This is a genomic window from Rhodococcus koreensis, from assembly GCF_017068375.1.
In the GTDB taxonomy this organism is placed as follows: domain Bacteria; phylum Actinomycetota; class Actinomycetes; order Mycobacteriales; family Mycobacteriaceae; genus Rhodococcus_F; species Rhodococcus_F koreensis.
The window spans coordinates 2031206-2492578 of record NZ_CP070609.1 but is presented as its reverse complement, the minus strand read 5'-3'; the positions used below and the strand labels follow the sequence as shown (position 1 = coordinate 2492578).

Sequence of the window (461373 nt, the reverse complement as noted above, 5' to 3'; positions counted from 1 at the left end):
CAACGAGTACGGTCCGACCGAGACCACCGTCAGCTGTCTCGCCCATCCGGTGCGCGACGTCCCCGCCTCGATCGCGCCGATCGGCAGACCGCTGGGCGCGAGCACGGCGTACGTCCTCGACGCGAAACTGGTCGAGGTGCCGTACGGGGCGGTCGGGGACCTGTACATCGGCGGTCCCCAGATTTCCGAGGGCTACGCGTCCCGCCCGGGCGCCACCGCGGCCAGGTTCGTCGCCGACCCCTTCGCGGAGCGGCCGGGCGCCCGGATGTATCACACGGGCGACCTCGCGCGCGTCGACCCGCACGGCGACATCGAATTCTGCGGCCGGTTCGACGGGCAGGTGAAGGTGCGGGGCGCCCGCGTCGAGAGGCACGCGGTGGAGGCCGCGCTGGAAAGTCATCCCGCGATCCACCAGGCCGTGGTCCTCGCGACCGCCGACGAACACGGGGAGACCACACTGACCGCGTTCTGGGTGCCCGCGGCCACGGCGACCGTGCTGCCCACACCCCGCGACCTGATCGCGCACTGCGCCGAACGCCTCGTCGCGCAGGCCGTGCCCGACCGTTTCCTCGCGCTCGGCGCGCTTCCGCTCGCCCCGAGCAGCAAGGTGGACGAGGCGGCGTTGCGCCGGCTGCTCCCCGGCGGAGGTGGTGGCGTTGCCTGAGCACCGTCCCGGGACCGCCGGCAACGCCGAGACACCGTTCCCGCTGTCCTCCGCGCAATACGAGGCGTGGCTGGCGCAGCAACTGGCCCCCGACGTGCCGCTGTGCATCGCCCAGTACGTCGAGGTGCACGGCGACCTGGACGTCGACGTCCTGCGCGCGGCCACCGTCGCGACCGCGGACGAATTCGGATCACCGTTTCTCCGGTTGATGGACAGGGACGGTCAGCCGTTCCAGATGGTCGACCCCGCCGCGGACCGCTCGATCGGGTTCGTCGACTTCCGCGACGACCCCGAATCGGTGGACGCCGCCCGCCGGTGGATGCGCGCCGACTGCGAGACCCCGCTCGATCCGACCCGCGACCGGCTCGTCGAATCGTCGATCCTCCGGGTCGGTGACGAACACTACTTGTGGTACAGCAAGATTCACCACGTCGCCCTGGACGGCTACGGTGCGATGACGATGCTCAACCGCATCGCGGCCCGGTACTCCGCGCAGGTGCTCGGCCGGGAACCGGCACCGGGCGAGGCCGCGGACCCCCGGCATCTGTACGACGCCGACCAGCAGTACCGGTCGTCGAACCGCTTCGCGGCGGACCGGCAGTACTGGGCCGATCGGATCAGCGGTCTCGGACCCGGATCGACCCTGGCGCGGCGGACCGGGCCCGCGGTCGCCACGAGCACCGACGCCGCGGGGCCTCTCCCGGACGCCGCGGAGCGAGCGCTGGGCGGCGCAGGCACCCACGGAACCGCCGCGATCATCGCCGCGTTCGCCTGCTACCTGTCGAGGATGACGGGCCGCCGGGACGTGCTCGTGAAGATCCCGGTGTCGGCGCGCACCACCGCAATCCTGCGACGGTCCGGCGGGATGGTCGCGGGTGTCGTGCCGCTTCCCGTGCGGATCCGCCCCGAGGACACCGTGGGACAACTGGTCGAGCGGGTGCAACTGGACCTGATGGGTGCGCTGCGGCACCAGCGTTTCGGGCTCGGCGACATCCGGCGCGACGCGGGAGCTGCTGCCGCGGAGTCGCTGTCGGGACCGATGGTCAACGTGATGCTCTTCCATCAGGAACTCGCCCTCGGGCCGCTCGTCGGCGAATACCACATCGTCACGTCCGGACCGGTCGAGGACCTGCTCGTCAACGTGTACCAGAGCGGCTCCCCGGTCCGGACCGTCGTCCACTTCCTGGCCAACCCCCACCGCTACGACGCCGGCGAGGTCGGTGCCCATCACCGGCGGTTCGTGGACCTGCTCGGCGACTGCCTCGCGGCAGACCCGGACGCCCCCGTCGGCACCGTCCACGAGGAGACGGCCCGGCTCGACTTCTGGACGCGCACCCTGGCGGGCGCGCCCCCGCTGCTGGATCTGCCCACCGATCGTCCGCGCCCCGCACGGCCGTCCCGGCGCAGCGCCGCCGTCGACGTCGAATTGGACCCGGAACTGCGGCGCGGGCTGACAGCGCTCGCCGAGGCGCACCGCACGGACGCCGCCACCGTCGCGCACGCGGCGCTGGCACTGGTGCTGGCACGATCGGCCCGTACCGGCGACGTCGTCCTCGGCACGCGGACGGATGCCGACGTCGTGGTGTCGCGGACCCGGGTGCGCGGCGCCGACCGGTTCGGCGACGTCGTCGACACGGTCCGGGACGCCGCCGCGCAGGCGTTCGCCCACCGTGGCGTGCCAGTGGAGGCCGTCGCCCTGGCACTCGACCCCCCGCGGTCCGCGTCCCACGCACCGCTCTTCCAGGTGCTGCTCGAATTCTCGGACTCCGGTGGGGAACTCGGCGACCTCGATCTGCGGGTGACGGTGTCGGACACGACGGCCCGCTTCGCCTACGCGACGGACCTGTTCGACGCCGCCACCGTGGACGGGCTCGCCCGGCGGTTCGTGTGCACCGCCGCGACGGGTGTCGCGGATCCGTCCGTCGCGGTCGGCGACATCGACCTCGCCGATCCGGCCGAACAGGCCCTCGTACGGGAATGGTCGATCCGGCAGGCGGACGCCGCCGGCGAAACCACGCTCGGCGCGCTGTTCGCCGACCGGGCCGCACGGAACCCCGGCGCCACCGCCGTCGTGTCGGGTGGTGAGCGCATCACGTACGGCGACCTCGACGCCCGGTCGAACCGCCTTGCCCGGCACCTCCTCTCGCTGGGGGTGGGCCCGGAGTCGATGGTCGCCGTCGCACTGCCGCGGACGGCAGCGCTCGTCGTCGCACTCGTGGCGGTCGTCAAGGCCGGGGCCGCGTACGTGCCCGTCGACGCGGATCACCCCGGTGAGCGTTCGGCGCTCGTCGTCGCCGACGCCCGTCCGGTGTGCGTGCTCGCGACCCGGGACACCGCGGCCTCGCTGCCCGTCTCGGATGTTCCGGTCCTGCTTCTCGATTCGGCGGACCCCGAAATCGACGGCCGCTCCGCGGACCCGCTGACCGATACGGAACGGGCACCGGCCGATCCGGACTCGCTGGCCTACGTCGTCTACACGTCGGGATCGACGGGGCGGCCGAAAGGCGTTGCGGTGTCGCACCGCAACGTGGTCTCCCTCTTCACCGGCACCCGGGACCTGTTCCGGTTCGACGACGCCGACGTGTGGACGATGTTCCACTCCCCGGCATTCGACTTCTCGGTGTGGGAGTTGTGGGGCGCGCTGCTGCACGGCGGCACCCTCGTCGTCGTCGACCTCGACACCGCCCGGACACCCCCCGCGTTCCTCGCGCTGCTGCGCCGCGAGCGGGTGACGGTGCTGAGCCAGACCCCGACCGCGTTCTCCCAGCTGATCGAGGCCACCGAGGCCGACGCCGCCGCAGGCCCGACGTCGCTGCGCTACGTCGTGCTCGGCGGCGAGGCGCTCGACTTCGGGCAGCTGGAACGCTGGTACTCCCGCCGCGGCGAGGACGCGCCCGTGCTCGTGAACATGTACGGCATCACCGAGACGACGGTGCACGTCACCCACCTCCCGCTCGGCCGCGCGCTCGCCGCCGCCGCGTGGACGAGCGGGATCGGACGGGCGATTCCCGGGCTCCGGGTGTCGGTGCTGGACGCGCGGCTGCATCCGGTGCCGGTCGGTGTGGCCGGCGAACTGTACGTGGCGGGACCACAGGTGGCACGCGGCTACCTCGGCCGCGCCGGGCTCACCGCGTCCCGCTTCGTCGCGGACGCGTCGGGGGACCGGATGTACCGGACCGGGGACGTGGTGCGGTGGCGGCGGGACGGAAGCCTCGACTACCTCGGACGCGACGACCTGCAGGTCGAGATCCGCGGCTTCCGGGTGGAACTCGGCGAAGTGGAGTGGGTGCTGGGCCGGTGCGACGGTGTCGCGCAGGCCGTGGTGACGCTGCACGAGGATCCGGTGACCGGACCGGCGCCCGCCGCGTACGTGGTGCCCGAGGCGGGTGCGGTCGTCGACCCGGGGGCCGTGCTGGAGTTCGCGGCAACCGCGCTGCCCTCGTACATGGTCCCGGCGTCGGTGACGGTCCTCGAGCGCGTGCCGCTCACCGTGAACGGGAAACTGGACCGGGCGGCACTTCCGGCGCCCGCCAACGACTCCGGCGCCGACTTCGTGGCAGCGGGCACCCCCGCCGAGGAGGCGATCGCGGTCGTGTTCGCCGCGCTGCTCGGCGTGCCCGCGGTCGGCGTCGACGACGACTTCTTCGCGCTCGGCGGCAACTCGCTTGTCGCGGCGAAGGTCGTGGCGCGGATTCAGGCTGTGCTCGGTGCGGCCGTGGGAGTGCGCGACGTCTTCGAGGCGCGGACGGTGCGGACGCTCGCCGCCCGTGTGGCGCGGGCGGACTCGGCGAGCAGGCCGCCGCTGGTGGCCACCGACCGGTCCGCGGCGGCGCCGGTGTCGCTGGCGCAGACGCGGATGTGGTTCCTCGACCAGTTCGACACGACGTCGCCCGCCTACAACATCGCGGCGGCCTTCCGGTTGCGCGGCCCCCTCGACGTCGATGCACTGCACGCGGCGCTGACGGACGTCGTCGACCGGCACGAGGCGCTGCGGACGATCTTCCCGATGCGCGGCGACACGCCCGTGCAGTCGGTGATTCCGGCGGCGGACGCGGTGCGCCGCCTCCGCGCGGTCCCGGTGTCGGGGGAGAGCGAACTCCGGGACCGGCTCGCCGCGGCACTGTCCGCGGGCTTCGAGGTCACCGCGCAGGTTCCGTTGCGGGCGCACCTGTTCGAGCTCGGTCCGCGTGATCACGCCCTGGCCCTGGTGGTCCACCACATCGCGGCGGACGCGTTGTCGCTGGGACCGCTCGCCCGGGACGTGACGTCCGCGTACACCGCGCGGGCGCGGGGGCACGCGCCGGACTGGGTGCCGCTCCCGGTGCAGTACTCCGACTACAGCGTCTGGCAGCGGACCCTGCTCGGAGCGGAGGACGATCCGGACTCGCTGATGTCCCGTCAGCTCGGGTACTGGCGTGCCGCGCTCGCCGACGCGCCGATCGTGACGGACCTGCCGATGGATCGCCCACGCCCCGAGCACCGGACGCTCGCCGGCGCGCGGGAGGCGTTCGACATCGGGGACCGCCTGCACCGGAAGGTGGTCGCCCTGGCGCGGGAACACGATGCGACGGTGTTCATGGTGACCCACGCGGCGTTCGCGGTCCTGGTGTCCCGCCTGGGGAGCACCGCCGACGTGATGATCGGATCGGCGGTGGCGGGGCGCGGAGAGGCCGTCCTCGACGACGTGGTCGGGATGTTCGTCAACACCCTGGCGCTGCGCACCCCGGTCCGCGGCGCCGACTCATTCGCCGCGGTGCTCGCCGCCGTGCGGGACCGCGATCTGGAGGCGTTCGCGCACGCGGAGGTGCCGTTCGAGCGGGTCGTCGAGGCGCTCGCGCTCCCACGCACCACCGCCCACGCCCCGCTGTTCCAGGTGCTGTTCGAATTCCAGGACGTCGAGCGGCCCACCCCGAGCCTGCCGGAACTGGACGTGGACGAGATCGACCTCGGTGTCTCCGTCTCCACGTTCGACCTGCAGCTGACGCTGGCCGAACGGTTCGGGGAGAACGGGGCGCCCGCCGGGATCAGCGCCGGATTCACCTATGCCACCGACATCTTCGACGCCGCGACCGTCCGGAAGTTCGCCGAACGCTACGTGCGGCTCCTCGACACGGTGGTCGCGGACCCGGACGTTCCGCTGGCCCGGTTCGATCTGCTGTCCGCAGGCGAACGCGAGGCGCTGGTGCCCGTGCGCGGGCGGCCCACCGGCACCACCCGGCTGCTGCCGGAGATCCTCGCCGCCGCGGCCGCCCGGGACCCGCACGCCGTCGCGCTGTCGTACGGCAACGCGGTGATGTCGTACCGCGAACTCGACGACTGGTCGAACCGTCTCGCGTGGGTGCTGATCCGCCGCGGAATCGGGCCGGAGGACCACGTGGCGATCGGGCTCGTCCGATCCGTGGAACTGGTGGTGGCGGTGTGGGCGGTGGCGAAATCGGGTGCGTCGTTCGTGCCGGTGGATCCGAGCCTGCCGTCCGCGAGGATCACCGACATCCTCGCCGACTGCGGGGCCGTGGTGGGACTCACCGTCGCCGAACAGCGCGACCGGATGCCGGACGGCGTGGAATGGCTACTCCTCGACTACCCGGGTCCGACGCGGAGATGGGAGTCCCGGTCGATCACCGACGAGGACCGGGTCGTGCCGCTGCGACCGGACCACCCGGCGTATCTGATGTACACGTCCGGGTCGACGGGCGCGCCGAAGGGCGTCGTGATCCCCCATGCGGGGTTGCAGAACTTCACGATCGATCAGCGCACGCGGTATGCGACGACGAACGCGTCGCGTGTGCTGAATCTCGCGTCGCCCGGGTTCGACGCGACGATGCTCGAATACCTGATGGCGTTCGGCGCGGGCGCGCGACTGGTGATCGCGGCGCCGCACGTGTACGGCGGCGCCGCGCTGACGGAACTGCTGGCGGCAGAACGGATCACCCACGCATTCGCGACCCCGGCGGTCCTGGCCACGATCGACCCGCGCGGTCTGCGTTTGCTGCGCGCCCTGGTCGTCGGCGGGGAGCGCTGCCCGCCGGAGTTGCTGGCCCGCTGGGCGGCCGGGCGCACCCTGCTCGTCGGCTACGGCCCGACGGAGACGACGGTGATGTCGAACATCGGCGACCCGATGACCCCGGGCGACCCCGTGCGGATCGGCCACCCGATGCGTGGCGTCCGCGAACTCGTCCTCGACGAGTGGTTGCGGCCGGTGCCCGTCGGTGTGGTGGGTGAGCTGTACGTGCTGGGGGACGGTCTGGCACGCGGCTACCACCGGCGGGCCGGAGCGACCGCCGCCGCGTTCGTCGCGAACCCGTTCGACCATCCGGGCTCGCGCATGTACCGCACCGGGGATCTGATGCGGTGGACGAAGGACGGGCGGCTGGAATATTTGGGCCGCAACGACTTCCAGGTCAAGCTGCGCGGCCAGCGGGTCGAGCCGGGGGAGGTGGAAGCGGCGCTCACCCGCTGCCCCGGTGTCGCGCAGGCGGTGGTCGTGGTGCGCCGCACACCCGCCGCCGAGGCTGTCCTCGCCGGGTACGTCACGGCCGAGGACGGCGCGGATCTCGACACCACGGAGGTGCTGCAGTTCGCCGGATCGGTGCTCGCCCCGTTCATGGTGCCCGCCTCGGTGACCGTCCTCGACCGGCTTCCGCTCGGCGCCAACGGCAAGGTCGACCGGCACGCGCTGCCGGAACCCGAATTCGCCCCTCGCATCTTCCGTGCGCCCGGCACCCCGTTCGAGTCCGCGGTGGCCGACGTGTTCGCCGAGGTCCTCGGGACCGGCGTCGTCGGAGCCGACGACGACTTCTTCGCGTCCGGGGGCAACTCGCTGACCGCAACACAGGTGGTTGCGCGCATCAACTCCGCGCTCGGTGCGGACGTCGGTGTGCGGGACGTGTTCGAGGCCCCGACCGTGCGGGCGCTCGCGGCGCGGATCGCCCGGGAGACCGCGGGCGGCGAGGTCCGGCCCGCGGTGGCGGTGCCCCGGCGCCCCGGCCCGGTGCCGCTGTCGTGGGCGCAGCACCGGATGTGGCTTCTCAATCAGTTCGACCCGTCCTCGCCCGCGTACAACGTCGCGATGATCGTCCGGCTGTCGGGCGACCTCGACGTCGACGCGCTGACCGCCGCCCTCGCCGACGTCGTGGAGCGGCACGAATCGCTCCGCACCCGGTACCCGTACGGCGACACCGGACCCACCCAGGTGATCGTCGGCGCGGGGCACATCGCGCAACTCACCGTGTCGACGTCCGAAGATCCGGTACCCGGACAGATCTCGGAACTCGTGTCCGCAGGATTCGACGTCGCCGCCGAAGTGCCGATGCGGGCACGGCTGTTCACACTCGGCGACCGGGAGCACGTCCTCGTCGTCGTGGTGCACCACATCGCGGCCGACGGGTTCTCGATGGTCCCGCTCGCCCGCGACGTGCTGACGGCCTACACCGCGCGGTCCGAGGGCTGCGCGCCGGGATGGGAGCCGCTGCCGGTGCAGTACCCCGACTACACCGTGTGGCAGCGGGAACTCCTCGGCTCGCAGGACGACCCACACTCCCTGCTCTCCCGGCAACTCGACTACTGGCGGTCGGCGCTCGCCGATGCGCCCGCCGTGACCGACTTGCCCACCGACCGTGACCGCCCGCCCCGCCGATCGGCCGCCGGCGACCGGGTGACATTCACGATCGGCGCCGACCTGCACCGCGAGGCGGTGGCCTTGGCGCGGACCCGGCGGTGCACCGTGTTCATGATCGTGCACACGGCCCTCGCCGTGTTGCTGTCCCGCTCGGGTGGTTCCGGCGACGTGGTAATCGGGTCACCGGTCGCCGGCCGTGGCGAGGCCGTCCTCGACGACGTGGTGGGCATGTTCGTCAACACGCTCGTGCTGCGGACCCACGTGTCGGGGACGTTCGACACTCTGCTCGCACGGGTCCGCGAGACCGATCTCGCGGCCTACGCCCACGCCGACGTGCCGTTCGAGCGGGTGGTGGAGGCGCTGAACCCGCCTCGCTCCCAGTCTCATTCACCCCTGTTCCAGGTGTTGCTCGAGTTCCGGAACACCGAGCACCCCGATCTCACGCTCCCGCACCTCGAAGCCCAGGTCCTCGAACCCGACGTCGAGGTCTCCCTCTTCGACCTGCACCTGACGGTGCGGGAGCGGTACGACGACTGCGGAACACCGGAAGGGTTGACGGCCGGATTCACCTATACGACCGACCTCTTCGACGAGGCGACCGTGCAGGCCCTCGCCGGAAGGTTCACCCGGATCCTCGCCGCGTTCGTCGCGGATCCGAGTTTCCCCGTCGGCGACGTCGACCTGCTGACCCCGGACGAGCACACCCGCATCCGTGAATGGAGTACCGCGGCCGGGACGTTCGTGCTCGATCCCCGGCTGCAGCTCACCCCCGAGGAGGTGAGCGGCGAGGTGTATGTCGCCGACACGCGGGAGTCCCACACGTCGGCGCGCGCGGCGGCCACCACGTTCGTGGCGAACCCGTTCGGATCCCCGGGCTCCCGGATGGTCCGCACGGGCGCGCTCGCCCGGTGGAACCGGTCCGGACGACTGCTGACGGTCGACGCCGCCGGATCCCCGGCACGGTCGGTCGCGGACGTCGTCGAGAGTCACCCGGCGGTCCGTGAGGCCGTGGTCCTCACGACCGCAACCGGTGTCACCGCCTTCTGGGTGCCTGCGGCCGCGGCGGCCGTGCTGCCGATGGCGGAGGACCTGCGGGAGTTCAGCGCCGGACGGCTCGACGCCCGCTCCGTGCCCACCCGTTTCGTCGCACTCGGGGCCGTCCCGCGAACGGCGGGCGGCGAGGTGGACGAGAACGCGCTGCGCGCACTCGTGTCCGAGGCGGAGCCGGCGGTGCGGCCACGCTGGACGACACTGCAACGGTCGGTGGCCGAACACTGGGCGGCCGTGCTGGGGCACGACGACTTCGGTCCCGAAGACGGATTCTTCGACGTCGGCGGCAACTCCCACCGCGTCGTGGAACTGCAGCGGCGTCTCGACGGACAGTGGCCCGGCGCCCTGCGGGTGGGCCAGTTGTTCGACCTCGTCACCGTGGCGGCGCAGGCCGAGGCGCTCTCGCATTCCACCGACAGCGAGGCGCCCGCGCCCGCCACCTACGAGTTCTGACCAGCAGGGAGGAGGCAACCGTGATCATGCGACGTTCCACATCGGTGACCATGCGACATTCCACACCGGGTGACGACGACATCGCCGTGGTCGGCATCGCCGCGCGCTACCCCGAGGCCGCCAACCTGGCGGAATTCCGCGCCAACCTCGCGGCGGGCCGGGATTCGGTGCGTCCCCTGTCGCGGTCCCGGGCCGAGGCGACCGGGCTGGGCCCTCCGTCCCACTACCACCCGATGGGATTCGTCGAGGACATCTCCACGTTCGATTACTCCTACTTCACCCTGTCGAAACGGGAAGCGTCGCTGATCGATCCGCAGCAGCGGCTCGCGCTGGTCCTCGCGTATCAGGCGGTCGAGGACGCCGGCTACTCGGTGACCGATTTCCGGGACAGCGCGACCGCGGTGGTGTTCAGTGCCGCCGCGTCGACGTATCCGGCGATGTGGGCGGAACCGGGTGTGCTGAGCACCCTGGGCAACGTTCCGTTCGCCGTCCCTGCCCGGATCGCGTACCACCTCGGCCTCACCGGACCCTGCTACGCCGTCGATTCGGGATGCAACGGATCGCTCATTGCAGTGCACCACGGCTGCCGGGAGCTGCGGTCGGGTGACGCCGACTTCGCCATCGCCGGCGGAGTGAGCCTGCGCGTGAACGGTATCCGCGCCGACATGGCGGAGGGATCCGCGGAACTGATGTCACCCGGCGCGCGCTGCCGCGCATTCGACGCCAACGCGGACGGCACCGCGGTCGGGGAGGGCGGGGCGGCGCTTCTGCTCACCACGATCGCCCGCGCCCGCGCCGACCGCCTCCCGGTCCACGCCGTGATCCGCGGCACCGCCACGATGTCCAGCGGCCATTCGTCCGCGACCATCAGCTCCCCGAGCGCCCGGGCGCAGGTGGCCGTCATTTCCCGGGCCTGGCAGAACGCGGGCCTCACCCCGGACGACGCCGGGTACCTGGAGGCGCACGGTTCGGGAACCCCGCTCGGCGACGCCGTCGAACTCGAAGGGATCGCGGCCGCTTTCCGGGACCGCCCGGGCGTCCTGCCGATCGGTTCGGTGAAGACCAACATCGGGCACCTCGACCACGCGGCCGGGGTGTCCGGGCTCGTGAAGGCGATCATGGCCGTCGAGCACGGCGAGCTGTACCCGTCGCTGCACTTCGAACACCCCACCGGCGGAGTCGATCTGGCCGGCAGCGGCATCGAGGTGGTCACCGGGGCCCGGACGTGGAGCGACGACACCGGGCCGCGGCGGGCGGGGGTGAGTTCGTTCAGCCTCGGCGGCATCAACGCGCACTGCGTGGTGGAACAGCCACCGGAGCGTGCCGTCACCGTCCGACCCGACACCGGCACCACGCGGCTGGTGGGGGTGTCGGCGAAGAGCGTGGGCGCGCTGGCGACGCTGTGCGCCGAACTGGCAACGGCCGTGCGCGCGTACGACCTCGACGACGTCGCCTTCACCCTCAACCGGGGCCGGCCGCACCACGACCACCGGGTGGCCGTGCAGGCACGCAGCATTGCCGAACTCTCGCGGTCGCTCGCCGTACGTGCCGCGGAAGTCGGCGGCCGCGGCGAGAACCCCGCACCGGCCACTCGTCCGCGCCCGGCCGTGGCGTTGCTGCTGTCACCCGACCGGATGCCTGCCGCGCTGCGAGGCCGGGACCTGCCGCCGGAGCTTCCTGTCACCGGCGACGAGGCGGACCTCCTCGCCGGGCAGATCGCCGTACATGGGGAACTCCGCGCCGCCGGTGTCACCGTCGACGCCGTCCTCAGCGGCGGAGTGTCCCGCTACGCCGCCCGGTACCTGCGGGACCCACTGGCGGCGGTGGACGCCGCCGACCTCGCCGCCGCGGCCGCGAACCCCGCGTTCGACACGGACAGACTCGTCGCCGTCGCACAGGGAATGCTCGCCGACGGACCCGTCGTCTTCGTCGAGCCGAGCCCGGCGGGGCGCCTCGGCGCACTACTCGCCGACGCGCTCCGGGACGCCGACATACTTCGTGCGCCGGACACGTCCGACGCGGTCACGGACCTCCTCGCCGGTCTGTACGAGCGTGGAGTCGACCTCGACTGGACGGCCGTCGACGCGAGCGACGAGTCCGCCTGGCGCGTGCGCCTGCCCGGTCACCCGTTGCGCGGTTCACGGTGCTGGTTCGACCTTCCGGGCAGGCCCTACTGGACGGGCACACCCGACGTTCCTTCGGCGGAGCCGAACCCGGAACCGGTGACGGCGGCACCGGAGGACAGCCTCGACTGGCTGCAGACCACACTGCGCGAGCTGCTCCACACCGAGAGGGACGTCGACGCCGAGGACGACTACTTCGACCTCGGCGGAAACTCGCTCATCGGCATGCAACTCGTCGACCGGGTATCGGACCGGTACGGGGTCCGGCCCAAACTCATCGACCTCTACGAGCGGCCGAAGGTGTCGGACTTCGCCGCCCTCCTGGCCGGCGGCACATCCGCGGCCGGCGGGCTGCCCCCGATCACACCGCGCGGGCGGCACGTGATGTCGTTCGGTCAGGTACGCATGTGGTTCCATCATCAGCTCGACGCCGCCACCACCATCTACAACCTCCCGATGGTCAGCGACCTGCACGGTCCGATCGACGAATCCGCCGTCCGTGGAATGTGGGACGACCTCGCCGCACGGCACCGGGTGCTGCTGTCCAATTACGTCGAGGTCGACGGGGAGCCGGAACTGCGGATTCGCGACTCCCTCGGCGATTTCTTCCGCACCGCCGACGTGTCGGGGGAACCGGATCCGGTGGCCGCGGCCCGGGCACTGGTGCACGAGGCCGCGGCGGCGCCGTTCGACCTGGCCACCGATCCGCTCGTGCGGGCACTGCTCATCAGGCTCGGCCCGGACGAGCACGTCCTGCAGGTCACCACCCACCACTCCGTCAACGACGGGGGTTCGCCGAGGATCTTCGAGCAGGAACTGCCCGCCCTGTACGCGGCCCGCCGCGCCGGTCGCCCCGCCGACCTCGCGCCGCTCCCCGTCCAGTACTGGGACTACGCCCTGTGGCAGCGGGAGCTGATCGCGAGCGCCGCGCTCGACGGCGAACTCGACTACTGGAAAACAGTGCTCGACGACGTTCCGCTGCTGCGGCTGCCCACCGACTTCCCGCGCCCGGAGCGGAAGAACTTCACCGGGGCGTTCCACACGTTCACCGTCTCCGAAGAACTGACCCGGAGCCTGCGGGACGTGGCGCGGCGGGAGTCCGTGTCGCTGTTCGTGGTGCTGCTGTCCGCGTTCTACCTCCTCATGGCGAGCCGCAGCCGCCAGCGCGACCTCGTGGTCGGGACGCCGACGACCGGACGCAACCGGCCGGAACTGTCCGGCATGATCGGGTACTTCAACAGCACGGTGGCCCTGCGCGCCGACCTGTCCGGGGAACCGAGCATCTCGGAACTGTGCGTACGGGTGCGGGACGTCGTGCTCGGTGCCCTCGAACACCAGGAGATCCCGTTCGACCGCGTCGTCACCGCACTCACCGGCGACCGCGACCTCAGCCGGACACCACTGTTCGACGTCTGCCACGTCCACCAGGAACTGCCGGCGCTGCAGTCGCAGCACGGACTCACCGAGACGCTGTTCGACCAGGACGACCCCGCCGCCATCGCGTTCGGCGGGGTGCCGTCCGGCACGGCCAAATTCGACCTCACCCTCGTCACCACGGAACGGGGCGGCGAGGACGACATGGCCGCGGGACTCGAGTTCAGCACGGAACTGTTCACCGAACAGACCGCCGCCGGGCTGTGCGACGAATACGTCCGCATCCTGGAGGGAATCGTGGGATCGTCTCGCACGCAGACGATTTCGGTGTTCCTCACAGACTCGTCACCGGCACCTGCGACTGCATCGCCTGTTCCGCTTTCGGTTGCGCCACCACTGGTCCCGGCCGACCGGCCCCGGCAGCCCGCCGACGGCGCCGTACCGCCGATCTATTCCGTGGCACGGGTGACGGCGACGCTCGACGGATACCCGGACCTCCCGGAACTGCTCGCCGCCTGGCTCACCCTGCTCGCCTGGTACACCGCGCAGGACGAGGTGGCGGTGGCCGCGCTCGCGCAGCCGGGGGCGACGCCGCGGATCGTGGCCGTGGACCTGTCCGCGGAACCCACCTACCCGGAACTGGTGGAGACCGTGCACCGCGAGTTGTCTTCGGACCGCGGCGCGGTAGACCCGGCGGCGCAGCACTTCCCGGTGCGCTGCGACGGCGAACGCGCAGGCGGCGACGTCCTGGCGGACCGGTCACCCGTCGAACTCGGGCTGTCGTGGACCCGCGGTCCATCGGCGCTCACCCTCCAACTCGACTACGCCACCGACCTGTTCGACGCGAGCACCGTCGGAGCGATGCTCACCGACCTCCGCCGGCTGCACGCCGGACTGGTGGCTCACCCCGACCTGCCCACCCAGGAGGTGGCGATGGAATACGTGCATCAGGACGACACCGGCTTCACCACCGGCTTCACCTCGGGGGCAGTGCGATGAGCGGAAATGCACTGAGCATCGGTGTGGTGGGGGCGGGAACCATGGGCGCCGGGGTGGCCGAAAGTCTGGCTCGGGCCGGCCACGACGTCACCGTCGTCGACTCCGACCAGCAGGCCGTCGAACAGGCCCGGTCCCGGATGCGCGACTCGCTGCGGCTGGCGATACTCCTCGGCCGGACCGGCGGTCCGAAACCCGCCGAGGTCACCGCGCGGGTGCACTGGACGGGGCAGCTCACCGATCTGTGCGACGTCGCCGTCGTCATCGAGTGCGTCCCCGAGCGAATCGACCTCAAGGAGAAGATATTCGCCGAACTCGACCGGGTCTGCGCACCCGGCGCCCTCCTCGCGTCGTGCACGTCGGGCATCCCCGTCGACCGGCTCGCGGCGAGCACCACCAGGCCGGAACAGGTGGTCGGGCTGCATTTCATGAATCCGGCACCGCTCAAGGACACCGTCGAGGTGGTGCGGGGCCCGCGGACGTCGCCGCAGTCGCTGGACCGTGCGCTGGCTCTCCTCACCTCATTGGGAAAGACCGGCATCGTCGTCGGTGACGGCCCCGGATTCCTGCTGAACCGGGTCCTCATGCTCTGCATCGCCGAGGCGGCGGCCGCCGTCGGCGACGGCATCGCCGACGCGGAGACCGCCGACACGTTGTTCGAAGGCTGCCTCGGCCACCCGATGGGACCGCTGCGGACCGCCGACCTGATCGGCCTGGACAACGTCCACGACACGATGACCGCGCTACGCGAGCTGACCGGCGACGACCACTACCGCCCGCCCGCGACGCTCGTCGCCCTGGTCGAGGCCGGGCACCTGGGGCGCAAGACCGGACGGGGATTCCATGAGTACCGGTGAGGTGCTGCCCCTCACCTACGACCAGATCGCGGTACTCCGCGCCGACCTCGCCGACAACACGTTCGGCCAGTACCTCGAACTCGAGGGCCCACTCGGCGAAGACCGGTTCTGCCGCGCACTGCACCGGACACTGTCCGAATGCCATGGCCTGCATGCCACATTCGTCCTCGACGGCCCCGAGCCCGGACAGATCGCCGGAACCGCGGTCACCGGTCCCGACGTCCTCGACGTCACCGGCCCCGGACTGCTCGCCACGACGTGGATCGACCGGGAACTGGCCCGTCCGATGGACCCCGCCGCCGGGCCGCTGTACGTACACGTCCTGTTCCGGCTACCGCACGGCCGATACGGCTGGTTCCAGCGCTACCACCGCCTGGTCAACGACGAGCCGGGCATGGCGGCGATCGTCCGCCGCACCGCCGAGGCCTATGAGTCGGGTGAGGCGGCGCCGACCGCGCCGCCGGAGACCCTGTCGTTCGCGGCGCCCATCATCCAGCTGACATCCGATGCCCGGTACCGCGAGAGCGACGCCTGGGCGGACGACAGGCACTACTGGGAGCAGTTGTCGGCCGGAGCGGCGCGACAGGAGATCCCACCCGGTCCGGAGGGCAAGCGCCGCGTCACCATTCCCGCCGACGGCACCCTCGTGCGGCTCGCGCGCCGCAGCGGCGGCGGCCCGGCAGCCGTCCTGCTCGCCGCGCTGGCGGTCTACGCCCACAGCCGCACCGGCATCGACGACGTGGTGATCGGACACCGGGAGCACGGCTCCACGACACCCGTGCGACTCACCCTCACACCGGATCTGACGTTCGACACACTGACCCGGCACGTGGGCCTGCAACTCCGCAGATCCCGCAGACACCGGTTCCTCGCCTCCGAAGACGGTGCGGGAGAACCGTGGTCGGTGACGGGCGGAATGCGCGAACCCCTCGGTGTCGAGCGCATCGGGGAGAGTGCCGTCGCCGTCGTGCAGCGGTGGCACTGCGCCGGCAACGGAGCGTTCGTGGAACTCGAGGACCGGGACGGCACCTGGGTCGTCGACGTGCACGGCCCGGCCGACGCCCAGGAGTTCGCCCGAATCCTCACCGCCGCAGCCGCGGATCCGGGTGTGGGTGTGGGTGGGGTGGGTGTGTGGGGGTCGGGTGTGGGGTTGGTGTGTGGTGTGTCGGGTGTGGGGGTGCGGTTGTTGCCGGAGATTTTGGCGGGGGGTGTGGTGGCGGGTGGGGGTGGGGTGGCGGTGTCGTGTGGGGGTGTGGAGTTGTCGTATGGGGAGTTGGATGGGTGGTCGAATCGGTTGGCGCGGGTGTTGATTGGTTGTGGGGTGGGTCCGGAGGTGGTGGTGGGGGTGGTGGTGCCGCGGTCGGTGGAGTTGGTGGTGGCGGTGTGGGCGGTGGTGAAGTCGGGGGGTGTGTTTGTGCCGGTGGATGTGGGGTTGCCGGTGGGGCGGGTGCGGGAGGTGTTGGTGGATTCGGGTGCGGTGGTGGGGTTGTCGGTGTCGGGGGTGGTGGTGCCGGGGGTGGTGGAGTGGTTGCGGGTTGATGATGTGTCGGTGGTGGAGGGGGTGTCGGATGGGGTGGTGTCGGAGGGGGAGCGGTTGGGTGGGTTGGGGGTGGGGAATGCGGCGTATGTGATGTATACGTCGGGGTCGACGGGGCGTCCGAAGGGGGTGGTGGTGTCGCATGGGGGGTTGGCGAATTTGGTGGAGGAGGTGCGGGTTCGGTTTGGGTTGTGGTCGGGGTGTCGGGTGTCGCATGTGGCGTCGCCGGGTTTTGATGCGGCGGTGTACGAGTGGTTGATGGCGTTTTCGGTGGGGGCGTGTTTGGTGGTGGCGCCGCCGGGGGTGTTCGGGGGTGCGGTGTTGGGGGAGTGGTTGGAGGTGGAGGGGGTGTCGCATTGTTTTGTGACGCCGTCGGTGTTGGGTTCGGTGGAGGGGTCGTTGGGGTCGGTGCGGGTGTTGGTGGTGGCGGGGGAGGTGTGTGGTCCGGAGTTGGTGGAGCGGTGGGGTGTGGGTCGGGAGTTGTTCGATGCGTATGGGCCGACCGAGGTGACGGTGCAGGCGACGGTGAGTGGTGCGTTGGTGCCGGGGGGTGTGGTGACGGTGGGTGGTCCGGGGGTGGGTGTTGAGGTGGTGGTGTTGGATTCGTGGTTGCGGCCGGTGCCGGTGGGGGTGGTGGGGGAGTTGTATGTGGGGGGTGTGGGGTTGGCGCGGGGGTATCACGGGTTGGTGGGGTTGACGGCGGCGTCGTTTGTGGCGAGTCCGTTTGGGGTGGGGGCGCGGTTGTATCGGACGGGGGATTTGGTGCGGTGGGATGGGTTGGGGTCGTTGGTGTTTGTGGGGCGGGCTGATTTTCAGGTGAAGGTGCGGGGGCAGCGGGTGGAGTTGGGGGAGGTGGAGTCGGTGTTGGTGTCGTGTCCGGGGGTGGGTGCGGCTGTGGTGGTGGTGGGTTCGGGTGGTGGGTTGGTGGGGTATGTGGTGCCGGAGGTGGGGGTTCGGGTGGATTCGGGTGCGGTGGTGGAGTTTGCGGGGTCGGTGTTGCCGGGTTTTATGGTGCCGTCGGTGGTGGTGGTGTTGGGGGAGTTGCCGGTGACGGCGTCGGGGAAGGTGGACCGTGCCGCACTACCCGCACCCGACATGGCCCCGCGCGGGCCGGACCGCGCGCCACGGAGTGCGGCGGAAGAAACACTGGCGTCCGTGTTCGCCGAAGTACTCGGCGTCGAGAAAGTGGGATTCGATGAGTCGTTCTTCGCGCTGGGCGGCGACAGCATCCTGTCCATCCGCCTCGTGTCACGCGCCAAGGCTCGAGGATTGGTATTCACCCCGCAGCAGGTGTTCGAGCACCGGACGGTGGCGGCGCTCGCAGCGGAATCGGAGATCGCGGACCGTGAAACCACGGTCGCCCTTGCCGAACTCGCGGGCGGTGGAATCGGCACCTTCCCGCCCACCCCGGTGGTCCGGTACCTGATCGAGCGGGGTGGGCACTACGAGAGGTTCAGCCAGAGCGTGCTGCTGGACCTCCCGCGCACCGTCGACTCCGACCGGCTCCTCGCGACCGTCACAGCGGTGCTCGCGCGCCACGACATGCTGCGGTCGCGGCTGTACCGGGACGCGAACGGGCAGTGGCAGATGGAGACTCGCGCCGCGGCCGACGTCGACGCCGCGTCACTGCTTAGGCGGGTCGTCTTCGACCCGGCCACCGATCCCGGCCGATCAGCTGACCTGATCGCGACCGAGCACCAGGCCGCCGTGGAGCGACTGCGCCCGTCCGACGGGGTCGTCGCCCAGTTCGTGTGGCTCGACCCCGCGCCGGCCACCGCAACCCCGGTCCGGTCGGGGCGACTGATCGTGGTCGCACACCACCTCGCGGTCGACGGGGTGTCGTGGCGAATTCTGCTGCCCGACTTCGTGACCGCCTGGCATCAGGTGAGCGCCGGGAGCGTGCCGACCCTGCCGGAACCGGCGACGTCGATGCGCCGGTGGGCGCACGCGCTGGCGGAGGAAGCCGTCCGGAGCGAGCGAACCGCCGAACTGCGGTGGTGGCAGTCCGTCGTCGAGGGACCGGACCCGCTGATCACCGACCGACCCCTCGACCCGGGCGTGGACGTCGCGACCGCCCTGCAGGACGTGAGTGTCGAGACCTCCCTCGACGACACGTCCGTGCTGCTCACCCGCCTACCGGACCTCTATCACGGGGGCGCCCTCGACATTCTGCTGACGGCGCTGGTGGTGGCGTCGTCGAGGTGGCGAGCCGAACGGGGGATCCCGGGAACGTCGACGCTGATCCGATTGGAAGGGCACGGCCGGGAGCAGCAGGTGGTGCCGGGCGCCGACCTGTCCCGCACCGTCGGCTGGTTCACGACGGTCTTCCCGGTTCGCGTCGAACTCCGGGGCATCGACCTCGACGACGCGCTCGCCGGCGGCCGCGGCCTGGGCAGCGCACTGAAACGGGTGAAGGAACACTTCCGGGCGGTGCCGGACATGGGCATCGGCTACGGACTGCTCCGGTACCTGAACCCGGACACCGCGGGCAGCCTGCCGGACCCTGAACCGGGGCAGATCAGTTTCAACTACCTCGGCCAGGTCCCGGATCCGGCGGTCGGCGACACCGAGGCCGGTTGGACCCCCGCCGACGGGTTCGGCGACCTCCGGTACGTCCCGGACCCGGACATGCCGGCGTCGGCCGCAGTCGAGATCAACGCGATCGTCATCGGCGGACGGCTCCGGGTCGGTTTCGGTTTCCCCGACACCCTGCTCGCGCGCGCCGAGGTGGAGAGGCTGGCGGCGCGGTGGCGGGAGGCGCTGTCCGCATTGGTGTCCCACGCACGCAGCGGGATCGCCGGTGGGCTCACGCCCTCGGACGTTCCGCTCGTCGACGTCACCCAGGACGACCTCGAGACGTGGGAAGAACACTTCGGCGCGCTGACCGACGTGTGGCCGCCCACCCCGCTGCAGGCCGGGTTGCTGTTCCACGCCCTGCTCGCGAAACCGTCGATCGACGCCTACACGGTGCAGGTGGAACTGCACCTGAAGGGCGCCGTCGACCCGGACCGGATGCGCCGGGCTGCGGCGGCTCTACTGGAGCGGCACGCGAATCTGCGGGTGGCGTTCGTCCCCGCGCGGGACGGCACGTTCGTGCAGGTGGTGCCCGCGACCGTCGACGTGCCGTTCCGCGCACTCGACCTCACCGGCCTGCCGGAGGCCGAGCGGACCACCGAACTGGAGCGCGTCCTCGCCGCCGACCGGGCCGCACCGTTCGACACGTCCCGGGCCCCCCTGCTGCGGTTCCTGCTCGTGTCGACTAGCAGCCGGGAATCGCGGCTCGTGTGGACCAACCACCACACCCTCCTGGACGGATGGTCGATGCCGCTCGCGATCCGCGAACTGCTCGCGCTCTATGTGGCCGGGGACGCCGATGCGTCGGCGCTACCGCGGCCCCGGCCCTATCGGGACTTCCTGTCATGGCTGCACCGCAGGGACGCGGCCGAATCGCGGGAGGCCTGGGCGGCTGCACTCGCCGGTATCGACGGTCCGACACTGCTCCTGCCCGACGCACGGGGGCGGCAACTGTCGGCTCCCCCCGAGAGCGCCCAGTACGCAGTGTCCGAGGAACTGACCGCCGACCTGACGACCCTCGCGCGGACCCGCAACACGACACTGAACACGGTCACTCAGGTGGCGTGGGGCATCGTGCTGGGCGCCGCGACGTCCCGCGACGACGTGACGTTCGGGAGCACCGTGTCCGGGCGATCGCCGCACCTGCCCGGTGTGGAGTCGATGATCGGGCTGTTCGTCAACACCGTACCCACCCGCATCACCCTCGACCCCCGGGAGACCCTGGGTGCGCTGCTCGACCGGACGCAAGCGGAACAGGCAGCCCTCGTCGACCACCATCACCTCGGCCTCGCCGACATCCAGCGCGCGGTCGGCGCCGACATCGGGTTCGACACCGCGACCGTCTTCGAGTCGTACCCGATCGACCGGGGAGGCCTCACCGAGGACAGCGACCTCGCCGGCATCCGGGTGGTCGACGTGCGCGGCGTCGACGCCACGCACTACCCGCTGAGCGTCGCCTTCTCCGTGGACATCCAGTTGCGCATGACGTTCCACTACCGGCCCGACCTGATCGACCGGGCCACCGTCGGCTCGATCGCGGGACAGGTCACCCGCGTGCTCGAGGCGATGGCGTCGGATCCGGGTGTGGGTGTGGGTGGGGTGGGTGTGTGGGGGTCGGGTGTGGGGTTGGTGTGTGGTGTGTCGGGTGTGGGGGTGCGGTTGTTGCCGGAGATTTTGGCGGGGGGTGTGGTGGCGGGTGGGGGTGGGGTGGCGGTGTCGTGTGGGGGTGTGGAGTTGTCGTATGGGGAGTTGGATGGGTGGTCGAATCGGTTGGCGCGGGTGTTGATTGGTTGTGGGGTGGGTCCGGAGGTGGTGGTGGGGGTGGTGGTGCCGCGGTCGGTGGAGTTGGTGGTGGCGGTGTGGGCGGTGGTGAAGTCGGGGGGTGTGTTTGTGCCGGTGGATGTGGGGTTGCCGGTGGGGCGGGTGCGGGAGGTGTTGGTGGATTCGGGTGCGGTGGTGGGGTTGTCGGTGTCGGGGGTGGTGGTGCCGGGGGTGGTGGAGTGGTTGCGGGTTGATGATGTGTCGGTGGTGGAGGGGGTGTCGGATGGGGTGGTGTCGGAGGGGGAGCGGTTGGGTGGGTTGGGGGTGGGGAATGCGGCGTATGTGATGTATACGTCGGGGTCGACGGGGCGTCCGAAGGGGGTGGTGGTGTCGCATGGGGGGTTGGCGAATTTGGTGGAGGAGGTGCGGGTTCGGTTTGGGTTGTGGTCGGGGTGTCGGGTGTCGCATGTGGCGTCGCCGGGTTTTGATGCGGCGGTGTACGAGTGGTTGATGGCGTTTTCGGTGGGGGCGTGTTTGGTGGTGGCGCCGCCGGGGGTGTTCGGGGGTGCGGTGTTGGGGGAGTGGTTGGAGGTGGAGGGGGTGTCGCATTGTTTTGTGACGCCGTCGGTGTTGGGTTCGGTGGAGGGGTCGTTGGGGTCGGTGCGGGTGTTGGTGGTGGCGGGGGAGGTGTGTGGTCCGGAGTTGGTGGAGCGGTGGGGTGTGGGTCGGGAGTTGTTCGATGCGTATGGGCCGACCGAGGTGACGGTGCAGGCGACGGTGAGTGGTGCGTTGGTGCCGGGGGGTGTGGTGACGGTGGGTGGTCCGGGGGTGGGTGTTGAGGTGGTGGTGTTGGATTCGTGGTTGCGGCCGGTGCCGGTGGGGGTGGTGGGGGAGTTGTATGTGGGGGGTGTGGGGTTGGCGCGGGGGTATCACGGGTTGGTGGGGTTGACGGCGGCGTCGTTTGTGGCGAGTCCGTTTGGGGTGGGGGCGCGGTTGTATCGGACGGGGGATTTGGTGCGGTGGGATGGGTTGGGGTCGTTGGTGTTTGTGGGGCGGGCTGATTTTCAGGTGAAGGTGCGGGGGCAGCGGGTGGAGTTGGGGGAGGTGGAGTCGGTGTTGGTGTCGTGTCCGGGGGTGGGTGCGGCTGTGGTGGTGGTGGGTTCGGGTGGTGGGTTGGTGGGGTATGTGGTGCCGGAGGTGGGGGTTCGGGTGGATTCGGGTGCGGTGGTGGAGTTTGCGGGGTCGGTGTTGCCGGGTTTTATGGTGCCGTCGGTGGTGGTGGTGTTGGGGGAGTTGCCGGTGACGGCGTCGGGGAAGGTGGACCGTGCCGCACTACCCGCACCCGAGGCTCCGGTGCGGATGTTCCGGGCGCCGGCCACGCCGTTCGAGGCCGTCGTCGCCGACGTGTTCGGTGAGGTCCTCGGCGTCGACCGCGTCGGGGCCGAAGACCACTTCTTCCGTCTGGGGGGAGATTCGCTGTCCGCCACCCGTGTGGTCGCCCGCGTCGACGCGGCTCTCGGCGTCGACGTCGGCGTGCACGCCCTGTTCGAGGCGCCGACCGTGGCGGAGTTCGCGGAACGCGCGGCGAAGGCCGGTGCGCCGACACACCGGCCGGAACTGCGGGCGGCGCCGCGACCCGCGCGAATTCCGCTGTCCCTGGCCCAGACCCGCATGTGGTTCCTCAACCAGTTCGATACCTCCTCGCCTGCCTACAACATCGCCATGGCGTTCCGCCTCACCGGCGCACTCGACCTCGACGCCCTGCACGCCGCGGTGTCCGACGTGGTGCGACGCCACGAGACGCTCCGCACCCGGTTCCCGATGGCCGGCGAAGAACCGGTGCAGGTGATCGTGCCCGCCGCCGATGCGGTTCCGGACCTGCCCGTCACTACGGTGTCCAGCGAGGCGGAGTTGCGGGAGCTGCTGTCGGCGGCGGTCGCGCAGGGATTCGACGTCACGGAACAGATTCCGTTGCGGGCGGACGTGTTCGAGACCTCCGGCACCGACCGGACGCTGCTCGTGGTGGTCCATCACATCGTCGCGGACGGAGTGTCGATGGTCCCGCTCGCGCGCGACGTGACGACGGCCTACACCGCCCGGTCGGCCGGGCACGCCCCCGACTGGCCACCGACCACGGTCCAGTACGCCGATTTCACGCTCTGGCAGCGCCGACTCCTCGGCTCGGAAGACGATCCGCAGTCACTGGTGTCGCAGCAATTGGACTACTGGCGCAGCACACTGGCCGGGCTCCCCGCCGCGCTGGACCTGCCCGCCGACCGCCCGCGGTCGCTGCAACGCACACCGGACGGGAGCCGGGTCGGGTTCGAGATCGACGCCGACCTGCATCGCCGGCTGCTGGCGACGGCGTCCACGCACCAGTCGACGGTGTTCATGGTCGCGCACGCCGCCCTGGCCGCGTTCCTCGCGAGAATGTCCGGCACCGGGGACATCGCCGTCGGCACCCCCGTCGCCGGACGCGGCGAGGCCGCACTCGACGACGTCGTCGGAATGTTCGTCAACACCGTCGTCCTGCGGACCGTCGTGTCCGACGCGGACCGGTTCTCCGACCTGCTCGACCAGGTACGCGACGTCGACCTCGGTGCGTACGCGCACGCGGAGGTGCCGTTCGAGAAGGTCGTGGAAGCACTCGATCCGCCCCGCTCCACGGCGCATTCACCGCTGTTCCAGGTGCTGCTCGAATTCCAGAACGTCCAGCGCCCCGACCTCTCGCTGCCGGGCGTCGAGGTGCGCGGCATCGACCTCGGTGCCACGATCGCCCGGTTCGACCTGCAGCTGACACTGGCCGAGGAGTACACGGACGACGGAACGCCGGCCGGCATCACCGCCGGTTTCGCCTACGCCACCGACCTTTTCGACGCCGACACCGTCGCAGGCCTGGCAGACCGGTTCGTCCGGATGCTCGATGCGACCGTATCCGATTCGTCGATCCGGGTCGGCGACCTCGAGATCCTGGACGCCCTCGAACGGGACGAACTCGTACCGATGCGCGGCTTCCCCGCGGTCGCGGAACGCAGGCTTCCCGACGTCCTCACCGCGGGCGCCGCGCTCGCACCGGGCGCGACCGCGGTGTCGTGCGAAGGCGTCACGCTGTCGTACCGGGAACTCGACGAGCAGTCGAACCGGCTGGCCAGGGCGCTGATCGACCGCGGCGCCGGTCCGGACGCCTTCGTCGCGATCGGGGTGCCCCGGTCGATCGACTGGGTGCTGTCGGTGTGGGCGGTCGCGAAATCGGGGGCGGCCTACGTGCCGGTGGACCCCGCCCTGCCGCCCGCGCGCACCGGCGGCATGCTCGAAGATTCGGGTGCGATGCTCGGGCTGACGGTGACCGCGCACCGCGACCGGCTGCCCGGGGTGGTGCCGTGGCTGCTGCTCGACGATCCCGACGTCGTGAACGGATATTCCGGCGACGCGGTGACCGACGCCGACCGTCTGCGTCCGCTGAGAGTCGAGCACGCCGCGTTCCTGCTCTACACGTCGGGGTCGACGGGAACACCGAAGGGCGTCGTGCTCACACACGGCGGCATCGCGAATCTCGCTGTCGAGGAACGGGAACGGTTCGCGTCGATGCACGGGGCGCGGGTGTCGCACCTGGCGTCGCCGAGCTTCGACGCGTCCCTGTTCGAACTGCTGATGGCGTTCGCCGTCGGCGCGACGCTGGTGGTCGTGCCCCCGACGGTGCTCGGGGGACGGGAACTGGCCGAACTCCTCGCGAGCGAGCACGTCTCGCACGCGTTCTTCACCCCCACCATCCTCGACACCCTCCGCCCCGAGGATCTGCCGTCACTGCGGATTCTCGCCGTCGCGGGCGAACGGTTCCCACCCGAGATCGCCGACCGCTGGACCCCGGGACGGTTCGTCTTCAACGGATACGGACCCACCGAGGCGACGGTGCAGACCACGATCAGCGAGGTGCTGTCGCCCGACGAATCGGTGAACGTCGGCGGTCCGGGGCGGGGCGTCGACGTGATCGTGGTCAACACCTGGTTGCAGCCCGTCCCGGTGGGGGTGATCGGAGAACTGTACGTCGCGGGACCGGGGCTGGCACGCGGCTACCACCGGCGTCCGGCGCTCACGGGTGCGTCCTTCGTCGCGAATCCGTTCGGCGAAGCGGGCTCCCGCATGTACCGCACCGGCGACCTCGTGCGGTGGACGGAGATCGGGCGGCTGGAGTATGTGGGACGCAACGACTTCCAGGTGAAGATCCGCGGACAGCGGGTGGAGTTGGGCGAGATCGAATCGGTGCTGTCCCGCTGCTACGGCGTCGGCCGGGCGGCGGTCGCCGTGCACAGCGGCACCGGCGACCGGCTGGTGGGATACGTGACGGCGGAGCCCGGCGCGAGCATCGACACCGCCGAGGTGCTCCGGTACGCCGGGTCGCATCTCGCGCCGTACATGGTGCCCACCCAGCTGGTGGTCCTCGACCGGCTGCCCGTCGGCCGCACCGGCAAGCTGGACCGCCGGGCGCTCCCCGCCCCCGTGCTCGCGCCCCGGGAGTTCCGGGCACCGGCCACCCCGGTGGAGGAGGTCGTCGCGGAGGTCTTCGCCGACGTGCTCGGCATCGACCGTGTCGGGGCCGACGACGACTTCTTCGAACTCGGCGGCAACTCGCTCGTCGCGACCCGGGTGGCGTCCGCGCTCCGGGACCGGCTCGGCACCGACGTCGTCCTGCAGTGGATCTTCCGCAACCCGACCCCGGAGGGCCTCGCCCGCCGGATCGTCGACCCGTCGGTGCTCGGAAGCATGCCGGCCGACGACGTGCTGAACGTCGTCGTCCCGCTCCGGGCGTCCGGCGCGCAACCCGCCCTCTTCTGTGTGCACCCGGCGGGCGGACTCGCGCTGGGCTACGCCGGACTGATCGGGCACCTCTCGCCCGACCGTCCGGTGTACGGGCTGCAACTGCCGATCCTCAGCGGCGGAACGACGTTCGAGTCGATGGAACAACTCGCTCACCGATACGTGGTCGAGATGCGTGCCGTCCAGCCCCGGGGGCCGTACCACCTGCTCGGCTGGTCGCTCGGCGGTGTCATCGCCCAGGCGATTGCCGTGGAACTCCGTGAGTCGGGCGCCGAGGTCGGCACCCTCGCGATGATGGACAGCTACGTCGCGGAGGGCGAAAACTTCGGTGACCTCGAAGTGAACGCCGAGGAGTGGTTGCACGGGCTGGGCGTCGAATTCGAGGGCAGCGACGACGCCGGCACGTCGTACCGCGAGCAACTGCTCGAGATGCTCGGACGCTCGTTCGGCCGGGACCCGGCGTTCGCGTCGACCCTCCTCGCTCGCATCAGCACCGGGCTGGAGAACTCGAAGCAGATCTCCACCGGACACCGCCCGCGCGTGTTCGACGGCGACCTGCTGTTCTTCAGCGCCGCGCAATCCGCCGAAGGGGAAGAAGGCGAACGGCCGTCGCCGGGCGTCTGGCAGCCCGCGATCACCGGTGTCATCGTCGAGAACAAGGTGGACTGCGACCATCTGCGGATGACCACACCGCAAGCCCTCGCGGTGATCGGACCGATCCTGGAGAACTCCCTGGGGTCAGGCCCCGATCGCTCTGCCGATGACGGGCCAGGACTCCCGTAGCTCCGTCTCGAACAGCCCCCACGAATGGGTGCCCTGCGAGAGATACGCGAACGTCGCCGGAATCCCCAGCGAGTGCAATCGCGACTGGAACGCGACCGCACACACGTTGGTCACCATCTCGACCGCGCTGCCGCCGATCGTCTGCGGCACCACCAGCACCGGGTCGTGGTTGTCGATGCCGCCCGGAAGTCCGTTGCCGCTCGAGACGAACAACTCTGTGCCGCGCAGACGTTCGGCGTTCACCATCGGATCGTGCACCCGCCACTGTGGGTCCACAGCAGAGCCCCACATGTTGGTCGCGTTGCCGCCGCCCCGCAATTCCACCATCGACCGCACCATCGCCTGGCCGAGCAGTCCACTCGTCGCGGCGCAACCGCTGTACGAGCCGACGGCCCGGTAGAACCCCGGAGCCTGGACCGCGAGGTCGAGCACCGCGCCGCCAGCCATCGACACCCCGCCGATGGCGTTCGCCCCGGTGGTCGCGAACCGGCCGTCGATCGCGGCGGGAAGTTCGCTCGTCAGGTACGTCTGCCACTTGTTCCTGCCGAGGACCGGGTCGTCGGCATCCCAGTCGGTGTACATGCTGTACTGCCCGCCGATCGGCATTACCACGTTGACGTGCTTGTCGGCGAAGAAGTCCCGCACACCGGTGTTGTTGAACCACGAGATCCCATCCGAGCCGCCGCCGATGCCGGTGAGGAGGTAGAACGTGGGCGCCGGACCTGCCGACGCCGGAGAGATCACGTCGTTGGCCACCCACCGGCCCATCGACTCCGAATAGACGTCCACCCTGGTGATGCGCGGCTCCGCCGAAGCAGGCGACGGTCCGAGCGCCGCCCACGCGGAGAAGACCAGCAGCATCACCGCCGCAACACGCAGAGAGATCGCGGATCGCAGAGCTTCGAACGGTCGCATGGACGCCCCCTGGCTGTGGCCTGCCCTTCCAATCTAGGACTGCGGGGTACCTGCTTGGTGCGGTTCCCGTGAACCGGTGTAAAGATGATTCGGTGACCGACAACGACCGGCCCGACGAACGTTTCACGCTCGCAAGCGAGCGGACGTTCCTCGCCTGGATGCGGAGTTCACTCGCACTCCTGGCCGGTGGCATCGCGATGATCCACCTGGTCCCCGAATTCAGCACCGGATGGGTGCGGACGACCCTAGGACTGATCCTGATCGGCCTCGCCGCCGCCGCGGCCCTCGTCGGGATGCGGCGGTGGTCGCAGGTCGAGAGGGCGCTGCGCGACGGCGCACCGATGCCGCCGCCCCACGAGTTGTGGTTGTTCGCGGTGACCCTGACGGTGGTGGCACTGGGAGCGGCGCTCGCCAGCCTGGTGGCCGCGCTCTAACCTGCAGAAGAGGTTTGCATCTCGCGAACCGGACGTGAAGACGAAGGAGTACACGGTGGCCCACGAACTCAAGCTCGGTTACAAGGCGTCCGCGGAACAGTTCGGTCCGCGGGAGTTGGTGGAGCTGGGTGTGCTGGCGGAGCGGCACGGGATGGATTCGGCGACGGTGTCGGATCATTTTCAGCCGTGGCGGCACGAGGGTGGTCATGCGCCGTTCTCGCTGGCGTGGATGACGGCGGTGGGGGAGCGGACGGAGCGGCTGCAGTTGGGGACGTCGGTGATGACGCCGACGTTCCGGTACAACCCGGCGGTGGTGGCGCAGGCGTTCGCCACGATGGGTTGTCTGTATCCGGGGCGGATCATGCTCGGTGTCGGTACCGGCGAGGCGCTCAACGAGATCGCGACCGGTTTTGCCGGGGAGTGGCCGGAATTCAAGGAGCGGTTCGCGCGCCTGCGGGAAGCGGTCCGGCTGATGCGGGAACTCTGGCTCGGTGACCGGGTCGATTTCGAGGGCGACTACTTCAACACCAAGGGGGCGTCGATCTACGACGTGCCCGAGGGCGGGATCCCGGTGTACATCGCCGCGGGTGGTCCGGTGGTGGCCCGGTACGCCGGTCGCAGTGGTGACGGGTTCATCTGCACGTCGGGCAAGGGCATGGAGTTGTACACGGAGAAGTTGATGCCTGCGGTCGCGGAGGGGGCGGCCAAGGCGGAGCGGGATGTCGCGGAGATCGACAAGATGATCGAGATCAAGATTTCGTACGACACGGATCCGGAGTTGGCGCTCGAGAACACGCGGTTCTGGGCGCCGTTGTCGTTGACGCCGGAGCAGAAGCATTCGATCGAGGATCCGATCGAGATGGAGAAGGCGGCGGATGCGTTGCCGATCGAGCAGGTGGCGAAGCGGTGGATCGTGGCGTCGGATCCGGACGAGGCGGTGGCGCAGATCCGCCCGTACCTCGACGCCGGGTTGAACCACCTCGTGTTCCACGCCCCCGGGCACGATCAGAAGCGGTTCCTGGAACTCTTCGAGCGCGATCTCGCGCCCCGGCTGCGGGGGTAGGCGGCTCCGCCGCCCGTGCGTGGTTGACGAGCGCAGGGACTCGTTAGCCACTCACGGGCCCGAAGGGCCTCAGAGCATGTTCACGCGCTTGTAGAGCCGCCGGGAAGGACCGCCCAGCAGATCGGCCTCGTCCAGGAACCGCATGAGCGGCTGCGAACTCTCCCGGATCTTCTCGGCCCGGAACCGGTTTTTCTTCGCCTCGCGCACCGCGCGTTCGGTGTCGAGGCCGGCTGCCGCGTAGACGGCCGGGTTGATCATGCTGGAGACGATCAGGTTCGACGCGATCGCGATGCAGGCGCGGCTCGCCGCGCGGTGCACCCTGCTCATGCCCTCGGCCCGTCGCAGGGTCTCCTCCCGGGCGAAGCGCATGTGCCGGGCCTCTTCGACCACGTGAATCTTGCTGGTGACGCGGACGATCGGCTGGACGCGGGTGTCCTTCATCCAGTCGCGCTGCATCACGTCGAGGATCTCCTCGGCGACGAGAATGCCGGCGTACGCGACCTCCCCCGACGCGAGCGCCTTGAATCCGCGCCCCAGCGTGACCACCGACTTGCGCGGAACGTAGGAGGGGCATCCGAACTTCTCGGCGGTGCGCGCGAACATCACGGAGTGCCTGCATTCGTCGGCCACCTCCGTCAGCGCGAACTGGAAATGCGCCTGTGAGGCGTCCTTGGCGTACATGTCCCGGATGACCATCTGCTGGAGAATCATCTCGAACCAGATTCCGGTGCCCATGATCGACGACACCTCGTGCTTCGTCAGCGTGATCTGCTGCGCGAACGTCATCTCGTCCCACATCGGCGTGCCGTACAGCGAGGACCACTCGGGAGTGAGGCCGTACAGGTCGTCGGGGACGGGCGCGTCCCAGTCCACCTCGACCGTCGGGTCGTACGACATGCGTGCGGAGGACTGGAGAAGCCGGGCGCCGGTGTCCTGGCGATCCGTGATCTTCGGATTGCGGATAGCGAGCGTCGAGCGTGCCATGAGATCCCTCCATGTCAGTGTAACCAGCAGTTACATCTAATCATGGCGGAGGGTTCTCTTGACGTCAATGGCTCTTGTGTACAAATGATGGACAACTGTCGCGTGGTTCTTCGGGAGTCAAGGCCTCGGTGATGATCCCCACAACTCCGACTCGGGGCTTGCTCAAAATTTGCCGATCGTCTGTAGTGAGTTCTCGGCAGCGGGCCCGGATGATCCCTTGCCTGGCACCACCCGGCAGAAAGTGGAATGAACCCATGTCTGATCAGAAGAGTGCCGCACAGCCCCACAGTGCCGATGTCGTCGTCGGTGCTCGCGTTCGCGTCCGCCGCGACGCCGACGCTCCCGCGCCGGGCGTCGTGATCGAGGATTTCGCGGACCTGTCCCAGTCCGAGGGACTCCTCGGGCGCGATTGGGCGCCCGTGCACCGCTGGGCCGTCGCCCTCGACGACGGACGCCTCGTCTTCGCCGACGACGGCGAACTCGACCTCGACACCGAGTCGCCCAAAGCTGCGTGCGGCTGATTCAGCCGAGTCCGTCGGCGATCTCCTGAAGTTGCTCGACAGTACCTGCGGCGATCGTTCGCACCTGTTCGGTGATGACGGAGATCGGCCAGTCCCACCACGCGATGCGCACCAGCGCGGCGATCTCGGATTCCGAATAGCGGTCCTTGATGTGGACGGCCGGATTCCCGCCCACGACGGCATAGTCCGGCACCGATCGCGTCACCACCGAACCGGTCGACACGATCGCGCCGTGCCCGATGCGCACGCCGGGCATGATCGTCGCGTTGCCCCCGATCCACACGTCGTTGCCGACGACCGTGTCGCCGCGGGACGGTAGATCCGCGAGCAGATCGGCATGCTCGGCCCACGCGCCTCCCATGATCGGAAAGGGGAAGGTCGAGACGCCGCTCATCCGATGGTTCGCGCCGTTCATGATGAACGTCGTCCCCGTCGCGAACGCGCAGAACATTCCGATGATCAATCGATCCGGACCGTAGTGGTGCAGGACATTTCGCGTCTCGAACTCGTCCGCGAACTCGGGATCGTCGTAATAGCTGTACTCCCCGACCTCGATCAGCGGGTTGTCGATCAGGGGTTTGAGCAGGACTACCCTGGGCTGACCCGAAACGGGGTGCAGTGTCATCGGATCCGGTGCGGCACTCGTGGGCAACTGCTTCTCCATTCCTTGGCGCAGGCGTGCGCGACCTCCTGTATAGCGCCGTGTGGCGCTGCGCTGCACGCGGTTTACGGCGGATTCGGCTATTGCCATGAGTTATGGGTGATTGCTAGAGTCGAACAAAGTTTCGAACAACCTCGGGGGAGGGCTGGTCGTGGGGGATGTGGTTGCACCGGATCTGGAGGAGTTGCGGGCGTTCACGGCGCGGTTGCGGTGTGTCGGGCCGTGTGGTGAGGCGGGGTTGGGCATCGAGTGGCTCGACGCGGTGGAGGCGCTGAAGTCGGTGGGGTGTGCGGTGCAGGCGGTGGTCACCGACGATGTCGCCACCTGCATGCGGGAGGACCGCAAGGTTCGGGGGTTGCCGCGGGCGGAGTGGGACCGCGGTATCGCCTCACAGATCGCGTTGGCGCGCAGGGAGTCCCCGAACCGCGGCGGCCGGCATCTGGGGTTCGCTCGGGCGGTGGTGCACGAGATGCCGCACACGTTGGCGTTGTTGCGGTCCGGTCGGTTGAACGAGTGGCGTGCCACCCTCCTGGTGGGGGAAACAGCCGGTCTGTCGGCGGCGGATCGTGCGGTGGTGGATCGCCGGTTGTGTTCGGACCCGGACATTCTCGACGGGGTCGGGGACCGCGGCCTGGTCGCGAAGGCGAAGGCCCTGGCGGTGGAACTGGATGCGGCCGCGGTCGTGGCCCGGTACCGCAAGGCGGTCTCGGAGCGGCGGGTCACGACACGGCCGGCGCCGGATTCGATGGCGTATCTGAGTGTGCTGCTGCCGATGGAACAGGCCGTCTGCCTACATGCCACATTGGGGCGCGACGCGGACAGTCTCATCGCCACCGGGAACAGCGGTGGCCGCACTCGGAATCAGGTGATGGCGGATCTGTTGTTCGACCGCGGCACCGGGGCATCGGTGACCTCGGGGGTGCCGGTGGCGGTGAACCTGGTGATCTCCGACGAAACACTGCTGGCGGGTGAGAGCGAGGCGGCGGACCTGGTGGGGTTCGGGCCGGTGCCGGCGGGGATCGCCCGGAAACTGGTGGCGGACGCCCTTGAGGGGGAGACCGAAACCACGTTGCGGTTGATTTACTCGTGCCCGGTGTCGGGGTCGTTGACGGCGATGGAATCGCAGGCGCGGACGTTCCCGAAAAGCTTGCGGAAGTTGATCGATCTCCGGGACCGGACGTGCCGGACGCCGTGGTGTGATGCGCCGATCCGCCATCATGATCACATTCTCTCGCGCCGCAAGAAGGGTGCCACCACGGCAGATAATGGGGCCGGGTTGTGTGCGGCCTGCAATTACGCGAAGGAGGGCGACGGCTGGACCGCGCGCCCCGTCGGTAGGCATGGCCGAACGCATCTCTTCGACCTCGGCACTCCGACGGGGCACCATTACCGGTCCGCGGCCCCGCGCCTCCCGTCCGCGGCACGACGGTCGGAGATCGAAGCGATCCTCATCGCGCATCTGCGAGCGTCATGAGTTCGAACCGGGGCGCGGCCGCGCGGAACGTCTCACGCGGCGGTGAGTGCGAACACCCGCATCGTGCGGTTCGTTCGGTGCTCGTAGACGCCGTAGACGCGCACCATCTCGTCGAATTCGCGATAGATCCGCGTCCGCTCCGGTTCCGCGAGCAGGGTTGCGGTGACGGGGATGTCCTTCCCGCCGATGGTGACCTTCGCGTTCGGCTGGGCGAGGAGGTTCGCCGACCACGCCGGGTGGTGATCCTGCCCGAAGTTGCTGCCCACGACGAAGATCTGCTGTCCTTCGCGGTAGTACAGGAGTGGGCTCGTCCGCGGCGCGCCCGATTTCCGACCCGTGGTGGTCAGCAGGACCACCGGTGCGGCGATCGGGCCGAGGATCGTGAAGCGTCCCCTGCTCTTCTGCAGGAGCAGGCGATCCACTCCGGCGAGGTTCCGGATCACCCACGATCCGGGTCGGGTGGCGGCAAACGTAGCGGCGGGTTCGCGGAGGAAACTGGTCTCGCTGCCCCATCGGACGTCGGGGAAGGGTGATTCGGCCATACGCCATCTGACCGTCGGGACGGAGCGGTGTCAATCACCCAGCGGCGGTGTCCGGATACGCTATGGCCATGGCTGCGCCCGCGACACCTTCGCCTGTGAATCCACCCGCACGTCCTCAGCCCTCGAGTATCTTCATCGCCTCACCGGAGGGGGACACCGGAAAGTCCACCATCGCGCTGGGTGTCCTGCAGATGCTGTGTGCGTCGGCGGCGAGGGTGGGTGTCTTCCGCCCCATCGCCCGGTCGACGGAGGAGACCGATTACATCCTCGAATTGCTCCTCGAGCACACGACGGCCGACCTCGGGTACGAGGAGTCGCTGGGGGTCACGTACGAGCATGTCCACGCAGACCCGGAGGGCGCGCTCAGCGAGATCGTCGCCCGGTACCACCAGGTGGCGGCGCAGTGCGATGCTGTCGTGGTGATCGGCAGCGATTACACCGACGTGGCCAGCCCGAGCGAGCTCGGCTACAACGCCAGGATCGCCGTGAACCTGGGCGCACCGGTGTTGCTCGCAGTGAAGGGAGTCCGGCGCACCCCCGAGGAGGTCGCGCAGCTCGCCCAACTTGCCATCGGTGAACTGACCGGTCACCACGCGCACCTGCTGGCCGTGGTCGCCAATCGATGCAACCCCGACGAACTCGACGCCGTGACCGACGCGTTGGCGTCCACCGGTGTGCCCGCGTGGAGCCTGCCCGAGATCCCGCTGCTGGTCGCACCGACCATGGCCGAACTTCTCGAGTCGATCGACGGCAGCCTGTTCAGCGGCGACCCCGAGTTGCTGCACCGGGAGGCGCTGCGGGTGCTGGTCGGGGGAATGACGGCCGAGCACATTCTCGAGCGGCTGACGGAGGGCACGGTGGTGATTGCCCCGGCCGACCGGTCCGACGTGCTGCTGGCGATGGTGAATGCGCATGAGGCCGAGGGGTTCCCGTCGCTGGCGGGCATCATCATGAACGGTGGGCTGGTGCCGCACCCGGCGATCGCGAAGCTGATGGCCGGCCTCAGGCCGCGGTTGCCGATCCTCACCACCGATCTGGGCACGTTCGACACGGCCAGTGCGGCCGCTCAGACCCGTGGCCGGGTGGCGGTCGGCTCGCAACGCAAGATCGACACCGCCCTGAGTGTCATGGAACTCCGGGTGGACGCGCCGACGCTGCTGGAGCGGTTGAAGCTGCCCATCCCGTCGGTGGTGACTCCGCAGATGTTCGAGTACCAGCTGATCGACCGCGCCCGCCGGGACCGCAAGCACGTCGTGCTCCCGGAGGGCGCCGACGACCGCATCCTGCGGGCGGCGGGGAGGCTGCTGCAACGGCAGGTGGCGCAGTTGACCATTCTCGGCGACGAGGTGCAGGTGCGTCGCCGCGCGGCGGAACTCGGTGTCGACCTCGCGGAAGCGCAGGTCCTCGACCCGCGGACGTCCGAACATGCCGGTCCGTTCGCGGAGGAGTACGCGCGGCTCCGCGCCCACAAGGGCATGAGTGTGGACCGCGCCCGCGAGGTGATGACCGACATCTCGTATTTCGGAACCATGATGGTGCACTTGGGAATCGCGGACGGCATGGTCTCCGGTGCCGCGCACACCACGGCGCACACCATCCGGCCGTCGTTCGAGATCATCAAGACGCAACCGGGTGTGTCCACCGTGTCGAGCGTGTTCCTGATGTGCCTGTCCGACCGGGTGCTCGCGTACGGTGACTGCGCGGTGGTGCCCGACCCCACGGCCGAGCAGCTGGCCGACATCGCGATCTCGTCGGCGCAGACGTCGTCCCAGTTCGGCATCGATCCGCGCATCGCGATGCTGTCGTATTCGACGGGCGACTCGGGCAGCGGCGCGGATGTCGACAAGGTGCGCTCCGCGACCAAACTGGTGCGGGAGCGTAGGCCGGACCTGTTGGTGGAAGGCCCCATTCAGTACGATGCCGCCATCGAGCAGAGCGTGGCCGACAAGAAGATGCCCGGTTCGGAGGTGGCGGGCAAGGCGACGGTCTTCATCTTCCCCGACCTCAACACCGGCAACAACACGTACAAGGCGGTGCAGCGCAGTGCCGGAGCGATCGCGGTCGGGCCGGTGCTGCAGGGTCTCAACAAACCCGTCAACGACCTGTCGCGAGGGGCGTTGGTCGAGGACATCGTGAACACCGTGGCGATCACGGCGATCCAGGCGCAGGGAGCAGAGCAGTGAGCGAAGGCAGCGAAGGTTCCGTCCTGGTGGTCAATTCCGGTTCGTCGTCGATCAAGTTCCAGCTGGTCCACCCGGACACCGGGAAGTCCTCGGCGTCCGGTCTCATCGAGAGGATCGGGGAACCCGAGGGGCGCATCGTCTATCACCACCGCACCGGGTTGGCGGAGCGCCACGTCCACATCGCCGACCACCGGGCGGGGCTGAAGATGGTGTCGGACATCGTCGCCGAGGTGGGGCGTCCGCTGCGGGAGGCGGGGATCGTCGCGGTCGGGCACCGCATCGTCCACGGCGGCGACGTGTTCTACGAGCCGACGATCATCGACGACGCGGTGGTGCAGTCCATCTCGGACCTGTCGGCGCTTGCGCCGCTGCACAATCCGGCGAACGTGATCGGGATCGAGGTGGCGCGCGAGGAGTTGCCGGACATCCCGCACGTCGCCGTGTTCGACACCGCGTTCTTCCACACGCTGCCTGCGGAGGCGTCGACGTATGCGATCGACCGGACGGTCGCGCAGGAGCACGCCATCCGGCGGTACGGCTTCCACGGCACCTCGCATCAGTACGTGTCGGGGCGGGCGGCCGAGTTCCTCGGCCGGGGCCTGTCGGAGCTGAATCAGATAGTGCTGCACCTCGGGAACGGCGCGTCGGCGTCCGCGATCCGCGGGGGACTGGCCGTCGACACGTCCATGGGCCTGACTCCGCTCGAGGGTCTCGTCATGGGCACGCGGTCCGGCGACGTCGACCCCGGGGTGATCCTGCACCTGCACCGCAGCGGCATGGGTGTCGATCAGATCGACGACCTGCTGAACCGGCACTCCGGACTCAAGGGCCTGTCCGGGGTCAACGACTTCCGGGCGCTGCTGGCACTCGTCGGCGAGGGCGACGAGGACGCGGCGCTGGCCTACGACGTGTACGTGCACCGGCTCCGCAAGTACATCGGCGCCTACCTGGTGGAACTGGGCGGCGTGGACGTCATCACGTTCACCGGGGGAGTCGGCGAGAACAACGTCGACGTCCGCCGCGACAGCCTGGCGGGGCTGGGCCGCCTCGGCATCGTCGTCGACGACGACCGCAACCGCGCGGATTCCCGGGACGCCCGCCGCATCTCGGCGGACGAGTCCGACGTCCAGGTGCTGGTCGTGCCGACCAACGAGGAGTTCGCGATTGCCCGCGCCGCGGTGGAGCTGGTCGGGGTCTGAGTGTTACAGCAGGCTCCTGGGCCTGATGGCGTTGGCGAGGTCCACCAGCGTGTACCGGTGGGTGCGCTCGGGGGCGTTGCGGGCCAGCGCCCGCAGACCGGCCTCGGCGCCCTTGCGTAGTCCCCGTTCGGTGAACGGCACCCCCAGGATCTGCTCGAGTTCCGTTGCCGACGTGTGACCGGCACGCATCCAGTCCAGCGCCGTGCCCAGCACGAGTGTGCGCATCTGCAGCGCCCGGCTCTCCTCGGGTGCGAGCGCGGTGACGCGGAGCGCCGCCTCCCGCAGCGCCGCCTCGTCGATCTCCTCGATCGGCCTGCCGGACAGCAGCATCAGCACACTCGTCATCTGGGCCATGGTGAAGTGCCGGGACGTCGCGGGAACCTGATCGAGCGCGGCGATGGCGCCGGGCAGATCTCCGCGTTCGGTGAGTTGGCGGGCCAGCCCGAATGCTGCGCTCACCAGGCTGTGATCGGTGCGCCACACCGTCCGGTAGTACTTCTCGGCGAAGGTCCGCCACCGGTGGGAATCGGAGCTTTCGCAGTGCTGCAGAATCAGTTCGGCGGTGGCCGCGAGGGCAAGTTTGGGAGCCGTTTCACCGGGCATCGCCTGCAGCACGGACTCGAACCGGGGGAATGCCGTCTCGTACTCGCCGTCGATCAGCGTCGCGAGTCCGGCGTACCAGTCGACGCGCCAGTTCCCGCCCATCTCCGCCTCCAGGTCGCGGAGGAGTGTGGTCGCGGTGGCGGCGTCCCCGAGGTCGAGGTGCGCCTTGATCTCGGCGAGGGTCAGTTCCCGGGAGAACGACACGTCCAGGTCGCCGACGACCCGCTCGATACCGCTCTCGCGGGCGTGCCGAATGGAATCGAGGGTCTGCTGCGGTTCGCTGTGCACCGCGGCGGCCAGGAGCTGGGCGTTGGGGTCGGCCGGGTCGATCAGCGGCACCGCCAGGGCCTGCGCCACCGACAGCGGGTCGAGATTCCTGTCCCGTTCGACGCCGTCGACGTACACGTCCGTCTGCTCGACGGCCTCGTTCGTGCCGAAAGTCGTTCGTTGCTTGCTGAACACGGTCGACAGTCCGGGATGCTCCTCGCCGGTCTGCTGCGCGAGCACCTCGCGGAGTACGGCGGTGAGCTGACCGGCCATCTCCTCGGCGGACGCGAACCGCCTGCTCGGATCGGGGTCGGTGGCGCGCAACAGGAGTCGGTGGAAGAACTCGTATTCTGTCAGGAGCGGCGCCTGCTCGGGGGAGGGGATCCCGTCGAGGTACCGGCCCTTGTCGGACGGCATGTCGAGCGTCAGCACTGCGAGTGTGCGCCCCACCGTGTAGATGTCGGAGGCCACGGTCGGGCCGGTCTTGACGATCTCCGGCGCCTGATACCCGGGCGTGCCGTACAGGTACCCGTAGTCCTCGATGCCGGCGACGGCGCCGAGGTCGATCAGCTTCAGGGCGTCCTCGGTGACCATCACGTTGTCGGGTTTGAGGTCGTTGTACACCAGACCGGTGGAGTGTAGATATGTCAGTGCGGGAAGGATTTCGAGCACGTACGCGATGGCCTGCTCGACCGGCATGCGCTCGGGCCTGATGTGCGTCGACAGGACGTCGCGCAGCGAATGACCGCCCACGTACTCCATGACGATGTAGCCCATCGGGGTTCCGTCCGACCGGGGATGCTCCACGAAGTTGAAGATCTTCACGATGCTCGGGTGCGCCACCTCGGCGAGGAACTGGCGTTCGGCCACCGCCACCGCCTGCGCCTCGGCGTCGCCGAAGTGCAACAGCCCCTTGAGAACCACCCACCTGTCGCTGACGTTGCGGTCGATGGCCAGGTAGATCCAGCCGAGGCCGCCGTGCGCGATGCAGCCCTGCACCTCGTACTGGCCGCCGATCAGTTCGTTCGGATCGAGGAGCGGCCGGAAGTCGAAAGTCGCTCCGCACGAGGGGCACAGACCGAACTCGGAGGCCTCGGACGTGGGGCCGCTGCGGCCGACCGGCTTGTTGCACTTCCAGCAGAAGCGCTTGCCCTCGGGGACCTTCGGGTCGGTCATCACCGCCGACGCCGGGTCGAGTGTCTTGACGACGGGCACCTCGACGAGTCCGCCGCCGAGACGCAGGCGCTGCCCGGACCGGGTGCGCGGTGACCGCGTCGAGCGACCGGTGCCGGACGCACCCGACGGCCGGGACGTCGGCGCCGCCTGGGTGGCCGGCCCCTCGTCCAGTTCTTCCCGAACTGCTGCTTGCGTGGCCTCGTCCAGCTCTTCCCGAACTGCTGCCTGCGTGGCCTCGTCCTCGGGTTCCCGGACCGCGGCCTGGGTGGCGAGGTCCGGGTCGGTGGACTCGGGGTTCTTCGAATGTTGCGGCATGCGTCCCCTCAGTCCTGGTACACGGCGGACGGCGGGGCGGGGGACGGGCCCAGCACCGACAGCCACTGGTCGTACATTCTGGTCCAGGTTCCGTCGCTGCGGATCCGTTCGAGTGTGCGGTTGACGAACCGCACGAGGTCCTCGTTCGCCTTGGTGATGCCGATGCCGTACGGTTCGGCGCCCATGCTGTCCCCCACGATCTCGAGGTACGGGTCCTGGGACGCCAGGCCGGCGAGGATCGTGTCGTCGGTGCTCACCGCGTCGACCTGCCGCTGCTGCAGGACCACCAGGCAATCCGACCACATGGGGACCGTGAGGATCTCGGCGGTCGGCGCGACCTTCTGCAACCGGGTCAGCGACGTCGTGCCGCGGACGACGCAGACCCGCTTTCCGCCCAGGTCGGCGGCGCTGCGGATCGGGGATCCCTTCACGACCAGAACCCGCTGCTGCGCCTCGAAGTACTCGGAGGAGAACGCCACCCGTTCCTTGCGGTCGCAGGTGATGGTCATCGTCTTCGCCACGATGTCGACCATCGACTCCTGCAGCGCCTTCTCACGATTCGCCGACGTGAGAATGCGGTAGTCGAGCCGGTCCGGGTCGCCGAACAGGTCCCGCGAGATCTCCCGGGCGACGTCGACGTCGAAGCCCTCGACGGCGCCGGTCGCGGGAGCGCGGAAACTCATCAGGTTGCTGCCCGTGTCGAGGCCGACGACGAGACGCCCCCGCGCGCGGATGGCGTCGACCGTCGGCATCGGCGTGTCGGAGTCGGGGAACGGGCGCAGGCTCGCGGTGGGGTCGCCGCAGTCCTTCTCGGGAGCAGGCGGGGCGGCGCTGGTCTCGGGGGCCGGTGCCGCGGCCGCGGGAAGCGGGGGTTCGGTGTAGGACACGTTCGGCGATCCGACGTGCTCCGGAGCGGCCTCGGCGCACCCGCCGATCAGCAACGTGGCCGCCAGCAGCACCAGCGCGATCCGGTGCCGCCTCACTGGTATTCCCTCAACCGAGGCCACAACCCGATGATAATTCCGGCGAACGCGACGAGCGTGAGGACGAGGGCGCCGGAACCGAGTGCGGTCAGCACCCGGGCCGCGGACTCGACGTTCGACCGCAGATGGTCGCGGGCGGTCCCGATCCCGTCGGTGAGCGCATCGTCGACGGCGGTGAACTGGGCCGCGGAATCCGAGGGTCCCGGCCCGATGGCAACCGTTGCCGCCGAAACGAAGTCGCCCTTCGCGAGGATCTCGTTCATGCGATCGTGCGCCGAAGACCAGCTTTTCCAGGCGTCCTCGGCCCGCACCACCTCGTCGTGGCCGACCGCGCGGTCGCCGTCGTGCGGATAGCCCGACAGCAGGGTGTCGAGCTGACCGGACTTGTCCTCGAAGACGGCGTCGTAGTCGCCGTTAGAGTCCCGGCGGACCAGTTTGAGCGTCTCCTCGGTGCGCGCCTGCTGCGCCAGGATGCGCGCCGCGGTCAACTCGTGCATCGGTCGGGCGCCCTGGGTCAGCGCCCGCTTGGTGTCGAGGGAGGAGACCAACCCGGCGACCAGCATCCACACGAGGAGGATCGCGGTGCACGACGACGCCAGGATCAACCCGAGATTGAACGTGCGCCTGCTCAGCCGTGCGAGGACGACCTGCGCGACGAGCAGCGCGACGAGCGCGACGAGGACCAGGATCAGCGCCGTCCAGGGTGGACGGGAGTAGTCCCGCTGTATGTCCGCGACGTCGGTTTCCTGCCGGGCGTGCAACTCCTGGGCCTTCGGCAGCATGCTCGTCTGCATCAGCGTGGATGCCTCGCTGAGGTAGGCCGCGCCCACGGGGTGACCGGTGCGGTTGTTGGCCCGCGCGGTCTCGACGAGACCGGAGTAGACGCTGAGGTCGGTGGAGATGGAGGCGAGAAGGCGCCTGCTGTCCACGTCGCTGGGGGCGAGCCCGCCGGACGCGTACACGAGGTCGGCGGAGGCCGTGCCGAGCGCCTGCGCGTACGTGTCCCGGAGTTCGGGGGGTTCGAGACCGCCGGAGATGAACGCGGTGGTGGCCGCGGCGTCCGCCACCGACAGGGCGCTGTAGAGGTTCTGCGCCGAGAACGACAGCGGTTCGGTCTCGGCGAGGACGCTGTCGAGGGTGGCCTCCCTGCCGTTCACGGTCGACGCGGCCACGAATCCGGCGGTCAGGGTGAGCAGCACCAGGAGCGCGCCGAGGGCGGTGAGCTTGGCGGGTGTCGACCCCAGGAAGGCCCGAAGTTCCTTACGACGCGCGACGGCGGGGTCGACGTCGTCGTCCGCGGCGGCAGACAGGGCGCGGCTGCCGTGGGGTTCGATCGACGGCGCCTCACGCAGAACCACGTCGCACCCCTCCCGTGTCACGGCCGCACCTTGTGGGGAGCATATAAGCAGGAGTCGGTGACTGGGGATATCGGGCACTTCCGGCAGAAACCGTTAGTGTGAGGGAACTGCAGGGAGACCCATCAGGTCGGACAGGGGTAGTCGATGCGTGGTGACGGTGACGGCTGGGCGACCGGGCCGGACGGCAGTCGTCATTGGGGCAAGCACGGTGCGGCCGGGTTGTTGCTGCGTGCGCCGCTCCCGGACGAGACGCCGGCCGTGCTCTTACAGCACCGTGCGGCCTGGAGCCACCAGGGCGGGACGTGGGCGTTGCCGGGCGGTGCCCGGGACAGCCACGAGACCACGACCCACGCCGCGGTACGCGAGGCGCACGAGGAAGCCGGCATCGAGAGTGCGGCCATCAGAGTCCGCACCGAGGTCGTCACCATGAAGGCCGCGAGCGGCTGGAGTTACACCACGGTGATCGCCGACGCCGAGCGTCCACTGCCCACCGTCGCGAACGGTGAGAGCACCGAACTGCGCTGGGTGCGGGAAACCGACGTCGCCGGGTTGCCACTGCACCCCGGGTTCGAAGCGGGGTGGCCGCAACTGCGCACCACCGAGGTGCGGCTGCTGCTCGACCGGTACGACGTGCTGGGTGAGAGCGGCGCGCTCGCGCAGCTGTCGAAGGCACTGCCCCGCACCGTGCACCTGCCCGACGGCACCTACGGGTGGCTGCCGCGCGTCGAGGTGCTCGAGGCACTGGACACGGTCGGTCGCCTCGCCGAACCGGCAGGTCACGGCACCACGCTGGGGACGGTGACCGCGGTCGTCACCACCGACCCCGAGCTGATCGAACAGTTGCCCGCCACGGTCGTGGTCCTACCGCCCGCCACGGTGCGAGACTGGCTCCAGCAGGCGTAACTACGCGTTCTGCTGCAGCAGGGCGGACAGTGAGCGCGCGGCGGCCTGCGGGTCGCGGGCCTCGGTGATGGCCCGCACGACGACGATCCGGTCGGCGCCTGCGGCGAGGATCTCCGGAACCCGGGACTCGTCGATGCCGCCGATCGCGAACCACGGGCGGTTCGGCGCGGAGTCGGCGGTCGAGCGCACCAGGTCGATGCCCGACGCGGTCCGCCCGGGCTTGGTGGGGGTCGCCCACACCGGTCCGGTGCAGAAGTAGTCGACGCCGTCCTCGATCGCCGCGAGGCTGGCCTGGGCGCGGCTGTGCGTGGACCGGCCGATCAGCACATCCGAACCCACGACGGTCCGCGCGTAGGGGACGGGCAGATCGCCCTGGCCGAGGTGCAGGACGTCGGCGCCTGCGGCCAGCGCCATGTCGGCCCGGTCGTTGACGGCGAGCAGCGCCCCGTGCCGCCTGGCCGCGGCCGCGAGCACCGACAGTGCCGCCAGTTCGTCCCTGGCGTCCATCGTGCCGAACTTCTTCTCACCGGCCGAGCCCTTGTCGCGGAGCTGGATGATGTCGACGCCGCCGGACAGCGCGGCCTCGGCGAACTGCGCCAGGTCGCCCTTCTCGCGCCGAGCATCGGTGCACAGGTACAAACGTGCTGTTCCGAGGCGGCGCCGACGGTCCGTGAGGTTGCTGTGATGTGAGGTGGTCACGGCATGACGGTAGCCTCTACGGTGAAAGTGCAACACGGGAGTCCCGGGGAACGTGGGGCTGAGAGGGGCTCACGCCGAGCCCGACCGTCATACCTGACCCGGATCATGCCGGCGCAGGAAGTGAGGTGGAGTTCAATGGCGAGATCGGTATCCGTCGTCGGAGGCGGAGTGATCGGCCTGTCGATTGCGTGGCGAGCAGCCCGCAACGGCTGGTCGGTGAAGCTGTACGACCCGTCGATCGGTTCGGGAGCGTCCTGGGTGGCGGGCGGCATGCTCGCCCCGCTGTCCGAGGGCTGGCCCGGTGAGGAGAGCGTCCTCGAACTGGGGAGCGCGTCGCTCGACCGGTGGCCCGAGTTCGGGAAGGAACTGGAGGCCGGGGCCGGCGTCGACCTGTTCACGTCGGAGGGTTCGCTCACCGTCGCGTTGGACGGCGCCGACGCCGAAGACCTCCGGACCATCGCCGAGTGGGTGGGGGCGCAGGGCCGGGATCTGCAGATCCTGAATCGCGCCGAGGTCCGCGCCCTCGAGCCGATGCTGGGTCGCGGAGTCCGGTTAGGGCTCTTGGCCGTCGACGAACTGGCCGTCGACAACAGGCTGCTCCTGCAGGCGTTGCAACGGTGTGCCGTCGACGCCGGGGTGGAGCTGATCGGTGAGGCCGTGCGCAGTCTGGACGGGCTGGGCGCGGACCAGATCGTCGTCACCGCGGGCATCGCGTCACCGGCACTGTGGCCGGGACTTCCGGTGCGCCCGGTGAAGGGCGAGATCCTGCGGTTGCGGGCCCGTCCCGGGGTGACCCCCGCGCCGGGCCGGACCATCCGCGGCAGCGTCCACGGCAGACCCGCCTACCTGGTGCCGCGTGCCGACGGCATCGTCGTCGGAGCCACCCAGTACGAATCGGGCAACGACACGCAGGTCACGGTGGCCGGTGTGCGGGACCTGATCGCGGACGCGGAGGCGCTGATGCCCGCCATCGGCGAGTACGAACTGCGTGAGACCTCGGCGGGTCTGCGTCCGATGACCCCGGACAACCTGCCGCTGATCGGCCGGGTGTCCGATCGGGTCGTGGTGGCGACGGGACACGGCCGCAACGGCATCCTGCTCACTCCGGTGACCGCCGACGCGACGGTGGCATTGTTGGAGGGCTCGGCACTGGTCGAGGCGAAAGCCGCAGACCCCGAACGTTTCGAGAAAGTAGCGAGGTAGAGATGAGTGAGCAGCAAGTAGTGGTGCCGATCGGCATCAGCGTCAACGGCGAGGATCACGAGTTCACGGAACCGTTGACCGTCACCGGGCTGCTGGAGGTGCTGAACCTGCCGACCAAGGGAATCGCGGTGGCCGTGAACGGCGCCGTGTTCCCCCGCGCCCGTTGGGACGAGCTCGTGGTCCGGGGCTGGGAGATCGAGATCCTCACGGCGGTGCAGGGTGGCTGACGCGACGCCCGGCGTGCAGAAGGGCCTCACGATCGCGGGCCGCACGTTCGGTTCACGGTTGATCATGGGCACCGGTGGCGCCGCCAACCTGACGGTGCTCGAAGAGGCGCTCGTCGCGTCCGGCACCGAGCTGACCACGGTCGCGATGCGCCGCGTCGACGCCGTCGGCGGCACCGGGGTGCTGGACCTGCTGCGCCGGCTCGACATCGCGCCGCTGCCCAACACCGCGGGGTGTCGCGGTGCGGCCGAGGCGGTGCTGACGGCGCAACTCGCCCGGGAGGCGCTCGAAACCGACTGGGTGAAGCTCGAGGTCATCGCCGACGAACGCACCCTCATGCCCGACGCCATCGAGTTGGTCAGCGCCGCCGAGCAACTGGTCGACGACGGATTCGTCGTCCTGCCGTACACCACCGACGACCCGGTCCTGGCCCGCAGGCTCGAGGACGTCGGCTGCGTGGCCGTGATGCCGCTGGGTTCGCCGATCGGCACCGGGCTCGGTATCGCGAACCCGCACAACATCGAGATGATCGTGGAGGGTGCCGGGGTACCGGTCATCCTCGACGCCGGCATCGGGACCGCCAGCGACGCGACCCTCGCGATGGAACTCGGCTGCGACGCCGTCCTGCTGGCCACGGCGGTGACCAGGGCGAAGGATCCGGCGCTCATGGCGTCGGCGATGCGCGGGGCCGTGGTGGCGGGGTACGAGGCCCGGCACGCGGGCCGCATCCCCAAGCGGTTCTGGGCGCAGGCGTCGTCGTAGAACTCGGGGTCGAGTCGGGGTCCGGTTCGGGGTCCGACCGGTACCAGGGGACGAGTCGGGAGTAGACCTGCGGCCGATGCGCACCGGCCGCAGGTTCCGGCATTCTTCTCACATGATTGAAGTGAGGGGACTTTCAAAGACCTTCGGTGCGACGAAGGCGGTGGACAACCTGACGTTCAACGTGAAGCCGGGTATGGTCACCGGCTTCCTCGGCCCGAACGGTGCAGGAAAATCGACGACGATGCGCATGATCCTCGGGCTGGACCGCCCCACGGCGGGCAGCGCGCTGATCGACGGCAAACCGTACAGCGACCTGGTGCAGCCGCTGCGGACGGTGGGGGCTCTGCTCGACGCGAAGTGGGTGCACCCCAATCGCTCGGCCCGCGCCCACCTGCAGTGGATGGCGGCGTCCAACTCGCTGCCGAAGAGCCGGGTCGACGAGGTGCTGCACCTCGTCGGGCTCACCGAGGTGGCGGGGAAGAAGGCCGGCGGATTCTCGCTCGGCATGTCCCAGCGACTGGGCCTGGCCGCCACGCTGCTCGGCGATCCGAAGGTGCTGCTGTTCGACGAGCCGGTGAACGGGCTCGACCCGGAGGGCATCGTCTGGATCCGGAAGTTCATGCAGCGCCTCGCCGCCGAGGGCCGCACCGTGCTGGTGTCGAGCCACCTGCTGTCCGAGATGGCGCTCACCGCAGAACATCTGGTGGTCATCGGCCGCGGGCGTCTGATCGCCGACACCACCGTGTCCGAGTTCGTCAGCAAGTCCTCGGAATCGACGGTGCGCGTGCGGAGCCCACAGCTGGACGCGCTGCGCAGCGCGCTCACGTCCAACGGACTCACCGTGCGCGAGGACGGATCCGACGGGCAGCAGGCGCTCGTCGTGGTGGATTCGTCGACGGACGTCGTCGGCGGGATCGCCGGTTCGCAGGGCATCGTCCTGCACGAGTTGGCATCTCAGCGCGGATCGCTGGAGGACGCCTTCATGAAGTTGACCGGAGACGACGTGCAGTACCACGCAGAGGGCGTCGAAGATGTGATGAGGGGTGCACTGTAATGGCTGTTCTCAATGCCGAACGGATCAAGATCACGTCGACGAGGTCGCCGTGGTGGTGCACCGTCATCATCATCGTGCTGGGCCTCGGTCTCGCGGCGGTCATCGGGCTGAGCGCGAAGGCGAGCATCAACACGTTCAACAACCAGATCGCGGACGGTAAGCAACCCGACTTCGACCCGTTCCTGCCGCAGATGTCCGACGCCGTCGGCGGTGTCTCCGGGTTCGGTGTGCTGGTTCTGATGATCCTCGCGGCACTGGCCGTGACCAGCGAATACCGGTTCGGGGTCATCCGCACCACGTTCCAGGCCATCCCGAACCGGGCGTCCGTCCTCGTCGCGAAGGCCGGCCTGATCGGCGCGTTCGGCGCCGTGCTGACGTTCGTGCTCACGTTCGGCGCGTACGCCATTGCGAAGGCGACGGCCGGCGACGAGGCCGGAGCGGCACTCACCCTGACCGGTGCGGACGCGTGGCGGTCGATCTACGGCGTCCCGATCTACGCGTTCCTGTGCGTGGTTCTCGCCGTCGGAGTCGGCACCCTGCTGCGTCAGTCGGCGGGGGCGATCGCCCTGCTGCTGCTGTGGCCGCTGCTGATCGAGAGCCTGTTCAACCTGTTCGGCTCGTTCGGCCAGAAGATCATGCCGTTCCTGCCGTTCCTCAACGCCAACAACTTCCTGGGAGCGCCGCAGGGAGTCGATTTCCACTGGGGCCCGTGGGGCAGCCTCGTGTACTTCGCGGTGTTCGTCTTCGTGATCTTCGGGGCCGGACTGGTGGTCGTCAACAAGCGCGACGCCTGACACCCGATACAGTAATCTCGCCCTGCTCCTCCGCCAGGTGATCGTCGGGAGACCTGGCTGAGGGTGACGGTGGGGCGGGAGCCTGTGGGCCGGTGCGAAATCCATTCGCGCCGGCCCACAGGTGCTTCTGCGTTAGGCTCCCGACATGCGACTACGGGGAGTTTTCACAGTCGGAGTGGCCGGTGCGATGGTCCTGGCCGGGTGCTCGTCGACGAGTGAACCCGATTCGCCGCCGGTCGACGCGAGCGCTCTCGCGGCCTCGGTCACCGAGAGCGGTGTGGTGGGGCACCTCGAGCAACTGCAGACGATCGCCGAGAGCAACGACGGCAACCGCGCAGCCGGAACGTCCGGCTACGACGCGAGCGTCGACTACGTCGCACAGACATTGGAAGACAAGGGCTTCGACGTCCAGACCCCGGAATTCGAGTTCCACAAGTTCGACGTGCGGACGGAGGCCCTGCGGTCCGGCGACCGCGACTTCGACGTCCGGGCGATGTCGTATTCACCGTCGACCGGTCCGCAGGGGCTCACCGCCCGCCTGGTGCCCGCCCCGAAGGACGACAGTCCGGGATGCGAGGTCACCGATTACGACGGCCTCGACGTGACAGGCGCGATCGTCCTCGTGAACCGCGGGGTGTGCCCGTTCGCGGCCAAGCAGCAGGTGGCGTCCGAGCGCGGTGCCGCAGGCGTGATCGTCGTCAACAACGAGGACGGACCGATGAGCGGCGGCACCCTCGGCGACCCGGATGTGGGCAAGGTGCCCACGGGCGGGGTGAGCAAGGCGGACGGCGCCGCGCTCGAGCAGGCGGGGGGTGACGTCACCCTCACGCTCGACACCGTCACCGAGTCGAGCACTGCGCGCAACGTCATCGCCCAGACGAAGACCGGCTCGACCGAGGACGTCGTGATGGTCGGCGCGCACCTGGACAGCGTCCCCGAGGGCCCCGGCATCAACGACAACGGCACCGGCGTCGCCGCGACCCTCGAAACGGCCGTGCAACTCGGCGGTTCGCCCGACGTCGACAACGCCGTGCGCTTCGCGTTCTGGGGCGCCGAGGAACTGGGTCTGCTCGGATCGGAGGCGTACGTCGACAGCCTCAGCGAGGAGCAGCGGAACGACATCGCGCTGTACCTGAACTTCGACATGCTCGGTTCCGAGAACGCCGGCTACCTGGCCTACGACGGCGACAACTCCGACAACGTCGGCGAGGGGCCCGGACCCGAGGGATCCGCGGGCATCGAGCGCACGTTCACCGAGTTCCTGCAGGGCGACGGCATCGCCGCGGACGGCACGGACTTCGACGGCCGATCCGATTACGGTCCGTTCATCGAGCACGGCATCCCGTCGGGCGGCGTGTTCAGCGGCGCCGACGAGACGAAGACCCCCGAGCAGGCGCAGAAGTGGGGCGGCACCCCGGGTGTCGTGTACGACAAGAACTACCACAGCGCGACCGATACCCTCGAGAACGTGGACAGGGCCGCGCTCGCCAAGAATGCCGCCGCGGTCGCGTATGCCGTCGGGGTGTACGCGGAGTCGCTCGCGGGGCCGAACGGAGTCCCCATCGGCGCGGACCGGGAGAAGGCGCGGGCCACCGAGTGATGTCCGATTCGTCACGGGTTTGTGCATGTGACGCTGAGTTACTCTTACTCTCGTGAGCGACGACCCCGCCGAAGAGAACAGTGCCGAGCACGGCGCTGCGCAGACACCGAAACGGGGCGACAAGGTGCTGGGCTGGGTGGAATCGGTCAACCGGCAGCCACAGCTGATCGAGGGGCTGCGGAAGATTCGTCGCGCGCTCCCCGGCGATCCCGCGTTCGGGGACCCACTGTCGACGGCGGGCCCCGGAAGCGCGCGGGCGATCGCCCGCGTCGCCGACCGCTTCCTCGATCACCAGCCGGGCGCGTCCCGCGAGATGAGCCTCGGCGCGCTGCAGGTGTGGCAGGCACTGCTCGAGCGCACCGGACGCGGCCGGGGAACACGGGAGGTGACCATCGTGTTCACCGACCTCGTCGGGTTCTCCAGTTGGTCGCTGCCCGCCGGTGACAGCGCCACCCTCGCCCTGCTGCGCGACGTCGCCCGGGCCGTCGAGACCCCCATCGTCGACCGGGGCGGGCATGTGGTGAAACGACTCGGCGACGGTGTGATGGCCGTCTTCTCCAGCCCGGACCGCGCGATCGACGCCGTCTTCGCCGCGCAGGACGCCCTCGCGGACGTCGAGGTGGACGGCTACCGCCCCCGCATGCGCGTCGGCCTCCACACCGGTTCGCCCCGGCAGATCGGCAGCGATTGGCTCGGTGTCGACGTGACCGTCGCGGCCCGCATGATGGAACTCGGCGGCGACGGCAACGTGATGGCGTCGTCCGCCACGCTGTCGAGCCTGCAGCCGGGCACCCTCGACGACCTGGGGGTCGGGGTCAAGCCGTGGCGGCGCGCCTTCTTCGCCCCCGCCCCCAGCGGGGTGCCCTCGGACCTCGGTATCTGGCGGTTGCGGCTCCGCCGCCCGTGAGTACTTGTTAACCGCCGGACGTTAATAAGTACTCACGGGTGCCGCAGGCGCCACAGGGGGGAGACGGGGCCGTGACCGGCACCCAGGTCGTACGACGCCTCCAGGCACTTGGTGACCCACTCCTTGCCGAACGCCACCGCGTCGGGCACGGACCATCCGTGGGCGAGTGCACTCGCGATGGCGGCCGCGAGGGTGTCGCCGCCGCCGTGGTCGTTGCCGGTGTCGATCCGGGGACTGCTGAACTCGAGGAATCGGTCGCCGTCGAACAGCAGATCGGTGCTCGACGCCGACGTCCGCAGGTGCCCGCCCTTCACGATCGACCACTGCGCGCCGAGTGCGTGCAGCGCCTCCGCGGCCCGGCGTGCGGTCGCGTCGTCCACCACGTCGATGCCGGTGATCAACCGGATCTCGTCGAGATTCGGGGTGACCACCGTGGCGATCGGGATCAGCGTGTTTCGCACGGCGTCCAGCGCCTCGGCGTGCAGGAGCGGATCGCCGTGCATCGACGCGCACACCGGGTCGACGACCAGCGGGACCGGTTGGTCCCGGCCGATCCCGACCTCGGTGCACACGGCGGCGACGGCCTCGATGATGGCCGTCGACGCCAGCATCCCCGTCTTCGCTGCCCCGACCCCGATGTCGTCGACGACGCACCGCACCTGCGCGGCCACCGTCTCCGGCGGAATCTCGTGGAAGCCGCTGACCCCCACCGAGTTCTGCACCGTCACCGCGGCGACCGCGACACATGCGTGGACGCCGCACAGCGCCATCGTCCGCGAGTCCGCCTGGATCCCGGCGCCACCGCCGGAATCGGTGCCGGCGATGGTGAGGACGCGGACGGGGGTCTGGCCGTCGGGGGTCAGGGGCAGCAGCTTCACGAAGGGGACCTTACCGATTCTCTGAGGTGACGGATTCGACGGGCAGATACACACGGCCACCTGCGTCGACGAACTCGCTCGACTTCTCGGCCATGCCCGCCTCGATGGCTTCGACCGAATCGAGTCCGTGCTGCTGCGCGTACTCCCGCACGTCGGCGGAGATCCGCATGGAGCAGAACTTCGGACCGCACATCGAGCAGAAGTGGGCCGTCTTCGCCGGCTCGGCGGGCAGCGTCTCGTCGTGGAACTCCCGCGCCGTGTCCGGGTCGAGGGACAGGGCGAACTGGTCGTGCCAGCGGAACTCGAACCGGGCCTTCGACAGCGCGTCGTCCCGCTCCTGCGCGCGCGGATGCTGCTTTGCGAGGTCCGCGGCGTGCGCCGCGATCTTGTACGTGATGACCCCGGTCTTGACGTCGTCCCGGTTCGGCAGCCCCAGGTGCTCCTTGGGTGTCACGTAGCAGAGCATCGCGGTACCGGCCTGCGCGATCATCGCCGCCCCGATCGCGGACGTGATGTGGTCGTACGCCGGTGCGATGTCGGTGGCGAGCGGTCCGAGCGTGTAGAACGGCGCCTCCTCGCACAACTCCTCCTCGAGCCGCACGTTCTCGACGATCTTGTGCATCGGCACGTGCCCGGGACCTTCGATCATCACCTGCACGCCATGCGATTTCGCGATCTTCGTGAGCTCGCCGAGGGTGCGGAGCTCGGCGAACTGGGCCTCGTCGTTGGCGTCCGCGATGGAGCCGGGGCGCAGACCGTCACCGAGCGAGAACGTGACGTCGTAGCGGTGGAGGATCTCGCAGAGTTCGTCGAAGTGGGTGTACAGGAACGATTCCCGATGATGGGCCAGGCACCAGGCCGCCATGATCGAACCGCCGCGGGAGACGATGCCGGTGACCCGGCGCGCGGTCAGCGGAATGTAGCGGAGCAGCACCCCGGCGTGGACCGTCATGTAGTCGACGCCCTGCTCGCATTGCTCGATCACGGTGTCGCGGTAGATCTCCCACGTGAGCGCGGTCGGATCGCCGTCGACCTTCTCCAGCGCCTGATAGATCGGCACGGTCCCCACGGGCACCGGCGAATTGCGCAGGATCCATTCCCTGGTCTCGTGAATGTTCTTGCCGGTGGACAGGTCCATGATGGTGTCCGCGCCCCACCGCGTCGCCCACACCATCTTCTCGACCTCTTCCGCGATCGACGACGTCACCGCGCTGTTGCCGATGTTCGCGTTGATCTTGACCGCGAACGCCTTGCCGATGATCATCGGCTCGAGTTCGGGGTGGCAGCGGTTGGCCGGGATCACGGCGCGACCCGCCGCGACTTCGGCGCGCACCACCTCAGGTGAAACACCCTCTCGTGCAGCGCAATACCGCATCTCAGGGGTGACGGTTCCGGCGCGGGCGGCGTCGAGCTGGGTGCCCGCCCGGTCGGCGATCCACGACGCCCGCAGATGCGGAAGTCCCGCGTCCAGGTCGATCGTGGCGTCCGTGTCGGTGTACGGGCCCGACGTGTCGTACACGTCGAGGTGCTCACCGTTGGTGAGATGTACGCGCCGGACCGGCACCCGGACGTCGTCGCCCGACAGCAGGTACTGCTTGGTGCTGCCCTGGATCGGTCCCGTGGTGACGGACGTGGCTGTAGATATGGTTGTGCTCATCGATGATGCTCCCTACGCCGGCATTACCCGGACAGGTTCGACGGTCGACGGCCCCTAGCCGTCCTCTCAGCCCGCTGGTGCGAGCCCCCGTGGATGTGTAGTTGTCCCGGAGACTGTAACCGAGATCTCTGAGAGTGAACATTCGGGGGAAACTTGGACAGCGGTTCCGTGCATCGGTATAAAGGGTGATGAACATCACATTTCGATTACGACACATACCCCCAGGAGATAGCCATGCTGACGGACGCGCAGGTTGTGGACGTGATCGACAACGCCGATCAGAACCGATTCGAACTCCGACTGAGTGGTGACCTGGTCGGCATCCTCGGATACTTCGCCCTCGCGGACACCCCACCGGGTGCGGGTGCGGGAGTGGTGGCCCGGCCGCCGGGCCCGAAGAGTCGGGGGCGTCAGGCCCCGGTGGTCTCGTTCATGCACACGGTGATCGTGGAGGACTTCGGTCACCGCGGACTCGCCGCACTCATGGTGGGGCGCTCCCTCGACCTCGCCCGCGGGTACGGCTGGAAGGTCCGGCCCGTCTGCACGTACGTGCAGCGCTTCGTCGCGGGGCATCCCGACTACCGCGACCTCATGGTTCCGGTGGACGCCTGACGCGGTCGGGACACGAATCGACCACTCGTCGGCAACGAAACGGTTCCGGGGCCGGTGATTCCACTCGCGACGGTGCTCGTGAACTGATTCCATGAGTGGCATGGATCACATGTCGGACGGTTCCGAGCCGTCGGGGAGCATCACGGCCGTCGATACTCGCGTACTCGACAACCCCGCCCACGAACGATTCGATCTGTGGCTGGGGGACGAGCTGGTCGGCATCCTCGGCTATCGCGACGAGGACGACATCCCCGGGTTCACCGCCGAGTCCGGCGAGGTGGTCGCGTTCATGCACACGGTGATCGTGGAAGACTTCGGTGGCCGCGGCCTCGCCGCGGTCCTCGTGGGCGAGGCGCTGGGTTCAGCGCGCCGGCGGGGCTGGAAGGTGCGTCCCATCTGCACGTACGTCCGGCGCTACGTGGCGCTGAACCCAGAGCATCTCGACATCCTGGTCGCCGACTAGAACGACTTCCGAGAGCACTGCTCTTGCTGGACGTCGATTCGTGGTGAATACTGCTCTGCATAGAGAGCAGTGCTCACAATCGGAGGCGTGTCATGGTGGTGTCGGATCGGATCGACGGTCGTGCCGGGATCGCACGGATCTCCGCCGCAGCGCTGTTCGCCCTCGCGGGTGCGCTGTTCGTCGTCTACCCCGTGGTGCGTCCGTACGCGGCGGGCGGGGCACCGGACGGGCGGGCGGAGTTCGCCTCACCGTGGTGGCTCGTCGCCCACCTCGCCGCCGTCGGCGGATTCATCGCGTTCGGACTCGCGCTCGTTCCGCTCGCCGGCCTGCTGGAGGGGACGGCCGGCAGGCGGGCGGGCGTGGTTGCCGTGGCGGCGTCGTGGATCGGCATCGGACTGACCCTGCCGTACTACGGGGCCGAAACGTTCGCGCTGCACACGCTCGGCGCCAGCGGCCTGGACGACGGTGCCGTCACCGCCCTCGCCGAGAGCGTGCGGATGGGAGCGGCGCAGGCGACGCTGTTCGCCACCGGCCTGCTCCTCGTCGCGGTCGGCGCGGCGGCGGCCGCCGTGGCCATCGCCCGCTCCCGGCTACTCGCCGGCTGGTCGGGCATTCCGATGGCAGTGGGGTTCGCACTGTTCATCCCGCAGTTCTACGCCGACGCCCCCCTGCGCATCGCGCACGGCGTGCTCATCGGGTTCGGTTGTGCGGTTGTGAGTCTCGGGTTGCTGCGTTCTCAGTCGCCGAGGTCGACGATGACCGGCGCGTGATCGCTGGCGCCCTTGCCCTTGCGTTCGTTGCGGTCGATCTCGGCCTTGTCGACACGGCCCGCGAGGGCGGGCGACCCGAGCACGAAGTCGATGCGCATTCCCTGCTTCTTCGGGAACCGCAGCTGGGTGTAGTCCCAGTAGGTGTAGACACCCGGGCCCGGGGTGTGCGGACGGACGACATCGGCGAATCCCGATTCGACGAACGCCTGGAAGGCCTCGCGCTCGGGGACGGACGTGTGGGTCTTGCCCTCGAACAGCGCCGGATCCCAGACGTCCTCGTCGGTGGGCGCGACGTTCCAGTCGCCGACCAGCGCGATCTGCGCGTCCGGATTTCGGTCCAGCCATCCGACCGCATCCGTGTGCAGCTTCGCCAGCCACTCCAGCTTGTACGTGTAGTGCGGATCGGCGAGCTCACGGCCGTTGGGGACGTACAGGCTCCAGATGCGGACGCCGTTGCAGGTGGCGCCGATGGCGCGGGCTTCCTGCGCGGGCGCGACCTCCGGGTCCTTGTGGAACCCGGGCTGATCCTCGAAGCCGATCTGCACGTCGTCGAGACCGACACGGGACGCGATCGCGACACCGTTCCACTGGCTGAGGCCCACGTGCGCGACCTCGTACCCCAGTTCGCGGAACCGCTCGTACGGGAACTGCTCGTCCTTGCACTTGGTTTCCTGCATCGCCAGCACGTCGACGTCGGACCGCTGGAGCCAGTCCAGGATCCGGTCGGTACGGGCACGAACAGAGTTCACGTTCCAGGTTGCGATGCGCACGGCAGCCACCCTAGCGGCATTGTCCGACAGATTTTCAGCCGCCGGGTTCGGTGGCGTAGCGGTACCGGTGGTGCGCCACGAAGCCGACGTTGCGGTACATCGCCTGCGCGCCCTCGTTCTCGACGGCGACCTGCAGGCACGCGTGGGTCGCGCCGTGCTCGCGTCCCCAATTGATCATGTCGCCGCAGATCAGGCTGCCGATTCCGCGGCGGCGGTGAGCCTGCGCCACCTCGACCGCGGTGAGTCCGACCCATCGTCGGTCGTCGGGCGCGGTCGTGACGGATCCGCGGGCGACGGCGAGGAGCGCCGAGTCGGCGGCGCCGATCCGGCCGAAGCCGAGCGTCCCGCCGCGGACCGCGTTCAGCACGTCGACCGCGAAGTCGGGCAGCGCGGACCCACGGTAGCGGTACAGGGCGAGCCAGTCCGGATCCGGGTGATCGGTGACCGTCGTGGTCCGCGGACCCTCGGGCAGCGCCAGGTTTTCGACGTCGGCGGCCATCACGACCACTTCGTCGCTGACGTTCCAGCCCAGCGGCACCTCGCCCAGGCGGTCGGGGATCAGCAACCGCAGCGGGCGGTCCCGTTCGGCGTACCACTCGCGCAGGCGGTCGAGCGTGCCGCCGGGGGAGGGGTCGTCGAGACTCCCGACCGTCCCGCGGTCGCCGAGCGGCGCCGCCGAGTTGGCGCGTCCGGTGAAGCCGTGGCCGTACCGGGCGAGCCAGCCGTCGATCCATGCGTGCTCGATACCCGGCCAGCCGTCGGCGGAGGCCAGTTCGAGGGACCGGATCTCGCTCGCCCGCACCGGTCGTGCGGGGACCGCCTTCAGTGCGACCACACGCTCCGGCTCCACTTCGATCGCGGAGCCGGCAGCGTCGCGGACGACCACGGCCGGCTCGATGCTCTCGAGCACCCCGATGACGTCGGTCACCGGATGGCTGGACCCGGGCGGCAGTTGGTATCGCAGCACCACCCGGCTTCCGAGCGGAATGTCAGTCGTCATGCCCGAACGGGTCTTCGACCGTTCCCGGCACCCAGCTGAGCCCGGGAACTCCCCAGCCGGCGCGCTTGATGGTCTTCTTGGCGGCGCGTGCGTTGCGGCCGACCAGCATGTCGACGTAGAGGAAACCGTCGAGGTGACCGACCTCGTGCTGCAGCATGCGCGCGAAGAAGTCGCGTCCCTCGATCTCGACGGCGTTGCCGTCGGCGTCGGTGCCGGTGACCTTCGCCCACTCGGCCCGGCCGGTGGGGAACTGCTCGCCGGGAACCGACAGGCAGCCCTCGACGTCGTCGTCCGGGTCCGGCATGGTCTCGGGTCGTTCCGACGTCTCGAGGACCGGGTTGACGACGCAACCCCGGCGGCGGAACGGCTTTCCGTTCTCGTCGACGTCCGGGCAGTCGTAGACGAACAACCGCAGCGGCAGGCCGACCTGGTTGGCGGCGAGCCCGACGCCGTTGGCGGCGTCCATCGTGTCGTACATGTCGGCGATGATGTCTGCGAGTTCCGCAGGTGACTGGGACACCGTCTCGGTCGGTTCGTGCAATACCGGGTCGCCCACGATCCGGATGGGGAGGATGGCCATGGTCGTCAAGGATAGTGCGGCGCGCCCGAGCCGTTCGCACTGCCCGCGGCGTTCGTCGTGGTTGAATAGTCGCTGAAGTACAGCTGTGTAATTCGTTGCTCGGTCGGCCACGCGATCGAGGAGCCGGGGGAACGTGGTTTCGCTGACATCGAGCGAGAGCTAGTAGTCGAGGAGTGAGATGGACGGCGCAACAGCGCGTAGTCGGAACCAGTCCGAGCGCACCGACAGCGACACTTCCGTAGGGGTCGACGACGTCGTCGACGACGGTCTCTCGCGTCGGGAGCACGACATCCTGTCCTTCGAGCGCCAATGGTGGAAGTACGCCGGCGCGAAGGAAGAAGCGATCAAAGAGCTGTTCGACATGTCCGCCACCCGGTACTACCAGGTGCTCAACGCGCTGGTGGACCGGCCGGAGGCACTCGCAGCCGACCCGATGCTCGTGAAGCGCCTGCGACGGCTGCGCGCGAGCAGGCAGAAGGCCCGCGCGGCCCGTCGCCTCGGGTTCGACGTCACGTAGCACCCGGTCGCTAAGGTCGACATCGTGAGTACTCCGAAACCCGAATCGTCCGGCCCGCCGTTACGTGCCCTCGCGATGGTGCTGATCGCCCTCGCGATTCTCTTCGCGGGTCTCGGTTTCGCCTCCCTCGGAGGTTCGGACTCGGAGGAGACCGCAGCCACCGTCACGACCTCGGCGGCTGCCACGACCACCGCCGCCCGTCCGACGACGGCCGCCGGAGCGGCGGGAGGCACCTCGGCTTCCGCGGCGAGCACGACGTCCGGTGCGTCCAGTACCACGAAGGCCGCCGACGCGGCGTCGGTGCCGGTGCGGGTGCTCAACAACAGCAACGTCACGGGTCTCGCGAGCCAGACCGCCACCGAACTGATGTCCTCGGGGTGGACGGTGTCGGAGACCGGCAACTACAGCGACAGCACCATCTCCGAAACCACCGTGTACTACGGGACTTCCGCCGCGGAGAAGGAAGCGGCCATCGAGATCGCGGCGCAACTGGGGGTGTCGGCCGAGCCGAAGTTCCCGGGAATCGCGAATTCGTCTGCCGGTGTGGTCGTCATCGTCACTTCCGCGCAGTAGACCGGACGGTCGGTGCATCGGCGCCGCGGTTATGATCAGATGCACTTCTTCGCCACCTCAAAGGAGCGGTTTGATGGCCTCGAGTTCTACCCGTCGGATGTCCTGGCGCATTGTCACCCCGGTGGTGGCCATTGCCGCACTCGGACTGACCGCCTGCAGTAACAACGAGGCGCCGTCCGACGTTCCCGGCACCACTCCTCCCGTCTGGACCGGTGCCGCCGATCCCAGTGCCGCAGGCGTTCCCGGCGACGCCGAGAGCGGCTCGGGCGAGCACGCGGAGAGCGGCGCGCTCACCGCGACGCTGAAGAACGCGGAGGGCGTGAACGTGGGTACCGCCACGTTCAAGCAGTCGGGAAGTCACGTCGAGGTCACCGTGTCCGTCAAGGATCAGACGCCCGGGTTCCACGGATTCCACGTGCACTCCGTCGGAAAGTGTGAGACGAACTCCGTGGCACCGACCGGTGGTGCGCCCGGAAACTTCCTGTCCGCGGGCGGGCACTTCCAGGCCGAGGGCCACTCGGGGCACCCCGCGAGCGGCGACCTCACCTCGCTGCAGGTGCTGGAGGACGGCACCGCCGAGTTGGTCACCACCACCGACGCCTTCACGGTCGAGGACCTGAAGAACGGCGACAGCGGCACCGCGGTCATGATCCACTCGGGTCCCGACAATTTCGCGAACATCCCCACCCGTTACGCACCCGCTCCCGATCAGGAAACCCTGAACACCGGTGACGCAGGCTCTCGTGTGGCCTGCGGTGTCATCGGCGCCAGCTGAGTCGCGTGACACCCCGGCTGCGGCCGGGGTGTCGGTGCGCTGCCGCGGGCCTCGGCCTGTGGTTGGATCGAAACCGTGGTAGTTCCCTTTCCCGGTTCGCCGCGGCCGACGCTGGGTGTCGAGTGGGAGATCGCGCTGGTCGACAGGGTCACGCGGGATCTCTCCAACACGGCCGCGGAGGTGTTCGACGCGGTCGCGAATCTCGCGGGTCCGGAGGATCCGCGGATCACCAAGGAGTTGCTGCGCAACACCGTCGAACTCGTCACCGGCATCCACTCCACCGTCGGTGAGGCGATGGACGACCTCGACGAGTCGCTCGACCTGCTGCGGCGGGCGGCGAACCCGCTCGGGGTCGATCTCATCTGCGCCGGAACGCACCCGTTCGCGCAGTGGTCGACCCAATTGGTCACGCGGACACCGGATTACGACGAGCTGATCGAGCGTACCCAGTGGTGGGGCCGTCAGATGCTGATCTGGGGTGTGCACGTCCACGTGGGGGTGTCTTCGCCGCAGAAGGTGTTCCCGATTCTCAACGCGCTCTTGCAGCGGTACCCGCATCTGCTCGCGCTGTCCGCGTCCTCACCGATGTGGGCGGGCGTCAACACGGGGTACGCGAGCAATCGCGCCCTGATGTTCCAGCAACTTCCCACCGCGGGGCTGCCGTACCAGTTCGCGAACTGGGCGCAGTACGAGGATTTCATCAGCGACCAGATGAAGACCGGCGTGATCACCAAGATCGGCGGGATGCACTGGGACATCCGGCCCGCGCCGCGGTGGGGCACCATCGAGGTCCGCGTCTTCGACGGTATCTCTACCCGCGCCGAACTCAGTTCTCTCGTCGCGCTCGTGCACTGCCTGATCGTCGACCTGGACCGGCGCTTCGAGGCGGGCGAGAACCTGCCGAACCTGCAGCCGTGGCACGTGAAGGAAAACAAGTGGCGGGCCGCGCGGTACGGGCTCGACGCCGAGATCATTCTCGACGAGGACAGCAACGAGCGACTCGTCACCGACGACCTGAACGACCTGCTGGAGAAGCTGGCGCCGACCGCCGTGCGTCTCGGCTGCGCGGACGAATTGGCCGCTGTGGAGGAGATTCCCCGCCGCGGCGCCTCCTACCAGCGGCAACGTCAGGTCGCGGAGGCGACCGGCGGTGACCTGGTGGCTGTCGTCGATGCGCTGGTGAAGGAGCTCGGGACCTGAAAGCCGGTCTCGGGCAGGACACTCGTCCACTTGCCGTTCACGTGTTGTTTACACTTGGCGGGTGTCGATCGACGATGTTGCCGTTGTACGGCCGGGTGGGCCCGTCGATCGTTCCCGCATGTTCGTCGCGGGCGGGGCGCTCGGTGTCGCGATCCTGCTGGTCGTGGTCCAGTCGGTCGCGTCCGTCCAGGGTTTCCAGGGGCCCCTGGAGAGCCTGTTCCGCGACTACGTCCTGACCCCCAAGTCGGCGTCCGTTCCGTGGGCCGGCCTCGCGCTCGCGATGGTCGGGCTCAGCAACCGGCAACGCGTCGTGGCGCTGTCCGCGGCAGCGGGCATCGACGTGGTGGTCGCGGCTGTGCGCTACCTGTCGGGTGGCCCGCTGACCGTCGGTAACGGCGCGACGTGGGTTCTGACGGCGGTCGGTGTCTACGCCGCGGTCCGGTGGACGGGTGAGCAGCGGCGCAGCGCCCTGAAAGGTGTCGGGCTGGGTGCGCTGCTGATTCTCGCGACCAAGTTCGGCGACGCCTGGCTGCAGGTCACGATCATGGCCGGGCCGATGGTCCTCGACGAGTTCGCCCAGCTCGCGGATCACGCGCTGGGAAGCCCGTCGTGGCACATGGGGCAGTTCGTCGACGCGCTCGGTCCCGTCGGTTACGGCATCCTGCACTGGGTCTACATCGAACTGCCCGTCGCGGCCATCGCGGTGGCCGTCTACCAGCTTCGGAACGGATGGCCCTCGCACTACCTGGTGCGCACGTTCCTGCTGATCGGTCTCGTCGGTCCCATCTTCTACGTGCTGTTCCCCGTGGTCGGTCCGATCTTCGCGTTCGGTACCGAAGGGCAGGGGTTCCAGGTCAGCGACTACTGGCCGAACTTCGTCCCGGCACCCGACTTCGCGCCCGAACCCCTGTCGTTCGATTCGACGACCCCGCGCAACTGCATGCCGAGCCTGCACACGGCGTGGGCACTCGCGCTGTTCATCCACTCCCGGCAGGGCGCCTGGTGGCTGCGGCTCGGCGGCACGTTCTGGCTGGTGTGCACACTGACTGCGACCCTCGGGTTCGGCTACCACTACGGCGTCGACCTGGTCGCCGGAGCCGTCCTGTGCCTGACCATCGAGTCCGCGCTCCGCGACCCCGAACGGGGGTGGGGCTGGTTCCGGGTCCGTCTCGTCGGCGGTGGCGCGCTGGTGCTGACGGGACTGCTGCTCAGCTACCGCTACCTCGCGGTGCCGATGGGCCGATTTCCGGAGGTGTCCGGACCGCTCGTTCTCGGCGCCCTTGCCGCGATGAGTCTCGGCTTCTATGCGACGTTCTTCGCCAGGCCCGACACCGCGCTCGCCCGGTGGGGCAACGGCGCGAAGGCGGCTGTCACGGACGTTCTGGTGGCTCCAACTCGTTGATCATCAGCAGCCCGTCCTGATCGCGCTGCTCCCGGTACGCCACCCGGCCGACGCTGTGCGCGATGACCGGCGCGGTGAACAGGGTGAAGATGCCGACGAGGATCAGCATCCAGATGTCGACGTTGCCGCGCAGTTCGAGGACTGCGCCCGCGAGAACCATGATGAGACCGACCACCTGCGGTTTGGTGGCGGCGTGCATGCGGCGCAGGGTGTCCGGGAAGCGGACGATGGCGATGGCGGCCGTCAGTGCGAGCAACGACCCGCACAGCATGAGGGTGGCCCCGATGACGTTCAGCACGGTCGTCACGACTTGTCACTCACCCGGAATCGGGCCACCGACACCGAGCCGATGAACCCCACCAGCGACAACGCGACGATTGCGGGCACGATCGTCGTGTCGCCGGTGTACGCCGCCCACACGGCGAGTCCGCACATCGCGAGGGCGATCAGCGTGTCGAGGGCGACGAGGCGATCCAGCGAGTTCGGACCGTCGAGCAGCCGGAACGTCGTCAGCATCCCGGCAACGACCAGGATGATTCCGGATATGACCGATACGACTGTCATGAGCTGCCCTCCTGAGCGGGGTCGTCGTACTGCTGGTCGCGGTTGTGCCAGGGGCTCGGTTTCCAGTCGGAGTCCCGTTCGAACGCCTCGATGAACAACCGCTCCAGCTGCGCGACCGTGCGGTAGAACTGGCTGACCGCCTTCTGCGAGCCCATGTCCAGGACGTGGACGTAGACGATCCGCCGGACCTGGTCGATCTCGAGAACCATGGTCCCGGGGATGAGGTTCAGCACGTCGATGCAGAGGGTCAGCACGAGGTCCGACTTGATCCCCAGCTGGTACCGCAGGACGCCGGTGACGGGCGGCGGCCCGGGACGGAGTGCGAGCCACGCGATCTGGAGGCTCGACTGGAGCGAGTAGTACACGAACATCACCGCCAGCCGCAGCAGCGGCAGGAAATGCACCCGGCCCTCCACGGGCACCCGCGGCAGCGGCATCAGCACCATGATGATCGCGCCGACGGCGAGTCCGCCGAGGATGTTGCCCCAGCTGACGTTGCCCCACAACAGGATCCACACCGACATCAGCCACAGCAACGCGCCGAACTGGAGAATTCTCTCGCGTTTCATCGCGGTGCCTCCTGCGCTTCGCCGCCGGGGTGACCGCCGAGGACGGCGTCGATGTAGATGGACCGGTTCTGCAGATCGCTCGCCGCGCGATCGCTGATCTGGATGATCTGGCCGGCGAACACCGTCATCGCCAGCCCGACGGCGACGAGGGCGACGGTGGGGATCAGCATCATTGCGGGGATCCGGCCCACGTCGGCGCGGTCGTCGAATGCGATGTCGGCCTCGGACTCGTCGAGCAGCGCCGACGGGCTGACGTCCGCGAGGTCGCCCTCGGGGGCGTCGGCGCGGGCCCGCCAGAACGCCTTGGTCCACACGCGTGCGACGACGTACAGGGTGAGGAGGCTGGTGACGGTTCCGCCTGCGACGAGGGTCCACGCCAGCACGCTCGCGTCCGCCGAGCCGGCCTGCAACAACGCGACCTTGCCGATGAACCCGGAGAACGGGGGAATGCCGCCGAGGTTGAGGGCCGGAATGAGGAACACGATGGCCAGGACGGGGCTGGCCGCGGCGAGCCCACCGAGACGCCGCAGCGACGAGGACCCGGCCTGGCGTTCGATGAGACCGACCACCAGGAACAGCGTGGTCTGCACCAGGATGTGGTGGGCGACGTAGTAGATGGCACCCGAGAGCCCCGACTGCGTGGACAGCGCGACACCGAACACCATGTACCCGATGTGGCTGACCAGGGTGAAGGACAGCAGACGTTTGATGTCGCTCTGCGCGATCGCACCGAGGATGCCGACGAGCATCGTCAGCAGGCCGCACACCATCAGCACGTTGTCGAGTTCGCCCTCCGGAAAGAGCAGCGTGTGCGCGCGGATGATCGCGTACACACCCACCTTGGTGAGGAGGCCGGCGAACACGGCGGTGACCGGGGCCGGCGCTGTGGGGTAGGAGTCGGGCAGCCACGTCGACAGCGGGAACACCGCGGCCTTGATGCCGAACGCCACGAGCAGCACGCCGAAGATGGCGGTGCGGGTGCCGGACGGGATGCCGTCGAGGCGGGTGGCCATGTCGGCGAGGTTGAGGGTGCCGGTGGCCGCATAGGCGAACGCGATGCCCGCCAGGAAGATCAGCGAGGACACCATCGACACCATCACATACGACACACCCGCGCGGACGCGGTCGGCGCTCGCGCCCAGAGTCAGCAGCACGAAACTGGCGGCGAGGAGCACCTCGAAACCGACGTACAGATTGAACAGGTCGCCGGCGAGGAATGCGTTGGAGATGCCCGCCGTCAGCGCCAGATACGTCGGCAGGAAGATCGAGACGGGCTGGTCCTCACTGCCGTCGCGGATACCCTGACCCACGGCGTACGCCATGACGGCGAGCAGCACGATGGACGAGACCACCAGCATCATCGCGGACAGTCGGTCGACCACCAGCGTGATGCCGATCGGCGAGTCCCAGCCACCCACCTGAACGGCCGTCGTGCCGTCGCGGTCGGCGAGGAACAGCAGCAGTCCCGACACGACGAGGACGCCGATCAACGCGACGAGCGTGATGATCCGCTGGGCCCGCGGACGCCGTCCGAGCACCAGCGTGGCCGCGGCGGCGAGCATCGGGACGAGGACGGGCAGCGGCGCGAGCGCCGTGATGACGTGCGGGGAAATGGTCACGACTTCTCCCCGATCCCGGCCTTGTCGATCTCCTCGTCGTCGTCGAAGTCACCGTCGTGCAGGTCTTCGTAGCATTCGAGGTCTTCGAGGTTCTTCAGTTCTTCCAGGGGAATGGGGTTTCCGTCCTTGTCGAAGGCGTCGCCGCTGAAACTCGGCTCGCCGGTGACCGGGTCGTCGGAGCGGTCGCGGTCCGGGGCCTCGGCGGGCGACCGGCGCCGCAGGACCTTGGTGTCCTCGGGGTCGTTCTCGACGGCGTCCTGCGTGGTGATCTTGAACGACCGGTACGCGAGCGCGAGCACGAAACCGGCGATGCCCATCGTGATGACGATCGCCGTCAGGATCATCGCCTGAGCCAGCGGGTCGGCCATCGACTCGTGAATGGACTCGCGGCCCACGATGGGCGGATTGCCGTCCCGCCCACCGGACGTGAGGATGAGAAGGTTGATGCCGTTGCCGAACAGCAGCAACCCCAGCAGCATGCGGGTGATACTGCGTTCGATGAGCAGGTAGACGCCGGCCGACACGAGGACGCCGATGATGACGAGAAATCCGAGGTTGGCGCTCATTACTGGTTCACCTCGACCTGTGCGTCGAGACGTGCCCCGAGACTGCGGAGTACGTCGAGTACGAGTCCGACCACGATGAGGTACACACCCAGGTCGAAGAACAGGGCGGTGACCATCTTGACGTGACCGAACACCGGCAGCGTCACCTCGAAGACCGCGGAGGACAGCGCGGGGGCACCGAGGAACAGCGACGCCAGCGCGGTGCCTGCGGCGAGCGTGAGCCCGAGCCCCAGGATCTTGCCCGCGTCGATCGGGACCGTCTCGCCGAGTTCGTACCGCCCGCCCGCGAGGTACCGCAGGACCAGCGCCAGACCGGCGGTGAGGCCGCCGGCGAACCCGCCGCCGGGCGCGTTGTGACCGGCGAAGAAGAAGTACACCGACAGCACCATGATGGTCGGGAAGATCAGCCGGGTCGTCACCTCGAGGACCAGTGACCGGTGTTTCGGATCGATGAGGTCGCCGCCGAGCAGCCAGGTGGTCTCGGAATGCGAGGCCGAAGACTCGGCCGTGACCGCGGGGGCGTCGGCCACCCGGGGGGCGCTGCCGAAGCGGCGGTTGCGGAACACCAGGCTCGCGACACCGGTGGCCGCGACGAGCAGCACCGAGATCTCGCCGAGCGTGTCCCAGGCGCGGATGTCGACGAGCAGGACGTTGACGACGTTCTTGCCGTTGCCGAGGTAGTACGCCGCGTCGGGGAGTCGCTCGTAGATCGGCACCGAGTTCCGCGCGTTGATGGCGTACGCGCCGATCGTGGTGATGGTGGCACCGACCGCGACCGCCAGCAGCGCCCGCGGAATCTTGAATCCGATCGCCCGGCGCTCGTCCACCTCGGCGGGCAGTTTCCGGAACACGAGGACGAAGATGACCAGCGTCAGTGTCTCCACCAGGAACTGGGTGAGCGCGAGGTCGGGAGCGCCGTGCAGAGCGAACAGCACACCGCAGCCGTAGCCGCTGAGACCGACGAGGATCACGCTGGCCAGACGGTTGCGCATCACGGTTGCGGCGAGCGCGGCCGCGACCATCATCAGCCCGATCACGAACTGCACCGGCGAATCCCACAGGCGCACGTCGGCGCCGGTGTCGGTGCCGACGGCGAGCAGCACCAGCGGCACCAGCACCAGGGTGCCGAGGATGGTCGCCTGGGTCAGCGGTAGCGAACCGCGCTGGGTGGCGCCGGTCAGCCGCATCGACAGGGCGTCCATGCCGCGCAGCGTCGCGTCGTAGATGCGGTCGGCGTTGCCGAGCGGGGGATGCTCGAACCGCAACCGGTTGACCCAGCGCTGCGCCACGAAGAGCGCGGTGCCGACGGCGAAGACGAGCAGTGTGAGCAGCAGCGCCGTGTTGACGCCGTGCCACAGCGCGAGGTGGTAGTCGGTGGCGGCCTCCGGGGGCAGGGTGCGCGAGTACGGCGTCAGCAGCTTCTCGAGCTGCGGCGCCGCCAGTCCCGCCGCCAGGCTCAGCACCGCGAGAACGGCGGGTGCGGCGAGGAACAACGGTCCGGGCGCATGCATGCCCTGCACGGCCGGGCTCGGCCGCGCGAGCCGCTTGCGGCCGAAGGCGCCCCACATGAAGCGCACGCTGTAGGCGAGCGTGAGGATCGAACCCAGCACGACGACGCCGACGGTGGCGATCCGCGCCGGGTCGGCGAGGACGGTCGTGCTCAGCAGGGAGTCGAACGCGGCCTCCTTGCCGACGAACCCGAGGAACGGCGGAAGCCCGGCCATGCTGGCCGCGGCCAGTGCGGCGAACACCATCAGCGCCGGCGCACGATTGCCGAGGTGCGCGAGTTTGCGGATGTCGCGGGTCCCCGTCGTGTGGTCGATGATGCCGACCACCATGAACAGTGCGGCCTTGAACATCGCGTGCGCGACGACCATCGTCATGCCGGCGAGCGCGGCGTCGCGGGTGCCGAGACCGACCAGCACCATCATGAAGCCGAGCTGGCTGACGGTGCCGAACGCGAGCACCAGTTTGAGGTCGAACGCGCGCATCGCCCGCCACCCGGCGAGGACCATCGTCAGCAGGCCGAGCGTGATGATCGTGAACCGCCAGGGCGCCGCGTCGGCGAAACCTGGCGACAACCTGGCCACGAGATAGATACCGGCCTTCACCATCGCGGCGGCATGCAGATAGCCGCTGACCGGGGTGGGGGCGGCCATCGCGCCGGGCAACCAGAAGTGCAGCGGGACGATCGCCGACTTCGACAGCGCACCGATGAGGACCAGCACGACGGCGACACCGGCGAGCCAGCCGCGAGGTGCGACCTCGATCAGTTCGGACAGGTTGTACGTGCCACTCACCTGGCCGAGGATGATGATGCCGACGAGCATCGCCAGACCACCCGCGGTCGTGACGAGCAGCGCCTGCGTCGCGGCGCGGCGGCTCGAGGCGCGTTCGGCGTAATGCCCGACCAGCAGGAACGACAGGACCGTCGTCAGTTCCCAGAAGATGTACAGCAGCAACATGTTGTCGCTCGCGACGAGCCCGAACATGGCCCCGGCGAATGCCACCATCTCGGCGGCGAAGATGCCGAGACGGGGTTCGTCGTCGGTGAAGTAGCGGGCGCAGTAGACCAGGATCAGCGTGCCGATGCCCAGCACCAGCACCGACATGATCGCGGCGAGCGGATCGAACCAGAAGTCGAGGTCCATCGACAGGCCCGGAGCCCATTCGACGGACACGGTCTGCACCGTGCCCCAGTTCGCGATCACCCATCCGAGTGACACCAGCGGGACGAGGGAGAGGGGATAGAAACCGTTGCGGCCGAACTGGCGCACCACAAGCGGAGCCAGAACGGCGGCAACGGCATGGGCGAGCAGAACAGCAAGCAAAAGGCACTCCGTCGGGGGTCAGCGGGCGGCGGGGTGTCGGAACGAAACGAACCGAGTCGTGTAGACCGTTCGCTTAGCTAGCGAACTGGGCTACGTGTACATCCTACTGGGTCGGTTATTCGGACCCACAATCGCGGCAAATCGGACTAATGGGGCGCATTGTGTTATGGGCACGTGCCCGGACTGATCTATCTTGGGTCGGTGCCAGCCGAGATCCGAACCGCCGCGCTCGCCCACATCCGTGACCGCAAACTCCTCCAGACGCGTTCGGCGGGGAAGACCGCGTTCTACATGGCAGGCGGCAAGATCGACCCGGGCGAGAACGCCGAACAGGCTCTGCACCGCGAGATCCGGGAGGAACTCGACGCCGGAATCGTCGACGGGACGCTCGAACGCCTGGGGGTCTTCGAGGCGCCCGCGTACGGACATCCCGAGGGCACGGACCTGCACATTACCTGCTTTCTCGCCGAACTGAGCACCGAGCCGCGGCCGACGAGCGAGATCGCCGAACTGCGGTACTTCACCGTCGACGAATACGCGGCGATGCCGGACGTCGCGCCCGGCTCGATGCTCGTGTTCCGCCGGCTGCAGTCGCTCGGCCTCCTCGACTAGGTGAGTGGCGCGGTGCCCTCCGGTGCACCGTGGCGCTCACGTAGCGAGTAGACGCAGAACGCGACGACGAGCAGCATCGCGACACCGGCGAGATGGTCGGACGCGGCGGTCGAGGCCGGCGACGACGGCAGGCGGTGTTCGCTGGGCGCACCCGAGTAGACCACCCGGCTGCGGGGAACCGTGGTCGCCGCGACGAACACCAGCGACGCGAACGGCAGCGCCAGACCGAGCACCGCGACCGGCGCAGAACCCGGCAGCGCGGAGGCGAGCGCGAAACCCGTCCCGCCGCCCAGGACCCCCAGCCGGAGCAGGAGCGCGACGCCGTCGTTGCCGAAGTCCGGCGAGATGGTGGCGACCAGCGGAACGACGGCGGCGACACACAGACCCCACCCGGGCCGTCGCCGCTTCGGCGGAACCCTGACCGCCACCGCCATTCCCGCGGCGACGGTGACGACGCCGACCGCCAGCAACGCCGGCGCGGGCGTCGTCACCCGGGGGGTCCGGAGGTCGTCGAGGACGAGCACGGCCGCGGCGGTGGCCCCGGTCGCCGCGAGGAGGAAGTGTCCGTCGATCCCGGGGAGCCGTCGCCCGATCAGCACGGTCACCCCCAGGATCACAGCGAGCGAGAACGCCACGATCAGCCAGACCGTCAGGGGTTCGCCGAATTCCTGATCGTCGATCCACGCCCCGAGCAGCCGGTTGAGCAGGGCGAGTCCCAGGGCTCCGACCAGCGCGGTCAGCAGGGTCTTCCGTTCGGGGCGTTGCACCCGGAACTGCGACCGCGCCAGCACCGCCGACGCGAGCGCGAGCACGAGAACTCCGATCAGCAGCCACTGCGGAGGTTCGCCGATCGCCGAGGTGCTCATGCTTGCGGGTTCGACATACGCGGTATCGCCGCGCGGCAGTTTCTGCACGCTCGCGAGGAGGAATGCGCCCGCCACCCCGAGAGTCAGCGCCAGCTGCGAAGCCCAGCGACCCCACACCGCGGCGACCGCCGCGCCCAGCAGGAACCCGGCAGTCGCGGTCTTGGCGAAGTGCAGGGCGATCAACGTGTCGACGCCGCCGGCGCCGGGCACCGCCCAGCGCGCGCCGATCAGGACGACCGCGCACACCGCGGCCAGGAGCCACGACACCCGCCGGGAGCCCGACCGTTGCAGACCGCCCACCGCGATGACGGCGAGAACCAGGGCCACCACCACACCCGTCGGCTGGCTGCTGATCCACCGGTCGATCTCGCGATCGGAGGCGTTGATCGTCCAGGCCCGGTTACGGGGATTGGTGAGGACGAACCCGGCCAGTGCGCCGGACGCGAGCGCAGCCGCGGCCGACAGGGGTTCCCGGAAGTCCATTTGCCCACGGTACTCGAGCGGGTAGGAATGGAAATGGCGAACCCGGCGTTGGCAACGAAGGCGTGCCCGAGAACGACTCCGATCGAATACACCCGAGGCGAGGAGCCCCCTATGACGTCGATCAACGAGAAGGCCACCACCCTGCTGGAGCTGCACCGGCCCGGCAACCCCGTCATCCTGCCCACCGTGTGGGATGCGTGGTCCGCGAATCTGGCTGTGTCCGCCGGGTTTCAGGCACTGACGGTGGGAAGCCACCCGGTGTCCGACTCGATCGGCAAGCCCGACAACGAGGGGATCACGTTCGACGAGCTGCTGCACCGCATCTCGCAGATCACCGCCGCGGTGGAGCTGCCGCTGTCGGTCGACATCGAATCCGGATACGGGCTCGACCCCACCCGGCTGATCGAGGGTCTGATCGGTGCGGGCGCGGTGGGTCTGAACATCGAGGACACGGTCCACAGCGAGGGCGGACGCCTCCGTGAGCCGCAGGAGCACGCCGACTTCGTCGGAGGGTTGCGGCAGGCCGCCGACGCCGCCGGGGTCCATGTGGTCGTGAACGCGCGGACCGATCTGTTCGTGAAGCAGGTGGGCGACGAGTCCGACCGTGTCGACCGCGCGATCGCGCGCCTGAAGCTCGCCGCCGAGGCCGGAGCCGACGTGCTCTACCCCGTCGGCCGTCACGACGACGCCACCCAGAAGCGGCTCACGTCGGAGCTTCCGCTGCCCGTCAACGCGATCGGGCTGCCCGATCAGGACGATCCGGCGAGCTTCGGACCGCTCGGCGTCGCGCGGGTGAGTTTCGGCCCGTTCTTCCAGGCCGCGCTCGCCGCACACGCGGCCACCCTGCTCGGCCGCTGGTCCTGACCCGTGAGTACTTGTTAACCGCCGGCGGTTAACAAGTACTCACGGGCGCGACAGCGCATAGGCCTTCAGGTGCGCCACTTGCTCGGGATCGAGTGAGGGGCGCACCTTTTCGCGTGCCTCGGCCACGTCGGCCGCGGTGACGTCGGCGGCGTCGATGTTCCGGCGCATCGCGGCCAGCGCGGCTTCCCGCAGCAACGCCGAGCAGTCGGCGGCCGAGTAGCCGTCGAGATCGTCCGCCAGAGCGTTCAGGTCGACGTCGTCGGCGAGCGGGACCGCCTTCCCGGACGTCCGGAGGATCGCGCGGCGGGCGTCGCCGTCCGGCGGCGGCACGAACACCAGCCGCTCCAGGCGGCCGGGGCGCAGCAACGCCGGGTCGATGAGATCGGGCCGGTTGGTGGCGCCGACGACCACCACGTCGCGCAGCGGTTCGACGCCGTCGAGTTCGGTGAGCAGCGCGGCGACCACCCGATCGGCCACCCCGGAATCGGAACTCTGGCCGCGCCGCGGCGCGAGCGCGTCCACCTCGTCGAGGAAGATCAGCGACGGGGCCGAATCCCGTGCCCGCTGGAACAGTTCGCGGACCGCCTTCTCGGACGCGCCCACCCACTTGTCCATCAGCTCGGCGCCCTTGACGGCGTGCACACTCAGATGTCCCGAACTGGCCAGTGCCCGAACGAGGTACGTCTTGCCGCAGCCGGGCGGGCCGTAGAGCAGCACGCCGCGCGGCGGATCGACACCCAGCCGGGCGAACGAATCCGGGTGCTGCAACGGCCACAGCACCGCCTCCGTCAGCGCCTGCTTGGTCTCCACCATGTCCCCGACGTCGTCGAGGGTGAGGCTGCCGATCGCGAGTTCCTCGCTGCCCGACCGCGACAGCGGGCGGATGACGTCGAGTGCGCCGAGGAGGTCGTCCTGGGTGAGCGCCGGCTCGACGGGTTTCCTGGCCGCGCGGGACGCGGCCCGCAGGGCGGCTTCCCGGCACAGCGCGGCGAGGTCGGCGACGACGAACCCCGGTGTGCGGGCCGCGATCGCGTCGAGGGCGATGCCGTCGCTGGGGACCTTCCGCAGGAGCAGTTCCAGCAGGGCCCGGCGGGTGGAGCCGTCGGGCAGGGTGAGGGCGAGTTCGCGGTCGCACAGGTCCTGCCCGCGCAACCGGGTGTCGACCGACTCCGGGTGCGCCGACGTCGCGACGAACGCGACCCCGACGGTCTCGACCGCGTGGCGGAGCTGTTCGATGATCAGCGCCGACACCGGCTCCGGGGTGGACGGCAGCAGGGCGTCGATGTCGGTGATCAACAGGACGCCGCCGCTGCGGATCGCCTCGACGGCCGCGGTGACCCGCTGCAGCCGGGATCCTGCCTCGAGCGCGCCGGCACTCGGCCCGTCGAGTTCGACCACCCGCCGGGACGCGAGAACCGCACGGGCGAGCGTCGCCTTCCCGACACCGGCGGGCCCGGTCACGAGGACGCCCAGATGGGGCGAGGCCCCGAGCGTGCGGAGCAGTTCGGGTTCGTCGAGTGCCAACCCGAGCCACTCGGTGAGTTTGGCGGCCTGGGTGTGGGCGCCGACCAGGTCCTCGACCGGGACCGGGGGCACCTCCTCGGCGGGCCGGACCGGCGGTGCGGGCAGGCGGGACGGCGGCGAGGTCACCGTCGCACGCACACCCTCACCCCACCCGACCGCGGTGTTGGGCTGCACGCTCACCGGACCACCGGCCGGGTCGACCCCGGTCACGGTGAGCAGTTCGGACGTCCAGGCGACACCGAACGTCCGGGACAGGGCCTGTGTCGCGGGGGCGGTGCTGGTTCCGGGGCCCAGGTCGCGGGGCAGCAGCGACACCGTGTCGCCGACCGTGAGGACCTTGCCGAGCAGGGCGTGACGCAGGGTGACGTCGGAGACGGAGTTGACGGCCAGATTGGAGCCGCTGACCGTCACCGTCTTCCCGCCGTACACCGTCACCGGTGTCACGACGACCGTGCTGTTCTCGGACAGCCCGGCGTTGGACAGCGTCACGTCGTCGAGGAGCGCGGTGCCGGTGGGGGTTCCGGCAGGCGCGCGACCGGCCACGGCGGCGGTGCGGCGCGCACCGATCAGGGCGATTGCGTCCCACTCGCGCAGACCGAGCGCGGCCAGGGCTTCCGGATGCAACCGGACCACGCCGCGCCGGGTGTCGGCGGCCGAGGTGTTCAGTCGGACTGTGAGCGCGAGTTCCGGTGAGGTCACGCCGTCGAGCCTACGTGCGGGAGCGACCTACCGGGCCCGGGGACGGCGCAGTCCGAGCCGTGCCGCGGACCGCCTGCCGCGGGCGTCGGGCTGACGCCGGATGGCCCGCCGCTCGGACGGCTTGATGTCCCACGTCTCGGGCCGCGCGGCCACCCACCGCTTCGAGTGGACGGCGAACGGAATGTGCCCGAGGTACACCGCGACGAGGACGATCAGCAGGATGTACGGGTAGGTGACGAGGGCCGCCGCCGCGAGCGCCACGAGGACGAGCAGACCGGCCGCCATGTGCGGGGGCACGGACACCGTCTTCAGTGCGAGCGTGGGGATCCGGCTGACGATCAGCGCCGCGGAGAACACGGTCCATGCGACGACGACGGGATACGACGACCACCAGCCGTCGCCCCACTGCGCGGCGGCGGCCAGGGGGGCCAGCGCGACCAGCGCACCCGCCGGCGCCGGGACACCCGTGAAGTACTCGTTGGCGTAACCCGGAATGTCGTCCTCGTCGAGGAGCGTGTTGAACCGGGCCAGCCGCAGCACGATGCTCACCGCGTAGATCAGGGCGATGATCCAGCCGAAACTCTGGCCGTCCAGCAGCGTGACGTAGAGGACGAGAGCCGGGGCGACGCCGAACGAGATGGAATCGGCGAGCGAATCCAGTTCGGCGCCCATCTTGCTGGTGGCGTCGAGCAGTCGCGCGATCCGCCCGTCGAGCGAGTCGAGGACCGCGGCGGCGCCGATCATGGCCAGTGCCGTTCCCAGATCCTCGTCCAGCGCGAACTTGACGGCGGACAGTCCCGCACACAGCGCGAGGATCGTGACGACACTCGGCAGGAGCCGCACCGCCTGCTGGGGTCGTCCCCTCCGCTGTTTCTTCGCGTTCGCGATCACGGCAGTTGAGCGATGACGGTCTCGGCGCCGATCGTCCGCTGTCCCCGCTCGGCGAGCAGCGTGGTGCCGGCCGGGAAGTACGTGTCGACGCGGGAGCCGAACCGGATCAGGCCGTACGTGTCACCGATCGGGAGGGTGTCGCCGACCTTGGCGTCGCAGACGATCCGGCGGGCGAGCAGACCGGCGATCTGGACGACGGCGACGTCGTGGCCCTCCGCGGTGTGCAGCAGCATGCTGTTGCGTTCGTTGACCTCGCTGGCGTCGGCGAGGTCGGCGGAGAGGAACTTGCCCGGCCGGTGGACGACCTTTTTCACTTCGCCGCCGACGGGGCTGCGCTGGACGTGCACGTCCAGCACCGACAGGAAGATGCTGACCCGGGGGAGCGGTTCGGTTCCCATGTCGAGTTCGGACGGCGGGACCGCGGAGTCGACGAGCGCGACCTCACCGTCGGCGGGTGCGACTGCGACGCCGACACGGTTCGGCGGAACGCGGTGCGGATGCCGGAAGAAGGCGGCGCAGGCAGCGGCGGAGGTCAGTGCTCCGCGACGGACCCATTTGCGGTTGCGGCCGAGGACGGCCACGCCGAGTGGTGCGAGGACGAAGGGCAGCCCGGCCGGATGCAGGGGCGGAACTGCTCCGCGGACGAGGTCGACGATGTGCCCGACGCTCGTGGCTTGCGGGGTTCCGGGGGGTGTGGGCTTGCGTGCCACGGGCTCCTCTAACTGTGTTCGGACGGACGTGCTGCCTGCGCGCCATCGCGCCGCACCCACAGGTTACGTGAGCGCTTCCGGCTGCAACGGCATCAGGAGAGAGTACGCACTCGCGGGGTCCGATGTGTGAACGGATCGTGGCCGGATGGCGAGGGGCGTGATGGGCCCACCGACCCGGAACGTCAATTGCGCGCCGGGCAGCGCGTCGACCGCTTCGAGCAGAAAACCGGCGTTCACCTGCACATGGAAGCGGACGGGCCGCTCGGTGCCCGGGTGGCCGACGACGATCTCGCCCGACTCGAGAACCCCCAGATCCACCCGGTCACCCGCGTCGGCCAGGAGTACCCGCAGGGCCGCCGAGGAGAAGGTGTGTTCGATTCCCGGGTCGCGGGGCGACAGGCTGCGATGGTCGGGGAAGGCGCCGTCGACGAGACCGGTGGTGAGCTGTTCGCGGCCGCAGCGGAGGCTGACCGAGTCGGCTCCCACGACGACGGTCACCGTGTCGTGGCGCCGCAGCAACCCGGCAGCGTCGTCCAGGAACGTGCACGGGACGACCACGGAGATCGGCTGGTCCGGCGGTTCGAGCACGGTCGCCGTTCCGACGGCCAGCCGGTAGCGGTCGGTGGTGACGAGCCGCAGCACGTCGTGGTCCGCCTCGAAGAGGCAGCCGCGCAGCACCGGGAACTCCGAGTCGGCGTCGGCGGCGAACCGCACCGCCCCGACCGCGGCGCGGAGGTCGGCGGTGCGGAGGACAACCGTCCGCGTCCGGTCCGCTCGGGCGTCGAGCAGGCGGTGAATCCGCGTCAGTTCACGGCGGGCGTCGTCCAGCCCCTGCTCCAGCCGGCCGAGGTGCCGGTCGAGAAGTCCGTGGGCGTCGGTGCCGCTCAGCACGGCCGCCATCTCCTTCACCGGCATCCCCACCCGGCGCATCGCGGCGACGAGGACGGCGGCGTCCACCTGCCGGTCGGTGTACCAGCGGTAACCGGTGCGCGGGTCGACCGCGTGCGGGGTGAGCACCCCGGCCTTGTCGTAGAACCGCAGTGCGCTGACCGACAGACCGGACGCGCGAGCGAGTTCACCGATGCTGAGCACGGCGTCCACTCTGCCCCGGCGGTCCGACAGTCACGTCCAGTTCGGCGCGGAGCCGGGTGACGGCGCCGCGGATCATCCGTCCGTAGCCGTCGTCGGCGAGGTGGTCGCAGCTCTGCGCTGCCCGATCGAGATGGTGGCGCGCCTCGGACGACTGGCCGAGGGCGTGATGAGCGGCCGCCACGTTGAGGTGCAGCGACGGGTAGAAACCCGCGACCGACAGCGACGAGTGATGTTCCCGCGCCCGGTCGTCGGTCAGCGAGTCGGCGGCGCCGAGGGCTCGCAGGTCCCAGCGCAACTCCTCGGCGGGGTCGGTCTGGACGTCCGCCATGTAGTGGGCCAGCGTGACGACGTGCAGCGGGTCCGGCGTGGTGTCGCCGGACCCCTGGAGGGCGTCCCACACCTCGTCGAAGATGCGCCGGGCGCCCTCCCGGTCACCCGCCACTGCCCGTTCCTGCCCCTGCGAGATCCTCGCCATGACGGCGTCCGGTGTGTCCATGCGGACCACGCTGAGGCCTCGACCAGGTCGAGGGTCAACCCGGCTACTTGCCCTCGGCCGCCGACTTGATCCGGGCGAGGGTGGTGTTCATGCCGTTGACGAGGTCGACCTCGAAGTCTTCGTTGCCGCCGAGGACGGTCTTGACGAGGAACTGCGACACCTTGGACGTGCCGGTCGGGGCTTCGCGGCGCTCGATGACCTTGGTCCCGCTTGCGGTCGGCTCGAGTTCGTACGACCAGATCGTGCGGTTCTCGAGGATCCGGAAGGCGATGGCCTTGTTGGGCTGGAACTTCACGACCTTCGACGTGGTCGGCCACACGAGGAAGCCCTTGCGGTTGATGTTGACGGTTTTCGTGCCCTCTTCGACGACGCCGCCGAGGACGCGCATCTTGCGGCACTGGGGGCTCCATTCGCCCATCCGCTTCAGATCCGAGACGACCGCCCACACGTCTTGCGGGGTCGCGTCGATGTCGATGCTTGCTTCGAGGGTGGTTGCCATCGGCTGTCTCCAGTCAGGGAAGGTGGTACGTAAGGTAACAATTACTTTTGCGTCATGGTAGGCCCTGTGGCCGGAGAGCTGTGCGGTAGGTCACTGAAACGTGGCCCGGCCTGCAGTTTTCCAGCACTTCCGCGCGCCTCATCGAAACCGTGTAACCAAAGGGGCACGATTGGCGATGAGTCAATAGTGCGACGAACTGTCGCCGATGCAATGGCGCAAATTGGAAAGTTGTCGAGTCGGTGTTCGGAAGTGATCGGTAGTGAATGTTCATTCGATCCTGCGGTGGGACCGCAGCCCTCTCCCTCTACTCGAATCAGCCCGATTGCAAGGACGTCCGTCCTCGTGGCCGAGTGAAAAACTCGAACGTCTGATGACGCCACGCGAAATCGAGGAAGCTCTACGCGGCCGGTTGTAGACACGGTCGAGGCTCCCGCAATCCCGTCACTCTCCGCCCGGACGCGGGGGAGACTGGGGTTGTGGGAGCCGAAGAGTGTGTCGTGGTCGGAACCGGTGCGGTCTCCGCCGAAGAAGTGATCCGGGTGGCGCGCCACGGCGCGCCCGTGCGGATCTCGCGCGACGCGATGTCGGCGATGGCGGAGACCCGCAAGCGCATCGAGGCGCTGGCCGCGGACCCGAAGCCCGTCTACGGCATCTCGACGGGGTTCGGGGCCCTCGCCACAAGGCACATTCCCTCTGCCCTGCGCGCGCAACTGCAGCGCAGTCTCGTCCGCTCGCACGCCGCCGGAAACGGGCCCGAGGTGGAACGCGAGGTGGTGCGCGCTCTGATGCTGCTCCGACTGTCGACCCTCGCCACCGGCAGGACCGGCGCCCGGCCGGAAGTCGCGCAGGTCTACGCCTCGCTGCTGTCGGCGGGGATCACTCCGGTGGTGCACGAGTACGGCAGCCTCGGGTGCTCCGGTGATCTGGCGCCGCTGGCCCACGTCGCGCTCGCGGTGATCGGCGAGGGCACGGTGCGGGACGCGGACGGCGCCCTCATGCCGGCCGCGGCAGCGTTGTCCTCGGCCGGGATCGTGCCGGTGGTCCTCGAGGAGAAGGAGGGTCTCGCCCTCATCAACGGCACCGACGGAATGCTCGGCATGCTGGTGCTGGCGTGCGAGGACCTGCACGCGCTCCTGCGGCTGGCCGACGTCACGGCGGCGATGAGCGTCGAGGGGCTGCTCGGCACCGACAAGGTGTTCGCCCCCGACCTGCAGGCGCTGCGGCCCCACCCCGGCCAGGCCCGCGCCGCCGCGAACATGGTCCGCCTGCTCGCCGGCTCCGAGATCGTGCAGAGCCACGCCAACCCGAGTTGCACCGTGGTGCAGGACGCCTACTCGTTGCGGTGCGCGCCGCAGGTCGCGGGCGCCGCGCGGGACACGCTCGCGCACGCCGAGCGGGTGGCGTCGTGGGAACTGGCGAGCGCCGTCGACAACCCGGTGGTCACGCTCGACGGCCGGGTGGAGTCGAACGGCAATTTCCACGGGGCGCCGGTCGGGTACGTCCTGGACTTCCTGGCCATCGTCGTCGCGGACGTCGCGAGCATGAGCGAGCGCCGCACCGACCGGTTCCTCGACGTCGCCCGCAACCACGGGCTGCCGCCGTTCCTGGCCGACGATCCGGGGGTGGACAGCGGCCACATGATCGCCCAGTACACGCAGGCCGCGATCGTGTCGGAACTGAAGCGGCTGGCGGCGCCGGCGAGTGTCGACTCGATTCCGTCGTCGGCGATGCAGGAGGACCACGTGTCGATGGGGTGGTCCGCCGCCCGGAAGCTGCGCCGGGCGATCGACGGGCTCACCCGGGTCCTCGCCGTCGAGGCGCTGACGGCCGCTCGCGCGCTCGACCTGCGGGCCCCGCTCGCACCGTCACCGGCGACGGGGGCGGTGCGGGACACGATCCGCGAGCACGTCGCCGGACCGGGAACCGACCGTCACCTCGCGCCGGAGATCGAGGCCGCGGTCGCCCTCGCCGCCTCCGGTGCGCTGGTCGCGAGCGCGGAGGCGGTGGTGGGGCGGCTGGACTGACGGAGTTGATCCGTGAGTCTTTCGGCGCAGACCCGGTCCTTGAGGTCCGGGATAGCTGATCTGGTTGTGTCGGACCCTGGGGTTAGTGTCTTCGGTCATGGTGGGGAGGGGGGTGAGGCGGGCGTTCAAGTTTCGTTTCTATCCGACTGCGGTGCAGGCGGAACAGCTTGCTCGGACGTTCGGGTGCACCCGGTATGTCTACAACCGGGCGTTGGCCGAGCGCTCGCGTGCCTGGTCGCAGGAGCAGCGACGGGTCACCTACGCGGACACCTCGAAGATGCTCACCGGATGGAAACGCGATGTCGAGACGGAGTGGTTGGCGGAGCCGTCGAAGGGGCCGCTGCAGGAGTCGCTGCGGCAGTTGCAGGGTGCGTTCGAGAAGTTCTGGCGCAAGCAGACCCGCTACCCACAGTTCAAGAAGAAGGGCCAGTCGAAGGAGTCGGCGACCTACTACTCGAACTGCTTCACCTACCGCGGCGGGCAGATCCGGTTGGCCAAGCAGACCGAACCCCTGGACATTCGGTGGTCGAGGCCACTACCGGAGGGGGCGGTGCCGTCGCAGGTGACGGTGTCGCGCAATGCCCGCGGTCAGTACCACATCTCGATCCTCGTCGAGGACACGATCAGCGAACTCGAGCCGGCCGATCGGGTGGTCGGGCTCGACGCCGGGATCACCAGCCTCTACACACTCTCGACGGGGGAGAAGATCACCAACCCGCGACACGAGCGCACGGATCGTGAGCGGCTGGCGAAGGCGCAGCGGGCACTGGCCAAGAAGCAGAAGGGGTCCCGGAACCGGGCCAAGGCCCGACTGAAGGTCGCGAAGATTCATGGCCGGATCGCTGATCGGCGTCGCGATTATCTGCACACACTCTCCACTCGACTGGTGCGCGAAAATCAAGTGATCGCCATCGAGGATCTGAGTGTGCGGAACATGGTCAAGAATCGGTCGTTGTCTCGGGCGATCTCGGATGCGGGGTGGTCCGAGTTCCGGTCGATGCTCGAGTACAAGGCCGACTGGTACGGGCGGCGGGTGGTGGCGGTCGACCGGTTCTGTCCGTCGTCGAAGACCTGCTCGGTGTGCGGGGCGGTCGCCTCGGCGATGCCGCTGGACGTGCGGGAGTGGACGTGCCGATGCGGCGTCGTCCACGACCGCGATGTGAACGCGGCGAAGAACATTTTGGCCGTCGGACTGACGGTGGCAGCCTGCGGAGACGGTGTGAGACCCCCTCGCACATAACGTGCGGGGCGGCGACTGTCGGTGAAACAGGAACCTCGAGGCGCGAGTCTGGAGGGATTCTCGGTCGTTCACGGCCGAGAGCAAGTCAAGTCTCGAGTCTTGCGACTACCGTGGACTGCAGGAGATGGTCCGCATGACTCTCGCGGAGTTCGACACACGCCGGAAGACCGTCGACACCGACCGTGGACCGGTCAGCTACCTCGATTCCGGCTCCGGCCGCGTGGCGTTCTTCATTCACGGCGTCGGGACGTCCGGCTACCTGTGGCGCAACGTGATCCGTCAACTCGAGGACGAACGACGGTGCATCGCCCTGGACCTCCCGCTGCACGGTCGCACCCCCGCCGCACCCGATCAGGACTTCACGCTGGGCGCACTGGCCGACGTCGTCGCGGCCACCTGCGACGCGCTGGGTTTGGAGAAGGTCGACGTGGTCGCCAACGACACCGGCGGCGCGGTCGCGCAGATCTACGCCGCCCGGCACCCCGACCGGTTGTCGACGCTGACGCTGACGAACTGCGACACCCACGACAACGTGCCGCCGAAGGCATTCCTGCCGGCCGTGTTGCTGGCCCGGGCCGGACTACTCGCCCGCATTCTGCCGCCGTTGACGCGGAAGGTGAAGAGGGCTCGTAAGCTGTTGTACGGCACCGGGTATCAGAACGTGCGTTCGCTGCCGGAAGAGGTCGTCGCGGCGTACGTCGAGCCGCTGCTCGGCACCCGCGACCGCGCGTTGCTCTTCCAGCGCTGGATCGCGTCTCTGAATCCGCGCGATCTGCTCGCGGTCGAGCCGGACCTCGCGGCGCTCGCGGTGCCCACGCTCATCGTGTGGGGCACGGGAGACCTGTTCTTCCGGACCCCGTGGGCCTACCGGCTCCGCGATCTCATTCCGGGAGCGCGGGAAGTCGTGGAGATCCGGGGCGGCAAGCTGTTCTTCCCCGACGAGCGTTCGCGCGAACTCGTCGTCGAACTGCGCAGATTCTGGGCGGCCCGGTCCTGAGCCGGATTCAGCGCAGCGGGTCGAAATGCCGCATGACGGCGGGAACCTCGCCCCCGGTCATGGAGTCGGCCATCATGCGTCCGGTGAGCGGACCCAGGGCGATGCCCCACATGCCGTGGCCGCCCGCCACGTGCACACGGGGGGAGCGGGTGGCGCCGACGAGCGGAAGTCCGTCGGTGGTGCAGGGCCGGGATCCGACCCACTCCTCCCGCCGCGATTCCCAGTCGATGCCGGTGAACATGGGCGTCGCAGCCGCGATGATCGCCTGCACCCGGCGCGGGTCGAGAGGTGCGTCGGGACTGCGGAATTCCATCATCCCGGCGACGCGGAAACGGTCGTGCAGTGGGGTGCACGCCACGCGCTGGGTGGGGAAGTAGATGGGGTTCTTCGGCATCTGCTCGGGCTGGACACTGAAGCTGTACCCGCGGCCGGCCTGTACCAGGGCGCGGACACCGAACGGGCGGGCGAGAGTATTGAGGTGTGCGCCGCCCGCGAGGACGACGGAATCGGCGGTCACCGTGTCGCCGGAAGCCGCGACCAGCCGGACGCCCGACTGCCCCTGATCCTGCACCGTCGCGACGTCGAAGCCGGACCTGATCTCGCCGCCCCGGGCGCGGACGGCGTCGGCGAGCGAATGCACGAAACGCGGCGGGTCGATGAAACGCTGGTTGCGCAGCCGCAGACCGGAGTGCACGCCGTCGCCGAGACTCGGCTCGAGAGAGTGGATCTCGTCTCGGTCGACGCGGTCGTACTCGACCTCGCCGCCCGCGGCCTCGACGTGGCGGAACTCGTCGACGAGCGCTTGCCGGTCCTCGTCCGACTTGAACGCGGTGAGGAACGGGTCGGCGAGATGCGTGTGCTCCCGGACGCCGCCGTCCGCGAGTTCGTCGTAGGCGCCCAGGGAGATCCGGTTGACCTCGGCGTACACCTTCATCGCGTCCGCCCACCGGGAGGGCGTGCAGTGCCGGGCGAAGCCGACGAGGAAACGCACCAACCGCAGATCGGTCGTGAACGGCACATAGACCGGCGAGGACGGATTCAGCATCGCGCGCAGGCCGTACCGCAGCACGGCCGGTTCGGGCAGCGGCAGCGTCAATGCCGGTGCGAGCCAACCTGCATTGCCCCAGGACGCATCCGCCGCGACACCCGCACGGTCGACGACGGTGACGCGCACGCCACGCTCCTGGAGGAACCACGCCGTGGACAATCCGACGACGCCTGCTCCGACGATCGCGACATGGTCAGGGCGCTGCACTGTGCTCATGACTCCATCATCGGCGGGCGACGGAGCCGGGGCAGTAGCCGTTCGGCCAATCCCGGACAGCGCCCCCTGTGCAATCGGCCAGGGGTCACAAATCCCCCAGCGGTCACCAATCCCGCAGTCCCGTCAGCTTCAGGTGCAGCATCAGGATGAGCCGGGTGTCCGCGTCGGTCAGGTCCACGTCGCACGAGTCGACGCAGCGCCGCAGCCGATTCCTCAGCGTGTTGGGGTGCACGTGCAGCGCGGCGGCGGCATCGGCGACGTCGCCGCCGTGCGCCAGGAAGGCGCGGGCGGTGGCGACGAGATCGGTGCCGTGCTGCACGTCGTGCCGGGTGAGCGCGGCGAGCGGGGTGAGCTCGCCCAGGCCGTCGAAGATGTCGGCGACGCGCAACGCCAGCACGGACGCGAGACTGTCCCGCATCGTCCCGGCGACACCACCGGACCGGGAGTGCTGCAGCACGGTGAGCACCCGGTCGGCGTCCCCGCGCGACAGGTGTGCCTGGCTGGCCGTGCTCACCTCGCGTCCGACGGCGACCACGAATGTTGCCCCGCTGCGGGCGCGGCCGAGGAAGTCCTCGGCGAGGCGCCGGACGTCCTTCTCCGACGCGGCGATGACCACGTAGATGACGTCGTCGAGCTGCGCGGCCACCGAATCGACCGCCAGTGTGTCGAGGTACAGGCCGAGGGAGGCGAGCAGACCGGAGGGCAGCGGGCGCCCGATCGCGACGGGGGCGGCCGCCGCGACCGTCAGCCGTCCCTCCAGCCGGAGGTCGTCGGCGGCACGGAAGGCGGGCTCGCCGCCGTTGATCAGCGCGCGGACGCGGTCGACCTGCATCCGGCGCGTCACGTCCACCCGTTCCCGCTCCGCCGCGATGTGCTCGGCGACGACCGGGACCGCGGACCGCAGGATCGATTCCTGTTCCGGAGTGGGGGCCGACGTCATCGCCGCCCAGATCGACCCGACCGACCGTCCCGCGTCCCGCACCGCGATCACCGCGCGGGGAGTCATGTCCGGCAGTCCCATGTCCACGTAGAAGACGTCGGTGTCCCGGTGCAGGCGCTCGAAGACGCCCGCGGCCTCGAGGAGTTGCCGGTACTTCCCGGGCACCTGCCGTCCCAGGATGGTCTCGATGCGCGCTTGGTCCACGGCCTGCTCGCCGCTCGAATAAGCCAGGACGGTCGAGTTCTCGTCCTCGATCGTGATCGGGGCCCCGATCAGCTCGGCCAGCGACCCCGCCACCGTGAACAGGTCTTCACCGCGCAGGTCCATGGGTGCGAGCCTAGTTGCCGGCCGCGGTCCGGCCGGGTCTTCGCCGCGGTCCCGTGTCGTCGAGACACGGCCCTCCGGGTCCTGGCGGTGGCCACCCGTCACGGGCATTGTGGGGGTATGGCGGCGACGCAGGGCGGAACCGGAACGATGACCGCGTGGCGCGTGGTCGCTCCGGGCCCCGTCGCGGGCCACCCGCTGGAACGGGCGAGCGAGCCCATACCCGAGCCGGGGCCGGGCGAACTTCTCGTGAAGGTTCTGGCGTGCGGAGTGTGCCGCACCGACCTGCACGTGACCGAGGGGGATCTTCCCGTGCACCGGCCCCGGGTGATTCCCGGCCACGAGGTGGTGGGGGAGGTTGCCGCACTGGGGGATTCGGTGACCGAATCGTTCGCCGTCGGGGACCGGGTGGGCATCGCCTGGCTGCGGCGCACGTGCGGACAGTGCGCGGCCTGCCTGCGCGGCGCGGAGAACCTGTGCAGGCAGTCGCAGTACACGGGATGGGACGCGGATGGCGGGTACGCCGAATTCGCGACGGTCCCGGCCGACTACGCGCTGCACCTGCCGGCGGGGTACACGGACACCGAACTCGCCCCGCTGCTGTGCGCCGGGATCATCGGCTACCGGGCACTCGAGCGCGCCGCGGTCCCCGTCGGCGGCGCGCTCGGCATCTACGGGTTCGGCGGCAGCGCGCACCTCACCGCCCAGGTCGCGTCGACGCGCGGCGCCCGGGTGCACGTCATGACGCGAGGGGCGGAGGCCCGGGCATTGGCGGAACGACTCGGGGCGACGTCCGTGCAGGGCGTGCGCGACACACCGCCGGAGCCCCTCGACTCCGCGATCCTGTTCGCCCCGGTCGGCGACCTGGTGCCCGTCGCGATGGAGGCGCTCGCCGACGGCGGCACCCTCGCCGTCGCCGGAATCCACCTCACCGACATTCCCGCGCTCGAGTACCAGCGGCACCTGTTCCGGGAACGGCAGATCCGCAGCGTCACCGCCAACACCCGTTCGGATTCCGTCGAATTCCTGCGCATCGCAGCGGAACACCGGCTGAGCATCGACACCCACCCGTACCCACTCGACCGCGCCGATCGGGCCCTCCGGGACCTGGCAGGCGGAAAGTTCAGCGGTGCAGCAGTTCTCGAGCCGTAGAGGGAGAGAGATATGAGCGAACACGCAGGGGCACCCGTCGTCGTCGGTATCGACGGGTCCCGGGCCGCGCTCGACGCGGCGCGCTGGGCCGCGGGCACGGCGGTCCGGCTCGGTGCCCCGCTCCTGCTCGCCCACACGTACCCGGACGAGGCCACGTTCTACAACGGCAACGCGATGATGATCGACGCCCAGTTCATCCAGGAACTGCGTGAGGACGGCAACTCGATGCTCGACGCCGCCACCGCCGTCGCCCTGCAGGATCAACCCGGACTCGCCGTCGAGCGCGACGTCCGATCCGGGACCGCGGCGTCCCACCTGATCGAGCTGTCCCGGGCGGCGCGGATCGTCGCGGTCGGCGCGCAGGGTGCGGGTGCGGTCACCGACTATCTCCTCGGATCCACGGTCCTCCGGACGGTCAACCACGCGCACAGCCCGGTCGCGGTGGTCCGGGGAGAGCCTGCGCCGGAATCACCGGACGCCCGCCCGATCGTCGTCGGCGTGGACGGCAGCCAGGTCAGTGAGAAAGCCGTCGAGGAGGCGTTCGCGCTCGCGTCCGCGTTCGGGGTCGGTCTGGACGCGGTGCACGCGTGGAGCGGGGAGAAGCAGCACGGACTCGCGCACGCGTCCAAGTACGTCGACTGGGCCGCGTACGAAGAAGGGGAGAAGGCCGTCGTGTCCGAATGCCTCGCCGGGACCCGCGACGAATATCCCGACGTACCGGTGACCGAGGTGACGACACAGGGCGCGTCCGCCGACGTCCTGCTGCGGCACGCGGCGACCGCGCAACTGCTGGTCGTCGGTAGCCACGGCCGGGGCAAGGTGATGGGTGCCCTGCTCGGATCCGTCAGCCAGAATCTCGTGCATCACGCTCCCTGCCCCGTCCTCGTCTGCCGGACTCGGCAGTGATGCCGGGATAGGCTCCTGTCATGGCTGGGGTCGAGGGTGTCCTGCTCGATATCGACGGTGTGCTGGTTACTTCGTGGCATCCGATCGACGGCGCCGCCGCCGCGGTGCGGGAGGTGCGCGATCGCGGACTCGCGTGCGCGTACCTCACCAACACGACGTCGAGGACGTGCGACGAGGTCGCCGACGGCCTCCGGTCGGCGGGCATCGAAGCCGACTCCGACGAGATCGTCACCGCGGCCCGGCTCACCGCCGAGTACGTCCGGTCGACCTATCCCGGGTCGCGGGCCTGGGTCCTCAACAGCGGCGACATCACCGCGGATCTGTCCGGGATCGAACTGGACGACGACAACCCGGAGGTGGTGATCCTCGGCGGCGCCGGGCCCGAATTCACCCACGCCGCACTCAGCCGCGTGGTCGAGTTGATGCTCGACGGCGTCCCCGTCGTGGCGATGCACCGGGGCACCACGTGGGCCACCCACGACGGGCTGCGCATCGACACGGGCACCTACCTCCCCGGGATGGAGGAGGTCGCGGGAACCAACGTCGTGTCGGTGGGCAAGCCGTCGCTCGCCGCGTTCCTCACCGCCACCGATCTGATGGGTACGGGACCGGACGTGACGATGATGGTCGGCGACGATCTGACGGGTGACGTCCTGGCTGCGCAGCGGGTGGGACTCATCGGTGTGCTGGTGCGGACGGGCAAGTTCCGCCAGTCGATTCTGGACCTCGCCGCGCAGCGACCGGACCACGTCGTCGACTCCGTCGCGCAGCTGCCGAAGCTCCTCGACGAACTCGCCTGAGCGGGGTCCGGGACTAACCGGCCCGGAGCGGGTACTCTCGCGGCGAATCCTCCAATTCGACGTTCCCAGAAGGAGCTTCCATGCTCGCTGTCTCCACCCCCGTCACCTCGACCGCCTCGGCATCGCGTACTCGTATCTCGTCTCTCTTCGGCCGACGGCTGGCACGTGTGGGAGCGGCGATGGCCGTGGGTCTGGGCGTCGCGGCGGGAATCTCGGTGGCCGGCGCAGGCGTCGCCGGTGCCGCCCCCGTCAACTGCGTCTCCCCGCCGTCGGCCAACGACGTCCAGGTGTCGGACACCGCGAGCTGCGGCGCCAAGGCGACCGAGGCCGGCACCGCCCACGCGATGGCCGCGGACAGCGGCACCGCGGTGAGCGTCGCCAACGGGCACAGCGGCGCCACCACGTACGCCAACGGATACGGAACGTCGCTCGGTGCGTCGACGGGCTCGGGTCAGGCGTACGCGGTCTCGCTCGGCGGCGGCATCGCCCGTTCCGGTGCGGCCGACGGCACGACCACCGTCGCGATCGCGGGCTGGGGTTCGGGTGCGACGGCCGACGCGAACGGCGTGGACTGCGTCGGCGCGCTGTCTCTCGCCTTCAACCTGAACACCGGTCAGGTCTGCGCGATGCGCTGATCGCCCCGGCACAGCGCTTCCGTCCCGACCTTGCACTCACCCTGTTCGAGTGCTAAAAATGCACTTGGCACTCGCCGCGGGTGAGTGCCAGGTCGGGACGGTGAGACCGGGAACCACAGACACCCCTGGTCGTCCGTCGCGGGCACCGAACTCGGCCGAAGGCGTAAATGAGGCGACCCGACTAGCGGTCGCCTTGTGTGTCACCCCCAATCCGGAGGATCACTTCGCAATGGCCAAGATCATCGCGTTCGACGAAGAGGCCCGTCGCGGCCTCGAGCGGGGACTCAACGCCCTCGCCGACGCAGTCAAGGTGACGTTGGGCCCCAAGGGTCGCAACGTCGTGCTCGAGAAGAAGTGGGGCGCCCCCACGATCACCAACGATGGCGTGTCCATCGCCAAGGAGATCGAGCTCGAGGACCCCTACGAGAAGATCGGTGCCGAGCTGGTCAAGGAGGTCGCCAAGAAGACTGACGACGTCGCCGGCGACGGAACCACCACCGCTACCGTTCTCGCCCAGGCTCTCGTCCGTGAGGGCCTCCGCAACGTCGCTGCCGGCGCCAACCCGCTGGGTCTGAAGCGCGGCATCGAGAAGGCCGTCGAGGCCGTCACCGTGCGTCTGCTCGAGACCGCCAAGGAGATCGACACCAAGGAGCAGATCGCTGCTACCGCTGGTATCTCCGCAGGCGACCCGTCCATCGGCGAGCTCATCGCCGAGGCCATGGACAAGGTCGGCAAGGAAGGCGTCATCACGGTCGAGGAGTCCAACACCTTCGGCCTGCAGCTCGAGCTCACCGAGGGCATGCGCTTCGACAAGGGCTACATCTCGGCGTACTTCGCCACCGACCCGGAGCGTCAGGAAGCCGTCCTCGAGGACGCGTACATCCTGCTCGTGAGCTCCAAGATCTCCACGGTCAAGGACCTGCTGCCGCTGCTGGAGAAGGTCATCCAGTCCGGCAAGCCGCTGGTCATCATCGCCGAGGACGTCGAGGGCGAAGCCCTGTCCACCCTGGTGGTCAACAAGATCCGTGGCACCTTCAAGTCCGTGGCCGTCAAGGCTCCCGGCTTCGGTGACCGTCGCAAGGCTCAGCTCGCCGACATCGCCATCCTCACCGGTGGCGAGGTCGTCAGCGAAGAGGTCGGCCTCTCCCTGGAGACCGCCGGACTCGAGCTGCTCGGCCAGGCACGCAAGGTCGTCATCACCAAGGACGAGACCACCATCGTCGAAGGCGCGGGAGACCCCGAGGCCATCGCCGGTCGCGTGTCCCAGATCCGCGCCGAGATCGAGAACAGCGACTCGGACTACGACCGCGAGAAGCTGCAGGAGCGTCTGGCCAAGCTGGCCGGTGGCGTTGCAGTCATCAAGGCCGGCGCTGCCACCGAGGTGGAGCTCAAGGAGCGCAAGCACCGCATCGAAGATGCCGTGCGTAACGCCAAGGCTGCCGTCGAAGAGGGCATCGTCGCCGGTGGTGGCGTGGCTCTGCTGCAGTCGGCTCCCGCACTGGACGACCTGAAGCTCGAAGGTGACGAGGCCACCGGTGCGAACATCGTTCGCGTCGCCCTCGAAGCTCCGCTGAAGCAGATCGCCTTCAACGCGGGCCTCGAGCCCGGCGTCGTTGCCGAGAAGGTTCGCAACCTGCCCGCAGGTCACGGCCTCAACGCCTCGACCAACGAGTACGGCGACCTGCTCGAAGCCGGCATCAACGACCCGGTCAAGGTCACCCGCTCCGCGCTGCAGAACGCAGCGTCCATCGCGGCTCTGTTCCTGACCACCGAGGCCGTCGTCGCCGACAAGCCGGAGAAGGCCGGAGCGCCCGTGGGCGACCCGACCGGCGGCATGGGCGGTATGGACTTCTAAAGGCGGCTACGCCTACCGTGCGTGGCTGAGGAGTCCTCGGACTCGTTCACCGCGCACGGGCACGAAGTGCTCCGACAGAGCCCGGGACACCAACTGGTGTCCCGGGCTCTTTCTCGTCTGTGCGTCGTTTGCCGGGTCCGTTTCACGGCCACAGTGCTTTTCGGGGTTGTGTTCTCGTCTCAGTGTCCGGCAGGCATCAGCATCCAGGCGGCGAGGTAGACGAGGGCCGCGGTGCCGCCGGTGACCAGAGTGGCCACCACGGTGAGCAGGCGGACGAGGTTGACGTCCACCGAGAAGTATTCGGCGATGCCGCCGCAGACGCCTGCGAGCATCTTCTGGCTGTCGGAACGGGTGAACTGGCGGGGAGTGTTGCTGTCGAATGTCATGCCTCCATCCTGTTCGGTGAAACCGGTCCGCACCATCGGGATGTACCCCGATCTCCACCCTGGTCTTTCACCCTGAGCAGTGACGACGCGCCGAAGAACTAGAAATCCCACTCTTCGGGTCGAATTGGTGTAAGACTGAAGAATTTTTTGCGTCATCTATTTTTCTGGACAAATGAGATGCGTGTACCACGGCCAAAGAAGAGATGTGCGAAATTCGCCAACTCTTCGTTTCTTCGAAGGGGAATTCAAGGGCAACGACAAGAAAATGCCCGGAAACGGTGAATCGAGGTATGTTCTGTCGCTCTTCGATTACGGAATCGGGAATCCGGGGGTCGAGGTCTCGGCGTATTCCCTGGTGGTGCGGCGTGTTTCGGAGGTAATTGGGGATTTGCCGGTGTTTGATCAACGGTTCTTCGTTAAGTCAACGATCGCAAATGTTTACCACTTCGTGCTTATTCGGAGCGAAAACTCGGGTACAAATGACGGAGCCCCTGATCGCAGGGGGAGTTCGAAAATCCACTGCGTCGAATAGGAGTAATACTATGTCCGACAGCCTTTTGGGTCTGCTCGAAGCGCTCACCACACTGATCGGCTTCCTCGGGTCCGTCGGGGGATAGGGACACCCCGTTTCGACCCCACTTCTGAACGAGAGCTGGAGTTCGCATGACATCATGTGGGCTCCAGCTCTCGCCTCTACGGAGTCGGGCAGGCGACGTCGCAGCGAAGGAGAACGATGGTCAACCGCACTGCAGCGGGTAGGTACGGGGTGCGCTTGGCGCTCGCGGTCGCTCTGACGACGGCCGTTCCCTGCCTCGGGGTCCAGGCGTCCGCTTACGCAGATCCCGCCGAAGACGCCACTGTCGCGGACGGCGGCTCCCACCTGGTGAGCACCGACCCGATCGACGACCGGCAGTCGACCATTCACGTGTACTCGGCGTCCATGGACCGCGAGATTCCGCTGCGGGTGATCACCCCCGCGGACACGAGCGCGCCGAGGCCGACGCTCTACCTGCTCAACGGTGCGGGCGGCGGCGAGGACTCCGCCACGTGGCAGGCCCGGACCGACGTCGTCGACTTCTTCGCCGACAAGAACGTCAACGTCGTCACGCCCATGGAGGGCGCGTTCAGTTACTACACGGACTGGGAGCAGACCGACCCGGAACTGGGCAACAACAAGTGGACGACGTTCCTCACGCAGGAACTTCCGCCGATCGTCGACTCCGCGCTCGGCACCAACGGTGTCAACTCGATCGCCGGCATCTCGATGGCCGGTAGCTCCGTGCTGAGCCTGGCGCAGTCGGCGCCCGACCTGTACCAGAGCGTCGGCGCCTACAGCGGGTGCGCGATGACCAGTACCGACCCCGGTCGCGCGTACGTACGTATGGTCGTCGAGGGTCGCGGCGGCGGCGACACCTCCAACATGTGGGGTCCTGAAGACGGTCCGGGGTGGGCCGCCAACGACCCGTACATCAACGCGGAGAAGCTGCGCGGACTCGACATCTATGTCAGCAACGGATCCGGGCTGCCCGGGGCGGGCGATCAGCTGAACGCACCGGGAATCAACGGCGACGTCGGAACGCTCGCCAACCAGATCCTCGTCGGCGGCGCCATCGAGGCCGCCACCAACCAGTGCACCCATGCGCTGGCGGACAGACTGAACGAACTGCAGATTCCCGCGACGTTCGACTTCCGGCCCACCGGCACCCACTCCTGGACCTACTGGCAGGAAGACCTGCACAAGTCGTGGCCGATGCTCGCCGCGTCGATCGGCCTCTAGCGTCCGGTCTCGGAACAGAATCGACCCCCGCAGATCCCGGATCTGCGGGGGTCGAGCCGTCTAGTCTGACGAAGTGGAGACAGTACCGATCCAAATGCCCGACGGAACCACTACTCCGGTTCGCCTGTTTCCCGGCCCGGACGACGCCCCCGTGATCGTGGTGTTTCCCGGCCTGGGAATTCCCGCCGGCTACTACGAACCCTTCGCCGAGGAACTCGTGTCCCGGGGATTCAACGCGGCGATCGGCGAACTCCGCGGCCAGGGCGACAGCCGCCCCCGCCCGAGCAGCGACAGCACGTACGGCTACCACGAACTGGTGGCCCTCGACTTTCCCGCGATCTTCGAAGTGGTGCGCGAGCGTTTTCCTGCGGCGACGCCGTTCCTGCTGGGGCACAGCATGGGCGGTCAGCTCGGTGTGATGTACGGGGCACGGATCCGGGGCCGGCTCGGCGGGATCGTGCTCGTCGCGTCGGGGTCGCCGTATCACCGCGGGTTCCCCGGGATCCATGCCCCGCGGATGCTCGTCGGCGCCGCGGCGATGTCGATGACCGCCAACCTCGCCGGGTTCTGGCCAGGCGACAAACTGGACATCGGCGGGTTCGGGCGGCAGTCGAAGGTGCTGATCACCGATTGGTCGCGATTCGCCCGCACCGGCAGGATCGAACCCGACGGCGCCGACATCGATTACGAGGAACGCATCGCCCGGCTGAAACTGCCGGTGCTGTCCGTGACCGTCGAGGGGGACGATCTGGCTCCGGAATCGGCGGCGAAGAACCTCCTCGCGAAACTCCCCAACGCCGACGTCACCCTGTGGCACCAGCCGCAACCACTCGGCCACAACGGGTGGATCCGCGAGCCCGCGAGCACCGTCGACCGGATCGTCGACTGGATCCACGACCACACCTGACCTGTGAGTACTTGTTAACCGCGGGCGGTTGAGAAGTACTCACAGGTGGGGGTCAACGGGTGAGCTGCTCCCACAGGAACGTGAACGTGAGCGCCGATTTGAACGCGGCCTGCGCGTTGTCCGCGGCCCCGCCGTGCCCGCCCTCGATGTTCTCGTAGTACCAGATCTCGTGGCCCTGCTCTTCGAGCAGCGCCGCCATCTTGCGGGCATGCCCGGGATGGACGCGGTCGTCGCGGGTGGAGGTGGTGACGAGGATCGGCGGGTAGTCCGCCGCCGCGTCGGTGTTCTGATACGGCGAGTACTCGCTGATGAACTTCCAGTCGTCCGGGTTGTCCGGATCGCCGTACTCGGCCATCCACGACGCCCCGGCGAGTAGCAGGTGGTACCGCTTCATGTCGAGGAGCGGGACCTGGCACACGATCGCGCCGAACAGTTCCGGGTAGCGGGTGAGCATGACGCCCATGAGCAGCCCGCCGTTGCTGCCGCCCTGGATTCCGAGCTGCTTCGACGTGGTGATACCCCGGGCCACGAGGTCGCGGGCGACCGCGGCGAAGTCCTCGAACGCTTTGTGCCTGCCCTCCCGCACCGCCTGGGTGTGCCACGACGGGCCGTACTCGCCGCCGCCGCGGATGTTCGCGACCACGTACGCGCCGCCGCGTTCGAGCCATGCGAACCCGACCGACCCGCTGTACCCGGGGACCATCGAGTTCTCGAAGCCGCCGTACCCGTACAGCATGGTGGGGCAGGGTCCGGTCACGTCGTCGCGGCGCACCACGAAATAGGGGATCTCGGTTCCGTCGTCGGACACCGCGAAGTGCTGCGACACCGACATGCCGTCCGCGTCGAAGAACGAGGGCGCCTGCTTGACGGGTTCGAGCGCACCACCGACGGAGCCGTACAGCAGCGTCGCAGGCGTGGTGAATCCGCTGGAGTTGACGAAGAAGTCGTCGCCGGTGCGTGGGTCGGTGCTGATGATCCCGCTCGCCGTGAGTTCCGGGACACCGTCGAGAGGCTTCTCCTCCCACCCGGTGTCGTTCGGCGTGAGCACCGACAGCTTGGTCTGCACGTCCGATAGTCGCACGAGGAGGAGGTGGTTCCTGGTCCACGTTCCCTGTTCGAGGGACGTGTGCTCGTCCGGGGTGAACAGCGGCGTCAGCTCGCGGGACCCGGCGAGGAAGTCGACGTAGTTCGCGACGAGTAGCGACCCGGCCGGGTAGACGGTGCCGTTCACCTCCCAGTCGGTGCGCGGACGGATGGTCAGCCACTCGCGGTACACGGACGAACCCGCGTCGTCCGGGGTGTCGATCCGGACCTTCGACCCGTCGGGGAGCAGTTCGTAGCGTTCGGAGTTGTAGAAGTCCATCGACCGGCCGACGAAGTGCCGCTCGTACCCGGGGGTGTCGTCGTACGACGCGCCGACGGACACGTCGGTGGTCTCGCCCTCGAAGACGGTGACCGCCTCGGTGAACGTGGTGCCGCGATGCCAGCGTTTCGCGATTCTCGGGTAGCCGGAGTCGGTCATCGAGCCTTCGCCGAAGTCGGTCCCGACGTACACGGTGTCCTTGTCGATCCAGCTGATGCTGGTCTTCGCCTCGGGCACGTCGAATGCGTGGTCGCCGCCGACGAATTCGCGCGTCTCGAGGTCGAATTCGCGCACCACGGACGCGTCGGCGCCGCCGCGCGAGAACGACAGCAGGGCACGTGACTGCTCGGGTCGCAGCACGCTGGCGCCTGCCCACACCCAGTTCTCGCCCTCCCGTTCGGCGAGTGCGTCGACGTCGAGCAGGACGTCCCAGTCGGGGTTGTCGGTGTGGTACTGCTCCAGGGTGGTGCGCCGCCAGATGCCGCGCTTGTGTTCGCCGTCGCGCCAGAAGTTGTAGAGGTACTCGCCGCGCATGCCCGCGTAGGGGATCCGGTCGTCCGTGTCGAGCACGTCCAGGATCCGGCTCTCCAGCGCGGAGAACCCGGCGTTCTCGGTGTACTCGGCGAGCGTGCGGGCGTTGCGTTCCCGCACCCAGTCGAGTGACCGTTCCGCGGTGACATCTTCGAGCCAGAGGAAGGGATCCGTCATGGCGCCATTCTTGCAGGCGGTGTCGTGCCTGGTCGCGGCGGGAAAGGTGTGACGGATGAGGCTACCCGCGGGTAACGCGACCGCGTGGAGACAGCGAATCGGGACGGGACTACCCTGAACAACCGTGACCTCACACTATGACGTCGTTGTCCTCGGAGCCGGTCCCGGTGGGTACGTCGCTGCTATCCGCGCGGCACAACTCGGACTGAGCACTGCCATCATCGAGCAGAAGTACTGGGGTGGTGTGTGCCTGAACGTGGGCTGCATCCCCTCGAAGGCTCTTCTCCGCAATGCCGAACTTGCGCATCTCTTCACAAAAGAGGCCAAGTTGTTCGGTATCTCGGGTGAGGCGTCCTTCGACTTCGGCGCCGCGTTCGACCGCAGCCGCAAGGTTGCCGAGGGCCGCGTCAAGGGCATCCACTTCCTGATGAAGAAGAACAAGATCCCCGAGTACGACGGCAAGGGCACCTTCACCGACGCCAACACCATCGAGGTCGCGCTCACCAAGGGCGGCACCGAGACGATCACGTTCGACAACGCGATCATCGCCACCGGCAGCACCACCAAGCTGCTGCCCGGCACCGAGCTGAGCACGAACGTCGTCACCTACGAAGAGCAGATCATGACCCGGGAGCTGCCCGGTTCGATCCTCATCGTCGGTGCCGGCGCGATCGGCATGGAGTTCGGGTACGTGTTGAAGAACTACGGAGTCGACGTCACCATCGTCGAGTTCCTCGACCGCGCGCTGCCCAACGAGGACGCGGACGTCTCCAAGGAAATCGAGAAGCAGTACAAGAAGCTCGGCGTCAAGGTCATCACCGGTGCCGCCGTGCAGAGCATCGACGACGACGGCTCCAAGGTCACCGTCTCGATCAAGAACAACAAGTCCGGCGAGACCGAGTCGGTCGTCGTCGACAAGGTGATGCAGTCCGTCGGGTTCGCACCCCGCGTCGAGGGCTTCGGCCTCGAGAAGACCGGCGTGCAGCTCACCGACCGCGGCGCCATCGGCATCACCGACACCATGCAGACGTCGGTGCCGCACATCTACGCCATCGGTGACGTCACCATGAAGCTGCAGCTCGCGCACGTCGCCGAGGCGCAGGCCGTGGTGGCCGCCGAGACGATCGCCGGCGCCGAGACGCTGCCGATCGAGGACTACCGGATGATGCCGCGCGCCACGTTCTGCCAACCGCAGGTCGCCAGCTTCGGTCTGACCGAGCAGCAGGCCAAGGACGAGGGCTACGACGTCAAGGTCGCGACGTTCCCGTTCGCCGCCAACGGCAAGGCGCACGGCCTCGGCGACGCCACCGGCTTCGTCAAGCTGATCGCCGACACGAAGTACGGTGAGCTGATCGGCGGCCACCTCATCGGCCCCGACGTCTCCGAGCTGCTGCCCGAGCTCACCCTCGCGCAGAAGTGGGACCTCACCGTCAACGAGCTGGCCCGCAACGTGCACACGCACCCGACGCTGTCCGAAGCCCTGCAGGAGGCCATCCACGGCCTCGCCGGACACATGATCAACTTCTGACCCGAACACCGACGAGGGCCCGCACAGTCTCTGTGCGGGTCCTCGTCGTTTCCGGGCGGATCCGTTCCGCGATCCGATGGCGAACTGCCCGCAGCGATGGCATCGTGGGGAAGATGACCATGCCGGACAGCACGCCAGAAGGATCCGAGGGCGAGTACAGCCTGGACGACGAAGACCAGCTGCAGCCGGAGGACACGTTGGTCGACCGAGGTGTGGACGACGTTCTCGACGAGGGGTATTCGCCTCCGGAGAAGCCGCTCGGGCTGAACGCGTTCGGAACGACGGCGGCCGAGCAGCGCGAAGGCGAGACCCTCGATCAGCGGCTCGCGGAGGAGGAACCGGATCCGGCGTTCGAGGAGGACGAGAACGTGGAAATCCTCGATGACAACGAGGTCGGACGGCAGCGTTCGGGGCGGCTTCTCGCCGAGAACGAGGGTGTGGGGGAGGACGAGGAGAAGGATCTCGTTGCTTTCGACATCGGAATCGACGGGGGAGCGGCGTCGGCGGAGGAGGCCGCGGTCCACATCGTCGACGAAGAGTCCGACCTCGACGAACTCAGCTGACGCCGCGACCGGCGTCGTACCTTTCTTGCGCAGCCAGAACGTCGGGTACGCGCGATTCGACCAGTTCGATCAGGCCGATCAGGCGTGAACCGACCTCGGCGCCGAGCGGCGTGAGGCTGTATTCGACCTTCGGCGGGATGGCCTCGAGCACGTCGCGAACCACGAGGCCGTCTCGTTCGAGTGCTTGCAGTGTCTGCGACAGCATGCGTTCGCTGACACCGTCGACGCGTCGGCGGAGTGCGCTGAATCGGTAGTTTCCCTCGGTCAGTGCCGCGAGCGCGAGCACACCCCAGCGGCCGGTGACGGTCTGCAGGGTCTCACGAGACGCGCAGTTGCGCGCGAAGACGTCCGCTTCGAGGGTGCGGTCTTCGCTTTCCTGTGCTGGGTGAGCGGGCTCGGACATGCGTCCAGTGTATCCGACGAAGAGGAAGCACTTACTGAAGTATTTGCACTTACGAAAAATTAGTGCATGATGGAAAGTGAGCTTGAACAGTCAACTCGCACCACTACGCGCTAGGAGTTCGTCATGACCATCGCCGTCACAGGAGCAACCGGACACCTCGGCAGGCTCGTCGTCGAGGCACTGCTCGACAAGGGGGTACCCGCCGCCGACATCGTCGCCGTGGTCCGCACCCCGGCCAAGGCCGCAGACCTCGCGGACAGGGGAGTCGAGGTCCGGCAGGCCGACTACAGCGATCGCGCCGCGCTCGAGACCGCATTCGCCGGCGTCGACAAGCTACTGCTCGTCTCCGGCAGTGAGGTCGGACAGCGGGTTGCCCAGCACGCCAACGTGATCGATGCCGCGAAGGCCGCCGGGGTCGGCTTCGTCGCCTACACCAGCGTTCTCGACGCGCAGAACAGCACGATCGGTCTGGCCGTGGAACACCGCGCCACCGAGGATCGGCTGGCACAGTCAGGGATCGACTTCGCGCTGCTCCGCAACGGCTGGTACTGGGAGAACTACCTCGGCAGCATTCCCGCGGCGGGCGAGACCGGTGCGCTGTTCGGGAGTGCCGGGACCGGTGTCGTCGCCGCTGCCGCCCGCAAGGACTACGCCGAGGCGGCCGCCGCCGTCCTGCTCTCCGACGGGCAGGCGGGCAAGGTCTACGAACTCGGCGGCGACGAGCGCCTGACGTACAGCGAACTGGCGGACGTCATTTCCTCCGTCATCGGAAAGCCGGTGTCGTACAAGGACCTTCCGCAGGCCGAGTACGCCGCGGCGCTCGAGGGTGCCGGACTACCCGCACCGATCGCGAGCATGCTCGCCGATTCGGATGCGGGCGTGGCCATCGGCGCTCTCGACACCGAGAGCGGCGACCTGCAGAGGTTGATCGGCCGCAACTCGACCCCTGCCGCCACCGCCCTCGCCGTGAGTACTTCTTAACGTCGGGCGGTTAAGAAGTACTCACGGGCGTAAGCAACCCAGCTGCCGAACTCGGTGATGTCCGTGGCCCCGTCGACCGCGTCGTGGGTGCAGCTGAAGCCCACCACGGCGCGGCCGTCGGACAATTCGACGCTCGTCAGGGCCATCGGGGCGGGCAGCGCCGCGAGGAAGCTGCCCAGCCCCGCAGCGGACACGCGGAACAGTTCCCCGGAAATCGGGGAGCCCGCGCCGGGACCGCGGCGGACGAGGCCGGGCTTGGGTGGGGTGGTGTCGAGCGCGGTGAGCCGGTACGCGTCGGTGGTGGTGACGGTGTCGACGAAGCGTGCCCCGATGTCCTCGAGCTGGAAGTGCAGGGGCTGCCCGCGCAGGTGCGCGCCGAACACGGCCAGTTCCACCCCCTCCTCGACGAGGGTGGGCGCGGGCGCGCCGAGCAGCCGGGCGGCGAGGTCGACGGCCACCTGATCGGCGAACGCCGGCACCACGAACATGACCCCGAACGGTTCGCCGGCGGCGGTCGGGGTGCCCGGGACGGCGACCGCCGCCATGTCGAGCAGGTTGCAGAAGTTCGTGTAGGTGCCCATCCGCCGGTTGATGCCGATCGGATCCGCTTGCACGGCAGCGATGGTCGGGTGTTCGGTGGTGGTGGGCAGCAGGAGTCCGTCGAAACCGGCCAGCAGATCCCGCGTCTGCGCCTTGACGCGGGTGAGCGTGTCGAGGTCGGCGGCGAACTCGTGGCCCGCGGGCTTGCGCGCCGACTCGACGATGGCGGTGACCACAGGATCGGCACCCGCAGGCGCCGTGTCGAGGAATTGCCCGACGGCGGTGTACCGCTCGGCGACGACGGCGCCGTCGTACAGCAGTCGGGCGGCATCGAGCAGCGGGGAGATGTCGACCGCCTCGGCGGCGAACCCGCGGTCCGTCAACGACGCGACCGTGTCGGCGAACGCCGCGCGGTACTCCGGCGTCAGCAGGGCGAGATTTGCTTCCGTGGGAATCGCGACGCGTGCGTGCGTGGGCGCGGCGAGCCGGACGTCGGACGGCCACGCACGGCTGCGCGGGTCCGCGGTCGCGGGGCCAGACATGATGCGGGCGGCAGTCACCGCCGTGTCGAGTTCAGTGGCGAAGACGGTGACGCAGTCGTAGTCGACGCACGCCGGAACGACCCCGTCGGCGGGGATGACGCCGAGTGTCGCCTTGATTCCGACGAGGCCGTTGAACGCCGCCGGGACCCGGCCGGATCCCGCTGTGTCGGTGCCGATTCCGATGTCGGCGATGCCGAGGGCGACGGCCACCGCCGAACCCGAGCTGGATCCGCCCGACACACGTTCGGGGTCCCACGAGCACCGGACGGCGCCGTACGGACTGCGTGTCCCGACCAGTCCGGTCGCGAACTGGTCGAGGTTCGTCTTCCCGAGTACGACAGCGCCCTGGTCGACCAGGCGGCGCACGGCACTCGCGGTGACGTCCGGGAGATAGGCGAACTCGGGGCACGCGGCCGACGTCGGGAGTCCGGCGACGTCGATGTTGTCCTTGACCGCCACGACCTTCCCGGCCAGGGGCAGGTGCTCGCCGGCGTCGAGACGGGCCTGCACGGCAACGGCATCGGCGTGGACGTCCTCGGCGGGCCGGAGGGTGATCCACACCTCCGGGCGGTCCACCTCGGCGATCCGCCGGAAGGCGTCCTCGACCCGGGCGGTGGGGGACAGGGCGGCCTGTCCTCGGTTCACGGCATCGACAGTCATCAGTTTTCTGCTCCAATCACGACGAGAGGGGTGCCCGGGCCGACGATCGCGCCCGGTGACACGAGGACTTCGAGGACGGCGCCCGGCGAGGTGAACGCGACCGGCATCTCGAGTTTCATCGCCTCGAGCACCACGGCGTTCTGGCCCGCTTCGACGCGCTGCCCGGCCTCGACCTCGACGCGCCACACGCTGCCGACCATCGGCGCCTCGACGACGACGGCGCCCGGCGGGAAGTCGCCGCGCGCGGCCGGCTCGGGTGCGGTGACCTGTTCGACACGGTCGAATTCGCCCGACGCGCGCCACGCCGACTTCTCGGTCTCGAACGCCGCGGACTGCCGGGCGTCGAACTCGGCGATGGATTCGGCGTTGTCCTGCAGGAACTTCAGATGGTCGGCGAACGCGAACGTGCCGTCGGAGATCTCCGCGTCGAACCGACCGGCCACCGCCTGCGCGCGGTACTCGCGCAACCGCTCCGGGGTGACGGGTTCCCACACGATGCGGTCGAAGAACCGGAACATCCAGGGTTTGCCCTCGTCGAACGGGCGGTGCTGCCGGTAACCCGACCAGATCGGGACGGTGCGGCCGATCAACTGGTAGCCGCCCGGCGACTCCATGCCGTAGACACACAGGTACTTGCCGCCGATCCCGACGGCGTCGGATGGCGTCCAGGTGCGGGCCGGGTTGTACTTGGTGGTGACCAGGCGGTGCCGCGGGTCGAGGGGCACGGCCAGCGGTGCACCGAGGTAGACGTCGCCGAGCCCCAGTACCAGGTATTCGGCGTCGAACACGGCGTCCCGGACGTCGTCGACGCTGCCCAATCCGTTGATCCGCCGGATGAATTCGGTGTTCGACGGCAGCCACGGCGCTTCGTCGCGGACCCCGCTGCGGTAGCGGTCGATGGCCTCCGCGATGGACGGGTCGTCGAACGACAACGGCAACCGGACCGTGCGACTCGGCACCACCAGATCGTGCGTCGCCGGCAGCAGCTCCTCGATGTCCTGGAGGATGTCCAGCAGCCTCCCGGCCGGGAGGCGGTCGGCGTCGAAGTGCAGGTGCAGCGACCGGACACCCGGCGTGATGTCGATGACGCCCGGCACGCGGCGCCGGACCAGCGCCTCCGACAACGCGTGGACGCGCATGCGGAGTCCGAGATCCAGTTCCCGGTCCCCGTATTCGACGAGGACGTTGTCGTCGCCGGCGCGCAGGTACGCGACCTCCGGTCGGTCCAGGATCGGCGCGATGCGGTGCAGCACCCCGCCGTCGCTGTTCGCCGACCGGGTCTCCGCGGGCGGAACATCCAGTCTGCGAGACGAATCCGAAGAACGCAGCGAGTCCGCACCGTCGTCGGAGACCGCGACGAACCGCACGCTGTCGCCGGGCCGGATCTGCCCGAGCTTCCACCGGTGGGCCTTGGCGACGGTGAGCGGGCACGCGAAGCCGCCGAGGCTCGGCCCGTCGGGTCCGAGCAGAATCGGAGTGTCGCCCGAGACGTTGAGGGCTCCGACGCTGTACGGGTTGTCGTGCAGGTTCGACGGGTGCAGTCCGGCGTCGCCGCCGTCGGTTCTCGACCACACCGGCTTGGCGCCGTCGAGCCGGAGTCCGGTCCGGTTCGCGTGGGTCTGGACCTTCCAGGTGGTGTCGTAGAACTGTGCCATGTCGGAATCGGTGAAGTAGGCGGGCGCCGGCTGCGGTCCCTCGGTGACGGCGAGATGCCACACGTGCGTGAACTCCGGGATCGAGTCCTCCGGGACGGGATGCGGCGCGCCGAGACCCGTCGTGTTCTCGAACAGCGAGTCGTCGAACAGGCCCAGCACGTCGCCCGTCGCGACGGCCTTGCCCGTGATGCCGCCGAACCCGCCGAGCGTGAACGTGGCTGCGCTGCCGTGATAGAGCGGGGCGTCGATCCCGCCCCGGAACGCGACGTACGTGCGCAGACCCGTGTCCGCCGGAGTGCCGACGTCGAGTACGGATCCGGCCGGCGCTTCCACCGGGTGCCACAGAGGGATCGGCTCGCCGTCGAGGGTGACCGGGGCATCGGCGCCGCCCACGCAGATCACGGTGGCATCCGAGAACACCAGGCGCGGCCCCTGCAGGGTGCATTCGAGCCCCGGTGCGCCGGCCGGATTGCCGACCGCCGTGTTGACCAGCTGGAACGACAGGTCGTCCATCGGCCCGGACGGGGGAATTCCGACCTCCCACAGGCCGATCCGGCCCGGATGGTCCTGCACCGTCGTCATGGTTCCCGCACGGAGGACGTCGACGCGACGCCCGGTGGCCCGCAGATCGGCCAGCGACTGCGTGGTGTGCGCGGCGTCCAGAACGGTGTCGGCGACGCAGATCCGCCGGAGCTGGGGAAGGTTGGTCTGGATTCCGTAGATGTGGGTGTCGGCGAGCGCCTCCGCGAGGGCGGCGAACGCCGCCGTGCGCCGGTGCCCGCGGGTGATCACCTTCGCCAGCATCGGGTCGTAGAAGGCGCTCACCTCGGTGCCCGTGTCGACCCACGTCTCCACCCGCGTGTGAGCCGGGAACTCCACACCCGTGAGGCGTCCGGCGCTGGGACGGTAGTCGTGGCCGGGGTCCTCGGCGTAGATGCGGGCCTCGACGGCGGTTCCCCTGATCTCGGGTCCGGAGTCGGGCAGCCCGTCCAGCATGGAACCGTCGCCGCGGGCGAGCCTCAGCATCCACTCGACGAGATCCACCCCGGTGACCTCCTCGGTCACCGGGTGCTCCACCTGCAGTCGGGTGTTCATCTCGAGGAACGACGCCTCACCGCGGTCCACGTCGTAGACGAACTCCACGGTTCCGGCCGACCGGTAGTTCACCGAGGACGCGAGACCGCGGGACGCGGCCAGCAGTCGCTCCACCACCTCGTCGGAGAGTCCGGGCGCCGGCGCCTCCTCGACCACCTTCTGGTTGCGGCGCTGCAGTGAGCAGTCGCGGGTGCCGAGGCTGAGCGTGCGGCCGTGGCCGTCACCGAACACCTGCACCTCGATGTGCCGGGCGCGGGCCACGAAGCGTTCCAGGAACACCCCCGACGAGGAGAAGTTTGCCTGGGCGAGGCGCTGGACGCGGTCGTAGGCTTCGCGGAGCTCCGTGGCGTCGAAGCACGCCTGCATCCCGATGCCGCCACCGCCGCCGACCGCCTTGATCATCACCGGATAGCCGATGTCGGAGGCCGCGGACAGTGCGGCGTCGGCGGAGTAGAGGAGCCCGCTGCCCACGACGAGCGGGACGCCGACGGCGCGAGCGGCCTCGCGTGCCGTGTGCTTGTTCCCGAACGTGCGCAACTGTTCGGGAGTGGGACCGACGAACGCGATGCCCGCGGATTCCGCCGCCGCGGCGAACGCGTCGTTCTCCGACAGGAACCCGTACCCGGGATGAATCGCGCCTGCGCCCGTGGCGAGTGCGGCCTCCACGACGGCGTCGGCCCGCAGATACGACTCGTGGGCGGGAGCCGGGCCCAGCCGGACGGCGACGTCGGCCATCTCGACGTGCGCGGCCGCGGAATCGGCGTCGGAATACACCGCAACCGTCTTCAGTCCGAGAAGATGCGCGGTTCGCATGATGCGGCAGGCGATTTCGCCCCGGTTCGCGACGAGCAGGGTGTCGAAGGAGTACTCGATCGGCGGCGTATTCATCCCTGTGGACATGGTTGTATACGCTAAGGACGGGGTGTTTCACCGAGATTTCTCGAAGTAAAGCGTGGGTTAGTAACACCTCTCACGGTGTCGAGGGCTGCACCGGGGGGACGAAGTCGAACGTCGTGCCGAGCAGCCACACCAGCAGCAGGACCACCGGCAGGTGGAACATGAACTGCAGGAACGTGAATCCCACCAGATCGCGTGCCCTGAGCCCCAGCACCGCGAGCAGCGGCAGCATGAAGAACGGGTTGATCAGGTTCGGCAGCGCCTCGGCGACGTTGTACACCTGGACCGTCCAGCCCAGGTTCATCCCGACGTCGGTGGCCGACTGCATGACGTACGGTGCCTCGACCAGCCACTTTCCGCCGCCGGACGGCACGAACAGGCCCAGCACGACGGTGTAGAGGGCGATGACGACGGTGAACGCTCCGCCGCTGCCGATGTTCGTGAAGAACTCGGCGAGATGCTCCGAGATGGTGAGGCCGTTTCTGCCCTCGGCCTTGGTGAGGATCGCGGCCATCGCGGCATACAGCGGAAACTGGACCAGGATGCCCGCCGTGGCCGGGACGGCCAGGGCGACCGCCTGCAGGAATTTACGCGGCGTCCCGTGCAGCACCAGCCCCAGCATGAGGAAGACCAGCAGATAGCCGTTCAGGCTGCTGACGACGGTGAGCAGGGGTTTGGTCACCAACTGGGAGACGAGCCATCCCAACGTCATCAGACCGGCCAGTATCGGCAGGATCCGGCTGTACTCGAGCCATTCTCCCGGTCGCGATCGAGGCGGGACGTCCTTCGGCCGGTCGTCGAGGTCCACCTCCAGGTCCTGGGCGGTGGTGACGGCGGCGCCCCGCGGCGCCGAGAAGTGGGCGATCACCACGGTCAGGGCGATGATGATCACGCACATCAGCAGCGACTGCCACGTGAAGATCGTGGTTCCGAAGTCGAGAACGCCGGTGATCGTCAGGAGCGCCGGGGGCAGCGAGGCGGCGGTGGCCTGGAGTTGGGCGGCGGAGGACGACATGCCGAGCGCCCACACTGCGCCGAGGCCCATGAAGGCCGCCGCGCCCAGAGCACGGTAGTCCACCCGCAGGTCGGTTCGGCGCGCGATCGCCCGGGCCAGCAGCCCGCCGAACACCAGGCTGAGCCCCCAGTTCAGGAACGAGACCGACATGGACAGGAAGGCCACGAAACTGACTGCGCTGCGTGCAGTCCCGGGCACCGTCGCCAGACGGTCGATCAGCCGGGCCACCGGTGGGGACGTCGCGACGACGTACCCGGTCAGCACCACCATCGCCATCTGCAGGGTGAACGCGGTCAGATCCCAGAACCCGTCGCCGAACGCGTCCACCACTTCCTGCGGAGACGAACCGTTGGCCAGTGCGGCGACTGCGACGACGAAGACACCGACGAGGGCGAAGACGTAGGCGTCCGGAAACCACTTCTCCGTCCACCCGGCCAGCGACTGCGCAACCCGCGCCAGACCCTTCTCGGAACGGACGTCTTCGGTGGCGGAGGTCATGCAGCTGTTCCTCTTCTCTGCGTTCTCTGCGCTGTGCGGAACCTATGAGTAGTCGCGTTCGATCCGCAGCGTCCCGATGGTGGTGGCCAGGGCGTCGTACTGGGTCACCAGAAAACAGAACTCGATCAGCCGGCGATCGTCGAAGTACGCGGCGAGCGCCGACCACGTGGCATCGTCCAGATTGTCGGTGGTGACGAGTTGGTCGACAGCGGTGAGGATGGCGCGGCGGCGCGCGTCCCAGCCTTCCGCGTCGGGACCTTCCAGCACCTGTTCGAGCAGCGCCGGGGTGACGCCGGCCCGGCGTCCGAGGCGCACGTGGTGGTCCATCTCGTAGCCGCACTTCCGCAGGTGCGCCACCCGGAGGATGATCAGTTCGGTCTCGTGGCGGGAAATCTTTCCGCCCGGCATCAGCTTGCCGGAGTAGTGCAGCCACGCGCGGAAGAGACCCCCCGTGTGGCCCACCGTGCTGAACAGATGCGCGTCCGGGACGCCGGCGACGCGGGAGATGACGCGCCACAGCACCCAGTTGACGGGGCCGAGTTCCTTCAGACGTCCCGGTGGAATGCGTGCGGTCACGCCGCCCCCTCTCCTTCTACTCGCCCCCTGGCAGGAACGGGTGCGTGCGTGCGTAGTTCGATCGACCGGGTCATCTCGGTCGCCCGAGATGCGAGGCCCCGAAGTGGGAGGGCCCGGAGTGCGAGCATACGCACAGAATCCGTCCCGGGTACCCGGGACGGCGCGGAAATCCGGTTCTTCCGTCCCGCGATTCCCCGTTCGAGCGCGTCGACCGCCACCGTGATCGAGGACGTCCGGGCGAGTGCGCTGCCGCGGGGTGCGGGGACCGCGACGCCGTCGAAACCGATCAGGGTGCGATCGGTGTCGATCTCGCCGAGCCGGGCGATGCCGACCCGGGTCCCGAGCGGCTTCAACTCCTCCCGCAGCGCCTCGCCGAGTTCCTCGGCGCCGCCTCTCGTCGCGCTGTGAACGCCACGCAGCGGGTCGAATGCCGTCGACGATGCCACGACCAGCGCGTATCCGTTGCGATGCCCGATGTACGGCCCCGCGGCCCGCAGCGTGTGGTACGTCCCCAGCACGTTGACCTCGATGGCGTAGCGCATCACTTCCGGATCACCCGCGACAATGTGCGCCGGGGGTGTCACGCCCGCGTTCGCGACGACGACGTCGAGGCCGCCGAGCCGGTCGGTGAGGTAGTCGAACGAGTCCTCGACGGCACGCCGGTCGCGGATGTCGCACCGGCGCCACGGCGCCCGGCCGCAGGTGGTGGCAGTCTGTTCGAGGAGTTCGGGTTCGAGGAGTTCGGGTTCGAGGCCGAGCAGCCCGACGTGGGCGCCCCGCTCGTGAAGTCGTCTGGCGAGTCCGGCGCCGATTCCCCGGGCCGAGCCGGTGATCAGGACGCGACGTCCGACCAGATTCTCTTCGAGAGTGCGTGACCGCGGAGCGTAGCGCGCAATCCCGGTCCTTCAGGGCCGGATTAGACAGTATGAGGGTATGGGCTGGGGCCCACTCCACATGTGAACGTGGGTTGCCGACAGGAAACGGGTCCTGGCCGGTAGAGCCACAAGATGTGGGAGGCCCCAGCAATGAATCAGCGTACGAGTGTCGGATTGGATGTGCACGCACGATCGGTCGTCGCGTGCGGCCTCGACGGGCGGACCGGTGAGCTGTTCGAGCGCCGATTGACGCCCGATCATCGCGACATACTCGAGTGGATCCGGTCGTTGCCGGATCCGGTGAAGGCGACGTACGAGGCCGGGCCCACCGGGTTCGGGCTGGCCCGTTTCCTGGACACGGTCGGCATCGAGTGTCTGGTGGCCGCGCCCTCGAAGCTGCAGCGCCCGTCCGGAGATCGGGTCAAGACCGACGCGCGAGATGCACGGCATCTGGCGAGATTGCTGCACCTCGATCAGATCACCTCGGTCACGGTGCCGAGCGTGGCGCAGGAGGCCGCCCGGGATCTGGTGCGCGCGCGTGAGGACGTCCGCCGGGATCTCATGGCGGCCCGGCACAGGCTGTCGAAACTTCTTCTGCGGCAGGGGATCGTCTACTACGGAGGGCACGCGTGGACGCAGGTGCACGACACCTGGCTGCGCAGCCAGCACTTCGATGAACCCGGTCTGCAGTTGGCGTACGAGACCGCGTACGACACCATGCTCGCCGCCGTCGGCCGGCGCGACCGTTTGGATGCCGCGATCACCCGGATGGCCGCCGACAGCGCCTACACCCCGGTGGTGACCCGGCTCGGGTGCCTGCGGGGGGTGTCCACGTTGACCGCGTTCGGGCTGGCGGTCGAGATCGGGGACTGGCACCGGCTGACCGGCCGCTCGATCGGCGCGTACCTGGGACTGGTGCCCACCGAGTCGTCCTCGGGCGCCTCCCGCTCGCAGGGGGCGATCACCAAGACCGGCAACGGGCACGCGCGCCGATTGCTGATCGAGGCCGCCTGGCATCACCGGCAGCCCTATCGTGCCGGGGTGGATCTGCGGCGCCGCTGGGACAAGGCCTCACCGGCGGCCCGAGCCCGCGGGCAACGAGGCAACCGGCGCCTGCACGAGCGCTGGGCCGGGTTCGACGCCCGCCGCAAGCGTCCCGTGCTGGCGAACACCGCCATCGCCCGCGAGCTCGCCGGGTGGTGCTGGTCGTTGGCCGTGCTCGACGACTGACCCATGGGGCCTTCCCCCGTCGCGGGCCATTCTGGTCGTTTGCTCGTCGGGCGGCAAGGTCGGTTCTCCTCGCTTGCGCTGCGGGGACTCCACCTTGCCCCCGCTCCTCGGCGACGACCGATGGGGCACGGACCGGGGGGCCGAAGGCCCCACGAACGTCCCGGATGATCACACGGTTGGTGACAACAGCGCCTGGGAGTGACCCGCGAGAGAACTATGAGCAATCCTCAACTGCACGTTGGGATCACGCTCGAGGTTAGACCAGCGATCCACTCCAGCCGAACAACTGTCTTTGCGGTAGCCAACCCGCGCATATCAGACTTCGACAACGCGTCGACAACCGACACGCTCGCCACCAACCAACAGATTCATCCGGGGCCACCCGAGGCGGACGTCCCTCGACGACGGTCCTGGACGTCCGCCTCCTGCTGCCCTCTTGACAAATCTGCGTCCATATCAGTTCTCCAGGGGCGCTGCTCCGCCGTGGTGAGGGGAAATGTGGCGGTCGGTCACCGTGAGTGCGTGGTTTGCCGGTGATCGTCACGGCCGCAGTCCGGTGGGGTCGGTGCTGGTTGGGGGATACTTGAGGGGTGTTTCGGTCGACCCCGGATGCTCTATGGTGCCGGTGAGCCTGTGGATTAGTTTGGTGGCGGAGGGCACAGTTCGTCGTCCGCGGGAACCGTGGACTGTTGCCTTCGAGCACGAGTGTCAGAGTCCTGTTTCTATCCCCGCCCTCCCCGGAACACGCACCCATACAACCAGATACGTATCGGGCCCAGCCCGGGATCGGTGGCGGTGATGGACGTGGTGCACCCGCGATGCGCGGGAATCGACATCTCCAAGAAGGACGCGAAGGTGTGCGTGCGGATCCAGGGCCGCGGCAACAGACGCACCTCCTCCACGGTGACGACGTGGGGCGCGATGACCAACCAGATCCTCGCCCTGCGCGAGCACCTACTCGAGCGGAAGGTCACCTGCGTGGTGATGGAAGCCACCAGCAACTACTGGCGCCCGTTCTACTACCTGCTCGAGGAACTCCTCGAGGTGATGCTGGTCAACGCCCATGACGTCAGGACCGTGCCCGGCCGCAACAAACAAACAACAACGTCCCACCGAGTTGGACAACTGTCTCAATCACGGATCGCCCAGGCCATCCGCGCGAGGGAAAGCGCCTGTTCCGCGCGCTCGATCACCACCTCCCGCGACTCGCTGATGTGCGCGAGCAGTGTGTCGTACGCGGTATCGAGCTTGCCGTCGAGTGCGAACTCGGCCACCGCGATGTGCTCGTCGACGGTCGCGCTCATGCGGTCGGGGGTCAGGTAGTCGAACATCCGGACCGGCCGAACCTTCGCGTTCACGCTGACGAGCGCATCGGACAGCGCCCGGTTTCCGGCCGACCGCAGTAGCACCGTGTGGAACTGCTCGTCGAGCGCGACGAATCCGGCATCCGGCTCGGGGTTCTCCTTCCGCAGCGCGTACCACCGCTCGAGTTCCGGTCCCAGAACGTCCGGGTCGTGCGACAGCGACTCGTCGGCACGGACCCGGGCGATTCCCTGAAGCTCGAGGGTGATGCGCAGTTCGTACAGTCCGGCCAGTTCGTCGATGCGGGGGCGGTACGGAAACAGTCCGCCGACGTCGCGCTGGACGAGTCCGTCGGCGAGGAGCCGGGCGAGGGCCTCCCGCACCGGTGTCCGCGACACTCCATAGGTGTCGGCGAGACGTTCCTCGCCGAGCCGCTGTCCCGGCGGGATCCGGCCGCTCATCAGATCGGTGCGCAGCGACAGGTACACGTGGTCGCTGAGGGAACCGGCCGGTTCTCGGCGGGCCATCAGATCGCCATCGCCGCGCGGACGTCGGAGACCGCGGTCCGGACGTCGGAATCGGGTGCGGCGCCGCCGTCGCCGGACGACGTGACCCGCCCGGACTCGAGGACGTAGTAGCGCTCGGCGGATTCGAGCGCGAACCCGATGTGCTGTTCCACCAACAGGACTCCGAGGCCGCCGCGGCGGGTGAGTTCCATGATCGTGCGTTCGATCTCCGTCACGACGGACGGCTGGATTCCCTCCGTCGGTTCGTCGAGGATCAGCATCTTCGGTTCCGTGATCAGCGCCCGCGCGATGGCGAGTTGCTGACGCTGGCCCCCGGAGAGGAGACCGGCGCGCCGGTCGAGCAGGCCGCGCAGCGCCGGGAACAGGTCGAGCGCCTCGCCGACGAGTTCCTTGCCGCGCTTGCGGCCGTCCGCCACCACCTGCAGGTTCTCCGCGGTCGTCAGCTGACCGAACGACTGCTGGCCCTGCGGCACGTACGCGAGGCCGCGCGCCACCCGGGCGCTGGGCCGCAGCGCTGTGACGTCCTCGCCGTCGAACAGCACCCGCCCGGAATTCACCTTGATCAGTCCGACCGCGGCCCGGAGAAGCGTGGTCTTGCCTGCGCCGTTGTGTCCCATCACCGCGGCGACCCCGTCCGACGGGACCGTCAGCGACACTCCGTGGATCACCTCGGTTCGGCCGTACCCGGCCCGGACGTCGTCAAGCTCGAGCATCGCTGTCCTCCTTCGAAACGTCGGGCTGCAACTCGGGGGCGGCGCCCGCCGCGGCGGTCCCGAGGTACACCTCCTGCACACGGGGATCGGCCTGCACCTGCTCGACCGTTCCCTCGCTCAGCACCTTCCCGGCGTGCAACACCGTCACCGAGGTCGCGAACGCGCGCATGAAGTCCATGTCGTGCTCGACCACCACGACGGTCCGTTCACCGCCGATGCGGCGCAGCAGGTTTCCCGTCTCCTCGCGTTCCTCGTGGCTCATGCCCGCCACTGGCTCGTCGAGCAGCAGGACCGAGCAGTTCTGCACGAGGAGCATGCCGATCTCGAGCCACTGCTTCTGCCCGTGCGCGAGGATTCCGGCCGGGGTGTCGCGGAGCTTGCCGAGACCCGTGATGTCGAGCGCCTCCTCGATCGCGGGGAGCACCGTCTTGCGGCGGCGCATCAGGGTGAGCGCGGAGCGGCCCGCGCCCGCGGCGATGTCGAGGTTCTGGAGCACCGACAGGTCCTCGAACACACTCGCCGTCTGGAACGTGCGGCCCACGCCGAGCCGGGCGATGCGGTGCACCTTCTTGCCGATCAACTCGACGCCGGATTTCGTGACCGATCCCGTCGCGGGGACGAGCCCGGTGATGGCGTCGACCAGCGTGGTCTTGCCCGCGCCGTTGGGGCCGATCAGGAACCGCAGATCGCCCTGCATCAGGGTGAGGTCGACGCCGTCGACCGCCTTGAAGCCGTCGAAGCTGACCCGCAGGTCCCGGGCCTCGAGGTACTCACTGGACATTCCGGCGTTGCCGCCGAGCACCGGCTCCTTGGTTGTGGTGGGAATCGTCATCGCGCCATCTCCATTCGTTCCGCCGCCGCGGTCTCGTCCTCCGGACCGGGCCGTGGCTGCTGCTCGGACGCGGCCTTCTGCTTGCGCTTCAGCAGCGCGAACAGTCCCGCGACACCGGCCGGGAAGAATCCGACTACCACGATGAACAGCAGACCCTGCGCGTAGATCCAGCCGGACGGGAACGACTCCGAGAAGGCGCTCTGCGCCCACGCCACACCGATCGCGCCGAGGACGGGGCCGAGGAGCGTGGCGCGTCCGCCGATGGCCACCCCGATCAGGAACGCGATCGACGGGACGATCCCGACGTCGGCGGGGGAGATGATGCCGACGATCGGCACGAACAGCGCACCGGCCAGGCCTGCGAAGAATGCTGCCGTCACGTAGGCGACGAGTTTGATGTTCGCCGGGTCGTACCCGAGGAAGCGCACCCGCTCCTCCTGATCCCGGACGGCGACGAGCAGTTCGCCGTACCGGCTGTTCATCAGCTGCCGGGTGACGGCGACGACGGCCAGCAGCACGCCTGCGGCGATGAAGAACAGCATCTGCTTGTTGGCGGGATCGTTCAGGTTGAAACCGAAGAACGTGCGAAACCGGTTGAGGCCGTTGCTTCCTCCGGTGCTCTGCTGGCCCACCAGCAGGATGGCGAACGCGGCGGCGAGTGCCTGGCTGAGAATCGCGAAATACGCGCCCTTGACGCGGCGCTTGAACACGCCGAGGCCGAGGACGAACGCCACCGACGCGGGGACCAGGAGGATTCCCAGGATCGTCACGATCGGCGACGTGAACGGCACCCAGTAGCCCGGCAGTTCCCGGATGCCCGCGATCTGCATGAAGTCGGGCACGGTGTCGCCGCGGAGTTCGGCGTCGGCGATCTTCAGATGCATCGCCATCATGTACGCGCCCAGTCCGAAGAACACACCCTGGCCGAGCGTGAGCATGCCGCCGCGGCCCCAGGCGAGGCCGATCCCGACCGCGACGATCGCGAAGCACAGGAACTTGCCGAGCAGACTCAGCCGGAAGTCGCTGAGGACCGCGGGGGCGAGAACGAACAGAAGCAGCGCGGCCAGCGCGAATCCCGCCCACGCGCGGTAGCGGCCACTCGTCAGGATGCTCATACGAGACTCCTCGTCTTGACGGCGAACAGGCCCTGCGGCCGAACCTGGAGGAACACCACGATGACCACGAACACGATGACCTTGGCGATCGACGCCGTGGTCGAGTACTCGACGAACGAATTGAGGATGCCGAGCGCGAACGCGGCGATCACCGCACCCTTCATCTGGCCGAGGCCGCCGACGACGACCACCAGGAACGCGTCGATGAGGTAACTCTGGCCGATGGTCGGGCTCGTCGAGCCGATCAGGGTCAGCGCCACACCCGCGACGCCCGCCAGCCCGGAACCGATGAAGAACGTCGTCACATCGGTTCGGCGACTGGAGATCCCGCTCGTCTCCGCGAGGTCGCGGTTCTGTACAACGGCGCGGATGCGGCGTCCCATCGACGACTTCTGCATCGCCAGCGACAGCGCGACGACGGCCACGACGGCGAGCACCAGGATGAACAGCCGCGTCTTCGGGACCACCGCGCCCAGGATCTCCACCCCGCCGGACAGCCAGCCCGGTGCGGCGACGTTGACGGCGGGTGCCCCGAAGACGTCGCGGGCCAATTGCTGCAGGATCAGTCCCACACCGAACGTCACCAGCAGCGTGTCCAGCGGCCGGTGGTACATCCGCTTCACGAGTGTCACCTCGAGCAGGACGCCCATCGCACCACCGACCACGAAACCGACGAGCAGAGAAATGAACAGAGAACCGGTCGCGCTCGACACCACCTGCTGCACCACGTAGGCCGTGTACGAGCCGGCCATGATGAATTCGCCGTGCGCCATGTTGATGACGCCCATCTGGCCGAACGTCAACGACAGCCCCAGCGCCGCGAGCAACAGGATCGATCCGATACTCAACCCGGTGAACAGCTGTCCGATCACTACATCCATCGATGTATGTCCTCTCTCTTCCCTCGTGCTCGTCGGACCGTGTTCCAGCTACCCCAGGGACTCGGCCCACGGGTAGGACTTCAGGTACGGGTCCGGCTGAATCGGGGTGCCCGAATCCCAGACCGTGTAGATCAGGCCGTCGCCGCGGATCTCACCGATGCGCGCGGTCTTGGTGATGTGATGGTTGGACCCGTCGATGGTGACCAGTCCCTCCGGCGCGGCGAACGTGACACCGTCCGCGTTGTCCTGGATGTCCTTGGTGGCGAAGGAGTTCGCCTTCTCGACGGTGTTCTTCCACAGGTACACGGACGTGTACGCGGCTTCCATCGGGTCGGACGTCGGCTTGTTCGCGCCGTACCGGGCCTTGTACGCGTCGACGAACTTCTTGTTCTCCGGCGTGTCGATGGTCTGGTAGTAGTTCCATGCGGTCAGCTGACCTTCGATGTTCTGGACGCCGATGCCGCCGACCTCCTCCTCGGCGATCGACACCGACACGACGGGCATGTCGGCGGGCTTCAGGCCGACGTTCGCGTACTCGCGGAAGAAGGCGACGTTGGAATCGCCGTTCAGGGTGTTGAACACGGCGTCCGCGTCGGCGGAGCGGACCTTGTTGACGATGGTCGAGAAGTCGGTGGAGCCGAGCGGTGTGTAGTCCTCGCCCTTGATCTCGATGCCGTTGGCCTCCGCGTACGCCTTGATGATGCGGTTGGCCGTTTGCGGGAACACGTAGTCGCTACCCACCAGGTACAGCGACTTGACGCCCTTCTCCTTCAGGTAGTCGAGAGCGGGCACGATCTGCTGGTTGGTGGTCGCGCCGGTGTAGAAGATGTTCTTCGAGTCCTCGAGCCCCTCGTACTGCACGGGGTAGTAGAGCAGCGAGTTGTTGTCCTCGAACACCGGCAGCATCGCCTTGCGGCTCGACGACGTCCAGCCGCCGAACACGGCTGCGACGCAATCGCTGCTGATGAGCTTCTCGGCCTTCTCCGCGAACACGGTGGGCTCCGAGGCGCCGTCCTCGGCCACGATCTGGATCTTCTTGCCGAGCACGCCGCCCGAGTTGTTGATCTCGTCGACCGCGAGTGCGATCGAGTCCCGGACGGTCACCTCACTGATGGCCATGGTGCCGGACAGCGAGTTCAGAGACCCGACCTTGATCGTGTCCCCGGACGTGTCCACACAGGACGCCGCGGTGGACTCGCCGGCCGTGTCGGACGCCTTGCTGCCGCAACCGGTCAGCACGAGCCCGATGGCGGCGAGCGCGGTCGGTGCAGCGAGGGCGCGCTTGGAGAAGGTGCGCATGTACGGGCCTTTCCGTCGGAGGACTTGGTGGACCTCCGCAACCCGGGACATGTATCCGCCCCACGTATACAGAGGTGTATTCGTGGGGCGAACATTAAGCGGCCGTTGTTGCGTCCGAATGTCTGTCGGTGACGTGTTCGTGACGCGAATTACGGTTGCGTGAACAAGCGCTCACAGCGCTGACACGCGGCCGGATCCTGCCTGCACCCGCGGCCAATGCCACACCGGTTCAGTCGGATTGAACCACCGTGACGTCGGTCCGCGCCGGCAGCAGTCGATCCCCGCGACTGATTCTGCCGGACACGGCGGGACCCGTGTGGTACAACGACCATTTGCCGTTCAAAAGGTCAGTGACAATTGCGGAGCCCGGGAGCACGATTGAAACAGACCGTTTGCGATGTACTGAGCCCCGGACAAAGCGGCAAGCGCACAGTTCACCGCGCGACCCGTGAGGTGGCGAATTCGAATGACAACGGGATCGAAAAGCCGGACGTCGAGGCGGAGCCATCCCCGGCACACCGGCTCGCAGTCGTCTGACGGTGCTGCACATTCTTCTGCCGGCGCAACGCCCACCGCGCCGGTGACCACTGGATCCGATCGCGGACTCGATCAGGAACGCCTCGACGTGATGAGGGACAAGGCTCGCGTCGACACCGCCTGGGAGATCCAGAAGGCGCTCCTCGATTGGAATGGCCGGGTGGACATACGAGCGACGTTCACTCTCACCATCGATACGGCTCTGATCGGTGCCGTCATTGCACTGTCGACGGACGGCGGTCTGTTCGCTGGTCTGGGCGGCGCGTCGCGTGTCTTCAACTTCGTGGGCGTGGCCTTCGTGTTCGCTTCGGCACTGTGCGCTGTGGCGGTGGTGACTCCCGTGCTGCGGCGCAGAAGTGTGCTCCAGTCGGAAGCGAGGAACCACAACAAATTCATCTATTACGGACATCTCCGACAGCTGTCCGACACGGAAATTCATCGGTACTTGGAATTGGACGGTCCGGCGATCCTCGGCGCTCTGTCCCACGAACTGAAGTACACCGGTGACAATGCCTGGCGAAAGAACCGCTTCACACAACTCGCCTTGTTGTTCACCACCGTAGGGTCGGTGCTTCTCTTTCTCAGCTTTCAGACGACAATATGGGCGTATGCAGTTGCAGTCGGTCTGATGGTGTTCTTCGTCTTCGTCTTGCATCCGGTGCGTCAGGACCGTATCGACGACCTCAAACGGTACTTACTCGCGCCCGTGCCCACTCGTCTGCGAAGAAACCTGGCAATCCGGTGGGGGAGATTCGCGCGTTGGCTGTGGGGTCCCGAATAGCGGTGTGGCCGGTACCTCGGCGCGGGTCAAGGTCGTGAGCTAGCGGATCAGATACGGGGAGACCGAACTCTGGTGCTCGCTGATGTCGAGTTGCTTGCCGAGCGGCGGGAACGCGCGCTGCGGGCAGTTGACCCGCTCGCACACCCGGCAGCCCGCGCCGATCGGGGTGCCCGGGTTGGAATCGTCGAGGTCCAGACCGTCGCCGTACACGAGCCGGTGCGCGTGCCGGATCTCGCAGCCGAGCCCGATCGCGAAGATCTTGGCGGGCTGACCGTAACGCTGGGCGCGGCGTTCGACGGTGCGGGCGATCCACAGGTACCGGCGGCCGTCCGGCATCTGCGCGATCTGGTTCATGATCTTGCCCGGGTACGCGAACGTCTCGTACACGTTCCACAGCGGGCACGTGCCGCCGCTGGTGGAGAAATGGAACCCGGTGGCGGACTGCCGCTTCGACATGTTGCCCGCCCGGTCGACGCGCACGAACATGAACGGGACACCGCGCAGCTTCGGACGCTGCAGCGTGGAGAGGCGGTGGCAGATCGTCTCGTAGCTCACCGAGTAGAACGCCGACAAGCGCTCGATGTCATACCGGAAATCCTCGGCCACGTCGTGGAACTGGCCGTAAGGGAGGACCGTCGCCGCGGCGAAGTAGTTGGCGAGCCCGAGCCGGGCGAGCGCGACGGACTCGTCGCTCGTGAAGCCGCCCTCCGCCACCAGCTTGTCGAGCAGGTCGCCGTATTCGAGGAACGCCAGCTCGGTCGCGAACTTGAACACCTGCTGCCCACCCGACAGGTGCGGTGAGATCTCCAGCAGCCGCGACCCGGGGTCGTACCGGTGCAGGACGTTCTCGCCGAGGTCGATGCGCTTGACGATCTGCACGTCGTGCACGGTCTGCAACCGGCGGGCGATCTCACCGCCGACGTCGCCGCGGTGGAACCGCATCCGCGCCGTCAGTTCCTCCGCCGCCGTGTCGAGTTCGTGCAGGTAGTTCTGCCGCTGATAGAAGTAGTCGCGGACCTCTTCGTGCGGCATCGTGATCGCGCCGCTGCCGCTGCCGTCGCTGTAGCGGTCCTCCGTCGCGAGAGCCAGCTGGGCGGTGGTGTTGCGGAAGCGGCGGTGCATGTTGACCATCGCCTTCGCCAGGCCCGGATGCGACGCGACCATCTCCGCGATCTCCTGGGCGTCCGCGTCGATGCCCATCTCCTGGTCCAGCGCGACCTCGCGCATCTCCGCGATCAGGCGCGTGTCGTCCTGAGACGAGAAGAACGTGGTGTCGACGCCGAACACCTCGCTGATCCGCAGCAGCACCGGCACGGTCAGCGGCCGGACGTCGTGCTCGATCTGATTGAGGTAGCTGGCCGAGATCTCCAGCGTCTTCGCCAGCGCCGCCTGGCTCAGGCCACGCTCGGTTCGGAGCTGACGCAACCGGGTGCCGACGAAGGTCTTGGACATACGGCAATGGTACCGGTGCAGGTCAGGTGTGCGAACGGAACCTTCGCAAGATTTACTCGCGATCAGGTCCTGTTCTCCGAGCGCGGCGCGCCGACGCCCGGGTCGATCCGGAACGGGCCCGACGCGGACGGTGCGACGGGGAAGTCGAACATCGCCGTCGGTAGGTACACGGTCGAGCAGGAGTTCGGGATGTCCACCACCCCGGACAGCCGGCCCTCGATCGGGGCGGCGCCGAGCAGGAGGTAGCCCTGCTCGGGGCTGTACCCGAACTTGGTGAGGTAGTCGATCGCGTGAAGACACGCGCGCTGATACGACAGGTGCGAGTCGAGGTACTTCTGTTCCCCGTCGAGGGTGACGGACGTTCCGGAGAACGCGAGCCACTCCGAATACTGCGGGTCGGTGTTGCCGGGCATGAAGATCGCGTTCTCGGACACGCCGTACGTGTCCATGCCGCCCTTGATGACGTCGACGCGCAGGTCGATGAAGCCGCCCATCTCGATGGCGCCGCAGAACGTGATCTCGCCGTCGCCCTGGGAGAAGTGCAGATCGCCGACGGACAGGTTCGCGCCGTCGACGAACACGGGATAGAAGACGCGGCTGCCCTTGGTGAGGTTCTTGATGTCCTGGTTGCCGCCGTTCTCGCGTGGGGGCGCGGTGCGGGCGGCCTCGCCTGCGACGCGGTCGAAGTCGGCGCCCGACAGGGACCCGAGGACGGCGTCCTGCGGTTCGGGCGGCAGGGCGAGTGGGGGAACCCGGCCCGGATCGGTGGCGATGAGCGCACCCTCCCTCGCGTTCCATCTCGACAGGAGTGCGGCCGACGGCGCGGTGCCCATCAGTCCGGGGTGGACGATGCCGGTGAACGAGACGTGCGGGACGTGCCGCGACGTGGCGGTCTGACCGGAGAAGTCCCAGACGGCCTTGTAGGCGTCGGGGAACTGCTCGGTGAGGAATCCGCCGCCGTTGTGGCGGGAGAAGATTCCCGTGTACCCCCAGCCCTGGCCGGCCAGCGGGCCGGAATCCTCCTGGGGGATGGGTCCGACGTCCAGGATGTCGACGATCAGCAGGTCGCCGGGCTTCGCGCCCTCCACGGCGAACGGCCCGGACAATGTGTGGACCGTGGTGAGGGGCGCGTTCAGGATGTCGTCGGCGGAATCGTCGTTGTGGATGGCGCCGTCGAACCATTCGCGGCAGTGGACGCGGAAGGAGTCGCCCGGTTTCACCGTGACCGCGGCCGGGATGTCGGGGTGCCAGCGGTTGTGACCGACGATCGCCTGATCGGTGAACTTCTTCGAGGAATCGAGCGGAAACAGCAGTTCGGGCATGTGCGCTCCTTCGGTGGCCGGTCAGGGACGAGGAAGTCGGCGGTGCAGCGGATTGCTCGTGACGGGTGGACGTCCGGCCGTGGCCGGGGGCGGCGGACCGGTCACGACGTCCGGTTCGTGAGCCGACCTCTTCGTGCGGTCGAGGAGGTTCATCGCGGACGAGGATCCGTGTCCGAGGCGCGGGGAGGACACGAGCCGGGCGGCGTCGCGTTCGCATCCCGGGCAGGTGATGGACCGGGGCGCGTCGGCCATGGGGAACGACCGCTCGAATGGGCCGCAGTCGGCGGCGCATCGGAATTCGTACAGCGGCATCGTGGTGCCCTTCGCCCGGAGGAGACCATTCGAGGTCACGGTAGCCGACCCGATCCGTGATTGCAGTCACATCGAATGCGTCGAGGCTCCTGCGCAGGCGGTGAACGGCACGGTCCGACGGGAGCAACTATCTGTGTACGCCGGGTTGCGTGCATGTGGTTCACCACCTGCGAGTATTTGCTACTGGCGAGTAATTTTCCTCCCCGATCGGGCAGGTTTGACGCTGAACTTTCTTAACAGTCTTTGCAAAGTGCTGTGAAAAGCTAGCCAAGATTGGCAGTAGCAACAGGTAGACGGCACTTTTTGCTTATGTCATTCTCGGTGAGTACATACGAAGGGCCTGGCAAGGATGTGAAGCAGTACATCCGTACCGGACCAGAAGTCGAAGAGAGTGGAGTCTTGATGTCGACCACCGGCACCCCGAAGACCGCAGCTGAAATCCAGCAGGATTGGGACACCAACCCGCGCTGGAAGGGAGTAACCCGCAACTACACGGCGGAGCAGGTCACCAAGCTCCAGGGCACCGTTGTCGAAGAGGCGACCCTCGCACGCCGTGGATCCGAGATCCTCTGGGACCTCGTGAACAACGAGGACTACATCAACTCGCTGGGCGCGCTGACCGGCAACCAGGCCGTGCAGCAGGTCCGTGCAGGCCTCAAGGCCATCTACCTGTCCGGCTGGCAGGTCGCCGGTGACGCGAACCTGTCCGGACACACCTACCCCGACCAGAGCCTCTACCCGGCTAACTCGGTCCCGCAGGTCGTGCGCCGCATCAACAATGCGCTGCTGCGCGCCGACGAGATCGCCAAGGTCGAGGGTGACACCTCCGTCGACAACTGGCTCGCCCCGATCGTCGCCGACGGTGAAGCCGGCTTCGGTGGCGCGCTCAACGTCTACGAGCTGCAGAAGGCCATGATCGCGGCCGGTGTCGCCGGTTCGCACTGGGAGGACCAGCTCGCGTCGGAGAAGAAGTGCGGCCACCTCGGTGGCAAGGTGCTCATCCCGACGCAGCAGCACATCCGCACCCTGACCTCGGCTCGCCTCGCGGCCGACGTCGCGGACGTCCCCACCGTCGTCATCGCGCGCACCGACGCCGAGGCCGCCACCCTCATCACCTCCGACGTGGACGAGCGTGACCGCCCGTTCCTCGACGGCACCCGCACCGCCGAGGGCTTCTACGGCATCAAGAACGGCATCGAGCCCTGCATCGCGCGTGCCAAGGCCTACGCCCCGTACTCCGACCTCATCTGGATGGAGACCGGCGTGCCGGACCTCGAGGTCGCCAAGAAGTTCGCCGAGGCCGTCCGCAGCGAGTTCCCCGACCAGCTGCTCGCCTACAACTGCTCCCCGTCCTTCAACTGGAAGGCGCACCTGGACGACGCGACCATCGCGAAGTTCCAGAAGGAGCTCGGCGCGATGGGCTTCAAGTTCCAGTTCATCACCCTGGCAGGCTTCCACTCGCTCAACTACGGCATGTTCGACCTGGCCCACGGCTACGCCCGCGAGGGCATGACCGCCTTCGTCGACCTGCAGGAGCGCGAGTTCAAGGCCGCCGAGGAGCGTGGCTTCACGGCCATCAAGCACCAGCGTGAGGTCGGAGCCGGCTACTTCGACAGCATCGCCACCACGGTCGACCCCAACACGTCGACGGCTGCGCTGAAGGGCTCCACCGAAGAGGGTCAGTTCCACTGAGTCTTGTCCTCCGAGGCTTCGACCGATCAAGGCCTCACCTGATCAACCCGACCCCGGGGAGGGGCCTGTGACAGGGCCCCTCCCCGGACGACGACTCCACTAGACGAAAAGGAGCTGACGTGACCAGCGAAAAGATTCAGCGCGTCGGCGTGATCGGCGCCGGGATCATGGGTGCCGGAATCGCAGAGGTGTGCGCTCGCGCGCACGTCGACGTTCTGGTGTTCGAGCAGACCCGTGAGCTTGCGGCGGCGGGGCGTTCGCGCATCCTGCGTTCGCTCGATCGCGGAGTGAGCAGCGGCAAGATCACCGAGCGGGAACGTGAGCAGGCCGCCTGGCGGCTGCGGTTCACCTCCGACCTCGGCGATTTCGCGGACCGGCAGCTCGTCGTGGAGGCCGTCGTCGAGGACGAGAAGGTGAAGAGCGAGATCTTCGCCGAACTAGACCAGGTCGTGACGGATCCGAACGCCGTGCTGGCGTCCAACACGTCGTCGATCCCGATCATGAAGCTGGGCATCGCCACGACGGCCCCGGAGCGGGTCATCGGGATGCACTTCTTCAACCCCGTTCCGGTGCTTCCCCTCGTCGAGCTGGTGACCACGCTCAAGACGAGCAAGTCTGTGTCCGAGCGGGCCGAGGCCTTCGCGAGCGACGTGCTGGGCAAGCAGGTCGTCCGGTCCGCGGACCGTTCCGGATTCGTCGTCAACGCCCTCCTGGTGCCGTACCTGCTGTCCGCGATCCGCATGGTGGAGTCCGGGTTCGCCACGAAGGAAGACATCGACAAGGCAACGGTTCTCGGCCTCGCACACCCGATGGGACCGCTTGCACTGACCGACCTGGTGGGCCTGGACACGGTGAAGTCCATCGCCGACTCCATGTACGAAGAGTTCAAGGAGCCCCTGTACTCGGCGCCGCCGCTGCTGCTCCGCATGGTCGAGGCCGGGTTGGTCGGCAAGAAGTCCGGCGCGGGCTTCTACGAGTACGGCGACAACGGCCGTGCGAGCAAGAAGGCCAGCTAGTAGGTAGGCGACTACAGCTGTGCGCCTTTCACGACCTCCGGCGGTTGTGAGAGGCGCACAGGTGCATCGAGCCCAGAGGCATTCTCAGCCACCGGACTGAGCCCAGAAAGGTCGACCGCATGTCCAGCACCGCAGCATACGGATCCAGCATCCTGGGGTATCCCCGCATCGGACCTCACCGCGAACTCAAGCGTGCCCTCGAGTCCTACTGGCACGGCACGGGAACGAAGGACGAACTCGTCGCCGTCGCCCGGGATCTCCAGGAGGAGACGTGGAGTGAGCTCGCCGCAACCGGTCTGACCCAGGTCCCGGGCAATACGTTCTCGTACTACGACCACGTACTCGACAACGCGCTGCTGTTCGGTGCGGTGCCCGAGCGGTTCGCGCCGCTCGAGAACCAGCTCGATCCGCTGGACTTCTATTTCACGCTGGCACGGGGCAGGCCGGACTTCCCCCCGCTCGAGCTGGTGCGGTTCTTCGGCACCAACTACCACTACCGCCAGCCCGAATTGGACGAGAACACCGAGTTCTCGCTGCGGTCCGAGATCCTGCTGGACGAGTTCGAACGGGCGAAGGCACGCGGGATCGAACTGCGTCCCGTCGTGATGGGGCCCGTGTCGCTGCTCCTGCTGTCGAAGGTCGGTCCGACGTCGAAGCGGCACGGCTTCTCGACCCTCGAGCTGCTGGACAAACTGCTGCCGGAATACGAGCTTCTGTTCGAGCAGCTCGCGAAGGCCGGCGCCACGTGTGTCCAGCTGGACGAGCCGTCGTTCACCGAGGACCGCACGCCGGAGGAGCTGGCGGCGCTGGCCCGGGTGTACGAGAAGTTGTCGCACGCGCCGCTGCGTCCCCGCATCCTCGTCACCGGCCCGTACGGGCATCTCGGGGAGGCCCTCGCCGTCCTCGCCTCCACGAAGGTCGAGGCTCTCGGTCTCGACCTCGTCAGTCATCGGCTCAGTGCCGACGAGCTGGCGAGGATCCCGGGGATGAAGCGCAAGCGCATCTACGCCGGCGTGGTCGACGGCCGGAACGTGTGGCGCGTCGACCGGTACAACACGCTGACGTACCTGAACACGCTGAAGGACGTCGTGCCCGATCTGGTGGTCTCGACGTCGACGTCGTTGCTGCACGTGCCGTACGACGTGTTGTCCGAGTACGACATTCCGGGTGACGTCGCGGACCGGCTCGCGTTCGCGAAGCAGAAGGTCGGTGAGGTGGTCTCGCTGGCCAAGGCGCTGACCGAGGGCCCGTCCGACAAGTGGCGCAAGCGTCCCACGTCGGTGCACTTCAAGCTCAAGCATGCGGTGCGCGCACGGGTCAACGCGATCAAGCCGGACGACCGCATCCGGGTCCCGTACGAGGAGCGGCGGGTCGCGCAGCAGGAGCGACTGAACCTGCCGCTGGTTCCGGCGACGACGCTGGGTTCGTTCCCGCAGACGGATGCGATCAGGAAGGCCCGGTACGAGCTGGGGCAGGGGCGCCTGGAGTGGGACGAGTACTACAAGGGGATCCAGGCGGAGATCGAAAGCACGATCCGGTTGCAGGAGGACATCGGTCTCGACGTCCTCGTGCACGGTGAGCACGAGCGCAACGACATGGTGCAGTACTTCGCGGAGCTTCTCGAGGGGTATGCCTTCACCCACAACGGCTGGGTGCAGGCTTACGGCTCGCGGTGTACACGTCCCCCGATCCTCTACGGGGACGTGTCGCGGCCGAAGCCGATGACCGTCGAGTGGATCGCGTACGCGCAGTCGCTGACGGACAAGCCGGTCAAGGGCATGCTGACGGGTCCGGTGACGATGATCGCGCGGTCGTTCGTCCGCCAGGATCAGCCGCTGTACGAGACGGCTGACCAGTTGGCGCTGGTGATCCGTGACGAGATCGCCGACCTGGAGGCGGCGGGAATCGCGATCATCCAGGTCGACGAGCCGGCGATCCGGGAACTGCTGCCGTTGCGCGAGGACGGCCGCGAGGCGTATCTCGAGTGGGCGGTCGACGCGTTCCGTCTCGCGACGGGTGCGGCGAAGCCGGAGACGCAGATCCACACGCACCTCACGTACACGAGCCGGGCGTCGGTGGTCGACGCCATCGAACGGCTCGATGCGGACGTGACGGCGATCGTGGCGACGCGTTCCATCACGTGGGTGCTCGATGCCATCAAGGAGCGGGCGCTGACCCACGGGGTCGGTCCGGGTGTGTACGAGAGCCGGTCGGCCCGGATTCCGGACATCGACGAGTTGGACGAACTGCTCACGGAGGCGAGCGAGTCGGTCTCACTGGAACGGTTGTGGGCCAACCCGGACGGCGGGCTGAAGACTCGCCACTATTGGCAGCTCGAGCCGTCGCTGCGCAACCTGGTGGCGGCCGCGAAGCGTCTGCGCCGGCGGTCCGAGAAGGAAGAATCCGAGGACTGATTCCTCAGGCGTGTTCAGGGGTCACCGCGGCAGTGGTGGCCCCGAACGTGCGTTCGGTCGCGCAAACATGTAGGCATGTAAGCATGGTTACCGCAGCCGCATATGCAGTCACGTCCGCCGACAGCCGATTCGAGAAGACCACCGTGCAGCGCCGCGAACTCGGACCGCTCGATGTGCTGATCGAGATCAAGTTCGCCGGCATCTGCCACTCCGACATCCACACCGCCCGTAACGAATGGGGCAGCACCCACTACCCGGTCGTGCCCGGTCACGAGATCGCGGGCGTGGTGAGCGCGGTCGGGTCCGAGGTCACGAAGCACCGGGTCGGCGACCGGGTCGGGGTCGGGTGCTTCGTCGACTCCTGCGGGGAATGCGACGCCTGCCGGGCCGACGAGGAGCAGTACTGCGTCAACCGGGCGACCGGGACGTACAACGCCACGGGGCGCGACGGCGAGTGGACGCAGGGCGGCTACTCGACGCACATCGTGGTGACGGAACACTTTGTCCTGTCCATCCCGGACGGTCTGGAACTGGACGTCGCGGCGCCGCTGCTGTGCGCGGGCATCACGTTGTACTCACCACTCGCCCACTGGGGCGCCGGACCGGGCAAGAAGGTCGCGGTCATCGGGATGGGCGGTCTCGGACACGTCGGCGTGAAGATCGCGCATGCGATGGGCGCCGACGTCACCGTGCTCAGCCAGTCGCTCGGCAAGAAGGACGACGGCCTGAAATTCGGCGCCGGCCACTACTACGCCACCTCGGATCCGGGCACGTTCACGCAGTTGCGCGGACAATTCGACCTCATCGTCAACACCGTGTCGGTGAATCTCGACATCGACGCGTACATGTCCATGCTCGCGATCAACGGCACCCTCGTCGAACTGGGGTTGCCGGAGAAGCCGATCGAGGTGCGCGCGTTCAGCCTCGCCGCGAACCGCCGCAGCCTGGCCGGTTCGATGGTGGGCGGCATCGCTCAGACGCAGGAGATGCTGAACTTCTGCGCCGAACACGGAATCGGCGCCGAGATCGAGGTGATCTCCGCGGACCAGATCGACGGCGCCTACGACCGCGTGGTCGGCAGCGACGTGCGGTACCGATTCGTGATCGACACGGCAACGATCTGACCTACGCGTCACCGAGTTGATCTCGCAGCGACGCCAGGGTCTTCGCGAGCAGGCGGGACACGTGCATCTGCGAGATGCCGACGCGGTCGGCGATCTGGGTCTGGGTCATGTTGCCGAAGAACCGCAGCATGAGGACGGTCCGCTCCCGTTCGGGCAGTGACTGGAGCAGGGGGCGCAGGGTCTCGTGGTTCTCGACGTCGTCCATCGCGGCGTCGTAGTCGCCGAGCGTCTCCACCATGGACAGCTCACCTGCCCGGTCCGAGGACGTGTTGTCGACGGAGACGGTCTGGTAGGCGTTGCCGGCGAGCAGTCCCTGCGCCACCTCCTCCTGTTCGAGGTCCAGGTGCTCGGCGAGTTCGCTGACGGTGGGGGCGTGGCCGAGGCTCTGCGACAGTTCGGCGACGGCCTGGCTGAGCGCGAGATGCAGTTCCTTCATCCGGCGGGGGACGCGGACGGCCCACCCGGTGTCGCGGAAATGCCGCCGGACCTCGCCCATGATGGTGGGAACGGCGAACGACACAAAGTCCGATCCGCGCTCCACGTCGAACCGGTCCACGGAGTTGACCAGGCCGAGGCGCGCGACCTGCACCAGATCGTCGTGCGCCTCGCCGCGGCCGTCGAAGCGGCGGGCGATGTGCTCGGCCAGTGGCAGGCAGCGAGTCACGACGGCGTCGCGCAGTCTGCTGCGCCGGGGGTCGTCCTCATCGAGGGCTGCCATCTGTTGAAACAGTGCTGTGACGTCCTGATACTCGTCCGGCCAACGGGCCGTGTGCCCCCCACTGTGAGTATGGGACGTCACAGACTCAGGCCATTCTTCACCTTGGTGAATTCCATGGTGGTGACGAAACCCGCGGTGGAAGGGTCGGGCTCCTGTTTCAGGTCGAGCGAATCGGTGAGGGCGTTGAGGACGTGCCAGGCGAACGAACGCTCGCCGAGGGAGTCGACCGAGGTGGTGGTGCTCGACACGTCGACTCGCAAGGTGCCGTCGAGAAATTGCAGCCGGCACACCAGAAGTGCATCCGGTGTCGCGCGGACGATCAGCTGGGTACAGATCTCGTCCATGGCCAGTTTGATGTCGGCGATGGAGTCGAGGTCGAAGTCTTCGTGGATGGCAACGGTAGCTGCCAGGGCGCGCAGTACGGAGAGCTGATCGGGCGTTGCTCGCACGCGCAGTTCGACGACGGGATGTGTGTGATCCTGGTCGGGTTCGATTGTCTTGGCGATGGCCATGAGACCTCCGGGTCGGGCGTTCCGTGCTGTCGGCGAGTGGTGGGTCGGCTCGCGCTGCTGAAAAGTCAGGGTAGCGATCCGGCGACACCGCAGGTGGAATACCGCAGAACAGGACCGATCAAACCAGTCCGATCAGTACGTTTGCGCGGGTAGTGTTGGCGGCACGATCAGCGTTCCTGAGGCCCTCGGCAGGGTCATGATGGTCACGGGAGACGAGTGAGTGGGATGCCTGACGAGATTCACCTGCACACGTTGACGAGTGACGTCGATGCCGACGCGGTCACCGTCTCGCTCGACTCCGTGCTCGAATTGCTCGAGCCCGAGGACGAGTTCGAGGTCGCGCTGAACACGGTGTGCCGTCGGATCGTGTCGACCTTCCCGGGTGCGGCGATGGCCGGGGTCACCGTTCTCCGGGCGACCGGACCGGTGACGGCGGCGGCGACCTCGGACGACGTCGTGGCACTCGAAGAGTTGCAGTACCGCTTCGGTGAGGGTCCCGCGCTCGACGCGGTGCGCTCCCGTGAACCGGTGCGCGCCGACCGCGCCGCCGCGTACGAGAGGTGGCCGGCGTACGCCGCGAGTTCCGAACCGGCAGGCGTCCACAGCTATCTGTCCGTGCCGCTGCCCGGCCCGGAGCAGTCGGCGGCACTGAATCTGTACGGACTGTTGCCGCACGCCTTCCACCGGATGGACGAGTCGGTGCTCGAGTTGCACGTCGAGGCGGCATCGGTCGCGGTGCGCAACGCGCGACGGTACGGCGAGGCGAGAAATCTGATCGAGCAACTTCGTATCGCACTTCGTTCCCGTTCCGTCATCGACCAGGCGAAGGGAATCGTGATGGCGTTGCGGGGTCTCGACGCCGAGACCGCATTCGATGTCCTCGTCACCCGTTCGCAGCGCGAGAACGTCAAACTTCGGGTGGTCGCAGAACGTGTCGTGGCGGCTGTTTCTGCCCGCACAACCGTGCATAACGGTTTGTAAACGCTCACCAGGGCAAATGAGGGCCCCAGTATCTGTTATTTCCTTGTGACACATCACAGGCGGGAGTAGTCTCGAACCGAGGTTGAACACACAGCCGATGTCGGGAAGCGCTGCCGTAGCAGACAGTGTCATGTGTCCGAGGTCGGGTCTGTCTGCAGGTGCTCCGCTTCCCCTCTCAATGTTCGAGATGGGGTGAGCCATGTCTGTTGGTCAAGGGGTCCCAGAACCTGAAATGGCGTGTTCGGGCACGGAGTTCGGTACCACGTACAAGCCGAGAGTAACGCTCGCGGCCGTCGGTTCCGCTCCGACACGCTGTGCGAGCGCGGAATTCACTTCCGAGAGGCTCGGTTCCGGGGTGATGTTGGTAGGGGTGCGAGGCGAGATCGACCTGTTCAGTGCACCGGGGTTCCGTGATTACGTGTGCACGCGGATCTCGCCCGAGGGGCAGTTCATCCTCGACATGTCGAAGGTGGACTTCATCGGAACCGCGGGTCTGTCGGTGCTCGACACCGTTCACGAGACGAACGTCCGGGACGGGCGGACGTGGGCGATGATCTGTGGCCGGCCGGTCTACCGGCTGCTCAGGGCGGCGGGCCAGGAGTCGAGCTTCCCCTGCTTCGCGTCCGTGGACAGCGCCCTCGGGGCCTGGCACGGCCGTACGGCGTAACCGGCCGAGCCGGCGCCCGAGTTCAGTGGGCGCCGGTTCGACTCGTGCGCGGAGGGGCCGACACACAGCGCCCGTAGGCGCGGAGGGTGTCGGTGGCGACCCGGTCCCACGAATAGCGTGCGCGGGCGCGATCGCAGCCCGCCATGCCGTATCCCGTGCGCAGGGCGTCGTCGTCGAAGATCTGTCGCAGGGCCTCGGCCAGGCGGACCGGGTTGCGCGGGGAGATCAGGCGTCCGGTGATGCCGTCGACCACCGTGTCGCGCATGCCGCCGACGGCGGACGCGACCACCGGGGTGCCGCAGGCCATCGCCTCGAGCGGCACCATGCCGAACGGCTCGTACCACGGGGTGCACACGACGGCGTCCGCCGAGCGCAGCAACGCGGGCATGGCGTTTCGCGGCACCCGCCCCACGATCCGTACCCGGTTGCGCACCTTCGTCTCACGGGCCAGCGTCAGCAGTCTGGACGCTTCGGGGTCGTCGGCGACGTCGTCTGCGGCCGGTCCGCCCGCGATGACGAGTTCGGTGTCGGGGAAGTGGGTGAGCGCCTCGATGGCAGTGTCGAAGCCCTTGCTCGGCGCCAGCCTGCCGACCATGACGAGGCGGTGGCGTTTGCCCTTCTCGTCGGCGCGGCCGTCGGGCGTGAACTCCTTGACGTCGACGCCGGACGGAACGACGGACGTGCGCGAGCGGGGCAGGCCGAGGTGGGAGAGTTCGAAGACCTCGTCCGTGCACGTCGCCACCACACGGGTAGCGCCGCGGGCGATCAACTGCTCCAAGTGAATTCGGTTGTGGGTGCTCGACGTGTCGGCGTGCTCGAACCGTTGCTCGACCACTCCCAGTGCGTGGAACGTCTGGACCACCGGAATGCCGAGTGTGCGGGCCGCGAGTTGCGTCGCGATCCCGGACATCCAGTAGTGGGCGTGGACGATGTCGGGCCGCTCGGCCTCCCATTCGGCCTTCAGGAAGCTGCCGAATGCCCCCATCAGCGGCAGGATCTCGGCCTCCGGCATCGGCCGTGCGGGGCCGACCGGAACGTGCACGACGGTGTACCCGCCCGCGGTTGTGACCCGTGCCGGGGCGTCCTCGCTCTCCGCCCGCGTGTAGACCGTGACGTCGTGGCCCTCCCTCGTGAGGGCCGCCGACAGTTCGGCGAGATGAATGCTCTGCCCTCCGACTTCGGCGCCGTCCGACACGTCGAGGGGACTGGCGTTGGCGGAGACCATTGAAATCCGTAATCGTCTCGAGGTGCCGACGGCGGTCGTTCTCATCGGCTGCCCGCCGCACACGGGAGGTCTGGGTTCGCGATGAATGGCCGTCATGCCACGGGGATTCCCGAAGTTCGGGTTTGTAAACCGACCGACTCGCATTCGGTCACGGGACGGGTGACACGAGCCGGCCGGTGTTGCGTTCTAGTACCAGCGACGCCTGCCGCCTACCGCACGCCCGGTCGCGCCGAGAATCCACAGGACCGCACCGATCACCACGAGGATGATGCCGATGGTCCAGAGCCAGTTGATGCCGGCCAGCCATCCGATCAGGAGCAAGATCAGTCCGAGCACGATCATGACGTTCCTCGATTCTTCATCCCACCGAAGTGAGGGGCGAGTCCGTTCGCGGACCCTCCCGCACCTCGTCGACCCCTGCGCCCATTGCGTAGGTCAGATGCCCGCCGAGCGCGCCGCCGATGCCGATCGCGAGGAGTCCCGCGGTGCTGGTGGCGACAGCGCGTCCGTCGGTCCCGTGTCTGCGGCGAAGGTAGGAGGCGAGCATGGCCACGACACCGATGGCGTTGGCCTCGGCGTGGATCAGTCCGACGCGGCGCTGAACGGTGTCGCGGTCGGCCCAATCCGCCCAGCCGGTCATCAGCGTCGGGGGAGTGGCGAGTAGTCCCAGGGCGATCAGCCTGCGTGCGCCGACGTGATCGCGGAATGCCAGATCGAAGATGCTCGCGCCGACCCACGCGCCGATGGGAATGCTGACGAGAACGGGATGCACGGGGTGCCCGAGCCAGGACCCGCGCAACAACGGGCCCGCGCCGGACGAACCGAGCGCCCCCTGGATCCGCTGCTGCAGAAACCGGCTGCCGCCGTCGAGGAATCCGGCGGCCTCCGCTTTCCGGAACACGCTCTCGAGGTTCATGACATTCGATTACCCACCGCGGCTCGAAGAAAACCGGCCCGCCTTGTCGTCGGTGCAGGTCGGGCGTAGCGTCGGGACCACGTTCTCGAAGGTGAGGTGAGTGCAATGAAACTCAATCTCTTCGCAGCTTGGGTCAGCTTCGCACTGGTTCTGCTCTCGGTGGTCTGTCTCGGCGGGTTCCTCGTCGCCGCGGGATCCGGGCAGGGCGGCTGGGCGGTGATCTCCGGGTCTCTGTGCGTCGTCGCACTGGCCGGAGCGATGGCGCTGTACGGCGGAACCGTGCGCCACGACCACAGGTTGCATCACGAATCGCCGCACCTCTTCTGACTGCGGCGCTCCCGGTCGGCGTCAGGATTCCGCGAGCCGCCGCTTTTCCGCGTCGATGTCGAAAGTGGCGGGCGGCCAGTCGAGGTCGAGTTTCTCGAGTGCGTCGATCAGCAGTTCGGTGACCGCGAGCCGGCTGTACCACTTGCGGTCGCACGGAACCACGTGCCACGGCGCGTAGTCGGTCGACGTCAGGTCGAGCATGGCCTGATACGCGTCCTGGTACGCCGGCCACAGCAAGCGCTCGTCGACGTCCGACGGGTTGTACTTCCAGTATTTGTCGCGGCGTTCCAGACGCTCGCGCAACCGCGACTTCTGCTCGTCGAGTGACACGAACATCGCGACCTTGACCAGGGTCGTGCCGCTCGCGACGAGTTCCTTCTCGAATTGATTGATCTCGTCGTAGCGGCCGCTCCAGACTGCCTCGGGCACGAGATCGTGAACCCGGACCACCAGCACGTCCTCGTAATGCGACCGGTCGAACACGCCGAGTTGCCCGCCGCGGGGGACGGCCTTGCCGATCCGCCACAGGAAGTGGTGACGCTTCTCCTCGGGAGTGGGAACACCGAAGGAGGCGTGATCGACTCCCTGCGGGTCCACGTGCCCGATGACATGGCGGACCATCCCGCCCTTACCCGCGGTGTCCATACCCTGGAGCACGAGGAGCACCGACCGCCGGTCGCCGGATCGTCCGTTGGCGTAGAGCTTCTCCTGCAGGGCGGACAGCACCGCGCCGCGTTCCTCGAACAGCTGGACGCCGTCCGACTTGTCGCCGACGAATCCGGGTGTGCTCCCGCAGTCGAGTTCGGCGATCCGCCGACCCGGGTGTGACCGCAGGGCCTCGGTTGCCGGCGTCGTCCAGAATCCGCGTGCGTTCTCTGCCATGTACAGACAGTGCCACAGGAGCGTTACATGGAGGTGTGGGCGGCGAGGTGCATCAGTGCCGTGTCCTGGTGATCGGGACCGGGTTCTCCGGTCTGGGCACGGCCATCCAGCTACGCAAGCGTGGGCGCGACGACTTCATCCTGCTGGAGAAGGCGCGGGAGGTCGGCGGTACGTGGCGGGAGAATACATATCCGGGCTGTGCGTGTGACGTGCCCTCGCACCTGTATTCGTTCTCGTTCGAGCCGAACGCGGACTGGACGCAGATGTGGTCGGGGCAGGCGGAGATCTTCGACTATCTGCGCGGACTGGCCGACAAGTACGACCTGCGGCGCAACATTCATTTCGGCCGCACGATGATGGGCGGCTACTGGGACGCCGAACACTGCCGCTGGCACATCCACACCGAGTCGGGCGACGAGTACGTCGCCCAGTTCGTGGTGTCCGGGATCGGCTCGCTGCACATCCCGAACGTCCCGGATCTGCCGGGAGCCGGCACGTTCGAGGGCACCGCGTTTCATTCGGCGCGGTGGAACCACGATTACGACCTGCGGGGCAAGAAGGTCGCGGTGATCGGCACGGGCGCCAGCGCGATCCAGTTCGTTCCCGAAATCGTGGGCGACGTCGCCGAGTTGCAGTTGTATCAGCGGACTCCGCCCTGGGTGATCCCGGGCTTGAACTTCCGTATCCCGCAGAAGGCGCGGCGCCTGTTCGGCCGGGTCCCGCTGGCACGACGGATGGCGCGTGCCGCCGTCTACTGGACTTACGAATCGCTCGCGCTCGGGTTCAACGGGCATTTCCGCCTGATGAAGCCGATCGAGAGCGCGGCGCGGGGGAATCTGAACAGGACCGTCACCGATCCCGAACTCCGCCGCAAGCTCACCCCGTCCTACGTCATCGGCTGCAAGAGGATCCTCGGGTCGGACAGGTACTACCCGGCGCTGATCTCACCGAGGTCGGTCGTGATCACCGAGGGTATCGCGGAGGTCCGGCCGCACGGCATCGTCGCGGGGGACGGGACGGAGCGGGACGTGGACGCGATCATCTACGCCACCGGATTCCACGTCACCGACGGCTTCGAGAGCGTCGCCCTCACCGGGGTCGACGGCAGGCGCCTCGCCGATGAATGGCAGGAGCACGGCATCCGCACTCATCTCGGTATCACCGTCGCGGGTTACCCCAACGCGTTCTTCCTCCTCGGCCCCAACACCGGGCTCGGTCACAATTCGGTCGTGTTCATGATCGAGTCGCAGATTCGCTACGCCCTCCGGCTGATGGATCTCGTCGACCGGCGCGGCGCGGACGCTGCGGTCGTCCGGCCGGCCGTGCAGAGCAGGTTCAACGCAGACATTCAGCGGAAGCTGTCGAAGGGCGTGTGGTCCCGTGGCGGATGCGTGAGCTGGTATCTGGACTCGCACGGCGTCAACCGCGCGATCTGGCCGGGCTCGACCGTGCGTTACTGGCGGCAGACGCGGGAGGTCGATCCGGCGGACTTCGAGTTCACACCCGGCTGAAGGGTGGGGGCGTCACTCCGTCGACGAGATGGCTTCCCCAGAGATCCACTCCGGTGATCCGGGCGGTGGCCGTGCCTTCCGGGCTGGTGATCCGGAGTTCCGTGCCTGCGGACAGGTCTGCGTCCGCGCCGAGGGCATCCGTCAGGGTGCGGACGCGGCCGTGCCAGACGTACCGACCGCTGATGGGTTCGAAGTTTCCCGCCAACTGGACCTGCACGGTCACGGCGGGACGGTCGCCGACGACGACGTCGGCGGGGCCGCGGTAGCCCTCTTCTTCCTCGTGTTCGTTCACACGGGCAAGTTTACCTGTAACTGTGAGTTACACAAGATTGACCGATGCCTATTCGGTCGCGTCGGCAGGCGGCAGCAGCGGGTGCGGGATCGCATTGAAGCGGGCGGGCGAGCCGTTGACCGCGGCGATGCCCGTGACGCCACCCCAGGTCATCATCGTGAGGTAGTTGATCAGGTCCTCGACCGACATCGACCGGTTGGAGATCCACCAGTGGGTGGCCAGTTGCACACCGCCGACGATTCCGTACGCCCAGGGAACTGCGCCGCCGGAGTCCATCTCCATCTGCCGCAGCCGCTCGCCGAGAACGGTGGAGAGCACCTCGGCGATCATCCGTTCCGAGTCGGCGACCGTCTCGCGGCCGGGGCCGGAACCGTTGGCCATGATGTAGAGGTAGACGTCGGGATCCGACGCCACCGTCTCCACGTATGCGGTGATCGTGGCGCGGGTCAACTCGAAGTCGTCGAGGTCTCCGCCGATGGCCTCGTAGATCCGGGGGGCGAGCGTGGTCTCCACGTACCGCGCCATGGTCGCGTTCGTCAGGTCGCTCTTGTCCGCGAAATAGCGGTACAGGACGGTCTTGGAGACGCCGATCTCGGACGCGATCTCGTCCATGCCGATGTCCCGTCCACGCAGGCGGATGGCGGCGATCGTTCCGTCGACGAGTTCTTCTCGGCGCGCGATCTTGTGCTCACGCCAGCGGCGCTTGCGCCCATCGGGCTTTGCCGCCTTGTCCAGCTTGGTCATCGACTCGGTCACCTGCTCGGGATCCTTCACGCCGTCGTTCGCCACTGACTCTCTTCACATCCGTTTCGTGTCGCGATCTCCTGTCAGCTTAGTGCGCGGGTCTTGTCTCACGGCACAACGCCGTCTGTGCGGGCGCGCGTCCCGCGGCTGGGCGACCGCCCCCGCGTCGACCTTGGGCACAATGGCGTCTGTGGATCAATTGAGCCTTTCCGTCTTCGACGACGATGCGAAGCGTCGCGATCTTCGCAAGATGAAGGCTGTCGCGACGGGCTTCCTCGTCTTCGCCACCGTGGTCTACCTCGTGTGCCGGTGGCAGGAATCTCGGGGCGCGGGGGCGTGGGTCGGCTACGTGCGGGCCGCGTCGGAGGCAGGCATGGTCGGCGCGCTGGCCGACTGGTTCGCGGTGACGGCCCTGTTCCGGCATCCGCTGGGGTTGCCGATCCCGCACACCGCGATCATCAAGCGCAAGAAGGATCAGCTGGGGGCGAGCCTCAGCAGCTTCGTCGGCCAGAACTTCCTGGCCCCCGAGGTGGTGTCCGCCAAGGTGGAGGCCGCGGAGATCCCGCTCCGGCTGGGCACGTGGATGGCGCAGCCGAAGCATGCCGCGCGGGTCGCCGCCGAGACGGCCACCATCCTGCGCGGCTTCGTCGAGATCCTCCGCGACGAGGACGTGCAGCAGATCATCGACAGCACGCTGGTGCGCCGGCTGGCCGAGCCCCAGTGGGGGCCGCCGATCGGACGGGTGCTCGGCGAACTGCTGCGAGAGAACCGGCAGTTGCCGATCCTGGATCTGCTCGCCGAGCGGGCGCACCAGTGGGCCCTCGGGAGTCAGGAGACCATCGACCGGATCGTCAGCCGCGATTCGCCGGCCTGGTCGCCCAAGTTCGTCGACGCCATGCTCGGCGAGAAGATCCACCGGGAACTCGTCGAATTCACCTGGAAGGTGCGGTCCAACCCGGAGCACGAGGTGCGGCAGGCGGCCAACCGCTTCCTCGTCGACTTCGCCGACGACCTGCAGAACGATCCCGCGACCATGGAGAAGGCCGAGAAGATCAAGGCCGAGATCATGGGACGCGAGGAGGTGACGGGCCTCGCCGCGGCGACGTGGAAGGTCGCCAAGCGCCTGATCATGGAGTCCGTCGACGACCCGGACAGCACCCTGCGCACAAAGGTCGCGGAGAACGTCGTGCGATTCGGCGAGAGGCTGCGCGACGACCACGAGCTGCGGACCAAGGTCGACGGGTGGGTGCTCGCAGGCACGCGCTACGTCGTCGTCCACTACACCGACGAGATCACCGCGATCATCTCCGACACCGTCGAGCGCTGGGACGCCGAGGAGGCGTCCAAGAAGATCGAGCTCCAGGTGGGCCGCGATCTCCAGTTCATCCGTATCAACGGCACCGTGGTCGGTGCGATCGCGGGCCTGCTGATCTACACGTTCTCGACGTTGCTGTTCGGCTGACGTCCCGCGGAACGGCCCGCTAGCTGGGTGCTAACAGAGTGCTTGCAATTGCTAGCACCCTGCTTTAGGCTTGGTGCTGCCCAGCAACACGGAGGACTGATGGCCAGCGATGACCGCGATGCGGCCGGTGCAGGAGATCTGGCAGCTCGCGTAGTCAGCAACGCCGCTCACGACATCGGAGGTTTCATTCGTGCCCAGCGCGAAGCAGCCCAGGTGTCGATGCGGCAGTTGGCGCAGCTGGCCGGTGTCAGTAATCCGTATCTGAGTCAGATCGAACGTGGGTTGCGCAAGCCCTCGGCCGAGGTGCTTGGGCAGATAGCCAAGGGTCTCCGGGTCTCGTCGGAGGTCCTGTACGTCCAGGCGGGTTACCTCGAGCAGCGGCCACACGGTCCCCTCCGTGACGCTCTGCTCGCGGATACGGCCATAACCGAGCGGCAGAAGCAGGTGCTGCTCGAGATCTACGAGTCGTTCTGTCGTGAGAACGAATCGGCGGAAGCGGCCGAATCCCGGACGTCCGAGCTTCGGACAGAAGAACACCAGCGTTCTGATTCCCAGACGCCGGAACCAGAACCCCCCACCGTTGAAGAGGAGAAAGCCGATGACTGACCAGAAGACCATCGACAGCGTCAAGACCTCGCTGTATGCGGCCGTAGGTGCCGGAGACGTCGTGGTGCAGGCCGTGGCCGACGTCGTCGCCCAGGTCCGCTCGCGCGCCGAGTCCACCCAGGGTGACGTCGAAGAGCGTGTCGGCGGCGCCAAGGAGCGCTTCGCCGGACTGCAGGAAGAGGTCACCGAGGGTGTCGAGAACCTTCGCGACCGCCTCGCCGGACTGCCGTCCGAGCTGCCGGAGGAGCTCGCCGAGCTGCGTGAGAAGTTCACCGCCGACGAGCTGCGCAAGGTCGCCGAGGCCTACCTGAAGGTCGCATCCGACCTGTACACGTCGCTCGCGGAGCGCGGCGAGGACACCGTCGAGCGCATCCGCAAGCAGCCGGTCGTCGAGGAGGGCATCGGCCGCGCCGAGACCGCCTTCGGCGACGCAGTCGAGCTGACCGAGGAAGCTCTCGGCACCGTGGCCCGCCAGACGCGCGCCGTGGGCGAGCAGGCCGCGAAGCTCGCGGGCCGCGCTTCGGGTCGCATCTCCGACACCGCCGAGGGACTCGGCGAGGCCATCGCCGACGCCGGCGACGAGGCTGCCCTGAAGGTTCTCGACCTGGGCGACCAGGCTGAGGAAGCGTCGAAGGGGGCTGCCGATCGCGTCACCGCCACCGCGGCCGACGTCCATGCCCGCGCCGACCAGGCGGTCCCGGCCAAGCATGCTGCCGCTCCCGCGAAGAAGGCTGCTCCGGCTCCCGCTCCGGCCAAGGCTGCGGCAACTCCGGCTCCGGCCAAGAAGGCCGCCGCTCCGGTGAAGAAGGCTGCTCCGGTCAAGAAGGCTTGATCCTTCACGCTTTTCGGCCCCCGCACGTTCGGTGCGGGGGCCGTTTGCGTGCCCACCTCGTAGGATGGGGCTGTGATTCAAGTTGACGGCGTCGTCTCGGTGATCTTGTTGGTGATTCGCATCGTCGCTCTGGGTGGTGCTGCGTACGCGCTGTTCCACGCGGCCCGCCAGCGCAAGGATGCGTTCACCGCCGTGGACAAATTGAGCAAACCGATCTGGCTGAGCATTCTCGCGGTCGCGTTTCTCGTCCTCCTGCTGTTCCCCGCCGTGCAGTTGTTCGGCATCGTCGCGGTCGTCGCGGTGTGCGTCTATCTCGTGGACGTGCGCCCCCGTGTCGACGACGTGCAGCGCGGACCTCGCTGGTAGGCATTCCGGCCGGACAGTTACCGCTCCTCCTCACGGCTCCGTGAAGGTCGGGGCCTTTCGCGCCCTGACGATGACAATGGACATTGTGACAATGCTATGGTGGTTGTACGGCTACCGAGGGAGCTGACATGTCCGTCGTCCATCAGCGTGAATCGGCGAGCGATGCCCGCCCGACGTCCCGGCTGCTGCTCCGACGGGCGAACACCGTCCGATGACGGAATACCGGATCGACGACCTCGCACGCGAGGCGCGGGTGAGCGTGCGCAACGTGCGCGTCTACCAGGACCGCGGACTGCTTCCGCCGCCGCGGAAGCAGGGGCGCACGGGGTGGTACAACGACTCGCACCTCGCGCGGCTGCACCTGATCGGGCGGATGCTCGATCGCGGCTACACATTCGCGACCATCAGCGAACTGCTCACCGCCGCGCACTACGGACTCCAGGTCAAGGACGTTCTGGAGACCGACGACCCGGGCAGCCGCTGGAAGAAGCGCAGGCGCGCGGCACGCCTGACGATCGCCGAGCTGAAACGCATGTTCGGGGCGCAGACCACCGAGGCCAACATCGCCCGCGGCACCGAACTCGGTGTGCTCGTTCCCGCCGGGGACGACTATTCGGTCGACAATCCGCGACTGATCGAGGCGGCGCAGGTCCTCGTCGACGCAGGCATCCCGCTCGAGGACGTCCTCGAGCAGACCGCGGCGGTGCGACGCGATCTCTCGGACGTCGCCGCGCGGTTCGTTGCCGTCGTCGCAGACCGCTACCTCGCCGCCGAGGGGGAGCCGCTCGAACTCGACGAGGCGAAGGTCTCGGCAATCGCGCGCCTCGTCGACCAGATGCGTCCCCTCGCGCACGACGCCGTCCAGTCGCTGTTCGAAGAGGCGATGGAGGAGCAGATCTCCCGGGCCCTCGAGCGGGCGGCCCGGCAACTCGGCGAGACACCGGGTCCGGCGTCGGGCACAGACACCAACAAAGCAAGTGAGACAGGACAGGGGCAGGAATGACCAGCAGTTCGCGCACCATCGCCTTCCGGGCGCTCGCAGGCGCAGCCGGGGTCGGCGCCGTCGCCGCCGCGGCAGCGGCGATCCGTCACAAGCGCGCCACCCGCGGGTTGACGTTGTCGACCGAGGTGGCGCCGAACGAATTGCTGCGCACCCCGGATCTGCGCCCGGACGTGACGGAGATCCTCACCGACGACGGAGCGACGCTGTACGTGCGCGCCTACGGTCCGGTGGACGGCGATCCCATTGTGCTGAGCCATGGTTGGACGTGTTCGACCGAGTACTGGTACCCGCAGGTGAATGCGCTCGCCGAGGAGTACCGCGTCATCACCTACGACCAGCGTGGGCACGGCCGCAGCTCGGTCGGCTCGCTTCCGCTCGGTCCCGACGTCCTCGCCGACGACCTGTCGGAGGTGCTGAAGGCGACGGTGCGTGAAGGCAAGAAGGCCGTGCTCGTGGGTCACAGCATGGGTGGCATGAGCATCATGGCGTGGGCGGGACGGCACCCCGGCGAGGTCAAGGAATATGCGTCCGCGGTCCTGCTCGCCAGCACCGCCTGCGACCGGCTCGTCGCCGAGACCACCGTCATACCGTTGCCGAATCGTTTTCCGCGCGTGCCGGTTCCGGTCGGCCGCGCCGTCCTGAAGACGCCGGTCCCGTTGGTGTCTTCGCCGGTGATGACGCGAGCGCTGCAGTACGTGTCGATGTCGCCGAACGCTTCGCGCGCCGAGGTCCAGTTCTGCGAGAACATCGTCCGGGACTGCAAGCCGCGCATCCGCGGCGGCTGGGGTGCTGCCCTCAGCGGCCTCGACATCCACGAGGCACTCGACCACCTCGCGGTTCCGACGACGGTGCTCGTCGGTTCCATGGACCGGTTGACCCCACCCGTCCATGCCCGCAAGCTCGCTCGCGTCCTGGACGAGGCCGGTCACCTCGAGCGCCTGATCGTCCTGCCCGGCGTCGGTCACATGAGTTCCGTCGAGAGCATCGACGAGTTCGACAAGGAGATCGTGCGGCTGCGCAACCTCTGACCTTTCGGCTGCCCCGCAGTCGGTCGGGCCCACACGCCGGGTGGCGTGTGGGCCCGATTTTTTTGTGGCGGTGTGAGGCTTGACACACCGACAACATTACATCTAACGTAATTTGTATCACTGTAAAACGTGACGCGACCCAGCGTTCCACCGATCCGGTCATCAGGCGATAGGAGCTCACGTTGGCTCATGTAGTTACGCAATCCTGCTGCAACGACGCGAGTTGCGTCGCGGTCTGCCCAGTCGATTGCATCCATCCCACTCCGAACGAGCCCGGCTACGGCAGCGCGGAGATGCTGTACATCGATCCGGTCGGCTGCATCGACTGCGGCGCATGCATCGATGCGTGCCCGGTCGACGCGATCGTTCCCGACTACGACCTGACTCCGGAAACCGCGCGCTACGAGGAGATCAACGCGGCGTTCTACGCGAACCGGGATCAGCCCGTCCCCGTACCCGAACGTCCCGTTGCCGAGGCTGCCCGGGTGTCCGAACGCGCACTGCTGCGGGTGGCGATCGTCGGTTCCGGGCCGTCCGGCTGCTACGCGGCCGAGAACCTGCTGTCCCGGATCGGTCCCGCCGTGGAAATCTCCTTCTTCGAGAAGCTTGCGACACCATTCGGGCTGATCCGATTCGGTGTCGCACCGGACCATCAGGGGACCAAGGCGGTCGCCTCCCTCTTCCAGAAGACGGCGTCGCGGAAGAATGTGGACTTCTACCTCAACGTCGAGGTCGGCACGCACCTGACTCACGACGACCTGCTCGCGCATCACGATGCGGTGATCTACGCGGTCGGCGCCCCCGCCGACTGCTCGCTGGGGATTCCCGGTGAGGACCTGCCCGGAAGCCACTCGGCAACGGAATTCGTGGCCTGGTACAACGGTCACCCCGACCACGCGCACCGCACGTTCGACCTGTCGGGCGAGCGCGCCGTGATCATCGGCAACGGCAATGTGGCGTTGGACGTGGCCCGAGTGCTCGTCGCCGGCACCGCCGAGTTGACCAAGACCGACATCGCCCCGCACGCATTGAAAGCGTTGTCGGAGAGCAGGATCAGAGAAGTGCTCGTCGTCGGCCGGAGAGGTCCGGCGCAAGCGGCGTATACGAATCCGGAGTTGCTCGCGCTCGGCCATCTCCCCGGCGTGACTGTCGCGGTACGGCCCGAGGAGGTGGTGCGGGAGGCAGATGGGCGGACCGACTCGATCGAGGCGATGAAAGCCAGGATCGTCGCAGAGTTCGCCGCCGCCCCGCACATTCCGGGATACAAACGTATTGCGCTGCGCTACCTGCTTTCTCCGGTATCGGTTCTGGGAGACGGCCGGGTAGAGGGGATCCGCCTGGTCCGCAACGAGCTGGTTCAGGATGCGGACGGCCGTTCCAGGGCGGCTCCCACAAGTGTCGTCGAGGACGTCGACTGTGGTCTGGTCCTGCGGTCGGTGGGGTACCGGGGGATCCCCGTCGCGGGAATCCCCGTCTCGGGTGCACGATCCACGATGCTGAACGTCGGAGGTCGTGTGCTGGAACCGGACGCGAGTGGACCGATGTCCGGTGTGTACACCGTCGGGTGGATCAAGCGAGGTCCCTCCGGCGTCATCGGAACCAACAAGGCGTGCGCCGCCGAAACTGTCGACAAACTCGTAGACGACTTCCACTCCGGTCGATTGGCGGCTCCCGGGGGTGGCCGGCAGGATCTCCGCCGGCTGGTTGCGGAGCGGCGTCCCGAGCGCATCGACTACGACGGATGGAAGGCGATCGACGCGCACGAGCGGCGACTCGGCAGGGAATCGGGCCGACCGCGCGTGAAGCTCGTGGACACCGCCTCGATGATTGAAATCGCTTCGAGTGCATCTATTTCCGGCTGATATCACCCTGATGCGCGCCGACCCGGCGCGCGTCGAAGAAAGTGATTGACGTCTCATCACCTAACGATATAAGGTTTATTCGGATCGGGGATGCGGCCCGCACTCGATCCTCTCGACCGGCGACAGCCCCGCCGTCGAGGATCGGAACAGTCTCGCCGCCCGACTTCGCCGGACGATGTCCCATGCACCGCAAGTCTCCGGCATCTGACGAATCATCACAGAGGAGTTCACATGAAACTTCAGGACAAAGTCGCCGTCATCACCGGAGGTGGATCCGGGCTCGGACGCCAGGGTGCGCAGTTGTTCGCATCGGAAGGCGCGAAGGTGGCGGTCGTCGACATCGACGGCGACCGAGCCGAACAGACCGCGAAACTGGTTGAACAGCAGGGCGGAACGGCGATCGCCATCACCGCCGACGTGAGTGACGAGGCCGCCGTCTACCGCAGCGTCGAGACCACCGTCGAGCAGTTCGGCAAGCTCGACATCATGTGGGCCAACGCGGGTGTCGTCTCCCGCGGTGGTGTCCCGTCGGTGGCGGGCGGCGAACACGTGGAGTTCCAGGACCTCACGGATGCGGACTGGCAGCACGTTCTCGGAGTCAACCTCAGCGGCGTCGTGTACTCCTGTAAGGCTGCTGTGCCTGCGATGCGGGCCAACGGCGGCGGCACCATCCTGGCGACGTCGTCCGCGGCTTCCTTCGCCGCCTATCACAGCATCGCGATGTACTCGGCGACGAAAGCCGGTGTCAACGGCCTGGTTCGTGGCCTCAGCCTGGATCTCGGACGCTACGGCATCCGCGTCAATGCCCTCGCACCCACGCACGGGATGTCGCCGAACTTCCTGATGGGCCCGGGCACCCCGGTGATCGGCCAGTCCTACGAGGAGACCGCGGGACCGTGGGATCCGGGCGTCTCGCCGATTCCGCTCAAGCTCCAGCGTCCGCCGTCGCTCGTGGACAACGCGAAGGTCGCACTCTTCCTCGTGTCGGACGACTCCGCATACATTTCCGGTCTGACGCTGCCCGCGACGGACGGTGGCACACTGTCACGAGTCGCGATGATGTTCGAAGAGGACACGCCGACTCCCACGCTTCCCGTCGACTGAGCGGAGCGTCCGTCGATGACCATTCATGCGCAGAACCGTGCGCAGTCGTTGAAGGTCGACCGATCCGCCTGTGCGGGCCACGGCCTCTGCTACGGCGCGGAACCCGAGATAGTCGACAGCGACGACCAGGGCTTCCCCATCGTCGTGGCCGAACCTGTTCCCGAGGAACTACGAGATCAACTGGGTGCCCTCGTCGAGATGTGCCCCGAACGCGCGCTGAGCGTCGAACTCCCGAATTCGGAAGGCTGAGAAGCAGTGACGACAACCCAACTACCCGAGAACCTCATCGTGGACTTCGACGTCTACGACCAGACGTTGGCGATGCCCGAGGACGTGTTCCAGGAACGCGCGGCGGCGCTGCGGGCCATCGGCCCAGTCGTGTATTCGAAGGCGCACGGCGGTCACTGGATCGTGACGCGCTACGAGGAGATACACCAGGTCCTGCGTGATCCGGAGACCTTCTCCAGCTACCCGAACAATCTCGTGAACGCGGGCCAGGGGAAGTTCATCCCGATCGAGCTGGACCCGCCGGAGCACACGTTCTACCGGCAGGCGCTGCAACCGCTGTTCAGTCCCAAGCGGATGAAGGAACTCGAGCCCCAGATCCGGGACGTCATCAACGAGCTCATCGACGACTTCGCGGCACGCGGTGAAGCCGAGTTCATCTCGGAGTTCGCCCACGAGCTGCCGACGCGGGTGTTCCTGGCCCTGATGGGCTGGCCCCTCGAAGACGCCGAGATGTTCACCAAGACGACGGACGTTGCACTGCAGGGCATTCCCGGTGGAACGGAAGAAGAATCGGCCAAGGCCCGCGAGGATGCGGCCAACCAGATCTTCGGCTACTTCGGTGCCATCGTCGCCGGAGTGCGGTCCGGTGAGAACACCTCGGACAGTCTGACCGCGCAGATCATCAACACCCCGATCGAGATGGAGGACGGGGTACGGCTGCTCACCGACGAAGAGCTGTATCGCATGTTCTTCCTCCTGCTCATCGCGGGCCTGCACACGGTCCAGGGTTCACTGGCGTGGGGGATCATCCACCTGGCGAACAATCCGGGGCAGCGGCAGGAGATCGTGGACGATCCCGACACCATCCCGGCGGCGGTCGAGGAGATTCTGAGGATCGAGGCTGCGGTGATCGCGGGCCGGCGAGCGACCCGCGACGTCGAGATCGGCGGCGTCACGATCGCGGAGGGGGAACAGCTCATCGTGCTGCTCTGCTCGGCGAATCGCGACGGCAACGAGTTCGAGGATCCGGACGAGCTGAGGATCGACCGCTCGCCCAACCGTCACCTCTCTTTCGGTGCCGGTCCTCATCGGTGCATCGGGTCTCACCTGGCACGAATCGAGCTCAAGCTGGCCATGGAGGAGATTCACAAGCGGTTGCCCGATTACCGACTGGTTCCGGAGGATCCGCCGATCCTGCACGCCACCCAGGTTCGCGGCTGCATCCGGCTCCCGATCACCTTCACTCCGTCGGCCTGAGGCCGGGCGGACGTCCGAGGCAGTTGTCCGTGGTCCTGTGGGACTTCGGGCAGCTGCCTCGCTCTTTTGGTGTAATGGAGTGGACGTCGCCCCCGGTATGCAACAACTTACGTGTATTGTCATTTGTATCGCGACTGGTCGGGTGGCTGGTCGGAAGTGACGGTGTCTGGAGCGAGGATGGCAAGAAGGAAGACCGCCGGTGTGCTGAGCCAGGACGCCGATGTCGCACGGTCTCAGATACTCGTGGCAGCCCAGACGATGATTCTTCGTTTCGGGATCTCGAAGACCACCATGGAGGACATTGCCAAGGAGGCGGGGGTCTCTCGCCCGACCGTCTACCGGTATTTCCAGGACCGCGAGACGCTCACCACCGAGTTGATCAGGTGGCGATCGCGTCAGACGCTCGAACGTGGCCGCAAGTTCCTGATGGAGTGTGCGACGTTCGAGGACAGGCTGATCGAAGGCCTCATCTACCTGGTGTACGACGGGATCAACGATCCGATCGTGCGCATCCTCGTCAGCCCCGAACACGTCGGCGGCGAGTCGTGGCTCGAGACGATCCCCCTCGCAACGAGTCTGACCACCGAACTGTGGGGGCCGATCTTCGACGACGCCAAGGCAGGCGGCGAAATGAGGTCGGATATAGACACCGACGAGGCGTGCTCCTGGATCACCCTCGTGCAGCTGATGCTCGCTCCGAGACTGGATAATTCGGATCCTGCCGATCCCTCGCACCGGCAGATGATGAGGCAATTCGTCCTGCCGGCCTTCCTGCCGTAGTCGCCCGCGTCCAAAAGAAGCCGTGTCCCCGAGGGGGCACGGCTTCTTTGTGCTTTCACCCGGTAAATCTAATGTCCTTAAGTATGCTGGTCGACGGTTCCCGTGCCTGGTCACGGCCGAATCGGTCGGGAATGCCTATGCCGGCGCGTATTTCGCAGATGAGCCATTTCGCTTCCTGCTCTTGCCTGGACGGTCAAAAGCCGTATAACGTATTACGTGCGACGTAATTTGTATCACAGCTGGAGGTCGTGAACTCGCCGTCCATCGTCCGCGATTCGATGAAAAATGCTGCAAACAAGCTGTATTCGATGTGCGCGGCGGGACGGCTGTGGGTTCCGGCCCGAGGTCGCAAGTGCCCTGCAACATCCGAGGCGCGTTCGACGCCTGAATACACGGAGGTAATGGTGGGAGTCGAGGTATCCGTCGAGGGACTGACCAAGTCCTTCGGCTCGCAGAGGATCTGGCAGGACGTCACGTTGACCCTTCCGGCCGGTGAGGTCAGTGCGTTGCTCGGGCCGTCGGGCACGGGTAAGTCGGTGTTCCTGAAGTCGCTGATCGGTCTGCTCCGTCCGGAGCAGGGGTCGATCGTGATCGACGGCACCAACATTCTCGAGTGCTCCTCGAAGGAGCTGTACGAGATCCGGAAGTTGTTCGGGGTGCTGTTCCAGGACGGCGCGCTGTTCGGGTCGATGAACCTGTTCGACAACGTGGCATTCCCGTTGCGCGAGCACACGAAGAAGTCCGAGTCCGAGATCCGCAACATCGTGATGGAGAAGATGGAACTGGTCGGCCTGCTCGGGGCCGAGGACAAGCTGCCCGGCGAGATCTCCGGTGGTATGCGCAAGCGTGCCGGGCTGGCGCGGGCGCTGGTGCTGGATCCGCAGATCATTCTCGTCGACGAGCCGGACTCGGGTCTGGATCCGGTGCGCACCACCTACATTTCGCAGACGTTGATCGACATCAACGCGGAGATCGATGCGACGATTCTGATCGTGTCGCACAACATCAATCTGGCTCGGACGGTGCCGGACAACATCGGGATGTTGTTCCGCCGGCATCTGGTGATGTTCGGTCCGCGGGAGGTGTTGCTGACCAGCGAGGAGCCGGTGGTCAAGCAGTTCCTGAACGGCACGATGATCGGTCCGATCGGGATGTCGGAGGAGAAGGACGAGGCGCAGATGGCGCAGGAGCAGGCGATGGTCGATGCCGGGCATCATGCCGGTGGTGTCGACGATGTGGAGGGGATCGTTCCGCAGATGAAGGCGACGCTGGGGATGCCGTTCCGGCAGGCCGTGGCCCGTCGTCAGGAACGGGTCCGGCACATCATGCACACCCTGCCGGAGAACGCGCAGATCGCGATCCAGGAAAGCCTCGGAGCGGACGGCGTCGGCGACGAGTGGAGTCCGGGAGACGCAGACACGGACCGAATGTACTTCGAGGCAGCGGGATTCGACACGGGAGTTGCGAAGTGACGAGTGTGAAGGTCCCGATCGCCGTGGACGTCGCGCCGATCGAGCCGGACGCAGCGGAGAAGCGACGGCGGCCGCGTCTGTCGATCGCCGCGGTGGGGAAATACCTGAAGGACACGCCCATTCGCAGCCTCGCGACTTTGGGGCGATCCGGTGAGCTCGCCGTGAACATCCTGAAATACACGGTATCCGACACGATCGCCCTGCGGTTGCCCCTCGAGGAGGTGGCCACGCAGATGTGGAAACTTCTCAAGGTCACCGCACTTCCCGCGCTGCTGATGGCGGTGCCGATCGGTGCCGAGGTCTCGGTGCAGGTCGGTGGAATCATGAACCAGGTCGGCGCGAACTCGCTGGCAGGAGCCGCGAGTGGGCTGGGCGTGGTGGGGCAGGGGGCGCCGATGGCGGCGGGACTGCTGATGAGCGGTGCGGCCGCATCGGCGATCGCCTCCGATCTCGGTGCCCGTGCGATCCGCGAGGAGATCGAAGCGATCCGGGTCATGGGAATCGACCCGGTCCAGCGACTGGTCGTTCCGCGGTTCATCGCGATGGTCGCCATCGCACCGATGCTGTGCATCGTCATCGTCGCGGCCGGTGTGGCGGCGGGGCTGGTGATTTCGGCGAATGTCAACGATGTGGTGCCCGGCAGTTTCTGGCAATCGTTCGGCTCCTTCGCGACACCGACCGATCTGGTCTTCTCCGTGCTCAAGTCGGTGATCTTCGCGGCGCTCGTCGTGTTGATCGCCAGCCTGCGAGGTCTCGAAGCGAAGGGCGGCCCGAAAGGCGTGGCCAACGCGGTCAATGCCTCGGTGGTACTCAGTGTCTTCTGCATCTTCATGACCAATCTCGTGGTCAGTCAGATCCAGATGATGTTCTTTCCGGCCCGGTTGGCGTGACATGAACACACACTCCACGCATCGCAGGGGACCTGTCGGCGGGGTTCTGCTGCAACCGATTCGCTCGGTGGGTCGCGCTGCGACGTCGGTGATCGAGGAAATCGGTCAGGTGACGGTCTTCACCGTCAAGACGGTCGCATTGCTGCCCACAACGCTGCGGCACTACCGCAAGCAGACGATGACCACCATGAACAACATGGCGTGGGGGAACGGATCCCTCGTCGTCGACGGTGGTGTCGTCAGCCTGATGTTCTTCCTGGGACTGGCCGTCGGCGCCGTCGTCGCGATCCAGGCGTTCATGGCCTTCGATCTGCTGGGCTTCGGCGCGTTGACCGGGATCATCGGATCGTTCGGCAATGTCCGGGTCATCGCCCCGATCATCACCGGAATTGGATTCGCCGCGCAGGCCGGCTGCCGGATGACCGCCGAGATCGGCTCGATGCGCATCTCCGAGGAGATCGACGCCACCGAATCGATGGGATTGCAGGCCATTCCGTTCGTGGTCGGGACGCGGCTGATCGGAAGCATGCTCATCGTGATCCCCGGGTATCTGATGGCGCTCGTGGTCAGTTTCTTCACCGGAGGGTTGATCATCAAGACGTTTCACCGCCAGCCTTCGGGTACCTACGATCACTACTTCAGCCAATTTCTCAGTGTTCCGGACCTCGTGGCGTCGCTGGTCAAAGCAGTCGTCTTCTGTGCCGTCGTCACGATGATCCACTGCTACTACGGATACTTCGCCGGTGGCGGGCCCGCGGGGGTCGGCGCGGCGTCCGGGCGGGCTATCCGGGCGAGCCTCGTCGCGATCGTCGTCCTGAATTTCTGTATGACTGTGGCGATCTGGGGCCTCAGTCCCGAACTAGTGTTCAAAGGATGAGTCAATGAGCAGAGCGAGGAGTCAGGACTTCCTGAGAGGGGTCCCCGGCCGTCAGAGCCGAGTGCTGCACGGGGCGGGGCTGGGGGTCGTCGTGACGACCTGCGCAGTGATCGCTGCAGTCTGGGTATACCCGAGCAGCGCGGACACGGAAGGGTTGCCGATCAGCATCGACGTCCCCTACGTGGGCCCGGGCGTCGACTCCGGCACGAAGGTGATCCTGCGGGGCGGTGAGGTCGGTGTCGTCACCGGATTGGAACGGACGGGCGCGGACTCCGTCCGCATGGACCTCCAGCTGGATCCCGACCAGATCGGCGGCCTGACCGATGCCTTCGATGTCGACTTCCGGCCGCAGAACTACTTCGGTTCCACCGCCGTCAATCTGGTCGGCAGGCCCGGCGGTTCCGGTCTGGAGGCACACCGCACCCTGGACCGCACGCCCACAGGAGATTTCACGATGTCGACCATGATCGAGAAGGGTTCGCTGGCCGTCGACGGCACCCTGACGGACTCGATGATCACCAGCTTGGACAAGGTCGTCCGGTACACCGACGGCCTGACACCGATGTTCGATGCGGCACTCGTGCTCGGCGACCGGGTCGCGCAGACTCAGCAGGCACTTCCGGCCGACCTGCTCGGGCGTGTCAACGACGTCCTCGACGTGTTCCCGGCGTTCAATCGACAGGCGATCGATTCGCTGACCCACATCTACAACAGCACCTACAACCAGCGACCCGACGGTTCGGTAGGGGTCGACGACCCGTTCATGGACGAGACGGACGCCGGTCTGACCCTGGCGGCCGGACAATTGTTCGGACAGGCCGGGCAGTTGCTGAAATCTCACGGTGACGAACTGGTACCGGTCACCGAGGTGGTCTCGGAACTCGCCGGCGTGGTGCCGCACCTGTACGACGGTGGGGCGCGCCCCGAGCGACTGCGCACCGCCGTCGAGCGGCTGGACTCGGCGTTCGAGGACAGCGGCGACGGGCAGCGGCTCAATCTCCGGATCGTCCTGGACGATCTGCCCGCACTGGCGGCCCCGCTCGCGTTGACCGGTGCCCCGCCGTCCGAGGACGGGGCCGGCCGATGAGCAACCGAACCAGGTACATCGTCACTCTCGTCAAGCTCGCCGTCGCGGCTGCGGTCTCCGTGGTCCTCTTCATCATCGTGATCAGCGCGATGAAGAGCCCGGTGACCAATGAGACAAACAGCTACACAGCGGAATTCACCGATGTCTCCGGGCTCGGTGCACACGGGGACATCCGAACGAAGGGGGTCCGGATCGGCAAGGTCGAATCGGTCGAACTGATCCGGGACGGCGGGCGGAGTCTCGCGGAAGTGCACTTCACGATGGAGAAGCCGTATCAGCTCACCTCCGACACGATCCTCGCGGTGAAGTACCAGAACCTCACCGGCGTTCGCTACATCGACGCCGAATTCCCCGAAAATCCGGGCGGAGCAGTCGATCGACTGCCTGCCGACAAGACGCGGGCCTCGTTCGACATCACCGAGTTGTTCAACGGACTGCAACCGGTACTCGCGACCATGAGCACCGACGACATCAACACCTTCACCGACAACGCGATCTCGCTTCTGCAAGGAGACGGAAACGGACTGTCACCGATGCTCGAAGACGCACAGAAACTCGCCGGCCTCGCCCACGACCGCGAACAGGTCATCTCGACCCTCACCGGCAATCTCGCACGGATCTCCGACAGCATGGGAGGCCGGTCGCCCGAGGTCGTCGAGTTCCTGCGCTCGGTGAGTTTCCCGATCGCGAAGGCGATGACGGTTATCGACGAGTTCCCGAAGACGGCTGCGTTCGGCCCCGAATTCCTCACACCGATCCAACGGTTGATCGATGCTCTCGGTCTGCAACCGGGAATGGACGTCGAGCAGATGCTCTCCGACGCATTCGCATCGGTGCCGGACACCGCGGAAGCGTTGCGACTGCTGCCGGTCGCCTTCGCCGGTCTGCAGGTTCCGCAGACCGCCGGGGCAGGCCCGGGCGGTATCCAGTGCACGAACGGTGTGGCGCAGCTACCCACCGACGTCGAGGTTCTGCTGAGAGGGAGTGAGGTCGTCGTATGCAACCCGTGACGAAAAACCGTGCCCAGCGTATCGGCGGGGTGTTGGGCCGGGCGCGGGCGCTGGTCGGCAGGGAGGTCGCGTTCGGCGCGGGCATCGTTCTCCTGGTGGTCTTCGCACTCGTGACCACCGCCGTCCTCTACGCGAACCCACCGGGACGGATGTCGTTCTCGTTCCGTACCGACGACGCCTCCTCGATCGACATCGGCCAGGACGTCCGGGTGGCGGGCATCGGCGTGGGAACCGTCACGGACGTGTTGATCGAGCCGGACGCGGTACTGGTGACGGCCGAGATCGACGACGCGGTACCGGTCGGCTCGGACTCCCGTGTGGAGGTGCGCATGCTCACCCCGGTCGGGGGATACGCGATCACCCTCGTCCCTCTCGGCGTTCTGCCGCTCGGGGACACCCCGCTGCCCGTCGAGCAGGTCAGCGTTCCGTATTCGATCGGCGATGTCCTCCAGGCCGCGCCGCACACGACCGACAACGTCGAGGGCGGCACCGTCGACGCGAACCTCGACGAGATGGCCCGGGCGCTCGAGGAGAACCCGACGTCGATCGCGTCCATGATCTCGGGCCTGACCAGCATCGCCCGCGTGATGGATCAGCAGCGTGCGCAGGTCCGCACGATCGCCGACCTCGCCGCGGAGTATCTCCAGAGTTTCGAGGCCGATCAGGGCATGGTGTTCGACCTGATCCGCGAGATCGACGTGGTTCTCTCGACGTACAACACCACCCACGCCGGATTCAACGAGGCGTATTCCCTGCTCGGCAACGTCCTGATGACGATTCAGCCGTTCGAGGCGTTCTATCTCGACCACAAGACGGAGGTACTCGACGCTGTGAACCACGCGAAGGGTGTGATCGACGAGTTCCGGACGTCGATGGGCCCAGCCATCGACAATCTTCAGTCGTTGCGCACTCAGCTTGCCGAATGGCTGACGCCCGAAGGAATGGCCGCGATCAAGGGCGGCACACTCATGGCCTCGGACTTCTGTGTCCCCGTTCCCGGACGGACGTGCTGAGATGTCCGGGAAATCACGCCTGATCGTCAAGGTGCTGGCCGTCGTGTGCGCGGCCGCCGCCGTCGGTGGCGCCGGTGTGGCGGTCGCGACGACGGGGGAGCCGGCAGACCGGTCGGCGTTCTGCGCGCTCATGCCCGACGCCATCGGCCTCTACGCCGGCAACCCGGTCACCCAGATGGGTTACGAGGTGGGCCGTGTCGAAGGTATCGAGCCGCAGGGCGACCACGTGCAGGTCACCTTCTCGCTCGCGAGTGGCCGGTCCTATCCGTTCGATGTCCGAGCGGTCACCCGCTCGAAGTCCCTGCTCGCCGATCGGAGTCTCGAACTCGTCGGCAACTACACGTCCGGTCCGGAACTCGCGCCGGAACAGTGCATCCCGCTGGGGCACAGTCACACTCCGAAGAGCATCTCCGAGATCGCTGGTTCGGCAGCGGATTTCATCGATGCGATCGCTCCGGACGACGGTGAGGAGAACGTCCGGAAGACGGTGCTCGGTCTGGACGAGGCGCTCCGCGGCCAGGGGGAGAACGCCGCGGACATGATGAGGCATGCCGCCGAGGCGGCAGCCGATCCGGACAAACTCGTCGCCGACATCGGCTCGTCGATCGCGAACATGGCCCCGCTGACGGACGAAGCGCTGCGTCGGTGGAGTTCGATCCGGTCGATCGTGGAGCAGATGCCTGCCGTCGTTGCCGCGGGCATCGATCTGTGGCCCGGAGTCATCGAGGTGTGCGAGGGAATCGGTTGGCTGGTAGCGACTTTGCACGACATCCAGCAGAACTACGGCGCCGACATCTGGCCCTTCGTGCACGGACCGGCGACCGACGCCCTGAAGCTGGCGGCGACACGGTCGAACGACATGGCAGGCCTGATCTCGACGATTCCGTCGGTTGCACCCTTCCTCGCGCAGCAGACGACGCGCGACGGAGCACTCACCATTGCCTACCAGCCGCCGACCGTGGCTCTGACGACCACCGGAACCGAGGTGCCGATGGATCGGCTGCTCGACCTCGTGCGGACGGGAAGGAACTGAGATGAATCTGTCGAGAAGAACGCGGCAGCTTCTGTGCGCCGCCTCCGTGAGCGCGGTGGTGCTGACGGTGCCGGCATGTTCCCTGGGACCGGACGACCTGCCCTCGGTCCGCGGTGGCGTCGGCGACACCTACGACCTGTCGCTCGAGTTCGCCAGTGTGATGAATCTGCCCGCCGGTGCCGACGTGATGATGGACGGCCTGCGGGTCGGCGAGGTCCGGTCTTTGCAGGTGTCCGGATCGACGGTGACGGTGTCGGCCGGAGTCGGAAGCGGCACCAGGATTCCCGCCGATGCGCGGGCGATCGTCCGTCAGGACACTCTCCTCGGCGACACCTATATCGCGGTCACCGGTGACGGCAAACATTCCGCCGACGGGTACCTGCCTGCCGGTGGCACGATCCCCGTCGCCCGCACCATCTCGCCACCGCAGTTGGAGGACACCATCGCAGTCCTCGCGAACTTCGTCAACGGCGGCAGCATCCAGCGGATCGAGGATGTGATGGCCCGCGTCAATGCCGTCGTGCCGCCGCTCCCGGCCGTGCGCGACGCGGCGTCCGTGGCGGCGCTGGACCTGCAGGACCTCGCTGCCAGGACGCAGGAGATCGACCGGACGCTGACGGGGTTGAACGAGACCGCACTGTCGTTCGACGATCGCACCGACGCGCTTTCGGCCATGTTCGACAGTTCCAGCGTGCATTACTGGCGGCGACTCGCGATCTCGGTGGTGTCGCACATCGGCCAGATCCTGCCCTCCGTCGGCAGCGTCTACGAAGGCGGACTGTGGATGGTTCCCATGCTGAACACGCTGGCCGACACGGGGGACGTGGCGCGCGACGTCTGGGACGAGGGCCCGGACACGACCGTCGTGCTGTCCCGTTTCCTGCGCAGCAGGATCGTGCCGTTCGCGCAGAAGCCTTCCGTCGAGATCGAGGGCATCGAATCTGCCGGGGGAGACCAGATCGTGGCCGACGCGGAGAACCTGCTCCGCATGCTGGGAGCAGTGAAATGACTGTCAAGACTTCGTTGTCGATTCTCGGCATGGTGGTGATCGCCGTGCTGTCGTTCCTGTACATGGGCCGGGCGGGTCTGCACGTCTCCCGGTTCGACGACGTACGCACCGCCACGTTGGACGTGCCGGACACGAACGGACTCGTCGTCGGCTCCCGTGTGCTGCTCCGGGGGGTGGCGATCGGACACATCAGTGGGGTGACGGCGTCGGCCGATCACATCGAGGTCGCGTGGAACTACGAGAGTGACCGGTCGATCCCCGCCGACAGCGAGTTCCGCGTCGACAATCTGTCGGCGCTGGGCGAACCGTTCCTTGCGGTGCTGCCCTCGTCCACAGCGGGGCCGTATCTCGAGGACGGGGACACCGTCCCGGCGAACCAGGTCGTGGTGCCGACGACGTTCAAGGAGCTCTCGGAGCGCCTGACCAGGCTCCTCGAGCAGGTGGATCCCTTTCGGGTACAAGCGATCTTCGACACGATCGACGTCGCGCTTCCCGATGACTTCGCGGTCCTGAACAATCTCACGCGGGCAGGCGAACTACTCGCGGCGACGCTCACCCAGCAGTCCGACACCCTCACGACGCTGTTCGACACCCTGCAACCACTGCTGATGGACAGCGCCACCCTCCCGCAGGGTTTCCGGGATACGACACCGATCGTCGCCGAGTTCGGCAGCGGGTTCCACGACGTGCTCGGCGGAATCCGATTCGCTACCGAGAAGGGTCCGCTGCGCGACGGAATCGCAGGCGGAGCAAGTCCTTTCATCGGGGAACTGCAGACGTTCCTCGATCACACCGCCCCGGACCTGCAGGTGATCGGCGTGAATCTCCTGCCGTCGGTCCAGGCCGGGGCGGCGTCGATGCGGACCGTCGACGTGGGCCGCCTGCTCGACAACGTCATGGCGTCCACCGCATCCGGAGATGCACTGACAGTCCACCTCAGCCCGTCGGGGCGGTAGAGCCGACCGCACCCCAGACGTACTCGATCGTCCACCCCCGGAGATCGGACAGCCCAGCGAAAGGCGAACGATGCAGAAATCAATGGAACTCGTGAACTCCGGAACCGCCCCCGAGGCCGGACCCTCCGATGGTGCGGGCGATCGTGAGCGTCGAGGTGGCAGGAACGTGCCACTGCGGTCGGTGGTGGTCGGGGGCCTGGTCGCCGTTCTCGTCGTCGCACTGGCGGTGCTCGGGTGGCAACTTCGGAGCACGACCGACGAACTCGACCAACTCCACGACGCGGCGGCGAGCAGGCAGCAGGCCGAACGGATCGCCCTCGACTACGCGACCGGCGCCGCCGAAATGGACTTTCGCGACCTGCCCGCGTGGAGAACACGGCTGACGGCGGGCACCGCTCCGGAACTGTCCAACCGTCTCACCCAGGCCGCGACGTCGATGGAGCAGATCATCGCTCCGCTCCAGTGGACGTCGAGCGCACAGCCGATCTCGGCGAAAGCAGAACCGGGACCGGACGGAACCTATTCGGTCGACTGCTTCGTCAGCGTCCTGACGAAGAACAGCCAGGCACCGGACGGACTGCAGTCGACCGCGACCTACAAGATGACGGTCGACAGCGGAAACGACTGGAAGATCACCGAGATCAGCGGAATCGATTCCGCACTCGACGGGGACACGGCGCCGCGGTAGCCGGAGTTCGGGGCCCTCTGCCGGCGGCGCCGTACCGTGCGTACTCAGTCGCCGGCAGGCAGCGCGGCAGGAACAACCGAGGGGACCAGGAACGTGCGGATCTTCTCGCGGAACCGTTCCAGCGAGCCGGTGCCGCCGTTGAGTTGGCTGATACACATGATCTCGAGTTCCGAGATCCATTCGCACAGCAATGTCAGATCCAGGTCGGCGCGGAGGTCGCCGGCCTCCTGCGCTTCGCGCAGAATCGGCTCCCACAGCTCACTCGTCAGTTCGACGGCCTTGCCCGACGTGGTCAGCAGGGAGTTCGCCAGGGTCATCTCCGAGGGGGAGACGAGCAGGTGGACCATGGGGTCCCGCAGGCCGCTCTCGACGTTCTGGCAGATGCCCTCGACGAGTCGCTCCTCGATAGTGGGCCACTTCGCGATGAAGGCGCGGGCGGGCGTCATGTTCTTGCGCGCGCGCCGCGCGACCGATTCGATGATCAGACTCTCCCGGTCGGAGAAATACCGGTAGACGGTTGCGCGGGACATGTCCGCGGCGCGGGCGACGTCCTCCATCGTCGTCTTGGTGATCCCGAAGCGTTCGAAGCACGACTCCGCTGCGGTGAGGATCGTCGAGCGGACGTCGGTCGCGGGGTCGTTTCCAGTCCTTGCAGCCACCAGGAAACAGTACAACCACAATCTGCCATGAGACGCTAGACAATGAATGTCTCATGTGCCACTCTCGGTGTATGGAGCGCGAAGACAAGATCACACTCACCGAGCGACTGATCGCACACGTCGACAACAACAGCACCGACTACGCGGACGACCTGCTTCGAGTGCCGTTCTCGGTGTTCAACGACCCCGAACTCGCCGAACGCGAGCGCACGGTGGTCCGGCGGCTGCCGCACATCGTCGCCCACGTCGACGAGCTGAAGAAGGCGGGCGACTTCGTCACGACCGAGCTGATCGGCACGCCGCTACTGGTGGTCAAGCAGACGGACGGCAGCGTCAAGGCCTTCTCCAACGTCTGCAGGCACCGGGGCTCGAAGGTGGAGTTCGAGGAAGCCGGCTGCAAGCGCGTCTTCAGCTGCCCGTATCACAACTGGGCGTACGGCCGCGGTGGAGATCTGCGGGGAATGCCGCATGCAGAAGGCTTCGACGGCATGGACCGCTCGCAATACGGGCTCGTCGAATTTCCCTGCGAGGTGCGGCACGGACTGGTCTGGGTGGTTCCGACGGTCGGCGCCGAACTCGACATCGCCGGGATTCTCGGCGCCAAGCACGACGCGGAGGTGACGGACACCGGGATGGCCGAGTCGTTCCAGGTGCGCAAGGAGACGTGGAAACTCGACATGAACTGGAAGATCGCCGTCGACGGCGTCCAGGACTCGTACCACCTGTGCCAGCTGCACACCAAGACCGTGTGCAACTACCTCGAGGGCAACATCACGGCCTACGACCTGGTCGACCGTTCGTGGCGAATCGTCGTGGCCCGCAAGTCGATCACCGAGGTTCGCGGCGCAGATCCCGACTCGTTCGACGTCCGCGACTACTCCCTCGCGAACTACACGATCTACCCGGGCACGATGCTCGTGACCGAGCCCAACCACTTCGAGATCTGGACGATCGTGCCCGACACCGAAGATCCCAACGTGTCGTACTGCACCATTCGCCTTCTCTCCCCGAAGGAACCCGAGACTCCGCGGGAGAAGCGGATTCTGGACAAGAACTGGGAACTCCTGATGGAGACCCTGCACGCCGAGGACTGGTTCGTCACGAAGACGATCACGGCCAACGCGGCGCACGGGCAGGTCGACGAGCTGATTTACGGACGCAACGAGCTTCCCGGTCAGGTGTTCCACAAGATGATCACCCGCGATGCCGAGGAGGTCGCTCGGCAGGAGGCCGCGGCCGGCGGTGTGAGGTGACGACGGGCGACCTGCGCCGATCGTCGCCCGCGCCCGGAGTGCTGCAACTCGAACTCGCGCGGCCCGAGGTGCACAACGCGATCACCCTCGGCCTGCAACGTGAACTCGATGCCGCGCTCGCCGAGGCGGCGGACGACCCGGACGTCCGGGTGGTGCTGCTGGCAGGGGAGGGTACCGCCGCGTTCTCCGCGGGATACGACCTGAAGGAACTCCGGGCGATGACGGCGGACGCCTGCGCCCTCAGCCTGCTCGAACGGGACGAACTGTTGTGGAGATACTTCACGTTCCCCAAACCCACCGTCGCCGCAGTCCAGGGAATGGCCTACGGCGCGGGCACCCTGCTGGCGGCGTGTTCTGATCTGCGCGTCGGAGGTCCCGGCACCCGCATCACCGTCACCGCGGCGAAGTACGGCGGCGCCAACCTCACGTGGGTACTCGACCACCTGATCGGTGCCGGACTCGCCCGCGATCTGCTGATGACGTCCCGGGCAGTCACCGGTGCGGAGGCCCACCGGATGGGTCTCGTCTCCCGGTACGCCGCCGACGGCGACGTGCTCGGCGCCGCGCTCGAGGCGGCCGGGCAGATCGCCGCGCAGCCCCCGGAGTCCATGCGCGAGATCAAGACTCTGCTGCTCGACGGACCGGGACGCGACCTGCGGTCCCGGTACGACCGGGAGAACGTCGTGTCGCGCACGACGCTCCGGCCGCGTCCGGTCGAGGAGATGTTCGGCTCCTACTTCGGACGGCGCGCCCGGTGAACCGCGGGCCGTCACTCGTCAGCACCGCAAGCGAGGTCCGGATGGACGTCACCCTCTCGACTCCCGACGACATCTGGAGTCCCAGCTGGGACGACCCATTCGAACCGACCGCGGACGGTGACGACGAGTTCGCGGAACTGGCCGAGGCTCTGCGCTCCGTGCAGGAGGCCGTCACCCGCAGTCGCCCGGGTCCGGACGCGGCGAGTCGCGCGGCGCGTACGCTCCGCGGCCTCGCAGCACGACTGGCGGAGTTCGAGGTCGGTGAGGACGAACAGATCGCCGGCAGGCGCTGGGATCTTCCCGGCCGGGCACAGGCGCTGACGCCACCCCTCCACGTCGACGAGGTGACCGCGACCCGGGCGCGGGGGCGCGTCACGGTCGGCAGATTCCATTCCGGGCGCTACGCGATGAACGGCGGCGTGACGCCGCTGATCTTCGACGAGATACTCGCGCGCCTCGCCAACAGTTCCGGCAGGCACTGGGCACGCACGGCGTACCTGCACGTCAACTACCGAGCCCCCGCGCCGCTCGGCGTCGAATTGCGCGTGGAGGCGGAGCTGGCCGGGCAGGAGGGCCGCAAGCGATTCCTGCGCGGCGCGATGTATCACGGCGACGTCCTCGTCGCCGACGTCGACGGACTCTGGATCGAACTGAAACCGGAACAGACACAGAATGTCTCGCTGGCCGTCGGCCGGGGAGCGAAGGAGGGTTCATGAGTGGGTACTCGCTGCTGGACGGCGTTCGGATCCTCGAGGTCGCGCAGCTGGCGCCGTCGTCGCTCGGCGGGCATCTCGCCGATCTGGGTGCGGACGTGATCAAGGTCGAATCTGGTCCGCTCGGGGATCCCGTGCGCATCGGCGGCAGCCGTGCCGTCGGAGGAGAGGACGGGCCTGCCTTCATGCACCTGCGATGGAATCGCGGAAAGCGCAGCGTCGCACTCGATCTGCGCACACCCGTAGGCAAGCAGGCGTTCCTCGACCTCGCGCGGTCGTGCGACGCGGTCATCGAGGGCATGCGGGGCGGGTACCTCGACTGGCTCGGCATCGGCTACGAGCAACTGCGACAGGTGAATCCGAAGATCGTGCTGTGCACGGTGTCGGGCATGGGCACCGACGGACCGTACCGTGTTCTCGGCACCGGAGGTCCGGTGTTCGACGCGTACGCCGGGCTCCGCGAGGTCGGCACTCCCTCGGAGCCGCCGACCGAGGGGATGGCGGGATCCACGACGCCGCCGATCGCGATGTACGCGCTCGGCGCGTACGGGGCGATGGGCCTGCTCGCGGCGCTGCACAAGGCCGGCGCCACCGGTACCGGCTGTCACGTCGAGGTGGCGGGCATCGACGTCGCCGCCGCGTGGATGCCGGACCTGGTGGACGCGGAGTTGAACAGGGACCGCTCGATTCCCCGGCCGACCTGGCTGCCGGACGGCCGGCTGCCCGACTGGCCACGGCTCGAGGCCTACCGCACCAGCGACGGCGAGGCGATCCTGTTCGGGTCGCACGTGGAGAAGTTCTGGCACAACTTCCTGGTCGCGGTCGGACGCCAGGACCTGATCGACGTCGACCTCACCGGCACCGACGACGGTGCCCCCGCCCGCGCGGACCTGGTGTGGCGCGCGCTGACGGAGATCTTCGCGCAGCGCACCCGCGCCGAGTGGGTGCAGCTGTTTCTCGAACACGGCATCGCGGGAGGCCCGGTCAACAGCGTGGCCGACATGCTCGACGACCCGCACTTCCGGGCGCGGGACAACACCTACCGGGTCGACTACCCGGGGGTCGGCGAGCTCGAGTTCGTGGTCAGCCCCGTGCGCGTCGCCGGGGAGAAGTTCGCGCCCGCGCTGCCGCCGGTCGTGGGCGCGGACACCGCGGAGGTGCTGCGGACGGTGGCGCGGTACGACACCACGCGGGTCGCCGCGGCAACCGACTCGGCGAGCCCTCGGCGCGAGGCACCTCCCGCCGGCTGACCGGACGCATTCCGCGGAAGCAACACTCACACGAAATACACTGTGTGGGTGTTGTTTTCGTGCGACGGTCCGGTTCTGCCGGGTGCCCGAAATTCCCGAATCGAGCATTGCGCCGTTCGCCTACAGCTGTTAGGTTTACGGCACACGAAGTGAGGGTGGTCACACCCGGCTGACGAGCACGAGGAGCACAGATGAATCTCGCGGACCTGACCCGGTTCTGGGGTAAGACACGTTCGCAGCAGCAGGCCATCGTGTTTGGGGACACGGCACAGACCTGGGCCGAGGTCGACGCGATCACCGACGCACTCGCCCGCGGCCTCGCGGCGCGGGGCGTCCGCAAGGGGGACCGGGTGGCGGTGATGATGCTCAATCGCCCCGAACTCGCCCACATCATCCTGGCGACCCTCAAGCTCGGCGCCATCAGCGTGCCGCTGAACTTCCGGCTCACCGGCAAGGAGCTGGCGCCGATGGTGCTCGACTCCGCGCCGCGCGTGGTGATCGTCGAGGACAGCTTCGCGTCGCTGCTCGAGGTCGCCGCCGAGCAGGCGAAGTTCGAGACGTACGCGATCGGGGGCAGTGCCCATCCGCCGTACGAGCGGCTGATCGACCCCGGGACCGCACCCGTCGTCGCCATCGACGCCGACGACCCCGGCTTCATCTGCTACACGTCGGGGACCACCGGCGTGCAGAAGGGCGCCCTGATCACCCACCGCAACGCGATGACTCCCGGCATCTCGCAGTCGATCACGTTCGGCTTCTCGTCCCGCGACCGGGTGCTGTGCTCCGCCCCGCTGGTGTACACCGGCTCGGTCCTGTCGATCTTCATGCAGCTCGTCGTCGTGCCCGGCGCGACGATGGTCCTGTTGCGCGAGTACGACCCGGAGATCGCCCTCGACACGTTCGAGCGTGAGCAGATCACGGCCACCACGACCGTCCCCGTGATCTGGGAACGGATGACGATGCTGCCCGACTTCGGCACCCGCAAGCTCGCGAAGTTCACGTTCGCCGGCACCGGTGGCGCTCCCGTCAGCCTCGACCTGCTCGACTTCTACCGCTCGCACGGCATCCCGCTCACCCAGTGCTACGGCCTGACCGAGGCGTCCGGCATGGTCTCGACGCTCGCCTACGAGGACGCCGTGTCCCGTCCCGGCTTCGCGGGGCTGCCGCTGGTCGGCACCCACATCCGGATCGGTGATCCGGGAGTCGACACCCCGGCCGGGGAGGTCGGCGAGATCCTGGTCCGCGGCGAGCACGTGCTGCGGGAGTACTGGAACAAGCCCGAGGCCACCGCGGCGACCCTCGGCGACGGGTGGCTGCGTACCGGCGACCTCGGCATGCAGGACGAGGGTGGATTCCTGAAGATCGTCGACCGTAGCAAGGACATGCTGATCTCCGGGGGCCTCAACGTCTACCCCGCCGAGATCGAGAAGGCGTTGCACGGCATCGACGGCCTGGTCGACCTCGCGGTCATCGGCGTCAAGGACGACCGATGGGGCGAGGTGCCGATGGTGGTGTTCCACAGTGAGCGCCCCGCCGCCGAGATCGTCGCCGACATCGCCGAGGTCGCCGGCGAGAACCTGGCGAAGTTCAAGCGCCCCAAGCACGCCGTCGCGCTCGGCGAGCCGCTGCCGCGCACGTTCTCCGGAAAGCTCGCGAAACCGTCTCTGCGCCAGCGGTTCCCCGAGGTGCCCGCCGACGCACTCGCGGTCGACGGCACCGTCACCCCCGTCTAGCAAGACCCATCCAGTTCGAGGCTTCATCTCCCGCGGTTCCCCCCTTCGAGAGGAATGCACGTCGTGGCCCCAACTCGTGAAGTCGACATCTCCCAACTCATCGACGCCGCACCGGTGTCGGCCCTCCAGAAGCGTGCCATCGCGTTGTGCCTGGCGCTCGCGATCCTCGACGGCATGGACGCCCAGCTGATCGGATTCGCGATTCCCGCGCTGTCCGAGGACTGGGGCCTGTCCAAGGCCTCGTTCGGGCTGCTGCTGGCGCTCAGCAGCGGCGCGATGGTCGTCGGCAGCCTGCTGTTCGGTCCCGTCGCCGACCGCTGGGGCCGGCGGCGGGTGATCCTGCTGTGCACCGTGCTGTTCGCGGTGTTCACCCTCGCGTCCGCGTTCGCGCCGTCGATGGGGGTGCTGATCGTGCTGCGCATTCTCGCCGGAATCGGGCTCGGCGGCGTCACCCCGAACCTGATTGCGCTGACCAGTGAATACAGCCCCGCTCGCAGCCGCTCCACCCTGGTCACCATCGTCGTCGCGGGCATGTCGCTCGGCGGCTTCCTCGGCGGACTCGCTGCCGCTCAACTGATCCCGGCGTACGGGTGGCAGTCGATCTTCGTGGCCGGCGGCGTCCTCCCGCTGATCGTGGCGGCGCTCGCGTGGGCCGGGCTGCCGGAATCGGGCAAGTTCCTCGCCTCCCGCGGTGATCACGCCGGCGCCGCGAAGATCCTCTCGGCGATCGCACCGCAGGCGGGCATCACCGGATCGGTGACGTTCACCGTGGACGCCGCCGTGGCCACCAGATCGCCTATCCGGGAACTCTTCGCCGGCGGCCGGGCGCTGGACACGGTGCTGCTGTGGGTCGTGTTCGTCATCAACTTCCTGGTGATCTACTTCCTGTTCGGGTGGATGCCGTCGCTGTTCAGCCAGGCCGGGCAGAGCCCCTCCCACGCGATCCTCGCCGCGGCGCTGTTCAACCTCGGCGGCATGGCAGGCGCACTGTCGATCGGGTGGATCACCGACCGCGTCGGCACTGCGTGGCGCCGGTCGCGGGGCGCGGACGCCGCCTACGCGGTGGTGATGGCCGGCTACACACTCGGCGCCCTGTTCATCGGCGTCGTCGCGATGTTCCTGGCGAACTCCACGTTGCTGCTGATCACGATCTGCATCGTCGGATTCGGGATGTCCGGAAGTTCGGCGGGCATCATCGCGATCGCGGCGTCGATCTACCCGGTCGCGGCACGCTCGACCGGCATCGGCTGGGCCATGGGAATCGGGCGGATCGGGTCCATCGCCGGGCCCACCCTCGGCGCCGCCCTGATCGCGGCCGGGATGGATGCCCGCACGATCTTCCTGCTGATGATCGTGCCGACCGCCGTCGCCGTCCTCACGCTCGGTGCGCTGTTCGCGCGGGAACGACTGCGCGTTCGCACCGTCGCCGGGGCCGCGGAGTCGACCGCCGTCACCGCCGAGGCGCACTGAGCCATGCGATCCGTCACGTCGAGGGCCACGTCGTACTGCAGGCTGTGTGCCTCCTCGTGCGGGGTCCTGCTCGACATCGAGGACGGGCGGATCGCGCGGGTGCTAGGCGATGCCCACCATCCGATCTCCGGCGGCTACACCTGCCCGAAGGGGCGCCGAGGCGGCGACCTCGTCCACGGCCCGGACCGGCTCACCACCTCGATGCGCCGCACCGCCGCAGGCACCCACGAGCCGGTGCCGGTGGCGCGGGCGGTCACCGACATCGCGGACCGGCTGCGCGCAATCGTCGACCGGCACGGACCGGATGCGGTCGCGCTGTTCATGGGGACACAGCAGAACTTCGCCGCACTCACCCCGCCGATGGCCCGGGCCTGGTTCCGGGGTACCGGCTCGCACAAGCTGTTCTCCACGATGACCATCGACCAGTCCGCGAAATGGGTTGTTGCCGAACGGATGGGAACGTACCTCGGCGGCCGGCAGCGATTCGAGGACGCAGACGTGTGGTTGCTCGCGGGCACCAACCCCGTCGTCTCCGGCAACGGCGGCGACGGGGACGGCGCGGTGGTGCAGAACCCGTCCGTCACCCTGAGGGCGGCGCGGGAACGGGGCCTGCGGCTCATCGTCGTCGACCCGCGACGCACCGAGACCGCGGCGCTCGCCGACATCCACCTGGCACCCCGGCCGGGCACGGACGCAGTGCTGTTCGCCGGTCTCCTGCACGTCGTCCTCACCGAGCGCCTCCACGACGCCGGCTTCTGCCACCGGTACACGGCCGACCTGGCCGTGCTCGCCGATGCCGTCGCCGGCGCGACCCCCGGCGTCGTGCAGCGGATCTGCGGTATTCCCGCAGCGCGGATCCGCGACGCGGCACGGGTGTTCGCAGGCGCGGCACGGGGTATGGCGACCAGCGGCACCGGGTTGTGCATGGGCCCGCACTCGAACCTCGCGGAACACCTCGTCGCGGCATTGAACGTGGTGTGCGGCCGGTATCTGCGGGAGGGGGAGCGGGCCGACGATCGCGCCGTCCTGACCCGGCACCAACCGGCGCGCGCGGAGGTCGCCCCGGCCACCCGGGCATTCGAGCACGGATTCCGCAGCCGGATCGGTGGGGTCCGGGCGATCCGCGGCGAACTTCCGTCCGGCATCCTCGCCGACGAGATCCTCGAACCCGGCCCCGACCGGGTGCGGGCGCTGATCGTCTCCGGCGGCAACCCGGCGGCGGCGCTGCCCGATCGCGGGAAAGCGTTGCGCGCGATGCGATCACTGGACCTGCTGGTGTGCGTTGACCCGCGCATGTCGGACACCGCGCGGCTCGCCGACTACGTGATCGCGCCGACCACGATGTACGAACGTGCCGATCACACCGCGATCATGGAACCGTTCTTCCCGCAGCCGTTCGCGCAGTACACCCCCGCGGTCGTGACCGCGCCGCCCGGCGTCGTCGACGACTGGCGATTCTTCCTCGACCTCGCCGCAGCCTCCGGGCAGCCCGTCAAGTTCGCCGGTCGCATCCTCGACCCCGCCGCGCCGCCGACCCCCGAGCAGTTGCTGGCCATGATGGCCGAGCGGGGGCGCATCCCGTTCGCGGACCTGGTCGCCGCCCCGCACGGACACCTCGCCGGATGCAGCGGCGCCGTCGTGGGTCCGGCGGCCGAGGAGAATGCCGGGCACCGCCTGACGCTGATGCCCGAGGACGTGCGCGCCGAACTGCGCGCAGCGCTGACGGACAGGGCGGTCGCAGCACAGTTCCCGCTCCTGTTGACGGTGCGGCGGATCCGGGAGGCCGTCAACTCCACCGGCACCCGCGTGCCCGGACTCGTTCCGGCTGGAGCCAACCCCGCGAGCCTGCACCCGGACGACCTCGCCGCCGTGGGCATCGCCGACGGGCAGGCGGTGACCGTGCGCTCGGCGTCCGGGCACCTGCGTGCGACCGCGCGGGCGGACGCCACCCTGGCCCGCGGCACGGTGTCGATGACGCACTGCTTCGGGAGCGTCGACCCGTGCGACGACGTCGGAGTGAACGTGAACGCGCTGACCGGAACCGGTGACGGCGTCCAGTCGATCAACGCGATGCCCACCATGACCGCGGTTCCCGTCGCGGTCGAGCCCACCACCATCGAACAGGACGTGTGATGACGACGGCAGAACCGATCGCCGGGCACCGGATCTGCCCGCTGTGCGAGTCGACCTGCGGGCTGCTGGTCGAACTCGACGGTCGCGCCATCACGAGGGTCGCGCCGAACCCCGACGATGTGATGAGCGCTGGGCACAGCTGCGCGAAGGGGCTCGGCCTCGGGCGCATCGAGGGCGACCCGGACCGGATCCGGACCCCGCTCCTGCGCACCGCAGACGGTGGGTTCCGCGAGGCCACCTGGGACGAGGCGTTCGCCGAGATCGAGCGTCGGCTACCGGAGTTCGTCACCGGTGACCCGGGCAGCTGCGCCGTCTACCACGGGAATCCGGCCGCCCACCACCTGGATTCGACGTTCTACCTGGGTGAGCTGATCGGTGCGGTCGGTACCCGGAACATCTACTCGCCGGCCAGCGTCGACACCTGGCCGAAGAACCTTGCGCACATGCTGCTGTACGGCACCGGGCTGGGAATGAGCCTGCCCGACCTCGACCGCACCGAATACCTGCTGATCCTCGGTTCTAATCCGATGGTCTCCAACGGCAGCACCGTCACCGCCCCCGGCATGCACCACCGCCTGCAGGCGTTGCGTGAGCGGGGCGGCATCCTCGTCGTGGTGGATCCGGTCCGCACCCGCACCGCCGAGGTCGCGGATCTGCACGTGCCGATCCGGCCCGGGACCGACGCCCTGTTCCTGCTCGGGGTGCTGTCCGTCATCGCGTCCGAGGGGCTGTCCCGACCCGATCGGGTGCCTGCGGTGGTGGACGGCCTGGACGCCGCTCTGGCGATGGCGGCGGACGTCGACCCCGACGCCGTCGCCGCCGCGTGCGGGATCGACGCCGATATGATCCGCGCGGTCGCGCGGGGGTTCGCGGGCGCGCCTGCAGCGGTGGCGCATTCACGGATCGGGACGTGCATGCAGGAGTTCGGCACCCTCGCGAACTGGCTCGTCGAGGTGCTCACCATCGTCACCGGCAACCTGGACCGGCCCGGAGGGGCGATGTTCGCGCTGCCGCCGGCCGGCGGGCAGAACACCTGGCCGGTGACCAGACCGCCGAAGCTGATGTTCGACCGGTGGCGTTCGCGAGTGCGGGGGTTGCCGGAGGCGATGGGGGAGTTGCCCGCGGTGTGCTTCGCCGAGGAGATCCTCACGCCCGGACCGGGCCGTACCCGGGCGCTGATCACCCTCGCCGGGAACCCGGCCCGCTCCCTGCCCAACAGTGGGGCGATCGAGGAGGCGCTCGGCGCCCTCGACTTCATGGTGTCGGTGGACTGCTACCTCAACGAGACCACCCGCCACGCCGACGTGATCCTGCCGCCGCCACCGCTGGCGACCCGCGGCCACCACGACGTGACGCTGGCGCACTTCCAGATCCGGAACGTCGCCCGGTACACCCCACCCCTGCTCGACCTCGCCGACGGTGAGCAGGCGGAATGGCAGATCCTACTGCGGATCGCCGCGATCGCCCAGGGAACCCCGCACCGCCCGGTCGAGGAGATGGACGACGAGGTGGCGGCCGTCGCCGCCCGGCGCGCCGCGAAACTCGCCGGCTGCGAGGCGGTACAGGCACTGCACGCCGTCGCCGGCCGCCGCGGCCCTCAGCGACTGCTGGACTTGCGTCTGCGCAGCGGACCCTACGGCGACCGTTTCGGGCTGGACCCCGACGGGCTGACTCTCGCACTGCTGGAGGCCAACCCGGACGGCATCGACTACGGGCCGCTGACACCGCGCGTCCCGGAGGTGCTGCGCACCCCGGACGGGCGGATCGACCTGATGCCGGAGATGATCGTCGGGGATCTGCCGCGGGTGCGGGCGAGCATGACCCGGGCCGCCCCGGATCTGCTGCTGATCAACCGGCGTCAGCGTCGTGGCATGAATTCGTGGCTGCACAATGCCCTGCCCCAACCGGACGGCGGCCAGTGCGCCCTGCTGATCAGCCCACGCGACGCGGCCGAGCGCGGCCTGGTCGGCGGCGACCGGGTGGCGGTGACGTCCAAGGTCACCACCGTGACGGCCGAACTGCGAATCGACGACGCGTTGCGACCCGGTGTGGTGAGCATGCCCCACGGGTGGGGCCACGACGGGCCCGGCCTGCGGACGTCCCGGTCGGCGTCGGTCCCGGGCAGCAACTACAACGCTTTGGTGGACGACACCACCGACCTCGAGGCGCTGACGGCGTCCCCGATCTTCAACGGCGTCCCGGTCACCGTGACGCGCACCAGCGAGGAGCATCCCTGATGGCGTACGTGGTCACCCAGAACTGCTGCAACGACGCGACTTGTGTCGCGGTCTGCCCGGTCGACTGCATCCATCCGACTCCCGCCGAGCGGGAGTACACGCGCACCGAGATGCTGTACATCGATCCGGGTGCGTGCATCGACTGCGGCGCCTGCTCCGACGTGTGCCCGGTGGACGCGATCGTCCCCGGCGACGCCCCCGCGCCGGACATCGACCGGTACCGCGACATCAATGCCGAGTACTTCCAGCAGAATCCGCGCACCGCGGCGCCGGGTGCGCACGTGCAGCCACTCCCGCTGGCCCTCGCGACCACCGGCGTCACCGATCCCCCCGCGCTGCGGGTGGCGATCGTCGGATCCGGACCGTCGGCGTTCTACGCCGCCGAGGAACTGCTGGCCCGCCGCGACATCGCCGCCGAGGTCACCATGTTCGAACGGCTGCCCGTCGCAGGCGGACTCGTGCGGTTCGGCGTCGCGCCGGACCACTGGCACACGAAGACGGTGGACCGGGTGTTCGACCGCACCGCGCGACGCGACGGCTTCACCTTCCACCTCGGCGTCGAGGTCGGGCGGGACGTGACGATCGACGAGGTGCTGGCACACCACCACGCGGTGATCCACGCGTCCGGGGCGTCGGGGGACCGGCGCCTCGGCATCCCCGGCGAGGACCTGCCGGGCAGCTACGCCGCCCGGGAGTTCGTCGCCTGGTACAACGGCCACCCCGATCACGCCGATCGCGCCTTCGACCTGTCCACGCGCCGCGCCGTCGTGGTCGGCAACGGCAACGTCGCCCTGGACGTCGCCCGCATCCTCGTCTCCGATGTGGACACCCTGCGCCGCACCGACATCGCCGACCACGCCCTCGCCGCCCTGGCCGACAGCCGGGTCGAGGAGGTGGTGGTGCTCGGTCGGCGCGGACCCGAGCACGCGGCCTGCACCACGCCGGAACTGCTCGCGCTCGGCTCGCTGCCGGGAATCGATGTTCTCGTCGACGGTCCGGTGACGGCGGCACCGGACGCACCGGCCAAGCTGCGGATCCTCGCCGACTACTCCCGGCGGAAGGCGACGCCGGGGAACAAGCGCATCGTGCTGCGCTTCGGTACCTCCCCGCGAGAGGTGCTCGGTGCGGGTCGTGCCGAGTCGCTTCTGGTGGCCCAAGGCGACACCGCGGACCGGATCGAGTGCGGTCTGATCCTCCGGGCGGTCGGGTACCGCGGACTGCCGATCGGCGGCCTCCCGTTCGACGAGGCCGCCGGGACCGTCGCCAACGCCGCGGGCCGCGTCGCGCTGCCCGGCACCGGGGAGACCGTCCGCGGCCACTACGTGGCGGGCTGGATCAAGCGCGGTGCCACCGGTGTGATCGGCACCAATCGCTACTGCGCGGCGGAGACCGTCGAGGCACTCCTCGCCGATCACCGCGCGGGACTGCTCGCCGCCCCGACCCAGGCCGCTGCGGACCTGGCGGCGCTGGTGCGCGAACGCAGGCCCGACGCGCTCGGCGGCGCGGACTGGCGCGCGATCGACCGCTTCGAGCGCGAGCAGGGGCGGGCCGTCGGCCGTCCTCGGGTCAAGATCGTCGCCGCCGCCGCGGCGGGCGATGTCGCGAGAGCCGCGCGGGTGGGATCGTGACGCGGAAGGTCCACACGTTCTGCCGGATCTGCGAGCCGGGGTGCGGCCTGCTCGCGGAGGTGGACGGTGACGAGGTCGTCCGGCTGCGGCCGGACACGGATCATCCGGTGCACAAGGGGTTCTCCTGCCACAAGGGTGTGCACTACCTCCAGGTCCATCACGATCCGGACCGGCTGGCCCGGCCGCTGAAGAGGATGAATCCGCGGAGCGAGGAGCGCGGTGTCTTCGAACCCGTCGAGTGGGACGTCGCGGCGCGTGAGATCGCAGCACGGCTCCAGGAGGTGCGCCGCGAGCACGGCCGCAACGCCCTTGCCGTCTATCAGGGCAACCCGTCGGCGTTCAACGGCGCCTACTACGCGAACGCCGCCACGATCGCGCGCGGCTTCGACACCCGGATGCGCTTCAGCGCCGGAACCCAGGACACCTCGGCCAAATACGCTGCCAGCGAGGCGATCTACGGGGCGTCGATGGCACATCCGATTCCCGACCTGCTGCACACCGACTACTTCCTGTGCCTCGGCAGCAACCCGCAGGTCTCGCACATGACGCTGATCCACATCTCGGATCCGATGGCCAAGATCCGCGCAGTGAAGAGCCGTGGCGGGACCGTCCTGTTCGTCAATCCGCGCCGCATCGAGTCGTCGTCGCCGGAGACCGGTGACGTGTTGTTGATCAAGCCGGACACCGACTTCTACTTCCTCGCCGGAATCCTGCACGAGATCGTCTTCCGGATCGGGTACGACCGAACGGAGGTGGAACGTCACGCTCGTCGCGTCGACGAGTTGCTCGACTTCGTCCGGCAGTATCCCGTCGACCGGATCGCCGCGGTCACCGGCATCGAGGCCGACACGATCCGGCAGGTCGCCGACGAGTTCTGCGCGGCACCGAGCGCGAGCGTCTACATGGCGACCGGGGTGAACCAGGGCCGTCAAGGCACCCTGGCCTACTGGATGCTCACCATGGTCAGCCTGTTCTCCGGCAACCTCGGCAGGCGCGGTGGCAACATCTACTCGCGTGGCGTCGCCGACGTGGTGCAGGGTTCGAAGCGCAAACGGGAGGACCCGTTCTACGAGGGTCCCTTCGGTGAGATGCGCACCGTCGGCGGTGATCTGCCCGCCGCGCTCCTGCCGGACTTCATCGAGAATCCCGCAGACCCGGTCCGCGCGCTGATCGTGGTGTCGGGCAACCCGCTGCTGTCGGTCGGCGGCGACGACCGCCTGCGCCGGGCGTTCGAGCACTTGGACCTGATCGTGACCGTCGATCTGTACCGCACGGTCACCGGTGAGATGGCGGACTATGTTCTGCCGGCTACGGACTGGCTGGAACGGGAGGACGTCAACTTCCTCAACACGATGGGCGTGGCGATGGAGCCGTACGTGCAGTACACGCCCGCCGTCGTCCCCGCGACGGGGGAGCGCCGCGACGACTGGTGGATCCTGTCCCGCATCCAGCAGGCGATGGGTGTCCCGACCCTGCTCGACGACCCCGACCCGAATCCGTTCGCCGCGGTCGACGCGAAGATGCGGGAGTCGGGTCTGAGCATCGATCTCCTCGCGACCATGCCGTGCCAGACCGCGGTGCTGCCGGAGGCCGAACCGTCGCACGTGTTCAGCATCGCGGTCCAGCACGACGACGGCCTGATCGACTGCTGTCCCGCGCTGTTCCAGCGCTCGTACGGGACCGCGGAACGCATCTTCGAGGAGTTGGCCGCGGAGCCCGCGGACCAGCTCAAACTGATCACCCGCCGCACCCACTACATGGTCAACAGCTGGCTGCACAATCTTCCCGTACTCAAACAGGGTGTCCACCAGAGCAATCCGCTGTGGATGCACCCGGACGACGCGCGGTGCCGGGACCTCGTCGAGGGCGACGACGTCACCGTGCGCAACCGCCACGGCGAGGTCGACGCGATGCTGATCTACGACGACACCCTCCGGCTGGGCGTCGTGGCGATGACCCACGGCTGGGGGCAGCGCACGGCCCGGGGGCTGGACGTCGCGAGGCGCAACCCGGGTGTGAACGTCAACCGTCTCGCGCCCACCGGGACGGACGGCTACGACCCGCTGAGCAACCAGTCGCAGCTCACCGGCATCAACGTCGAGGTGGTGCGCCTCCGGCACCCGTGAGTACTTGTTAACCGCCGGACGTTGACAAGTACTCACGGGCGCGAAGCGCACCTTGCCGGATTTAACAACAACCTTTAGATTTAGCAGCTGTGACGGGCGGCACAGTGCGACCGTACGCACGAGTCCCTGTCACGGAGAACTTCGGTTTCGATCCCACCGGTCGCGGCCGGGCACACAGGAGGCAATGAATGAGCGGAACCGTGATCGACGCGCTGAATTTCTGGGCGCGGATCGTCCCCGGCCAACCGGCCATCGATTTCGACGGCGACGTCGTCACGTACGCGGAACTGTCGAGGTGGGCCGACGGCGTCGCCCACGACCTCGCGGCGCGCGGCGTCCTGCCGGGCGACCGGGTCAGCTTCGTGGGAACCAACACCCTCGAATGGTGCGCGGCGGCGCTGGGGGCGATGAAGGTGGGCGCCATCGCCGCGCCGTTCAATCAGCGGATGCTCGCCGGCGAGCTCACGGCGCTGGTCGAGGATTGCGAGCCGAAGATCGTCTACTGCGATCAGGCGTACCTTCCCAGACTCGAAGAGGTCCTGAAGGCGCACGACACCTTCTCGATCGCCGTCCTCGAACACGACGTGCGGCCCCTGCGCGGAGGGGAGCACGTGACGTTCCCGACTCCCGTGGTCGACGTCTCGACACCGACCGCGATCGTCTTCACCAGCGGCACCACGGGCAGGCCCAAGGGGGTGGTGTTCACCCATGCGACCATCGCGGGCGAGATGCACGAGTGGTCGCTGATGGAACCCATCCTGCCCAATGGTTTGCGTCCTCTGCTCGTGCTGCCGTTGTTCACCGCGGCCGGCATCATCTGGGGCATCTCCCGCACGGTCATCCACGGCGGCACGCTCTTCCTGCAACCGGGATTCGACCCGCAGGCGGCCCTGCGTGTCCTCGTCGAGGACAAGGCGACGACGCTCACCGGTCCACCCATTCTGTTCGAGCAGATCGCGAAGGTCCCGGGATTCGCCGACGCCGACCTCCGCCACCTCACCACCGCACACGTGGGCGGTGCCCGGGTGCCTGCACACCTGCTGGGGATCTGGCAGGACCGGGGTGTGCAGTTGCGGCAGATCTACGGGCAGACCGAGATCGGCGGTTCCGCCACCGTGATGCCCCGCGACGAGGCGGCCGAGCATCCGGACAAGTGCGGGTGGGGTGGCATCTTCACCAAGATCCGAGTCGTCGACGCGTCCGGAAACGACTGCGCGCCTGGCGAAACCGGGCAGATCCTCCTCCGCGGTCCGGGAATGATGCCGGGCTACTGGCGCAACGAGGACGCGACGAAAGCCACGCTGATCGACGGCTGGTTGCACACGGGAGATCTCGGAAAGCTCGACGAGAACGGCTACCTGACCTACGTGGACCGGCTCAAGGACATGATCATCTCCGGTGGGCTCAACATCTCGCCCGCCGAAATCGAATCGGTGATCAATCAGATCCCCGAGGTCGAGGAAGTCGCGGTGATCAGCGTGCCCGACGCGAAGTTCGGAGAGACTCCGGCTGCTCTCGTGAAGGCGGCGCCGGGCCTGACCGAGGCGGATGTCGTCGAGTTCTGCAATCGGCGCCTCGCCGACTTCAAGGTCCCGCGTTACGTCGTCCTGCTGGACGAGCCGTTGCCGCGGATGGCCAGCGGCAAGATCGCCAAACGGGAACTGCGCGACACATACGCGGACGTGCCGGACACCCACCGGAAGGTGCGCTGAATGACGAACGCGGGTGAACAGAAGGTTGCCGTCGTCACCGGGGGTGGCAGGGGCATCGGTGCGGCAATCGCGCAGCGCCTCGCGTCGGACGGTTTCGCCGTGGCGGTGAACTATTCGCGCAGCGAGACGCATGCGGCCGACGTGGTCGCGAAGATCGTCGCGGGCGGTGGCCGCGCGGCGGCGATCAAGGCGGACATCGGGGACGCGGCCTCCGCCGAGGAGCTGATCTCACGGACCGCCGACACGCTCGGGGCGCCGTCGGTGCTGGTCAACAACGCGGGCATGAACCTCGCCGGCTCGGTCCGCAAGCAGGAACCGGAGGACTGGGATCGCGTGATCGCGGTCAACCTCAGCGGGGCGTTCTACTGCACGCACGCCGCGTTGCCTGCGATGTACGAGAACGGCTGGGGCCGGGTCGTCTTCTTCGGAAGCCCGTCCGGCGGACGGCGGCCGTCGCCCGGGATGAGCGCCTACTCGGCGGCGAAAGCCGGTCTGACCGGGATGACCCGGACGTTGGCGCTCGAGGTCGCGCGGCGCGGCATCACCGTCAACACCGTCGTCCCCGGTTTCGTCGAGACCGACATCATCAGTTCCGGGGGCGACGCCGCCGTCGACGTCCTGGCCGCCCATTGGCCGCGGATCCCGGCGGAGTCCGTGGCGGCGACCGTGTCGTTCCTCGTCAGTGACGACGCCCGCCATGTGTCGGGTGAAGAGGTGGGCGTCTGGCTCGGCGGTCCGGTGTAGGCGCCTCCGGCGCCCGTGCGCGGTTGACGAGTCCCAGGACTCGTCAACCGCGCACAGGTGCGTCAGCGCCTGTAGTTGGTGGGCCACGCCTTCCCGAGGGTCAGGCCCCCGTCGACGACGAGGTTCTGCCCGGTCACGAACGTTGCGTCGTCGGAGACCAGATAGGCGATGGCGCCGGCGATGTCGTGGCCCTCGCCGGCGCGGGGGATCGGCTGGAATGTCGCGAGACCCTGCCGCACGCTGTCGACGCTGGCGTCCAGCGCGTCTCCGTCCAGGCCGGCGCCGTGACCGACGATGCGGGTGGCGACGCCGCCGGGGGTGACCGCGTTGACCCGGACGTGAAATTCCGCGAGTTCGCGTGCGGCGCTGCGGGTCATCTGCAGCACGGCGGCCTTCGCGGCGCCGTACGGGTGCGGGCCGAAGCCGGTGCGCACCCCCGCCACGGACGACACGTTGACCACGGTGCCGAATCCCTGCTCGCGCATCACCCGGGCGGCGTGTTTGGTCCCGAGGAAGGCGCTGCGCGCCAGGACGGCGAACGAGGAGTCCCACTCGTCGACGGTCGTGTCGGCGACGTACGTCCAGGCCCCGACCCGGCCGGCGTTGTTGACCATCGCGTCGAGGCGTCCGAAGCGCTCGGTCGCGACGCGGACCGCGGCCGCGACATCCTCCTCGCGGGTGACGTCGGTGTGCAGGTAGACACCGTGCTCGCCGAGGGCGGCCGCGACCGCCTCGCCGCGTTCGTCGTCGATGTCCGTGACCACCACCCGCGCACCCCGCTCCGCGAGGAGTGCGCAGGTCGCCGCCCCGATCCCGCTCGCTCCACCGGTCACCACCGCGACCTTGCCGTGCAGTTCCGCCATTGTGTTCTGTCCTTTCGCGCCGTCCGTCCGAACTGTGGATCTTGAGGTATTAACCTAAAGGTATTAGCTTGATATGTCGACGGTACCGACACGAAGCGGAGGCCGTCGGAACCACACGAGGGGAAGGCCCCGAATGTCCGAACTGATACTGACCGAGCAGCCGCGGCCCGGCATCCTGCTCGTGCGACTGAACCGACCCGAAGCGCTCAACGCGATGAACGCGGAGATGATCGGCGAACTGCACCGGGTTCTGGCCCGGGTGCGGGACGACTCGACCATCCGGGCGATCGTCCTCACCGGCGCGGGCAAGGCGTTCTGCGCCGGCCTGGACCTGCGTGGGTACGGAACCCCGGACGGCGCCGCGGACGGCGAGGGTCGCCCCCAGGCCGGGCTGCGGGTGCAGAAGCACATCGCCGACCTGGTGGAGGCGTTTCGCGGCGCGCGGCCGCCGATCATCGCCGCGATCAACGGCGCAGCGGCAGGCGGCGGGATGGCGCTCGCGCTGATGGCCGATATCCGCATCATCGCCGACTCGGCCGCCCTGCACGCGTCGTTCATCAAACGTGGCCTGTCCAACTGCGACATCGGGGTCAGCTGGCTGCTGCCCCGCATGATCGGGTTCTCGCGCGCCGCGCAGATCCTGCTCACCGGCCGGACGATCGACGCCTTGGAGGCGGAACGAATCGGAATCGCCTCGTCCGTCGAATCGGAAAGCACCCTGATCGACGCGGCGCTGGGCACCGCCGAGGCGATTGCGCAGAACACGCCGTTCGGGGTGTGGATGACCAAAGAGGTGATGTGGTCGAACCTCGAGGTGCCGAGTCTCCGGGCGGCGATCGACCTCGAGAACCGCACCCAGATCCTGGCAGCCATGACCAAGGACCACCGCGAGGCGGTGAAGTCCTTCCTCGAGAAGCGCCCGCCCGAGTATCTGAATCACTGAACTTCAGCGACCAGCAACACCGGCCCAACGGGGCAGTAAGTGAGGAATACCAGTGAAAGTCGGTATCGCCGCGGGATATTGGGGCTCCGGTCCGCCGCGCAACGTCGACCGCATGCTCGCCGAAGCCGAGGCGCTCGGCGTGGACAGCTTCTGGACGGCGGAGACCTACGGATCGGACGCGCTGACCCCCCTCGCCTGGTGGGGATCACGCACGTCCACCATCACACTCGGGACCGCGGTCTGCCAGATGTCGGCCCGGACGCCGACGGCCCTGGCGATGGCGGCGCAGACGGTCGACCACCTCAGCGGGGGCCGGGTGATCGTCGGCATCGGCGCGTCGGGACCGCAGGTGGTCGAGGGCTGGTATGGGCAACCGTATCCCCGGCCGCTCGAGCGAACCCGCGAGTATGTCGAGATCATGCGTGCGGTGTGGGCCCGGGAGAAGCCGGTGACCTACGAAGGCAGGCACTATCAGCTGCCGCTGGACGGTGGCAGCGGTCTCGGAAAGCCGTTGAAGTCGATCGTTCACCCACTGCGCGAGGACATTCCGGTCTATCTCGGGGCGGAGGGTCCGAAGAATGTCGCGCTTGCCGCGGAGATCGCGGACGGCTGGACCCCGCTGTGGTTCTCGCCCAAGAGCGACGAGTTCTACCGCGCCGCGCTGGCCGAGGGGTTCGGCCGGGACGGGGCCCGCCGGTCGCCGTCGGATTTCGAGATCGCCAACGTGTGCTGGCTGGTCGAAAACGACGATGTGGAAAAGGCGGCGGCCAAGATCAAACCCGTCGTCGCGTTGTACGCCGGTGGCATGGGCGCCAAGGGCGCCAATTTCCACAACGACGTCTTCGCCCGCATGGGCTGGGCCGACGCCTGCGCCGAGATCCAGGAGTTGTACCTGCGTGGACGGCCCGATCTCGCCGCGCAGGCCGTTCCGACGGAGATGGTCGAGGACGTCGCGCTGATCGGGCCTGCCGACAAGATCTGTGAGGACATCGTGAACCGCTGGAAACCCACCTGCTTGACGACGCTGATCCTCGGCGGCTGGCCGAGGCCGGAGAACCGGGAACGCATCCTCGAGGCGGTGATGTCGTGACGCTCGATCCGCGCACCCCGATCCTCGTCGGCGGCGGACAGGTCAACGAGCGGACCGGGGGAGTGGAACCCGTCGATCTGATCGTCGCGGCGGCCCGCGCCGCCGCCTCAGAGGCAGGATCGTCGCGTCTGCTCGAACTCGTCGACTCGGTCCGGTTGATCGGGATGCTGTCGTGGCGGTACCGCGACCCCGGGGCGCTGGTCGGCGAACGCATCGGTGCCGCCGTCCGGCACACCGGGTGCACCGGCAGCGGGGGCAGCGGCCCGCAGGTCCTCGTCAACCAGGCGGCCGAGGACATCGCGGCGGGCCGGGCCGACGTGGTCCTGGTGGGCGGTGCCGAGTCCTGGCGGACCCGGATGAAGTTGCGGTCTCGGGGTGTTCGCCCGGAGTGGACCGTGCAGGACGACTCGGTTCCACCCGCGGAGGTCCTCGTCCCCGAGGTGCCGATGGTCTTCGACGGTCAGTCCAGGATCGGGCTCGATCGGCCCGCCTACGTGTACCCCCTGTTCGAGCAGGCGCTGCGGATCTCGTCGGGGCGGTCGCAGGACGAGCATCGTGCCGCGATCGGCGCACTCTGGTCGGGATTCAGCAAGGTGGCGGCGACGAACCCGCACGCGTGGACCGGCCGTGAGTACACGGCCGACGAGATCGTCACGCCGTCCGAGGACAATCGGTGGATCAGCCGGCCGTACACCAAGCTGATGAATTCGAACAACATGGTGGAGCAGGGCGCGGCGCTGCTCCTCTGTTCCGTCGGCGTTGCCACCCGCCTCGGGATTCCCCGCGACAACTGGGTCTTTCCGCATGCAGGCACCGAGGCGCACGACACGTACGACATCGCCGAACGGGAGGCGCTCGATCGGTCACCCGCCATCCGGCTGGCGGGGGCGCGCGCCCTGGAACTGTCGGGAATCGGGCGGGACGACCTGGCGCACGTGGACGTGTATTCGTGCTTCCCGTCGGCCGTCCAGGTCGCCGCGGCCGAGTTGGGGCTGCCCGTCGACGACCCCGGTCGACCGCTGACGCTCACCGGCGGCCTCACGTTCGCGGGCGGTCCGTGGAACAACTACAGCACCCACGCGATCGCCACCCTGGCGACCCGGCTGCGCGAGGCGCCGGGAACGTACGGGCTGATCACGGCGAACGGCGGCTACCTCACCAAGCACGCGTTCGGCGTCTACCGGACGGAGCCGCCGCGCAGCGGCTTCCGGCGCCAGGACGTTCAGGCCGACGTCGATGCGCTGCCGACCACGCGAGCGCTCACCAGCTATGAGGGGTCCGGCTCGATCGAGTCCTGGACCGTCGTGCACGGTCGCGACGGCGCCCCGGAGCGCGGCTTCGTGGCGGTGCGGACCGGCAGCGGCGAACGCACGCTGGCCACCACGACGGAAGCGGGCGCGCTGGCCCGTCTGGTCGGCGTCGACGTCGCGCGGGACACAGCGGTCGTCGCAGCCGACGGCACGTTCCGGTTCGCGGACGATTGACTCCGGTTTACCTAACGACATAAGGTATAGGAATCGAGGGCATCCGCCGTGAGGTGTGAGGTTCTCACGGAGAAAAGGAGTTTCGAATGTCTGTCGAAGACTTCCGCGAACTGTACGAGCGGCACGTCGGATACGTGGTGTCCGGAGACATGAAGTCCGCACTCGCCGACATGGTTCAGGAGAACCTGCCCGCCGTGTTCGACGGTGTCACCGTTCCCCGCGGCGACGTCGACGGGTTCGAGATCAAGGACGTCCGGGCCGACGGCGACCGCCGCATCGGCGAGACGGTGTACACGACCCCCGGCGGCACGATCGGCCTGCGATCGATCTGGGAGCGTCACGACGGCCGCTGGCTGGCCGCGGCGCTCGAGAACTTCCCCGCCGAAGGAGGGCGTCCGGCATGACGGGAGAACCGTGGGGACCGTCCGCCGACGGCCTCGACCAACCGTACTGGGACGGGCTCACCCGAGGTGAGCTGCGACTCCAGCGTTGCGGCAATTGCGAGACCTGGATCTGGGGACCGCAATGGGTCTGCGGATCCTGCCACACCCTCGACCCGAACTGGGAGTCCGTGACGCCCACCGGGACCGTGTACAGCTGGTCGCGCAGCTGGTACCCGTTCATCACCGAACTGGCCGACCGGGTCCCGTACGTGACGGTCCTGGTCGAACTTCCCGAGGCCGGGCACCGCCGGGTACTCGGAATCCTGACCGGTGACGACACCGACGCCATCCGCATCGGCGACCCGGTCGTCGGGCACATCGAGCACGACGAAGGCGCAACCTGGCCGCTGCTGCGCTGGCGTCGATCCACAGAAGGAGCGCAGGCATGAGTGCACTCACCATGCGCGGGGCGGCCGCCGTCGTCGGCGTGTCCGAATTGCACTACCGCCGCGGCGAGGCCCCGGCGGGTGAACTGAGGATGACGCTCGAGGCGATCCTCGCGGCATGCTCGGACGCCGGCATCTCGCCGCGCGAACTCGACGGATTCGTGTCGTATGCGGGCGGCGGGCACGACGGTGCGGTCATCGGCGGCGCACTGGGCGTCGACGACGTCCGGTGGTCGAACATGATGTGGGGCGGTGGCGGCGGGACGGTCGCTGCCGCGATCAACAATGCCGCCGTCGCGATCGCTGCCGGGCAGGCCGAGTGCGTCGTCGTCTATCGCTCGATGGCACAGGCGGATACCGGGCGGCTCGGCTACGCGAAGTACCACTACGGCCCGCACTTCCTCGCGCACGGCGTCGGATCGCCCGCCCAGGTGTGCGCGCTGCGGACACAGCGACTGCTCGAGCACGACGGGGTGCCGCGCGAGACCATGCGTGCGCTGGTGCTCGCCGCGTACCGGCACGCCCAGAACAATCCGACCGCGCAGGGTTACGGCAAGCCGCTCGACGAGGCGACGTACGAGTCGTCCCGCCTGATCACCGAACCGTTTCACCTGTACGACTGCTCGCGGGAGAGCGACGGCGCCGTCGCGCTGGTGCTGGTCTCCGCCGACCGCGCGAAGTCGCTGCGACCCGATCCCGCGTACGTTCTCGCGGGAGCGCAGGGCGCACCGGGCGGCTACTCCTCGATCATCGACAACGACGACCAGTACGCCACAGCGGGTTTCGCGGGCGCCACCGGACGGCCCGGGGTCGCGGACCGCCTCTGGGCCGCAGCAGGTCTGGGCCCCGACGACGTGGACGTCGTCCAGGTGTACGAGAACTTCAGCGGGCCCGCCGTCGCCGCGCTCATCGACCACGGCCTGGCGCCGTCCGGCCCCGCCGCAGGCGAGGTCCTCACCGTCGACAACCTCACCGCGGGCGTCGGCAAGCTCCCCGTGAACACGAGTGGCGGCAACATCGCCGACTCGTTCGTCAACGGAATGGGGCTCGCGGTCGAAGCGGTGCGGCAGATCCGCGGCACGTCGACCAATCCGGTGGCGCACGCCAAGACGTCGCTGTTCATCGGCGGCCCGATGGCACCGCTCGTCAGTTCGACGCTCTTCGCCCACGAAGACGTGCTGTAGCACCCCGACTCTGTGAGAAGGATCGACATGGACAACATGACCGTGGACCGCGACGCTCTGTTCATCGGTGGCCGGTGGGTCGCCCCGCAGGAGGGTGCCGCGGCCGACGTCGTCGAGGCTGCCACGGAGAAGGTGCTCGGGCGTTCGGCTCTCGCTTCCGCCGCCGACATCGACGCCGCCGTCTCCGCCGCACGCGACGCACTCCGCGGACCGTGGGGTCAGCTCGACAACCGCGCTCGCGCAGACCTTCTCGACGTGTTCGCGTCCGCGCTGAAGAAGCGTGGTCGCGACACCGCGACGTTGGTGAGCCGCGAGAACGGGATGCCGATCTCACTCTCCGCCGGGGTCAACGGTTTCGGACCCGCCGCCATGATCCGCTACTACGCCGCGCTCGTCCGCGACGCGGCGTCCGAGGACATCCGTCCCAGCGCGTTCGGCGGTCGCACGGTGGTCCGGCGTGAGCCGGTGGGCGTCGTCGCCGCGATCACCCCGTGGAACTACCCGCAACCCCTCGCCGCGATGAAGATCGCGCCCGCGCTCGCGGCCGGGTGCACCGTGGTGCTCAAGGCCGCCCCCGAAACCGCGCTCGACGCGTTCGCGTACGCGGATGCCGCCGAGGAGGCCGGTCTGCCTCCCGGCGTCCTGAACATCGTGCCCGCGGGCCGCGAGGCGAGCGCCTACCTGGTGCAGCACCCGGGGGTCGACAAGGTCGCGTTCACCGGTTCGACGGCGGCGGGACGAGCGATCGGCGAGGTGTGTGGCAGGCTGCTGCGCCCCGTCACGCTCGAACTCGGCGGCAAATCGGCTGCAATCGTGGCAGCCGACGCCGACCTGTCCGTGTTCGCCGCGAACCTCGCGGAGGTGTCGCTGGTGAACAACGGCCAGACATGCCATGCGAGTACCCGGATCCTCGCCCCCCGTGCCCGGTACGAGGAGGTCGTCGAGGCGGTCACCGAGACGGTCCGGGGTCTCGTCGTCGGGGATCCCCTCGACAAGGCCACCGGGATCGGGCCGCTGGTCAGCGCCGCCCAGCGCGAGCGCGTGCTCGGCTACATCGAGGACGGGCGCAGCGCGGGCTACCGCACGACGACCGGCGGGGGCGTACCGGATTCGCAGCCGCTCGGCTGGTTTGTCGAGCCGACGGTGTTCGTGGACGTGGACAACTCCGCGCGCATCGCCCAGGAGGAGATCTTCGGGCCCGTTCTGACGATCACCCCCTACACGGACGAGGACGAGGCCGTGGCGATCGCCAACGACTCCGAATACGGCCTGGGCGGCACGGTCTGGACCGCCGACGAGGAGCACGGCCTCGCCGTGGCCTCCCGGATCCACAGCGGGACCGTCGGCGTCAACCATTACGCCCTCGACCTCGACGCGCCGTTCGGCGGCGTCAAGTCGTCCGGTCTCGGACGTGAACTCGGTCCGGAAGGCCTGACCCCGTATTTCGCGACGAAGTCCGTGTACTTCGGAACACGCTGAGTCGAACAGCTTTTCATTCACCATCAGATCTGATCGAACGGAGCAGGCGATGACGCTACCGCTGACCGGTGTCCGCGTACTGGACCTCACCGACGGCCTCGGTGAGTCGTGTGGCCGGTACCTCGCCGACCTCGGCGCGCAGGTGACGAAGGTGGAAGGTCCGGGAGGCGCCCGCTCACGCCGCGCCGAGCCGGTGGTGGACGGGGTCAGCATCCCGTTCGCGCTGCGCAACGCGAACAAGCGGGGGATCGTCGTGGACCTCGACGATCCCGCAGGCCGGGACCGGCTGCGGGAACTCGCCGCGGAGTCCGACATCCTGATCGAATCGCACGCGCCGGGCCTGCTGAGCGAACGCGGAGTGGGCGCGGCCGAACTCTCCGCTCTCGCACCGTCACTGGTGTGCGTGTCGGTCACGCCGTTCGGGCAGACCGGGCCCTACCGGGACTGGGCGGCCACGGAACAGGTGCTGTACGCACTGAGCGGTGTGCTGTCCCGCTCCGGCGCTCCCGGAGCCGAACCCCTGCTTCCTCCCGCCGGCCTGGTGGAGGAGACGGTGGGGATGCACGCCGCCTGGTCGGCGCTGCTCGCCTACTACGACCGCATCCACACCGGTCGCGGCCAGGTCGTGGATCTGTCTGCCTTCGAAGCGCTCGTCCACGGCTTCGATCCCGGTTTCGGGACGCAGGGTTCCGCGGCCGCGGGGCGCTCCGACGACTTCCCCCGGAATCGACCGGACGCGTCGAACTTCTATCCGGTGTTCCCCTGTGCCGACGGCTACGTGCGGATCTGCCTGCTGGCCAAACGGCAGTGGCGGGGAATGTTCGAATGGCTCGGCGAGCCGGAGGAATTCGCCGACCCGAAGTACGACACGATTCCGGCCCGATTCGCCGCCGCCGACGCCCTGCACCCCCTGATCGAGGCGCTGTTCGCGACCCGCACCCGCGACCAACTCGTCGCGGAGGGCGCGACCAGGGGAGTGCCCGTCGGTGGCGTCCTCTCGCTCGGGGAAGTGCTGACGACCGAGCACTTCGACGCGGCCGGTGCCCTCGCGGACCTGGAGATCGCCACCGGGGTGCGCGCCCGGGTTCCGACGGGCTACGTGTCGTTCGACGGCGCACGCGTCGGAATCAGGACCCCGGCGCCCGAGGTCGGGGAGCACGACGCCCAGCCCCAGGCGACGCGGGAGACACCGGCGGGCGAGGCGTCCGGGATGCGGCAACGGGGCACCCGCCCACTCGACGGCCTACGCGTCCTCGACCTGGGCGTGATCGTCTTCGGCGCCGAACTCAGCCGTCAGTTCGCCGACTACGGCGCCGACGTCGTCAAGGTCGAGAATGCCAAGTTCCCCGACGGTCTCCGCCAGTCGAAGCGCGGCGCCGCGCTGGCCGCGTCCGTCGCCTGGGGGCACCGCAACAAGCGCAGCCTCGGTCTGGACCTGCGCAGCCCGGAGGGCGGGGAGTTGTTCCGCCGACTCGTCGCCGAGGCCGACGTGGTCCTGGCCAATTTCAAGCCCGGAACACTCGCGTCGATGGGCCTGTCGTACGACGAACTCGCCGCACTCAACCCCCGCATCATCGTCTCCGAGAGCAGCGCGTTCGGCAGTGTCGGACCGTGGAACAACCGACTCGGATACGGCCCGCTGGTGCGTGCCGCGTGCGGTGTGTCCGCCCTGTGGCGGTACCCCGGGAACGAGGACCTGCTCTGTGACGGCTCGACCGTCTATCCCGATCACATCGCCGCGCACGTCACGGCGATCGCGGTGCTCGCGGCTTTGATCCAGCGGACCCGCACGGGTAGGGGCGCAGCGCTCGAGGTGGCGCAGGCGGACACCGCGCTCGTCCAACTCGGTGCTCAACTCGTCACCGAATCGCTGCGACCGGGTACCGTCTCCGCGCCCGGCAACTCGGACCCGTTCGCCGCGCCGGCCGGGGTGTTCGCCTGTGCGGGTGACGACGAGTGGTGCGTCGTGTCGGTCAGGGACGACGACGACTGGGTGCGACTGTGCGCCGCGATCGGCACGCCCGAACTGGCAGACGTTCCAGCGTTCCGCACCCGGGCCGAGCGGATCCGCAACCGCGTGGACGTCGACGCCGTGCTGGGTGAGTGGCTGCAGACGCGTTCTCCCGCAGCGGCGGTCGCGCAGTTGCAGGCGGCGGGAGTGCCCGCCGGGATGATGCTGCGACTTCCCGAACTGCTCACCGATCCGCACCTGGCGGCCCGCGACGCCTACACGGTCACGCATCACGCGTTGCTTCCGAAGGCGTTGCCCACGGCGGCCCGCGTCGCGCGCTTCTCGGCCATTTCGGATCCGCCGCTGCGCCAGGCTCCGGCCGCCGGGCAGCACAGCCGGGAGATCTGTGAGGAGCTGCTGAACATGACGACCGCCGAGGTGGATCGTCTCGTGGACGACGGAATCCTGCAACCGCCCGTCACGGATCCCCCGCTCGAGGTGGCCGCCTCCACCTCGAGGTGACACACGAGTGGATTCGACAGCGGCCCGGGTCACCCTGGGCCGCTGTCGAATCACGCCCATGTCACCGGTGTTCCGGTGAGGTCGAAATACCGAAGGTAAAGCCTAGACAAACCTAATGGCTGTTGGTTAACGTGGCACCCGTCACAATCATTCTCGAACTCTTCGAGACCGCACGACACGGAGTGTGTGCATGACAATCAGCCCATCAACCGCCGCAGACGGCGGTACGACGGTCTCCGATTCCGGGTCCGCCGGCGACTCGAAACGAGCCAGCCGCGCCGCGTTCGTCGGAACTCTGCTCGAGTACTACGATTTCAGCCTCTACGCCTCGGCCGCGTCGGTGGTGTTCGGGAGCGTCTTCTTCTCCGGTGCGAGCCCCTTCCTGGCCACGCTGCAAGCGGTCGGGACGTTCGCAGTCGGCTTCCTCGTCCGGCCGATCGGCGGCGTCGTCCTCGGCAGCCTCGGCGACCGGATCGGTCGGAAGAAGATCCTCGTCTTCACCCTCGTGATGATGGGGGCCGCGACGATGCTCGTGGGTCTTCTGCCCGGCTACTCGCAGATCGGCTGGCTGGCTCCGGCCCTCCTCGTCCTCCTCCGGATCCTCCAGGGAATCGGGGCCAGCGCCGAATACGGCGGCGCCACCCTGGTCGCGGTGGAGTTCGCGCCGCAGCGCCGACGGGGGCTTCTCGGATCGCTGCCGGGAGCGGGGGCGTCCATCGGCGGCGTCCTCGGCACCAGCGCCCTGCTGGGCGTGTCGGCCGCTCTTCCCGAGGAGGCCTTCATGTCCTGGGGATGGCGCCTGCCGTTCCTGCTCAGCGGACTGATTCTGCTGTACGGCCTGTCGCTGCGCGCCCGGCTGCCCGAGACCCCGGCGTTCCGCCACATCGAGGAATCGAACGACAAGACCACGTCCCCGGTTCTCGACGTCATCCGCCGGCAACCCCGCGCCATCCTGTCCGTACTCGTGATGGTGTTCGGGCAGGCCGGTCTCGGCTATTTCTATCTCGTCTTCATGCTGACGTTCGGCCGCAACCAACTGGGCATGGGGCAGACCGACATCCTGATCGGCCTGGTGCTCGCGCAATTGAGTTGTGCGGCATTCATTCCCCTGTTCGGGATGCTGTCGGACCGGGTGGGTCGACGACCGGTCATCATCGCCGGGTTCGTGTTCTCCGCGCTGCTCGCCTTCCCGGCGTTCTGGCTCGTCGGGCACGACGGCGGTACCGCCGCGTTCTGGTTGGTGCTGGTCCTGGGGAACGGGGTCGGTGTCGCTGCGATCTTCGGCCCGATGGGGGCGTACGTCACCGAACTGTTCGAGACCCGTCACGCCTTCAGCGGTCTGGGGTTGGGCCGTGAACTCGGGAACGCTCTCGGCGCCGCGCTCGTGCCGGTCCTCGCGGTGCAACTCGCGTTCAACGACGGCGGCAGCACCGCGGCGCTGAGCATCCTGCTGGTGGCGATTTCGGTGGCGGGCGTCGCCGCCGCATGGGTCTCGGTGTCGAGGACAACGCGCGCGCGGGACGGTGCGGAGCGGGCCGAGTCGTCGTCCGAGGTCGCCGGATAATGGCCGACGCTCACACGGCGGGATGGGCCGAGGGAAACCTCGGCCCGTCCCGCCGTTGCACGTCGAGGTTCAGGGTAGCGGCGCCACGGGATGGCAGGCGGGAGCAACGGCCGTCGCCGGGTCGAGGAGGTTGCGCACGATCCGGAGTGTGATGTCGTCGTGGACCATGGTTCCGTGATTGGTCAGATCCTCGGGGCAGAATTCCTGAACCACGACGTTGGACACGTTCGGCCCGGGCGGCAGTTGCGACTCGCTCAGTTGCACGACGAGGTCGTGCCGCGAACTGACGGTCGCATACTCGACTCCCGGGCGGGTCATGCCACCCTCACCGGTCTCCGTGACGAGCGCCGAACCCGCCGTCCCGTCGTCGACCGCCGGAATCACGTTCCCGACGGCATCTTTCGCCTGGGAATGCGCGGCGAGAAAATTCAGCATTCCGTAGGCGCTGATGCCGTTGGTGGCGGGAGCGACCCCGATCATCGTGCCGATCTTCGACTCTCCACCGAGGTGGTTGATGTAAAACAGCGGCACGAGTCCGCCCTGGGAGTGCCCGACGAGGTCGACCCGGTCGCCGCCGGGTGCTCGATGGAATAGGCCCACGCGGCAGGCCACCCCGTTTGCGGGGGCCCGACGGGAGCCTTGTCCGGGGCGGCGTCGGCCACCGCCGGAGTGCCCAGGACTGCCAGGACTCCGAGAACTGCCACCGTGCGTGCGCGTGCAGCCATCGCGTCCGACTCCTCTACCCCAGGGCGACCGTTTTACCTAACAAATGTAGTTTCTGCGCGGGTGGGCGTGGGTGGGAACGGCGAAAAAAGGGGGGGTGCGGCGAAGAGTACTTCGCCGCACCCCTTCTACTCGGAATCGTTCAGGCCTTCATCAGGTCTCGATGGATGATTTCCTTCATGATCTCGTTGGTGCCGCCGTAGATCCGCTGGATCCGCGCGTCGATGTACGCCTTGGCGACGGGATACTCCATCATGTAGCCGTATCCACCGTGGAACTGCACCCCGGCATCGATGACACGGCCCTGCAGTTCCGTTGCCCAGAGTTTGGCCTTCGCCGCATCCACGGCGGTGAGGGTGCCGGCGTTGTGCTCACGCACACACCGGTCGATGTATGCACGGGACACCTCGACGGCCGTCTGCAGTTCGGCGAGGGTGAAGCCGAGGCCCTGAAACTCCCCGACCCGCTTGCCGAAGGCCGTCCGCTCCTTGACGTAGTCGAGGGTCCAGCCGAGGACCGCCTCGGCGGACACCTGCGCGGCGATACCGATGCCGAGTCGTTCGAGGGGGAGGCTCTGCATCAGATACGCGAATCCCGAACCGATCTCACCGAGCAGATTCTCCTTGGGGACGCGGACGTCCTCGAAGAACAATTCGGCGGTGTCCTGGGCGTGCAGACCGAGCTTGTCCAGCTTGCGGCCCCGGGCGAATCCCGGCGTCCCGTCTTCGACGACGAAGAGGCTGAAGCCGCGGGAGCCGGCGGAAGGATCGGTCTTCGCGAACACGATCACCAGGTCGGCGAGGATTCCGCTGGTGATGAACGTCTTGGACCCGTTGATCACCCAGCTGTCGCCGTCGGCGACCGCCGTGGTCTGGATGGCGCGCAGGTCGCTGCCCGCGGCAGGCTCGCTCATCGCGATCGCGCCGATGGTCTCGCCGGTGACGAACCCGGGCAGCCAGCGCCGACGCTGCTCGGCGTCGGCGTGACGGAGCAGGTAGTTCAGGACGATGTCGTCGTTCGTGGAGAATCCGGACTGCAGGGCCGACGCGCCGACCCGGGCGATCTCCTGCTGGATCACGAAGCGGAAGCGGTAGTCCAGTTCGCCGGGACCGCCGTACTCCTCGGGGACGGGCAGTCCGAGCAGACCCTGGCGACCGGCTGCCAGCCAGGTCTCGCGATCGATCAGGCGATCCGCATCCCATTTCTCGAGTTGGGGCACCACGTGCTTGTCGACGAATCCCCGCACGGATTCGCGGAACAACTCGTGGTCCCGGTCGAACAGATCGCTCTGCATGTCTTCCTCCTGATGCGGGACGCCCGTGGGCGCCCCGCACATCATGTGTTGTCAGTTCGTTGCGAGTAGTTTCTGCGTCTCACGCCGGAACACCTGGTTGGCGACCTCGTTCTGGCCCAGCACCATCCGGCCGGCATTGGCGCTGGTCATGCCGTGCTGCGAGTCCCGAAGGAGGGGGAAATCCTCCGCGTGGAGAACGGCGAGGAGGATCTCCCAGTTCTTGGTCCACAGGCGGTTCCACCTCTCCTCGGTCATCTCGGTCTCCGCGACAGGCGGCACGATCAGGCGCATCTCCATGCGGCAGCGCTGCGGATCGGTGGGGTGCGGCCGGAAGGTGAGGAGCTGGAAGTGATCCGGCTGCCGCAACAGGGTGCTGTTGGGGAGCAGGAAATGGGTTTCCGTGATGTCCTTGGCCAGGCTCCGGTCGCCGGGATCCTCTTCGATCCACCGGTCGATCGACTTGCGCGGCGCGATGAATCGGCAGTGCCTGCCGAAGTCCTCGAACGCCAGCACGTTGGTGTGGATGTGCTTTGCCGCGGTATTCGGGTGGGCGTACTGGATGTGATACCCGTCGAGGAAGGCGTCCTGCATGATCTTCCAGTTCACCGGCTCGTCGAATCCCTCGGACTGGAAGGCGATCTTGGAACCGAGGTCGTAGCCGGCGACGATCGTATCCATCTCTTCGCCGAGCCAGCCCGCCACGTCGATCTCGGCGTCCGCGTCGTCGACGACCCAGATGAAACCGTGACGTTCCTCGGTCGGCAATTCCACGAGCCCCATGTTGGTGGTGTCGGTCTCGCCGAACGTGTTGTCGCGGGTGATTGTCCGGAGGCTGCCGTCCGTGTCGTACGACCACCGGTGGTAGGGGCAGGAGAAGAGTCGGCAACGGCCCTTCTCCTCCTTTTCGAGGAGGGCGCCACGGTGCCGGCAGAGGTTGACGAACGTCTTGACGCCGCCGTCGCGCTGTCGGACCACGATGATGTTGTTCCGCGGCATCTGCAGGGTGAAGAAGTCGCCGGCGCGGGGGATCTCGGAACCGTGAGCGACGATCGAGGGGACACGTCCGAAGATGAGGTCACGTTCCCGCTTGGCCACCGCTGGATCGGTGAATTCCTCCGGCTGGAACCAGGTGATGTGGTCGAATTCGTCCGTCGTGTCGTTGCGCAGGTGATCCAGGGCGCGGCGAATGCGTTCCTCGCGGGGGGCTCCGACCTCGGTCATTGCGTTTCCTCCAGTGTCGTGCGGAGTCGAGGGGCCGGCGTTGTCGCCGCTACCCGTCACCGGCTCCGAATGCGGTGTGGATCGACCCATTAAATCTAACTCACATAGATTTATGTGTAAACCCTCGCAGGTCCGGCCGTTGCGGGTGTTATCAATGAGCATTAGGTTTAGGTGACACCGTCCGATGAGGAGTGATACGGATGATTTCCTGTCAATGGTGCGAGGAACTCGCAGACGACGACCGCGACGAGGTTCTCGCCCTGGTGGGCGCGGCCGCGGAATACGACGACGAAGCGGGGTTCTCGCGCATCGAACCGCGTGACGTCACGGCACGTTCGCGGCCGGGGGTGTCGGTATCGCATCTTGCCGTCAAGGCGCGCCGGGGCCTGAGCGCTCTCGACGACGTTCCGCTCGTCGTGGTCGCGTACCTCACTATCGCCGTGGACGACGACGGTCTCGGGACCGTCCAGTTCGTCGTGCACCCCGACTATCGATCGCGGGGGATTGCGACCCTGCTCGTCGAGGAACTGGGCCTCGACGTCGACCGGCCGGACGGCTGGATGGGTACCGGTGCGCGCACGCTGCGCGTCTGGGCCTTCGGCACGCATCCCGCGGCCGAGCGCCTGACTCGACGGTTCGGGATCTCGTCGGTGAGCCGGCTGTGGACCCTGTTCCGCAGCCTGACCGGGCCGTTCGCGGTTCCGCTCGATCCGGTGCACCTCCCGGCCGGGTCCGTGCTGGAGGCACCGCGCGGGCTGGAGGCCCCCGAGTCGGTGAAGGCTCTCGACGACGTGCTGGGCCGTTCGGGAATTCCGGCCGCTCAGCTCGAGAAACTGTCGGAGAGCCGTGCCCACGGAACCGGGTCCGTCGTACTCGCGTCCGGCGACGCCGGCCGCCCCCAGGGGTTCGTCTGGCTGGACCCGTCGCTGCACACGCACCTCGAACTGCGGGCGGCGTGGATCCGTGCGCTGGTGCTCGAGAAGGAGGCACGGGGCGGCGGCCTGGGTGCGGCGCTGCTCGTGCGCGCGCTCGAGGTGCTGCGCGACGCGGGGGCCCAGATCGCCTTGATGAGAATCGATCCCGACGACGACGGTGCGGTCCGGCTCTGCCGGTTGCTGTCGTTCGAGCAGGAGGATGCGCACACGTGCTACCAGGTCGGTGAGTGGCATGAGGCCCCCGGCTACCTCTGAGGCATGAGACGGAGAACGATATTTGTGTCACTGTTGACGAGCGGCGAATCCCGCGATACTGTCCTGTGACACGGCTCACAAGCGGTGTCCGTTTCGAGGGCGTCCGGCCGACGGCCCTCGAACCCAAGACCCACATCCAGTGCTCACATCGCGCGCACGCCGCGCGACATTTCGGGGCACATCACCGACATCTCAGACTCGGTTGAACGAGAGGACACGTCATGGCACGACTCGAGGGGAAGGTCGCGTTCGTCACCGGTGCGGCACGCGGACAGGGACGTTCGCACGCGGTGCGACTGGCGGAGGAGGGCGCCTCCGTCATCGCGATGGACATCTGCGAGCAGATCGACACCGTCTTCTATCCGATGGCGACCACGGATGATCTTGCCGAGACCGAACGCCTGGTCAAGGAGGCCGGCGGTTCCATCGTCACGTCGGTGGGCGACGTCCGGAACCGCGCCGACGTCCAGCGCGCGTACGACGCCGGGATCGAACAGTTCGGTCACGTCGACATCGTCCTGCCCAACGCCGGCATCATGCCCGTCATCGGACCCGGAAATCAGCCGCAGGCGTGGCACGACGCCATCGACGTGATGCTCACCGGCGTGTGGCACGTACTCGAGGTGACGGTGCCCGGGCTGATCGAGCGGGGCGAGGGCGGGTCGATCGTCATCACCAGTTCCGCCGCGGGCCTCACCAGCATCGGGCTCAACACGTTCCCCGGCCAGGCCGGTTACTCCGCGGCCAAACACGGCGTCGTCGGTCTCATGCGCCTGTACTCGAAGCAGCTTGCGAAGCACAGCATTCGGGTCAACACCGTGCATCCCACCGGGGTGAACACCCCGATGGTGGCCAACGCCGAATACGGCGAGTTCGTCAACTCGCACCCCGAGGTCGCGAACGACGAATCGTACAAGAATCCGATGCCGGTCGAGCTGATCGAGGCCGTCGACATCAGCAACGCCATCGTGTTCCTCGCCTCCGACGAGGCGCGGTACGTCACGGGCGTGACCCTGCCGGTCGATGCCGGCTACAACAACCGCTGAGCGAAGGGAATTTTCGACCATGACGACAACAGAGTCGGCGGCCGCAGCGCCTCCGAAGATCGCCGATCGCGAGCAGGTGTTCGTGGGCGGCCGGTGGGTGGAGTCGACGGGAGACGAGTGGATCGACCTCGTCGACCCGTTCACCGAGAATAAGGCGGCGCGAATCCGCAGCGCCACAACCGAAGACGTCGAACGCGCCGTGCAGGCCGCTCGCACGTCATTCGATTCCGGTGGGTGGGCGTCGCGCACGATGGCCGAACGCGCCGACGTCCTCGACGAGATCGCTTCGCGACTCGAGAGCCGCGTGGAGGAGTTGACCCCGCTCGGCGTGATCGAGGTCGGCATCCCCGTCGCGGTCAGCGGCCCGACCCAGCAGATGACCGCCGGGTTGTTCCGCGCCGTGGCGGCCGTGGCCCGCGACTACTCCACCCGCGACGACCGGACCCGCGCCGACGGCGGGGTCTCGCGAATCCTGAAGGAACCGACCGGGGTCGTGGCAGCCATCATCCCCTGGAACGGGCCCATCGGGACGATCGCCTTCAAGGTGGCCCCCGCCCTCGCCGCAGGGTGCTCGGTGATCCTCAAGACGGCGCCGGAAGCCCCACTGTCGCCGTCCGTGTTCGCCGACGTCATCGGGGAACTGACGGCCGAAGGGAAGATTCCGGATGGCGTCGTCAGCGTTCTCTGCGCCGACCGGGAGGTGTCCGAAACTCTCGTCACCAATCCCGACGTCGATCACATCACGTTCACCGGAAGCACTCTCGCCGGGCGGCGCATCATGTCGCTCGCCGGTGAGCGCATCGCCCGGGTGTCGCTCGAACTCGGTGGCAAGTCGGCGGCGATCATCCTCGACGACGCCGATCTGGGGCACGTCATGCAGTCGCTCCCGATGGGTGGCTGCATGCAGAGCGGTCAGGCGTGTATCGCGCTGACGCGGGTGCTCGTGTCACGCAAGCGCCACGACGAGGTGGTCGAGGCGCTCAAGGGCGCACTGGGCTTCCTCACCATGGGAAACCCGTGGGAGCAGACGACATTCCTCGGCCCGCTCGCCATGGAACGGCAGCGTGACCGGGTCGAGAGCTACATTGCCTCGGCGAAGGAGGAGGGCGCGACCGTCGTGCTCGGAGGCGGCCGCCCCGCAGGCGTCGACCACGGCTTCTTCGTCGAACCGACCCTGATCGACGGCGTGCGCAACGACATGCGGGTCGCGCAGGAGGAGATCTTCGGTCCCGTGGTCTCCGTGATCACCTACGAGGACGAGGACGAGGCGATCGCCATCGCCAACGACTCGATCTACGGACTGTCCGGCGCGGTGTACACGGCCGACCTCGAGCACGGTTTCGAGGTGGCCCAGCGTATCCGGACCGGAACGGTCAGCGTGAACGCCACCATCATCGACTTCACCGTGCCCTTCGGCGGCTACAAGCAGTCCGGCGTCGGACGTGAAGGCGGCGTCGAGGGTCTCGAGGAGTTCTTCGAGACCAAGACGGTGCATCTGCCCGCCATCGGGTAGCGGATCGCCGGCACCGAGATGACGAAGGGCCCCTGGAACATCGTGTCCCAGGGGCCCTTCGCCTCGTCGGGTGCCGGCGTGTCAGGCGGAGCGTTCCTGCGGGGCGTTCGCGGCGGCCGCATCGTTTCGCATCACGCCGTACAGGAAGCTGCGGATCATCTCCTCGAACAATCGCTTCGACGAGAGTTCGTTGGCGGCAAGCGCTTCGGCGAGGAGTGGCTGAGACTCCGGATCGACGTTCGGGAAGATCGTTGCCCGGGTGCTCGGCTTGCGCATCGCCTCCGTGAGGACCGCGCCGATCGACAACGTCTCCATCCCGTCCAGAATCTGGACGTGGAGATGCGTCGGCACACCGGAGTCCAGCAGGAACCGGGCCGTGTCCTCGTACGTGCCGATCAGGAGGTCCCGCGGCAGATACTGCAGGAGGATCGGCGCGGCGTTCCGGTGGCGCAGGATGGCCTGGCGGAAATTCATGCTCAACGCCACGAAGAACTCGGGCCAGTCGGGACCGGGTTTGCGGCGGGGACGGACTACGGACGCGCCGGCGATGTGCCGAGCCACCGCGGAGAGGATCTCGCTCTTGTCCGCGAAGTGGTGGTACAACGACGGCGCCTGCACTCCGAGGTGCTTGGCCAGTCGCGGCAGACTGAATGCCTCGAGTCCTTGGGAATCGATGATCTCGATGGACGCCTGCACCGCAGCCGCGCGGCTGATCAGGGGCTTCGATGGTCGGGGCATGTCAGGCTTTCCGGTCAGGGTGTTCGCTCGGATGGTTGTCAGTCATGATGAGGTGAATCGTAGTCGGTCGTGGTCACCTCATGGGTGTAGGCGACGTCGCCGTCGAGGAAATCGAGCAGGCCGCCGCTGAGCAGGTCGTTGTCGTCGCCGCTGACCATGTGCCCGGCCCCTCCGACATCGATGTGACGGGCCGTCGGGATCAGTTCCAGCAGGTCACGGGCACCGTCCGCGCTGACGACGTCGGACTGCGCGCCCCGGATGAGGAGGGTCGGGACGCGCACCGCGCGCGCCGCGGCACGGGCCCGCGCCTCCCGGACCTCGGCGTGGTCGTCGGTGTTCTCCCGATACGTGATCATCCGTGGATCCCAGTGCCAGTACCAGCGCCCGTCGCGGAGGCGAAGGTTTTTGCGAAGTCCCTCGACGCGCGGCGGACGACGACGGTGCGGGTTGTAGGCGACGACGGCGTCGAGCGCGTCGTCGAGGGTGTCGAAACCGGCGAGGCCGCTCTCCATGAACGACGTGATCTTGGCGAGGCCGCCGGGTTCGGCGCGGGGGGTGATGTCCACCAGGACCAGCGCGCGGCCGATGCCGTGGTCGCCCTGCGCGAGCAACGACGCCATTCCGCCCATGGACGCGCCGACCAGCACCGGTGGCTCGTCGAGACCGGCGGCGACGGCCGCGAGGTCGCGCGCGTGGGCGTTGCTGCCGTAGTCGCCGTCCTCGGCCCACTCGCTCTCACCGTGACCGCGAGCGTCGATGGCCAGGGCGCACCAGCCGTTGTCGGCGAGTCGAATTCCGGTGCGCTGCCACGAATGACGGGTCTGCCCACCACCGTGCAGCAGCAGGACGATTCCCTTCTTCGCGGACGCAGGCTCCCACCGGTCCGCGACGAGAGTGAGTCCGTCGCCTCGCAGTTCGGTGCGAATCGTGGTGATCGGCATGGTCGTTGTCGCCTTTCGTCGGTCAGTGACCGGAGGTTCCGCCGTCGACGGCGAGCGTCGAACCGGTGATGTAGCCCGAGGCCCGGCTGGCGAGGAAGACCACCGCCGCGTCGAGTTCGCGCTGGGTGGCGGTTCGTCCGAGTGAACAGTCGTGGAGGAATGCCGCGAGTGTCTCCGCCGACATCTCGCCGATCATGTCGGTGTCGACGAATCCCGGTGCGATCGCATTGACCCGGATGCCCTTGCGCCCCGACCACTGGTTCGACAGATCCCTGGTCAAGCCGATGAGCCCCGCCTTGCTCGACGAGTACGCGGCCTGCGGGAGTACCGACTTCACCAGGCCGAGCATGCTGGTGATGTTGACGATGCTGGAACCGGGGCCCATCACGCGGGCGCAGGCCTGCGCGGCCCAGTAGGCGCCGAAGAGGTTCACGTCGAGCACCGCCCGATAGTCCTCGGGCCGCTCGCGGGTGGCGGGTGCAGCGTGGGTGACCCCGGCATTGTTCACCAGGATGTCGAGTCTGCCGAACCGGTCGATCGCCGCCCGGGCGAGCGCGTCGCACTGCTGTGGATCGGTCACGTCGGTGGGGACGACCAGGCAGTCGCGACCGCGTTCGGTCACCGATCGGGCGACCGCGTCGAGTCGGTCGCGCCGTCGTGCGGCGATCACGACATCCGCGCCCGCCTCGGCGAGCGCGCACGCGAAACCTGCGCCGAGGCCGCTGCCCGCGCCGGTGACGACGGCCACGGAGTCGGTCAGGCGGAACAGGTCGAGCACCGATTCGGTTGCCTGCGGGTTCATGAGCGAGGTCTCCCATCCAAAATTCTAATGCACATAGGTTTATCGCAGGTGCTGCCGCGGGGCAACATCTCCGACGTGCGTCTTGCGTGACATTAATCTAATGACATAAGATTTACGAGCAAGTGGAGTCGAGTGGAACGAGACAGGTACATGACCAGCAATGCGAACCAGGAGCGGCTGCAGATGCAGGTCGCCGGTAAGGAAACGCTTGCCGACGGCGTCGTGCGACTCACGCTGGTCGACGAGTCCGGTGCCGCGGCCCCGGCCTGGACACCGGGTTCACACATCGATCTGGTCCTCGACGACACGATCACCCGCCAGTACTCGCTGTGCGGGGATCCCGGCGACACGACGTCGCTGACCGTGGCCGTGCTCCGTGAGGCCGACGGTCGAGGCGGCTCGATCCGCGTCCACGACAAGCTCGAATCCGGCGACCTCGTCACCGTGGCAGGTCCCCGGAACCACTTCGCCCTCGTCGACGCCGACTCGTACCTGTTCGTGGCCGGCGGGATCGGCATCACGCCCCTGCTCCCCATGGCGCGGGAAGTGGATTCGAAGGGAACGCCCTGGCGCCTGCTCTACGGCGGGCGGACCCGCGCGAGCATGGCATTCGCCGACGAACTCGCGGACGCACACCCGGATCGGGTGCTCCTCCGCCCGCAGGACGAGCACGGACACCTAGATCTCGCCACGGCCCTCGACGAGGCCGAGCCCGGAACCGTCGTCTACTGCTGCGGGCCGGAACCGTTGCTGCAGGGCATCGAATCGGCGTGCCGGGAACGTCCGCACGTCACCCTGCACGTCGAGCGCTTCGCGCCGAAGGCGCTTCCGGAAGGCGACGACGGCGCGTTCGAGGTCGAACTCGGCCGATCCGGGCGCACGGTGCAGGTTGCCGCGGACGAGACGGTTCTCGACGCCGTCCTCCGGGAAGGCCTCGACGTCGACTTCTCCTGCCGGGAGGGCACCTGCGGAACGTGCGAGGTCGCGGTGCTCGGCGGCACCCCTGATCACCGGGACTCCGTTCTCAGCGAGGACGAGCAGGCGGAGAACGACGCGATGATGATCTGCGTGTCCCGGAGTTGCACACCCAAGCTGATCCTGGATCTCTGACGGATGGTGATGACGGGGGCGGAGTCGGCCACGGTCACGGTTCCGGCCCGACGGTCCGGGAAGCGCGATCGGCTGCTGGTCCCGGCGCTGTGCTTCGTCGTCATGACCACGGCCGTCATCCAGACGGCGGTCGTGCCGCTGCTCCCCGCGATGGCGTCGCAACTCGGGGTCGATTCGGCCGCCGTGGGCTGGGTGGTCACCGCGAACCTGCTCGCCGCGGCAGTGTGCACTCCGGTTCTCGGCAGACTCGCCGATCGGCAAGGTCCGCGCCCGGTGCTGCTGGGGACGCTCGTCCTGGTGCTCCTCGGTTCGGTGCTGTGCACCGTCACCGAGCAACTCCCGTTCCTCGTGCTCGGCCGAATCCTTCAGGGGGTGTCGTTCGCGCTGTTCCCGATCGGCGTCGCCGTACTGAGAGGGCGTCTCGACCCGCGCCGGCTCCTGGGGGCCATCGGGCTGATGTCGGGGATCCTGGCCGTGGGCGGGGGACTCGGCATGGTCGCCGCCGGCGTCCTGCACGCCGAGGGCGCGGACTTCCGGCGAGTGTTCGCCCTGCTCGTCGGGCTGAACCTCGCCGCCCTCGTCGTCGCCTGGGTGACCGTACCTCGCGGCGGCGCGGCGCGGACCCGCAGCGGCATGGACCCGGTCGGCGTCGGACTCATGGCCGTGGGCCTGTCCGCGATCCTGATCGCCCTCGCCGAAGGCGGCCGGTGGGGCTGGGCCTCACCGGCGACGATCGGCGTGGCGGCACTGGGGATCGCCGTCACGGCGGGGTGGTACCTGCACGAGCGACGGACCCGGGCGCCTCTCGTCCCGCCGATGCTGCTGACCGGGCGGCGAGTTGCGGGCACGCACCTCGCGGCGTTTCTCGTCGGGATGGCCATGTACATCCAGTTCCTCGGTTCGGCGCAGTTCGTGCAGGCCTCGCGCGCCGCCGTCGGATACGGCTTCGACGCCTCGGTACTGCGCACCAGCCTCCTCGTGCTGCTCCCCGGTTCGGTGGCGGGGGTGGTGGCGGCGTCGGCGAGCGGCCGATTCGTTCACCGCTTCCGCGCCGACCGCGTGCTCGTCGCAGCCTGCGGGATCGGGGTGGCCGGATTCGCGATGCTGGCACTGGCCCACTCCCGGTTGTGGCAGGTGATCGTGGCGCTCGTCGTGATCAACGTCTTCGTGAGCGGGTCCTACGCGGTGCTGCCCGCGTTGCTCGTCGACGCCGTGCCTGCCGAATTCACCGGGGTCGCCAACGGCGTCAACGCGATTGCGCGGACGTTCGGCAGTTCCCTCGCCAGCGCGCTGGTCGCGACACTGCTCGCGTCCGTGACGGTCGCCGGCACGGATCTGGCGTCGGAGCGGGCGTTCGTGATCGCGTTCTGGGTGGGCGGCGCGGCGGCGGGATCGGCCGGGTTGGCAATCGCTCGAGCGGAACACTTTTCGAGAAAACGTGCCGATCGGGGTGTCCGATTCGGTGCAGTATCAGTTAATCTATAGATCATAGGTTTGTAGCGGTGGCGCGAGGCGTCTGCCGTGTCATCGATGTCGCCCGGCGGCGACGGCGGAAGGTTGAGTGGAGATGGCTGCGACAATCGGGTCGGCATTGCACTGGTGGGCGGCGACGAAGGGCGACCAGCGGGCGATCGTCGTAGACGACGACGCGCTCACGTACCGGGAACTGCAGGACTGGTCGAGCCGCGTCGCTCGCCGGGTCGTCGAGGCCGGAATCGAGCCGGGTGACCGAGTCGGCGTGCTCGGCCCGAACTCGCTCGAGTGGCCGGCCGTCGCGCTCGGAGTGCTCAAGGCGGGCGCGGTCCTCGTCCCGCTGAACCCCCGGCTCAAGCCGGCGGAACTCCGCAAGGTGGTCGACGACGCGGGAGCCCGGCTGGTGCTGGCGCCCGCCGAATTCGGCGACGCGGTGGACGCGACCCGCACCCTGGGGGCGACGTTCGATTCGCTGCCCTTCGACGAGTTCGCGGCGTTGCGCGGTGGCGGTGTGGACGACTTCCGGATCGACGTCGGTCCCGAAGACCCCACGGCGCTGCTGTTCACCAGCGGGTCGACGGGGCTCTCCAAGGGCGTGATCTGCACCAATCGCACCCTGCTCAACATCGTCTTCGAGGCGTCGCTGACCGAAGAGGGGCTGCGGCCCGGTGCGACGACACTGCTGGTGCTGCCGCTCGTCTTCACCCCGGGCCTCGTGTGGGGTCTGCTCATGACCACCGTGCTCGGCGGCACCATCATCATCGAACGCGAGCTGAAGCCGGGACGCGCCGCGGCGTTGCTGAGCGAACACAAGGTCCAGGCGCTGTTCGGTGTCCCGTTGATCTTCGAGGCCATCTCCCGTGCCCCGGAATTCGACGACGCGGATCTCGGTTCCCTGCGCACGGCGATCGTCGGCGGCGCCGCCGTCGCACCCGCTCTGCTGCAGCGGTGGGCGGACAAGGGAGTGGCGCTCCGGCAGATCTACGGAATGACCGAGGCCGGGGGAGTCGCGACCGCCACCCTCGTGAGCGAGGCATTCGACCACCCCGGGACGTGCGGAAACGGCTCCATCTTCACCGAGATGAAAGTTGTCCGCCCGGACGGGACCGAGGCCGACCCCGGCGAGGAAGGCGAAATTCTCCTCAGCGGGCCCGGCGTCACGCCCGGCTACTGGAACGACGAGGAGTCCACCGCGGCCGCGCTGCGGGACGGCTGGCTGCACAGCGGTGATCTGGGAACGCGGGACGGCGAAGGGCGTCTGCAGTTCGTCGACCGGCTCAAGGACCTCATCATCACCGGAGGTATCAACATCTCTCCGGTGGAACTCGAACGCGTGATCGGTGAGATCGAGGGAGTGGAGGAAGTGGCGGTGATCGCCGCGAAGGACCCACGATTCGGTGAGACTCCCGCCGCGATCGTGACGGTGACCGGCGACGTCGACGAGGTCGCCATCGTCGAGCACTGCGACCGACTCGTCGCCGACTACAAGGTGCCCCGGTACGTCGTGATCCGGAACGAACCCCTGCCGCGCCTCCCCAGCGGAAAGCTGTCGAAGACCGCGATCAGATCCGAGTACCGCGACGTATCCGAACGGTTCTCGAAGGTGCGCTGACACACCGCGCGACACGGGACCACACGACGAAAAGAGAACAGTTCATGACGAGTATCGCCACCGAGAGCGTCGTCCAACTCGAGCGGGACGGTGAGATCGCGATCGTGCGGCTGAATCGCCCGGATCGACTCAACGCCTTCACTCTCGAGGTGCGGGACCGCATCATCGAGGTCTTCGACGAGTGCGATGCCGACGACACCATCCGTGCGATCGTCCTCACGGGAACCGGCCGGGCCTTCTGCGCCGGGGCCGACCTCGCGAAGGGCGGCGAGACGTTCGTCACGGAGGACGACGCGGAAAGCGGCGAGGCGCCGCCCGATTCGGGCGGTCAGGCGTCGCTGCGGATCTACCGGTCGACGAAGCCGGTGATCGCGGCGATCAACGGTCCTGCAGCGGGAGTCGGTGTGACGATGACACTGCCCGCCGACGTCCGGATCGCCTCCGACACAGCCAAGTTCGGTTTCGTGTTCACCCGTCGCGGGCTCGTGCCCGAAGCCTGTTCCACCTGGTTCCTGCCCCGGATCGTCGGGATCTCGACCGCCGTCGAGTGGGCCGTGGGCGGGAAGATGGTGTCGGCGGCGGAGGCGCTCGAACGCGGCCTCGTCCGCGAGGTCGTCCCCGCCGCAGACGTGCTGCCGCGAGCGATTGCGGTGGCGCGCGAACTGGCGGCGGGCACCTCGCCGGTCTCCGTCGCGCTGACCCGGCAGTTGATGTGGAGAATGCTCGGCGCCGACAGCCCCGAGGTCGCGCACCGGGCCGAGTCGATCGCCATCCACGTCCGCGGAACGTCGGCGGATGTCCGGGAAGGGGTCGCAGCGTTCCTCGACAAGCGGCAACCCGACTTCCCCCAGTCGGTGTCCGACGGCCTGCCCGACGTCTTCCGCTGAATACCGTTGCGCGCGAATTGGTCAGGCTCACACGCAATAGCGTGTGAGCCTGACCAATTCGCCGGCATCTACTGCTTGGCCACCACCTCGAAGCGGCGCAGCGTCAGCGCCGGGTTCTTGGCGCGGACCTCGGCGATGCGCTCGGCGGAGACGGTGCCGATCGCGGTCCCGGTCCGTTCGCCGAGGGACGCGATCACCACGCCCATCGGATCGACGATGACGGACGCGCCCGAACCCACCGGGGCGCACTGATCGGCCGCGGCGACGTAGATGGTGTTCTCGATGGCCCGGGCGCGGACCAGCGTGGTCCAGTGGTCCTCCTTGAGCGGGCCGGGCACCCACTCGGCCGGCAGGACCAGGACGTCGGCGCCCGCGTCGACGATGCGCCGGGTCACCTCCGGGAACCGCAGGTCGTAACACGTCTGCAGGCCGAACGTGATGCCGTCGACCGTGAACGTCTCGGGATCGCCGATGGTCCCCGCCTGCACGAACTCCGACTCCTGGTAGCCGAACGCGTCGTACAGATGCAGCTTTCGGTACGTGGCGGCGATGCCGCCGTCGGGGGCGATCGCGACGAGGGTGTTGAAGATCCTGCGTTCGCCCGGGATCGCCTCGTTGATCCCGGTGACGAGCGTCAGCCCGTGCCGGACGGCGATCTCGCGCAGGCCGGTGACGAATTCACCGTCGAGGGATTCGGCGGAGTCCACGAACCGCTCGTCCATCACCGGGAGCGTGAACATCGCGTATTCGGGAGTCGCCAGCACCCGGGCGCCGCCCGCGGCCGCTTCCTCCGCGAACTTCGCGATCTGCGCGAGGTTGTCGTGCTTGTCCGCACCCGATGCGAACTGTGCGATTGCGACGTCGATCATGTCAGTACCTTTCCGAGGTGATGGGTGCGGGCATGCGTTCGATCTTGCCGAGCACCACGGTGTAGCAGAAGATTCCGCCGACGAGTACGGCTCCGGTCGCGATGAAGGCGCCCGCGAACGAGCCCGTGGAGTCGACCACCATGCCGGTCACGATAGGCGCTGCGATCCCGAGGAGGTTGGCGACGAAGTTGACGATTCCGCCGAGCGATCCGGTGTAGCCCTGCGGTGCGATCAGGGCGACGATGCTCGAACCCGCGGGAACGGACACGGCCAGACCGGCGGCACCGATCGACAGGAAGATCAGCGCGACCGCGATCGATCCCGCATACGCTGCACCCGTCACGGCCAGGGACGCGAGAAGGCTGACCACCAGCACCGTCCGGCGCACCTTGGTGACGTCGCCGGTCCGAGCCAGCCATCGGTCCATCAGGATGCCCGCGATGAGGAACTGCGCGATGACGGCCACCAGCCACGGAATCATCGTGTAGATGCCTCCTTTGAGCAGGTTCACCCCGAACTGCTTCTCCAGGTAGGCGGGCAACCAGGTGAGCAGGACGTAGTACGCGTAGGTGTACGACGCGTAGCCGAGCGCCAGGCCCCACGTCTTGCGCCGGCGCAGAAGGTATCCCAGTCCGTTCAGTGAGCCCGCCGTCTCGGCGTCCTCGTCCTCGGCGCCGCCTTCGCGGATGAAGTCGAATTCCTCCTGGCTGAGGCGCCCCTTGGCGAGCGCCTGCTTCGGGGTGAGATAGAGCAGCCACCACACGGCCAGATAGCCGACGGACAGGATGCCGGTGAAGATGAACGCCGCATGCCAGCTGAACGTCGTGACGAGGAAGGCCATGATCGGGATGCCGATCACGTTGGAGACCTTCGCGCACCCGTCGAAGACGGCCGTCGCGGTTCCGCGCTCCTGGCGGGGGAACCACTGGCCGATCGCCTTCCAGCCCGCGGGTACCGTCGGCGCCTCACCGACGCCGAGGACCAGACGGGCGAGGAGAAGCATGCCGAGACCGCCCGCGGCGGCGGACGCGAACGAGGCGACTGCCCACAGGAACGCCGCCACCCGGTTGACCCACCGGACGCCGATCTTGTCGATGAACGATCCGATCGGCATCTGCAGCATGGCGTAGGTCCAGAGGAACGCCGAGGACACCATGCCCATCTGCGAGGCGCTGATATCGAAGTCCCGCATGATCTCCGGGGCTGCGATCGACAGGTTGACGCGGTCGATGTAGTTGACGAACATGCCGACGCCGAGAACTCCGGCGATCGTCCACCGGGCACGACCCACGCGGGGGCGGACGGCCGCGTCCGTGCCTGTGGGGGAAGCGGATCCCGACGTCCGGGTCGTCATCGTGACTCCCTGATCTGCTTGATCTGCTCGAACGGTCCCGCGAACCCTGCGGCGAGCGCGCCGTGCTGCATGATCAGCGCCATCTGATCGGCCCCGTGCTGCACCGCGAACTCCTTCTCTTCCACGCTCCACGCGGGGAGCACCCACGGCTTGCCCGCTTCGGCGGCTGCCGAGGCCACCGCGGCGAGGTCGGTGAAGTCACCCTCCTTGCGTGAGTATGCTCCCCGCTCGCGGCGGAGGGACAGGTCCGAGGGCCCGACGAACACACCGTCGACGGTGTCGAGCGCCAGGATCTCGGCGATGGCCTCGATCGCTCCGGCGTCCTCGATCATCGGGTAGCAGCGGGTGAACGCGTCCTGCTCCGCGACCCACTCGTCGGTGAAACCGCCGTAGCCGGTGGTCCGCCCGCCCGCGAAGCTCCGGTCGCCGAGCGGCGGAAACTTCGCGAATGCCGTGATTTCCTTTGCATGAGCGGCATTTTCGATGTGCGGGATGACGACCGCGGTCGCGCCGAAGTCCAGCGCCTGCTGAATGGGTCCGCGTTCGGGTCCGAGTACCTTGGCCAGGACCTCCATGCCGAGGCTGCGCAGGAACGGGATGAACCGTTCGAGATCCGCGAGGTCGAACGATCCGTGCTCGATGTCGAGGACCACGGCGCCGTAGCCGATGCCGCGCGCGATTTCCGCTGCGGCGAAGCTCGGGTCGGACAGCCAGATCGCGTAACGCCGATCGGCGGGAGTGCTGTACATGCTGGTGGTCTCCTTTTTCGGGGGTCACTTGCCGGAAACGGGTGGCTCTCGGCCGTCACTGCGCTGTGACCGCTCCCACATCCGCTCTGTATATGTTATGTATACACAAAGAATACTTGGTGTGTCCATAGCTTGTATGATCAATTTGTTACGAGTCCGTCAATCCCGGCGGGTCGTCTGACGAAGGGATCGCGATGTCGGCATCGACGCTCACCGGGCCCACCGGTGAATCCGGACCGGCACGAGATCGGGTGTACGTCTGGCTGCGGGACGAGATCATCCGCGGATCCATCGAAGGCGGCCGATTCCTCGACGAGCTCTGGGTCTCCGGGACGATGGGGGTGTCACGGACTCCGGTGCGAGAAGCGTTCCACCGCCTCGCCGCCGAACGATTCATCACGCTGCTCCCGCGCAAGGGGGCGCAGGTGCGCACGGTCACGGCTCGTGAACTCGAAGAGGTCTACCAGACCCGGCTGCTCATCGAGGGCCACGCGGTGGCCGCCCTGTGCGCGCGGGGAGCCGGCGCACCCGCGCACATGGTCGATCTGATCGAGCCGATGGAAGCCGCCGGGCGCGAGCAGGACTGGTTCGCCGTGTCCGGCCTCGACCGCGAATTCCACCTGACCATGGTCAGTGCCGCACAGAACTCCGTCCTGACCGAACTCTACGATTCGCTGCGGTCACGGCAGCAGCGCGTCGCCGTCCGCGCGCTGCACGTCGGGCCCCAACGGCTCGACACCATCAACGCGCAGCACCGGGCGCTCGTCGCCGCACTCGACGCGGTCGACGCGGACACGGCGCTGGACATCCTCACCGCCCACCTGCGGCCCGTCCCGGAAGTGCTGGCGCTGCTGCCGTCCCAGTAGCCGGGCGGCGAAATCAGCTGAACACCACCGTCTTACGGCCGTGTACGAGGACGCGGTCCTCGAGGTGCCAGCGCAGGCCGCGGGACAGCACGAGCTTCTCGATGTCGCGACCCTGCCGGACCATGTCCGCGACCTCGTCGGCGTGGTCGACGCGGATCACGTCCTGCTCGATGATGGGGCCCGCGTCGAGTTCGGCCGTCACGTAGTGGCAGGTCGCGCCGATCAGCTTCACACCACGGGCGAATGCCTGGTGGTACGGGCGGGCGCCGACGAACGACGGCAGGAAGCTGTGGTGGATGTTGATCGCCCGGCCGGCCCAGTGCTCGCACAGTTCCGACGGCAGCACCTGCATGAACCGTGCCAGCACCACAGCATGGGGGTCGTGGGCGTCGACGAGTTCACGCACCTGCTCGAACGCGGGCCCGCGCTCGGCGGGATCCTTCGGGAACGGCACGTGATGGAAGTCGATGCCGTGCTGTCGCGTGACGGCCTCCAGGTCGCGGTGGTTGCCGATCACCGCGCAGATGTCGGCGGGCAACTCGCCTCCGGCCGCGCGGCCCAGCAGGTCGTGGAGGCAGTGCGCCTCCTTGCTCACCAGCAGCACCACCCGTTTGCGCTCGCCCGTGTCGGACACGGTCCACTCGGTCTCCGGGCCGAGTTCGGCGGCGACGGCCGCGAACCGCTCCCGGAGTTCTCCGATCGACATGTCGACGGACGACGCCCGCACCGCCTGACGGGTGAAGAACCAGCCGGTGTCGGCGTCGGCGTGGTACGCCGCCTCGACGATCCAGCCGCCGACCTCGGCGAGGAACGTCGAGATCCGGGCGACGATGCCGGTGCGGTCGGGGCAGCCGAGAGAAAGGACGTACCGGTGGTCCTCGGTCGAAGCAGCGCTCATGGGCACCAGTCTTTCAGGTCGCACTCCGGCCGTTCACCACGGCGGTGCCGACGAGGGTGCCGGCGTCGACGTCGTGGATCGCGCGTTCGGTGAGCAGCTGCAGGAAATCGAGACGGATCTGCTCGACCGTCCGGTCGTCGAACGGGGACAGCGCGCGGCGCAGGTTCCCGCCCATCACGAGGTCCCATACGAACTCGGGTGTCGCGGGAATGATGTTGGACAGCTCCCGGACCTCGGTCGAGTGCGCGCCCAGCTCGCCGAGCCACTGGTGCAGCCCGTCCGGGGTGTCGATGTGTTCGAGCGCGTCGAACGGCGACCCGCCGGAGTCGGCCTCCGGTTCCCGGTGCCGGGCGACAGCGTCGTGGAGCGCCTCGGCGAAGTCCCGTAACGCGCCCCGCCGCCACACCGTGATCCCGACCTTGCCGCCCGGCCGGACGAGGCGCGCGAGCCGGGTGAACGCGGCGTCCATGTGGGGCAGGAAGAACACGCCGTACGAACAGGCGAGTGCGTCGTAGCCTGCCGCCGGGACGGTGCTCGGCGGCTCCCACGTGGTGGCGTCCGCGCGGACGAACTCGATGTTCTGCAGCCCGCGGTCCGATGCCTTCAGGCGCCCCACCTCCAGGAGTTCGTCGGACAGGTCGACGCCGTGGACGAGACCCGACGGACCCACCGCGGTGGCCGCGGGAAGCGCCGAAGACCCTGCGCCGCAGCACACGTCGAGGACGGCGTCCCCGGGGCGCAATCCGAGTTGGAAGGCGAGGGACTGCCCGGCCGGTCCCCACACGGCCGTCGTCAGCCGGTCGAACTCGAGCCGTGCCTCGTCGAAGACCGATCCCGGATCACTCATACGGCGATGCTAGGCCGTGCGGCGGGCCCGGGAAGGCATTGTGCGAAGCTCACAGGTATGTCCGACGTTGCACTGACCCGCTCCCAGGTGGCCGACCTCGTCGACCACACGCTCCTCAAACCCGAGGCCACCACCGACGACGTGAAGGCGCTGATCGACGAGGCGCGTTCGCTCGGTGTGCTCGCAGTCTGCGTGTCGCCGTCGATGCTTCCGGTCAAGGCACCCGGGCTGGTGACCGCGGCGGTGGTCGGGTTCCCGTCGGGGAAGCACCACTCGCTGGTCAAGGGGGCCGAGGCCAGGCTCGCCGTGGATCAGGGCGCCCAGGAGATTGACATGGTGATCGACATCGGTGCCGCCGTGGCAGGCGACTTCAACGCGGTGCTCGCCGACGTCCTCACCGTGCGCGAGGCAGTCGGCGACAGCACCGTCCTCAAGGTGATCCTCGAGACCGCCGCGCTGAGCGACGAGGCGATCGTGGAAGCGTGCCGGGCCGCCGAGCGGGCAGGCGCGAACTTCGTGAAGACGTCCACCGGGTTCCACCCGGCCGGGGGAGCGACCGTGGAGGCGGTGCGGTTGATGGCGCAGACCGTCGGCGGGCGGATCGGGGTCAAGGCGAGCGGCGGGATCCGCACCGCGGCGGCCGCGCTCGACATGATCGCGGCCGGTGCGACGCGGCTCGGCCTGTCGGGCACCCGCGCCGTCCTGGACGGACTGCCCGACTGACCCGGCCGCCGATCAGACGAGGAGGCCGCAGCTGCTCTGCTGTTCCTGCTGCTGTTGCTGGGTGGGGGCGGCAGGCATCGTGTAGGCGCCGCCTTCGAGGGTGATCTCGATCGCGTCGTCGGTGACCTTCAGCGCCGTCGGCTGCATGCCCAGCGGGTAGGTCTGCAGGCTCGAGGTCAGGATTTGGACCACGCCGTCGACGAGGTCGGTGGGAAGCCCGAAGCCGAGGATCGCAGCGCCCACCGTGTCGACCTTCACGGTCCCGTTCACGACCTCCGGTTTGACGGTCAGATCCGCGAGCCCGGCCGGGCCGACGGAGAACTTCAGGGTTCCCGCGCTCGAATCGGCGGTGACACCGCTGATCAGCGAGCCGAACGCCTGCTGCTGCAGGGTCGCGAGGATGCCGGCGGTCGACCAGGTGACGTCCGCGTCGGAACTGCCGATGGTGCCGCTGCTGTCCGCGGTGTTCTCGATCCGGATGTCGTTGACCTGGGCGTGCACCTGCATTCCCTGTGCGGGGCCGAACTTGGTGTCGTCGCTGTCGATGGTGATGTAGGGGACGTTCTTGTCGATCGACTGCAGCAGGACCGGCTTCCAGCTCAGTCCCACGTCCACCTGCGAGCCGAGTTGGCTCTCGAACTGGTCTGCCATGCAGGTCTTCACTCTGTGGCGGACGAAGAGTTCGCCGCCGACGAGTACCGCCACGAGCGCGGCGATGACGACCAGAGAGATGACGAGCACACGGTTACTTCGGGGTGCGGAGTTCGTTCGGGCTGCCATTACACGGATTCTTCCCGACAACTCTGAACAAATTCTGTGAATGCGTCGGCGGCGGGTCGTCGAGATCCGTAGAAATTGTGATACCTGCCACAATTGCCCAGTAATGTAGGGGAATGTCCGGATGGTTGGCTCCACGTCCCGGTGACCCGGAGCGCGAAGGTGTCGGTGAAGAGCTGACACGCGTCGCGACGGCTCAGGCGGGTTTCTTCACCACTGCGCAGGTGCTGCGCCTCGGGTTCGCTGCCGACGAGATCGGCGAGCGACTCGCCGACGGCTCATGGGTCAAGATAGAGCGAGACCTGTTCCGCTTGAAGGATTGTCCGCACTCCGATCTCGAGGAATTCGCAAAATGGTGCACCTGGTTCGGTGCCGCCGCCGCGGTCTCCCACCAGAGTGCCGCCGAACTTCACGGTCTCGGACACCTGTACCCGCGGTTCATCCACCTCTCGACGGTGCTGTCGCCGCCCTCGCCGACTCAGCAGCTGGCGCTGCACCGGCGGTCACTCCGCCCGGAGGACTGCGAGCAGGTCGGCCCGCTGCGCATCACCACGCCGCTGTGCACGGCCCTCGACCTCGCCGCCAGCGGAATCTCGCAGGAACTGCTCGACGAGGTGGTCGCCGACGGCGTCGCGATCGGGCGACTGAACGCCCGCGCACTGCACGGCGAATGCGGATCCCTGCCGGCGCAGGTGGCGCAGCGCGTCGAACACGCACTGGCCACCTGCACCTGACGGAATACCGCGGCACTCAGAACGGCCACTCGCCGTCCCGGGTGCCCTCCATCAGTGGGATCATCGAGAACCCCGCGTCCGACAGTCCGCCGAACGTGTGACGGTTCGCGGACCCCGCCGGCCCGTGACCGTGCCGGTAGCCCGCCACGTTCCACGTGTAGACGGGGACGTCGGCCGGGACGTGCCGGATCGGATCTCCCCACGCCGCCTGCTCGTCGGTGACGATGACGACGCGATCGTGGCCGCGGTAATGCTTCCGCACCGCCGATGCCGTGTCGGTGCCGCCCAGGTCGCCGAAGCTGTCGACCACCCGCAGGACCGCCTGATGCGCGAACGGAACGATCCGGCTGTCCGTGCCGAACTCGACGAGGTCCGCCTGCTCGGCTCGTGCCGCCAGCACGGTGCCGAACACGGCGGCCGCGTCCGCCCTCGTCAGTTCCGACCGCGCCGAGACGCGGCTGTAGAACATCGACCCGGACCGGTCGACGAGAACCAGGGTGCGGCCGGGCAGCGACGGGACCGCGGACAGTGATGCCCCGAGCGCACGCTCGAGCGCGTGCCCCCACCGCAGGCTCGGCGCGTTCCGGTACGCCGCGAGAAAGCGCATCGGCAGCTGCCGCGACTTCGCGACCTCTTCCGGATCGGCGATCCGGGCCGCCACCTGCTCGGCGACGTGGTCGGGGATCCCGGCCTCGTCGAAGTTCCGCAGGTTGCGGAGAAGCGCCATGAATCCCATGGACGGGATCACCGCCTGCCAGGCCGCGGCATCCATCGGTCCCTGCAGCCAGCCGGCGAGCGACTCCCACGTCATGCCGGCCGCCGACAGACGCTCCGGGGTCCGGAGGACTGAACGCCGGTCCTCCGGCGGGAGTGCCGCCAGCGCCGACCGTTCCGTGAGCATGCGCAGACCGGCAGGCACGGCGTTCTCGCGACCCTGCCGCCGGTCGATCGCGTGCCGGAACAGCTCGCCCTGCCACGCCGCCGACGGCGACGCGTGGGTGAGCTCGAGAACGTCGCCGAAGCGGACGTCCCTGCTCTCGGAATCCCACTTCAGCAGTGAGCGTTCCGAGTACAGCCGGGCGGCGGCGTCCGCGACACCGCGCTTGACCGGCTTCGGGATCGAACGGCCGTGCCGGGACATCCAGTACGCGAGGATCTCGCCCGGCTCGTCGGCCCGCTCCAGTGCGGAGGAGATGACGGCACGGTTGCCGCCGTGCAGACCGGCACCCAGCCGGGCCCGGACGAACTCGGCTGCGGCCACCACCGACGCCGAACGCAGATGCGCATCGCGGCGCAGCCACCCGATCAGGCGGGCGGTCCACTCCGGGTCCGACAGTGCGACTTCGTGGATCAGCGCGACGAACCGCCCGTCGCAGTCCGAAGCCGACTCGTAGAAAGTGTGCTCACCGACCATGTTCGTGACCGCGAGGAGGAACAGCTCACTCTTCGCGTCGCGGGCGTAGCCGCTGCCGCCCTCGAAGGTGCGGCCCGACGGTTGCGTCTCCGACGTGATGGGGCTCCGTACCTTGTTGCGGCGCAGCATCTTCGGGTTGAACTTGCTCATGGTCGTTCCTCCTTCCGGGAGGTGCCGGTGCTCGTGGGTGCGCGCCACCCGAGGTCGAGGCGACGACGGGGTGCGGAGTCGAACCGCGTGCCCCACGCACTTCACCAGAGAAGTATCCGTCGTCTGCGCACCGGGTGGCGCGCACACATGTCGTGCCGAGTTCGAAGTCGGCGGAGGCACGGACGCGCTCTACCACTGAGCTACAGGGACCTGCGTCCCTGACCGGATTCGAACCGGCGACCACGCGATCCACAGTCGAAGTAGCCCTCGCCTGCGCACCGGCACAACATGTTTCGTGAACCGACTCTACGGGGCGCGTCGGGGGATGTCGCGTGAATTAATTCGTGCCGGAACCGGGTGCGACCAGATCCCACGGAACGGTGAGAATGTTGTCGCGGATCCGGCGGCGCTGCGGTTGCACGGGAAGTCCCTGCGCGCGCAGCAGTTCGAGGGCGGCCCGCCACCGCACCCGCGGTCCGAACGAGCCGTGCGGCGCCGCGGTGGCCCACGCGCGATCCGCCGCCGCGAGGAGGGCGTGGACCGGCTCACCCGGGACGTTCCGATGGATCAGCGCCTTGGGCAGTCGTTCGGCGATGTCCGACGGCTTCTCCACCGCGAACGGATCCCACGCCAGTGTCAGCGACAGCGGGCGGATGGCGTCGAGCAGCACCCACGCGCAGCGGCGGCCCAGCTCGTCACACGTGCCGTCGAGGATCAACCCGCCCGGTGCGAGCCCGGACTGCATCCGCGCCCAGGCAGGCCCGACCGCATCCTCGGGGTACTGCCGCAGCACGTTGAACGCACGGACCAGGACGGGACGCAGTCCGGAGAGTTCGAACCCGCCGCGGGCGAAACTCACTCCGTTCCTGCTCTCGACCACTCGCTCGGGGTCGATCTCGAGCCCGACCACCCGGCGGTCGCCGCGCACGGCGGTCAACCGGTCAGCGAGCTCGAACGTGGTGTGCGGCCGGGCGCCGTACCCGAGGTCGACGACGAGCGGGTCAGTGGACGCGTGCAGCGTCCGGCGCACCAGCGCGTCGTGGACGAGCCAGCGGTCGCTGCGGCGCAGCCTGTTGATGCCTGTCGTACCCCGGGTGATGACACCGTGGGGCCGCCTCAGCGTCGCTGAAGTCATGGGAAATCCGTGCGGTGGGTGCTAGTGCTGCGACAACCAGGTTTCGGTGATCTCGGCCTCGGCACGGAACAGGTCGATCAGATTGACGAGCATCAGCTGCTCGAGCTTTCCACCGATGAACGGCAGGTACACCTTCGCCTCGGACGAGGTGCGGAACGTGCACCCCGTCTCGGTGGCGAACAGCTTCATGGTGCCCGTGAGACTGCCCGGGCCCGCCGGAATCGACGCCTCGTACGTGCCCGTGGTCGGCTCACCGAAGGGCGTGTACGACTCCTTGCGCGTGATGACCATGTCCTTCTTCATCACGGTCTGCGCGATCTCGGGGAGTTCCGACCGCGGCAGGATGTGGTGCAGGACGATGTCGATCCCGTCGTCGTTCACGTCGAAGTGCTCGATGTGATTCTCGGAGTACTTCCGCATCTCCTCGATGCGCGCATCCCAGTAGTCACGGTTGGTGAACGCGTTGTACACCTCTTTGGGGGTGTGCTTGTAACGGGCTGAGTAGTCGATGCGGCGAGCCATGATCGCCTAGGTTACCGGCTGGGACCCAACACAATGGACACCCGCCCCAGGTCAGCTCCCGAGCCACTGCTCGGTGAACTCCTGCTCCTTCGTGATCAGGCGGAGGACCTCGTCCGCGATCGCGTTCTCGATCTTGCCGCCGATGAGCGGGATCCTGACCTCGGCCTTGCCTTCGACCTGCACGTTCGACCCTGAACTGTCGGCCGTCAGCGTCTGGGTTCCGGAGATCGTCGCGGGCGCACCCACGACCTCGGCCGTGAACGTGCCCTCGGCGTGATCGCCGTCGAGCGTGCCCCACGTCTCCGTGCGCTTGATCACGAGGTCGCCCGGACGGACCTTCGAGACGATGCTGGGCAGGTGCTCGGCGGGAATCGACTGCGACATGGCCACCGAGATCGTGCCCGGGCCGGTCGTGACCTGGTCCAGGGTGGCCCCCGGTCCTCCGACCTTGTTCAGACGGTCGCGCCAGTACTGCTCGGTGATCAGGCCCGCATGGACCTGGGCGACGGGAAACGCATAGGACGACGAATGCTCGATGCGGCGGCTCACGATCGGCCACGCTACCGTTTGCGGTTGTGTGGGACGTGAGCATTGTCAGTCAACTCGTCGATTCGGGTGCCTTCGTGTCGGAAAACCTCGAACTGTCGGGGATGACCACGCTGCGGGTCGGCGGGCCGGCGCGGATCGTGGCGGAGTGCCCGACCACGCAGGTCCTCGTCGACGTGGTGAGTCTTCTCGACGCCGCGCACATCCCGACGCTGATCCTCGCCGGCGGCTCCAATCTCGTCGTCGGGGACGACGGATTCGACGGTGTGGTGGTGCGTGTGTGCAACACCACTGTCGGCCTGGAGGAGGGATTCGTCACTGCGGAGGCGGGCGCCGAGTGGGATCAGGTGGTCGCGCAGACCGTCGCCGCCCAACTGGGCGGGCTCGAATGCCTGTCGGGGATCCCCGGGTCGACCGGGGCCACCCCGGTGCAGAACGTCGGCGCGTACGGCGTCGAAATCGGGTCGATGCTGCGGCGGGTGCACCTCCTCGATCGGCGCACCGGCGAGGCGCGCTGGGTCGAACCCGACGCGCTCGGCCTCGGGTACCGCACGAGCGTCCTCAAGCACTCCGACGCGGCACTGGTGCTCGCCGTCGAACTGACCGTGCATCCCGACGGACTGTCCGAGCCGCTGCGCTACCGCGAACTCGTCTCGGCGCTCGACGGTTCCGAGGGCGACCGGTTGCCGTCGGCGCAGGTCCGGGGTGCCGTGCTGGATCTCCGCCGGGGCAAGGGCATGGTGCTGGACCCCGACGACCACGACACCTGGAGCGCGGGCTCGTTCTTCACCAACCCCGTCGTCTCCGACGGCGAGCTGGCGGGGGTCCTCGCCGCGATCGAGACCCGCCTCGGCGATGTCACCGTTCCGCAGTACCCGGCCGACCGCGGAACCAAGTTGTCTGCCGGTTGGCTGATCGAGCGGTCCGGCTTCTCGAAGGGGTATCCGGGCGAGAACGCCGTCGCGCGGCTGTCGACGAAGCACACACTCGCGTTGACCAATCGCGGCGCCGCGAAGAGCGAAGACCTGCTGGCACTGGCCCGTGACGTCCGGGACGGCGTCCAGTCGGCATTCGGTGTCCGGCTCGAACCCGAACCCGTGACGGTCGGCTGCGCGATCTGAGACAGGTCCGTAGCACAGGTAACCTGTTAGCTGTGCATGAACTGGGTTCTCGGACAAGTCGGTCGCGCGTCGCGCTGATCGCGACGGCGCTGATCGCGTTTCTCCTTTTGCTGACCGGATGCACGGTCGGCTCCGAGTCGGGAACCGCCACCGCGCCGCCCGAACCGGCGGTCGAGGTCACCCAGAATCCGGCGTCGGGCACCGAGGACGTCAGTCCGGTGGCGCCGATCTCCGCGACCACGTCGCAGGGCACGTTCACCGACATCGCCCTCGTCAACGCCGAGGGGCGTGCCGTGCAGGGTGTGCTGTCACCCGACCGGACCACGTTCACCGTCGGGGAGGCGCTGGGCTACGGCGCCACCTACACGTGGAAGGGCACGGCGCTCGGCACGGACGGCAAGTCCGTCGCCGTCGACGGCAGCTTCACCACGCTCGAACCCGACGAGACGATCGGCGCCACACTCAACATCGGCGACGGTCAGGAAGTCGGGATCGCCGCCCCGATCATCGTGCAGTTCCACGATTCCGTCGAGGACAAGGCGGCGGTCGAGAAGGCGATGACCGTCACGACCAACCCGCCCACCCCCGGCTCCTGGGCGTGGCTGCCCGACGACAACGGGTCGAGGGCGCACTGGCGTCCCCAGAACTACTGGGCGCCCGGCACCACCGTCGCCCTGGACGCCAAGCTGTACGGAGTGGACTTCGGCGGGGGAGCGTACGGCGAGCAGGACCTGTCGCTGAACTTCACCGTCGGGCGCAGTCAGATCGTGATCGCGAACGCCCCCAGCCATCGCATGCAGGTGGTGCGCGGCGGCGAAACCATCATGGACATCCCCGTCAGCTATGGCGAGGGCAATGAGGCGCGCAACGTCACCCGCAGCGGCATCCACATGGTGACCGAGAAGCACGAGGACTTCCTCATGTCCAACCCGCCGTTCTACGAGAACGTCCGCGAACGGTGGGCGGTCCGCATCTCCAACAACGGCGAGTTCATCCACGCCAACCCCGAGACCATCGGCGTCCAGGGTTCGTCGAACGTAACCAACGGCTGCATCAACCTGTCCCTCGGGGACGCCCAGGAGTACTTCGGCACCGCGTTGTACGGCGACCCCGTCGAGGTGACCGGGACGTCCATCGACCTGTCGGCCGCCGACGGCGACATCTACGACTGGGCGATCAGCTGGCCCGACTGGCAGTCCCTGTCGGCCCTCGCATAGGTGAGCGGCAAAGCGTGCTCGGGCACACTTTGCCGCTCACCTACCGGGTTGCCCGCCCTTTCTGAAACTTTCTTCGCACTCGGTGGAACCGAAAGCGGATCCGTTGCGTCTATCTGAATGAGGACGCGTCAACGGCGCCGCGTTCTCGGGTGACACAACTGTGGGGAGTCGTCCGCTGTCGAGGGGTCGACGGACGACCCCGACAGTCCGTTTCGGTCGAAAGTCGTTGATCGGCAGGGGGCTGTGGGATGGGATGGATGTTGCTGGGTTTGGTGACGATCGTGGCGGGACTGTGGGCGGTGGTCCTTTTCCTCGAACACCAGGACAGGCGGATCGCCGCGAAGTCGCCTACGTCGTACGGTGAAAACGTCCGGACGAAGCCTGATCTCGTGGCTTGACGACGATCTGGTCGATGTTCACGTGGGACGGCCGGGAGGCGACGAACCCGATGACGTCCGCGACGTCTGCGGCCACCAGCGGCGTGATGCCCTCGTAGACCTTGTCGGCCCGATCCTGGTCTCCTTCGAAGCGCACCAGCGAGAATTCGGTTTCCACTGCGCCCGGGGCGATCTCGGTGAGGCGGACCGGCTTGCCGAGCAGTTCCCCGCGCAGCGTGCGGTGCAGGACGGCCTCCGCGTGCTTGGCCGTCGTGTACCCGGCGCCGTTGTCGTACGCCTCGAGCGCCGCCACGGACGTGATGGTGACCACCAAACCGTCACCCGACTCGATCAGCTTCGGCAGCAGCGCCTTGGTGATCCGAAGGGTGCCCAGGACATTGGTCTCCCACATCCACCGCCAGTCGTCGAGGTCGGCCTCGGCGACGGTGGCCAGTCCCTTGGCGCCGCCCGCGTTGTTCACGAGCACGTCGACCCTCGGCAGTACCGCGGCGAATGCGTCCACGGAATCCTGGTCCGTGACGTCGAGTTCGAGCGCGGTACCGCCGATGTCTTCGGCGATCTTCTCCAGACGATCCAGTCGCCGAGCCCCGATCACCACATGAAATCCCTGCTCGGCCAGGGTGCGGGCGGTGGCTTCGCCGATTCCGGAGCTCGCTCCGGTGACGACGGCGATGCGGGTGTCAGGTGAAAAGGTCATGCCGACATGTTAGGGCTCGTCGATGACGGAGTAGTCACTCGCGTCGCCCGCGACGCTGCGGCTGCGCTCGCCCCGGACGTTGACGGGGACGTCGCCGGCCAGGGTGATGCGGTTGAGTCGCCGGTACTGGTCGTCGTAGTCGGCGACGGCGTAATGCTGAGTGGCACGGTTGTCCCAGATCGCGACATCGCCCGACTGCCAGTTCCACCGGGTGGTGAACTCGAGGGAGATGGCGTGATCCTGCAGGACCTTGAAGAGCGCCTGCGACTGCGTGCTGCTCAGCCCGACCAGCTTCTTGACGAAGTGACCGAGCAGCAGTGTGCGCTCGCCGGTCTCGGGGTGGACCCGCACCACCGGGTGCTCCGTCTCGAAGTAGGTGGACTGGAACTCGGCGCGGTACTCCTGCGACTTCTCGTCCTGTGCGCGTTCGGCGCTGGTCGCCGCGTAGTCGTAGACGTTGGTGTGCGTCGCCCACAGGTTGTCGGCGAGGACCTTCAGCGGCTCGGGCAGCGCGTTGTAGGCGGCGACACCCGACGCCCAGGTGGTGGTGCCGCCGTACGTGGGGAGTTCCACCGCGCGTAGGATCGACGCCTTCGGGATGCGGTCGACGAACGTGACGTCGGTGTGCCAGCTGTTGGCCTTGCCGTAGTCGGAGTCGATGGGCAGCACCTTGGTGCCGCGCGAGGTGACGGTCGGGTGCGCCGTGGTGGGGGAGCCGAGTAGTTCCGCGAACTCGTACTGCGAGTCGTCGGTGAGATGTTCCTGGCCGCGGAAGAAGATCACCTTGTGCTCGAGCAGGGCCTGGCGGATGAGCGAGACGGTGGCGGGGTCGAGGTGGCCGCCGAGCCGGACGCCGTCGATCCGGGCGCCGATGTGGGCGCCCAGCTTGACGACGCTCGCCGCGTTCTGGGAACCCTCGGCGTCGGTCACGTGCTCGGGCGCGAAATCGATGGACATGGTGGGCCTTTCGGATACCGGAGACGGTGTGGAGTCCTGTAACCGAACCATCGGGGAGTGTGCCGCCGGAAGGATTTGCGTCACCCTGATCGCAACGGGTGGGCGCACGACGACGTCTCCGCCGCACCGGCGGGCGGTGCGGCGGAGACGGGTGATCCATGCTGTCGGCGCTACGCGGCGGCGCGGACCTTCCGGGTGATCGCGATGACGCAGAGCAGGCTGAGCAGCGTGACCGCGGTGAGGTACACAGAGATCGGTGCCGATGAACCCCAGCTCGCGTACAGCGCGGCGGCCACCGTCGGGGCGAGCCCGCCGCCGAGAACCGAACCGATCTGATAGCCGAGTGACGCACCGCTGTACCGGACCTCGGCACTGAACAGTTCGGTGAACAGTGCGGCGATCGGCCCGTACACGATGCCCATGAACACGGCCGTTCCGAGAAGCGCGATCATCATCACCGCGGGGTTGCCGAGATCGATCAGCGGGAACAGCGCCGCCGCCCAGACCGTCAGCCCGACCGAGCCGGTGACGAGCAGTCGCCGGCGGCCGTACCGGTCGGACAGCATCGACGCGACGGGGATGACGATCAGCCACACGAACGAGGCGACCAGCGTGAAGACGAGCACCAGCGTCTTGCTCATGCCCAGGACCTTCGTCGAATAGGACAGCAGGTACGCCATGAAGATGTATCCGACGGTGTTGATGCCGATGAACGCGCCTGCGGACAGCAGCACTTCGCGCAGGTTCTCCCGCAGGACGGTGACGATCGGCAGTCGCTGATCGCGGTGCGTGTCCTTGACCTTCTCGAAGTCGGGGCTCTCGGTGATGGTGAATCGGATGACGAGACCCATCAGCACCATCACCGCGCTGGCGAGGAACGGGATCCGCCAGCCCCACGCCAGGAACGCTTCCTCGCTGAGGCTCGTCGACACTCCGAGGAACACGAGATTCGCCAGGATCAGACCGCCGGGCACGCCCATCTGCGGGAAGCTCCCGTAGAAGCCCTTCCGGTTGGCGGGTGCGTGCTCCACCGCCATCAGCACGGCGCCGCCCCACTCCCCGCCGACCCCAATTCCTTGGACGAAACGCAGGGTGACCAGCAGAATCGGCGCCCAGACGCCGATGGTGGCATAGGTAGGCAGCAGTCCGATGCCGACGGTCGCGCCGCCCATCAGCATCAGCGACAGCACGAGCATGGACTTGCGTCCGATGCGGTCACCGAAGTGGCCCATCACGATGCCGCCGATCGGCCGCGCGACGAAGCCGACCGAGAACGTCGCGAACGCGGCCAGGGTGCCCGCGATCGAGGAGAAGGACGGGAAGAACAGCGGGCCGAACACGATCGCGGCGGCCATGCCGTAGATGAAGTAGTCGTACCACTCGATGGCGGTTCCGATGAGACTGGCGCCGGCCACCTTCAGCGGCCGGAAGGGCGCCTGTGGTGTCACGGAGATCTGCGTGGAGGTCATGTCGATGTCCTTCGAGGGCGCCGGGGCGGCGGACGCGCCGCCCCGGCAGGGGGATGAGGAATGCCTACCGAACTGCCGAATCCGTTAGTTCAACGTCACCTCGCCGGACTTGTTCGCATCAACCGACTGTTCGGTCAGGTGGTCGGTCTTGCACTGGAAGTTCCGGTACATGTCCATCTGGTCGCTGTAATGCGGTGACCGCGTGCCGTCCGGTGCGATGAAACCGCTCTGGCCGGGCGGCCCGACGGTGCAGAGGTCGGCGATGCCGTCGCCGAGCACGATGCGGTCGTTCTGGGTTCCGCGATTCATGTACGGCGACAGCGACAGCACCTCGTCGCTACCGGCCTGGGGGACGCCCAGGTAGTTCTTGAAGTCGAACCGGTTCGCGCCGACCGGCAACTTCCAGCCGGCGGGGTCGGGGCCCTGCTCGGCGCGCAGCCGGTCCATCGCCTGGCCGAACGTCGAACGGAGGACGGACATGCGGTCCGCTCCGTTGAAGAAGTCGGTGGTCTGCGGAACGCCGGACTCGTCGCCGCGCAAGGCGTTGTAGACGAGTTTCGTCGCCTCGGCGGGACGTGCGGTGCCCGCGGCGGGGTACACCTTGGCCGCATACGACGCGTACACGTCGTCCGGAAGGTCGTCGCGGATCACCGCATCGAACAGGATCGGCAGCCACGTGCGCATGATCACCGGTTCCGGTCCGTCGTACACGCCGTCCGCATTGTCGTCGGTGGCCTGTCCGTCCCAGTTGCGGAGCAGGTTCACGCCCGAGGCGACAGGGTCGCCGTCCGGTAGTTGCCCGGTGGCCTGCTCCAGGTACGGCAGCAGATAGTCGACGTTGAGGTCGGCGAACGACGCCTGCCGGTTGATGTCCCAGATCTCGCCGGGAGTGAACTTGTCCTTGGCCTCGAGGCGGGTGGTGATGGCCCGCACGCGGTCGACGGGGGACCAGTTGTAGCCGTCGGCGAGTGCGCCTGCCGCGGACTGGTTGTTCCAATTGGCCAGGTAGCCCTGCTCGGGGTTGTACGACTGCGGATTGTCCTCGAAGGACCGGATGCCCTCCCACTCCATGCTGCCGTCACCGACCGCGGGAAGCCGCAGGTCCTGGCCGGCCGGGCGGACGGGCAGTCGACCGGGAGAGACGTAACCGATGTTTCCCTGGTTGTCGGCGTAGTACCAGTTGATGGTGATGGCGACCTTCTTCGCCTGCTCGAGGAACTCGTCCCAGTTGGTGGCCTTCATGATGTCGATCCAGGCGACCAGCGACTGGATCTCGTACCCCGCCCAGCTCTCCTTCAGGGAGTAGGCGCTTCCGTTCGGGGTGTCGAAGCTGGTGACCCGGCCGTGCACCGTCGAGTAGACCGGGTACGCGACGTCTGCCGCGCCGCGCACCTCGATCGTCTCGTTCCGGATCTCCATCGGGCGGTACCCGCCGTCGAATCGGTATGCGTGCTCGTTCGACGGGTCGAGGACTTCCTGGTAGACGTCGTTGACGTCGAGCGGCCCTGCGGTCGCTCCCCAGGAGATCGTCTTGTTGGTGCCGAACAGAACGGTCGGGACGGCATAGGGCGTGTTGCCCGCGACGTCGAGACCGGCGCCGTGCAAACCCACGCCGTACACATAGGACGGGTTGAACCAGCCGAACTGCGGCCCGTTCATCAGAACGGACGTGCCGTCGGTGGTCTTGTCGGCGCCGACCATCCAGAGGTTGCTGGCCTCGGGTTTCATGTGCGGCCAGTCGCCACCGCCCGCGTTCTTCATGCGAGTCAGATTTGCGTCGGGGAGCGCCTGCGTCACGTCGGAGAGCCCGGCTTCCACGGACATCGCGTGCGGTTCGTCGCCGAGCGACGTCGACTGGTCGCGGGGGACCGTGGTTGGGGCGGCGGGATCCTCCTCGGCCCAGATCAGTTGGTCGAAGAGTTGCCGGCCCTTCTCCTCGCCGTTCTTCGCCTGCAGGCTCTTCAGGACCTGGAGGTTCGCGAGTTCGCTGCTCGACTGGGAGAATCTGTTTGCCATGGTCTGCACCCAGACCATCGCCACGTCGTACCCGGTCCAGTGCTCCGGCCGGAAATCGCCGTCCAGGAACTGCTTCGGCATCAGGTGATCCGGGTCTGCGGCGACCTCGTCGATCCGCTTGTTGAACCCCTCGGCGTAGCCGTCGAAGATGTCGCGTTCCGCCTGCGGCAGTCGGGAGAGCTGATCCTTGATCGACGGCGGATCGATGCTGCCCCGCGCCGTCTTGTCGATCTCGACGTAGTCGGGTCCGAGCACCTCGGCCGCCGTGCCGACCGAGGACCGCTTGGCCATCTCCATCTGGAACAGGCGATCCTCGGCGACGGAGTAGCCGTATCCGGAGTAGAGCGCGCGCGTGGTGTCGGCGTACACGTGCGGGATTCCGTAGCCGTCCCGCTTGACGGTGATTCCGGCTGCGGTGGACTCCTGCGTTCCGGTGGCCGTGCAGGCCGTCAACAGCACGGTGAGTCCCACTCCGAGGGCGAGCACCGCTCTCGTCGTCTTCATCGACAACTCCGGGCCCGGTGTGCCGACCAGTGACGATCACATCGATACATCTCACTCCTATAACCGTACGTTCGGTTGGTATCTCGGCGTATTGTGTCGTGAAACACGGTTGCCCGTCAAGAGTGGCGTCAGTCTCCCGCTGCTGCGGGTGCCGCCGCCCCGCAGCAGCGGGAACTGGGGAAGAGGGGTGGCGCGCCGGTACACGCCGACGCGCCTTCGGATTGGTGAAACCGACCGAAGCTGCTACTTTCGTGACATGTCCTCAGGCCAGTCGACCGCTCCGCGGGTCACCTACGTGACCTCCGCGCTGGGTTCGCGGCTGCCCTTGGCGCGGGAACTGTGTTGTCGCTGTCTCAGCATCTGCAGCTAATTCGCGCCGCCTTCTCCTGATCGATCGTCCTCGATCGTCCCCATCTCCACCCGGGACCGATGCAGCGTTCGGACGAAGGTGCGCACCGCCTCCGCATGCAAGGACTGCCACGTGTCTACCCCCACCCTTTCCAGCCCCACCCGGACCGGATCCGCATCTCGATTCCAGCGGCCCGTGTCCCGACCCCGTCTCCACATCGTTCCTCCCGAACTGCGGATCAGCGACGGCCCCGCCGCCGGCGTTCTGCGGGTGGCCCGGTCCCGCGGGCCGCTGTCCCGGGACGTCGCCGCGAAGGCGACCGGACTGAGCATCGCCACCGTCAACCGTCAGGTGTCGGCGCTCCTCGACCTCGGGTTGCTGCGCGAACGCGGCGACCTCACGCCGTCCGGCGCGATCGGTCGTCCGCGTGTTCCGTTCGAGGTCAACCACGAGCCGTACCTGACCGTGGGCATCCACATCGGTGCGGTCGTGACCAGCATCATCGCCAGCGACCTCCGCGGGAAGGTCCTCGGCGCGGTCGAGGTGCCCACCCCGCAGGGCGCGTCCGCCGACGCGCTGACCGGCATCGCCCGCAGCGCACGGGCCTTCGCGTCCCGCTGGCACCGGCGTCGCCCGCTGTGGGCGGGTGTCGCGCTCGGCGGGCGCGTCGATGCGCAGACCGGTGTCGTCGACCACCCCCGGCTGGGGTGGAAGTCGGCTCAGGTCGGCGCCATCATCGCGACCGGACTCGGGTTGCCCGTCTCCGTCGCGGCGCACGTCGAGGCGATGGCCGCATCAGAGTTGCTGCTGAGCCCGGACAGCGAAGACGGTGTCGCGCAAGGCGAAACGGGTCTGTACTTCTACGCCCGTGAGACGGCCGGAATCGCGATCACGATCGACGGCCGCGTCCACACGCCGTCGAGCGGCCCCGGTTCCATCGCGCACCTGCCGACCGGTTCGTCGGCGCAGTGCTCGTGCGGTTCACGCGGATGCCTCGAGGCGACGATCAGCGATCGCGCGGTCATCTCCGCCGCGCTCGACGCCGGCATCCTCCCCGAGTCGAACCAGCGTCCGACGATGAGCGCGCTCTACAAGGCGGCGTCCTCGGGTTCCGTTCCTGCGCACGAGATTTTGGTGGAACGCGCGCAGGTGCTCGGGAAGACGGTCGCGATGCTGCGGGACCTGTTCAACCCGGACCGCGTGATCCTCGGCGGTCAGGCGTTCACCGAGTACCCGGCCGGAATCCCGCATGTCGCGGAGGCCTTCGCGCAGGCATCGTCGCTGGAGCGCAGGGACATTCGAATCTCCGGATTCGGCAACCGGGTGCAGGAGTACGCGTCGACGGTGGTGTCGCTGAGCACCATCTACTCCGACCCGGTCGGAGCGATGCGCCGCACGTCGCCGTAGCGTCACAGCAATTCGTCAGCCGCACAGGCAATAGCCTGTGCGGCTGACGAATTCGTGGGCATCTGTCCCGGCGAGCGGGGCTTCAGAGTTTGCGCAGCCCGTCGAGGACGCGTTCCATCAGCTTCCGATCCGGGCCGGTGGATCCGGCCGTCTCGTTCACGGTGACCGCGCCGGCCGCCGCGAGGTCGCCGACGAGCACGCGCGCGACCCCGAGCGGGATCGACGCGAGCGACGCGATCTCGGCCACCGACCGCGGTTCCGAGCACAGCGCGAAGACGCGGCGCAGTTCGTCCGGCGCCGGCATCGCGTCCACGACGGCGTCCCCGTCCGCGCGGGCGACGATGACCGCCTCCAACGGCAGATCGACGCCGGACTCCGTTCGCCCGCCCGTGAGAATGAACGGCCGGACGATGGAGACGGTCTCCTCGGGTTCCGCCCACTCGGTGGCCTCGGAAGTCCGGGGCGCTCGATCGGCGGCTCCGGACACGGCCTCTGCCTGCTCGGGAACGGCCTCGGCCCGGCCGGGCTCCACCCACTCGACCGACTGCGACGGGCTCGGCTCTGCCGTCGGCGACTGCTCTTTCCTGCCGCTTCGGCGCCGGCCGGCCGAACCGAAGCGCGCCCCTGTCGCGCCGATCATCGGCCAGTTCTCATCGCTCACAGTCATCGGTCGGGACCCTTCTCGCACTACCCCACCCGTTCCATGGTCCCAAACCCGCGTTCCATGCCCATGGTCCGGTCCCTGTGATTCCGGCTACAGAGTCCGCGTGAGCGTTAGATTTGCTGCGTGACGCATTGGCGGCAGAACTCGGACCCGTTCCTCGAGCTGGGAGTGCCGGGACTCGACCCCGAATCGCTCCTCGCCGGTGACGTCCAGGCCGTCTCGCCCACCGAACACGTCCTGTTCAAGCCGCGGTGGAGTGCGTTCTACCGCACCGGGCTCGACGAGCACCTGCGCCGGTGGCGGGTCGACACCGTGGTGATCGCGGGCTGCAACTACCCCAACTGTCCGCGCGCCACGATCGTCGACGCCAGCGAACGGGACTACACGGTGCTCGTCGCCGCCGATGCGATCTCGGGCGTCGACGCGCGTCACCTGGAGGAGGCCGGACGGATCGGGGTTCTGCACGCGGAGACCGACGAGATCGTCGAGGCGTTGCAGCCACCCGAACTCGAGGTGATCAGCAGAGGGGCGGAGCCGACGTCGCGTCCGGCGGCGCACCCCGTCTGCGCAGTTCCGCACGCGCCCGCTCGATCCCGCCGTGCTCCAACGCGGCGAGCGGCGATTCGTCCGCCCAGACGAGTTCACCACGGCGGCGGACCGTGACACTCATCGAACCCGCCAGATGCTCGAGGGCGCCGGGAATGTTGCGACGCTCGGCGGGGAGCGGAACCGGAAGCACGTGGGCCGAGCCCAGCGGGGAGGCGCCCTCGATCTCGACGCTCCACGTGCGGCCGCGGCCGCGCAGCGACCACCGCTCGTCCGTCACGTGCGCCCGGACGGGGGAGGTGACCGGGTTGCCGAGGCGGAACACCGTGCCGTCGGGCAGCGCGACGACGACGGCCGTGACCTCGGTGCGCAGCCCACCCGCGGTGATCTCGCCGCCGGCGAACGCGACGCATGCCTGCCGGTCGGCGAATCCCTGGGCCTGGCCCCACCACCAGGAGTCGGGGAATCCGCCCCTGCCCCAGTTCTTCTCGCCGTAGACCTGGGCGCCGTCGAGGTCGATCTCGGTGCCGCCCAGAACCGCGGTTCCCTCGGCCCGTCCGCCGAGCAACCACGGATGCCAGTACTGGTTCAGCGCGGGCACGGTCTGGAACACGCTCGACCCGCCGAGCCTGCGCCGCGGCCACGGGACCTGGGCGCCGATCCGGACGTCGAGGCGGGCGTCCGGTCCGAGATCCACCCGCACGCGGTCGACGGACCCGCGGAACGCGTCGCCGGCGAACGCGCCGAGTCCGGCCGGGTTGGCGTAGCCCTCCGGATGCGCGGCGGTCCGCAGGAACCTCGTGGGGTGACCGGCCAGACCGAGCGTCGCCCAGTGGCCGTCCGCGGCCCTGTTGATTCCGGCCAGCGCGATGACGACCTGTCCGGTCGCGGGCTGGGTGAACCGCCAGAAATAGCCTTCCATCGCGACGTCGTGTGCGGCGAGGACGTTGCCGAACGGCAGATCCGCGCCCGTGGACCGGTACGCCCGCAGCAGTCTCGACACGGGGTCAGCTTCCCGGCTGGGGGTGCAGCACCGCCTGCGACTGCGTCACCTGCGCCACCAGCCGGTCCTCGTCGTCCCGCAGTTCGGTGACGACGGCGACCGTGGTGCGTCCGGCGTGCAGCGGACGCGCGGTCGCGGTGACGGTGCCCTTGCGGACGCCGCGGGTGGACACGGTGCTCGAACTCGTGGTCGACGTGGACGCCCCCGCCGGAAGATTCAGAAACGCGCAGACGGCGCCGACACTGTCGGCGAGGGTCATCAGGGCCCCGCCGTGCATGCCGTTTCCCGCCGTGGTGCGGTGCCGGTCCCACTCGAGGTGCCCGACGACCTCCTCGGGTGCGGCCTTGGTGAGGCGAACCCCGGTGTGCACGGCGAACGGCATGGTCGCGACGAGATCAGCGGGATCCATACCCGTGGATGCTAGGCGCGGACCCGAACCCGCGTAGGCAGTTCCGGTCAGAGCGGCAGCGACGACTCCGCGAGCCCCGCGGGCGCCCCGCGCCGGCGGAACCATTCCTGACCGAACGCCGCCTGCAACTGCTCCTCGGGCATCTGCAGGAACGGGCCGAAGTCCCCGATCTGGGTGGCGTGCGCGTGCATCGCGGCGCGTTTGGCGCCCATCGCCGAGGTGACGTCCACGACCGTGGTGATCTCGGAGTCCGGAAGACCGAACGTGTCGAGGTCCGGTGGCTGGGCGTTCTCGGACCATTCCGGATTCGCGGCCATGAGTCGCCGGATGTGGTCGCGACTGACGGCGGCCTCGTACACGTGCGGCACACCGGCCAGTTCGGCGGCCCGGAGGCCCACGTGATGAACCTGGACGTGATCGGGGTGCCCGTAACCACCGTTGGGGTCGTAGATGGTGACCACGTCGGCGGATTCCTCGACGAGGATCGCGGCCAGCCGGGCAGCGGCCTCCTCGACGTCGACGTTGCAGAACGCCGCCGGATTCTCGTTCTCCGGCGATCCCGCCATCCCGGAATCCGCGTAGTGCAGCAACACCACACGCTGGGCGCCGAGCAGCGACGTCGACTCCTCGAGTTCGCGGCGCCGACGCTCGGCGAGCGACTCGCCGTCGATCAGGATCCCCTCGGGCGCCTCGCCGAGAGCCCCGTCCGTCGCGGTGACCACGACGACGCGGTGACCGGCGTCGGCGGCCTGACGCATCACGCCGCCGGTGGTGAACACTTCGTCGTCGGGATGGGCGTGGAAACACACCAGGACACTCATGAGCGCAATACTTGCACGTGCTGGAAGTCGCGGCCACGATCTGTGAGGCTCGACGCGTGCTCGGTACCTATCGTCAGATCTTCGCCGCCCCCGGCTCCGCAGCGTTCTCGGCAGCGGGATTCGTCGCGCGCGTACCGATCGCCATGGTCGGCATCGGCATCGTCACGATGCTGTCCGAACTGCGCGGGGACTACGCGCTCGCCGGCGCCCTGGCCGCGGTGTTCGCGCTGACCTACGCGTTCATCACGCCGGTCGTGTCCCGGGCGGTCGACCGCTACGGGCAGTCCCGCGTGCTGCCCGTCGCGTCGGGGATCAGCGCGACATCCCTCGCCGCGATGCTGCTGTGCGTGCGGTTCGGGACCCCCGACTGGGTGCTGTTCGTGTGGGCCGTCCCGGCCGGCTGCATGCCCACGATCGGTGCGATGGTGCGCGCCCGCTGGACCGAGCTGTACCGCGGGACGCCACTGCTGCGGACGGCGTTCGCATTCGAGGCGGTCGTGGACGAGCTGTGCTTCATCGCGGGACCGGTGGTCTCCGTCGGGCTCTCCGTCACGGTGTTCCCCGAGGCGGGACCGCTCGCGGGACTCGTGCTGCTGGTGGTCGGCACCCTCGCGCTCGTCGCTCAGCGTGGCACCGAGCCGCCCGTGCACTCGTCGCCGGACGGCGGCCGCCCGTCCGTCGTCCGGACCCCCGCGCTGTGGATCCTGGTGGCCGTCATGGTGTCGATGGGCACGATCTTCGGCGTCATCGACGTCGGTGCCATCGCCTTCACCCGGAGCCACGACGCACCCGCCTCCGCCACGGTGGTGCTGGCCCTGTTCGCGGCCGGGTCCGCGGTGGCGGGCCTCGTGTTCGGCGCGGTCCGGGTGTCGGCGTCGCTCCGGAAACAGCTGATGGTCGCGGTCCTCGCGGTCGCGGTGCTGATGGTGCCGCTGCTGTTGGCAGGCAGCATCCCGGCGCTCGCCGTCGCCTACGCGGTGGCGGGGATGACGGTGGCGCCGATCATGATCGTCACCACTGGTCTGGTCGAGCAGATCGTGCCTGCGGCCGCGCTCACCGAGGGCATCACCTGGATCGTCACCGGACTCGGTGTCGGCGTCGCCGTGGGATCGGCACTCGCCGGCCGGATGATCGACGAATTCGGCACGACCGCCGGGTACGCGGTGGCGGCGGTCGCTGCGCTGCTGGCCTCTATGGTGACCCCATGGCTATTCGTGAAGCAGTCGGCGTCGACGGAACGCCCCTCGTCTACTCGGTGACCGGTGACCCCGACGCGCGGGCCCTGGTTCTCCTGCACGGCTGGGCGCAGTCGTCGAAGTGCTGGGGCGCCGGCGTGCTCGACGAACTCGCCGCCCGCTACCGCGTCATCGCCGTCGACCTTCGCGGACACGGCTACTCGGGTGCCCCGGCCGCCGACTACGACGACTCCGCGATCTGGGCCGGGGACGTCGACGCGGTGCTCACGGCGGAAGGCGTCACGTCCGGTGCGGTGCTCCTCGGCTGGTCCTATGGCGGCCTCGTGATCTGCGACTACCTGGCGTCCCACGGCACGTCCGCCGTCGACGGCGTCGTCCTCGTCGGGGCCATCACCAGCATCGGTCGCGGGGAGGCCGGCGGCAAGGTCGGTGCGGCGATGCGCGCCGCGATCCCCGGCGCGATGTCCGAGGAGCCGCGCGAGGCGATCCGCGCGCTGGGCGCGTTCGGCACCGCGCTCACCGGACCTACCGAAGGCAAGGGCGCGCAGTCGCAGGCGTTGTTCGGCGCCGGCCTCGCCACCCCGCCACACGTGCGGGCCGCCCTGTTCAACCGCTCCGCGAGCCACGACGACCTGCTCCGGTCGCTCGACGTCCCGGTACTCGTCCTGCACGGGACCGAGGACTCCGTCGTCGACGTCTCGGCTGGTAGGCACGCTGCAGACCTGATCCCGCAGGCGCGGGCCTCGTTCTGGGAAGGTTGCGACCACGGACCGTTCGTCGAGGATCCCGGCCGCTTCGTGAAGGAGGTCGGCGCGTTCGTCGACAACCTCGGTTAAAGGGGCCGATCGGTGGGGGAGCACTATGGAGTGGTGACGCCCTTGCACAACTCGCGCCCCCGCAGGGTGGCCGTCCTCTCGGTCCACACCTCACCCCTGGCGCAGCCCGGTACCGGAGACGCGGGCGGCATGAACGTCTACGTGCTGCAGTCCGCCATCCAGATGGCCCGCCGTGGCGTGGAGGTGGAGATCTTCACCCGGGCCACGTCGTCCGCCGACGCCCCGGTCCAGGAAGCGGCGCCGGGGGTCCTCGTCCGCAACGTCGTCGCCGGCCCGTTCGAGGGGCTCGACAAGCAGGATCTGCCCACGCAGCTCTGCGCGTTCGTGGCCGGGGTGCTCCGCGAGGAGGCCCGCCACGAACCGGGTTACTACAACCTGGTGCACTCGCACTACTGGCTGTCGGGGCAGGTCGGCTGGCTCGCCCGCGACCGGTGGGGTGTGCCGCTCGTGCACACCGCGCACACGCTCGCCGCGGTCAAGAATCTGTCGCTGGCCGAGGGGGACACCCCCGAACCGGCCGCCCGTCAGATCGGCGAACAGCAGGTGGTCGCCGAATCCGACCGGCTCGTAGCGAACACCACCGACGAATCCGATCAGCTGGTCCGCCACTACGGCGCCGACCCGAACCGGATCGACGTGGTGGCGCCCGGCGCCGACCTGACGCGGTACCGCCCCGGCGACCGGGACGCCGCCCGCGCGAAGCTGGGGCTCGACCCCCGTGAGACCGTCGTGACGTTCGTCGGACGCATCCAGCCGCTCAAGGCTCCCGACGTCCTGCTCCGCGCCGCCGCCGAACTGATCGCCCGGGATCCCGAGTCGTCGCTGCGGGTGCTCGTGGTCGGGGGTCCGTCCGGATCCGGACTGGCCCGGCCGGACGCGCTGATCGAACTCGCGTCCTCGCTCGGCATCGCCGCGCGGGTCACGTTCCTCCCGCCGCAGGCGCCCGATCGGCTCGCCGATGTGTACCGGGCTTCGGATCTCGTTGCGGTGCCGAGCTATTCGGAGTCGTTCGGTCTGGTCGCCATCGAGGCGCAGGCCTGCGGCACGCCGGTGATCGCGGCGAACGTGGGCGGACTCGGCGTCGCGGTCCGTCACGGCGAGACGGGGCTCCTCGTGGACGGGCACCGCACCGAGGACTGGGCGACGGCGTTGCAGTCGCTGGTGTCTGCGCCCGGCAGGCTGGCCGCGCTGGCCGCCGAGGCTCCGCGGCACGCGGAGAACTTCTCCTGGGAACACACCGCCGACGGCCTTCTCGAGAGCTATCGGATGGCGACCGTCAACTACAACTACGGACACGGCCCCAGCGAATTCTCCCCGCGTCGCGGACGCGGATTGTGGAAGCTGCGCAGGGTCGGGGGAGTACGCGCATGACCGACTTGGCCGAGGTGATCGAGTCCGCCCTGACCGACCGGGAGTTGGACTTCACGAGGAAGGACTCGACACACTTCGTCGTCGAGTTGCCCGGCGAGCGCAAGCTCAAGACCACCACACTGCTGACCGTCGGAAAGCACGGCCTGCGCGTCGAGGCGTTCGTCTGCCGCAAGCCCGACGAGAACTTCGAAGGCGTCTACAAGTACCTGCTGCGGCGCAACCGCCGGCTGTATTCGGTGGCATACACGATCGACAAGATCGGCGACATCTACCTGGTCGGTCAGATCGCCGAGCACGCGGTGACCGCGGACGAATTGGACCGCATTCTCGGGCAGGTGCTCGAGGCGGCCGACGGCGACTTCAACACCCTTCTCGAACTCGGATTCGCCGGTTCCATCAAGCGGGAGTGGGAATGGCGTGTCTCGCGCGGCGAGTCGCTGGCGAACCTGAAGCCGTTCGAACATCTCATCGAGGACTCGCAGTCCTGAGTGTGGGTTGACCTCCCGCGGACGGGAATTGCGCGCGGGTAGAGTTGCGGCGAACCTGTGACTGGTGTCACAACTGCTGCTGCAACACTTCGAGGGAGTGACCCACGTGAGCTTCAAGAGCCCGTTTCCGGACGTCGAGATCCCGAACCTCAGTGTCTACGATTTCCTGTTCGGTCGGGTCGACCCGGCGGATGCGGAACGGCCCGCCCTGATCGACGGCACCTCCGGTGCGGTCACCACCTACCGAACCCTGGTCGGGCAGATCGACGGGGTGGCGGGGGCGCTGGCCGCCCGCGGCCTCGCGGTCGGTGAGGTGGTGGCCCTGCACTCACCGAACGTGCCCGCGTTCGCCGCGGTGTTCCACGGCATCCTGCGCGCCGGCGGCGTCGCCACCACCATCAACGCCCTCTACACCGCCGAGGACATCGCCAAACAGCTCACCGACTCGCACGCGAAGTTCCTGTTCACCGTCTCCCCACTGCTACCGCAAGCCCAGGATGCGGCGGCGAGGGTCGGAATCCCCACCGAGAATGTGATCGTCCTCGACGGCGCCGCCGGGCACCCGTCCCTGGCGGATCTGCTCACCGAGGGCCACCCGGCCCCGGAGGTGTCGTTCGACCCGGCCACCCAGCTGGCGGTGCTGCCGTATTCGTCGGGGACCACCGGCCGCCCGAAGGGGGTGATGCTCACCCACCGCAACCTGGTCGCGAACGTGTGTCAGATCAACCCGCGGATGGGCATCGGCGCCGACGACAGGCTTTTGGCGGTGCTGCCGTTCTTCCACATCTACGGGATGACGGTGCTGCTCAACGCCGCCCTCTACAACCGGGCCGCCCTGGTGACGATGCCGAAGTTCGACCTCGTCGAGTTCCTGAGCATCGTCTCCGGGCAGCGGTGCACGTATGTGTTCATCGCGCCGCCGGTCGCGGTGGCGTTGGCCAAGCACCCGTTGGTCGACGACTACGACCTGTCCTCGGTGCATTCGATCTTCTCCGGTGCCGCCCCGCTGGATCAGGAACTGGGCAGGGCCGTCGCCACCCGGCTCGGCTGCCGGGTCCGGCAGGGCTACGGGATGTCGGAGATGAGCCCGGTCTCGCACGCGATCCCGTTCGACCGGGACGACATCGCCCTCGACTCGGTCGGCCCGACGATCGCGAACATGGAGTGCAAGCTGGTCGACCCGGCCACCGGGCTGGAGGTCGCCTACCCGGCCGAGGGGGTCAGCGCGCCGGGGGAGTTGTGGTGTGCGGGTCCGAACATCATGGCCGGGTACCTGGGCAACGAGGCGGCGACCGCGGAGACCCTGGATGCGGACGGGTTTCTGCACACCGGGGACATCGCGACCGTCGACGCCGAGGGGGTGGTGACGATCGTGGACCGGATGAAGGAGCTGATCAAGTACAAGGGGTATCAGGTGCCGCCCGCCGAACTCGAGGCGCTGCTGCTCACGCACCCGCAGATCGCCGACGCCGCCGTCATCGGTGTCCTCGACGACGAGGGTGAGGAGGTGCCGAAGGCGTTCGTCGTCGCCCAGCCCGGTGCCAAGGATCTGGATGAGGCCGCGGTGATCGCGTTCGTCGCCGCCCGGGTCTCCCCGCACAAGAAGGTCCGCAGGGTCGAGTTCATCGACCTCGTCCCCAAGTCCGCCGCAGGCAAGATCCTCCGCAAGGATCTCCGGGCCGGCGAGGCCCGCCGGAGCTGACGGCAGGGGTTCACGGCGCGAGGGTTCCGGCAGGCATGCCAGGATGAACGGCATGAGTACCGGAACCCTTGTGCTGCTCCGCCACGGCGAGAGCGAATGGAATGCGCTCAACTTGTTCACCGGCTGGGTGGACGTCCACCTGACCGATAAGGGCATCGCCGAGGGCAAGCGCGCCGGCGAATTGCTGCTCGAGCACAACCTGCTCCCCGACGTGCTGTACACGTCGCTGCTGCGCCGCGCCATCAGCACCGCCAACATCGCGCTCGACACGGCAGACCGGCACTGGATTCCCGTCATCCGCGACTGGCGTCTCAACGAGCGCCACTACGGCGCCCTGCAGGGACGCAACAAGGCGCAGGTCAAGGACAAGTACGGCGACGAGCAGTTCATGCTGTGGCGCCGCAGCTACGACACCCCGCCGCCGACGATCGAGGCCGGCAGCGAATACAGCCAGGACACCGATCCCCGCTACGCGAACCTCGACGAGGTCCCGCTCACGGAGTGCCTGAAGGACGTCGTCGTCCGCCTGATCCCGTACTGGGAAGACACCATCTCGGCCGATCTGAAGGCCGGCAAGACCGTCCTGATCACCGCGCACGGCAACTCGCTGCGTGCCCTCGTCAAGCACCTCGACGGAATCTCCGACGAGGACATCGCCGGGCTGAACATCCCCACGGGCATCCCGCTGCGCTACGACCTGGACGAGAACCTGAAGCCGCTCAACCCCGGCGGCACCTACCTCGACCCCGAGGCGGCCGCCGCAGGCGCCGCCGCGGTCGCGAACCAGGGCGGGAAGTAACCCGTGCAACCGGCCGGACGTCCCGTTCGCGGGACGTCCGGCCAACAGCAGGTTAACTGCGGACGAAGACTCCGGTTGCCGCGTGTGACGTGCGCGGAAATGCCTGGACCCTGCGTAACCGGCCCGCCGCGCGAACGTACGATTCAGGCGTGAGTGTTGTTCAAGCCGTCTTGCTTGCCATCGTGGGCGGCTTCGTCGGTTACCTCGTCGGTGGCGTGCTGATCCCCATGCTGTCTACCCGGCAGGCGCAGCGAATGGAAGAAACGTCGGGGCTCACGATGTCGCAGGTCCTCGACCTGATCGTGCTGGCATCCGAGAGCGGCATCGCCGTGGTCGACCAGTTCCACGACGTCGTCCTGTTCAACCCCCGCGCCGAAGAGCTGGGCCTGGTGCGGAACCGGCTCGTCGACGACCGTGCGTGGGTGGCGGCGCTCCGCGTCCTCGAAACCGGCGAACCCGTCGAGGTCGACCTCAGCACCAAGAACCCGCAGCGGGGGCGCGACCGGATCGCGGTGCGCGGCACCGCACGACTGCTCAGCAAGGAAGACCACAACTTCGTGGTCCTGTTCGCCGACGACGACTCCGAGCAGGTGCGGATGGAAGCGACCCGCCGCGACTTCGTCGCCAACGTCAGCCACGAACTCAAGACCCCGGTCGGCGCGATGGGACTGCTCGCGGAGGCACTTCTCGAATCGGCGGACGACCCCGATTCGGTCCGGCACTTCGGCGAACGCGTGCTCGGTGAATCCGTCAGGCTCGGCAAGATGGTCACCGAACTGATCGCGCTGTCCCGGCTGCAGGGCGCCGAGAAGCTGCCCGACCTCGAGGCCGTCGCCGTCGACGAGGTGGTGGACGAGGCCCTGCAGCGTTGCAAGATCTCCGCGGAAGCCGCAGGCATCGCCGTCACCACGGACCACAACAGCGGCTACGAAGTGCTCGGCGACCGCGCGCTGCTCGTCACCGCGCTGTCCAACCTGGTGCAGAACGCCATCGCCTATTCGCCGAAGGGATCCCCGGTCTCGGTGAGCCGGTCCATCCGCGGCGACAACGTGGCGATCTCGGTGACCGACCGCGGCGAAGGCATCGCCAAGGCCGACCAGGAACGCGTCTTCGAACGTTTCTTCCGCGTCGACAAGGCGCGGGCCCGGGCGACCGGCGGAACGGGACTCGGCCTCGCGATCGTCAAGCACGTGGCCGCCAACCACAACGGATCGATCGACCTGTGGAGCAAGCCAGGAACGGGTTCGACGTTTACCCTGCAGATTCCTGCACACATCGAGACAGTAGAGACGAACGGCGGGGACGCCGACGGCGGAACTGTCGGGAGGAGAGAAACCGGTATGGAGGCCAAGCGATGACAAGTGTGCTGATCGTGGAAGACGAGGAGTCACTGGCCGACCCATTGGCCTTCCTGCTTCGCAAGGAAGGATTCGAGACGACGATCGTCGGCGACGGACCGTCCGCGCTCGCCGAGTTCGACCGGGCCGGTGCCGACATCGTCCTCCTCGACCTCATGCTGCCCGGCATGAGCGGCACGGACGTCTGCAAGCAACTCCGCAGCCGATCCGGTGTCCCCGTCATCATGGTGACGGCACGGGACAGCGAGATCGACAAGGTGGTGGGTCTCGAACTCGGCGCCGACGACTACGTGACCAAGCCGTATTCGGCGCGGGAACTGATCGCCCGCATCCGCGCGGTGCTGCGCCGCGGCGTCGACAGCGAACTCGACGTCGCGCAGGACTCGGCAGTCCTCGAGGCCGGACCGGTCCGGATGGACGTCGAACGGCACGTGGTGCAGGTGAACGGTGACGCCGTCACGCTGCCGCTCAAGGAGTTCGACCTCCTCGAGTACCTGCTGCGGAACTCGGGCCGGGTACTCACCCGCGGACAGTTGATCGACCGGGTGTGGGGCGCGGACTACGTCGGCGACACCAAGACCCTCGACGTGCACGTCAAGCGTCTGCGCTCGAAGATCGAGACCGACCCGGCGAAGCCGGAACACCTCGTCACCGTCCGCGGGCTGGGCTACAAACTGGAGGCGTGAGCGGACGCCGATCCGCCACAGTTGCGCACGAATTCGTCAGCCGCACAGGCAATTGCCGGTGCGGCTGACGAATTCGTGGGCGTTTGCCGGAACGGGCGACTGTCAGAACGGGTTGTACACCCAGACGCCGCGGAACGGCGCCGAGATGATCTGCGTGATCGCGTGCTCGCGGCCCTGGTCGTCGAACTGCCTGCAGTAGACCGCGACGTAGTGTCCGTCGCCCTTGCACTCGATGACCCTGCCGGTTCCGTACGGGCTCAGGACGAGGGCCCGGTCAGCCTTGTCGCCGAAGGCGCCCGGATCGAACGGTGCGACGAAGTTCGCCGTCTTGTCGTAGAAGGTGTTCCAGTCCGGGGTCGGGTCGGCGGACGCGGTCGGCGCGAGAGCGAGCGTTGCGGCGGCGGTCAGCAGGGCACCGGTCAGAATGCGAGCGAACATGATCTCTCCCGTCGTGGCTGTGCCCGGAATGGGGCCGTGACGGCTAAATCGACCGGCAGGTCCGATCCGTTACCCGGCGGCCCTCTTCTGTGCGGCCACGGTCGCGGGATGCACGGCGACGAGTCCGAGGCCGGCCCTGCGCTTGCACAGCGTCGCCAATTCCGCGTACGCGGCCTTGCCGAGCAGCTCCGTCAGCTCCGGCGCGTACGACTGCCAGACCGCCTTGGCGCCCACGTGGGCGTCGGGTGAGCCCGAGCAGTACCAGTCCAGGTCCGAGCCGCCCTCACCCCAGCCACGCCGGTCGTACTCGGTGATGGTGGTCTTGAGGATCTGCTCGCCGTCGGGGCGTTCCACCCACTCCTGGGTGCGGCGGATCGGAAGCTGCCAGCACACGTCGGGCTTGACCTCGAGCGGCTCGATCCCGCGCTCGAGCGCCATCGAGTGCAGCGCGCAACCGACGCCGCCCTCGAAGCCGGGGCGGTTCAGGAAGATGCAGGCCCCCTGATACCGGCGGGTGCGCAGCGCGGGCTCGTCCTCGAGGTCGTCCTCCTCGATGTACCCCTTCTTGCCGAGCCCCTTCTCCATGAACTGCCAGTTCTCGGGTGTGAGCAGCTTCACTGACTTGTTCAGCTTCTCCAAATCCTCCTCGTCGGAGAGGAACGCGCCGTGCGAACAGCAGCCGTCGTCCGGCCGGTCGCCGATGATGCCCTGGCAGGCCGGAGTGCCGAACACGCAGGTCCAGTGGGATAGCAGCCACGTCATGTCCGCGGCGATGAGGTGCTCGGCGTTGTCGGGATCGGGAAATTCGACCCATTCGCGAGCGAAGTCGAGGGGTACTTCGGGGCTGGGTGTCATCTTGTGTGAACGCCCTGCTTTACGTGCTGTCACAAAGCCCGACGGTAGACCCAGTACCGTGTCAATGTGCGACTAGGGGTACTCGACGTCGGAAGCAACACCGTCCATCTTCTCGTAGTGGACGCCCACAGGGGCGGCCACCCCACACCGATGAGTTCGACCAAGTCGACTCTGAGGCTGGCGGAGAACACCGACGACAAGGGCGACATCACCACTCAAGGTGCAGATCGCCTGGTCACGACGGTGGCAGACTTCTCCAGCATCGCGAGGACATCCGGGTGCGGTGAACTCATGGCCTTCGCGACGTCCGCCGTCCGCGACGCCAACAACTCGGACGACGTGCTCGCGCGCGTGCACGACGAGACCGGCGTGACGCTGGAGGTCCTGTCGGGTGTCGACGAGGCGCGGCTGACGTTCCTCGCCGTGCGCCGCTGGTTCGGGTGGAGCGCCGGCCGCATCCTGAACCTCGACATCGGCGGCGGATCCCTCGAGCTGACGACGGGCGGCGACGAGGACCCGGACGTCGCGCTGTCGCTGCAACTCGGCGCGGGACGGCTCACCCGGGACTGGCTCGAGGCCGACCCGCCGGGCAAGCGTCGCGTGGCGGTGCTGAGGGACTGGCTGGACGCCGAACTGACCGTCCCGGCGAAGGAACTGCGCACGGCGGGGCAGTGGGACCGGGCCGTCGGCACGTCGAAGACGTTCCGCTCGCTGGCCCGGCTGACGGGCGCCGCACCGTCCGGCGCGGGCCCGCGGGTCAAGCGCACGCTCACCGCCAGCGGTCTCAGGCAACTCATAGCTTTCATTTCGCGGATGACGGCCTCGGACCGTGCAGAATTAGAAGGGGTGAGCTCCGACAGGTCGCAGCAGATCGTGGCCGGAGCGCTCGTTGCGGAGGCCAGCATGAGAGCACTGGGCGTGGAGGAACTCGAAATCTGCCCCTGGGCTCTGCGCGAGGGATTGATCCTCCGCAAGCTCGATACGGAAATGGGCGGTGAATTGATGGTGGGTGCTCGATGACCGAGGACAGTCAGCAGATCTCTGTGTCAGAACTGCTCAAACGCAACGGGCAGCAGGTGGAGTCCCGGGGCGGGCGGCGTCGGCGCGGCGTCGCGGGAGGAATCTCCGTCGCCGAGTTGACCGGTGAAATTCCGGTGGTCCGGGATCCGTCCGAATCGCGGGCACTCGAATCCGAACCGGAACCGGCCGCGCCCGAGCCGTCGCGCACGCCCACGCCGACTGCACCGTCGGCGCCGGCAGCACCGTCGGCGAGGGCCGACGAGCGCACGGCCGCTTTCAAGGCTCCAGTCGACGACAGCGACGATGACGACGACGAACCCATCGCCAGTCGCCCCGCCGGCCGTGGCCGCGCCGTGGTGCCGGGCGGGACGTCGCGCGATCACCAGGGAACCTGGGTCAGCCGGTCCGTCCGGAAGGAACCGCCGGCGCCGCAGGCCGCCGCCCCGACGCCGGCTCCGACGGTGGCCGCCCCGGTCGTGAAGAAGCCGGAGCCGGCCCCGACCGTCGCCGCTCCGCGGGTGACACCGGCGCCGAAGGCCGAACCCCCGGCCAAGCCCGGCACAACGGCCAAGTCCGGCACAACGGCCAAGCCCGACACAACGGCCAAGGCCGAACCGGCCGCGAAGTCCGACGCACCCGTGAAGCCCGAGGCCCCGGCGAAACCCGGAACCCCGGCGAAGGCGGGCGCCGCAGCGAAGTCGGGTACGGCAGCGAAGTCGGGTACGGCAGCGGCGTCGAACGGCGCGTCGAAGTTCGTGAAGACGCCGAAGCCGGAGGCTCCCGCCAAGGCGAAGCCGGAGCCCGCGCTGCTGTCCGGATCGACGCTGGCCGGCGACCTGATGCGTCAGTCCCGGGACTCGGATGCGGCGAACGCGGCCGAGGAGACGGACCTCATCGAGGCCGCCACCGACGAGGCGGACACCGGCCAGCGCGACGACACGCAGAAGTCCGACACCCCGCGCCGTTCCCGCAAGGAGGCGAAGGCGGAGAAGGCCGCGAAAGCGGAGAAGACAGGCAAGGACGAGGCCGGCGAGAACTCCACCCGTGAGTGGGCCGTTCTCATCGGCCAGGGTGTGGTGGCCGTGATCGCCGGGGCCCTGCTCTTCAAGGGTTTCGAGAAGCTGTGGGACGTCTTCCCGTGGGTCGCGCTGATTCTGGCGCTGCTCGTCATCGTGGGCCTGGTCGCCATGGTCCGCATCCTGCGCCGCACCGACGACATCACCAGCTTCGTGATCGCCGTCGTCGTCGGGATGATCGTCACTCTGGGGCCGTTAGCCTTCATGCTTGCGTCGGGCTGAGTTGCTCATGGTCGGGGACAGTGGGCACGAGCAGATTCGACGGTCACCGCGTGGGCGGAAGGTACTGGTGGGCCTGTCGACGGCCTCGGTGTACCCGGAGAACACCGAGGCGGCCTTCCGGTACGCGGCCGATCTGGGATACGACGGCGTCGAACTGATGGTGTGGGCCGAATCGGTCAGCCAGGACGCCGCCGCCGTGGCCGGGCTGGTGCGCAGGTACGCGATCCCGGTTCAGGCGATCCACGCGCCGTGCCTGCTCATCTCGCAGCGGGTGTGGGGCGCCGACCCCGTCGCGAAGCTGGAGCGTTCCGTCCGCACCGCCGAATCGCTCGGGGCGACGAGCGTTGTGGTGCACCCCCCGTTCCGCTGGCAGCGCCGGTACGCCGACGGCTTCGCCGATCAGGTGGCCGACCTGGAACGGCGCAGCGACGTGATCGTCGCGGTGGAGAACATGTTCCCGATGCGGGCGGACGGCTTCTTCGGCAGCAAGGAGAGATCCGCCGAGCGGTTGCGGCGGCGGGGCGGACCCGGGGCCGCGCTGTCGGCGTTCAGCCCGTCCTACGACCCCACCGATTCGGGGCACGCCCACTACACGCTCGACCTGTCGCACACGGCCACGGCCGGAATGGATGCGATGAAACTGGCGGAGCGGATGGGGGAGGGCCTCGCGCATCTCCACCTCGCCGACGGCCGGGGTGCGTCGATGGACGAGCACCTCATTCCCGGTCACGGCGCCCAGCCCTGCGCGCAGCTGTGCCGGCACCTCGTCGACACCGGGTTCGACGGGCAGGCCGTGGTCGAGATCAACACGCAGAACGCCCGAACCCGCCGGGAACGGTCGTCGATGCTCGCGCAGGCGCTGGCCTTCGCCCGTGAACATCTCGAACCGGGACGCGCCGCGTCGGGGTCGCCACGCAGCCACTCCGGTGGCGATCACGACGACACCTGAGGCGTCTGCCGAGTTTCTCCTGCGGTAAGCTCGGGGCCACATTGGATAGTTTCAGTATCCAGTCTGGTTGTCGAAGGAGGGGCCGTGCGCGTTTCCGAGTTGGTCGCCCGTACCGGCGTTCCGCTCGCGACGGTGAAGTACTACCTGCGCGAAGGTCTGCTGATGCCCGGCGAGGCGACGAGCGCCACCCAGGCCCGGTACGGCGAGGAGCACGTGCAGCGCCTCGGCCTCGTCAAGGCGCTGGCCGGAGCCGGACTGCCGATTCCCCGCATCCGGGAGATACTCCGCCTCGTCGACCATCCCGACGGCTCACTGTTCGACGTGCTCGGCCAGGCCATCGCGCAACTCCCGCCCTACCTCGACACCCCCGCCGACGACGCCGACGAGTTCCCCCGGGCCCGCGCCGTCCTCGACAGGCTCGGGCAGGTCTACGACCCCCGGTACGTCGCGGTCGGTCAGCTCGAACGTGCCCTCGTGGCACTCGAGGAAGCCGGCATCCCGATGACCGAGGAGCGACTCGACGCCTACGGGCGCCACGTGCGCGGGATCGCCGAGATCGACATCGGGCTCATGCCCACCGCATCGGCCGAGGATGCGATCCGGTACGCGGTGCTGGGCACGGCCGTCTACGAACCGGTGATCGCCGCGATGCGCCGGCTCGCACACCAGGACGTCGCACAGAAGCGTCTCCGGAACCCCGAAGAACAGGACCAGCAGTGAGCTCAACTCCCTTCCACGATCTCAACGTCCTCACCGCTGCCGGTGACGGGACGTACCGGGCGTCGATCGACCCGATCTGGACCATCGGCCCCAAGGTGCACGGCGGTTCGATGATGTCGCTCTGCGCCGCCGCCGCCCGCAGGCGACTGCTCGACGAGACCGGCGATGCCGGGCCGGCCCGGGTGCAGCCCCTCGCAGTCGGGGCCAACTACCTGTCCGCCCCCGACCCGGGCGAGGTGACTCTGTCGACGACGGTGCGCAAGCAGGGCAAGCAGGTGTCGTTCGTCGACGTGGAGCTGACGCAGGGCGACCGCGTTGCCGTCCACGCGTCGGTCACGCTCGGCGTCCCCGACGTGGGGGAGCCGCAGTACAGCGGAGACCACGCCCTGGCGCAGCTCCCGGTGGAACCGCCCGCCGACGCCGTCGTGCTCACGGCCGACCACCCGATGGGGCAGATCGTCCACGTGGCCCAGGGCTGCGACATGCGGGTGGACGGGACGTCGGCGCACTTCCTGACCGGCAACCAGGGCGAACCCGAGGTCCGCATGTGGGTGCGACCGCGCGCGGGCGACGAGAGCGACCCGGACACGGCGGCGCTGTTCGCGATCATGACCGGCGACATCAGCGCCCCCGTGACGATGAACCGCGGCATGTTCGGCTGGGCGCCGACGGTCCAGCTGACCACCTACCTGCGCAGGCAGCCCGCGCCGGGCTGGCTGCGCGTGATGGCCAGCAGCACGGTGCTCGGCGGCGCATGGTTCGAGGAGGACCACACCGTCCTCGACTCCACCGGGGCGATCGTCGTGCAGAGCCGGCAACTGGCGATGATCCCCCGCTAGGAAGGCGCCGCAGAGCGTCGTGGCAGGCTGTTCGCCATGACGAGAATCGCGGTAATCGGAGGCGGCAAGATCGGCGAGGCCCTCATCTCGGGGCTTCTGCAGGCAGGTCACGCCGTCAAGGATCTGGTGGTGGCCGAGCAGCACCCGGCGCGCGCCGACGAGCTGGCAGCGGCGTACTCGGTGCGGGTCACCACCCCGTCCGACGCCGCCGAAGGCGCCGACGTCATCGTGATGGCCGTCAAGCCGGGAGACGTCGAGTCCGCGCTCACCGAGGTGTCCAAGGTGGAACTCGACGGCGAGCGCGAGCAGCTGCTCGTCTCGCTCGCTGCCGGTATCCCCACCGCCTTCTACGAGACGAGACTGCCCGCCGGGTTCCCCGTGGTCCGGGTCATGCCCAACACGCCCATGCTGGTCGGTGAGGGCGTCAGCGTGCTCGCGCCCGGCAGGCACGTGAAGAAGGAACACCTCGAACTGGTCCGCGGCGTCCTGTCGTCGGTCGGCAAGGTCGTCGTCGTCCCCGAATCGCAGATCGACGCCGTCACCGCCGTCTCCGGCTCCGGTCCGGCCTATTTCTTCCTGGTCGCCGAGGCCATGATCGACGCGGGCGTGGGGCTCGGACTGACCCGGGCGACCGCGACCGAACTGGTCGTGCAGACCATGGTCGGCTCCGCGGCCATGCTCGACAGGTCGGGGGAGAGCGCGACCGAACTTCGTGCCGCCGTGACTTCACCCGGCGGAACCACCGCGGCGGCAATCCGCCGGCTGGAGGGAAACGGTCTCCGAACAGCATTTTTCGACGCCCTCGAAGCCGCGAAAATTCGTTCTGCCGAACTCGGCACGACGACCGAATGAATATTCGATTGCCCACACCCGTCGCAGTAACCCCATCCGTCCCGCTAAGCTCGAAGTAGCACGTGCGTGTCTGTTCCGCCGGAGGGGAAGCCGGCGGCGCGAGACGTGCCGGAGGTAAGTGGTTGATGACGTCTGCAAAAAAGCCGTCCAAGGGCTCGGCCCCGGACGGACAACCGGCACTGGCCGGAACGCAATTTCTCACCGTCGCCGAGGTAGCGACGCTGATGAGAGTGTCCAAGATGACTGTGTATCGGTTGGTGCACAGCGGCGAACTGCCCGCCGTCCGCGTGGGCCGCTCGTTCAGAGTGCATGCGAAAGCAGTGCACGACTACCTCGAAACCTCGTACTTCGACGCCGGTTGACCGATCGGCACGAAGAGGGTCACTTCGACCTCGTTTTCGGGGAGAGGACCCGCACCGGTACGATTAGCGACTGTCGTACCAGCCAGCTGGTGTCGTAAGGCGCTGAGCTAGTTAAAACGAGGCCCAGGCGCCAGAGTGGCGCGAGCGTACGTGATCGGCGTGCGCAGGAACGCTAGAGAAGAACGTGAGGGACACCCGCTATGGGTTCAGTGATCAAGAAGCGACGCAAGCGCATGTCGAAGAAGAAGCACCGTAAGCTGCTTCGCCGCACCCGAGTGCAGCGCAGGAAACTCGGTAAGTAAAGAGTTGCGTCTGGATGCCCGTCACCTCCGGTGGCGGGCATCCGTCGTTTCACGGCGGGCCTGTCGCGTATCGGGCGACCGGCCAATTGCCGTTGTGCGGAGCGCCATCCCCTTCCTGCACGTATCGTTGACGTCACTCGCTACGTGATCGGGGGTCTTAGTGGTTGTGAGTGACGAAGACAGTACTACGCGGACGGCGGTGCCGCGCGTCGTGCTGGTCACTGGGGCCAGCAGGTTTCTGGGTGGATATCTGGTCACCCGGCTCGCTCAGAATCCGGCCATCGAGCGGGTCATCGCGGTGGACGCGGTGTCGCCGAGCAAGGACATGTTGCGCCGCATGGGCCGCGCCGAGTTCGTGCGCGCCGACATCCGGAATCCCTTGATCGGCAAGGTTATTCGTAACGCCGAGGTCGACACCGTCGTGCACGCGTCGACGCTGGCGCGCCCGCCGAAGTCGGGTAGTCGCGCGGCCATGAAGGACATGAACGTCATCGGCGCGATGCAGTTGTTCGCCGTCTGCCAGAAGGCTCCGAGCGTCCGTAAGGTCGTGTTGCGTTCGGCCTCCGTGGTCTACGGCTGCAGCGCCAAGGACCCGGCCAAGTTCACCGAGGAGATGAGCGCCCGGCGCCGCCCGGCGGGCGCGTACGCGCGGGACTGCATCGAGATCGAGGGGTATCTGCGCGGAATGGGGCGCAGGCGCCCCGACATCGGCGTGTCGATCGTCCGCCTCGCACCGCTGGTCGGGCCGCGACTCAACGCGACGGTCGCGCAGTACCTCACCTCACCGGTCGTGCCGACCATTCTCGGGCGGGACGCACGCCTGCAGGTCCTGCACGAAGAGGACGCGCTGGCCGCGCTGGAACGGGCCACGGTGTCGGGTCCGGCGGGCACGTTCAACGTCGCGGGCGACGGCGTCGTCATGATGTCGCAGGCCATCCGCCGCGCCGGGCGGATCGAGGTCCCGATGCCGTTCGGGTTGTTCCGCAACCTCGGACGTGCGCTGATGGGGCCGGTGATGCGGTCGTACACCACCGAGCAACTCGAGTACTTCCATTTCGGTTGCGGACTGGACACCACGCGCATGCGAACCGAACTATCCTTCGAGCCACGGTGGACCTCGATGCAGGCGCTCGACGACTTCGCTCGTGCTGCCGGCGTCAAGGCGATCATCAAGAACGAATGGGTCGACGCAGCAGAGAACGCACTACTCGCTCTTACCGGCACGGCGAAAGGGGAGAGGTGAACGAAGTGGCGAAGGTCATTCCGTTGCACGGTGCGACAGCCGCGCGCGGGACCGCTATCGGACGTTCGAGGCGTGAGCAGAGCGAGAGCAGACATCCGTCCGCGATGCCGCCGCCCTCCGTGATCACCCCACCCCAGCCCGTCACCGAGTCCTCGGCGGTCGACGCCGTCCGCCACGCCCTGGCCGAGCAGATCGTCAACACCGCCGAGTTCGTGCGCCGCCGGCTCTCGGGCGACTATCACGTCGACGACTTCGGCTACGACCCCCACTTCGCCGAGAACGTGTGGCTCCCCATCCTGCGTCCGCTGTTCGACAAGTGGTTCCGCGTGGAGGTCAGCGGTCTGGAGAACATTCCATCGACCGGCGGTGCGCTGGTGGTCGCCAACCATGCCGGTGTGCTGCCCATCGACGGCCTGATGACCTCGGTCGCCGTTCACGACCATCACCCTGCGCATCGCCCGCTGCGGATGCTGGCCGCCGATCTCGCGTTCGAGATGCCGCTCGTCGGTGGTGTCGCACGCAAGGCCGGGCACACGCTCGCGTGCCACCCGGACGCCGTGCGCCTGCTGCAGGACGGGGAGGTCGCGGCCGTGTTCCCCGAAGGTTTCAAGGGCATCGGCAAACCGTTCAGCGAACGGTACAAGTTGCAGCGGTTCGGCCGCGGTGGCTTCGTGTCCGCCGCCATGCGGACCGGTGCGCCGATCATTCCGTGCTCGATCGTGGGGTCCGAGGAGATCTACCCGAAGATCGGTGAACTCGGGACGCTCGCCCGACTGCTGGGGATGCCGTACTTCCCGGTGACCCCGCTCTTCCCGCACTTCGGGCCGCTCGGGCTCGTGCCGTTGCCGTCGAAGTGGTACATCGAGTTCGGCAAGCCGATCGTCACCGACACGTACGACGCGTCGGCGGCCGACGACCCGATGGAACTGTTCGAGGTCACCGACCACGTCCGGGAGACCATCCAGCAGACGCTGTACCGGCTCCTCGCGAAGCGCCGGAACGTGTTCCTGGGCTGAGCCGCGGCGGGCGGCTCAGGCCGCCTGTTCGCGGCGGCGCGCGACGACGGCGGCGAGTGCGCCGCCTGCCGCGCCGAGGAGCAGCGCGGTGGGAACGCCGATCTTGGCGGCCTTGCGTCCGGTCCGGAAGTCGCGGATCTCCCAGCCCCGGTTCTTGGCGAGCTCACGCAGATCGGTGTCGGGGTTGATCGCGACCGCGGTCCCGACGAGCGACAGCATCGGCACGTCGTTGTGGCTGTCCGAGTAGGCGGTGCAGCGCTTGAGGTTGAGGCCCTCGCGGACCGCGAGGGCACGCACGGCGTGTGCCTTGCCGAGGCCGTGCAGGATGTCGCCGACCAGACGTCCGGTGAACATCCCGTCCTCGCTCTCGGCGACCGTGCCGAGGGCGCCGGTGAGGCCGAGGCGTTTCGCGATGACCTGCGCCAGTTCCACCGGGGTCGCGGTGACGAGCCACACCTGCTGTCCGGCGTCGAGGTGCATCTGCGCCAGCGCCCGGGTGCCGGGCCAGATCTTGTCGGCGATCACCTCGTCGTAGATCTCCTCACCGAGCCGGGCGAGTTCGGCCGTCGACCGTCCGGAGACGAACGACAGGGCCTTCTCCCGGCCGGAGGCGACGTCGTCGCTGCTCTCCTTGCCGGTGACGCGGAACTTGACCTGCTTCCACGCGAAGTCGAGGAGGTCGGACGTCTTCAGATACTTGCGGGCGGCGAGCCCGCGCGCGAAGTGGATGATCGAGGCGCCCTGGACCATCGTGTTGTCGACGTCGAAGAACGCGGCGGCCGTCAGGTCGAGGGGAACGTCGTGTTCGACCAGTTCGGTGTCCTCGCCGGACGCGACGTGAAGTGCGAGGGCCGCGTCGGCGCTCGCCTCACCTGCGACGTTGGCACGTACCTCGGCTTCGCTGGGTCCCAGCGGATTCCTGAACTGGCGTCGGCCCGGGAGGATGATCCCCGCCAGACCTGAACCGAAACCCGAGCCGTTCGGTAGTGATCGCGCAGGCACTCGCACCTCCCGTATCGCAGAAGCCTCTGGGAGCAGCCTATCCCCCGAATCGGGGACGGGGCGGGTGGATGGCCCCGCGGGGGGAACTGTGTGACGTTCATCTCCGAGCCGATTGGCGTCCGCGGACCCCGAAACGGCACAGTGACTCCACCGGAGGCGTCGAAAGGAAGTGGCGGGGCATGAGCACGGGTGGACACGAGGTGACGCTTCTCACGAGGGCGGGGTGCGGTGCGTGCGCGCCGGCCCGCGAGCGGTTGCTGGTTCTGTGCGAGGAGTTCGGGCTGGAACTGACGTGCATAGACGTCGACGCGGCGGCGGCCACGGACCCCGAAATCCGGGCCGAATTCGGCGACCGATTGCCGGTGGTGTTGCTCGACGGACGTGAGCACAGTTACTGGGAGGTCGACGAAGAGCGCCTTCGCTCGGATTTACGCAAGTAAGGGAACCCTAAAAGTGGGATCGTCCGATGCCGTGCAGGTAGGACCGCATGTCGCGCAGTCGCAGCGACTTTGTGCATGGGTTCACAAGCAGTTACCGTGGTGTGAACAATTCCCCGGAGCATCGTGAAGAACGGCATCGAATGCCGGTCGGACGAGGAGCCAACGACGTGACCGAAACGCACCAGACGCATGGGTCTGTGGCCCCTGGCGTCACGGGGGCGGTCGGGCAGTCTGTGGTCGGGTCGCCGGCCCCCTCGGGCACCGGCGCGGCCCCGCTCGCCGAATCGCGGGACATCCCCCAGGCTACGGTGACGCGCCTCGCGACATACCTGCGGGTCCTCGGAGTGCTGACCGAACGCGGCACGATCATCGTCTCGAGCGAGGAACTCGCCGCCGCCTCCGGTGTCGGCTCCGCGAAGCTTCGCAAGGACCTTTCCTTCCTGGGCCCGAACGGTGTGCGGGGCGTCGGTTACGACGTGACGCGCCTGCGGGCCCGCATCGAGCGGGCGCTCGGCCTGGACCGCGGACACAAGGTGGTGCTCGTCGGCGTCGGGAACCTCGGCCAGGCGCTCGCCGGCTACGGCGGTTTCGGCCGGCGCGGGTTCTCCATGGTCGGACTGTTCGACAGCGACCCGGCGCGGGTCGGTGCGCCGGTGGGCGACCTCACCGTGCGGCACGTCGACGAACTCGAGCAGGCCTGCGCCGAACTCGAGGCCACCATCGGAGTCATCTCGACCCCCGACGAGGCGGCGCAGGAAGTCGCCGACCGTCTCGTGCGCGCCGGACTGCGCTGCATCCTCAGCTTCTCGCCCACCTCCCTCGACGTCCCCGATCACGTCGAGATGCGCCGCGTCGACCTCGCGGTCGAAATGCAGGTCCTGTCGTTCAACAGCGCACGCAACACGGAATCGGTACCCACCGCTCCCCGCGTCCGCATCGGACATTCGGCTGTCCCGTCCACCGCACCAAGAAACGGATCAGTGATCGCGCCGTGAGTGTTCTGCTTGTCGGGGTCTCGCACAGGACGGCCCCGGTGCCGGTTCTCGAGCGGGTGGCTGTCACCGACACCGATCGCCCGAAGTTGACGGACAAGCTTCTGGCGTCGTCGCACATCTCGGAGGCGATGATCGTCTCCACCTGCAACCGGGTGGAGATCTACGCCGTCGTCGATGCGTTCCACGGTGCGCTGGCCGAGGTCGGCGAACTGCTCGCCGACCATTCGGGGCTCGATCTGACCGATCTGCACCGGCACGCGTACGTCCGCTACAGCGAGGCTGCGGCGGAGCACCTGTTCGCCGTGGCCAGTGGTCTCGACTCGATGGTGATCGGCGAGCAGCAGATCCTGGGGCAGATCCGGACCGCGTACGCGTCCTCCGACGCCCAGCAGGCCGCGGGCCGCACGCTGCACGAACTCGCGCAGCAGGCGCTGCGCGTCGGCAAGCGGGTGCACTCGGAGACCGGTATCGACTCCGCGGGCGCGTCCGTCGTGTCCGTGGCCCTCGACCGCGCCGCCGGCATCGTCGGCGCAGGCGGACTGACCGGACGGACCGCCGTCGTGGTCGGCGCCGGATCGATGGGCGGATTGTCCGTCGCACACCTCACGCGTGCCGGGATCGGCCGCATCGTCGTCGTGAACCGCACCAAGGAGCGCGCCGAACACCTCGCCGACACGGCCCGGTCCAACGGCGTCGCGGCGGAGGCCCTCGACCTGGCCGAACTCGCGGACGCGATGGCCCAGGCGGATGTCCTCGTGACCTGTACCGGCGCGGTCGGCGCCGTCGTCACGCTCGCGGACACCCACCGCGCGCTGGCACAGCCCGGCCGCGCTCCCGAACGCCCCCTCGTCATCTGCGACCTCGGACTGCCCCGCGACGTCGAACCCGCCGTGTCCGGTCTGCCCGGGGTCACCGTCCTCGACATGGAATCGCTGCAGCGCGATCCCGCCGCGGGCGCGGCCGCATCCGACGCCGACGCCGCCCGGACGATCGTCGCCGCCGAACTCGCCAACTACCTCGCAGGCCAGCGGCTGGCGGAGGTCACGCCGACCGTCACGGCCCTGCGCCAGCGCGCGGCGGACGTGGTCGAGGCGGAGCTCATGCGACTGGATTCGCGTCTGCCCGGACTCGACGATCCCGAGCGCGACGAGGTCGCCCGCACGGTGCGGCGAGTGGTCGACAAGCTCCTGCACGCGCCCACCGTCCGCGTGAAACAGCTCGCCTCCGCGCCCGGTGGCGACTCCTACGCCGCCGCTCTGCGCGAATTGTTCGAACTCAGCCCCGGATCCGTCGAGGCCGTAGCGAAGCCCACCGAACTCGGTGGCGCCGACCTGGGTGCCATCGACATCACCGACGGCTTCATCGCAGGCCAGGACCCGCGCCTGCGCCGCTTCGTCGGAGACGACAACCATGGGAAGGAATCGCAGGCATGAGCGCCGTCGGCACCCGTACGCTGCGGATCGGAACCCGTGGGAGTGAGCTCGCGACCACCCAGGCCGGAACCGTGCGCGACGCACTGATCTCGGCCGGGCACGACGCCGAACTCGTCATCATCAAGACCAAGGGCGACCAGTCCATGGAATCGGTGGAGAAGATCGGTGTCGGCGTCTTCACCGCCGAACTCCGGGAAGCGCTCGCCGACGGCCGGGTCGACGTGGCCGTCCACTCCTACAAGGACCTGCCGACCGCCCGCGACGAGCGGTTCACGATCGCGGCCATTCCGCCGCGCGAGGATCCCCGCGACGCGCTCGTGGCCCGCGACGGACTGGTCCTCGGTGAGCTGCCCGCCGGTTCGAAGGTCGGCACGTCCGCACCTCGGCGCACGTCGCAGTTGCGGGCGCTGGGCCTCGGCCTCGACATCCAGCCGCTGCGCGGCAACCTGCAGCGGCGCCTCGGCAAGGTCGAATCCGGTGAACTCGACGCCGTGATCCTGGCCCGGGCGGGCCTGGCGCGGATCGGGCGACTGGACCTGATCACCGAGTCCCTCGAACCGGTCCAGATGCTGCCCGCACCCGCGCAGGGCGCGCTCGCCGTCGAATGCCTGTCGGTGAACACGGCCCTCGTGGCGATCCTGTCCGAGCTCGACGACCCGAACAGCCGCGCCGCCGTCACGGCGGAACGTGCCTTGCTCGCGGAACTCGAGGCCGGTTGCACCGCGCCCGTCGGCGCCATCGCCGAGGTCGTCGAATCCCTCGACGACGACGGCCGCATCTTCGACGAACTGTCCGTCCGGGGCTGCGCCGCGGCCATCGACGGTTCCGACGTCATACGCACGGGGGCCGTGGGCTCCCCGGAGAACGCCGAAGAACTCGGCCGCTCCGTCGCGCGGGAGCTTCTCGAGCTCGGTGCGCGGGAGCTGATGAATGTCACCGAGGCCGGTGATGCCGATGTTTGATGTGCGAAGGCCGACTGATCGGCCGATCCGCTTCCTGTACCCATCTCGACACATGATCGCACTGGAGAATTACCGATGAGCCGAGTCCGTAAGAACACCCCCGGACGAATCCTGTTCGTGGGATCCGGACCGGGCGATCCGGCACTGCTCACCGTGCACGCACGGGACGTCCTTGCCGCAGCCACCCTCGCCTTCACCGACCCCGACGTCGACAAGGGCGTCACCGTTCTGGTGGGCACCGACCTGGGCGTCGACGCCGAGACCGGTGAGCCGCTCGCCGAGGTCCGTCCCGCACTGGGGGAGCCGGCGGAGGTCGCGAAGACCCTCGTCCACGAGGCGAGGAACGGCCACGACGTCGTGCGTCTGGTGTCCGGCGACCCGCTGACCACCGACTCCGTGATCGCCGAGGTCACCGCCGTCGCCCGCACCCAGGTGCAGTTCGAGGTCCTGCCGGGCCTGCCGTCCGCGTCCGCCGTCCCCTCCTACGCCGGTATGGCACTGGGGTCGGGACACACCGAGGCCGACGTCCGCGGCGAGGTCGACTGGGCAGCCCTGGCCGCCGCACCCGGACCGCTGGTCCTGCACGCCACGTCGGGCCACCTCGCCGAGACGGCGAGCGCCCTCGTCGAGCACGGTCTGGCCCCGCAGACCCCGGCCGCCATCACTGTCCGCGGCACCACCCGCCAGCAGCGCACGGTGGAAGCCACCCTCGCGACGCTGAACGAGGCCGGTTCGGAACTGGTCGGTTCGCTGGTCGTGACGGTCGGCAAGGTCGTCGCCCAGCGCAACAAGATGTCCTGGTGGGAGTCGCGCGCGCTGTACGGCTGGAAGGTCCTGGTGCCGCGCACCAAGGATCAAGCAGGCGAGATGAGCGACCGCCTCGTCACCCACGGCGCCATCCCGATCGAGGTGCCCACCATCGCCGTCGAGCCGCCCCGCAGCCCGGCACAGATGGAACGGTCCGTGAAGGGCCTCGTCGACGGCCGCTACCAGTGGGTGGTCTTCACCTCCACCAACGCGGTGCGTGCGGTGTGGGAGAAGTTCGAGGAGTTCGGGCTCGACGCCCGCGCGTTCTCCGGCGTCAAGATCGCCTGCATCGGCGAGGCCACCGCAGCCAAGGTGCGCTCGTTCGGAATCAACCCCGAACTCGTGCCGTCCGGTGAGCAGTCGAGCGAAGGCCTGCTGGCCGAATTCGCCCCGTACGACGATGTTTTCGACCCGGTCAACCGGGTTCTGCTGCCCCGCGCCGACATCGCCACCGAGACGCTCGCCGAGGGCCTGCGCGAACGCGGCTGGGAAATCGACGACGTCACCGCGTACCGCACCGTCCGGGCTGCGCCGCCGCCGGCCGAGACCCGCGAGATGATCAAGACCGGTGGGTTCGACGCCGTCTGCTTCACCTCGTCCTCGACGGTCCGCAACCTCGTCGGTATCGCCGGAAAGCCGCACGCGCGCACCCTCGTCGCCTGCATCGGTCCCAAGACCGCCGAGACGGCCATCGAGTTCGGTCTGCGCGTGGACGTGCAGCCGGAGACCGCTCAGGTCGGCCCGCTGGTGGAGGCTCTCGCAGAGCACGCCGCGCGCCTGCGCGCCGAGGGCGCACTGCCCCCGCCGCGCAAGAAGTCCCGCGCTCGGCGATAGGCGCTACGCGCCTGTGCGTGGTTGAGGAGTCCAGGGACTCGTCAACCACTCACAGGCCCGACGAAGGAGGGCATGTCCGTGTTTCCGACCCACCGCCCGCGACGGCTCCGCCGGACGCCGGCGCTGCGCCGGCTCGTGGCCGAGACTTCGCTCGAGCCACGGCATCTCGTGTTGCCGATGTTCGTCGCGGACGGGATCGACGAGCCTCGCGAGATCTCGTCGATGCCCGGCGTGTTCCAGCACACCCCCGACTCGCTGCGGCGGGCGGCCACGGAGGCGGCCGAGGCGGGGCTCGGCGGGCTCATGCTCTTCGGGGTGCCGCGTCCCGACGACAAGGATCCCGAGGGTTCGGGTGCGTCCGATCCGGACGGTATTCTGAACCGCGGATTGCGCTGGCTCGCAGACGAAGTCGGCGACGCGACGGTGATCATGGCGGACACCTGTCTGGACGAGTTCACCGACCACGGCCATTGCGGTGTTCTCGACGCGAACGGTGCGGTGGACAACGATCTCACGCTGCAGCGGTACGTCGACATGGCGGTCGCGCAGGCCGAGGCCGGTGCGCATCTGCTCGGGCCGAGCGGAATGATGGACGGCCAGGTCGGCGCCATCCGGAAGGCGCTCGACGGCGAGGGTTACACCGACGTCGGTCAGCTCGCGTACTCGGCGAAGTACGCCTCCGCGTTCTACGGGCCGTTCCGTGAGGCGGTCGGTTCGTCGTTGCAGGGCGATCGCCGTACGTACCAACAGGATTCGGCGAACCGCCGCGAATCGTTGCGTGAGGTGGACCTCGACGTCGACGAGGGTGCCGACATGGTGATGGTGAAGCCGGCGATGTCGTACCTGGACATCCTGCGCGAGACGGCGGACCGCTCGCCGGTGCCCGTTGCGGCGTATCAGATCTCGGGTGAGTACTCGATGATCACGGCCGCCGCGCAGAACGGCTGGATCGACAGGGACGCCGCGATCCTCGAATCGCTCACCAGCATCCGCCGCGCGGGCGCCGACGTCGTGCTGACCTACTGGGCGACCGAAGCGGCGGGCTGGTTGTGATCGCCTCGCAGGCGGATACGGTGGTGCCATGACCCAGCAGTGGCCACCGACACCGCCGCACCAGGCCCCGCATCAGCAGAGCCCGTCCCCGCACAATTTCCCGTACCCCCCGCCGGTGCCGCAGCCGAAGCCCGAACGTCCGGCACCGGTCGACGTCGGCACCGCGGCCCAGTTGCTGTGGGTGGTGGCCGTGCTCGGTCTGGTCCAGGCGCTGGCCGCGATGGTTCTCGTGGTGGGGGAGAAGTCGACGTTCGTCGACGAACTGATGAAGAACCCCAGCTTCACGTCCGGCGAGGTCGACATGACCCGCGACGGTGTGGAGAAGCTGTTCTACGTGGGTATCGGGTTCACGGTCGTCCTCATTCTGATCCTCACCGGGCTCTTCGTCCTGTTCGTGCACTTCATGCGGAAGGGCCGGAACTGGGCCAGGATGCTGATCACCATCGCGTGCGTGATGATGGTGGTGTGGACGATCCCGGTGCTCTTCGGTATCGGATCGGACGGAAGCGCTTCCGCGCTCGCACTCGGCGGCGTGCAGATCCTGCAGGCCGTGGTGGCAGTCGGCGCCGTCGTGCTGATGCACCGGAAGGATTCCAACAGCTACTTCCTGAGGTTGCCACCCTCCGCCGAGTAGCTTCGATTTGCTCGTGAAATATAAAGATGTACCGTGAAGTACGTCACAAGGGTAGAACGGCAGACTTCATTTCGACCGAAGGACTTTTCTCCATGCGCGCTGACGATCGAGCACACGGGTCTCGCAAAGAAGCAATGATGTTCGCGATCATCGTGGCCTTCGTGCTACTGACTCTGTTGCTCGTCGTGATCCCCGGCGTGCTGTCCTGACGAGCCCCACGTATTCCTCGCGGACCGCGATGTCGCAGGATGAGCGTGTGAGCGAAACTGCCGTCCTGTTCAGTGAGCCGGGCGCCCGCTGGCGGATGCTGGCGTTCGGTCCGGTGTTCTGCCTGATCGCCTTGATCATCGAACTTCTGACCGGCCCTGTGGTGCACTGGTTCGCGCTGTCGCTGTTCGCGGTGCTGCTCAGCGGGTTCGTCTACGTGCAGGTGGTGGCCGCGCGCAGGCATGCGAGCGTCGAACTCACGACGTCGTCGTTGCGGCAGGGCACCGAAGACCTGCCGATCACCGAGATTCTGAAGATCATGCCCCCCGCCGACCCCGAGTCGTACGAGCAGCAGCCGTGGGAAACCGCCCGGAGTCTGGGCGAACTGTCCGCGGTTCCGCGACGCCGGAAGGGCATCGGACTGCGACTGCGGGGCGGCGCCCTCGTGCAGGCGTGGGCGAAGGACGACGTGGCACTGCGCGCGCAACTCGAATCGCTGCTCGCGAATTCGGCGGGAGGATCTTCCGAATGAACCGCCGGACCGTGACGGCGGCCGCGGAGTGGCTCGGCGCCGTGGCCGCCCTCGCCGTCGCAGTGTGGTGCTGGAACCACGCCCGGGTCACGTCGGAATTCGGTCCCGTCGCGCCGGGTGCGCCCTCGTTCGAGGGCACCGCGTATACGGGGTCGTGGATCGCCGTCGCCGCCGCACTGGTGGCGGTCGCCGGACTGCTGGTGATCGATTCGGTGCGCCGGCTACGACCCGGCCCGGCGGGCGAACCCGCCGAGCCGGCCCCGTCACCGGAAGATCTGGGTCTTGCGGACGGTGTCGGTCCCGGGACCGTCGAGCATCGCGGAGCCGAGTAGCGCCTCGGGAACCCCGAGCCCCTCGATGAGCGTCTGCGCGTGCGGCCGCAACGACCGGCACCGCTCGTTGATTCCCCTCTGCACCGCCTTCGACCGCTCCACCGACAGTTGCCGGTGTTCCATGAACCACGCCTTGTCCTCCTCGATCACGCTCAGCGCGTAGAGGTCGCAGACATCGCTCAGCAGGTCGCGGGCCTCGTCGTCCTCGCACTCGTCGATGCCGGCGACGAACGCCTCGAGCACGATCCGGTCGATGTGAGCCTGCGCGGCGTGCAGCACATGATCCTGCACGAAATTGAAGGCGTCGAACGGGTTCTCCTCGCGCTTCTGCGCACCCTGCAGGCGGCGGGCGGCGGTCGACAGCAGGTACTGCTCCCGATCCTCGAACATCGTGAGCTGGGTGCCGCGGTTGAAGAGGCTGCCGTCCTCCTCGTTGTCCTGCCTCGTGTCGAGGATCGTCTGGATGATCTGCTGTGCGGCGGTGCGCTTCTTGACGACGTCGGAGACCGTCGTGGCCGCGAACCGCATCCATTCGACGGGGCTCATGCCGCGCACCTCGTCCGCATACGACGTGAGCAGTTCCTTGGCCACCAGCTGAGTCAGGACGTGGTTGTCGCCCTCGAACGTGGTGAACACGTCGGTGTCCGCCTTCAGCGCCGTGAGCCGGTTCTCGGCCATGTACCCGGCACCGCCGCACGCTTCCCGGGCCTCCTGGATCGCGCGGGTGGCGTGCCAGGTGTTCGCCACCTTGAGCCCGGCGGCGCGGCCCTCGAGTTCGCGCTGTTCCTGGGGGTCGGCGTCGTCACGGCTCTGGATCTCGTGCATCGTGGCGACGAGTTCGTTCTGCGCGAATTGCAGTGCGTAGGAGCGTGCGATCAGCGGGAACAGCCTGCGCTGGTGCACGAGATAGTCCATGAGCAGCACTTCGTCCTCGGCCTGAGGCGCGTTGAACTGCCTGCGCTGCAAGGCATAACGGGTCGCGATCGACAGCGCGACACGGGCGGCGGCGCCCGCGGACCCGCCGACGGTGACGCGTCCGCGCACGAGAGTGCCCACCATCGTGAAGAAGCGGCGGTTCGCGTTGTCGATCGGTGATGTGTACGTGCCGTCCGGCTCGACATCGGCGTACTTGTTGAGCAGGTTCTCCCGCGGAATTCTCACCTGGTCGAACGTGATCCGGCCGTTGTCGACCCCGGGGAGGCCACCCTTGTAGCCGCAGTCCGACGTGTGGACGCCGGGGAGGTCGTTGCCCTCCTCGTCCCGGATCGGCACCACGAAGCAGTGCACGCCCCGGGACTCGCCGCCCGTGATCAACTGCGCGAACACCGCGGCCGTCGTCGCGTGCTGCGCCGCGCCGCCGATGTAATCCTTGCGCGAGGACGGTGTGGGGGAGTGGACGACGAATTCGGCTGTCTCCGGGTCGTACGTGGCGGTGGTCTCGAGCGCCTGCACGTCGCTGCCGTGACCCGTCTCCGTCATCGCGAAACAACCCAGCAGATCCAGGTCGACGAGACGCTTCACGTACGCCTCGTGATGGCGCGCCGTGCCGAGATTCTCGATCGCGCCGCCGAAAAGTCCCCACTGCACGCCGGCCTTGACCATCAGCGACAGGTCGGACATCGCCAGCATCTCGATGCTCGTGACGGCGGCGCCGGCGTCGCCGGTGCCACCATGGTCTTTCGCGAATCCGGCGGCCGCGTAGCCGTTGCTCGCGAGCACGCGCAACTGTGCCAGCGCCTTGGCGCGGGCCTCGTCGAGGTCGGGGGTGTAGTGCGGGGCGAAGTCGGGGGCGCCGGACAATTCCGCCCTGACGCGCTCGCGTACCTCCCGCCAGCGTCCGTCGAGTGTGCTTCTCAAGTGGTCAGCTGTGGTGGCCATGACTCGACAGTAGCCGTCGCTGTGAGGCGCGCGGCGTCGGTCGCGGAACCGGCGATACCGATACCGCCGAGAAGCATTCTTGCTCTAAGCATCTGCGGTCGCCTAGGAGTGGGACACCTCCGATGTCGCACCCTTCAACCCGTACAACGTGATCTGGCGGATCCAGCACTGGATTCGCAGCGGCATCCGCGACTGACCGGGACGGTATCGGGTACTCCCGTGCGGTGAGCTTTTCCCACGCACTACGGTCCGCCGTCACAGGTGCAGGCGCTCGGTGGGCCTCCGCGCCGAGTGGCACCGCACGCCACCCGATCAGCATCACCACGGCGTCGGTGTCACTCGAGGAACAGCATCGGCGACGGGTGCGCAGGTACGTGATCGTGGCGTCCGGCAGGACTTTCGCGTTCCTGCTGTCGGCGGTGGTCTACGGAGTCACCGGCAACCCGTGGGCGGCTGTGGCGATCATCGGTGTGTCGCTTCCGCTGCCGTGGTTCGTTGCCCTGATCGTCGACGACTTGCCGCCGTGGGAGAAGGACGAGTCTCACGATAGTGGGTGAGGCGTGTGACCGCGGCGATCACCAGAAACGACTGCCGGGCCCACCCTTGAAGGGGCCGACCACCCGATCGGTGATCCAGCCGCCGTAGAACCCTCCCGCCTGGGGTCGCGCCCGCTCGCCGTCGACGAAACAGCCGTCCATCGGTCCGGGCGTGACCGCCACGTGCCCGAGAAGGAGGTCGTAGCCGGCAACTGGCCGCGGATAGTGCCACGCCGCACGCTCGGCGACGTGTCCGCCCGCGACGACGTCGAAATAGTCCGCCCGCCCCTTCCACTCGCACACCGTGCTCCCGGCGACCGGACGCAGGACGCCGTCGGCGAAGCACGACCGCGGCAGGTAGTACGTCGGCGGGTGGCTCGTCTCGAGCACTCGCAACGGGGTGCGGGTGCGCGCGACGAGTTGTCCGCCGAACCACACCTCCACCAGCTCGTCGCTCCGCCGGACCGCGGGCGGTCGCGGGTAGTCCCACACCGACTCCTGTCCCGGACCGACGGGGTCCGGCACCGGACGGCCGCTCGTCACGGGAGGTCCGCCGACGTGATCACAGCGCGGCCAGGTATCGCACCGGGTCGCGCCAGAACGCGGTGATCACGTCGGCGAGGGTGGCCGGATCCGCGATCAGTGGTGTGACGTGGCCGGCGCCGTCCACCGCGGTGGCCGCGCCGTGCGGCAAAGTCGCCGCGGCGGCACGTGCCTGCTCGAGGGAGATCATCGTGTCTGCGCGGGGGACGATCATCAGCGTCGGTGCACCGATCCGGGGGAGAAGCGGGTCCAGCCCCTCGCGGTGCAGCATGATCGACTGCATCGCCTCGTGCATGCCACGCCGCGGCGCCTGCCGGAAGGTCCGGGAGACGGCCTGGAACTGCTGCGGGTGATTCCGTGAAAGCTCTTTGCCGAGAAGGACGTTCATCACCGCGGTCGTGAGCGGTGGAATCGGCCCGGCGATGCGGTAGGCCCACACCATCGGCACGATCCTGGCGCGTTCCCGTCGGGTGAGGGCTTGGGTCGGTGTCCCGATCGTCACGACGGTGCGGCACCGGTCGGGACTGTGGGCGGCCGCGACGAGTCCGACGTGTCCACCCCAGGCGTTGCCCACCCAGTCGACGGGTTCGATGATGTCGAGCGCGTCGAGGACGGCGACGGCCGCCGCGGCGCACTCCTCCAGCGTGAACCGTCGCTGCACGGCGGTGCTCTCCCCGTGGCCGGGTCCGTCGATCGAGATCAGCCGCCGATCCGCGACCAGGTGGCTGCGCAGGGGAGCCCACGTCGTCGAGTCGACGAAAAGGCTGTGCCAGAGCACGGTCGGCGGTCCGCTGCCGGTGACGTGGACGGCGAGGTTCCCGACGCTCGTCGGGATCGTGCGGGTGATCGTTCGTGTGTCCATGGGATGCCCCAGATGAGTGACGTCTCGAGAATTGCTTCGGAAACCGAAACTTCGGTAACCGTAGTATTCTCCTGTGTCATGGAACGGTCAAGAGGTCTGCCGACCGATCGGCCGGCGGTGGGACAGTTGCTGGTCCGTCTGCTGCACGAGTTCCGCCGGGAGTTGAGCGAACCCATGGCGGAGCGCGGGTACGGCGACATCCGGCCACCGCATCTGCAGATCTTCGGCAACATCGGCTGGGACGGGCGGCGGCTGACCGAGATCGCCGCCCGGGCCGAACTGAGTCTGTCCGCCGCGTCCGAACTGATCAACGATCTCGAGGAACTCGGGTACGTCGAGCGGGTGCCGGACACGCGGGATCGGCGGGCGAAACTCGTCGTCCCGACCACGCGGGGGCGGCAGGCGCTGCAGGACGCCGCGATACGGGTCGCCGAGATCGAGCGCCACTGGGGCGGCCTCGTCGGCCACGACCGTTTCGACGACGCCTGCTACCTGCTCAGTGCACTGCTGGACGAGCTGGGTTCCGAGGACCCCTAGGCGCGCGGTGGTGGGACCGCGGCGCGGACCAGCTGGTCGTGCCGCAGCGCGATCTGGGTCTGCGTCGCGATGACCGTCGACGAACGAAGGACGTTGTGCCCGTCGACGATCGAGTTGATCACCCGCTGCAGGTCGGCGTGGGTGCGGGCCACCACCCGGACCAGGACGTCGCCGGCGCCGGTGATCGTGTGCGCTTCCAGCACTTCGGGAATGGCGGTCAGATGCTCGACGACGGCGGCGTGTCCGTTGCCCTGGGCGATCTCGAGGGTGGCGAACGCGACCACGGGAAACCCCAGCGCCTCCGGGTCGAGGGTCGGTGCCGAACTGGTGATCACGCCGGTGCGTTCGAGCCGGTCGAGTCGCGCCTGAACCGTGCCGCGCGCCACCCCCAGGCGTCGCGACGCCTCCAGCACGCCGACCTTCGGCTCGGCATGGAGCAGGTCGAGCAGTGCGGCGTCGAGTTGATCGATGTTCATGGCGTCCCTGGTCAATATGTAGGGTCGATCCGTATTTTGATCCAGCATTCTGTACAGAGTGAACAGCGTCAAGAAGCACCGTTGCGCAGCGGTGTGTGCTGGATCACAGTGGGGTATGACTATCGCCGACATCCGCCTGACGCCGCACGAAGTGGCCGCACACCTGGAGACCGACGAGCTCCGGCAGCTGGTCGGGCTCGTCGAACACGACGACACCGCGGACCCGTTTCCCGTGGTCGCGATGGACGCCGTCGTGTTCGTGTGCGGCAATGCGACGCAGAGCATGCAGTACTTCGTCTCCACCTGGGGCATGACCCTCGTCGCCTATGCCGGGCCGGAGACCGGGCAGCGCTCGCACAAGTCGTTCGTCCTCGAATCCGGAACGGCGCGGTTCGTGCTGCACGGCGCCGTGGACCCGAAGAGCCCGCTCGCCGACCACCACCGGGCCCATGGCGACGGCGTGGTGGACCTGGCCATGGAGGTGCTCGACGTCGACCGCTGCATCGCACACGCACGCTCCCAGGGGGCCACCATCCTCGAGGAACCACGAGACGTCACCGATCAGCACGGCACCGTGCGGCTCGCGGCGATCGCCACCTACGGCAGCACCCGGCACACCCTCGTCGACCGCAGCCGGTACGACGGCCCCTACTTACCGGGATTCGTCTCGCGCTCGAGCGGTTACGCGGCGCGGCCGGGGAAACCGGCTCGCCTGTTCCAGGCGCTCGACCATGCGGTCGGCAACGTCGAGATGGGCCGGATGGATCACTGGGTGCGGTTCTACAACCGGGTCATGGGATTCACGAACATGGCCGAATTCGTCGGCGACGACATCGCCACCGAGTACTCGGCGCTCATGTCGAAGGTCGTGGCGAACGGCAACCACCGGGTGAAGTTCCCGCTCAACGAACCGGCGGTGGGGAAGAAGAAGTCGCAGATCGACGAATACCTCGAGTTCTACGGTGAGCCGGGCTGCCAGCATCTTGCCCTCGCCACCGGCGACATCCTCGCGACCGTCGACGCGCTGCGGGCTGAGGGCGTCGAGTTCCTGGCCACCCCCGACGCCTATTACGAGGATCCGCAACTCCGAGCCCGCATCGGCACGGTGCGGGTGCCGGTGGGGGAACTGCAGAAACGCGGAATCCTCGTCGACCGCGACGAGGACGGGTACCTCCTGCAGGTCTTCACCAAACCGCTCGGCGACCGGCCGACGGTGTTCTTCGAGGTGATCGAACGGCACGGATCGCTGGGGTTCGGGGCAGGTAACTTCCGGGCCCTCTTCGAATCCATCGAGCGCGAACAGGCGGCCCGCGGCAATCTGTGAGCTCCGGTCGGCACGCGGTGCATCATCGACGGATGGCGATGATGGCGATGCGGGCGATGTTCGCCTCGCTCGTCCCGGAACGTCCCGGCGCGACGGATCGGGCAGAGTGATCCTGGCCACCCACTACACCCTGTCGTTGGCAAATTCGACAGAACTGGGACACTGGAGGCCGTGACTGTTTCCTCCGGTGACCCCGACGTGCACGCTTCCCGCTCCGCCCAGCTCTTCGAGAGGGCTGATCTGGTCATTCCCGGCGGTGTCAACTCCCCGGTGCGGGCGTTCCACTCGGTCGGCGGCACCCCGCGGTTCATCAGGGAAGCGTCCGGCTACACGCTCACCGACGTCGACGGCAACGACTACGTCGACCTCATCTGCTCCTGGGGACCGATGATCCTCGGGCACGCGCACCCCGCCGTCGTCGAGGCCGTGCAGAAGGCGGCCACCACCGGCCTCTCGTTCGGCGCGCCCACCGAGGGCGAGATCGAACTGGCCGAGGAGATCGTCCGCCGCGTCGCACCGGTGGAGAAGGTGCGGCTGGTCAACTCCGGCACCGAGGCCACCATGAGCGCCGTCCGCCTCGCCCGCGGATTCACCGGCCGGACCAAGGTCCTCAAGTTCTCCGGCTGCTACCACGGACACGTCGACGCGCTGCTCGCCGACGCCGGCTCGGGACTGGCCACGTTCGGCCTCCCCACGTCGCCCGGCGTCACGGGCGCGCAGGCCGAGGACACCATCGTCGTGCCCTACAACGATCTCGACGCCGTCGCCCAGGCCTTCGCCGCGAACGAGGGCCAGATCGCGTGCGTCATCACCGAGGCCGCCGCGGGCAACATGGGCGCGGTGGCGCCGCAGCCCGGATTCAACGAGGGCCTGCGCAAGCTGACCCGCGACAACGGCGCACTGCTCATCATGGACGAGGTGATGACCGGATTCCGGGTCAGCTCCGCCGGCTGGTTCGGGCTCGACGGCGTCGCCGGCGACCTCTACACGTTCGGCAAGGTGATGAGCGGTGGTCTGCCCGCCGCCGCGTTCGGTGGCCGCGCCGACGTCATGGCGCACCTCGCCCCCGCCGGACCCGTCTACCAGGCAGGCACCCTGTCCGGGAACCCGGTCGCCGTCGCCGCCGGGCTCGCCAGCCTGCGCGCCGCGGACCAGGGTGTGTACGACGCCCTCGAACGCAACAGCGCCACCCTGCGGACGCTGCTGTCCGACGCACTGACCGCGGCGAGCGTGCCGCACCGCGTGCAGACCGCGGGCACCATGCTCAGCGTGTTCTTCAGCGAAGACCCGGTCACCAACTACGCCGAGGCCAAGGCCGCCCAGACCTGGCGCTTCCCGGCCTTCTTCCACGGACTGCTCTCCCGCGGGGTGTACCCGCCGCCGAGCGCGTTCGAGGCGTGGTTCGTCTCCGCCGCCATGGACGACACCGCATTCTCGATCATCGCCGACGCCCTGCCGCACGCCGCGAAGGCCGCCGCCGCGGCCGTCCAGCCCTGACGAGTCTTCCCCTCCGGGGGCCGGCGGCCCCGCCGCCGACACCCACCTGACCTCCCGCCCCGACCCGAGGAACCGCAACGTGACCGAAGCCGATCATCCCGACCACACACAGACCCGCACCATCGTGCACGTGCTCCGGCACGGCGAGGTGCACAACCCGCGAGGGATCCTCTACGGCAGGCTCCCCGGGTTCCGGCTGTCGGTGACGGGTGAGGCGCAGGCCCGCGCGGTGGCGTCGGTGCTGGCCAAGCACGACATCACGCACGTGGTGTCCTCACCGCTGCAGCGGGCGCAGGAGACGGCCGCCCCGATCGCCGACGCACACGGCGTCGACATCGCGACGGACGAGAACCTCATCGAGGCCGGCAACGAATTCGAGGGACTCAAGGTCTCCGTCGGCGACGGCGCGCTGTCCCGTCCCCGGCACTGGTGGAAACTGCGCGACCCGTTCACACCGTCCTGGGGCGAGCCGTACCTGCAGATCGCGCACCGCATGCTGGCCGCCGTCAACACCGCCCGCGTGTCGGCGGTCGGACACGAGGCCGTCGTCGTCAGCCACCAACTCCCCGTCTGGACCCTCCGCCGGTTCCTGCAGGGGGAGCGGCTGTGGCACGATCCGCGCCACCGGCAGTGCGGTCTCGCGTCGCTGACGTCGCTCGTCTACGAGGGCGACACCCTCATCGACATCGTGTACTCGGAGCCCGCGGGCGCGTCGGATCCGAGGGTGACCGGGGCATGAACCGGGGGCGCTTCGCCGGGCTTCTCGCGGTGATCTGTACGGCCGCGGTGTCGCTGTCGGCGTGTGCGTCCGGCGACGACGCCGTGGCTCAGGGCGGCACGTTCGACTTCGTGTCGCCGGGCGGTCAGACGGAGATCTTCTACGACCCGCCTGCCGACCGCGGCACCATCGGCACGGTGTCCGGACCCGATCTGATGACCGAGGGTAAGACCACCTCGATCGACGATTTCGAGGGTCAGGTCGTGGTCCTCAACGTGTGGGGGCAGTGGTGCGGCCCGTGCCGGGGTGAGGCGAACGACCTCGAGCAGGTGTACGAGGAGACCAAGGACCAGGGCGTGTCGTTCCTCGGGATCAACGTGCGGGACAACCAGCAGGACAAGGCGCAGGACTTCGTGATCGACAACAAGGTGTCGTACCCGTCGATCTACGACCCCGCCATGCGGACGATGATCGCGCTGGGTCAGAACTACCCCACGAGCGTCATCCCCACCACGATCGTGCTCGACCGGGAACACCGCGTGGCCGCGGTGTTCCTGAAGGAACTGCTCGTCGAGGACCTGAAGCCGGTGGTCGAACGGGTGGCACAGGAATCGTGAACACCAGCACTGCCCTTCTCGCCGGCGGCGTCGGCGACGCCTTCCAGTCCACCGCGGCCACCGGACCGCTGCTGCTCGCGCTCGGCGCGTGCGTCCTCGCCGGTCTGGTGTCGTTCGCGTCGCCGTGCGTCGTGCCGCTCGTCCCCGGTTACCTGTCCTACCTCGCGGGTGTCGTCGGTGCGGACGCCCCGGCCGTCACCGCTGAGGAAGCAGCCACCCGGACGAAGACCGTGTCGGACGGACGGTTGCGGGTCGCGGGCGCCGCAGCCCTGTTCGTCGCCGGTTTCACTGTGGTGTTCGTGCTGGCCACCGCGTCGGTGTTCGGCGCCATCTCGGCCCTCGCGATCAACCGCGACGTCCTGATGCGGGTCGGCGGAGTGGTCACCATCGCCATGGGCCTGGTGTTCATCGGTCTGATCCCGGCCCTGCAGCGCGACACCCGGCTCGAGCCGCGGCGCATCTCCAGCCTGGCCGGGGCCCCGCTGCTCGGTGCCGTCTTCGCGCTGGGCTGGACGCCGTGCCTCGGACCGACCCTGGCGGGCGTCATCTCCCTCGCCGCGGGCACCGACGGTGCCACCGCGGCCCGCGGAGTGGCCCTGATCGTCGCGTACTGCCTCGGCCTCGGGTTGCCGTTCGTGATCCTCGCGCTCGGCTCGTCCCGCGCGCTGCGCGGCGTCGGCTGGCTGCGCCGCAACGCGCGCACGATTCAAATCTTCGGCGGAATCATGCTGGTGGCCGTGGGTATCGCCCTCGTCACCGGCGCGTGGGACCAGTTCGTCGGCTGGGTTCGCGACGCCTTTATCTCGGAAGTGACCCTGCCGATATGAGCGACATCCAGACTCCCGAGGCCCCGGAAGCCGCACCGGTGCCCCGTCAATCGTTGCCGGGCCGCGCGTTCGCGCTGGTCCGCAACACGTGGCGCGGCCTCACGTCCATGCGCACGGCGCTGGTGCTGCTGTTCCTGCTCGCCCTCGCCGCGATCCCGGGCGCGCTGCTGCCGCAGCGCAGCCTCAACGCAGGCAAGGTCGACGAGTACATCGCGAACCGGCCGACCCTCGGTCCGTGGATGGACAAGCTCGAACTGTTCGACGTGTTCGGCAGTTTCTGGTTCACCGCGATCTACGTCCTGCTCTTCATCTCCCTCGTCGGCTGCATCCTGCCCCGCTGCGTCGACCACGCCAAGGCGCTGCGCACCCGTCCGGTGCCCGCCCCGCGGAACCTCGCGCGACTGCCGCACCACCACGAGGACCGGGTTGACGAGACACCGGAGGAACTCGCCGCGCGCATCCGCACCCACCTGAAGGGGTGGCGGGTCGAGACCCGCGCGGGCGGGGAACGGGCCGCCCACGACGGCGAGATCACCATCTCCGCGGAGAAGGGCTACTTCCGCGAACTCGGCAACCTCGTCTTCCACCTGTCGCTCGTCGCGCTGCTCGTCGCGATCGCCGTCGGCAAGCTGTTCGGCTACGAGGGCAACGTGATCGTCGTCGCCAACAACGGTCCGGGGTTCTGCACCACCTCGCCCGCGGTGTTCGACTCGTTCAAGGCGGGCAACACCCAGGACGGCACCGGCATGACGCCGCTGTGCATCAAGGTGAAGGACTTCGCCGCCGACTACCTCGACAGCGGTCAGGCCGAGATGTTCACGTCCAACATCGCCTACCAGGCCGGCGACGACCTCGAGACGAACACCTGGCGGGACGGGCAGTTGCAGGTCAACCACCCGCTGCGCGTCGAGGGTGACCGCGTCTACCTTCAGGGACACGGGTATGCGCCGACGTTCACCGTCACGTTCCCGAACGGGGAAACCCGCACCGAGACGCTGCAGTGGCGTCCCGACGACGCGACGACATTCCTGAGCAGCGGCGCGATGCGGTTCGACCCGCCCGGCGGCATGTACCCCGACACCGACGAGCGGCGGAAGAACCAGATCGCGATCGAGGGGCTGTTCGCCCCGACCGCGCTGCTGCACGGCAACCTGCTGGCGTCGAGTTTCCCGGCGATGAACGACCCGGCCGTCGCCATCGACATCTACAAGGGCGACACCGGCCTCGACACGGGCAACCCGCAGTCGCTGTTCTCGCTCAACACGGAACTGATCAACCAGGGCCGCCTCGTGAAGCAGGACCGGGTGAATCTGAAGCCGGGGGAGAGTTCGACCCTGTCCGACGGCACCCAGGTGCGGTTCGACGGCGCCGTGGACTTCGTGAACCTGCAGGTGTCGCACGACCCGGCGCAGCAGTGGGTGCTGGTGTCGGCCCTGACGATGATGGCAGGACTGCTCGTCTCGCTGCTGGTCAAGCGCCGCCGGATCTGGGCTCGCATCTACCCCGCGGACGCCGCCGAGCCGCGGCCACGACGTACTGTAGTAGAGCTTGGTGGACTCGCCCGGACCGATCAGGCCGGCTGGGGCGACGAGTTCGGCCGGCTCTGCACCCGTCTGCTCACGGACGACACGAAGCCTGACGCGCAGGAGAGCCAACGATGACGACCAACGAGACACTGGCGCAATACAGCGACTGGGCCTTCCGATCAGCCTTCACCGTGCTGGTGCTGGCGCTCGTGCTGCTCATCGTGCAGTACGCGTCCACCCGTGCGCAGGCCGTGCAGGACCGGGAACTCGTGTCGGCCGGATCCGGCGCTCGCCCGTCCGAAGCGCCCGACGTCCCCGGTCGGGTGGTCGAGCAGCCGAAGAAGCCCCTGTCCGAGCGTTTCGGCGGCATGGGCGCCGCCGTGCTCGTCGTCGGCACGGTACTGATCTTCGCGTCGATCGTGCTGCGCGGATTCGCTACCGAGCGGTTCCCGCTCGGCAACATGTACGAGTTCGTGACCATGGCCTGCGCCGCCGCGCTCGTCGTCGGTCTCGCACTGCTGTCGAAGCCGGCGTACCGGTCGATGTGGGTGTTCCTGCTCGTTCCCGTCCTGATCCTGATGTTCCTCGCCGCCACCGTGCTGTACGCGGACGCGGCACCCGTGGTGCCCGCGCTGCGGTCGTACTGGCTGCCGATCCACGTCACCATCGTGAGCGTCGGTTCCGGTGTGTTCCTCGTGTCGGGCATCGCGAGCCTGTTGTTCCTGCTGCGCATGCGGTACCCGCACGGCGAGGAGGGGACGAGCCTGTTCGCGCGGATCGCGGAGCGGTTGCCGGACGCGCAGACACTGGACCGCCTGGCATACAAGACCACCATCATCGGGTTCCCGCTGTTCGGTGCCGGAGTCATCCTCGGCGCGATCTGGGCCGAGGCGGCGTGGGGCCGATTCTGGGGCTGGGACCCCAAGGAGACGGTGTCGTTCATCGCCTGGGTGATCTACGCCGCCTACCTGCACGCCCGCGCGACGTCCGGATGGCGCGACACCAAGGCCGCATGGATCAACGTGGCGGGCTTCGTCGCAATGCTGTTCAACCTGTTCATCATCAACATGGTGGTGTCGGGATTGCACTCGTACGCGGGCCTGAACTGACGGTCGCCACCGACTGATATCCTTCCGCCGCGACGTCTCCGATCGGTGAGATCCGGTGGGGACGATGGAGACTTCACGAGGGGGACGTTCAGCCATGTCCGAAAACAACTCCGGCATGTGGGAGCCGGTACGGCCTGCATCGAATCCGCCCGCGGACGACACCGGATCGACCGTCGCCTGGAACGCCGCGCGGCAGGCCCCGTACGTTCAGCCGCAGGGTCCCAATCCGTTCGCACAGCCCGCCGCCCAGGCCCCCGCCGCCGCACCCGTGCGGCCGCAGACCCAGGCCCCCGCCCCGCAGCAGGCGCCGGCTGCCCCCGCCGTACCGCAGGCTCAGGCACCCCAGCCGGCGGCGTTCACGCCCCCGCAGCAGCCGCCGGTCCAGCACACACCCCCGCCGCAGCCGGGTGCGTTCGCGCCCCAGCAGCCCGCGAATCGTCCGCACAACACGAACGCCGATCAGCAGTACGCGGTGTCCGCCCGTGACCTGTCGACGTCGCTGCTCCTCAAGCAGGTCAAGCCCGCCCCCACCACCGGGTGGCGCAAGGCGCTGTACCAACTGTCCGGCCGCTACATCAACGTCGGGAACAGCGCGAAGGAACAGCGGCGGATCGAGCTGACCAAGCAGGTCAACCAGCCGCTGCAGGGGTGCTACAAGATCGCGCTGCTCAGCCTCAAGGGCGGAGTCGGCAAGACCACGACCACCGCGACCCTCGGCTCCACGTTCGCATCACTGCGCGGCGACCGCGTCATCGCCGTCGACGCCAACCCCGACCGCGGCACGCTGAGTCAGAAGATTCCCCTCGAGACCCCCGCGACGGTGCGGAACCTGCTGCGCGACGAGAAGAGCATCGAAAAGTACAGCGACGTCCGCAGTTACACGTCGCAGAGCCGGCACCGGCTCGAGGTGCTCGCATCCGACAGCGACCCGGCCGTCTCGGAGGCGTTCAGCGCCGACGACTACTCGCGGACCGTCACGATGCTCGAGAAGTTCTACAGCATCGTCCTCACCGACTGCGGCACCGGACTGATGCACTCCGCGATGCAGACCATCCTCGAAGAGGCCGACGCACTCGTGGTGGTCAGTTCGGGATCCGTCGACGGCGCCCGAAGCGCCTCCGCCACACTCGACTGGCTCGACGCCCACGGATACCGCGAACTCGTGGCCCGGTCGGTGGCCGTCGTCAATGCGGTGCGCCCCAGGTCGGGCAAGGTGGATCTGCCGAAGGTCGTCGAGCACTTCGAGCAGCGATGCCGCCTCGTGCGGCTGATTCCGTTCGACCCGCACCTCGAAGAGGGCGCCGAGATCGAACTCGAGCGGCTGCGTCCTAAGACGCGCAACGCACTCCTCGAACTGGCCGCCGCGGTGGCCTCCGACTTCCCGGCGTCGAGTTTCGCGCTACAGGACCGTCGCTGAGGCAGTGACGCCGATGGTGCCGGCCCAACCGGCACCACGGCTGTTTCTCATCCGGCCGGGTCCGCCGGACCGGCATCGGGTTCGTCGGACTTCTTCCGACGCGTCTCCCGATCCACCTTCCACAGGAAATCCGGATCGTCGTCCGGTCCCTGCACCCGCGTGCTCAGCACGGGCCTCGTATTCGGGCCGAACGCCTTCCACATCAGGACCGCCACTGTCACGAGCCCGATGAGTGCCAACAGATAGATCACCGCGCACCTCCTTACACCGCTCGAGGGTAGCCGGTATTCCTCGAGCGTAGCCGCGTCGGCAGCAGAGGGCACCTACCCGGTCGCAGGGCGTCCGGGCAGTGCGGTGTTACTCGGCGAACCTCAGGGTCGGCCCGCCTGCAGCGTCAGGGTCGGCCCGCCTGCAGCGTCAGGGTCGGCCCGCCTCTGTCGTGAGGGAGCGGAGCAGCTGCATGACCTCGGCCTCGCGGAAGCGGCGGTGCCCGCCGGGGGTGCGCAGCGATCCGAGCCGCCCCGCGTGCGCCCAACGCGTCACGGTCTTCGGGTCGACATGGAACAGGGCAGCCACCTGGCCCGGGGTCATGAGGGCTTCGTTGGATCCGCTGAATCCGGGTCCGTTGTAGGTGGGTGCGCTCATCGACGATCCTCCACTGCTTTCGACTGGTCTGTGCTGAAGCCGGCCGCTGTTGCGACTGATCTCGGTCATCGTGACATCCGAGACCCCGGGTACTCGAACGATCTAATGTTGGTAAAGGGGAGGTAATAGACAAATCGGATAAGTCGGACGTGTGAGGAGCCCCCTCGGCGGTGGGTAACCTGGGACCGTGAGCGAGTCATCCGAGAAGCCAGAAGACCAGGTCGAGCCCGCAGATTCGAGCGCGAAAGCGAAGCAGGACGGGCGGGTGACCAAGCGGCAGCTGGCGCGCGACGTCGCGATCTATTCGATCGCCCGGCTGCTGCTGGTCGTCGTCATCGGCGCCATCATCCTCGGGGTGGCCGCACTCGTCGGGGTCGCCGTTCCGTTGCTCGTCGCCGCGATCTTCGCGGTCCTCATCGCGCTCCCGCTGTCGCTGCTGCTGTTCGCGAAACTCCGCAAGCGGGTCAACGAGGGGATCGCCACATTCGACGCGCAGCGCCGCGCCGACCAGGCCGACCTGCGTGCCCGGCTCCGTGGTGAGGGCACGTCCCGGTGACGGTCGACGACTGCGTCGTCATCGACCGGAGCTTGCCGCGCGACTGGGTCGACAACGCTGTCCGCCTCATCGACGCGGACGCGCAGCGCAGCGCCGACACGCACCTGCTGCGGTACCCGCTGCCCGTCGACTGGGGTGTGCAGCTCTATCTGAAGGACGAGTCGACCCACATCACGGGCAGCCTCAAGCACAGGCTGGCCCGGTCGCTGTTCCTGTACGCGATCTGCAACGGCTGGATCACCGAGGGAACGACGGTCATCGAGGCGTCGTCGGGATCGACGGCCGTCAGTGAGGCCTACTTCGCGAAGATGCTCGGGCTCGACTTCGTGGCCGTCGTGCCGCGCAGCACGAGCGGCGCGAAGATTGCCCTCATCGAGGCGCAGGGCGGTCGCTGCCACTTCATCGACCACCCGCCGGAGATCTACAGCGAGGCCCGTCGGCTCGCCGCGGAGACGAACGGTCACTTCATGGACCAGTTCACGCACGCGGAACGGGCCACCGACTGGCGCGGCAACAACAACATCGCCGAGTCGATCTACCAGCAGATGATTCAGGAAGAGCACCCGGTGCCGGAGTGGCTCGTCATGAGCGCCGGGACCGGCGGCACCAGCGCGACGCTGGGCCGGTACATCCGGTACCGCAGGCACGCGACCCGCCTTCTCGTCGTGGACCCCGAGAACTCCGCGTTCTTCGGCGGCTACGAGAGCAACTCCTGCGAATACGCGACAGGAATGCCCTCGCGGATCGAGGGCATCGGCCGGCCGCGGGTGGAGCCGTCCTTCGTCGGCCAGGTCATCGACCGCATGATGCGGGTGCCCGACGCCGCGTCCATCGCGACGGCCCGGCACGCCAGTTCGGTGCTGGGCCGCCGGGTCGGCGGGTCGACGGGCACGAACTTGTGGGGCGCGTTCACCGTCGTCGCGGAGATGCTCGCGGCCGGACGGTCCGGCAGTGTCGTCACCGTCCTGTGCGACGGCGGCGAACGGTACGCCGACACCTACTTCGACGACGACTGGGTGGCAGGCGAGGGCATCGACCTCTCAGGCCCGACCGCGGTGCTCGACCGGTTCGCGGCGACCGGTGAGTGGCCCGGTCAGCCCGGCTGAGGCGCGGTGGCGGCGGTGCGCACCGGCGCGGTCACCGCGCGGGTCATCGTGACCCGCGGCCACGCGGCCAGACCGTGCCGGGCCTCGTCGTCGCGGATGCGTGACAGGCCCGGAGTGAGGTCGGTCTCCGGCAGGGGGCGAAAACCCAGCCGCTCGTAATAGGGGGCGTTCCACGGGACGTCGACGAACGTGGTGAGAGTGAGGGCGGGCAGTCCGCGGACGGCCGCCCACGACGAGATCTCGTCGAGCAGCAGGGCGCCGAGGCCCTGGCGGGCGTGGCCGGGGTGGACCGAAACCTGCTCGATGTGCGCGCCGCCGTCGACGACGGCGACGAGTGCGTAGGCGACCGGGGCATCGTCTGCGTCGACCGCGACCCAGATGCATTCCAGCTGGAGGTATTCGGTCAGCTCGTCGAGTGAGAACGGGGGATCGTCGGCGACGGCGTCCATGCCGATGTCGCGGAACGGCGCACCCGCCGCGATTTCGATGTCTTGCAGAGCGGGCAGGTCGGTGGAAATGGCCGGGCGGATCACAGGTCTTTTGTACCCGAAATCGTGCTGTTCGCACAGTTTCCCTGCACTTTCCCAATACCTACTCCTCCGTAGGCTACGCAACCGTAGGTTGGTAGCCTGGCGTGAGGACGACGGAGCGGGGATACGCATGAACAAGCCCGAGGTGACTCTCGAGAACTACGAAGCGGTGTACGCGTACTACCGCGACCACCGGCAGAATCGGGTGCTCGCCAAGCTGGCGTACGCGTCGCTGTATGCGAAGTACCGGCCGCGGATCGTCTACGCGGACGACGCGAAGGCGCAGCTCGCCGGGCTGGTGAAGTCCGGCAGGGTGCTGATCGTCGCCGCCAATCACGTGACCCACAGCGATCAGTACACGCTGGCGGCGACGGCCTGGAACACGCCGTTGCGCCGCGCGATCGGACGCACCCGGGTGCTCGCGAAAGACGAATTGTTCGTCGACCCCGACCTGCACAAGAAGGTCGACATGATGGGCGGTATCCCGGTGTTCCGCAGTAAGAACTACGGGCTCCGGGCGGTCGCCGATGCGGGCAGGCTCATGATGGACATCTCCGCCGAGCGGCTCTGTCGCGGCGACAACCTGGCGATCTTTCCCGAGGGCACGTGCAACGAGGACGATCCGACCCGGCTGCAGCACATCAACAGCGGCATCGGTCACATCGCGAAACGTGCGGCGGACCGCGGAGTCTCGCCCGTGCTGCTGTCCATTGGCATCAGTTACGGGCCGGACGCCCACGGGCCCGACCCCGAGAACGTGAAGTCGGCCAGCGTGTTCGTGTCGGAGCCGGTATTCGACCTTCCGGCGAAACCGATGGACATCGCGCACGTCGTGCAGAAGGACCTGCAGATCGCCGTCGACGGGGCAGTCGCCGCGTACTGACGGCCTTCCCGAAATCTGTCAATCAGGGTTGACGCCCGGTCGGTGTCAACCTAAATTGACATGCATGACCGAAGCAACCACGCTCGCCGCAGCGGCGGGCAGCCCCGACCCCGCCGAGGGGTTGCGGGCCGTGCGTGCGCTGCGGCGTCTCCTCGAACGGCTCGAGGCCATCCAGGTCGCCAACGCCCGCGCCCAGGGCTGGTCCTGGCAGGCGATCGCCGACTCCCTCGAGGTGAGCAGGCAGGCCGTCCACCAGAAACACAACCGGAGAGGGAGGTAAGGCGCATGTTCGAACGATTCTCGACGGACGCCCGGGCCGTGGTGATCGGCGCGCAGCAGGAAGCGCGCGACGTGAAGTCACCGCAGATCGGGCCCGAACACCTCGTGCTCGCCCTGCTGTCCGTGAAAACCGAACCCGTCCACGGCATCCTCGCCGACGCCGGCATCGAGGAGGACACCGCGCGATCAACCGTCGCGGCCCACGGCACCGCCCTGAGTGACGCCGACGCGGAAGCACTCGAATCGATCGGGATCGACCTCGACGCCGTGCGGCAGAGTCTCGAGCAGAACTTCGGCAAGGGCGTGCTCGATCCGGAACAGCCCTCGGAGAAGCGCGGTTGGTTCGGCCGGAAGTCGGGACACATCGGGTTCACCCGCGACGCGAAGAAGGCGATCGAACTCTCACTGCGGGAGGCGCTGGCGCGCAAGGACGATCACATCGGCGCCGAGCACATCTTCCTCGGGGTGCTGCGCGTCGCCGAGGGCACGACGAAGGAGATCCTCGAGGTCCGGGTCGGGGTCGGCGAACTCCGCCGCCGCGTGCACGCGGCGCTCGACGACCGCGCTGCCTGACCGGTCGCCCGGTTCCCGTTTGTCCAATCGGTGTGCCAGCATGCACGCATGACCTTCTTGGTACGCCTCGTCATCAACGCGTTCGCGATCTGGCTGGCGGCAGCCTGGGTGTCGGGTATCGACATCTCCAGTTCGGGCAACGGAACCGGCTGGGACATCGTGGTGCTGCTCGGCATCGCGCTGGTGTTCACCGTCGTCAACATCTTCGTCAAGCCGCTGGTGAAGTTGCTGTCGCTGCCGCTGCTGATCCTGACGCTCGGCCTGTTCACCCTGGTGATCAACGCCCTGATGCTGCTGCTCACCGCGTGGCTGAGCTCCCAGACCGAGTACGGCCTGACCGTCGACGGCTTCTGGACGGCCGTGTGGGGCGGCCTGATCATCTCGATCGTCAACTTCGTCCTCGGCATTCTGCTGCCGGACGGCGACTGACGCGGAGGGTCAGGCGGCCGACAGTGCCACGGCCGTGGCGGCGCCCCAGATCAGCATCGCCAGCCCCGAATCCCGCAGCGCGGGAATCAGTGCGAGACCCAGGCCGCCCGAGCGGACGGGGGCGTTCGCCCGGACGGCGAGGGGCAGCGCGAGCAGTCCGACGAGCGCCCACGGGGTGCGCAGCACCAGGACCAGGGTCACGACGAACGGGACCGTCAGCGTGACCAGGTGCAGGATGCGGGTACGCGAGTCGCCGAGCCGGACGGCGAGCGTGCGTTTGCCGGATTCGGTGTCGGTGGGAATGTCCCGCAGATTGTTGGCGACGAGAACCGCGCTCGAGAACGACCCGACGGCGACCGCGGACACCACACCGGCCCAATCGATCGTCTCGGCCTGCACGTACTGGGTGCCCAGGACGGCGACGAGACCGAAGAACACGAAGACGGCGACCTCGCCGAAGCCGCTGTACCCGTACGGCTTCTTGCCGCCCGTGTAGAACCAGGCGCCCACGATGCACAGGGCGCCGATCAGCACGAGCCACCACGCGGTGGTGACCGCGAGGACGAGGCCGGCCACCGCGGCGACCGCGAAGCAAGCGATGGCCGCCGCCTTCACCGCCGACGGTTTCACCAGCTTGGACCCGACGAGCCGCAGCGGTCCGACGCGCTCGTCGTCGGTGCCGCGAATCCCGTCCGAGTAGTCGTTGGCGAAATTGACTCCCACGATCAACGCGAGAGAGACCACCAGTGCCAGTACCGCCTTCCACCACACCGCGCCGCCGAGCGATGCCGCGGCGCCGGTGCCCACGAGCACCGGGGCGATCGCGTTCGGGAGGGTGCGCGGACGAGCGCCTTCGATCCATTGAGCAGCCGTTGCCATGCACCGATCTTTGCACCGAGCGAGAAGGCGCCCGCACCCACACCGAACTTCGAGAAGTTCGCGTCCGCCCGGTGCAATACCATCGAACGCGGTGGACCAGCAGATGAGCGTGGACGAGACGGTGGCACCGGCAAGCGCACCGATCCAGGTCGCCTTGTTGGGTGAGGTATCGACGCGGCGATCGGGCGCGCTCGCACCGCTCCCCGGCACCCGCGCGCGCAGCCTGCTCGTTGCCCTCGCCCGCGTGCCCGGCCGGAGCCGGTCCGCGCAGGCTCTCATCGACGAAGTGTGGGGCGAGGATCCGCCGCGGTCCCCGATGAACGCGCTGCACACGCAGGTCTCCCGGCTGCGGGCGGCGTTGCCGGATGGGGCGCTGGAGATCGGCCCGGCCGGATACCGGCTGGCGGTATCGCGGGACGCCGTCGACCTGACCCGCGCGGAGGACGTGGCCCGCCGACTACAGGGCCGGGGTCACGTCGGCGGCGCCGGGCCGGACGAGATCCGCGACGCGCTCGCGCTGTGGCGGGGCGACCCGGGCGCCGACCTGCCCGAGGGTGCGGCCGCAACGGAACTCGCAGCGGACGCCGCGGTGATCCGGGGCCGGCTCGAGGCCGCGGACCGGGCGGCGCTGGTGGAGGCGGGAGACTGGGCGACCGCTCTGCCGAAGGCGCAGGCCCACGTGGCCGCGGAACCCCTCGACGAGCGGGCGCACGCCGACCTCATGCGCGTGCTCGCCGGGCTCGGGCGTGACAACGAGGCGCTGGATGTGTTCGCGACCTTCCGCAGGCGGCTGGTGGATCGGCTGGGGGCAGACCCGTCGCCCGCCCTCGTCGCCCTGCACGCCGAGATCCTGCGCGGCGACGGCGCACCCGAGTCGGACGGCAGGCGCCCCGCGGCGCCGGACCGCACGGCGATCGGCCTCCGGGCAGCACCGAACGCCTTGCTGGGGCGTGACATCGACGTGGTGGAGATCGAGGGACTGCTCACGTCCTCGCGTGTCGTGACCATCCTCGGACCGGGCGGTGCGGGCAAGACCCGGCTCGCGCACGAACTGGGTGCGCGGGCCGCCGCGCGGACGTCCGTGGCCCTGGTGGAACTCGCGTCGTTGCGCAGCAGTGAGGACGTCGTCGCGGCGATCAGCAGCACCCTCGGTCTCAGCGAAATCGACATCGCGCCGGGACGGCTCACCCTCGGCCGCATCCATTCCGCGCGGGAAAAGCTCCGGGAAGCGCTGTCGGCTGGGCCGATGCTCCTGATTCTCGACAACTGCGAGCACGTCGTCGGGGCCTGCTCCGAGATCGTGGCCGATCTGGTGGCCGCAGGCGATCAGCTGACCGTCCTCGCGACCAGCCGATCACCGCTCATGCTCGCATCCGAGGCGGTGTACCCACTGCCGCCGCTGGCGATCGACGACGACGATGCGCCCGCCGTGCAATTGTTCACGGCCCGGGCCCGCGCCGTACGGCCCACGGCGCGTCTCGACCCGGAGACCGTGCGCAGTGTCTGCCGCACCCTCGACGGCCTTCCGCTCGCAATCGAACTGGCCGCCGCGCGGGTACGCAGCATGAGCGTCGAGGACATCGGACGAAGGCTCGAGCACCGGTTCGCGCTGCTGCGCTCACACGACCCGACGTCGCCCGAACGGCACCGCACCCTGCACGCCGTCATCGATTGGAGCTGGCAGCTTCTGGGCGAGCAGCAGCAGATCGCGCTGCGCAGACTCTGCCGGTTCCCGGCCGGTTTCACCCTCGACGCCGCCCGGACGATCGCGGAGTGGGACGGCGTCGATGATGTCGTGGAGGCTGTCGAGGGCCTCGTGAATCAATCCCTGCTGTCCGTGTCCGAGACGTCGGACACGCTGCGCTACTACATGCTCGAGACGGTGCGGGAATACGGCGAGGAGCGACTCGCCGAGGCTGCCGAGGAGCCGGAAGTGTTTGCCCGCCAGCGAGTGTGGGCACACGCGTTCGCGTCGGAGGCGCTGGTGCGGTGCCGTGCCGACCAGGTCGCGCTCGCCGACGACATCGACGCCGACCACGACAACTTCCTCGCCGTGCTCCGGTGGGCTGTGGAACGCGGCGACGCCGAGACGGTTGCGATCGTGTTCCCGGTGCTCGGTGGCCTGTGGGCCATCCGGGGCGCGCACTCGGAGGTGATGAACTGGACGCCGCGGATCCTCGCGGCAACGGAAGACGCGGATCTGAGTGACGTCGACTCGGAATTGGTGGCGTACACGTTCCTGCTCGCGGCGATGCATCTGGTGTTCGGCGGTCAGGCCCGCACCCTCGCCCGCACCCGGACGCGATTGCGGCACCTCCTCTGCGGGCGCGCCGATCTGCCGCCGGTCTCCTCCTTCGCGGTGACGGTCATCCTGTCTCTGGGTTCGGGGCGGCGGCACGCCAGGGCGGTCGCGGAAGGGGTGCGCTCGCACGATCGGGAAACCCATGCGGCGGCGCTGGCAGCACGAGCCAGCATGCGTGAGAACCTCGGCGATTTCCGGGGTGCCGTGCGCGACGCGCAGGCCGTCTCCGAACTGTGCGCCGCGATCGGTGACGTGTGGGGCACGGCGATGGCGGCACAGTTCCTCGGCTCGCTGTACAGCCAGTCCGGACGATACCGGGACGCGGTGGGGCTCTATCAGGTCGCGGTCGAGAAGTTGCGGAAACTGGGCGCGCAGGAGGAGGCGAATCAGCTGTGGGGTTTCCAGGCCTCCGCGCTGATCGCGGACGGCGACGTGGAGGCGGGCCGGAAGGTGCTGGCCGAGACTCTGCTCGAGCATCGCGGTCCCGGCGCGGGGACCGACGACCAGCAGGACGAATGGCGGATAGCCGCCATCGGCAGTCTCGCGGAAGCCGATCTGGCGGACGGCGACGTCGAACGGGGGCTCGCCCGGTACCGGGAGGCGCTGGACCTGATGTACCCCCGGATCACGGCCGCGCTCTACGCCGATCCGTACGGACTCGTGCTGGCGGCCTCGGTGGTGTCCGCCCACGTGCTGCACGGCCGGTCCGAGATGATCGTGGACGTCGTTCCGCAACTCGCGGAGTGGGCACGGTCCCGGCTGGGTGTGGGCGCATATCCGGATCTGCCGGTCACCGGCGCCGTCGCGGCGGGCATCGGATGTTTCGAGATCGCGCGCGGTGATTCCGACCGCGGTCTCGCGCTGCTGGCACTGTCCGTCCCGGCGCGCGCCCGGCAGGACAGCGTCTCGCTGCAACACCACCGGCACGTCGCGTTCGCACTCGAGAACGTCGAGGCGGACCACTGGACGTCGGCGCAGGCGAGGTTCGGCACCTGGTCACGTCGTGCGGTGCACACCGAGATTCTGGATGTGCTCGCCGCCGTGAGTCGCGACCTCGCGTCAGGCGGGCACCCGGCCGCCGACCCGCGCCGCGCCGGAACGTAGGAGGTCGGTCAGCTCCGGGTCGTCGACCGCCAGCCGTCCCGTCTTCCCGATCGCCGCGAGGCAACCGGTCACCGCGTTCTGCGCGTCGTGCACCGGGACGGCGACAGCGCTGCGGCCGACGCGCACCTCGTCGACCTCGCGGGCCGAACCGGTGTGCCGGACGGCGTCGAGTTCGGTCCGCAGCGCGCCGAAGTCGGTGATGGTCGACGACGTCACCCTGCGCAGGCTCGGCGGCACCAGTTCGGGACGGGACGCGAGGAGGACCTTGCCGATGGCGGACGCGTGCAGGTGCGCGGCGATCGTGTTCTCGCCGCTGAGTTCGTGGTCGGGATCCCGGTCGATCAGTCGCACCCGGCTGCCCGCGAACGATGCCAGATGGATCCCGAAACGCACCTGCTCCCGCAGTTCCTCGAGCACGGCGTGGTGGTCGACCGGGTCCGGCGCCGCATCCGCCCCCGCCAGCTGCCGGGTCCTGCGGCCCAGCGCGAACCCGGACAGATCGGCGATCCGCACCAGATAGCCGTCGGCGGTCAAAAGATTGAGCAGCCGGTACGCCGTGGCCTGGGGGATCCCCGCGTGTGCGGCGATGTCTCTCGCCGTCGCCCCGGACCCGAGCTGAGCCACGGCCTCCAGCAGGGCGAGTGCCTTCTGCACGGCGCGTGGTTCGTGGCCCGCGATCTCCCCGGCTCGGGCGCCCATCACCGGGACCCGGGAGTGCGTCCAGCCGCCGTCAACGCGAGGTTCCCGGCGGCATCGGTCGCGTACACCCCGGCCCCCGGCAGCACGTCGTCCGTCTCGGCGGTGTCGAACACCCCCATCGACCGTAGACTCGCCGGGTGGCGCCACCGCAGGTACAACTGCCACGCCGAACCCGACAGCAACAGGGCCAGCACCACGGCGGGGACCATCGAGAATCCGTGGGCCACGTTCACGAACAGCATGTAGGCCAGGACGATTCCGCCGGCGGCGCTGCCTGCGACTCCCGCCGCCAGGACGAGCGGGGTGTGCTCCCCGATCCGGCTGAGGAACCGCACCGACGCCACGGCCACCAGCACGTACGCCGCGACCACCGCAGTCCTGGCGATCAACTGCACGTGAGAAAATCCGGTCGATTTCCCGACGATGCTGAACGTCGCGGCACCCGCACACACGGCGCACACGATGACCGCCAGCGCCGCGTACGGGGTGCGGTGGCTGCGGTGCACCCGGGCGAACAGACGCGGGACTACCCGTTCGATGCCCATCGAATACAGCAGGCGCGACGCGGCATTCGACGACGCCATCGCCGACGCCAGCCACGACGTGCCCAACCCGAGGTTCAGGGCGATCACCACGGCCGGGTCGACACCGGTAGCGGTGCCGTGGAGGTACGCGTTCACCAGGGTGTCGGCGCGACCGGACCAGGCGGCCCACGCCGAGAAGATGAACAGGCCGCCGCAGATCATCGGAGTGAGCATCACGGTGCGGGTCACCGTGGCGAGCGGGCGCTTGGCCTCCGGGCCGAAGAACGTGGCACTCTCGAAGCCGGCCAGCGCGAACACCGCGGCCAGAGTCATGAGCAGCGGTCCGTACGCGGAATCGGACGGCGGCACCGTTGCGTGCTGGCCGCCCGCGCCGGTCACGATCATCAGACCGGCGATGAACAGCAACGAGCACGATTCGACGGCGAGGATCGCGAGAGCCGCGAACCGCACCCCACGGACCAGGCAACCGAGGATCACGATCGCGATCCCGGCGTACACGAGAAGGCGCTCGGTGGGCCCGCGCAACTCCACCCCGAAGAAGCCGAGCGTCGCGATCACGGCTTGGCCGCCGTGATACAGCGTCATCACCGCACTGCCCACGTACTTGGTCAGCATCGCGACGCCCGCCGTCAGCGCGGCCCGGGTGCCGAGGCCCTGGAACACGAAACTGTAGAGACCGCCCGCGGCCGCCATGCGCCGCGTGAACTGCGAGACGCACACCGCGATCAGGGACACCACCACCGTCGCGACGACGATCGTAATCAGACCGCTGAGCAGCATCTGGTGGGTGAACATGGTGACGGGAAGCACCACCATCGACACCGCAGGCGCCGTCGTCGCCACCGACTGGGCGAGAACCTCGACGCCCGACAGTTGTCGCCTGCCTAGCGCACGCAACGGCGACAGGGCCGCACGTGCGGGCTCGCCGGTGGCGAATGAACGCGCGATGGCGTCGGAAAGGGCTGACATGCGCGTGAAACTAGCCGGGTCGTGTTGCCGAAAAGTTTCGGTTTCGGGTCGAACTGCGACTCGGGAGTGAGAACGGCACACACCCGTTCTCGCTCGCCGGCCTCAGACTGTTTCGCCGCCGACAACTTCCCGACTCGCTTGCCTCCCAGGATGAATCCGGACACGTTACCCGGGTCGCCGGGCGCAAGAATGGGAGCGCGAATTGGCATTCACACGTAGATCTTTCATGAAGGGCCTCGGGGCCACTGGGGGCGCAGGACTCGCGTACGGCGCGATGTCGACGCTCGGGCTCGCACCGTCGACCGCCGCGCCCGCCCGCACCTTCCAGCCGCTCGCGGCCGGCGACCTCATCGGCAAGGTGAAGGGCAGCCACTCCGTGGTCGTGCTCGGCGGCGGCCCCGCCGGACTGTGTTCGGCATTCGAACTGCAGAAGGCCGGATACACGGTGACGGTCCTCGAGGCCCGCACCCGGCCCGGCGGCCGCGTCTGGACCGCCCGGGGCGGCACCGAGGAGACCGACCTGAACGGCGAGACCCAGAAGTGCACGTTCTCGGACGGCCACTTCTACAACGTCGGCGCCACCCGCATCCCGCAGAGCCACATCACACTCGACTACTGCCGCGAACTCGGCGTCGAGATCCAGGGCTTCGGCAACCAGAACGCCAACACGTTCGTGAACTACGCGAGCGACACGTCCCTGTCGGGACAGTCCGTCACCTACCGGGCGGCGAAGGCCGACACGTTCGGCTACATGTCCGAACTGCTGAAGAAGGCCACCGATCAGGGCGCCCTGGACCAGGTACTGACCCGGGAGGACAAGGACGCGCTGTCGGAATTCCTCAGCGACTTCGGCGACCTGTCCGACGACGGCCGCTACCTCGGATCATCCCGTCGCGGTTACGATTCCGAGCCCGGAGCCGGCCTGAACTTCGGCACCGAAAAGAAGCCGTTCGCGATGCAGGAAGTGATCCGCAGCGGCATCGGCCGCAACTTCAGCTTCGACTTCGGCTACGACCAGGCGATGATGATGTTCACCCCGGTCGGCGGGATGGACCGGATCTACTACGCGTTCCAGGACCGGATCGGCACCGACAACATCGTCTTCGGCGCCGAGGTCACGTCGATGAAGAACGTGTCCGGCGGTGTCACGGTCGAATACACCGCAGGCGGCGCGAAGAAGTCGATCACCGCCGACTACGCGATCTGCACCATCCCGCCGCACCTCGTCGGACGACTGCAGAACAATCTGCCCGCCGACGTGCTCACCGCGCTGAAGGCGGCCAAGCCGTCGTCGTCCGGAAAGCTCGGCATCGAGTACTCGCGCCGGTGGTGGGAGACGGAAGAGCGCATCTACGGCGGCGCGTCCAACACCGACAAGGACATCTCGCAGATCATGTTCCCGTACGACCACTACAACTCCGACCGGGGCGTGGTCGTCGCGTACTACAGCAGTGGCAAGCGGCAGGAGGCGTTCGAGTCGCTCACCCACCGCCAGCGGCTCGCCAAGGCGATCGCGGAGGGCTCGGAGATCCACGGCGACAAATACACCCGCGACATCTCCTCGTCGTTCTCGGGCAGCTGGCGCCGCACCAAGTACTCCGAGAGTGCCTGGGCCAACTGGGCGGGCAGCGGCGGCTCGCACGGCGGGGCGGCCACTCCCGAGTACGAGAAGCTGCTCGAACCCGTCGACAAGATCTACTTCGCCGGCGACCACCTGTCCAACGCCATCGCCTGGCAACACGGCGCGCTGACATCCGCCCGCGACGTCGTCACCCACATCCACGAGCGCGTCGCCCAGGAAGCCTGACCCATTCCCCCGAACCAGGAGTTGTGCACTGTGAAGTCTTTTCGTACCAAGGCCGTGACCGCCGCACTCGCCGCATCCGCTCTGATCGCCGGGGGAACGTCGTGCTCCTCCGAGGAGGCGGCGGCTGAGGCACCTGGCAGCACGTTCGTCTCCAAGTCCGTTCTCGAAGCCGGGGAGGCGAATCCGATGATCGCGCAGGGTGTCGCGATCGGCGGCGGCACCGCCGTCTACAAATCGAGCGGCATCGGCCCGGGCGCGTCCAACAAGGCCGCACCCGAGGGCACCCCCGAGTCGTACATCGACACCGACGTGTTCTCCGGCGGCGCACTCCCGGCCGGAGTCACCATCACCGAAGCGCAGGGCATCAACGCGCTGAAGCGGATTCGCGACAATCTCGAGGCACAGGGACTGACGCTCGAGGACGTCGTGACCATGCGGGTGTTCCTCGACAACGCCCCCGGCACCGACCGCGCCGACTACGCCGGCTGGAACCGCGCATACCGGCAGTTCTTCGCGAACACCAACCTCGACACCGGCGACACTGAACTCGTCCCGCTCGGCACCGCCGAACCGGCCGCCCCGATGGAGCGGAACTCCGCACGGCCCAGCCGGTTCGCGCTCGAGGTCGCGAGCCTGCCCGCCGCCGGCTGGCTCGTCGAGGTCGAGGTGGACGCAGCGTACCCCGACGGCGAGGAGCCGCAGTAGTGGGGGCGCTGAGCCCGAGCCACTGGGCGATCATCGCGGTGGTGCTCGTGGTGCTGTTCGGGTCGAAGAAGCTCCCGGACGCCGCCCGCGGCCTGGGACGGTCGATGCGGATCCTCAAGACCGAGGTGGGGGAGTTGCAGGCGGACGCCCCCGAACTGGAGAAATAATCGAAGCGAGCCGGTGGACCCCGCGTCCACCGGCTCGCTCGTTCTCGAGGTGTCAGGCCTTACGCATGTAGGTACGGACCGTCAGCGGTGCCATGATCGCGACGATCACGGCGGCGCCGAGCAGCGACCACACGACGTGCACACCGAAGTGGCCGTCGTTGACGAGTTCCCGCACCGCGGTCACGACGTGAGACACGGGGTTGACGTTCACGAACGCCTGCATCCAGCCCGGCATCGTGTCGGCAGGCACGAACGCGTTGGACATGAACGTCAGCGGGAACAGGATCAGCATCGAAATGCCCTGCACCGAGGACGCTTTGCTCATGAGGACGCCCATCAGCGCGAAGATCCAGCTGATCGAGAAGGCGCAGACGACGACGAGCACACCGGCCGACACCACCCCGACGACGCCGCCGCCCGGCCGGTACCCCATCGCGATACCGACAGTGAACGTGATGGTCGTGGCGATGCCGTACCGCACGACGTCGGCGAGGAGAGCGCCGGACAGCGGCGCGATGCGGGCGATCGGCAGCGACTTGAAGCGGTCGAAGACGCCCTTGTCCATGTCTTCCCGCAACTGGGTGCCGGTCACGATCGACGTGGTGATCACCGTCTGAACCAGGATGCCCGGGATGATGATCGGCAGATACGACGCCACGTCGCCGGAGATGGCGCCACCGAAGATGTACGTGAACATCAACGTGAAGATGATCGGCTGGACGACGACGTCGAACAGTTGCTCCGGGTTGTGCTTGATCTTGAGTAGTCCCCGGTACGCCATGGTCAGCGTGTTGGCGACGGACTGTTCGAGGCTGATCCGGTTCCGGGCCTCCGGAATCGGTTGCGGGCCCGCGTGTGCGCGGGATTCGAGGGCGGTGGTCATGCGACGCTCCGTTCGGTATCGGCGTCGGCGGCAGTGTCTTCTGCGCCGTGGCCGGTGATGGTGAGGAAGACCTCGTCGAGACTCGGCTTCTGGACGGTGATCTCGTCGACGGCGATCCCGTGGTCGCGCAACCGGATCAGGAGTTCCACGGTGAGCGACGGATCGGTCATCGGTGCGGTGAGGCGGCCGATCTCCGGTGTGATCGCCACATCCACGCCGAGGGTGTGTGCGATCACCGAACGCGCGTCGTCGATCTGTCCGCGATCGGCCAGGGTCAACTGCAGCGACGAGACGCCGACGGACGCCTTCAACTCGTCGGCCGTGCCGTCCGCGATCACCTTCCCGCGGTCGATGACGGCGATCCGATCCGCCAGCTGGTCCGCCTCGTCGAGGTACTGCGTGGTCAGCAGCACCGTCGACCCGTCCGCGACCAGCCGGCGGATGGTGTCCCACATCTGGGCACGAGTCCGCGGGTCCAGGCCCGTCGTCGGCTCGTCGAGGAACAACAGCGGCGGATGGGCGATCAGGCTGGCCGCCAGGTCCAGGCGCCGTCGCATGCCGCCCGAGAAATTCTTCAGCGGCTTCGTCGCCGCCTCGGTGAGGTCGAACTCCTCGAGCAGTTCCGTGCACTTGCGTCGTGCGTCGCCCCGGCTCAGGCCGAGCAACCGGGCGAAGATCACCAGATTCTCGACCGCCGACAGGTCCTCGTCGACGGACGCATACTGGCCCGTGACACCGACCAGCGAGCGCACCGCGTTCGGTTCACGCACCACGTCGTGGCCGAAGATCCGGGCCTCGCCGCCGTCCGGGCGCAACAGCGTCGCAAGCATCCGCACCGTGGTGGTCTTGCCCGCGCCGTTCGGGCCGAGCACTCCGTACACCGACCCGGTCGGCACGGACAGGCTCACGCCGTCGACGGCGCGCTGGCGGCCGAAGAGCTTCACGAGCCCGTCGGCCTCGATGGCTGGGGGAGTTGCAGTGAGGTTCATGCCCTAGTGCGTTGACCACGAACGTTGGCCGGGTGGTGACACACCGCTGAGAATCCGGCGGTATGTCCGGGGATTGCTGCATTCTCGAGGGGGGTAGTAGCTGTCGAGAGTGTGGGGTGGTTTGTGGCGGAACCGGTTCGAGCGCGTCGGTTGACCGATGCGGAAGGCAAGCGGCTGCAACAGGTTGTGCGTCGCGGCAAGGGGTCGGCGATCCGGGTGCGCCGGGCCATGATCATCATGGCATCGGCGTCCGGGACACCGGTGCCGGCAATCGCGCGGCTGGTGGCCGCGGACGAGGACACCGTGCGGGATGTGATCCACGCGTTCAACGACAAAGGCCTGGCCGCGCTGGACCCTCGGTGGGCGGGAGGCCGTCCCCGCCTGATCACCGATGACGACATCGCCTTCGTCGTCACGACGGCCACCACGCGCCCGGTCAAGCTCGGACAGCCGTTCACGCACTGGAGCCTGCGCAAACTCGCCGCCTACCTGGCCGACAACCCGGTCCGGGTCGTGAGGATCGGGCGCGAGCGGCTGCGACAGATCCTGCGTGAGCGTGGGATCACGTTCCAGCGCACCCGCACGTGGAAAGAGTCCACCGACCCGGACAAGGAGGCGAAACTGGACCGGATCGAGCAGGTGACCACCGAGCACCCGGACCGGTGCTTCGCGTTCGACCAGTTCGGTCCGTTGTCGATCCGGCCCTGCCACGGATCGGCGTGGGCACCGCGGTCCAAGCCGCACCGGCTGCCCGCGACCTACCGCCGCACCCATGGGATCCGGTACTTCCATGGCTGCTACAGCCTCGGTGACGACCAGCTGTGGGGCGTGACCCGCCGCCGCAAGGGCGGCGATCACAGCCTGGCCGCGTTCAAGTCGATCAGGGCCGCCCGCCCCGACGGCGAGCCGGTCTACGTGATCCTGGACAACCTTTCGGCGAACAAGACACCCAAAATCCGTGCCTGGGCGGCGGACAACAACGTCGAGTTGTGTTTGACGCCGACCAACGCGTCCTGGGCGAACCCGATCGAGGCCCAGTTCGGGCCGTTGCGCACCTTTGTGATGGGCGATTCGAACCACCCCAACCACACCGTTCTGGCCCGGCGCCTGCAGGACTACCTGCGCTGGCGCAACGCCAACGCCCGCCACCCCGACGTCCTCGCAGCACAACGCCAAGAACGAGCCCGCGTCCGCAGCGAACGCCAACAACGCTGGGGCCGAACACGGGCCGACACAGCCGCAGCCTGACCGGTGAACGTTCATGGCCAACGCACTAGACGATGCAGCCCACCCCTTGCAGCGGGCTTGCACGCCTCTTGCACGGGCTCACGAGGGCTGTTGTCCTGCGGATTCACAGGCATTCGCCGGAATCAGCCGCAATTGCGGGGGCATCTGACGAATCGGTGTGCGGATGTGGAATTCCACAGCCCCTCGGTTATCCACAGGCCGACTGTTTCCCCTGGTCGGAGGCGGCGACCGGCGTCGACCTCGGGGCACGATGCTCGATATGAGAGCACAGGACCTGATCTTTCGCCGTCATGCACTGGCCGACGGAATGACCGACCCGGAACTGCGTCGCGCCAGGACGACGGGACAACTGGTTTCCGTGGCTGCGGGCGCCTACCTGGACAGCGACCACTCGGCAGCACTGGACCCGGGCGGGATGCACCGCGCACGGGTCGCGGCGGCCGTGGTGGCGCACGGTGGTGGGATCGTGGTCAGCCATGCGTCCGCCGCCGTCTTCCACGGACTCGACGTCGGTGCGGTGACGTCGCTCGCCCGGACCGTGGCGGACGTTGCGCGTTCGGAATTTCTGGACGAGGCCGTCGTGATCGGCGACTCCGCCCTGCGCCGCGGCGTCGTGTCGATCGACGATGTCCGGGCGGTACTGGACCGTCACGGCCGGCGGAAAGGCATAGGGGCGGCGCGACGCGCGGTGGCACTGTTCGATGAACGCAGCGAGAGTCCCGGCGAGTCGCTCAGCCGAATCAGGATGCGCGAATGCGGGATGCCGGCGCCCGATCTGCAGCACGAAGTCCGCACCTGCGGTGGCGCGTTCGTCGGCCGCGTCGACTTCTTCTGGGAGCGCTGGGGAGTAGTCGGCGAGTTCGACGGCATGGGCAAGTACCGATTCGGCTCCGGGCAGGCGGGCGACATCGTGGCGAGGGAGAAGTTGCGGGAGGACGCGATACGGGACACGGGCCTCGAGGTGATCAGGTGGGTGTGGGCGGACCTCGGACGGTTCGACGCCGTGAAGGCGCGATTCGAGCGCGCGTGTGCCCGCTCCCGGCGCCGATGAGCCGTCGCTTCCCACCGAATTGCCGGAAGCACACGCAATTGCGCGGGAATCCGACGAATCGGTGTGCAACTCCGCGCGCACGGCGAACCTGCTAGCCGAACCGCGCTTCCAGCGCGCGCCGGTCGACCTTGCCGGGACCGCGGAGGGGGAGGGAGTCGACGAGGTGGAGTTCGCGGGGGGCGGCGGTGGAGTCGAGGGCGCGTCCGACGAAGGTGCGAAGTTCGGCGAGTGTCGGTGCGGTGCCGGGTTCGGCGACGACGACGGCGGCGACGCGGCGTCCCAGTCGTTCGTCGGGGAGTCCGACCACCGCGCATTCCCGGACCGCGGGGTGGGCGACGAGGGCCGCCTCGACCACCTGCGGGACGACGGTGAGACCGCCGGTGGAGATGGCCTCGTCGAGTCTGCCGGAGATGGCGAGGACGCCGTCGGTGACGGTGCCTGCGTCGTCGGTGCGGAACCAGCCGGGCTCCGCGAACGCCGGATGGTCGGGGAGTCCGCGGTACCCGGAGGCCAGCATGGGGCCGCCGAGGAGGACTCGGCCGTCGCCGTCGATTCGCACGCGGGCGCCGTCGAGGGGCACCCCGTCGTACACGCACCCACCGCACGTCTCGCTCATTCCATACGTGCGGACGACGGTGATCCCGGCGTCGACGGCGCGTCGCAGGACCGGGGCGGGGGTGGCGGCGCCGCCGAGGAGGACGGCGTCGAGCGCAGCCAGCGACGTCACGGCTTCGGGGTGGTCGAGCGCCTTGACCAGCTGGGTCGGGACGAGCGAGGTGTAGCGGCGGGGTCCGGACATCGACTCGACGGCGTTCGGCAGCGCGCCGGGGTCGAAGCCGTCGGACACGTCGATCACCACCGGGTCGGACCCTGCGAGGACACTGCGCAGCAACACCTGCATGCCCGCGATGTGGTGGGCGGGAAGGGTCAGCAGCCAGGCGCCCGGGCCGCCGAGCCGCGCGTGCGTCGCCTCACCGCTGGCACGGAGGGCAGCCGCGGACAGCATCGCACCCTTCGGCACGCCCGTCGTCCCGGACGTCGCGACCACGAGTGCGACACCGTCGTCGATCGGGTCCCCGGGCCGCAGTGCGTCCGTCAGCCGCCGGGTCTCCCTCTCGTCCGCGGCGGGCACGGGAAGCGCGGCGGGCGCGGTCCCGTCCAGGATCGCCGACAGTTGCGGCAGGATGCCGAGAGCCCCGGCACCAGGTGGGACGGGCAGGACCCGCAATTCGCTCACTGGGCCGGCCCGGCAAGCGGCCATCGCATCACTGGGCCGGCCCGGCAAGCGGCCAGCCGCCCGCGGCGAGGTTGCTGCGCACCCGGTCGACGTCCGATTCCAGCGGCAACTCGTCGGTGACCTTGGTGATGAGCACCTGGATGTCGGTCTTCTCGATGGGCAGGTCGCCCTCCTCGACGAGGGCGTCGGCGACGGCATCCACCTCGTCTTCCGACAGGCGGCGGGTGAGCAGCGCGAACAACGGAATGTAGTCCTGCTCGGGCACGCCGTTCGGGTAGCCGGCACGCAGCCAGCCGATGATGGAGGAGAGAAACGGTGGAAGGCTCATGGCTAGCCTGCGTCGCGGGTTTCTTCCGTGTCGCCGGTGTCGTCGCCGCTCTCGGCGTCGGTACCGACCGGCCAGCCCCCGGCCTCGAGGTTCTCCGTCACCCGGGCAACGTCCTCCTCGGACGGTTCCTCGTGGGTGATCTCGCTGATGAGGCGTCGGATGTTGTCGTAGTCGACGTGGCGTTGCGGTGTCTCGTGGGCGGTTTCGATCGACAGCGCGACGACCTGTTCGATCTCCTCGTCGGTGAGACGGCGACGCAGCACGGCCAGCAACGCGAAATGGTCCTTCGCCGGGACTCCCTCGGGGTACCCGGCGCGTAGCCAGTCGAGCACGGAGCTAAGTGAGTTCTTGGGCACGCGTTCGGCCTCTTTCGTCGATGGAACGGGGACTCGTGGTCGCCGCTCAGAAGATGTGGATACCGAAGCTGCTGGCCAGGAAGTCCTTCATCAACAGAAGTATCCCAGTGATGATCGCGATCAGCACCACGGCGAAGCAGGCACAGGCGCCGATCCGGCCTGCGACGGTCGGCTGCGAGGTGCCCTCGGCGGTGTCCGCGCCGCCGAGCGACCGCAGTCCGAGCGCGAAGATCGCGGGCAGACCGGCGCCGAACAGCAGACCGACGAGGACGACCTGCCAGAGCGATTGAACGGTGGTGGTCAGCAGTGTCATGGGAGCCCCCTCAGCGGTTCGCGGCGGGACCGGCGGAGTCCGCGGTCTCGGCCACTTCCGGTTCGGTGGGTTCGGCGGGAGCGGCGGCGTCGCCGGACTCCCACTCGGCGTTCACGTTGCCGGACGTCACCGGTTGCAGGCGGGAGCGCAGGTACATGAACCCGGCGAGCAGGATCAGGGCGGCGAACACGACCAGAACGCCTGGCAGACCGCCGATCAGGTGGGCGATGACCCAGCACACCGCGCCGACGATCGCCGCCGACGGCAGCGTGACCAGCCACGCGACGGCCATGCGTCCGGCGATGCCCCAGCGGACCTCGGCGCCCTTGCGTCCGAGTCCGGTGCCGAGGATGGATCCGGTCGCGACGTGGGTGGTGGACAGCGGCAGTCCGAGGTGGCTGGAGGTGAGGATGATGGCGGCGGACGAGGACTCCGCGGCCATGCCCTGCGGAGCGGCGATCTCCACGAGTCCCTTGCCGAGGGTGCGGATGATGCGCCAGCCACCGAGGTACGTCCCGAGGGCGATGGCGATCGCGCAACTGAGCTTCACCCAGAACGGCATCTCGTCGTCGGCGGACAGGCTTCCGTGCGCGACCAGTGCGAGGAAGATCACGCCCATCGTCTTCTGGGCGTCGTTGGTTCCGTGGGCCAGCGACACGAGGGAAGCGGAACCGATCTGGCCGATGCGGAACCCGTGCTCCTTGGTGTCCTCCCGGACGCCCGAGGTGATCCGGTAGACCAGCTTGGTGCCCGCGGTGGCGACCAGCGCCGCGACCACGGGGGCGAGAACGGCGGGAACGACGACCTTGCTGAGCACCCCACCCCACTCGACACCGCTCATGCCGATGGACGCGATGGCCGCACCGATCAGACCGCCGAACAGTGCGTGCGAAGAGCTGGACGGCAGGCCGAGCAGCCACGTCGCCAGATTCCAGATGATGCCGCCGACCAGGCCCGCGAACACGATGAGCAGCAGATCCTCGCCGCCCACTTCTCCGAGGTTCACCACGCCCTTCGCGACTGTCGCCGCAACCTCCACGGACAGGAACGCGCCGACGAGATTCAACGATGCGGAGAGCGCGACAGCGACCTTGGGTCGCAGAGCTCCCGTCGCGATCGAGGTGGCCATTGCATTGCCGGTGTCGTGAAATCCGTTCGTGAAATCGAAAGCGAGGGCGGTGACGACTACCACCAGGAGAACTACGAGCTCTGCGGTCACACCCAGATTGTGCGGATTTCAACTGAAAAAGTACAGTTGACGTCAGGTGTACAGAATCACTCCTGCGTATGGCCTTTCGTCAGTTCTGACTCTTCGGGCGGGTGTCGCGGCGGATGGGGTGATCCTCCGGAACCTGCACCAGCACGATCGGGATGCCGTCGGGGTCCGCGATCCACATCTCGAACAGCCCCCACGGTTCCTGCCGGGCCTCGCGGTCGATCTTCACCCCCGCGAGGACCAGCTCGGTCTGGACCGCGGTGAGGTCACGAACCTGCAGCCAGAGGGCGCCGTCGAAGGACGTCGACTCACCCGTTCCGCCGTGCGCGGCAACCTCGATCAGGCCCTGACCGGCGAAGAACACGGTGCCCCCCGGGTATTCGCGGGCGGTGGCCAGCCCGAGGATGTCGCGGTAGAAGCTCAGCGTCGTCGCGTAGTCGCGCGGCCGCAGAATCGTCCTGCTGCTGAGGATTTCCACCCGTCACCCTCCTTCGCCGGGGCGGGCTTCGTGTCCCGTCCGGCCGTGTGTGCGTCGATCTTCCTTCATCTCTGCCTCGAACAGGTGCCGCCGTCCGTCCGCGAGTTCGTGACGTGCGCCACGTTCGTGCTCGCGCAGCGGCGACCAGTATTGGTCGTCGAACTCCTCGACGATCTGGAATGTCCACCGGCCCTCGACGACGTTTCGGCCGACGAGCTCGGACTGCACCCGGTCCGCGACGTCGGTGTGACCCGCGTCCCGCAGTGCGTCGACGGCCTCACCGAGCTGGAGATCGGCGTGGCCGATCAGCTGATGGAACGAGTAGAGGTGGCCGCGGGCGCGTTCGACTGTTTCGAGGGCCTCGGACAGCTTCCCGAGCGCGGCGACGGTGTCGTCACTCACTCCGGGCGGACGGCGATGTTCCGGCGCGGGGAGCTCGCGGTCGATGCTCATGTGGGTCAGTGTGCCCGAATCGGGCACGCCGCGCCCCCTCTCCTGCCGACGCGGCGAATCCGGGCGCGTAATTCACCCTCCGAGGGTCTACTCCCACGCGCTCGCCCGGTGCTGGACTGGATTGACGGCTGTGGACGACGAGGGGATTGGGCCATGAGTTCGAGCGTGACAGGGAAGCCGATACCGGGTGGCGAGTCGTTACCGTTCCCGCCGACGCCGTCGGGAAGCATCGCGGGCCGGACCATGCAGGAGTCGGTCTACAGCCCGAGTCCCAAGGAGCGGCGGCTCCACGACGACGCCCCGAACATTCTGATCGTCCTCATCGACGACGCCGGGCCGGGCCTGCCGAGCGGGCTCGGAGGTGAGGTGAACACCCCGACACTCGACGCGATGCTGCAGGACGGTGTCGGCTACAACCGATTCCATACGACCGCAATGTGTTCACCGACCCGTGCGTCGCTGCTGACCGGGCGCAACCATCACCGCGTCGGGAACGGGCAGATCGCGGAGCTGGCCAACGACTGGGACGGCTACTCCGGCCACATCCCGCGGTCGAGCGCGACGGGGGCCGAAGTGCTGCGCCAGTACGGCTACAGCACCGCCGCATTCGGGAAATGGCACAACACTCCCGCCGAGGAGACCACCGCAGCAGGTCCGTTCGACAACTGGCCGACCGGTCTCGGGTTCGAGTACTTCTACGGCTTCCTCGCCGGCGAGGCGTCGCAGTACGAACCGAACCTGGTGCGGAACACGACGGTGGTGCTGCCCCCGAAGACCCCGGAGCAGGGCTATCACCTCAGCGAGGATCTCGCGGACGACGCGATCGGCTGGCTGCGCAGGCACAAGGCGTTCGAGGCGGACAAGCCGTTCTTCATGTACTGGGCCAGCGGCTGCCTGCACGGACCGCACCACATCATGAAGCCGTGGGCCGACAAGTACGGCGGGAAGTTCGACGACGGCTGGGACGCGTACCGGGAGCGGGTCTTCGCGAGGGCGAAGGAGAAGGGCTGGATTCCCCCCGAGGCGGAGCTGACCGACCGCGACCCGACCATGGCGGCGTGGGACGACATTCCCGAGGACGAGAAACCGTTCCAGCGCCGGCTGATGGAGGTGGCCGCCGGGTACGCCGAGCACTGTGACGTCCAGGTGGGCAGGCTGTTCGACGAACTGGACCGCCTGGGGTACCGGGACGACACCCTGGTCCTGTACATCTGGGGCGACAACGGCTCGTCCGGTGAGGGCCAGAACGGCACGATCAGTGAACTGTTGGCGCAGAACGGCATTCCGACCACACCGGCGCAGCACATCGCAGCGCTCGAGGAGCTCGGTGGCCTCGACGTCCTGGGGTCGCCGAAGACCGACAACATGTATCACGCGGGCTGGGCGTGGGCGGGCAGCGCACCGTACAAGGGGATGAAACTGCTGGCCTCCCATCTCGGTGGCACCCGCAACCCGATGGTCGCCCGGTGGCCGGCGAAGGTGGCACCGGACCCGGCACCCCGCACGCATTTCCTGCACTGCAACGACGTGATGCCGACGCTGTTCGACATCGTCGGGATCACTCCGCCGCGGACGGTGAACGGTGTTCCGCAGGACCCGATCGACGGCGCCGGCTTCGCGCAGACTCTCGTCGACCGCGATGCCTCCGGAGGGAAGCTCACCCAGTACTTCGAGATCATGGGCAGCCGGGCGATCTACCACGACGGCTGGATGGCGTCCGCGTTCGGGCCGCGCGCACCCTGGGCGGCGGGTATGCCGGGCGGCATCCGCGACTGGAGTCCGGACGACGACGTGTGGGAGCTCTACAACCTGGACGAGGACTGGACCCAGAACCGGGATCTCGCCGAGCAGCATCCGGAGAAGTTGGCGCAACTGCGGGAACTGTTCGTGATCGAGGCGGCGAAGAACAATGCGCTCCCCGTCGGTGGCGGGCTGTGGGTGGTCGCACTGCATCCCGAGCAGCGGATCACGACGCCGTACACGAGCTGGGAGTTCTCCGGCGACACGATCCGCATGCCCGAGTTCTGCGCTCCCGGTCTGGGCAACAAGAACAACCGGGTCACCCTCGACCTCACCGCGCCGGAGAGCCCGAGCGGAGTGCTGTACGCACTGGGGAGCAACGCGGGCGGGCTGACGTGCTTCGTCGACGACGGCTACCTCTGTTACGAATACAACCTGTTCATCCTGATGCGGACGAAGATTCGTTCGACCGTGCCGCTCCCGCCGGGCACGCGAAAGGTGGAGGTGGTCACGGAATTCGTGGAGGCGAGGCCCGGTGGCCCGCTGAACGTGAAGCTCTGCGTCGACGGCAGTGTCGTCGGGGAGGGGCAGGTGCCGGTGAGTGTGCCGTTGCTGTTCACAGCCAACGACTGCCTCGACGTCGGCACCTGCCTCGGTTCCCCGGTGTCGCTGGACTACTACGACCGGGCGCCGTTCCCGTTCAACGGCACGATCGACCGCATGTCGGTCGAGTACATATAGCTACAGGTCGCGTCAGAAGTACCAGGGGTACGGCTTCCAGTCGGGTTCGCGCTTTTCGAGGAAGGAGTCGCGGCCCTCGACCGCCTCGTCGGTCATGTACGCCATTCGGGTTGCCTCGCCCGCGAACAATTGCTGCCCGACGAGGCCGTCGTCCTGCAGGTTGAACGCGTATTTGAGCATGCGCTGTGCCTGCGGGGACTTGCCGTTGATCTTGGTGGCCCAGTCGATCGCGACGTCCTCGAGTTCGGCATGATCGACGACCTTGTTGACGGCGCCCATCTGATGCATTTCCTCCGCGGTGTACGTCTCGCCGAGGAAGAAGATTTCGCGGGCGAACTTCTGGCCGACCATCTTGGCGAGGTAGGCGCTGCCGTAGCCGCCGTCGAAGCTGCCGACGTCGGCGTCGGTCTGCTTGAACCGGGCGTGTTCGCGGCTGGCGAGCGTCAGGTCGCACACGACGTGCAGGCTGTGACCGCCGCCCGCGGCCCAGCCGTTGACGAGGCAGATGACGACTTTCGGCATGAACCGGATCAGCCGCTGGACCTCGAGGATGTGGAGTCGTCCGGCGCGGGCCTTGTCGACGGTGTCCGCGGTTTCGCCTTCCGCATACTGGTATCCGCTGCGCCCGCGGATGCGCTGGTCGCCGCCGGAGCAGAACGCCCAGCCTTCGTCCTTGGGGCTCGGACCGTTGCCGGTGAGCAGCACGGCACCCACGTCGGACGTCATCCGGGCGTGGTCCAGCGCCCGGTACAACTCGTCGACGGTGTGCGGGCGGAAGGCGTTGCGTACTTCGGGACGGTCGAACGCCACCCGGACGATTCCCTGGGTGACATGCCGGTGGTACGTGATGTCGGTCAGGTTCTCGAAACCGGGAACCGGTCGCCAGTGCTGCGGGTTGAAAGTCACGGCTCCGAGGTTATCGGGTGCCGTTGGCGGGTGTCCGCGCGCGCAGGAGTTTGCCCGGGTTTACCGTGCAGGTATGAGCGAACAGGCTGCGGACGTCACCCGTCTCGATTACGACGGCGACGACGAGTACGAGCACCACGGCGGGTTCCCCAAGTACGAGCCGGTGACGCCCGGTCCCGACTGGGCCCGGTTCGTCGACGGAATGCGCACGCTGCAGGACCTCGCGGTGTCCGTGGACGCCCCGGACGACGTGCTCGCCGCGGCCGCGGACCAGGTGGAGAAACTGGCCGAACTGCTCGGGCCGCACGTCGCGCCCGAGGGGCGGTCGCCGGCGGGCCGCACGATCGAACTGCCCGGCAGGGGGAGTCTCCTTCTGCCGCCGTGGAACATCGAGAAGTTCGGGCCCGACGGGGTGCGAAGCACCGGAATGTTCCGCCGCTACCACCTCGGGGGGAACGGCGCCGCGCACGGCGGCACGCTGCCGCTGCTGTTCGACGACCTGATGGGCATGATCGTCCACGCGTACGGCCGGCCCATCAGCCGCACCGCGTACCTGCACGTCGACTACCGCGCGATCACACCGCTGAACACCACGCTCGCCATCGAAGGCAAGGTGGACCGCGTCGACGGGCGCAAGACTTACATCACCGCCCGGATGACACACGGTGAGACGCTCCTCGCCGAATGCGAGGCGCTCATGCTGGTGCTCCTGCCCGGGCAGCCCTGACCCGTGACGTCCCTGCCCTCCGTCGGGGAGGTTCTGGCCGACGCGGTCGTGGTGAGTCTGCCCATGCGCGTGCGGTTCCGCGGCATCACGACGCGAGAAGCATTGCTGCTGCGCGGTCCCGCGGGATGGGGCGAGTTCGCACCGTTTCCCGAATACGCGGACGACGAGGCGGCGCACTGGTTGCAGTCGGCGATCGAGGACGCCTGGCTCGGACCGCCGCCCGCGGTGCGAACGCGGGTACCGATCAACGCGACCGTCCCCGCCGTCGACGCCGCCCGGGTGCCCGACGTGCTCGCGCGGTACCCCGGTGCACGGACCGCGAAAGTGAAAGTGGCCGAGGGCGGTCAGACCCTCGACGACGACGTCGCGCGGGTGCGGGCGGTCCGCGCGCTCGTCCCGAACGTGCGCGTCGACGCCAACGGCGGCTGGTCGGTCGACGAGGCCGAGGCCGCGCTGCGGGCACTGACCGCCGACGGTCCGCTCGAATACGCCGAGCAGCCGTGCGCGAGCGTGCCCGAGTTGGTGGAGGTCCGCAGGCGGATGCCCGACGTGCGGGTGGCCGCCGACGAGAGCATCCGGCGGGCCGAGGATCCGCTGAAGGTCGTGCGGGCAGGCGGCGCGGACGTGGCCGTCGTGAAGGTCGCCCCGCTCGGCGGGATGCGGCGACTGCTGGCGCTCGCCGACGAGTTGTCCTCGCACGGTGTGCCGGTGGTCGTGTCGAGCGCCCTGGACACCGCCGTCGGCATCGCTGCCGGTGTCGCAGCCGCCGCGGCCCTCCCCGAATTGCAGTTCGCGTGCGGTCTCGGTACCGGGGGACTGTTCGAGGCGGACGTGGCCCGCGCCCGCGAACCCGTCGACGGTGAGCTCGCCGTCGAGGCGGTGGCACCCGACGTCGAACGCGTCACGGCTCTCGCCGCGTCCGCGGAGCGTTCACGCTGGTGGATCGAGCGGGCGCGCCGGTGCCATGGCCTGCTCGAACAACGCGGCGTCCGGTTTTTCGTATAGTGTCTGGCCGGACCTGATCGCTCAGTCAATACGGAGGCATTGAAAGTGGTTGCAGCTCTGAACGAAACCCTGCTCGACGAGTCGCGCGTTCCTGCGGTCATCGCAGACGTCCAGGCTCTCATCGACGCGGAGGTTTCGGACAAGTCGGGGGCCTCGGGACTGGCACTCAAGGGTGGATACGGCGCCGTCAAGAAGGTGGGACCGTCGATCGTGCCGGACGCCATCGAGGGTCTGCTGCCGGCGTTCGTCACCAAGCTCGAACCGTACTGGCAGTCGTTCACCGCCAGCGGTGAGGCCGGATTCTCCGAGTACCTGGTCGCGCGTAGCGACGAGGTCGCGGACTCGCTGCTCGGTGTGACCGACGAGCGCATCGAGGGCAGCGACCGCGGCGCTGTCAAGAAGGTGTACTCGTCGCTGCGCCCGTCGGCGAAGAAGAATGTGATCGAGGCACTTCCGCGTCTGGGCGCCCTCGTCCAGAAGCACGCCAACTGAGAACCCAGGTGAGTGGCAAAGCGTGCCCCGGCACTCTTTGCCACTCACCTGTGGTCAGTTGGCCGCGTGACCGAAGCGCCAATACCCGGTGAACGAAATGTTCGACTTCGGGATGCGGCGCTCGTTCACCAGGTGGCGCCGCAACGCCGTCGTCAGCTCGCTCTCGCCTGCAACGAACGTGTAGGAGGGCCCGGCGGGCAATTCCGCCTGCTTCACCGTGTTCAGTGCGAGCACCCCCGGGCGGGCGTCGGCGTCCTCGCGGACCAGCCAGTGCACGTTCACGCCGTCACCCACCGAAACGTCCTGAGCGTCTTCGGCATCGGGAATCTCGACGAACACCTCGGCCCGCAGGTCCTGTGGTGCCGAACGCAGGATCCCGACGATTGCGGGAAGCGCGCTCTCGTCCCCGACGAGCAGCTGCCACTCGGCGTCCGGAGTCGGGTTGTAGATCAGGCCCTCGTCGAGGATCGCCACCTCGTCACCGGCCGCCGCCGCGTTCGCCCACGCCGACGCGGGACCGAGGTCGCCGTGCGAGGCGAAGTCGATGTCGATCTCGGTGGTGTCGCCGAACGCTCCCGACCCTGCGACGCGGAGTTCGCGGACCGTGTAGTTGCGCACTACCGGCCGGGTGTCCTTGGACATCAGCTTGTACTGGGCGTACCAGAGGTTGCTCGCGCTGGTCGGTAGCCGCAGGGCGCTCTGACCCTGCTGGGGGATGAACATCCGGAACCACTGGTCGAAGCCCATGGGGCTGACGGAGTCGAGTTCCTCACCCGCGATGGTGACGCGGACGAAGTTCGGGCTGATCTGCTTGCCTGCGACCACTCGTGCGGACGCGATCCGGCGACTCTGAGGTTTGACGAACTTGCTGCGCTGGGCCATGTCGGTGGTAGCTCCCCCGGTTGCGGTGCGGTTATCAGGTAAGCCTAACCAATTGATCCGTCACTCGGGGCGGTGCGGGCGGTCCAGCATCACGACCCTCGGCGGCAGACCCCACTCATTGCGGCCGAGGCGGCTGAGCGGGGCGAGTTCGGTGAAGTCCGGAAGCCCGTCGTCGGCGAGCGCCTCGGGACGCACCGCGATCGTGACGACGTCGCCCATCACCACGAACGAGTCGCCGACCGGGGTCACCCCGTGCAGGGTGCATTCGATGGCGACCGGCGAACCCGCGACCCGGACCGGCCGGACCCGCTCGCTGGGCTCGGTCTCGATGCCCAGCGCGGCGAACTCGTCGACATCACTGCCGTAGGTGGCGGAACTGGCGTTGACGGCCGCCACCAGGGGCTCCGTCGCCAGGTTGATCACGAACTCACCCGTCGCCTCGATGTTCCGGAGGCTGTCCTTGCGGGTGACGGACGTGAACTGCACCACCGGCGGCTGCGTGCTGGACACCGAGAAGAAGCTGTAAGGGGCCAGGTTGGCCACCCCGTCCGCCGAGACCGTGGACACCCACGCGATCGGTCGCGGCACCACCGAGGCGGTCAGCACCTGGTAGATGCGGCGTGGAGGTAGCTCGGCGGGATCGAAGAGAGTGCGCATGCCCACATGGTGTCAGCGCCCGGAATGTGGCCGTGAACTCACCCGGCCAGGTCGCCGGACGGGGGTGCCGGAGTATCTGACACTCTTGATGGCGTGAACCCGTCCACTGCTCAAGCCACCGCGGTCGTCGACGAACTGGTCCGCGGGGGAGTACGCGAGGTCGTGCTCTGCCCGGGTTCGCGGAATGCGCCGCTGGCGTTCGCCCTGCAGGCCGCCGACCTCCAGGGCCGACTGCGTCTGCACATGCGCATCGACGAGCGCACCGCGGGATTCCTCGCGCTCGGCCTGGCCGTGGCAGGCAAGCGTCCCGTTCCGATCGTCATGACGTCCGGCACCGCGGTCGCCAATCTCGGTCCCGCCGTCCTCGAGGCCAACTACGCCCGGGTGCCGCTCGTGGTGCTCAGCGCCAACCGCCCGTACGAGATGCTCGGCACCGGCGCCAACCAGACCATCGAGCAACTCGGCCTGTTCGGAAGCCAGGTGCGCGCGACCGTCAGCCTCGGCCTGGCCGAGGACGACGCGCAGAACAGCCAGTGGCGTTCGGCGGTCTGCCGGGTCCTCGCCGCCGCGCGCGGCACGAGGTCGGGCAACGCCGGACCCGTGCACTTCGACATCCCGCTCCGGGAACCGCTCGTCCCCGACGTGCACGCGCAGGGCCCGGTCCCGCAGGGACGGCCGGGTGGGGCGGCGTGGACCACCACCCAGCACGCGACGCTCGACGTGGCGATGGACCTCGACATCACCGCGGACACCATCGTGATCTCCGGGCACGGATCGGCGCTTCGGCCGGAACTCGCCGGCCTTCCGACGGTCGCCGAGCCGACCGCGCCCCTGCACGGCATCCCGGTGCATCCGATGGCGCTGCCCCAGCTCAAGCCGCGGCAGGCCGTCATCACCGGACGCCCCACCCTGCACCGGTCCGTGTCGAAGGTCCTCGCCGATCCGGCGGTGGCCGTCTACGCGCTCACCACCGGCCCCCGCTGGCCCGACGTGTCCGGGAACGTGCTGGCCACCGGAACCCGCGCGGTGGTGACCGGTGAACCCGACCGGGCCTGGATCAACAGGTGCCGCACGCTGTCCGAACACACCGACAAGGCGGTGCGCGCGCAACTCGCCGCCCACCCGAAGGCGACGGGCCTCCATGTGGCGGCCGCCGTCATGGACGCCCTCACCGACGGCGACCAGTTGCTGCTCGGCGCGTCCAACCCTGTCCGGGACGCCGCACTGGTCAGCTATCCGGCGCCGAAGGTCCGGGTGCTGTCCAACCGGGGTGTCGCCGGGATCGACGGCACCGTGTCCGCCGCCGTCGGGGCGGCGCTCGCCTACGAGGAGGGACGCACGGTGGCCCTGCTCGGCGACCTCACGTTCCTGCACGACGCGTCCGGGCTGCTCATCGGCTCGGGCGAACCGCGGCCCCGGGACCTGACGATCGTCGTCGCCAACGACGACGGCGGTGGCATCTTCGAATTGCTCGAACAGGGCGATCCGCAGTACGCCGGGGTGTTCGAGCGGGTCTTCGGCACTCCGCACGGGATGGATCTCGCCGCACTCTGCGCCGCCTACCGGGTGGAGCATCACCTGGTGGGGGTGGGTGAGCTGTCGACGCGGCTGAGCACGCCCGACGCGCCCGGCGACCGCGGAATCCGGGTGCTCGAGGTGACCACCGAACGTTCCGGGCTGCGCGAACTGCACGCCGCGGTGCGGGCACAACTGTGAATGCGCGGGTGACGCGGCGGGTCCGGCGCGGGGTGCTGGTGGCGGCGATCGGCATCTCGATCCTGGCCGTGCTCCTCGTCCTCGCCGCCTGGCGCAACGACCACACCATTCAATCCGACCGCGGCGTGGCCACGGCGGAGGTGCTGTCGGCGGGATCGTTGCGGTCGGCCATCAGTTTCGTCACCCCGGACGGCGTGACGCACAACCCCGAACTCGGTGTGTTGTACCCGACCAACCTCACGGTGGGTCAGCGGATCGACGTCGAGTACGCGCGCAGCGACCCCGACCTGGTGCGCGTGTCCGGGCGCGACGCCAGCGTGGCCGTGATCCCCGCCGGTTCGCTGATCGTGGTGACGTGGCTGATCGCGGGACCGGTGCTCTGGTATCTCCGGCGCCGCGAGATCTCGGCGGAGTCCGCGCCGGCAGTGTCATCCTGAATTTCCCGGAACTTCGCGCGACAGTCACGTCGATCTCGCTGCTGTGACCACGAGCACTGCCACGCTGAGCGCGTGAGAGTAGCCATCGTCGCGGAATCGTTTCTTCCCAACATGAACGGTGTGACCAACTCGGTGCTGCGGGTTCTCGACCATCTGCAGCGCACCGGACACCAGGCGATGGTCGTCGCCCCGGACACGGTCGGATCGCAGGCACCGGCGCCGACCGAACACGACGGTGTGCCCGTCCACCGGGTGCCCGCGGTGATGGTCCCCAAGGTCAGTTCGCTCCCGGTGGGTCTGCCGCAGCCCGGACTCACCGCCGCGCTGCGGTCGTTCGACCCCGACGTCGTGCACCTGGCGTCGCCGTTCCTCCTCGGGGCGGGCGGGCTCGGTGCGGCGCACCGGCTCGACGTCCCCACGGTCGCGGTGTACCAGACGGACGTGGCGGGGTTCGCCGAAAGCTACGGCCTCGGCATCACCAGCCGGGCGGCGTGGGCCTGGACGCGGCGCATCCACCGGGGCTGCACGCGCACCCTCGCGCCGTCCACGTCGGCGGTCGAGGCCCTGGCCGAGCAGCGGATTCCGAGGGTCCACCGCTGGGCGCGCGGTGTGGAGACCACTCGATTCGCGCCGTCCCGCCGCAGCACCGGACTGCGGGACTCCTGGCTGGGCGGCTCCGACCGGCTGGTCGTCGGTTTCGTGGGCAGGCTCGCACCCGAGAAGCACGTCGAGCGGCTGGCCGCGCTGGCGGGCGACCAGCGGGTCCGGCTGGTGATCGTCGGCGACGGTCCCGAGCGGAGCCGCTTGCAGCGGTTGATGCCCGACGCGGTCTTCACCGGCCAACTCGGTGGTGCGGAGCTCGCCGAGGCGTACGCGAGCCTGGACGTCTTCGTCCATCCCGGCGAGCACGAGACGTTCTGCCAGGCGGTGCAGGAAGCGCTCTCCAGCGGGGTGCCGGTGATCGGACCGGACGCCGGTGGACCCCGCGATCTGGTCGCGCACTGCCGCAACGGCTATCTGCTGCCGGTCGACCGGTTCGGCGAACTGCTGCCGAGTGCCGTCGACGCGCTGCGGGACCGTCGCATGCGGGCCCGCTTCGGGGAGGCCGCCCGGCAGTCGGTGCTGCACCGCACGTGGCCCGCGATCTGCGACGAGCTGCTGGGCCACTATGTGGCGGTCGCAGGCGGTCAGGGCTTTCGCGAAACCCGAGCCGCCTGACCGGCGGCTCGGCGTCGGCGGGGAATTCGAGCGACCGGCTCGTCGTTGCCCGGGGTATGGCGAAGTACAAGACTGTCAATCCCGCGACCGGTGAAACCGTCCGGGAATTCGAGACCTTGGACGATGTGGGAGTGGAGTCGGCGCTCGCACGCGCCCACAGCGGATACCTGAGCTGGCGGACGACCCCCGCCGAGGAACGAGCCCGCATTCTGGGCCGGACCGCGGACCTCTACGCCGAGCGCGAGGACGAACTGGCGCGGATGATCGCGCTCGAGATGGGCAAGCCCGTCCGGGAGGCCAAAGGCGAGGTCAAACTCTCCTCGGCGATCTACCGCTACTACGCCGACAACGGCCCCGCACTGCTGGAGGCGGAACGGCTCGACGTGCCCGGCGCCGACGAATCCGTGGTCTACCGCAGGCCGATCGGTGCGCTCGTCGGTGTGATGCCGTGGAACTACCCGTACTACCAGGTCGCGCGCTTCGCGGCACCGAACCTCGTGCTAGGCAACACCGTGCTGCTCAAGCACGCCCCGAACTGTCCGCAGTCGGCGCTGCTGATGGAGGAGATCTTCCGGCAGGCCGGCCTCCCGGAGGACGCGTACGTCAACGTGTTCGCCACCAACGAGCAGATCGCCGACATGATCGCGGATCCGCGCGTCCAGGGCGTCTCCCTCACCGGCAGTGAACGGGCCGGGATCAGCGTCGCCGAGACGGCGGGCCGCAACCTCAAGAAGGTCGTCCTCGAACTCGGCGGTTCCGACGTGTTCGTCGTCCTCGACACCGAGGACATGGACGCCACCGTCAAGACGGCGACCCGGGCCCGCCTGTCCAACGCCGGCCAGGCCTGCAACTCGCCGAAGCGGTTCATCGTGACGGAACCGAACTACGACGAGTTCGTCGCGAAACTCGCCGAGTCGTTCAAGGCCACACCGACGGGCGATCCGCTCGACGCCAAGACCGTCCTCGGGCCGCTGTCCTCGCAGACCGCCGCGGATTCCCTGATCGAGCAGATCGAGGACGCCGTCGCCAAGGGCGCGACGCTCCTCGCGGGCGGGAAGAAGATCGACGGTCCCGGCTCGTACGTCGAACCGACGCTGCTCGTCGACGTGACCCCCGAGATGCGCGCATACAGCGAGGAACTGTTCGGGCCGGTCGGCGTCGTCTACAAGGTAGCCACCGCCGACGAGGCCGTCGAACTCGCCAACTCCTCCGCCTACGGTCTCAGCGGTTCGGTGTGGAGCAGCGACCTCGACGGTGCCCGCGAGGTGGCCGACCGGCTCGACGTCGGGATGGCGTACGTCAACGAGCACGGCACGACGCTCCCCGGTTTGCCGTTCGGCGGCGTCAAACGCTCCGGCGTCGGCCGTGAACTCGGTCCGTGGGGGATGGACGAGTTCGTCAACAAGAAGCTGGTCCGCGTCTCGAAGAAGTGACCGCCGCGCCACCGTGCCCGGCGCCGACGCCGGCGCCGGGCACGGTTGGTAGCGTTTCGGGCGTGGCAACTACACACGGTTCGCGGGCGTCGCTCGAAAAGGATCCGCACGAGGTCGCGTCGATGTTCGACGGCGTCGCGAAGCGCTACGACCTCACCAACACGATCCTCTCGTTCGGCCAGGACCGCAGTTGGCGCAAGGCGACGCGTTCGGCCCTGGCACTGAAGCCGGGGGAGCGGGTTCTCGACCTCGCCGCCGGGACCGGCGTGTCCACCGTCGAACTCGGACGGTCGGGCGCCTGGTGTGTGGCCACCGATTTCTCCAAGGGGATGCTGCAGGCAGGCAGCGGCCGCCAGGTGCCGATGGTCGCGGGCGACGCGATGCACCTGCCCTACGCCGACGCCGTGTTCGACGCCGCCACCATCTCCTTCGGGCTGCGCAACGTCTCCGACTTCGACGCCGGCCTCCGCGAGATCGCCCGGGTCACCAAACCGGGTGGGCGTCTCGTGGTGAGCGAGTTCTCGACGCCGGTGTTCGGGCCCTTCCGCACGGTCTACATGGAGTACCTGATGAAGGCGCTGCCGCGGGTCGCGCGCGCCGTCAGCAGCAACCCCGACGCCTACGTGTACCTCGCCGAGTCCATCCGCGCCTGGCCCACCCAGCAGGAACTCGCGCTGCGCATCGAGGCGGCCGGCTGGCGGAACGTGCAGTGGCGCAACCTCACCGGCGGCGTGGTCGCCCTGCACCGCGCCACGCGCTGACCGTCAGCCGAACAGCGGTCGCGAGTCGACCTTCTGCGACACCAGGCCGGATGCCCGCCACGCGCGGGCGGTGAGGTCGCTGTCCTCCTCGGTGACGAGGTTGCCCATCACACGCACCGCGACGGTCATCAGCGCGCGGGACCGCATCGCCACCGGGCCGGACGCGGGCAGGACCCGGGGCACGGTCAGGAGTCCGGCGAGTCGCCGGGCCACGGAGAACGCCCGGCCGTACCGCTCCCTCAGGATCGACGGCCACAGCTGGGTCAGGTCGTCGGCGTCGAGGATCTCCGCGACGAGGCGCCCGCCTTCGAGCCCGTAGTCGATGCCCTCGCCGTTCAGCGGATTCACACACGCGGCCGCGTCGCCGATGATCGCCCAGTTCCGGCCTGCGATGTGCGACACCGCACCTCCCATCGGCAGCAACGCCGACGCGACGGCCCGCAACTCCCCGTCCCAGTTCCACTCTTCGCGGCGCTGCGCCGTGTACAGGTCCAGGAGGGGGCGTAGCGCGCCCGGGGCCGGACGTTTGGCGGTGGCCAGGGTGCCGACGCCGATGTTCACCTCGCCGGTGCCCAGGGGGAACACCCAGCCGTAGCCCGACTGCAGCGTCCCGGCGGCGTCCCGCAGTTCGAGGTGGGACGTGATCCACGGGTCGGCGCTGCGGTCGGTGGCGATGTAGGCGCGCGCGGCCACACCGTACGCCGTGTCCCGGTGCCATTCGCGACCCAGCTGCTTGCCGAGGGTCGACCGGACGCCGTCGGCGACGATCAGCGTCCGGCAGCCGACGGTGTGGGTCCCGTCGGACGTTTTCAGGGTCACCGCCGTCACCCGGTCACCGCCGCGTTCGACGCCGATCGCCTTGGCGCCCTGCACCATGACGGCGCCGGCGTCGACGGCGGTCGCGCGGATCCGGTCGTCCAGCTCGGTGCGGGCCACGGCGCTGCCGACGGCCGGGAACGACCTGCCCGGCCACTCGAGTTCGAGCTCCTGCCCGAACCCGCTGAGCCTCAGCCCGCGATTGGTGCCCTTCGACCGCACCCAGTCGCCGAGGCCGAGATGGTCGAGCTCGGCGACAGCGCGGGGGGTGAGTCCGTCGCCACACGTCTTGTCGCGGGGAAACACCGCCGCGTCGGCGAGGACCACGTCGCGTCCCGCGCGTGCCGCCCAGGCGGCGGCCGAGGACCCGGCCGGACCAGCACCGATGACGAGGACGTCGGTGGCGGTGGGAAGCGGGGATCCCGCGGGCGACTGTTCTGCTGCGACCACGCCTACATCCTGTCAGGCTCCGCTACACGACCGCGGCGAGGCCGACGGGCGGCGGAACCGCTAGGTTCACTACCGTGGTAGCCGAGCCGCCACCGACGGCGCGGAGCCGCGCCGTCACTGACGACAGGAATGGGTACTGAGAACGTGAGCACCGAGGGCGCAGCACACACCGCTGCCGACGCTGTAGTGGGCACTACGGTCGCCGGGATCGATCTCGGCGACCCGCAGCTCGCCGCCACGGTCCGTGAAGGACTGAAGCAAGTCGAGGAACTGCTGGTCAGTGAACTCTCCGACGGGGAGGATTTCCTGACGGAGGCGGCATTGCATCTCGCGAAGGCGGGAGGCAAGCGTTTCCGCCCCCTCTTCACGGTGCTCACCGCCCAGCTCGGACCGAAGGCCTCCGACCCGTCGGTGGTCACGGCGGCCACCGTCGTCGAACTGGTCCACCTCGCCACCCTGTACCACGACGACGTGATGGACGAGGCCACGATGCGCCGCGGTGCGCCCAGCGCGAACTCGCGGTGGGGCAACAGCGTCGCCATCCTCGCCGGCGACTACCTGTTCGCCCACGCGTCGCGTCTCGTGTCGACCCTCGGCCCCGAGGCGGTGCGCATCATCGCCGAGACGTTCGCCGAACTCGTGACGGGCCAGATGCGCGAGACGATCGGGCTCCGCGGCGAGCAGGATCCGGTCGAGCACTACCTCAAGGTGGTCTGGGAGAAGACCGGTTCGCTGATCGCGGCGTGCGGGCGCTTCGGCGGCACGTTCTCCGGTGCGGACGCCGATCACGTGAAGCGGCTCGAACGGCTCGGTGACGCCGTGGGCACCGCCTTCCAGATCTCCGACGACATCATCGACATCTCGTCGGTCTCGGCACAGTCCGGCAAGACCCCCGGAACCGACCTGCGCGAGGGCGTGCACACGCTGCCCGTCCTGTACGCGCTGCGCGACGAGGGTCCCGAGGCCGACCGCCTGCGCGTGCTCCTCGACGGCCCCGTCACCAACGACGACGACGTCGCGGAGGCGCTCGCCCTCCTCGAACGCTCACCCGGCATGGCGGCCGCCAAGGCGAAGCTCGAGGAGTTCGCGGTCCAGGCCCGCGCCCAGCTCGCCGAACTGCCGCAGGGCCCCGCCAACGACGCCCTCGTGAAGCTCGTCGATTACACGATCGAGCGCGTCGGCTGAGCCGTATCGTCAGTACCCGGACTCGTCTTCACCCGATCTCGTTCGCCGAACGGGAACCGTCCCGCCACCGTGTTTCGTTGAATGATCAAGATCTCGAAACTCGGACGACCGTGATCGGGTGACAACGACAAGGAAGGCGTGACGTGCGCTACGCAAACGGGGCGAAGACTCTGGTTCTGTTGGTCGGCATGTCGGCGCTGATCGTGTTCATCGGCGCCCTGTTCCGCAACCCGACCATCCTGCTGCTGGCCATCGTGTTCGCAGTCGGCATGAACGCGTACGTGTTCTTCAACAGCGACAAGATGGCGCTCAAGGCCATGCATGCCCAGCCGATCACCGAGGTGCAGGCACCGGTCATCTACCGCATCGTCCGGGAACTGGCGACCACCGCGCACCAGCCGATGCCGCGGCTCTACATCAGCCCCACCAGCGCGCCCAACGCGTTCGCCACCGGGCGCAGCCCCCGTCACGCGGCGGTCTGCTGCACCAGCGGCATCCTGCAGATCCTCGACGAGCGGGAGCTCCGGGCCGTGCTCGGGCACGAGCTGTCGCACGTCTACAACCGCGACATCCTGATCTCGTCGGTCGCAGGCGCGATGGCGGCCGTCGTGTCGGGACTCGCGAACTTCGCCATGTTCGCCAACATGTTCGGCGGCCGCGGCGGGGGACAGGGCGCGAACCCGATCGCGCTGCTCCTGGTGTCGCTGCTGGGGCCCATCGCCGCGACCGTCGTCAAGCTCGCGGTGTCGCGGTCCCGGGAGTTCCAGGCCGACCAGTCGGGCGCCGAACTCACGGGCGACCCTCTGGCGCTGGCGTCGGCGCTACGGAAGCTGGAGCGTGGCACGCAGGCCGCGCCTCTGCCGCCGGAGCCTCAGCTCGCCGCGCAGTCGCACCTGATGATCGCCAACCCGTTCCGCACCGGCGAGAAGATGAGCCGGATGTTCTCCACCCACCCGCCGATGGCCGAGCGGATCGAGCGCCTCGAGCGCATGGCAGGCAGGTAGGCGGCTTCGCCGCCCGTGCGTGGTCGACGAGTGCAGGGACTCGTCAACCACGCACGGGCGCGCAGCGCCTACCGGTAGTTCACGAACTGCAGCGCGATCCCGAAGTCCTCACCCTTCAGCAGGGAGATGACGGCCTGCAGGTCGTCGCGCTTCTTGCTGCTCACGCGCAGCTCGTCACCCTGGATCTGCGCCTTGACGCCCTTGGGGCCCTCGTCGCGGATCTTCTTGGTGATCTTCTTGGCGTTCTCCGTGGTGATGCCCTGGACGAGGCTGCCGGACAGCTTGTAGATCTTCCCGGACTGCGCCGGCTCGCCCGCGTCGAACGCCTTCAGAGAGATGTCACGCCGGATCAGCTTCTCCTTGAAGACGTCCAGGGCGGCGAGCAGTCGCTCCTCCGTGTCGGCCGTCAGGGTGATGGTTTCCTCGCCGGACCATTCGATCGATGCTCCCGTGTTCCGGAAGTCGAACCGGGTCGACAGTTCCTTGCCGGCCTGATGCAGGGCGTTGTCCACCTCTTGACGCTCGACCTTGCTCACCACATCGAAGGACGAATCAGCCACTTCACACTCCCGGTTTCGTCTAGTTCTCCCCGCCGCGACCCGGCCGGGGACCCGCCGAATGCCGGCGAGCAGATTCGACGCTATCGGTTCGCAACCGCCCGTATCCACCCGGTTTGCAAAACGGGGGGCCGTTCGTTGTATTCTTCTTTCCGCAGCGGAGAGCGATTTCCCACAGATTTCGCGCTCCTCGTGCAACCCCGGCAGATTGCCCGAGCGGCCAATGGGAGCGGACTGTAAATCCGTCGGCTTATGCCTACGTAGGTTCGAATCCTACATCTGCCACACACAGAACCCCGGTGAGCGACAGCTCACCGGGGTTCTGTCGTTCGTGGGTGAGGCCGGGCCGTTCGTGGGTGAGACGGGGTGCCGGGCCCGCCGACCCGGCCCGGACCGGGCCGGAGACGCGTAGTGTCGGGTGCAGCGACTTACGAAAGCCGCTGACCAGCCAATTTGTTTCTGGTCGGAACTTCTGTGTAATCTCGTCAAGGCTTCAGCGCGCAGCGATGTGCGAGCGAAGCACGCCCCCTTAGCTCAGTCGGCAGAGCGTTTCCATGGTAAGGAAAAGGTCAACGGTTCGATTCCGTTAGGGGGCTCGCTGGATTGAAGTGGAGCGCCTGGTGCGCGACACTCGACACCGAGGCGGTGTAGCTCAGTTGGTAGAGCAAACGACTCATAATCGTTGCGTCGCCGGTTCAAGTCCGGTCACCGCTACACAATATGCATGATCCACCCTGATTGTTCGTAATCAGATTCACCCGAAAGAAGGCATCCCGTGGCCTCCTCGACTGACGTTCGGCCCAAGATCACTTTGGCCTGCGAGGTATGCAAGCACCGCAACTACATCACCAAGAAGAATCGGCGTAACGACCCCGATCGCCTGGAGATCAAGAAGTTCTGCCCGAACTGCGGAACTCACCAGTCACATCGCGAGTCCAAGTAACACGGTCCGGACAAGGGCTGCGTTCGCGAAGGGAGTCCTCTAGGCTGCCCTCACGCGCTGACGTCAAGGGTAGAAGAGGTTCTTTCGCGTGACTGACACTGTGACAGAGACAGAGGCCTACGCGCCCGCGGCTGTTCCTGCTGATCCTGCCGCGCACGCACTGGCGATGGTCGGGCACCACTACCGCGTCGACGACTTCTACGAGGTCGGACGCGAGAAGGTGCGCGAGTACGCGCGTGCCGTGCAGGACTGGCACCCCGCTCACCACGACGAGGAAGCCGCCAAGGGCCTCGGCTACGACGGTCTCCTCGCTCCTCTGACGTTCATCTCGCTCGTCGGCATCATCGCTCAGGGACGCCTCTTCAAGGAGATCGTCACCGGCTACGACCCGAGTCAGATCCTCCAGACCGACCAGCGGCTCGAATTCCACAAGCCGATCAAGGTCGGCGACCGACTGGTCTGTGACGTCTACCTGGAGTCGTTCCGTCAGATGGGTGGCAGCGACATCATCGTCACCAAGAACATCGTCACCGATCAGTACGACGAACTCGTCCAGACCACGTGGACGACGCTGGTCGCGCGTACCGGTGGCGAGGTCGACGAGAACATCGCTCACGCAGTCAAGGACGTGATCATGCATGGCGCTTCGTAAGTTCGAGGACGTCTCGGTGGGTGAGGAACTCCCCGAGCGCATCGTGAAGCTCACGCGTGGCGACCTCGTCAACTACGCGGGCGTGTCCGGCGATCCGAATCCGATCCACTGGAGCGACGAGGTCGTCAAGCTCGCCGGCCTGGACAACGTGATCGCGCACGGAATGCTCACCATGGGTCTCGGCGGCGGTTTCGTCACGTCCTGGCTCGGCGATCCGGGTGCGGTCAAGGAATACAACGTTCGTTTCACGAGCTCGGTCTACGTCCGTGAGGACGAGGCCGCGCAGGTCGAGTACACCGGTAAGGTGAAGTCGCTCGACGAAGAAAGCAAGACAGCAGTAGTCGCGATCGTGGCGCGTTCCGAGGGGAAGAAGATCTTCGGTCGCGCCACCGCAACGGTCCGTCTGGCCTGACAGCCGGGTGGATTGGGTTTGTTCCGGGGCTTTGAAGTACACTGAGATTTCTGGGATTACTCAGCGCTGCGCGCTGCCCTACGGTGCTGTACGGCCGGCAAGGGTGGCGCGCGTGTCATGTAATCACAGAGAGGTCGGTCAAGAATTGGTCCGAGGCTAGATTCGGACCAGCTCTCCCGACCAAAGGGGCGTAGCTCAACTGGCAGAGCAGCGGTCTCCAAAACCGCAGGTTGCAGGTTCAAGTCCTGTCGCCCCTGCCCCCGGATGCCAGCGACTGAGAGGAACGACGTGAGCGAGGAGCGCGCCAAGCGCGACGGCGACACTTCAGGGTCCACGCGCCCGGACGGTGCCGACGACACCGCGGCCGACGCCACCACCACGCGTTCCGCCACTCCCTCGGGAAAGCCCAGCGGTAAGCGCCAGGGCCGTCGTTCTCCGGCAGGCACCGAGGTCGCCGCGAGTTCCGTGAAGGCACCGGAACAGTCGAAGTCGGACACGACCACCAAGGTCAAGCCGGCGAAGAAGGATCGCGCCGACAAGCCGCGCAAGGAAAACATCTTCAAGCGCCTGCGCCGGTTCTTCCGCGAGGTCATCGCCGAGCTGCGCAAGGTCATCTGGCCCAATCGCAAGCAGATGATCACCTACACCAGCGTCGTCCTGGCATTCGTGGTGTTCATGGTGACGTTCATCGGCGTGTTGGATCTGGCGGTCATCAAGGGCGTCACCTGGTTGTTCGGTTGACGGAATCCGCCCCGGTGGATCCGAAGTATGTGAGTGACGAGAGGAAGCGAGTGCCCCAGTGAGCACCCCCGAGAACGACACGAATGAGGCCTTGGCCGAAGAGCGTGTTTCTGCCGAGGCGGCAGCCGAAGTGGATGTCGAGGCTGCCGACGAGGGCACCGAAGCCGCGGAATTCTTCGGTGACGACGTCGCCGACGACGCCCCGGCCGACGAGATCATCGAGGACGAGGCTGAAGCCGAGGACGAGGCAGAAGCCGACGAGGAAGCTGTCGCCGACGAGGAGGCCGTGACCGCCGAAGAGGCTGTGACCGCCGAAGAGCCCGAGGATCCCGTTGCGGAACTCAAGGCCGCGCTGCGTCGCGCACCCGGTGACTGGTACGTCATTCACTCCTACGCGGGCTACGAGAACAAGGTCAAGGCCAACCTCGAGACCCGTGTCCAGAACCTCGACGTCGGCGACTACATCTTCCAGGTGGAAGTTCCCACCGAAGAGGTCACCGAGATCAAGAACGGACAGCGCAAGCAGGTCAACCGCAAGGTTCTGCCCGGCTACATCCTGGTCCGCATGGATCTCAACGACGAGTCCTGGGGAGCTGTGCGCAACACGCCCGGCGTCACCGGATTCGTCGGTGCGACGTCGCGTCCGTCCCCGCTGACCCTCAACGAGGTGACCAAGTTCCTGCTCCCGCAGCAGGAGCAGAAGAAGCAGGCTGCCGCGGCAACCGTGTCGGCCGGCGAGACCGGCGGAGAGAGCTTCGCGAAACCGCTCATCGAGGTCGACTTCGAGGTCGGCGAGTCGGTCACCGTCATGGACGGCCCGTTCGCCACGCTGCCCGCCAGCATCAGCGAGGTCAACGCCGAGCAGCAGAAGCTCAAGGTCCTCGTCTCGATCTTCGGTCGCGAGACTCCGGTCGAGTTGTCCTTCACGCAGGTCGCGAAGATCTAGCGGCACATACTTGCACTGCAGTAGCAAGAAACACACCCAGCAAGAATTAGGAAAACGAGATGCCCCCCAAGAAGAAGAAGCTCGCAGGGCTCATCAAGCTTCAGATCCAGGCCGGTCAGGCTAACCCTGCACCGCCCGTGGGTCCCGCGCTTGGTCAGCACGGCGTGAACATCATGGAGTTCTGCAAGGCCTACAACGCGGCGACTGAGTCCCAGCGCGGCAACGTGGTGCCGGTCGAGATCTCGGTCTACGAAGACCGGACCTTCGATTTCAAGCTGAAGACCCCTCCGGCTGCCAAGCTGCTGCTCAAGGCTGCTGGCGTGCAGAAGGGCTCCGGCGAGCCGCACAAGACCAAGGTCGCTTCCGTGACCATGGATCAGGTGCGCGAAATCGCGAAGACCAAGCAGGAAGACCTCAACGCGAACGACATCGAGCAGGCCGCGAAGATCATCGCCGGCACCGCACGCTCGATGGGTATCACGGTCGACGGTTGAGTCAGCCCTGATCGATCGACGGTACCGCCGTCGAAGATCGATTGACGGCACCGCCGTCGAAGAAAGCGTGGGAGGGCCGGCCAGGCCCAGACCACTACTGAACCATTCACCACCGCAGACAAGACACACACTGCGGTGAGAAGTTAGGACAGAAGAAATGGCAAAGCGCAGCAAGGCGTATCTCGCCGCCGCTGAGAAGATCGACTTCGACAAGCTGTACAGCCCGCTGCAGGCTGCGAAGCTGGCGAAGGAGACGTCGTCGAGCAAGATGGACGCGACCGTCGAGGTTGCAGTTCGTCTGGGCGTCGACCCCCGCAAGGCGGACCAGATGGTTCGCGGCACGGTCAACCTGCCGCACGGCACCGGTAAGACCGCCCGCGTCATCGTGTTCGCAGTCGGAGAGAAGGCTGCCGAGGCCGAGGCAGCTGGAGCCGACGCCGTCGGCGCCGAGGACCTCATCGAGCGGATCCAGGGTGGATGGCTCGATTTCGACGCCGCCATCGCGACTCCCGATCAGATGGCCAAGGTCGGCCGCATCGCCCGCGTCCTCGGACCGCGTGGCCTGATGCCGAACCCGAAGACCGGCACCGTGACGGCTGACGTCACGAAGGCCGTCGCGGACATCAAGGGCGGAAAGATCAACTTCCGCGTCGACAAGCAGGCCAACCTGCACTTCGTGATCGGCAAGGCATCGTTCGACGACGCCAAGCTGGTGGAGAACTACGGCGCCGCGCTGGACGAGATCCTGCGTGCGAAGCCGTCCTCCGCGAAGGGCCGCTACGTCAAGAAGGTCACCGTTTCGACCACCACCGGCCCGGGCATCCCGGTGGACCCGAACCGCACCCGCAACCTTCTCGAGGATGCCGACGCGTAAGTCTCGCTACACACAGTTCGGCCGGTACGGAAATCTTCCGTACCGGCCGAACTGCTTTTTCCGGGTTCAGTTCTCGTCGGCGGTCTCCGGTTCGGTCTTCTTCCGCCACGCCAGCATCACGGAGTCCGTGCGGGCCGGCACCCAGGGCATGAAGATCGCGACGACGACCGCGCAGACCACGACGGCGCCCGCCGCGACGAGCGATGCGGTGTGCGAACCCTGCAGGACCGTTGTCTTCATGGTGAGGATGAGATTCTCACGCTGCTGCTCGAGGAACGGCGGGATCTCGCGCTTGCGGATCTCGAGCACACTCAGGACCGTGGCGCCGGCGAAACCTTTCTCGTCGTCGTTCATCAATGCGGCCGGAATGCGGTCGAGCAGTGGACTCATCGTCGTCGCGTAGTACGACGCGACGATCGATCCGAGCACGGCGACCCCGAGCGTTCCTCCGATTTCCCTGGTCGTGTCGTTCACGGCCGACCCCGCTCCGGCCTCGTCGAGTGGCAGCGACGCCATGATCGACTCGGTTGCCGGTCCCTGCACGATGGCCAGGCCCAGCGCCATCGACACCATCGACGGGAGCACGTCCGTCAGGTAACTGCTGTCGACGGCAACCTGGCCCCCGAGGTACAGGCCGACCCCGGTCAGGAGGAGACCGAACACGATCACCGGGGTGGTCCCGACCCGCTGCGCCAGCAGTGTGGCGATCGGGGCGCCGACCGCCACCGACACCGCGAACGGCAGCGAGGCGACACCGAACTCGAACGGCGTGTACTCGCGGACACCCTGGAAGTACTGCGTGATGAGGAACAGGAAACCGAACATCGAGAAGTACCCGATGGCGATCGCGAGGGCGGGCAGGGAGAACCGTCGGTTGCGGAACAGTCGCAGGTCGAGGACGGGGTGGTCGGTGCGCAACTCCCAGAAGACGAATCCGGTCAGTACCGCGATCGAGAGCGCGACGGCGCCGACGGTGACGGCCGACGTCCACCCGTGGTGAGGGGCTTCGATGATCGCCCACACGAGGACGGTGATGCCGGTGATCGAGGCTGCGATGCCGAGGAGGTCCATGCGCCCGATGACGGAGGCACGCGATTCCGGCACCAACATGAGCGTCGCAATCGCCGCGACTACGGCGATCGGCACATTGATCCAGAAGACGGAGTGCCAGCTGAAGTGCTCGAGCAGCCACCCACCGGCCATCGGGCCGATGGCGATCGCGAATCCGGCCATCGCGGTCCAGGCGGCGATGGCCAGCGCTCGTTCCCGCACGTCGGTGAAGATGTTGATGACGAGGGCGAGGGTCGCGGGGAAGACGGCGGCGGCGAAGACACCCATCGCGGCGCGGGCCGCGATGACCTGGCCCAGACTCTCGGCGTTGGCGCCCGCGATCGACATGACGGCGACGCCGATCAGGCCGATGACCATGACGCGTCGACGCCCATAGCGGTCGCCGAGGTTGCCGAACGCCAGGAGCAGCCCGGCGAACGTCAGTGTGTAGGCGTCGACGACCCATTGCAGGCCGCTGACGCTGGTACGGAGTTCGACGCCGATCGAGGGGAGAGCGACGTTGACGATGGTGTTGTCGAGCACGACCAGCAGTTCGGCCAGGCAGATCACGGCGAGCGCGAGGAAGCGGCGCGTCCGGGACCCGGCCACGACGGCTCGGGCTTCGAGGATTGTCATGAGAAAAAGCTAGCTCATACATGTTACGTGACGTAACAGGTAATTGATCCCAACTTCGGTCTGATGGGTCACAGCCCCGTCCGAAAGGTGACGCCGGTCACGTCTCTACGTCAGGGTCCGGCCGCGATTTGGCGGTTGAGCAGGACATGCCGTAATCTGACCTGCGGAGTTCGATGCACTATTCGAGCTTCACCCCAAATCATGTTCTACCCAAGACCGTTGGTGATCGCTCCCGCAAGGGTGTGATTGAAAGTCCGGGAATGTCCGGCGGCCCACGCAGGAGGACGAGGTAGGGGGATGCGTTTCGGTTGTGGGTTCGCGCCCTGGCCGAATGGCTTCCTTTCACGCCCCGTGTGCCCTGCACCGGGGCGTTTTGCATGTCGTGGATTGTGTGCTCCGGGATACCCGGCGGTGCGCAGCGGTTCCGAAGTGGGATAACGACTGTCATGAGAGGAGGCGAAGTATGGCAAAGCCTGAGAAGGTTTCCGCAGTTGCGGAGATCACCGAGCAGTTCAAGGGTTCGACCGCTGCTGTGATCACGGAATACCGTGGTCTGACGGTGGGCAACATCACGACACTGCGACGCGCTCTCGGAGAAGGTGCCACCTACTCCGTCGCCAAGAACACCCTGGTCAAGCGTGCCGCTGCTGAGGCGGGCGTCGAGGGCCTTGATGACCTTTTCGTCGGTCCGACCGCCATTGCATTCATCAAGGGCGAGCCCGTCGATGCTGCGAAGGCTCTGAAGAACTTCGCTAAGGACAACAAGGCGCTCATCATCAAGGGCGGCTACATGGACGGCGCTGCGCTGTCCGTGGACGAGGTCAACAAGATCGCGGACCTCGAGTCCCGCGAGATCCTGTTGGCCAAGCTTGCCGGCGCGATGAAGGGCAACTTGGCAAAGGCCGCAGGCCTGTTCAACGCTCCTGCTTCGCAGGTGGCCCGTCTGGCCGCTGCTCTGCAGGAAAAGAAGGCCGCAGAAGGCGGAGCTGCCGAAGCTCCCGCCGAGGCTGCAGCCGAAAGCTGATCCGCACCCGCGCATCACTGCTATAACCCCGCCCGGTCGCGGATCAGCGACATGGGACTTACAGGAAGGACCGCCACAATGGCGAAGCTCAGCACCGAAGAGTTGTTGGACCAGTTCAAGGAGCTCACCCTCCTCGAGCTCTCGGAGTTCGTGAAGGCATTCGAGGAGACCTTCGAGGTCACCGCCGCTGCCCCGGTCGCCGTTGCCGCTGCAGGCGGAGCACCGGCTGCCGCCGAGGCTGCTGAGGAGCAGGACGAGTTCGACGTCGTCCTCGAGTCGGCCGGCGACAAGAAGATCCAGGTCATCAAGGTCGTCCGCGAGGTCGTTTCCGGCCTCGGCCTGAAGGAAGCCAAGGACCTCGTCGAGGGTGCTCCGAAGGCCATCCTGGAGAAGGTTGCCAAGGACGCGGCCGACGCCGCCAAGGAGAAGCTCGAGGCTGCCGGCGCGAAGATCACCGTCAAGTAAGACGGTCTCTCACCCGCGCTGCTCACCGAGCAGACGAAGAGGGCCACTCCCCATCCGTGGGGAGTGGCCCTCTTTTTTGCGTCCTCGGGGGGCTTCGGAGTGTCGAGATTCCTGACCGAAAGCGGGACGCGCGATCAAAAATTTCGCTACCGTTATCCCAGTTCAGACGCGTTGTTTTGCATAGTGAGACCCGCAGTTGGCATGCTTCCTTACTCATGAGTAGCATCCCTTGTCACAGGTAACACGTCGATGCGATAGAGTGACCCAACCCACACGGGGTGAGTGCATCGAACGGTCGCGGAGGTAATGGTGGGAGTCGAGGTATCCGTCGAGGGACTGACCAAGTCCTTCGGCTCGCAGAGGATCTGGCAGGACGTCACGTTGACCCTTCCGGCCGGTGAGGTCAGTGCGTTGCTCGGGCCGTCGGGCACGGGTAAATCGGTGTTCCTGAAGTCGCTGATCGGTCTGCTCCGTCCGGAGCAGGGGTCGATCGTCATCGACGGCACCAACATTCTCGAGTGCTCCTCGAAGGAGCTGTACGAGATCCGGAAGTTGTTCGGGGTGCTGTTCCAGGACGGTGCGCTGTTCGGGTCGATGAACCTGTTCGACAACGTGGCGTTCCCGTTGCGCGAGCACACGAAGAAGTCCGAGTCCGAGATCCGCAAGATCGTGATGGAGAAGATGGAACTCGTCGGCCTGCTCGGGGCCGAGGACAAGCTGCCCGGCGAGATCTCCGGTGGTATGCGCAAGCGTGCCGGGCTGGCGCGGGCGCTGGTGCTGGATCCGCAGATCATTCTCGTCGACGAGCCGGACTCGGGTCTGGATCCGGTGCGCACCACCTACATTTCGCAGACGTTGATCGACATCAACGCGGAGATCGATGCGACGATTCTGATCGTGTCGCACAACATCAATCTGGCTCGGACGGTGCCGGACAACATCGGGATGTTGTTCCGCCGGCATCTGGTGATGTTCGGTCCGCGGGAGGTGCTGCTCACCAGCGAGGAGCCGGTGGTCAAGCAGTTCCTGAACGGCACGATGATCGGTCCGATCGGGATGTCGGAGGAGAAGGACGAGGCGCAGATGGCGCAGGAGCAGGCGATGGTCGATGCCGGTCACCATGCCGGTGGTGTCGACGACGTCGAGGGGATCGTACCGCAGATGAAGGCGACGCCGGGGATGCCGTTCCGGCAGGCCGTGGCCCGTCGTCAGGAACGGGTCCGGCACATCATGCACACCCTGCCCGAGAACGCGCAGATCGCGATCCAGGAAAGCCTCGACGAGACCTCCGGCGGAAACGGCGGCGGCGGTTACGACTACGCATACAGCCAGGAAGACACACAGGTCATCCCCGCATACCGGGGCGAAGGATACGAAAACACCACTCACGGGCAAGGGTAGGCATATCGGATGGGGGTTACCCGCAGCTCGGTCTTGCGGCCGGTCAACGGTGCGCTGACGCAGGCCGGAAACATCGTCGAGCTCTTCGTCGACGTCGCACGAAACACGTTCAAACGGCCATTCCAGTTCCGCGAGTTCATCGAACAGGCCTGGTTCATCGCCAGCGTGACGATCCTGCCCACGGCCATGGTCGCGATTCCGTTCGGCGCAGTGGTGTCACTGCAGACCGGATCGCTCATCAAACAGCTCGGTGCAGAGTCGTTCACGGGAGCGGCCAGCGTGCTCGCCGTCATCCAGCAGGGGTCCCCGCTGGTGACGGCACTACTGGTGGCCGGAGCTGCGGGCTCGGCTGTAACGGCGGATCTCGGCGCGCGGACGATCCGCGAAGAGATCGACGCCATGGAAGTGCTCGGCATCAACCCGATTCAGCGACTCGTCGTGCCCCGGGTGCTCGCCATGGTGCTCGTCGCGATCCTGCTCAACGGCCTGGTGTCGGTCGTCGGCATCGCGGGTGGCTACTTCTTCAACGTCATTCTCCAAGGGGGTAATCCCGGTGCGTACCTGGCATCGTTCTCGGCCTTCGCGCAGCTTCCCGACATCTGGGTCGGCGAGCTCAAGGCGGCCGTCTTCGGTGTCATCGCCGGTGTCATCGCCGCGTACAAGGGGCTCCATCCGAAGGGTGGACCCAAGGGCGTCGGTGACGCGGTGAACCAGTCGGTGGTGATCACGTTCCTGCTGTTGTTCTTCGCGAACCTGATCCTGACCATGGTGTACCTGCAGATCGTTCCGGCGAAGGGATCGTGACCCTATGACAATCGCCAAGGGACGCGGTGACCGGACCCTGATGGCGGCGCGCCGAGTCGGTCGTGCGCCGCTCAACGTGCTCGACCGGGCCGGCGAGCAGATGTCGTTCTACGCCAGGGCCATCGCCTGGTCACCCCACACTCTCGTGCACTACCGCAAGGAGGTGCTGCGGCTGCTCGCCGAGGTCACCTTCGGCAGTGGCGCGCTCGCCGTCATCGGCGGCACCATCGGCGTCATCGCGATGATGTCCGGCTTCACCGGCGTCGTGGTCGGACTGCAGGGTTTCGCCGCGCTCGAACAGCTGGGCAGCTCGGTCCTCACCGGCTTCCTGTCCGCCTACGTCAACACGCGTGAGATCGCGCCGATCGTTGCGGCACTCGCGCTCTCGGCCACCGTCGGCTGTGGTTTCACCGCGCAGCTCGGCGCCATGCGGATCTCGGAGGAGATCGACGCGCTCGAGGTCATGGCGGTGCCGAGTGTGCCGTTCCTCGTCACCACCCGCATGATCGCGGGATTCGTCGCCGTCATCCCGCTGTACATCGTCGGTCTGCTCGCGGCCTATCTCGCCTCCCGCGTCATCAGTACCGTGTTCAACGGACAGTCGACCGGCTCGTACGACCACTACTTCAACTTGTTCCTGCCACCGCAGGACGTCCTGTACTCGTTCGCGAAAGTGCTGATCTTCGCGTTCGTGCTGATCCTGATCCATTGCTACTACGGCTATCACGCGTCGGGTGGTCCCGCCGGTGTGGGTGTGGCCGTGGGCCGGGCGGTCCGCACCGCGATCGTCACCATCGCCGTGCTCGACTTCTTCCTGAGCCTCGCCATCTGGGGCACGACGACCACAGTGAGGGTGGCCGGATGACCAACACGACATCTGTTGTGGGACGACGGGTGCTGGGGCTGGTGTTCTTCCTCGTCCTCGCGTTGTTCCTGGCCTTCACCATCGGCATGTTCAACAAGAGCTTCACCAAGGTCGTCAAGATCGACCTCCTCACCGACAGCGCCGGAAATGCCCTGCCGCCCAATGCGGACGTGAAGGTCCGCGGCCTCATCGTCGGCGAGGTGCGCTCGGCGACCCCCCAGGAGGGCGAGGTCACTCTCGCTCTCGCGATCCAGCCGGACAAGGCACCGCTGATCCCGTCCAACGCGACGGCGCGGCTGCTGCCCAAGACACTGTTCGGTGAACGTTATGTGTCGCTGATCGTTCCGGAGGGCGACACGGCTCCGCCGATCCAGGCCGGTGACACGCTGCGTCAGGACAAGAGCGGCAACGCCGTCGAGGTCGGCGAAGTTCTGGACGGCCTGCTGCCGCTCCTACAGGCCATTCCGCCGCAGGACCTGGCGAACACGCTCGGCGCGCTGTCCCAGGGACTCAGCGGCCGCGGCGCCGAACTCGGCCTGACGCTCGACCGGCTCGAGGAGATCTTCGGTGGGCTGAACACCGAACTTCCCGCCATCCAGGAGGATCTGCGAGGTTTGGCGGACTTCTCGCAGACGTATTCCGAGGCGGCGCCCGATCTGGTCAACGCCCTCGACAGCCTGCGGACCACCGGAAATACCGTGGTGGAGAAGCAGAATGAGATCTCCACGCTGCTCGTGTCGCTGACCGCAACCGCGTCGAGCACCGCGGATCTGCTACAGACCAACGCCGAGTCGATCGTCAGCATCGCCGCCGATTCGCGTGAGGCGCTGCAGATTCTCGGCCGCTACTCGCCGAGCTTCGAGTGCACGTTCGCGGGCTTCGCGAAGTCTGCTCCCGTTGCCCGTGAACTACTGGCACCGGACGATCCGTACCCCGGTGTGCGTGCCAGCGTGCAGTTCGTCAACCCGAAGGGCCGCTACGTGCCCAACCAGGACGAGCCGCGCCTGCTCGACAACCGCGGACCGGCTTGCTACGACAACGTCACCGCACCGGGTGGGAAGTTCCCGCAGTACCCGGGCGGGTCGTCCTACAACGACGGCGCCTACCAGGTCCCGTCGCGGAACCCCGGACCGTCGACCATCGACTTCTTCCCGGCGCCCGCCGGCGTCCCCGATCAGGTCCCCGGGTACGGAGCTCAGGTCACGCCCGCGAGCTACGCGGGTTCGAAGATGGAGCAGGACACGTTGGACGTCGTCTACGGCGAGGCCGGGGGAATGGCACCGGAGGACGTGCCGAGTTGGACGACACTCGTCGGCGCGCCGACCATGAGGGGGACTGAGGTGAGCTTCAAGTGAGGGGTCTGACCGCACCATTGGTCAAGCTGATCGTGTTCGCCGTGGTCACTATCCTGGCGACCGGTCTGCTGGCGGCCACCATCGCCAACCTCGGCGGGGGCGGTGGCACCAAGTTCAACGCGATCTTCTCGGACGTCACCTCGCTCAACGAGGGTGACGAGGTCCGCATCGCCGGTGTGCGCGTGGGTCAGGTCGAGAAGATCGCGATCCACGACGACCGCGAGGCGGAAGTCCAGTTCACGGTGTCGGAACGGGACTGGCTGCCGGCCAGCACCACCGCGACCATCCGCTTCCGGAACCTCGTGGGGCAGCGCTACATCGCGCTCGAACAGGGGGAGGGCCAGCAGGGCATGAAGATGAGCGGCGGCGACACGATCCCGATCGAGCGGACCAAGCCTGCCGTCAACCTCACCACGCTGTTCGACGGCTTCCGCCCGCTGTTCCAGACCCTCAGCGCCGAAGACGTCAACAAGTTGTCGTACCAGATCATCCAGGTGTTCCAGGGTGAGTCGGGAACCATCACGGAACTCGTCAAGAACACGGCAAGCCTCACCAACACCGTCGCCGACAAGGATCGGGTGATCGGTGCGGTGATCAACAACCTCAACGACGTGCTCGCCACGGTGAATCAGCGTGACGATCAACTCGATTCGCTGATCGTCAACACCCAGCAGCTCGTCACGGGCCTGGCGAACGAGCGGGGAACCGTCGGATCGGCGGTGACGTCCCTCGCGGGACTCACCGACGCGACGGCAGATCTGCTCGAACCCACCCGACCGTCCATCCAGGAATCCATCACGTCGCTGAACACGCTGGCGACGACGTTGAACCGTAACTCCGACACGGTCAACAGCGTTCTCCAGACGCTTCCGGTGAAGCTCGAGAAGCTCGGCCGGGCAGCCAGTTACGGATCCTGGTTCCAGTTCTACCTCTGTGGAGTCGACATCGTCGCAGGACCAGGTACCGCGCCCCAACTGAACCTGCCCACGGGCTTGCCCACCGTCAACCAGCCGATCTATACGAACTCGGCGAAACGGTGCACGCAGGACGGCCTACAGGAGTTGCAGACACGATGAGCAGACGTCGCAGCCCGGCAGTGGCTGGTGCCCTCGGCATTCTCGTGGTGCTGCTGGCAACCCTGTCGGCTTTCTTCCTCGATTCGCTGCCGTTCATCGGCGCCGGGTCGACCTATCACGCCGAATTCACCGAGGCGGCGGGCCTCAAGCCCGACAACGAGGTCCGGATCGCGGGCGTCAAGGTCGGCAAGGTCAGTTCCGTCGAACTCGACGGCGACCATGTGGACGTCGCCTTCAAGGTGTCGGATGCGTGGGTCGGCGACGAGACGTCCGCGTCCATCCAGATCAAGACGATCCTGGGGCAGAAGTACCTGGCCCTCGACCCCCGCGGCTCGGACACACTGAACCCGAGTGACACGATCCCGTTGGACCGCACCACGTCTCCGTACGACGTGATCGAGGCGTTCTCGGCCGCCGCGCAGACGGTGGGGGACATCGACTCCGATCAGCTCGCGCAGAGCATGGTGACGCTGTCGCAGGCGTTCGAGGGGACTCCGACGGAGATCCGCGCGTCGCTGGACGGTGTCAGCAGGCTGTCGCAGACCATCGCCAGCCGCGATCAGGAACTGCAGAAGCTGTTCGCTGCGACCGGCAAGACCACCAAGGTCCTCGCCGATCGCAACGCCGAATTCAACCGGTTGATCAGCGATGCCGGGCTGCTGCTTGGTGAGCTCAACAGCCGTCAGCAGTCGATTTCCCAGCTGCTCACCGGAACTCAACGGCTGTCGCAACAGTTGACCGGACTCGTGCGCGACAACGAGGCCGCCATCGGTCCCGCGCTCGAACAACTCGATGGTGTCGTCGAGATCCTGAAGGCCAACAACGAGAACCTGGACAAGGCGATGAAACTGTACGAGCCGTTCGTCCGCCTGTACACGAACGTGGTCGGCAACGGTCGCTGGTTCGACCAGGTCGTGGTGAACCTCCTGCCGCCGGGGCTGCCCGACATTCCCGGTCCGCGCGAACCCGTCCGCACGTTGGGGGGTAACTGATGGCAGACGTCGACAACGGAGCCGACCGCGGAGGACGCGGCGGGATCGCCCTCATCGTGGGAATCGTCATCGTCGCGCTGGTGATCGCCGGCGCCCTGTGGTGGGTGTTTACCCGCGCGGGCACCACGAAGATCACCGCGTACTTCGACAAGTCGGTGGGCATCTACGAGGGCTCGGATGTGCGGGTCCTCGGTGTGAAGGTCGGATCCGTCGACGGCGTCGAGCCGCAGGGCGATCAGGTGAAGGTCGACATGCGCGTCGATCGCGGCGTCGACATTCCCGCCGACGCGAAGGCCGCGCAGGTCACGCCGTCCGTGGTGTCGGACCGCTACATTCAGCTCGCGCCCGCCTACACGGGCGGCGAGAAGATGGCCAGCGGCGCGGTGATCTCGCGCGACCGCACCGCGACCCCCGTCGAGGTCGACCAGTTGTACGCGAGCATCGAGGAGCTCTCCACCGCGCTCGGCCCGGACGGGGCGAACAAGGAGGGTGCGCTGTCGCAGTTCGTCGAGACCGGCGCCGCCAACCTCGACGGCAATGGAGAGGCGCTGGGGCAGAGCATCACCCAGCTGTCCGACGCCGCCCGCACTCTCAACGACAGTCGCGGCGACCTGTTCGACACCGTGAAGAACCTCCAGGTGTTCGTGGGTGCGCTGGCGGCCAACGATCAGCAGGTCCGCGATTTCAACTCGCAGCTCTCCGACCTGTCCGGATTCCTGGCGGGGGAGCGGGAGAACCTCGGTGCCGCACTGAACCAGCTGGCGATCGCCCTGGGCGACGTGTCGAAGTTCGTGGCCGACAACCGGGAGATCCTCGCCGAGAACGTGAACGATCTGGTCCCGGTGACGCAGACCCTCGCCGACAACCGGGAGTCACTGGTCAACTCGCTGACCCTGCTGCCGTTGGCGATCAGCAACCTGGCCAACTCCTACGACGCGGAGTCCGGCACTCTGGCCTCGCGCCTGGCGTTCCCGGACCTGCAGGATCCGGCCGGCGTCGGGTGCAAGTTGATCGACCTCGGCAAGCTGGTTCCCGGCGATCCGCGTTTCGAGCAACTCGGACGTCAGATGCAGCCGCTGATCGACAACTGCGCCAACATCACGTCGCAGATCACGCAATCGGCGAAGACTCCGTCGCTCGTGCTTCCGTTCGGAATCATGAGTGCGGACAACATTCAGCGGACGGTCACGCCCGGCACGGTGCCGGGTGTCGTGTCGCCGCGATTCGAAGGCGCAACGGGAGGTGAGGGCGAATGAAGCGGTCGGTAATCCTCGGCGCCGGTGCGTGCGCCGTCGCCATCGCAGTGACGTCCTGCTCGTCGGAGGGGATCTACGGGGTTCCACTACCGGGCGGTCCCGATGTCGGCGACCACCCCATGCATCTGACGATCCAGTTCGACGACGTCCTCGACCTCGTCCCGCAGTCCGCGGTCAAGGTCGACGGTGTCCCGGTGGGCCGGGTCGAAACGATCAAAGTGGCACCGGACGGCTGGACGGCGGACGTGGAGGTCGTCCTCGACTCGTCGGTCGATCTCGCCGCCAACGCGGTCGCCGCCATCGAGCAGACGAACCTGCTCGGTGAGAAGTTCGTCCAGCTGTCCGAGCCGCCGGAGGACAAGGATCCCGCGCGCCTCGAGGACGGCGACACGATCCCCCTCGACCGCACCCGGCACGCCACCGAGATCGAGCAGGTTCTCGGCGCGCTGTCGCTGCTGCTCAACGGTGGCGGCGTCGGCCAGTTGCAGCCGATCGTGCACGAACTGACCACCGCACTCGACGGGCGCGAGGATCGGGTCCGGGGACTCCTCGAACAGACGAACACGCTCATCGACGGTCTCAACCAGCAGCGCGACGACATCACCCGCGCCCTGGACGGCCTCGACGCACTGACCACGCGCGTGAACGAACAGAACGAGAAGATCGGACTGATCCTCGACGAGTTGCCGATCGCGGCGGAAGTGCTCAACGAGCAGCGTCCACAGCTCACCCAGATGCTCACCCAACTGGACCGGCTCGGCACCGTCGGAACCGACGTGATCAACAGGTCGAAGGACAACCTGATCGCGGATCTCCTCGCACTGCGGCCGACCCTGAAGGCACTCGCCGATTCGGGCGACAACCTGCCCAATTCGCTCGCGTTCATTCCGACCGTGCCGTTCCCGGACGGCGTCGAGAAGATCGCGCTCGGCGGATCGGTCAACCTGTTCCTCACGGTCGACCTGCAGATCGGCGATGCGCTGAGCGCACTCGGCGTCGGCCAGGGCGACCCGGTGTACGTGCCGCCGAAGTTCGGTGAGCCCAAGCCGATCGTCGACCCGTCGAACCCGTACTACAACGGCAACGGGCCGAAGCCGGGGTGGCCGACGGTGTCCCTGCTGCCGATTCCGCCGATCGTCCCCGCCCCGACGGGCCTGCGGATCCCGGGGCTCCCCGGCACCGCGCCCGCCGGCAACGGTGGCGCAGGGAACGGCGCAGCACCGCCGCCGCAGAACCCGCTCGGGGGACTGCTGGAGCAGTTCGGAATCGGGGGTGGACAGTGAGGTCACGACTGGTCAGGATCCAGCTCGTCGCATTCGCCATAGTGGCGATGCTCGGGCTGGTCTACGTCGGCGCCAAGTACGTCCGCCTCGACAATCTGCTCGGATTCGGTGAGTACGACGTGAACGCGCAGTTCAAGGACTCCGGCGGCATCTTCACCAACGCCGAGGTCACGTACCGCGGAGTTCCCGTCGGCCGCGTCGGCGACCTGTCGCTGACCGCGGACGGCATCAACGTCGAGTTGAAGATCTCCTCGGGCGGGCCCGACATCCCGGCGTCGGCCAAGGCCGTCGTCGCCAACCGGTCCGCGATCGGTGAGCAGTACGTGGACCTTCAGCCCGACACAGACCAGGGGCCGTACCTCGAACAGGGCTCGGTGATCACCGAGGCCGACACGTCGACACCCGTTCCGGTCGAGCAGGTGCTGATGGCCACCGACGGTCTGGTCCGGTCGGTTCCGGTCGACTCGTTGCGCACCGTCGTCACCCAGCTGGGGACGGCGTTCAACGGCAAGGGCGAGGATCTGCAGACGCTCGCGGATTCACTCTCCACGCTGACGAAGGACGGGCTCGACGTCCTGCCCCAGACACTGGCACTCGTCAGGGACAGTCAGACGGTGCTGGCGACGCAGTCCGATCAGTCGTCCGCGATCGTGCAGTTCAGTTCGGACCTCGACGCGGTCGCCGCGCAGCTGCGGACCAGCGACCCCGATCTCCGCGCGATCATCGACAAGGGAATTCCGGCGAGCAACGAGGTCGGTCAGCTGGTCAACGAGATCGGTCCGAGCCTCACCACCGACCTGACGAATCTCGCCGCGGTCGGTGACAAGCTGGCTCCGCAGGCGATCGCGCTGCGGCCGATCCTGATGTTCCTGCCTGCCATCGCGGCGTCCGCGTCGACCGTGGCCCCGGGCGACGGCACGGTGCATCAGGGAATCGTCCTGGAAACCAACAATCCGCCGTCATGCACACTCGGTTACGAAGGGACGCAGGAGATCCTGGCCGAGATGAAGCGGCAGGACCCGAACTTCGACGACACCCAGCAGGACTTCCCGTTCAACGTGAAGGCCAACTGCGACGCTCCCCAGGGAAGCGTGACGGGTGTGCGAAGTGCAGACCGCATCGTGTTCGCCGATCCGGACACGATCCAGCCGTGGGATTTCAAGCCGAAGGTCATGCCTGACACTCTCAACTTGAATCCCATCGCAACGCAGCTCGCGCCGCTCCTCGGGGTTACTCCCAAGTAGCATTCGGTTCCGGCCGAGGGCGAGTTGAAGAAAACAATCAGTAGGGTATTGGTGTGACGCGAATTACCACGCCCCCGGAGTCGGGACAACCGGCTCCGGGGAAGGACAGAACTCTGAAGGCCTCGTTTGCTGCGGTGACCGCACTGGTGGTGATCGCGGTTGTCGCAGCCGGATGGTTCGGCTTCGGGTGGGCGCGAGCGCTCTTCGTGGACAAGCCGATCGCCGACGCACGCGATTCCGCGTTGACGGGCGCCCAGCAGGCCGCGATCAATCTCAACTCGGTCGATTCCGCAGACCTCGACGGATCGTTCGAGAACATGAAGTCGTCGATCACCGGCGACAAGATGAACCAGGACCTCCAGGCGACCGTGGACGGGTTCACCGACCAGATGCGTCAATCGGGAGCGGCGAGCAAGGCCGAGCTGATCCAGGGCACACTCACGGAACTGAACACGGACGACGGCACCGCGAAGGCGCTGGTCGTCGTGGCCGTCACCACCACGTGGCCGGACCGCTTCGACAAGGCCAAGGTGACGATGCGGATGGACGTCCAGGACGTGGACGGGGTCTGGAAGGCTTCGTCGGTCGAACCGGTGGGCGGACGTATTCCGCTCGAGAGCGGTCCGGTGCCCGCCGCCGGCGCGGCCCCAGCCCCGGCCCCCACCGAACCGGCTCCCGCCGAGCAGGCGCCGGCCGAACAGGTGCCCGAGGGCGACAGCAGCGGCCAGTAGTCCTGATGTGCCGCGGCGGCGTGCTGCCGTGGTGTCCACGTCGACGACAGCTCGTCGTGCAATGAGAAAGTGGTGAACTATGCCCCCCAAGCGCCGAAACAACGTGCCGGACAGCGCTGCAAAGGGCAGGCGTCCGCGCGTAGCGGGGACCCGTCAGACAACGCCGAAGCCTCCCCGAGCGGACACCCCGGTCGACAAGACGGAACCGGTGAAGAAGCCGGACACGGTGAAGAAGCCGGAACCGGTCGAGAAGGCCGAGACGCCCGCCGTGGCGACCGCGGCCTCCACCGGCACGGCACAGGTTCCCGAGACGACGAAGGCTCCCGTCGCGGACAAGCCCGACACGGACACGACCGTATCGATGGCCAAGACGGTGTCGACGGTGAAGGCTGCGTCGACGGGGAAGGCTGCGTCGGCGGGGAAGGCGAAGGTTCCCAACCTTCAACCGCGCATCAGCAAGCAACAGGCTCCCGCAGTCGCCGAGAACGCGACCGACGCAGGCAGCGGGACCGGTCGCGTCACGTGGAAGCTCGTCGGGGTCCTCGGAGCGGTCGCGGTGGTGCTCGGCGTGTTCGCGGTCGTCGCGGCGTTCAAACCCGGAGCGAACATCACGAATACCGCGTGGGTCGACGCGGGAGCAACCGCCGAGGTGACCAAGGCGGGAACCGAGGCGATCGAGACGCTGTACACCTACAGCTACGAGACGATCGATCAGGACTTCGACAAGGCGCGCGGCTATCTCGATGACGCCAAGCGGGAAGAGTTCGACTCGACCGCCGACACGACCAAGCAAGCTGCCATCCAGACCAAGACGGCCACGCAGGCGTCCGTCACCGACATCGGGGTCACGGTGCTCGACGGTGACCGCGCCGAACTGCTTGCGCACATGAACGTCAGCGCCACCGGTGACGCCGTCGCTCAGGGCAGTGCCGCCACGCCGCTGTCGATCAAGATGGAGAAGATCGACGGCAAATGGGTGCTGTCCGACATCTCCGACAGCGAGGGCTGACCGGCTTCCGGAAAAGACTGAACCGGAACGAGATTCGTATGCCGGATGACATCGAGCATCGAATTGAGTTCTCGGGCAGAGTGAATCGGTTCCGGGAATCGGGACGTCTTCACGATTGAATGGGAATCCCTTGCTGTGGTGACGGTTTCGGGCGGTCGGATGGCCCAGGGGTGGCCGGCTTCCGTGCCAGGAATCCCGGTGCCCACCAATTGGCCTCGCCCATCAACTTCACCAGCGCGGGCACCAGCATCATGCGGATGACGGTGGCGTCGATGAGCAGCGCGATGATCATGCCGAGACCGATGAACCGCATCATCGTCAGTTCCGAGAGCGTGAACGCTCCGGTGACGACGATCAGCAGCGCGGCCGCCGCCGTCACGATGCGCCCGGTGTGCGCCGTGCCGATCCGCACGGCCTCCTCGGTCGACGCGCCCGCGTCGTGGGCCTCGACCATCCGCGACAACAGGAAGATCTCGTAGTCGGTGGAGAGCCCGAAGACCACCGCGATGATGAGGACCACCATCGTCGCGGGCAGGGGCCCCGGCGTCACGCCGAGAAAATCTGCGCCGTGACCGTCCTCGAAGATCCACGTGAGCACACCGAACGAGGCGGCGAGGCTGAGGGTGGCCATGGCGATCGCCTTCAGGGGGAGCACCACGGACCGGAACGCGAGCAGCATCAACACGAAGGTGACGGCCACCATGATTCCGATCATCCACGGCAGCCGGGCGCCCATCGCGTCCAGTCCGTCGGCGGTCAGGGCGTTCACGCCACCCAGCATCTTCTCGGTTCCGTCCGGGGTGGGGAGGTCGCGCAGGGCGGCGGCCGTAGCCATGGCCCCCGCCGTCCGGTCCGCGTCGTCGAAGACGGCCCGGATGGCGACGAACGTGTCGGTGGCGCCGACCGGCACCACCCGCTGGACCCCGGCGACCGCGGCGGTCGCTGCGAAGAACTCTGCCGTGGCGGCCGGCGGCGGCGCCTTGCCGTCGCTGTCCTGCAGCACGAGTGTCGCCCCGTTGTTGGCGAGCGGGAAATCTGCGGCGAGATCGTCGACGGCGACCCGGAGTGGATGACCCGCCGGCAGTCCGGTGTGATCGAGATCACCCAGCGACGCGCCTGCCAGGGGCGCGGCAAGCACCAGCAGTGCCGCGACGATCGCCGTCGCAATCGGGACGGGCCGCCGCATCACGCGTTCGGCGACGCCGCCCCAGAACCGGTGCGCCCGGTCCTCGCCGCGTTCGACCACTCCCCGTCGCCAGGTCAGCGAGTTGATGCGAGGCCCGAGCAGTACGAGGGCGGCGGGCAGTGCCGACAGCGTCAGCACCGCGGCAATCGCGATGGCCGCCATCCCGCCGTAGGCGAAGGACCGCACGATGGCCTGGGGAAACACGAGCATGCCCACGAAACCGCACACCAGGAGGAGGGCGGAGAACCCCACGGTCCGGCCCGCGGTGGCGAGCGTCCGGCGGACGGCGTCGTCGGTGCCGGCGCCGGACCGCAGCTCCTCACGGAACCGGGTCACCACGAACAGTCCGTAGTCGATCGACATGCCCAGCCCGACGAGACTGGCGATGTTCACCGAGAATGCGCTGACCTCGGTGAAGTACGAGATCACCCGCAGAGCGCCGAGCGCGCCGAGAATCGCGAGACCGCCGACGCACAGCGGTACGGCCGCGCCGACGAGGCCGCCGAAGATGACGAGGAGCAGGAGTAGCAGGATCGGGAACGACACCGCCTCGGCCCGCAACAGGTCGCTCTCGGACACCTCGTTGAAGGCGTTGGCGGCGGCGCTGAAACCGCTGAACTCCGCGGCCGTGCCGTCGATGACCAGCAGCGGCCGGAGGTCGTGGTATGCGGAGATCCGAGTGTTCTCGTCGCCGCTCAGCGACAGCACCACGAGTCCCTCGGTGCCGTCGGTGGACCGGAGGAACTCCTTCGCCTGGGGCGGCGCGGACCAGTACGACAGGGGGGTGTCGGCGAGCACGCCGGGGTCGATCCGCGCGAGGTGGGCGGCGACTTCGGGGCCGAGGTCGTCGATCGTCGAACCCGTACGCGCGTGGTAGGTCACCGCCAGATCGGGGGTCTGTCTGCCGAAAGCCCCCTCGATCAGGCGCTCGACGCGCGCGGACTCGCTGCCCGGGTCGGTGTACCCGCCGAGGCTGAGCCGGTCGAACACCCCCGAACCCCACGCCCCGCCGAGCAGCACCAGCAGCACCGTGGCGGCGAGAACCAGCTTCGGTCTGGCGACGACGAACGAACTCCAGCGCGTCACGGCTCTGCTTCCCTCGAGAAATCGACGGCGATCGCGTGGGCATATTGTTCACCGCCCGTCCGCAGCTGGAAAGGGGTGCCGGGACGAGCCGCGGGCCTCGCGAAACGACACGACACGCCCTCAGACTCTTGACGCCGCGATGATCACGCGTCACTCTGATGCGTGAACATGCGCAGTGACGCGTGGCCGAGCGCCCGGCTGGGTGCTGTTTCGGGTGCCCGACTCGACATCTACCGAGTTTGGGTGTACTTTTGGACGTTGCGCTGGCTGCCTCCTGTCCACCTCTCGTCCGTACCGCTGCGAAGTGATTCACTCTTCAGCAACTGTGACGAGTTTCGTTCGGGTTGTGACCAGCGAAATTCGAAGCAGATACAGCGGCGGTCGCAACAGCAAGAGCGGCCCGCGTGAGGTGCTGGAAGGACGCATCTTGGCAGTCTCTAGCCAGACCAAGGCAGTTTCCGGAATCCCCGGAGCCCCGAAGAGGGTTTCGTTCGCAAAGATTCGCGAACCCCTCGAAGTTCCCGGGCTTCTTGATCTACAAACCGATTCGTTCGAGTGGTTGATCGGTGCGCAGAGCTGGCGCGAACGCGCCGCCGCTCGTGGCGACAGCGCAATCTCCGGCGGTCTCGAGGACATTCTCGCGGAGCTTTCCCCGATCGAGGATTTCTCGGGCTCGATGTCTCTGTCCTTCTCGGACCCGCGCTTCGACGAGGTGAAGGCCTCGACGGACGAGTGCAAAGACAAGGACATGACCTACGCGGCGCCTTTGTTCGTCACCGCGGAGTTCATCAACAACAACACCGGTGAGATCAAGAGCCAGACGGTCTTCATGGGCGACTTCCCGATGATGACCGACAAGGGCACGTTCATCATCAACGGCACCGAGCGTGTCGTGGTCTCGCAGCTGGTGCGTTCCCCCGGCGTCTACTTCGACCACTCCGTCGACAAGGGCACCGAAAAGGACCTGCACAGCGTCAAGGTCATCCCGGGCCGTGGTGCATGGCTCGAGTTCGACGTGGACAAGCGCGACACGGTCGGCGTCCGCATCGACCGCAAGCGCCGCCAGCCCGTCACCGTGCTGCTGAAGGCCCTCGGCTGGACCACCGAGCAGATCGCCGAGCGCTTCGGCTTCTCGGAGATCCTCATGGCGACCCTCGAGAAGGACAACACCGCAGGCACCGACGAGGCGCTGCTCGACATCTACCGCAAGCTGCGTCCGGGCGAGCCGCCGACCAAGGAGAGCGCCCAGACGCTCCTGGAGAACCTGTTCTTCAAGGACAAGCGCTACGACCTGGCTCGCGTGGGCCGCTACAAGATCAACAAGAAGCTGGGCCTGAACACCGGGCAGCCGATCGTCGCGTCGACCCTCACCGAGGAAGACATCGTCGCCACCATCGAGTACCTGGTGCGCCTGCACGCCGGTGACACCGAGATGACCGCCCCCGGCGGCGTCGCGGTGCCCGTCGAGGTCGACGACATCGACCACTTCGGCAACCGTCGTCTGCGCACGGTCGGTGAGCTCATCCAGAACCAGATCCGCGTGGGCCTGTCCCGCATGGAGCGCGTGGTTCGTGAGCGCATGACCACCCAGGACGTCGAGGCGATCACGCCGCAGACGCTGATCAACATCCGGCCCGTCGTGGCTGCGATCAAGGAGTTCTTCGGAACGTCCCAGCTGTCGCAGTTCATGGACCAGAACAACCCGCTGTCGGGGCTGACGCACAAGCGTCGTCTGTCCGCCCTCGGCCCGGGTGGTCTGTCCCGTGAGCGTGCCGGCCTCGAGGTGCGAGACGTTCACCCGTCGCACTACGGCCGCATGTGCCCGATCGAGACCCCCGAAGGTCCGAACATCGGTCTGATCGGTTCGCTGTCGGTGTACGCACGGGTCAACCCGTTCGGATTCATCGAGACGCCGTACCGCAAGGTCGAGGGTGGCCAGGTCACCGACCAGGTCGACTACCTGACCGCGGACGAAGAGGACCGCCACGTCGTCGCACAGGCCAACTCGGCCGTCGACGCCAACGGTCACTTCACCGACGATCGCATTCTGGTCCGTCGTAAGGGCGGCGAGGTCGAGTTCGTCTCGTCCGCCGAGATCGACTACATGGACGTCTCGCCGCGGCAGATGGTGTCCGTCGCGACCGCGATGATCCCGTTCCTCGAGCACGACGACGCCAACCGCGCCCTGATGGGCGCGAACATGCAGCGTCAGGCGGTGCCGCTCGTTCGCAGCGAGGCCCCGCTGGTCGGTACCGGCATGGAGTTGCGTGCCGCCGTCGACGCGGGCGACGTCATCGTCACCGAGAAGACCGGTGTCGTCGAAGAGGTCTCCGCCGACTACGTCACGGTCATGGCCGACGACGGCAGCCGCAAGACGTACCGGATGCGCAAGTTCGCGCGTTCCAACCAGGGCACCTGCGCCAACCAGCGTCCGATCGTGGACGAGGGACAGCGTGTCGAGTCCGGACAGGTCCTCGCCGACGGCCCCTGCACCGAGAACGGTGAGATGGCGCTCGGCAAGAACCTGCTCGTCGCGATCATGCCGTGGGAAGGCCACAACTACGAGGACGCGATCATCCTGTCGCAGCGCCTCGTGGAAGAGGACGTCCTCACCTCGATCCACATCGAGGAGCACGAGATCGATGCCCGCGACACCAAGCTCGGTGCCGAGGAGATCACTCGCGACATCCCGAACGTCTCCGACGAGGTCCTCGCCGACCTCGACGAGCGCGGCATCATCCGTATCGGTGCCGAGGTTCGTGACGGCGACGTGCTGGTCGGGAAGGTCACGCCGAAGGGCGAGACCGAGCTGACCCCGGAGGAGCGCCTGCTGCGCGCCATCTTCGGTGAGAAGGCCCGCGAGGTTCGCGACACGTCGCTGAAGGTTCCCCACGGTGAGACCGGCAAGGTCATCGGCATCCGCGTGTTCTCGCGCGACGACGACGACGATCTGCCCCCCGGTGTCAACGAGCTGGTCCGCGTCTACGTGGCACAGAAGCGCAAGATCCAGGACGGCGACAAGCTCGCCGGCCGCCACGGCAACAAGGGCGTCATCGGCAAGATCCTCCCGCAGGAGGACATGCCGTTCCTGCCCGACGGCACGCCGATCGACATCATCCTGAACACCCACGGTGTTCCGCGTCGTATGAACATCGGTCAGATCTTGGAGACCCACCTCGGGTGGATCGGCAAGACCGGCTGGAACGTTCAGATCGCCGGCGACGGCTCCCGGCCCGATTGGGCGGAGCAGCTGCCGGAGGAGATGCTGTCGGCGCCTTCCGACTCCAACATCGCCACCCCCGTGTTCGACGGCGCCAAGGAAGACGAGCTCACCGGTCTCCTCGGTTCGACGCTGCCGAACCGCGACGGCGAGGTCATGGTCGCGTCCGACGGAAAGGCCACGTTGTTCGACGGCCGTTCCGGCGAGCCGTTCCCGTACCCGGTCTCGGTCGGCTACATGTACATCATCAAGCTGCACCACCTGGTCGACGACAAGATCCACGCTCGGTCGACCGGTCCGTACTCGATGATCACCCAGCAGCCGCTCGGCGGTAAGGCCCAGTTCGGTGGCCAGCGCTTCGGTGAGATGGAGTGCTGGGCGATGCAGGCCTACGGCGCGGCATACACGCTGCAGGAACTGCTCACCATCAAGTCCGACGACGTGGTGGGTCGAGTCAAGGTGTACGAGGCCATCGTCAAGGGCGAGAACATCCCCGAGCCGGGTATCCCCGAGTCGTTCAAGGTGCTCCTGAAGGAGCTCCAGTCGCTCTGCCTCAACGTGGAGGTGCTGTCCTCGGACGGCGCGGCCATCGCGATGGCGGACGGCGACGACGAGGACCTGGAGCGGGCCGCAGCGAACCTGGGCATCAACCTGTCCCGGAACGAGGCGGCGACGGTCGACGACCTCGCGAACTAGTTTTCGGTCCCCGGGTCACGGAAATCCGTGCCCCGGGGGCGTAGTTCACATTTGAATTGGCAGTCAGGAATCGGCGGGTGACCGTTGATCCACAATCCCTCTGGGGAAAGGAAGTTACGTGCTCGACGTCAACTTCTTCGATGAACTCCGCATTGGCCTCGCCAGTGCAGAGGACATCCGCAATTGGTCCTACGGCGAGGTCAAGAAGCCGGAGACCATCAACTACCGCACGCTCAAGCCCGAGAAGGACGGCCTCTTCTGCGAGAAGATCTTCGGCCCCACCCGGGACTGGGAGTGCTACTGCGGCAAGTACAAGCGTGTCCGCTTCAAGGGCATCATCTGTGAGCGCTGCGGCGTCGAGGTGACCCGCGCCAAGGTTCGTCGTGAGCGCATGGGCCACATCGAACTGGCTGCCCCGGTCACCCACATCTGGTACTTCAAGGGCGTGCCCAGCCGTCTCGGCTACCTGCTCGACCTGGCGCCGAAGGATCTCGAGAAGATCATCTACTTCGCCGCGTATGTCATCGTCGGTGTCGACGAGGAACTGCGTCACAACGAGCTGTCCACGCTCGAAGCCGAGATGCAGGTCGAGAAGAAGACCGTCGCCGATCAGCGCGACGCCGACCTCGAGGCCCGCGCTCAGAAGCTCGAAGCCGACATCGCCGAGCTGGAGGCGGAGGGCGCCAAGTCCGACGTCCGCCGCAAGGTCAAGGACGGCGGCGAGCGCGAGATGCGTCAGCTCCGTGACCGCGCGCAGCGCGAGCTGGATCGTCTCGACGAGATCTGGACCACGTTCACCAAGCTCAGCGTCAAGCAGCTCATCGTCGACGAACTGCTGTACCGCGAACTCGTCGACCGCTACGGCGAGTACTTCACGGGCGCCATGGGTGCCGAGTCGATCCAGAAGCTCATGGAGAGCTTCGACATCGACGCCGAGGCCGAGAACCTCCGCGAGACCATCCGCAGCGGCAAGGGGCAGAAGAAGCTCCGCGCACTGAAGCGTCTCAAGGTCGTCGCAGCCTTCCAGGTCAACCAGAACTCGCCCATGGGCATGGTTCTGAACGCCGTCCCGGTGATCCCGCCGGAGCTGCGTCCGATGGTTCAGCTCGACGGTGGCCGCTTCGCCACCTCCGACCTGAACGACCTGTACCGCCGCGTCATCAACCGCAACAACCGCCTCAAGCGACTGATCGACCTCGGTGCCCCCGAGATCATCGTCAACAACGAGAAGCGGATGCTGCAGGAGTCCGTGGACGCGCTGTTCGACAACGGCCGTCGCGGCCGCCCCGTCACGGGTCCCGGTAACCGCCCGCTGAAGTCCCTGAGCGACCTGCTCAAGGGCAAGCAGGGTCGTTTCCGTCAGAACCTGCTCGGTAAGCGCGTCGACTACTCGGGTCGTTCCGTCATCGTCGTCGGTCCGCAGCTCAAGCTGCACCAGTGCGGCCTGCCGAAGCTGATGGCTCTCGAGCTGTTCAAGCCGTTCGTGATGAAGCGCCTGGTCGACCTGAACCACGCGCAGAACATCAAGTCCGCCAAGCGCATGGTGGAACGTCAGCGCGCACAGGTGTGGGACGTCCTCGAAGAGGTCATCGCCGAGCACCCCGTGCTGCTGAACCGTGCACCGACGCTGCACCGCCTGGGCATCCAGGCCTTCGAGCCGCAGCTGGTCGAGGGCAAGGCCATTCAGCTCCACCCGCTGGTGTGTGAGGCCTTCAACGCCGACTTCGACGGTGACCAGATGGCCGTGCACCTTCCGCTGTCCGCGGAGGCGCAGGCCGAGGCACGCATCCTGATGCTGTCGTCGAACAACATCCTGTCGCCCGCGTCGGGTCGACCGCTCGCCATGCCCCGTCTGGACATGGTCACCGGTCTGTACCACCTGACCCGGTTGGACGAGGGTGCCACCGGCGAACTCGCCGCGTCGACGAACGACGAGGCGGAGCAGGGCGTGTACTCCTCGCCCGCCGAGGCTCAGATGGCCGTCGATCGTGGCGCGCTCGTCGTGCAGGCGAAGATCAAGGTGCGGCTCACGCAGCAGCGCCCGCCCCGCGACATCGAGTCGGAGCTGTTCCCCGAAGGCTGGAACTACGGTGACGGCTGGACCGCGGAGACGACGCTGGGTCGCGTGCTCTTCAACGAGCTGCTGCCGGCGGACTACCCGTTCGTCAACGAGCAGATGCCGAAGAAGCGTCAGGCGACGATCATCAACGATCTCGCCGAGCGCTACCCCATGATCGTGGTCGCGCAGACCGTCGACAAGCTGAAGGACGCCGGCTTCTACTGGGCCACGCGTTCGGGTGTCACGGTCTCGATCTCCGACGTCCTCGTGCCGCCGGAGAAGGCTCAGATCATGGAGTCCTTCGAAGCTCAGGCCGATCAGATCGAGAAGAAGTACCAGCGTGGTGCTCTGAACAAGACCGAGCGCAACAGCGCTCTGGTCAAGATCTGGTCCGAGGCCACCGACGAGGTCGGTAAGGCCATGGAGGCCCACTTCCCCGACGACAACCCGATCCCGATGATCGTGAAGTCCGGCGCCGCCGGCAACATGACTCAGGTTCGTTCGCTCGCCGGTATGAAGGGTCTGGTGACCAACCCGAAGGGTGAGTTCATCCCGCGTCCGATCAAGTCTTCCTTCAAGGAAGGCCTGACCGTTCTCGAGTACTTCATCAACACGCACGGTGCCCGTAAGGGTCTGGCCGACACCGCGCTCCGCACCGCCGACTCGGGTTACCTGACCCGTCGTCTGGTGGACGTCTCGCAGGACGTCATCGTCCGCGAGGAGGATTGTGGAACCGAGCGGGGCATCATCACCACGATCGCGGAGAAGCAGGCCGACGGCTCGATGATCCGCGACGCTCACGTGGAGACGAGCACGTACGCTCGTACCCTGTCAGCCGATGCGGTGGACGAGAACGGCAACGTCATCGTCCAGCGCGGACACGACCTGGGCGACCCGGCAATCGACGCACTGCTCGAGGCAGGCATCACGAAGGTCAAGGTCCGTTCGGTGCTCACCTGCACCACGGGCACCGGCGTCTGCGCCACCTGCTACGGCCGTTCGATGGCCACCGGCAAGCTGGTCGACATCGGTGAGGCCGTCGGTATCGTCGCCGCCCAGTCCATCGGTGAGCCCGGTACTCAGCTGACCATGCGTACCTTCCACCAGGGTGGTGTCGCCGGAGAAGACATCACCGGTGGTCTGCCGCGTGTCCAGGAGCTGTTCGAGGCCCGCGTCCCCAAGGGCAAGGCCCCGATCGCCGACGTCACCGGACGCGTGCAGCTCGAGGACGGCGACCGCTTCTACAAGATCACCATCGTCCCGGACGACGGTGGCGAAGAGGTTGTCTACGACAAGCTCTCGAAGCGTCAGCGTCTGCGTGTCTTCAAGCACGACGACGGCACCGAACGCCTTCTGGCCGACGGTGACCACGTCGAGGTCGGTCAGCAGCTCATGGAAGGTGCTGCCGATCCGCACGAGGTGCTGCGTGTCATGGGCCCCCGTCAGGTGCAGATCCACCTCGTCAACGAGGTCCAGGAGGTGTACCGGAGCCAGGGTGTGTCGATCCACGACAAGCACATCGAGGTCATCGTGCGCCAGATGCTGCGTCGCGTGACGATCATCGATTCGGGCGCCACGGAGTTCCTGCCCGGTTCGCTGACCGAGCGTGCCGACTTCGAGGCGGCCAACCGCCGTGTCGTCGCCGAGGGTGGCGAGCCGGCAGCCGGACGTCCGGTGCTGATGGGTATCACCAAGGCATCGCTGGCGACCGACTCGTGGCTGTCCGCGGCGTCGTTCCAGGAGACCACTCGCGTCTTGACCGATGCGGCGATCAACTGCCGCAGCGACAAGCTGATCGGTCTGAAGGAAAACGTGATCATCGGAAAGCTGATCCCTGCCGGTACCGGTATCAACCGTTACCGCAACATCCAGGTTCAGCCGACCGAAGAGGCCCGCGCTGCTGCGTACGCGGTTCCGTCGTACGACGACCAGTACTACAGCCCGGACGGCTTCGGCCAGAACACCGGTGCCGCGGTGCCGCTGGACGACTACGGTTTCAGCAACGATTACCGGTAGGCGCTCCGCGCCTGTGAGTGGTTGACGAGTCCCCGGACTCGCTGAGCACTCACCAACGGACGAAGGCCCCACCCCTCTCTCTTCGGGGGTGGGGCCTTCATCTGGTTTCGGTGCCTCCAGCCGTTTCGAGCCTTGTCGCAGGATGTTCAGCGTTGCTAGCGTCGAATGATGGCCCGGTCGAGGTTCGCCGTCGCGCTCGCACTCGCCGCCGTCGTGGGAGTCGCGACCTCCTGCACGGCCTCGGACACCCAGCAGAGCGAGGCGACGTCGTCTGCGGCGCCGGCCTCGTCCGGCACCCCCGCGGTGATCACCCCGGTGGTCGCGGACGTGGTGGCCGCACCGATCCCGGTGACGGGCAGCGACGGCCGCGTGCACCTGGCCTACGAACTGCGGCTGACGAACACCGGTTCGCAGCCGGCGACGATCACATCGCTGCAGGTGAAAGGTGACGGCCGCACACTGGTGGACCTGAGCGGCGATGCGCTGACACCGTGGTTCCAGGCCCTGGGCGGCGGTCCGAAGGCCGGCAACGTCCTCGCCCCCGGACAGCAGGGGCTGGTGTGGATCGACGCGACCCTCGACAGTCCCGACGACGTGCCGCGCAGCCTCGACCACGTCGTGAACGTCGACTTCCCGCAGGCGACGTCGCTCGTGCCGAAGCAACTCGCCGAGAACGTGGCGGACACGAACGTCGACACCCGCGAGGCCGTCCGGATCCGCTCGCCGCTCGACGGTCCGCGTTGGCTCGACGGCACCGGCTGCTGCACGGTCACCTCCCACCGCGCCGCCGTGTTGCCGATCAACGGCCGGATGCTGGCGGCCGAGCGTTTCGCGATCGATTTCGTCCAACTCGACGAGCAGGGTCGCATCTACACCGGCGACCAAAAGCAGCTGTCGAGCTACGCGTACTACGGCGCACCGGTCCGCGCCGTGTCGGACGGCGAAATCATCGCCGTCGTGGGCGATCTGTCCGAACAGGTTCCGGGGGCCACTCCACAGGGACTGCCGCTCGACCAGTACGGCGGAAACCACGTCGTGCAGGCGATCGGGGACGGGCGGTTCGCGTTCTACGCGCACCTGCAGCCCGGCAGCGTGGACAACATCAGCGTCGGCCAGAACCTGCGGGCGGGCGAGCAGATCGGTTTGCTGGGCAACAGCGGTAACACCGACGCGCCGCACCTGCACTTCCATGTGATGGACGGGCCGGATTTCCTGGCGTCGAACGGCATTCCGTTCGAGTTCGAGAACTTCGACCTCGACGGTCGGGTGACGGGGGAGAGCTTCGAGGCCGCTGCCACTGCCGGCGCCCCGGTGGTCGACGCGACGGGAACGCAGACCGGATCGCGCACCGACGAGATGCCGCTGTACCTCGACGTCGTGACGTTCCCGGGCAGCTAGCCGAGGAGCGGCGCCCGAGCACGACGGCACTCGCCCCGTGACGACTATCCTCGACATCACCTGTCCGATATGCGTGGTTCGCTGAACGGAGACGAGATGTCCGAGAAGAAGATCGATCGCGTGAAGGCCGAGTCGGCACTCGAAGTCGTGCGGGAGAGCCCGACGATCGCGCTCATCACCGTCGCGCCGGCGCTGGTCGTCTTCGGCGTGGTCTGGTGGCTGTTCGGATTCTGGTCCGCGCTGGTGCTGGTCCTGATCCTCGGTGTCGTCGCCGTCGTCGGCCGGAAGCTGTTCTGAGGCCGCTACCGCGGAACGTGGAACGTGGCCAGTGACGCCGCGCTCGACGTGAGTTCGTCCCACTCGCACGGCACCGTGAGGACCGCGAGCGCGGACGTCGGGAACTTCTCCCGCATCAGGTCGGCGTCCCCGGTGTCGGGGTTGCCTGCGAGATCCAGAGCCGTCGACGGCATGCCGGGAACATGCCCGACGACGAGCAGCGTGCGCACCGACGGTTCGATCCGCACGATTTCCATGAGCACCTCGGACGGGTACGCGCCGTAGAGTTCCTCGGCGAACCGGGCGGGAGCGCCGACCCGGGTCGCCTCCAGTGTTTCCCGGGTGCGGCGAGCGGTCGAACACAGCACGGCGTCGATCGGAGGCTGGGTCGACCGCAGCCACTCACCAGCCAGACCCGCCTGCTTCCGTCCGCGCGGCGCCAACGGCCGCTCGTGATCCGCGACCCCCTCCGGGTACGCCGACTTGCCGTGGCGCATCAGTATGAGGGTGCGATTCCGAGACGAGCTGTGCGAGGCCATGGCTAGACGCTAGCGCCCCACGCCGGCGCGTTCACTGTCGAGCTGGGCCATCTGCGCAGGCGCGTAGCGCTCCCCGGCGACAGCGGTGTCGGGGACCGCCGCGGCGATCGCCGTGAGGTCGCCGGCGCCGAGGTGGACGTCGAGCGCGCCGAGGGTCTCCTCGAGCCGGGCGACGGTGCGTGCCCCGATCACCGGCACGATGTCGTCGCCCTGGGCGAGAACCCACGCGATCGCCAGTTGTGCGGCGCTCACCCCGTGCTGCGCGGCGACGGCGGCGAGCGAGTCGACGAGGGTGAGGTTCTGCCGGAGGTTTTCACCCTGGAACCGGGGGCTGTGCGCGCGGAAGTCGTCGGCCGCGAGGGCCTGGCCGGTGTGCAGCGAATCGCTGAGCAGACCGCGGGAGTGTACGCCGTAGGCCGTGATGCCGATCCCGAGTTCCCGGCAGAGCGGCAGGATCTCGGCCTCGATGCCCCGGGAGATGAGCGAGTACTCGATCTGCAGGTCCGTGATCGGGTGCACCGCCGCGGCTCGGCGCAGCGTTTCGGGACCCACCTCGGACAGTCCGATGTGGCGCACGTAGCCGGCGTCGACGAGTTCACCGATCGTGCCGACGGTGTCCTCGATCGGCACGTCGGGGTCGAGGCGGGCGGGGCGGTAGATGTCGATGTAGTCGACGCCGAGCCGCTGCAGCGAGTACGCGAGGAAGTTCCGGATCGAGTCGGGTCTCGTGTCGACACCGGCCCACGTTCCGCCGGGCCCGCGCAGCCCACCGAACTTGACGCTGAGGACCACCTCCTCGCGCCGACGGCCGTGCAGGGCCGTGCCGATCAGGGACTCGTTGTGGCCCGAGCCGTAGAAGTCTCCGGTGTCGACGAGGTCGATCCCGGCGTCGAGGGCCGCATGGATCGTGGCGACGGACTCCACGTCGTCCGAAGCGCCGTACGTCCCGGACATTCCCATTGCGCCGAGGCCGAGCCGGCCGACGGCCGGACCCGTGGTTCCGAGTGCGGTGGTGCTGATCATGTTCTGCTCCGATGATCGGTGTGTGTTCCTGACCGACACCAGCGTCGCCGTCGGCGGGTCCGGCAACCAGAGACCGTTCATCGGGGGACCGGCGATCCCTGGCAGCGCCCCGGCCGGTCCGGCACAGTTGGGTCATGGACCGTTCCGAGCTGGCCGACTTCCTCCGCCGTCGCCGGGAACAGCTGGTGCCTGCGGACGTCGGCCTGGCGCCGGGAGTGCGGCGGCGGACGCCGGGACTGCGGCGCGACGAGGTGGCGCTGCTGGCGGGAATGTCCACCGACTACTACACGCGACTCGAGCAGGCTCGCGGTCCGCACCCGTCGACGCAGGTCCTGGCGTCGATGGCGCGGGCTCTGCGGCTCACCGACGATCAGCGCGATCACCTGTATCTGCTGTCCGGGCAGGTGCCGCCGATGCGGGCCGCGGGCAACAAGCACGTCGGACCGGGGCTTTTGCATCTGCTCGACAAACTCGACGACACCCCGGGCTGCGTCATCTCGGACCTCGGGGAAGTGCTGGTCCAGAACCGCATGCACGTGATCCTGTTCGGCGACGTGACCCGGTATGCGGGACTCGACCGGTACATCACGTGGCGGTGGTTCGCGCACCCCGCCGAGCGCGGACTGTTCCCCGCGGACGATCACGATCGTCTCGCCGGACAGCACGTCGCGGATCTGCGGGCGACAGCCGCCCGGCGCGCGGGCGACGCCGACGTCACCGAACTCGTCGCCCGGCTGTACGAGACGAGCACCGAATTCGCGGCGCTCTGGGACCGGCACGACGTGGCCGTCCGCCGATCCGACACGAAGAGCGTTCTCCACGACGAGGTCGGGCGCATCGACCTCGTCTGCGAGACGTTGCTGACGCAGGGCGCCTATCAGCACCTGCTCGTGTACATGCCGCAGCCGGGCTCCGATGCGCGCGCCAAGCTCGACCTGTTGCGGGTGATCGGCACCCAGCAGATGGTGTGATCAGGTGGTGATCGGCCCGACGTGGGCCACCGCCCGCAGCGCGTCGTCGACCAGGAACCACACCGTCAGCGACGTGTCGTCCCGGCGCCTGCGCAGGACGATCCTGTCGGTCGACACGATGGGCGCGAGGTATTCGAGCACTGCGCGGTGTGGGTTGTCGACGAGGCGGCCGCCGCCGGGATGCTCGTGGTCGGCGAGCAGTTCCTCGACCGCCTGCCAGTAGACGGCGTTGTTGACGTGGTCGAAGGGGTCGATGTCGGTGCGGCGCAGAACGAACTCGCTGTCCTCGATCCCGTCCTCGTCGGCGGCCGGCGCGTTCTCGACGAGCCACCGTTTCCACTTCAGCCGGTGTTCCTCTGCGGACTCCCCGAGGCGTTCGATGAACTCGTCGTCGATGCGGGTGGGCATGCCCGTTTCGCCGCTGATGTGGATCCAGAACCCCTCGGTCTCGATCAGCGCGCCCGCCTCACCCTGGATCTGCACGCGCATGTTCGTCCAGCGCGTCGACAGTGCCGAGCACCAGCGTCGGAGGTGTACGCGTTCGGGCCACACGGCGGGCCGCAGGACGTCGATGACGGTGCGCCGGACGATCCACAGCGGGTGGCTGTCGGCGGCGTCGACCGCGTCGAGGTTGTCCAGACCGGCGTCCTGCAGGTAGCGCGCGATGCCGTCGAGGCGGAGTCGTTTGGCGGCGTCGATGTCGCCTGTGCGAACCGGCCAGGACGTCTCGAAGAAGCGGCCGCGTGAGGGCGGAGCGGCGAGGGGGCGGTCGAGTGCCAAGATGCGGTTCCTTCGCTCGTGGACGGGGCCCTGATTCTTTCATCCGGCGCCGGTGCTTGTTTGCGGACGCGATTCTCAGTACAGTTCATATAACTGTTACCACGTGTAACACAAATTAGTTCGATGGTCCGGACAGGTGTGAGGAAACCGCAATGGCATATGTCATCACCCAGGCGTGCTGCAACGACGCGAGCTGCGTCTCCGCATGCCCCGTGAACTGCATCCATCCGACGCCGGAGGAACGGGAATTCGCGCAGACCGAGATGCTGCACATCGACCCGGAAACCTGCATCGACTGCGGGGCCTGCGTCGACGCCTGTCCGGTCGACGCGATCTTCCCCGAAGACAAGCTCCTCGGCTCGCTCACCCGCTACAAGGACATCAACGCCGAGTACTACACGACCAACCCCATGCCGACCGGGTGGATCCCGCTCACGCCCGCGACCCCGCCGCGGCGCGACCTGGGCACGCTGCGGGTCGCCGTCGTCGGGGCCGGCCCGGCCGCCTGCTACGCCGCGGGTGAACTGCTCGAACGTTCGGACGTCGAGGTCGAGATGTTCGAGAAGCTGCCGACCCCGTGGGGACTCGTCCGCGCCGGCGTCGCGCCCGACCATCCCGGCACCAAAGAGGTGACCCGGATGTTCGAATGGAGTCTCGACCGGCCCAATTTCGAGTTCCACCTCAACGTCGAGGTCGGCAAGCACGTCACCCACGACGAGCTGCTGGAGAATCACCACGCCGTCATCTACGCCGTCGGGGCGTCGAGCGACCGGCGGCTGGGAATCCCGGGCGAGGATCTCCCCAGCGTGCACGCCGCCACGGAGTTCGTGGCCTGGTACAACGGCCACCCGGACTACGCGGGGTGTACGTTCGATCTGTCCGCGACGCGCGCGGTGATCGTCGGCAACGGCAACGTCGCGCTCGACGTGGCCCGCATCCTCACGATGAACGTCGAGGAGCTGGAGCGGACGGACATCGCCGATCACGCCCTCGCCGCGCTGCGGCGCAGCAACATCGAAGAGGTCGTGCTCCTCGGCCGTCGTGGACCGGCGCAGGCCGCGTACAGCAACCCGGAGTTCCTGGCGCTCGGCGACCTCGAGAACGTGGACCTCGTCATCGACGACGCCGACCTGGACCTCGACCCGGCCAGCGCGGCGCTGCTGGACGATCCGGCCACCGCGATGAAGGTCCGGCTGGCGCGGGAGTTCGCGCAGCGCGCGCCCCGCCCCGGTCACAAGCGCATCGTGTTCCGCTACCTGACGTCGCCGATCGAGGTCACCGGTACCGGCAAGGCCGAGGTCCTGCGTTACGGGCGCAACGAACTGGTGGTCGACGAATCCGGCGCGTTGTCCGCCCGGCCCCGCGGCGAGGAGGGTTCGCTGGAGACCTCGCTCGTGCTGCGCTCCATCGGGTACCGCGGCAATCCCGTCGGCGGCGTCGCCTTCGACGACAGGCGCGGCGTGATCCCCAACGAGCACGGCCGGGTCACCGACCGGGTGTATGTCACCGGGTGGATCAAGCGCGGTCCCAGCGGCGTCATCGGTACCAACAAGGCGTGCGCCAAGGAGACCGTGTCCTCGCTGCTCGCGGATTTCGAGGCCGGCAAACTCCTCGGCACGGTCGGCACCCGCAAGGACGTGAAGATGCTCGTCGAGCGGCGCCAGCCGGAACGGATCGGCTTCGCCGGCTGGCGCGCCATCGACAAGGCGGAGACATCGCGCGCGGCGGGATCGGCCCGGCCGCGCGTGAAGATGACCGACAAGGTCGAGATGGTGACCGTCGCCCGCAGACGGAAGCGACTGTTCGCTCGTTGACGCCTCCCGCCACCCCTGCGCGTCTAGTGTTTCGAGCATGCGCGCAGTGGTGGTGACGGAGCTGTCGGGGCCGGGCGGCATGACACTGCGGGACGTTCCCGAACCGGCGGCCGAGGGGCTGGTCCTGATCGACGTCAAGGCGAGCGGCGTGTGCTTTCCCGACCTGCTGATCAGCTACGGCAAGTATCAGCTCCGACCCGAACCGCCGTTCGTCCCCGGCGCCGAAGTCGCGGGTGTCGTGGTGTCGGCACCCGACGCGAGCGGATTCGAGCCGGGCCGCCGGGTGCTCGCGGCGCCGCAGGTCGGTGGTTACGCCGAACGGGTCGCCGTGCCTGCCGCGCAGGTGCTGCCCATCCCGTCGACGCTGGGTTTCGAGGAAGCGGCGTCGCTGATCGTCAACTACCAGACGATGGAATTCGCGCTGGAGCGCCGGGCCCGACTGCGGGCCGGCGAAACCGTCGTCGTCCTCGGCGCGGCGGGTGGCGTGGGGACGTCCAGCATCCAGCTGGCCAAGGCCCACGGCGCCCACGTGATCGCGGTGGTGCGCCGGGACGGGGCCGACGACTTCCTCCGCGAACTGGGGGCCGACGAGGTCGTCCGCCTCGACGACGGCTGGGGCGCCCGGGCGCGTGAGCTGACCGGCGGCCGGGGTGCGCAGATCGTGGTGGACCCGGTCGGCGGCGCCGCATTCGACGAGGCCGTCCGAGTGCTGGCCCCGGAAGGGCGTCTGGTCGTGATCGGTTTCGCTGGCGGTGCGATCCCCGAGGTGAAGGTGAACCGCGTGCTGTTCCGCAACATCAGCATCGTCGGGGCGGCGTGGGGCGAGTTCATCCGCACCGAACCGAATGCGCTGGAAGAGGTGCACGCCGCGCTGATCCGGCACGTGGAGCGCGGACTGCGCCCGGTGGTCACGTCCCGGTACCCGCTCGAGCAGGCCGCGGATGCGCTGCGCGATCTCGAGGCCGGCCTCGTGCTGGGCAAGGCGGTCCTCGTCCAGGACTGAACCCGCAGGTCGTGGGCGCTGCCGGGGAATGTGATACCTGACACCATTTATTCGGTTGCGCCTTAGTTGCTCTTGGGCAATAGTTGCATGAGCGCTAGCATTCGAGGGTGCCCGACAATTCTCCTGATCTTCTCTTCGAACTACTCAACGACTTCTTCACCCAACTGTTGAGTGCGGGGGAGTCGGAGTCGATGGACAACCTCATCGAGCTGGACCTCACGTTTTCGCAGGTGCGCATGCTCTTCGCGCTTGCTCAGCACGGTGAGCCGCTTCCGATCAACGAAGTGGCCGAGCGGTTGCGGCTCTCGGTTGCCGCAGCGGGTCGAAACGTCGATCAACTCGTGAAGCTGGGTCTCGTGGTCCGCCGGGAGGACGAGCGGGACCGGCGGGTCAAACGGGTCTCCCTGTCGGAGGCCGGGCATAAGGTCGCCAACCAGCACATCGAATGCAAGCGTGATCAGTTGCGACGGTTCGCATGGCGGGTTCCGGAGAGCGAGCGGACTCGGCTGATCGAGGCACTACAACCGATCCTCGCGGGGGAGTCCCTGCGAGAACTCAACCAGGAGATATTCGGATGACATCGCCGACCGCCGCGAACGCGGCGCCCGACAAGCTCGACGGCACGGTCCTCAAGATCGCGTCCGTGGTGGTGCTCGGTGCCATCATGTCGATCCTCGACGTGACCGTCGTCAGCGTTGCGCTGCCGACGTTCGCCACCGAGTTCGACACTACGTACGCCACCGTCGCATGGACGATGACCGCGTACACCCTCGCCCTGGCGACCGTCATCCCCGTCACCGGGTGGGCGGCCGACCGCTTCGGCACCAAACGCCTCTACATGACGGCCCTCGTGCTGTTCGTGCTCGGCTCGGTGCTGTGTAGTTTCGCGTGGGACATCACGTCGCTGATCGGCTTCCGCGTCCTGCAGGGGCTCGGCGGCGGCATGTTGATGCCGCTCGGCATGACGATCATGACGAAGGCGGCAGGCCCCGACCGCGTCGGCCGGGTCATGGCGGTTCTCGGTATCCCCATGCTGCTCGGCCCCATCGGTGGCCCGATCCTCGGCGGCTGGCTGATCGAGGCGGCGAGCTGGCACTGGATCTTCCTGATCAACCTGCCCATCGGCATCATCGCCCTGGCCGCCGCGTTCATCATCCTGCCGTCCGACCAGGCCTCGCCGTCCGAGTCCTTCGACTTCCTCGGCATGCTGCTGCTCTCGCCGGGTCTGGCGCTGTTCCTGTTCGGTGTGTCGTCCATCCCGGAGGTGGGCACCGTCGCCTCGGCCCGCGTGCTGGCGCCCGGTGTGATCGGCCTGGTCCTGATCGTCGCATTCATATTCCACGCGCTGCGCAAGGACCACCCGCTGATCGACCTGCACCTGTTCAAGAACCGGCAGCTGTCGGTCGCGGTCATCACGACTTCGCTGTTCATCGTCGCGTTCATGGGTGCCGGTCTGCTGTTCCCGAGCTACTTCATCCAGGTCGGCGGGCACACCACGCTCGCGGCTGGTCTGCTGATGGCTCCGCAGGGTATCGGCGCGATGCTGACGATGCCGGTGGCCGGACGACTCGTCGACAAGATGGGCCCCGGCAAGATCGTGCTGACGGGTCTGCCGCTGATCCTCATCGGCCTGGGCGTCTTCACACAGGTGGCGGCGGATTCGCCGACCTGGCTGCTGATGGGTGCGCTGTTCGTGATGGGCATGGGCATGGGCTGCACCATGATGCCGCTGATGACCGCGGCGATCGTGACACTGTCGAACGAGCAGGTCGCGCGTGGTTCCACGCTGATGAACATCGTCCAGCAGACCGCGGGTTCGATCGGTACCGCGGTCATGTCGGTGGTCCTCACCAACCAGTTGCTCGATCGCGGTCTCGACAGTCAGACGGTCGCGATGCAGCACGTACCCGAGGTCGCCGCACAGGAGCCTCCCGGAATGGTGGACCAGGTGCTGAGCCAGGCCGCCGACGCGTTCGGCAACACGTTCCTGGTCGCCACCGTGCTGATCGCGTTGACGCTCATCCCGGCGTTCATGCTGCCGCGGAAGAAGTCGGTCAACCCGCATCTCGAGGCGGAAGGTGCCCCGACGGTCATGATGCACTGATCGGGCTCGTCCCGACCGAACGTCGCCGAGGGCGGCAAGCGCACTGCGCTTGCCGCCCTCGGCCGTTTCCGGAATAGGCCGAAGTGGTTGAATGTTGCAATAGGTTCATGCAAATGCATGGAGTTCTGACGCGAGAGGAACAGCTATGCAGTTCGGAATCTTCACCGTCGGCGACGTCACGGCCGATCCCACTACCGGCCGCACACCCACCGAGCACGAGCGCATCAAGGCGATGACGACCATCGCCAAGCACGCCGAGGACGTCGGGCTCGACGTGTTCGCCACCGGCGAGCACCACAACCCGCCGTTCGTGCCTTCGTCACCCACCACCATGCTGGGCTACCTCGCCGCGCAGACCGAGAAGATCATCCTGTCCACGTCCACGACGCTGATCACCACCAACGACCCGGTGAAGATCGCCGAGGACTACGCGATGCTGCAGCACCTCGCGAACGGCCGGGTGGATCTGATGATGGGCCGCGGAAACACGGCCCCCGTCTATCCGTGGTTCGGCCAGGACATCCGGCAGGGCATCCCGCTGGCGCTCGAGCACTACCGGTTGCTGCGCCGACTGTGGGACGAGGATGTCGTGGACTGGCAGGGGCAGTTCCGCACCCCGCTGCAGGGCTTCACCTCCACGCCGCGCCCGCTCGACGGAATCCCGCCGTTCGTCTGGCACGGGTCGATCCGCAGCCCGGAGATCGCCGAGATCGCGGCATTCCACGGCGACGGCTTCTTCGCCAACAACATCTTCTGGCCCAAGGAGCACTACATCGCCCTGATCAACCTCTACCGCGAGCGGTACGAGCACTACGGCCACGGCCGCGCGGACCAGGCGATCGTCGGCCTGGGCGGGCAGGTGTTCATGCGCCGCAACGCCAAGGACGCCGTCGACGAGTTCCGGCCCTACTTCGACAACGCCCCGGTCTACGGCCACGGGCCGAGCCTCGAGGACTTCACCGACCAGACCCCGTTGACCGTCGGCACCCCGGAGCAGGTGATCGAGAAGACCCTGACGTTCGCCGACTTCTTCGGCGACTACCAGCGGCAGTTGTTCCTTGTCGACCACGCGGGACTTCCCCTGAAGACGGTGCTCGAGCAGCTGGATCTGCTCGGCGGCGAGGTCGTGCCCGTGCTGCGCAAGGAGTTCGCCGCCCGCAGGCCTGCCGGGGTGCCGGACAACCCGCCGACGCACGCGTCGATGAAGTCCGATCGCGAGCCGGTCGATGCCGCCCGTCAGTAGGGCCGAACGGGCGGCCGAGGCGTGGGAGGCGCTGTTCCGAGCGCAGGTCGCGGTGATGCGGAATCTCGCAGCCGACGACGTGTGGGACGAGCTGAGCATGCGCGAGTACGACGTGCTGTTCACGCTCGGCCGGGCACCCGGGCGCAGGCTGCGCCTGCACGACCTCAATCGGGAGATCCTGCTCAGCCAGCCGTCGCTGAGCAGGCTCGTCGAGCGGTTGGCCGGCTCCGGGTACGTCACCCGGGAGGGCGATCCCGCCGACCGCCGCGGGACCGTCGTCGCACTGACCGAGGAGGGTGTGCGGGTGCAGAAGTCCGTCGGACGCAGGCACGCGGCGAGCATCCGGCGGCACGTCGGCTCGGCCTTGTCCGAAGACGAACTCGACACGCTCACCGAACTCTGCGCGAAACTACGCGGCGCACAGGACTGACGAAAGGCACGATGGAGCAGTGAGCAATCTGGAGACGAACACGGTGGAAGAGCGGTGCGAATCGCACCCCGACGGCGGCGGCATCCAGGTGCTCGGCGCGCGCGAGGTCCCGCTCGGCGGCCCCCGCGCGATGCCGGTCCGGCGCACCCTCCCGCAGCGCGACCGTTCGCTGATCGGAGCCTGGTGCTTCGCCGACCACTACGGTCCGGACGACGTCGCGAAGACGGGCGGGATGAACGTGCCGCCGCACCCGCACACGGGACTGCAGACGGTGAGCTGGCTGTTCACCGGCGAGATCGAACACCGCGACAGCATCGGCTCGCACGCGATGGTGCGTCCCGGTGAGGTCAACCTGATGACCGCGGGGCGGGGGATCGCGCACTCCGAGGTCTCGACACCGCAGACGCGGATCCTGCACGGCGCGCAGCTGTGGGTGGCGTTGCCGGCGTCGGCGCAGGACGCGGAGCCGGCATTCGAGACGTACGCGCCCGATCCGGTCGTCCGGGGCGGGGCAACGGTGCGAGTGTTCCTCGGAAGCACGGTGGGCTCCACGTCGCCGGTGCGCACGTTCACGCCGCTGCTCGGTGCTGAAATCCTGCTGGAGCCGGGTGCCGACATCACCCTCGACATCGAGCGCGGCTTCGAGGTGGGGGTGCTCGTGGACGAGGGTGAGGTGCAGCTGCGCGGGACCACGCTGCGCTGGGCGGAACTCGGTTATCAGCCGCCGGGCGAGTCGCTGGTGGCGCTGCGCAACACGGGCGGTACCCGGGCGCGGCTGCTGGTGCTCGGCGGCGAGCCGCTCGGCGAGCAGGTGATCATGTGGTGGAACTTCCTCGGCCGCAGCCACGAGGACATCGTCGGCTACCGCCGCGAATGGCAGTCCGAAGTCCGGGGCGCCGCGCCCGCCGACCCCCGGTTCGGCACGGTCGAGGGCTACGACGGCGATCCGCTGCCCGCCCCCGAACTGCCGAACAGCCGCCTGAAACCGCGCAGCTGACGGGCGGCCGGATCAGTAACTGGTCAGCGACGTGTTGGCGCCGCACAGCACCACGCAGAGCGGCTTGTCGCCGGTGGGGCGGAGCTGTCCGGTGACGATCGCGGCGAGCGCCGCTGCCGTGCCGTGCTCGACGACGATCCGGAACTCCTCCCACAGCAGCGTTCGCGCGTCGATCAGGGCCTCGTCGTCGACGATGAGGCTGGAGACGGGCCGCGAGCGGACCGTCTCCCAGGCGATGGAGCCGATCCGGGTGGCGCCGAGGGAATCTCCGGCGATGCTGTCGATGTCGATGTCCGCGGGTTGCCGGGCGGCGACCGCGGAGTGCAGCGTCGCCGCTCCGCTCGGCTCCACGCCGAAGATGCTGTCGTCCTCGCCGCTGCCGGCGATGACGCCGGACAGCAGTCCGCCGCCGCCGACGGCGATCACGTAGGACAGCGGCTCGGCGACGTCGTCCTGGATCTCGAGCGCGATGGTGCCCGCCCCGGCCACGATGTCGGGGAGATCGTAGGCGTGCAGGGCGAGGGCGCTCGACGACGCCGCGAGTTCCGTCGCGTACTCGGCCGCCTCGGCGTACCGGTCGCCGACCTTGCGCACGTCCGCGCCGAGTGCGATCAGCTTGTCGATCTTGACGTCGGGCGCCGTGACGGGGACGACCACGGTGCACTTCACACCCCGGAGCCGCGACGCCCACGCCGCTCCGATGGCGGCGTTCCCGCCCGACGCGATGACGACGCCTGCGTCGTCGAGGCGTCCGTCCTCCTCGGCGTGCAGCAGCGCGTTGAGACTGCCCCGCACCTTGAACGAGCCGCCGTACTGCAGGAATTCGAGTTTGAAGATCACCGGCACGGCGCCGTGGACGGTGGGCACGGTGGTGCGGAACGTAGGGGTCCGGCGGATCAGGCCGGTGATACGTTCACGCGCCCTGTCCACGGATGCGCGATCGACGGAATCAGCCATGGTCTCATCGTTCCATCCCGTGTGCCGCGACTATCGCGGCTGCTTGACTGTCGCCGTGCCCTGGGCGGCGGCGCACAGTACCTCCGAACCGTCCTCCTGCACCGCGTAGATGTCGCACCGGCACAGCGCCTGGCGGCGAGTGGACGCGTCGGCCCGGGCGTCCGCTCGCAGCAGCACGCCCTGCGCGGGCCGGAGGTAGGTGATCGTGAAGCCCGCGGTCATGATGTTCGCGCCGAGGACCGTGCCCGCGGCGAACGTGAGGGCGTTGTCGGCGGCGTACGACAGGACACCGCCGTGCACGAAGCCGTTCTGTTGCCGCAGTTCGTCCCGGACCGGGATCTCGAGGGTGGTGCCGCCCTCGCCGAACTGCGTCATCCGTGCGCCGACTAGCACGCTGAACGGCTGGGCCTCCAGCACGGCCTGCGCGGTGTCGGCGGTGAGCGCGACGTCGACTGTCATCCCTTTACTCCTGGTTTCGTAACGAATCCCACGCGGCGCGCGCCAGTTCGGGCGCGACCGTGGTGGGGTCGGTGGTCATGGCGCCCGCGAGCCATTGGCGCGAGTACTCCTGCGCCGGGCCGAGCCACAACGCGTAGAGCACGTCGAAGTCGAATCGGCGGACCGTTCCGTAGTGTTCGTGGACCCGCCACCAGTGGGTGACGTCGCGGAAGAACGCGGCATTGGTGGTGTCGGCCCGCTCGTCGACGCCCGGCGGGCGCGGCGCGGCGAGGATGGTGGCCCGCTGTGGGTTGCCGGACACCCAGTGCAGGTGGCGGACGACGGCACCTTCCACCCCGGACCGGGCATCGGCGCATTCCGCGAGTGCGGCCCGGAATCCGCCCTGGTAGTCGGCGAGTGCGCGCAACCAGACCTGCAGGTACAGCTCTTCCTTGTTCGGAAAGTGGTGGTAGACGGCTCCCACGCTGACCCCGGCCTCCTGCCGGATGTCGGCCAGCCGGGTGCCGAGGACGCCGCGGCGGGCGAAATGGCCCTCCGCCACGTCCAGTAACAGACTTTGAATCGGCACACACCGAATATAGTTCGGTCCCGGTCGCGGGGACAGGGAGTTCGGAGGATTACGGCGAAGGGCGACGTCGTTCCTGGGACGATGGGGACGTGCGCACTCCGCGACAGCCCCGACGGATCACGCCCCGGACGGGACGTCTGGTGTCCCCACCGACCCGCCCGCTGCGACGCCCCGGTCCGCCGCCGTCGCTGCTCCACGAGTTCGAGCGCGCCGGCCTCCTCGACGGGCTCAGCGGGCCGGACCGGTCCGCGCGCATGGGGGTGCTGAACACCCTCATCGAGGACGGGGCGTCGGTCGACGATCTCCGCGGCGCCGCGCGGGGCGATCGCCTCGCACACGTGCTGCTCGAGCACGCGCTGTCGCCGAAAGGCCGGTACAGCATCGACGACATCGCCCGGAAGGTGGGCGTCACCGTCGACGACGCCCGCCGGTGGTTTCGCGCCATCGGGCGGGGTGCGTCGGCGGACGGCACGTTCTACGACGACGGCGACCTCGACCTCGCGCGCGGACTGGAGCAGTACCGGGATCTGGGTCTCGACGAGAGCGCCATCTTCGCGGCCGCCCGGGTGCTCGGCCGCAACCTCTGGACGGTCGCCGGCGCCGCGGACTCGCTCCTGCAGGAGCGGCTCGAGGCGACGCGCGAGCATCCCGAGGTGGCCCTGCGGTACGCGGTGGAGATGCGTCGCATCGTGGATTTCGAGGCGCAGATCCTGGCTCATCTCATCGCCACCACTCTGCGCCATCAACTCCGGTCCGACGCGGTGGGAATCGCGGGCGACGCGAACCTCCAGGTGCGGGGAGCGCAGGAGGTCGGGGTCTGTTTCGCGGACCTCGTCGGATTCACGCTGCTCGGGGAGCAGGCGGAGCCCGCCGATCTGGGCCGGGTGGCCGAGCGCCTCGACCTGGTGGCCGCGGATCTGGTGTCGCCGCCGGTGCGTCTGGTGAAGACGATCGGGGACGCCGTCATGATGGTCTCGCCCGATCCCAACGCGCTGGCGCATGTCGCGCTCGACCTCGTGCAAGCCGCGCGCGCCGAGGGGCTTCCGCAGTTGCGGGCCGGGATCGCCTGGGGCACGGCGGTACCGAGCGCCGGCGACTGGTTCGGCAGGCCGGTCGCCATGGCCGGTCGCGTCGTCACGGTCGCGCCGTCCCAGGAGGTGGTCGTGACGGGGGAGTTCTACGACGAACTGGACAGCGACGAGTTCTGGGGTGAACCGGCGGGCAGTCACCGGCTCGAGGGAATCGACGCCCCGCAGAAGCTTTTCGGGATCGGCCGCCGGTCCGTGGCCTGACCGGCGCGCCGCCGGAAAACGTGTCGTACCCTCGCGATACGGTCATGGCACAGCTCACAGAAGCACATCGAGCGAGGCGCAACATGACTGGCGATTCGGGCGCAGACTGGCATTTCTACGCAGTGGTGGAGACCGCGGTGGACGGCGGTCACACGCTCGCCGCGTTCGGGCCGAGGCCGACGGCGCTCGACGCCCTCCGGCTGGCCGTCCATTCGGTCAACCACACCGCGTATTCGGTTCTCGAACAGGGGATTGCGGGTGATCCGCGGGCCGACGCGAGCGTCGTCGAGCGGTTGCCGATCACGTCGTTCACCATCCGGCGGCACCGCCGCAGCACGAGTGAAATCGACGCCCGCTGGATGCTGAACGGCGGCAGACATCACCGGTAGGGCGGCTACTGCGGTTCCGTGGTGAGGTAGTACTCGAGCACGGGCCCGACCCACCGCATCAGCTGTTCGTGCGTCATATCCGCGAGGGGCGGCACCCGGAGTACGTAGCGGGAGAAGGCGAGTCCGAGGACCTGCGACCCGACGAGGGCCGCGCGCTCGTCGGCGTGATCGGCCGCGACCGCTGCGAGCGCGGGCGCCACCTGGCGGGCGAAGACCTGCAACATCGCCTCGGCGGCCCGCGGGCTGCTGGCCGCCGCGCGGAGCAGGGGGAGGAACGCGCCGTCGTTCTCCCACACCGCGAAGAAGCGCGGCATCAGCACGGTCGCGAGTTCCCGCACCGGAACGTCGCGGAGGTCGGGGAGGTGCAGTTCGAATTCGGCGGCCTCGGCGAACAGCGATTCCTTGTTGGTGAAGTACCGGACCACGAGTGCGGGGTCGACGCCGACGTCCGACGCGACGGCGCGCATCGTCGTGCGTTCGTAGCCGTTCGTGCCGAACCGGGCACGGGCCGCGTCGAGGATCGCGGCGCGGGTGGCGACGGCGGAGCGGGCGCGGCGTTCAGGCATTCCCGAAGTGTAGTCAACAACTGTTGACCTGGCGTCGGGATGCGTCTACCGTCAAAGTCAACAGTTGTTGACTTGCTGGGAACCTTTCGATCGGAGGCAACGTCATGAAGCACATCGACGTGGTGGTGATCGGCGCGGGACCCACCGGATGCATGCTCGCTGCCGAGTTGGCGACGGCGGGCCGATCCGTGACGGTGCTCGACAAACGCGCCGCGCCGTCGACCCTCAGCCGCGCATTCGGCGTCCACGCCCGCACTCTCGAACTGCTCGACGCCCGCGGACTCGCCGACCGTCTCGTGGCCACGGGCGCCGCCTCACCGGGCCTGAAACTGTGGCGCGGCGCAGCGCTGAACCTCGGGCGCCTGCGGTCCCGCTTCCCGTACGTCCTCGTCACCCCGCAGCAGAACGTCGACGCCCTCCTCGAGGCGCACGCCCGGGAGCGCGGCGCCGACTTCGTCCGGGGTTTCACCGTCACCGGGGTGGAGCAGGACGGGGACGGCGTCCGCGTTCACGGCCACGACGGTTCGGGACGCGCCGGCACGTTCCACGCGGCGTATGCGGTCGGTGCGGACGGCGCGCACAGCGTGGTGCGGACGTTGATCGGGCAGCCGTTCCCGGGCAAGGCCGTGCTGCGGTCGATCATGCTCGCCGACGTCGAACTCGAGAACCCGCCGGACAACCTCGTGACCGTCAACGCCGTCCGCGACGGATTCGCCTTCATCGCGCCATACGGCGACAACCTGTTTCGCGTGATCGCCTGGAACCGCGAACACCAGGTGGACGACAGCGCCCCCGTGGACCGGGAGGAACTGCGCAGCACCATCCGACTCGCGATGGGCACGGACTACGGACTCGGCGACGTGCGGTGGCAGTCGCGATTCCACAGCGACGAACGGCAGGTCCCGCAGTACCGGACGGGCCGGGTGTTCCTCGCAGGCGATGCCGCCCACGTGCATTCACCGGCGGGCGGCCAGGGGATGAACACCGGCATCCAGGACGCGATGAATCTCGGCTGGAAACTCGCGGCCGTCCTCGGCGGCGCCGACGACGCGGTGCTCGACACCTACCACTCCGAACGGCACCCGGTGGGGCGGATGGTGCTGCGGTCGAGCGGAGCCACGATGCGCATGATGACCGTGCGGCCGTGGATTCTGCGGAAGCTCCGGAACGGTGCGGTGGCAGCGCTACTCGGATTCCCGCCGATCGGCGACGCGGTGGCGCGGATGTTCTCGGGCATCGGTATCGGCTACGGCCACGACGCCGGCGAGAGCGCCCTGGTGGGCCGGCGCGCCGAAGACCTGCCCACCGACGCCGGCCGACTCTACGAGGTGCTGCGCTCGGGCGGGTTCGTCCTGGTCACCGAGTCGGGCGCGCCCGTTCCCGGCGGCATTCACGCGGTGACCCGGACCGATGCCGGGCCCGCACTGCTCGTCCGTCCCGACGGGTACGTCGCGTGGGCCGGCGACAGCGCGTCGGGACTGTGGCGCCGCACCCTGGAACGCTGGACCGCCCGCGCCGCGATCGGGGCCGGGCCGGTCAGCCGGTAACCTCCGAGCTGTTGAAGGCCTGCGCCCGCAGGTCCCGCGCGAGGTGATCCCGCTGCTCGAGCACCAGCCGGCGTAGCGCGGCGGGCGCATCGGTGTTGCTCGCGAGCCATTCGTCCGCCGCGTCGAGGTTCGTCTCGGACGGGAACAGCCCGACCACGATCCGCCGGGCGATCTCGATGCTGCGCGTCTCCCACACCGAGCGGATCGCGGCGAAGTAGTCGGCGGCGTATCCCGCGACGAGGTCTTGCCGGGCGCCTGCGCGGAATCCGGCGATGATCGCGCCGAGGTGGTCGTTGGACAGTGTGCGGTCGTGGAAGATCGCGTCCCAGGCCTTCGCCTTCACGCCCGGGTCCGGTCGCGAGAACGTCGCCCGCAGGTACGCGGTGCGGCCGGAACCGGTGTCGTCGCGGCGCAGTTCACCGTCGAGGTCCGCGTCGCCGACGTGCCCGGTGGCGGCGAGCGCGCCCCTCAGCGCCCACCGCAGGTCCGGGTCGAGCGACAACCCGGTCGGTGCCTGCCCGTCGGTGTCGAGCAGCGACCGGATGTCCTCCGCGCGACTGTCGTCCACCTCGGCGGCGGCCGCCACCGCACGTGCCCAGGCGAGTTGGCTCCCCGACGCAGGCGGGGCATCCCACAATGCACGCCACGTGTGGTCGAGCCACTCGCGACGAGCGACGGCGCGCGCGGTCTCGGGCAGATAGTGCTCGATCGCGTACGGGGCGTTGGCCAGCACGGACGTGAGCAGGGTCAGGTGCGATTCCGCCGGGGAGAACCGCTGGGCCATCGACTGATACCGCTTCGCGCCCAGTTCGCTGTCGCGGGTCGTGTTCCACAGCGACGACCAGATCAGGCCACGCGCCAGCGGGTCCCGCACCCGGTCGAGGGACTGCTCGACGGTGCTCAGCGATCGATCGTCCAACCGCACCTTCGCATACGTCAGGTCGGCGTCGTTGAGCACCACGAGCGGCGCGTCGTCGAGGTCGATCGGGGTGCGGGCGACCGCGAGGTCGACTTCGACCCGCGCCGCGCACACGAGATCGCCGGCCGCGTCGAACTCGTAGCGTCCCACGCCGAGCCGATGTGGGCGCGGATCGGTCTGCACGATCGCGGCGCGCCCGTCGGGGTCCCGTTCCAGACTCAGCGCGGACACCCCGGTGGTCTGCAACCAGGCGCGTGCCCAGCTCGTCAGGTCCCGGCCCGACGTCGCCGACAATTCCGTCAGCAGATCCGTGAGGGTGGTGTTCCCGAACGCGTGGGCGCGGAAGTAGCGGCGCGCGCCCTCGAAGAACGCCTCCCGCCCGGCGTACGCGACGAGTTGCTTGAGGACGCTGGCGCCCTTCGCGTACGTGATGCCGTCGAAGTTCAGTTTCGCGGCCTCGAGGTCGACGATGTCCGCCACGATCGGATGCGTTGTCGGCAGCTGGTCCTGCAGGTACGCCCACGCCTTGCGGCGGTTGGCGAAGGCCACCCACGCGTCGGTCCACCGGGTGGCTTCCGCGTTCGCCAGTGCGCCCATGTAGTCGGCGAACGATTCCTTGAGCCACAGGTCGTCCCACCACACCATCGTCACGAGGTCGCCGAACCACATGTGGGCCATCTCGTGCAGGATCGTGTTCGCGCGGCCCTCGTACTGGGAATCCGTGGCGGCGCCGCGGAACACGTACGCCTCGGTGAACGTCACGCAGCCCGGGTTCTCCATTGCCCCGAGGTTGTACTCGGGAACGAACACCTGGTCGTACTTGCCGAACGGGTACGGGTAATCGAAGCCGTCCGCGAAGAAGCTCAGCCCCTGCCGGGTGATCTCGAAGATCGTGTCGGCGTCCAGGTACTGCGCGAGCGACGCCCGGCAGAGGACGCCCAGCGGGATCGTGAGGTCGCCGCCGCTCCACTCCGAGTCCACCCGGTGGTAGGGCCCGGCCACGATCGCGGTGATGTAGGTGGAGATCGGCAGGGTCGGCGCGAACGTGACGGCCTGCCCGCCGATCGTGTCTTCCCGCTCGGCGACCTGCTGGTTGGAGATCACCTCCCACCCGTGCGGCGCGGTGACGACGAACGTGAACGGCGCCTTCAGGTCCGGCTGCTCGAAGCACGCGAACACCCGCCGCGCGTCCGCCGGTTCGTACTGCGTGTAGAGGTACGTCCGGTCGTCGGCCGGGTCGAGGAACCGGTGCAGTCCCTCACCGGAACGGCTGTACTCGCCCCGGGCGGCGACCGTCACGACGTTCGATTCCCGCAGCCCGCTCAACGCAATGCGGGCGCCGTCGTAGTCGACGGGCACGCCGGCGCCGTTGACGGTCACCGACTCCACCCCGGCCCCGAGGAAGTCGAGCCAGGTCGTGGACGTGCTCGCGGTGAACTCGACGGTGGTCGTGGTCGCGAACGTCGCGACCTCCGGGTCGACGGCGCCGAGGACGTCCAGTTCCACCCGATAGCCGAGAACCTCGATCGCGCGGGAACGTTCGGCGGTTTCGGCTCGGGTCAGGTTCGCGGTGCTCACGGGTCGATCCTGCCAGCCCGGCCCGTCGTCCGTGCCGCTACCGGTTGCTCAGCACGGATCCGACGCCCGCCGCGACGACGAGCGCGATCGCGGCCAGCGACTGCGGTCCGAGGACCTGCCCGAGCACGATCACCCCGGCGAGGGTCGCGGCCGCCGGTTCGAGCGCGATGAGTACGGCGAACACCTTCTTGCTCATCACCTGCAGCGCCCGCAGTTCGAGCGAGTACGGAATCACCGAGGACAGCAAGGCGACCGCGGCGCCGACGGCCAGGATCCGGGGATCGAACAGCGCGGTGCCGCCCGACACCGCGCCGAGCGGAATTGTCAGCACCGCTGCGACGATGCTCGCCCCGGCCAGGCCGTCCGCGCTGGGTACCCTCGCGGCGAGGTGGGAGCCGGCGACGATGTAGCCGGCCCAGGCCGTACCGGCGACGAGCGCGAACCCCACCCCCACGAGGTCGAGGGACTCGGCGCCCGAGTTCTCGCGCAGGCCGAGCAGGACCACCCCGGTCAGCGCCGCGAGCACCCACACGCCGTCCTGCAGTCTCCGCGACAGCACGGCGGCGAGGGTGAGCGGACCCAGGAATTCGATGGTGACCGCGGTGCCGAGCGGGAGCCGCGCGAGGGCCTCGTAGAACGCCGAGTTCATCACGGCGAGTGCCACTCCGAGTGCGAGAACACCCTGCCGCTGCGTGCGTGTCCACCGTCGCCACCGCGGCCGCACGAGCACCCCGAGGATGATCGCCGCGATCGTCAGGCGCAGCGACACGGCGCCGCCTGCGCCGACCGCATCGAACAGGGTGCTCGCGAACGCGGCACCGAACTGGACGGACAGCACCGATCCGAGGACCGAGACGACGGGGAGAAGTTGACTGCGCGGCTCGGCTGTCACGGGTGTGCGCTGCCCGGGGTCACCGGCCGGTGAAGTTCGGAGTGCGGCGGTCGAGCATCGCGCCGACCGCCTCGTGATGGTCCGCGGTGTGATGGGCGAGCGACTGCATGGCCGCCGACAGTTCGAGGAGGCTCTCGATGCTCTGGTGACGGCCCTCGCGCAGCAGTTTCTTGGTCATCCGCAGCACCTGCGGCGGGTTGACCGCCACCCGGTCGGCGAGCGCCCGCGCCGCGTCGAGGAGTTCCCCCGGTTCGACGACCTGCGAGACGAGTCCCCATTCGAGCGCCTTCGCGGCGTCGATCGCGTCGCCGGTGAACGCCATCTCGCTGGCCCGCGCCATCCCGACGGCCTGCGGAAGGAACCAGGCGCCGCCGTCGCCGGGAACGAGTCCGACCTTGACGAAGCTCTCGGCGAACACGGCGGCCGTGGAGGCGATCCGCATGTCGCACATCAGCGACAGGTCGCAGCCGGCGCCGATCGCGGGCCCGTTGACGGCGGCGATGGTCGGCACCTCGCAGTGGTAGAGGGCGAGCGGGATGCGCTGGATGCCGTGCCGGTAGCCCTGACGCAGGTCGGCGGGGGAGCCGCCGAACATTCCCGCGCGGTCGCGCATGTGCTTGACGTTGCCGCCGGAGGAGAACGCCGAACCGGCACCGGTGACGATCGCGGCGCGCACACTGGGATCACCGTTGACGTCGGCCACCGCATTCTCCAGCGCCTCGATCACGTCCGGCTCGGAGATGGGATTGCGGGCCTCCGGGCGGTTGAGCGTCCAGGTGACGATGTCGCCTTCGCGGGTGGTGAGCACGGCGTCGGTCATGGACGACTCCCTCGGGTGTGAGCGCGGATTCGAGACCGTCCCAGTCTGTCATTGCGCTCAGATGCCGGTGCGCCGTACCAGTGCGTCGGTGGCGGACGGCGCGAACGTGCCGAGTAGCCGGAACAATTCGGCGTAACTGGGGAGCAGTTCGATCGGGCGGGTGCGCACCGCCGTGACGAACCATTCCGCCGCCTGCTCGGGAGTCAGTGCCGCCATCGCGTCGTAGTCCGCGGTGGGCGCGATCATCGGAGTGCGGACCAAGGGGAAGTCGAGGGTGGTCACCGAGATCCCGCGGTCGCGCAGTTCGGCGCCGAGGCTGCGGCCGAACGCGCCGACGGCCGCCTTGGACGCGTGGTAGGCGGAGAACTTGGGCATGACCCCGGCCGGCACACCCCACGTCGCGACGTTGATGACGTGCCCCTCGCCGCGCTCGAGCATCGACGGGAGCAACTTCAGGGTCAGCCGCGTCGAGCCGAAGTAGTTGACGGCCATGGTGCGTTCGAAGTCGTGGAAGCGGTCCAGCGAGTCCTCCACGGTCCGCCGGATCGACCGTCCGGCGTTGTTGACGAGAACGTCGACGGGTCCGATCTCCCCGAGCACCCGCGCGACGAGGGCGTCGACGGACTCCGGGTCCGTGAGGTCGCACGGGACGGCGTGGGCGTCGCAACCCGATCGCAGGATGTCGTCGCGCACCGACTCGAGGGCGTCGGAGCCGCGGGCGACGAGGACGACCTCCGCGCCGAGGGTCGCGAGCCGGCGTGCCGCCGCTTCGCCGACGCCCGAGGAACCGCCGGTGACGAGGATCCGCTTCCCGGCGACGGTGTGGCCGGTTCCCGGGACCAGTCGGGCTGCCAGTGTGCGCGGGGTGGGGAGTGGGTTGAGCGCGGCCTGGGTGAGCATCTGTCGGATCACGTGACCAGGATGTCAGCTCGCCGAGCGATGCGCAGCCAAATAACAATCAATCGTGCTTGCTTTTTTATCGGGTCGGTGTGATGCTGGTCGCATGGCTGAACTGCAGAGGTTCATCGATGATCTGTGCGCCGAGAGCGACTCGCTGGACGCGCTCGTCGCCGACCTCCCCGACACCCGCTGGGCCGATCCGACACCGGCCGAGGGCTGGACCATCGCCCACCAGATCGGACATCTGCTGTGGACCGACGAGGCCGCGCTGCTGGCGATCACCGACCCCGACGGCTTCACCGAGCAGCTGACGGTGGCCGCCGCGAACCCCGGTGGATTCGTCGACGCCGGCGCCGCCGAACACGCCCGGCGCGCACCCGCGGAACTCTTGGCGGCGTGGCGTTCGGCCCGAACACGGCTCGCGGAGGCCCTCCTGGCCGTGCCGCCGGGACAGAAGATCCTCTGGTACGGCCCGCCGATGAAGGCGGCGTCGATGGCTACCGCCCGGTTGATGGAAACCTGGGCGCACGGCCAGGACGTCGCCGACGCGCTCAGAGTGCCGCGCAAACCCACCGAGCGGTTGAAGAGCATCGCCCACCTCGGCGTCCGCACCCGCGACTTCGCCTACGCCGTCAACGAACTCGCCCCGCCCGCGGAGGAGTTCCGCGTGGAACTCACCGCCCCCGACGGAGTGTCCGTCTGGACGTGGGGTCCCGAGGGCGCCGCGCAGAAGGTCACCGGACCCGCCGAGGACTTCTGCCTCCTCGTCACCCAGCGCGCGAACCGTGCCGACCTCGCCCTCGCGGCCACCGGCGCGGACGCCGACGCGTGGCTGAACATCGCTCAGGCCTTCGCGGGCCCGGCGGGCGGCGGCCGTGAGGCGGGAACCCGATGACCGTGCGGATCGGCAACTGCTCCGGCTTCTACGGCGACCGCCTGTCGGCGATGCGCGAGATGCTCGAGGGCGGCGAACTCGACTATCTGACCGGCGACTACCTCGCCGAACTCACCATGCTGATCCTCGGCCGCGACCGCATGAAGGACCCGAACCGTGGCTACGCCAAGACGTTCCTCCGTCAGGCGGAGGACTGCCTCGGGCTCGCCCTCGACCGCGGGGTTCGCATCGTCGCGAACGCCGGCGGGCTCAACCCTGCCGGCCTCGCGGACGCATTGCGGGAGGTGAACGACAGACTGGGGTTGCAGGCGAAGATCGCCCACGTCGAAGGCGACGACCTGATCGGCCGGGCCGCCGAACTGGGGCTGGGTAGCCCGCTGACCGCCAACGCCTACCTCGGGGCGTGGGGCGTCGTCGAATGTCTGAACGCCGGCGCCGACGTGGTCGTCACCGGACGGGTCACCGACGCGTCCGTGATCGTGGGCCCGGCCGCCGCGCACTTCGGCTGGCAGCGAGACGATGTCGATCAGCTCGCCGGCGCCGTGGTCGCGGGACACGTCATCGAGTGCGGCACTCAGGCGACGGGCGGCAACTACGCGTTCTTCACCGAGATCGACGACCTCGACCGCCCCGGGTTCCCGATCGCCGAGATCGACTCGGACGGATCGTCCGTCATCACCAAGCATCCCGGCACGGGCGGCGCCGTCACCGTCGGCACCGTCACCGCGCAGTTGCTGTACGAGATCACCGGCGGCCGGTACGCCGGACCCGACGTGACCGCGCGGATCGACACCGCCGCACTGTCGCAGGACGGCCCCGACCGGGTCCGGATCAGCGGCGTCAGCGGGGAGGCGCCGCCGCCGCAGCTCAAGGTGTCGCTGAACACGCTCGCCGGCTTCCGCAACGAGGCCGTGTTCGTGCTCACCGGCCTCGACATCGAGGCCAAGGCGGCGCTCGTGAAGCGGCAACTCGAAGGGTGGCTGCCCACCCGGCCTGCCGAACTCGACTGGTCGCTCGCCCGCACCGACCACCCGGACGCCGACACCGAGGAAGCGGCGAGCGCGCTGCTGCGCTGCGTGGTCCGGGACCCCGACGCCAACGCCGTCGGTCGCGGATTCTCTTCCGTCGCAGTCGAAATGGCCCTCGCGAGCTACCCCGGATTCACGCTGACGGCGCCGCCCGGGCAGGGGCAGCCCTACGGGGTGTTCACCCCCGGCTACGTGTACGCCAAGGAGGTGCCGCACGTCGCGGTGCTGCCGGACGGCACCCGCGTCGACATCGAACCCGCCACCGACGTCCGGGAACTCGCGGACGTCGACGAGCCCGCGCTCCCGGAACCGCGGGCGGCGGAACCCACGGTCCGGGTCGCGCTCGGCACCATCGCCGGGGCACGCAGCGGCGACAAGGGCGGCAACGCGAACGTCGGTGTGTGGGTGCGCACCGACGAGCAGTGGCGGTGGCTGGTCCACGCATTGACCGTCGACGAGGTGAAGCGCCTGCTCCCGGAGGCCGCCGATCTCACCGTCACGAGGTACGTGCTGCCGAAACTGCGCGCCGTCAACTTCGTGATCGAGGGAATCCTCGGGCAGGGCGTCGCGTCCCAGGCCCGGTTCGACCCGCAGGCCAAGGGCCTCGGCGAATGGCTGAGATCCCGGCACCTCGACATACCCAAAGCACTCCTCCCCGAAGGGACACCGTTGTGAGCGTGTGGGACACCCCCGAGCGGCAGGAACTGCGCAAGACGGTGCGCAGCTTCGTCGAACGACAGATACTGCCGCACCTGGACGAGTGGGAGCGCGACGGTGAACTGCCCCGCACCCTCCACCGGGAGGCCGCCGAACTGGGACTGCTCGGCGCCGGCTTCCCCGAATCCGTCGGCGGCGAGGGCGGAGACCTCGTCGACGCGGTGCTGATCTGCGAGGAATTCCACCAGGCGGGTGCGTCGGGCGGTGTGTTCGCTTCCCTGTTCACCTCGGGAATCGCGCTGCCGCACCTCGCCACCGCGGGCGATCCCGAGCAGATCGAGAAGTGGGTCCGCCCCACCCTGCGCGGCGAACTCATCGGCTCGCTCGCCATCACCGAACCCGGTGGCGGTTCCGACGTCGGGCATCTGCGGACCACCGCGGTCCGCGACGGCGACCACTTCGTCGTCAACGGGTCCAAGACGTTCATCACGTCCGCCGTCCGCGCCGACTTCGTGGTCACCGCCGTCCGCACCGGCGGCCCTGGCGCGTCCGGGGTCTCCCTCCTCGTGATCGAGAAGGGCACACCCGGATTCGAGGTGGCGCGCAAACTCGACAAGATGGGCTGGCGCGCGTCGGACACGGCCGAATTGTCGTTCGTCGACGCACGGGTACCCGCCGCCAACCTGGTCGGCGAGGAGAACAGCGGGTTCGCGCAGATCGCCCAGGCCTTCCTCACCGAGCGCATCGCCCTCGCCGCGCAGGCCTATGCGAGCGCGCAGCGGTGCCTCGACCTCACGCTGGCGTGGGTACGCGACCGGGAGACGTTCGGCTGTCCCCTGATCAGCAGGCAGTCGGTGCAGAACACAGTCACCGAGATGGCCCGCCGGACCGACGTCGCCCGCGTCTACACCCGGGCGCTGGTGGAGCGCTCGCTCGTGTCGAACGAGGACTTCATCGCCGAGGTCTGCTTCGCGAAGAACACCGCCGTCGAGGCGGGCGAGTGGGTGGCCAACCAGGCCGTTCAGCTGTTCGGCGGCCTCGGCTACATGCGGGAGAGCGAAGTGGAACGACAGTACCGCGACATGCGCATCCTCGGAATCGGTGGCGGCACCACCGAGATCCTGACGGGGCTCGCGGCCAAGCGATTGGGGTATCAGTCATGACCACGTTGAAATCCGCCCTGGACACCGGTTCCGAGGAGTACGCCGCCGCCGCGAACGCGATGACGGAAAAACTCGCCGAGATCGAGACCGAGCACGCCAAGGCGCTCGCGGGCGGCGGCGAGAAATACACCGAGCGGCACAAGAAGCGCGGCAAACTCCTCGCCCGAGAGCGCATCGAACTGCTCCTCGACCCGGACTCGCCGTTCCTCGAACTGTGCCCGCTCGCGGCGTGGGGCAGCGACTTCCCGGTCGGCGCCAGCACCGTGGTGGGCATCGGCGTCGTGGAAGGCGTCGAATGCCTGATCGTCGCGAACGACCCGACGGTCCGCGGCGGAACCAGCAACCCGTGGACGCTGCGGAAAGGATTCCGCGCCAACGACATCGCCCGGCAGAACCGGCTCCCCGTCATCTCCCTCGTGGAATCCGGCGGCGCCGACCTTCCCACGCAGAAGGAAGTGTTCATACCCGGTGGGCGCATGTTCCGCGACCTCACCCAGCTGTCCGCGGCGGGTATCCCGACCATCGCCCTCGTCTTCGGCAACTCGACCGCCGGCGGCGCGTACATCCCCGGCATGTCTGATCACGTCGTCATGATCAAGGAACGGTCCAAGGTGTTCCTCGCCGGGCCGCCGCTGGTCAAGATGGCCACCGGTGAGGAATCCGACGACGAAACCCTCGGCGGCGCCGAGATGCACGCCCGCAAGTCCGGTCTCGCCGACTACTTCGCCGTCGACGAGCAGGACGCCATCCGGATCGGCCGCAGCATCGTCAAACGCCTGAACTGGAAGAAGCAGGGCCCGGCGCCGCGCGCGGAGGTGATCGAACCGCTCGAGGATCCCGAGGAACTGCTCGGCATCGTCCCCGCCGACCTCAAGATCCCGTTCGACCCCCGCGAGGTCATCGCCCGCATCGTCGACGGCTCCGACTTCGACGAGTTCAAGCCGATGTACGGATCGTCCCTCGTCACCGGCTGGGCCGAACTGCACGGATATCCGGTGGGCATCCTCGCCAACGCGCGCGGCGTGCTGTTCAGCGAGGAATCGCAGAAGGCCACCCAGTTCATCCAGCTCGCCAACCGTTCGAACACCCCGCTGCTGTTCCTGCACAACACGACCGGCTACATGGTCGGCAAGGAGTACGAGGAAGGCGGGATGATCAAGCACGGGTCGATGATGATCAACGCCGTCTCCAACTCCACCGTCCCGCACATCTCGATCCTGCTCGGCGCGTCCTACGGCGCCGGCCACTACGGCATGTGCGGACGCGCGTTCGACCCCCGATTCCTGTTCGCCTGGCCGAGTTCCAAATCCGCCGTCATGGGCGGCGCGCAGCTGGCCGGCGTCATCTCCATCGTCAGCCGGGCCTCCGCCGAGGCGCGGGGGCAGGCGTTCGACGAAGAAGCCGACGCCGGGATGCGCGCGATGATCGAGAACCAGATCGAGGCCGAATCCGTGCCGATGTTCCTGTCCGGTCGCCTCTACGACGACGGCGTCATCGACCCGCGCGACACCCGCACCGTGGTGGGAATGTGCCTGTCGGCCATTGCCAACGCCCCGATCGAAGGCGCCGAGAACTTCGGCGTCTTCCGGATGTGAGGCACGACATGATCCAGTCCGTACTGGTTGCCAACCGCGGCGAGATCGCCCGCCGCATCTTCGCCACCTGCCGCCGCTCAGGCATCGGGACCGTCGCCGTGTTCTCGGACGCCGACGCACTCAGCCCGCACGTCACCGAGGCCGACGCCGCGGTCCGGTTGCCGGGCAACAGTCCAGCCGACACCTACCTGCGCGGTGACCTCGTCATCGAGGCAGCGCTCCTCGCCGGTGCCGACGCCATCCACCCCGGCTACGGGTTCCTGTCCGAGAACGCGGAATTCGCGCGCGCCGTCCACGATGCGGGGCTGACGTGGATCGGACCGCCCGCGCCCGCCATCGAGATGATGGGTTCCAAGGTCGAGTCCAAGAAGTTGATGGCCGCCGCGGGGGTCCCGGTGCTGGCCGAACTCGATCCGGACGCCGTCACCGAAGCCGATCTGCCGGTGCTCGTCAAGGCGTCCGCCGGCGGCGGCGGACGTGGCATGCGCGTGGTGCGTGAACTCGCGGACCTTCCGGAACAGCTGGAAGGCGCGCGGCGCGAAGCGCAATCGGCGTTCGGCGACCCGACCGTGTTCTGCGAGCGCTACCTCGAGACGGGCAGGCACATCGAGGTCCAGGTGATGGCCGACCGGCACGGAACCGTGTGGGCGGTGGGGGAGCGTGAGTGCTCCATCCAGCGCCGGCACCAGAAGGTGGTGGAGGAGGCGCCGTCGCCGCTGGTCGAGGCCGTCCCCGGAATGCGTGAGCGGCTGTTCGAGGCCGCCCGGCTCGCGGCGAAGGCCATCGACTACGAGGGGGCGGGGACGGTCGAGTTCCTGGCGACCGGACGAGCGGACACCGACGGTGGGGACTTCTTCTTTCTGGAGATGAACACCCGCCTGCAGGTGGAGCACCCGGTCACCGAATGCACCACCGGTCTCGACCTGGTGGACCTGCAACTGGAGGTGGCGTCGGGTCTGGCACTCGACGCGGATTCGCCCGCCGTGTCCGGCCATTCCATCGAGGTCCGGCTGTACGCCGAGGACCCCGCGCAGAACTGGCAGCCGCAGAGCGGGCCGGTCCACCGCCTGGCGCTACCCGGCACCGCGGTCGAATTCGACGTTCTCCGCACGCCGGGCATCCGCCTCGACTCCGGGGTGGTCGACGGGTCCACCGTCGGCGTGCACTACGACCCGATGCTCGCGAAGGTCATCTCGTTCGCGCCCACCCGGACGCAGGCAGCGACCCGGCTGGCGACGGCACTGGGCCGCACGCAGATCCACGGTCTGCGCACCAACCGCGACCTCCTGGTCAACGTGCTCCGCCACCCGGCGTTCCTCGCGGGCGACACGGACACCGCCTTCTTCGACACCCACGGACTGGACGTGCTGGCGCAGCCACTGGCGTCGGTGGAGACCGAGCGACTGTCGGCGCTGGCCGCCGCCCTCGCCGACGCCGCGCACAACCGTGACGTCGCGACGGTCGACTCGACGCTCCCCAGTGGGTGGCGGAACCTGGCGTCCGCGCCGCAGTCAAAGACGTTCACCGGTACCGGCGGCGACGTCGAGATCCGGTACCTGCTCACCCGGTACGGGCTGAAGGCGGAGGGTTTCGACGACGTCTCACTCGTGTCCGCGACGGCACGGCACGTCGCACTCGACGCGGCGGGGCTGCGCCGCTCGTTCGAGGTGTCCCGGTACGGGGACGACGTCTTCGTCGATTCCACGCTGGGCCCGGTGAGCCTGCACGCCGCACCGCGATTCACCGATCCGAGTGCCGTCGTCGCCGAGGGGTCGCTGCTCGCGCCGATGCCGGGTTCCGTGATCCGCGTCGGCGCGGCGGTCGGTGATGCGGTGACCGCCGGTCAGCCGATCGTGTGGCTCGAGGCGATGAAGATGGAACACACGATCAAGGCGCCGGCGTCCGGTGTCCTCACCGAACTTTCCGTGACCGTCGGCACGCAGGTCGACGTGGGAACAGTCCTGGCAGTAGTCGAAGCAGCGCACGCTGAAGGAGAATCATGAGCTTCATCGAGACAGAAGAACAGAAGGAACTCCGCGCGTCCGTGTCGAGGCTCGGGGAGCGCTTCAACTACGTCGACTACGTGCTTCCGCGGGCGCGGCGCGGCGAACCGCTCACCGAATTATGGAACGAGGCGGGCAAACTCGGCTTCCTCGGCGTCAACCTCCCCGAGGAGTACGGAGGCGGCGGCGCGGGTATCTACGAATTGGCGCTCGTCCAGGAAGAACTCGCCGCCCACGGCGCCGGACTCCTGCTGGTGGTCGTCTCGCCCGCCATCTGCGGCACGATCATCGGCAAGTACGGCACGGCGGACCAGAAGCAGAAGTGGCTCCCCGGACTCGCCGACGGCTCGAAGATCATGGCGTTCGGCATCACCGAGGCCGACGCGGGGTCGAACTCGCATCAGATCACGACCACTGCGCGGCGGGACCGGTCGAGCGGAGCGAGGGGTGATGGTGGCGGCGAGGATTGGCTGCTGTCGGGGAACAAGATCTATATCTCCGGGGTCGACCAGGCGGACGCCGTCCTGATCGTCGCGCGGACCGAGGACTCGAAGACCGGCAAGCTGAAGCCTGCGCTGTTCATCGTCCCCACCGACGCCGAGAACTTCGTGAAGACGCCGATGGAGATGGACATCGTCGAGCCCGACCACCAGTTCATGCTGTTCCTCGACGACGTCCGGTTGCCCGCCGACGCGCTCGTCGGCGAGGCCGACGCGGCCCTGATGCAGCTGTTCGCGGGACTCAACCCCGAACGCATCCTCGGCGCGTCGATGGCGATCGGCATGGGCCGCTACGCGCTGGACGCCGCGGTCCGGTTCGCGAAGGAACGCACGGTGTGGAAGGAGCCGATCGGCACACACCAGGGCATCTCGCATCCGCTGGCGCAGATCAAGATCGAACTCGAACTCGCCAAGCTGATGATGCAGAAGGCCGCCGTCCTCTACGACAGCGGCGACGACTTCGGCGCCGCCGAGGCCGCCAACATGGCCAAGTACGCCGCCGCCGAGGCCAGCATCAAGGCGCTCGACCAGGCCGTCCAGACTCACGGCGGCGCGGGCCTGACCAAGGAATACGGTCTCGCGGCGATGCTCGGCGCGGCCCGCATCGGCCGCGTCGCGCCGGTGAGCAGGGAAATGGTCCTCAACTTCGTCGCCCAGCACTCGCTCGGGCTGCCGAAGTCGTACTGATGTCGAACGGACAGCACATGACCGACGTGGAAGCCGACCGGTACGTCCGGTACGAGGTGAATCGAGGGTTCGCCACCCTCACCCTCGACTCGCCCCACAACAGGAACGCGATCTCCGGCAGGCTCGTGGACGAGCTGCTGCAGGGATTGCGGGACGCCGCCGCGGACATCGACGTCCGCGGCGTCGTCCTCACCCACACCGGTGGCACGTTCTGCGCCGGGGCGGATCTGAGCGAGACGTCCGGCGACGTCGGCTCGCGCACCCGGCAGATGGCCGAACTGCTGCGCGCCATCGTGGAGCTGCCGAAACCGGTGATCGCCCGGATCGACGGTCACGTCCGGGCCGGGGGCATGGGGCTGGTCGGGGCGTGCGACCTCGCCGTCGCCGGCCCGCGCAGCACGTTCGCGCTCACCGAGGTCCGGCTCGGGCTCGCCGCGTCGATCATCTCGCTGACCGTGCTGCCCCGCATCGATTCGCGCGCCGCGAGCCGCTACCTGCTCACGGGCGAGAAGTTCGGCGCCCACGAGGCGGAGGCGATCGGGCTGATCAGCGAGTCCGCCGAGGACCCGGAGGACACCGTCGAGGAATTGCTGGACCAGTTACGGCAGGCGTCGCCGCAGGGTCTGGCCGAATCGAAGACGTTGACCACCCGCGGTGTGCTCGCCGACTTCGACCGCTACACCGACGCGCTGACCGCCCAGTCGGCGAGGCTGTTCGAATCCGAGGAGGCGCGGGAAGGCATGATGGCGTTTCTGCAGAAGCGGCCACCGAGATGGGCCTCCGGCCCTGTGCGTGGTTGACGAGTCTCTGGACTCGTCAACCACTCACGGGCGCGCAGCGCGACGAGAGGAAGTGACACATGACCCGCGAACCGAAGCAGGACCGTAGCCGGGTCACGCGCGGACATCTCCTCGAGGTCACCATCGACTGCCTAGCGGAACTGGGCTGGGGCGCGACGACGGTCAGCCTCGTCGCCCAGCGCGCCGGCGTGTCCCGCGGCGCGACCCAGCACCATTTCCCCACCCGCGAAGACCTCATCACCGCGGCGCTCGAGGTCATGTTCGACGCCCGGATGGAGCAGGCCCGGCGCGAGGCCACCGACCTGCCGACCGGGGAGGGGCGCACCGAGGCGGTGGTGTCGCGGCTCGTCGACTACTACACCGGCACCCTGTTCAAGGCGGCGCTGCAGGTGTGGACGGCGGCCGCCGCCGACCCGGAACTGCGGGCCCGGATCGTGCCGCTCGAGGAACGGTTCGGGCGGGTCGCGCACCGCACCGCCGTCGAACACTTCGGGTTCGACGACGCCGATCCGGTGGCGCACCGGCTCGTCCAGGCCACCCTCGATCTCGCCCGCGGACTCGGCCTGGCCGACGTGCTCACGGACGACTCCAAGAGGCGCGCGGAGATCGTGCGGCAGTGGGCTGCGCAGTTGGACGCGGCACTACCGCGGGGCGGCAGATCTGTAGAGCCCAGGCGCCTCGACGTGGCCGTTCTCGACTGACCGGGCAAAGATCGCGGCGATCGGTAGAGTCACCGACCATGGGCCGGAAATGGGGAGCGCTCGTCCTGATCACCGTCGCGGCCGGTCTGGCCGGCTGTGGGGGAGATGGAGACGATTCCGGTACCGCACCCGCCGCACAGAGTCTTCCGCAGGTGACCGATCCGGGCCCGTTCTTCGGCCAGTGCGGTTCGGTCACCGACGACGAGGTGGCGAAGGCGTTCGGCATGCCTCCCTTCACCGGGGTGACGCGCAATTCCGTCGGCTGCGAGTGGGAAACTGCGGGAATAGGCGGTCCCAGCGTCACGTTCTCCTGGTACCGCGGTAGTCCGATCGGCCGCGAGCGGGCGGGTTCGGAGCTGATCGGCAGGCCGGCCACCGACATCGACGTCCAGGGACATCCCGGATTCATCGCGTCGTCCGAAGGAATTCTGTGTGAACTCGGTGTGGAGTTCGGCGGTGACTTCGTGCACTGGTCGGTGATGTATGCGGACGCGCAACCCGCGGCCGATCCGTGCAAGGTGGCGCGCGACCTCGCCGAACTCAGCGTGTCGAGGGCCAAGTGAGCGGGGGAGTGATGGGCAGGCGGACGTGGCGCGCCGTGCGGGTGCTGACCGCGGCCACCGCGATCGGGCTGATCGCGGGGTGCGGGTCGACGATCGAGGGCTCACCGAGGGTGGAGGGCAGTTCCTCCTCGGGGGACACCGAACAGTTCACGGCCCTGCTCGAGGAGTGCAACGCGGTCGCCGACGAACAGATCGCGCAGACCGTCGGCGCCGACGCCATCCAACGAGGCTTCTTCGGCGCGATCTGCCGCTGGGACGCGGTCGGCGCCAACGGTCCCGTGAAGGTGACGTTCAACTGGTTCGAGACGGGTTCCCTCGACACTGAGAAGTCGACCGCGGAGAAGCTCGGCTACACAGTGGAAGCGTCCACCATCCAGGGGCGCAGGGCCGTCGTGATGCGTCCGCCCGGCGATCCGGGGGCGTGCGGAGTGACGGTCGGGTCGCCCTCATCGGGGGTCGTCGGCTGGTGGGTACAGTTCCAGGCGGGGGCGGCAGACCCGTGCCAGGCGGCATCGACGCTTGCGGATCTGACGCTCAATCTGAGTAGTTGATGTGCCCGTGTCCGTACCGACAGCTCCAAGCAGTACCCCACATCGCAGGTCAGCCCTTACCATTGCCCGCCCACTTTGACCTTCCGGCGCGCCGCCGGGTATCGTTGTGGGTCGTGTCCGGCATGCCCGGGCCGATCTGTGTGCCTAGCGAGGTATTGCCGTGCGCGCGTTCGTGCAGATTTCTGCATGGAACGAGCATCCGGCTGCCTGTGTGGGGGTATGCGACACACCCGACCTCGGGTGCAGCTCGAGGTGCGGGTGAGGGGCAGCAGCTCTCTTGCCCCAACTGCTAGATCCCTAATTTCAGAACAGCCAAGGTTGCTTGTCCAGAGCAGTCTGTTCAACACGAAGAAAGCCGGTAAATGCCAACCATCAACCAGCTGGTCCGCAAGGGCCGCCGCGACAAGACCGCGAAGGTCAAGACGGCAGCCCTCAAGGGCAGCCCGCAGCGTCGTGGCGTGTGCACCCGCGTGTACACCACCACCCCGAAGAAGCCGAACTCGGCGCTCCGTAAGGTCGCGCGTGTGCGCTTGACCAGCTCCGTCGAGGTCACCGCTTACATCCCGGGCGAGGGCCACAACCTGCAGGAGCACTCGATGGTGCTCGTCCGCGGTGGTCGTGTGAAGGACCTCCCCGGTGTGCGCTACAAGATCATCCGCGGCTCCCTCGACACCCAGGGTGTCAAGGGCCGCAAGCAGGCCCGCAGCCGCTACGGCGCCAAGAAGGAGAAGAGCTAATGCCACGTAAGGGCCCCGCTCCGAAGCGTCCGCTCATCAACGACCCGGTCTACGGTTCGCCCCTGGTGACGCAGCTCGTCAACAAGATTCTCCTGGACGGCAAGAAGTCCACCGCCGAGCGCATCGTGTACGAAGCACTCGAGCAGGCGCGCGAGAAGACCGGCACCGATCCGGTCGTCACCCTCAAGCGCGCACTGGACAACGTCAAGCCTGCCCTCGAGGTTCGCAGCCGCCGTGTCGGTGGCGCCACCTACCAGGTGCCGGTCGAGGTCCGTCCGGGCCGCTCCACCACCCTCGCGCTCCGCTGGCTCGTGACCTTCTCCCGGCAGCGTCGTGAGAAGACGATGGTCGAGCGTCTCGCCAACGAGCTCCTCGATGCCAGCAACGGCCTGGGTGCCGCTGTGAAGCGCCGTGAGGACACTCACAAGATGGCCGAAGCCAACAAGGCATTCGCCCACTACCGCTGGTGACGTCACGTCGGAGCAGTCACCAACCGTGACTGCTCCGGCGTCGTCGCACGTCGGGCCCCTACCGGGGACCGGCTGATCTACAACTCGAGACAATGGCCCCGCTGGTGGAACACCGGGGAGGCCGACACCCGATACACGAGCTACGAGCGGGGAAGAATCCTGTGGCACAGGAAGTGCTGACCGACCTGAACAAGGTCCGCAACATCGGCATCATGGCGCACATCGATGCCGGCAAGACCACGACCACCGAGCGCATCCTGTTCTACACCGGTGTCAACTACAAGATCGGTGAGACGCACGACGGTGCCTCGACCACGGACTGGATGGAACAGGAGAAGGAACGCGGCATCACGATCACCTCTGCCGCGGTGACCTGCTTCTGGAACAACAACCAGATCAACATCATCGACACGCCGGGCCACGTCGACTTCACCGTCGAGGTGGAGCGTTCGCTCCGCGTGCTCGACGGCGCCGTCGCAGTGTTCGACGGCAAAGAGGGCGTCGAGCCCCAGTCGGAGCAGGTGTGGCGTCAGGCCGCCAAGTACGACGTTCCGCGCATCTGTTTCGTCAACAAGATGGACAAGATGGGCGCGGACTTCTACTTCACGGTCCAGACCATCATCGACCGCCTCGGCGCGAAGCCGCTCGTCCTGCAGCTGCCGATCGGCGCGGAAGACGACTTCGACGGTGTCGTCGACCTGGTCGAGATGAAGGCCATCACCTGGCGTGGCGTCGTGCCGACGGGTGCCGAGCCCACCATCGAGGAGATCCCGGCCGATCTGGCCGACAAGGCTGCCGAGTACCGCGAGAAGCTGCTCGAGACCGTTGCCGAGTCCGACGAATCTCTCATGGAGAAGTACTTCGCCGGTGAGGAACTCTCCATCGAGGAGATCAAGGGCGCCATCCGCAAGATGACGGTCGCCTCCGAGCTGTACCCGGTGCTGTGTGGTTCCGCGTTCAAGAACAAGGGTGTTCAGCCCATGCTCGACGCGGTCATCGACTACCTGCCGAACCCGCTGGACATCGGCGAGGTCCAGGGTCACGCCCTCGGCAACGAGGAAGAGATCCTCACGCGTAAGCCGAGCAAGGAAGAGCCGTTCTCGGCTCTGGCCTTCAAGATCGCTTCGCACCCGTTCTTCGGAAAGCTGACGTTCGTCCGCGTGTACTCCGGCCGGATCGATCCGGGCGCCCAGGTCATGAACGCGACCAAGGGTAAGAAGGAGCGCATCGGAAAGCTCTTCCAGATGCACGCCAACAAGGAGAACCCGGTCGACGAGGCCGTGGCCGGCCACATCTACGCGATGATCGGCCTGAAGGACACCACGACCGGTGACACCCTGTGTGCACAGGACGCCCCGATCGTGCTCGAGTCGATGAGCTTCCCGGACCCGGTCATCCAGGTCTCGATCGAGCCCAAGACGAAGTCCGACCAGGAGAAGCTGGGCACCGCGATCCAGAAGCTCGCCGAAGAGGACCCGACGTTCTCCGTCGAACTCGACGAAGAGACCGGCCAGACCGTCATCGGCGGCATGGGCGAGCTCCACCTCGACATCCTCGTCGACCGTATGCGTCGCGAGTTCAAGGTCGAGGCCAACGTCGGCAAGCCGCAGGTCGCCTACCGCGAGACCATCACCAAGAAGGTCGAGAAGCACGACTACACCCACAAGAAGCAGACGGGTGGATCGGGCCAGTTCGCCAAGGTGATCATCGCGCTGGAGCCGTTCGTCGGCGAAGACGGTGCCTCCTACGAGTTCGAGAACAAGGTCTCCGGTGGCCGCATCCCTCGCGAGTACATCCCCTCCGTGGATGCAGGCGCGCAGGACGCGATGCAGTACGGCGTTCTCGCCGGCTACCCGCTGGTGAACCTGAAGCTGTCGTTGCTCGACGGTGCGTACCACGACGTCGACTCGTCGGAAATGGCCTTCAAGGTCGCCGGTTCGCAGGCGCTGAAGGAAGCCGCCCGCAAGGCCGGCCCGGTCATTCTCGAGCCGCTCATGGCTGTCGAGGTCACCACACCCGAGGAGTACATGGGTGACGTGATCGGCGACCTGAACTCCCGCCGTGGCCAGATCCAGGCCATGGAGGAACGCAGTGGTGCCCGTGTCGTGAAGGCGCTGGTTCCGCTCTCGGAGATGTTTGGTTACATCGGTGATCTGCGGTCGAAGACCCAGGGCCGGGCGAACTTCTCCATGGTGTTCGATTCCTACGCAGAGGTTCCCGCGAACGTCTCGAAGGAAATCATCGCCAAGGCGACCGGCGAGTAACCTCGGTTCCAGCCGGCCGAAGCACGACCCAGTAATAACAACCGCACTGCTGCATACCGCAAGCATCAATCAGTCCAGGAGGACACACAGTGGCGAAGGCGAAGTTCGAGCGGACGAAGCCGCACGTGAACATCGGCACCATCGGTCACGTCGACCACGGCAAGACCACGCTGACCGCGGCCATCACCAAGGTTCTGCACGACGCGTACCCGGATCTCAACGAGGCCTCGGCCTTCGACGAGATCGACAAGGCTCCTGAGGAGAAGGCTCGCGGTATCACGATCAACATCTCGCATGTTGAGTACCAGACCGAGAAGCGCCACTACGCGCACGTCGATGCTCCCGGTCACGCCGACTACATCAAGAACATGATCACCGGTGCGGCGCAGATGGACGGCGCCATCCTCGTGGTCGCGGCCACCGACGGCCCGATGCCCCAGACGCGTGAGCACGTGCTGCTCGCCCGCCAGGTCGGCGTGCCGTACATCCTCGTCGCCCTGAACAAGGCCGACATGGTGGACGACGACGAGATCATCGAGCTCGTCGAGATGGAGGTCCGTGAGCTCCTCGCTGCGCAGGAGTTCGACGAGGAAGCTCCCGTCGTCAAGGTCTCCGCACTGAAGGCGCTCGAGGGCGACCCGGAGTGGACCAAGAACATCCTCGAGCTCATGGCTGCGGTCGACGAGTCGATCCCGGACCCGGTCCGCGAGACCGACAAGCCGTTCCTCATGCCCGTCGAGGACGTCTTCACGATCACCGGTCGTGGCACCGTCGTCACCGGTCGTATCGAGCGTGGCCAGGTCAACGTCAACGAAGAGGTCGAGATCGTCGGCATCAAGGAGACGGTCACCAAGACCACGGTCACCGGTATCGAGATGTTCCGCAAGCTCCTCGACTCGGGCCAGGCCGGTGACAACGTCGGTCTGCTGGTTCGTGGTATCAAGCGCGAAGATGTCGAGCGTGGACAGGTTGTCGTCAAGCCCGGCACCACCACCCCGCACACCGAGTTCGAGGGCCAGGCGTACATCCTGTCCAAGGACGAGGGCGGCCGCCACACGCCGTTCTTCAACAACTACCGTCCGCAGTTCTACTTCCGTACCACGGACGTGACGGGCGTTGTGACGCTGCCCGAGGGCACCGAGATGGTCATGCCCGGTGACAACACCGAGATGTCCGTCAAGCTGATCCAGCCCGTCGCCATGGACGAGGGCCTGCGCTTCGCGATCCGCGAAGGCGGCCGTACCGTCGGCGCCGGCAAGGTCACGAAGATCAACAAGTGATCTAGCTTCACCAACGCCGATGGCGCTCACCCTCCGGGGTGGGCGCCATCGGCGTTTTCGGGGTTCTGCGTCAGCGGTAGTTCAGCGCGTCCCATTCCCGGATGTCGCTGGGATGGGCGATCCCTTCGAGGACGAACGGGTCGCGTGCGATGAACTGTTCCGCCCGCTCACGGCTGGTGAACAGCGCCATGGACCCGTTGCTCGCCGGGTCGTCGAACGGTCCGATTCCGAGGATCCCGCCTTCCGCGGCGAACGCGTCGAGGTACTCACGGTGCCGTGGATAGACTTCCGGGATCCGGGCGGCGGCGGACGGATCGGTTGTGTAGAACACGACGTACTCCATGGCGGAGAACCTACCGAGACCGGGACTTCCCGTGTCAGTTTTCGACGTGTACCGGGTGGTCGGCGCGGTCGAGGTGGAGCAGCACCTGGGTGGCGACCTGCTCACCGCCGAGCGTCGACGCGACCCATGATGCGACGTCCTCGGACTTGCGGGTGAAGTCGTGGATGTCGAGGGTGGGGTCGGCGGTCACGACGATCGACAGGGTGGGGAGTCCGCGTTCGACGACGGCGCGGGCCCGCGTCTGCCGGACTCCGGGGTACTGGGCGAGTTCGCTGGCGACCCCGTTGGCGAGGGAGCCCAGGTCGACGGTGACGTAGGTGCCCGATTCGCGATCCGGGACTGCGACGGCGGACGTGCGTCGCCGGGTGAGGTCCAGCGCGAGGACCACGATCCCGAAGACCAGTCCCACGACGACCGTCGCGGCGAGGGCCCAGCCCCACCAGCCCTGGTCGGGAAGCGCGGTGACGCGTGCGCGGTCGTACCGCGACACCCATTCCCGGACGATCGGAACCTGCAGGTCCCAGGCGATGGCGTAGGCGCCGAATCCGAGGAGCGCGAGCCCGACGAGCAGGACGATCAGCCGGTTGACGGCGGCGGTCCGATGCGTCACGGCTTCACCTGCACTCGGAGTTCGGGGGACGTGCCGAGCAGCGACAGCGTCGGTTCGACGGCCTCGCGGACGGAGATGGCCACGTCTGCGGCGGGTGTCGACTCGGTGCGCACCACGCGGACGGTGACGTGCTTGCGGTCGACTGTCGTGTGCGCCGACAGCACCCCGGGGACCGTGTTGGCGTGACTACTGGAATTGCGGGCGAGGTCGGTGGGGCGCAGCCAGACGATCGGGGTGTCGCCCACCGCGAGGGGCAGATGGGTGCGCGGCCGCGGTTTGAGGGCGGCGACGATGAACACGATTCCCAGCACGATCGCGCCGACGGCGACGGGGACGATCCAATCGGACCAGTGCAGCCTGCCCAGCCATTGCGCGGTGTTGCGGATCCAGGGCGCGTTGGCGAACGTGCCGCGCATGATGAGCAGTTCACGCGCGGCGACGACCGCGAGGCCGAGGGCGGCGACGGCGACGATGATCGCGGCGGGCACGGCGGCGGGTGTCGCGCGCGGCGTGCGGGGCCGGATCGGCGCCACCGGGAGGGGCGGCACCGCCGGATCGCCCTGTTCGGAGTAGAGGCTGTCGGCGCCGCTGTCTTCGGGTGCCGCGGATTCCGTTCCGACGACCACGATGTTGAGTTCGATGACCGGCATGCCGGTCATCTGCTCGACCTGGCGGTGCACCTGTGCGCGGAGCCTGCGGTTGAGGAGATCGAGCCGGCACGGCCACTGCACCGCGATGTACAGGTTGATCGCGACGGCGTCCGCACCCGTCGAGACGTCGGCGCGGGGGAGTTCTCTGCCCGTCAGCCGGGACAGTCCGCCGGACTGCTTGACGACGCCGGGTACTTGGAGCGCTGCGGCGACGGCGATCTTCACGACGGCGCGTTCCTTGATGACCAATTCGCCGCGCTGGGCGGTGTCGTCGAGCGCAGCGTCGTCCCGGGGTCCGGCGGGGGGTGCGGTGGACGGTTCAGCCACGGCCGCGGCTTCGGAGGATGGCGCCGAGATCGAGGTGCCCGTCGCGGTGCGCGCCCACGGCCATGCCCAGTGCGCCGAGCAGGACGGCGAAGACGAATCCGCTGAAACCGCCGAGGATGCCGGCGATGGCGAGGAGTAATCCAACGATCAGGCCTGTGATTGTGCTGTTCATTGAGCGTGTCCTGTCTCTGTCAGGAGATCTTCGATGATCACGTCGACGGGGACGTCCACCAGTGATTCCACTGCGGCCCGCACCCTTTCGGCGGTGTCGACGACGTTGGCGGGGTAGCGCGCCGCGAGATGGACGGCACAGGACGTGGGGCCGACGGTCACCCCGGTCACCCGGCGTCCGGGCAGGTACGTCGCGACTTCGCCGAACGCGCCGCCGTGCATCGCTGCCACTCCGGGGGTCGCGAGGACGGCGGCCACGATGCGTTCGGAGATGTCCTCCGCGTGAGTGTCCGGTGGGAGCGGTCCGGTCACTGCACCCTCGGTTTGCCGTCGAGTTCGGACGCGGCCTCGGATTCGTCGAAGAGCATGACGTCGAAGACGGTGATGTTCACTTCGGTCACTTCGAGTCCGGTCATGCGCTCGACGGCCGCGATGACGTTGCGTCGGATGCCGACCGCGAGTTCGTGCAGTGCAACACCGTATTCGGCGACGATGCCGATGTCGATGGCGGCCTGTTTCTCCCCGACTTCGACGGCGACGCCCTGGGCGTGGTTGACGCGGGCGCCGGGGATCCGGTCCCGGAGGGCGCCGACGGCGCGTGCGGTGCCGCCGCCCACGTCGTAGACGCCGTTGATCTCACGGGTGGCGATACCGGCGATCTTGGCGACGACGGCGTCCGCGATGATGGTCCGTCCCTGGGAACTGACGAGTTCCGGAGTCGCCCCGGCACCGAACTGCACGCGGCTGCGTGCGCCTGAATCGCTGGTCATCGTGGATCCCCTTCGAGTCGCCTGCCTTCTCCTCAACAGTAATGATCACCGACGGTACGCGGGGTCTCCCACGCGCCTTTCCGCCCGCGGATCTGTCCGGATACCGGTGCGAAAAATATTTGATATGACTACCCGGTACCATAGCGTGATCCAGGTAACAGAGGTACGGCACGACGGAAGGAATCCCATGGCGGAAGTGGCCCCCGACCAGGACGCTGCCCCCAGTGAGGAGGCCGCTTCCAGTGAGGACGCTGCTTCCGGTGAGGGCACTGCCCCCGGGCCCCGGACGCCGGCCGTCACCGCAGGTGTGGCGGTTCTGTCCGTTCTCGCGCTCGCGTTCCTCGCGGTGAGCGGCTACTTCGGCTACACGCACTGGCAGGCGGAGCGGGCGGCGCAGCAGCGGTCCGAGATCGTGGACGCCGCGAGCCAGGGCGTCGTGAATCTGACGACGATGGACTTCCAGCGGGCCGACGAAGACGTGCAGAAGGTGCTCGACGGCTCGGCGGGAGAATTCCGCGACGAATTCGAGGCCCGGTCCAAGGATCTCATCGCCGTCATGCAGGAGGCCCAGGTCAAATCGGTCGGGGAGGTGCGCCAGGCCGCGATCGAGAGGCAGGACGGCGACTCCGCCGACGTGCTCGTCGCGGTCGCCCAGAAGGTGTCGAATGCGGGCGGGGCCGCAGAGGAACCGCGTAGTCAGAGAATGCGGGTCACGATGCAACTCGAGGACGGCACGTACAAGATCGTGAAGGCGGGGTTCGTGCAGTGAGTACCGACGCATCGCCGAAGTCGCGCAGGCTCCTCCTGATCCTGGGTGCGCTCACCGTGGTCACGGCCGTGCTGGCCGGGGTGCTGTACTTCACGCTCTACCGGCCCGGCCAGCGCGTCGACGACACCGTCCGCGCCGCCGTCACCGACACCGCTTCGCAGGGCGCGATCGCTCTGCTGTCGTACGGTCCGGACACGGTGGAGAACGACGTCGGCGCCGCGAAGGAGCGCCTGACGGGGGAGTTCCTCGACTATTACACGCAGTTCACGACGGACGTCGTCGTCCCGGCGGCGAAGGAGAGCCGGGTCGCCACGCAGGCGACGGTGGCCGCGTCCGGTCCGGTCGAGGTGGCGGCCGACACGGCGACGGTGCTGCTGTTCGTCAACCAGAGCACCACCAGCGCCGGGAAACCGGAACCGGCGGTGACGGCGACGAGCATTTCCGTCGAGCTGACCAAATCCGGCGACGACTGGCTGATCTCCGGCTTCGATCCCGTCCAGGCCCACGGGTAGCGTTGGCGCCCATGAGCACTCTTCGAGAGGTCGGCGACCGCGAGTCGTGGCGCTGTTGGTTGTGTGACGAACCGGTGGATCCCGACATGTCGGTCAACGACCCGCGCGGCCCCAGCATCGACAGTGTCGTCACCGCGAAGAAGGCCAAGGCGAAGGGCGGCGTCGAACGCCTCGCTCACCGCGCGTGCAACACCAAGAAGGGCGCCGTCAAACCGGTGGTGCCGTGGCCCGACCGGTTGTTCGTCGTCGACCCCGCCCCGATCATCGGCGTCGTCGAACAACTCGGCCGCAAGGGCGGCCGGGTGGCGGTGGCGCGGTGCCCGGGCAAGTCGGATGCGGAGGACGCGTCGGAGTGGTTGCTCGACCGGTTGTCCCGTCTCGCACCGGAACTGGACGTCGAGACGCAGATCGACGCGGCCGGTGGCGCGTTTCTGCTCGTTCTGCGGCTCCGCCACCCGTGAGTACTTCTTAACCGCCGGCGGTTAACAAGTACTCACGGGCGGGGGATCGGCGGGTGCAGGGTGGTGGCGTCGCCCGGCCGGTACAGCTGGGCGCGCCTGCCGCCCGTGGATGCGGCGTCGGCGACGCCCTCGACGGGTTCGACGAACCCCCGCGTTCCCAGGACCTTGCGGCGGAAGTTCGCGCGGTCCCACGTCACGTCCCACACGGCCTCGTACACCGTCTGGAGGTCCCGGATCGAGAACGGAGACTCCACGAAATGGGTTGCCAAAGTGGTGTATTCGAGTTTCGACCGCACCCGCTCGAGGGCGTCGGCGAGGATCTGCGCGTGGTCGAACGCCAGCGACTCGCGGGACGCGTCCTCGACCGGCATCCAGTAGGCGTCGGCGGCGTCGGAACCGGCGGACGGCTCCGGCAGGTTCGGCGCGAACGCCACGAACACCACCGACACGACGCGCATGCGCGGGTCGCGGCCCGGCTCGCTGTACGTCGCCAACTGCTCGAGGTGACCGGGAAAGCTGTCGAGTCCGGTCTCCTCCGCCAGTTCGCGTCGCGCCGCGACGTCCGCCGATTCGTCGGCGTGAACGAAACCGCCGGGCAGCGCGGGCATCCCCTGGAACGGTTCCTCTCCCCGCCGCACCAGCAGGACCGACAGCGAGGGGCCGCGCAGCGTGAACATCGCGAGATCGACGGTCACGGCGAACGGTGGGTAGTCGGTTGCGTCGTACACTGTCAGCCTCCCAGTGGTGCGGCGAACGTCGATCGGTGGGCGAGTGCCTGTTCAGTGACCTGCGTCGCGAGGTCGAGACGCTCTGCCTGGCTCCCGGTCAGCATCACCCACGACCGCCCGGCGGCGGTGAGTGCATCGACGAACCACTCTGTCATCTCCTCCCGGATCGACTCTCCGTCACGCAACCCATCCTGCACGAAGGGGACACCGACGTGGTCGGTAATGAGGTACAGGGCATGGCGGCCCGGCCGGTGGTCGTGCGCCCGGGTGCTGTCGGGGCCGAGGTAGCGCCGCTCCCACACGGTGGTGGCTTCTGCGTCGGTGTCGCAGATCGTCAGGGGCGACCCCGACCGCGCCGCCGCCTCTTCCCACTCGTTCTGGATGCGGGCGATGTCGGCGAAATCCTGCCCGATCCAGACGAGGTCGTCGACGCCGGCGGACGCGTCGGCGACGCGGGCTCTCGCCAGCTTGTCGGCGGTTGCCGTGCGACCGTATTCGGGAACCCAGTGCGTGCGCCGCCAGATCCCGCCGCGGGCGCGGAAGCGCTGCGCCAGCGCATGACTGACGGTGGTGGTCCCGGTGGATTCCGCGCCGAGCACCACGATCCGGGTGGTGAGCAGTGCCTGCGCGGGCGCGTCGAGGTGTTCCCAATTGCCGGCGAGGTCGCCTCGACAGGCGGTTCCCGAAATCGGGAACCGGACCCGCTCGGGGTCGACGGGGACATGGACGGCGTCGAACCAGCGGGCGAGGTCGTCGCCGTACTTCTCGCTCGACACGACCACGTCGACGGCGATTCCGGTGACCTGGCGCACCGCGGCGCGCATGCACGCCACCTGGGCGGCCCACACCGGTCGCGACGCCAGGTCCATCGGGGCGTCGCACGCGATGCCGGTCACGGTCACCGTGCGGTCGCCCGCATGCGATTCGGCGAGGCAGGACACTCTGTCCGCCAAGGGAATCGACTCGACCCGGGACGCCATCACCACCACCGTCACCCGGGCGGCTACCCGCGCCGCCTCCCGGATCAGCAGGTGGTGCCCGGCGTGCGGGGGATAGAACTTTCCGATCACGAGCGCGTGGTCGCGCATTGCGGTCACCTGCTCGCGGTCGTCGCGAGGGCGGGGAGTCCCGAGGACCTGCGCCACTCGAGGAGACCGCGGACGCAGAGCACGAGGAAGCCGACGTACAGCAGGGCCGTCAGCGTCAGACCCTTGTGCAGGTAGAGCGGGACGTAGACCAGATCGGCCGCAATCCACAGCAGCCACGATTCCCAGCGCTTGTTCACCTGTCCCCAGGTGGCCAGCAGCGAGAGGGCTGTGGTGACGGCGTCCCAGAACGGGACCGTGGACGACGTCGCCGTGTGCAGGAGCACGGTCAAGGCGGCGGTGCCGACGATGCCGGTCCCGGCGAGCCACCTCCATTCCTCCGGCGACGTCCCGGTGACGGGCAACGGGTTGCCGGCGCGACCGCGGATCCACCGGATCCACCCGGCCACGGCGAGCGCGATGTAGACCAGTTGGAGGGCCGAGTCGGCGAAGAGTCCGGCTGCGTAGAACAGCAGGATCCAGACCAGGTTGTTCGCGATTCCGATCGGCCAGTTCCAGGTGGACTGCCGGGCGACGAGCCAGACGCACACGGCGCCCGACGCGAAACCGAGCACTTCGGCCCAGCTCGTCGTCGTCCCGAACGACGTCACCGCGGCCGAATTGAGCCAGTCGACGAGTAGTGCGATCACGGGAACTCCTTGTAGTCGTAGTGACTACGAAACGGTATCACTGATGTGGTCATTGTGACTACAACTGGGGATGTCGTGGTGTCCCGCGGGAGGTGGGGGTACCGTCGGGACCAGAACATGAATCCGACCTCGAGTGCGAAGGAATTCCGATGAATCTGGCCCTGACCGACGAGGAGCTGGCGTTCCGCGACGAGATGCGAACGTTCTTCACCACACAGATTCCGGCGGAGATCCGCGAGCGGTATGCGCGGGGCGAAGAAGTGGGGAAAGAAGGCTTCATCGAGTCTCAGCGGATTCTGAACGCCAACGGGCTCGCGACGCCGCACTGGCCGGTCGAGTGGGGCGGCCGCGACTGGACGCCGGTGCAGAAGCACATCTGGCTCGACGAGCTGCAGCTCGCGTCGGTGCCCGAGCCGCTCGCGTTCAACACCAGCATGGTGGGCCCCGTCATCGCGGCGTTCGGTTCGCAGGAGCAGAAGGAGAAGTTCCTTCCCGCGACCGCCAACCTCGACATCTGGTGGTGCCAGGGATTTTCCGAGCCCGAGGCCGGTTCCGACCTCGCGTCGCTGAAGACCCGCGCCGTCCGCGACGGCGACGACTACGTGATCAACGGCCAGAAGACGTGGACCACCCTCGCGCAGCACGCAGACTGGATCTTCGTCCTCGCCCGCACCAACCCGGATGCCCCCAAGAAGCAGGCCGGCATCTCGTTCATCCTCGTCGACCTGAAGACGCCCGGCGTCACAGTGCGCCCGATCAAGCTGATCGACGGAGGCCACGAGGTCAACGAGGTCTTCTTCGAGGACGTGCGCGTGCCCGCCGAGAATCTCGTGGGTGAGGAGAACCAGGGCTGGAGCTACGCCAAGTTCCTGCTCGGCAACGAGCGCGCCGGCGTCACCCGCCTGGGATTCTCCAAGGTCCGGCTCGCGCAGGCGAAGAAGCGCGCCGCGGAGATCTCGGTCGGCGAGGGGACGCTGCTCGACGACCCGCTGTTCGCCGCCCGCATCGCGGAACTGGAGAACGAGATCATCGCGCTCGAGCTCACCCAGCTGCGGGTCGTCGCGAGTTCGGCCGACGGCAAGCCGAACCCGGCGTCGTCGCTGCTGAAGCTGCGCGGGTCCGAACTGCAGCAGGCGACACTCGAACTGCTGACCGACGTCGCGGGCCCCGACTCCCTACCCTTCGCCGCCGGTGACGGCATCTCCTCACCGCTCTGGGCGCAGCGGACGGCACCGACCTATCTGAACTACCGCAAGGTTTCCATCTACAGCGGATCGAGCGAAGTGCAGCGCAGCATCATCGCCTCCTCGATCCTCGGATTGTGAGGGCGTGACATGGACTTCGACCTGACCGACGAACAGAAACTGCTGCGCGACACCACCCGCGAACTGCTGGGGCGCAGCTACGACGCGGAGAAGCGCAACGCTGTCACCGATACCGAGCAGGGGTGGAGCCCGCAGGTCTGGAAGCAACTCGCCGAGGTGGGGCTGCTCGGCCTGAGCTTCGACGAGGAAGACGGGGGAATGGGCGCCGGACCCGTCGAGGTGGCATCGGTGATGACCGAGATAGGCCGCCGCCTCGCCCCCGAACCGGTCCTCGACGCCGTGCTCGTGCCGGGCGGTCTGATCGCTGCGGCCGGCAGTACGGAGCAGCGTCGCCGGATTCTCCCGGACGTGTCCGAGGGCACCCTCCTGCTGGCCTTCGCCGATCGGGAACCGGGCGTGCGCTGGCCGTCGGCCCGGGTGTCCACGACCGCGACGAAGGACGGCGACGCGTGGACCCTGACAGGTACGAAGAATCCTGTTCCGCACGGTGGCGGCGCGAACATGCTGGTCGTCAGCGCGACACTCCCGGACGGCGGGGTCGGACTGTTCCTCGTCGACGGCGACGCCACCGGCCTGACCCGCACCCCCTACGCGACCCACGACGGACTGCGGGCCGCGCAGGTGGAACTGTCCGGCACCCCGGCCGAGCCGCTCGGTGCGGGCGGCGACGCGGCTGCGGCGATCGAGGGCGCACACATCCGGGCGCAGGCGGCACTGTGCGCGGAGGCCGTCGGCGCGATGGAGGAGGCGTTGCGGCTGACGACCGAGTACCTGAAGACCCGCAAGCAGTTCGGCGTCCCGATCGCGAAGTTCCAGACACTCACCCACCGTGCGGCAGACATGTACGTGCTGCTGGAACTGGCCCGCAGCATGAGTCTCTACGCCACGATGTCGCTGGCCGACGGAACCGTGGACCCGGTGGTCGCGTCCCGCGCCAAACTGCAGATCGGCCGGTCGGCCCGGACGATCGGGCAGGAAGCGATCCAGATGCACGGCGGCATCGGCATGACCGCCGAGTACCCGGTCGGGCACTACGTGAGCCGGCTGACCGCCATCGAGCACACCCTCGGCGGCTCCGACGACCACCTGCGCGTGCTCGCGGCGGCGACGACCCAGGGCACCGTCAGCATCATCTAGCCCACCCGTGAGTACTTGTTAACCGCGGGCGGTTAACAAGTACTCACGGGGGCAGGTCTCGGATTGGTATCGGAAAGAGCGTTTTCGACGTGTCGCACGAGGACCCCAGTGTGACGCAGCTAACGTTCTGCGCGCACATCAGAACTCACGGGGGATGTACGTATCTCGGTGAAGGAGCGTTGTCATGGGGTCCGGTCCAGTCAAAGCGATCATGTGGAGCCTGCTCGTCGTGGGACTCGTCGGTGCGGGAGTCGGGATCTCCGAACTGCACGTCCCGTGGACGGTCGCGTCGTTGATCGTCGCGTCGGTGTCCGGCCTGGTCCTGCTCAGGATCCGTGCCGACGCACACCCCGAACTGCACAGCGAGCGCCGGATGGCTGCCGGCTGACCCCGCCGTCACCCCTGCTGGAGCCCGTCCGCCCACCTGCCGATGTCGCCGCGTTCCAGTGCGAGCGCCAGCAGTTCCGGGAATGTGTCCGGTGTGCAGGCGAACGCGGGAATGCCGAGCGCACCGAGGGCCGCCGCGTTGTCGTGATCGAACGACGGGGCGCCGTCGTCGGACAGGGCGAGCAGCACCACCACCTGGACACTCGCGTTCTTCATCGCCGCCATCCGGCGGAGCATCTCCGCGCGGATCCCGCCCTCGTACAGGTCGGAGATCAGCACGAACAACGATTCCGCCGGCCTGTCGATCAGTGACTGGCTGTAGGCGATGGCCCGGTTGATGTCGGTGCCGCCGCCGAGTTGCGTGCCGAACAGCACGTCGACGGGATCGGACAGCTTGTCGGTGAGGTCGACGACTGCCGTGTCGAACACGACCAGCGACGTCTTCAGCGCGCGCATCGACGCGAGCACCGCGCCGAACACGGACGCGAACACGACGCTCGACGCCATCGAGCCGGACTGGTCGATGGCGAGGACGACGTCGCGCTGCACGGCCTGCGATCGGCGGCCGTAGCCGAGCAACCGCTCCGGCACCACCGTCTTGTGCTCGGGCAGGTAGTGCGCGAGGTTGGCGCGGATGGTGCGATTCCAGTCGATGTCGCGGTGCCGGGGATTGGTGATTCGGGCGGAGCGGTTGAGGGCACCGGTGACGGCGGTTCTGGTCTTCTGCGCGATCCGGTCCTCCACCTCCCGGACCACCTTCTCGACGACCATCCGGGCGGTGGCCTTGCTGGTCTCGGGCATCACCCGGTTGAGGCTCAGGAGGGTGCCGACGAGGTGGACGTCCGGTTCGACGGCGTCGAGCAGTTCGGGTTCGAGGAGCAGTTGGGTGAGGCCGAGCCGGTCGATGGCGTCCTTCTGCATCACCTGCACGACGCTGCTCGGGAAGTAGGTGCGGATGTCGCCGAGCCAGCGTGCGACCTTCGGTGCCGATCCGCCGAGACCCGCAGTGCGCCGGCGGCTTTTCGACCCGTCGCTGCTGGTGTCGTACAGCGCGGCCAGTGCGCCGTCCATCGCCGCGTCCGTCCTGGACGCCAGTCCGCCGGTGGATTCCTCGGCGGCGTTGCCGAGCAGGAGTCGCCACCGACGTAGCCGCTCCGCGTCTTCGGTCACGACGTCACCCCCAGGATGTCGGCGACGGTGCGGATCGCGACGGTGCCGCGCCGGGCATCGACCTCGGCGGGGGTCTCGGCCGTGGAGCCACCCTCGACGGACTGTCCGATGGCCCGGCGTTCCCCGGTCTCGAAGCTGCCGAACGTGCGCCGCAGCAGCGGCAGCACGTCGACGAAATCCTGCTCGCGCAGCCCCGACACCCACCCGTCGAGCAGTCGCAGCAGTTGCCGGTCGTGGACCAGCAGCAGCCCTCCGCCGCCGAGGAAGCCGTCGACCCACCCGGCCTTGGCCGACGGGTCGGCGCCCACGGACAGCGCCCGCGACAGCCGGGTGGCGGCCTCGGTTTCGTTGACGGCGCCCGCGTCGCGGAGTAGTCGGACCATGCGCCCGATCACGAGGCCGTTCACGTCGGTGCGGTCGACGAGGCCGGTGAGCGTGCCGAGCCACCGCGCCGACGCACGGTCGTCGTCGCGCAACATCACCGCCGCGTGGACGTCGTCGACGGCGCGGCGCAGGTCGAGGGCACTGTCGTCGTCCAAACCGGACATCGCCGACGGCAGTCCCGCGCAGATACGGACGAGGAGGCTGTCGGTGACGCGGGTGAGGGACGAGACGTCGGTGCCGCGGACGTCGCCGTACCGCAGGGTGCGGGTCAGCGCGGGCAGCGCGTCCATCAGGTGCATGACGTCGTGGTCGAGCGTGGCCGCGGTCTCCAGCGCGCGCAACAGTTCGGCCAGGGCGTCGCCGAGATCCGACAGCAGCGCCTGCTCGAGCAGCCCGGTGAGCCGGGCGAGGGAGACGTCGCCGGCCGCCGCCTCCTCACGGACCTTCGCCGTCGCCGCGGCCTCGACGGTGGTGCCCCACAGCGACGCCTCGATGATCGACACCGCCAGTTCGGGTTGCCAGGTGAGCGACCACGTCTCACGGAACGTGCCGGTGCCGCGGACGTCGCTGTCGGCCGGGGTGCCCCAGTCGACACCGAGGATCTGCAGGCGGTGCAGGAGCCGGGACCGCGCGACGTCGTTGTCCCGGCGGAGGTCGAGGTCGATGGTCTTCTCGGTGGCCTGCTGCTTCAGGCGCAGGGTCTTCGCCCGGGCACGCAGGTCGGCGTCGAGCGGAACGGTCGGGGTGTCGTCGGGGACGGCGCCGAGGGCCTCGCCGACGACGAGGCGACGCGTGATCAGGTCGAGCAGGACGTCGTCCCCGTCGCACATCACGGCGCGGGTGGCTTCGGTGACCTCGGAGAGTCCGGCCAGCGGCCGCGCCCGCAACGCGGCCAACGTGTCTGCGAGACGGACGGATTCGATGACGTGTGCACTCGACACGGGAAGGTCCTCGTCCCGCAGCACCCGCGCGACCTTCGTGAGCCACCGGGTGATCGTGCGGTCCGGGGCGGTGAACAGGTGGTGATACCAGCCGGGGGAGGTGATGCCGGCGCCGTATCCGGACGCCGTGGACAGCCGCGAATGCGTCCACGGCACCCACGTCAGCGAGGTCTTGATCTTGGGGATTCCCTTGAGGATTCGCGCGTCCGCGGTGGCCGGTCCGAGGGGTCCGGCGAGTGCCGGGGCGTGCCAGGCGCCGCACACCACCGCGATCCGCACGGCACCGCCCTTGATCACCTTCCGCAGGGTCTGGCGCATGTACGCCTCGCGTCTGCTGGTGGGTTCGTCGAGTTCGACGGTGCCGCGCAGCGCGGTCATGGCGTCGGTGATCGCGTCGAACGAGTCGGCCCCCGAACCGGATTCGATGACGGCGTCCCACCAGCGTTCGGTGTCGTCGTAGCCGGCCGCCGCGGCCAGCGCCGCCAGTGGATCCTCGGAACGGGACTCGGCGCGGTCGGCGGCGAGGGTGTTGGCGGCCGGAAGGTCGCAGAAGCGCACGTCGACGCCGTGTCCGGCCGCCCACGACAGCGCCTGCCACTCCGGGGAGAACACGGCGAACGGCCAGAACGCCGCCGTCCGGGGTTCGCCGGTGGCATACGCGAGCAGCGCCACCGGGGGTTCCATGGTGCCGGACGCGGTCAACGCGACCAGCGGATCGGCGTCGGCGGGCCCTTCGATCAGGACGGCGTCGGGGACGAACTCGTCGAGCGCGCGACGCACCGATCGTGCGGAACCGGGCCCGTGGTGGCGGATGCCGAAGACTCGGACGTCGCCCGCCGGCGGGCTCATCGCCCCGGTGCTCACCCGGTGACCTCGCGGCACGCCCGGTAGAAGTCGGCCCAGCCCTCCCGTTCGCGGACCACGGCCTCGAGGTATTCCGTCCACACCACCCGGTCGGCCACCGGGTCCTTCAGTACGGACCCGAGGATGCCTGCGGCGACGTCGGAGGGACGGAGCACCCCGTCCCCGAAGTGCGCGGCGAGGGCGAGTCCGTTGGTGACCACGGAGATCGCCTCCGCCGTCGACAGCGTTCCGGATGGCGACTTCAGCTTGGTGCGACCGTCGCTCGTGGCGCCGGACCGCAGTTCCCGGAACACGGTGACCACACGCCGGATCTCGTCGTCCGTCGCCGGGACTGCCGGCAGTTCCAGGGAGGACCCGAGTTGCTCGACTCGCCGCGCGACGATGGCGACCTCGTCCTCCTCGTCGGCGGGCAGGGGCAGGACGACCGTGTTGAAACGCCTGCGCAGCGCGGAGGACAGGTCGTTGACGCCGCGGTCTCGGTCGTTGGCGGTGGCGATCAGGTTGAAACCCTTGGTGGCCTGCACCTCGGTGCCCAGTTCGGGGATCGGCAGCGTCTTCTCCGACAGCACGGTGATGAGCGCGTCCTGCACGTCGGCGGGAATGCGGGTCAGTTCCTCGACGCGCGCGATACGGCCACCCTGCATGGCCGTCATCACCGGGGACGGAACGAGTGCGCCCGCGGTCGGACCCTCGGCGAGGAGCCTCGCGTAGTTCCAGCCGTACCGGATGGCCTCCTCGGGTGTGCCCGACGTTCCCTGGACGAGCAGGGTCGACTCGCCGGACACCGCAGCCGACAGGTGTTCGGACACCCACGTCTTGGCGGTTCCGGGCACGCCGAGCAGAAGCAGTGCGCGGTCGGTGGCGAGCGTCGCGACCGCTACCTCGATCAGCCGCCGGGGACCGACGTACTTGGGGGTGATGACCGTGCCGTCGTCGAGTTCGCCGCCGAGCAGGTACGTCACGACCGCCCACGGCGACAACTTCCACGACGGTGGCCGGGGCCGGGTGTCCTGCGCGGCGAGGGCGGCGAGTTCGTCGGCGTAGGCCTGCTCGGCGTGGGGTCGTAGCAGGTCGGCCGGGCCGGCCGCGATCTCGGTCACTCGAACTCCTTCAGGACTGTTCTGCGATGGTCGATGTTGGCGGCGACAGTGGCGAACGCCTGCTGCCAGCCCGGGTCACGGGTGCGTTCGGCGGCCGCCCGGAGCAGCGGCGCCGCAGCGAACGGGAAGTGTGTCTCCGCGCTGCGGAGGGTCGAATAGTGGCTGTGCCGGGAGAACTGACCGAGGTCCTTGCCGGTCTCGGCGTGCCGCCCGGCCACGTCCTCGAGGCGGGCGATCACCCGTTCGGCGAGGTCCAGCGGCCACGGGTGGGGGAGCCCCTCGAACAGTGCGGCGCCGTCGACGCCCAGCAGGTAGCTGTCGGCGTGGCCCGACAGAATGTAGGCGAGCCGCTCGCGGGCGGGGACGATCGGCACCACGCGACGTTCGGTTTTCCGTCCCTCACGGTGCAGCAGGGCGGACGCCCAGCGCGGATTGCGCTGGAGCACGGTGGCGTTGGTCCACGCCTCCATCATCACCTCCCGCCACTGGTCTTCGATCCGGATCTCCCACGCGCCGGAGGCCGAGCCGATCATGCCTTCCCACACCGGCAAGGGGGCGGCGGTGACCACCATCCGCAACCACCAGCTGCGGATTCCCTTGTTCTTGAAGTGGACGTCCTCGATTCCGTCGCGACGGGCCGAATCGTCCAGGGAACCCGGCATGTTCACCACGAGGCGGGTGCGCAACGGCTTCTTCTCCACCCGCACCCACGCGCGGGCGCGGGCGGCCATCCGCTCGGCGTACGCGGAGTTCGGCAGCTGCCGCAGCAACTGGACCGCCTGCTGCCGCACCTCTTTCCGCCGGTCGTCGAGTGCCCGCTCGAGCAGGTCCGAGTCGGCGTCGCCGAGCCCCGTGCCCAGGACCGCGATGAACGCCGCCCGGTGCTCGCCCCGTTCGGAATCCCAGGTGCGACGCAGTTCGGCCAGCGCGATCGCCGGGTTCACCGCCCGCATCGTCGTGAGCCAGAGCAGCCGTTCCAGGTGCGCGCCGTGCGTCCACACGTCGGTGCGATCGGACCGCCGGACCAGCATCGACCAGTCCGGGTTCTGGGCGGCGAGCCACTGGCCGCGGGGGCCTGCCAATCGCAGGATGCTCTCGCGGTGGGTGTCGTTCGTGCGTGCCACCGCCATCAGGTCGGCGACGAGATGATCGGGCGCGCGGTATCCCCGCTCGGCGACCACCGCAAACCACTCGGTGAGCGTCCACGATTTGGCGGCGAGCAACTGCATCAGGTGCGCGGCGGACGCGGACGGCAACTGCAGCCGCGGATCGTCCTCGGCGGGCGCGGGCAGCACGCGGGTGGAGGCGGCGACTCCGCCGTCGCGGTACGCGTTCTCGAGCGCGGCGGCGCCCAGCAGGGTCTCCGCCGGGTCACCACCGACCGACTGCGCCAGTTCGCCGGTGGCCAGACCCTCGAACGAGGGAGTGGAACGTGCCGTGCCGAGCAGTGCGGCGGACAGGAGTTCGCTCATCGCCGACTCCCCGCGGTCGACGGCGCGGCGGCCACGAGCGGGTACACGTCGCCGCGATCGAACACCGACACGGGAACGAGGGAGTCGCTGTTCCACTCCCCGAACACGGTGACGGGACTGCCGCCGGACATTCCGAGCAGCCGCCACAGGACCGGGTCCTCGCCGGACAGCGGCAGCGCGCGGCCCTGCCCGCCGACGACGAACCAGTTCCCGTCGTCGTATGCCGGGGTGACTCCGGTGAGCAGGGCGGGCCACGAGCGGATCCACGGGTCGGCTCCGACCGCGGCGGCGAAGTCGTCGAGTGCGGTGTCGATGTCGCTCGGTGCGACCGTCGTGAACGGTTCGGGCGGCTCGTGGGTGTCGCCGAACTGGGCGCGCAGGGGCGCGGCGCCGGGGTAGAAGTGCAGGGTGGCGTCGACGAGCGATCCGAGCGGCGGGATCACCGTCGAGAAGTTGGCGGAGCCGTGCGCGAAGTCCAGGAGGATCGCGCGCCGACCGTGGTCGCGGCCGAGCAACCACACCTTGCGGGTGAAGAGGCGCTTCTCCTCGGTGGTCTGCATGCCCAGGACCATCCACCGGTCGCGGACTCCCGGCTCGGCGCGCACGCTGTCGGTGGCCACCGGGTAGCCGACGTGCGAGCGCACCGATGCCTGCAACGGTTCCGGTAGTTCGCTCAGGCGGCGATGGGCGACGACGAGAAGGTGCAGCCTGGCGTATTCGCGGAGCAACCGGTCCGGCCAGTCGGCGCGGGTGGCCACGACGATCGGAAGGCGGCGCAGGGCGGACGCGACGCCCGGCGCCTGTGCGTCGACCATGCGGGCCGCGATGGCGTCGAACGCGGACGCCGAGATGTCGGCCGCGCCGAGCCCGCCCCGGATCTGGTCGGTGAGCCACAGGTCGAGTTCGTCGAGGCCCGCCGCCACTCGTTCCGCTCGGCGTTCGGTGGCCTTCGCACCGGTCGTCCTCGTGGCCGCCGCGGGCACGGCCCGCCCGGCCCGCCGGCTCAGCCAGTCGTTCGCGAACTCGGGCGGTTCGGACTGCTCCGGAACCCGGCCCTGCGACCAGATCAGCAGCAGCCCGAGCGTGTGCTTGCACGGAAACTTCCGGCTCGGGCACGAGCAGTGGTACGCCGGACCGGTGAGGTCGACGACCGATCGGTAGGGGCTCTTGCCGCTGCCCTGGCACAGTCCCCACAGTGCGTCGCCGTTGCCGCCCGTCTGCGTCCACGCGGCCGACAGCTTTGCGGCGGCAGCGAGCGAGCCGGCATCGGGCGCCACCGATGCGACCTGTCCCTCCGACCAAGGCGACGTCACTCCGCCACCGTAGGGGAGTTGTCCGACAGAAAGGGAGGAGGGTGCGCGGAATTGTCCGCCAACTTCGGTGTGGACGCCGGTCTCGCGTGTCAAGCTGTCGTCAGGTGCGACAGCGAGGAGTGGGCCGGTGATCCACGGAAGGTATTTCGAGTTCAAGGGTCGTCCCGCCGTGCGGTTCCGGTGCACGTACCCGTTCGCCGTGCAGAGGCTGTGGGAGGCCGTGTCGGAGCCGGACGAACTCGCGCACTGGTTTCCGTCTCGGGTCCGGCTCGACACCTACGCCGGCGGCGACATCGAATTCTTCCCGGACCCGCACAGCGACCCCGAGACGGGGACGGTCCTGGTGTATGGCGCGCCGTGCACCCTGGCGTTCACCTGGGGCGGGGACGAGATCCACTTCGAGGTCGAGCCGACCGCGGAGGGGTGCGCACTGACGCTCGTGAATGTTCTCGAGGTCCGCAACACGGCGGCCAGGAACGCCGCCGGGTGGAGTGTCTGTCTCGCCGACCTCGACCGGCACCTCGACGGGGCGGACACGCCAGGCCACCGTCGCGATGCGTCCGCGGACTGGCGGCCGTTCTATCAGACCTATCTGGGGGAGGGGATGCCGGCGGGGGCCCCGATCCCGGGGGAGTCCGCCTGACGGCGGTTCGTCAGAGCCGGGGACGCTCGAACAGGCTCTCCACGTTCGACGCCGGCTCGTTCGGCGCCTCGACCGCGATGTTGCCGCCGGTCCTGAGCCACCCGTTCCTCAGCGACGACGTCAACCAGTTGTCGAGTGCGGCTTGGGTTTCGAACTTCAGGACGATCACGCAGACATCGGAGGTGCTGCTCTCCTTGAGCCACCCCCCGCCGAGGAATCCGGGGAACAGACGGGCGAGTCCGAGCCCGGTCTGAATCCAGTCGGCGAACTCCTCGTCGCAGCCGCGGAGGACCCGGCGGACGATGGTCGTCGTGACGGACGCATCCACAGGCTCGCCTGCCCTGGCGCCGTCGGCCGCGTTCTCCATCGTTTCCCTACCTCGGTTCCGGCTCACCCCCGTGACATGTTCCACCTCAAACTACCAGCGGATTCGACGTCACAGGTCGTAGAAGGGCGCGGCGTACCGGAACGTGCCGGTGATGGACGGATCCCAGCATGCGAGCCGGCGTACCTGGAAGTGGGACGACCACGACGGCTGGTCCGGCTCGATCCCGACCGACGTTCCGGAGACGAAGCCGAACCGCGGGTAGTAGTCGAGGTGACCGAGCAGTGCGACGAGCGGTTCGTCCCTGGCGTCGGCGCCGCCGAGCACGGCGTGCATCAGCGCCGAACCCACCCCGTCGCGCTGGAGACCGGGGAGGACGCCGATCGGGCCGAGTGCGAGTACGTCCGTGGCGTCGACGGTCGCGCGGGTCAGGCAGACGTGGCCGACGACGGTTCCGTCGATTTCGGCGACGAGGGCCAGTTGCGGAATCCAGTCGTCGCTCGACCGCAACCGGGTCACGAGTCCGACTTCGACGGGAGCGTCGCCGTCGAAAGCCTGCCGGTGCACCTCGGCCACCGCGTCGACGTCGCCTGCATTCTCGCGTCTGATCAGCATTCGCACACAGTGCATCGGCCGGGCCGCAGGCCGCAACGGATTTTCCGGCGCCGGCCGTTGTCCGGCCGGTAGCGGTGCGCGAAAAGCGTTCTCCAATTGTGACCGTGTGACGTTTGCGGCCGAATGAATTTCCGGCGCATCGGTAGCAGTATGGGCAGAACGTGAGTCGAGCGAAGGACAACGGGAATCGGGGGTGCGGGTGGTCGACGCCAGGGTGGTCGGATATAGTTGCGGTGTGCAACACAACGAGGTCGAGCCGGAGGAAACGCCCGCGTCGGGCGTGGTGGCCGTCCATGACGAACTCGTCCGCCTCGTCCGTCAACTGGTCGCCGGTGACCGCCCTCCCGTCGGATCCCCGACGTTCGCTCAACATTCGCTGCTCTCCTTCGTCGCCCGCAATCCGGGTTGCCGGGCCACCCAGATCTCGGACGCGTTCGGCGTGCACCGCTCCACCGTGTCGCGTCAACTCCGGGGCTGCATCGACGAGGGCTGGGTGCACGCCGAACCGGGACCGCTGCGCAGCGGTCACCCGTTGAGCCTCACCGACGGCGGCGTCGCGGTGCTGGCCGGCGCCGACGCCCGCCGGGTGGAGGAAGTCCGCGACCGGGTGGCCTCGTGGTCGGACGCCGAGATCGCCGCGTTCGCCCGGCACCTCCGTAAGTTCCGCCAGGGCGGCGACGCAGACGACAGCATCGGAGACGGCACCCGTGCGTGAGTACACCAGCGCCCCGACGTTCACCGTGTCGGACCACGAGAACGCCGTGCTCCGGGTGTTCGCGCACGCCGAGAGCTACCCGGATCGGGTGATGTACACGCGTCCGGAGTCCGGCGGGTGGGTCGACGTGACGGCCAAGGACTTCGGTGCACTCGTCACCGGGGTCGCGAAGGGTCTGATCGCCAACGGGGTACGCCCCGGCGACCGGGTGGCACTGCTGTCGTCGACCAGATTCGAATGGTCGCTGCTCGACTACGCGATCTGGGCGGCGGGCGCGGCGTCCGTCCCGATCTACGACTCCTCCTCGCACGACCAGATCCGGTGGATCATCGAGGATTCGGGGGCCGTGGCCGCGCTCGTGGAGACCCCGGCCCACGCGTCGAGTTTCGAGGGTGACGGCATCCCCTACACGCTGAAGCGCATCCTCACCATCGACGAGGACGCGGTGGGCACGCTCATCACGGACGGGTTGTCGATCGACGATTCCGAGGTGTTCAAGCGGGTGGTGGCGCTGACCGCCAACGATCTCGCCTCACTCGTGTACACGTCCGGCACCACGGGTCGTCCCAAGGGCTGCATCCTCACCCACCGGAACTTCCTGTCGGAGGTGCGGTCGCTGCTCGCGGCGCCGATCGGCGACGTCGCCCGGCCGGGCAACCGCGTGCTGACGTTCCTTCCGCTGGCGCACGTGCTGGCGCGGGCGGTGTCGCTGGCGATGTTCGAAGGCGGGGCGACGCAGGCGCACTGGTCCGACTTCGGCACGGTCACGGGTGAATTCGAACGTTTCCGGCCCAACACCATCCTCGGTGTTCCCCGCGTGTTCGAGAAGGTGCGGGACGGCGCGGCGCGCAAGGCGGCGTCGGGTGGAGGCCTGCAGAAGCGGATCTTCGACTTCGCCGAGTCCACGGCGGTGGCGTACAGCGAGGCCCAGGACACCGGCGGTGCGCCGCTGCGGCTCCGGCTCGAGCACGCGGTCGCCGACAAACTCGTCTACGCGAAACTCCGTGCCGCCCTGGGCGGCGACTGCTGGTGGGCGATCTCGGGTGGCGGGGCGCTCATGCCCAGGCTCGGCCATTTCTTCCGCGGCATCGGGGTTCCGGTCTACGAGGGCTACGGACTCACCGAATCGACGGCCGCGCACTGCGTCAACGTCCCCGGCGCCCAGCGGATCGGGACGGTCGGTCAGCCGCTGGGCGGCAACAGTGTGCGCATCGCCGAGGACGGCGAGATCGAACTGCGCGGCGGCGTCGTGTTCGGCGGCTACTGGCGCAACGAACACGCCACCCGGGAAGTGCTGGACGACGGCTGGTTTCGCACCGGCGACCTCGGCGACCTGGACGAGGGCGGCTATCTCACCATCACCGGTCGGAAGAAGGATCTGCTGATCACCGCCGGCGGCAAGAACGTGTCACCGGGTCCGCTCGAGGACCGGCTGCGCTCGCATCCCCTCGTCTCGCAGGCGGTGGTGGTGGGCGACGGCCGCCCGTTCATCGGGGCCCTGCTGACCGTGGATCCGCCGGAATTCGGCAAGTGGAAGGCCGCGCACGGCAAGCCGTCCGAAGCCACGGTGGCGGACCTGCGTGACGACGAGGAACTGCGCGGAGACCTGCAGGACGCCGTGGACGACGCGAACACCACCGTCTCGCACACGGAGTCGATCAAACGGTTCGTCGTGCTGGCCCGCGACCTCACGGAGGCCGGCGGGGAGCTGACCGCCACCCTGAAGATCAAGCGGCCCGTGGTGACCGAGCGCTTCGCGGACGACATCGCGAGCCTGTACCGCCGGGGCTGACCGGCTACGGTGGCGGCATGACAACAGCTTTCGTTCTGTCGGGTGGGGCGAGCCTCGGGGCAATCGAGGTCGGAATGCTGCAGACCCTGATCGGCAGGGGAATTCGGCCGGACCTCATCGTCGGCACGTCCGTCGGTGCGCTCAACGGCGCCTGGCTCGCCGGCGGTTCCTCCGACGCGGACCTGCGCGAACTGGCCGACCTGTGGCGCGGTCTCACCCGCAGCGCGGTGTTTCCCGCCGGATTGCTCACCGGGTTCACCGGTTTCGTCGGGCTCCGCAACCACCTGGTCTCCAACCGCGCCATCAGGAAGTTGCTGGCGCAGCATCTGCGGTTCGAACGGATGGAGGATGCGCCGATCCCGCTGCACGTCATCGCCGTCGACGTGCTCACCGGCAAGGACGTCCGGCTGTCGACGGGGCCTGCCGTCGACGCCGTCACCGCCAGCGCGTCGCTGCCCGGCATCCTCCCACCCGTGGTGATCGACGGCCGGGCGCTGATGGACGGCGGGGTCGTCAACAACACCCCCATCTCCCATGCGATCGAACTGGGGGCGACGACCGTGTGGGTACTGCCCACCGGATATGCCTGCACCCTGTCGAAGGTCCCCGGAAGTGCGCTGGGCATGGGGTTGCTCGGGGTGACGCTCGCGATCAATCAGCGGCTCGCCCTCGACATCGAGCGGTACGAGAGCGTCGCGGACATCCGGGTGGTGCCCCCGCTGTGCCCGCTGGACACGAGTCCCGCCGATTTCGGCGACGCCGACGAACTGATCACGCGGGCGCGGGAGCAGACCGCGACGTGGCTCGACGAGGCACGCGTCGCCGGGGTCGGGCAGGCCGATCTGCTGCTGCCGCACGGGCACGGGTAGCCGTCAGCGGCACCCCGCGGGCGCAGGCACTCCGGCCAGCCGGTCGTCGATCCAGCGCACCACCTCGGGCAACGCGAACACGGCGGCGGTGAGGTGCTCGCCGAACTGCGGGGCATAGGTGACGTCGGCACCGCCGCGGCACCACTCCTGCTGCAGTGTGATCACCCCGTCCTCCGGGATCCACTCGTCGCCGAGGAACACTCGCGACGACCCGTGATACAGCAGCACCGGCGCGGTCGGGGTGAGCGCGCCCATCCTGTTCTCGGCGACCACCGTTCGGGCTGTGGGATTGCCGAACGGGTCGGGGACGGCGGCGAACAGTTCGGCGGGCAGCGAGGCGACCCCGGCCGGTGCGAGGGCCAGGATGCACTGGTCCTTCAGCGGCGACGTCGCCAGCACCACACCGAGCGGATTCGCCAGCATCAGCATCTCCGGGTATTCGCGGGCGAGCCCGAGGACGGCGGACAGGTACACACCCGAACCGAGTTGGCCGTTCATCGTCCTGCGGAGCAACCCGAAATCGGCGGGGGTCCCGCCCGCGGCGGCGCCGGCGAGTTGCACGTCCGGTGCGTACGTCGGCTGCAGTTGCGCCGCCCAGCCGGTGGCGATCGCACCACCGCTGTATCCGGTCGCGAGAACCGGGCTGTCCGAGAGCCCGAGGCCGGGCAGCCGCCTCATGCCGCGGATGCTGTCGAGCACGGCATGACCCGCCATCCGCCCCGCGCTGTACGCCATCCGTGGTCCCTGGTGGTCGGGCACGAGCACCGCGTAGTTCTTCGCGAGGAAGAGCGAGAGCACCGGTGGGATGTCCAGGTCGAGGGTCTGCCAGTCGTGCACCATCTTGTAGGACGGTGTGCACCGGGCGCCCAGCGAGTCGATGGGCATGTTGTAGTCGACCACCGGTCTCGGACCCGGCGCGGTCCACTCCGCCGTCGGCACCAGCACCGTCGCGGTCACCGGCACGGGGCGGTCCTTGGAATCGTTGGAACGCACCATGATCTGGTGGGCCCGGTGCGGCACCAGCGGGTTCGGCACCGCCCGGAGCGTCACTTCCCGTGAGCGGATGATCTCGCCGGCCGCGAACTCCGCGACGTTCGGCGGCCACACGAAGAAGTCGTCGTCCAGGATGGGGGACGGGAGAATGGATTCGGGCCCGAGGGGCTGGGCGGCCGCGCGCGGAGGGTGGGTGCACACATACGCGGCCGCGCAGGTGGACAGTGTCATCAGGACCACCGCACGAAACAGGTTCATCGCTACCACCGCCCTGAGGTAACTGTCCCAGGATGTAACTGTAACTCCAGTCACATCGTCGCAGATAGACACGGCTACAGCGGTGGTTTGTTTTCGCAGCGGGATGGTTACTGTGTGTGCATGGCGGTCACCGTGGAGCGGGCAGAACTCGAGCAGGCTGAAGACATCGTTCAGATGCACTGGGACGCAGAGGATTGGCTCCTGGCCAGGGAAATCGATCCGCCCGCCCGCGGTGAGGTCTCGCTCGCCGACGTGCGTGAGCAGATCGAGTTCGGGGAATGGCGGGTCGCGCTGTTCGCGGGGATCGTGGTGGGGGCGCTCCGGGTGCTGCGATCCGATCCGGACGTGTGGCTCGAGGACGACATTCCGGCCGCCTACGTCGCCCGGGTCATGACCGACCGCAGGCACGCCAGCGCCGGACTGGGCGCCCAGTTGCTGCGGTGGGTCGACGAGCACGCCCGCTCCGAGGACGCGTCCGTCGTGCGGATCGAATGCGTCGAAACCAACGCCCGGCTCCGCGACTACTACGAGGAGCAGGGATTCTTCCTGGTGGGTCGCCGGGACTTCGACGTGGAGTGGCCGAGCGTCGTGCTGATGGAGAAATCGCTGCGCTGACCGTTCACAGCGGGTCGAGGATCCGGTGCAGGAACTGTCGTAGTCGCGGGCTGGTCGGATTGACGAGTACGTCTTTCGGGGTGCCGCGTTCGAGTACGACACCGTTGTCGACGAACAGCACCTGGTCGGCCACCTGCTGCGCGAACCGGATCTCGTGGGTCACGATCACCATCGTCCAGCCCTCGGTCGCGAGATCCCGGATCACCCGCAACACCTCGCCGACCAGTTCCGGGTCGAGCGCGGACGTGGGCTCGTCGAACAGCATCAGTTTCGGCTTCAGGGCGAGCGCCCGGGCGATACCGACCCTCTGCTGCTGACCGCCCGACAACTCGTACGGGTACTGGTCCGCCTTCTCCGCGAGACCGACCTGCGTCAGCAACCGCATCGCGTCCGCACGCGCCTCGGCCTTGGGCCGCTTCTGCACCACGATCGGGCCCTCGGTGACGTTCTGGATCGCCGTCTTGTGCGGAAACAGATTGTGGGCCTGGAACACCATGCCGCTCTGCGCGCGGAACCTGGCCAGCGCCGACCGGCCCACCTCGGCGCCGAAGTCCACCGACTCGTCACCGATGGAGATCACCCCGCGGTCCGCCACGTCCAGGGCATTGAGGGTCCGCAACACCGTCGTCTTGCCGGAGCCCGACGGTCCGATGATGACGGTCACCGTGCCCGCCCCGACGTCGAAGCTGATGTCGCGCAGAACGTGATGGTCGCCGAACGACTTCTCGACGCCGGATACCTGAAGCAGGGGAGGGGTGTCGGTCATCGGGCCACATACCTGTCGAGTCGGGCTTCGAGCCGGACCTGGACGGCCGACAAGAAGATACAGATCACCCAGTAGTACAGCGCGGCGATGCCGTAGAGGGCGAAGAAGTCGAACGTCGGTGCGGCCGCGAGCTGGGCGACGCGCAGCAACTCGGTCACCAGGATCGTCGACGCCAGCGACGTGTCCTTCACCAGTGAGATCAGCGTGTTGGACAGCGGCGGGACGGCCACCCGCGTGGCCTGCGGCAGCACGATCCGCTGCAGCGTGGTGGTGTAGCCCATGCCGATGGTCTGCGCGGCTTCCCACTGTCCCTTGGGGATCGACAGGATCGCCGCCCGGATCACCTCGGCCGCGTAGCCGCCGACGTTGAGGCTGAACGCGATCACCGCGGCCGGGAACGGTTCGAGCGTCACACCGAACTGCGGCAGCGCGTAGAACACGATGAACAACTGCACCAGCAGCGGGGTGCCGCGGATGATGGAGACGTAGAAGCGGGCCAGCATCGACAGCGGTCTGATCGACGAGATCCGGGCGAGCGCCACCAGCAACGCGATCACCAGACCGATGGTGAAGCTGATGATCGTCAGCGGAATCGTCATGGTGATCGTGGCCTTCAGCATCGGCCACAGGTTGTCCAGGATCAGCTGGACCGTTGCGTCGTCCACGGGCAGGCTCTCAGTTGGTCGGTGCCGACACGTCGGTGCCGAAGTACTTCTGCGAGATCTGTGCGAGCGTTCCGTCGGCGCGCAGTTCGTCCAGGGCCTTGTCGATGTCGGGTATCAGGCCGCTGTCCTTGCGGGCCGCGAACGCCTGCTCGCTCGTGTCCCCGGTCTCGGCGGCGACCTTCACCCCGGTGTCGCCGGTCTGCTTCTGGTATTCGGCGACGGCCAGATTGTCGTTGACGGTGGCGTCCACCCGGCCGTCCTTGAGCAGCGTGATGGCCTGCACGAAGCCCTCGACGGATTCGACGTTCGCGCCCGCGTCCCTGGCCACCTGCGCCCAGTTGCTCGTCGCGGACTGCGCCGTCGTCTTGCCGTTCAGGTCGGCGAGCGAGGTGATGGCGTTGTCGTCGGCGCGGGTGACGATCACACCCTCGGAGTAGGTGTAGGGCGTCGACAGGTCGTACTTCTGGGTGCGCTCGTCGTTGACGGTCACCTGGTTGGCGACGAGGTCGTAGCGTTTCGCCTCGAGCCCCGCGAAGATGGAGTCCCACGGGGTCTGGGTGAACTCGACGGACACGCCGAGTTTGTCGCCGACCGCGCGGATGACGTCGACGTCGTACCCAGTGAGCTGACCGTCGGGACCCTGGTAGCTGAACGGTGTGTACGTGCCCTCGGTGCCGACCTTCAGGACGCCGGCCTCGCGAACCTGGTCGATGACCGGCCCCGAGTCGGAGTTCCCACACCCCGCCAGCGACAGCGCGGTCAGGACGGTGATCAGGACGGCCGGAAGTGTGGGTCGCACGGGGTTCCTCCTCTGTCGGCGGATCAGCTAACCGTACTGGTCGAACGCCGCCCGGATAGGATCTTCGGGTCCCGTTCAGGAAGAAGGATTGTCTCACCGTGCCCTCTCTCGCTCTCCGACGGCCGGTGTGGCTGCATCCGACAGTGTTTCGTATCGAGTCGTTGTCCGCGCTCGTCGTGGCGATGGCCCTCATCCCGGAGGCGTTGTCGTTCTCCATCATCGTGGGGGTCGATCCGCGGGTGGGCTTGTTCACCGCCGCGATCATGGCGATGACCATCGCGTTCACCGGCGGCCGTCCCGCGATGATCTCCGCGGCCACCGGTTCGGTGTCGCTGGTGCTGGCCCCGCTCATGGCGTCGCACGGGTTGCAGTACCTCATTGCGGCGGTCTTCCTCGGCGGTGCGATGCAGATCGTCCTCGCCGTCCTCGGCGTGGCGCGGCTCATGCGGTTCCTGCCCCGCAGTGTGATGGTCGGCTTCTGCAATGCGCTGGGAATCCTCATCTTCGTGCACCAGTTTCCGTATCTGACGAACGTGCCGTGGGCGGTGTACGCGCTCCTCGCCGCCGGTCTCGCGTTGCTCGTGTGGATTCCCCGGCTGACCACGGCCGTGCCCGCGCCGCTGCTCGTGATCGTCGGACTCACCGCGTTCACCGTCCTCGCCGGTGTCGCGGTGCCGACCGTCGGGGATCAGGGCGAACTGCCCGACGGCCTGCCGACTCTCATCGGGTTGCCGGACGTTCCGCTCACGGTCGACACCCTGCGCATCATCGCGCCGTTCGCGCTGGCGATGGCCGTCGTCGGACTCCTCGAATCGTTGATGAGCGCCAAACTCGTGGACTCGGTCACCGACACGCATTCGGACAAGACGCGTGAGTCGTGGGGGCAGGGCGTCGCGAACATCGTGACCGGGCTCTTCGGCGGCATGGGCGGGTGCGCGCTGATCGGGCAGACCATCATCAACGTCAAGACCGGTGGGGCGCGAACCCGGTTGTCGACGTTCCTGTCGGGTGCGTTTCTGCTGATTCTCGTGGTCGGTCTCGGCGACGTGGTGGGAACCATTCCGATGGCGGCGCTCGTCGCCGTGATGGTGCTGGTGGCCGCCACGACCTTCGACTGGCACAGCGTCCGCACACTCCGGCGGATGCCGCTGAGCGAGACGCTGGTGATGCTCAGCACCGTCGCGGGCACCCTGGCCACGGACAATCTCGCGATCGGCGTGGGTGTCGGTGTGCTCGTCGCGATGGTGCTGTTCGCGCGCCGGGTGGCGCACATGGTGGACGTGCGCGGCGAACTCGACGGCGACGTGAAGACGTACCGGGTGAGCGGTCAGCTGTTCTTCGCCTCGTCCAACGACCTCGTGTTCTCGTTCGACTACGCGGACGACCCCGGCCGCGTGGTCATCGATCTGTCGGGCGCCACCATCTGGGACGCCTCCACCGTGGCCGCGCTCGACGGCATCACCACGAAGTACGCGAGCCGCGGCACCGACGTCACCGTGGAGGGCCTGAATCCGGTCAGCGAGGAGCGGTACCGCAGGCTGACCGGCCGGCTGGGCGACTAACCGACGGTCTCCCGCAGATACACGAGGTCCTCGGACAGCCCCTCCTCCGGCGTCTCGAGGACGACGGGTGCGCCGGCGGTCCGCACGACCTCGGCGAGCAGTTCGGGGTCGATGGTTCCGTCGGCGAGGTTGGCGTGCCGGTCGCGGGCCGAGTCGAACTCGTCACGGGAGTTGTTGAGGTGCACCAGGTCGATGCGGCCGGTGATGGCCTTGATGCGTTCGACGACTCCCACCAGATCCTCGCCGCCCGCCCACGCGTGGCAGGTGTCGAGGCAGAAGCCGGCGCCGAAATCGCCGACCTCCTGCCACAGCCGGTCGATGGCGTCGAAGTGCCGCGCCATCGCGAAGTCGCCGCCGGCGGTGTTCTCGATGAGGATGGGGACGGGGAATCCGCCCTTGTCGGCCTGGCGTTCGAACAGTTTGCGCCAGTTGATAATTCCCGCGTTCACGTCCTCGCCGTCGCGGACGTGCCCGCCGTGGACCACCAGTCCGAACGCGCCGATGTCGGCGGCGGCCTGGGCTTGCTGCGCGACGGCGTTGCGGGAGGGCATCCGGAGCCGGTTGTTGAGGCTGGCCACGTTGATCACGTACGACGAGTGCACGACCACGTCGATGGGGCTGTCGCGGATCTCGTCGGTCCGCGGATGCGTCGGGGGCTTCTCCCATTTCTGCGGGTCCGTGAGGAACATCTGAATGACGTCGGCGCCGAGCCGTTCGCCGTATCCGATCGGATCTTCGTCCTGGCGGACGTGTGCTCCTATGCGCATGTAACCAGGGTAGGGGGTGGGTGCCGCGACGTTGCCTGTGCTTGCGATCGCAGGCGTAAAGGGGAGTTCGCGCTTGTTTTCATCGACTTCCATCATTAAGCCTGCGTTCGCAGTCATAGTCATGGACTTCGGGGCAGAATCGGCGCACACTGGCGTTAAGCATCCGACGACAAGCATTGACATGATCAGGAGGCTGCCATGGCTACCCCACGCCGCCGCGAGCGAACCGAGACCGGCGGGATCTCCGACGGATTCGTGGCACGGCGACACCAGCTCGGGTTGACGCAGGCCGAGCTCGCCGACCTGGCCGGCGTGTCGAGGTCGAGTGTGCAGTCGATCGAATCGGGCCGCGGGACAGTCCAGCTGGATCTCGTCGACGCCGTCGCAGACGCCATGGGATGCCGCCTGGCGCTCGTCACTCGCGCGGGCGTGGAGGTGACAGTCTGATGGTCGAGAACCTCAGCGGCGTCGACCGGGCCGACGTCTACAAGGGTGACCGCCTCGCGGGCACTCTCGTGCGGGAGGGAGGGGACGTCGTCTTCCGTTACGACCCCTCCTACCTGCAGGACCCCGGCGCCCCGCAGGTCGCGTGGACGATCCCCACCACGTCGGCCGAGGTCCGTGCCAGCGGGGGCAGCGTCCCGCCGTTCTTCGCGGGTCTGCTCCCGGAGGGGATCCGGCTGCGGGGCGCGGTCGCGGCCACCAAGACGTCCGAGGACGATCACCTCACGATCCTGATGGCGGTCGGAGCCGACACGATCGGCGACGTGCGCGTCCTGCCCGCCGGGGTGCCGCCGCCCGAGACAGCACCCGTGTTCGACCCCGACGCGGTCGAACGACAGGACCTGCGGGCGCTGTTCGAGCACATGTCGGGGCACGAGGCCGTGAAGCTGGACCCCACCTCGCTGCCCGGGGTGCAGGCGAAGGTGTCGGCCCAGATGTACTCGACACCGATCGCGACCGAGAAGGGTCCGGCCATTCTCAAACTCTCACCCCCGCAGGGGTACCCGCAGTTGGTCGAGAACGAGCACTTCTTCATGGGACTCGCCGCGCAGTGCGGGTTGCCCGTCGCCGACCACCAACTGGTGCACGACGGCAAGGGCAATGCCGGCCTGCTCGTCGCGCGTTTCGACCGGCGAGTCGATGCGTCCGGCCGTGTCATCCGCACCCCGCAGGAGGATGCGTGCCAGGTGATGGGGATGTTCCCCGCAGCCAAGTACCGGCTGAAGACCGAGAACGTGATCACCGCACTCGCAGGCGTGTGTGAGCGCGGCGGCGGATCGGCGCGCGTCGCCACCCTGGAACTACTTCGGCTGGTGGCCTATTCGTACGCGATCGGCAACGGCGACCTGCACGGCAAGAACTTCTCGGTACAACTCGCCGAATCGGGGTTGTGGAGCGTCACACCCGCCTACGACCTCCTCTGCACCCAGCCGTACCTCGGGTGGCGCGACCCGATGGCCCTCGACTTCTACGGCAAGGCGAACAAACTCAACCGCAGGCACTTCGTCGAATGCGGGGGCAGGCTCGGTGTTCCCGAACGCGCCGTCACCAGAATGCTCGACGGCGTCCGCAAGGGCATCGGGCGTGGAATCGGAGACATCGAGTCGATCGGCTTCACCTCGAAGGAGAACACGCTGCTGCGCACACTGATGGAACGGCGTTCGGACGAACTGGGCTGAACCGGCTCACCACACCCGGAACGCGCTGTCCGAGAGCGTGAATCCGTGACCGGCGTCGCTGCGGCACGTCACCCCGGCGGCCTCGTCGACGAGACACGTCAGGTCGTTCACCTGCAACGCACGTCCATACGACAGTGCGGGGGCGGCCGATCCGTCGAGGGGATAGAACCGCGGGTCGCCGGCACTGGCGAACTGACCGGGGCGGCCGCCGGTGACCTCGATCGCGTTGGGCGTGACCGCGGTCCCGGACGCACCCGCGCCCGGGACCTTCGGCGCCGACGCCGGCATCGGGCCGTGGCAGCCGGCGGTCGGGAGGTCGCCGCCCGTCAGGATCGCGCAGTGGAACTTGGTGCTCGGCGTAGTGAAGTAGTAACTCCCCGCCGCGGCGCCGGCGAACGCCTGCGGGTCGGCCGGGGTCGGGGTGCTCGTCGTGGTCTTGGTCGTCGACGGGGGTGCGCTTGCGGTGGTGGTGCCCGTTGTGGACCTCGTGGACCTCGTGGTGGTGGTGGTCTTCGGGGCGGTCGTCACAGCCGATGTGGTTGCGGATGTGGTCGCGGGCCCCGCGACGGCGCCGGTCTCGGGGGAGCCGTCGACGGAGCGGGCGCAACCGGCTACCCCTGCCACCATTGCCACCGCCGCGAACAGAAGTACCGCACGCACCGTGTAGGTCATGGTGGAGAGCCTAGAACCGCGCCCGTCTCGATCGGTCGCGGCGCGTCCGACGAAATTCTGGGACAGTGGTGATCAGCGAACTGCCAGGAGGTCCGATGTCGGAAAGCGCCCAGTACGAGGAGCGTCGTGCCCGCATCTCCTTCCAGGTCCGCGACTGGTGTGAACGGTCCACGATCGCGGGCATGCATGCCCCGCTGTCGGACGCCGCCGCCGTACTGATCGCTGCCGGACATCTCGATCCGCCCACCCGGCAGGTGCTCACCAACCGGCGACGCGCGGGCCGCACCATTCCGTCGATCGGCGGCTTCGGAGCGCTGCGTCTGCTCACGGACGAATACCACCAGATGGGGCGCCGCACCGACAGCCTGCGTCCCGGACCTGCGCAGCTGCTGTTCAAATACCGCGCCACCGAACTCGGCCGCAAACTGCAGTCGTATCGGTCGGCGGTGGTGATGTCGCCCGCCCATTACGGGAACGGTGTCCGGGCGATGCGCCGGGATCGGCGCGAGGGTGTCCACCTGGATCTCGAACAACGTGAGGCACTGTTCCGGGCACTACAACGCACACCGGCGCCGATTGCCGGAACCGCGCTCGAACGCGCGGGCAACTACGCCCGAGGCACCGCGGCGGAACGCCTCGTCCACGCAGCGGAGAACACCCCGATGGCCGCGGTCGGGCGACGTGTCGCCGACGCCATCGGCAAGGGCGCCGATCTCGAGAACGACAGATTCGCCGACTCGTACGACACCCTGCTCTACCTGGCGGGGATGCTCTTCGACAGGATCGACGGCTCCCCGGTCTGGCATTCGGAGCACTTCGCGATCCAGCGGTACCAACTCGACCTCGCCGAAGAACTGACCCAGATCGCCGTCGACACCGTCGCGCTGCGCGGAATCCGAATCGAACTCGACGACGCGCTGCGCGCCACCCATTCCGACGGCGCGCGTCAACAGATCGAGGCCAGGAGCAACGCGCTGAAGCCGGTATGGGATCAACTGGTCGACCGCGTCGCCGCACTCGCCAGGATCGGCGACCTGCTGTCCCGGGCCGAGGTGCAGCTGCGGTCCGTGCTGGCCGTCAACCGGGCGATGAGCCTCGACAGCCGCATCGACGAACTCATCGCACGCTCCGGCGACCGCGAATTGTCGGCGGAGAACACCCACAACGTCGGAGACCAGTTCGGCGGCGTGGAGGAGCTGATGCTCACGTACCAGTCGGCGCTGCACGGAGACATCGCCGAACTCACATCGTGGTCGGGGGGACGGGGATGACCGAAGGGCTAACCTCCACCACCTCATGACGCACGGAGGTGTGCGATGAGGTTCGCTTCGATCTCCGACCGCCGCGCCGCGGACGGCAATCGCGGGGCCGCGGACCGGTAATGGTGCCCGGTCGGGGTGCCGAGGTCGAAGAGATGCGTTCGGCCATGCCTCCCGACGGGGCGCGCGGTCCAGCCGTCGCCCTCCTTCGCGTAATTGCACGCCGCGCACAAACCGGCCCCATTATGTGCGGTGGTGGCCCCCTTCTTGCGGCGCGAGAGAATGTGATCGTGATGGCGGATCGGCGCATCACACCACGGGGTGCGGCACGTCCGGTCCCGGAGGTCGATCAACTTCCGCAAGCTTTTCGGGAACGTCCGCGCCTGCGACTCCATCGCCGTCAACGACCCCGACACCGGGCACGAGTACACGTTTCGTAAGGTCACCGCGGTATCACTATCAAGGGCGTCGGCGACCAGTTTCCGGGCGATCCCCGCCGGCACCGGCCCGAACCCCGCCAGATCCGCCGCCTCGTTCTCACCCGCCAGCAGTGCTTCGTCGGAGATCACCAGGTTCACCGCCACCGGCACACCATTGGCGACCGATGCCCCGGTGCCGCGGTCGAACAACAGATCCGCCATCAGCTGATTGCGGGTGCGGCCACCGCTGTCCCCGGTCGCGATGAGGCTGTCCGCGTCGCGACCCAATGTGGCGTGTAGGCAGACGGCCTGTTCCATCGGCATCAGCACACTCAGATACGCCATCGAATCCGGCGCCGGCCGCGTCGTGACCCGCCGCTCCGAGACGGCCTTGCGGTACCGGGCCACGACCGCGGCGGCGTCGAGTTCCACCGCCAGGGCCTTCGCCTTCGCGACCAGGCCGCGGTCCCCGACCCCGTCGAGAATGTTCGGGTCCGAACACAACCGGCGATCCACCACCGCGCGATCCGCCGCCGACAAACACGCTGTCTCCCGCACCAGCAACATCGCACGCCACTCGTTCAACCGACCGGACCGCAACAACGCCAACGTGTGCGGCATCTCGTGCACCACCGCCTGAGCGAACCCCAGATGCCGGCCGCCGCGGTTCGGGGACTCCCTGCGCGCCAACGCAATCTGCGACCCGATACCGCGGTCCCACTCCGCCCGCGGCAACCCCCGAACCTTGCGGTCCTCCCGCACGCAGGTGGCGACATCGGCGGTGACGACCGCCTGCACCGCGCACCCCACTGACTTCAACGACTCCACCGCGTCGATCCACTCGATCCCCAACCCGGGATCACCACTCGCAGAAACCACACGAAGCCGCGCCGTGAACGCCCGCAACTCCTCCAGATCCGGTGCCACCACATCCCCCACGACCAGCCTCCCCCGAGGTCATTCGAATATACGTTCGACTTTATCAATCATGTTCGACTGGCGCAATACTCGGCGGTTTCGGTCTACGGTGATCCTGGAGAACACATCTGATGGGAGCTGACTGCGATGACCGATGATGCCGTCCTACAGCGTGCGGTCGCGAACGAGTTCTCGGCCCTGGCCGACGTCCTCGACGGGATCTCGGATGCGGAATGGGACACGCCTTCGCTGTGCGAGGGCTGGCGGATTCGCGAAGTGGTCGCACATGTCACGATGGCGGCGCGCTACTCCGAGGAGCAGTTCATGACGCGCCTGCGTGAGTGCGAGTTCGATTTCACCCGGCTGTCCAACGAGATCGCCCGTAGTGACGCCGAATTGGCAACGTCTGATCTTGTCGCCGACCTGCGTTCGGACACCATGCGCGCGTGGACTCCGCCGGGCGGCGGCTATCACGGCGCGCTCAACCATGTGGTGATCCACGGCCTCGACGTCACGGTGCCGCTGGGGGTGCCGCGACGCGTACCCGAGGCGACGATCCGCATCGTCCTCAACGACCTCACGGCGGGCGGTGGGCACTCGAATTTCGGTGTCGACATCGAGGGTCGCCGACTGCGGGCCACGGACCTCGGCTGGTCGTACGGGTCGGGTGCCGAATTGCGCGGAGCGGGAGAGGATCTCGCTCTCACGATCTGTGGCCGGACGCTTCCGGCCGGACGGGTCGAGGGCGACCCGTTGTAGTCGGTCTCAGCTGCCCGGAATGAAACCCGGGTAGACGAAGTGCCCGGGGCCTCCGCCGGGGAGCGAGGCGCCGAGCGACCCGGGGAAGTCCAGGGACAGTTTGACGAGTTTGTGGGGTTGCCCGTTCTGGTCGGCCTGCCAGCAATCGAGCAGCACGCCGTGGAATCCGGTGCAGACGATGCGGTTGGCGGTCCCGAACGGCGAGGTGAGTCGGTTCGCGCTGACGAACGGATTCCAGTAGTCGAGATCGGTCGGGGTGAGGAAGTTCTGGTTGTCGAACGGCGCGAGTGGACTGGGCTCGGTGGGTATCGGCGGCCATTCGTCGGCGGCGGCCACACCGGCGCTCCCGAGAACGGCGGCGGTGGCGACAGCCACGGTCGCGGTGATCTGGGCGAATCGGCGCGTAGCGGTAGTCATCTCCACCAGCCCACACTAAACCGACGGGCGGCGCCTACGGCCGCAAACCGGGATGACGGCTGGCGAGGACGGGAACGAGGAACTTGTTCGGCGCGAGGCGCGCGAAGACGGACGCCGCCCGGTTCGCGAAACCGGGGATGGCGACCATCTGTCCCTTGTCGAGTCCGTCGATACCGGTCTTGGCCACGGATTCGGGGCTCTCCCACATGAAGCTGGGCAGCGCGGCCTCCGCGTCCTCCTTTGCGAAACCTGCCGTCTCGCCGAATCCGGTGTCCACGGGTCCGGGGCAGAGTGCGGTCGCGGTGACCCCGGTGCCTTTCAATTCGCCGGTCAGACTTTCGGTGTAGGAGAGGACGAATGCCTTGCAGGCGCCGTACCCCGCCTGGCCGGGCAGCGGTTGGAACGCCCCGGTGGACGCGACGTTGAGAATCGCTCCCCGGCGCCGGTGCACCATGCCGGGCAGGGCGCGGCTGCACAGGTCGGCGACGGCCGTCACGTCGACCTCGATCATGTTCATCTCGGCGTCCGGATCGGATGCGGCCACCGGGCCGAGCGTGGACAGGCCGGCGTTGTTCACGAGGATGTCCAGGGTCAGTCCGAGTTCGCCGACCCGGTCGAGCAGGGTCGCCCGGGTCGAGCGGTCGGAGAGGTCGGCGCCCAGCACGTGCGCCCGGCCGCCCGCGGCCCGCAGTTCGGTGGCCAATTCCTCCAACTTCTCGGCCCGGCGGGCGACGAGCACCACCTGATGGCCGCGTCGGCTGAGTTCACGGCTGAGGGCCGTGCCGATCCCGGACGAGGCTCCGGTGACGAGCGCGGTGCGATCGGCGGCAGGAGTGGGGAGGCTCATGCGTCCAACCTACGTGCCGCCGTCGCCGGCGCAAGGGTTCACCGCTCAGGCGTGGGTGCCGCCGTCGATGCGGATCTCGGTTCCGGTGACGAACGCGCCGTCGTCGGAGGCGAGCATGGCGACGACTCCGGCGACCTGCTCGGGTCCGCCCATGGCCGCGCCACCCGATTCCAGGGTGGTGGGGAGGATCGGTGACAGCTTGGAGAACAGGCCCCAATCGGCGTCGGACGGCACGTATCCGGAGGTGGCATCGGTGATTCCGGTCTTGATGCTGCCGGGGGCGACACCGACTGCGCGCAGGCCCTGCTTGCCGTATTCGAGGGCCAGCGCGTGGGTGAACGACTGGATGCCGCCCTTGCTCGCGGCGTACGCGGCCATGTAGGGATGCGCGAACGCGGCGGACGTGGAACTGAAGTTCACGACCACGCTGCGCTCGTTGCGCAGCAGCGCGGGCAAGCATTCGCGAACCATGAGGAAGGTGCCGGTGAGGTTGATCCCGATCACCTGATTCCACAGGTCCAAGGGCGTCTCGTGGGTGTGTGAGGCGCGGAGGATGCCCGCGGCGTTCACGAGCACGTCCAATCCGCCCAGGTTCTCGACGCTGCTGCTCACACCGTCGACGACGGACGTCTCGTCGCCGATGTCGATGGCGGCGACGCTGAGGCGCCCCGCCGTGCCTGCCGCTTCGGCGAGTTCCGTCGTCCGCGCGAGGCCGTCCTCGGAGACGTCGGCTGCCACGACGGTGCCGCCTTCCTCGAGCAGGCGGAGGGCGGTGGCCTGGCCGATACCCGACGCAGCGCCGGTCACCAGGATCCGCCGGTTGTCGAATCGATTCATCGTCTGTGCTCCTCGTGTGGTTCCGAATTCGATGTCATTGGCCCATGACATATTTCACGGTCGGTCCGGCGGTCCAGCCGCCGTCGACGGCCAGTTCGGCCCCGGTGACGTACGTGGCCGCGTCGGACAGCAGGAATCCGACGGCGCCGGCGATCTCCTCGGGTACCCCGACCCTTGCCATGGGGGTGTTCGGGTAGTTGCCCTCGCCCTGCTGGATTCCGAGACCCGCGGTCATCGGGGTGTACGTCATGCCGGGGTGGACGGAGTTGACGCGGATCCGGTCGGTGCCCAGTTCCACGGCGGCGATCTTCGTGAGCCCGCGCACGCCCCACTTGGATGCGCCGTAGCCGGCGGTCAGGGCGAGTCCCATCAGCCCGGCGGCCGAGGAGATGTTGACGATCGATCCGCCGCCGGCGGCGCGCATCGGGCCGATGACGGCCTGCAGGCCGTTGAACACGCCGGTCAGGTTGATGTCGAGGACGGTCCGGAAGTGTTCGAGCGGTTCGTGCTCGATGTACTGGCCGGTGGAGATGCCCGCATTGTTGACGAGGCCGTCGACGCGTCCGAAGTCGCTCGTCGCCACGTCGACCGCGGCCTGCCACTGCTGCGGGTCGGTGACGTCGAGGTGGCAGTACCGCGCCCGGTCACCCAGCTTGTCGACCGTCGCGCGGCCGTCGTCGTCGAGGACGTCACCGACGACGACGCTGCCGCCCTCGTCGACGATGCGCTGGGCGAAGGCTGCGCCGAGCCCCCGCGCCGCCCCGGTCACGATCACAACCTTCCCCGCCAGTTGCTGTGCGGTCTCGGTCATCTCAGCTCACATCCTCGTCGTCGAAAAGTCACGTTCGTCGGGCGCCTCGGCTGCCGACGGCCCGAGTCTGCTGTGGTCGGCCTCCGCGGGAAACGGGTTCTCCCGGTGATCGGAACAACTCGTAGCCACGGGAAACTCGGACCACTGTGATGTGGATTACCCGCTGACGTTCCGGACATGCCGGATGAGCGGATCTCCCCGACAGACCATCGAAAGGCTTCCCATGTCTCGACGTGTCACTTCCACCGCCGCGGTGCTGATCACCGGCAGCGTCCTGTTCGCGGGCCTCGGCGCGCCGGCGCTCGCGTCGGCGGACCCGTTCTCGCTGCCCGGAATCAGCCTCCCGGATTTCGGTTCGTCCGATTTCGGGAGCGCGGGCCCGGTCGTCGAGACGCCGCGACTGGCGTCGGTCGACAACTTCCGCGACGTCGGGGGATCGGGCCGGGGGTATGCGACCGCCCGCGGCGGACACGTCACGCGGGGGCTGTTCTACCGTTCGAACGCGCTGGTTCCGAGCGATCAGGATCTCGCAGTCCTCACCGGGCTCGGGCTGACCGCGGTGTACGACGTGCGGACCGTCGAAGAGGTGGCGGCGAAACCCGACCGGCTCCCGGCCGGACCGCGGTATCAGGGTATCCCGATCCTGTCGGGTGACCTGGGTGCCGCTGTCGCGCAGTTGAAGTCGCCCGCCGACGCCGTCGCGTTCATGCAGCAGATGAACCGCAGCTTCGTCGACGACGCGGCGACCCGGGCCGGGTTCGCGCAACTCCTGACGTCACTGGCCGACACCGACGGACCGCAGATCTTCCACTGCACCGCGGGCAAGGATCGCACCGGCTGGGCGTCCGCGCTGCTGCTCTCCATCGCCGGCGTTTCGCAGGACACGATCTTCGACGACTATCTGCTCACCAACGAATACACCGCGGCGTCGATGAAGGTCACGTACGACCAGATCGCCGCCAGCCGCGGCGAGGCGGTGGCGAAGATCTACCAGCCGCTGCTGGGTGTGGACCGCAGCTACCTCGAGGCCGGGCTCGGCCGGCTCGCGGAGCAGTACGGCACGGTCGACCGGTACCTCACCGACGGGCTGGGTCTGAGTTCGGCGACGGTCGACCGGCTCCGGAGCAAGCTGCTGGGCTGAGGTCAGGCGCCGATCGCGTCCGAGAGGGTCGTGAGCCGGCTGATCTCGGACGCGGTCAGCGTTACGGTCGGGGCGTCGAGCAGGGCGGGAAGCTGTTCGAGGCGGCTCGCGCTCGCGATCGGTGCGGTGATGCCGGGCCGGGTGAGGAGCCACGCGAGCGCGATGGTGGAGATCTCGGCGGAGTGCGTTTCGGCGATCTCGGCCAGGGCGTCGACGACGGCGAGGCCGGACTCGGAGAAGTAGCGGGTGGCCATCCGCTGGCGAGGCTGACCGTCCAGGTCGGCCTGGGTGCGGTACTTGCCCGCGAGGAAACCCGCCGCGAGCGAGTAGTACGGGAAGACGCCGAGGCCGTTCTCGGTGGCGATCGCGGCCACCTCGGGCTCGTAGTCGTGGCGGTGCACCAGGTTGTAATGCGGCTGCAGCGCGATCGGCGCGGCGAAACCGTGCTCGGCAGTCAGCGACAGCCACTCGCGGATGCGCTCGGGTGAGTAGTTGGAGATGGCGACATGCCGGACGAGTCCGTCGCGGACCAGTTTGTCGAATGCGCCGAGGGTGTCCACGAGGGGCGTGTCGGCGTCGTCGAAGTGTGCGTAGTACACGTCGATGTAGTCGGTGTGCAGCCGCTTCAGGGACGCCTCCGCCGCTGCCCGCACGTTGGCGGGGGCCAGTCCCTTGAACTCCGGGTGCTGGCTGACCTTGGTGGCGATCACGATGTGGTCCCGGTTGCGGCGGGACGCCATCCAATTGCCGAGGACGGTCTCGGACTCGCCGCCGGAGTTGCCGTCGGCGAACGCCGAGTACGAGTCCGCCGTGTCGACGAAGTTGCCGCCGCCCGCGGCGAACGCGTCGAGGATGTCGAACGATGTCGGTTCGTCACTGGTCCAGCCGAAGGTGTTGCCACCGAGGGCCAGGGGAAAGATGTCCAGATCCGAGTTGCCGATCGCGACCACGGGTGCTCCGTTTCTAGGTGTGTCCTGTCCGGGAATGTGCGAAGAGTTCGCCTGACGACGCTATCGCAGCCGCTAGGCGCACGCGCGTCCGGCTACCGGACACACCCTTCCCGGTCGCGGATTCCCAGGCGAATCGGACATGTGTCGGGCGAACCCCGCCCACCGCGACTCCGACGGCATACCGTGGAGGGGGTGCGTTCGTTCCGGCGAGACACGGAGTTGAGTGATGCGGGACCAGTCGATCGATGACCTTCTGAACACGGGCCTGTTCGTCGACGGGCGGTGGATCCGCTCCAGCTCCGGCGAGACCCGGGACTGCATCAATCCGGCCGACGGGTCGGTGGTCGCCACCGTCGACGAAGCCTCCCCGGACGACGCCGCCCGCGCTGTCGCCGCGGCCCGCGCCGCGTTCGACGAGGGCACCTGGCCGCACACGCCGGTCGCCGAGCGCACCGCCATCGTCGCGCGGATCGCCGATCTGCTCGAACGCGACAAGGAGACCTTGGCGCGCATCGAGACGCTCGATACCGGAAAGACATTGGAGGAGAGCAGGATCGACATCGACGACGTGGTGTCGGTGTTCCGGTACTACGCGCAACTCGCCGCGGTCGAGGCGGACCGTCTGGTGGACGTCGGCCGTCCCGACGTGATCAGCCGGGTGGTGCGCGAGCCGATCGGTGTGTGCGTGCTCATCGCACCGTGGAACTACCCTCTCCTGCAGATCTCGTGGAAGGTGGCGCCCGCACTGGCGGCCGGGTGCACGATGGTCCTCAAACCGAGCGAGGTGACCCCGCTCAGCACCATCGCGTTCACCGCGCTGATCGCCGAAGCCGGTGTTCCGGCCGGGGTGGTGAACCTCGTGCAGGGCAGCGGCGCCGTCCTGGGCGCCGCCCTCACGGGAACCCCCGACGTCGACTTCATCTCTTTCACCGGCGGGCTGGCCACCGGACGCGTCATCCTCGAGACCGCGGCGAAGAACGTCACCAAGGTGGCCGTGGAACTCGGTGGCAAGAATCCGCACATCGTCTTCGCCGACGCCGACGGAGACGACTCCGTCGACCAGGTGCTCACAGGAGTGTTCCTGCACTCCGGTCAGGTGTGCTCGGCGGGAACCCGCCTGATCATCGAGGAATCCATCGCCGACCGGTTCGTGGCCGCGCTCGCCGCCCGGGCGGAGAAGATCCGGATGGGCAACGGTCTCGACCCGGCGAGCCGAACGGGTCCGCTGGTATCCGAGGCCCACCGGGAGAAGGTCGAAAAGTACGTGGAACTCGGATGCTCCGAGGGCGCCCGGCTGGTGACCGGGGGAGCCCGGCCGTCGGATCCCGCGTTGGCGAACGGGAGTTTCTACCTGCCCACCATCTTCGACCACTGCGACCGCACCATGCGCCTCGTGCAGGAGGAGACGTTCGGGCCGATCCTCACCGTCGAGCGTTTCACCACCGAAGAGGAGGCGCTGCGACTGGGCAACGACACCGAGTACGGCCTCGCCGCGGGCGTCCGGACCGCCGACAGCGCCCGGGGCGAGCGCATGGTGCGGGGCCTGCGCCACGGAACGGTGTGGCTCAACGACTTCGGCTACTACACCGCGGCCGCCGAGTGGGGCGGCTTCAAGATGTCGGGGAACGGGCGCGAACTCGGCCCCGCCGGTCTGGCGGAATACCAGGAGACCAAACACATCTGGCACAACACCTCGCCCACGGCGGCGGGGTGGTTCGACAACGGCTAGTCCGGCGCACGGAGAGGCGAGAGAACGATGGCTACTCGGCACGGAGCAGTGGGTGACGGAGATGAGCCGGGGGACAGTGGACTCGGCGAACTCGGGTACAAACAAGAATTGGACCGCAGTCTGGGCAAGTTCGCCAGTTTCGCGGCGGGAGTCAGCTACATCTCGATTCTCACCGGCACGTTCCAGTTGTTCTATTTCGGGTTCGGCACGGCGGGGCCGGCGTATCTGTGGTCGTGGCCGATGGTGTTCGTCGGGCAGATGGCCGTCGCCCTGTGCTTCATGGAACTCGCGGCCAAGTATCCCGTCGCCGGCTCGGTCTACAACTGGGCCAAGCTGCTCGGCAGCAGGATCGTGGGCTGGTCGTCGGGCTGGCTGATGCTCACCGCGTCGATCGTGACCCTCTCCGCGGTCGTGCTTGCGCTGCAACTCAACCTGCCGCGGTTGTGGAGCGGTTTCCAGATCGTCGGCGACGGCAGCGGTGAGTACGACTTCGCGACCAACGCCGTCATTCTCGGCACCATCATGATCGCGTTCACCACGGCGGTCAACGCATTCGGCGTCAAGCTGATGGCCCTCATCAACAGCACCGGCGTGTTCGTCGAATTGATCGCCGCGGTCCTCATTGCCGTCATCCTCGCCGCCAACATCACCCGCGGCCCGGAGGTGTTCTTCTCCACCCACGGGTACGGCGCCGGGGAGGCCGGCGGGTATCTGACCGTCTTCCTCGTGGCATCCCTCGCGTCCGGGTACGTGATGTACGGCTTCGACACCGCGAGTTCGCTCGGCGAGGAAACCGTCGACCCGCGGCGGACGGCACCCAAGGCGATCCTGCGGGCGATCCTCGCGTCCTTCGTGATCGGCGGGGCGATCCTGGTGTTCGCCGTCATGGCGGCCCCCGACCTCGACGATCCGCTGATCGGCAGCAGCGAGGGTGGTCTGCAGTACATCGTCGAGCAGGTGATGTGGGGACCGCTCGGCAAGATCTTCCTGGTCTGCATCGTCGTCGCGGTAACCGTGTGTTCGCTCGCCGTGCACGCCGCGGCCATCCGGCTCACGTTCGCGATGGCCCGCGACAACGCCCTGCCCTTCGGGGAGCGCCTGGCCCACGTCAACCCGAAGCATCAGACGCCGGTGGTCCCGGCCATCGTGATCGGTCTGCTCGCGGCGTTCATCCTCGTCATCAACATCGGTCAGCCGCAGATCTTCACGGTGCTGACGTCGATCGCGATCATCATGATCTACCTGGCGTACCTCATGGTCACCGGTCCGCTGCTGAAGAAACGACTGCAGGGGCAGTGGCCGCCGAAGGAACTCGCCGAGAGCGGCTACTTCACGATGGGCCGCTGGGGGCTTCCGGTGAACATCTTCGCCGTGCTGTGGGGCGTGGGAATGGCGCTCAACCTGGCGTGGCCACGCCCCGAGGTCTACGGAACCCCCTGGTACAACACGTGGGGTGCGTTCGTCTACATCGGCATCATCCTCGGGCTCGGCCTCCTCTGGTACGCGGTGAAGGGCCGCAACCACATCGGCTGCCTCGCCTCGCACGCGGCGACGACGAAGGACGAGGCGGAGAGTGAACTGCCATGACGGACACCGTGTTCGACTACGTGATCGCCGGCGGGGGAACCGCGGGATGCGTGCTCGCCGCCCGGCTCAGCGAGGACCCGTCGGTGACCGTGTGCCTCGTGGAGGCGGGGCCGTCCGACGTCGGTGACCGCAACATCCTCGAGTTGTCGCAGTGGATGCACCTGCTGGACTCCGGATACGACTGGGACTACCCGGTCGAGCCGCAGGAGCGGGGCAACAGCTTCATGCGGCACGCCAGGGCCAAGGTGCTCGGCGGCTGCTCGTCGCACAATTCGTGTATCGCGTTCTGGCCACCCGCCGAGACGCTCGACGACTGGGCGGAAGCCGGTGCGACGGGCTGGGGCGCAAAGGACGTGTTACCGCTCGTCGCGCGGGTGGAGAACAACGACGCCCCCGGCGACCAGCACGGCCGCAGCGGTCCCGTGCGGTTGCGTGACGTCCCCCCGAAGGACCCCTGCGGCGTCGCCCTGCTCGAGGCTGCGGCGAAGGTCGGGCTGCCGACCGTGCAGTTCAACCGCGGCACGAGCGTCCTCGACGGCGCGGGGTGGTTCCAGATCAACGCGTCCGAGGACGGCACCCGCATGTCGACGTCGCACGCCTACCTGCACCCGATTCTCGGATCCCGGCCCAACCTCGACGTGCGCACCGACTGCTGGGTCGCCGAGATCGTCATCGACGATGAGATGGCGGCGACCGGGGTGCGCTACCAGCGTCCCGACCTCTCCGGATACGACACCGTCTCGGCGCGCCGCGAGGTGATCGTCACCGCCGGGGCCATCGACACCCCGAAACTGCTGATGCTCTCGGGTATCGGCCCCACGGTGCACCTGCGTGAGATGGGCGTGCACGTCCGGGTCGACGCCCCCGGCGTGGGGCAGAACCTCGACGATCACGTCGAGGGCCTCGTGTTCTGGGAGGCGTCCCGGCCGATGGTCACCGAGTCGACGCAGTGGTGGGAGATCGGACTGTTCGCCACCACCGAGGAGGGGCTCAATCATCCGGACCTGATGATGCACTACGGCAGCGTGCCGTTCGACATGAACACCCTTCGATGGGGCTACCCCACCACGGACAACGGTTTCTGCCTCACCCCGAACGTCACGCAGGGACTCTCCCGCGGAACGGTGCGGCTCCGCTCCCGCGACTTCCGGGATCGTCCGCGAGTGGACCCCCGGTATTTCACCGACCCCGACGGTCACGACGAGGCCGTGATGCTCGCCGGGTTCCGGCTGGCGCGCCGCATCGCCGAGCAGGAACCGCTCCGGGGCTGGATCAGGAGGGAACTGGCTCCCGGGCCGGAGGCGGAGACCGACGACGAACTGATCGACTACGCGCACCGCACCCACAACACGGTGTATCACCCCGCCGGGACCGCCCGGATGGGTGCGGCCACCGACCCGGCGGCCGTCCTCGACCCGGAGTTGCGGGTGAAGGGGGTGCGCAATCTGCGGGTGGTGGATGCGTCCGCCATGCCGAAACTGCCGTACGTCAACCCCAACATCACGGTCATGACGATGGCCGAGAAGTGCGCCGATCTGATTCGCGGACGCTGACCCGGTGACGTGCGGGAGGCCCTGCGTGAACCGCCAGGTACTTTGAAGTCCTACTATCTCCCCGTACTGGCAGAGAGACGGAAGGGCACGTCATGAATTCTCCCGAACCGATCGTCGTAGTCGACGGCGCGAGGACCCCGATCGGCAGCTTCGGTGGTGCGTTCAAGGACGTGCCCGCCCACGAACTGGGTGCCACCGCCGTCAAGGCGGCACTGGAGCGTGCCGGGGTGCCGGGTGCGGACATCGACGAGGTGGTGATGGGCTGCATCGGTCAGGTCGGGCCGGACGCCTACAACGCCCGCCGCGTCGCCTTGGCCGCCGGACTTCCGGAGAAGACGCCGGCGTATACCGTCAACCGGTTGTGCGGGTCCGGTCTGCAGGCGGTGTGGTCGGCGGCGCAGCAGATGCGGTGGGGTGGGGTGAACTTCGCCCTCGCCGGCGGCGACGAGAGCATGTCGCGGATGCCGTTCTACGACTTCTCCGCCCGCTCCGGCTACAAGCTCGGCGACCGCACACTTGTCGACGGCACCGTCGCGATTCTGACCGACCCGTTCGGTGGCGTGCACATGGGCCGCACCGCCGAGGCCGTGGCCCGCACGTACGACGTCAGCCGGGAGCAGCAGGACGAGTTCGCCGTCGAATCCCAGCGCCGCGCCGCCACCGACGCCGCGCGGGCGGCGTTCGCGGAGGAGATCACCCCGGTGCAGATCGGGGGCCGGCGTCCCAAGACGGTCGACGTCGACGAGCATCCCAAGCCCGACACCACCCTCGAAACCCTGGCGAAGCTGCGGCCGGCGTTCGAGGAGGGCGGGTCGGTGACCGCCGGCAACGCGTCAGGGATCAACGACGGCGCCGCGGCGCTGGTGCTGGCCACCGAGTCCGCCGCCCGGGAGAAGGGCCTGACCGGGCTGGTGACGCTGGAGGCGGTCGCGACGGCGGCGATGGACCCCGCGCTGATGGGATACGCCCCCGTGCTGGCGTTGCAGAATCTGTTCGAGCAGACCGGCACCACCCCCGGTGATATCGACGTGATCGAGTTGAACGAGGCGTTCGCGTCGCAGGCGGTCGCGGTGATCCGGGACGCGAAGCTCAGCCCGGAGAAGACCAACCCGTACGGTGGGGCGATCGCGCTGGGTCACCCGGTCGGGGCGACCGGGGCGATCCTGAGCCTGCGCCTGGCGAAGGATCTGGTGCGCCGCGACCTCGAACTCGGCATCGTCACCATGTGCATCGGCGGCGGCCAGGCCCTCGCCGCACTCTTCAAGCGCATCTGACCCCGCATGTGAGTGGCAAAGCGTGCCCGCACACGCTTTGCCACTCACGTCAGGTGATGCGGTCCGGGTGGGTGTAGATATTCATGGTGGTGCCACCGCGATCCGGGACGGCGACGACTACATCGCCAACGGGTCGAAGTCGAATCTGCTCGGCGAGGAGGGGCAGGGCTTCGGGCAGCTCTGGATCACTGCATCGAGGTGCACTTGCGTGAGTACCTGATCGCCCGGATGTACGAGGACGCCCGCATCCAGAAGATCTACGCGGGCGCCAACGAGGTGATGAAGGGAATTATCGCGAAGTCGCTGTAGCCGTCGCCGGCTCACGCGACACGTCGTACGCCGCCTCGTCGAACCGGCCGAGTCGCTGCCGCATGCGGTCGGTCGACCACGGCCAGTTGAAGCTGTTGCGGCCGTTGACGTCGAGGAAGTAGCTCTGGCAGCCACCGGCGTTGTAGACGGTGGTGGCCAGGGCTTCCTGGACCTGGGCGTTGAACGCGTCCTGCACGTCCCGGCGCGGTTCCATCCTGGTCCATCCGTTGCTTCGGGCCGCGGTGACGGCCTGGATCAGGTATTCGAGTTGTGCCTCGAGGATCATGAACGCCGACGTGTGGCCGGTGCCCAGGGCCGGTCCGAGGAGGACGAACGCATTGGGGAAGCCCGCGACGGTCGTGCCGAGGTACGCCTGCGGGCTGCCCTTCCAGTGGTCGTCGAGGCTGCGGCCCTCGCCGTCGAACACCTTGGACCCGATGGGCATGTCGAGGATGTGGAAGCCGGTGCCGAAGATGATGGCGTCCACTTCCCGTTCGGCGCCGTCGCTGCCGACGACGACGTTGCCGCGCACCGACTGCACGGCGGTGGCGTGCACCTCGACGTTGGGGCGGGTGAGTGCGGGGTAGTACGTGTTGGACAGCAGCAGCCGCTTGCATCCGAGCGTGTAGTCGGGCGTCAACGCCTTGCGCAGCTTCGGATCCCGCACCTGGGTACGCAGTTGCGCCTTGCCGACCTGCTGGATCACCCGCAGGATCCACGGGTGCCGGAAGCCGAGCCCGAGAGATTCCATGATCGCGTACTCGAGGCGTCGCAACGCGCGGATCGCGCCCGGTACGCGGCGCAGGATCGTGCGCTCGACGCCGGGCAGGGAGTGGTCGGGTTTCGGCAGCACCCATTGCGCGGTCCGCTGATACAGATGGAGTTCCCCGACCTTCGGCTGGATGGCCGGGACGAATTGCACCGCGGACGCACCGGTTCCGACGACCGCCACGCGTTTGCCTGCGAGGTCGTAGTCGTGATTCCAGCGGGAGGAATGGAAGACCTCGCCGGTGAATGTGTCGAGACCGGGAATCGCGGGAACGAGCGGTTCGTTCCACGGCCCGGCGGCGGCGATGACGGCGTTCGCGGTGAACGTGCCCGCGGACGTGTCCACCGTCCAGCGCCTCGTCTGCTCGCTCCACTCGGCGCGCTGCATCTCGGTTCCGAACTTCACGTGGGCGGGTACCCCGTGATCGGTGGCGGTGCGCTCGATGTACCGGCGGATCTCCTCCTGCCCGGCGAACAACCGCGACCACTCCCGGTTCGGTGCGAACGAATAGGAGTACAGGGCCGAGGGGACGTCGCATGCGCAGCCCGGGTAGGTGTTGTCGCGCCACGTCCCGCCCAGCGCGTCCCCTTTCTCGAGAACGGCGAAGTTGTCGATCCCGCTCTGCTTCAGGCGGATGGCGGCCCCGATGCCGGAGATCCCGGCACCGACGATGAGGATGTCGTAGTGGTTCATGCGCGGACTCCGTTCGCGAGCTGGGCTCGGGTGGTGACGAGGGAATGTTCGAGGGTGGCGAGCCGGCGCCGGCCGTCCATGAAGTTCGGGCCCATGACGGCGAGGTCCTCGGCGGTCGCGTCGAGCCGGAGCACCCGCGTACCGGCCGCCTCCAGCCTCGCGACTTCGGCGTCCAGGCCCGCACTCATCCAGTTCCGCAGCATCCGGCGTTCGATGCGGGCCGCCCGGCGGCCGGGGATGCGGCCGGTCGATGCCATCGGTGCCAGCACGATCACCTCGTCGAGTGCGAGGGGGAGCGCGAGGTCGGCGGATGCGGTGGACGCCGCCCCGCCGTCGACGAACCGGCGGGGCCCGATGGGGACCGGGGGAAACCAGCCGGGAATCGCCCACGACGCCCGCAGCGCTTCGGACAGGGTCGCGGCCGGTGCGCCGGGTGAGCCGAATGCGACGCGTTCGCCCGTGTCGTAGTCCATGCTCAGCAGCCATGTCGCCGGGTGGCGAACCCAGCCGGGCGCGCCCGTGAACCGCTGTGCGAGCCGGTCGAGCCAGGCGGTGTCGCCGCGGCCGCGGGGAAGGAGTCCGCTCGCGGCGGTGACGGGCGGCAGTCCGCGGCGCAGCAGGCCGGGCGAACCGAGGCCCGGCGCCGGGAGCGGCGGGAACCGTCCCGGTGCGGCGGCGAGATGCCCGTCGAGCGCCGGATGCGTGGCCCCACCGAGTTGCATCGCGAGCAGTTCGTCGACGCCGGCGCCGCCGCCCAGCATGGTGACGAGTTCGGCGCCCGCGGACGTGCCCACGAGCACGTCGGCGTCGCGTGGATCCCATCCCAGGGCGTCGCTCACGGCGACCAGGGCCGCCACCGTCCAGGCTGCGCCGAGCGTGCCGCCGCAACCGAGCACCAGCCCGCGGCTGATTTGTGTGTCACTCGAAGTCATACCTAGAAAGCTATCAGAAACCAGATACCGGTGGTATATGAAAAGTAGAATATTCTCGCAGGGGCTTCGGAGAAAGGGTGAGCATGGCGCGATTGACCAGGTCGGAGAGTCAGGCGCGGACGCGGGCGCATCTCGTCGCGACCGCGCGCGACCTCTTCCTCGCCGACGGGTACGCGGCCACCTCACTCGAGAAAGTCGCCGACGAGGCCGGCTACTCCAAGGGCGCGGTGTACTCCAACTTCAAGAACAAGAAGGAACTGTGCCTCGAGGTGCTCGGGCTCATCCACGCCACCAAGGGGCAGGAGATCGCGGAGGCGCTCGGCGGCGGCGAGACGATGGAGGAGCGACTCGAGGCGTTCCAGGCCTGGGCGGAGAAGACGCTCGGCGACGTCGGATGGACCATGCTGGAATTCGAACTGATCGTGCTGTCCCGTCACGACCCCGAACTCCGCGACGCCCTCACCGCCACCCTCGGTGTCGCGCGGGAGATCACGGTCACGCTGCTGAAATCGTTCACCGACTCACTCGGGGTCGTCCTGCCCGTGCCCGCGCAGGACGCGGCCAGCAGCATCCTCAGTCTCGGTGTCGGACTGGGCATTCAGCGCGCCATCGATCCCACCATCTCGGCCAGGGTGGTCACCGACAACCTCCGGGTGCTGCTGGCCGTGTCGCAGCCGAGCGAACTCTAGATCCGTCAGAGCCAGTCGCGCCGTCGGAACAAGACATACAGCAGGCTCGCGGACGTCACGATCACGACGGTGCTGACGATCGTCCCCGACACCTGCCCGACCCCAGGGAACAGGACGTTCTGACCGAACCACCCCGTCACCGCGGTGGGGACCGCGATGATGGCCGCCCAGCCGGTGAGCTTCTTCATGACGGTGTTGAGCCGGGCGTCCTGCAGCGACAGATTCGTCTCGAACACGGTCACCACCATGTCACGCAACGACTCCGTCCACTCGGCCGCACGCGTCACGTGGTCGTAGAGGTCGGTGTACAAGCTGTCGAGAACCGGCGACCGATCGTGTTCGGATTCGGCGCGCCCCCGGATGACGGCGCCCACCACCTCCCGCATCGGCAGCACGACGCGACGCAGTTGCACCAATTCCTTCCGCAACCGGTACGTGCGCTGCTGAATCTCCTTGGTCCGCGCGGACTCGTCGAACAGTCCCTCCTCGAGCGCTTCGATCGCGTCGTCGATCGTCTCGATCGTCTCGAACTGGCCGTCCACGACGGCGTCGAGCAGGCCGTGCAGGAGCGCGAGTGCACCCGAACCCGGTGTGAGCAACGCGGGGTCCTCCTCCCAGCGCTCCACCACCTGCGACATGTCGAACCGGTCGTCCCGCCGCACCGTGATGATCCCGTTCGACAGTACGAACGCCGAGACGCGGCTGAGCCGAAGCCGTGAGTCGAGGACGCCGAGCGTGCTGACGTCGTCGGCGTCGAACCAGGTTGCGTACGCGGTCACGAATGCGTGGCCGGCGTAACGCGTCGCCTTCGGTCGCTCACCGCGGGCGACGGCATCCTCGATGGCGTTCGGATCGAGGAGCAATTCGTTCGCCAGCTCGGTCAGGCACTCGTGGTCGGGGTCGCACAGATCGACCCACACGAGCGCGTTCTCGTCCCGCACCTTCTCGGACACGTCGGCAAGCGGAAAATCCTTGTTCACGCACTCGCCATCACGCCACACACGGGTTCTCACCAGGTTGAGGGTCACTCACCCAGTCTGCCGAACCCTCCGGGCGGGGAGGTGATTATGACGTGCGATCGGACGAGTAACCCCACAGCCAGTCGGTGTACTTGTAGCTCGACGTGTCCCGGGAGCGGAACAGTTCGTTGCGTGCGATGCGGGCGGTGCCGCCGAGGTGCCACAACTCGCCCCACATGCGTCCGGTGGTGAGGATGCGATTGCAGCGCGGTGCGCGTTCGGTGTTGACCTCCTTCAGGATCTGCGGCCACGCGGAGTTGCCACCACCGGCGGAGAAGTCCTCGTCGGCATAGTCGGCCAGGCACTTCGCGTCCTCGATCGCCATCACCGCTCCCGACGCCAGGTACTGCAGCGGGGGGTGCGCGGCGTCGCCGAGCAGGATCATCCGCCCGTCCACCCAGTTCTCGATGGGCTCCCGGTCGTACATCGGCCACCAGCGGTCCTTCCACAGGTAGTCGATACCGCGGCGGACGTTCTCGTGGCAGTGCGCATAGGCCTGCTCGAGTTCCTCGGGGCCGCCCCAGTTCTCGACCCCGTTCTTGTAGCCGGGCGATTCGAACACCGCGACCTGGTTGAGCATCTGCCCGCCGCGCAGCGGGTACTGGATGAAGTGGCATCCCGGTCCGATGTACCCGACCACGTCCTCGATGTCCTCGTCGAGGTCGACCTCGTCGTACGGCGTGGTGCCGCGGTAGGCGGCGTAGCCGGACGACACCGGTTCGTCGTCCGAGATCTTCGCCCGCAGGCGGGATTTGAGGCCGTCCATGCCGAGGGCGATGTCGGCCTCGTGGGTGCGGCCGTCGTCGGTGCTCACGTGCACCCGGTCGCCGTCGGTGACCACGTCGGAGACGGTGACGCCCGTGTGCAGTTCGGCGCCCGCCGCCCGCGCGGCGTCGACGAGCGTCGCGTGCAGGTCGCTGCGGTGGGTCACGAAGTACGGTCCGCCGTAGCGGGCCCGGAACTCCGCTCCGAGGTCGATCTTGGTGAGCACCTCGGCGGTCACGGCGTCGCGGAACACGATGTTCTTGGGCAGGAAGGCTCGGGAGAGAACGTCGTCGAGCACGCCCCAGGAGGCGAGGATGCGGGCGCCGTGCGGCCCGACCTGCAGTCCGGCACCGACCTCCCCGAATTCGGTGGCCCGTTCGAACAGGGTGACGTTCGCGCCCTTCCTGGCGAGGGCGAGGGCGTTGGCCGCGCCGCCGATCCCGCCTCCGGCGATGATGATGCGTGCGTCCTGCAGGTTCGACATGACAGTTCCTTCGTTTCGAGCGTTCGGGGCAGGTGAGTGGCAAAGCGTGCCGGGGCACACGGCGGCACTCACGTGGGGGAGGGGAAGCGGCGCCAGATCACGGTGAGCAGCAGTGCGGCGACGAGGGCGCTGACGCCGAAGAGGATGAAGTTGGAATCCGCGCCGAGCCCGGCGGCCAGCAGCAAGCCGCCGATCTGCGGTGCCGCGACGGCCCCGACACGGCCGACGCCGAGCGCCCAGCCGAGGGCCGTGCCGCGCAGATAATCCGGATAGTGGGATGCGACCGCCGCGATGACGAGGCACTGGGTCCCGTGGGTCCCGACGCCGGCGAGCACGAAGATGACGTAGATCAGCGCGACCGGCGGGCTCGTCAGCAACGACAGCAGCGCGAGGCCCGCGAGGAGCGCGGCGACGATGCTGGTGGGGATCGTGCCGAACCGGACGCCGCCCCAGGCGGTGACGAACGAGCCCGCGACGGCGCCGAGGTTGAGCGCGAGGGCGAACGTGAGCGCGCTGCCGAGGTCGGTGCCCTCGCCCTGCATGAGTTTGGGCAGCCACGTGCCGAGGCCGTACCACGCGAGCAGGGTGACCATCGTGGCGAGCGCGAACATGATGCTGACGGAACGGAATCGGGTACCGAGCAGTGCGCTGAAGCCCGTGGCCGGCCGCACCTCCGTCGACGTCACCGCCGCAGTGTGGTCGGGCAGCGTCTTCCACGCGATCGGCACCAGCAGGATCAGTGGGACGAGCGCGAACGCGAACATCGGCTGCCAGCCCCAGTTCGGGATGACGGGGATGCCGAGCAGTGCCGCGATCGAGCCGCCGATGGGAACCCCGGACATCATCATCGTGGCCACCGCGGCGCGCCACCTCGCGGGGACCAGTTCTGCGGCAAGCGCATTGGACGTCGGAACCAGGCCGCCCAGGCCGAGCCCGGCGATCAGACGCAACGCGCCGAACATGACGGGTCCGGTCGCCAGCGCGCACAGCGCGGTGAACACGGACAGGACGATCGCGCAGCCGATCACCGCCCGCTTGCGTCCCACGACGTCGGAGAGGCGGCCCGCGAGCACGGCGCCGATCATCATCCCGAGGAACGCGAGACTGCCGAGAGTGCCCGCGGTCGCGGCGCTGATGCCCCATTCGTTCTGGAGGCTCGGGATGACGTTGCCGTAGACGATGAGGTCGTAGCCGTCGAAGACCACGAAGAGCCAGCAGACGACGACGGCGATCGTGGCGGTGCGGTCCAGTCCGACGCGGTTCGTCGTCGGCGCCGCGGTGGTGGCGGTGAGGGGCATGAATCGAGGGTGATGCGGCGCACAGCACCCGTGCAATAAAGTTCTGCTGTGCAGAAAAAGAAGACCATCGAGAAGCCGGCGTACATGTTGGAGTCCGTCGACAACGCGCTGCGCCTGCTGCAGATGCTGCGCGACGTCGGAGCGCTGCGGATCAAGGACGCCGCCGAGGAACTCGGCATCGCACCGTCGACAGCGCACCGGCTGATGGCGATGCTGGTGTACCGGGGGTTCGCCGTTCAGGACGAGAAACGCCGGTACCACCCCGGGGCGGCGATGGGGGCCGGCCCGGCACAGCGGGGGTGGACCCGAGAATTCAACGACCTCTGCCGGCCCCACATGGAGGCGCTCGCGATCCTGTGCGGCGAGACCGTCAACCTCGTGATCCGCGTCGGCACCCAGGCCCGCTTCCTGTCGTCCGCCGAGTCGGCGGGAATCTTGCGGGTCGGCGACCGCCAGGGGCAGGTCCTCGATGCGGAATTAACTGCAGGAGGACGGATTTTGCTGGCGGAGCTACCGAGGGACACCCTCGCGCAGCTGTACCTGCGGCCCGCGGATCTGGCCGACGACGAACGCGAGTGGGGCGACCGCCGTCTGCCTGCCGACGAGTTCGAGCAGTTCTACCGGGAACTGTCCGCCGCCCGCGCCGTCGGGTTCGCCGTCAACGTGCAGCAGACCGAGGAAGGCGTCGCCGCATTCGGTGTCGCCATCCGGAACCGGGCCCGAACCGCCGTCGGAGCGCTGACCGTGGCCGTGCCGATCACCCGCTTCCGTCAGCACTCGCAGGGCCCGCTGGTGTCGCAGATCAAGAACGCGATCCGCGAACTCGAGGTGGACATCGCGGACCTCGAACCCTGACCGATGATTCTGCACACAAGAATTTTGTATCGACGGGGCGGCAGGCACTCCTAGCGTCGATGACATGACCGCTACCGAACCGCACGTCGACGACGACCCGGAGCTGAAGCAGCTCTACCAAGATTTCGAGAGCGAACACCTGAATCCGTTGTGGACTCAGCTCGGTGATCTGATGCCGATGACGCCGACGTCGCGGGCGGTGCCGTTCGTGTGGAAGTGGTCGACGCTGTACCCGTTGGCGCAGCGGGCCGGGGATCTGGTGCCGGTCGGCCGGGGCGGGGAGCGGCGGGCGATCGCCCTGGCCAACCCCGGTTTGGGCGGGGTTCCGTACGTGACGCCGACGCTGTGGGCGGCGATCCAGTACCTGGGCCCGAAGGAGGTGGCCCCCGAGCACCGGCACGCGCAGAACGCATTCCGCTTCGTCGTCGAGGGCGAGGGGGTGTGGACGGTCGTCAACGGGGACCCGGTCGCGATGCGACGCGGCGACTTCCTGCTCACCCCGGGCTGGCATTTCCACGGCCACCACAACGAGACCGATCAGCCGATGGCCTGGATCGACGGCCTCGACATCCCGTTCGTGCACTACACCGACACCGGGTTCTTCGAATTCGGGTCCGAGAACGTCACCGACGATTCCACCCCGGACGTGTCCCGCTCGGAGCGGTTGTGGGCGCATCCGGGACTGCGACCGCTGGTCGGGTTGGACGCGAAGACGTCGTCGCCGATCGCGGCGTACCGGTGGGAGCACACCGACGCGGCGCTGCGCGAGCAGCTGGCACTCGAGGACGAGGGCTACGCGGCGACCACCGAACCCGGTCACGCCGCGGTCCGTTACACCAACCCGACCACCGGCGGCGACGTGATGCCCACCATCCGGGCCGAGTTCCACCGCCTGCGGGCCGGCGCCCGCACCAGGCCCCGCCGCGACGTCGGATCGACCGTCTACCAGGTGTTCGAGGGGTCCGGCCGGTTCGTCCTCGGCGGGCAGACCCGCACCGTCGGCAAGGGCGACATGGTGGTGGTCCCGTCCTGGACGGAGTGGTCGATCGAGGCCGGCACCGAGTTCGACCTGTTCGCGTTCTCCGACGCCCCGATCGTCGAGCGCCTGCACTTTCATCGCACGTACATTTCCGAAGGAGCCTGAAATCTCATGAAGCTTGCCACCCTGCGCCGCGCCGGTGCGACCGTCGCCGTCCGTGTCGATTCCGACACCGCCGCCACCGTCATCGACGGCTACCCGGATCTGTCCGTGCTGTTGAACGACCCGGACTGGAAAACGGTCGCGGAGAACGCGTCCGGGGACACCGTGAATCTCGACGGCGCGGATTACGCGCCGGTGGTGCCGAATCCGGGGAAGATCATCTGCGTCGGGTTGAACTACGCCAACCACATCCAGGAGATGGGCCGGGAGCTGCCCGAGTTCCCGACCCTGTTCGCGAAGTTTCGGGAGGCGCTGACCGGCCCGTACGACGACGTGATCGTCCCGTCGTATGCCGCCGCCCAGTTGGACTGGGAGGGTGAGTTGGCGTTCGTCGTCGGCAAGCAGGCGTACCAGGTGTCCGAGTCGGACGCCGAGCAGTACATCGCCGGGTATTCGGTGATGAACGATTACACGATGCGCGACTACCAGTACCGCACGCTGCAGTGGGATCAGGGCAAGACGTTCGAGAAGACCAGCGGCTTCGGGCCGTTCCTGACGACCACCGACTCCTACACGTTCGGCGGCGCCCTGGTCACCACGCTCGACGGGCAGGTGGTGCAGACCACCACCACGGATGATCTGGTGTTCACCCCGGCGAAGCTGGTGGAGTACATCTCGCACATCGTGACGCTGCAGCCCGGTGATGTGGTGATCACCGGAACCCCGGGCGGGGTCGGGCACGCCCGCAAGCCCGGTCTCTACATTCAGGACGGGCAGACCGTCGAGGTCACCATCGACGGCCTCGGTTCGGTGCGTAACAAGACGATCGTCAAGTAAGGACGCACCCAGTGGGTTTCCACGACCTTCCCCTGGCCGAGCGGCTGCTGGTCGCGCGCCGCGGCACGGCGTATTTCGCGCAGCGTCTCGCCGAGCTGACCGATGAGCAACTGTACGAGCCGACGGCGCTGTCCGGGTGGTCGCGTGCGCACCTGGTGGCGCACGTCGGCTACAACGCGGCCGCGTTGTGCCGGCTGCTGGAGTGGGCGGCCACCGGGATCGAATCCCCGATGTATGCGTCGCCGGAGCAGCGGGGGCGGGAGATCGCCGAGGGCGCCACCCTGTCGGCGGCGGCGTTGCGGAACCTGTTCGACCACACCGTCGCCCGCCTCGACGAGAAGTGGCGGAACCTGCCGGTGGCGGCGTGGGAGGCGCAGGTGCGGACCGCGCAGGGCCGTACGGTGCCGGTGTCGGAGACGGCGTGGATGCGTACCCGGGAGGTGTGGATCCATGCCGTGGACCTGGGGAACGGTGGCCGGTTCGGCGACTTTCCCGACGTCGTGCTGGAGTCGCTGCTCACCGACATCGTCGGCATGTGGCGTCGCAAGGACCTCGGCGCGGGCCTCGTGCTCACGGTCGACGGCTGTGAACTGGTTGCGGTACAGCCGGATTCGCCGACAGCCGACAAGGTGTCCGGTCCCCTCGCCGCGGTCGTGCGGTGGGCCGCCGGCCGCGGCGCGGTCGGACTCGGCGCGGACATCCCCGAGCCGCCGCACTGGTTGTGAGCGCTAGTACGACGCCCGGCCACCGCTGGCGTCGTAGACGGCGCCGGTCGAGAAGCTGAGCGCCTCCGAGCACAGCCATGCGACGAGTTCGGCGATCTCCTCGGGCCGTCCCATCCGGGCCATCGGGGTGAGGCTCTGCGAGCGCGCGAGGATCGCCGGGTCGGTGCCGGCGTTCATCGGGCTCTCCACCGCCGCCGGGGCGACCACATTGGCGAGGACGCCGGTCGTCGCGACCTCCTTGCCGAGCGATTTCGTCAACGCGATCACCGCTGCCTTGGACGCCGAGTAGGCGCTCTGCCCGGGATTACCATCCTTGGCCGCGATGCTCGCCATGTTCACGACCCGTCCCCAGCCGGCGTCGGTCATGGCGGGCACGAACGCGCGGCACACGAGGAACGTCCCCTCGACGTTGATGCGGAACGTGCGGCGCCAGTCCTCGAGTTCGACGTCGACCAGTGGCGCCGACGGTCCCACAACACCGGCGCTGTTGACGAGGATGTCGACGCGGCCGAGGCGTGCGGCGAGGTTCTCGACGGCGTCGGCATCGGTGACGTCGAGGCGCTCGTCGGCCCCGGCGGCGACGTCCGCGGTGACGACGCGGACCCCGCCGCCGGCGAGGCGTTCCGCGCACGCCGCACCGATTCCGCTCGCGCCGCCGGTGACGAGCGCGGTCGCGCCCTCGGGATACGTGACCATGGTGGTTTCTCCTCGCGACTGTGTGCGCATTAGTCTTGTTCTATGTGCGAAATCGGAATGATCTATTTCGCACTGTGTACGAATTGGAATATATGGGCTGAGCCACACTCGTCAAACTCGCCGAAGGGAATCCGATGGAGATTCGCTGGCTGCAGGCGTTCGTCGCCGTCGCCGAAGAACTGCATTTCGGCCGGGCCGCCGCGCGACTCCAGATGGCGCAGTCGCCGCTGAGTCAGACGGTGCGCAAACTCGAGAAGGACATCGGCGTGCCGCTGTTCGAGCGGAGCACCCGCAGCGTCGCGCTCACGTCGGCGGGCCACACGTTCCTGCCACACGCCTACCGCATTCTCGAGAGCGTCGACATCGCGCGTCAGGCCACCCGCGCGTCCGCCGGGGGCGTGTACGGCCGCATCAAGATCGGCTTCACCGGTGTGCTCAACCATCTGTCTCTGCCGCCGCTCACCCGCGCGCTCCGGCAACGCTACCCCGACATCGAACTCACCCTCGTCGGGCGAATCATGACCCGCGACGCCATCACCCAACTGGACAGTGGCGCACTCGATCTCGCGTTCGTCGGGCTTCCCGTCGAGACGGCATCGGTGTCGACGCGGCTGATCCGCCGGGAGCCGTTCGGTGCTGTGCTGCCCGCGGATCACCCGCTCGCGTCGGAGCCGGAGATCGACCTGCGCGACCTCGCCGAGGACGGGTTCGTGACGACGCCGCTGTCGGCCGGTTCGGCGTTGCAGGAGGTGGCGATGCGCGCCTGCGTCGATGCGGGGTTCCGTCCCCGCGTCGTTCAGGAGATCACCGACCCGTACATGATCCTGATGCTGGTGGCGACGGGTGTCGGCGTGGCGCTGATGACGTCGGGCATCGCCGCGATCACGCCCCCGGGCACGGTGTTCGTTCCCCTCACCGGCGAGCCCATCTACATGAACCACGGCCTCGCCTGGTCGCCCCGTCGTGTCTCCGACGCGCTCCGGGTGGCGCTCGCAGTGTCGGAGGAGATCCTGCCGACTCCCGATTAGGACGTTTTCAATCTATATCTAAGACTTTTTTTGCGCTGGACTGCGCATAGTCCGCCATGACACGCTCGTCACGGTCCGGAACTTCGTGTGAGGTGAGTCACCTCCGAAGAACGCCTCGCGGCGACACCGGATCCTGGGACGAAAGGAACACCATGGCAAGCACGTCTACACGCGACACCGGGGGACAACCGAACGAGAACGCCCGCCGGGCCGCCGTCTCGGGATTCCTCGGCAGCACGCTCGAGTACTACGACTTCTTCATCTACGGGTCCGCGGCAGCGCTCGTCTTCCCGAAGATCTTCTTCCCTGGCGGAGGAGCGACGGCGACGTTGCTGTCGATCGGCACGCTCGGCGTCGCGTACATCGCGCGTCCGCTCGGCGCCGTGCTGTGGGGGCACCTCGGCGATCGATACGGCCGCAAGAATTCCCTGCTGGCCTGCCTGCTCCTCATGGGCATCGCGACGGTCGTCGTCGGCTGCCTTCCCACGTACGAGCAGATCGGAATGGCCGCGCCCATCATCCTGGTGCTCCTGCGGTTGCTGCAGGGCCTGTCCGCGGGCGGAGAATCTCCCGGATCTTCCGCGTTGACCCTCGAGCACGCGCCCGACGGTCGCCGCGCATTCTTCACCTCCTTCACCATGAGCGGCATCATGTTCGGCATCGTCATCTCGAGTCTGGTGTTCATTCCCGTGGCGGCCCTGCCGGACGACGCGCTCTACTCGTGGGGCTGGCGGGTGCCGTTCCTGCTGAGCATCGTCGTGACGGGCGTCGCGGTCTGGCTGCGTCGCAAGCTCGACGAGCCGGAAGTCTTCGAGGAGCTGAAGGAACAGGACGACACGGCAGGCATTCCCGTCGTCGAGATGTTCCGCTCGCACTGGCGCACCGTGATTCGCATCAGCCTCAGCGCGACGTTCGCGATGATCAACACGATCGTCAACGTCTTCGCGCTGGCGTACGCCGTGCAGGTCGCCGGGCTCGAACGCTCCACCATGCTGTGGGCCATCGCCACCGCCAATTTCGTCGCGGTGCTCACCCAGCCGCTGTTCGGCATCCTCGCCGACCGGATCGGCCGCAAGCCGGTGTTCGTGACGGGCGCCGTCGGCGCCGCAGGCATGGTGTTCGTGTTCTTCCACGCCATCGGAACCGGCAGTGCGCCCATGGTGTTCGCGGCCGGCATCGTCCTGATCGGCCTGTTCTACGCGATGCCCAACGGCGTGTACCCCGCGTACTTCCCCGAACAGTTTCCCGCCAAGGTCCGGTACACCGGAATGGCCGTGAGCCTCATGCTCGGACTGCTGGTCGCCGGTTTCACCCCGGCCATCGCGCAGTGGCTGTCGGCGGGCGACACTGCGAACTGGACCCCGGTCGCCTGGATGTGCCTGGGCTTCGCCCTGCTGTCCTCGGCCGCCGCGCTCACCGGTCCCGAGACCTACCGCACCCCCACCGAGCAGTTGGGCGAACCCGACGCGACGACGGCCGGCACGCGGGAGCAGGCGCTCGTCCGCAACGACGCCTGACCGACACCTCTGCAGGAGACCTTCATGCACCCCGAATCCACCCGGCACCGGATCCGCCTCGTCGGGGCAGGGATCGCCACGTCCCTGTCCCCGGCGCTGCACGAACACGAGGCCGCCGCGCTCGGCCTCACCGACTACCGCTACGACCTGATCGACGTCGCCGTTGAGGGCATCCCCGTCGACAGGTCCGGCGACACACTGCGGCGTGCCGTCGCGGCAGGCTGCACCGGGTTCAACATCACCCACCCGTGCAAGCAGGCGATCGTCGAATCCCTCGACGAATTGTCCGACAACGCACGACTTCTCGGTGCCGTCAACACCGTCGTCGTCCGCGACGGCCGCCTGATCGGGCACAACACCGACCACAGCGGATTCCTCTCGGCGCTGCGCCGCGGACTGCCCGACGCCGCGCTCGGACGCGTCGTTCTCGCCGGCGCCGGCGGTGCCGGTTCGGCCGTCGCCTACGCGCTCGCCGCCGCCGGGGTGCGGGACCTGCGGATCGCCGACGTCGACCCGTCCCGTGCCGCGGACGTCTGCGCCCGCCTCGAGGCCGCGTTCCCGCAGACGACGGTCACGACCATCGGACTCGACGCGATCGAAGCGAACCTGGCGCACTGCGACGGCGTCGTCAACGCGTCCCCGATCGGCATGGTCGGATATCCGGGAACGCCGTTCGACACCGGCGCGCTCCATCCCGGGCTGTGGGTCGCCGACATCGTCTACCGCCCGCTGCGCACCGAACTCGTTCTGGCGGCAACCGCTCTCGGCTGCGCAGTCCTCGACGGCGGCCAGATGCTCGTCGCGCAGGCGGCCGACACGTTCGCCCTCCTCACCGGCGTCACCCCCGACCCCGAGCGCATGCGACGCCACCTCGGCGACCTGCTCGCCGAGCAGTCCGCCCCGACCGTCCTGGAGGAGTCCCGATGACCGCGCACCCGTTCGCCGCGCCCCTCGACCTGGGCAACGTGCGACTGCGCAACCGCTTCGTGTCGGCCCCGATGGAACGCAACTACTGCGAGGTCGACGGCACGATGACCGACGAGTACATCGCGTATCTCGAACGCCGCGCGGCGGGCGGCGCGGCTCTCGTGTTCACCGAGGCCAGCTACGTGCGCGCCGACGGCAAGGGCCGCATCCGGCAGATGGGCGTCGACGTCGACGAACGCCTCCCGGGCATCGCGAAGCTGGCCGACGCGATCCATGCGCAGGGCGCGCTGGTGGGTGTCGAACTCAACCACGGCGGCCGCACCGCGCAGGGCGCCGTCAGCGGATTCGTCCCCGTCGCACCGTCACCGATCCCGTGCGCGGTGGTCGGCGGTGACATGCCCGAGCAACTCGACGGCGACGACATCGAGCACATCGTCGAATGCTTCGGCGAGGCCGCCGCGCGCTGTCAGCAAGCCGGAATCGACGTCATCTCGTTGCACGGCGGGCACGGCTACCTCATCCACCAATTCCTCTCACCGGCGTACAACCACCGCGACGACGAGTGGGCCGACCCGACGCTGTTCGTCAACCGCGTCATCGACGCCGTCCGCACCATGGCCCCGGGTATCGCTCTCGGACTGCGGTTCTCGGCGTTCGAGGCGATCGACGGCGGACTCGATGCCGAGACGACGCGCGCCCGCATCGACGCGATCGACACCGACCGCCTCGACTTCCTCGACGTCTCCGCCGGCAACTACGAATCCGGGCAGTGGATCATCCAGCCCGGTGAGTGGCCGCGCGGCCTCCTCGCCCCCTACTCCCGGCAGTACACGCGGGACTTCGACATCCCGGTCGGCGTCGCGGGCCGGATCAGCTCACCCGAGATCGCCGCGCAGATCATCGAATCCGGGCAGGCCGACTTCGTCAGCATGGCCCGCACGCTGCACGCCGACCCCGACTTCCCGAACCGCGCGCTGGACGGCGGCCGGTACCGGCCGTGCATCGCCTGCAACTACTGCATCGACAGCCTCGCCGCCGGACCCGTCCCGTGCTCGGTCAACCCGTGGGTGGGCCGCGAACTCGAGCAGCCGTCGACGCCGGCGGACGTGCCCGTGCGCGTCGCGGTGGTCGGGGCCGGACCGTCCGGCATGGCGGCCGCCCGCGACCTCGCCCTCGCCGGGCACCGCGTGGACCTCTACGACGAACGCGGCAGCCTCGGTGGGGATTTCGCGCTGGCGTCCCGGCTCCACGAGTACCCCGAGTATTCGCGGATCGTCGAGTGGTACCTCGCCGAACTCACCGACCTCGACGTCACCTGCCACCCCGGCACGCGGGTCGACGCCGCCGCACTGGCCGGCCTGGATTTCGACGCCATCGTGCTCGCGACCGGCGGCCGCGGACCCGCGGTCGACCTCCCCGGGGCCGGCACCCGCAGGGTCCGCGACGTCCGGGAGTTCCTGGCATCCGGTGACCCTGCCCCCGAGGCGATCACGATCTTCGGCGCCGACCGGGAAGCGGCCGCGGTCGCCGACGACCTGCTCCAGCACGGCACGACGGTCGTCATGATCGGCCCGCAGGAGGCCATCGCCCACGACGTCGGCCGGCGCGGAAAGATCGTGCTGCTGCCGCGGCTCGCCGCGAGCGAGAACCTCACCACCCATCTGTCGTCGATCGTGACGCGGATCGAGGAAGACCGGGTGGTGATCTCGACCGGCGGCGAGGAGCGGGTGGTCGACGCTCCCGGTGAACTGCTGATCTCGCACGGCGTCGAGCCCCGCGCCGACCTGCTCGCCGCGCTGAGGGGGCTGGCACCCCGGCTCGGCGTCCACCCGGTCGGTGACGCGAGCGGTGACGGCGGCTCCATCCATGCCGCTCTGGTGACCGCGGCCGACGTCGCCGCGAAGATCACGGCGGCCGCCGAGGCCCGCGAGGTGGTCAGCGCATGATGGCGATCCCGCCCCTCGGTCTCGGGACCTGGCCGCTGACCGGTCCGGACGCCACCCGGGCCGTGCTGTCCGGCATCGAGGCGGGCTACCGGCTGATCGACACTGCCGCCATCTACGGGAACGAGGACGCCGTGGGCGCCGCCCTCGCGGAGTGCGGTCTGCCCCGCGACGAACTGTTCGTCACCACCAAACTGCGCGGGAGCGATCACGTGTCGGGTGACATCCGCGGTGCCGTCGAACGCAGCCTGAAGAGTCTCGGGCTCGATCGGCTCGACCTGTTCCTCATCCACTGGCCGCTGCCACGCCACGACACATACGTCGCGGCGTTCGAGGCGATGCTCGCCTGCCGGGACGCCGGGCTGGTGCGGCACGTGGGCGTCTCCAACTTCCTGGGCACGCACCTGCGCCGCGTCGTCGCCGAGACCGGAAAGGCCCCGGCCGTCAACCAGATTCAGATGGACCCCTCGCTCGCCCGGCTGCCCGTCCGCCGCGCGAACGACGAACTCGGGGTGTCCACGCAGTCGTGGAGTCCGCTCGGCCGCGGCGACGTGCTCGGCGCACCCGCGGTCACTGCGATCGCCGAACGCCTCGGCCACTCGCCCGCGCAGGTGGTCCTGGCCTGGCATCGCGCGCAGGGTGTCGTCCCGATCGTCCGGTCGGCCGATCCCGCACGTCAGGCCGAGAACCTGGCTGCCCTCGACGTCCGGCTCACGGCCGGGGACGTCGACGCCCTGAACCGTCTCGACCGCGGCGAAGCCGCGGCCCGGGACGTCGAAACCGAGGAGCACTTCTGATGGCACTACGAATCGGCATCGTCGGCTGCGGCAAGATCGCCGGCAACCACGCCCGGGCCTTGCAGCAGGTGCCCGGCGTCGAGGTCGTCGGGTGCTGCGACCCCGACCTGAAGCGGGCCCGGACATTCGCTGCGGCGCACGGCATCACGACGGCCGTCGGGTCGGTCGCGGAACTACTCGACCTCGGTCTCGACGCCTGCACCGTGTGCACGCCGCATCCCGTCCACGAGGAGGTCGTCGTCGCGGCCGCGCAGGCGGGCATTCACGTGCTGTGCGAGAAGCCGATCGCCGTCGACGTCGCCGCCGCCGACCGGATGATCGAGGCCGCCGACCGCGCGGGCATCACGTTCGGGGTGCTGTTCCAGCGCCGCTTCTGGCCCGCCGCCCGCCGCATCCGGGATGCGATCGACGACGGCCGGATCGGAGTTCCGGTACTCGGTGAGGCGTCGGTGATCCTGCACCGCCCGTCGTCCTACTACTCCGCCGACGCGTGGCGCGGACGGTGGGACACCGACGGCGGCGGTGTCCTCATGACGCAGGCCGTGCACCAGATCGACATGCTGCAGTGGTTCATGGGCGAGGCCGTCCAGGTGAGCGGCTTCATCCGCACCCACACGCACGGCGAGCACATCGAGACCGAGGACAGCGCGTCGGCGGTCGTGTCGTTCGCGTCGGGCGGCACCGCCACCGTCACCGCGACCACCGGCGCCAACCACAACCTCGGCAACCGGGTCACCGTGATCGGACAGACCGGTGCGGTCGCGAGCGTTCTCGAATTCCCGGAAGGGCAGGAGGGTGTCAACGAGATCTGGACCGTGCCGGGCGACACCGAGTTCCGGGCGCCCTTCACCTCTGACGTCCGCGCCAATCTCGACGTCACCGAGGTCAACGCCGGACTCGCCGATTTCCACACCCTCCAGGTGCAGGACTTCGCGGACGCCGTCCTGACCGGCCGGGCGCCTGCCGTCACCGGACGCGACGCCCGCGCCTCGCTCGCGATCGTCGCCGCCGTCTACGAGTCGTCCCGCACCGGCCGGGTCGTCGACCTCACGCCCGCCCCGGCCCCCGTCACCACCAAGGAGAACGCATGACCCCCGACCCTTCCACCCCGGCCTACGACGTCGTCGTCATCGGCTCCGGCGCGGGCGGCCTGTCCGCCGCCGTCGCCGCCGCCGACGGGGGAGCGTCCGTCCTCGTCGTCGAGAAGGCGGACACGTGCGGCGGCGCCACGGCGTGGTCGGGCGGGTGGATGTGGACGCCGCGGAATCTGTTCGCGCACGCGGACGGTGTCAACGAGGACCGCTCGGCGCCGCGCACGTATCTCGAACACCGGCTCGGCGAGAACTTCGACGCCGCCAAGGTGGACGCCCTGCTCGACGGCGCGCCCGAGATGGTGGAGTTCTTCGAGAAGAAGACGGCGCTGCAGTTCGTTCCGGGCGCGAAGATCGCCGACATCCACGGCGACACACCCGGTGCCGGAACGGGCCACCGCTCGGTCGGACCGAAGCCGGTGAGCCTGCGGAAACTCGGCCCCGACGTCGCGGCGCTCCTGCGTCGCCAGCTCTACGAGACGTCGTTCCTCGGCATGGGCATCATGGCCGGCCCGGACCTGCAGGCCTTCCTGCACTCGACGCGTTCGGCGAAGGCATTTCTCCACTGCACGAAACGGGTGTCCACGCACCTGCTCGACCTCGCCACCACACGCCGCGGCCAGCAGCTCGTCAACGGCACCGCGCTCGTCGGCAGGCTGTTGCGGTCGGCGCTCGACGCCGGCGTCGAGATCCGCGTGAGCACGGCGGCCACCGCACTGACCACCGACTCCGCGGGCAGCGTCACCGGTGTCCGGCTGGCGGGCCCGGACGGCGCCTACACCGTGCACGCCCGACGCGGCGTCGTCCTCGCGACCGGCGGCTTCAGTCGCGACGTCGACCGGCGCCGCGAACTGTTCCCCCGCACCCCCACCGGACGCGAGCACTGGACGCTGACCCCGTCCACGACCACCGGCGACGGCATCACGCTCGGCGAATCCGCGGGCGGCCGACTCGACGACTCGGTCGCCTCCCCGGTCGCGTACTGCCCGGTGTCGATCATCCGGTACCGCAACGGCAAGAAGGGCGTGTTCCCGCACATCCTCGACCGCGGAAAGCCCGGCGCCATCGGTGTTCTCGCGGACGGACGACGCTTCGTCAACGAGGGGCTCGGCTACCACGACTACACGCTCGCGATGGTCGAGCAGGTGCCCGACGGCGAGGAGGTGTGCTCCTGGCTGATCGCCGACCAGCGGTACCTGCGGTACTTCCCGCTCGGCATGGCCAAGCCGCTGCCGATCCCCACGTGGCCGTACCTGAAGTCGGGCTACCTCACCCGCGGCCGAACGGTCCGCGAACTGGCCGAGAAGATCGGCGTCGACCCGGACGGCCTGGAGAAGTCGGTCGCGGCATTCAACGAGGGCGCCCGCGACGGCGTCGACCCCGAATTCGGCCGTGGCACCACACCGTTCACCGTCGGGTCCGGAGACGCCGACAACCCCTGGCCCAACCCGGCCCTCGCACCGCTCGAGGAGGGCCCGTTCTACGCGGTCAAGGTGGTCCCCGGCAGCTTCGGCACATTCGCGGGCCTGGTCACCGATTCGACGTCCCGGGTGCTGAACGACGACGACCAGCCGATCGGCGGACTGTTCGCCGTCGGCGTCGACCAGTCCAGCGTCATGGGCGGTCACTACCCGTCCGGCGGCATCAACCTCGGCCCGGCCATGACCTTCGGCTACCTCACCGGTCGCCGCCTCGCCTCGGCGACAGGAGAACTGCGATGACCGCCCCACTCGGCCTTGCCGCGCTCACGGTGCTCGACACCGCGCCGCTCGAGCAGGTGGACCTCGCCGAGAAACACGGTTTCGACACGATCGGCATCCGGTTGCTGCCCGCCGCACCCGGCACCACCGCCTACCCGCTGCACGAGGACCCGGCCGCCCTCGACGCGCTGGTGCGCCGTCTCGAGGATTCGCCGATCGAGGTGTTTGACCTCGAAATCATCCGGCTGGGAGCTGATTTCGACGAGAAGGACTACGTTCCGCTTCTCGAGGCGGGCGCGCGGCTGGGCGCCAGGGCCGTGCTCGTCGGCGGCGACGACCGCGATCGCGCCCGGCTCACCGACTCGTACGCCCGGCTCGCGGCACTGTGCTCGAACTACGGCATCGTCGCGAGCCTCGAGTTCATGCCGTGGACGGCGGTACCCGACGCGACCGCCGCGGTCGAGATCGTGTCGCAGGCCGACGGCCCGGCGCGCAGCGTGCTGGTGGACGCCCTGCACGTCGGACGGTCGAGCACCACTGCGGCCGACCTCACGGCGATCCCGCGGGAGTGGCTGCACTACGCGCAGATGTGCGACGGCTCGGTGCCCGCGCCCACCGAGGACGCCGAACTGATCCGACAGGCGCGCGAAGAGCGACTCGTGCCCGGGGCGGGTGGCATCCCGCTCGCCGACATCTGGTCGACGTTGCCGGCAGACCTGCCGGTGAGCGTCGAACTCCCCAACGAGCCGCTCCGGCGGTCGGTCGGCACGGACGCGTGGCTCGCGCGGCTGGTCGCCGCCACCCGGGAGGTGCTCGAGCAGGTTCCGGCGGCCACCGGACGCTGATCGTCCGCGCTACCGTTCTTGCATGCCCCGCCCCGACAACGTCCCCGCGTACACGATGCGCCAGCTGGCGGCGTTCGTGGCGGTAGCGGAGACCGGGACGATCAGTGGTGCGGCCGAGCGGATGCACCTGTCGCAGTCGGCGTTGTCCGCTGCGGTGACGGATCTGGAGAAGGCACTGAAGGCGCAGTTGTGTGTCCGCCGGCGGGCCCGCGGTGTGCAGCTGACCCCGACGGGGGAGGCGGTCCTGTCGCGGGCGCGCGCCCTGTTGCAGCAGGCGGGCGAATTGCAGGCCGACGCATCCGGTGCGGGCGGGGTCGTCGCGGGGCCGATCGCCGTCGGTTGCTACCCGGCGCTCGGCCCGACGATCCTGCCGTCGATGCTGTACGCGTTCACCACCGAGTACCCGCGCGCGTCGGTGGAGTTCCGGGAAGACACGCAGAACCGGTTGCGGACGCAGCTCGAGGGCGGCGAACTCGACGTCGCCATCGTCTACGACCTCGACCTGCCCCCGGACTGGCAGACCGTGCCGCTGATGACCCGCGAGCCGATGGTGGTGCTCGGGGCGGAACATCCGCTGGCGGGCGTCGACGGGCCGGTACGCCTCGCGGATCTCGCGGAGCACCCGATGGTGCTCCTCGACGCGCCGCCGAGCACCAACCATGCGATGGACGTCTGCCGGCAGGCCGGGTTCGCGCCCCGGGTGGCGTACCGCACCGCGAACTTCGAGACGGCGCGGGCATTCGTCGGGCGCGGCCTGGGGTGGACGCTGCTGCTGCAACGGCCCCGGGTGGACGTCACGTACGAAGGCCTGCCCGTCGTCGTGAAACCGATCGCCGAACCGAAACCGGCGTCGGTGGCCGTCGTCGTCGCGTGGCATCAGGAAACGACGCTGAGCCGGGTCGCGCGGGCGTTCATCCGGTTCGTCACGGCCTGAACTGCGCCTTCGTGTCTTCCACGGATTTTCTGCAATTCATGTGGGGATAGTCCCGCTTTTCAGACGTATGTGAGTGGGGTCATTGTTTTCCGTAGCGCGATGAGTGTGGCGCAGCAGAACCGGGAAGGCAGACGATGACGGCAATCACCGAGGCGACACCGCCGGTGTCTCACAAGGAAGCGCGCAGGGCAGTCCTGTCGAGCTTCGTCGGTACCGCGATCGAGTGGTACGACTTCTTCATCTACGGCACCGCCGCAGCCCTGGTGATCGGACCGCAGTTCTTCCCCGGCGCGTCGACGTTCGCCGGAACCCTCGCCGCATTCGCCACGTTCGCGGTCGGCTTCATCGCCCGCCCGATCGGCGGCGTCGTCATGGGTCACTTCGGTGACCGCATCGGACGCAAGTCGATGCTGGTGCTGTCGCTGACGATGATGGGCGCCGCGACCGTCGGCATCGGACTGCTCCCGAACTTCGAGGCCATCGGGGTGGCCGCACCCATCCTGCTGGTGGCGTTGCGGTTCGTGCAGGGCATCGGCGTCGGCGGCGAATGGGGCGGCGCGGTGCTCATGGCCACCGAACACGCCCCGGAAGGTAAGCGCGGCCTGTACGGCGCCGCGCCGCAGATGGGCGTTCCGGCCGGAGTGATCATGGCGAACGTCGTGTTCCTCGCCGTCACCCAGTTGCTGTCCGACGACGCGTTCCAGACGTGGGGCTGGCGGGTGCCGTTCCTGATGAGCGCCGTGCTCGTCGGCGTCGCGATGTGGATCCGCCTCGGCGTCTTCGAGTCCCCGGCGTTCGCGGAGGCCAAGGAGAGCGACACGATCGTGAAGATGCCGATCGTCGAGGTGCTGACGAAGAACTGGCGGACGGTACTGCTCGCGGCGGGCACGTTCATCGCGACCAACGGCATCGCCTACGTGTTCATGGTGTACGTCCTGACGTACGGCACCACGGAACTCGGATACAGCCGCGCCACGATGCTCACCCTGCTGATCGTCGCGTGCCCGGTCTGGATGGCGGGCATGGCGGTGTCGGCCTGGAAGTCCGACGTCCTCGGCCGGCGCCGGGTGTACACGTGGAGTTCGATCGCGCTGGTGATCGTCGCGGCGGTGTTCTTCCCGCTGATCGACACTGCGTCGATTCCCGTCATGCTGCTCGCGATGATCGTGATGGCGGCGGTGCTCGGCACCACCGCGGGGCCGCAGTCGGCACTGTTCGCGGAACTCTTCCCCGCCCACATCCGTTACAGCGGTGCGTCGCTCGGCTACCAGATCGGCGCCATCCTCGGCGGCGGGCTCGCACCGTTCCTGGCGACGTGGCTGTTCGGGGCCTTCGGGAGTTCGACGGCCGTCACCGCTTATTTCGTGGTGATCGCCGTGATCAGTCTCGTCGCGATCCTGATGCTGCCGGAAACGAACAAGATCGCACGAAATGCGGAGGCCGCCTGACATGTCCACCTACTTCCAACCCCGGAAATACGCGGCGACGGACTTCGCGTCGACCACCGCAACCGACGAGGCCCTGTCCGTCGTCGTCGTGGGCGCCGGCCCGGTCGGCATGGGTGTCGCGCTCGGCCTCGCGCAGCGCGGCATCCCCGTCACCGTGCTCGAAGCCGCCGACCAGGTGTCGTTCGGCAGCCGGGCCATCTGTATCTCCCGGCACAGCCTCGAGGTCGCGGCCCGGCTCGGGTTCGGACCCGAACTCGAGAAGATCGTGCTCCCGTGGGTGGGAGGGCGCAGCTTCTACCGCGACGAGCAGGTGCTGCACTTCGAGATGGCGCACGGCGAGCACGACGTCCGCGGGCCCATGGTCAACGTGTCGCAGTCCGAGATCGAGCAGATCATGACCGACACCCTGCTCGCGCACCCGCTGATCACGTTCCACTGGTCGTCGAGTGTCGCCGGGGTCCTGCGGTCGGACGAGGACGTGACCCTCGACGTCGACACCGCGTTCGGTGTGCGCCGGCTCCGCGCACGGTGGGTCGTCGCCGCCGACGGCGGTCGCAGCCGGATGCGCGAACTGGCGGGAATCCGGTTGCAGGGAAACAGTTATGAGGGCAGTTACGTCATCGCCGACATCCACTGGGAATCGGCGCTGCCCGCCGAGCGGATGGTGTGGTTCGACCCGCCGAGCAACCCCGGCTCGACGATCATCATGCATCGGCAGCCCCGCGACATCTGGCGCATCGACTACCAACTGGACAGTTCCGACGACGCCGAACTCGAGACGCAGGAAGACCGCATCCGCGACCGGATCACCCGGCACCTCGACTGGCTCGAGAACGACGTGCCGTGGACCCTCGAATGGCACGGTTTCTACCGCGCGCACGCGCTCGCACTGGACGACTTCACGCACGGCCGGATCCTGTTCGCCGGCGACGCCGCCCACCTGGTTCCGATCTTCGGCGTCCGCGGGCTGAACTCCGGCATGGAGGACGCTGAGACCCTCGCCTGGACCCTGTCCGCCGTCGTCCACGGAACGGCGGACCACTCACTCCTGCAGGCGTATTCGGCCGAGCGTCGCGGGGCCTGGCAGCAGAACGTCGACAACGCGGGCAAGTCGACGCTCATCATGTCGCCCGGCAGCCACGGCTACCGCACCACCCGTGACGCCGTACTGGCGCTGGCCACGACCCGCCCGGAGTTCGGTCACCTCATCAACCCGCGGCAGTCGAGTGCCACGCACGCGCACCTGTCGCCGCTCACCTGGCCGGTGGCCGAGGGGACGACCGGTGTGCTGCCCGGGGATCCGATGGAGGACCGCCGCGTTGGGGTCGTCACCGCCGGGGGATCGGTGGAGTCTTCGCTGAACCGTGTCCGCGGAACGGGTTTCGCGGTGCTGGGCATCGGGGTCGACGCCGCCGGTGCCGACGTCGTCGCCGCCCACGCCGCCGCGATGTCGATGGCGCTGGCGCCCGAGTCGGTGCGCGCGGTCGTCGTCCCGGCGCCGGGTGTGGCGGTGGACGCGGCGGACGACCTGACGGTCCTCGACGACCCCGACGGCACGCTGGCGACGGCCCTCGGCGCGTCCGCGGGGGAATGCTTCGTGATCCGTCCGGACGGGCTCGTCCTGTGCCGGGTCCGGGACCTGTCGCTGCTCGGCGACGTGCCCGGGCACCTGCGGGCGGCGACCGCCCCCGCGCACGGTGTCGTCCCCGCACACACGGAGACGATTGCGACGCCGCAGGAACTGCTGCGCGAGAACGTGTGGACGGGACTGTCGGAGGCGATGGACCAGGCGGAGGAGTCGGACCGTGAGGGATTCCTGACCCGGCTCGCGCTGCTGCTCGGATCGCAGTCGGGCAGGCGGGAGTTCGAGGAAGCGCTCGCCGCCGCCACCCACGTGAGCGGCAAAGTGTGCTCCGGCACGCCACGGCACTCACATGTGGGCGCTTAGCCTGGGGGCATGGCGCACGCACAGTTCCTGAACTCACCCAAGACCTTCGTCGTCGACGCACTCCGCGGGGCCGTCGCCACCACCGACGACCTCGAATGGCATCCGGAACCGGGCTATCTCACCCGCCGGGAACCGTTGCCGTCCGGGCAGGTCGCGTTGCTGTCGGGCGGTGGGTCCGGGCACGAACCGCTGCACGCCGGGTTCGTCGGCCGGGGCATGCTCACCGGAGCCTGCCCCGGCCTGATCTTCAGCTCGCCCAACGCGCTGCAGGTGCGGGCCGCCACCCGGGCCGTCGACGCCGGCGGCGGAGTCGTGCACATCGTGAAGAACTACACCGGCGACGTCCTCAACTTCCGCATCGCCGGTGACCTGGCGGCAGAGGACGGCATCACGGTCGAGCACGTGCTCGTCGACGACGACGTCGCATCCGAACGGGACGACGGACCCGGACGTCGGGGCACCGCGGCCACGATCGCGGTCGAGAAGATCTGCGGCGCTTCGGCCGAACGCGGAGACGACCTCGCCGCCGTCGCGGAGTTCGGGCGACGCACGGCCCGGAATTCGCGCAGCATGGCGGTGGCACTGCGAGCGTGCACCGTGCCGGGGTCGGACTCGCCGTCGTTCGACCTGCCGGAGGGGCAGATCGAACTCGGGATCGGCATCCACGGCGAACGCGGAACCGACCGGGTCGACGCACTGCCCGCCGCCGAACTGGTCCGTCGGCTCACCGACCCCGTGCTCGACTCGCTCGGCGTGCAGCGGGGCGAGTCGGTGATCGCGATCGTCAACGGCCTCGGCGCGGCCCATCCGCTGGAGTTGCAACTGCTGTTCGGTGAACTCGCCGACCATCTCGCGGAGCGGGGCGTGGCGATCCGGCGGTCGCTGGTCGGCAGTTTCGTCACCGCCCTCGACATGGACGGCGCGTCCGTCACGCTGGTGCGCTGCGACGACGAACTCCTCGACCTGTGGGACGCACCGACCGCCGCACCGGGATGGCCGAACGCCCCGGCCGGTGAATTCCGCGGCATCGCAGACCGATCCGCGGTGCAGTTTCGGTCGGATGTCGCCTCCCGTGAGGACGAACCGGAGGTGTCCGGCACCGCCGACACGTTGGGCCGGGCGGCGGTGGGGGCGTGGTTCGGCGCGTTCGTGGAGAAGGTGCTCGCCGAGGAGCCGAACCTCACCGACCTCGACCGCCGCGCCGGCGACGGGGACTTCGGCACCAACATGGTGGCCGCACTCGACCACGTCGACGTCGCCGGGATCCGCGACCGGTACTCCCCCGCGACGGTGTTCGAGTCGCTGTCCGACGCCTATCTCGGTCACGCGGGCGGCACGTCGGGCGCGCTGTTCGGGGTCTGGTTCCGGCAGTTCTACCGGGCGGCCGTCGACGCACCGCAGGGTCTGGACACGAAAGCGATCGCCGCCGCGGCACGGGCGGGCCTCGACACGATTCAGGAACTCGGCGGGGCGCAACCCGGTGACAAGACGATGATCGACGCCGTCGACCCCGCCGTCACCGCCCTCGAGTCGGCCGTCGAGCAGGGCAAGAATCCGGCCGACGCCCTGGCCGAGGCCGCGGACGCCGCCGGCCGCGGCGCCGAGGCGACCGCAGGCATCACCGCGCGACGCGGCCGGGCCAGCTACATCGGCGAGGCGGCGCGAGGCGTCGTGGACCCCGGCGCCCTCGTGCTGTCGTGGTTCTTCGCCGAGGGCGCGCAAGCGGCCCGCAGTACCGGGTAGTCACCGCGCACCGGGCACGGCACGTAGGGTGAGGAGGAGAACGCCGAGTCGTGCTGCGCAATCCCGTCGCCACACCTCTCCCGACCTGCGTACGGGACGCAGAATCACGGACGGACAAGTAGACAGTGGAAGACACCGCCAGCCGGGGAATCCAGGCCTTCATCGCCGATGTCGTGGAGCGGGGTGGCAAAGCGGTCCGGCTCACCCACTCGCGGCGCAACCCCGTCCAGGTGTGGGGCGACGACGGCACGAGTTGCATCGTGCGGGTGCGTTCCAAACTCAGCGGCGACTGGCAGGCCCGTAAACAGGACGAGTCGCTCGACGACGACGACACCGGATCGCAATTCTGGGTGTTCGTGGATCTCGCGAGTTCCCCGGAGGAGTTCTTCGTCGTGCCCTCGTCCGAGGTCGCCGACGACATCCGCGCCGAGGTGGACCTGTGGATGATGGACACCCCGGGGCGCACGCGGACCGGGCATCACGCGATTCCGCTGAGCCGGGTCGCGCACGGCCGCGGGCGCTGGGACCTGCTCGGGCTCGCCGGTGAGAAGGACCCCAGCCGCTACAGCGACGCTCAGCGCGCCACCACGGCGGCCACGTTGCGTGCCGACGCCGCCGCCCGCGCCTCCGCCAGGAAGAAGCCGGCCAAGGCGACCGCAGCCTTGGAGGAACTGGTCGATGCCCGGCTCGAGGTGGTCGCCGACTTCGAGGGATATCGGTTGGTCGGACGGTTCGATTCCGGCACCGGGACGTTGGAGATCACCCGCGGTCCGATGCAGGGCCGCCGGTTCCCCGACCCCACGACCGCGGCGACCGCCGTTGCCAGTCACATCAGCGGCGACGTCGAGACCCGCGACGGGTGGGAATTCTGGCGCACCGAACAGGGTGAACGAATTCCTCTGGAGCAGAACGTTATTCGGTAATATCTGAGAGTTCCCTGAAATCTGTTCCGGTGCGCGGCGGTTGAGAATACCCTGAGGTGGGTATCGCAGACATGATCCGCCGTGCCCCGGCGGGAGTGGCCACGGCCGATGGGAGCTCATCATGCGAATCGTCGACGGCGCAGTGAACGCCGTGACAGGTGCTGCGAACGCGACGACGAGTGCGGTCGGCGCGGTCGGAGGAGCGGCACTCGGCGGTGTGGTCGGCGGAGTCCGCGGGGCGGCGAGCGGGGCCCGGGCCGGCATGGAGAGCGGAAGTCATTCCACACCGGCCGCAGCGCTGACCCTGGCCGCCGTCGGCGCCGCGGGACTGGTCGAGTGGCCGGTGCTGGTCACCGCGGGCGGGGCGGCGCTCGTGCTGCGACAGTTCGGCGCGGGGTCCCGGACCTCACGCGACACCGAAGCCCCGACGTCGGCTGCACAGTAGCTGCCGTGGGACTCGGTCGATACGTCTCCGCTGCCGCGTCCCTGCCGGTGCGCGTCGCCGGAATCGGACTCGGGGTGGCGTCCTACGGCGGCGCCGTCGCCGCCGATCTGGTGGCCACCACCGCGCGGACCGCGACTCAAATCACCACCGAGGTGCTGGGCGGAACCCCGGCCCGTCGCACGAGTTCCGGACACGGCCGTGCCTGGATCGAGATCCGCGGACTCGACGGACCGCGCGGCGCCGACGTGGCGGCGGCCGTTCTCGGCGCGGTCCGCGCGACCGCCGGTGTGGACGGAGCCGAACTCAACCGCGCGCTGTCCCGCCTGGTGGTGACGGTCGGCGACCACGGACCGTCGGTGGCCGCGCTGTGCCGGGTGGTCGCGCGCGCGGAGGATGCCGCCCGCCCTCTCGTTCGCGGCGGCGTCCGGGACCGGCCCAGGGAACTGCCCGGCGACGACGTCGCACTCGCCGAACGGGCTCTCGCACTGGCCGCCGCGACGACGGGCCTGGTCGCAGCGGTCGGTGTCCGGCTGCTTCCGATGCCCAGCCTGCCGGCGGCGGTGCCCGCCGCCGCGGTCACGTTCGTCAACTATCAGCCGCGACTGCGCGGCATGGTCGAGAACCGGCTCGGGCCGGACGCCGCCGAACTGCTGCTCGCCACCGCTCAGGCCGTCGGCGACGTGCTGCGGCGCGCGCCGGCGTCTCTCGCCGTCGACGTGGCGTTGCGGTCGGCGATCACGGCGGAGGCGTGGTCCGGCCGGCGGGTGTGGCACCGCCGCGAACCCGAACTGGCCCGGGACCCCGCGGATGACTCGGCCAGCCGCCCCCGCGTGCGCGGCACGTCCGGACCGGTGGAGCGGGACGTCGACCGGGCGGCGATCGCGCAGTTCGCAGGGGCGACGGCGGTGGGGGTCGCGACCCGCAGTGTCGCGGGCGCCGCGGACGCGGCCCTGGTCGCCGCGCCGAAGGCGGCCCGCACCGCACGGGAGACCTTCGCCGCGACGCTCGGGCGCGGACTCGCCGACCGGCACTCCGTGCTGGTGCTGCGACCCGCCGCGCTGCGCCGCCTGGACCGGGTCGACGCGGTGGTCGTGGACCCGTCGGTGCTGCACACGGCGGAACTGCGGGTGAGCGGACTCCGTGCCGTTCGGGACGCCGACCGGACGCGGGTGTGGGAGTCCGCGAGGTCCGCCGTCGAGGCCGGCGCGCTCGGGGTGGGCTGGCACGCGCTCTCCGACCTGCCGGGCGATGTCGCCTCGGCCGCCGTGGACGAGGATTCCGCCGTCCTCGTGACGCCCGCCCACCACGCGAACGCGGCGGCCGTGCTCGCGCAGGCCCGCACGTCGGGCGCCCAGGTGATGTCGGTGAACGTGGACGGACTCGGCGGACTCCGCTCGGCTTTCGACGACCTGCTCCCGTCGAGCGGATCGCCGGATGCGGACCTCCGTGACGCCGTCGCGCAGTTGCAGGCGAACGGCGCGACGGTCGCGGTGGTGGCCGGCCACGCGCCGCACGCCCTGTCGGCGGCCGACGTCGGCATCGGTGTTCTCGCCGGCGGCGCCCCGCCGCCGTGGTGTGCGGACCTGCTGGTCGACGACCTCGCCGGGGTGTGGCGGGTGCTGCGGTCCCTGCCCGACGCCCGGACGGCGAGCCGGCGCGGCGTCGAGATCGCCACGGCGGCGTCGATGCTCGGTGCGCTCGTGATGCTGCCGGGAGTGCGCGGCCGCGGACCCGGGCCCGTCACGGTCGGTGCGGCGGCAGGATTGTGGACGGGACATTCTCTCGCGCGCAGTGTGCTGCGGGCCGAAATTCCCCCGGCCGCCCCGGTTCACGCCTGGCACGAGATGCCGGCGACGGAGGTGCGCCGGCTACTGCCCGTGCAAAACGACGTGGACGCCGCGACGTCCCGCCGCCGCTCGGTGCGTCTGGTGCTGACCCCGGTGGAGGCGATCGGGCGGCTCACCGCGTGGCCGGTCGGCCTGGCCTGGGACTTCGGGCGGGCGATGCGCACGGAGCTGTCGGATCCGCTGACCCCCGTCCTCGCCACCGGATCGGCGGCGAGCGCGCTACTGGGTTCGCCGATCGACGCGGTGCTCGTGGGATCGGTGCTCGCGGGGAACGCCGCGCTGTCGGCCGTGCAACGCCTGCACGCGGAACGACTGCTGAACAGGTTGCTGGCGGCGGGGGATCCGCCCGCCCACCGCGTCGCCGGATCCCCGAACAGTTGGGTGACGGAGCGGGTGGAGGCGTCGCGGTTGCGGCCGGGCGACGTGATCGAGATCTGCCCCGGCGAGGTGGTGCCCGCCGACGGCAGGCTCGTCGAGGCTTCGGGGGTCGAGGTCGACGAATCCTCGCTCACCGGGGAATCGCTGCCGGTGAGCAAGCAGACGTCGCCGACCCCGGGCGCACCGATCGGCGAACGTGCCTGCATGGTGTTCGCGGGCACCACGATCCTCACCGGCACGGCGACGGCGATCGTCACCGCCGTCGGCGACGCCACGGAAGCGGGACGTGCCGGTGCGATCACCCCGGCGAGTGCGGCGCATGTCGGTCTGCAGGCGCAGCTCAGAAGCCTCACCGACCGGGTGCTGCCCGTCAGCGTCGGGGGCGGGGCGCTGGTGACCGCCGTCGGATTCCTGCGCGGCACCGGACTGCGGCAGGCCGTCACCAGTGGTGTCGCGGTCGCGGTGGCCGCGGTTCCGGAGGGGCTGCCGCTCGTCGCGACCCTGGCACAGCAGGCCGCGGCACGCAGACTGACGAGATCGGGCGCGCTGGTGCGGGCGCCGCGGTCCGTGGAGGCGCTCGGCCGCGTCGACGTGGTGTGCTTCGACAAGACGGGCACCCTCAGCGAGAACCGCCTACGGGTGGTCTCCGCCGTTCCGCAGCCGGGTTTCGACCGCGACGACGTGCTCGCGTGCGCGGGCCGCAGCGCCGTCACCCGCGACGGCAGTCCGGCCGCGCACGCCACCGACGTCGCGATCGCCGACGCCGCAACGGACCTGCTGCCACCGGAGGGCGAGCACCGCAGTTATCTTCCGTTCCGATCCGGACGGCCCTACTCGGCCTCGCTGTCGGGGACGCACCTGTCGTTGAAGGGTGCACCGGAGGTCGTGGTCGCCGCCTGCACCGGAATCGACGCCGACGAGGTCCACGACACCGTGCTCGGGATGGCCGCCGACGGGTTGCGCGTCATCGCCGTCGCCCGCCGGACCGTCACGACATTCCAATCGCGACGCGCGGCCGACGACGCCGACGTACTCGACGAACTGTGCGGCGGCGGGCTGCAACTCGTCGGACTACTCGGGCTGGCCGACACCCCGCGCCCCGAGGCGGCCGGACTGCTTCCCGACCTCGAACGCCTCCAGGTCGGGGTCCGGCTGATCACGGGCGACCATCCCGTCACGGCCACCGCCATCACGCGAGAGCTGGGACTGCCCGTGTCGTCCGAGCAGGTGATCAGCGGCACCGAATGGGACACCCTGTCGCACCGGGGGCAGGAGAACGCCGTCGAGAAGTGCGTCGTCTTCGCCCGGATGACGCCCGAGCACAAGGTGCAGATCGTGCAGACCCTCGAACGTGTCGGTCACGTCTGCGCGATGGTCGGCGACGGTGCCAACGACGCCGCCGCGATCCGGGCCGCCAGTGTGGGGATCGGCGTCAGCTCGCGCGGTAGCGACCCCGCCCGCAGCGCCGCGGACGTGGTGCTCCTCGACGGCCGCGTCGACGCGTTGCGCGACGCCCTCGATGAAGGCCGCCAGCTGTGGCGGCGGGTCCAGGCCGGGGTGGCGGTGCTGCTCGGCGGGAACGCCGGGGAGGTGGCGTTCGCCCTGATCGGCAGCGCGATCGCCGGACGGTCACCGCTCACCGCGCGTCAGCTTCTGCTGGTGAACGTGCTCACCGACGCTTTGCCGGCAGCCGCACTCGCGGTGAGCCCGCCCAACGAACAGACCCGGGGAGAGGGCCGCGGACCGGACAGTGCGGCGCTGTGGCGGACCGTCGCGATCCGCGGCGCCGCCACCGCGGCAGGCGCGACGACGGCGTGGGCGCTGGCGAGCGTGACCGGCAGGCAACGCCGGGCGTCGACGGTCGGGCTGGTCGCGCTGGTCGGAACGCAGCTGGGGCAGACGCTCATCGATTCGCGCAGCCCGCTCGTCGTCCTCACCGCGGGTGGGTCACTCGCCGCGCTCACCGTGATGGTCAGTACGCCCGGGGTCAGTCAGCTCCTGGGATGCACCCCGCTCGGACCGATCGGGTGGGCCCAGGCGCTGGGGTGCGCGGGTGCGGCGACCGCGGCAGCCGCGTTCGCACCGGGACTGGTGGAGAAGCTTGCGGGCGATCAGTCGACGATCTCGATCACGCCCGCCCGCAGCAGCACGGCGTACACCTCCCGGAGCGGTGGGGTGAGTACCCGGGTGACCACCCCGGTCAACGGGTCCGCGGCGCCGGAGAAAACACCGGCAGCGGTCTGGGCGACGGCACTCAGCACACCCGACACGGTTCACGGTCAAGGTGGCTGACCGGAAAACGGCACGCACAAGGGAGACGAACTATGGCCCAACGAACGTCGGAGGCGCAGTCGCACAGCGATGCCGTCCAGCGGGTGCAGGCGGCCCACAGCTTCGCCGTGCAGTTACCGATCCTCGGCAGGGTGCCGCTGCCACGTCCCGAGCAGCTGGCATTCTTCGCGGCGATCGGCCTGCTCGCCGCCGTCGAAATCATCGAATGGCCGGTTGCGCTGACCATCGCAGCAGGACACGTGCTGATCACCGATCAGCACAACCGGGCCGTCCAGGAGATCGGGGAGGCGCTGGAAGGCGTGTGACGCGGAATCCGGCTCAGGCGGGCGGGCAGGCCGGCGACGTCAACTGCGCGATCGCCACGATCGAGCAGGCCGTCGCCTTCGACAGTTTCCACGTCCCGTTCTCGCCGGGCACGAAGATGGCGGGCAGGGTGTTCTGCTGCACCTGGCCGTTGATCGTCAACTGCAGCTGCGCGCTGGCGCTGCCGTCGCCGTTGTCGATGACCGGGTCCAGCACCTGAACCTGCGCACCCGCCTGCTGAGCGGCGGCCGCGACCTGGTTGAACAGGTTCGGATCCTGCTCCGAACCCTCCACCATGGCGATCTTCTGGTCGAGCGGAGTGGCCGGGTCGAGGCCCTTCGCCAGCAGGGCGTTGAGGTCGGCGGCTGTCGGCAGAACGAGGTCGGCCGTCGTTTCGGTCGCCGACGTGGTGGTGGACGTGGTGGTCCCGCTCGAGCCGGACGACTCGTCGGAACCACAGGAGGACATCGTGAGGGCTGCGGCGATCGCTACCGCGGCAACCGTGATCTTGCGGATCGTCAACTCAGTTACCTCTTCGTATCTCGGTGCGCAGGTCGTTCGGTCTCACATCGAGTCTGAAGGTTTGCGGAGCGTCGCGCCGTCGAAGCCAGAGAATTCTCAGACTTCGCCCGAATTCATGCCGCCGTGCCGAACGCGCCGCGGTACGGCGTGGCGTGGCTCCACTGCAGGGCCGCAACGGTGACGTCGGACGCGGGAAGGTCGTCGTGATGGGTCTGGATGAACGCGATCAACGCGCGGGCGGTGCGGGCGAGGGCAACCTTGTGCTGCCGGGACGTCTCCGCGAGTTCGGTGAACGCGTCGTTCTCGGAGCAGCCGCGGAAGGCGATGAGGATGCCGACAGCGATGTCGACCGCCGTGCGGGTGGAGTAGCTGGGCGTCGTCATGAATGTTCTCCCAACCTGCGTCGGAACGGGTACCACTCCATCTTCCCGCACCGGGTACGACGTCGAAAGAGTTCGAATCGCCCGGTGTATTAGTCGTCCGAGTTCTTCACCGAGGTTTTCCCTTACGGTAGGGGCATGGCTACCGTCTGGACGATCCCGATCGACATCACTTCTCGCTGGCTCGACAATGCCGAGGTCCAGACCTTCCTCGCGTCCAACGACCTGGACAACGCGTCCCCCGACCCGCGGGTGCGGTTCGCGCAGTTCGCGGACGTCACGAAGTCCCTCGAACGGCACATCGGGCACACCTTCTCCTCCGTGCAGGGCGCCGCCACCGCACTGTTCGACGGCATCGACGGCGGTACTCCCGTCGCGTTGAAACTGGCGGCGCTGCGACTGATTCTGAGAGAGGTGTATCAGACCCGCCACGCGCCGAAGCCGTTTCCGAAGCGGGTGGGTGAGGAACTCGGCACCTACGTCTACGCGCTCCTCGATCCGCGCAACAGGTCGGTGTTCTACGTCGGCTCCGGGCGCGGCACCCGGGTGTACGGCTACGTGTGGGAGGCGTTGGCCGAGAACGAGCACCGGCAGACGCTCGAGGATCCGGAGACCGACAGCGCCGAGGTGAAGGCCGCGACGATCGCCCGCATCCGCGAGATCTACGACTCCGGCCACGAGGTCGAGCACTACATCGTGGCGCATCGGATCGCCGACACCGCCGACGTTGCCGACGCGGTGCGGGGCGGAGTCGTGGGAGCGCTGGGGCTCGTCGAGGGCGCCGAGCTCGGCAATCTCGCCGGCGGCGCGGGCGAGCATCGCGCGGTGCCCGTCGACGACCTCGTGTTGCAGTACGCAGCAGAACCCGTCCCGAACCTGCCGACCCCGTGCGTCGTCCTCGAGGTGCCCGCTGCGTCCCGGCGCGGCGTGACGCCGGAGGAGGTGTACGAACTGTCCCGCGGCGCGTGGGCGGCCGGCGCTGCCGTGCGCAACACCGACGACATCCCGGTGATCGTGTTCGCGGACAACATCGTTCGTGCCGCATACCGTGTCAAGTCGTGGTCGACGGTGGCACGACCCGGTGACGCGGCGCTGTGGCGGTTCACGGGCGAGTCCGACACCGAACTGGAGAGCCAATTCGTGAACAAGCGGATCGTCCCCGCCAAGGTCGGCCTGAAGAAGTGGCCCACCCACGGCTGGGTCCCGCACCTCACCCAGGCCCGCCCCGGCCGCTGACGTGAGCGGCAAAGCGTGCCCCGGCACACTTTGCCGCTCACGTACGGAGTGGCCTCCCGAGTCGGTGGGGTGTGGTAAGTCTGAGCCGACCGGAGTTGGGGAGCGAAGGGAGGCCACGTGCTCGTACTGCATCGTGCCGAGCGTTCCACCACTCTCGCGTCGGCTCTCGGCGACGTGCTCGCGACCCCGCTGTCCGATCCGTTTGCCCGTGAGGTCGTCGCCGTCCCGGCGAAGGGTGTGGAGCGCTGGCTCACCCAGCGACTCTCGACCGCGCTCGGTGCCCGGCCCGGCGTGGGCGACGGGGTGGCCGCGAACATCGACTTCCCGTCACCCGCCCGGCTCGTGGACGAGTGCCTCGCCGCCGCCACCGGAGTGTCCGCCGACGACGACCCGTGGCATTCGTCCCGGGTGCTGTGGGCGCTGCTCGGTGTCGTCGACGACTGCCTCGGCGAGCCCTGGTGCGCCGTCCTCGCCAAACACCTCGGGCACGGCCGGCCCGACGGCGACCCGGACGATCACCGGCCCGGCAGGCGATACGCCACCGCCTCGCACCTGACCGAACTGTTTCGCAGTTACGCCGCGCAGCGGCCGGCGATGCTGGTCGACTGGGCAGCAGGCCGGGACGCCGACGGTGCGGGCGGCCCACTCGACGACGACCTGCTGTGGCAAGCCGAATTGTGGCGGCGGCTGCGTGCGAGGCTTGGCGGCCCCGCGCCCGCCGAGCGCCTCGACTCCGCCTGCGCCCGGTTGCGCGAGGAACCGCACCTCGTCGAACTCCCCGGCAGGCTGTCGCTGTTCGGCCCGACCCGCCTCGCGACCGATCAGATCGCCGTTCTCGCCGCCCTGTCCGTCAATCGTGATGTGCACCTGTGGCTTTCGCATCCGAGCCCCGCACTGTGGTCGTCGCTGTCCACGGCGGACGGCGTTCTCGCGCGCGCCGACGACCACACCGCCCTGTCCGTCGCCCACCCCCTGCTGTCGAGCCTGGCGCTGGACGTCCGCGAACTCGAGTCGAGACTGACCCGCCTCGACGTCGAGGACCTCCACCACACGGGACCCCCGCCGCCGGACTCTCTGCTGGGGTGCCTGCAGGCAGATGTCCGGGACAATCGGGCGCCGGCGCTCGCCGAGTGCACCGCCGACGAGTCCGTGCAGGTCCACGCGTGCCACGGGCCTGCCCGTCAGGTGGAGGTTCTGCGCGAATGCCTCCTGCATCTCTTCGAGGACGATCCGACTCTCGAACCGCGCGACGTGCTCGTCATGTGCCCCGACGTCGAGTCGTACGCGCCGCTGATCCGGGCCGCGTTCGGGCAGGACGTGCTCGGGCACCCCGGTCACCGTCTGCGGGTCCGCCTCGCTGATCGGGCCCTGCACCAGACCAATCCGGTGCTCGCCGTGGTGTCCAGCCTCCTCGAGCTCGCCGACGCGAGGGTGACGGCGAGTCAGATTCTGGACCTGTCGGCGGCCGCCCCGGTGCGCAGGCGGTTCCGGTTCGGCGACGACGACCTCGAACGGATCCGGGAGTGGGCGTCCGCGACGGGTGCCCGCTGGGGAATCGGGCCGCGACAGCGTGCGGCGTTCGGTCTCGGCGACTTCCCGCAGAACACGTTCACCACCGCACTCGACCGCATCCTGCTCGGCGCCGCGGCAGACGAGTCCGCGGGCGAATGGCTCGCCCTCGCTCTTCCGCTCGACGACGTCGACAGCAACGACATCGACCTCACCGGGAGGCTGGCCGAGTTCGTCGACCGCCTCGACGTCGCGTTGCGCGGGCTCGCCGGGCCGCAGTCGGTCGCGGACTGGTCGAGCGCGCTCACCCGGGCGCTGCACCTGCTCGTCGACGTCGGCGCCGCCGACACGTGGCAACTGGCGCAGGCCAGAAGGGAACTGGGGGCGGCGACGGAGCACGGCGGCGACACGGTCCTGCGACTGTCGGACGTGCGCGCCATGCTCGCCACCCGGCTCGCGGGACGACCCACCCGCGCGAATTTCCGCACCGGGGAGCTGACGGTGTGCACGATGGTGCCGATGCGCTCGGTGCCGCACCGCGTCGTCGTCCTCCTGGGGCTCGACGACGAGGTGTTCCCGCGGGGTGTGAGTGTGGACGGCGACGACGTGCTTGCCCGTAATCCTCTTCTCGGCGAACGCGATCCGCGCAGCGAGGACCGGCAGTTGCTGCTCGACGCCGTCATGTCCGCCAGTGAGAAGCTCCTGCTGTTCTACACGGGCGCCGACCCCGTCACCGGCATGTCCCGGCCTCCTGCGATCCCGCTGTCCGAACTGCTCGATGCGGTCGCGGCCACCGTCGGGAGCGATGCCCTCCCCGGCGTCGTGACCCGGCATCCGTTGCAGCCGTTCGACGCCCGCAACTTCCGGCCCGAGCGTCCGTTCAGTTTCGACCGGGCGGCGCTGGCCGGTGCCCGCGCTGCGCAGCATCCACCCGAACCGGAACCCGCGTTCCTGCCCGCGCCGCTGGTGCCGCCGACGCCGGAGGACGTCGACCTAGCGGAACTCGTTGCGTTCCTGGTGCATCCGACGCAGGCGTTCCTGCGGCAACGGCTGAGGTTGCGGGTCCCCGACGTGGACGAGGACCTCGCCGACGCATTGGACGTGGCGCCCGATCCGCTCGCCCGCTGGGACCTCGGCCAGAGGATGCTCGTCGCGCGACTGTCGGGAACCGAACCGGCCGACTTCCGCGCCGCCGAGTGGCGCCGGGGCACGTTGCCGCCGTTCAAGTTGGGGGAGTCGGTGCTCGGCGACATCGAGCACGCGGTCGAGGCGCTCGTCGCGGTCAGCGGGTCCGTGCACGTCGGACGCGCGGAGACCGTCGACGTCGATGTCGATCTCGGCAACGGACGGCGCCTCACCGGCACCGTGGGGGGTGTGCACGGATCGGTGATCGCGAGCACCACGTATTCGAGGCTGGGACCGAAACACCGCCTCGCCGCGTGGGCACAGTTGCTGGCCGTCGCGGCGTCCGACCACGGCGGCGACACCGAATGGACGGCCGTGACGACCGGCCGCGGCTCGTACAGCCGCCCGGCGTGGCGCTCGACCCTGACGGCGCCGGAGAACGCGCGGGAGGAGCTGGTGCGACTGGTCGAACTGCGCGATCTCGGGTTGCATGCGCCGTTGCCGATCGCCACGGCCGCGTCGGCTGCCTACGCCGAGCGACGGCACGGCGGCAGCAGCATGGAGGACGCGATCGAGGCGGCCCGGAAGGAATGGAGCAGTGATTTCGGTGACGCACGCGACCGCCACATCACGTACGTGTACGGGGCTTCGCCCGGCATCGACGTCCTCGGCGACGCGGTGACGATCGAGAACTACGCCCGGCAACTGTGGGCGCCACTGCTCGCTGCGGAGACGGTGGCGCAGCCGTGACCGGCGCGCGAGGCTTCGACCTGCTCGGTCCGCTGCCGGAGGGCACGACGGTGCTCGAGGCGAGCGCCGGCACCGGCAAGACGTACGCGATCGTCGGGCTGGCCGCCCGCTTCGTCGCCGAGGGCGGTGTCGACCTGTCGCAGTTGTTGCTGGTGACGTTCAGCCGCGCGGCGACGCAGGAATTGCGGGAACGCACCCGTGAGCGATTCGGTTCCGCCGCAGCCGCATTGGCCGACCCCGCGACCGCGCGGCTGAGCACGGACCACGTGATCCGGCACCTCGCCGAGGCCGAAGCCGACGAGGTGACGCTGCGGCGCAGGCGCCTGCTGCAGGCACTGTCGGATTTCGACGCCGCCACCATCGTCACCACTCACAGCTTCTGCCAGCGCATGCTCGACGGCCTCGGGATCGCGGGCGAACGCGACCCCGACACGGTGCTCGTCGAGGCCGCCGACGACCTCACGACGGAGGTGATCGCCGACCTGTACCTCCGGGCGTACGGCCGCGCCGACTCCGCCCCGTTCACACCCGCCGAGGCCACCGCCGCCGCCCGCGCCGCCATCTTCGACCCGCAGGCCGTGCTCGCCCCGGAAGATGCGCGGGGTACCCCAGCCGGAGATCGGGTCGCGTTCGCCGAGGCGGTCCGCGCCGAAGTCGAGCGACGCAAACGCGCGGTGGGGTTGCGTGACTTCGACGATCTCCCGATGCTCCTCCACCGCGTCCTCAGCGATCCCGAGCACGGTGCGGCGGCCTGCAGGCGGGTCCGCGAACGCTATAGCGTCGTGCTCGTCGACGAGTTCCAGGACACCGACCCCCTGCAATGGGACATCCTGCGCCGAACGTTCCACGACAGCGGAACGCTGGTGCTCGTCGGCGACCCGAAGCAGGCGATCTACGCGTTCCGCGGCGCCGAGGTGCTCAGCTACCTGGATGCGGTGCGCTCCGCCGACCGGCACCAGGAATTGACCACCAACTGGCGAAGCGATCAGGAACTCCTCGACGGCCTCGAGTATCTGCACAGCGGCGCCGCACTCGGGCATCCCGAGATCGTGGTGCACCGCGTCGACGGTGCGAGGCCGAAGTCGCGCCTCACGGGCTCTGTGCCACTGCGACTGCGCTACCTGCCGCGGACCGGCGCCGGGCCGATCAACAAGTCGGGATACCCGGCGGTGGGGCCGCTCCGGAAGAAGATCGCCGCAGACCTCGCCGCCGACATCGTGGCCCTCCTCGACGGCGGCGCGACACTCGACGCCGGGGGGAGCGTCCGACGCGTCGAGCCCGGCGACATCGCGGTCCTGGTGCGCACCAACGCCCAGATCACCCTGGTCCACGACGCCCTCGACCGCGCCGGGGTGCCGTCCGTGCTCGCCGGCGGGGCCAGCGTCTTTACCACTCCCGCTGCGCAGCACTGGCTCTGGATCCTGCAGGCCATCGAGCAGCCGCACCGCGCCGACCGGGTGCGGCTGGCCGCGCTCACCCCACTGCTCGGCCACACGGCCGAGGAACTCGACGCCCGCGGCGACGACATCGTCGCGGAGGTCGGCGGTCAGCTGAGGGAACTCGGCTCGGTGTTCGCGCAGTCCGGTTTCGCGGCCCTGTTCGAACGATTGTCCGCGGTCGGCGCGCTGGAGGCGAGACTGCTCCGGCTGGCGGCGGGCGAGCGGGCGCTGACCGATCTGCGGCACGTGGCGCAGTTGCTCAACGGTGCCGCCGTCGAGCAGTCGCTCGGCCTGACGGCGGTCACCCGCTGGCTCACCGAACGCATGAAGGATCCGACCTCGGGCGGGGTGGACCGCAGCCGGCGGCTCGACAGCGACGCCGCGGCGGTGCAGATCGCGACCGTCCACGCCAGCAAGGGCCTCGAATTCCCGCTCGTCTACCTGCCGTACGCGTGGGACGTCGCCACGATCTCGAAACCGAGCAAACTGCTGCTGCACGACGACAACGGCCGACGCGTCCTCGATGTCGGCGGCCCCGGCAGCCCCGGCTACGCCGACCGCAGGAACCGGCACGACGCCGAAGAGGCGGGGGAGGAGTTGCGGCTGCTGTACGTCGCGGTCACCCGGGCGATGTGCGGGCTCGTGATGTGGTGGGCGCCGGCGTTCACGACGGCGGGCGCGCCGCTGCACCGGATGATCCTGGGTCGGCAACCCGGGCAGCGGGACGTCCCGCAGAAGGTCACCGTCCCCGAGGATCCCATTGTCGCGGAACGGTTGTCCGCCTGGGGCACGGCGGCGCCGGAGACGGTGACCGTCGAGGCGGTGGGTTCCGAACCCATCCCGCGGGTCGGCTGGACACCGCAGCGTGAGCCCAGCGGCGACCTGGAGGCCGCGAGGTTCCGTCGGCTGCTGGACACGCGGTGGCGTCGCACGTCGTATTCGGCGCTGACGGCGTCCGCACACGACGCGCCTGCCGTCGGCAGTGAAGCGGAGGTCGAGGAGAAGACGGACGAGCCGGACGAACCGCCACTGCTCGCGCCGGACGACGTCACCGCGGGATTGCCGTCGACGATGAACGAACTGCCGGGCGGCGCGACATTCGGCACGCTCGTCCACGCCGTCTTCGAGATCGTCGACACCGCGGCACCCGATCTGGAGGACGAAGTCCTGCGGTGCTGCCGCGATGTGATCGCGTCGACCCTGTCGGACGTCGATCCGGCCCAGCTCGCCGCGGCACTGGTACCGGTGCTGCGCACTCCGCTCGGCGCGGGGGCACTCGCCGACCTGGCACCCGCAGACCTGCTGGCGGAACTCGACTTCGAACTGCCCCTCGCCGGCGGCGACACGCCCTCGCTCACCGTGATGCTCGACGGCGTCGGCAGATTGCTGCGCACTCACCTTCCCGACGACGACCCACTCCGGTCGTACGCCGACGCCGTGCAGACACTCGAACCGACCCCGCTGCGCGGATACCTCACCGGCAGCATCGACGCGGTGCTGCGACTGCCCGGACCGCGGTACGTCGTGGTCGACTACAAGACCAACCGTCTCGCGCAGGGTGACCTGACCACCGCGCACTACACCCGCGAGAGGATGGCCGCGGAAATGTTGCGGGCGCACTATCCACTGCAGGCCCTGCTGTATTCCGTTGCGCTGCATCGATACCTGCGCTGGCGGCAGCCGGGCTACGATCCGGCGGTGCACCTCGGTGGTGTCCAGTACCTGTTCGTCCGCGGGATGGTCGGGCCCGGCACGCCACCGGGCTGCGGAGTCTTCGACTGGGCGCCGCCCGCCGCGTTGATCACCGAGCTGTCCGACCTGCTGTCCGGGTCGGCCTCCCCGCAGGATGCGGCGCGATGACCGAGGTGCAGGTGGCGCAGCGCGGCAAGGGCATGCTGCGGATCTTCAACGAGGCCGGGGTGCTGGCCGCCGCGGACGTGCACGTCGCGCTGCGGTTGTCGGCGCTCGGCGGCGAATCCTCGGAAGACGTCGTGCTGGCGACGGCGCTGGCGGTGCGTGCGGTCCGGTCCGGCTCGGTGTGCCTGGACCTGACGCGGTTCCGGGACGTCACCGTCGACGAGGAATCCGAGGTCGATCTCGACGCCCTGCCCTGGCCGGACGACGACACCGTCGTCGCGGCTCTGCGCCGGAGCCCGCTGGTCACGGGTGGTCCCGCGGGACCGCTCCGACCGCTGCGGCTCGTCGACACGGCCGAGGGCGGGCTGCTCTACCTCGACCGGTACTTCCGGCAGGAGGCGACCATCCGGCGGGTTCTCGACCAGCGCGCCGTCGGGTATCCCGTCGTCGACGAGCAGTCGCTGCGGGACGGGCTGGACGCGTTGTTCCGCGACCAGCACGACGACACGGCGCCGGCTCCGTCG

General features: G+C 68.4%; 417 protein-coding genes, 4 tRNA genes, 3 pseudogenes and 2 riboswitches (2 of these 426 only partly in view). Of the genes and pseudogenes, 269 read left to right on the top strand and 155 right to left on the bottom strand.

The window, feature by feature from the left end; all coding sequences use genetic code 11:
- The 5 genes in view from JWS14_RS11540 to JWS14_RS11520 are tightly spaced (at most 44 nt apart) and all read left to right on the top strand, a layout consistent with a single transcriptional unit that may run on beyond the window.
- On the top strand, positions 1 to 664 hold the 3' end of the coding sequence (locus JWS14_RS11540; RefSeq protein ID WP_206013180.1) for an amino acid adenylation domain-containing protein. 911 nt of this gene lie to the left of the window's left edge; the window shows 664 of its 1575 coding nt (coding positions 912-1575); its start codon lies beyond the left edge, outside the window; its stop codon occupies positions 662 to 664.
- Positions 657 to 9785 (top strand): amino acid adenylation domain-containing protein, encoded by a 9129-nt coding sequence (locus tag JWS14_RS11535; protein ID WP_420855111.1) that lies wholly within the window; start codon positions 657 to 659, stop codon positions 9783 to 9785. The genes JWS14_RS11540 and JWS14_RS11535 overlap by 8 nt, the downstream gene beginning before the upstream one ends.
- Before the next feature lie 44 nt (positions 9786 to 9829).
- The gene (locus JWS14_RS11530) at positions 9830 to 14281 is read left to right on the top strand and encodes a condensation domain-containing protein (RefSeq protein ID WP_206015977.1); all 4452 of its coding nucleotides are present in this window, start codon (positions 9830 to 9832) and stop codon (positions 14279 to 14281) included.
- The gene (locus JWS14_RS11525) at positions 14278 to 15135 is read left to right on the top strand and encodes a 3-hydroxyacyl-CoA dehydrogenase family protein (RefSeq protein ID WP_206013177.1); all 858 of its coding nucleotides are present in this window, start codon (positions 14278 to 14280) and stop codon (positions 15133 to 15135) included. The genes JWS14_RS11530 and JWS14_RS11525 overlap by 4 nt, the downstream gene beginning before the upstream one ends.
- On the top strand, positions 15122 to 26605 hold the full coding sequence (locus tag JWS14_RS11520; protein WP_206013175.1) for a non-ribosomal peptide synthetase: 11484 nt from the start codon (positions 15122 to 15124) through the stop codon (positions 26603 to 26605). The genes JWS14_RS11525 and JWS14_RS11520 overlap by 14 nt, the downstream gene beginning before the upstream one ends.
- Here JWS14_RS11520 and JWS14_RS11515 read toward each other — a convergent pair.
- A complete protein-coding gene (locus JWS14_RS11515; RefSeq protein ID WP_072948524.1) occupies positions 26561 to 27520 on the bottom strand; it encodes an alpha/beta hydrolase in 960 nt (319 codons plus the stop codon). The two genes, JWS14_RS11520 and JWS14_RS11515, sit on opposite strands and share 45 nt — an antisense overlap.
- A 92-nt stretch (positions 27521 to 27612) precedes the next feature.
- Between JWS14_RS11515 and JWS14_RS11510 the strand changes: the two genes are divergently transcribed.
- Entirely contained in the window at positions 27613 to 27954 is a 342-nt protein-coding gene (locus JWS14_RS11510) for a YidH family protein (protein ID WP_072948522.1), read from the top strand.
- Positions 27955 to 28009: 55 nt separating this feature from the next.
- Complete coding sequence (gene fgd / locus JWS14_RS11505) at positions 28010 to 29017, top strand: glucose-6-phosphate dehydrogenase (coenzyme-F420) (RefSeq protein WP_206013173.1); 1008 nt, start codon at positions 28010 to 28012, stop codon at positions 29015 to 29017.
- A gap of 69 nt (positions 29018 to 29086) precedes the next feature.
- Here fgd and JWS14_RS11500 read toward each other — a convergent pair whose 3' ends face one another.
- The gene (locus JWS14_RS11500; RefSeq protein WP_072948521.1) at positions 29087 to 30001 is read right to left on the bottom strand and encodes an AurF N-oxygenase family protein; all 915 of its coding nucleotides are present in this window, start codon (positions 29999 to 30001) and stop codon (positions 29087 to 29089) included.
- Positions 30002 to 30255: 254 nt separating this feature from the next.
- Here JWS14_RS11500 and JWS14_RS11495 point away from each other — a divergent pair, with 254 nt between their 5' ends.
- A complete protein-coding gene (locus tag JWS14_RS11495) occupies positions 30256 to 30522 on the top strand; it encodes a hypothetical protein (RefSeq protein WP_012689119.1) in 267 nt (88 codons plus the stop codon).
- A gap of 1 nt (position 30523) precedes the next feature.
- Here the strand turns inward: JWS14_RS11495 and JWS14_RS11490 are convergent, their stop codons facing one another.
- Positions 30524 to 31186, bottom strand: a complete 663-nt coding sequence (locus JWS14_RS11490; RefSeq protein WP_206015975.1) for a CatB-related O-acetyltransferase — start codon at positions 31184 to 31186, stop codon at positions 30524 to 30526.
- Between the two features lie 148 nt (positions 31187 to 31334).
- On the opposite strand from JWS14_RS11490, the gene JWS14_RS11485 reads away from it, so the two are divergent.
- A complete protein-coding gene (locus tag JWS14_RS11485) occupies positions 31335 to 32657 on the top strand; it encodes an HNH endonuclease (RefSeq protein ID WP_206013171.1) in 1323 nt (440 codons plus the stop codon).
- Positions 32658 to 32689: 32 nt separating this feature from the next.
- On the opposite strand, the gene JWS14_RS11480 is transcribed toward JWS14_RS11485, so the two are convergent.
- Complete coding sequence (locus JWS14_RS11480) at positions 32690 to 33199, bottom strand: nitroreductase/quinone reductase family protein (RefSeq protein ID WP_072948516.1); 510 nt, start codon at positions 33197 to 33199, stop codon at positions 32690 to 32692.
- 62 nt (positions 33200 to 33261) lie between these two features.
- Between JWS14_RS11480 and pta the strand changes: the two genes are divergently transcribed.
- Complete coding sequence (gene pta / locus JWS14_RS11475) at positions 33262 to 35382, top strand: phosphate acetyltransferase (RefSeq protein ID WP_095862462.1); 2121 nt, start codon at positions 33262 to 33264, stop codon at positions 35380 to 35382.
- The gene (locus tag JWS14_RS11470) at positions 35379 to 36581 is read left to right on the top strand and encodes an acetate kinase (RefSeq protein ID WP_095862463.1); all 1203 of its coding nucleotides are present in this window, start codon (positions 35379 to 35381) and stop codon (positions 36579 to 36581) included. The genes pta and JWS14_RS11470 overlap by 4 nt, the downstream gene beginning before the upstream one ends.
- A 3-nt stretch (positions 36582 to 36584) precedes the next feature.
- On the opposite strand, the gene JWS14_RS11465 is transcribed toward JWS14_RS11470, so the two are convergent.
- The 3 genes from JWS14_RS11465 to JWS14_RS11455 are packed head-to-tail and all read right to left on the bottom strand — an operon-like array spanning position 36585 to position 41304.
- The gene (locus tag JWS14_RS11465) at positions 36585 to 38942 is read right to left on the bottom strand and encodes a serine/threonine-protein kinase (protein WP_206013169.1); all 2358 of its coding nucleotides are present in this window, start codon (positions 38940 to 38942) and stop codon (positions 36585 to 36587) included.
- A gap of 8 nt (positions 38943 to 38950) precedes the next feature.
- Complete coding sequence (locus tag JWS14_RS11460) at positions 38951 to 39925, bottom strand: glutamate ABC transporter substrate-binding protein (RefSeq protein WP_095862465.1); 975 nt, start codon at positions 39923 to 39925, stop codon at positions 38951 to 38953.
- The gene (locus JWS14_RS11455; RefSeq protein WP_072948508.1) at positions 39922 to 41304 is read right to left on the bottom strand and encodes a hypothetical protein; all 1383 of its coding nucleotides are present in this window, start codon (positions 41302 to 41304) and stop codon (positions 39922 to 39924) included. Before JWS14_RS11455 ends, JWS14_RS11460 begins: the two co-directional genes overlap by 4 nt.
- Positions 41305 to 41427: 123 nt before the next feature.
- Between JWS14_RS11455 and JWS14_RS11450 the strand changes: the two genes are divergently transcribed.
- Complete coding sequence (locus JWS14_RS11450; protein WP_072948507.1) at positions 41428 to 42186, top strand: NUDIX hydrolase; 759 nt, start codon at positions 41428 to 41430, stop codon at positions 42184 to 42186.
- Here JWS14_RS11450 and thiE read toward each other — a convergent pair whose 3' ends face one another.
- On the bottom strand, positions 42187 to 42885 hold the full coding sequence (gene thiE / locus JWS14_RS11445; protein ID WP_072948505.1) for a thiamine phosphate synthase: 699 nt from the start codon (positions 42883 to 42885) through the stop codon (positions 42187 to 42189).
- A gap of 24 nt (positions 42886 to 42909) precedes the next feature.
- A riboswitch (TPP riboswitch) is annotated at positions 42910 to 43022 on the top strand.
- Between thiE and thiO the strand changes: the two genes are divergently transcribed.
- From thiO to JWS14_RS11410, 7 genes are all read left to right on the top strand, one after another.
- Positions 43021 to 44088 (top strand): glycine oxidase ThiO, encoded by a 1068-nt coding sequence (gene thiO / locus JWS14_RS11440; RefSeq protein WP_206013167.1) that lies wholly within the window; start codon positions 43021 to 43023, stop codon positions 44086 to 44088. (Overlaps the previous riboswitch by 2 nt.)
- 2 nt (positions 44089 to 44090) lie before the next feature.
- On the top strand, positions 44091 to 44315 hold the full coding sequence (thiS, locus tag JWS14_RS11435) for a sulfur carrier protein ThiS (protein WP_005251712.1): 225 nt from the start codon (positions 44091 to 44093) through the stop codon (positions 44313 to 44315).
- Positions 44308 to 45075, top strand: coding sequence for a thiazole synthase (gene thiG, locus JWS14_RS11430; protein WP_072948501.1), 768 nt, complete (start codon positions 44308 to 44310; stop codon positions 45073 to 45075). The genes thiS and thiG overlap by 8 nt, the downstream gene beginning before the upstream one ends.
- A gap of 112 nt (positions 45076 to 45187) precedes the next feature.
- Complete coding sequence (locus JWS14_RS11425; protein ID WP_011594987.1) at positions 45188 to 46129, top strand: ABC transporter ATP-binding protein; 942 nt, start codon at positions 45188 to 45190, stop codon at positions 46127 to 46129.
- Positions 46129 to 46923: an ABC transporter permease gene (locus JWS14_RS11420; RefSeq protein WP_206013165.1), complete on the top strand. Its 795-nt coding sequence runs from the start codon at positions 46129 to 46131 to the stop codon at positions 46921 to 46923. The genes JWS14_RS11425 and JWS14_RS11420 overlap by 1 nt, the downstream gene beginning before the upstream one ends.
- A gap of 145 nt (positions 46924 to 47068) precedes the next feature.
- Positions 47069 to 48523 carry a M20/M25/M40 family metallo-hydrolase gene (locus JWS14_RS11415; protein WP_174705564.1) on the top strand — a complete coding sequence of 485 codons (1455 nt, stop codon included), beginning with the start codon at positions 47069 to 47071 and terminating at the stop codon, positions 48521 to 48523.
- 52 nt (positions 48524 to 48575) lie between these two features.
- Positions 48576 to 49430 carry an adenylate/guanylate cyclase domain-containing protein gene (locus JWS14_RS11410; protein ID WP_206013163.1) on the top strand — a complete coding sequence of 285 codons (855 nt, stop codon included), beginning with the start codon at positions 48576 to 48578 and terminating at the stop codon, positions 49428 to 49430.
- A gap of 32 nt (positions 49431 to 49462) precedes the next feature.
- On the opposite strand, the gene thiD is transcribed toward JWS14_RS11410, so the two are convergent.
- Positions 49463 to 50308, bottom strand: a complete 846-nt coding sequence (thiD, locus tag JWS14_RS11405) for a bifunctional hydroxymethylpyrimidine kinase/phosphomethylpyrimidine kinase (protein ID WP_072948494.1) — start codon at positions 50306 to 50308, stop codon at positions 49463 to 49465.
- Between the two features lie 10 nt (positions 50309 to 50318).
- Entirely contained in the window at positions 50319 to 51965 is a 1647-nt protein-coding gene (thiC, locus tag JWS14_RS11400) for a phosphomethylpyrimidine synthase ThiC (RefSeq protein WP_206013161.1), read from the bottom strand.
- Positions 51958 to 52066, bottom strand: a riboswitch (TPP riboswitch). It overlaps the preceding gene by 8 nt.
- A gap of 133 nt (positions 52067 to 52199) precedes the next feature.
- On the opposite strand from thiC, the gene JWS14_RS11395 reads away from it, so the two are divergent.
- The 3 genes from JWS14_RS11395 (at position 52200) to JWS14_RS11385 (ending at position 53810) form a co-directional block, all read left to right on the top strand.
- Complete coding sequence (locus JWS14_RS11395; RefSeq protein ID WP_072948491.1) at positions 52200 to 52577, top strand: GNAT family N-acetyltransferase; 378 nt, start codon at positions 52200 to 52202, stop codon at positions 52575 to 52577.
- 100 nt (positions 52578 to 52677) lie between these two features.
- Positions 52678 to 53040 carry a GNAT family N-acetyltransferase gene (locus JWS14_RS11390; RefSeq protein WP_206013159.1) on the top strand — a complete coding sequence of 121 codons (363 nt, stop codon included), beginning with the start codon at positions 52678 to 52680 and terminating at the stop codon, positions 53038 to 53040.
- A gap of 92 nt (positions 53041 to 53132) precedes the next feature.
- The gene (locus tag JWS14_RS11385; protein ID WP_072948487.1) at positions 53133 to 53810 is read left to right on the top strand and encodes a hypothetical protein; all 678 of its coding nucleotides are present in this window, start codon (positions 53133 to 53135) and stop codon (positions 53808 to 53810) included.
- On the opposite strand, the gene JWS14_RS11380 is transcribed toward JWS14_RS11385, so the two are convergent.
- From JWS14_RS11380 to JWS14_RS11370, 3 genes are read right to left on the bottom strand one after another with little or no spacing between them, the layout of a single operon-like run.
- Positions 53777 to 54580, bottom strand: coding sequence for an exodeoxyribonuclease III (locus JWS14_RS11380; RefSeq protein ID WP_072948485.1), 804 nt, complete (start codon positions 54578 to 54580; stop codon positions 53777 to 53779). The genes JWS14_RS11385 and JWS14_RS11380 overlap by 34 nt on opposite strands.
- Positions 54581 to 54614: 34 nt before the next feature.
- A complete protein-coding gene (locus JWS14_RS11375) occupies positions 54615 to 55580 on the bottom strand; it encodes an N-acetylglutamate synthase, CG3035 family (RefSeq protein WP_095862473.1) in 966 nt (321 codons plus the stop codon).
- A complete protein-coding gene (locus JWS14_RS11370; RefSeq protein WP_072948481.1) occupies positions 55570 to 56160 on the bottom strand; it encodes a peptide deformylase in 591 nt (196 codons plus the stop codon). The genes JWS14_RS11375 and JWS14_RS11370 overlap by 11 nt, the downstream gene beginning before the upstream one ends.
- A 178-nt stretch (positions 56161 to 56338) precedes the next feature.
- Between JWS14_RS11370 and JWS14_RS11365 the strand changes: the two genes are divergently transcribed.
- The 5 genes from JWS14_RS11365 to JWS14_RS11345 all read left to right on the top strand — a co-directional run bounded on the left by JWS14_RS11365 (position 56339) and on the right by JWS14_RS11345 (position 60627).
- The gene (locus JWS14_RS11365) at positions 56339 to 56677 is read left to right on the top strand and encodes a DUF3263 domain-containing protein (RefSeq protein ID WP_072948479.1); all 339 of its coding nucleotides are present in this window, start codon (positions 56339 to 56341) and stop codon (positions 56675 to 56677) included.
- A gap of 24 nt (positions 56678 to 56701) precedes the next feature.
- Complete coding sequence (locus JWS14_RS11360; protein WP_072948478.1) at positions 56702 to 57250, top strand: LytR C-terminal domain-containing protein; 549 nt, start codon at positions 56702 to 56704, stop codon at positions 57248 to 57250.
- A gap of 73 nt (positions 57251 to 57323) precedes the next feature.
- Positions 57324 to 58025 (top strand): superoxide dismutase[Cu-Zn], encoded by a 702-nt coding sequence (gene sodC, locus JWS14_RS11355; protein WP_072948476.1) that lies wholly within the window; start codon positions 57324 to 57326, stop codon positions 58023 to 58025.
- A 75-nt stretch (positions 58026 to 58100) separates the two neighbouring features.
- Complete coding sequence (locus tag JWS14_RS11350; protein WP_072948474.1) at positions 58101 to 59225, top strand: glutamate--cysteine ligase; 1125 nt, start codon at positions 58101 to 58103, stop codon at positions 59223 to 59225.
- Between the two features lie 118 nt (positions 59226 to 59343).
- Entirely contained in the window at positions 59344 to 60627 is a 1284-nt protein-coding gene (locus JWS14_RS11345; RefSeq protein WP_072948472.1) for a phosphatase PAP2 family protein, read from the top strand.
- Here the strand turns inward: JWS14_RS11345 and mnhG are convergent.
- Genes mnhG through JWS14_RS11315 form a run of 6 tightly spaced genes read right to left on the bottom strand, consistent with a single transcriptional unit; the run spans position 60596 to position 66776 of the window.
- Positions 60596 to 60934, bottom strand: coding sequence for a monovalent cation/H(+) antiporter subunit G (gene mnhG, locus JWS14_RS11340; protein WP_005264391.1), 339 nt, complete (start codon positions 60932 to 60934; stop codon positions 60596 to 60598). The two genes, JWS14_RS11345 and mnhG, sit on opposite strands and share 32 nt — an antisense overlap.
- Entirely contained in the window at positions 60931 to 61191 is a 261-nt protein-coding gene (locus tag JWS14_RS11335) for a monovalent cation/H+ antiporter complex subunit F (RefSeq protein WP_206013157.1), read from the bottom strand. The genes mnhG and JWS14_RS11335 overlap by 4 nt, the downstream gene beginning before the upstream one ends.
- The gene (locus tag JWS14_RS11330) at positions 61188 to 61760 is read right to left on the bottom strand and encodes a Na+/H+ antiporter subunit E (RefSeq protein ID WP_072948471.1); all 573 of its coding nucleotides are present in this window, start codon (positions 61758 to 61760) and stop codon (positions 61188 to 61190) included. Before JWS14_RS11330 ends, JWS14_RS11335 begins: the two co-directional genes overlap by 4 nt.
- On the bottom strand, positions 61757 to 63379 hold the full coding sequence (locus JWS14_RS11325) for a Na+/H+ antiporter subunit D (RefSeq protein ID WP_072948469.1): 1623 nt from the start codon (positions 63377 to 63379) through the stop codon (positions 61757 to 61759). The genes JWS14_RS11330 and JWS14_RS11325 overlap by 4 nt, the downstream gene beginning before the upstream one ends.
- Positions 63376 to 63945: a Na(+)/H(+) antiporter subunit C gene (locus JWS14_RS11320; RefSeq protein WP_095862477.1), complete on the bottom strand. Its 570-nt coding sequence runs from the start codon at positions 63943 to 63945 to the stop codon at positions 63376 to 63378. The genes JWS14_RS11325 and JWS14_RS11320 overlap by 4 nt, the downstream gene beginning before the upstream one ends.
- Complete coding sequence (locus tag JWS14_RS11315; protein ID WP_206013149.1) at positions 63945 to 66776, bottom strand: Na+/H+ antiporter subunit A; 2832 nt, start codon at positions 66774 to 66776, stop codon at positions 63945 to 63947. Before JWS14_RS11315 ends, JWS14_RS11320 begins: the two co-directional genes overlap by 1 nt.
- A 201-nt stretch (positions 66777 to 66977) precedes the next feature.
- Between JWS14_RS11315 and JWS14_RS11310 the strand changes: the two genes are divergently transcribed.
- Positions 66978 to 67388 carry an NUDIX hydrolase gene (locus JWS14_RS11310; RefSeq protein WP_241031316.1) on the top strand — a complete coding sequence of 137 codons (411 nt, stop codon included), beginning with the start codon at positions 66978 to 66980 and terminating at the stop codon, positions 67386 to 67388.
- Here the strand turns inward: JWS14_RS11310 and JWS14_RS11305 are convergent.
- Positions 67385 to 68737 (bottom strand): hypothetical protein, encoded by a 1353-nt coding sequence (locus JWS14_RS11305; protein ID WP_206013145.1) that lies wholly within the window; start codon positions 68735 to 68737, stop codon positions 67385 to 67387. The genes JWS14_RS11310 and JWS14_RS11305 overlap by 4 nt on opposite strands.
- Positions 68738 to 68848: 111 nt before the next feature.
- Between JWS14_RS11305 and JWS14_RS11300 the strand changes: the two genes are divergently transcribed.
- Entirely contained in the window at positions 68849 to 69601 is a 753-nt protein-coding gene (locus tag JWS14_RS11300; RefSeq protein ID WP_206013143.1) for an isocitrate lyase/PEP mutase family protein, read from the top strand.
- Between the two features lie 39 nt (positions 69602 to 69640).
- Here JWS14_RS11300 and JWS14_RS11295 read toward each other — a convergent pair whose 3' ends face one another.
- From JWS14_RS11295 to JWS14_RS11270, 6 genes are all read right to left on the bottom strand, one after another.
- Positions 69641 to 71824 (bottom strand): AAA family ATPase, encoded by a 2184-nt coding sequence (locus tag JWS14_RS11295; RefSeq protein ID WP_072948456.1) that lies wholly within the window; start codon positions 71822 to 71824, stop codon positions 69641 to 69643.
- A gap of 27 nt (positions 71825 to 71851) precedes the next feature.
- The gene (pssA, locus tag JWS14_RS11290) at positions 71852 to 72715 is read right to left on the bottom strand and encodes a CDP-diacylglycerol--serine O-phosphatidyltransferase (protein WP_072948454.1); all 864 of its coding nucleotides are present in this window, start codon (positions 72713 to 72715) and stop codon (positions 71852 to 71854) included.
- On the bottom strand, positions 72712 to 73425 hold the full coding sequence (locus JWS14_RS11285; protein ID WP_095862479.1) for a phosphatidylserine decarboxylase: 714 nt from the start codon (positions 73423 to 73425) through the stop codon (positions 72712 to 72714). The genes pssA and JWS14_RS11285 overlap by 4 nt, the downstream gene beginning before the upstream one ends.
- 63 nt (positions 73426 to 73488) lie before the next feature.
- Positions 73489 to 74526, bottom strand: coding sequence for a DNA polymerase III subunit beta family protein (locus JWS14_RS11280; protein ID WP_095862480.1), 1038 nt, complete (start codon positions 74524 to 74526; stop codon positions 73489 to 73491).
- Positions 74501 to 75022 carry a hypothetical protein gene (locus JWS14_RS11275; protein ID WP_095862481.1) on the bottom strand — a complete coding sequence of 174 codons (522 nt, stop codon included), beginning with the start codon at positions 75020 to 75022 and terminating at the stop codon, positions 74501 to 74503. The genes JWS14_RS11280 and JWS14_RS11275 overlap by 26 nt, the downstream gene beginning before the upstream one ends.
- A gap of 34 nt (positions 75023 to 75056) precedes the next feature.
- Positions 75057 to 75512, bottom strand: a complete 456-nt coding sequence (locus JWS14_RS11270) for an SRPBCC family protein (protein WP_072948448.1) — start codon at positions 75510 to 75512, stop codon at positions 75057 to 75059.
- 476 nt (positions 75513 to 75988) lie between these two features.
- Here JWS14_RS11270 and hutH point away from each other — a divergent pair, with 476 nt between their 5' ends.
- From hutH to JWS14_RS11255, 3 genes are all read left to right on the top strand, one after another.
- Positions 75989 to 77536 carry a histidine ammonia-lyase gene (gene hutH / locus JWS14_RS11265; protein ID WP_206013142.1) on the top strand — a complete coding sequence of 516 codons (1548 nt, stop codon included), beginning with the start codon at positions 75989 to 75991 and terminating at the stop codon, positions 77534 to 77536.
- Positions 77537 to 77633: 97 nt separating this feature from the next.
- Complete coding sequence (locus tag JWS14_RS11260; RefSeq protein ID WP_206013140.1) at positions 77634 to 78776, top strand: RNA-guided endonuclease InsQ/TnpB family protein; 1143 nt, start codon at positions 77634 to 77636, stop codon at positions 78774 to 78776.
- Positions 78777 to 78909: 133 nt separating this feature from the next.
- Positions 78910 to 79773, top strand: coding sequence for an alpha/beta fold hydrolase (locus JWS14_RS11255; protein ID WP_206013138.1), 864 nt, complete (start codon positions 78910 to 78912; stop codon positions 79771 to 79773).
- A 7-nt stretch (positions 79774 to 79780) separates the two neighbouring features.
- Here the strand turns inward: JWS14_RS11255 and JWS14_RS11250 are convergent, their stop codons facing one another.
- Both JWS14_RS11250 and JWS14_RS11245 read right to left on the bottom strand, forming a co-directional pair.
- On the bottom strand, positions 79781 to 81037 hold the full coding sequence (locus tag JWS14_RS11250) for an NAD(P)/FAD-dependent oxidoreductase (protein WP_072948443.1): 1257 nt from the start codon (positions 81035 to 81037) through the stop codon (positions 79781 to 79783).
- Between the two features lie 103 nt (positions 81038 to 81140).
- A complete protein-coding gene (locus JWS14_RS11245) occupies positions 81141 to 82304 on the bottom strand; it encodes a helix-turn-helix domain-containing protein (RefSeq protein WP_206013136.1) in 1164 nt (387 codons plus the stop codon).
- A 147-nt stretch (positions 82305 to 82451) separates the two neighbouring features.
- On the opposite strand from JWS14_RS11245, the gene JWS14_RS11240 reads away from it, so the two are divergent.
- From JWS14_RS11240 to groL, 5 genes are all read left to right on the top strand, one after another.
- Positions 82452 to 83453: a zinc-binding alcohol dehydrogenase family protein gene (locus JWS14_RS11240; protein ID WP_072948531.1), complete on the top strand. Its 1002-nt coding sequence runs from the start codon at positions 82452 to 82454 to the stop codon at positions 83451 to 83453.
- A gap of 12 nt (positions 83454 to 83465) precedes the next feature.
- Entirely contained in the window at positions 83466 to 84359 is an 894-nt protein-coding gene (locus tag JWS14_RS11235) for a universal stress protein (protein ID WP_206013134.1), read from the top strand.
- Positions 84360 to 84379: 20 nt separating this feature from the next.
- Positions 84380 to 85159: an HAD-IIA family hydrolase gene (locus JWS14_RS11230; RefSeq protein ID WP_206013132.1), complete on the top strand. Its 780-nt coding sequence runs from the start codon at positions 84380 to 84382 to the stop codon at positions 85157 to 85159.
- 80 nt (positions 85160 to 85239) lie between these two features.
- The gene (locus JWS14_RS11225) at positions 85240 to 85794 is read left to right on the top strand and encodes a DUF6764 family protein (RefSeq protein ID WP_072948436.1); all 555 of its coding nucleotides are present in this window, start codon (positions 85240 to 85242) and stop codon (positions 85792 to 85794) included.
- 229 nt (positions 85795 to 86023) lie between these two features.
- Positions 86024 to 87649 carry a chaperonin GroEL gene (gene groL / locus JWS14_RS11220; RefSeq protein WP_072948434.1) on the top strand — a complete coding sequence of 542 codons (1626 nt, stop codon included), beginning with the start codon at positions 86024 to 86026 and terminating at the stop codon, positions 87647 to 87649.
- 179 nt (positions 87650 to 87828) lie between these two features.
- Here groL and JWS14_RS11215 read toward each other — a convergent pair whose 3' ends face one another.
- Positions 87829 to 88035 carry a PspC domain-containing protein gene (locus JWS14_RS11215; RefSeq protein ID WP_072948529.1) on the bottom strand — a complete coding sequence of 69 codons (207 nt, stop codon included), beginning with the start codon at positions 88033 to 88035 and terminating at the stop codon, positions 87829 to 87831.
- 733 nt (positions 88036 to 88768) lie between these two features.
- Between JWS14_RS11215 and JWS14_RS11210 the strand changes: the two genes are divergently transcribed.
- A complete protein-coding gene (locus JWS14_RS11210; RefSeq protein WP_072948431.1) occupies positions 88769 to 89812 on the top strand; it encodes an alpha/beta hydrolase in 1044 nt (347 codons plus the stop codon).
- Between the two features lie 73 nt (positions 89813 to 89885).
- Positions 89886 to 90719 carry an alpha/beta hydrolase family protein gene (locus JWS14_RS11205; protein ID WP_241031315.1) on the top strand — a complete coding sequence of 278 codons (834 nt, stop codon included), beginning with the start codon at positions 89886 to 89888 and terminating at the stop codon, positions 90717 to 90719.
- A 52-nt stretch (positions 90720 to 90771) separates the two neighbouring features.
- On the opposite strand, the gene JWS14_RS11200 is transcribed toward JWS14_RS11205, so the two are convergent.
- Positions 90772 to 92847, bottom strand: a complete 2076-nt coding sequence (locus tag JWS14_RS11200) for a prolyl oligopeptidase family serine peptidase (RefSeq protein WP_259376074.1) — start codon at positions 92845 to 92847, stop codon at positions 90772 to 90774.
- 67 nt (positions 92848 to 92914) lie between these two features.
- Between JWS14_RS11200 and lpdA the strand changes: the two genes are divergently transcribed.
- Entirely contained in the window at positions 92915 to 94318 is a 1404-nt protein-coding gene (lpdA, locus tag JWS14_RS11195; RefSeq protein WP_206013130.1) for a dihydrolipoyl dehydrogenase, read from the top strand.
- A gap of 113 nt (positions 94319 to 94431) precedes the next feature.
- A complete protein-coding gene (locus JWS14_RS11190) occupies positions 94432 to 94881 on the top strand; it encodes a DUF5709 domain-containing protein (RefSeq protein ID WP_095862742.1) in 450 nt (149 codons plus the stop codon).
- Here JWS14_RS11190 and JWS14_RS11185 read toward each other — a convergent pair.
- Complete coding sequence (locus tag JWS14_RS11185; protein ID WP_124396052.1) at positions 94874 to 95284, bottom strand: winged helix-turn-helix transcriptional regulator; 411 nt, start codon at positions 95282 to 95284, stop codon at positions 94874 to 94876. The genes JWS14_RS11190 and JWS14_RS11185 overlap by 8 nt on opposite strands.
- A 123-nt stretch (positions 95285 to 95407) precedes the next feature.
- Here JWS14_RS11185 and JWS14_RS11180 point away from each other — a divergent pair, with 123 nt between their 5' ends.
- Complete coding sequence (locus JWS14_RS11180) at positions 95408 to 96265, top strand: SDR family oxidoreductase (protein ID WP_206013128.1); 858 nt, start codon at positions 95408 to 95410, stop codon at positions 96263 to 96265.
- Here the strand turns inward: JWS14_RS11180 and atzF are convergent.
- The 5 genes from atzF to JWS14_RS11155 form a co-directional block, all read right to left on the bottom strand.
- On the bottom strand, positions 96262 to 98007 hold the full coding sequence (gene atzF / locus JWS14_RS11175) for an allophanate hydrolase (protein ID WP_206013125.1): 1746 nt from the start codon (positions 98005 to 98007) through the stop codon (positions 96262 to 96264). The two genes, JWS14_RS11180 and atzF, sit on opposite strands and share 4 nt — an antisense overlap.
- Positions 98007 to 101657 carry an urea carboxylase gene (uca, locus tag JWS14_RS11170; protein WP_206013124.1) on the bottom strand — a complete coding sequence of 1217 codons (3651 nt, stop codon included), beginning with the start codon at positions 101655 to 101657 and terminating at the stop codon, positions 98007 to 98009. The genes atzF and uca overlap by 1 nt, the downstream gene beginning before the upstream one ends.
- Positions 101658 to 101727: 70 nt before the next feature.
- Positions 101728 to 103167, bottom strand: a complete 1440-nt coding sequence (locus JWS14_RS11165; RefSeq protein ID WP_206013122.1) for a short-chain fatty acid transporter — start codon at positions 103165 to 103167, stop codon at positions 101728 to 101730.
- Positions 103168 to 103209: 42 nt separating this feature from the next.
- The gene (locus tag JWS14_RS11160; RefSeq protein ID WP_206013120.1) at positions 103210 to 103743 is read right to left on the bottom strand and encodes a carboxymuconolactone decarboxylase family protein; all 534 of its coding nucleotides are present in this window, start codon (positions 103741 to 103743) and stop codon (positions 103210 to 103212) included.
- On the bottom strand, positions 103740 to 104639 hold the full coding sequence (locus tag JWS14_RS11155; RefSeq protein WP_206015971.1) for an SDR family NAD(P)-dependent oxidoreductase: 900 nt from the start codon (positions 104637 to 104639) through the stop codon (positions 103740 to 103742). The genes JWS14_RS11160 and JWS14_RS11155 overlap by 4 nt, the downstream gene beginning before the upstream one ends.
- Positions 104640 to 104768: 129 nt before the next feature.
- Here JWS14_RS11155 and JWS14_RS11150 point away from each other — a divergent pair, with 129 nt between their 5' ends.
- Together JWS14_RS11150 and JWS14_RS11145 are read left to right on the top strand one after the other, a co-directional pair.
- The gene (locus JWS14_RS11150; RefSeq protein WP_241031313.1) at positions 104769 to 105848 is read left to right on the top strand and encodes an IS110 family RNA-guided transposase; all 1080 of its coding nucleotides are present in this window, start codon (positions 104769 to 104771) and stop codon (positions 105846 to 105848) included.
- A gap of 798 nt (positions 105849 to 106646) precedes the next feature.
- A pseudogene (locus tag JWS14_RS11145) lies at positions 106647 to 106941 on the top strand (IS110 family transposase); the annotation flags it as partial.
- A gap of 37 nt (positions 106942 to 106978) precedes the next feature.
- On the opposite strand, the gene JWS14_RS11140 reads toward JWS14_RS11145, so the two are convergent.
- Genes JWS14_RS11140 through urtA form a run of 6 tightly spaced genes read right to left on the bottom strand, consistent with a single transcriptional unit; the run spans position 106979 to position 112517 of the window.
- Positions 106979 to 107677, bottom strand: coding sequence for a GntR family transcriptional regulator (locus JWS14_RS11140; protein ID WP_072939608.1), 699 nt, complete (start codon positions 107675 to 107677; stop codon positions 106979 to 106981).
- A complete protein-coding gene (urtE, locus tag JWS14_RS11135) occupies positions 107677 to 108390 on the bottom strand; it encodes an urea ABC transporter ATP-binding subunit UrtE (RefSeq protein ID WP_072939610.1) in 714 nt (237 codons plus the stop codon). Before urtE ends, JWS14_RS11140 begins: the two co-directional genes overlap by 1 nt.
- The gene (gene urtD / locus JWS14_RS11130; protein ID WP_206013116.1) at positions 108377 to 109222 is read right to left on the bottom strand and encodes an urea ABC transporter ATP-binding protein UrtD; all 846 of its coding nucleotides are present in this window, start codon (positions 109220 to 109222) and stop codon (positions 108377 to 108379) included. The genes urtE and urtD overlap by 14 nt, the downstream gene beginning before the upstream one ends.
- Positions 109219 to 110337, bottom strand: a complete 1119-nt coding sequence (urtC, locus tag JWS14_RS11125; RefSeq protein WP_206013114.1) for an urea ABC transporter permease subunit UrtC — start codon at positions 110335 to 110337, stop codon at positions 109219 to 109221. The genes urtD and urtC overlap by 4 nt, the downstream gene beginning before the upstream one ends.
- On the bottom strand, positions 110334 to 111218 hold the full coding sequence (gene urtB / locus JWS14_RS11120) for an urea ABC transporter permease subunit UrtB (protein ID WP_012689050.1): 885 nt from the start codon (positions 111216 to 111218) through the stop codon (positions 110334 to 110336). Before urtB ends, urtC begins: the two co-directional genes overlap by 4 nt.
- Before the next feature lie 48 nt (positions 111219 to 111266).
- Complete coding sequence (urtA, locus tag JWS14_RS11115; protein ID WP_072939619.1) at positions 111267 to 112517, bottom strand: urea ABC transporter substrate-binding protein; 1251 nt, start codon at positions 112515 to 112517, stop codon at positions 111267 to 111269.
- A 580-nt stretch (positions 112518 to 113097) separates the two neighbouring features.
- Here urtA and JWS14_RS11110 point away from each other — a divergent pair.
- On the top strand, positions 113098 to 113835 hold the full coding sequence (locus tag JWS14_RS11110) for a Pycsar system effector family protein (RefSeq protein WP_143548912.1): 738 nt from the start codon (positions 113098 to 113100) through the stop codon (positions 113833 to 113835).
- A 39-nt stretch (positions 113836 to 113874) separates the two neighbouring features.
- Here the strand turns inward: JWS14_RS11110 and ramB are convergent, their stop codons facing one another.
- The 3 genes from ramB to JWS14_RS11095 all read right to left on the bottom strand — a co-directional run bounded on the left by ramB (position 113875) and on the right by JWS14_RS11095 (position 116960).
- Positions 113875 to 115287 carry an acetate metabolism transcriptional regulator RamB gene (ramB, locus tag JWS14_RS11105; protein WP_072939624.1) on the bottom strand — a complete coding sequence of 471 codons (1413 nt, stop codon included), beginning with the start codon at positions 115285 to 115287 and terminating at the stop codon, positions 113875 to 113877.
- A 62-nt stretch (positions 115288 to 115349) separates the two neighbouring features.
- Positions 115350 to 116609, bottom strand: a complete 1260-nt coding sequence (gene fmdA / locus JWS14_RS11100) for a formamidase (RefSeq protein ID WP_206013113.1) — start codon at positions 116607 to 116609, stop codon at positions 115350 to 115352.
- Positions 116610 to 116630: 21 nt separating this feature from the next.
- Positions 116631 to 116960 (bottom strand): zinc ribbon domain-containing protein, encoded by a 330-nt coding sequence (locus tag JWS14_RS11095; protein ID WP_338051151.1) that lies wholly within the window; start codon positions 116958 to 116960, stop codon positions 116631 to 116633.
- 363 nt (positions 116961 to 117323) lie between these two features.
- Between JWS14_RS11095 and aceA the strand changes: the two genes are divergently transcribed.
- The 4 genes from aceA to JWS14_RS11075 all read left to right on the top strand — a co-directional run bounded on the left by aceA (position 117324) and on the right by JWS14_RS11075 (position 123167).
- Positions 117324 to 118613, top strand: a complete 1290-nt coding sequence (gene aceA, locus JWS14_RS11090; RefSeq protein ID WP_072939629.1) for an isocitrate lyase — start codon at positions 117324 to 117326, stop codon at positions 118611 to 118613.
- A gap of 119 nt (positions 118614 to 118732) precedes the next feature.
- Positions 118733 to 119629, top strand: a complete 897-nt coding sequence (locus tag JWS14_RS11085; RefSeq protein WP_072939631.1) for a 3-hydroxybutyryl-CoA dehydrogenase — start codon at positions 118733 to 118735, stop codon at positions 119627 to 119629.
- A 119-nt stretch (positions 119630 to 119748) separates the two neighbouring features.
- The gene (gene metE, locus JWS14_RS11080; protein WP_072939633.1) at positions 119749 to 122043 is read left to right on the top strand and encodes a 5-methyltetrahydropteroyltriglutamate--homocysteine S-methyltransferase; all 2295 of its coding nucleotides are present in this window, start codon (positions 119749 to 119751) and stop codon (positions 122041 to 122043) included.
- 83 nt (positions 122044 to 122126) lie between these two features.
- Positions 122127 to 123167: an NAD(P)-dependent alcohol dehydrogenase gene (locus tag JWS14_RS11075; RefSeq protein WP_206013111.1), complete on the top strand. Its 1041-nt coding sequence runs from the start codon at positions 122127 to 122129 to the stop codon at positions 123165 to 123167.
- Position 123168: 1 nt separating this feature from the next.
- Here the strand turns inward: JWS14_RS11075 and JWS14_RS11070 are convergent, their stop codons facing one another.
- Entirely contained in the window at positions 123169 to 123966 is a 798-nt protein-coding gene (locus JWS14_RS11070; protein WP_072939636.1) for an RNA polymerase sigma factor SigF, read from the bottom strand.
- Complete coding sequence (locus JWS14_RS11065; protein ID WP_072939637.1) at positions 123963 to 124397, bottom strand: ATP-binding protein; 435 nt, start codon at positions 124395 to 124397, stop codon at positions 123963 to 123965. Before JWS14_RS11065 ends, JWS14_RS11070 begins: the two co-directional genes overlap by 4 nt.
- Before the next feature lie 225 nt (positions 124398 to 124622).
- On the opposite strand from JWS14_RS11065, the gene JWS14_RS11060 reads away from it, so the two are divergent.
- Both JWS14_RS11060 and JWS14_RS11055 read left to right on the top strand, forming a co-directional pair.
- Positions 124623 to 125378 (top strand): GAF and ANTAR domain-containing protein, encoded by a 756-nt coding sequence (locus JWS14_RS11060; protein ID WP_072939639.1) that lies wholly within the window; start codon positions 124623 to 124625, stop codon positions 125376 to 125378.
- A gap of 358 nt (positions 125379 to 125736) precedes the next feature.
- Complete coding sequence (locus JWS14_RS11055) at positions 125737 to 126045, top strand: STAS domain-containing protein (RefSeq protein WP_225858508.1); 309 nt, start codon at positions 125737 to 125739, stop codon at positions 126043 to 126045.
- Positions 126046 to 126067: 22 nt separating this feature from the next.
- Here JWS14_RS11055 and JWS14_RS11050 read toward each other — a convergent pair whose 3' ends face one another.
- The 3 genes from JWS14_RS11050 to JWS14_RS11040 form a co-directional block, all read right to left on the bottom strand.
- Complete coding sequence (locus tag JWS14_RS11050) at positions 126068 to 127270, bottom strand: glycosyltransferase (RefSeq protein ID WP_072939642.1); 1203 nt, start codon at positions 127268 to 127270, stop codon at positions 126068 to 126070.
- A 186-nt stretch (positions 127271 to 127456) separates the two neighbouring features.
- Positions 127457 to 127612, bottom strand: a complete 156-nt coding sequence (locus tag JWS14_RS11045) for a DUF6131 family protein (protein WP_095862504.1) — start codon at positions 127610 to 127612, stop codon at positions 127457 to 127459.
- Between the two features lie 16 nt (positions 127613 to 127628).
- Complete coding sequence (locus JWS14_RS11040; RefSeq protein ID WP_095862505.1) at positions 127629 to 128186, bottom strand: DUF2231 domain-containing protein; 558 nt, start codon at positions 128184 to 128186, stop codon at positions 127629 to 127631.
- A 105-nt stretch (positions 128187 to 128291) separates the two neighbouring features.
- Between JWS14_RS11040 and JWS14_RS11035 the strand changes: the two genes are divergently transcribed.
- Positions 128292 to 128513 (top strand): hypothetical protein, encoded by a 222-nt coding sequence (locus tag JWS14_RS11035; protein WP_072939646.1) that lies wholly within the window; start codon positions 128292 to 128294, stop codon positions 128511 to 128513.
- Positions 128514 to 128534: 21 nt separating this feature from the next.
- On the opposite strand, the gene JWS14_RS11030 is transcribed toward JWS14_RS11035, so the two are convergent.
- On the bottom strand, positions 128535 to 129395 hold the full coding sequence (locus JWS14_RS11030) for a polyphosphate kinase 2 family protein (RefSeq protein ID WP_072939647.1): 861 nt from the start codon (positions 129393 to 129395) through the stop codon (positions 128535 to 128537).
- Between the two features lie 35 nt (positions 129396 to 129430).
- On the opposite strand from JWS14_RS11030, the gene JWS14_RS11025 reads away from it, so the two are divergent.
- The gene (locus JWS14_RS11025; RefSeq protein WP_083395789.1) at positions 129431 to 130906 is read left to right on the top strand and encodes a flavin-containing monooxygenase; all 1476 of its coding nucleotides are present in this window, start codon (positions 129431 to 129433) and stop codon (positions 130904 to 130906) included.
- Here JWS14_RS11025 and JWS14_RS11020 read toward each other — a convergent pair.
- The gene (locus JWS14_RS11020; RefSeq protein ID WP_206013109.1) at positions 130893 to 131198 is read right to left on the bottom strand and encodes a DUF4873 domain-containing protein; all 306 of its coding nucleotides are present in this window, start codon (positions 131196 to 131198) and stop codon (positions 130893 to 130895) included. The genes JWS14_RS11025 and JWS14_RS11020 overlap by 14 nt on opposite strands.
- 48 nt (positions 131199 to 131246) lie before the next feature.
- The gene (locus JWS14_RS11015) at positions 131247 to 131942 is read right to left on the bottom strand and encodes a TetR/AcrR family transcriptional regulator (protein ID WP_225858509.1); all 696 of its coding nucleotides are present in this window, start codon (positions 131940 to 131942) and stop codon (positions 131247 to 131249) included.
- A gap of 190 nt (positions 131943 to 132132) precedes the next feature.
- Here JWS14_RS11015 and JWS14_RS11010 point away from each other — a divergent pair, with 190 nt between their 5' ends.
- The 21 genes from JWS14_RS11010 to JWS14_RS10910 all read left to right on the top strand — a co-directional run bounded on the left by JWS14_RS11010 (position 132133) and on the right by JWS14_RS10910 (position 152505).
- A complete protein-coding gene (locus tag JWS14_RS11010) occupies positions 132133 to 133404 on the top strand; it encodes a DUF445 domain-containing protein (RefSeq protein ID WP_095862745.1) in 1272 nt (423 codons plus the stop codon).
- Between the two features lie 99 nt (positions 133405 to 133503).
- Entirely contained in the window at positions 133504 to 134010 is a 507-nt protein-coding gene (locus tag JWS14_RS11005) for a helix-turn-helix domain-containing protein (protein ID WP_012689029.1), read from the top strand.
- Positions 134003 to 134842, top strand: coding sequence for a major lipid droplet protein TadA (tadA, locus tag JWS14_RS11000; protein WP_072939659.1), 840 nt, complete (start codon positions 134003 to 134005; stop codon positions 134840 to 134842). Before JWS14_RS11005 ends, tadA begins: the two co-directional genes overlap by 8 nt.
- A gap of 72 nt (positions 134843 to 134914) precedes the next feature.
- Positions 134915 to 135208: a DUF2516 family protein gene (locus JWS14_RS10995; protein ID WP_005251878.1), complete on the top strand. Its 294-nt coding sequence runs from the start codon at positions 134915 to 134917 to the stop codon at positions 135206 to 135208.
- 211 nt (positions 135209 to 135419) lie between these two features.
- Positions 135420 to 136211, top strand: coding sequence for a MerR family transcriptional regulator (locus JWS14_RS10990; RefSeq protein ID WP_206013107.1), 792 nt, complete (start codon positions 135420 to 135422; stop codon positions 136209 to 136211).
- A complete protein-coding gene (locus tag JWS14_RS10985; RefSeq protein ID WP_072939665.1) occupies positions 136208 to 137239 on the top strand; it encodes an alpha/beta fold hydrolase in 1032 nt (343 codons plus the stop codon). Before JWS14_RS10990 ends, JWS14_RS10985 begins: the two co-directional genes overlap by 4 nt.
- A 182-nt stretch (positions 137240 to 137421) precedes the next feature.
- Positions 137422 to 139101, top strand: a complete 1680-nt coding sequence (locus JWS14_RS10980; RefSeq protein WP_095862510.1) for an FAD-dependent oxidoreductase — start codon at positions 137422 to 137424, stop codon at positions 139099 to 139101.
- A 231-nt stretch (positions 139102 to 139332) separates the two neighbouring features.
- A complete protein-coding gene (locus JWS14_RS10975) occupies positions 139333 to 140205 on the top strand; it encodes an SDR family NAD(P)-dependent oxidoreductase (RefSeq protein WP_012689023.1) in 873 nt (290 codons plus the stop codon).
- Positions 140206 to 140220: 15 nt separating this feature from the next.
- Positions 140221 to 140454: a ferredoxin gene (locus JWS14_RS10970; protein WP_072939670.1), complete on the top strand. Its 234-nt coding sequence runs from the start codon at positions 140221 to 140223 to the stop codon at positions 140452 to 140454.
- A gap of 6 nt (positions 140455 to 140460) precedes the next feature.
- The gene (locus JWS14_RS10965) at positions 140461 to 141690 is read left to right on the top strand and encodes a cytochrome P450 (RefSeq protein ID WP_072939672.1); all 1230 of its coding nucleotides are present in this window, start codon (positions 140461 to 140463) and stop codon (positions 141688 to 141690) included.
- A gap of 177 nt (positions 141691 to 141867) precedes the next feature.
- Positions 141868 to 142470 carry a TetR/AcrR family transcriptional regulator gene (locus tag JWS14_RS10960; RefSeq protein ID WP_072939675.1) on the top strand — a complete coding sequence of 201 codons (603 nt, stop codon included), beginning with the start codon at positions 141868 to 141870 and terminating at the stop codon, positions 142468 to 142470.
- Positions 142471 to 142871: 401 nt separating this feature from the next.
- Positions 142872 to 143942: an ABC transporter ATP-binding protein gene (locus JWS14_RS10955; RefSeq protein ID WP_206013106.1), complete on the top strand. Its 1071-nt coding sequence runs from the start codon at positions 142872 to 142874 to the stop codon at positions 143940 to 143942.
- A gap of 77 nt (positions 143943 to 144019) precedes the next feature.
- Entirely contained in the window at positions 144020 to 144832 is an 813-nt protein-coding gene (locus JWS14_RS10950) for an ABC transporter permease (protein ID WP_072940389.1), read from the top strand.
- Position 144833: 1 nt separating this feature from the next.
- Entirely contained in the window at positions 144834 to 145709 is an 876-nt protein-coding gene (locus JWS14_RS10945; protein WP_179377612.1) for an MlaE family ABC transporter permease, read from the top strand.
- Positions 145710 to 145713: 4 nt separating this feature from the next.
- The gene (locus tag JWS14_RS10940; protein WP_072939679.1) at positions 145714 to 146796 is read left to right on the top strand and encodes an MlaD family protein; all 1083 of its coding nucleotides are present in this window, start codon (positions 145714 to 145716) and stop codon (positions 146794 to 146796) included.
- Entirely contained in the window at positions 146793 to 147806 is a 1014-nt protein-coding gene (locus JWS14_RS10935) for an MlaD family protein (RefSeq protein ID WP_206013105.1), read from the top strand. Before JWS14_RS10940 ends, JWS14_RS10935 begins: the two co-directional genes overlap by 4 nt.
- A complete protein-coding gene (locus JWS14_RS10930) occupies positions 147794 to 148819 on the top strand; it encodes an MlaD family protein (RefSeq protein ID WP_371851545.1) in 1026 nt (341 codons plus the stop codon). Before JWS14_RS10935 ends, JWS14_RS10930 begins: the two co-directional genes overlap by 13 nt.
- A gap of 1 nt (position 148820) precedes the next feature.
- The gene (locus JWS14_RS10925; RefSeq protein WP_095862513.1) at positions 148821 to 149852 is read left to right on the top strand and encodes an MlaD family protein; all 1032 of its coding nucleotides are present in this window, start codon (positions 148821 to 148823) and stop codon (positions 149850 to 149852) included.
- A gap of 1 nt (position 149853) precedes the next feature.
- On the top strand, positions 149854 to 150861 hold the full coding sequence (locus tag JWS14_RS10920) for an MlaD family protein (protein WP_206013104.1): 1008 nt from the start codon (positions 149854 to 149856) through the stop codon (positions 150859 to 150861).
- Positions 150858 to 151817, top strand: coding sequence for an MlaD family protein (locus tag JWS14_RS10915; protein WP_206013103.1), 960 nt, complete (start codon positions 150858 to 150860; stop codon positions 151815 to 151817). The genes JWS14_RS10920 and JWS14_RS10915 overlap by 4 nt, the downstream gene beginning before the upstream one ends.
- Positions 151818 to 151983: 166 nt before the next feature.
- Positions 151984 to 152505 carry a hypothetical protein gene (locus JWS14_RS10910; protein WP_241031310.1) on the top strand — a complete coding sequence of 174 codons (522 nt, stop codon included), beginning with the start codon at positions 151984 to 151986 and terminating at the stop codon, positions 152503 to 152505.
- A 44-nt stretch (positions 152506 to 152549) separates the two neighbouring features.
- Here the strand turns inward: JWS14_RS10910 and JWS14_RS10905 are convergent, their stop codons facing one another.
- Entirely contained in the window at positions 152550 to 153164 is a 615-nt protein-coding gene (locus JWS14_RS10905; protein WP_206013102.1) for a TetR/AcrR family transcriptional regulator, read from the bottom strand.
- Between the two features lie 71 nt (positions 153165 to 153235).
- Here JWS14_RS10905 and JWS14_RS10900 point away from each other — a divergent pair, with 71 nt between their 5' ends.
- The 12 genes from JWS14_RS10900 (at position 153236) to JWS14_RS10845 (ending at position 170921) form a co-directional block, all read left to right on the top strand.
- Positions 153236 to 154417 (top strand): aromatic ring-hydroxylating oxygenase subunit alpha, encoded by a 1182-nt coding sequence (locus tag JWS14_RS10900; RefSeq protein WP_072939695.1) that lies wholly within the window; start codon positions 153236 to 153238, stop codon positions 154415 to 154417.
- Positions 154414 to 155175 carry an enoyl-CoA hydratase/isomerase family protein gene (locus JWS14_RS10895; protein ID WP_206013101.1) on the top strand — a complete coding sequence of 254 codons (762 nt, stop codon included), beginning with the start codon at positions 154414 to 154416 and terminating at the stop codon, positions 155173 to 155175. The genes JWS14_RS10900 and JWS14_RS10895 overlap by 4 nt, the downstream gene beginning before the upstream one ends.
- Before the next feature lie 41 nt (positions 155176 to 155216).
- A complete protein-coding gene (locus JWS14_RS10890; protein ID WP_095862749.1) occupies positions 155217 to 155891 on the top strand; it encodes a PaaI family thioesterase in 675 nt (224 codons plus the stop codon).
- The gene (locus JWS14_RS10885; RefSeq protein WP_095862515.1) at positions 155888 to 157138 is read left to right on the top strand and encodes a CaiB/BaiF CoA transferase family protein; all 1251 of its coding nucleotides are present in this window, start codon (positions 155888 to 155890) and stop codon (positions 157136 to 157138) included. The genes JWS14_RS10890 and JWS14_RS10885 overlap by 4 nt, the downstream gene beginning before the upstream one ends.
- 191 nt (positions 157139 to 157329) lie before the next feature.
- Positions 157330 to 158871 carry a class I adenylate-forming enzyme family protein gene (locus JWS14_RS10880; protein ID WP_206013099.1) on the top strand — a complete coding sequence of 514 codons (1542 nt, stop codon included), beginning with the start codon at positions 157330 to 157332 and terminating at the stop codon, positions 158869 to 158871.
- Positions 158872 to 158934: 63 nt separating this feature from the next.
- Positions 158935 to 160341, top strand: a complete 1407-nt coding sequence (locus JWS14_RS10875; RefSeq protein WP_206013097.1) for an MFS transporter — start codon at positions 158935 to 158937, stop codon at positions 160339 to 160341.
- A 3-nt stretch (positions 160342 to 160344) separates the two neighbouring features.
- Positions 160345 to 162474, top strand: a complete 2130-nt coding sequence (locus JWS14_RS10870; RefSeq protein WP_206013095.1) for a molybdopterin-containing oxidoreductase family protein — start codon at positions 160345 to 160347, stop codon at positions 162472 to 162474.
- On the top strand, positions 162474 to 164711 hold the full coding sequence (locus JWS14_RS10865; protein WP_206013094.1) for a molybdopterin-dependent oxidoreductase: 2238 nt from the start codon (positions 162474 to 162476) through the stop codon (positions 164709 to 164711). The genes JWS14_RS10870 and JWS14_RS10865 overlap by 1 nt, the downstream gene beginning before the upstream one ends.
- On the top strand, positions 164711 to 166339 hold the full coding sequence (locus JWS14_RS10860) for an FAD-dependent oxidoreductase (protein ID WP_206013093.1): 1629 nt from the start codon (positions 164711 to 164713) through the stop codon (positions 166337 to 166339). The genes JWS14_RS10865 and JWS14_RS10860 overlap by 1 nt, the downstream gene beginning before the upstream one ends.
- The gene (locus JWS14_RS10855) at positions 166333 to 168465 is read left to right on the top strand and encodes a molybdopterin-containing oxidoreductase family protein (protein WP_206015967.1); all 2133 of its coding nucleotides are present in this window, start codon (positions 166333 to 166335) and stop codon (positions 168463 to 168465) included. Before JWS14_RS10860 ends, JWS14_RS10855 begins: the two co-directional genes overlap by 7 nt.
- A gap of 188 nt (positions 168466 to 168653) precedes the next feature.
- Positions 168654 to 170177 (top strand): class I adenylate-forming enzyme family protein, encoded by a 1524-nt coding sequence (locus JWS14_RS10850; RefSeq protein WP_206013092.1) that lies wholly within the window; start codon positions 168654 to 168656, stop codon positions 170175 to 170177.
- Positions 170178 to 170921: an SDR family oxidoreductase gene (locus tag JWS14_RS10845; RefSeq protein WP_072939717.1), complete on the top strand. Its 744-nt coding sequence runs from the start codon at positions 170178 to 170180 to the stop codon at positions 170919 to 170921.
- Positions 170922 to 170983: 62 nt separating this feature from the next.
- Here the strand turns inward: JWS14_RS10845 and JWS14_RS10840 are convergent, their stop codons facing one another.
- Positions 170984 to 171784, bottom strand: coding sequence for a glucose 1-dehydrogenase (locus tag JWS14_RS10840; protein ID WP_206013091.1), 801 nt, complete (start codon positions 171782 to 171784; stop codon positions 170984 to 170986).
- A 133-nt stretch (positions 171785 to 171917) separates the two neighbouring features.
- Between JWS14_RS10840 and JWS14_RS10835 the strand changes: the two genes are divergently transcribed.
- The 9 genes from JWS14_RS10835 to JWS14_RS10795 all read left to right on the top strand — a co-directional run bounded on the left by JWS14_RS10835 (position 171918) and on the right by JWS14_RS10795 (position 182830).
- A complete protein-coding gene (locus tag JWS14_RS10835) occupies positions 171918 to 172727 on the top strand; it encodes an enoyl-CoA hydratase/isomerase family protein (RefSeq protein ID WP_095862521.1) in 810 nt (269 codons plus the stop codon).
- 52 nt (positions 172728 to 172779) lie between these two features.
- The gene (locus JWS14_RS10830) at positions 172780 to 173817 is read left to right on the top strand and encodes an LLM class F420-dependent oxidoreductase (RefSeq protein ID WP_206013090.1); all 1038 of its coding nucleotides are present in this window, start codon (positions 172780 to 172782) and stop codon (positions 173815 to 173817) included.
- Positions 173814 to 175301 (top strand): acetyl-CoA acetyltransferase, encoded by a 1488-nt coding sequence (locus tag JWS14_RS10825; protein WP_206013089.1) that lies wholly within the window; start codon positions 173814 to 173816, stop codon positions 175299 to 175301. The genes JWS14_RS10830 and JWS14_RS10825 overlap by 4 nt, the downstream gene beginning before the upstream one ends.
- A gap of 86 nt (positions 175302 to 175387) precedes the next feature.
- The gene (locus JWS14_RS10820; RefSeq protein WP_095862524.1) at positions 175388 to 175705 is read left to right on the top strand and encodes a hypothetical protein; all 318 of its coding nucleotides are present in this window, start codon (positions 175388 to 175390) and stop codon (positions 175703 to 175705) included.
- Entirely contained in the window at positions 175702 to 176133 is a 432-nt protein-coding gene (locus tag JWS14_RS10815; RefSeq protein ID WP_172651460.1) for a Zn-ribbon domain-containing OB-fold protein, read from the top strand. Before JWS14_RS10820 ends, JWS14_RS10815 begins: the two co-directional genes overlap by 4 nt.
- The gene (locus JWS14_RS10810) at positions 176130 to 177314 is read left to right on the top strand and encodes a thiolase C-terminal domain-containing protein (protein WP_206013087.1); all 1185 of its coding nucleotides are present in this window, start codon (positions 176130 to 176132) and stop codon (positions 177312 to 177314) included. Before JWS14_RS10815 ends, JWS14_RS10810 begins: the two co-directional genes overlap by 4 nt.
- A gap of 27 nt (positions 177315 to 177341) precedes the next feature.
- Positions 177342 to 178793, top strand: coding sequence for an aldehyde dehydrogenase (locus JWS14_RS10805; RefSeq protein ID WP_206013086.1), 1452 nt, complete (start codon positions 177342 to 177344; stop codon positions 178791 to 178793).
- Positions 178794 to 178842: 49 nt separating this feature from the next.
- Positions 178843 to 181266, top strand: coding sequence for a CaiB/BaiF CoA transferase family protein (locus JWS14_RS10800; protein ID WP_206013085.1), 2424 nt, complete (start codon positions 178843 to 178845; stop codon positions 181264 to 181266).
- A gap of 190 nt (positions 181267 to 181456) precedes the next feature.
- Complete coding sequence (locus JWS14_RS10795) at positions 181457 to 182830, top strand: MFS transporter (protein WP_206013084.1); 1374 nt, start codon at positions 181457 to 181459, stop codon at positions 182828 to 182830.
- A 69-nt stretch (positions 182831 to 182899) separates the two neighbouring features.
- On the opposite strand, the gene JWS14_RS10790 is transcribed toward JWS14_RS10795, so the two are convergent.
- The 3 genes from JWS14_RS10790 to JWS14_RS10780 form a co-directional block, all read right to left on the bottom strand.
- Complete coding sequence (locus JWS14_RS10790) at positions 182900 to 183430, bottom strand: lipase family alpha/beta hydrolase (protein ID WP_241031309.1); 531 nt, start codon at positions 183428 to 183430, stop codon at positions 182900 to 182902.
- A gap of 265 nt (positions 183431 to 183695) precedes the next feature.
- On the bottom strand, positions 183696 to 184847 hold the full coding sequence (locus tag JWS14_RS10785) for an acyl-CoA dehydrogenase family protein (RefSeq protein ID WP_206013083.1): 1152 nt from the start codon (positions 184845 to 184847) through the stop codon (positions 183696 to 183698).
- A 51-nt stretch (positions 184848 to 184898) separates the two neighbouring features.
- Positions 184899 to 186068 (bottom strand): aromatic ring-hydroxylating oxygenase subunit alpha, encoded by a 1170-nt coding sequence (locus tag JWS14_RS10780; RefSeq protein ID WP_072939742.1) that lies wholly within the window; start codon positions 186066 to 186068, stop codon positions 184899 to 184901.
- Between the two features lie 200 nt (positions 186069 to 186268).
- Between JWS14_RS10780 and JWS14_RS10775 the strand changes: the two genes are divergently transcribed.
- From JWS14_RS10775 to JWS14_RS10765, 3 genes are all read left to right on the top strand, one after another.
- Positions 186269 to 187258: a GNAT family N-acetyltransferase gene (locus JWS14_RS10775; RefSeq protein WP_095862531.1), complete on the top strand. Its 990-nt coding sequence runs from the start codon at positions 186269 to 186271 to the stop codon at positions 187256 to 187258.
- A gap of 221 nt (positions 187259 to 187479) precedes the next feature.
- The gene (locus tag JWS14_RS10770) at positions 187480 to 188304 is read left to right on the top strand and encodes a mycofactocin-coupled SDR family oxidoreductase (RefSeq protein WP_072939746.1); all 825 of its coding nucleotides are present in this window, start codon (positions 187480 to 187482) and stop codon (positions 188302 to 188304) included.
- A 19-nt stretch (positions 188305 to 188323) separates the two neighbouring features.
- Positions 188324 to 189817, top strand: coding sequence for an aldehyde dehydrogenase (locus tag JWS14_RS10765; protein ID WP_072939747.1), 1494 nt, complete (start codon positions 188324 to 188326; stop codon positions 189815 to 189817).
- An 81-nt stretch (positions 189818 to 189898) separates the two neighbouring features.
- Here JWS14_RS10765 and JWS14_RS10760 read toward each other — a convergent pair whose 3' ends face one another.
- The 3 genes from JWS14_RS10760 to JWS14_RS10750 are packed head-to-tail and all read right to left on the bottom strand — an operon-like array spanning position 189899 to position 192298.
- On the bottom strand, positions 189899 to 190555 hold the full coding sequence (locus tag JWS14_RS10760) for a TetR family transcriptional regulator (RefSeq protein WP_072939750.1): 657 nt from the start codon (positions 190553 to 190555) through the stop codon (positions 189899 to 189901).
- 38 nt (positions 190556 to 190593) lie between these two features.
- Positions 190594 to 191496 carry an alpha/beta fold hydrolase gene (locus JWS14_RS10755; protein ID WP_072939753.1) on the bottom strand — a complete coding sequence of 301 codons (903 nt, stop codon included), beginning with the start codon at positions 191494 to 191496 and terminating at the stop codon, positions 190594 to 190596.
- 22 nt (positions 191497 to 191518) lie between these two features.
- The gene (locus JWS14_RS10750; RefSeq protein WP_072939756.1) at positions 191519 to 192298 is read right to left on the bottom strand and encodes an SDR family NAD(P)-dependent oxidoreductase; all 780 of its coding nucleotides are present in this window, start codon (positions 192296 to 192298) and stop codon (positions 191519 to 191521) included.
- Positions 192299 to 192448: 150 nt separating this feature from the next.
- On the opposite strand from JWS14_RS10750, the gene JWS14_RS10745 reads away from it, so the two are divergent.
- From JWS14_RS10745 to JWS14_RS10730, 4 genes are all read left to right on the top strand, one after another.
- A complete protein-coding gene (locus tag JWS14_RS10745) occupies positions 192449 to 193408 on the top strand; it encodes a PDR/VanB family oxidoreductase (RefSeq protein WP_206013082.1) in 960 nt (319 codons plus the stop codon).
- A gap of 9 nt (positions 193409 to 193417) precedes the next feature.
- Positions 193418 to 194893 carry an MFS transporter gene (locus JWS14_RS10740; RefSeq protein ID WP_206013081.1) on the top strand — a complete coding sequence of 492 codons (1476 nt, stop codon included), beginning with the start codon at positions 193418 to 193420 and terminating at the stop codon, positions 194891 to 194893.
- A gap of 82 nt (positions 194894 to 194975) precedes the next feature.
- Entirely contained in the window at positions 194976 to 196493 is a 1518-nt protein-coding gene (locus tag JWS14_RS10735) for a class I adenylate-forming enzyme family protein (protein WP_072940410.1), read from the top strand.
- 44 nt (positions 196494 to 196537) lie between these two features.
- The gene (locus JWS14_RS10730; protein ID WP_072939764.1) at positions 196538 to 197380 is read left to right on the top strand and encodes an enoyl-CoA hydratase-related protein; all 843 of its coding nucleotides are present in this window, start codon (positions 196538 to 196540) and stop codon (positions 197378 to 197380) included.
- A 68-nt stretch (positions 197381 to 197448) separates the two neighbouring features.
- Here the strand turns inward: JWS14_RS10730 and JWS14_RS10725 are convergent, their stop codons facing one another.
- From JWS14_RS10725 to JWS14_RS10715, 3 genes are read right to left on the bottom strand one after another with little or no spacing between them, the layout of a single operon-like run.
- Complete coding sequence (locus tag JWS14_RS10725; RefSeq protein WP_072939768.1) at positions 197449 to 198249, bottom strand: carbon-nitrogen hydrolase family protein; 801 nt, start codon at positions 198247 to 198249, stop codon at positions 197449 to 197451.
- A 1-nt stretch (position 198250) separates the two neighbouring features.
- A complete protein-coding gene (locus JWS14_RS10720; protein ID WP_072939770.1) occupies positions 198251 to 199603 on the bottom strand; it encodes an MFS transporter in 1353 nt (450 codons plus the stop codon).
- Positions 199600 to 200352, bottom strand: a complete 753-nt coding sequence (locus JWS14_RS10715; RefSeq protein ID WP_072939773.1) for an HpcH/HpaI aldolase family protein — start codon at positions 200350 to 200352, stop codon at positions 199600 to 199602. The genes JWS14_RS10720 and JWS14_RS10715 overlap by 4 nt, the downstream gene beginning before the upstream one ends.
- 194 nt (positions 200353 to 200546) lie before the next feature.
- On the opposite strand from JWS14_RS10715, the gene JWS14_RS10710 reads away from it, so the two are divergent.
- Positions 200547 to 201218, top strand: a complete 672-nt coding sequence (locus JWS14_RS10710; protein ID WP_072939776.1) for a GntR family transcriptional regulator — start codon at positions 200547 to 200549, stop codon at positions 201216 to 201218.
- A gap of 13 nt (positions 201219 to 201231) precedes the next feature.
- Here the strand turns inward: JWS14_RS10710 and purU are convergent, their stop codons facing one another.
- The gene (purU, locus tag JWS14_RS10705; protein ID WP_072939778.1) at positions 201232 to 202116 is read right to left on the bottom strand and encodes a formyltetrahydrofolate deformylase; all 885 of its coding nucleotides are present in this window, start codon (positions 202114 to 202116) and stop codon (positions 201232 to 201234) included.
- Positions 202117 to 202129: 13 nt separating this feature from the next.
- Positions 202130 to 202963: a class I SAM-dependent methyltransferase gene (locus JWS14_RS10700; RefSeq protein WP_072939780.1), complete on the bottom strand. Its 834-nt coding sequence runs from the start codon at positions 202961 to 202963 to the stop codon at positions 202130 to 202132.
- A 57-nt stretch (positions 202964 to 203020) separates the two neighbouring features.
- Between JWS14_RS10700 and deoC the strand changes: the two genes are divergently transcribed.
- The gene (gene deoC / locus JWS14_RS10695; protein ID WP_072939783.1) at positions 203021 to 203686 is read left to right on the top strand and encodes a deoxyribose-phosphate aldolase; all 666 of its coding nucleotides are present in this window, start codon (positions 203021 to 203023) and stop codon (positions 203684 to 203686) included.
- A gap of 12 nt (positions 203687 to 203698) precedes the next feature.
- On the opposite strand, the gene JWS14_RS10690 is transcribed toward deoC, so the two are convergent.
- Positions 203699 to 204466 carry an LmeA family phospholipid-binding protein gene (locus tag JWS14_RS10690; RefSeq protein WP_072939786.1) on the bottom strand — a complete coding sequence of 256 codons (768 nt, stop codon included), beginning with the start codon at positions 204464 to 204466 and terminating at the stop codon, positions 203699 to 203701.
- Between the two features lie 113 nt (positions 204467 to 204579).
- Here JWS14_RS10690 and JWS14_RS10685 point away from each other — a divergent pair, with 113 nt between their 5' ends.
- Positions 204580 to 205197: a type IV toxin-antitoxin system AbiEi family antitoxin domain-containing protein gene (locus JWS14_RS10685; RefSeq protein WP_072939789.1), complete on the top strand. Its 618-nt coding sequence runs from the start codon at positions 204580 to 204582 to the stop codon at positions 205195 to 205197.
- Positions 205198 to 205213: 16 nt separating this feature from the next.
- On the opposite strand, the gene JWS14_RS10680 is transcribed toward JWS14_RS10685, so the two are convergent.
- From JWS14_RS10680 to JWS14_RS10665, 4 genes are all read right to left on the bottom strand, one after another.
- Entirely contained in the window at positions 205214 to 206761 is a 1548-nt protein-coding gene (locus JWS14_RS10680) for a TROVE domain-containing protein (RefSeq protein WP_206013080.1), read from the bottom strand.
- 337 nt (positions 206762 to 207098) lie between these two features.
- Positions 207099 to 207896, bottom strand: coding sequence for a class I SAM-dependent methyltransferase (locus JWS14_RS10675; protein ID WP_206013078.1), 798 nt, complete (start codon positions 207894 to 207896; stop codon positions 207099 to 207101).
- 21 nt (positions 207897 to 207917) lie between these two features.
- Positions 207918 to 208418 (bottom strand): DUF2505 domain-containing protein, encoded by a 501-nt coding sequence (locus tag JWS14_RS10670; protein ID WP_005560412.1) that lies wholly within the window; start codon positions 208416 to 208418, stop codon positions 207918 to 207920.
- A gap of 51 nt (positions 208419 to 208469) precedes the next feature.
- Positions 208470 to 208967 (bottom strand): DUF2505 domain-containing protein, encoded by a 498-nt coding sequence (locus JWS14_RS10665; RefSeq protein ID WP_095862535.1) that lies wholly within the window; start codon positions 208965 to 208967, stop codon positions 208470 to 208472.
- A gap of 26 nt (positions 208968 to 208993) precedes the next feature.
- Here JWS14_RS10665 and JWS14_RS10660 point away from each other — a divergent pair, with 26 nt between their 5' ends.
- Positions 208994 to 210085 carry a UDP-N-acetylmuramate dehydrogenase gene (locus tag JWS14_RS10660; RefSeq protein ID WP_072939798.1) on the top strand — a complete coding sequence of 364 codons (1092 nt, stop codon included), beginning with the start codon at positions 208994 to 208996 and terminating at the stop codon, positions 210083 to 210085.
- A gap of 32 nt (positions 210086 to 210117) precedes the next feature.
- Positions 210118 to 211302, top strand: a complete 1185-nt coding sequence (locus tag JWS14_RS10655; protein ID WP_072939801.1) for a L,D-transpeptidase — start codon at positions 210118 to 210120, stop codon at positions 211300 to 211302.
- A gap of 348 nt (positions 211303 to 211650) precedes the next feature.
- On the opposite strand, the gene JWS14_RS10650 is transcribed toward JWS14_RS10655, so the two are convergent.
- The 4 genes from JWS14_RS10650 to JWS14_RS10635 all read right to left on the bottom strand — a co-directional run bounded on the left by JWS14_RS10650 (position 211651) and on the right by JWS14_RS10635 (position 217343).
- Positions 211651 to 212397, bottom strand: coding sequence for an SDR family NAD(P)-dependent oxidoreductase (locus JWS14_RS10650; RefSeq protein ID WP_072939805.1), 747 nt, complete (start codon positions 212395 to 212397; stop codon positions 211651 to 211653).
- Between the two features lie 9 nt (positions 212398 to 212406).
- Positions 212407 to 213354, bottom strand: coding sequence for a TauD/TfdA dioxygenase family protein (locus tag JWS14_RS10645; RefSeq protein ID WP_072939807.1), 948 nt, complete (start codon positions 213352 to 213354; stop codon positions 212407 to 212409).
- A 170-nt stretch (positions 213355 to 213524) separates the two neighbouring features.
- The gene (locus tag JWS14_RS10640; RefSeq protein ID WP_206013077.1) at positions 213525 to 214823 is read right to left on the bottom strand and encodes an MFS transporter; all 1299 of its coding nucleotides are present in this window, start codon (positions 214821 to 214823) and stop codon (positions 213525 to 213527) included.
- 84 nt (positions 214824 to 214907) lie between these two features.
- Positions 214908 to 217343 carry a penicillin acylase family protein gene (locus tag JWS14_RS10635; protein ID WP_206013076.1) on the bottom strand — a complete coding sequence of 812 codons (2436 nt, stop codon included), beginning with the start codon at positions 217341 to 217343 and terminating at the stop codon, positions 214908 to 214910.
- Positions 217344 to 217824: 481 nt separating this feature from the next.
- On the opposite strand from JWS14_RS10635, the gene JWS14_RS10630 reads away from it, so the two are divergent.
- A complete protein-coding gene (locus JWS14_RS10630) occupies positions 217825 to 219099 on the top strand; it encodes an ROK family transcriptional regulator (protein WP_072940413.1) in 1275 nt (424 codons plus the stop codon).
- Between the two features lie 82 nt (positions 219100 to 219181).
- On the opposite strand, the gene JWS14_RS10625 is transcribed toward JWS14_RS10630, so the two are convergent.
- A complete protein-coding gene (locus JWS14_RS10625) occupies positions 219182 to 219766 on the bottom strand; it encodes a DUF742 domain-containing protein (protein WP_206013075.1) in 585 nt (194 codons plus the stop codon).
- 174 nt (positions 219767 to 219940) lie between these two features.
- Here JWS14_RS10625 and JWS14_RS50010 point away from each other — a divergent pair.
- Positions 219941 to 220222: pseudogene (locus JWS14_RS50010) on the top strand (cysteine hydrolase family protein); the annotation flags it as partial.
- A 58-nt stretch (positions 220223 to 220280) separates the two neighbouring features.
- Here JWS14_RS50010 and JWS14_RS10615 read toward each other — a convergent pair.
- The 3 genes from JWS14_RS10615 to JWS14_RS10605 are packed head-to-tail and all read right to left on the bottom strand — an operon-like array spanning position 220281 to position 222542.
- Positions 220281 to 221312: a tocopherol cyclase family protein gene (locus JWS14_RS10615; RefSeq protein ID WP_206013073.1), complete on the bottom strand. Its 1032-nt coding sequence runs from the start codon at positions 221310 to 221312 to the stop codon at positions 220281 to 220283.
- Between the two features lie 4 nt (positions 221313 to 221316).
- Positions 221317 to 221721: a PaaI family thioesterase gene (locus tag JWS14_RS10610; protein ID WP_072939824.1), complete on the bottom strand. Its 405-nt coding sequence runs from the start codon at positions 221719 to 221721 to the stop codon at positions 221317 to 221319.
- A gap of 47 nt (positions 221722 to 221768) precedes the next feature.
- Positions 221769 to 222542, bottom strand: a complete 774-nt coding sequence (locus tag JWS14_RS10605) for a PIG-L family deacetylase (RefSeq protein ID WP_095862543.1) — start codon at positions 222540 to 222542, stop codon at positions 221769 to 221771.
- Positions 222543 to 222598: 56 nt separating this feature from the next.
- Here JWS14_RS10605 and JWS14_RS10600 point away from each other — a divergent pair, with 56 nt between their 5' ends.
- The 8 genes from JWS14_RS10600 to JWS14_RS10565 all read left to right on the top strand — a co-directional run bounded on the left by JWS14_RS10600 (position 222599) and on the right by JWS14_RS10565 (position 230978).
- Positions 222599 to 223801, top strand: a complete 1203-nt coding sequence (locus JWS14_RS10600; RefSeq protein WP_072939827.1) for an MFS transporter — start codon at positions 222599 to 222601, stop codon at positions 223799 to 223801.
- Positions 223747 to 224574, top strand: coding sequence for an alpha/beta fold hydrolase (locus tag JWS14_RS10595; RefSeq protein WP_206013071.1), 828 nt, complete (start codon positions 223747 to 223749; stop codon positions 224572 to 224574). Before JWS14_RS10600 ends, JWS14_RS10595 begins: the two co-directional genes overlap by 55 nt.
- Positions 224575 to 224586: 12 nt before the next feature.
- On the top strand, positions 224587 to 225945 hold the full coding sequence (mshA, locus tag JWS14_RS10590) for a D-inositol-3-phosphate glycosyltransferase (protein ID WP_206013069.1): 1359 nt from the start codon (positions 224587 to 224589) through the stop codon (positions 225943 to 225945).
- Positions 225942 to 226433, top strand: a complete 492-nt coding sequence (locus tag JWS14_RS10585; RefSeq protein WP_095862545.1) for a type III secretion system chaperone family protein — start codon at positions 225942 to 225944, stop codon at positions 226431 to 226433. Before mshA ends, JWS14_RS10585 begins: the two co-directional genes overlap by 4 nt.
- A 106-nt stretch (positions 226434 to 226539) precedes the next feature.
- A complete protein-coding gene (locus JWS14_RS10580; protein ID WP_206013067.1) occupies positions 226540 to 228135 on the top strand; it encodes an AMP-binding protein in 1596 nt (531 codons plus the stop codon).
- Positions 228136 to 228178: 43 nt separating this feature from the next.
- Positions 228179 to 228934, top strand: coding sequence for a phosphoglyceromutase (locus tag JWS14_RS10575; protein ID WP_174705472.1), 756 nt, complete (start codon positions 228179 to 228181; stop codon positions 228932 to 228934).
- 149 nt (positions 228935 to 229083) lie between these two features.
- Entirely contained in the window at positions 229084 to 230292 is a 1209-nt protein-coding gene (locus JWS14_RS10570) for a sensor histidine kinase (RefSeq protein WP_095862546.1), read from the top strand.
- Complete coding sequence (locus tag JWS14_RS10565) at positions 230289 to 230978, top strand: response regulator transcription factor (RefSeq protein WP_072939844.1); 690 nt, start codon at positions 230289 to 230291, stop codon at positions 230976 to 230978. The genes JWS14_RS10570 and JWS14_RS10565 overlap by 4 nt, the downstream gene beginning before the upstream one ends.
- A 102-nt stretch (positions 230979 to 231080) precedes the next feature.
- Here the strand turns inward: JWS14_RS10565 and JWS14_RS10560 are convergent, their stop codons facing one another.
- A complete protein-coding gene (locus JWS14_RS10560; RefSeq protein ID WP_072939847.1) occupies positions 231081 to 231416 on the bottom strand; it encodes a hypothetical protein in 336 nt (111 codons plus the stop codon).
- Between the two features lie 69 nt (positions 231417 to 231485).
- The gene (locus JWS14_RS10555; protein WP_095862547.1) at positions 231486 to 232271 is read right to left on the bottom strand and encodes a DUF3109 family protein; all 786 of its coding nucleotides are present in this window, start codon (positions 232269 to 232271) and stop codon (positions 231486 to 231488) included.
- Positions 232272 to 232337: 66 nt separating this feature from the next.
- Here JWS14_RS10555 and JWS14_RS10550 point away from each other — a divergent pair, with 66 nt between their 5' ends.
- The 10 genes from JWS14_RS10550 to JWS14_RS10505 all read left to right on the top strand — a co-directional run bounded on the left by JWS14_RS10550 (position 232338) and on the right by JWS14_RS10505 (position 240872).
- Positions 232338 to 233291: a Ppx/GppA family phosphatase gene (locus tag JWS14_RS10550; RefSeq protein WP_206013066.1), complete on the top strand. Its 954-nt coding sequence runs from the start codon at positions 232338 to 232340 to the stop codon at positions 233289 to 233291.
- A complete protein-coding gene (locus JWS14_RS10545) occupies positions 233288 to 234589 on the top strand; it encodes a hypothetical protein (RefSeq protein ID WP_206013064.1) in 1302 nt (433 codons plus the stop codon). The genes JWS14_RS10550 and JWS14_RS10545 overlap by 4 nt, the downstream gene beginning before the upstream one ends.
- A gap of 7 nt (positions 234590 to 234596) precedes the next feature.
- Positions 234597 to 235538 (top strand): sugar phosphate isomerase/epimerase family protein, encoded by a 942-nt coding sequence (locus JWS14_RS10540; RefSeq protein WP_095862550.1) that lies wholly within the window; start codon positions 234597 to 234599, stop codon positions 235536 to 235538.
- A gap of 84 nt (positions 235539 to 235622) precedes the next feature.
- Positions 235623 to 236258, top strand: a complete 636-nt coding sequence (locus tag JWS14_RS10535; RefSeq protein ID WP_072939861.1) for a MerR family transcriptional regulator — start codon at positions 235623 to 235625, stop codon at positions 236256 to 236258.
- The gene (locus tag JWS14_RS10530; RefSeq protein WP_095862551.1) at positions 236255 to 237097 is read left to right on the top strand and encodes a thioesterase family protein; all 843 of its coding nucleotides are present in this window, start codon (positions 236255 to 236257) and stop codon (positions 237095 to 237097) included. Before JWS14_RS10535 ends, JWS14_RS10530 begins: the two co-directional genes overlap by 4 nt.
- Positions 237098 to 237133: 36 nt before the next feature.
- Positions 237134 to 237949 carry a pyrroline-5-carboxylate reductase gene (gene proC / locus JWS14_RS10525; RefSeq protein WP_072939866.1) on the top strand — a complete coding sequence of 272 codons (816 nt, stop codon included), beginning with the start codon at positions 237134 to 237136 and terminating at the stop codon, positions 237947 to 237949.
- A 125-nt stretch (positions 237950 to 238074) separates the two neighbouring features.
- Positions 238075 to 238311: a helix-turn-helix domain-containing protein gene (locus JWS14_RS10520; protein WP_005258384.1), complete on the top strand. Its 237-nt coding sequence runs from the start codon at positions 238075 to 238077 to the stop codon at positions 238309 to 238311.
- A 200-nt stretch (positions 238312 to 238511) separates the two neighbouring features.
- Positions 238512 to 238613, top strand: a complete 102-nt coding sequence (locus JWS14_RS10515) for a 30S ribosomal protein bS22 (RefSeq protein ID WP_003402602.1) — start codon at positions 238512 to 238514, stop codon at positions 238611 to 238613.
- A gap of 199 nt (positions 238614 to 238812) precedes the next feature.
- Complete coding sequence (locus JWS14_RS10510) at positions 238813 to 239856, top strand: NAD-dependent epimerase/dehydratase family protein (protein ID WP_083395791.1); 1044 nt, start codon at positions 238813 to 238815, stop codon at positions 239854 to 239856.
- Positions 239853 to 240872 (top strand): lysophospholipid acyltransferase family protein, encoded by a 1020-nt coding sequence (locus JWS14_RS10505; RefSeq protein WP_072939868.1) that lies wholly within the window; start codon positions 239853 to 239855, stop codon positions 240870 to 240872. The genes JWS14_RS10510 and JWS14_RS10505 overlap by 4 nt, the downstream gene beginning before the upstream one ends.
- 15 nt (positions 240873 to 240887) lie before the next feature.
- Here the strand turns inward: JWS14_RS10505 and JWS14_RS10500 are convergent, their stop codons facing one another.
- Positions 240888 to 241874 carry an HAD family hydrolase gene (locus JWS14_RS10500; RefSeq protein ID WP_072939871.1) on the bottom strand — a complete coding sequence of 329 codons (987 nt, stop codon included), beginning with the start codon at positions 241872 to 241874 and terminating at the stop codon, positions 240888 to 240890.
- 179 nt (positions 241875 to 242053) lie between these two features.
- Here JWS14_RS10500 and JWS14_RS10495 point away from each other — a divergent pair, with 179 nt between their 5' ends.
- The 9 genes from JWS14_RS10495 (at position 242054) to JWS14_RS10455 (ending at position 250103) form a co-directional block, all read left to right on the top strand.
- Positions 242054 to 242314, top strand: a complete 261-nt coding sequence (locus JWS14_RS10495) for a glutaredoxin family protein (RefSeq protein WP_072939874.1) — start codon at positions 242054 to 242056, stop codon at positions 242312 to 242314.
- 140 nt (positions 242315 to 242454) lie between these two features.
- A complete protein-coding gene (locus JWS14_RS10490; RefSeq protein ID WP_072939876.1) occupies positions 242455 to 243309 on the top strand; it encodes a redox-sensing transcriptional repressor Rex in 855 nt (284 codons plus the stop codon).
- Positions 243306 to 244742, top strand: a complete 1437-nt coding sequence (locus JWS14_RS10485; protein ID WP_072939879.1) for a glutamyl-tRNA reductase — start codon at positions 243306 to 243308, stop codon at positions 244740 to 244742. The genes JWS14_RS10490 and JWS14_RS10485 overlap by 4 nt, the downstream gene beginning before the upstream one ends.
- Complete coding sequence (hemC, locus tag JWS14_RS10480; protein ID WP_072939883.1) at positions 244739 to 245704, top strand: hydroxymethylbilane synthase; 966 nt, start codon at positions 244739 to 244741, stop codon at positions 245702 to 245704. Before JWS14_RS10485 ends, hemC begins: the two co-directional genes overlap by 4 nt.
- A gap of 75 nt (positions 245705 to 245779) precedes the next feature.
- Entirely contained in the window at positions 245780 to 247345 is a 1566-nt protein-coding gene (locus tag JWS14_RS10475; RefSeq protein ID WP_005251986.1) for a bifunctional uroporphyrinogen-III C-methyltransferase/uroporphyrinogen-III synthase, read from the top strand.
- Positions 247346 to 247423: 78 nt separating this feature from the next.
- Positions 247424 to 248398, top strand: a complete 975-nt coding sequence (hemB, locus tag JWS14_RS10470; protein WP_072940421.1) for a porphobilinogen synthase — start codon at positions 247424 to 247426, stop codon at positions 248396 to 248398.
- Between the two features lie 28 nt (positions 248399 to 248426).
- Positions 248427 to 249032 carry a hypothetical protein gene (locus JWS14_RS10465; RefSeq protein ID WP_072939885.1) on the top strand — a complete coding sequence of 202 codons (606 nt, stop codon included), beginning with the start codon at positions 248427 to 248429 and terminating at the stop codon, positions 249030 to 249032.
- A 256-nt stretch (positions 249033 to 249288) separates the two neighbouring features.
- Entirely contained in the window at positions 249289 to 249771 is a 483-nt protein-coding gene (locus JWS14_RS10460) for a hypothetical protein (RefSeq protein ID WP_095862754.1), read from the top strand.
- Positions 249768 to 250103, top strand: coding sequence for a hypothetical protein (locus JWS14_RS10455; protein WP_095862553.1), 336 nt, complete (start codon positions 249768 to 249770; stop codon positions 250101 to 250103). Before JWS14_RS10460 ends, JWS14_RS10455 begins: the two co-directional genes overlap by 4 nt.
- Here JWS14_RS10455 and JWS14_RS10450 read toward each other — a convergent pair.
- Positions 250035 to 251981 carry an acyl-CoA dehydrogenase family protein gene (locus tag JWS14_RS10450; RefSeq protein ID WP_072939890.1) on the bottom strand — a complete coding sequence of 649 codons (1947 nt, stop codon included), beginning with the start codon at positions 251979 to 251981 and terminating at the stop codon, positions 250035 to 250037. The genes JWS14_RS10455 and JWS14_RS10450 overlap by 69 nt on opposite strands.
- Positions 251982 to 252205: 224 nt before the next feature.
- Here JWS14_RS10450 and JWS14_RS10445 point away from each other — a divergent pair, with 224 nt between their 5' ends.
- Positions 252206 to 252538: a DUF3099 domain-containing protein gene (locus JWS14_RS10445; RefSeq protein ID WP_095862555.1), complete on the top strand. Its 333-nt coding sequence runs from the start codon at positions 252206 to 252208 to the stop codon at positions 252536 to 252538.
- Positions 252539 to 252556: 18 nt separating this feature from the next.
- Here JWS14_RS10445 and JWS14_RS10440 read toward each other — a convergent pair whose 3' ends face one another.
- Together JWS14_RS10440 and JWS14_RS10435 are read right to left on the bottom strand one after the other, a co-directional pair.
- Positions 252557 to 253060, bottom strand: a complete 504-nt coding sequence (locus tag JWS14_RS10440; RefSeq protein WP_095862556.1) for a DUF427 domain-containing protein — start codon at positions 253058 to 253060, stop codon at positions 252557 to 252559.
- 19 nt (positions 253061 to 253079) lie between these two features.
- A complete protein-coding gene (locus tag JWS14_RS10435) occupies positions 253080 to 253922 on the bottom strand; it encodes an alpha/beta fold hydrolase (protein WP_095862557.1) in 843 nt (280 codons plus the stop codon).
- A gap of 78 nt (positions 253923 to 254000) precedes the next feature.
- Here JWS14_RS10435 and JWS14_RS10430 point away from each other — a divergent pair, with 78 nt between their 5' ends.
- Entirely contained in the window at positions 254001 to 254459 is a 459-nt protein-coding gene (locus JWS14_RS10430; RefSeq protein ID WP_179377614.1) for a MarR family winged helix-turn-helix transcriptional regulator, read from the top strand.
- Here JWS14_RS10430 and JWS14_RS10425 read toward each other — a convergent pair.
- Entirely contained in the window at positions 254456 to 254935 is a 480-nt protein-coding gene (locus JWS14_RS10425) for an Lrp/AsnC family transcriptional regulator (RefSeq protein WP_012688922.1), read from the bottom strand. The genes JWS14_RS10430 and JWS14_RS10425 overlap by 4 nt on opposite strands.
- A 115-nt stretch (positions 254936 to 255050) precedes the next feature.
- Here JWS14_RS10425 and hppD point away from each other — a divergent pair, with 115 nt between their 5' ends.
- The 8 genes from hppD to JWS14_RS10385 all read left to right on the top strand — a co-directional run bounded on the left by hppD (position 255051) and on the right by JWS14_RS10385 (position 263970).
- Positions 255051 to 256259, top strand: coding sequence for a 4-hydroxyphenylpyruvate dioxygenase (gene hppD / locus JWS14_RS10420; protein WP_095862559.1), 1209 nt, complete (start codon positions 255051 to 255053; stop codon positions 256257 to 256259).
- A gap of 171 nt (positions 256260 to 256430) precedes the next feature.
- A complete protein-coding gene (hemL, locus tag JWS14_RS10415; RefSeq protein ID WP_095862560.1) occupies positions 256431 to 257756 on the top strand; it encodes a glutamate-1-semialdehyde 2,1-aminomutase in 1326 nt (441 codons plus the stop codon).
- A gap of 79 nt (positions 257757 to 257835) precedes the next feature.
- Positions 257836 to 258495 (top strand): histidine phosphatase family protein, encoded by a 660-nt coding sequence (locus JWS14_RS10410; protein WP_043826371.1) that lies wholly within the window; start codon positions 257836 to 257838, stop codon positions 258493 to 258495.
- Positions 258492 to 259091: a TlpA disulfide reductase family protein gene (locus tag JWS14_RS10405; protein ID WP_095862561.1), complete on the top strand. Its 600-nt coding sequence runs from the start codon at positions 258492 to 258494 to the stop codon at positions 259089 to 259091. The genes JWS14_RS10410 and JWS14_RS10405 overlap by 4 nt, the downstream gene beginning before the upstream one ends.
- The gene (locus tag JWS14_RS10400; RefSeq protein WP_072939917.1) at positions 259088 to 259918 is read left to right on the top strand and encodes a cytochrome c biogenesis CcdA family protein; all 831 of its coding nucleotides are present in this window, start codon (positions 259088 to 259090) and stop codon (positions 259916 to 259918) included. The genes JWS14_RS10405 and JWS14_RS10400 overlap by 4 nt, the downstream gene beginning before the upstream one ends.
- A complete protein-coding gene (gene resB / locus JWS14_RS10395; RefSeq protein WP_095862562.1) occupies positions 259915 to 261579 on the top strand; it encodes a cytochrome c biogenesis protein ResB in 1665 nt (554 codons plus the stop codon). Before JWS14_RS10400 ends, resB begins: the two co-directional genes overlap by 4 nt.
- Positions 261576 to 262553: a c-type cytochrome biogenesis protein CcsB gene (gene ccsB, locus JWS14_RS10390; protein ID WP_072939922.1), complete on the top strand. Its 978-nt coding sequence runs from the start codon at positions 261576 to 261578 to the stop codon at positions 262551 to 262553. The genes resB and ccsB overlap by 4 nt, the downstream gene beginning before the upstream one ends.
- Positions 262554 to 262647: 94 nt before the next feature.
- Positions 262648 to 263970 (top strand): MinD/ParA family ATP-binding protein, encoded by a 1323-nt coding sequence (locus tag JWS14_RS10385; protein ID WP_072939924.1) that lies wholly within the window; start codon positions 262648 to 262650, stop codon positions 263968 to 263970.
- A gap of 47 nt (positions 263971 to 264017) precedes the next feature.
- Here JWS14_RS10385 and JWS14_RS10380 read toward each other — a convergent pair whose 3' ends face one another.
- Both JWS14_RS10380 and JWS14_RS10375 read right to left on the bottom strand, forming a co-directional pair.
- On the bottom strand, positions 264018 to 264221 hold the full coding sequence (locus JWS14_RS10380) for a hypothetical protein (RefSeq protein ID WP_072939927.1): 204 nt from the start codon (positions 264219 to 264221) through the stop codon (positions 264018 to 264020).
- Between the two features lie 166 nt (positions 264222 to 264387).
- Positions 264388 to 264615: a BldC family transcriptional regulator gene (locus tag JWS14_RS10375; protein ID WP_005252019.1), complete on the bottom strand. Its 228-nt coding sequence runs from the start codon at positions 264613 to 264615 to the stop codon at positions 264388 to 264390.
- A 187-nt stretch (positions 264616 to 264802) separates the two neighbouring features.
- Between JWS14_RS10375 and JWS14_RS10370 the strand changes: the two genes are divergently transcribed.
- Both JWS14_RS10370 and cds1 read left to right on the top strand, forming a co-directional pair.
- Positions 264803 to 265171 (top strand): DUF4229 domain-containing protein, encoded by a 369-nt coding sequence (locus tag JWS14_RS10370; protein ID WP_095862563.1) that lies wholly within the window; start codon positions 264803 to 264805, stop codon positions 265169 to 265171.
- Positions 265168 to 266277, top strand: coding sequence for an L-cysteine desulfhydrase Cds1 (gene cds1 / locus JWS14_RS10365; RefSeq protein WP_072939932.1), 1110 nt, complete (start codon positions 265168 to 265170; stop codon positions 266275 to 266277). Before JWS14_RS10370 ends, cds1 begins: the two co-directional genes overlap by 4 nt.
- Here the strand turns inward: cds1 and JWS14_RS10360 are convergent.
- Complete coding sequence (locus JWS14_RS10360) at positions 266265 to 266810, bottom strand: GNAT family N-acetyltransferase (protein WP_095862564.1); 546 nt, start codon at positions 266808 to 266810, stop codon at positions 266265 to 266267. The two genes, cds1 and JWS14_RS10360, sit on opposite strands and share 13 nt — an antisense overlap.
- A 127-nt stretch (positions 266811 to 266937) precedes the next feature.
- On the opposite strand from JWS14_RS10360, the gene JWS14_RS10355 reads away from it, so the two are divergent.
- The 4 genes from JWS14_RS10355 (at position 266938) to JWS14_RS10340 (ending at position 268971) form a co-directional block, all read left to right on the top strand.
- On the top strand, positions 266938 to 267690 hold the full coding sequence (locus JWS14_RS10355) for a lysophospholipid acyltransferase family protein (RefSeq protein WP_072939937.1): 753 nt from the start codon (positions 266938 to 266940) through the stop codon (positions 267688 to 267690).
- 64 nt (positions 267691 to 267754) lie between these two features.
- A complete protein-coding gene (locus tag JWS14_RS10350) occupies positions 267755 to 267970 on the top strand; it encodes a hypothetical protein (protein WP_005258323.1) in 216 nt (71 codons plus the stop codon).
- A gap of 5 nt (positions 267971 to 267975) precedes the next feature.
- Complete coding sequence (locus tag JWS14_RS10345; protein ID WP_095862565.1) at positions 267976 to 268542, top strand: Clp protease N-terminal domain-containing protein; 567 nt, start codon at positions 267976 to 267978, stop codon at positions 268540 to 268542.
- Positions 268543 to 268590: 48 nt separating this feature from the next.
- Complete coding sequence (locus tag JWS14_RS10340; RefSeq protein WP_072939943.1) at positions 268591 to 268971, top strand: phage holin family protein; 381 nt, start codon at positions 268591 to 268593, stop codon at positions 268969 to 268971.
- 9 nt (positions 268972 to 268980) lie between these two features.
- On the opposite strand, the gene JWS14_RS10335 is transcribed toward JWS14_RS10340, so the two are convergent.
- Positions 268981 to 269850 carry a 1,4-dihydroxy-2-naphthoate polyprenyltransferase gene (locus tag JWS14_RS10335; RefSeq protein WP_072939946.1) on the bottom strand — a complete coding sequence of 290 codons (870 nt, stop codon included), beginning with the start codon at positions 269848 to 269850 and terminating at the stop codon, positions 268981 to 268983.
- Between the two features lie 103 nt (positions 269851 to 269953).
- Between JWS14_RS10335 and JWS14_RS10330 the strand changes: the two genes are divergently transcribed.
- Positions 269954 to 273256, top strand: a complete 3303-nt coding sequence (locus JWS14_RS10330) for an AfsR/SARP family transcriptional regulator (protein WP_095862755.1) — start codon at positions 269954 to 269956, stop codon at positions 273254 to 273256.
- Here JWS14_RS10330 and JWS14_RS10325 read toward each other — a convergent pair.
- Together JWS14_RS10325 and JWS14_RS10320 are read right to left on the bottom strand one after the other, a co-directional pair.
- Positions 273212 to 273955, bottom strand: a complete 744-nt coding sequence (locus JWS14_RS10325) for an IclR family transcriptional regulator (protein WP_072939949.1) — start codon at positions 273953 to 273955, stop codon at positions 273212 to 273214. The two genes, JWS14_RS10330 and JWS14_RS10325, sit on opposite strands and share 45 nt — an antisense overlap.
- Complete coding sequence (locus tag JWS14_RS10320; protein ID WP_072939952.1) at positions 273955 to 275469, bottom strand: APC family permease; 1515 nt, start codon at positions 275467 to 275469, stop codon at positions 273955 to 273957. The genes JWS14_RS10325 and JWS14_RS10320 overlap by 1 nt, the downstream gene beginning before the upstream one ends.
- Positions 275470 to 275695: 226 nt before the next feature.
- On the opposite strand from JWS14_RS10320, the gene JWS14_RS10315 reads away from it, so the two are divergent.
- From JWS14_RS10315 to tatA, 3 genes are read left to right on the top strand one after another with little or no spacing between them, the layout of a single operon-like run.
- Entirely contained in the window at positions 275696 to 277276 is a 1581-nt protein-coding gene (locus JWS14_RS10315) for a flavin monoamine oxidase family protein (protein WP_095862566.1), read from the top strand.
- A gap of 30 nt (positions 277277 to 277306) precedes the next feature.
- Positions 277307 to 277981 (top strand): Rid family hydrolase, encoded by a 675-nt coding sequence (locus JWS14_RS10310; RefSeq protein ID WP_095862567.1) that lies wholly within the window; start codon positions 277307 to 277309, stop codon positions 277979 to 277981.
- Positions 277981 to 278148, top strand: coding sequence for a Sec-independent protein translocase subunit TatA (gene tatA, locus JWS14_RS10305; protein WP_005252050.1), 168 nt, complete (start codon positions 277981 to 277983; stop codon positions 278146 to 278148). Before JWS14_RS10310 ends, tatA begins: the two co-directional genes overlap by 1 nt.
- Before the next feature lie 52 nt (positions 278149 to 278200).
- Here tatA and JWS14_RS10300 read toward each other — a convergent pair whose 3' ends face one another.
- Both JWS14_RS10300 and JWS14_RS10295 read right to left on the bottom strand, forming a co-directional pair.
- The gene (locus JWS14_RS10300) at positions 278201 to 279031 is read right to left on the bottom strand and encodes an ABC transporter permease (RefSeq protein ID WP_072939961.1); all 831 of its coding nucleotides are present in this window, start codon (positions 279029 to 279031) and stop codon (positions 278201 to 278203) included.
- The gene (locus JWS14_RS10295; RefSeq protein ID WP_072940429.1) at positions 279028 to 280020 is read right to left on the bottom strand and encodes an ATP-binding cassette domain-containing protein; all 993 of its coding nucleotides are present in this window, start codon (positions 280018 to 280020) and stop codon (positions 279028 to 279030) included. The genes JWS14_RS10300 and JWS14_RS10295 overlap by 4 nt, the downstream gene beginning before the upstream one ends.
- 150 nt (positions 280021 to 280170) lie before the next feature.
- On the opposite strand from JWS14_RS10295, the gene JWS14_RS10290 reads away from it, so the two are divergent.
- Positions 280171 to 281268, top strand: coding sequence for an IS630 family transposase (locus tag JWS14_RS10290; protein WP_206013062.1), 1098 nt, complete (start codon positions 280171 to 280173; stop codon positions 281266 to 281268).
- 259 nt (positions 281269 to 281527) lie between these two features.
- Positions 281528 to 282319, top strand: coding sequence for a hypothetical protein (locus tag JWS14_RS10285; RefSeq protein ID WP_095862568.1), 792 nt, complete (start codon positions 281528 to 281530; stop codon positions 282317 to 282319).
- A 91-nt stretch (positions 282320 to 282410) separates the two neighbouring features.
- Here the strand turns inward: JWS14_RS10285 and menE are convergent, their stop codons facing one another.
- From menE to JWS14_RS10250, 7 genes are all read right to left on the bottom strand, one after another.
- Positions 282411 to 283556, bottom strand: a complete 1146-nt coding sequence (gene menE, locus JWS14_RS10280) for an o-succinylbenzoate--CoA ligase (RefSeq protein ID WP_095862569.1) — start codon at positions 283554 to 283556, stop codon at positions 282411 to 282413.
- 28 nt (positions 283557 to 283584) lie between these two features.
- Positions 283585 to 283884 (bottom strand): DUF3349 domain-containing protein, encoded by a 300-nt coding sequence (locus JWS14_RS10275; RefSeq protein ID WP_005252058.1) that lies wholly within the window; start codon positions 283882 to 283884, stop codon positions 283585 to 283587.
- Between the two features lie 2 nt (positions 283885 to 283886).
- Entirely contained in the window at positions 283887 to 284240 is a 354-nt protein-coding gene (locus JWS14_RS10270) for a DUF3349 domain-containing protein (RefSeq protein ID WP_072939967.1), read from the bottom strand.
- 46 nt (positions 284241 to 284286) lie between these two features.
- The gene (locus JWS14_RS10265; protein WP_072939970.1) at positions 284287 to 284553 is read right to left on the bottom strand and encodes a hypothetical protein; all 267 of its coding nucleotides are present in this window, start codon (positions 284551 to 284553) and stop codon (positions 284287 to 284289) included.
- A 10-nt stretch (positions 284554 to 284563) separates the two neighbouring features.
- Positions 284564 to 285772, bottom strand: coding sequence for an inorganic phosphate transporter (locus JWS14_RS10260; protein WP_072939972.1), 1209 nt, complete (start codon positions 285770 to 285772; stop codon positions 284564 to 284566).
- 79 nt (positions 285773 to 285851) lie between these two features.
- Complete coding sequence (locus tag JWS14_RS10255; protein ID WP_072939974.1) at positions 285852 to 286247, bottom strand: VOC family protein; 396 nt, start codon at positions 286245 to 286247, stop codon at positions 285852 to 285854.
- Between the two features lie 3 nt (positions 286248 to 286250).
- Positions 286251 to 286700, bottom strand: coding sequence for a hypothetical protein (locus tag JWS14_RS10250; protein ID WP_072940431.1), 450 nt, complete (start codon positions 286698 to 286700; stop codon positions 286251 to 286253).
- Between the two features lie 153 nt (positions 286701 to 286853).
- Here JWS14_RS10250 and JWS14_RS10245 point away from each other — a divergent pair, with 153 nt between their 5' ends.
- On the top strand, positions 286854 to 289181 hold the full coding sequence (locus JWS14_RS10245; RefSeq protein WP_095862570.1) for an arylsulfatase: 2328 nt from the start codon (positions 286854 to 286856) through the stop codon (positions 289179 to 289181).
- A gap of 12 nt (positions 289182 to 289193) precedes the next feature.
- Here the strand turns inward: JWS14_RS10245 and JWS14_RS10240 are convergent, their stop codons facing one another.
- Positions 289194 to 290087 (bottom strand): 1,4-dihydroxy-2-naphthoyl-CoA synthase, encoded by an 894-nt coding sequence (locus JWS14_RS10240; RefSeq protein WP_072939980.1) that lies wholly within the window; start codon positions 290085 to 290087, stop codon positions 289194 to 289196.
- 73 nt (positions 290088 to 290160) lie between these two features.
- Here JWS14_RS10240 and JWS14_RS10235 point away from each other — a divergent pair, with 73 nt between their 5' ends.
- The 3 genes from JWS14_RS10235 to JWS14_RS10225 are packed head-to-tail and all read left to right on the top strand — an operon-like array spanning position 290161 to position 292311.
- Positions 290161 to 290814, top strand: coding sequence for a PaaI family thioesterase (locus tag JWS14_RS10235; RefSeq protein WP_072939983.1), 654 nt, complete (start codon positions 290161 to 290163; stop codon positions 290812 to 290814).
- Positions 290815 to 290817: 3 nt separating this feature from the next.
- Positions 290818 to 291819 (top strand): o-succinylbenzoate synthase, encoded by a 1002-nt coding sequence (locus tag JWS14_RS10230; RefSeq protein ID WP_095862571.1) that lies wholly within the window; start codon positions 290818 to 290820, stop codon positions 291817 to 291819.
- A 45-nt stretch (positions 291820 to 291864) separates the two neighbouring features.
- Entirely contained in the window at positions 291865 to 292311 is a 447-nt protein-coding gene (locus tag JWS14_RS10225; protein WP_095862572.1) for a DUF6918 family protein, read from the top strand.
- A 54-nt stretch (positions 292312 to 292365) separates the two neighbouring features.
- On the opposite strand, the gene JWS14_RS10220 is transcribed toward JWS14_RS10225, so the two are convergent.
- Both JWS14_RS10220 and JWS14_RS10215 read right to left on the bottom strand, forming a co-directional pair.
- On the bottom strand, positions 292366 to 293193 hold the full coding sequence (locus tag JWS14_RS10220; RefSeq protein ID WP_095862573.1) for a siderophore-interacting protein: 828 nt from the start codon (positions 293191 to 293193) through the stop codon (positions 292366 to 292368).
- Between the two features lie 60 nt (positions 293194 to 293253).
- Entirely contained in the window at positions 293254 to 293850 is a 597-nt protein-coding gene (locus tag JWS14_RS10215) for a flavin reductase family protein (protein ID WP_072939994.1), read from the bottom strand.
- Positions 293851 to 293943: 93 nt separating this feature from the next.
- Between JWS14_RS10215 and menD the strand changes: the two genes are divergently transcribed.
- From menD to JWS14_RS10190, 5 genes are all read left to right on the top strand, one after another.
- Complete coding sequence (gene menD, locus JWS14_RS10210; RefSeq protein ID WP_072939996.1) at positions 293944 to 295566, top strand: 2-succinyl-5-enolpyruvyl-6-hydroxy-3-cyclohexene-1-carboxylic-acid synthase; 1623 nt, start codon at positions 293944 to 293946, stop codon at positions 295564 to 295566.
- Positions 295563 to 296003: a DUF3592 domain-containing protein gene (locus tag JWS14_RS10205; protein ID WP_072939998.1), complete on the top strand. Its 441-nt coding sequence runs from the start codon at positions 295563 to 295565 to the stop codon at positions 296001 to 296003. The genes menD and JWS14_RS10205 overlap by 4 nt, the downstream gene beginning before the upstream one ends.
- 72 nt (positions 296004 to 296075) lie before the next feature.
- A complete protein-coding gene (locus tag JWS14_RS10200; protein ID WP_206013061.1) occupies positions 296076 to 297221 on the top strand; it encodes a glycosyltransferase family 4 protein in 1146 nt (381 codons plus the stop codon).
- A gap of 56 nt (positions 297222 to 297277) precedes the next feature.
- On the top strand, positions 297278 to 298654 hold the full coding sequence (locus JWS14_RS10195; protein WP_072940002.1) for an NAD-dependent succinate-semialdehyde dehydrogenase: 1377 nt from the start codon (positions 297278 to 297280) through the stop codon (positions 298652 to 298654).
- A 62-nt stretch (positions 298655 to 298716) separates the two neighbouring features.
- Complete coding sequence (locus JWS14_RS10190) at positions 298717 to 299415, top strand: demethylmenaquinone methyltransferase (RefSeq protein WP_072940005.1); 699 nt, start codon at positions 298717 to 298719, stop codon at positions 299413 to 299415.
- A 3-nt stretch (positions 299416 to 299418) separates the two neighbouring features.
- Here the strand turns inward: JWS14_RS10190 and JWS14_RS10185 are convergent, their stop codons facing one another.
- Positions 299419 to 300681, bottom strand: coding sequence for a geranylgeranyl reductase family protein (locus JWS14_RS10185; RefSeq protein WP_072940008.1), 1263 nt, complete (start codon positions 300679 to 300681; stop codon positions 299419 to 299421).
- Between the two features lie 129 nt (positions 300682 to 300810).
- Here JWS14_RS10185 and JWS14_RS10180 point away from each other — a divergent pair, with 129 nt between their 5' ends.
- Positions 300811 to 301866, top strand: a complete 1056-nt coding sequence (locus JWS14_RS10180) for a polyprenyl synthetase family protein (protein WP_072940011.1) — start codon at positions 300811 to 300813, stop codon at positions 301864 to 301866.
- Between the two features lie 143 nt (positions 301867 to 302009).
- A complete protein-coding gene (gene htpX, locus JWS14_RS10175) occupies positions 302010 to 302870 on the top strand; it encodes a zinc metalloprotease HtpX (RefSeq protein ID WP_072940014.1) in 861 nt (286 codons plus the stop codon).
- Positions 302871 to 302938: 68 nt separating this feature from the next.
- Here htpX and JWS14_RS10170 read toward each other — a convergent pair whose 3' ends face one another.
- Positions 302939 to 303430: a YajQ family cyclic di-GMP-binding protein gene (locus JWS14_RS10170; RefSeq protein WP_007298080.1), complete on the bottom strand. Its 492-nt coding sequence runs from the start codon at positions 303428 to 303430 to the stop codon at positions 302939 to 302941.
- A gap of 199 nt (positions 303431 to 303629) precedes the next feature.
- Here JWS14_RS10170 and JWS14_RS10165 point away from each other — a divergent pair.
- The 11 genes from JWS14_RS10165 to rplA all read left to right on the top strand — a co-directional run bounded on the left by JWS14_RS10165 (position 303630) and on the right by rplA (position 308489).
- A tRNA-Tyr gene (locus tag JWS14_RS10165) sits at positions 303630 to 303712 on the top strand.
- A gap of 238 nt (positions 303713 to 303950) precedes the next feature.
- Positions 303951 to 304023: transfer RNA gene (locus tag JWS14_RS10160), tRNA-Thr, on the top strand.
- 45 nt (positions 304024 to 304068) lie between these two features.
- Positions 304069 to 304141, top strand: a tRNA-Met gene (locus tag JWS14_RS10155).
- A 61-nt stretch (positions 304142 to 304202) separates the two neighbouring features.
- A complete protein-coding gene (gene rpmG / locus JWS14_RS10150; RefSeq protein ID WP_005252089.1) occupies positions 304203 to 304370 on the top strand; it encodes a 50S ribosomal protein L33 in 168 nt (55 codons plus the stop codon).
- Between the two features lie 88 nt (positions 304371 to 304458).
- Positions 304459 to 305022: a (3R)-hydroxyacyl-ACP dehydratase subunit HadA gene (gene hadA, locus JWS14_RS10145; protein WP_072940017.1), complete on the top strand. Its 564-nt coding sequence runs from the start codon at positions 304459 to 304461 to the stop codon at positions 305020 to 305022.
- Positions 305009 to 305434: a (3R)-hydroxyacyl-ACP dehydratase subunit HadB gene (gene hadB, locus JWS14_RS10140; RefSeq protein ID WP_005252091.1), complete on the top strand. Its 426-nt coding sequence runs from the start codon at positions 305009 to 305011 to the stop codon at positions 305432 to 305434. The genes hadA and hadB overlap by 14 nt, the downstream gene beginning before the upstream one ends.
- Before the next feature lie 184 nt (positions 305435 to 305618).
- Positions 305619 to 305691 (top strand) — tRNA-Trp (locus tag JWS14_RS10135).
- Positions 305692 to 305722: 31 nt separating this feature from the next.
- Complete coding sequence (secE, locus tag JWS14_RS10130) at positions 305723 to 306175, top strand: preprotein translocase subunit SecE (RefSeq protein ID WP_072940020.1); 453 nt, start codon at positions 305723 to 305725, stop codon at positions 306173 to 306175.
- 58 nt (positions 306176 to 306233) lie between these two features.
- Positions 306234 to 307121, top strand: coding sequence for a transcription termination/antitermination protein NusG (nusG, locus tag JWS14_RS10125; protein WP_095862574.1), 888 nt, complete (start codon positions 306234 to 306236; stop codon positions 307119 to 307121).
- Positions 307122 to 307180: 59 nt separating this feature from the next.
- Positions 307181 to 307615, top strand: a complete 435-nt coding sequence (gene rplK, locus JWS14_RS10120) for a 50S ribosomal protein L11 (RefSeq protein WP_005252095.1) — start codon at positions 307181 to 307183, stop codon at positions 307613 to 307615.
- A gap of 157 nt (positions 307616 to 307772) precedes the next feature.
- Positions 307773 to 308489, top strand: a complete 717-nt coding sequence (gene rplA, locus JWS14_RS10115) for a 50S ribosomal protein L1 (protein ID WP_005252097.1) — start codon at positions 307773 to 307775, stop codon at positions 308487 to 308489.
- Between the two features lie 66 nt (positions 308490 to 308555).
- On the opposite strand, the gene JWS14_RS10110 is transcribed toward rplA, so the two are convergent.
- Entirely contained in the window at positions 308556 to 310175 is a 1620-nt protein-coding gene (locus JWS14_RS10110) for an MFS transporter (protein ID WP_095862575.1), read from the bottom strand.
- A gap of 463 nt (positions 310176 to 310638) precedes the next feature.
- Here JWS14_RS10110 and rplJ point away from each other — a divergent pair, with 463 nt between their 5' ends.
- The 13 genes from rplJ (at position 310639) to JWS14_RS10045 (ending at position 323680) form a co-directional block, all read left to right on the top strand.
- Positions 310639 to 311199, top strand: a complete 561-nt coding sequence (gene rplJ / locus JWS14_RS10105; RefSeq protein WP_005252102.1) for a 50S ribosomal protein L10 — start codon at positions 310639 to 310641, stop codon at positions 311197 to 311199.
- 78 nt (positions 311200 to 311277) lie between these two features.
- Positions 311278 to 311664: a 50S ribosomal protein L7/L12 gene (gene rplL, locus JWS14_RS10100; protein ID WP_005252104.1), complete on the top strand. Its 387-nt coding sequence runs from the start codon at positions 311278 to 311280 to the stop codon at positions 311662 to 311664.
- Positions 311665 to 311970: 306 nt separating this feature from the next.
- Positions 311971 to 313065, top strand: coding sequence for an ABC transporter ATP-binding protein (locus JWS14_RS10095; RefSeq protein WP_072940034.1), 1095 nt, complete (start codon positions 311971 to 311973; stop codon positions 313063 to 313065).
- Positions 313066 to 313074: 9 nt separating this feature from the next.
- Complete coding sequence (locus JWS14_RS10090; RefSeq protein WP_005252107.1) at positions 313075 to 313869, top strand: MlaE family ABC transporter permease; 795 nt, start codon at positions 313075 to 313077, stop codon at positions 313867 to 313869.
- A gap of 4 nt (positions 313870 to 313873) precedes the next feature.
- Complete coding sequence (locus JWS14_RS10085) at positions 313874 to 314734, top strand: MlaE family ABC transporter permease (protein WP_005258256.1); 861 nt, start codon at positions 313874 to 313876, stop codon at positions 314732 to 314734.
- Positions 314731 to 316089, top strand: a complete 1359-nt coding sequence (locus tag JWS14_RS10080) for an MCE family protein (RefSeq protein WP_072940037.1) — start codon at positions 314731 to 314733, stop codon at positions 316087 to 316089. The genes JWS14_RS10085 and JWS14_RS10080 overlap by 4 nt, the downstream gene beginning before the upstream one ends.
- Positions 316086 to 317165 (top strand): MCE family protein, encoded by a 1080-nt coding sequence (locus JWS14_RS10075; protein ID WP_095862576.1) that lies wholly within the window; start codon positions 316086 to 316088, stop codon positions 317163 to 317165. Before JWS14_RS10080 ends, JWS14_RS10075 begins: the two co-directional genes overlap by 4 nt.
- Positions 317162 to 318157 carry an MCE family protein gene (locus JWS14_RS10070; RefSeq protein WP_206013060.1) on the top strand — a complete coding sequence of 332 codons (996 nt, stop codon included), beginning with the start codon at positions 317162 to 317164 and terminating at the stop codon, positions 318155 to 318157. Before JWS14_RS10075 ends, JWS14_RS10070 begins: the two co-directional genes overlap by 4 nt.
- On the top strand, positions 318157 to 319413 hold the full coding sequence (locus JWS14_RS10065; protein ID WP_072940045.1) for an MCE family protein: 1257 nt from the start codon (positions 318157 to 318159) through the stop codon (positions 319411 to 319413). Before JWS14_RS10070 ends, JWS14_RS10065 begins: the two co-directional genes overlap by 1 nt.
- Positions 319410 to 320696, top strand: coding sequence for an MCE family protein (locus tag JWS14_RS10060; RefSeq protein WP_072940048.1), 1287 nt, complete (start codon positions 319410 to 319412; stop codon positions 320694 to 320696). Before JWS14_RS10065 ends, JWS14_RS10060 begins: the two co-directional genes overlap by 4 nt.
- A complete protein-coding gene (locus JWS14_RS10055) occupies positions 320693 to 321940 on the top strand; it encodes an MCE family protein (protein ID WP_095862577.1) in 1248 nt (415 codons plus the stop codon). The genes JWS14_RS10060 and JWS14_RS10055 overlap by 4 nt, the downstream gene beginning before the upstream one ends.
- A 134-nt stretch (positions 321941 to 322074) precedes the next feature.
- The gene (locus JWS14_RS10050; RefSeq protein WP_072940052.1) at positions 322075 to 322671 is read left to right on the top strand and encodes a hypothetical protein; all 597 of its coding nucleotides are present in this window, start codon (positions 322075 to 322077) and stop codon (positions 322669 to 322671) included.
- Positions 322672 to 322750: 79 nt separating this feature from the next.
- Positions 322751 to 323680 carry a hypothetical protein gene (locus JWS14_RS10045; RefSeq protein ID WP_206013059.1) on the top strand — a complete coding sequence of 310 codons (930 nt, stop codon included), beginning with the start codon at positions 322751 to 322753 and terminating at the stop codon, positions 323678 to 323680.
- Positions 323681 to 323789: 109 nt separating this feature from the next.
- Here JWS14_RS10045 and JWS14_RS10040 read toward each other — a convergent pair whose 3' ends face one another.
- Positions 323790 to 325952, bottom strand: a complete 2163-nt coding sequence (locus tag JWS14_RS10040; RefSeq protein ID WP_206013058.1) for an MMPL family transporter — start codon at positions 325950 to 325952, stop codon at positions 323790 to 323792.
- Positions 325953 to 326361: 409 nt separating this feature from the next.
- Between JWS14_RS10040 and rpoB the strand changes: the two genes are divergently transcribed.
- The 4 genes from rpoB to JWS14_RS10020 all read left to right on the top strand — a co-directional run bounded on the left by rpoB (position 326362) and on the right by JWS14_RS10020 (position 335638).
- Positions 326362 to 329868 carry a DNA-directed RNA polymerase subunit beta gene (gene rpoB / locus JWS14_RS10035; protein WP_012688855.1) on the top strand — a complete coding sequence of 1169 codons (3507 nt, stop codon included), beginning with the start codon at positions 326362 to 326364 and terminating at the stop codon, positions 329866 to 329868.
- Between the two features lie 118 nt (positions 329869 to 329986).
- Positions 329987 to 333943, top strand: a complete 3957-nt coding sequence (locus JWS14_RS10030; protein ID WP_072940061.1) for a DNA-directed RNA polymerase subunit beta' — start codon at positions 329987 to 329989, stop codon at positions 333941 to 333943.
- 165 nt (positions 333944 to 334108) lie between these two features.
- Entirely contained in the window at positions 334109 to 335341 is a 1233-nt protein-coding gene (locus tag JWS14_RS10025) for a M23 family metallopeptidase (RefSeq protein WP_083395795.1), read from the top strand.
- A gap of 96 nt (positions 335342 to 335437) precedes the next feature.
- Positions 335438 to 335638: a hypothetical protein gene (locus tag JWS14_RS10020; protein ID WP_043826362.1), complete on the top strand. Its 201-nt coding sequence runs from the start codon at positions 335438 to 335440 to the stop codon at positions 335636 to 335638.
- A gap of 5 nt (positions 335639 to 335643) precedes the next feature.
- Here JWS14_RS10020 and JWS14_RS10015 read toward each other — a convergent pair whose 3' ends face one another.
- Together JWS14_RS10015 and JWS14_RS10010 are read right to left on the bottom strand one after the other, a co-directional pair.
- Positions 335644 to 336156, bottom strand: coding sequence for a SixA phosphatase family protein (locus JWS14_RS10015; protein WP_072940064.1), 513 nt, complete (start codon positions 336154 to 336156; stop codon positions 335644 to 335646).
- A 9-nt stretch (positions 336157 to 336165) separates the two neighbouring features.
- The gene (locus JWS14_RS10010) at positions 336166 to 337179 is read right to left on the bottom strand and encodes an aldo/keto reductase (RefSeq protein ID WP_206013057.1); all 1014 of its coding nucleotides are present in this window, start codon (positions 337177 to 337179) and stop codon (positions 336166 to 336168) included.
- 134 nt (positions 337180 to 337313) lie between these two features.
- Between JWS14_RS10010 and JWS14_RS10005 the strand changes: the two genes are divergently transcribed.
- On the top strand, positions 337314 to 338150 hold the full coding sequence (locus tag JWS14_RS10005) for a helix-turn-helix transcriptional regulator (RefSeq protein WP_072940067.1): 837 nt from the start codon (positions 337314 to 337316) through the stop codon (positions 338148 to 338150).
- Here the strand turns inward: JWS14_RS10005 and JWS14_RS10000 are convergent, their stop codons facing one another.
- Complete coding sequence (locus tag JWS14_RS10000; RefSeq protein WP_206013056.1) at positions 338151 to 338930, bottom strand: acyl-[acyl-carrier-protein] thioesterase; 780 nt, start codon at positions 338928 to 338930, stop codon at positions 338151 to 338153.
- Positions 338931 to 339082: 152 nt separating this feature from the next.
- On the opposite strand from JWS14_RS10000, the gene JWS14_RS09995 reads away from it, so the two are divergent.
- From JWS14_RS09995 to JWS14_RS09965, 7 genes are all read left to right on the top strand, one after another.
- A complete protein-coding gene (locus JWS14_RS09995) occupies positions 339083 to 340744 on the top strand; it encodes an FAD-dependent oxidoreductase (protein WP_206013055.1) in 1662 nt (553 codons plus the stop codon).
- Positions 340745 to 340781: 37 nt separating this feature from the next.
- Positions 340782 to 341747, top strand: coding sequence for an NADPH:quinone oxidoreductase family protein (locus JWS14_RS09990; RefSeq protein WP_206013054.1), 966 nt, complete (start codon positions 340782 to 340784; stop codon positions 341745 to 341747).
- Between the two features lie 107 nt (positions 341748 to 341854).
- Positions 341855 to 342325: a MarR family winged helix-turn-helix transcriptional regulator gene (locus JWS14_RS09985; RefSeq protein WP_124389063.1), complete on the top strand. Its 471-nt coding sequence runs from the start codon at positions 341855 to 341857 to the stop codon at positions 342323 to 342325.
- Entirely contained in the window at positions 342322 to 343851 is a 1530-nt protein-coding gene (locus JWS14_RS09980; protein WP_206013053.1) for a DHA2 family efflux MFS transporter permease subunit, read from the top strand. Before JWS14_RS09985 ends, JWS14_RS09980 begins: the two co-directional genes overlap by 4 nt.
- A gap of 145 nt (positions 343852 to 343996) precedes the next feature.
- On the top strand, positions 343997 to 345094 hold the full coding sequence (locus JWS14_RS09975) for an LLM class flavin-dependent oxidoreductase (RefSeq protein ID WP_206013052.1): 1098 nt from the start codon (positions 343997 to 343999) through the stop codon (positions 345092 to 345094).
- Positions 345078 to 345524 (top strand): MarR family winged helix-turn-helix transcriptional regulator, encoded by a 447-nt coding sequence (locus JWS14_RS09970; protein ID WP_206013051.1) that lies wholly within the window; start codon positions 345078 to 345080, stop codon positions 345522 to 345524. Before JWS14_RS09975 ends, JWS14_RS09970 begins: the two co-directional genes overlap by 17 nt.
- Before the next feature lie 19 nt (positions 345525 to 345543).
- On the top strand, positions 345544 to 346521 hold the full coding sequence (locus tag JWS14_RS09965) for a pirin family protein (RefSeq protein WP_206013050.1): 978 nt from the start codon (positions 345544 to 345546) through the stop codon (positions 346519 to 346521).
- A 12-nt stretch (positions 346522 to 346533) separates the two neighbouring features.
- On the opposite strand, the gene JWS14_RS09960 is transcribed toward JWS14_RS09965, so the two are convergent.
- From JWS14_RS09960 to JWS14_RS09950, 3 genes are read right to left on the bottom strand one after another with little or no spacing between them, the layout of a single operon-like run.
- On the bottom strand, positions 346534 to 347478 hold the full coding sequence (locus JWS14_RS09960; protein WP_206013049.1) for a serine/threonine dehydratase: 945 nt from the start codon (positions 347476 to 347478) through the stop codon (positions 346534 to 346536).
- A gap of 30 nt (positions 347479 to 347508) precedes the next feature.
- A complete protein-coding gene (locus tag JWS14_RS09955) occupies positions 347509 to 347937 on the bottom strand; it encodes a PaaI family thioesterase (protein ID WP_072940095.1) in 429 nt (142 codons plus the stop codon).
- Positions 347938 to 347941: 4 nt separating this feature from the next.
- Complete coding sequence (locus JWS14_RS09950; protein ID WP_072940098.1) at positions 347942 to 348505, bottom strand: TetR/AcrR family transcriptional regulator; 564 nt, start codon at positions 348503 to 348505, stop codon at positions 347942 to 347944.
- 89 nt (positions 348506 to 348594) lie between these two features.
- Here JWS14_RS09950 and JWS14_RS09945 point away from each other — a divergent pair, with 89 nt between their 5' ends.
- Both JWS14_RS09945 and JWS14_RS09940 read left to right on the top strand, forming a co-directional pair.
- On the top strand, positions 348595 to 349797 hold the full coding sequence (locus JWS14_RS09945; RefSeq protein WP_206013048.1) for an adenylate/guanylate cyclase domain-containing protein: 1203 nt from the start codon (positions 348595 to 348597) through the stop codon (positions 349795 to 349797).
- An 83-nt stretch (positions 349798 to 349880) separates the two neighbouring features.
- Positions 349881 to 350186, top strand: coding sequence for a hypothetical protein (locus tag JWS14_RS09940; protein WP_072940103.1), 306 nt, complete (start codon positions 349881 to 349883; stop codon positions 350184 to 350186).
- A 5-nt stretch (positions 350187 to 350191) separates the two neighbouring features.
- Here the strand turns inward: JWS14_RS09940 and JWS14_RS09935 are convergent, their stop codons facing one another.
- Positions 350192 to 350752 (bottom strand): TetR/AcrR family transcriptional regulator, encoded by a 561-nt coding sequence (locus tag JWS14_RS09935; RefSeq protein ID WP_072940105.1) that lies wholly within the window; start codon positions 350750 to 350752, stop codon positions 350192 to 350194.
- A gap of 104 nt (positions 350753 to 350856) precedes the next feature.
- Here JWS14_RS09935 and JWS14_RS09930 point away from each other — a divergent pair, with 104 nt between their 5' ends.
- Positions 350857 to 352299, top strand: coding sequence for an FAD-dependent oxidoreductase (locus JWS14_RS09930; RefSeq protein ID WP_206013047.1), 1443 nt, complete (start codon positions 350857 to 350859; stop codon positions 352297 to 352299).
- On the opposite strand, the gene pepN is transcribed toward JWS14_RS09930, so the two are convergent.
- Genes pepN through JWS14_RS09910 form a run of 4 tightly spaced genes read right to left on the bottom strand, consistent with a single transcriptional unit; the run spans position 352289 to position 357420 of the window.
- The gene (gene pepN / locus JWS14_RS09925) at positions 352289 to 354796 is read right to left on the bottom strand and encodes an aminopeptidase N (protein ID WP_206013046.1); all 2508 of its coding nucleotides are present in this window, start codon (positions 354794 to 354796) and stop codon (positions 352289 to 352291) included. The two genes, JWS14_RS09930 and pepN, sit on opposite strands and share 11 nt — an antisense overlap.
- Positions 354797 to 354833: 37 nt before the next feature.
- Positions 354834 to 355688, bottom strand: coding sequence for an EamA family transporter (locus JWS14_RS09920; protein WP_206013045.1), 855 nt, complete (start codon positions 355686 to 355688; stop codon positions 354834 to 354836).
- 19 nt (positions 355689 to 355707) lie between these two features.
- Positions 355708 to 356508, bottom strand: coding sequence for a crotonase/enoyl-CoA hydratase family protein (locus JWS14_RS09915; protein ID WP_206013044.1), 801 nt, complete (start codon positions 356506 to 356508; stop codon positions 355708 to 355710).
- Between the two features lie 57 nt (positions 356509 to 356565).
- A complete protein-coding gene (locus tag JWS14_RS09910; RefSeq protein ID WP_259375852.1) occupies positions 356566 to 357420 on the bottom strand; it encodes an SDR family oxidoreductase in 855 nt (284 codons plus the stop codon).
- 91 nt (positions 357421 to 357511) lie between these two features.
- Here JWS14_RS09910 and JWS14_RS09905 point away from each other — a divergent pair, with 91 nt between their 5' ends.
- The 14 genes from JWS14_RS09905 (at position 357512) to tuf (ending at position 373302) form a co-directional block, all read left to right on the top strand.
- Entirely contained in the window at positions 357512 to 358303 is a 792-nt protein-coding gene (locus tag JWS14_RS09905; RefSeq protein WP_206013043.1) for a TIGR03084 family metal-binding protein, read from the top strand.
- The gene (locus JWS14_RS09900; protein WP_206013042.1) at positions 358300 to 360006 is read left to right on the top strand and encodes an acyclic terpene utilization AtuA family protein; all 1707 of its coding nucleotides are present in this window, start codon (positions 358300 to 358302) and stop codon (positions 360004 to 360006) included. The genes JWS14_RS09905 and JWS14_RS09900 overlap by 4 nt, the downstream gene beginning before the upstream one ends.
- On the top strand, positions 360003 to 361151 hold the full coding sequence (locus tag JWS14_RS09895) for an acyl-CoA dehydrogenase family protein (protein WP_206013041.1): 1149 nt from the start codon (positions 360003 to 360005) through the stop codon (positions 361149 to 361151). The genes JWS14_RS09900 and JWS14_RS09895 overlap by 4 nt, the downstream gene beginning before the upstream one ends.
- Positions 361148 to 362746 carry an acyl-CoA carboxylase subunit beta gene (locus JWS14_RS09890; protein WP_072940130.1) on the top strand — a complete coding sequence of 533 codons (1599 nt, stop codon included), beginning with the start codon at positions 361148 to 361150 and terminating at the stop codon, positions 362744 to 362746. The genes JWS14_RS09895 and JWS14_RS09890 overlap by 4 nt, the downstream gene beginning before the upstream one ends.
- 8 nt (positions 362747 to 362754) lie before the next feature.
- Complete coding sequence (locus JWS14_RS09885) at positions 362755 to 364749, top strand: acetyl/propionyl/methylcrotonyl-CoA carboxylase subunit alpha (RefSeq protein ID WP_206013040.1); 1995 nt, start codon at positions 362755 to 362757, stop codon at positions 364747 to 364749.
- Positions 364746 to 365936 carry an acyl-CoA dehydrogenase family protein gene (locus tag JWS14_RS09880; protein ID WP_206013039.1) on the top strand — a complete coding sequence of 397 codons (1191 nt, stop codon included), beginning with the start codon at positions 364746 to 364748 and terminating at the stop codon, positions 365934 to 365936. The genes JWS14_RS09885 and JWS14_RS09880 overlap by 4 nt, the downstream gene beginning before the upstream one ends.
- On the top strand, positions 365936 to 366736 hold the full coding sequence (locus JWS14_RS09875; protein WP_095862589.1) for an enoyl-CoA hydratase family protein: 801 nt from the start codon (positions 365936 to 365938) through the stop codon (positions 366734 to 366736). The genes JWS14_RS09880 and JWS14_RS09875 overlap by 1 nt, the downstream gene beginning before the upstream one ends.
- A gap of 59 nt (positions 366737 to 366795) precedes the next feature.
- On the top strand, positions 366796 to 367437 hold the full coding sequence (locus JWS14_RS09870; protein ID WP_072940135.1) for a TetR/AcrR family transcriptional regulator: 642 nt from the start codon (positions 366796 to 366798) through the stop codon (positions 367435 to 367437).
- 38 nt (positions 367438 to 367475) lie between these two features.
- Positions 367476 to 368000: a DUF3558 domain-containing protein gene (locus tag JWS14_RS09865; protein ID WP_095862590.1), complete on the top strand. Its 525-nt coding sequence runs from the start codon at positions 367476 to 367478 to the stop codon at positions 367998 to 368000.
- A gap of 11 nt (positions 368001 to 368011) precedes the next feature.
- On the top strand, positions 368012 to 368551 hold the full coding sequence (locus tag JWS14_RS09860) for a DUF3558 domain-containing protein (RefSeq protein WP_206015962.1): 540 nt from the start codon (positions 368012 to 368014) through the stop codon (positions 368549 to 368551).
- A gap of 362 nt (positions 368552 to 368913) precedes the next feature.
- Positions 368914 to 369288 (top strand): 30S ribosomal protein S12, encoded by a 375-nt coding sequence (rpsL, locus tag JWS14_RS09855; RefSeq protein ID WP_005252198.1) that lies wholly within the window; start codon positions 368914 to 368916, stop codon positions 369286 to 369288.
- Positions 369288 to 369758, top strand: coding sequence for a 30S ribosomal protein S7 (gene rpsG, locus JWS14_RS09850; RefSeq protein ID WP_005252199.1), 471 nt, complete (start codon positions 369288 to 369290; stop codon positions 369756 to 369758). The genes rpsL and rpsG overlap by 1 nt, the downstream gene beginning before the upstream one ends.
- A gap of 161 nt (positions 369759 to 369919) precedes the next feature.
- Entirely contained in the window at positions 369920 to 372022 is a 2103-nt protein-coding gene (fusA, locus tag JWS14_RS09845; protein WP_072940144.1) for an elongation factor G, read from the top strand.
- A gap of 89 nt (positions 372023 to 372111) precedes the next feature.
- A complete protein-coding gene (gene tuf, locus JWS14_RS09840) occupies positions 372112 to 373302 on the top strand; it encodes an elongation factor Tu (RefSeq protein ID WP_072940147.1) in 1191 nt (396 codons plus the stop codon).
- A gap of 70 nt (positions 373303 to 373372) precedes the next feature.
- Here the strand turns inward: tuf and JWS14_RS09835 are convergent, their stop codons facing one another.
- Genes JWS14_RS09835 through JWS14_RS09810 form a run of 6 tightly spaced genes read right to left on the bottom strand, consistent with a single transcriptional unit; the run spans position 373373 to position 376173 of the window.
- On the bottom strand, positions 373373 to 373633 hold the full coding sequence (locus tag JWS14_RS09835; RefSeq protein WP_241031307.1) for a YciI family protein: 261 nt from the start codon (positions 373631 to 373633) through the stop codon (positions 373373 to 373375).
- 46 nt (positions 373634 to 373679) lie between these two features.
- A complete protein-coding gene (locus tag JWS14_RS09830; protein WP_206013038.1) occupies positions 373680 to 374255 on the bottom strand; it encodes a hypothetical protein in 576 nt (191 codons plus the stop codon).
- Complete coding sequence (locus JWS14_RS09825; RefSeq protein WP_072940155.1) at positions 374252 to 375232, bottom strand: DUF6286 domain-containing Asp23/Gls24 family envelope stress response protein; 981 nt, start codon at positions 375230 to 375232, stop codon at positions 374252 to 374254. The genes JWS14_RS09830 and JWS14_RS09825 overlap by 4 nt, the downstream gene beginning before the upstream one ends.
- On the bottom strand, positions 375225 to 375404 hold the full coding sequence (locus tag JWS14_RS09820; RefSeq protein WP_005252219.1) for a hypothetical protein: 180 nt from the start codon (positions 375402 to 375404) through the stop codon (positions 375225 to 375227). The genes JWS14_RS09825 and JWS14_RS09820 overlap by 8 nt, the downstream gene beginning before the upstream one ends.
- Positions 375401 to 375715: an Asp23/Gls24 family envelope stress response protein gene (locus JWS14_RS09815; protein WP_072940158.1), complete on the bottom strand. Its 315-nt coding sequence runs from the start codon at positions 375713 to 375715 to the stop codon at positions 375401 to 375403. The genes JWS14_RS09820 and JWS14_RS09815 overlap by 4 nt, the downstream gene beginning before the upstream one ends.
- Positions 375712 to 376173, bottom strand: a complete 462-nt coding sequence (locus JWS14_RS09810) for an Asp23/Gls24 family envelope stress response protein (RefSeq protein WP_072940161.1) — start codon at positions 376171 to 376173, stop codon at positions 375712 to 375714. Before JWS14_RS09810 ends, JWS14_RS09815 begins: the two co-directional genes overlap by 4 nt.
- 145 nt (positions 376174 to 376318) lie before the next feature.
- Between JWS14_RS09810 and JWS14_RS09805 the strand changes: the two genes are divergently transcribed.
- From JWS14_RS09805 to JWS14_RS09795, 3 genes are read left to right on the top strand one after another with little or no spacing between them, the layout of a single operon-like run.
- The gene (locus JWS14_RS09805; RefSeq protein ID WP_338051539.1) at positions 376319 to 376942 is read left to right on the top strand and encodes a hypothetical protein; all 624 of its coding nucleotides are present in this window, start codon (positions 376319 to 376321) and stop codon (positions 376940 to 376942) included.
- The gene (locus tag JWS14_RS09800; protein ID WP_072940164.1) at positions 376939 to 377454 is read left to right on the top strand and encodes a twin-arginine translocation pathway signal; all 516 of its coding nucleotides are present in this window, start codon (positions 376939 to 376941) and stop codon (positions 377452 to 377454) included. Before JWS14_RS09805 ends, JWS14_RS09800 begins: the two co-directional genes overlap by 4 nt.
- Positions 377455 to 377465: 11 nt before the next feature.
- Positions 377466 to 377915 (top strand): hypothetical protein, encoded by a 450-nt coding sequence (locus JWS14_RS09795; RefSeq protein ID WP_072940167.1) that lies wholly within the window; start codon positions 377466 to 377468, stop codon positions 377913 to 377915.
- Positions 377916 to 377947: 32 nt separating this feature from the next.
- Here the strand turns inward: JWS14_RS09795 and JWS14_RS09790 are convergent, their stop codons facing one another.
- From JWS14_RS09790 to pnuC, 3 genes are read right to left on the bottom strand one after another with little or no spacing between them, the layout of a single operon-like run.
- The gene (locus tag JWS14_RS09790) at positions 377948 to 378643 is read right to left on the bottom strand and encodes an NUDIX hydrolase (RefSeq protein WP_241031305.1); all 696 of its coding nucleotides are present in this window, start codon (positions 378641 to 378643) and stop codon (positions 377948 to 377950) included.
- A gap of 2 nt (positions 378644 to 378645) precedes the next feature.
- Positions 378646 to 379731, bottom strand: coding sequence for an AAA family ATPase (locus JWS14_RS09785; protein WP_072940442.1), 1086 nt, complete (start codon positions 379729 to 379731; stop codon positions 378646 to 378648).
- A 5-nt stretch (positions 379732 to 379736) separates the two neighbouring features.
- Positions 379737 to 380378: a nicotinamide riboside transporter PnuC gene (gene pnuC, locus JWS14_RS09780; RefSeq protein WP_095862592.1), complete on the bottom strand. Its 642-nt coding sequence runs from the start codon at positions 380376 to 380378 to the stop codon at positions 379737 to 379739.
- Between the two features lie 149 nt (positions 380379 to 380527).
- On the opposite strand from pnuC, the gene JWS14_RS09775 reads away from it, so the two are divergent.
- The 3 genes from JWS14_RS09775 to JWS14_RS09765 all read left to right on the top strand — a co-directional run bounded on the left by JWS14_RS09775 (position 380528) and on the right by JWS14_RS09765 (position 383228).
- Complete coding sequence (locus JWS14_RS09775; protein ID WP_206013037.1) at positions 380528 to 381703, top strand: acyl-CoA dehydrogenase family protein; 1176 nt, start codon at positions 380528 to 380530, stop codon at positions 381701 to 381703.
- Positions 381704 to 381712: 9 nt separating this feature from the next.
- Positions 381713 to 382840, top strand: coding sequence for an acyl-CoA dehydrogenase family protein (locus JWS14_RS09770; protein ID WP_206013036.1), 1128 nt, complete (start codon positions 381713 to 381715; stop codon positions 382838 to 382840).
- 184 nt (positions 382841 to 383024) lie between these two features.
- The gene (locus JWS14_RS09765; RefSeq protein WP_012688808.1) at positions 383025 to 383228 is read left to right on the top strand and encodes a hypothetical protein; all 204 of its coding nucleotides are present in this window, start codon (positions 383025 to 383027) and stop codon (positions 383226 to 383228) included.
- 8 nt (positions 383229 to 383236) lie between these two features.
- Here the strand turns inward: JWS14_RS09765 and JWS14_RS09760 are convergent, their stop codons facing one another.
- From JWS14_RS09760 to JWS14_RS09740, 5 genes are read right to left on the bottom strand one after another with little or no spacing between them, the layout of a single operon-like run.
- Entirely contained in the window at positions 383237 to 384397 is a 1161-nt protein-coding gene (locus JWS14_RS09760; RefSeq protein ID WP_072940179.1) for a VWA domain-containing protein, read from the bottom strand.
- Positions 384394 to 386571 (bottom strand): DUF5682 family protein, encoded by a 2178-nt coding sequence (locus tag JWS14_RS09755; RefSeq protein WP_206015958.1) that lies wholly within the window; start codon positions 386569 to 386571, stop codon positions 384394 to 384396. Before JWS14_RS09755 ends, JWS14_RS09760 begins: the two co-directional genes overlap by 4 nt.
- A gap of 11 nt (positions 386572 to 386582) precedes the next feature.
- Positions 386583 to 387686 (bottom strand): ATP-binding protein, encoded by a 1104-nt coding sequence (locus JWS14_RS09750; protein ID WP_072940182.1) that lies wholly within the window; start codon positions 387684 to 387686, stop codon positions 386583 to 386585.
- Positions 387683 to 389158, bottom strand: a complete 1476-nt coding sequence (locus JWS14_RS09745) for a DUF5691 domain-containing protein (protein WP_206013035.1) — start codon at positions 389156 to 389158, stop codon at positions 387683 to 387685. Before JWS14_RS09745 ends, JWS14_RS09750 begins: the two co-directional genes overlap by 4 nt.
- Positions 389155 to 390471, bottom strand: coding sequence for an SWIM zinc finger family protein (locus JWS14_RS09740; RefSeq protein WP_206013034.1), 1317 nt, complete (start codon positions 390469 to 390471; stop codon positions 389155 to 389157). The genes JWS14_RS09745 and JWS14_RS09740 overlap by 4 nt, the downstream gene beginning before the upstream one ends.
- A 127-nt stretch (positions 390472 to 390598) precedes the next feature.
- Here JWS14_RS09740 and JWS14_RS09735 point away from each other — a divergent pair, with 127 nt between their 5' ends.
- Positions 390599 to 391114 (top strand): SRPBCC family protein, encoded by a 516-nt coding sequence (locus JWS14_RS09735; RefSeq protein WP_206013033.1) that lies wholly within the window; start codon positions 390599 to 390601, stop codon positions 391112 to 391114.
- A gap of 10 nt (positions 391115 to 391124) precedes the next feature.
- On the opposite strand, the gene JWS14_RS09730 is transcribed toward JWS14_RS09735, so the two are convergent.
- Together JWS14_RS09730 and JWS14_RS09725 are read right to left on the bottom strand one after the other, a co-directional pair.
- Positions 391125 to 391481: an antibiotic biosynthesis monooxygenase gene (locus JWS14_RS09730; protein WP_072940196.1), complete on the bottom strand. Its 357-nt coding sequence runs from the start codon at positions 391479 to 391481 to the stop codon at positions 391125 to 391127.
- Between the two features lie 69 nt (positions 391482 to 391550).
- Complete coding sequence (locus JWS14_RS09725; protein ID WP_095862599.1) at positions 391551 to 392054, bottom strand: GNAT family N-acetyltransferase; 504 nt, start codon at positions 392052 to 392054, stop codon at positions 391551 to 391553.
- 193 nt (positions 392055 to 392247) lie between these two features.
- Between JWS14_RS09725 and JWS14_RS09720 the strand changes: the two genes are divergently transcribed.
- The 3 genes from JWS14_RS09720 to JWS14_RS09710 are packed head-to-tail and all read left to right on the top strand — an operon-like array spanning position 392248 to position 395430.
- Positions 392248 to 392769 carry a MarR family winged helix-turn-helix transcriptional regulator gene (locus tag JWS14_RS09720; protein ID WP_083395797.1) on the top strand — a complete coding sequence of 174 codons (522 nt, stop codon included), beginning with the start codon at positions 392248 to 392250 and terminating at the stop codon, positions 392767 to 392769.
- Positions 392762 to 394561, top strand: coding sequence for an AMP-dependent synthetase/ligase (locus JWS14_RS09715; protein WP_206013032.1), 1800 nt, complete (start codon positions 392762 to 392764; stop codon positions 394559 to 394561). Before JWS14_RS09720 ends, JWS14_RS09715 begins: the two co-directional genes overlap by 8 nt.
- A 17-nt stretch (positions 394562 to 394578) precedes the next feature.
- Positions 394579 to 395430: a patatin-like phospholipase family protein gene (locus JWS14_RS09710; protein ID WP_072940204.1), complete on the top strand. Its 852-nt coding sequence runs from the start codon at positions 394579 to 394581 to the stop codon at positions 395428 to 395430.
- Positions 395431 to 395433: 3 nt separating this feature from the next.
- Here the strand turns inward: JWS14_RS09710 and JWS14_RS09705 are convergent, their stop codons facing one another.
- Positions 395434 to 396681, bottom strand: a complete 1248-nt coding sequence (locus tag JWS14_RS09705) for a lipase family protein (protein WP_206013031.1) — start codon at positions 396679 to 396681, stop codon at positions 395434 to 395436.
- 120 nt (positions 396682 to 396801) lie between these two features.
- On the opposite strand from JWS14_RS09705, the gene JWS14_RS09700 reads away from it, so the two are divergent.
- Positions 396802 to 397296 (top strand): GNAT family N-acetyltransferase, encoded by a 495-nt coding sequence (locus tag JWS14_RS09700; protein WP_072940209.1) that lies wholly within the window; start codon positions 396802 to 396804, stop codon positions 397294 to 397296.
- A gap of 4 nt (positions 397297 to 397300) precedes the next feature.
- Here the strand turns inward: JWS14_RS09700 and JWS14_RS09695 are convergent, their stop codons facing one another.
- From JWS14_RS09695 to JWS14_RS09685, 3 genes are read right to left on the bottom strand one after another with little or no spacing between them, the layout of a single operon-like run.
- Positions 397301 to 398062, bottom strand: coding sequence for an amino acid ABC transporter ATP-binding protein (locus JWS14_RS09695; RefSeq protein ID WP_072940212.1), 762 nt, complete (start codon positions 398060 to 398062; stop codon positions 397301 to 397303).
- Positions 398059 to 398727, bottom strand: coding sequence for an amino acid ABC transporter permease (locus JWS14_RS09690; RefSeq protein WP_072940214.1), 669 nt, complete (start codon positions 398725 to 398727; stop codon positions 398059 to 398061). The genes JWS14_RS09695 and JWS14_RS09690 overlap by 4 nt, the downstream gene beginning before the upstream one ends.
- A 10-nt stretch (positions 398728 to 398737) precedes the next feature.
- Positions 398738 to 399526 (bottom strand): amino acid ABC transporter substrate-binding protein, encoded by a 789-nt coding sequence (locus tag JWS14_RS09685; RefSeq protein ID WP_206013030.1) that lies wholly within the window; start codon positions 399524 to 399526, stop codon positions 398738 to 398740.
- A 98-nt stretch (positions 399527 to 399624) separates the two neighbouring features.
- Here JWS14_RS09685 and JWS14_RS09680 point away from each other — a divergent pair, with 98 nt between their 5' ends.
- Positions 399625 to 401088: a SulP family inorganic anion transporter gene (locus tag JWS14_RS09680; protein WP_072940220.1), complete on the top strand. Its 1464-nt coding sequence runs from the start codon at positions 399625 to 399627 to the stop codon at positions 401086 to 401088.
- Here the strand turns inward: JWS14_RS09680 and JWS14_RS09675 are convergent.
- Positions 401085 to 401855, bottom strand: coding sequence for a deoxyribonuclease IV (locus tag JWS14_RS09675; protein WP_206013029.1), 771 nt, complete (start codon positions 401853 to 401855; stop codon positions 401085 to 401087). The genes JWS14_RS09680 and JWS14_RS09675 overlap by 4 nt on opposite strands.
- 198 nt (positions 401856 to 402053) lie before the next feature.
- On the opposite strand from JWS14_RS09675, the gene JWS14_RS09670 reads away from it, so the two are divergent.
- Both JWS14_RS09670 and JWS14_RS09665 read left to right on the top strand, forming a co-directional pair.
- Positions 402054 to 402302 carry a helix-turn-helix transcriptional regulator gene (locus tag JWS14_RS09670; protein WP_072940226.1) on the top strand — a complete coding sequence of 83 codons (249 nt, stop codon included), beginning with the start codon at positions 402054 to 402056 and terminating at the stop codon, positions 402300 to 402302.
- A complete protein-coding gene (locus tag JWS14_RS09665; protein WP_206013028.1) occupies positions 402302 to 403537 on the top strand; it encodes a type II toxin-antitoxin system HipA family toxin in 1236 nt (411 codons plus the stop codon). Before JWS14_RS09670 ends, JWS14_RS09665 begins: the two co-directional genes overlap by 1 nt.
- Before the next feature lie 6 nt (positions 403538 to 403543).
- Here the strand turns inward: JWS14_RS09665 and JWS14_RS09660 are convergent, their stop codons facing one another.
- A complete protein-coding gene (locus tag JWS14_RS09660) occupies positions 403544 to 404209 on the bottom strand; it encodes a hypothetical protein (protein ID WP_206013027.1) in 666 nt (221 codons plus the stop codon).
- 95 nt (positions 404210 to 404304) lie between these two features.
- Here JWS14_RS09660 and JWS14_RS09655 point away from each other — a divergent pair, with 95 nt between their 5' ends.
- Positions 404305 to 405480: a hypothetical protein gene (locus JWS14_RS09655; RefSeq protein WP_206013026.1), complete on the top strand. Its 1176-nt coding sequence runs from the start codon at positions 404305 to 404307 to the stop codon at positions 405478 to 405480.
- Between the two features lie 23 nt (positions 405481 to 405503).
- On the opposite strand, the gene JWS14_RS09650 is transcribed toward JWS14_RS09655, so the two are convergent.
- Complete coding sequence (locus tag JWS14_RS09650; RefSeq protein WP_206013025.1) at positions 405504 to 406826, bottom strand: HNH endonuclease; 1323 nt, start codon at positions 406824 to 406826, stop codon at positions 405504 to 405506.
- A 126-nt stretch (positions 406827 to 406952) separates the two neighbouring features.
- Between JWS14_RS09650 and JWS14_RS09645 the strand changes: the two genes are divergently transcribed.
- Positions 406953 to 407564: a maleylpyruvate isomerase family mycothiol-dependent enzyme gene (locus JWS14_RS09645; RefSeq protein WP_095862605.1), complete on the top strand. Its 612-nt coding sequence runs from the start codon at positions 406953 to 406955 to the stop codon at positions 407562 to 407564.
- A 6-nt stretch (positions 407565 to 407570) separates the two neighbouring features.
- Here the strand turns inward: JWS14_RS09645 and JWS14_RS09640 are convergent, their stop codons facing one another.
- Genes JWS14_RS09640 through JWS14_RS09625 form a run of 4 tightly spaced genes read right to left on the bottom strand, consistent with a single transcriptional unit; the run spans position 407571 to position 410476 of the window.
- Positions 407571 to 407981, bottom strand: a complete 411-nt coding sequence (locus JWS14_RS09640) for a hypothetical protein (RefSeq protein WP_206013024.1) — start codon at positions 407979 to 407981, stop codon at positions 407571 to 407573.
- A gap of 34 nt (positions 407982 to 408015) precedes the next feature.
- Entirely contained in the window at positions 408016 to 408828 is an 813-nt protein-coding gene (locus JWS14_RS09635) for an SDR family NAD(P)-dependent oxidoreductase (protein ID WP_072940238.1), read from the bottom strand.
- A 45-nt stretch (positions 408829 to 408873) separates the two neighbouring features.
- Entirely contained in the window at positions 408874 to 409665 is a 792-nt protein-coding gene (locus tag JWS14_RS09630; RefSeq protein ID WP_206013023.1) for an SDR family NAD(P)-dependent oxidoreductase, read from the bottom strand.
- 34 nt (positions 409666 to 409699) lie between these two features.
- Positions 409700 to 410476 carry an SDR family oxidoreductase gene (locus JWS14_RS09625; RefSeq protein WP_072940244.1) on the bottom strand — a complete coding sequence of 259 codons (777 nt, stop codon included), beginning with the start codon at positions 410474 to 410476 and terminating at the stop codon, positions 409700 to 409702.
- A gap of 223 nt (positions 410477 to 410699) precedes the next feature.
- Here JWS14_RS09625 and JWS14_RS09620 point away from each other — a divergent pair, with 223 nt between their 5' ends.
- On the top strand, positions 410700 to 411617 hold the full coding sequence (locus JWS14_RS09620) for a tyrosine-protein phosphatase (RefSeq protein ID WP_206013022.1): 918 nt from the start codon (positions 410700 to 410702) through the stop codon (positions 411615 to 411617).
- A gap of 2 nt (positions 411618 to 411619) precedes the next feature.
- Here JWS14_RS09620 and JWS14_RS09615 read toward each other — a convergent pair whose 3' ends face one another.
- Positions 411620 to 412567: an aldo/keto reductase gene (locus tag JWS14_RS09615; RefSeq protein WP_072940250.1), complete on the bottom strand. Its 948-nt coding sequence runs from the start codon at positions 412565 to 412567 to the stop codon at positions 411620 to 411622.
- Between the two features lie 226 nt (positions 412568 to 412793).
- Here JWS14_RS09615 and JWS14_RS09610 point away from each other — a divergent pair, with 226 nt between their 5' ends.
- The 5 genes and pseudogenes from JWS14_RS09610 to JWS14_RS09590 form a co-directional block, all read left to right on the top strand.
- Complete coding sequence (locus JWS14_RS09610; RefSeq protein WP_206013021.1) at positions 412794 to 414296, top strand: aldehyde dehydrogenase family protein; 1503 nt, start codon at positions 412794 to 412796, stop codon at positions 414294 to 414296.
- Positions 414297 to 414323: 27 nt separating this feature from the next.
- Positions 414324 to 415883, top strand: a complete 1560-nt coding sequence (locus tag JWS14_RS09605; protein ID WP_072940255.1) for an APC family permease — start codon at positions 414324 to 414326, stop codon at positions 415881 to 415883.
- The gene (locus JWS14_RS09600; RefSeq protein ID WP_206013020.1) at positions 415880 to 417436 is read left to right on the top strand and encodes a GMC family oxidoreductase; all 1557 of its coding nucleotides are present in this window, start codon (positions 415880 to 415882) and stop codon (positions 417434 to 417436) included. Before JWS14_RS09605 ends, JWS14_RS09600 begins: the two co-directional genes overlap by 4 nt.
- A gap of 92 nt (positions 417437 to 417528) precedes the next feature.
- On the top strand, positions 417529 to 418710 hold the full coding sequence (locus JWS14_RS09595) for a thiolase family protein (protein ID WP_206013019.1): 1182 nt from the start codon (positions 417529 to 417531) through the stop codon (positions 418708 to 418710).
- Positions 418711 to 418914: 204 nt separating this feature from the next.
- Positions 418915 to 419019, top strand: a pseudogene (locus JWS14_RS09590) (acyl-CoA dehydrogenase family protein); the annotation flags it as partial.
- Here JWS14_RS09590 and JWS14_RS09585 read toward each other — a convergent pair.
- Both JWS14_RS09585 and JWS14_RS09580 read right to left on the bottom strand, forming a co-directional pair.
- The gene (locus JWS14_RS09585) at positions 419000 to 420481 is read right to left on the bottom strand and encodes a flavin-containing monooxygenase (RefSeq protein ID WP_072940263.1); all 1482 of its coding nucleotides are present in this window, start codon (positions 420479 to 420481) and stop codon (positions 419000 to 419002) included. The pseudogene JWS14_RS09590 and the gene JWS14_RS09585 sit on opposite strands and share 20 nt — an antisense overlap.
- The gene (locus JWS14_RS09580; protein WP_206013018.1) at positions 420478 to 421413 is read right to left on the bottom strand and encodes a patatin-like phospholipase family protein; all 936 of its coding nucleotides are present in this window, start codon (positions 421411 to 421413) and stop codon (positions 420478 to 420480) included. Before JWS14_RS09580 ends, JWS14_RS09585 begins: the two co-directional genes overlap by 4 nt.
- A gap of 83 nt (positions 421414 to 421496) precedes the next feature.
- Between JWS14_RS09580 and JWS14_RS09575 the strand changes: the two genes are divergently transcribed.
- Positions 421497 to 422102, top strand: coding sequence for a TetR/AcrR family transcriptional regulator (locus JWS14_RS09575; RefSeq protein ID WP_072940269.1), 606 nt, complete (start codon positions 421497 to 421499; stop codon positions 422100 to 422102).
- Between the two features lie 5 nt (positions 422103 to 422107).
- Here JWS14_RS09575 and JWS14_RS09570 read toward each other — a convergent pair whose 3' ends face one another.
- The 3 genes from JWS14_RS09570 to JWS14_RS09560 all read right to left on the bottom strand — a co-directional run bounded on the left by JWS14_RS09570 (position 422108) and on the right by JWS14_RS09560 (position 425668).
- Entirely contained in the window at positions 422108 to 423130 is a 1023-nt protein-coding gene (locus JWS14_RS09570; protein ID WP_206013017.1) for a magnesium transporter CorA family protein, read from the bottom strand.
- A 37-nt stretch (positions 423131 to 423167) separates the two neighbouring features.
- The gene (locus tag JWS14_RS09565) at positions 423168 to 424370 is read right to left on the bottom strand and encodes an FAD-dependent monooxygenase (RefSeq protein ID WP_206013016.1); all 1203 of its coding nucleotides are present in this window, start codon (positions 424368 to 424370) and stop codon (positions 423168 to 423170) included.
- Between the two features lie 68 nt (positions 424371 to 424438).
- The gene (locus tag JWS14_RS09560) at positions 424439 to 425668 is read right to left on the bottom strand and encodes an MFS transporter (protein WP_206013015.1); all 1230 of its coding nucleotides are present in this window, start codon (positions 425666 to 425668) and stop codon (positions 424439 to 424441) included.
- Between the two features lie 48 nt (positions 425669 to 425716).
- Between JWS14_RS09560 and JWS14_RS09555 the strand changes: the two genes are divergently transcribed.
- From JWS14_RS09555 to JWS14_RS09540, 4 genes are all read left to right on the top strand, one after another.
- Positions 425717 to 426523: an IclR family transcriptional regulator gene (locus JWS14_RS09555; RefSeq protein WP_206013014.1), complete on the top strand. Its 807-nt coding sequence runs from the start codon at positions 425717 to 425719 to the stop codon at positions 426521 to 426523.
- 64 nt (positions 426524 to 426587) lie between these two features.
- Positions 426588 to 427667 (top strand): cupin domain-containing protein, encoded by a 1080-nt coding sequence (locus JWS14_RS09550; protein ID WP_095862614.1) that lies wholly within the window; start codon positions 426588 to 426590, stop codon positions 427665 to 427667.
- Between the two features lie 6 nt (positions 427668 to 427673).
- Entirely contained in the window at positions 427674 to 428501 is an 828-nt protein-coding gene (locus JWS14_RS09545) for a fumarylacetoacetate hydrolase family protein (protein ID WP_206013013.1), read from the top strand.
- A gap of 11 nt (positions 428502 to 428512) precedes the next feature.
- Complete coding sequence (locus JWS14_RS09540) at positions 428513 to 429226, top strand: maleylpyruvate isomerase family mycothiol-dependent enzyme (protein ID WP_206013012.1); 714 nt, start codon at positions 428513 to 428515, stop codon at positions 429224 to 429226.
- Between the two features lie 3 nt (positions 429227 to 429229).
- Here JWS14_RS09540 and JWS14_RS09535 read toward each other — a convergent pair whose 3' ends face one another.
- A complete protein-coding gene (locus JWS14_RS09535; protein WP_206013011.1) occupies positions 429230 to 429922 on the bottom strand; it encodes an SDR family NAD(P)-dependent oxidoreductase in 693 nt (230 codons plus the stop codon).
- A gap of 134 nt (positions 429923 to 430056) precedes the next feature.
- Between JWS14_RS09535 and JWS14_RS09530 the strand changes: the two genes are divergently transcribed.
- The 16 genes from JWS14_RS09530 (at position 430057) to JWS14_RS09455 (ending at position 452033) form a co-directional block, all read left to right on the top strand.
- Entirely contained in the window at positions 430057 to 430950 is an 894-nt protein-coding gene (locus tag JWS14_RS09530) for a LysR family transcriptional regulator (RefSeq protein ID WP_206013010.1), read from the top strand.
- A 152-nt stretch (positions 430951 to 431102) separates the two neighbouring features.
- Complete coding sequence (locus tag JWS14_RS09525) at positions 431103 to 432467, top strand: MFS transporter (RefSeq protein ID WP_072940297.1); 1365 nt, start codon at positions 431103 to 431105, stop codon at positions 432465 to 432467.
- Between the two features lie 24 nt (positions 432468 to 432491).
- The gene (locus tag JWS14_RS09520; protein WP_206013009.1) at positions 432492 to 433394 is read left to right on the top strand and encodes a shikimate dehydrogenase; all 903 of its coding nucleotides are present in this window, start codon (positions 432492 to 432494) and stop codon (positions 433392 to 433394) included.
- Positions 433391 to 435340, top strand: a complete 1950-nt coding sequence (locus JWS14_RS09515; protein WP_206013008.1) for an oxidoreductase — start codon at positions 433391 to 433393, stop codon at positions 435338 to 435340. Before JWS14_RS09520 ends, JWS14_RS09515 begins: the two co-directional genes overlap by 4 nt.
- A complete protein-coding gene (locus JWS14_RS09510; protein WP_206013007.1) occupies positions 435337 to 436134 on the top strand; it encodes an aldo/keto reductase in 798 nt (265 codons plus the stop codon). Before JWS14_RS09515 ends, JWS14_RS09510 begins: the two co-directional genes overlap by 4 nt.
- The gene (locus tag JWS14_RS09505; RefSeq protein ID WP_206013006.1) at positions 436134 to 437225 is read left to right on the top strand and encodes a Gfo/Idh/MocA family protein; all 1092 of its coding nucleotides are present in this window, start codon (positions 436134 to 436136) and stop codon (positions 437223 to 437225) included. Before JWS14_RS09510 ends, JWS14_RS09505 begins: the two co-directional genes overlap by 1 nt.
- Positions 437222 to 438946: an FAD-dependent oxidoreductase gene (locus JWS14_RS09500; protein WP_206013005.1), complete on the top strand. Its 1725-nt coding sequence runs from the start codon at positions 437222 to 437224 to the stop codon at positions 438944 to 438946. The genes JWS14_RS09505 and JWS14_RS09500 overlap by 4 nt, the downstream gene beginning before the upstream one ends.
- A complete protein-coding gene (locus tag JWS14_RS09495) occupies positions 438943 to 439770 on the top strand; it encodes a sugar phosphate isomerase/epimerase family protein (protein WP_206013004.1) in 828 nt (275 codons plus the stop codon). Before JWS14_RS09500 ends, JWS14_RS09495 begins: the two co-directional genes overlap by 4 nt.
- Before the next feature lie 22 nt (positions 439771 to 439792).
- Positions 439793 to 440704 (top strand): LysR substrate-binding domain-containing protein, encoded by a 912-nt coding sequence (locus tag JWS14_RS09490; RefSeq protein ID WP_206013003.1) that lies wholly within the window; start codon positions 439793 to 439795, stop codon positions 440702 to 440704.
- A 134-nt stretch (positions 440705 to 440838) separates the two neighbouring features.
- Positions 440839 to 442152 carry an MFS transporter gene (locus JWS14_RS09485; protein ID WP_206013002.1) on the top strand — a complete coding sequence of 438 codons (1314 nt, stop codon included), beginning with the start codon at positions 440839 to 440841 and terminating at the stop codon, positions 442150 to 442152.
- Position 442153: 1 nt separating this feature from the next.
- The gene (locus tag JWS14_RS09480) at positions 442154 to 444100 is read left to right on the top strand and encodes an FAD-dependent monooxygenase (RefSeq protein WP_206013001.1); all 1947 of its coding nucleotides are present in this window, start codon (positions 442154 to 442156) and stop codon (positions 444098 to 444100) included.
- 9 nt (positions 444101 to 444109) lie between these two features.
- Positions 444110 to 445843 carry a dihydroxyacetone kinase subunit DhaL gene (gene dhaL / locus JWS14_RS09475; RefSeq protein WP_206013000.1) on the top strand — a complete coding sequence of 578 codons (1734 nt, stop codon included), beginning with the start codon at positions 444110 to 444112 and terminating at the stop codon, positions 445841 to 445843.
- A 125-nt stretch (positions 445844 to 445968) separates the two neighbouring features.
- Positions 445969 to 446766 (top strand): hypothetical protein, encoded by a 798-nt coding sequence (locus JWS14_RS09470; RefSeq protein ID WP_072940327.1) that lies wholly within the window; start codon positions 445969 to 445971, stop codon positions 446764 to 446766.
- A 121-nt stretch (positions 446767 to 446887) separates the two neighbouring features.
- Positions 446888 to 447211, top strand: a complete 324-nt coding sequence (locus JWS14_RS09465; protein WP_072940329.1) for a hypothetical protein — start codon at positions 446888 to 446890, stop codon at positions 447209 to 447211.
- A gap of 5 nt (positions 447212 to 447216) precedes the next feature.
- Positions 447217 to 451728, top strand: coding sequence for a cation-translocating P-type ATPase (locus JWS14_RS51445; protein WP_206012999.1), 4512 nt, complete (start codon positions 447217 to 447219; stop codon positions 451726 to 451728).
- Positions 451729 to 451760: 32 nt separating this feature from the next.
- The gene (locus tag JWS14_RS09455; protein WP_072940334.1) at positions 451761 to 452033 is read left to right on the top strand and encodes a hypothetical protein; all 273 of its coding nucleotides are present in this window, start codon (positions 451761 to 451763) and stop codon (positions 452031 to 452033) included.
- 13 nt (positions 452034 to 452046) lie between these two features.
- Here the strand turns inward: JWS14_RS09455 and JWS14_RS09450 are convergent, their stop codons facing one another.
- Together JWS14_RS09450 and JWS14_RS09445 are read right to left on the bottom strand one after the other, a co-directional pair.
- Positions 452047 to 452553: a WKL family lipoprotein gene (locus tag JWS14_RS09450; RefSeq protein ID WP_072940337.1), complete on the bottom strand. Its 507-nt coding sequence runs from the start codon at positions 452551 to 452553 to the stop codon at positions 452047 to 452049.
- 113 nt (positions 452554 to 452666) lie between these two features.
- Positions 452667 to 452936: an ANTAR domain-containing protein gene (locus JWS14_RS09445; RefSeq protein ID WP_072940340.1), complete on the bottom strand. Its 270-nt coding sequence runs from the start codon at positions 452934 to 452936 to the stop codon at positions 452667 to 452669.
- Positions 452937 to 453071: 135 nt separating this feature from the next.
- Between JWS14_RS09445 and JWS14_RS09440 the strand changes: the two genes are divergently transcribed.
- The 4 genes from JWS14_RS09440 to recD form a co-directional block, all read left to right on the top strand.
- On the top strand, positions 453072 to 454169 hold the full coding sequence (locus JWS14_RS09440) for a GIY-YIG nuclease family protein (RefSeq protein ID WP_072940342.1): 1098 nt from the start codon (positions 453072 to 453074) through the stop codon (positions 454167 to 454169).
- A gap of 117 nt (positions 454170 to 454286) precedes the next feature.
- Positions 454287 to 457553, top strand: a complete 3267-nt coding sequence (gene recC, locus JWS14_RS09435) for an exodeoxyribonuclease V subunit gamma (protein ID WP_206012998.1) — start codon at positions 454287 to 454289, stop codon at positions 457551 to 457553.
- A complete protein-coding gene (locus JWS14_RS09430; RefSeq protein WP_206012997.1) occupies positions 457511 to 460852 on the top strand; it encodes a UvrD-helicase domain-containing protein in 3342 nt (1113 codons plus the stop codon). The genes recC and JWS14_RS09430 overlap by 43 nt, the downstream gene beginning before the upstream one ends.
- Positions 460849 to 461373 carry the 5' end (the start) of an exodeoxyribonuclease V subunit alpha gene (gene recD / locus JWS14_RS09425; RefSeq protein WP_206012996.1) on the top strand. It continues 1344 nt past the right edge of the window, so the window shows 525 of its 1869 coding nt (coding positions 1-525); the start codon lies at positions 460849 to 460851; the stop codon falls past the right edge of the window. Before JWS14_RS09430 ends, recD begins: the two co-directional genes overlap by 4 nt.

Bases quoted from the DNA above. Each gene is read 5' to 3' on its own strand.
- JWS14_RS11525 (WP_206013177.1), top strand. From the start codon at position 14,278: ATGAGCGGAAATGCACTGAGCATCGGTGTGGTGGGGGCGGGAACCATG.
- JWS14_RS11520 (WP_206013175.1), top strand. From the start codon at position 15,122: ATGAGTACCGGTGAGGTGCTGCCCCTCACCTACGACCAGATCGCGGTA.
- JWS14_RS11515 (WP_072948524.1), bottom strand. From the start codon at position 27,520: ATGCGACCGTTCGAAGCTCTGCGATCCGCGATCTCTCTGCGTGTTGCG.
- JWS14_RS11500 (WP_072948521.1), bottom strand. From the start codon at position 30,001: ATGGCACGCTCGACGCTCGCTATCCGCAATCCGAAGATCACGGATCGC.
- JWS14_RS11495 (WP_012689119.1), top strand. From the start codon at position 30,256: ATGTCTGATCAGAAGAGTGCCGCACAGCCCCACAGTGCCGATGTCGTC.
- JWS14_RS11490 (WP_206015975.1), bottom strand. From the start codon at position 31,186: ATGGAGAAGCAGTTGCCCACGAGTGCCGCACCGGATCCGATGACACTG.
- JWS14_RS11480 (WP_072948516.1), bottom strand. From the start codon at position 33,199: ATGGCCGAATCACCCTTCCCCGACGTCCGATGGGGCAGCGAGACCAGT.
- pta (WP_095862462.1), top strand. From the start codon at position 33,262: ATGGCCATGGCTGCGCCCGCGACACCTTCGCCTGTGAATCCACCCGCA.
- JWS14_RS11465 (WP_206013169.1), bottom strand. From the start codon at position 38,942: ATGCCGCAACATTCGAAGAACCCCGAGTCCACCGACCCGGACCTCGCC.
- JWS14_RS11450 (WP_072948507.1), top strand. From the start codon at position 41,428: ATGCGTGGTGACGGTGACGGCTGGGCGACCGGGCCGGACGGCAGTCGT.
- thiO (WP_206013167.1), top strand. From the start codon at position 43,021: ATGGCGAGATCGGTATCCGTCGTCGGAGGCGGAGTGATCGGCCTGTCG.
- thiS (WP_005251712.1), top strand. From the start codon at position 44,091: ATGAGTGAGCAGCAAGTAGTGGTGCCGATCGGCATCAGCGTCAACGGC.
- JWS14_RS11425 (WP_011594987.1), top strand. From the start codon at position 45,188: ATGATTGAAGTGAGGGGACTTTCAAAGACCTTCGGTGCGACGAAGGCG.
- JWS14_RS11420 (WP_206013165.1), top strand. From the start codon at position 46,129: ATGGCTGTTCTCAATGCCGAACGGATCAAGATCACGTCGACGAGGTCG.
- JWS14_RS11415 (WP_174705564.1), top strand. From the start codon at position 47,069: ATGCGACTACGGGGAGTTTTCACAGTCGGAGTGGCCGGTGCGATGGTC.
- thiC (WP_206013161.1), bottom strand. From the start codon at position 51,965: ATGAGCACAACCATATCTACAGCCACGTCCGTCACCACGGGACCGATC.
- JWS14_RS11395 (WP_072948491.1), top strand. From the start codon at position 52,200: ATGCTGACGGACGCGCAGGTTGTGGACGTGATCGACAACGCCGATCAG.
- JWS14_RS11390 (WP_206013159.1), top strand. From the start codon at position 52,678: ATGGATCACATGTCGGACGGTTCCGAGCCGTCGGGGAGCATCACGGCC.
- JWS14_RS11385 (WP_072948487.1), top strand. From the start codon at position 53,133: ATGGTGGTGTCGGATCGGATCGACGGTCGTGCCGGGATCGCACGGATC.
- JWS14_RS11375 (WP_095862473.1), bottom strand. From the start codon at position 55,580: ATGACGACTGACATTCCGCTCGGAAGCCGGGTGGTGCTGCGATACCAA.
- JWS14_RS11370 (WP_072948481.1), bottom strand. From the start codon at position 56,160: ATGGCCATCCTCCCCATCCGGATCGTGGGCGACCCGGTATTGCACGAA.
- JWS14_RS11365 (WP_072948479.1), top strand. From the start codon at position 56,339: ATGGACGGCGCAACAGCGCGTAGTCGGAACCAGTCCGAGCGCACCGAC.
- sodC (WP_072948476.1), top strand. From the start codon at position 57,324: ATGGCCTCGAGTTCTACCCGTCGGATGTCCTGGCGCATTGTCACCCCG.
- JWS14_RS11345 (WP_072948472.1), top strand. From the start codon at position 59,344: ATGTTCGTCGCGGGCGGGGCGCTCGGTGTCGCGATCCTGCTGGTCGTG.
- JWS14_RS11335 (WP_206013157.1), bottom strand. From the start codon at position 61,191: ATGACAGTCGTATCGGTCATATCCGGAATCATCCTGGTCGTTGCCGGG.
- JWS14_RS11330 (WP_072948471.1), bottom strand. From the start codon at position 61,760: ATGAAACGCGAGAGAATTCTCCAGTTCGGCGCGTTGCTGTGGCTGATG.
- JWS14_RS11320 (WP_095862477.1), bottom strand. From the start codon at position 63,945: ATGAGCGCCAACCTCGGATTTCTCGTCATCATCGGCGTCCTCGTGTCG.
- JWS14_RS11305 (WP_206013145.1), bottom strand. From the start codon at position 68,737: ATGGACTTCCGGGAACCCCTGTCGGCCGCGGCTGCGCTCGCGTCCGGC.
- JWS14_RS11300 (WP_206013143.1), top strand. From the start codon at position 68,849: ATGACGTCGATCAACGAGAAGGCCACCACCCTGCTGGAGCTGCACCGG.
- JWS14_RS11270 (WP_072948448.1), bottom strand. From the start codon at position 75,512: ATGGCAACCACCCTCGAAGCAAGCATCGACATCGACGCGACCCCGCAA.
- JWS14_RS11260 (WP_206013140.1), top strand. From the start codon at position 77,634: ATGGTGGGGAGGGGGGTGAGGCGGGCGTTCAAGTTTCGTTTCTATCCG.
- JWS14_RS11255 (WP_206013138.1), top strand. From the start codon at position 78,910: ATGACTCTCGCGGAGTTCGACACACGCCGGAAGACCGTCGACACCGAC.
- JWS14_RS11250 (WP_072948443.1), bottom strand. From the start codon at position 81,037: ATGAGCACAGTGCAGCGCCCTGACCATGTCGCGATCGTCGGAGCAGGC.
- JWS14_RS11245 (WP_206013136.1), bottom strand. From the start codon at position 82,304: ATGGACCTGCGCGGTGAAGACCTGTTCACGGTGGCGGGGTCGCTGGCC.
- JWS14_RS11240 (WP_072948531.1), top strand. From the start codon at position 82,452: ATGACCGCGTGGCGCGTGGTCGCTCCGGGCCCCGTCGCGGGCCACCCG.
- JWS14_RS11235 (WP_206013134.1), top strand. From the start codon at position 83,466: ATGAGCGAACACGCAGGGGCACCCGTCGTCGTCGGTATCGACGGGTCC.
- JWS14_RS11230 (WP_206013132.1), top strand. From the start codon at position 84,380: ATGGCTGGGGTCGAGGGTGTCCTGCTCGATATCGACGGTGTGCTGGTT.
- JWS14_RS11225 (WP_072948436.1), top strand. From the start codon at position 85,240: ATGCTCGCTGTCTCCACCCCCGTCACCTCGACCGCCTCGGCATCGCGT.
- groL (WP_072948434.1), top strand. From the start codon at position 86,024: ATGGCCAAGATCATCGCGTTCGACGAAGAGGCCCGTCGCGGCCTCGAG.
- JWS14_RS11215 (WP_072948529.1), bottom strand. From the start codon at position 88,035: ATGACATTCGACAGCAACACTCCCCGCCAGTTCACCCGTTCCGACAGC.
- JWS14_RS11210 (WP_072948431.1), top strand. From the start codon at position 88,769: ATGGTCAACCGCACTGCAGCGGGTAGGTACGGGGTGCGCTTGGCGCTC.
- JWS14_RS11190 (WP_095862742.1), top strand. From the start codon at position 94,432: ATGACCATGCCGGACAGCACGCCAGAAGGATCCGAGGGCGAGTACAGC.
- JWS14_RS11185 (WP_124396052.1), bottom strand. From the start codon at position 95,284: ATGTCCGAGCCCGCTCACCCAGCACAGGAAAGCGAAGACCGCACCCTC.
- JWS14_RS11180 (WP_206013128.1), top strand. From the start codon at position 95,408: ATGACCATCGCCGTCACAGGAGCAACCGGACACCTCGGCAGGCTCGTC.
- atzF (WP_206013125.1), bottom strand. From the start codon at position 98,007: ATGACTGTCGATGCCGTGAACCGAGGACAGGCCGCCCTGTCCCCCACC.
- uca (WP_206013124.1), bottom strand. From the start codon at position 101,657: ATGTCCACAGGGATGAATACGCCGCCGATCGAGTACTCCTTCGACACC.
- JWS14_RS11165 (WP_206013122.1), bottom strand. From the start codon at position 103,167: ATGACCTCCGCCACCGAAGACGTCCGTTCCGAGAAGGGTCTGGCGCGG.
- JWS14_RS11150 (WP_241031313.1), top strand. From the start codon at position 104,769: ATGAATCAGCGTACGAGTGTCGGATTGGATGTGCACGCACGATCGGTC.
- JWS14_RS11140 (WP_072939608.1), bottom strand. From the start codon at position 107,677: ATGGCCCGCCGAGAACCGGCCGGTTCCCTCAGCGACCACGTGTACCTG.
- urtE (WP_072939610.1), bottom strand. From the start codon at position 108,390: ATGCTCGAGCTTGACGACGTCCGGGCCGGGTACGGCCGAACCGAGGTG.
- urtD (WP_206013116.1), bottom strand. From the start codon at position 109,222: ATGACGATTCCCACCACAACCAAGGAGCCGGTGCTCGGCGGCAACGCC.
- urtC (WP_206013114.1), bottom strand. From the start codon at position 110,337: ATGAGCATCCTGACGAGTGGCCGCTACCGCGCGTGGGCGGGATTCGCG.
- urtB (WP_012689050.1), bottom strand. From the start codon at position 111,218: ATGGATGTAGTGATCGGACAGCTGTTCACCGGGTTGAGTATCGGATCG.
- urtA (WP_072939619.1), bottom strand. From the start codon at position 112,517: ATGCGCACCTTCTCCAAGCGCGCCCTCGCTGCACCGACCGCGCTCGCC.
- ramB (WP_072939624.1), bottom strand. From the start codon at position 115,287: ATGTCCAAGACCTTCGTCGGCACCCGGTTGCGTCAGCTCCGAACCGAG.
- fmdA (WP_206013113.1), bottom strand. From the start codon at position 116,609: ATGCCCGAACTGCTGTTTCCGCTCGATTCCTCGAAGAAGTTCACCGAT.
- aceA (WP_072939629.1), top strand. From the start codon at position 117,324: ATGTCGACCACCGGCACCCCGAAGACCGCAGCTGAAATCCAGCAGGAT.
- metE (WP_072939633.1), top strand. From the start codon at position 119,749: ATGTCCAGCACCGCAGCATACGGATCCAGCATCCTGGGGTATCCCCGC.
- JWS14_RS11075 (WP_206013111.1), top strand. From the start codon at position 122,127: ATGGTTACCGCAGCCGCATATGCAGTCACGTCCGCCGACAGCCGATTC.
- JWS14_RS11065 (WP_072939637.1), bottom strand. From the start codon at position 124,397: ATGGCCATCGCCAAGACAATCGAACCCGACCAGGATCACACACATCCC.
- JWS14_RS11060 (WP_072939639.1), top strand. From the start codon at position 124,623: ATGCCTGACGAGATTCACCTGCACACGTTGACGAGTGACGTCGATGCC.
- JWS14_RS11055 (WP_225858508.1), top strand. From the start codon at position 125,737: ATGTTGGTAGGGGTGCGAGGCGAGATCGACCTGTTCAGTGCACCGGGG.
- JWS14_RS11050 (WP_072939642.1), bottom strand. From the start codon at position 127,270: ATGGTCTCCGCCAACGCCAGTCCCCTCGACGTGTCGGACGGCGCCGAA.
- JWS14_RS11045 (WP_095862504.1), bottom strand. From the start codon at position 127,612: ATGATCGTGCTCGGACTGATCTTGCTCCTGATCGGATGGCTGGCCGGC.
- JWS14_RS11040 (WP_095862505.1), bottom strand. From the start codon at position 128,186: ATGAACCTCGAGAGCGTGTTCCGGAAAGCGGAGGCCGCCGGATTCCTC.
- JWS14_RS11035 (WP_072939646.1), top strand. From the start codon at position 128,292: ATGAAACTCAATCTCTTCGCAGCTTGGGTCAGCTTCGCACTGGTTCTG.
- JWS14_RS11030 (WP_072939647.1), bottom strand. From the start codon at position 129,395: ATGGCAGAGAACGCACGCGGATTCTGGACGACGCCGGCAACCGAGGCC.
- JWS14_RS11015 (WP_225858509.1), bottom strand. From the start codon at position 131,942: ATGACCAAGCTGGACAAGGCGGCAAAGCCCGATGGGCGCAAGCGCCGC.
- JWS14_RS11005 (WP_012689029.1), top strand. From the start codon at position 133,504: ATGGCCAGCGATGACCGCGATGCGGCCGGTGCAGGAGATCTGGCAGCT.
- tadA (WP_072939659.1), top strand. From the start codon at position 134,003: ATGACTGACCAGAAGACCATCGACAGCGTCAAGACCTCGCTGTATGCG.
- JWS14_RS10990 (WP_206013107.1), top strand. From the start codon at position 135,420: ATGACGGAATACCGGATCGACGACCTCGCACGCGAGGCGCGGGTGAGC.
- JWS14_RS10985 (WP_072939665.1), top strand. From the start codon at position 136,208: ATGACCAGCAGTTCGCGCACCATCGCCTTCCGGGCGCTCGCAGGCGCA.
- JWS14_RS10975 (WP_012689023.1), top strand. From the start codon at position 139,333: ATGAAACTTCAGGACAAAGTCGCCGTCATCACCGGAGGTGGATCCGGG.
- JWS14_RS10970 (WP_072939670.1), top strand. From the start codon at position 140,221: ATGACCATTCATGCGCAGAACCGTGCGCAGTCGTTGAAGGTCGACCGA.
- JWS14_RS10960 (WP_072939675.1), top strand. From the start codon at position 141,868: ATGGCAAGAAGGAAGACCGCCGGTGTGCTGAGCCAGGACGCCGATGTC.
- JWS14_RS10955 (WP_206013106.1), top strand. From the start codon at position 142,872: ATGGTGGGAGTCGAGGTATCCGTCGAGGGACTGACCAAGTCCTTCGGC.
- JWS14_RS10945 (WP_179377612.1), top strand. From the start codon at position 144,834: ATGAACACACACTCCACGCATCGCAGGGGACCTGTCGGCGGGGTTCTG.
- JWS14_RS10940 (WP_072939679.1), top strand. From the start codon at position 145,714: ATGAGCAGAGCGAGGAGTCAGGACTTCCTGAGAGGGGTCCCCGGCCGT.
- JWS14_RS10935 (WP_206013105.1), top strand. From the start codon at position 146,793: ATGAGCAACCGAACCAGGTACATCGTCACTCTCGTCAAGCTCGCCGTC.
- JWS14_RS10930 (WP_371851545.1), top strand. From the start codon at position 147,794: ATGCAACCCGTGACGAAAAACCGTGCCCAGCGTATCGGCGGGGTGTTG.
- JWS14_RS10925 (WP_095862513.1), top strand. From the start codon at position 148,821: ATGTCCGGGAAATCACGCCTGATCGTCAAGGTGCTGGCCGTCGTGTGC.
- JWS14_RS10920 (WP_206013104.1), top strand. From the start codon at position 149,854: ATGAATCTGTCGAGAAGAACGCGGCAGCTTCTGTGCGCCGCCTCCGTG.
- JWS14_RS10915 (WP_206013103.1), top strand. From the start codon at position 150,858: ATGACTGTCAAGACTTCGTTGTCGATTCTCGGCATGGTGGTGATCGCC.
- JWS14_RS10900 (WP_072939695.1), top strand. From the start codon at position 153,236: ATGGAGCGCGAAGACAAGATCACACTCACCGAGCGACTGATCGCACAC.
- JWS14_RS10890 (WP_095862749.1), top strand. From the start codon at position 155,217: ATGGACGTCACCCTCTCGACTCCCGACGACATCTGGAGTCCCAGCTGG.
- JWS14_RS10885 (WP_095862515.1), top strand. From the start codon at position 155,888: ATGAGTGGGTACTCGCTGCTGGACGGCGTTCGGATCCTCGAGGTCGCG.
- JWS14_RS10880 (WP_206013099.1), top strand. From the start codon at position 157,330: ATGAATCTCGCGGACCTGACCCGGTTCTGGGGTAAGACACGTTCGCAG.
- JWS14_RS10870 (WP_206013095.1), top strand. From the start codon at position 160,345: ATGCGATCCGTCACGTCGAGGGCCACGTCGTACTGCAGGCTGTGTGCC.
- JWS14_RS10865 (WP_206013094.1), top strand. From the start codon at position 162,474: ATGACGACGGCAGAACCGATCGCCGGGCACCGGATCTGCCCGCTGTGC.
- JWS14_RS10860 (WP_206013093.1), top strand. From the start codon at position 164,711: ATGGCGTACGTGGTCACCCAGAACTGCTGCAACGACGCGACTTGTGTC.
- JWS14_RS10850 (WP_206013092.1), top strand. From the start codon at position 168,654: ATGAGCGGAACCGTGATCGACGCGCTGAATTTCTGGGCGCGGATCGTC.
- JWS14_RS10845 (WP_072939717.1), top strand. From the start codon at position 170,178: ATGACGAACGCGGGTGAACAGAAGGTTGCCGTCGTCACCGGGGGTGGC.
- JWS14_RS10840 (WP_206013091.1), bottom strand. From the start codon at position 171,784: ATGGCGGAACTGCACGGCAAGGTCGCGGTGGTGACCGGTGGAGCGAGC.
- JWS14_RS10835 (WP_095862521.1), top strand. From the start codon at position 171,918: ATGTCCGAACTGATACTGACCGAGCAGCCGCGGCCCGGCATCCTGCTC.
- JWS14_RS10820 (WP_095862524.1), top strand. From the start codon at position 175,388: ATGTCTGTCGAAGACTTCCGCGAACTGTACGAGCGGCACGTCGGATAC.
- JWS14_RS10815 (WP_172651460.1), top strand. From the start codon at position 175,702: ATGACGGGAGAACCGTGGGGACCGTCCGCCGACGGCCTCGACCAACCG.
- JWS14_RS10810 (WP_206013087.1), top strand. From the start codon at position 176,130: ATGAGTGCACTCACCATGCGCGGGGCGGCCGCCGTCGTCGGCGTGTCC.
- JWS14_RS10805 (WP_206013086.1), top strand. From the start codon at position 177,342: ATGGACAACATGACCGTGGACCGCGACGCTCTGTTCATCGGTGGCCGG.
- JWS14_RS10800 (WP_206013085.1), top strand. From the start codon at position 178,843: ATGACGCTACCGCTGACCGGTGTCCGCGTACTGGACCTCACCGACGGC.
- JWS14_RS10795 (WP_206013084.1), top strand. From the start codon at position 181,457: ATGACAATCAGCCCATCAACCGCCGCAGACGGCGGTACGACGGTCTCC.
- JWS14_RS10785 (WP_206013083.1), bottom strand. From the start codon at position 184,847: ATGCAGAGCGATCTGTTCGACCGGGACCACGAGTTGTTCCGCGAATCC.
- JWS14_RS10780 (WP_072939742.1), bottom strand. From the start codon at position 186,068: ATGACCGAGGTCGGAGCCCCCCGCGAGGAACGCATTCGCCGCGCCCTG.
- JWS14_RS10775 (WP_095862531.1), top strand. From the start codon at position 186,269: ATGATTTCCTGTCAATGGTGCGAGGAACTCGCAGACGACGACCGCGAC.
- JWS14_RS10770 (WP_072939746.1), top strand. From the start codon at position 187,480: ATGGCACGACTCGAGGGGAAGGTCGCGTTCGTCACCGGTGCGGCACGC.
- JWS14_RS10765 (WP_072939747.1), top strand. From the start codon at position 188,324: ATGACGACAACAGAGTCGGCGGCCGCAGCGCCTCCGAAGATCGCCGAT.
- JWS14_RS10760 (WP_072939750.1), bottom strand. From the start codon at position 190,555: ATGCCCCGACCATCGAAGCCCCTGATCAGCCGCGCGGCTGCGGTGCAG.
- JWS14_RS10755 (WP_072939753.1), bottom strand. From the start codon at position 191,496: ATGCCGATCACCACGATTCGCACCGAACTGCGAGGCGACGGACTCACT.
- JWS14_RS10750 (WP_072939756.1), bottom strand. From the start codon at position 192,298: ATGAACCCGCAGGCAACCGAATCGGTGCTCGACCTGTTCCGCCTGACC.
- JWS14_RS10745 (WP_206013082.1), top strand. From the start codon at position 192,449: ATGACCAGCAATGCGAACCAGGAGCGGCTGCAGATGCAGGTCGCCGGT.
- JWS14_RS10740 (WP_206013081.1), top strand. From the start codon at position 193,418: ATGACGGGGGCGGAGTCGGCCACGGTCACGGTTCCGGCCCGACGGTCC.
- JWS14_RS10735 (WP_072940410.1), top strand. From the start codon at position 194,976: ATGGCTGCGACAATCGGGTCGGCATTGCACTGGTGGGCGGCGACGAAG.
- JWS14_RS10730 (WP_072939764.1), top strand. From the start codon at position 196,538: ATGACGAGTATCGCCACCGAGAGCGTCGTCCAACTCGAGCGGGACGGT.
- JWS14_RS10725 (WP_072939768.1), bottom strand. From the start codon at position 198,249: ATGATCGACGTCGCAATCGCACAGTTCGCATCGGGTGCGGACAAGCAC.
- JWS14_RS10720 (WP_072939770.1), bottom strand. From the start codon at position 199,603: ATGACGACCCGGACGTCGGGATCCGCTTCCCCCACAGGCACGGACGCG.
- JWS14_RS10715 (WP_072939773.1), bottom strand. From the start codon at position 200,352: ATGTACAGCACTCCCGCCGATCGGCGTTACGCGATCTGGCTGTCCGAC.
- JWS14_RS10710 (WP_072939776.1), top strand. From the start codon at position 200,547: ATGTCGGCATCGACGCTCACCGGGCCCACCGGTGAATCCGGACCGGCA.
- purU (WP_072939778.1), bottom strand. From the start codon at position 202,116: ATGAGCGCTGCTTCGACCGAGGACCACCGGTACGTCCTTTCTCTCGGC.
- JWS14_RS10700 (WP_072939780.1), bottom strand. From the start codon at position 202,963: ATGAGTGATCCGGGATCGGTCTTCGACGAGGCACGGCTCGAGTTCGAC.
- deoC (WP_072939783.1), top strand. From the start codon at position 203,021: ATGTCCGACGTTGCACTGACCCGCTCCCAGGTGGCCGACCTCGTCGAC.
- JWS14_RS10690 (WP_072939786.1), bottom strand. From the start codon at position 204,466: ATGGCAGCCCGAACGAACTCCGCACCCCGAAGTAACCGTGTGCTCGTC.
- JWS14_RS10685 (WP_072939789.1), top strand. From the start codon at position 204,580: ATGTCCGGATGGTTGGCTCCACGTCCCGGTGACCCGGAGCGCGAAGGT.
- JWS14_RS10680 (WP_206013080.1), bottom strand. From the start codon at position 206,761: ATGAGCAAGTTCAACCCGAAGATGCTGCGCCGCAACAAGGTACGGAGC.
- JWS14_RS10675 (WP_206013078.1), bottom strand. From the start codon at position 207,896: ATGACTTCAGCGACGCTGAGGCGGCCCCACGGTGTCATCACCCGGGGT.
- JWS14_RS10670 (WP_005560412.1), bottom strand. From the start codon at position 208,418: ATGGCTCGCCGCATCGACTACTCAGCCCGTTACAAGCACACCCCCAAA.
- JWS14_RS10650 (WP_072939805.1), bottom strand. From the start codon at position 212,397: ATGACCTTTTCACCTGACACCCGCATCGCCGTCGTCACCGGAGCGAGC.
- JWS14_RS10645 (WP_072939807.1), bottom strand. From the start codon at position 213,354: ATGTCCATCGATTTCGCGCCCGAGCACGTGACCGACGCCGAGGGTTCC.
- JWS14_RS10640 (WP_206013077.1), bottom strand. From the start codon at position 214,823: ATGACCTCCACGCAGATCTCCGTGACACCACAGGCGCCCTTCCGGCCG.
- JWS14_RS10635 (WP_206013076.1), bottom strand. From the start codon at position 217,343: ATGAAGACGACGAGAGCGGTGCTCGCCCTCGGAGTGGGACTCACCGTG.
- JWS14_RS10625 (WP_206013075.1), bottom strand. From the start codon at position 219,766: ATGACTGTGAGCGATGAGAACTGGCCGATGATCGGCGCGACAGGGGCG.
- JWS14_RS10610 (WP_072939824.1), bottom strand. From the start codon at position 221,721: ATGGATCCCGCTGATCTCGTCGCGACCATGCCGTTCGCCGTGCACACC.
- JWS14_RS10605 (WP_095862543.1), bottom strand. From the start codon at position 222,542: ATGAGTGTCCTGGTGTGTTTCCACGCCCATCCCGACGACGAAGTGTTC.
- JWS14_RS10595 (WP_206013071.1), top strand. From the start codon at position 223,747: ATGGCTATTCGTGAAGCAGTCGGCGTCGACGGAACGCCCCTCGTCTAC.
- JWS14_RS10585 (WP_095862545.1), top strand. From the start codon at position 225,942: ATGACCGACTTGGCCGAGGTGATCGAGTCCGCCCTGACCGACCGGGAG.
- JWS14_RS10575 (WP_174705472.1), top strand. From the start codon at position 228,179: ATGAACGGCATGAGTACCGGAACCCTTGTGCTGCTCCGCCACGGCGAG.
- JWS14_RS10565 (WP_072939844.1), top strand. From the start codon at position 230,289: ATGACAAGTGTGCTGATCGTGGAAGACGAGGAGTCACTGGCCGACCCA.
- JWS14_RS10560 (WP_072939847.1), bottom strand. From the start codon at position 231,416: ATGTTCGCTCGCATTCTGACCGGTGCCCTGCTGACCGCCGCCGCAACG.
- JWS14_RS10555 (WP_095862547.1), bottom strand. From the start codon at position 232,271: ATGACACCCAGCCCCGAAGTACCCCTCGACTTCGCTCGCGAATGGGTC.
- JWS14_RS10545 (WP_206013064.1), top strand. From the start codon at position 233,288: ATGACCGAGGACAGTCAGCAGATCTCTGTGTCAGAACTGCTCAAACGC.
- JWS14_RS10540 (WP_095862550.1), top strand. From the start codon at position 234,597: ATGGTCGGGGACAGTGGGCACGAGCAGATTCGACGGTCACCGCGTGGG.
- proC (WP_072939866.1), top strand. From the start codon at position 237,134: ATGACGAGAATCGCGGTAATCGGAGGCGGCAAGATCGGCGAGGCCCTC.
- JWS14_RS10520 (WP_005258384.1), top strand. From the start codon at position 238,075: ATGACGTCTGCAAAAAAGCCGTCCAAGGGCTCGGCCCCGGACGGACAA.
- JWS14_RS10515 (WP_003402602.1), top strand. From the start codon at position 238,512: ATGGGTTCAGTGATCAAGAAGCGACGCAAGCGCATGTCGAAGAAGAAG.
- JWS14_RS10495 (WP_072939874.1), top strand. From the start codon at position 242,054: ATGAGCACGGGTGGACACGAGGTGACGCTTCTCACGAGGGCGGGGTGC.
- JWS14_RS10490 (WP_072939876.1), top strand. From the start codon at position 242,455: ATGCCGGTCGGACGAGGAGCCAACGACGTGACCGAAACGCACCAGACG.
- hemC (WP_072939883.1), top strand. From the start codon at position 244,739: ATGAGCGCCGTCGGCACCCGTACGCTGCGGATCGGAACCCGTGGGAGT.
- JWS14_RS10475 (WP_005251986.1), top strand. From the start codon at position 245,780: ATGAGCCGAGTCCGTAAGAACACCCCCGGACGAATCCTGTTCGTGGGA.
- JWS14_RS10465 (WP_072939885.1), top strand. From the start codon at position 248,427: ATGACCCAGCAGTGGCCACCGACACCGCCGCACCAGGCCCCGCATCAG.
- JWS14_RS10455 (WP_095862553.1), top strand. From the start codon at position 249,768: ATGAACCGCCGGACCGTGACGGCGGCCGCGGAGTGGCTCGGCGCCGTG.
- JWS14_RS10450 (WP_072939890.1), bottom strand. From the start codon at position 251,981: ATGGCCACCACAGCTGACCACTTGAGAAGCACACTCGACGGACGCTGG.
- JWS14_RS10435 (WP_095862557.1), bottom strand. From the start codon at position 253,922: ATGGACACACGAACGATCACCCGCACGATCCCGACGAGCGTCGGGAAC.
- JWS14_RS10430 (WP_179377614.1), top strand. From the start codon at position 254,001: ATGGAACGGTCAAGAGGTCTGCCGACCGATCGGCCGGCGGTGGGACAG.
- JWS14_RS10425 (WP_012688922.1), bottom strand. From the start codon at position 254,935: ATGAACATCGATCAACTCGACGCCGCACTGCTCGACCTGCTCCATGCC.
- hppD (WP_095862559.1), top strand. From the start codon at position 255,051: ATGACTATCGCCGACATCCGCCTGACGCCGCACGAAGTGGCCGCACAC.
- JWS14_RS10405 (WP_095862561.1), top strand. From the start codon at position 258,492: ATGAACCGGGGGCGCTTCGCCGGGCTTCTCGCGGTGATCTGTACGGCC.
- resB (WP_095862562.1), top strand. From the start codon at position 259,915: ATGAGCGACATCCAGACTCCCGAGGCCCCGGAAGCCGCACCGGTGCCC.
- ccsB (WP_072939922.1), top strand. From the start codon at position 261,576: ATGACGACCAACGAGACACTGGCGCAATACAGCGACTGGGCCTTCCGA.
- JWS14_RS10385 (WP_072939924.1), top strand. From the start codon at position 262,648: ATGTCCGAAAACAACTCCGGCATGTGGGAGCCGGTACGGCCTGCATCG.
- JWS14_RS10375 (WP_005252019.1), bottom strand. From the start codon at position 264,615: ATGAGCGCACCCACCTACAACGGACCCGGATTCAGCGGATCCAACGAA.
- JWS14_RS10355 (WP_072939937.1), top strand. From the start codon at position 266,938: ATGAACAAGCCCGAGGTGACTCTCGAGAACTACGAAGCGGTGTACGCG.
- JWS14_RS10350 (WP_005258323.1), top strand. From the start codon at position 267,755: ATGACCGAAGCAACCACGCTCGCCGCAGCGGCGGGCAGCCCCGACCCC.
- JWS14_RS10345 (WP_095862565.1), top strand. From the start codon at position 267,976: ATGTTCGAACGATTCTCGACGGACGCCCGGGCCGTGGTGATCGGCGCG.
- JWS14_RS10340 (WP_072939943.1), top strand. From the start codon at position 268,591: ATGACCTTCTTGGTACGCCTCGTCATCAACGCGTTCGCGATCTGGCTG.
- JWS14_RS10335 (WP_072939946.1), bottom strand. From the start codon at position 269,850: ATGGCAACGGCTGCTCAATGGATCGAAGGCGCTCGTCCGCGCACCCTC.
- JWS14_RS10330 (WP_095862755.1), top strand. From the start codon at position 269,954: ATGAGCGTGGACGAGACGGTGGCACCGGCAAGCGCACCGATCCAGGTC.
- JWS14_RS10325 (WP_072939949.1), bottom strand. From the start codon at position 273,955: ATGGGCGCCCGAGCCGGGGAGATCGCGGGCCACGAACCACGCGCCGTG.
- JWS14_RS10320 (WP_072939952.1), bottom strand. From the start codon at position 275,469: ATGTCAGCCCTTTCCGACGCCATCGCGCGTTCATTCGCCACCGGCGAG.
- JWS14_RS10315 (WP_095862566.1), top strand. From the start codon at position 275,696: ATGAAGGGCCTCGGGGCCACTGGGGGCGCAGGACTCGCGTACGGCGCG.
- JWS14_RS10300 (WP_072939961.1), bottom strand. From the start codon at position 279,031: ATGACCACCGCCCTCGAATCCCGCGCACACGCGGGCCCGCAACCGATT.
- JWS14_RS10295 (WP_072940429.1), bottom strand. From the start codon at position 280,020: ATGAACCTCACTGCAACTCCCCCAGCCATCGAGGCCGACGGGCTCGTG.
- JWS14_RS10285 (WP_095862568.1), top strand. From the start codon at position 281,528: ATGAGAGCACAGGACCTGATCTTTCGCCGTCATGCACTGGCCGACGGA.
- JWS14_RS10275 (WP_005252058.1), bottom strand. From the start codon at position 283,884: ATGAGCCTTCCACCGTTTCTCTCCTCCATCATCGGCTGGCTGCGTGCC.
- JWS14_RS10265 (WP_072939970.1), bottom strand. From the start codon at position 284,553: ATGACACTGCTGACCACCACCGTTCAATCGCTCTGGCAGGTCGTCCTC.
- JWS14_RS10250 (WP_072940431.1), bottom strand. From the start codon at position 286,700: ATGAGCATCGACCGCGAGCTCCCCGCGCCGGAACATCGCCGTCCGCCC.
- JWS14_RS10245 (WP_095862570.1), top strand. From the start codon at position 286,854: ATGAGTTCGAGCGTGACAGGGAAGCCGATACCGGGTGGCGAGTCGTTA.
- JWS14_RS10235 (WP_072939983.1), top strand. From the start codon at position 290,161: ATGAGCGAACAGGCTGCGGACGTCACCCGTCTCGATTACGACGGCGAC.
- JWS14_RS10220 (WP_095862573.1), bottom strand. From the start codon at position 293,193: ATGGCCCAGCGCAGCAAGTTCGTCAAACCTCAGAGTCGCCGGATCGCG.
- JWS14_RS10215 (WP_072939994.1), bottom strand. From the start codon at position 293,850: ATGCGCACTCTCTTCGATCCCGCCGAGCTACCTCCACGCCGCATCTAC.
- JWS14_RS10195 (WP_072940002.1), top strand. From the start codon at position 297,278: ATGGCGAAGTACAAGACTGTCAATCCCGCGACCGGTGAAACCGTCCGG.
- JWS14_RS10180 (WP_072940011.1), top strand. From the start codon at position 300,811: ATGGGTACTGAGAACGTGAGCACCGAGGGCGCAGCACACACCGCTGCC.
- hadB (WP_005252091.1), top strand. From the start codon at position 305,009: ATGGCGCTTCGTAAGTTCGAGGACGTCTCGGTGGGTGAGGAACTCCCC.
- rplK (WP_005252095.1), top strand. From the start codon at position 307,181: ATGCCCCCCAAGAAGAAGAAGCTCGCAGGGCTCATCAAGCTTCAGATC.
- rplA (WP_005252097.1), top strand. From the start codon at position 307,773: ATGGCAAAGCGCAGCAAGGCGTATCTCGCCGCCGCTGAGAAGATCGAC.
- JWS14_RS10110 (WP_095862575.1), bottom strand. From the start codon at position 310,175: ATGACAATCCTCGAAGCCCGAGCCGTCGTGGCCGGGTCCCGGACGCGC.
- rplJ (WP_005252102.1), top strand. From the start codon at position 310,639: ATGGCAAAGCCTGAGAAGGTTTCCGCAGTTGCGGAGATCACCGAGCAG.
- rplL (WP_005252104.1), top strand. From the start codon at position 311,278: ATGGCGAAGCTCAGCACCGAAGAGTTGTTGGACCAGTTCAAGGAGCTC.
- JWS14_RS10095 (WP_072940034.1), top strand. From the start codon at position 311,971: ATGGTGGGAGTCGAGGTATCCGTCGAGGGACTGACCAAGTCCTTCGGC.
- JWS14_RS10090 (WP_005252107.1), top strand. From the start codon at position 313,075: ATGGGGGTTACCCGCAGCTCGGTCTTGCGGCCGGTCAACGGTGCGCTG.
- JWS14_RS10085 (WP_005258256.1), top strand. From the start codon at position 313,874: ATGACAATCGCCAAGGGACGCGGTGACCGGACCCTGATGGCGGCGCGC.
- JWS14_RS10080 (WP_072940037.1), top strand. From the start codon at position 314,731: ATGACCAACACGACATCTGTTGTGGGACGACGGGTGCTGGGGCTGGTG.
- JWS14_RS10070 (WP_206013060.1), top strand. From the start codon at position 317,162: ATGAGCAGACGTCGCAGCCCGGCAGTGGCTGGTGCCCTCGGCATTCTC.
- JWS14_RS10065 (WP_072940045.1), top strand. From the start codon at position 318,157: ATGGCAGACGTCGACAACGGAGCCGACCGCGGAGGACGCGGCGGGATC.
- JWS14_RS10060 (WP_072940048.1), top strand. From the start codon at position 319,410: ATGAAGCGGTCGGTAATCCTCGGCGCCGGTGCGTGCGCCGTCGCCATC.
- JWS14_RS10045 (WP_206013059.1), top strand. From the start codon at position 322,751: ATGCCCCCCAAGCGCCGAAACAACGTGCCGGACAGCGCTGCAAAGGGC.
- JWS14_RS10025 (WP_083395795.1), top strand. From the start codon at position 334,109: ATGATGGCCCGGTCGAGGTTCGCCGTCGCGCTCGCACTCGCCGCCGTC.
- JWS14_RS10020 (WP_043826362.1), top strand. From the start codon at position 335,438: ATGTCCGAGAAGAAGATCGATCGCGTGAAGGCCGAGTCGGCACTCGAA.
- JWS14_RS10015 (WP_072940064.1), bottom strand. From the start codon at position 336,156: ATGGCCTCGCACAGCTCGTCTCGGAATCGCACCCTCATACTGATGCGC.
- JWS14_RS10010 (WP_206013057.1), bottom strand. From the start codon at position 337,179: ATGATCAGCACCACCGCACTCGGAACCACGGGTCCGGCCGTCGGCCGG.
- JWS14_RS10005 (WP_072940067.1), top strand. From the start codon at position 337,314: ATGGACCGTTCCGAGCTGGCCGACTTCCTCCGCCGTCGCCGGGAACAG.
- JWS14_RS09995 (WP_206013055.1), top strand. From the start codon at position 339,083: ATGGCATATGTCATCACCCAGGCGTGCTGCAACGACGCGAGCTGCGTC.
- JWS14_RS09990 (WP_206013054.1), top strand. From the start codon at position 340,782: ATGCGCGCAGTGGTGGTGACGGAGCTGTCGGGGCCGGGCGGCATGACA.
- JWS14_RS09980 (WP_206013053.1), top strand. From the start codon at position 342,322: ATGACATCGCCGACCGCCGCGAACGCGGCGCCCGACAAGCTCGACGGC.
- JWS14_RS09975 (WP_206013052.1), top strand. From the start codon at position 343,997: ATGCAGTTCGGAATCTTCACCGTCGGCGACGTCACGGCCGATCCCACT.
- JWS14_RS09970 (WP_206013051.1), top strand. From the start codon at position 345,078: ATGCCGCCCGTCAGTAGGGCCGAACGGGCGGCCGAGGCGTGGGAGGCG.
- JWS14_RS09960 (WP_206013049.1), bottom strand. From the start codon at position 347,478: ATGGCTGATTCCGTCGATCGCGCATCCGTGGACAGGGCGCGTGAACGT.
- JWS14_RS09955 (WP_072940095.1), bottom strand. From the start codon at position 347,937: ATGACAGTCGACGTCGCGCTCACCGCCGACACCGCGCAGGCCGTGCTG.
- JWS14_RS09940 (WP_072940103.1), top strand. From the start codon at position 349,881: ATGACTGGCGATTCGGGCGCAGACTGGCATTTCTACGCAGTGGTGGAG.
- JWS14_RS09935 (WP_072940105.1), bottom strand. From the start codon at position 350,752: ATGCCTGAACGCCGCGCCCGCTCCGCCGTCGCCACCCGCGCCGCGATC.
- JWS14_RS09930 (WP_206013047.1), top strand. From the start codon at position 350,857: ATGAAGCACATCGACGTGGTGGTGATCGGCGCGGGACCCACCGGATGC.
- JWS14_RS09915 (WP_206013044.1), bottom strand. From the start codon at position 356,508: ATGACCGACGCCGTGCTCACCACCCGCGAAGGCGACATCGTCACCTGG.
- JWS14_RS09905 (WP_206013043.1), top strand. From the start codon at position 357,512: ATGGCTGAACTGCAGAGGTTCATCGATGATCTGTGCGCCGAGAGCGAC.
- JWS14_RS09900 (WP_206013042.1), top strand. From the start codon at position 358,300: ATGACCGTGCGGATCGGCAACTGCTCCGGCTTCTACGGCGACCGCCTG.
- JWS14_RS09890 (WP_072940130.1), top strand. From the start codon at position 361,148: ATGACCACGTTGAAATCCGCCCTGGACACCGGTTCCGAGGAGTACGCC.
- JWS14_RS09885 (WP_206013040.1), top strand. From the start codon at position 362,755: ATGATCCAGTCCGTACTGGTTGCCAACCGCGGCGAGATCGCCCGCCGC.
- JWS14_RS09880 (WP_206013039.1), top strand. From the start codon at position 364,746: ATGAGCTTCATCGAGACAGAAGAACAGAAGGAACTCCGCGCGTCCGTG.
- JWS14_RS09875 (WP_095862589.1), top strand. From the start codon at position 365,936: ATGTCGAACGGACAGCACATGACCGACGTGGAAGCCGACCGGTACGTC.
- JWS14_RS09870 (WP_072940135.1), top strand. From the start codon at position 366,796: ATGACCCGCGAACCGAAGCAGGACCGTAGCCGGGTCACGCGCGGACAT.
- JWS14_RS09865 (WP_095862590.1), top strand. From the start codon at position 367,476: ATGGGCCGGAAATGGGGAGCGCTCGTCCTGATCACCGTCGCGGCCGGT.
- JWS14_RS09860 (WP_206015962.1), top strand. From the start codon at position 368,012: ATGGGCAGGCGGACGTGGCGCGCCGTGCGGGTGCTGACCGCGGCCACC.
- rpsL (WP_005252198.1), top strand. From the start codon at position 368,914: ATGCCAACCATCAACCAGCTGGTCCGCAAGGGCCGCCGCGACAAGACC.
- rpsG (WP_005252199.1), top strand. From the start codon at position 369,288: ATGCCACGTAAGGGCCCCGCTCCGAAGCGTCCGCTCATCAACGACCCG.
- JWS14_RS09820 (WP_005252219.1), bottom strand. From the start codon at position 375,404: ATGAACAGCACAATCACAGGCCTGATCGTTGGATTACTCCTCGCCATC.
- JWS14_RS09810 (WP_072940161.1), bottom strand. From the start codon at position 376,173: ATGACCAGCGATTCAGGCGCACGCAGCCGCGTGCAGTTCGGTGCCGGG.
- JWS14_RS09795 (WP_072940167.1), top strand. From the start codon at position 377,466: ATGAGCACTCTTCGAGAGGTCGGCGACCGCGAGTCGTGGCGCTGTTGG.
- JWS14_RS09785 (WP_072940442.1), bottom strand. From the start codon at position 379,731: ATGCGCGACCACGCGCTCGTGATCGGAAAGTTCTATCCCCCGCACGCC.
- JWS14_RS09775 (WP_206013037.1), top strand. From the start codon at position 380,528: ATGAATCTGGCCCTGACCGACGAGGAGCTGGCGTTCCGCGACGAGATG.
- JWS14_RS09770 (WP_206013036.1), top strand. From the start codon at position 381,713: ATGGACTTCGACCTGACCGACGAACAGAAACTGCTGCGCGACACCACC.
- JWS14_RS09765 (WP_012688808.1), top strand. From the start codon at position 383,025: ATGGGGTCCGGTCCAGTCAAAGCGATCATGTGGAGCCTGCTCGTCGTG.
- JWS14_RS09755 (WP_206015958.1), bottom strand. From the start codon at position 386,571: ATGAGCCCGCCGGCGGGCGACGTCCGAGTCTTCGGCATCCGCCACCAC.
- JWS14_RS09745 (WP_206013035.1), bottom strand. From the start codon at position 389,158: ATGAGCGAACTCCTGTCCGCCGCACTGCTCGGCACGGCACGTTCCACT.
- JWS14_RS09730 (WP_072940196.1), bottom strand. From the start codon at position 391,481: ATGGAGAACGCGGCCGACGGCGCCAGGGCAGGCGAGCCTGTGGATGCG.
- JWS14_RS09725 (WP_095862599.1), bottom strand. From the start codon at position 392,054: ATGCTGATCAGACGCGAGAATGCAGGCGACGTCGACGCGGTGGCCGAG.
- JWS14_RS09710 (WP_072940204.1), top strand. From the start codon at position 394,579: ATGACAACAGCTTTCGTTCTGTCGGGTGGGGCGAGCCTCGGGGCAATC.
- JWS14_RS09705 (WP_206013031.1), bottom strand. From the start codon at position 396,681: ATGAACCTGTTTCGTGCGGTGGTCCTGATGACACTGTCCACCTGCGCG.
- JWS14_RS09700 (WP_072940209.1), top strand. From the start codon at position 396,802: ATGGCGGTCACCGTGGAGCGGGCAGAACTCGAGCAGGCTGAAGACATC.
- JWS14_RS09695 (WP_072940212.1), bottom strand. From the start codon at position 398,062: ATGACCGACACCCCTCCCCTGCTTCAGGTATCCGGCGTCGAGAAGTCG.
- JWS14_RS09675 (WP_206013029.1), bottom strand. From the start codon at position 401,855: ATGCGCATAGGAGCACACGTCCGCCAGGACGAAGATCCGATCGGATAC.
- JWS14_RS09670 (WP_072940226.1), top strand. From the start codon at position 402,054: ATGGCTACCCCACGCCGCCGCGAGCGAACCGAGACCGGCGGGATCTCC.
- JWS14_RS09665 (WP_206013028.1), top strand. From the start codon at position 402,302: ATGGTCGAGAACCTCAGCGGCGTCGACCGGGCCGACGTCTACAAGGGT.
- JWS14_RS09660 (WP_206013027.1), bottom strand. From the start codon at position 404,209: ATGACCTACACGGTGCGTGCGGTACTTCTGTTCGCGGCGGTGGCAATG.
- JWS14_RS09655 (WP_206013026.1), top strand. From the start codon at position 404,305: ATGTCGGAAAGCGCCCAGTACGAGGAGCGTCGTGCCCGCATCTCCTTC.
- JWS14_RS09645 (WP_095862605.1), top strand. From the start codon at position 406,953: ATGACCGATGATGCCGTCCTACAGCGTGCGGTCGCGAACGAGTTCTCG.
- JWS14_RS09640 (WP_206013024.1), bottom strand. From the start codon at position 407,981: ATGACTACCGCTACGCGCCGATTCGCCCAGATCACCGCGACCGTGGCT.
- JWS14_RS09635 (WP_072940238.1), bottom strand. From the start codon at position 408,828: ATGAGCCTCCCCACTCCTGCCGCCGATCGCACCGCGCTCGTCACCGGA.
- JWS14_RS09630 (WP_206013023.1), bottom strand. From the start codon at position 409,665: ATGAATCGATTCGACAACCGGCGGATCCTGGTGACCGGCGCTGCGTCG.
- JWS14_RS09625 (WP_072940244.1), bottom strand. From the start codon at position 410,476: ATGACCGAGACCGCACAGCAACTGGCGGGGAAGGTTGTGATCGTGACC.
- JWS14_RS09620 (WP_206013022.1), top strand. From the start codon at position 410,700: ATGTCTCGACGTGTCACTTCCACCGCCGCGGTGCTGATCACCGGCAGC.
- JWS14_RS09610 (WP_206013021.1), top strand. From the start codon at position 412,794: ATGCGGGACCAGTCGATCGATGACCTTCTGAACACGGGCCTGTTCGTC.
- JWS14_RS09605 (WP_072940255.1), top strand. From the start codon at position 414,324: ATGGCTACTCGGCACGGAGCAGTGGGTGACGGAGATGAGCCGGGGGAC.
- JWS14_RS09600 (WP_206013020.1), top strand. From the start codon at position 415,880: ATGACGGACACCGTGTTCGACTACGTGATCGCCGGCGGGGGAACCGCG.
- JWS14_RS09595 (WP_206013019.1), top strand. From the start codon at position 417,529: ATGAATTCTCCCGAACCGATCGTCGTAGTCGACGGCGCGAGGACCCCG.
- JWS14_RS09585 (WP_072940263.1), bottom strand. From the start codon at position 420,481: ATGAACCACTACGACATCCTCATCGTCGGTGCCGGGATCTCCGGCATC.
- JWS14_RS09580 (WP_206013018.1), bottom strand. From the start codon at position 421,413: ATGACTTCGAGTGACACACAAATCAGCCGCGGGCTGGTGCTCGGTTGC.
- JWS14_RS09575 (WP_072940269.1), top strand. From the start codon at position 421,497: ATGGCGCGATTGACCAGGTCGGAGAGTCAGGCGCGGACGCGGGCGCAT.
- JWS14_RS09565 (WP_206013016.1), bottom strand. From the start codon at position 424,370: ATGTCGAACCTGCAGGACGCACGCATCATCATCGCCGGAGGCGGGATC.
- JWS14_RS09560 (WP_206013015.1), bottom strand. From the start codon at position 425,668: ATGCCCCTCACCGCCACCACCGCGGCGCCGACGACGAACCGCGTCGGA.
- JWS14_RS09550 (WP_095862614.1), top strand. From the start codon at position 426,588: ATGACCGCTACCGAACCGCACGTCGACGACGACCCGGAGCTGAAGCAG.
- JWS14_RS09545 (WP_206013013.1), top strand. From the start codon at position 427,674: ATGAAGCTTGCCACCCTGCGCCGCGCCGGTGCGACCGTCGCCGTCCGT.
- JWS14_RS09535 (WP_206013011.1), bottom strand. From the start codon at position 429,922: ATGGTCACGTATCCCGAGGGCGCGACCGCGCTCGTCACCGGCGGCGCG.
- JWS14_RS09530 (WP_206013010.1), top strand. From the start codon at position 430,057: ATGGAGATTCGCTGGCTGCAGGCGTTCGTCGCCGTCGCCGAAGAACTG.
- JWS14_RS09525 (WP_072940297.1), top strand. From the start codon at position 431,103: ATGGCAAGCACGTCTACACGCGACACCGGGGGACAACCGAACGAGAAC.
- JWS14_RS09520 (WP_206013009.1), top strand. From the start codon at position 432,492: ATGCACCCCGAATCCACCCGGCACCGGATCCGCCTCGTCGGGGCAGGG.
- JWS14_RS09515 (WP_206013008.1), top strand. From the start codon at position 433,391: ATGACCGCGCACCCGTTCGCCGCGCCCCTCGACCTGGGCAACGTGCGA.
- JWS14_RS09510 (WP_206013007.1), top strand. From the start codon at position 435,337: ATGATGGCGATCCCGCCCCTCGGTCTCGGGACCTGGCCGCTGACCGGT.
- JWS14_RS09505 (WP_206013006.1), top strand. From the start codon at position 436,134: ATGGCACTACGAATCGGCATCGTCGGCTGCGGCAAGATCGCCGGCAAC.
- JWS14_RS09500 (WP_206013005.1), top strand. From the start codon at position 437,222: ATGACCCCCGACCCTTCCACCCCGGCCTACGACGTCGTCGTCATCGGC.
- JWS14_RS09495 (WP_206013004.1), top strand. From the start codon at position 438,943: ATGACCGCCCCACTCGGCCTTGCCGCGCTCACGGTGCTCGACACCGCG.
- JWS14_RS09490 (WP_206013003.1), top strand. From the start codon at position 439,793: ATGCCCCGCCCCGACAACGTCCCCGCGTACACGATGCGCCAGCTGGCG.
- JWS14_RS09485 (WP_206013002.1), top strand. From the start codon at position 440,839: ATGACGGCAATCACCGAGGCGACACCGCCGGTGTCTCACAAGGAAGCG.
- JWS14_RS09480 (WP_206013001.1), top strand. From the start codon at position 442,154: ATGTCCACCTACTTCCAACCCCGGAAATACGCGGCGACGGACTTCGCG.
- dhaL (WP_206013000.1), top strand. From the start codon at position 444,110: ATGGCGCACGCACAGTTCCTGAACTCACCCAAGACCTTCGTCGTCGAC.
- JWS14_RS09465 (WP_072940329.1), top strand. From the start codon at position 446,888: ATGCGAATCGTCGACGGCGCAGTGAACGCCGTGACAGGTGCTGCGAAC.
- JWS14_RS09455 (WP_072940334.1), top strand. From the start codon at position 451,761: ATGGCCCAACGAACGTCGGAGGCGCAGTCGCACAGCGATGCCGTCCAG.
- JWS14_RS09445 (WP_072940340.1), bottom strand. From the start codon at position 452,936: ATGACGACGCCCAGCTACTCCACCCGCACGGCGGTCGACATCGCTGTC.
- JWS14_RS09440 (WP_072940342.1), top strand. From the start codon at position 453,072: ATGGCTACCGTCTGGACGATCCCGATCGACATCACTTCTCGCTGGCTC.